At 53.1% G+C, this 327,474-nt stretch carries 260 protein-coding genes, 1 pseudogene and 1 riboswitch (1 of these 262 cut by a window edge); of the genes and pseudogenes, 134 read left to right on the forward strand and 127 right to left on the reverse strand.

What is annotated here, in order from left to right; genetic code table 11:
* The 3 genes from BLX24_RS05380 to BLX24_RS05390 all read right to left on the reverse strand — a co-directional run.
* A protein-coding gene (locus BLX24_RS05380; RefSeq protein WP_071502057.1) for a PadR family transcriptional regulator crosses the window boundary here: on the reverse strand, positions 1-7 show its 5' portion. It extends 350 nt beyond the left edge of the window; the window shows 7 of its 357 coding nt (coding positions 1-7); its start codon is at positions 5-7; the stop codon falls past the left edge of the window.
* A gap of 163 nt (positions 8-170) precedes the next feature.
* Entirely contained in the window at positions 171-689 is a 519-nt protein-coding gene (locus tag BLX24_RS05385; protein WP_071502058.1) for a hypothetical protein, read from the reverse strand.
* 105 nt (positions 690-794) lie between these two features.
* Entirely contained in the window at positions 795-3,827 is a 3,033-nt protein-coding gene (locus BLX24_RS05390; RefSeq protein WP_071502059.1) for a S9 family peptidase, read from the reverse strand.
* Positions 3,828-4,019: 192 nt separating this feature from the next.
* Between BLX24_RS05390 and BLX24_RS05395 the strand changes: the two genes are divergently transcribed.
* The 3 genes from BLX24_RS05395 to BLX24_RS05405 all read left to right on the forward strand — a co-directional run bounded on the left by BLX24_RS05395 (position 4,020) and on the right by BLX24_RS05405 (position 9,317).
* The gene (locus BLX24_RS05395) at positions 4,020-6,803 is read left to right on the forward strand and encodes a DUF1553 domain-containing protein (protein WP_071502060.1); all 2,784 of its coding nucleotides are present in this window, start codon (positions 4,020-4,022) and stop codon (positions 6,801-6,803) included.
* 574 nt (positions 6,804-7,377) lie between these two features.
* Positions 7,378-7,740: an endonuclease domain-containing protein gene (locus BLX24_RS05400; protein WP_071502061.1), complete on the forward strand. Its 363-nt coding sequence runs from the start codon at positions 7,378-7,380 to the stop codon at positions 7,738-7,740.
* A gap of 104 nt (positions 7,741-7,844) precedes the next feature.
* A complete protein-coding gene (locus BLX24_RS05405; protein WP_071502062.1) occupies positions 7,845-9,317 on the forward strand; it encodes a DUF1501 domain-containing protein in 1,473 nt (490 codons plus the stop codon).
* Positions 9,318-9,332: 15 nt separating this feature from the next.
* Here the strand turns inward: BLX24_RS05405 and BLX24_RS32600 are convergent, their stop codons facing one another.
* The 6 genes from BLX24_RS32600 to BLX24_RS05430 form a co-directional block, all read right to left on the reverse strand.
* Entirely contained in the window at positions 9,333-9,494 is a 162-nt protein-coding gene (locus BLX24_RS32600) for a hypothetical protein (RefSeq protein ID WP_177225782.1), read from the reverse strand.
* Complete coding sequence (locus BLX24_RS05410; RefSeq protein WP_071502063.1) at positions 9,491-9,988, reverse strand: hypothetical protein; 498 nt, start codon at positions 9,986-9,988, stop codon at positions 9,491-9,493. Before BLX24_RS05410 ends, BLX24_RS32600 begins: the two co-directional genes overlap by 4 nt.
* Positions 9,989-10,017: 29 nt before the next feature.
* Entirely contained in the window at positions 10,018-11,241 is a 1,224-nt protein-coding gene (locus tag BLX24_RS05415; protein WP_071502064.1) for a TCR/Tet family MFS transporter, read from the reverse strand.
* 127 nt (positions 11,242-11,368) lie between these two features.
* Positions 11,369-12,502 (reverse strand): DNA polymerase III subunit beta, encoded by a 1,134-nt coding sequence (dnaN, locus tag BLX24_RS05420; RefSeq protein ID WP_071502065.1) that lies wholly within the window; start codon positions 12,500-12,502, stop codon positions 11,369-11,371.
* Between the two features lie 148 nt (positions 12,503-12,650).
* Complete coding sequence (gldG, locus tag BLX24_RS05425; RefSeq protein ID WP_071502066.1) at positions 12,651-14,318, reverse strand: gliding motility-associated ABC transporter substrate-binding protein GldG; 1,668 nt, start codon at positions 14,316-14,318, stop codon at positions 12,651-12,653.
* A gap of 62 nt (positions 14,319-14,380) precedes the next feature.
* On the reverse strand, positions 14,381-15,442 hold the full coding sequence (locus BLX24_RS05430; RefSeq protein ID WP_143092575.1) for a hypothetical protein: 1,062 nt from the start codon (positions 15,440-15,442) through the stop codon (positions 14,381-14,383).
* A 224-nt stretch (positions 15,443-15,666) separates the two neighbouring features.
* Here BLX24_RS05430 and BLX24_RS05435 point away from each other — a divergent pair, with 224 nt between their 5' ends.
* On the forward strand, positions 15,667-16,056 hold the full coding sequence (locus BLX24_RS05435) for a thioredoxin family protein (protein ID WP_374754993.1): 390 nt from the start codon (positions 15,667-15,669) through the stop codon (positions 16,054-16,056).
* 4 nt (positions 16,057-16,060) lie between these two features.
* On the opposite strand, the gene BLX24_RS05440 is transcribed toward BLX24_RS05435, so the two are convergent.
* Genes BLX24_RS05440 through BLX24_RS05485 form a run of 10 tightly spaced genes read right to left on the reverse strand, consistent with a single transcriptional unit; the run spans position 16,061 to position 25,609 of the window.
* Positions 16,061-17,164, reverse strand: a complete 1,104-nt coding sequence (locus tag BLX24_RS05440; RefSeq protein WP_071502069.1) for a DegT/DnrJ/EryC1/StrS family aminotransferase — start codon at positions 17,162-17,164, stop codon at positions 16,061-16,063.
* A gap of 1 nt (position 17,165) precedes the next feature.
* Positions 17,166-17,801 carry an acetyltransferase gene (locus BLX24_RS05445; RefSeq protein ID WP_071502070.1) on the reverse strand — a complete coding sequence of 212 codons (636 nt, stop codon included), beginning with the start codon at positions 17,799-17,801 and terminating at the stop codon, positions 17,166-17,168.
* Between the two features lie 2 nt (positions 17,802-17,803).
* Entirely contained in the window at positions 17,804-18,445 is a 642-nt protein-coding gene (locus tag BLX24_RS05450) for a sugar transferase (protein ID WP_310590769.1), read from the reverse strand.
* Between the two features lie 38 nt (positions 18,446-18,483).
* Positions 18,484-19,713, reverse strand: coding sequence for a glycosyltransferase family 4 protein (locus BLX24_RS05455; RefSeq protein WP_071502071.1), 1,230 nt, complete (start codon positions 19,711-19,713; stop codon positions 18,484-18,486).
* A complete protein-coding gene (locus BLX24_RS05460) occupies positions 19,676-20,821 on the reverse strand; it encodes a glycosyltransferase family 4 protein (RefSeq protein WP_071502072.1) in 1,146 nt (381 codons plus the stop codon). Before BLX24_RS05460 ends, BLX24_RS05455 begins: the two co-directional genes overlap by 38 nt.
* Position 20,822: 1 nt before the next feature.
* Positions 20,823-21,686, reverse strand: a complete 864-nt coding sequence (locus tag BLX24_RS05465) for a glycosyltransferase family 2 protein (protein WP_071502073.1) — start codon at positions 21,684-21,686, stop codon at positions 20,823-20,825.
* Between the two features lie 2 nt (positions 21,687-21,688).
* Positions 21,689-22,534 (reverse strand): alpha-1,2-fucosyltransferase, encoded by an 846-nt coding sequence (locus tag BLX24_RS05470; RefSeq protein ID WP_071502074.1) that lies wholly within the window; start codon positions 22,532-22,534, stop codon positions 21,689-21,691.
* On the reverse strand, positions 22,516-23,718 hold the full coding sequence (locus BLX24_RS05475) for an oligosaccharide repeat unit polymerase (RefSeq protein WP_071502075.1): 1,203 nt from the start codon (positions 23,716-23,718) through the stop codon (positions 22,516-22,518). The genes BLX24_RS05470 and BLX24_RS05475 overlap by 19 nt, the downstream gene beginning before the upstream one ends.
* On the reverse strand, positions 23,694-24,581 hold the full coding sequence (locus BLX24_RS05480) for a glycosyltransferase (RefSeq protein WP_083421814.1): 888 nt from the start codon (positions 24,579-24,581) through the stop codon (positions 23,694-23,696). The genes BLX24_RS05475 and BLX24_RS05480 overlap by 25 nt, the downstream gene beginning before the upstream one ends.
* Positions 24,578-25,609: a hypothetical protein gene (locus BLX24_RS05485; protein ID WP_071502077.1), complete on the reverse strand. Its 1,032-nt coding sequence runs from the start codon at positions 25,607-25,609 to the stop codon at positions 24,578-24,580. The genes BLX24_RS05480 and BLX24_RS05485 overlap by 4 nt, the downstream gene beginning before the upstream one ends.
* Positions 25,610-25,786: 177 nt before the next feature.
* On the opposite strand from BLX24_RS05485, the gene BLX24_RS05490 reads away from it, so the two are divergent.
* Positions 25,787-26,170: a hypothetical protein gene (locus BLX24_RS05490; protein ID WP_071502078.1), complete on the forward strand. Its 384-nt coding sequence runs from the start codon at positions 25,787-25,789 to the stop codon at positions 26,168-26,170.
* Between the two features lie 134 nt (positions 26,171-26,304).
* Here BLX24_RS05490 and nadD read toward each other — a convergent pair whose 3' ends face one another.
* The 4 genes from nadD to BLX24_RS05510 form a co-directional block, all read right to left on the reverse strand.
* Positions 26,305-26,877 (reverse strand): nicotinate (nicotinamide) nucleotide adenylyltransferase, encoded by a 573-nt coding sequence (gene nadD, locus BLX24_RS05495; protein ID WP_071502079.1) that lies wholly within the window; start codon positions 26,875-26,877, stop codon positions 26,305-26,307.
* Positions 26,878-26,922: 45 nt separating this feature from the next.
* On the reverse strand, positions 26,923-27,522 hold the full coding sequence (gene gmk / locus BLX24_RS05500) for a guanylate kinase (RefSeq protein ID WP_071502324.1): 600 nt from the start codon (positions 27,520-27,522) through the stop codon (positions 26,923-26,925).
* A gap of 74 nt (positions 27,523-27,596) precedes the next feature.
* Positions 27,597-27,887, reverse strand: coding sequence for a hypothetical protein (locus BLX24_RS05505; RefSeq protein ID WP_071502080.1), 291 nt, complete (start codon positions 27,885-27,887; stop codon positions 27,597-27,599).
* Positions 27,888-27,968: 81 nt separating this feature from the next.
* A complete protein-coding gene (locus BLX24_RS05510; RefSeq protein ID WP_071502081.1) occupies positions 27,969-28,583 on the reverse strand; it encodes a sigma-70 family RNA polymerase sigma factor in 615 nt (204 codons plus the stop codon).
* Positions 28,584-28,837: 254 nt separating this feature from the next.
* Here BLX24_RS05510 and BLX24_RS05515 point away from each other — a divergent pair, with 254 nt between their 5' ends.
* The 7 genes from BLX24_RS05515 to BLX24_RS05545 all read left to right on the forward strand — a co-directional run bounded on the left by BLX24_RS05515 (position 28,838) and on the right by BLX24_RS05545 (position 34,847).
* Entirely contained in the window at positions 28,838-29,635 is a 798-nt protein-coding gene (locus BLX24_RS05515; RefSeq protein WP_071502082.1) for a Rossmann-like and DUF2520 domain-containing protein, read from the forward strand.
* A gap of 122 nt (positions 29,636-29,757) precedes the next feature.
* Complete coding sequence (locus tag BLX24_RS05520; protein WP_071502083.1) at positions 29,758-30,609, forward strand: hypothetical protein; 852 nt, start codon at positions 29,758-29,760, stop codon at positions 30,607-30,609.
* A 73-nt stretch (positions 30,610-30,682) separates the two neighbouring features.
* Positions 30,683-31,270 carry an RNA polymerase sigma factor gene (locus BLX24_RS05525; protein WP_071502084.1) on the forward strand — a complete coding sequence of 196 codons (588 nt, stop codon included), beginning with the start codon at positions 30,683-30,685 and terminating at the stop codon, positions 31,268-31,270.
* Entirely contained in the window at positions 31,251-32,816 is a 1,566-nt protein-coding gene (locus BLX24_RS05530; protein ID WP_071502085.1) for a porin family protein, read from the forward strand. Before BLX24_RS05525 ends, BLX24_RS05530 begins: the two co-directional genes overlap by 20 nt.
* Positions 32,817-32,886: 70 nt before the next feature.
* Complete coding sequence (locus tag BLX24_RS05535) at positions 32,887-33,429, forward strand: QcrA and Rieske domain-containing protein (RefSeq protein ID WP_071502086.1); 543 nt, start codon at positions 32,887-32,889, stop codon at positions 33,427-33,429.
* Between the two features lie 152 nt (positions 33,430-33,581).
* A complete protein-coding gene (locus BLX24_RS05540; protein WP_071502087.1) occupies positions 33,582-34,250 on the forward strand; it encodes a hypothetical protein in 669 nt (222 codons plus the stop codon).
* A gap of 30 nt (positions 34,251-34,280) precedes the next feature.
* Positions 34,281-34,847 (forward strand): YceI family protein, encoded by a 567-nt coding sequence (locus BLX24_RS05545; RefSeq protein ID WP_071502325.1) that lies wholly within the window; start codon positions 34,281-34,283, stop codon positions 34,845-34,847.
* 113 nt (positions 34,848-34,960) lie between these two features.
* On the opposite strand, the gene BLX24_RS05550 is transcribed toward BLX24_RS05545, so the two are convergent.
* The 3 genes from BLX24_RS05550 to BLX24_RS05560 all read right to left on the reverse strand — a co-directional run bounded on the left by BLX24_RS05550 (position 34,961) and on the right by BLX24_RS05560 (position 37,329).
* Positions 34,961-35,527, reverse strand: a complete 567-nt coding sequence (locus BLX24_RS05550) for a cupredoxin domain-containing protein (RefSeq protein WP_071502088.1) — start codon at positions 35,525-35,527, stop codon at positions 34,961-34,963.
* A gap of 780 nt (positions 35,528-36,307) precedes the next feature.
* Positions 36,308-36,973, reverse strand: coding sequence for an IS630 family transposase (locus tag BLX24_RS05555; RefSeq protein ID WP_143092576.1), 666 nt, complete (start codon positions 36,971-36,973; stop codon positions 36,308-36,310).
* Entirely contained in the window at positions 36,910-37,329 is a 420-nt protein-coding gene (locus BLX24_RS05560) for a helix-turn-helix domain-containing protein (protein WP_071502090.1), read from the reverse strand. Before BLX24_RS05560 ends, BLX24_RS05555 begins: the two co-directional genes overlap by 64 nt.
* A gap of 74 nt (positions 37,330-37,403) precedes the next feature.
* On the opposite strand from BLX24_RS05560, the gene BLX24_RS05565 reads away from it, so the two are divergent.
* From BLX24_RS05565 to BLX24_RS05575, 3 genes are all read left to right on the forward strand, one after another.
* Positions 37,404-39,008, forward strand: coding sequence for an N-acyl-D-amino-acid deacylase family protein (locus tag BLX24_RS05565; RefSeq protein ID WP_071502091.1), 1,605 nt, complete (start codon positions 37,404-37,406; stop codon positions 39,006-39,008).
* A 221-nt stretch (positions 39,009-39,229) separates the two neighbouring features.
* Entirely contained in the window at positions 39,230-39,769 is a 540-nt protein-coding gene (locus BLX24_RS05570; protein WP_071502092.1) for a hypothetical protein, read from the forward strand.
* A gap of 360 nt (positions 39,770-40,129) precedes the next feature.
* Positions 40,130-41,518: a vanadium-dependent haloperoxidase gene (locus tag BLX24_RS05575; RefSeq protein ID WP_177225783.1), complete on the forward strand. Its 1,389-nt coding sequence runs from the start codon at positions 40,130-40,132 to the stop codon at positions 41,516-41,518.
* Positions 41,519-41,605: 87 nt separating this feature from the next.
* On the opposite strand, the gene BLX24_RS05580 is transcribed toward BLX24_RS05575, so the two are convergent.
* A complete protein-coding gene (locus tag BLX24_RS05580; protein ID WP_071502093.1) occupies positions 41,606-43,555 on the reverse strand; it encodes an ABC-F family ATP-binding cassette domain-containing protein in 1,950 nt (649 codons plus the stop codon).
* A 165-nt stretch (positions 43,556-43,720) separates the two neighbouring features.
* On the opposite strand from BLX24_RS05580, the gene BLX24_RS05585 reads away from it, so the two are divergent.
* Entirely contained in the window at positions 43,721-44,740 is a 1,020-nt protein-coding gene (locus tag BLX24_RS05585; protein ID WP_071502094.1) for an SDR family NAD(P)-dependent oxidoreductase, read from the forward strand.
* Here BLX24_RS05585 and recF read toward each other — a convergent pair.
* A complete protein-coding gene (gene recF / locus BLX24_RS05590; RefSeq protein WP_071502095.1) occupies positions 44,734-45,852 on the reverse strand; it encodes a DNA replication/repair protein RecF in 1,119 nt (372 codons plus the stop codon). The genes BLX24_RS05585 and recF overlap by 7 nt on opposite strands.
* A 240-nt stretch (positions 45,853-46,092) precedes the next feature.
* Between recF and pdhA the strand changes: the two genes are divergently transcribed.
* The 8 genes from pdhA to serS all read left to right on the forward strand — a co-directional run bounded on the left by pdhA (position 46,093) and on the right by serS (position 52,560).
* Positions 46,093-47,133: a pyruvate dehydrogenase (acetyl-transferring) E1 component subunit alpha gene (gene pdhA / locus BLX24_RS05595; RefSeq protein WP_071502096.1), complete on the forward strand. Its 1,041-nt coding sequence runs from the start codon at positions 46,093-46,095 to the stop codon at positions 47,131-47,133.
* A 195-nt stretch (positions 47,134-47,328) separates the two neighbouring features.
* Positions 47,329-47,571, forward strand: coding sequence for a DUF4926 domain-containing protein (locus BLX24_RS05600; RefSeq protein WP_071502097.1), 243 nt, complete (start codon positions 47,329-47,331; stop codon positions 47,569-47,571).
* 158 nt (positions 47,572-47,729) lie between these two features.
* A complete protein-coding gene (locus BLX24_RS05605) occupies positions 47,730-48,425 on the forward strand; it encodes a tetratricopeptide repeat protein (RefSeq protein WP_071502098.1) in 696 nt (231 codons plus the stop codon).
* 128 nt (positions 48,426-48,553) lie between these two features.
* On the forward strand, positions 48,554-49,057 hold the full coding sequence (gene ribH / locus BLX24_RS05610) for a 6,7-dimethyl-8-ribityllumazine synthase (protein WP_071502099.1): 504 nt from the start codon (positions 48,554-48,556) through the stop codon (positions 49,055-49,057).
* An 83-nt stretch (positions 49,058-49,140) separates the two neighbouring features.
* Positions 49,141-50,475, forward strand: a complete 1,335-nt coding sequence (locus BLX24_RS05615) for an aspartate kinase (RefSeq protein ID WP_071502100.1) — start codon at positions 49,141-49,143, stop codon at positions 50,473-50,475.
* A gap of 107 nt (positions 50,476-50,582) precedes the next feature.
* Positions 50,583-50,900 carry a nucleotidyltransferase domain-containing protein gene (locus BLX24_RS05620; RefSeq protein ID WP_071502327.1) on the forward strand — a complete coding sequence of 106 codons (318 nt, stop codon included), beginning with the start codon at positions 50,583-50,585 and terminating at the stop codon, positions 50,898-50,900.
* Complete coding sequence (locus BLX24_RS05625; RefSeq protein WP_071502101.1) at positions 50,884-51,285, forward strand: HEPN domain-containing protein; 402 nt, start codon at positions 50,884-50,886, stop codon at positions 51,283-51,285. The genes BLX24_RS05620 and BLX24_RS05625 overlap by 17 nt, the downstream gene beginning before the upstream one ends.
* A gap of 3 nt (positions 51,286-51,288) precedes the next feature.
* The gene (gene serS, locus BLX24_RS05630; RefSeq protein WP_071502102.1) at positions 51,289-52,560 is read left to right on the forward strand and encodes a serine--tRNA ligase; all 1,272 of its coding nucleotides are present in this window, start codon (positions 51,289-51,291) and stop codon (positions 52,558-52,560) included.
* A 58-nt stretch (positions 52,561-52,618) separates the two neighbouring features.
* Here serS and BLX24_RS05635 read toward each other — a convergent pair whose 3' ends face one another.
* Genes BLX24_RS05635 through BLX24_RS05650 form a run of 4 tightly spaced genes read right to left on the reverse strand, consistent with a single transcriptional unit; the run spans position 52,619 to position 56,149 of the window.
* On the reverse strand, positions 52,619-52,888 hold the full coding sequence (locus BLX24_RS05635) for a hypothetical protein (protein WP_071502103.1): 270 nt from the start codon (positions 52,886-52,888) through the stop codon (positions 52,619-52,621).
* 36 nt (positions 52,889-52,924) lie between these two features.
* Positions 52,925-54,169 carry an NAD(P)/FAD-dependent oxidoreductase gene (locus tag BLX24_RS05640; RefSeq protein ID WP_071502104.1) on the reverse strand — a complete coding sequence of 415 codons (1,245 nt, stop codon included), beginning with the start codon at positions 54,167-54,169 and terminating at the stop codon, positions 52,925-52,927.
* Between the two features lie 42 nt (positions 54,170-54,211).
* A complete protein-coding gene (locus BLX24_RS05645; RefSeq protein WP_071502105.1) occupies positions 54,212-55,210 on the reverse strand; it encodes a 4-hydroxyproline epimerase in 999 nt (332 codons plus the stop codon).
* Between the two features lie 30 nt (positions 55,211-55,240).
* Positions 55,241-56,149, reverse strand: a complete 909-nt coding sequence (locus tag BLX24_RS05650) for a dihydrodipicolinate synthase family protein (protein ID WP_071502106.1) — start codon at positions 56,147-56,149, stop codon at positions 55,241-55,243.
* Between the two features lie 137 nt (positions 56,150-56,286).
* Here BLX24_RS05650 and BLX24_RS05655 point away from each other — a divergent pair, with 137 nt between their 5' ends.
* The 4 genes from BLX24_RS05655 (at position 56,287) to BLX24_RS05670 (ending at position 61,641) form a co-directional block, all read left to right on the forward strand.
* A complete protein-coding gene (locus tag BLX24_RS05655) occupies positions 56,287-57,153 on the forward strand; it encodes a helix-turn-helix domain-containing protein (protein WP_071502107.1) in 867 nt (288 codons plus the stop codon).
* 186 nt (positions 57,154-57,339) lie between these two features.
* Positions 57,340-58,992 carry a glycoside hydrolase family 28 protein gene (locus tag BLX24_RS05660; protein WP_071502328.1) on the forward strand — a complete coding sequence of 551 codons (1,653 nt, stop codon included), beginning with the start codon at positions 57,340-57,342 and terminating at the stop codon, positions 58,990-58,992.
* The gene (locus BLX24_RS05665) at positions 58,989-60,278 is read left to right on the forward strand and encodes a nucleoside hydrolase-like domain-containing protein (protein WP_071502108.1); all 1,290 of its coding nucleotides are present in this window, start codon (positions 58,989-58,991) and stop codon (positions 60,276-60,278) included. Before BLX24_RS05660 ends, BLX24_RS05665 begins: the two co-directional genes overlap by 4 nt.
* A 223-nt stretch (positions 60,279-60,501) precedes the next feature.
* Positions 60,502-61,641: an acyltransferase family protein gene (locus BLX24_RS05670; protein WP_071502109.1), complete on the forward strand. Its 1,140-nt coding sequence runs from the start codon at positions 60,502-60,504 to the stop codon at positions 61,639-61,641.
* Positions 61,642-61,699: 58 nt separating this feature from the next.
* Here BLX24_RS05670 and treS read toward each other — a convergent pair whose 3' ends face one another.
* The gene (treS, locus tag BLX24_RS05675) at positions 61,700-64,999 is read right to left on the reverse strand and encodes a maltose alpha-D-glucosyltransferase (RefSeq protein ID WP_071502110.1); all 3,300 of its coding nucleotides are present in this window, start codon (positions 64,997-64,999) and stop codon (positions 61,700-61,702) included.
* A gap of 363 nt (positions 65,000-65,362) precedes the next feature.
* Between treS and BLX24_RS05680 the strand changes: the two genes are divergently transcribed.
* From BLX24_RS05680 to BLX24_RS05700, 5 genes are all read left to right on the forward strand, one after another.
* Positions 65,363-68,215 carry an ABC-2 transporter permease gene (locus BLX24_RS05680; RefSeq protein WP_071502111.1) on the forward strand — a complete coding sequence of 951 codons (2,853 nt, stop codon included), beginning with the start codon at positions 65,363-65,365 and terminating at the stop codon, positions 68,213-68,215.
* 293 nt (positions 68,216-68,508) lie between these two features.
* The gene (locus tag BLX24_RS05685) at positions 68,509-70,806 is read left to right on the forward strand and encodes a S9 family peptidase (RefSeq protein WP_229201711.1); all 2,298 of its coding nucleotides are present in this window, start codon (positions 68,509-68,511) and stop codon (positions 70,804-70,806) included.
* A gap of 18 nt (positions 70,807-70,824) precedes the next feature.
* Positions 70,825-73,215, forward strand: coding sequence for a glycoside hydrolase family 127 protein (locus tag BLX24_RS05690; protein WP_071502112.1), 2,391 nt, complete (start codon positions 70,825-70,827; stop codon positions 73,213-73,215).
* Positions 73,216-73,497: 282 nt separating this feature from the next.
* Entirely contained in the window at positions 73,498-75,120 is a 1,623-nt protein-coding gene (locus BLX24_RS05695; protein ID WP_083421838.1) for a DUF885 family protein, read from the forward strand.
* A gap of 129 nt (positions 75,121-75,249) precedes the next feature.
* Positions 75,250-76,311: an OmpA family protein gene (locus tag BLX24_RS05700; protein ID WP_071502114.1), complete on the forward strand. Its 1,062-nt coding sequence runs from the start codon at positions 75,250-75,252 to the stop codon at positions 76,309-76,311.
* A gap of 2 nt (positions 76,312-76,313) precedes the next feature.
* Here BLX24_RS05700 and BLX24_RS05705 read toward each other — a convergent pair whose 3' ends face one another.
* Positions 76,314-77,948, reverse strand: a complete 1,635-nt coding sequence (locus BLX24_RS05705; RefSeq protein WP_071502115.1) for a M1 family metallopeptidase — start codon at positions 77,946-77,948, stop codon at positions 76,314-76,316.
* A gap of 45 nt (positions 77,949-77,993) precedes the next feature.
* On the opposite strand from BLX24_RS05705, the gene BLX24_RS05710 reads away from it, so the two are divergent.
* Positions 77,994-79,058: a sialidase family protein gene (locus tag BLX24_RS05710; RefSeq protein WP_071502116.1), complete on the forward strand. Its 1,065-nt coding sequence runs from the start codon at positions 77,994-77,996 to the stop codon at positions 79,056-79,058.
* A 77-nt stretch (positions 79,059-79,135) separates the two neighbouring features.
* Here the strand turns inward: BLX24_RS05710 and BLX24_RS05715 are convergent, their stop codons facing one another.
* Positions 79,136-79,513, reverse strand: coding sequence for a MerC domain-containing protein (locus BLX24_RS05715; RefSeq protein WP_071502117.1), 378 nt, complete (start codon positions 79,511-79,513; stop codon positions 79,136-79,138).
* Positions 79,514-79,714: 201 nt separating this feature from the next.
* On the opposite strand from BLX24_RS05715, the gene BLX24_RS05720 reads away from it, so the two are divergent.
* Positions 79,715-80,302, forward strand: coding sequence for a hypothetical protein (locus BLX24_RS05720; protein ID WP_229201712.1), 588 nt, complete (start codon positions 79,715-79,717; stop codon positions 80,300-80,302).
* Positions 80,303-80,349: 47 nt separating this feature from the next.
* Here the strand turns inward: BLX24_RS05720 and BLX24_RS05725 are convergent, their stop codons facing one another.
* A complete protein-coding gene (locus BLX24_RS05725) occupies positions 80,350-81,051 on the reverse strand; it encodes a TapB family protein (protein ID WP_071502118.1) in 702 nt (233 codons plus the stop codon).
* Between the two features lie 119 nt (positions 81,052-81,170).
* A complete protein-coding gene (locus tag BLX24_RS05730; RefSeq protein ID WP_071502119.1) occupies positions 81,171-82,055 on the reverse strand; it encodes a geranylgeranylglycerol-phosphate geranylgeranyltransferase in 885 nt (294 codons plus the stop codon).
* A gap of 136 nt (positions 82,056-82,191) precedes the next feature.
* Between BLX24_RS05730 and bshA the strand changes: the two genes are divergently transcribed.
* The 6 genes from bshA to gcvP all read left to right on the forward strand — a co-directional run bounded on the left by bshA (position 82,192) and on the right by gcvP (position 91,469).
* Positions 82,192-83,352, forward strand: coding sequence for an N-acetyl-alpha-D-glucosaminyl L-malate synthase BshA (bshA, locus tag BLX24_RS05735; protein WP_071502120.1), 1,161 nt, complete (start codon positions 82,192-82,194; stop codon positions 83,350-83,352).
* Between the two features lie 47 nt (positions 83,353-83,399).
* On the forward strand, positions 83,400-84,734 hold the full coding sequence (locus BLX24_RS05740) for an NAD(P)/FAD-dependent oxidoreductase (protein ID WP_071502121.1): 1,335 nt from the start codon (positions 83,400-83,402) through the stop codon (positions 84,732-84,734).
* Positions 84,735-84,904: 170 nt separating this feature from the next.
* Positions 84,905-85,561, forward strand: coding sequence for a sterol desaturase family protein (locus BLX24_RS05745; protein ID WP_071502122.1), 657 nt, complete (start codon positions 84,905-84,907; stop codon positions 85,559-85,561).
* A 191-nt stretch (positions 85,562-85,752) separates the two neighbouring features.
* Complete coding sequence (locus tag BLX24_RS05750) at positions 85,753-86,760, forward strand: NAD-dependent epimerase/dehydratase family protein (RefSeq protein ID WP_071502123.1); 1,008 nt, start codon at positions 85,753-85,755, stop codon at positions 86,758-86,760.
* Positions 86,761-86,985: 225 nt separating this feature from the next.
* On the forward strand, positions 86,986-88,389 hold the full coding sequence (locus BLX24_RS05755; protein ID WP_071502331.1) for a tetratricopeptide repeat protein: 1,404 nt from the start codon (positions 86,986-86,988) through the stop codon (positions 88,387-88,389).
* A 182-nt stretch (positions 88,390-88,571) separates the two neighbouring features.
* Positions 88,572-91,469, forward strand: coding sequence for an aminomethyl-transferring glycine dehydrogenase (gcvP, locus tag BLX24_RS05760; RefSeq protein ID WP_071502124.1), 2,898 nt, complete (start codon positions 88,572-88,574; stop codon positions 91,467-91,469).
* Between the two features lie 118 nt (positions 91,470-91,587).
* Here gcvP and BLX24_RS05765 read toward each other — a convergent pair whose 3' ends face one another.
* Positions 91,588-92,631, reverse strand: a complete 1,044-nt coding sequence (locus BLX24_RS05765; protein WP_071502125.1) for a toxin-antitoxin system YwqK family antitoxin — start codon at positions 92,629-92,631, stop codon at positions 91,588-91,590.
* Positions 92,632-92,796: 165 nt separating this feature from the next.
* On the opposite strand from BLX24_RS05765, the gene fcl reads away from it, so the two are divergent.
* Complete coding sequence (fcl, locus tag BLX24_RS05770; protein WP_071502126.1) at positions 92,797-93,738, forward strand: GDP-L-fucose synthase; 942 nt, start codon at positions 92,797-92,799, stop codon at positions 93,736-93,738.
* 246 nt (positions 93,739-93,984) lie between these two features.
* Here the strand turns inward: fcl and BLX24_RS05775 are convergent, their stop codons facing one another.
* Positions 93,985-94,617 (reverse strand): acetyltransferase, encoded by a 633-nt coding sequence (locus BLX24_RS05775; RefSeq protein ID WP_071502127.1) that lies wholly within the window; start codon positions 94,615-94,617, stop codon positions 93,985-93,987.
* A gap of 143 nt (positions 94,618-94,760) precedes the next feature.
* Here BLX24_RS05775 and BLX24_RS05780 point away from each other — a divergent pair, with 143 nt between their 5' ends.
* The 6 genes from BLX24_RS05780 to BLX24_RS05805 all read left to right on the forward strand — a co-directional run bounded on the left by BLX24_RS05780 (position 94,761) and on the right by BLX24_RS05805 (position 104,462).
* On the forward strand, positions 94,761-95,588 hold the full coding sequence (locus tag BLX24_RS05780; RefSeq protein ID WP_071502332.1) for a UDP-2,3-diacylglucosamine diphosphatase: 828 nt from the start codon (positions 94,761-94,763) through the stop codon (positions 95,586-95,588).
* 70 nt (positions 95,589-95,658) lie between these two features.
* Complete coding sequence (locus BLX24_RS05785; protein ID WP_071502128.1) at positions 95,659-96,750, forward strand: glycosyltransferase family protein; 1,092 nt, start codon at positions 95,659-95,661, stop codon at positions 96,748-96,750.
* A gap of 55 nt (positions 96,751-96,805) precedes the next feature.
* Complete coding sequence (locus tag BLX24_RS05790; RefSeq protein WP_071502129.1) at positions 96,806-98,800, forward strand: S9 family peptidase; 1,995 nt, start codon at positions 96,806-96,808, stop codon at positions 98,798-98,800.
* A gap of 230 nt (positions 98,801-99,030) precedes the next feature.
* Entirely contained in the window at positions 99,031-102,237 is a 3,207-nt protein-coding gene (locus BLX24_RS05795; protein ID WP_071502130.1) for a glycoside hydrolase family 9 protein, read from the forward strand.
* Positions 102,238-102,313: 76 nt separating this feature from the next.
* Complete coding sequence (locus BLX24_RS05800; RefSeq protein ID WP_071502131.1) at positions 102,314-103,525, forward strand: GTP-binding protein; 1,212 nt, start codon at positions 102,314-102,316, stop codon at positions 103,523-103,525.
* 10 nt (positions 103,526-103,535) lie between these two features.
* A complete protein-coding gene (locus BLX24_RS05805; protein ID WP_071502132.1) occupies positions 103,536-104,462 on the forward strand; it encodes an NAD(P)/FAD-dependent oxidoreductase in 927 nt (308 codons plus the stop codon).
* A gap of 160 nt (positions 104,463-104,622) precedes the next feature.
* Here the strand turns inward: BLX24_RS05805 and BLX24_RS05810 are convergent, their stop codons facing one another.
* Both BLX24_RS05810 and BLX24_RS32055 read right to left on the reverse strand, forming a co-directional pair.
* A complete protein-coding gene (locus tag BLX24_RS05810; protein WP_071502133.1) occupies positions 104,623-105,177 on the reverse strand; it encodes a hypothetical protein in 555 nt (184 codons plus the stop codon).
* Positions 105,178-105,181: 4 nt separating this feature from the next.
* Entirely contained in the window at positions 105,182-106,321 is a 1,140-nt protein-coding gene (locus BLX24_RS32055; protein ID WP_143092577.1) for a hypothetical protein, read from the reverse strand.
* 146 nt (positions 106,322-106,467) lie between these two features.
* Here BLX24_RS32055 and BLX24_RS05820 point away from each other — a divergent pair, with 146 nt between their 5' ends.
* A complete protein-coding gene (locus tag BLX24_RS05820) occupies positions 106,468-106,845 on the forward strand; it encodes a helix-turn-helix domain-containing protein (RefSeq protein WP_071502135.1) in 378 nt (125 codons plus the stop codon).
* A gap of 192 nt (positions 106,846-107,037) precedes the next feature.
* On the opposite strand, the gene BLX24_RS05825 is transcribed toward BLX24_RS05820, so the two are convergent.
* The gene (locus tag BLX24_RS05825; protein ID WP_071502136.1) at positions 107,038-108,042 is read right to left on the reverse strand and encodes a S1 family peptidase; all 1,005 of its coding nucleotides are present in this window, start codon (positions 108,040-108,042) and stop codon (positions 107,038-107,040) included.
* A gap of 3 nt (positions 108,043-108,045) precedes the next feature.
* Positions 108,046-108,666 (reverse strand): RNA polymerase sigma factor, encoded by a 621-nt coding sequence (locus BLX24_RS05830; protein ID WP_071502137.1) that lies wholly within the window; start codon positions 108,664-108,666, stop codon positions 108,046-108,048.
* Between the two features lie 145 nt (positions 108,667-108,811).
* On the opposite strand from BLX24_RS05830, the gene BLX24_RS32605 reads away from it, so the two are divergent.
* Positions 108,812-109,012 (forward strand): hypothetical protein, encoded by a 201-nt coding sequence (locus tag BLX24_RS32605; protein WP_071502138.1) that lies wholly within the window; start codon positions 108,812-108,814, stop codon positions 109,010-109,012.
* 194 nt (positions 109,013-109,206) lie between these two features.
* A complete protein-coding gene (locus tag BLX24_RS05840; protein WP_071502139.1) occupies positions 109,207-110,787 on the forward strand; it encodes an NFACT RNA binding domain-containing protein in 1,581 nt (526 codons plus the stop codon).
* A 54-nt stretch (positions 110,788-110,841) separates the two neighbouring features.
* On the opposite strand, the gene BLX24_RS05845 is transcribed toward BLX24_RS05840, so the two are convergent.
* Entirely contained in the window at positions 110,842-112,731 is a 1,890-nt protein-coding gene (locus BLX24_RS05845) for a tetratricopeptide repeat protein (protein WP_071502140.1), read from the reverse strand.
* Positions 112,732-112,997: 266 nt separating this feature from the next.
* On the opposite strand from BLX24_RS05845, the gene BLX24_RS05850 reads away from it, so the two are divergent.
* Positions 112,998-113,810 (forward strand): energy transducer TonB, encoded by an 813-nt coding sequence (locus tag BLX24_RS05850; protein ID WP_071502141.1) that lies wholly within the window; start codon positions 112,998-113,000, stop codon positions 113,808-113,810.
* Positions 113,811-113,967: 157 nt separating this feature from the next.
* On the opposite strand, the gene BLX24_RS05855 is transcribed toward BLX24_RS05850, so the two are convergent.
* On the reverse strand, positions 113,968-115,497 hold the full coding sequence (locus BLX24_RS05855; protein WP_218160681.1) for a subtype B tannase: 1,530 nt from the start codon (positions 115,495-115,497) through the stop codon (positions 113,968-113,970).
* Between the two features lie 284 nt (positions 115,498-115,781).
* On the reverse strand, positions 115,782-118,670 hold the full coding sequence (gene uvrA / locus BLX24_RS05860) for an excinuclease ABC subunit UvrA (protein WP_374754994.1): 2,889 nt from the start codon (positions 118,668-118,670) through the stop codon (positions 115,782-115,784).
* Positions 118,671-118,816: 146 nt separating this feature from the next.
* Between uvrA and vapB (BLX24_RS05865) the strand changes: the two genes are divergently transcribed.
* On the forward strand, positions 118,817-119,047 hold the full coding sequence (gene vapB / locus BLX24_RS05865; protein ID WP_071502144.1) for a type II toxin-antitoxin system VapB family antitoxin: 231 nt from the start codon (positions 118,817-118,819) through the stop codon (positions 119,045-119,047).
* A gap of 35 nt (positions 119,048-119,082) precedes the next feature.
* Here vapB (BLX24_RS05865) and BLX24_RS05870 read toward each other — a convergent pair whose 3' ends face one another.
* Positions 119,083-120,294, reverse strand: coding sequence for an ATP-grasp domain-containing protein (locus BLX24_RS05870; RefSeq protein ID WP_071502145.1), 1,212 nt, complete (start codon positions 120,292-120,294; stop codon positions 119,083-119,085).
* A gap of 325 nt (positions 120,295-120,619) precedes the next feature.
* Between BLX24_RS05870 and BLX24_RS05875 the strand changes: the two genes are divergently transcribed.
* The 5 genes from BLX24_RS05875 to BLX24_RS05895 are packed head-to-tail and all read left to right on the forward strand — an operon-like array spanning position 120,620 to position 126,785.
* Entirely contained in the window at positions 120,620-122,821 is a 2,202-nt protein-coding gene (locus BLX24_RS05875; RefSeq protein ID WP_071502146.1) for a tetratricopeptide repeat-containing sensor histidine kinase, read from the forward strand.
* A gap of 59 nt (positions 122,822-122,880) precedes the next feature.
* Positions 122,881-123,186, forward strand: a complete 306-nt coding sequence (locus BLX24_RS05880) for a (2Fe-2S) ferredoxin domain-containing protein (protein ID WP_071502147.1) — start codon at positions 122,881-122,883, stop codon at positions 123,184-123,186.
* Positions 123,187-123,240: 54 nt separating this feature from the next.
* On the forward strand, positions 123,241-123,930 hold the full coding sequence (locus BLX24_RS05885) for a YjjG family noncanonical pyrimidine nucleotidase (RefSeq protein WP_071502333.1): 690 nt from the start codon (positions 123,241-123,243) through the stop codon (positions 123,928-123,930).
* A 33-nt stretch (positions 123,931-123,963) separates the two neighbouring features.
* Positions 123,964-125,994: an FAD-dependent oxidoreductase gene (locus BLX24_RS05890; protein ID WP_083421818.1), complete on the forward strand. Its 2,031-nt coding sequence runs from the start codon at positions 123,964-123,966 to the stop codon at positions 125,992-125,994.
* Between the two features lie 11 nt (positions 125,995-126,005).
* A complete protein-coding gene (locus tag BLX24_RS05895; protein WP_071502148.1) occupies positions 126,006-126,785 on the forward strand; it encodes a 3-hydroxyacyl-CoA dehydrogenase in 780 nt (259 codons plus the stop codon).
* Between the two features lie 31 nt (positions 126,786-126,816).
* On the opposite strand, the gene BLX24_RS05900 is transcribed toward BLX24_RS05895, so the two are convergent.
* Positions 126,817-127,731, reverse strand: a complete 915-nt coding sequence (locus BLX24_RS05900) for an Rpn family recombination-promoting nuclease/putative transposase (protein ID WP_071502335.1) — start codon at positions 127,729-127,731, stop codon at positions 126,817-126,819.
* Positions 127,732-127,807: 76 nt separating this feature from the next.
* Here BLX24_RS05900 and BLX24_RS05905 point away from each other — a divergent pair, with 76 nt between their 5' ends.
* Complete coding sequence (locus BLX24_RS05905) at positions 127,808-130,153, forward strand: TonB-dependent receptor (protein ID WP_071502149.1); 2,346 nt, start codon at positions 127,808-127,810, stop codon at positions 130,151-130,153.
* Here the strand turns inward: BLX24_RS05905 and BLX24_RS05910 are convergent.
* Positions 130,140-131,057 carry an alpha/beta hydrolase gene (locus BLX24_RS05910; protein ID WP_071502150.1) on the reverse strand — a complete coding sequence of 306 codons (918 nt, stop codon included), beginning with the start codon at positions 131,055-131,057 and terminating at the stop codon, positions 130,140-130,142. The two genes, BLX24_RS05905 and BLX24_RS05910, sit on opposite strands and share 14 nt — an antisense overlap.
* An 84-nt stretch (positions 131,058-131,141) precedes the next feature.
* On the opposite strand from BLX24_RS05910, the gene BLX24_RS05915 reads away from it, so the two are divergent.
* A complete protein-coding gene (locus BLX24_RS05915; RefSeq protein ID WP_071502151.1) occupies positions 131,142-132,422 on the forward strand; it encodes a DUF3472 domain-containing protein in 1,281 nt (426 codons plus the stop codon).
* Between the two features lie 88 nt (positions 132,423-132,510).
* Here the strand turns inward: BLX24_RS05915 and BLX24_RS05920 are convergent, their stop codons facing one another.
* Positions 132,511-132,939, reverse strand: coding sequence for a hypothetical protein (locus BLX24_RS05920; protein WP_071502152.1), 429 nt, complete (start codon positions 132,937-132,939; stop codon positions 132,511-132,513).
* A gap of 272 nt (positions 132,940-133,211) precedes the next feature.
* Here BLX24_RS05920 and BLX24_RS05925 point away from each other — a divergent pair, with 272 nt between their 5' ends.
* Positions 133,212-134,084 carry a hypothetical protein gene (locus tag BLX24_RS05925; protein ID WP_071502153.1) on the forward strand — a complete coding sequence of 291 codons (873 nt, stop codon included), beginning with the start codon at positions 133,212-133,214 and terminating at the stop codon, positions 134,082-134,084.
* 19 nt (positions 134,085-134,103) lie between these two features.
* Here the strand turns inward: BLX24_RS05925 and BLX24_RS05930 are convergent, their stop codons facing one another.
* From BLX24_RS05930 to BLX24_RS05955, 6 genes are all read right to left on the reverse strand, one after another.
* On the reverse strand, positions 134,104-134,652 hold the full coding sequence (locus BLX24_RS05930; protein ID WP_071502154.1) for a hypothetical protein: 549 nt from the start codon (positions 134,650-134,652) through the stop codon (positions 134,104-134,106).
* A gap of 166 nt (positions 134,653-134,818) precedes the next feature.
* On the reverse strand, positions 134,819-136,744 hold the full coding sequence (locus tag BLX24_RS05935) for a CocE/NonD family hydrolase (RefSeq protein ID WP_071502155.1): 1,926 nt from the start codon (positions 136,742-136,744) through the stop codon (positions 134,819-134,821).
* Between the two features lie 13 nt (positions 136,745-136,757).
* Positions 136,758-138,401: an alpha/beta hydrolase-fold protein gene (locus BLX24_RS05940; protein WP_083421819.1), complete on the reverse strand. Its 1,644-nt coding sequence runs from the start codon at positions 138,399-138,401 to the stop codon at positions 136,758-136,760.
* Positions 138,402-138,431: 30 nt separating this feature from the next.
* Positions 138,432-139,811, reverse strand: coding sequence for a RagB/SusD family nutrient uptake outer membrane protein (locus BLX24_RS05945; RefSeq protein ID WP_071502157.1), 1,380 nt, complete (start codon positions 139,809-139,811; stop codon positions 138,432-138,434).
* A 23-nt stretch (positions 139,812-139,834) separates the two neighbouring features.
* The gene (locus tag BLX24_RS05950; protein ID WP_071502158.1) at positions 139,835-142,861 is read right to left on the reverse strand and encodes a SusC/RagA family TonB-linked outer membrane protein; all 3,027 of its coding nucleotides are present in this window, start codon (positions 142,859-142,861) and stop codon (positions 139,835-139,837) included.
* 416 nt (positions 142,862-143,277) lie between these two features.
* On the reverse strand, positions 143,278-144,891 hold the full coding sequence (locus BLX24_RS05955) for a S8 family peptidase (protein ID WP_083421821.1): 1,614 nt from the start codon (positions 144,889-144,891) through the stop codon (positions 143,278-143,280).
* A gap of 233 nt (positions 144,892-145,124) precedes the next feature.
* Between BLX24_RS05955 and BLX24_RS05960 the strand changes: the two genes are divergently transcribed.
* Complete coding sequence (locus tag BLX24_RS05960; protein WP_071502159.1) at positions 145,125-146,225, forward strand: AI-2E family transporter; 1,101 nt, start codon at positions 145,125-145,127, stop codon at positions 146,223-146,225.
* Between the two features lie 38 nt (positions 146,226-146,263).
* On the opposite strand, the gene BLX24_RS05965 is transcribed toward BLX24_RS05960, so the two are convergent.
* The 6 genes from BLX24_RS05965 to BLX24_RS05990 all read right to left on the reverse strand — a co-directional run bounded on the left by BLX24_RS05965 (position 146,264) and on the right by BLX24_RS05990 (position 153,496).
* Positions 146,264-148,234 (reverse strand): SGNH/GDSL hydrolase family protein, encoded by a 1,971-nt coding sequence (locus BLX24_RS05965; RefSeq protein WP_071502160.1) that lies wholly within the window; start codon positions 148,232-148,234, stop codon positions 146,264-146,266.
* A 558-nt stretch (positions 148,235-148,792) separates the two neighbouring features.
* Complete coding sequence (locus tag BLX24_RS05970) at positions 148,793-149,098, reverse strand: DUF3784 domain-containing protein (protein ID WP_071502161.1); 306 nt, start codon at positions 149,096-149,098, stop codon at positions 148,793-148,795.
* A 54-nt stretch (positions 149,099-149,152) separates the two neighbouring features.
* Complete coding sequence (locus BLX24_RS05975; protein WP_071502162.1) at positions 149,153-150,433, reverse strand: mandelate racemase/muconate lactonizing enzyme family protein; 1,281 nt, start codon at positions 150,431-150,433, stop codon at positions 149,153-149,155.
* A gap of 30 nt (positions 150,434-150,463) precedes the next feature.
* Positions 150,464-151,414, reverse strand: coding sequence for an RraA family protein (locus tag BLX24_RS05980; protein ID WP_071502163.1), 951 nt, complete (start codon positions 151,412-151,414; stop codon positions 150,464-150,466).
* 144 nt (positions 151,415-151,558) lie between these two features.
* Positions 151,559-152,254 (reverse strand): response regulator transcription factor, encoded by a 696-nt coding sequence (locus BLX24_RS05985; RefSeq protein ID WP_071502164.1) that lies wholly within the window; start codon positions 152,252-152,254, stop codon positions 151,559-151,561.
* A 6-nt stretch (positions 152,255-152,260) separates the two neighbouring features.
* Positions 152,261-153,496 (reverse strand): sensor histidine kinase, encoded by a 1,236-nt coding sequence (locus BLX24_RS05990; protein ID WP_083421822.1) that lies wholly within the window; start codon positions 153,494-153,496, stop codon positions 152,261-152,263.
* 136 nt (positions 153,497-153,632) lie between these two features.
* Between BLX24_RS05990 and BLX24_RS05995 the strand changes: the two genes are divergently transcribed.
* The 3 genes from BLX24_RS05995 (at position 153,633) to BLX24_RS06005 (ending at position 155,558) form a co-directional block, all read left to right on the forward strand.
* Positions 153,633-153,917 carry a hypothetical protein gene (locus BLX24_RS05995; RefSeq protein ID WP_071502166.1) on the forward strand — a complete coding sequence of 95 codons (285 nt, stop codon included), beginning with the start codon at positions 153,633-153,635 and terminating at the stop codon, positions 153,915-153,917.
* A gap of 175 nt (positions 153,918-154,092) precedes the next feature.
* The gene (locus BLX24_RS06000) at positions 154,093-155,328 is read left to right on the forward strand and encodes a peptidase U32 family protein (RefSeq protein ID WP_071502167.1); all 1,236 of its coding nucleotides are present in this window, start codon (positions 154,093-154,095) and stop codon (positions 155,326-155,328) included.
* A gap of 5 nt (positions 155,329-155,333) precedes the next feature.
* The gene (locus tag BLX24_RS06005; protein ID WP_071502168.1) at positions 155,334-155,558 is read left to right on the forward strand and encodes a ferredoxin; all 225 of its coding nucleotides are present in this window, start codon (positions 155,334-155,336) and stop codon (positions 155,556-155,558) included.
* A gap of 17 nt (positions 155,559-155,575) precedes the next feature.
* Here the strand turns inward: BLX24_RS06005 and BLX24_RS06010 are convergent, their stop codons facing one another.
* From BLX24_RS06010 to BLX24_RS06035, 6 genes are all read right to left on the reverse strand, one after another.
* Positions 155,576-156,046, reverse strand: a complete 471-nt coding sequence (locus BLX24_RS06010; RefSeq protein WP_071502169.1) for a hypothetical protein — start codon at positions 156,044-156,046, stop codon at positions 155,576-155,578.
* A 135-nt stretch (positions 156,047-156,181) separates the two neighbouring features.
* Positions 156,182-156,397 (reverse strand): hypothetical protein, encoded by a 216-nt coding sequence (locus tag BLX24_RS06015; protein ID WP_071502170.1) that lies wholly within the window; start codon positions 156,395-156,397, stop codon positions 156,182-156,184.
* Between the two features lie 127 nt (positions 156,398-156,524).
* Entirely contained in the window at positions 156,525-157,418 is an 894-nt protein-coding gene (locus BLX24_RS06020; protein ID WP_071502337.1) for a cation diffusion facilitator family transporter, read from the reverse strand.
* Between the two features lie 129 nt (positions 157,419-157,547).
* Positions 157,548-158,717 (reverse strand): efflux RND transporter periplasmic adaptor subunit, encoded by a 1,170-nt coding sequence (locus BLX24_RS06025; protein WP_071502171.1) that lies wholly within the window; start codon positions 158,715-158,717, stop codon positions 157,548-157,550.
* Positions 158,718-158,737: 20 nt separating this feature from the next.
* Positions 158,738-161,857 (reverse strand): efflux RND transporter permease subunit, encoded by a 3,120-nt coding sequence (locus BLX24_RS06030; RefSeq protein ID WP_071502172.1) that lies wholly within the window; start codon positions 161,855-161,857, stop codon positions 158,738-158,740.
* 101 nt (positions 161,858-161,958) lie between these two features.
* Entirely contained in the window at positions 161,959-162,351 is a 393-nt protein-coding gene (locus BLX24_RS06035) for a hypothetical protein (RefSeq protein ID WP_071502173.1), read from the reverse strand.
* Positions 162,352-162,563: 212 nt separating this feature from the next.
* On the opposite strand from BLX24_RS06035, the gene BLX24_RS06040 reads away from it, so the two are divergent.
* The 3 genes from BLX24_RS06040 to BLX24_RS06050 all read left to right on the forward strand — a co-directional run bounded on the left by BLX24_RS06040 (position 162,564) and on the right by BLX24_RS06050 (position 165,840).
* The gene (locus tag BLX24_RS06040; RefSeq protein WP_071502174.1) at positions 162,564-163,463 is read left to right on the forward strand and encodes an isoaspartyl peptidase/L-asparaginase family protein; all 900 of its coding nucleotides are present in this window, start codon (positions 162,564-162,566) and stop codon (positions 163,461-163,463) included.
* 139 nt (positions 163,464-163,602) lie between these two features.
* A complete protein-coding gene (locus BLX24_RS06045) occupies positions 163,603-165,267 on the forward strand; it encodes a sulfatase family protein (RefSeq protein ID WP_071502175.1) in 1,665 nt (554 codons plus the stop codon).
* A 231-nt stretch (positions 165,268-165,498) separates the two neighbouring features.
* Positions 165,499-165,840 (forward strand): XisI protein, encoded by a 342-nt coding sequence (locus BLX24_RS06050; protein WP_071502176.1) that lies wholly within the window; start codon positions 165,499-165,501, stop codon positions 165,838-165,840.
* Here BLX24_RS06050 and BLX24_RS06055 read toward each other — a convergent pair whose 3' ends face one another.
* Positions 165,841-166,674 (reverse strand): cyanophycinase, encoded by an 834-nt coding sequence (locus tag BLX24_RS06055; protein ID WP_071502338.1) that lies wholly within the window; start codon positions 166,672-166,674, stop codon positions 165,841-165,843.
* Positions 166,675-166,850: 176 nt separating this feature from the next.
* Here BLX24_RS06055 and cphA point away from each other — a divergent pair, with 176 nt between their 5' ends.
* Positions 166,851-169,484: a cyanophycin synthetase gene (gene cphA / locus BLX24_RS06060; protein WP_071502177.1), complete on the forward strand. Its 2,634-nt coding sequence runs from the start codon at positions 166,851-166,853 to the stop codon at positions 169,482-169,484.
* Positions 169,485-169,546: 62 nt separating this feature from the next.
* Here the strand turns inward: cphA and BLX24_RS06065 are convergent, their stop codons facing one another.
* The 5 genes from BLX24_RS06065 to BLX24_RS06085 form a co-directional block, all read right to left on the reverse strand.
* Entirely contained in the window at positions 169,547-169,864 is a 318-nt protein-coding gene (locus BLX24_RS06065) for a response regulator (protein ID WP_071502178.1), read from the reverse strand.
* 185 nt (positions 169,865-170,049) lie between these two features.
* Positions 170,050-171,258 carry an acetyl-CoA C-acetyltransferase gene (locus tag BLX24_RS06070; RefSeq protein ID WP_071502179.1) on the reverse strand — a complete coding sequence of 403 codons (1,209 nt, stop codon included), beginning with the start codon at positions 171,256-171,258 and terminating at the stop codon, positions 170,050-170,052.
* 8 nt (positions 171,259-171,266) lie between these two features.
* Positions 171,267-171,653, reverse strand: coding sequence for a hypothetical protein (locus tag BLX24_RS06075; protein WP_071502180.1), 387 nt, complete (start codon positions 171,651-171,653; stop codon positions 171,267-171,269).
* Positions 171,650-172,045, reverse strand: coding sequence for a HEPN domain-containing protein (locus BLX24_RS06080; RefSeq protein WP_071502181.1), 396 nt, complete (start codon positions 172,043-172,045; stop codon positions 171,650-171,652). The genes BLX24_RS06075 and BLX24_RS06080 overlap by 4 nt, the downstream gene beginning before the upstream one ends.
* Positions 172,046-172,091: 46 nt before the next feature.
* Positions 172,092-173,003 carry a TIGR01777 family oxidoreductase gene (locus BLX24_RS06085; protein ID WP_071502182.1) on the reverse strand — a complete coding sequence of 304 codons (912 nt, stop codon included), beginning with the start codon at positions 173,001-173,003 and terminating at the stop codon, positions 172,092-172,094.
* A gap of 172 nt (positions 173,004-173,175) precedes the next feature.
* Here BLX24_RS06085 and BLX24_RS06090 point away from each other — a divergent pair, with 172 nt between their 5' ends.
* Together BLX24_RS06090 and BLX24_RS06095 are read left to right on the forward strand one after the other, a co-directional pair.
* Positions 173,176-173,412 (forward strand): hypothetical protein, encoded by a 237-nt coding sequence (locus BLX24_RS06090; protein ID WP_071502183.1) that lies wholly within the window; start codon positions 173,176-173,178, stop codon positions 173,410-173,412.
* A 2-nt stretch (positions 173,413-173,414) separates the two neighbouring features.
* The gene (locus BLX24_RS06095) at positions 173,415-173,747 is read left to right on the forward strand and encodes a type II toxin-antitoxin system RelE/ParE family toxin (RefSeq protein ID WP_071502184.1); all 333 of its coding nucleotides are present in this window, start codon (positions 173,415-173,417) and stop codon (positions 173,745-173,747) included.
* Between the two features lie 51 nt (positions 173,748-173,798).
* On the opposite strand, the gene BLX24_RS06100 is transcribed toward BLX24_RS06095, so the two are convergent.
* The 4 genes from BLX24_RS06100 to BLX24_RS31610 form a co-directional block, all read right to left on the reverse strand.
* Complete coding sequence (locus BLX24_RS06100; RefSeq protein WP_071502185.1) at positions 173,799-176,180, reverse strand: TonB-dependent receptor; 2,382 nt, start codon at positions 176,178-176,180, stop codon at positions 173,799-173,801.
* A gap of 159 nt (positions 176,181-176,339) precedes the next feature.
* Positions 176,340-176,437, reverse strand: a riboswitch (TPP riboswitch).
* A gap of 135 nt (positions 176,438-176,572) precedes the next feature.
* Complete coding sequence (locus BLX24_RS06105; RefSeq protein ID WP_071502186.1) at positions 176,573-178,129, reverse strand: S10 family peptidase; 1,557 nt, start codon at positions 178,127-178,129, stop codon at positions 176,573-176,575.
* Between the two features lie 116 nt (positions 178,130-178,245).
* Positions 178,246-179,235, reverse strand: a complete 990-nt coding sequence (locus BLX24_RS06110) for an aldo/keto reductase (protein WP_071502187.1) — start codon at positions 179,233-179,235, stop codon at positions 178,246-178,248.
* 175 nt (positions 179,236-179,410) lie between these two features.
* A complete protein-coding gene (locus BLX24_RS31610; protein ID WP_083421823.1) occupies positions 179,411-179,602 on the reverse strand; it encodes a cold-shock protein in 192 nt (63 codons plus the stop codon).
* Positions 179,603-179,878: 276 nt separating this feature from the next.
* Here BLX24_RS31610 and BLX24_RS06120 point away from each other — a divergent pair, with 276 nt between their 5' ends.
* The 3 genes from BLX24_RS06120 to BLX24_RS06125 all read left to right on the forward strand — a co-directional run bounded on the left by BLX24_RS06120 (position 179,879) and on the right by BLX24_RS06125 (position 181,018).
* Positions 179,879-180,331: a cold-shock protein gene (locus tag BLX24_RS06120; protein WP_071502189.1), complete on the forward strand. Its 453-nt coding sequence runs from the start codon at positions 179,879-179,881 to the stop codon at positions 180,329-180,331.
* A gap of 98 nt (positions 180,332-180,429) precedes the next feature.
* Positions 180,430-180,600, forward strand: a complete 171-nt coding sequence (locus BLX24_RS32610; protein ID WP_177225785.1) for a hypothetical protein — start codon at positions 180,430-180,432, stop codon at positions 180,598-180,600.
* A gap of 49 nt (positions 180,601-180,649) precedes the next feature.
* The gene (locus BLX24_RS06125) at positions 180,650-181,018 is read left to right on the forward strand and encodes a hypothetical protein (RefSeq protein WP_071502190.1); all 369 of its coding nucleotides are present in this window, start codon (positions 180,650-180,652) and stop codon (positions 181,016-181,018) included.
* A gap of 277 nt (positions 181,019-181,295) precedes the next feature.
* Here BLX24_RS06125 and BLX24_RS06130 read toward each other — a convergent pair whose 3' ends face one another.
* The 5 genes from BLX24_RS06130 to BLX24_RS06150 form a co-directional block, all read right to left on the reverse strand.
* Positions 181,296-181,628: a hypothetical protein gene (locus tag BLX24_RS06130; protein WP_071502191.1), complete on the reverse strand. Its 333-nt coding sequence runs from the start codon at positions 181,626-181,628 to the stop codon at positions 181,296-181,298.
* A gap of 105 nt (positions 181,629-181,733) precedes the next feature.
* The gene (locus BLX24_RS06135; protein WP_071502192.1) at positions 181,734-182,456 is read right to left on the reverse strand and encodes a hypothetical protein; all 723 of its coding nucleotides are present in this window, start codon (positions 182,454-182,456) and stop codon (positions 181,734-181,736) included.
* Between the two features lie 134 nt (positions 182,457-182,590).
* Positions 182,591-183,682, reverse strand: coding sequence for an alkene reductase (locus tag BLX24_RS06140; protein ID WP_071502193.1), 1,092 nt, complete (start codon positions 183,680-183,682; stop codon positions 182,591-182,593).
* 94 nt (positions 183,683-183,776) lie between these two features.
* Positions 183,777-184,046: an ArsR/SmtB family transcription factor gene (locus tag BLX24_RS06145; protein ID WP_071502194.1), complete on the reverse strand. Its 270-nt coding sequence runs from the start codon at positions 184,044-184,046 to the stop codon at positions 183,777-183,779.
* Between the two features lie 73 nt (positions 184,047-184,119).
* A complete protein-coding gene (locus BLX24_RS06150) occupies positions 184,120-184,677 on the reverse strand; it encodes an RNA polymerase sigma factor (protein WP_071502195.1) in 558 nt (185 codons plus the stop codon).
* A gap of 151 nt (positions 184,678-184,828) precedes the next feature.
* Here BLX24_RS06150 and BLX24_RS06155 point away from each other — a divergent pair, with 151 nt between their 5' ends.
* The 4 genes from BLX24_RS06155 to BLX24_RS06170 are packed head-to-tail and all read left to right on the forward strand — an operon-like array spanning position 184,829 to position 193,653.
* On the forward strand, positions 184,829-185,833 hold the full coding sequence (locus BLX24_RS06155) for a FecR family protein (protein WP_143092578.1): 1,005 nt from the start codon (positions 184,829-184,831) through the stop codon (positions 185,831-185,833).
* A gap of 37 nt (positions 185,834-185,870) precedes the next feature.
* Complete coding sequence (locus BLX24_RS06160; protein ID WP_083421824.1) at positions 185,871-189,533, forward strand: SusC/RagA family TonB-linked outer membrane protein; 3,663 nt, start codon at positions 185,871-185,873, stop codon at positions 189,531-189,533.
* Positions 189,534-189,545: 12 nt separating this feature from the next.
* Positions 189,546-191,219 carry a SusD/RagB family nutrient-binding outer membrane lipoprotein gene (locus BLX24_RS06165; protein ID WP_071502197.1) on the forward strand — a complete coding sequence of 558 codons (1,674 nt, stop codon included), beginning with the start codon at positions 189,546-189,548 and terminating at the stop codon, positions 191,217-191,219.
* Between the two features lie 22 nt (positions 191,220-191,241).
* Positions 191,242-193,653: a hypothetical protein gene (locus tag BLX24_RS06170; RefSeq protein ID WP_229201714.1), complete on the forward strand. Its 2,412-nt coding sequence runs from the start codon at positions 191,242-191,244 to the stop codon at positions 193,651-193,653.
* Between the two features lie 62 nt (positions 193,654-193,715).
* Here BLX24_RS06170 and BLX24_RS06175 read toward each other — a convergent pair whose 3' ends face one another.
* Entirely contained in the window at positions 193,716-194,801 is a 1,086-nt protein-coding gene (locus BLX24_RS06175; RefSeq protein ID WP_071502198.1) for a fatty acid desaturase family protein, read from the reverse strand.
* Between the two features lie 615 nt (positions 194,802-195,416).
* Here BLX24_RS06175 and BLX24_RS06180 point away from each other — a divergent pair.
* Positions 195,417-195,872, forward strand: coding sequence for a response regulator (locus BLX24_RS06180; protein WP_177225786.1), 456 nt, complete (start codon positions 195,417-195,419; stop codon positions 195,870-195,872).
* Between the two features lie 46 nt (positions 195,873-195,918).
* On the opposite strand, the gene BLX24_RS06185 is transcribed toward BLX24_RS06180, so the two are convergent.
* Positions 195,919-196,941, reverse strand: coding sequence for a S66 peptidase family protein (locus BLX24_RS06185; RefSeq protein ID WP_071502200.1), 1,023 nt, complete (start codon positions 196,939-196,941; stop codon positions 195,919-195,921).
* A gap of 147 nt (positions 196,942-197,088) precedes the next feature.
* Between BLX24_RS06185 and BLX24_RS06190 the strand changes: the two genes are divergently transcribed.
* Complete coding sequence (locus BLX24_RS06190; RefSeq protein WP_143092579.1) at positions 197,089-197,514, forward strand: hypothetical protein; 426 nt, start codon at positions 197,089-197,091, stop codon at positions 197,512-197,514.
* Between the two features lie 169 nt (positions 197,515-197,683).
* Entirely contained in the window at positions 197,684-198,589 is a 906-nt protein-coding gene (locus tag BLX24_RS06195; protein WP_071502202.1) for a glycoside hydrolase family protein, read from the forward strand.
* Positions 198,590-198,605: 16 nt separating this feature from the next.
* On the opposite strand, the gene BLX24_RS06200 is transcribed toward BLX24_RS06195, so the two are convergent.
* The 13 genes from BLX24_RS06200 to BLX24_RS06255 form a co-directional block, all read right to left on the reverse strand.
* Complete coding sequence (locus BLX24_RS06200) at positions 198,606-199,334, reverse strand: WD40/YVTN/BNR-like repeat-containing protein (RefSeq protein WP_071502203.1); 729 nt, start codon at positions 199,332-199,334, stop codon at positions 198,606-198,608.
* 113 nt (positions 199,335-199,447) lie between these two features.
* Entirely contained in the window at positions 199,448-199,912 is a 465-nt protein-coding gene (locus BLX24_RS06205) for a DUF2306 domain-containing protein (RefSeq protein WP_083421825.1), read from the reverse strand.
* A gap of 190 nt (positions 199,913-200,102) precedes the next feature.
* On the reverse strand, positions 200,103-200,927 hold the full coding sequence (locus BLX24_RS06210; protein WP_071502205.1) for an alpha/beta fold hydrolase: 825 nt from the start codon (positions 200,925-200,927) through the stop codon (positions 200,103-200,105).
* A gap of 154 nt (positions 200,928-201,081) precedes the next feature.
* Positions 201,082-201,207, reverse strand: coding sequence for a hypothetical protein (locus BLX24_RS33820; protein WP_262482976.1), 126 nt, complete (start codon positions 201,205-201,207; stop codon positions 201,082-201,084).
* A gap of 502 nt (positions 201,208-201,709) precedes the next feature.
* On the reverse strand, positions 201,710-202,603 hold the full coding sequence (gene bla / locus BLX24_RS06215; protein WP_071502206.1) for a class A beta-lactamase, subclass A2: 894 nt from the start codon (positions 202,601-202,603) through the stop codon (positions 201,710-201,712).
* 99 nt (positions 202,604-202,702) lie between these two features.
* Positions 202,703-205,093: an immunoglobulin domain-containing protein gene (locus BLX24_RS06220; RefSeq protein ID WP_071502207.1), complete on the reverse strand. Its 2,391-nt coding sequence runs from the start codon at positions 205,091-205,093 to the stop codon at positions 202,703-202,705.
* 593 nt (positions 205,094-205,686) lie between these two features.
* Positions 205,687-207,957 (reverse strand): S9 family peptidase, encoded by a 2,271-nt coding sequence (locus BLX24_RS06225; protein ID WP_071502208.1) that lies wholly within the window; start codon positions 207,955-207,957, stop codon positions 205,687-205,689.
* Positions 207,958-208,008: 51 nt separating this feature from the next.
* Positions 208,009-210,135, reverse strand: coding sequence for a xanthine dehydrogenase family protein molybdopterin-binding subunit (locus BLX24_RS06230; protein WP_071502209.1), 2,127 nt, complete (start codon positions 210,133-210,135; stop codon positions 208,009-208,011).
* A gap of 182 nt (positions 210,136-210,317) precedes the next feature.
* Positions 210,318-211,310 carry an FAD binding domain-containing protein gene (locus tag BLX24_RS06235; protein WP_071502210.1) on the reverse strand — a complete coding sequence of 331 codons (993 nt, stop codon included), beginning with the start codon at positions 211,308-211,310 and terminating at the stop codon, positions 210,318-210,320.
* On the reverse strand, positions 211,307-211,948 hold the full coding sequence (locus BLX24_RS06240) for a (2Fe-2S)-binding protein (RefSeq protein ID WP_071502211.1): 642 nt from the start codon (positions 211,946-211,948) through the stop codon (positions 211,307-211,309). The genes BLX24_RS06235 and BLX24_RS06240 overlap by 4 nt, the downstream gene beginning before the upstream one ends.
* Before the next feature lie 1,998 nt (positions 211,949-213,946).
* Positions 213,947-214,471, reverse strand: coding sequence for a hypothetical protein (locus BLX24_RS06245; protein WP_445422153.1), 525 nt, complete (start codon positions 214,469-214,471; stop codon positions 213,947-213,949).
* Positions 214,456-215,109, reverse strand: coding sequence for a lipoprotein N-acyltransferase Lnb domain-containing protein (locus BLX24_RS06250; RefSeq protein ID WP_071502213.1), 654 nt, complete (start codon positions 215,107-215,109; stop codon positions 214,456-214,458). Before BLX24_RS06250 ends, BLX24_RS06245 begins: the two co-directional genes overlap by 16 nt.
* Before the next feature lie 11 nt (positions 215,110-215,120).
* Positions 215,121-215,609: a DUF6265 family protein gene (locus BLX24_RS06255; protein WP_071502214.1), complete on the reverse strand. Its 489-nt coding sequence runs from the start codon at positions 215,607-215,609 to the stop codon at positions 215,121-215,123.
* A 204-nt stretch (positions 215,610-215,813) separates the two neighbouring features.
* Here BLX24_RS06255 and BLX24_RS06265 point away from each other — a divergent pair, with 204 nt between their 5' ends.
* Entirely contained in the window at positions 215,814-216,929 is a 1,116-nt protein-coding gene (locus BLX24_RS06265; protein ID WP_071502216.1) for a hypothetical protein, read from the forward strand.
* A 140-nt stretch (positions 216,930-217,069) separates the two neighbouring features.
* On the opposite strand, the gene BLX24_RS06270 is transcribed toward BLX24_RS06265, so the two are convergent.
* A complete protein-coding gene (locus BLX24_RS06270) occupies positions 217,070-220,567 on the reverse strand; it encodes a ThuA domain-containing protein (protein ID WP_071502217.1) in 3,498 nt (1,165 codons plus the stop codon).
* A 170-nt stretch (positions 220,568-220,737) separates the two neighbouring features.
* Positions 220,738-222,648, reverse strand: a complete 1,911-nt coding sequence (locus BLX24_RS06275; protein WP_071502218.1) for a M14 family metallopeptidase — start codon at positions 222,646-222,648, stop codon at positions 220,738-220,740.
* Between the two features lie 146 nt (positions 222,649-222,794).
* Here BLX24_RS06275 and BLX24_RS06280 point away from each other — a divergent pair, with 146 nt between their 5' ends.
* Complete coding sequence (locus tag BLX24_RS06280) at positions 222,795-223,463, forward strand: TatD family hydrolase (protein ID WP_071502341.1); 669 nt, start codon at positions 222,795-222,797, stop codon at positions 223,461-223,463.
* Positions 223,464-223,562: 99 nt separating this feature from the next.
* Positions 223,563-224,384: a tRNA threonylcarbamoyladenosine dehydratase gene (locus BLX24_RS06285; RefSeq protein ID WP_071502342.1), complete on the forward strand. Its 822-nt coding sequence runs from the start codon at positions 223,563-223,565 to the stop codon at positions 224,382-224,384.
* 274 nt (positions 224,385-224,658) lie between these two features.
* Here BLX24_RS06285 and BLX24_RS06290 read toward each other — a convergent pair whose 3' ends face one another.
* Both BLX24_RS06290 and BLX24_RS06295 read right to left on the reverse strand, forming a co-directional pair.
* Positions 224,659-225,615 carry an NAD(P)-dependent alcohol dehydrogenase gene (locus BLX24_RS06290; protein ID WP_071502219.1) on the reverse strand — a complete coding sequence of 319 codons (957 nt, stop codon included), beginning with the start codon at positions 225,613-225,615 and terminating at the stop codon, positions 224,659-224,661.
* 41 nt (positions 225,616-225,656) lie between these two features.
* Positions 225,657-226,223 carry a hypothetical protein gene (locus tag BLX24_RS06295; RefSeq protein WP_071502220.1) on the reverse strand — a complete coding sequence of 189 codons (567 nt, stop codon included), beginning with the start codon at positions 226,221-226,223 and terminating at the stop codon, positions 225,657-225,659.
* A gap of 107 nt (positions 226,224-226,330) precedes the next feature.
* Between BLX24_RS06295 and BLX24_RS06300 the strand changes: the two genes are divergently transcribed.
* From BLX24_RS06300 to BLX24_RS06325, 6 genes are all read left to right on the forward strand, one after another.
* Positions 226,331-227,479, forward strand: coding sequence for a lactonase family protein (locus BLX24_RS06300; RefSeq protein WP_083421828.1), 1,149 nt, complete (start codon positions 226,331-226,333; stop codon positions 227,477-227,479).
* Between the two features lie 96 nt (positions 227,480-227,575).
* Positions 227,576-228,670, forward strand: coding sequence for an aminotransferase class I/II-fold pyridoxal phosphate-dependent enzyme (locus BLX24_RS06305; protein ID WP_071502221.1), 1,095 nt, complete (start codon positions 227,576-227,578; stop codon positions 228,668-228,670).
* A gap of 193 nt (positions 228,671-228,863) precedes the next feature.
* Entirely contained in the window at positions 228,864-229,262 is a 399-nt protein-coding gene (locus BLX24_RS31615; RefSeq protein WP_177225787.1) for a sugar 3,4-ketoisomerase, read from the forward strand.
* Between the two features lie 29 nt (positions 229,263-229,291).
* Positions 229,292-230,383, forward strand: coding sequence for a DmpA family aminopeptidase (locus tag BLX24_RS06315; RefSeq protein WP_374754996.1), 1,092 nt, complete (start codon positions 229,292-229,294; stop codon positions 230,381-230,383).
* A 216-nt stretch (positions 230,384-230,599) separates the two neighbouring features.
* On the forward strand, positions 230,600-230,821 hold the full coding sequence (gene vapB / locus BLX24_RS06320; RefSeq protein ID WP_071502224.1) for a type II toxin-antitoxin system VapB family antitoxin: 222 nt from the start codon (positions 230,600-230,602) through the stop codon (positions 230,819-230,821).
* Positions 230,822-230,955: 134 nt separating this feature from the next.
* Complete coding sequence (locus BLX24_RS06325) at positions 230,956-231,207, forward strand: type II toxin-antitoxin system VapC family toxin (RefSeq protein ID WP_083421830.1); 252 nt, start codon at positions 230,956-230,958, stop codon at positions 231,205-231,207.
* A gap of 12 nt (positions 231,208-231,219) precedes the next feature.
* On the opposite strand, the gene BLX24_RS06330 is transcribed toward BLX24_RS06325, so the two are convergent.
* The gene (locus tag BLX24_RS06330; protein ID WP_071502225.1) at positions 231,220-231,960 is read right to left on the reverse strand and encodes an NUDIX hydrolase; all 741 of its coding nucleotides are present in this window, start codon (positions 231,958-231,960) and stop codon (positions 231,220-231,222) included.
* A gap of 151 nt (positions 231,961-232,111) precedes the next feature.
* On the opposite strand from BLX24_RS06330, the gene BLX24_RS06335 reads away from it, so the two are divergent.
* The 3 genes from BLX24_RS06335 to BLX24_RS06345 all read left to right on the forward strand — a co-directional run bounded on the left by BLX24_RS06335 (position 232,112) and on the right by BLX24_RS06345 (position 236,678).
* Complete coding sequence (locus BLX24_RS06335) at positions 232,112-233,749, forward strand: carboxylesterase/lipase family protein (protein ID WP_071502226.1); 1,638 nt, start codon at positions 232,112-232,114, stop codon at positions 233,747-233,749.
* 203 nt (positions 233,750-233,952) lie between these two features.
* On the forward strand, positions 233,953-234,402 hold the full coding sequence (locus BLX24_RS06340) for an SMI1/KNR4 family protein (protein WP_071502227.1): 450 nt from the start codon (positions 233,953-233,955) through the stop codon (positions 234,400-234,402).
* Between the two features lie 476 nt (positions 234,403-234,878).
* On the forward strand, positions 234,879-236,678 hold the full coding sequence (locus BLX24_RS06345; protein ID WP_071502228.1) for an ABC transporter ATP-binding protein: 1,800 nt from the start codon (positions 234,879-234,881) through the stop codon (positions 236,676-236,678).
* Between the two features lie 20 nt (positions 236,679-236,698).
* Here BLX24_RS06345 and BLX24_RS06350 read toward each other — a convergent pair whose 3' ends face one another.
* The 3 genes from BLX24_RS06350 to BLX24_RS06360 all read right to left on the reverse strand — a co-directional run bounded on the left by BLX24_RS06350 (position 236,699) and on the right by BLX24_RS06360 (position 240,432).
* The gene (locus BLX24_RS06350) at positions 236,699-237,787 is read right to left on the reverse strand and encodes a glycosyltransferase family 4 protein (protein WP_071502229.1); all 1,089 of its coding nucleotides are present in this window, start codon (positions 237,785-237,787) and stop codon (positions 236,699-236,701) included.
* A 126-nt stretch (positions 237,788-237,913) separates the two neighbouring features.
* The gene (gene aroC / locus BLX24_RS06355) at positions 237,914-238,993 is read right to left on the reverse strand and encodes a chorismate synthase (protein ID WP_071502230.1); all 1,080 of its coding nucleotides are present in this window, start codon (positions 238,991-238,993) and stop codon (positions 237,914-237,916) included.
* Positions 238,993-240,432, reverse strand: a complete 1,440-nt coding sequence (locus BLX24_RS06360; protein ID WP_071502231.1) for a BatD family protein — start codon at positions 240,430-240,432, stop codon at positions 238,993-238,995. Before BLX24_RS06360 ends, aroC begins: the two co-directional genes overlap by 1 nt.
* Positions 240,433-240,542: 110 nt before the next feature.
* Between BLX24_RS06360 and BLX24_RS06365 the strand changes: the two genes are divergently transcribed.
* The 3 genes from BLX24_RS06365 to BLX24_RS06375 all read left to right on the forward strand — a co-directional run bounded on the left by BLX24_RS06365 (position 240,543) and on the right by BLX24_RS06375 (position 244,582).
* Complete coding sequence (locus BLX24_RS06365) at positions 240,543-240,746, forward strand: hypothetical protein (protein WP_071502232.1); 204 nt, start codon at positions 240,543-240,545, stop codon at positions 240,744-240,746.
* A gap of 192 nt (positions 240,747-240,938) precedes the next feature.
* Entirely contained in the window at positions 240,939-242,924 is a 1,986-nt protein-coding gene (locus BLX24_RS06370) for an NADH-quinone oxidoreductase subunit 5 family protein (RefSeq protein WP_071502233.1), read from the forward strand.
* Positions 242,921-244,582: a complex I subunit 4 family protein gene (locus tag BLX24_RS06375; protein WP_071502234.1), complete on the forward strand. Its 1,662-nt coding sequence runs from the start codon at positions 242,921-242,923 to the stop codon at positions 244,580-244,582. The genes BLX24_RS06370 and BLX24_RS06375 overlap by 4 nt, the downstream gene beginning before the upstream one ends.
* Positions 244,583-244,638: 56 nt before the next feature.
* On the opposite strand, the gene ffh is transcribed toward BLX24_RS06375, so the two are convergent.
* A complete protein-coding gene (gene ffh, locus BLX24_RS06380) occupies positions 244,639-245,958 on the reverse strand; it encodes a signal recognition particle protein (RefSeq protein WP_071502235.1) in 1,320 nt (439 codons plus the stop codon).
* Positions 245,959-246,053: 95 nt separating this feature from the next.
* Entirely contained in the window at positions 246,054-246,242 is a 189-nt protein-coding gene (locus BLX24_RS06385) for a type II toxin-antitoxin system HicB family antitoxin (protein ID WP_071502236.1), read from the reverse strand.
* A gap of 170 nt (positions 246,243-246,412) precedes the next feature.
* Here BLX24_RS06385 and BLX24_RS06390 point away from each other — a divergent pair, with 170 nt between their 5' ends.
* Complete coding sequence (locus BLX24_RS06390; protein ID WP_071502237.1) at positions 246,413-248,077, forward strand: hypothetical protein; 1,665 nt, start codon at positions 246,413-246,415, stop codon at positions 248,075-248,077.
* Between the two features lie 56 nt (positions 248,078-248,133).
* Here BLX24_RS06390 and BLX24_RS06395 read toward each other — a convergent pair whose 3' ends face one another.
* Positions 248,134-249,075: a polysaccharide deacetylase family protein gene (locus BLX24_RS06395; RefSeq protein ID WP_071502238.1), complete on the reverse strand. Its 942-nt coding sequence runs from the start codon at positions 249,073-249,075 to the stop codon at positions 248,134-248,136.
* A 152-nt stretch (positions 249,076-249,227) separates the two neighbouring features.
* Between BLX24_RS06395 and BLX24_RS06400 the strand changes: the two genes are divergently transcribed.
* The 4 genes from BLX24_RS06400 to BLX24_RS06415 all read left to right on the forward strand — a co-directional run bounded on the left by BLX24_RS06400 (position 249,228) and on the right by BLX24_RS06415 (position 257,469).
* Positions 249,228-250,883 (forward strand): hypothetical protein, encoded by a 1,656-nt coding sequence (locus BLX24_RS06400; RefSeq protein ID WP_071502239.1) that lies wholly within the window; start codon positions 249,228-249,230, stop codon positions 250,881-250,883.
* A gap of 181 nt (positions 250,884-251,064) precedes the next feature.
* Complete coding sequence (locus BLX24_RS06405) at positions 251,065-253,020, forward strand: helix-turn-helix domain-containing protein (protein WP_071502240.1); 1,956 nt, start codon at positions 251,065-251,067, stop codon at positions 253,018-253,020.
* 144 nt (positions 253,021-253,164) lie between these two features.
* Positions 253,165-253,581, forward strand: a complete 417-nt coding sequence (locus BLX24_RS06410; RefSeq protein WP_071502241.1) for a hypothetical protein — start codon at positions 253,165-253,167, stop codon at positions 253,579-253,581.
* 72 nt (positions 253,582-253,653) lie between these two features.
* Positions 253,654-257,469: a choice-of-anchor Q domain-containing protein gene (locus BLX24_RS06415; protein WP_071502242.1), complete on the forward strand. Its 3,816-nt coding sequence runs from the start codon at positions 253,654-253,656 to the stop codon at positions 257,467-257,469.
* Positions 257,470-257,608: 139 nt separating this feature from the next.
* Here BLX24_RS06415 and BLX24_RS06420 read toward each other — a convergent pair whose 3' ends face one another.
* Complete coding sequence (locus BLX24_RS06420) at positions 257,609-258,022, reverse strand: EthD family reductase (RefSeq protein WP_071502243.1); 414 nt, start codon at positions 258,020-258,022, stop codon at positions 257,609-257,611.
* A 325-nt stretch (positions 258,023-258,347) separates the two neighbouring features.
* The gene (locus tag BLX24_RS06425; protein WP_071502244.1) at positions 258,348-259,112 is read right to left on the reverse strand and encodes a hypothetical protein; all 765 of its coding nucleotides are present in this window, start codon (positions 259,110-259,112) and stop codon (positions 258,348-258,350) included.
* A 92-nt stretch (positions 259,113-259,204) separates the two neighbouring features.
* Between BLX24_RS06425 and BLX24_RS06430 the strand changes: the two genes are divergently transcribed.
* From BLX24_RS06430 to nth, 10 genes are all read left to right on the forward strand, one after another.
* A complete protein-coding gene (locus BLX24_RS06430; RefSeq protein ID WP_177225788.1) occupies positions 259,205-260,011 on the forward strand; it encodes a glycosyltransferase family 25 protein in 807 nt (268 codons plus the stop codon).
* A gap of 35 nt (positions 260,012-260,046) precedes the next feature.
* Positions 260,047-261,702, forward strand: coding sequence for an MFS transporter (locus BLX24_RS06435; protein WP_071502245.1), 1,656 nt, complete (start codon positions 260,047-260,049; stop codon positions 261,700-261,702).
* Positions 261,703-261,765: 63 nt separating this feature from the next.
* Complete coding sequence (locus tag BLX24_RS33825) at positions 261,766-262,335, forward strand: collagen-like protein (RefSeq protein WP_071502246.1); 570 nt, start codon at positions 261,766-261,768, stop codon at positions 262,333-262,335.
* Complete coding sequence (locus BLX24_RS06445) at positions 262,335-263,597, forward strand: IPT/TIG domain-containing protein (protein WP_071502247.1); 1,263 nt, start codon at positions 262,335-262,337, stop codon at positions 263,595-263,597. The genes BLX24_RS33825 and BLX24_RS06445 overlap by 1 nt, the downstream gene beginning before the upstream one ends.
* 108 nt (positions 263,598-263,705) lie before the next feature.
* Positions 263,706-266,264, forward strand: coding sequence for a beta-N-acetylhexosaminidase (locus tag BLX24_RS06450; protein ID WP_071502248.1), 2,559 nt, complete (start codon positions 263,706-263,708; stop codon positions 266,262-266,264).
* A gap of 163 nt (positions 266,265-266,427) precedes the next feature.
* A complete protein-coding gene (gene metG, locus BLX24_RS06455) occupies positions 266,428-268,482 on the forward strand; it encodes a methionine--tRNA ligase (protein ID WP_071502249.1) in 2,055 nt (684 codons plus the stop codon).
* Positions 268,483-268,559: 77 nt separating this feature from the next.
* Positions 268,560-268,997 (forward strand): peptidylprolyl isomerase, encoded by a 438-nt coding sequence (locus BLX24_RS06460; protein ID WP_229201715.1) that lies wholly within the window; start codon positions 268,560-268,562, stop codon positions 268,995-268,997.
* Positions 268,998-269,458: 461 nt separating this feature from the next.
* Complete coding sequence (locus BLX24_RS06465) at positions 269,459-270,058, forward strand: RNA polymerase sigma factor (RefSeq protein ID WP_071502250.1); 600 nt, start codon at positions 269,459-269,461, stop codon at positions 270,056-270,058.
* The gene (locus BLX24_RS06470; RefSeq protein WP_071502251.1) at positions 270,033-270,269 is read left to right on the forward strand and encodes a hypothetical protein; all 237 of its coding nucleotides are present in this window, start codon (positions 270,033-270,035) and stop codon (positions 270,267-270,269) included. Before BLX24_RS06465 ends, BLX24_RS06470 begins: the two co-directional genes overlap by 26 nt.
* A gap of 167 nt (positions 270,270-270,436) precedes the next feature.
* Entirely contained in the window at positions 270,437-271,102 is a 666-nt protein-coding gene (gene nth, locus BLX24_RS06475) for an endonuclease III (protein WP_071502252.1), read from the forward strand.
* 148 nt (positions 271,103-271,250) lie between these two features.
* Here the strand turns inward: nth and BLX24_RS32065 are convergent, their stop codons facing one another.
* Both BLX24_RS32065 and BLX24_RS06480 read right to left on the reverse strand, forming a co-directional pair.
* Positions 271,251-271,481: a hypothetical protein gene (locus BLX24_RS32065; RefSeq protein ID WP_143092582.1), complete on the reverse strand. Its 231-nt coding sequence runs from the start codon at positions 271,479-271,481 to the stop codon at positions 271,251-271,253.
* Between the two features lie 138 nt (positions 271,482-271,619).
* A complete protein-coding gene (locus tag BLX24_RS06480) occupies positions 271,620-272,384 on the reverse strand; it encodes a T9SS type A sorting domain-containing protein (protein WP_229201716.1) in 765 nt (254 codons plus the stop codon).
* 264 nt (positions 272,385-272,648) lie between these two features.
* Here BLX24_RS06480 and BLX24_RS06485 point away from each other — a divergent pair, with 264 nt between their 5' ends.
* The 3 genes from BLX24_RS06485 (at position 272,649) to hemB (ending at position 276,383) form a co-directional block, all read left to right on the forward strand.
* Positions 272,649-274,553, forward strand: coding sequence for a sensor histidine kinase (locus BLX24_RS06485; protein ID WP_071502254.1), 1,905 nt, complete (start codon positions 272,649-272,651; stop codon positions 274,551-274,553).
* Between the two features lie 80 nt (positions 274,554-274,633).
* Positions 274,634-275,332 (forward strand): response regulator transcription factor, encoded by a 699-nt coding sequence (locus BLX24_RS06490; protein ID WP_071502255.1) that lies wholly within the window; start codon positions 274,634-274,636, stop codon positions 275,330-275,332.
* Positions 275,333-275,405: 73 nt separating this feature from the next.
* Positions 275,406-276,383, forward strand: a complete 978-nt coding sequence (gene hemB, locus BLX24_RS06495) for a porphobilinogen synthase (protein ID WP_071502256.1) — start codon at positions 275,406-275,408, stop codon at positions 276,381-276,383.
* A gap of 129 nt (positions 276,384-276,512) precedes the next feature.
* On the opposite strand, the gene BLX24_RS06500 is transcribed toward hemB, so the two are convergent.
* Positions 276,513-277,781, reverse strand: a complete 1,269-nt coding sequence (locus BLX24_RS06500; RefSeq protein ID WP_071502257.1) for a nucleotide sugar dehydrogenase — start codon at positions 277,779-277,781, stop codon at positions 276,513-276,515.
* Positions 277,782-277,985: 204 nt separating this feature from the next.
* Here BLX24_RS06500 and nuoK point away from each other — a divergent pair, with 204 nt between their 5' ends.
* The 15 genes from nuoK (at position 277,986) to BLX24_RS06575 (ending at position 297,459) form a co-directional block, all read left to right on the forward strand.
* Entirely contained in the window at positions 277,986-278,330 is a 345-nt protein-coding gene (gene nuoK / locus BLX24_RS06505) for an NADH-quinone oxidoreductase subunit NuoK (protein ID WP_071502258.1), read from the forward strand.
* A 90-nt stretch (positions 278,331-278,420) separates the two neighbouring features.
* Positions 278,421-280,322 (forward strand): NADH-quinone oxidoreductase subunit L, encoded by a 1,902-nt coding sequence (gene nuoL / locus BLX24_RS06510; RefSeq protein WP_071502259.1) that lies wholly within the window; start codon positions 278,421-278,423, stop codon positions 280,320-280,322.
* Positions 280,323-280,389: 67 nt separating this feature from the next.
* Positions 280,390-281,853 (forward strand): complex I subunit 4 family protein, encoded by a 1,464-nt coding sequence (locus BLX24_RS06515; protein WP_071502260.1) that lies wholly within the window; start codon positions 280,390-280,392, stop codon positions 281,851-281,853.
* A gap of 11 nt (positions 281,854-281,864) precedes the next feature.
* Positions 281,865-283,256: an NADH-quinone oxidoreductase subunit N gene (locus BLX24_RS06520; RefSeq protein WP_071502261.1), complete on the forward strand. Its 1,392-nt coding sequence runs from the start codon at positions 281,865-281,867 to the stop codon at positions 283,254-283,256.
* Positions 283,257-283,390: 134 nt separating this feature from the next.
* Positions 283,391-283,867 (forward strand): GtrA family protein, encoded by a 477-nt coding sequence (locus BLX24_RS06525; RefSeq protein WP_310590770.1) that lies wholly within the window; start codon positions 283,391-283,393, stop codon positions 283,865-283,867.
* 162 nt (positions 283,868-284,029) lie between these two features.
* Entirely contained in the window at positions 284,030-284,227 is a 198-nt protein-coding gene (locus BLX24_RS06530; RefSeq protein WP_071502263.1) for a hypothetical protein, read from the forward strand.
* An 81-nt stretch (positions 284,228-284,308) separates the two neighbouring features.
* A complete protein-coding gene (locus BLX24_RS06535) occupies positions 284,309-284,935 on the forward strand; it encodes a sprT domain-containing protein (protein ID WP_071502264.1) in 627 nt (208 codons plus the stop codon).
* A complete protein-coding gene (porU, locus tag BLX24_RS06540) occupies positions 284,910-288,308 on the forward strand; it encodes a type IX secretion system sortase PorU (protein WP_071502265.1) in 3,399 nt (1,132 codons plus the stop codon). The genes BLX24_RS06535 and porU overlap by 26 nt, the downstream gene beginning before the upstream one ends.
* 109 nt (positions 288,309-288,417) lie before the next feature.
* On the forward strand, positions 288,418-289,638 hold the full coding sequence (gene porV / locus BLX24_RS06545; RefSeq protein ID WP_071502266.1) for a type IX secretion system outer membrane channel protein PorV: 1,221 nt from the start codon (positions 288,418-288,420) through the stop codon (positions 289,636-289,638).
* Between the two features lie 91 nt (positions 289,639-289,729).
* On the forward strand, positions 289,730-291,007 hold the full coding sequence (locus BLX24_RS06550) for a M16 family metallopeptidase (RefSeq protein ID WP_071502267.1): 1,278 nt from the start codon (positions 289,730-289,732) through the stop codon (positions 291,005-291,007).
* 212 nt (positions 291,008-291,219) lie between these two features.
* Positions 291,220-291,873 (forward strand): glycerol-3-phosphate 1-O-acyltransferase PlsY, encoded by a 654-nt coding sequence (gene plsY, locus BLX24_RS06555; RefSeq protein ID WP_071502268.1) that lies wholly within the window; start codon positions 291,220-291,222, stop codon positions 291,871-291,873.
* 154 nt (positions 291,874-292,027) lie between these two features.
* Positions 292,028-293,395, forward strand: a complete 1,368-nt coding sequence (locus tag BLX24_RS06560; RefSeq protein ID WP_071502269.1) for a dipeptidase — start codon at positions 292,028-292,030, stop codon at positions 293,393-293,395.
* Between the two features lie 140 nt (positions 293,396-293,535).
* The gene (locus BLX24_RS06565; protein ID WP_143092583.1) at positions 293,536-295,278 is read left to right on the forward strand and encodes a DUF1207 domain-containing protein; all 1,743 of its coding nucleotides are present in this window, start codon (positions 293,536-293,538) and stop codon (positions 295,276-295,278) included.
* A gap of 82 nt (positions 295,279-295,360) precedes the next feature.
* Positions 295,361-296,701 (forward strand): adenylosuccinate lyase, encoded by a 1,341-nt coding sequence (gene purB, locus BLX24_RS06570; RefSeq protein WP_071502270.1) that lies wholly within the window; start codon positions 295,361-295,363, stop codon positions 296,699-296,701.
* A gap of 125 nt (positions 296,702-296,826) precedes the next feature.
* The gene (locus tag BLX24_RS06575; RefSeq protein ID WP_071502271.1) at positions 296,827-297,459 is read left to right on the forward strand and encodes a Uma2 family endonuclease; all 633 of its coding nucleotides are present in this window, start codon (positions 296,827-296,829) and stop codon (positions 297,457-297,459) included.
* A gap of 69 nt (positions 297,460-297,528) precedes the next feature.
* Here the strand turns inward: BLX24_RS06575 and proC are convergent, their stop codons facing one another.
* The 6 genes from proC to BLX24_RS06605 all read right to left on the reverse strand — a co-directional run bounded on the left by proC (position 297,529) and on the right by BLX24_RS06605 (position 304,620).
* A complete protein-coding gene (gene proC, locus BLX24_RS06580) occupies positions 297,529-298,332 on the reverse strand; it encodes a pyrroline-5-carboxylate reductase (RefSeq protein WP_071502272.1) in 804 nt (267 codons plus the stop codon).
* Positions 298,333-298,588: 256 nt separating this feature from the next.
* Positions 298,589-299,719 carry a TlpA disulfide reductase family protein gene (locus tag BLX24_RS06585; RefSeq protein ID WP_071502273.1) on the reverse strand — a complete coding sequence of 377 codons (1,131 nt, stop codon included), beginning with the start codon at positions 299,717-299,719 and terminating at the stop codon, positions 298,589-298,591.
* Positions 299,720-299,788: 69 nt separating this feature from the next.
* Complete coding sequence (gene gatB / locus BLX24_RS06590; protein ID WP_143092584.1) at positions 299,789-301,306, reverse strand: Asp-tRNA(Asn)/Glu-tRNA(Gln) amidotransferase subunit GatB; 1,518 nt, start codon at positions 301,304-301,306, stop codon at positions 299,789-299,791.
* 181 nt (positions 301,307-301,487) lie between these two features.
* Complete coding sequence (locus BLX24_RS06595) at positions 301,488-302,324, reverse strand: phytoene/squalene synthase family protein (RefSeq protein WP_071502274.1); 837 nt, start codon at positions 302,322-302,324, stop codon at positions 301,488-301,490.
* Positions 302,325-302,409: 85 nt separating this feature from the next.
* Positions 302,410-303,888: a bifunctional phytoene desaturase/3,4-desaturase gene (gene crtID / locus BLX24_RS06600; protein WP_071502275.1), complete on the reverse strand. Its 1,479-nt coding sequence runs from the start codon at positions 303,886-303,888 to the stop codon at positions 302,410-302,412.
* A 216-nt stretch (positions 303,889-304,104) separates the two neighbouring features.
* Complete coding sequence (locus tag BLX24_RS06605) at positions 304,105-304,620, reverse strand: RNA polymerase sigma factor (protein WP_071502276.1); 516 nt, start codon at positions 304,618-304,620, stop codon at positions 304,105-304,107.
* Between the two features lie 363 nt (positions 304,621-304,983).
* Between BLX24_RS06605 and BLX24_RS06610 the strand changes: the two genes are divergently transcribed.
* The 3 genes from BLX24_RS06610 (at position 304,984) to BLX24_RS06620 (ending at position 310,396) form a co-directional block, all read left to right on the forward strand.
* The gene (locus BLX24_RS06610) at positions 304,984-307,350 is read left to right on the forward strand and encodes a TonB-dependent receptor (RefSeq protein ID WP_071502277.1); all 2,367 of its coding nucleotides are present in this window, start codon (positions 304,984-304,986) and stop codon (positions 307,348-307,350) included.
* 165 nt (positions 307,351-307,515) lie between these two features.
* Entirely contained in the window at positions 307,516-307,953 is a 438-nt protein-coding gene (locus tag BLX24_RS06615) for a hypothetical protein (protein ID WP_071502278.1), read from the forward strand.
* A gap of 40 nt (positions 307,954-307,993) precedes the next feature.
* Entirely contained in the window at positions 307,994-310,396 is a 2,403-nt protein-coding gene (locus tag BLX24_RS06620; protein WP_071502279.1) for an ABC transporter permease, read from the forward strand.
* Between the two features lie 65 nt (positions 310,397-310,461).
* Here the strand turns inward: BLX24_RS06620 and BLX24_RS06625 are convergent, their stop codons facing one another.
* Positions 310,462-310,884 carry an energy transducer TonB gene (locus BLX24_RS06625; protein WP_071502280.1) on the reverse strand — a complete coding sequence of 141 codons (423 nt, stop codon included), beginning with the start codon at positions 310,882-310,884 and terminating at the stop codon, positions 310,462-310,464.
* A gap of 113 nt (positions 310,885-310,997) precedes the next feature.
* Between BLX24_RS06625 and BLX24_RS06630 the strand changes: the two genes are divergently transcribed.
* Positions 310,998-311,459: an SUMF1/EgtB/PvdO family nonheme iron enzyme gene (locus tag BLX24_RS06630; protein WP_071502281.1), complete on the forward strand. Its 462-nt coding sequence runs from the start codon at positions 310,998-311,000 to the stop codon at positions 311,457-311,459.
* 62 nt (positions 311,460-311,521) lie between these two features.
* Here the strand turns inward: BLX24_RS06630 and BLX24_RS06635 are convergent, their stop codons facing one another.
* On the reverse strand, positions 311,522-318,019 hold the full coding sequence (locus BLX24_RS06635; RefSeq protein ID WP_071502282.1) for a choice-of-anchor Q domain-containing protein: 6,498 nt from the start codon (positions 318,017-318,019) through the stop codon (positions 311,522-311,524).
* Positions 318,020-318,106: 87 nt separating this feature from the next.
* Here BLX24_RS06635 and BLX24_RS32620 point away from each other — a divergent pair, with 87 nt between their 5' ends.
* The gene (locus tag BLX24_RS32620) at positions 318,107-318,307 is read left to right on the forward strand and encodes a hypothetical protein (RefSeq protein WP_071502283.1); all 201 of its coding nucleotides are present in this window, start codon (positions 318,107-318,109) and stop codon (positions 318,305-318,307) included.
* A 56-nt stretch (positions 318,308-318,363) separates the two neighbouring features.
* Here the strand turns inward: BLX24_RS32620 and BLX24_RS06645 are convergent, their stop codons facing one another.
* The 5 genes and pseudogenes from BLX24_RS06645 to BLX24_RS32625 form a co-directional block, all read right to left on the reverse strand.
* Positions 318,364-320,301: a helix-turn-helix domain-containing protein gene (locus BLX24_RS06645; protein ID WP_071502284.1), complete on the reverse strand. Its 1,938-nt coding sequence runs from the start codon at positions 320,299-320,301 to the stop codon at positions 318,364-318,366.
* A gap of 97 nt (positions 320,302-320,398) precedes the next feature.
* On the reverse strand, positions 320,399-323,125 hold the full coding sequence (locus BLX24_RS06650; protein ID WP_071502285.1) for an immunoglobulin domain-containing protein: 2,727 nt from the start codon (positions 323,123-323,125) through the stop codon (positions 320,399-320,401).
* 142 nt (positions 323,126-323,267) lie between these two features.
* Positions 323,268-325,001, reverse strand: coding sequence for a choice-of-anchor Q domain-containing protein (locus BLX24_RS06655; protein WP_071502286.1), 1,734 nt, complete (start codon positions 324,999-325,001; stop codon positions 323,268-323,270).
* Positions 325,002-325,169: 168 nt separating this feature from the next.
* The gene (locus tag BLX24_RS06660; RefSeq protein ID WP_071502287.1) at positions 325,170-327,011 is read right to left on the reverse strand and encodes a tetratricopeptide repeat protein; all 1,842 of its coding nucleotides are present in this window, start codon (positions 327,009-327,011) and stop codon (positions 325,170-325,172) included.
* An 89-nt stretch (positions 327,012-327,100) separates the two neighbouring features.
* Positions 327,101-327,474: pseudogene (locus BLX24_RS32625) on the reverse strand (hypothetical protein); the annotation flags it as partial.

Here is a 327,474-nt window from a genome sequence, read left to right on the forward strand (position 1 = left end):
ATTCCATATGGCATTATCTAGTTTGATACAAATATATATAGTTAAATTATATATGCAAGAAAAAAAGCGGATACTTACCAATGGCTGACCGGCTTGTATGGGATAGATACAAAAACGCCGGTAAATGCATAACGCATACCGACGTTTTTGTGGAAAAGATGGAGTCAGGCTTAAGAGACCTGTTTAAAGTCTTCTACGGTCAAGTTCTGTCCCTTGTCATTGGAGAACGAAAGTGAATAAACACTGTTGTTCTGATTTTGCTGCGAAACACCGGTCAGGCGGTGCGGCGCTACCGAGTAGGTGGTGGCCGTGCGGCGCTGGTTATCCGTAATGACCAGCAAGGCCTTATCCTGATAATAGTTGACCGTCAGGTGATTCTGGGTGGCCACCATACTTGGCTTGCCAGGGTTATCCGTTTCGGGCCGGGTGCCGATGGCTTCCGGAGCACCTTGCCGGGTATAGAGCCGGACGAGATCGGCGAAAACACCGGTCAGTTTTGCTTTGAGGGCATGATTCGAAAAGTCGGAAACCATGAGCATGCCGTTTTGCCATTGGCCCATACCGCCTAGCGCGGGGTGATTAAACTGGGCCTGTTTGCCGTGCCCCAGCGACAGCTGATTAAACAAATGGGTCACGACTTCTTCACTGAGACTATGGGTCTGCGCAATCTGCGCGATTGATGGTGTCATAAGTATGTTGTTTACAGTATAACCGCCAAAAAAAGGAAAACGTTTTCGGGCTCAGGCATATAGCCTGTACAAAAAAGCCCTTCTGATTGTCAGAAGGGCTTTTTATTAGTTTTCTTCGCTGTCCGAAAGGGTGGCAATCCGCTTTTCGATGTGCTCGTCGAGGTCGAGTTTCTGAACGCCTTTCAGCCACCATTCAGGGGCTGGTTTGCCTTTCAGGTGGTAGTCGAAATACTCCATCATGCGTAGTGCGTAATCCTTGCGGTTCGGTAGTTTGGCCAGTCCGTGGTTTTCGCCTTTATACTGTACCATAACGACCGGTTTCTTCTGGCGGCGCAGGGCGTTATAAAACTCAATACCCTGGGTAAAGTCAACGGCACCATCCTTGTCGTTATGCAGCATCAGCAAGGGTGTCTGTACGTTCTTCACGTGATACATCGGCGAGTTGCGGTGGTAGGCCTCCCAGTTCTCCCACGGAGCGACCAGACGGCCTTGAGACCCTTCGAAAATAGCGCCGTTGGCCCCGCCTGAGTTCCAGTAGATCAGGTTATACATGGAGATCATGTCGGTCAGCGGCGCACCGGCGGCGGCAGCTTTGAACATGTTGGTCTGGGTAATCAGGAAACTGGTCTGATAACCACCCCATGAGTGACCGTGTACACCGATTTTCGCTTCGTCGATTACGCCGGTTTTCAGCGCAGCCTTAACCCCTGGCAGCACGCACCAAACCGCCGACATGCCCGGATCATTCATTTTGTACACAATATCCGGAATGAAAACCGCATAGCCGTTTGAGGTATACAAGCTTGGATTCCAGCCTGTTCCCGAATAGGCAGGATTCGCGAAGCTATGCAGCGTCTGCGAAAGCTTTTCGTAGTAATAGACAATGGTCGGGTACTTTTTACCCGCTTCGTAGCCAGCCGGTAAGAATAGGGCACCCTGCAGTGAATCCCCTTTGTCGCTGACATAATTTACCAGTTGTACGCCCGGCGACCAGGCATATTTGTCGAAAGCCGGTGCATTTTTCGATACCTGCTTGCCGGCGGTCAGATCAGCACTGGTTGAGACAAAGTACTGACGAGGTTGGGTAAATGTCTCACGACCAAATAGATAAACGGCTGCTTTTTTCGCTTTGTTCAGGCTCCCGATCGACGCATCTTCCCACAACAGCCGTGTTACCTTACCGTTGTCGATACGGCTGATGCCGCTTTTCTTGGTCCATTCACCATAGGTCCGGACATAAACCGGCTGCTTCAGGTCAATGCCTTTTTCGTCGGGGTCAAGTGTAAACCGGCTCTGGAACCGGATTTTTTCCCGTTTCCCGGTCTGCGTCAGGTTCAGGGCCGTCAGCGGTTTGCCTTTAGCGTCTTTGCCGTCCATGGCTGGTACCTGCCAGATGTCCCAGCCATCGCTCAGCAGCACGTACTTGCTGTCGCTCGACCAGCCCATGGGCGACTGTGGCGGGGTCGTCTGGTTGTGGTCATCATCGGTATCAACAAACGACGTTGGCAGGCCTTTGGTGATGTTCCGGCTGGTGCGGGTAGCCATGTCATATACAAAGAAGTGAATGCCTTCCCAGTACAGAAACTTTGTGCCATCCGGCGAGGGCTGCGGACTAGCCGCAAAGCCGGGCAGGTAGTGTTTTTCGCGGATTTTTTCCCGTTTGCCGGTTTTGAGATCAATCAGGTAATAGTCAGCATAGTTGTGGCCATCGAGGTTGGCGTCGAGCTCATAGCTGCTGTTGTCACTGCCGAGCGCGTACAGCTCTTTCGGAGCGACACTGACCGTACGGAGGCTGCTGTCTGCCAGCCGCGTAAAGGTCTTTGTGGCGGCGTTGTACATGGCCAGGTAGCTATAGTTTTTATCCTGAGATTCCTGCACCTGCTGCCGCGACTGAAGGCGTTTGTCCTGCCAGTGCCAGATCGTTACTTCGGGTTTGTCGGCATCGTCTTTTTTATCGGCCATAGCAGGCATACCGGCCACCGCTGTCGCTTTGGTCGTGTCAGGCTTCAGCTTTGCCAACGCTTTTTGCAGGTCTTCGAGTGACTTGATAGTGGTGTCAGCTTTGATTTTAGCCCAGGGCTCGGCAGGGTTTGGCTTAGCGGCTTTAGTGGTATCCTTCTTCGCCGTGGTAGCCGGTTTCTTATCGTCTTTTTTAGCCGGGTCCAGTTTATGAATGCCGAAGAACACGCGGCTCAGGTCTTCCGACCAGTATGGCGTGCGGTTCGGACTGATGGTCATGCCTTTCGGGAATGCCAGGCTGTCGGCCTTAGGGTTGTACACCACCAGTTCGGGCAGACCCGTCAGGTTTTTAACGCCGAGAACGCTGGTTAGTTCAGCCTTAAACTTTTCGTCCTTTACGCTTTTGAGCAGCGCCAGCGCATCGCCTTTGTCGGTCCAGTTCAGGGACTGGTAGCGGGCCTTGTCGCTGTCCATCGTCAGCAGCACACCTGACTGCATGTTGCGGAGTTGCAGGCCATTACCGGCCCGTTCGCTGGCATCGACGGCCAATGCCAGCCAGTCGCCCTTCTTCGAAAACGCCATTTCGGCGATATTGCCGATGTTCTGGGTTTTGGCTGTGCCGAGGTCATACAGCAGCAGGTCGCTTCCTTTGGCGGCATCTGATGAGGCCGCGCCGGGGCCTGCCGGAGCACCGCCCATAGCCGGCGTACCCGTTAGCAGCAGGGCCAGGTGCGAGGCTTTCTCTCCGTTGAAGGCAAAGCTTTTCACCCGGTCGAATTCTGTTTTCTTGTTGGCACTCAGTTCTACCAGAACTACTTTGTCGGGTACAGGCTTGCTGCCGGGCTTCGCCGCAGCTTTCTTGTCCTTGTCTTTGGCAAATACCTTGAAGGCAATCCATTTGCTGTCGTCCGAAAACGCTATTTGCGGCATAGTTACCGAGCCAATCGGATAGGTGTACCGGGTCGTATCGGCAGTTTTCTGGATTATCAGATCCGCATCACCTTCATTGGGTGCCAGTACGTAGGCAAACCACTGGCCATCAGGAGAGAGCTGCGTACTGCCAAACGAGCCGATGGCTTTCCAGGCAGCTACTTCTTTCCACGATAAGGCTGGCTTGGGTTTGGGTTGAGCCATTGCCACTGACGAAATCAGCAGCAAGAGGAGGTAAAATGATCGCATAGCGAATGGGTTTAATTGATGATTGAGCGGTTAACCGGTTGCTGGTGAGCCGTTCAGTTACGAAAGATACTAAAAAGTAGAAAGAGTTAACTGATGTTATCAGATTGCTGGCAATAACCTTGGCGATTCATCTGAATAATAGGTATTTTTAGACAGGTTGATGCTTTTTAGCCTATAGTTTCATCGCGGATTATGAAGCCAAAAGCCATTGTTCTTGCCGGGTTGATTGCCGTTTTGGCCTTGTCGTCTTTTTCGCTGCTCGACGTCTTTGACCAGAAGGTTGACTTCAACACGCAGATTAAGCCCATTCTGAATAAAAACTGTATTGCCTGTCATGGGGGCGTAAAAAAAACGGCCGACTATAGCCTGCTGTTCCGGCATGAAGCCCTGAAACCAGGCAAGTCGGGGAAACCGTCGATTGTGCCGGGCGATGCTGATGCCAGTGAACTGATCCGCCGCCTGACGCTGTCGGATCCCGAAGAGCGTATGCCGCTGGAGGCCGCCCCGCTGAAAGACGAAGAAATCGAGCTGCTCCGTACGTGGATTGACCAGGGCGCCGAATGGGGCAATCACTGGGCTTACACCCGCGTCGAAAAGCCTGAACTGCCAGCCATTGGCTCGTTCTGGGGCCGCTTAGGGCTGGCCAAAGATGAAGTAACAGCCTGGGTTAAAAATGAAATCGATTACTTTATTGCCGATAAGCTGACCCCGATGGGTTTGCAACCATCGGCGGAGGCCGGTAAGGCGACTCTCCTGCGGCGCGTGAGCCTCGACCTGACGGGCCTGCCGCCAACCGAAGCGCAGACCGCCCGTTTTCTGGCCGACAAATCACCGGCTGCTTACGAAAAGCTCGTAGACAGTTTGCTGGCCACGCCCGCGTACGGCGAACGATGGGCGGGGATGTGGCTCGATCTGGCCCGCTATGCCGATACCAAAGGCTATGAGCGTGACCCCGGCCGGAAAATCTGGCGCTACCGTGACTGGCTTATTAAGGCATTTAACAGCGATAAACCCTATAACCAGTTTGTGACCGAGCAGCTGGCCGGTGATTTGTTGCCGGTCGCCGAAGGCGATACGACCTGGGAGTCGAAGCTGATTGCGACGGGCTTCCACCGAAATACCATGACCAACGATGAAGGCGGTACACAGGACGAAGAGTTCCGGACGGCGGCCGTCATTGACCGGGTCAATACGACCTGGGATGTGTTTCAGGGTACGACGTTCGGGTGTGTGCAGTGCCACAGCCATCCGTACGACCCGTTTGTGCACGAGGATTACTACAAATACCTGGCCTTTTTTAACAATACCCGCGACGAAGATGTAACGACCGATACCCCTAAGCTCCGGTTCTATACCGGTCCTGATTCGGCAAAGGTGCAGGAACTGTCGCGTTGGGTAAGGCAGCATGCCACAACCCCGCAACAGGCCCGGACCCGTAACCGCGAGCTGATGCAGATGCTGCGGGTGATGGAGCCCAAAATCAACTCACACGATTTTGACCAGTATGTCAATGCGTCGCTGCTGGATGCCAAATACTTCGGTTTTCAGCATGGCGGGTCGGCCCGGATCAGACAGGTGACCATGACCAACAAACGCCGGATGTATCTGGCCTGGGGGACGAACGCCCCCGACGCTGTCGTTACGTTTCGTGACGGCAGTCTGAGCGGTCCGGTTCTGCTGCAGCTAAAGGTGCCCAAAACGGGGAACGCCTGGAAAGACTCCGTCATGATTTTCCCTTTTCCGGCCTTGTCGGGCAAACATGATGTGTATGTGTCGCTGCACAGCCCGGCCAATCCGAAAGAATGGACGATGATTAAATGGGTATCGTTTCTGGAAACCTTGCCGGGTCAGAAGCCGGAACTGTCGGATTCGCTGGACCGTAAACTCACGGACGTGCTGAATGCCAAACCCGATGATACGCCGGTTTTCTGGGAAGGTTCGGGCGATTTAAAGCGGAAAACTCATGTCTTTGACCGGGGCAACTGGCTGGTGAAGGGGAGAGAAGTGCAGCCGGATGTGCCGTCGTCGTTGCCACCCTTGCCCAAAAAATCGCCGAAAAACCGGCTCGGCCTCGCGCAGTGGATGGTGAGCCGTGACCATCCGTTGACAGCACGGGTGGCCGTTAACCGCTTCTGGGAGCAGCTTTTCGGGACCGGCATTGTCGAAACGGTCGAAGATTTCGGAACACAGGGCATTGCCCCGACCCACCGTGAATTGCTCGACTATCTGGCGGTTTCGTTTATGGAAGACGATCAGTGGAGCGTCAAGAAAATGCTGAAACGCATCGTAATGTCGGCAACGTACCGGCAACGCTCGGAGGCAACGCCCGGCCAGCTGGAGAAAGATCCGTTTAACCGCTATTTTGCCCGCGGACCACGGGTACGGCTATCGGCTGAGCAGGTACGCGATCAGGCACTGGCCGTTAGCGGGTTGCTGAGCCATAAAATGTTCGGGCCAAGTGTGATGCCACCGCAACCGGACGGCATCTGGCAGTCGCCCTACAACGGTGATTCGTGGAATCTGAGTCAGGGCGATGACCGTTACCGGCGGGCGCTGTACACTTACTGGAAACGAACGGCACCTTACCCGTCGATGATTACGTTTGATAGCCCGAGCCGTGAATTCTGTCAGCTCCGTCGTTTGCGGACCAACACACCGTTACAGGCATTGGTAACGCTCAACGATCCGGTTTATGTGGAAGCCGCTCAGCAACTGGCGTGTTACATGCTCGACCACGGGCAGACGCCGGAGCAGCGGATTCAGTCGGCATTCCGGCGGGTGATGCTGCGCGATCTGGCTCCGAAGCGGTTGGGCGTGCTGGCGAAACTGTACCGGAATACGGAAACGCACTACCGGCAGCATCCCGACGAAGCCCGGAAACTGCTGGCCCGCGCCGATGCTACGCCCCAACAAGCGGCCCTGACCGTAACGGCCAACACATTATTGAATCTGGATGAGGTGATTACGAAGGAATAAGCATTACCCCACCCCAACCCCTCCCCTGAATTCAGGGGAGGGGCTTTAAGGCCGGGAACCGCACCCTCTTTCCTGAGTTCAGGGGAGGGGCTTTAAGGCCGGAAACCGCACCCTCTTTCCTGAATTCAGGGGAGGGGCTTTAAGGCCGGGAACCGCACCCCTCTTTCCTGAGTTCAGGGGAGGGGCTTTAAGGCCGGGAACCGCACCCTCTTTCCTGAGTTCAGGGGAGGGGCTTTAAGGCCGGGAACCGCACCCTCTTTCCTGAATTCAGGGGAGGGGCTTTAAGGCCGGGAACCGCACCCCTCTTTCCTGAATTCAGGGAAGGGGCTTTAAGGCCGGGAACCGCACCCTCTTTCCTGAGTTCAGGGGAGGGGCTTTAAGGCCGGGAACCGCACCCTTCTCCTGTTTTTCAGGCCGGGCCAACAATTCGGGAGGAGGAAAGGGGTAAAGTAAAATAACGCTTAAACTAAGGAGAGGGTCTAACTTTAGTCTACATTGGTTGATTTGAAAATTGCTGTGATTTCGTGACAGAGTAGGTATTGTTCGTCTAAAGCTTGATTTTTAACGATTTACTATGGCACAATTAATTCACAACCGTAAGGCTCTGGAGGAAATACGCAGAACGTTACGTCGCGAAGCAACTTTTGCAGAACAGCTATTGTGGCAGCAAATAAGAAATAAACAGCTAGGTTATAAATTTCGGCGTCAGCATAGTATCGGTTCGTTTGTGGTTGATTTTTATTGTCCGGAAAAAAGATTGGTTCTGGAGATCGATGGCAACATTCATGATGAGTCTGAAATACAGATAAATGACCAGGAGAGGGACAGTGTTTTAGCAGAGATGTATATTCGGGTACTAAGGATTAAAAATGATGATATTTATGATCGAATGCCAGATGCGTTACTAACTATCCGTAAGCATTTGGATTCTGCCTGATTTGTTTAACGAAAAAGTTATTGTAGCGTAAAGCTAAGAATGTAGGCTCACCCCCTCCCCTGAATTCAGGGGAGGGGGCAGGGGGTGGGGTAAATCGGAATAATATGGAAAAACTCATAAAAGAACTCCAGACCGCAGCATTGCAGCGCGAAACGAGGCGACATTTCCTGCACACCTGTTCGACAGGCCTTGGTGCAATGGCACTGGGCGCGTTCATGGGAAGCTGCGGTTTCGATAAACAGACGCCTGGTACAGGAGCCAATGCAGCGGATAAAGTGCCTCAGTTTGCACCTAAAGCCAAACGGGTGATTTATATCCATATGGCAGGCTCACCCAGCCAGCTGGAATTATTTGACTACAAGCCCGAGCTCGTTAAATACAACGGCAAAGATTGCCCGCAGGAACTGCTGGAGGGCAAAAAGTTCGCGTTTATCCGTGGCGTACCGAAAATGCTCGGACCGCAGGGCAAATTTGCACAATATGGGCAGTCAGGAGCGTGGGTATCGGATTATATGCCGCATTTTCAGCGTGTAGTCGATGAGGTCACGTTCCTGAAAGCGATGCATACCGACCAGTTTAACCATGCCCCGGCACAGTTGCTGATGCATACCGGCAGCGCCCGGCTGGGTCGGCCCAGCATCGGGTCGTGGGTGACGTACGGGCTTGGTACCGAAAATAATAACTTGCCGGGATTCATTGTGCTGGCGTCGGGTGGCAAACAGCCGGACGCCGGTAAGTCGGTGTGGGGCAGCGGGTTTCTGCCAACCGTATACCAGGGGGTGCAGTGCCGGACAGAAGGCGATCCGGTGTTGTATGTGTCGGATCCAGCCGGTATGAACCGCGACATCCGGAAGCAAACCATTGAGGCCATCAGTGAGATCAACCGGCAGGCCTACGACGAAGTGAAGGACCCCGAAATTCTGACCCGGATCAGCCAGTATGAGCTGGCGTTCCGGATGCAGATGTCGGTTCCGGATGCGATGGACATCAAAGGCGAACCGCAATACATGCTGGATATGTACGGTGTACAGCCTGAAAAAGGGTCGTTTGCCCGCAACTGCCTGCTGGCCCGCCGGTTAGTCGAGCGGGGCGTGCGGTTCGTACAACTGTTTGACTGGGGCTGGGATACGCATGGGACCAGCTCTGACGGGGCCATCGAAATTGGTTTGCGGGATAAATGCCGCGAATCCGACCAGGCCGTTACTGCCCTGCTGACCGATCTGAAACAGCGCGGTCTTCTGGAGGACACGCTGGTAGTCTGGGGCGGCGAGTTTGGCCGTACGCCTATGCAGGAAAACCGCGATGGGCAGACGCTGCCGTTTATGGGCCGCGATCACCATCTGGATGCATTTACGGTTTGGATGGCCGGCGGCGGCGTCAAACAAGGCTTTACGTTTGGTGAAACCGACGACATTGGTTACTACGGGGTCAAAGACAAAGTGCACGTCCATGACCTGCAGGCCACTATCCTGCATCTGCTGGGCTTCGACCATACCAAACTGACCTATCAGTTTCAGGGTCGCCCGTTCCGCCTCACGGATGTAGCCGGTGAGGTTGTCCGGCCGGTACTGGCGTAAATTTATTGAGTGATTTTATATAGATGGCTTGGAATAAGGTACATGCAAACCTGTACGCTTTCCTGATTTGCGTTTGGTTTTCAATAGTGCGCTGATGTCCAGTTTATCTTTTTCTGTTAGCTTTATATTGATGAACTCTGCGTCAAAATTATCGAGTTTCTTAAAATGGGGTTTCATGGGAAATATCGTTTTACAAGCTGATTAGATTCTTTTGTATCAATGAAAAGGCGATTGCCAGCTAATTGTTTTGCGCCCAATGCTTGTTGATAATGATTGATAAGCATCGTTTTTGAGTCAAAAACTACAATTCCATCATAACCAAGGTCAAAAGAGTACAAACAAGCGTAAGCAATTAAGTTACCTGCCACTCCCAAATATAATTTTTGTGGGCCTTTGTTGAATCTCGCACTCTCTATTAAGTGCATAAATATATGGTCGTGGTTATCACTAAAACTTATTAACCCTTGAATAATATAACGGTTTTGTGACGTAACGAGTTTAAAAACTTTGCGGGAAGAGTCTTTGCACTCAACTTTCCAATCAAATAACCAATCTTTTTTATTGAAACCTTTGCGTTCTCCCTGAAAAGGTAAGACGCTGGTTTCAAAAACTTCTCCAGTAATGGTATTCTCAATGGAATTGGTGAGTTTATCAATTTCTAAATCAAGCATATACTTGGGGTAATTATTAAAGCGCTGGTTCAATCCCCATGCTGCTTCGACAGGGTTCGCCGGGCGAGGATAAGGCTGATTATTGTCAGGACCGCACCGGCCGCAAACGGTGCGCCGGGGAAGTAGAACGGTGTGGCCGGAGCGGTGAAGAACGAGAACAGATAGGTCATCACCAACGGACCGACGATAGATGTCAGACTGATCAGGCTCGTTAGTGCTCCCTGCAACTCCCCCTGCTCATTGGCCGGTACCTGCCCCGAAATAATTCCCTGAAGCGACGGCCCCGCAATACCACCGAGTGAGTAGGGCACCATAAACGCAAACATCATCCAGCTTTGGGTGGCCAGCGCGAAGCAGACAAAGCCAATGGCATACATCATCAGGCCGACATAAACCGACCGCTGCTGTCCCAGCTTCGGAATCAGCACACGGCTTAAACCGCCCTGCACAATCCCGATCATCAGGCCGATAAACGCCAGCGAAAGACCGACCGTTTTTTCTGACCATTTAAACTGTTCCATCGTAATGAAGGTCCATGTACTTTGCATGGCATGACCGGCAATGTAAATGAATACCAGCGAAGCAACCAGACTGATAATGACCGGATAGCGTCGGATCTGCGCCAGTGCGCCGACCGGATTGGCCCGTTTCCAGCTGAATGGCCGGCGGTTTTCCGGTTTCAGTGATTCCGGCAACACAAAGAACCCGTATATTACGTTCAGCAAGGTCAGACCCGCCGAGACAAAAAACGGAATCCGGGAGCCGTATTGCCCGAGCAAACCACCAATGGCTGGCCCGATGATGAAGCCCATGCCGAACGCCGCACCAATTAACCCGAAGTTCTGCGCCCGCTTTTCCGGCGGACTCACGTCGGCGATGTAGGCGCTGGCGGTTGTGAAGCTGGCTCCGGTAATACCTGCAATGATCCGGCCGATGAACAGCAGCGTAATAGTGGGAGCAATCCCTTGCAGAATGTAGTCGAGTCCGAAGCCAAGAAGGGAAAACAGGAGTACCGGGCGGCGGCCATAGCGGTCACTGAGGCCGCCTAGTACGGGGGCAAAGGCAAACTGCATGGTCGCGTAGGCGAAAGTCAGCAAGCCGCTGTATCGGGAGGCTTCGCTGAGGTTGCCGTGAATGAGTTCTTCAATGAGTTTCGGGAAAACCGGAATCACAATGCCCAGGCCGGTAACGTCGATGAGCAAGGTGATGAAGATGAAAATCATCGCGGCACTGCGCGGTGGTTTGGTTTCCATGGGAGATTGGTAAAGGAAGAATAGAGCAAAGGAAAGGGAGAATCAGGCTGCCGAAACCGCAGAGACCCACAGGCCTCTCCGCTGCATGGCGGTCTGATTCTCCCCCGAAATGTATTGTATGCGCTGCTTAAGCGTATGTATTCAGCATCACCGGCATCACCAGCATCAGAATATCTTCGTTTTCGTCTTTGTCGGCCGGCACCATGATACCCGCACGGTTTGGCGCTGACATCTGAATAGAGATCATTTTTGCGTGCATGTTGCTCAGCATTTCGGCCAGCAGCTTTGCGTTGAAACCAATCTCCATCGGCTCGCCTTCGAAATCGCACAGCAGCTTTTCGTTGGCTTCGTTTGCATAGTCAAGATCTTCCGCAGACAGCGTCAGCGCATTACCTTTCAGACTCAGGCGAATCTGGTGGGTGGTCCGGTTCGCGTAGATCATGATCCGCTTCAGCGTCGTCAGCAGGTCTGTCCGGCCAATGGTCAGCACGTTTGGATTCTTGGTCGGGATGGCATTTTCGTAATCCGGGAAGCGCTCGTCGATCAGGCGGCAGATCAGCTGTGTCGGCCCGAACGAGAACGACGCGTTCGACTGGCTGAATTCGGCCCGAACCGTTAAATTGTCCGGCAGCGACGATTTCAGCAGTTGCAGCGCTTTCCGCGGAATAATCATCGATGTATTGGCCGATGTCTGGATGTCAGTCCGGCGATAGCGGATCAGGCGGTGCCCGTCGGTAGCGACGAAGGTGGCCTGATCTTCCGACAGTTGCAGGTAAACACCTGTCATAGCCGGACGAAGATCATCGGTGCTGGTAGCAAAAACGGTATTGTTGATGGCACTCGCCAGCGCATCCGACGAAATCTCGACCGACAGGTTTTTATTAACGGCCGGAATTTTCGGGAAGTCGATCGGGTTTTCGCCCGCCAGTTTGTAGCGGCCGTTGTCGGTCAGGATCTGTGTTCCGAACGTTTCCGTGTCAATGTTGAACGTGATCGGTTGTTCGGGCAGGCTGCGGAGCGTGTCCAGCAACAGCTTGGCCGGAATCGCAATGGCACCGCTTTCGGTTGCTTCAACCGGAATTTGCGTTGTCATAGTCGTCTGCAAATCCGAAGCTGTTACCGTCAGCACACCGCCCTCATCGTTCGAGTCAATTTTAAACAGAAAGTTCTCTAAAATAGGAACAATAGGATTGGTGGCAACAACGCCATTTATATGCGAAAGGTTTTTGAGCAGTACGGATGAGGATACGATGAATTTCATATCGGATACGTTTTGATAAAGTCAGCAAAAATAAGCAAAAAAGCGCTCCTTTTGGCATCAGGAAGCGCTTATTTTAACGGGTCTTAATGAATCTTTAACACAGCCTGCCAACGGGGTTAACCGGTGAGAATCACAGCTATGCCTGTTCTTACCGGTTCCGCCGTTTGCGGGTAAACTGCCAGCCGGCGCCCACTAAACCAATAAGGGCGAGCGGGCCCAGCACATTGAGCAGCTGCCAGCTTGTCCGCTCGTTGGCCAGTTTGATTTTATCGAGCGGCCGCAGGGTAATCTGGCGGTTACGGGCCGTAATAACCCCGTCCGGATCGGCCAGGTAGTCGATGGCATTCATGGCAAAATCCTTATTGCCGAACAGGTTGCGGTTGAACCGGTCGAAACCCAGCGGATACGGCATCTGCCGTTTATAATCGACATCGTTGACGATCAGGTCGCCATCCGAGCAGATAATCACCCGCGACGCCTCACCTACCGGTTTAAAGCCATTTGCGCGCGGATCGCCGGGCAGGATTCGGTTGGCATACAGCGACTGGAATTTACCCTCAAACAGGCAACCAATGATCTGTACGCCGTCTTTGTAGGTGGCCGGGTCGGGTTGCTGCCGGGCCTCGTTATACGAAATGATGGCCGGAGCCTTTAGCAGTTTTGTGTACGGGGAAGTCAGCAAAAGAGGCGTTTTCCGGATGCCGGCAGCGGCTACGGTATCCAGCGTGCTGGCAAAACGGCACCAGATGGCATCGAGGTTGCGGGTAACCGGCGTCTGCTGACCGGCCGGCCCGAACGAGTTAATCACCGGATAAAACCGCCACGGTACTTTCTGGATATTCGGCTTATCGCCCATATTGCCGACGTTCATCGGAATCAGGTTGCAGCTCAGGTCTTTCACCACATTCTGATTCAGGCGGGCTCCCCAGCGGAAAAACAAATCGTCGAGGCGGAGATTCATCGGCTGGGCAAAGGTGCCTTCGTTGCTCACGCTGTCAACGCGCTGTCCGTCAATGAAAAACAGCATCCGGCCACCGTTGACCACGTATTGATCCAGTTTAAACAGCTCGTCATCGTTAAATGGCTGATCGGGCTTCAGTACCAGCAAAACATCGAGACCGGTAATCGGTCCGGGCTTAGCCATATCGAGGAAAAACAGGTCGTAGTTTTCCTGAACCGTGGCCAGTAAATCCGAAAAGCGCGAGGGCGGTACGTTGGTTTTGCCCAGAAAGCCGATTTTACGCCGGTTGCCCTGCATCTGTGTCAGCTGCCGGATACCCGACGAAAGCTGGTACTCAACGTTTTCGTAGGATTGGTTCAACTGCTCTTCGGGCGAGGCCGTTTTGTTGCCTTTTAGTAGCTGTACGGCAATCTCCTTGCCCTTGTACGAAATCAGTGCGCCCGGGAAAATGAGTTTTTCGGTGCGTTTACCCCCTTCGTTATCAAAGAGATTTGTCGGCAGCAAGCCACGTTCCTGCAAACGTTTAAACAGCGCCTCTTTATCGGTAGTTGAGGTAACGGCCGTCGGGTCGATGAAGCGGTAGGTTACGTTTTTGCCGGCCCGCGCCTGAAACTCGTCGAGGGTTTCCCGAACCGCATTTTCAAGCCGTTTGAAGCCCGGCGGCAGATCGCCGGTAAGGTAAACGTTCACGTGAATATCGTCATCGAGTCCGCCAAGCAGGTTGAGCGTGGCATCCGACAGGGTATACCGCTTCTCCGCCGTCAGATCGACCCGGAAAAAAAGAAAGGCTGACAGCACATTAATGGCCACCAGCGCTACTATGACAATAAGTATACGGGAGAATCCTGATTTCATATCTGGCTAATAACGCTGCAATCCGGCAACTTGTATCAGCATGCAAAAATAAACATCAATCCTTACTCCGGCTGACGAAGATTGGCATAATCAATGGCAAAATGCCGGGTACGGGCACCATTCCGCCGGAAAAGGTCCATCAGGTCGTTGGCTTTGCCGTTCAGCCAGGAGCCGTCCGAGGCATCATACCCGTTCCGGCTGAGCAGATCCGCATATTGTTTTGTCTTTTCCGGATCGTCCAGATACAGGTATAATTTCGCCAGGTTGTAGTAGGCCGAATACCGTAGTTTAGCATCGGCTTTGTCGTTGCCGGTGTAGCGTTTGGGCAATCCTTCGTAGTACTCCATAGGCGCTCTAAGGCGTTCAATGGCTTCGGTAAGCGGCTCGTCGGGGCTGACAGCGCCCAGGATAGCCTTGATATCCTGATGCGCCCGCTGGTAGGAGTCATATTCCGGATGTTTTTTTGAGTCCAGAACCCAGAAATGGTCATCAGCCTTGCGGACCGGAAATCCGTAGTCATTCGTTAGGGTACCGGACAGGTTTTGCAGGGCCAGCATAACTTCATCGCGGAGGAAACGGTTTTTGATTTCTTCGCGGTTGTTGGTCAGGTAGTTATTGGCAGCAGCGTAGCTGTTGTATTCCTGACTGGTCCACGTTTTTTTCGAATACCGCTGGGCCAGTGTCGGGCGGACAATGGGTTGTCCACGAAAGTCAGATACGTCGGCTCTTGCCGCAAAGCTGTATTCCAGCTGAAGTTTGTAGTAATACTTACGGCCGGTTTCCTTGCCGTCCTTATCTTTCTGGATATCGACCCGCTCCTTAACCTCCGACTTTTCGATGATGACATCCTCAAACATTGGCCGGATAATAACGTGGGCCGGCCCGTTATCGATCCGCCGCCAGCCTTCGATGGGGGTAGCGTCGGCTAACTCGTTGTCGCTAAATGTGGTACGGATATTGCGGGTACCTGATACATTGACCTGATAGGTCCGGAAGGCAGGGTCGAGCGGCTTTTGCGGCAGATCACGATACATCATAACAAAGCTGTATCGGTCGAGGTCAACTTTTTGGGCAACTGCTACTAGTGTATAAACAGAGAACAATAAGGTAAATAGTATTTTCATGTAGTTTGCAAATTTCATAGCAAGTTACATTTTTCGCTTTGTCTGCCGAATTCAATTGTATAATCGGTTGTGAGTCTCAGGGTTCTGCTATATATTCGCCGTCCCGCCTTTGCTAGTAGACGAAATAGAGTTTGTTTTACGTTTTCATACTACGAAACCAATTAATTGATATGAGAAGAGAGTTTTGGCTGTTATCAACAATGATGTTGCTGGCCATTGGCTTCATGTCTGCATTTGCACCCGCGAACCATACTGTAATTGAGGATACAGAAGGGATTCAGTTTACAGAAACAAGCTGGAATAACATTCTGAAAAAGGCAAAAGCCGAGAAGAAAGTGATCTTCCTGGATGCGTATGCCAGCTGGTGTGGCCCGTGTAAAATGTTGCAGAAGAACGTGTTTACCCGCAAGGAAGTAGGTGATTACTTTAACAAGTCATTTATTAACGTGAAGATGGACATGGAAAAAGGCGAAGGCCCTATGCTGTCGCAGCGTTATCCGCTGGAAGCGTACCCGACCCTGCTTTTCATCGATGGCAACGGACGTGTTCTGAAAAAGGTCATTGGTTACCAGGCGCCTGAGCAACTGCTGGCCATTGGTAAAAGTGTGAAATAACCCATTAGCGGAATAAAGACAGTACGATATCAATAACCCGCTGTCGCTCCACTTCATTCAGCGTTGAACCAGACGGCAGACAAAGCCCCTGTTCAAAGATATTCTCCGCAAGGCCCGTTCCGTAGAACGGGCTTTTTTTATACACCGGCTGGCAGTGCATTGGTTTAAATACCGGTCTTGATTCGATACCCTGCGCGGCGAGTGTGAGCCGGACCGTTTCCCGCGAAACGCCCGTTTCCCGTTCGTCGAACCGGCAGGCGGTAAGCCATCGGTTGGCAAGGCTCCCTGCCGGTTCGGGCTGGCAACTTAAGCCTGAATTTGCCTGAAGTGCTTGCTGGTAAGCCATAAAATGCGTCCGCCGTCGTTGTACCCGATCGGTCAGTGCCGAAAGCTGTTGCATACCCAACGGCGCTGCTAACGGGTTGAACGCCGTGTTGTATCCGGCGCGTTCGTGTTCATAATGGGCTACCGGCTGTTTGGCCTGACTCCCCAGCCAACCGGCCGTTTTGAAAAAAGTTTCGTTGTTTGTCAGCAAAGCACCGCCGCCAAGGGTTGTAATAATTTTATTGACGTTGAATGACAGGATACTGATGTCGCCGAAACCGCCGCAGGGAATCCGCTGGTAGGTACTGCCAAGCGCTTCGGCAGCATCTTCGATAAGCGGAACCCCGAATTGGCTGCTTAGCATCCGCAACTCGTGCCACTGCGCCGGTACGCCATAAAGATCCACCGCAATAATGGCTTTCGGTCGTTTCCGGCGTTTACGGAGTGCGGTTTCCAGTGCATCAGGGCACATATTCCAGCTCTGCGGCTCGCTGCCGATAAAAACAGGCGTGGCCCCCTGATGGACAATGCAATTGGCTGAAGCCGCAAACGTCAGCGACTGGCAAAAGACGTCATCACCCGCCTGGACAGACAGACTGGCGAGGGCAAGTTCAAGCGCCGATGAACCGGCATTGGTCAGGAGGCAGTGGGTGGTTCGGGTGAGCGCCGTTAATTGCTGAGAAAACTGCCGCTCAAGTCGCAGCAGGTCATTCACATCGTAAGTAGCACCGGAAAGCGCCCCAATGTCTGGTGGCGACAGCAGGATATTAAACGGATGTTTCATGTCAGCGGGCAGGAACTCCTTTGACGGTAGTGTGGGGGAAAACCGGTTTGGTCACAACGGCTCCTGCGCCAAGTACGGCATAATTGCCAACCGTAAGCTGGTTTTTAACGATTGCGCCGGTACCGGCAAATACGCCGTCACCCATCATTACGTCACCGGCAATATGAACAGCAGGCATCAGCGAGCTAAAATCACCAATCCGGCTGTCATGGCCAACCGTACATTTGAGATTCAGGAGCACATGACTGCCAAGCGAAACATCGACCGTCAGGATAGTATCCTGGCAGATAATACAGCCTTCGCCCAGAGTAACGTCCTGTTCGGGCCGGAGCAATACCGTTGGATGAATCAGGACAGGAAAAGATACCATCGGATTGGTGATAGCGGTGACCAGCTTTTTTTTAACCATTGGCCAGCCAACGCCTATTGCTACCGACAGCGGTGTCGGATACTGGTTCAGGGCTGACAGCCCGCCCAGGACAGGTATTTTTTTGACCAGCCTGCCTGCCGGTACATTGTCATCGAAGACGCCGATGGGCTCCCAGGTATCCGGATAGGCATGGTTAATGTGCTGAATAAGCATCAATACTTCACGGCCGAATCCACCGGCCCCGTAAACAGCGATAGGTGTTGCCATAGTTAGTCATACGTGCCCGTAAATCGTGGCATGAGCGGCTCCGCGACGGGCGAAAGCATTAGTAAACAGGTCTTCCAGAGAATATAGGCATCCAGTTGCCGGGACTGGTGGTGCACATACCATACATCCAGTTCAAATTTCCGCTGCCAGCTGATGTTGTTCCGTCCGTGGATTTGAGCCCAGCCGGTTAAGCCTGGTTTTATCAGTTGTCGCTGCCGCTCAAAATCAGTATACAGCAACGTATACTCAGGCAGAAGCGGGCGGGGGCCGATAAGACTCATATCACCCCGAAGTACATTGAGAAGCTGTGGAAGCTCATCGAGCGAGGTTTTACGAAGCCAGCGGCCGGGAGTTGTCAGACGAAATGCGTCGGGCAAAAGGTTGCCCGACGCATCGGACTTGTCTGTCATAGTGCGGAATTTGTACATGACAAAAGGCGTTCCATATTGCCCGGAACGGAGCTGACAAAACACCGGCCACCGACGGAAACAGACACTAACGAACAGTGCTGTTAGCCCCATGACAGGTAGTGTAACCGGACTTGTAATCACAATAAGCGTTATGTCGAGAAACCGTTTCATGAGGATGTGTATATCTTTTGTCCGGCGGTTGAGCCATAGCTTGATACGAATGCCTGTGCTCATGGTCACATCGAAAGGTGATAAACAGTTTGTGCTTCGGGTTATGTGTTCTGTATACAGCTTTTGAGGCACTGAATGTAAGCTTGGGCCTGTTCACTTCGATTGAACCGGTACGTTGCCAGCCTGATCGCTTGCTGACTATACTGTTGGTGTAATACGGGATTGGTCAGTAGTGGTTTCAGATTTCCTTCCCATGTTTCCGGTCGTTCAGGATCAAGAAAAAGACCGGCCTCTGCCTCGGTCAGCAGTTGCCGCGTCAGGCCGTTAATAGCCGTCAGAACAGGTAGTCCGCAGCCCAGATAATCAAACAGTTTAGCCGAAAGCATAGTGTCGAACAGGGGTTTGGGCTGCATGATAACCATACCGGCATCCGCCGCCAGTATGAAGGGCAGCACCTCTTTTTTAGGCCGTGATGTTTCAAAGCGGACATTGGTCAGCTTTAACTGAAAAGCTCTGTGCTGTAAGGCGTTTTTTTCCGGACCATCGCCGATCAGCAGGAAACGGACCGGCGTGTGGCGCAACCGGTCAGCAGCATCCAGTAAAATACTGAGTCCGTTGGCGGGCCCATGGGCACCGGCGTAAATAATCCAGAACCCGGCTTCCATGTGGTGTTCTTTCCGGAAGGCATCTCTGTCAAATAAGCGTTGCACGGCCTGAAGCTGCGAAAAGTCGGCTCCGTTAGGAATCACCGTTATGCGCTTAGCCGGCATTCTTTTTTGGTTGATTAGTACATGTTTAAACGCCTCCGTCAGGGCAACCAGATGGGTTGCTTTCCGGTAGAGGAACTGTTCGAGCCTGTAGGCTGCCCAACGAAGTAGCGAATGGCGTAAAAAGCCCAGTTCGATGGGTGCATCCGGCCATAAGTCCCGGAGTTCCAGCACCAGCGGCACCCCGCTTTTAGCCGCCAGCAGCCAGCCGGTGAGGCCAATGGTGAGCGGGGGAGATGAGGCTACGACGATATGTACTGAGTGCTCCGTCGCCGACCAGCCTGTCCATAAGCTATTGATCAGAAATCCGAAATAAGCCCACAAACGTCCGGCTGTCCCTGACTGGTAAGTGGCCGGGACGCGTGCCCGCAAAATGCGTACGCTGGCCGGTAAGGCCATTTCGGTTTTGCCGTTATAGGGCTTCCCTGAGGCATAATCTACCGAGCCGGCCAGAATGGTGATCTGATGCCCGGCATTCGCCCAGTGCCGTACCAGCTCGTTCCAGCGGGTGCTGCCCGCAGCATGCTCAGGCAGAAAGTACTGGTGAAGTAACAGAATGTGCATAAAACCGGTATTTAGCCTCCCAAACGTCTTCCGGAACAAAATCACACAAAACACGATGCCGCCCTGCCTGACCATGTTGCTGCCGTAAAACCGGATTAGTCAGATAGGTACGAATGGCTTCAGAAAATAAATCAACCGAGTCAGGATCTATAAGCATGCCGGTTTGCTGATCATGTACGGCATCAACAACACCCGTTACGCGGCTGGCCACAACAGGAATGCCCATCGCAGCCGCTTCAATCAATACGTTGCCAAAGCCTTCGCGGCGGGTTGGTGATACCAGTACATCCATCCGGGCGAGGTAAGGAGCCGTGTCTGCAACAAAACCGGTCAGATACACTCCCGGATCACTGGCGAGCTGTTGAATACAGGCCAGGTCGGCCGCTGATGTGCTATCGGCTGGCCCGACAACCAACAGGCTGACCGCCGGATCATTCCGTAAGAGCTGCCAGAGGTCAGTTAATACCTGAAGACCTTTTTCTGCCGACAGCCGGCCAACGTAGCCGATAACCAGTTCTTTCGGAACATGCGACCTTTTATGACGTAGCGGAAACCGTTCCGGATTAAACCGGTTGCGGGCATCCACACCATTGCAACTACCATGATTAGGGACACAGACGGCTTTTGTCTGACCAATACCGGCGCGGTCAGCTAATTCGGCGAGCGAATGGCTGACAAAAAGCAGGTGCGTGGCCAGGGAGCCCATCAGCCGTTCCGCTCCTATCAGGAATATCCGCTTCAGACCACTACGGCTTTCAAACACAAAGCCATGCACTTCATAAACCCGGACGGGTACGCCGGTCAGCCATGCAGCCAGCAGACCCAGTAAGGAGGCTTTCGGTGTGTTGGTGTGAACAACATCCGGATGCAGTTGCCGGAACAGGCGGATGAGCACCAGCAGACACCATGCATCCCAAAACAGATGGACCGACCGCCGGAAAGGAACGATGCTGTAAGTAAACCCTTCCTGTCTGGCTAGCCGGTACAGGTCAGTACCGGCGGCACAGACAACATGCAGCCGGATTTGTTTCCGGTGCCAGAAGGCAGTCTGGCCTTGCAGAAAGCAAACCGACTGCGGAGCTGTAAAAAGCTGAACGGCCAGCAACATATTAATCAGCGTATGTAGATTTCTGGGCCAGATAGAGCTGCGCTTCCGCATGTAACTGATAGGCCTGTGACATTGGCCGGTATCGATTCCGGAAGAAACGGCTTGTTAGCTTGCTCTGACGAAGGGCAAAGAGGGGACCTTGCTTCAGATAAGAAACCGACCAGTAAAACCGGTAGGCAATCAGTGAGATAACCGGCCGGTATTGACGTAAAATGTCCCGGTATTCGCGCATCGCCGTAATATAATGGTGTTTTCGGGGTAGGTCGCGGTAGAAAAGCAGGGGTTCATCAAGGATACCAATGGTGGTCTCAGGCAATGTCCGCAACCAGAGTTCCAGATCTTCTGTACGCTGTAAAACCGGATTGTACGGATGAAGCCGGAACCAGTCGGTTTTGCCCATGACAGTAGGATGGATAATGGGGCAGTGAGCCAGCAGCTTGTCATAGCGGGGGGGCGGTACTGGCAACCCCCGGAGGCCACGAATACGGGTTTGCCGGTCAATAATGTAGGCAAATGATGCTGTCAGGTCTGTCTCAGGGTTTTTCAGCAGGTAATTAAGCTGGCTTTGGAGCCGGTTAGGGGCCATCAGGTCGTCGGCGTCCATCCGGGCAAGGAACCGTCCCTTTGCCAGCCGTGCAATCTGATTAAGCCGGCTGGATAAACCCAGTCGCTTCTTATCGCAAAGTAGCCGTATACGCGGATCGGTTAACCAATGGCAGGCAACCGCGACCGAATCGTCGGTTGAACCATCGTCAATCAGCAGCAATTCCCAGTCCCGGAATGATTGATTGACAACGGAACGGATGGCCGCAGATAAAAAAGCAGCCTGATTGTAAAAAGGGAGTCCGATAGTAATTGTAGGCATAATCAGGGGATAGTTAAGGTATATTGGGTTAATCCGGGCGCTTCTACAAGCTGGTTATTCAGACATAGCCAGTATCGGGGAGCTATTATACAGGTATCCGGCTGACGGCCAATCCATGCCGCCCACCAGCTGAATGTGCTGTTGGGAATGATAAAATGACGACAACCGCTCATTTGAGCCAGATGCACAAGGGCCGGTGCCGGTTCGCAGAACCAGGCGGATTCTGGTAGTAATACATGCTGTCTGCACCAGGCCGGATCGTCGGAGAAGACATTGACCTGAAAAGGACCTGTATGTTTTTCCAGCAACTGTAAAGCATGGATGTAGTACGTTGCCGGCAGGGTCTGATAGCGACGGTTCAAGAGATAGTCCCCACGGCGGATATGCAGACCAACTGTTTGTTTGCCGGTATGATAACCTGCCGGAACGTACGCGCGTAGCAGGAACTGTAACGAGGACTGAAGCCGGTCTGCAATACCGGCGAAATAGCCTGGATGTTGCCAGTAACCAGTCAGATAACAAGGTAGCTGCGGCTGAGGTAAGGACACCTGATATGGGTACCGCTCACGGATAAACGTTATGCGATGGGGCCGGTATGTGTTGATGATGCGTCGGGCCATCCGTTGCCAGCGATTAGCCGTTATCGAAAATGGTCCTACGAGTTTTGCCGGGGCAATTGCCACGTTTGGATCAATAGCCTCAAACGGAAAGATCGCCGCCTTGTCCTGACTGGATAGCCATGTTGTATCAAGCAGAAGCTGCGTTTGATGCTGTTCTGCCAGTTGTTTGCCGATAGCGTACTGAAACAACTGATTCCCGAATCCGCCGTTTAGCTCTGTGATAACCATGCGCGTTCTGGTTTTAACAGGTGATGAATGAGCCAGAGCTCAATAGCCAGTAAAAAAGCGTTGATGCGGATTAGCTCATGGTTCATAAATGACATGGCAATGGCATAATTGACAAAGGCATAGTAACACACCGTCGGAATGGCCTGGTATTGAAACGCCCGGCGGTGTAAAACGGCCGCCAGCCACCCCAGCGTCAGGGCAGCAAACAGGGCACCTGCTACGCCGAAATCAAGCGTAAAGGCGTCGAGGTAGGTGTAGACATTCGTCGTAACCGGCCCCGGGGCATAGTCCCTGACCAGTGACGGATATGACTGAATGAGCCCGGTCTTCTGAGCGGTATAATTCAGGAAGTCCAAAGAATAGTACGGTGAATCGTACAGACGGTAACCCGGATAGTTCTGGTCAAGCAGACTTTCGTAGACTTTTGCGCCACCCCACAGATAGACTTTCGTTACCTGCCAGAACGCAGCCGGCGTGTAGTTAAAGCTCAGGGTAACCAGTAAAACCGGTGAAAAAAGGAACAGAGCCAGTTGCCGGACCCGACGGCGGCTCAAGCCTTTGAAAATACTGAGTGATGTCAGAATCGTCAGGCTCCAGAGCAGAATCGGAGCACGCGTCAGGCTGAGTGAAGCGGTTAGCAGGGCAATGAAGCAGATAATCAATAGTGCTTCCCGGCGGATGGCCTTCCGCATAAACAACCAGAAAGCCATCGGAAGATACAACAGAAAATTACGGGCAAACAGTTGATAGAAGACGTTCGATTGCCCGGCCTGCAGGCGCTGACCCTGAAAACGAAGGGCAAACCAGCCAAACCTCAACAGATCAAGTTCAGAGCTGATGCGTAGCAGCATCCATCCGTTGGCGAGCATACTCATCGAAACCATAAACCAGAGTATGTATTTTACCCGTCTGACGGGATGACAAACCATTGAGTTGTTGAGTATGGGTTGGCGAAAGACCCAAAAGGACGGAAGCAAAAAAAGAAGCCACGTGAGATAGTACAGGATTTGGGTAGAGAGGGCCGGTACAAACGGGGGACCTATCCAGGGAGCACCAATGAGCAGGAGCCCCCAGACCAGACCGTAGAGATCCAGGTAACCGAAGCCTTTGATACTGTTGGTCAGTACATGGTACAGACTGCCGATTATCGAAATGCCGATCAGATGTGTGAGCCAGATTGCCATAGTCGCTTCAGGTAAAATTCAAGCCAGCGCCACCGGCGGAGTAAGATAACCAGTCCGGTATATACACCATAGTAGCGGGTAAGCAGGTATGCTTCACTATTCAGAAAATGGCAGAAACGCGTTTTGGCGCTAAGGCTCCGGGTAGATTGACCCTGCTGGTGGTCGGCCACCAGATGGCCGTGTAGCAGACAATGCCTGCCAAGCTGCCGGATCTGAAAGCCAAGTATGAGTTCTTCGAGATACAGAAAAGTGTGCTCGTCAAAACCTTTAAATTGCTCAAAAAAGGCTTGCCGGATCAGGAAACAGGCTCCATTAACGGTATCGACCCGGAGAATGCCGGATGGGTAAGGGACCAGATCACGATAGATGAAGTGTTGGTATTTACGGTAAAACAACCGGCGAAACAGCGGGCTGTGGCAACAAATCAGCCAGCCGGCAGGCAACAGCCGACGGACCTGGATTTGGTGGCTGACAGGGATCTCATTTGATCGTGTATGGACGAGTGGGCTGATAGCCATGGCATTAGGGCATCGCGCCAACGTATCGGCCAGATGCTGGATGGTGCGTGCATTGGTCAGCCAGACATCGCTGTTAATAATGAGGTAGGCATCGGGCTTTGGCAAGCCCGCTACCGGTGTAAGCCCCAGATTATTCCCGGCCGCATAACCCAGATTGATCTTACTACGGATAATGGAGACAAAGGCCGGGACGGTTTTCTGCAGCAGGTGATAGTCGTCTGGTGTTGAAGAGTTATCAACAACAACAATCTGTAACATCCTGTACGACTGTTGCAGAAGTGTTTGCAGGCACAGCAGTGTGTGCCTGAAGGTATGGTGGTTCAGGATAACAGCACGGACTATCATGATTTCTGCGTAATAACATCCCGGCAAACGAGTGTAATAAAGGCCAGAAGCGTACTTAGAAGCCCTCCGGTCAACCCGTGCAGAATCCGGGAAGGAGAACTGCGGCGCGAGGGCGGTCGGGGAGGTGATAGTACCTGTAACACCGGCATTTGCTCCTGAATAAGCAGGCGGGTATGTTCAAATTCTTCGGTAAGTCTCTGAAAGACATTTCCGGCCACTGCGGCTTCGTTTTCCAGCTGGTCTCCGTCCAGCGTGGCAGATTGCAGGAATAGGTTACGATGACTGTCCTGGTAAGAGGCCAGTGCCTTTTTATGGAGCTGGTACCGTTGGTGGGCCTGTTGCTGTTGACTGTTCAGGAAAGCGAGCGTTTGCCTGAGTTTTGCCGTTCTGTATGCCGTTACATAAGCTTTGAGAAAACGGATGGAAAACGCGGCAATCTGTTGGGCAACAGCCGGGTCCGGAAGGTCAACACGCACCTGGATCATGCCCGATTGTTTATCCATATCTGCCATAATCTGGTGGCTGATGGCCAGCAGGATATTCTCTTCGGCTAACGTAAGTTGCCTGGCTATCGGCGGGAACGTGCTGATAGTCTGACTACCGGTTAATCCGGCCAGCCATGATCGCGAAGGGTCTGTTAAAAAAGCAACCAGACTAGAGTAATGCTGACCGGCTATGGTCGTGACCGGATGCCGGAGGGCTTCATAGCGAAACGTGTCACTTTCCAGGATATTAGAGTAGAGATCCGGCCGGATTGCTTCTGTAATGCCACCGTCTCCATCGATGGAAAGACCGGCCAGTTCTGCCAGGGCACCGAAGCGTTTGAGCGATAACGCCGAGCGCGTCTGTAGTTCGGGCATGAGGCTGATATCGACGCGATACTGGCTTGTTTTCAGGTAAGAAATGCCGATGCCAGCCAGACCGCCTGCTGCCGTTGCCAGCGTCAGTACCTTAATGTGTCTGATACCTGCCGAAATTACCTGTTCAATCGTGATCGTCCGGAAACGATGTATTGTTGCGGATAACATATGTAGGCGTCTTAATATAAACTGCTATTATGAGACCGCGTTTTTCCCGAATTGTCACGTATTAAGCTGCCGGATAAAAAACAATTGTTTCGCATCCTGATAACCGGTTTCCCACGAGCAGGTTGTATTTTTACGGACATAAGAAATGCGGGTATTTTTTGCCGGCACCAACCCTGAATGAAAACAAAATTTGCGGTATATCTGAGTGTCTTCTGGCTGGTTGCCTGCTCGTCGGCTCCCGACAAGCTGGGTAAGCTGGATGTGAAAAAATGGCGGAGTGACCGTGGTGGTTGCTATGGCCTGCGTATGACTGAAGTTGATAACTTCAAGGCCGAAATGCAGGCGATTAAAGGCATGCATATTAATGATGTCGGCGAGCTGTTGGGGCGGCCGGACGTCAATCAGATTGAAGACCGGAACCAGAAATACTATGTCTATTTTCTGGAAAAAGGACTCCATTGTGACCAGGAGCGGACAAAGTCAAAAAGCCGTTCGGTGGCGTTACGCGTCAGCGCGATCGGCCTGGTAACCGAAATTACGTTTCAGAACGGCATTCCGTGATTTCTTGTGAAACGGGGACTCTGCCGTTGATTACGTATATTAATTTCCTTTCGGGGATCTTAATTTCCTTTTGGGGATATTAATTTCCTTTTGGGGATATTAATCTGCTTTCGGGCGACCACGTAGGGTCGCCCCTACTGGTAAAACTTTTTGCGCAGAATCATTTCTTCGACTACTTCCGGGACGAGGTAGCGGATCGGCCGGTTATGTTTCAGGCAGTCACGGATGTAAGTCGCTGAAATATCAAGCAGCGGCGCCTTGACGATCTGTACAGACGGATGATTCCGGAAAGGACTCTCAACCGCTTTCGGTCGTTCATAAACGTAAAGGCCGAAGTACTCCAGAATTTTTTCATGATTTTTCCAGTTGGCAAACTGCTCCAGATTATCTTCTCCGATAATGAGTTTAAACTGGTGCTGCGGGAACTTCTCCTGGAGCCGGATAAGGGTGTCAATCGTGTAGCTGGGGCGGGGCATCGAAAATTCAATGTCTGTTACTTTCAGGCGGGTGTTGTCAGAAATAGCCCGGTCGACCATGTCGTAGCGGTCAAATTCATGAAGCAGACTTTTGGTTTTCTTAAATGGATTCTGGGGCGATACAACAAACCAGACCTGTTCGAGATCGGTACTCGTGGCCATGGTATTGGCTACAATCAGGTGGCCGATATGGATAGGGTTAAAGGAGCCGAAAAATAAACCGATTTTCATGCCGCAAAAAAGAAATAGCAGGCCACGGCCTGCTATCTAATCAGATTAAATGATGGCTCCTTTCTCAGGAGTCTTGTTGTCTTTTATAAAGTCGTCGACCAGTTTCTGCGCTTTCAACAGCGAATCTTCCAGTTTATCATTGACCAGAATAACATCAAACTGACTCTGAAAGCTCATCTCAAAATGGACTTTAAACAAGCGTTTTGACAGGCTGTCTTCCGTTTCAGTACCGCGCCCGATCAGACGTTCGCGGAGTGTTTCTTCATCCGGCACTTTTACAAAGACAGACAAGGCCCGGTCGCCGTAATATTTTTTGAGTTTAAGCCCGCCCTGAACATCCACATCGAAGAGTACATGCTTACCGGTAGACCAGACGCGTTCAATTTCTGATTTGAGTGTTCCGTAAAAAGCACCGACATACACTTCTTCCCATTCCACAAACTCGTCGCGGTCAATGCGTTCTTTGAAATCTTCAGGGGTCAGGAAGTAGTAATCCTTACCGTTTTCTTCAGCGCGTCCCCGGCGGTCGCGTGTACAGGCAGAAATCGAAAAGCCGAGATTTGAGTTCCCGGCCAGCAGATGTTTAACGATTGTAGTTTTTCCCGAACCCGACGGGGCCGAGAAAATAATGAGTTTACCTTCCAAATCAGGCATTATAAGGTTTCAGGTTTCCCATTGCAGGATAATAGTAGCTGAAAGAAGAAACCTGAAACGGGTGATTAACTTAAATTAGCGATACGGGATTTAATGGTTGCGATCAGCTTATCCGGACAGCACTTTTTCTCCATTCGTTCCTGAAGCAATGCCTTCACTTCTTTTTCGAGATGATACATCTCAATGCAGGGACGGCAAACCTCCATGCTCTTCTTCAACTTCTCTAACTGTTCCTCTGTGGCCTCTCCATCGACAAGGAGCTGGATTAATTTCAGACAATTGGACTGGTTGTCACAATGCTGTTTAGGCAAGTTATCCAGGTTGGACGGAGACGGTGATGGCAACGACGTTTGCATTGGAAAAGTTTAATTTATTCCAAGATTAGTAATACGGAAATGTTACTGGCTTAACCAATATATATATAGAAAAAGTTTCGCTTAGTCCTCATTTTCTTCACGATAACCCATTGATTTTGCGTAATCACGCAATTTTTCTTTCAACAGGTTACGCGCTCGGTGTAACCGGGACCGAACCGTACCAATCGGAATATCCAGAATTTTTGCCATTTCTTCGTACGTGAATCCTTCGATATCACACAGAATAATGACTGTCCTGAAATCCACCGGCAGCGAGTTCAGCGCTGTGGCAACTTCGTCACCGATCAAGTCAGAAACAGACTCGGCCCGAAGGTCGACAGTGTGCTCAGCCTCAGCGTCTTCAGAGTTGTAGGTTGTTTCTACATCCTGATAGTCAACCTTAGCTGGCTCCTTACTTTTCTTCCTGTAATCGTTAATGAAGCTGTTCTTCAGGATTCGGAACAACCATGCTTTGGCGTTAGTTCCTTGTTCGAACGACGAGATGAACCGAAACGCCTTTAAATAGGTATCCTGTACTAAATCATTGGCGTCGTCCTCATCCATCGTCAGACGAAACGCAAAGTTGTACATGGAGTCTATATGTGGCATAAACTCCTTGTTAAAGATAAGGTATTTCTGATCTTCAGAATAGCCTCGAGCTGGCGTGTCTGACATAAGTTCGGGCATAGTCGCCATAAATTTACAATTATTTGCCGTTCACCGTCGGTTTGGCCCTACATAATTCATGCTTTTTATAACGAAAATGCCTGGCCGTATCAGATATTGACTGCAAAAATCACTCCTTTGTTTCAATTTTACACACAAAAAAAGACGAAACTGACGAATTGGCAGGAATTAGGCGGAGTGATTGAGTGATTTAGCAAATGAGTGAATTAATTTGCTGTAATAATTCGCTTAATCACTCAATCGCTCATTCGCGCAATCTAAAGATGCACATCACCTTCATCGGCGCAGGGAATCTGGCCTGGCACCTTGCTCCTGCTTTCGAAAACGCTGGTCATCAGATCAATGAGGTCTATAGCCGCCGTACTGAACAGGCTCGCCGGTTGATCAGTATATTATACGATGCCGGTGTCAGAACGGATTTAAACTTCGCTGACAGTTCGTCGCAATTGTTTGTGCTGGCTGTGGCAGATGATGCCATGGAAGAAGTATGCCAACAATTAGTATTGCCGGAAAATGCTATTGTCGTGCATGTGTCCGGAGCTAAACCCTTAGCACAACTACGCCGCTGGATGGCTATTTACAGTGATGTGCCCGTCCGGACGGGTGTTTTTTATCCGTTACAGACTTTCAGCCGCGACCAGCCCCCGCTTTCGTTTGAGCAGATTCCGCTCTGTCTGGAAGCAGATGATAAGGAAACGGAAGATATACTGGTCGGGCTCGGGCAGGAGTTGAGCGATATCGTTTATCTGATTACGTCCGATGAACGACGGCTTCTGCACATGGCCGCTGTGTTTGCCTGCAACTTTACCAATCATCTGCTGGCCATCGCCAAAGACCTGACCGAAACCAATGAGGTGCCCTTTAAATTATTAAAGCCTCTGATCCGGGAGACCATCCGGAAAGGCCTCTCGGCCGGCCATCCGGCTGATGTGCAGACCGGGCCTGCCCGTCGTGGTGATCAGCAGACCATGCAGGCTCATCTCACCCTGTTGAGCGATCAGCCGCAACTGGCCGAAATGTATGAACTCATGTCTGACAGTATTGCCCGGATGTACCATTAATGCATCGTTTTTGTAATTTTTTTCGGACCGACGCAACCGTAATCCTGAACCCTCCGTATTGATGACTGAACCGGTTCAACTGAAAGTTAACAATCACATATATTTAACAGCAGTTGAAAATCATGAAACAGCCATCTTTGACAAAATACGGCCTGTACTATGTTCTTTTATTTGTAGCCATACTGACCGGATGTAAAGACAACGAGTCTACGCCCGCCAACGATGTGGATTTAGCGACGACTACCCTGGGTAGCGTATTGACGGGAGAAAGCGGCAAAACGCTTTACTTTTTTGCCAGTGACGTGTCGGGGGTGTCTAGTTGTACATCGGCAACCTGTATGGGCAACTGGCCGGTTTTCTACAAGGACCCGGCAACCATGAAGCTGGGCACTGGATTAACCGTCACGGATTTTGCGGTCATTAACCGCCCTGATGGCTCCAAACAGACCACCTACAAGGGATGGCCGCTGTATTACTACAAGAATGATACAAAAGCGGGTGATGTAACCGGAGAAAATGTAGGTAACGTATGGCTGGTGGCTAAAACCGATTACAGCATTATGCTGGGCAACGGGCAGCTTCTGGGGAATAACGGGAAAACTTATACCAGTGATTATAAGGAAGGAACGGGTAATACCCTTTATTTTACCGACGGCGTTGGCCGGACATTATACGGTTTCGTAAATGACCGCAACAAACAGAATAAGTATACCAAAGCCGATCTGAGCAATAACGCCACCTGGCCGTTGTTTGAGGAAGCGACATTAAAATCGGTTCCGTCGGTGTTGAACAAGGCTGATTTTGTCGTAATCGATGTGACGGGAACGGGTAAGAAACAACTGACCTACAAAGGCTGGCCACTGTATTACTTTGGTCCGGACAATGCGGTTCGTGGTGCAACTAAAGGCGTTAGTGTACCGACGCCCGGTATCTGGCCTATCGTAAATGCGAATACGCAGGTAGCGCCAAACTAAGCACAGGAGAATGATCGGGTTGCCGGCCAACCGGTAGCCCGATTCTGAAAATTGATAAACAACAGCGGTATTCATGGCAAACGGATCCCCCCCTCCAGCGTTGCATGAACTGTTAGCCGGTTGTCTTCGCAATCAGCGACGCAGTCAGGAATTGCTCTACCAGCAGTTCTATGGCTACGCTATGGGCGTTTGTCTGCGATATACATCAACACGGGAAGAAGCTCTGGAAGTTCTGAACGACGGTTTTCTGAAAGTGTTTACGCGGTTACAGCAGTATGATCAGGCTCAACCTTTTAAAGGTTGGTTACGCCGGATTCTGATCAATACGGCTTTGGACCATTACCGGCACGAAGTCCGGCACTATCATCATGATGATGCCGCTAAGGCCGAGCAGGTCGCAACCGATCAGGCCGATGCTTACAGCCAGCTGGCGTATGAAGAACTGATCGGCCTCGTTCAGGAGTTATCACCGGCCTATCGGCTGGTATTTAACATGTATGTTATTGATGGCTATAGCCATGAAGAAATTTCGGCCAGACTGGGGATTTCGGCCGGAACCTCAAAATCAAATCTGGCAAGAGCGCGCGAGTGTCTCCGGTCGATGCTGCAAAAAAAAAGTCAGTCCGTAAACGGTGATAAGTATGCAAGAGTACCCCGATAACGAGCAGCCCAATGAGGGCTTCGACGGGCTCTTCAGAAAGTCAGCTGAAGAGTTCGAGCCGACATTTGATCCGGCGGCCTGGCAGGATATGCGGGCACGCCTTGAAGAACACGACCGGAAGGTATTAATGAATAAATGGCTGATACGGAGCTCTATTATGCTGGCCGTACTGCTGCTGGGGTTCGTTGGATGGTATTCCTGGGAGGTTGTGAACGCAGGGGGGGCGTCGGTCCGGCAACAGCCGGGCCCGCCTGCCAGGGCACATAACCGGTCCTCGGAAAGCGGTCGCCTGGTAAAAACGTCACCCGAAGACCCGGCTATCACTGGCTCAGCGCCTGCGCCGGGCATAAAAACCGGTGGTAACGCAGCCGGCAACGGAAATGTACCGGTAAAAACCGTTGATGCAGTCAAAGAAAATAACGGCCTGCCCGTACAGCCCAAAACAGTTGCCGCAGCTACTGAACATACTACAGATGCTACTACCGGCAATCCGGTTCCGTATACCGATAACAACCAGCCAACCTTTACAGTGCAACCGTCGGCCCGGCTGGCAAACAAACCAGGCAAGCGTGTAGTGCCGGCCGGATTGGCGGTTGAACGCACGAGGGCAGCAGAGATCGGCCGGTCGCGGCAGATGACTGACCTGCCAGCTGGTACCGCCGTCGGATCAACAGGATCAGAAAGCCCGGCCGTATCACAAATAAAGGAGCCCGGGCGGAGAGCCGGTACGATTGTGAATCCGGATTTTGATCCGGCAGGTGAAGAACCTGCCCCGTTGACAGACCTGAATTCTGCCGCCCGCGAAGAAGGTATGCCGGTTTGGGCAAACATCGACCGTCTGCAAAGCCATTCATTTGTCTGGCCCGTATTTGTGCCAGCATTGGGTTATCCGGTGCAGGCACCGGTAGCAGACAAACCGGTAGTTCAGGAGCGACAAAAGGTGCGTGGCTTTAGTTTACGGGCGGGGATTTCGCCGGATTTGACGACGATTGGCCTTCGTAACTTCGTACGGCCCGGGGTTAACCTTGGTTTGCTGGCCGAGTACCGGCTAAGCAATCGCTGGAGCATACAGGCGGGAGCAATGTGGAGCAAAAAGGTATACGAAGCGTATCCTGATCAATACGAATGGCCATCGAACTGGAAATGGCAAGTGCCGGTTCTGGGGGTCGACGGTATCTGTAGTATGGTTGATGTTCCGCTCAATGTACGGTATGACATCATATTACAGCCACGAAAATCAGGGTTATTGCCATCGCGCTGGTTTGTGAACACGGGTGTGACCAGTTTTATTATGCTTCGGGAGGTGTATGACTATCAATATGAAAACCCTGACGATCCTAAAATTAAGTTTAAGCAATGGGCCGGTAAAACGGGGCCTTATGGTCTGAGTCATCTGAACTTCACGGTGGGGTATGAGCGTGCCCTGACAAGGCGCTGGGCCTGGCAGGTCGAGCCCTTTATAAAAGCACCCCTGCAAGGAGTTGGTCGTTTCAAAATAAATCTCATCAGTACGGGAGCTTTCTTCTCCATCCGATACAAACTTTAATCTTTTTTAGCATCATTTTAAAACCGTTCAGCACGTTCAAACGTACTGAATACTAAACTTTCTTTGTCTTATGAACACGCAGCAACCTGTAGAAGAAACCATGAAACGCGGCGAATTCCTGCGCAGTCTTGGCCTGAGTAGCGGAGCCTTAATGGCCTTGTATTGCATGGGCACATTGTCGTCGTGCGGTAGTAAGGATGATACAACGGTAACGCCGGGGACTGGAACCGGCACAGGTACCGGAACCGGTACAGGCAGCTCAACGTCAGGATTTACCGGTAACGCGCAGACCTCAAAAGGAACCATTAGCTTCACCCTTGATCTGACTGATAATAATTACAAAGACCTGAAAACAGAAGGCAAATATGTATCCGTCGGCGATGTGGTTGTCGCCAATGCCAAAGGCAATAAGCTGGTGGCCGTCGGCCGGATTTGTACACATCAGGGTGGAAATCTGAACTATCGGCTCGCACAGGACGATTTCCTGTGTGATTTGCATAGCAGCGAATTTGCCACTGACGGAACGGTTCAGGTTGGTCCGGCTACGCAGGCCGTAAAAGCCTACAAAGCCACATTGTCGGCAAATGGTAATACCTTGCAGGTATCTCAGTAAGAACGTTAATTTTTCATTAATTCAGATACACTGAGGCTGCACAGAGTGCAGCAGGTACGTATGTAAAAACAGACCGGCTCTCCTGACATGCACGCGGATAATGGCAGAAAGGTAGGCCGGTCGTTGTTTTCTAATCTTTAGCCCGGGTAAGAATGAAACATGTATTTTGCCTGCTTATCGGCTTTTTTCTGATGAGCTACAGTTATGCACAGGACTCCACAGCCGTTCATCGCGATACTACCAAAGCAGCCTCCGGCGACGATCTGCTCAGCGGCCTTACCGAATCGACGGAGAAACAGGAACTGCTGCCTTCGAAGATGATTTTTACACAGCGTGCCTTCTGGGGACCCAAAGGCCTTCTGCGTGTGATGAACGTGGCCCCGCTGACGCCGGAAGGCCGTGAAAAGGAGCTGAAAGTACGTCGGTTTATGTTGAAGACACACCAGGTTGCAGGGTTTGTAACGCTGGCAGGCATGGTCGCACAGGGTCTGGTCGGCGCAAAATTATACAACGCCAAAGGCAGCGACTACAGCCGCATCAAAGAAACCCATGAAATGCTGGCAACGGGTATCAATGTGGCTTATACTACAACGGCAGTTTTGTCGCTGGCTGCACCGCCAAAGATGGTTTCCGAACGGAAGGGGTTTAGCTCCATTAAGCTCCATAAATATCTGGCGGTCCTACACATCGCGGGTATGATCACCACCAACGTACTATCGGGTATGATCGCCGATAACTACAAGCTGAAGCCTTACCACAGAGCCGCTGCCTACACTACGTTCGGGGCATTTGCTGCCTCGGTAATTGCCATTAAGTTTTAAGTCTAAATGCCATCAAAACAGTATTTTATCATGAGAAGGGTTATATACGTAGCCTTGTGGGGGCTTATTGCCGTCGGGCTAACCAGCTGGGTGGCACCCAATCCGATGGCCAAACGGAAAATAATGGCCGACAAGGGTAGCTCTTCCGTTACCTACAGCATGAAGCACCCCATGCACGAATGGGATGCGGTCAATAAAGACGTGACGTGTGCGGCGATGTACGATGATGAAGCGCAGAAATTTGAATCGGTCGCTGTTGTCGTGAAAATTGCGTCGTTCGACAGTAAAAATGCTAACCGTGATTCGCACGCGATTGAGGTACTCGACGGGATCAAATTCCCGAACGTGACCTTCTCCAGCCAGGACATTCAGACCGGACCTAACGGGGCGCTGACTATCAAGGGAAATCTCGTTTTTCACGGCGTTTCGAAGCCCGTGACAGTGCAGGCTACCCAAAAGCAGGCCAACGGAAAAACCGTAGTCGATGGAGCCTTTAACCTGAAAATTACGGACTTTAAAATCGAGCGGCCAACGCTGATGATGGTACCCGTTGAGGATGAACTGCGGATGAAATTCAGTATTGCCTTTAAGATGTAGTAGAATCAGTCAAACAAAACAGGATCGCCCCGGCTGGTAAACCAAGCCGGGGCGATCCTGTTTTGTTTGGCCGGCTGTACCAATTGTCATTGGTCAGCAACTGCTGATCGGTATCAGGGTAAAACGACAAAGGCTCCCCTCATGACTGCATGTACCGTACATAGATAAAAAAGGGTGTCCGGAGCATTGGCCGGTACATTAAAGGTTAGTGTGTTATTGATGACATCCTGGTTTGTCGTGCCTAGTGAATAAGCAGGGTTTGTGTTCGGAGGCGATAATGTATTTGACGTTGAAATACGGAATGGGTGAGCTGTATTACCGCTAACATTAAAACGATAGGTAACCCCTCTGTATAAATTGAGTGTTGGGTTAAGCGTTGTAAGGGTGCCGAACCGCCAACCGGTAAAGCCGCTGTTAACTACCTGAATATCAATGGTCAACGGGACGTTGTTGCCCGTAAATATCCAGCCGTTGAGCCACATGTAGAACCCTTGTGCCTGAGCTGTACCGGTATTGAATACAAGTAATCCCTGGGCCGGATTGGTAAAAGGGGCGGCCGATGAAAGATCGGATGACAAGACGACATCAGCTACTTTACTTCTGAGCGATTCGCAGTTGCATTGAGACCAGCCAAAGTAGCTTTTTGCGATAAGGAGTGTTAGTAACAGGAGTTTTTTCATAGTTCTGTAAAACAATAGGTACAAACTTGAACGGGAAAACACTAACTTACTTGTTGCCAAATAAGCATAGGGCATTATGTAATTACATCGACGGTTTATACGTCTGGCCTTTCGGAGACGTCTTTTTCTGACCAGGGTTGGATAGAGCCATTAAGTTTTTTCTCCATATATGATTACATGTATTTTGTCTGGACGGTAATTATGGTATGTTGGTTGCGTCATGCATAAAAAAATATAAATCTTCATATAATGCTTTTAAAAAAAATATAGGCGAACCAGGATAAAAAGGCTGTCTTTTAGCTTATTAGTAACTAAATATGGATCTTAATACTTGTATTTTTATTATAATGTAACTTATAAGTAGTTGAATAGATTTAGTTTGCATTNTTATTTTTTGAATTGGTTAATGAGGTTAGTTTGTGCTTTTCTAAAAACGGTATACCCGCGACGGTACTTTCCTCGCAATTCGTTTTAATGCTACATGGGTGTAGTGAGTTTGGTATCAGGTGGTCTCGATCAGCTTTTTAACAGAGGATTTTTCTGAACGCTTGACAACATACGTCAATCTATGCCTGCCGAAGAAGATAGCTCTGTTTTAAAACAGGAAAAGAAAGGAACATTCTGATACTGAAAATTGAAAAACTTCTGGTGTCAGATAATGAAATAGGGTCATCTTTTCAAACGGTAGGTAGCGTATACACTTAGTGGCTAATAAGGCGATAGTTTAGGGTAAAGTATAAAGGATATTATAAATCCAGAGAAATAAGTAGTTGAATAGATTTAGTTTGCATTAAACGGGCTGAAATTGATATTCAGGTGAGTGCCAATAGTAGCCATACATCGATTGACAGCATAAAGCAGGCTATCTTTTTCCAGATAGTCTTCGGCAACCAGCCATTCCATCTTTAACTTTCGCCACATGGTTTCAGCGATATTTAGATGAGGGGAGTAGGTTGGTAAGAAGAATACAAAAAGGCCTCGTTGTTGCCAAATCGCAAGGCGATCCTGCAATAGTTTAGCATGATGAACGGAGGCATTGTCTAAAACTACAAAAGTTTCTTTTACAAGGCTCAGCGAGAGTTTATCAAGCTTTTCCATGACAAATTGACCCGTTATAGTTCGCTCTGTTGTCGCCCAATGACATTTATTTTGACGGCTGATAAGGCCCCAAATATTGACCCAATGTCCCTTTTCAACATACACAGCTACCTCTTCATCCGGAAACTGCCAGCCATAGGGCACATAACCTTCGCTACTCACCCGGCTCTCATCGCCATAAAACAACTCAATCAAGCCCGCCCGGGAAAGTTTTTCCAGTTCATGTAAATACGCCTTTTTAAGGGCATAAATGCTTGCATTGGGTTTACTTTTACACCGTTTTCTTATCCGTTTATATCGTCCCCCAAGACTTTTAAAAACCGACGGAAGGTAGCACGGCTTACCGATTTACCACTGTTGGTTTCCCATTCAGCTTTTGCCGTTTCTAAGCGTTGCCGGTGTTTTTTGGCTAACGCCACGATTTGTGTCCCGTCGGTTTGTTTGTCTATTTTGGGCTTGCAACCGCGCCCCGGCTTTATTAGAAGCCCAGCTATGCCCTCTGACTTATAGCGATTTAGCCAACTATTTACACTAACATGGCTCATGCCTACAATTTTAGCTACATCTTTTGAAAACCGTCCGTCAGCCTTCAATAATATGGTTTGGCACCGTTTTCGCAAACTATGGTTGTCACTTTTTTTAAAGAGTGTTTCTAACTCTGTTCGTTGTGATTCCGTTAGAATTGGTGTATTGACTCGTCCCATAATGACGAAGTTACAGAGTAATATAAACTATTTCTGATGAAGTACTTATAGAGGCGGCTTTATATTTTATAATCATGAAGCACTTTACAATAACCCTGTTTTGTGTATTGGCCTGTGCTGCACTGGCAAAAGCGCAGACCTACGACCTTGTGATCCGGAATGGCCGCGTGGTGGATGGTACGGGCAACCCCTGGTACTATGCCGACGTGGCGTTGAAGGATGGCAAGGTCGTTTTTATTGGTACGGTACCGGCAACCGCAACCGCCCGGCAACTGATCGATGCCCGGAATCAGATGGTGGCGCCCGGCTTTGTTGATGTGCATACCCACGTGGAAGGGAGTCTGGAAGAGCGGCCGGGTGCCGAAAATTTTCTGTATGATGGCGTAACCACGCTCGTGACGGGCAACTGCGGCTCGTCGCGTACCGACTTGCGGACGTATTTTGAAAGCCTGCGGAGTCAGGGTATTTCTCCGAATGTCTGCTCGCTCATCGGGCATAACTCCGTCCGGCTGAAGGTAATGAAAACGGCGTTTCGTGACCCGACTGCCCGCGAGCAGGCCGAGATGGAGGCGCTCGTGGAGCAGGCGATGAAAGAAGGTGCTGTCGGTATGGCTACGGGCCTGATTTATACGCCGGGCACCTACTCCAAAACCCCCGAAATTGTGAATCTCGCCAAAGTTGCGGCCCGATACGGCGGGGTGTATGCGTCGCATATGCGGAACGAGGGGCAGGAGGTAGAAGCGGCCATTAAAGAAACCATTCAGATTGCCCGCGAGGCCCGGATTCCGGTCGAAATTTCCCATTTCAAAGTCGCCGGTAAACCCATCTGGGGCTTTAGCAAACAAACTATCGGACTGGTAGACGCCGCCCGCCGCGAAGGGCTGGACGTAACGGTTGACCAATACCCCTACACGGCCTCAAGTACGTCGCTCCAAAGTATTATTCCGGCCTGGGCACTGGCCGACAGCGATTCGCTGGTGCTGGTGCGGTTCCGCGACCCGGTCACGCGCGCCAAAATCCGGAAGGAAATGTTGGAGAGCCTGAAAAAAAATGACCGTAAACACTTCGATTATGCCGTAGTAGCCTATCTGCCTGCCGATACGACATTCAATGGCCTGAGCATCTCGAAAATTAATCAGAAGCTGGGCCGGAAAAACAGGGCTGCCACCGAGGCGGATCTGGTGATGGACCTGATCGAAAAGTCGGGGATGAAGCGGATTCAGATGGTGTATCATACCATGTCGGAGGAAGATGTGGCCAATATCATGCGGTATCCCAATACCATGATTGCCTCGGATGCGGGCGTCAGCAGGTTCAACTCCGGTATGCCTCATCCGCGCGGATATGGCACCAATGCCCGTGTATTAGCCCGGTATGTGCGCGAAAAACAGGTTATTCCGCTGGAGGACGCCATCCGCCGCATGACGTCTCTGCCCGCGCAGCGTTTTAAACTGGCTAACCGCGGGCTGATTAAAGAGGGCTATGCTGCTGACATCGTGGTGTTTGACGAAAAAACGGTGGGCGATGCGGCAACCTACGAAGCCCCGCATGCCTATTCAACCGGTTTTTCGTTTGTGCTGGTCAACGGCGTGCCGGTGATTGAGAACGGAGCCCATACACAGAAACGCCCGGGGCAGGTGTTATTGGGATCAGGTGCGGCGATGGTTGCCGAACGCTGAAACAGGCCGGATGCCTCGAACCCCGCACGTTTGGCCGGGCCACTTTTCTGACAAAGGAGAAATCGCTTTATGACGGTAAGGATGCGATCGGGCTTTGGCCTGCCTGGCCAGTCCCCGGGGGCAACGTATTTCGTTGGTTGGTATGATACAGGCAATGGCATTATTTTTGTTCTAAAATCAGTTAATGTCCCTCCGCCGGGCACATCACCATTAACAGTCTGATGAAAAAAATAGCCGCTATCGGTTTATTTGTCCTGTTGACGCTTCATATGCTGGCGTATCTGCTGGTATATGCGGGTATGCAGTGGCAGGAGGAGCATGACCTGTCAAAACGACTCGGCATGTACCGCTCCGTCGATAGCCTGGTGGAATTTCAGCTTATTTTTTCAGACCAGTCCGAGGGTGTGTTTATCAAAGACAAAACCGCTGACGGATTTAATTATCACGGGCAGTATTATAGCGTTGTCAGTATTGAGATACGGGGCGATACCATGCGGCTTTTAGGGTTACCCTCCAAAAGCCGCTCTTTCTGGCAAAGCGATCTGTTATTGTTCCTGAATGACCATATAAAACAATCCTCATCACCACACCAGAAAACAAACGAGTGGTTGAAGCTCCTTCTTAAGGAATATTTGCCGACCCTGCGGCCGACGCTGCCGTTTGGTCTTACTCACTGGTACGAAGACGGTCAGTTTCCCGCGCAGCATGTGCCGATGGTGACCCGTATCCTGTCTGTATTTTCTCCTCCTCCCGAAGCCTGAGCCGCTATTCTGTTCGCGGGCTTATTCGCTATCGGTTGGTTATCCGTATTTTTTACGCCTGATAATCAGCTGAAGGTAATAGGGCGTGTCTTGTTCTATTGCTTATCCGGAGACCTTTATGGAAAGGCGCTTAACGGATAACAGGTCTATGCATTACAGAAAAACAGCGCATCGTTCATCCCTGATTTAGCAGTTTCTTCGGCATAGAGAGCGGTAGCTGTATGCTTGTGTATACAGCCGTCTCCCTGTTTTCTCCTGACTGTAAATCACAGTCAGGCGCACGCTATTGCTCACTGTTTAATGACGGACATGGTCTATACAGCTCGTAGTGCACCATGTTCTGACAAAGACTTTTTTTACATGTTAACGTATATAAAGGCGTTTTTTTCTCATCGCCTGACACGGTCTTTCTGGGCTGTTAATGGCTTATGGCTGTTATTGAATGCTTGCCAGCCACCAAAGGAACAGGTTAAGCCCGCTTTTACCGCATCGGCACTGGATGCGGCCGTCGGACTAAACTGGATGGATTTGTTCCTTGATATTGATCGTTATGCACCCGGCTACCGGCCGCCGGTAGCGGCACGTGCCCTTGCCTATATCGGACTGGCAGCTTACGAAACAATTGCACCCGGGTCTGCTACGTACCAGTCTGTAGCCAATCAGTTTACCGGCCTTGTAATCCCGCGCGCCGAACCGGGCAAAACCTATCGCTGGGAGGTTGCCCTGAATGAGGCGTATTATGTGATGATGAAGGGCTTTTTTCCGCATGTCAACGATGCCTATAAGACTAAGATCGAGTCACTATACACCCGTTTATCCGCAACCGCTGAATCCGAAGAAGTCAGCCGGTCGCGGGCATACGGGCAGGCAGTGGCCAATGCGGTACTGGCGTACTCAAGAACGGATAAGGCAGGTGATGAAGCGTATCTGCGGAACCAGCCAACGGATTACACGCCGCCGGTCGGGCAGGGGAAATGGCAGCCAACGGCCCCTGATTACAGCCGTGCCTTGCTGCCGTACTGGGGCCGTGTCCGGACATTTGTTACAAACGAGGCCGAAAAGGTGGCGCGGCCCCCGCTGGACTATAGCACGAACTTTAACTCTACGCTTTTTGCCCAGAGTCTGGAGATTTACACGTCGACGAAGCCATTGACAAAAAATGAACAGTGGATCGGTGAATTCTGGAGTGATGATATTTATCAGCTGACATTTGAGCCGGCTGCGCGTTGGCTGGCTATCGCCCAGCAGGTAATCCGGCAGGAGAAGGTGCCGCTGGATAAAGCCGTTTACACGTATGCAAAGCTGGGCATCGGGTTAAGTGATGTGGGGGTAGCCTGCTGGAACTCAAAATATATTTATAACATCGAGCGCCCGATTGCCTACATCCGGCGGGCCATCGACCCCACCTGGCGAACCCGCCTGAATAACCCTGTGCTGGTGCTGGAAGGGGTAACCCCGCCGTTCCCTGCCTATCCTTCCGGGCACTCCTGCTTCGGGGCTGTCGCTGCGGAAGTGCTGACGGATGTGTATGGCATTGCCTACGCACTGACGGATCGTTGTCATGAAGGACGAACCGAATTCAACGGTGCACCCAGAAGCTTTTCCAGTTTCTACGAAATGGCTCAGGAAAACGCCTGGTCGCGCGTATTGCTCGGCGTTCATTACCGGATGGACTGCGAAGAAGGCTTGCGGATGGGGTATGCCATTGGGCGGAAGGTAAACAATCTGCCCTGGAAAAAGCCGTTGTGAGCCCCTCAGGATTACGTTAATCCGCCATAAAAAAGCGGTGGCACAACTGTCAGTCGTGCCACCGCAAATAAAACAGGATACCATACATTACCCCAGTTTCGCTTCGAGTTGCTCGGCTTCGAGCATGGCGCTTTCCCACTGGGACTGGAGCTGGTCGATCTGGTTCATTAACCGGTGATATTCATCGTTTTTAGCCTGCATCAGTTTGTCGTCGCCGTAGGTCGACGGGTCGGCGAGTTCGGCTTCGAGTTTGCCTTTGCGAGCTTCCAGCTGACTGATTTTGCCTTCGGCGTCTTCGGCCACCTGATTCGCTTTTTTCAGCGCTTTCTGCCACTCTTTCCGGTCGTTGTCGCTCGATGGCGCAGCCGCCGCAACGGGCTTCGGCGCTACCGGTGCCGGTGCCGGCTTGTTGTCGGCAAAAGCACTTTTGACGCCCGACTCTTTCCGGTCTTCCAGCCACATTTCGTATTCGTCGTACGTGCCCGGATATTCCTTAATCTGCTCGTCTTCGATGTACCAGATCTTGTTGGCAATCTGCGACACAAAATACCGGTCGTGCGAAACCACCACATACGTACCTTCGTACTGCGCCAACGCCTGAATCAGGATGTTGACCGATTGCATGTCGAGGTGGTTGGTTGGTTCGTCAAGCAGCAGGAAGTTTGCCTGCGACAGCAGTACCTTTGCCAGCGCAACCCGCGATTTCTCACCCCCCGACAGGACTTTAATTTTTTTGAACACATCGTCGCCCGAGAACAGGAAACAACCCAGGACACCGCGCAGCTCGCCTTCGGATTTTTCGGGGTTGGCTTGTTTCAGTTCTTCCAGCATGTTGTCCTCAACATTCAGCGATTCGAGCTGGTGCTGGGCGTAGAAACTGAACAGCACGTTGTGACCCAGGCGGCGCTCGCCTTCAATGGGTTCGCTGCCGGCAATGATCCGGAGCAGCGTTGATTTACCACGGCCGTTGGCGCCGATCAGGGCCACTTTATCGCCCCGTTCCAGCCGGATGTCAGCACGGGTCAGGATGCGTTTTTCACCGTAGGCCTTACTGATATCGTCGAGGTGCAGGATGTGGCGGCCCGGCTGTGTCGAGAAGTTGAACTTGAAGTTGACGCGTGCGTTTTCGTCGATCACATCGTCCACCAGTTCCATTTTTTCGAGCATTTTCACCCGGCTCTGGGCCTGCTTGGCCTTCGTCGCCTTGGCCTTAAACCGCTCAATAAACCGCTCGGTCTGCCGGATTTTAGCCTGCTGGTTCTCGTAGGCTCCTTTCTGAATCTCGTTCCGCAGGGCTTTCTCTTCCAGATAGAACGAGTAGTTGCCCGGATAATAATTCAGTTTGGCACCCGATACTTCAACGGTCACATCAATGACGTTGTCGAGGAACTCGCGGTCGTGTGAAACCACAATTACCGCCCCTTCGTAGGTCTGAATGTATTTTTCCACCCACTGGATCGAGGGTAAGTCGAGGTGGTTGGTTGGTTCGTCAAGCATGAGCAGCGACGGTTTCTGGAGCAGGAGTTTGGCAAGCATTACCCGCATCCGCCAGCCACCCGAAAACATCCGCAGCGGCTTTTGCAGGTCGGCGGTTGAGAAGCCAAGACCTTCCAGAATTTCTTCGGCCCGCGATTGTACCGTATAACCGTCCAGGGATTCAAATTCTTCCTGGGCCCGACCCAGTTTGTCGATCAGGTCGTCGGTATAATTGGTCTCCATCTGGTGGAGAATGTCGTCAATAATGGCCTGTAGCTTGTTCTGGCGCTCAAACGCCTGCATGGCTACCGACAGAATCGAGTCGTCGGTCTGATAGGAAAGCAGGTCCTGATTCAGGAACCCGATGGTTACGTCACCGGCTTTGGAGATGGTGCCGCCGTCGGGCTGGTATTCACCGATAATGATCCGTAGTAACGTAGATTTGCCTGTTCCGTTAAGACCGATGAGGCCAATTTTCTGGCCAGGCTTGATATGTAGCGAAGCGTTTTCGTACAGTGCCCGGCTACCCAGATAGTACGACAGGTTGGTAATCGAAATCATACGGCAAAGGTACCAAATTTGCGTGGGATGGTAGCATACCGGCCCGAATGAGCGACAAAAAATCCCCCGGCAGCCCATTCGCTCATTTCCAGCCGGATGGCCCAACATTCGTCCGGGCGGGCTGTTGAGTTGGGTAGGTTTATCATCCGAATCACACAAAAGCGTATGCGTACAGGAAAAGTATGGTTGTGGGGGCTCGCAGGAGCAGGGGCAGTATGGGCGGCAAAACAGCTGATCCGGCAACGTCGTAAAATGGATTTCCGGGGTAAAACGGTGGTCATCACCGGCGGGTCGCGCGGGCTCGGACTGGTGCTGGCGCGGCAGCTGGCAGAGGCTGGCGCCAATATTGCCCTTTGTGCCCGCGATATTCAGGAACTCGAACGGGCCAAACAACAGATACTGCCCTATAATCCGCTCGTACTGACCTATCCCTGCGACATTACCGACCGTGACCAGGTCAACACCTTTATCAGCGATGTCATTCAGGTATTCGGCAAAATCGATGTCTTGATTAATAATGCCGGGATCATCCTGGTGTCGCCCCTGCAACACCTGACCGACGCCGATTTCAGGGAGTCGATGGATACGAATTTCTGGGCGAGCTACTATACCGTTAACGCCGTTTTGCCGCATATGCGCCGGCAGGGCATGGGCCGCATCGTTAATATTGCCTCGTTTGGTGGCAAAGTGTCGGTGCCGCATCTGTTGCCGTATTCGGTCAGTAAGTTTACGTTGGTCGGCTACTCCGAAGGCTTACGGACCGAACTCCGGTCCGACAATATTCTGGTGACGACGGTGTGTCCGGGGCTGATGCGGACCGGCAGCCCGCGCAATGCTACGTTCAAAGGGCAGCACGACAAGGAATATGCATGGTTTAAAATTGGGGACTCACTGCCGTTTCTGGCGATGGACGCCGAAGAAAGCGCCCGGCAGATTCTGGACGCCTGCCGCCACGGCGATGCCGAACTGATTATTTCATGGCCCGCCAAACTGGCGAATGCTATCCACGGACTTATGCCAAACCTGACTGCCGAAGCCCTGACCCTGGTAAACGACTGGCTGCCGGAGCCGGGCGGCATCGGAGAAGAACGCCGGCAAGGCAAGGAGAGCGAAACGGCGCTGTCGGCCTCACCGCTCGCCAGACTGACCGACGAGGCGGCCGTGGTTAACAACGAAGATTACTGACCCACTCTGAAAAAACGGACATCGGCCTGAACACCGTCCAGGAGCTGGGCGGTGCGTTCGGGGCGTGCGTCGGTGATAATCAGCTGGCCAAAGGTCTGATCTTCCATAAGTCTGATCAGTTTGCCGATCCGGATATCGTCGAGTTTATCGAAAATGTCGTCGAGCAGCAGAATGGGCTTGATACCTTTTTCCTGCTTAAGCTGCTCAAACTGCCCCAGTTTAAGGGCAATGACAAAGGTTTTCTGCTGTCCTTGCGACCCGAATTTTTTCAGGGCTGTGGTGCTGCCGTCGGGCATGCCCAGCAAAAACGAGTAGTCATCTTTGTGGATGCCCATGGTCGTGCGCTGCAAGGCCACATCACGCCGCCGGTTCTGCCGGAACTGCGCGGCAAAATCCGGGTTTCCGGCCTCGGATTCGTAGACAATGTCTGCCTGTTCGCGGGCGTCGCTCAGGTAAGCGTAATGGGCCCTGAATTGCGGCAGAAACTCGTTTACGAACTGCGCCCGCCGGTTATGAATCCGCTGGGCCAGTTCCAGCATCGGTTCATCGTAGGTGTCCAGCAAGTCATGATCGACATGGCTGCGTTCGGCAAACAGTTTCAGGACACTATTGCGCTGCTTCAGAATCTGCTGATACATCAGGTAATCGCGCAGGTAATCGGCGTCGAGCTGCGACAGGACACCGTCAAAAAAATGCCGCCGGTCTTCGCTGTGTTCGCGCACCAGGTCTGTGTCGTTGGGGGCAACGAGCACTACCGGAAAGCGGCCGATGTGCTCACTGACTTTCTCGTAGGGCTTTTTGTCGGCCATCAGCACCTTGCGCTGTCCGCGCTGGAGACTAACCGTAATCTGTACCCGGTGCTGGCCCGTTTCATCACCGGCATCTTTGTAAAACATTCCGTCGATGATGAAGTAATCAGCGTCGTGGTTGATGGTCAGGGTATCCTGCGACTGGAAGGCACTTTTGCTCAGGGTCAGGAAATAAACGGCATCCAGCAGGTTGGTTTTACCGCTTCCGTTAGGCCCGACAATCACGTTGATTTGTGGCCCGAAGGTAAACCGGCCATCCTCATAGTTTTTAAAATTGGTCAGGCTGAGCTTTTCCAGATGCATTCGTCCTTGATTTTTATAGAGCAGGAGTGGGTAAAACCGGCAAAAATCAGGTTTTCATCAGTCTTTTTTCTATTGTCTCCCGTCAAGTGTCTTAAATAATCCGATAATGCGTAATTTCGCAACCGGGTTGTAAAAGCCTGTTCACCTGTACAGACAGATGAACTCAACTCGCTATTGGCAACAAAGATACGGTTGGATTGTTCAACTGACAGTATTAAGGCCGACACTGAAATAAGCATTATGGCAAGCGTCAAAGAAAAAACGAAAAAGGGCGACACGCCAGCCGCCGCTAAGACTGAGCATCCCAAAGAGCGGTACATGTACTGGTACGAATCGATGGTATTGCAACGGAAATTTGAAGAGAAAGCCGGCCAGTTATATGGTCAGCAGAAAATCCGGGGCTTTTGCCATCTTTACATTGGTCAGGAAGCCTGTTCGTCAGGTTCGTACTCTGCCTTGACCAAAGATGACAAGTGGATTACGGCCTATCGTGACCACGGTATCCCGCTCGCACTGGGTTCAGACCCGAAGGCGGTGATGGCCGAGTTATTTGGCAAGCAAACCGGCTCGTCGAAAGGCAAAGGCGGTTCAATGCACATCTTCGATAAGTCGGTAAACTTCGTCGGTGGTCACGGGATCGTAGGAGCGCAGATTCCGCTGGGTGCCGGGCTGGCTTTCGCCGAAAAATATAACAAGACACAAAACCTCTGCATCTGTTTCTTCGGTGACGGTGCCGTTCGTCAGGGTGCGTTACACGAAGCCTTTAACATGGCCATGACGTGGAAACTGCCGGTGATTTTCGTTGTCGAAAACAACGGATATGCCATGGGAACATCCGTTGCCCGGACATCGAATGTAACGGAGCTGTATACTATCGGTGAAGGGTACGACATGCCGTCGGAGCCGGTTGACGCCATGGACGTAGAGGCCGTACACGACGCTGTAAGCCGCGCTGCCGACCGTGCCCGCGCCGGTGAAGGCCCGACATTCCTCGAAATGCGGACATACCGTTTCCGTGGCCACTCTATGTCAGATCCGCAGAAATACCGGACTAAAGAAGAGGTTGAGCAGTATAAGCAGCGCGACCCGATCGAGCAGGTACGGGCTACCATTCTGGAAAGAAACCTGGCAACCGAAGAAGACCTGGCCGCTATCGACAAGAAAATCAAGGCGATTGTTGAGGAATCGGTGAAATTTGCGGAAGAGTCACCTTATCCGTCGCCGGACGAAGCGTTCAAGGACGTTTACGTAGATAAAGATTATCCGTTCCTGATGGAATAACCGGATTACATTCATAAAAAAGGCTAGTCTGAAACCGGAACTGCTCTGCAGAACGGCCGGTAGACCAGCCTTTTTTTTTATCCGGCCTCAATATGGTCCGCTATTTGCTAGGCTACATAAGCAGGTTTCACTATTATTGTTAAACAACCGTACCGGCTGTCAGTTGTCATCAGATAAATTAGTTTGTCAATTGATATGGAGGAGTTTTCATTAGTTGTCCTTGAAGAAGATCCGGCTAATAGCCGTCTCCGGAAGGGCGACGTCGGTACGATTGTAATGGTATACGGAGATGGTAAGGCATACGAAGTCGAATTTGTAACGCTTAAAGGCGAATCAGTCGCTGTCGAAACGCTGTTGCCCCATCAGATCAGAGAGGTGCGGACCACAGAAATGATGGCCGTGCGAGACCTGGCTGGCGGCGTAAACGCGGCGGATTAACGGGTTGTTCAGCAGCGGTTTGTTGCCGGTAGCGGGTAACGGTTCGGTTTTCGGGGTGAGAAAAGCCAAATATCTAATTACCAAAATACTTTTTTTGAAACCGAAGCTTTTTTGAAAATCGAAAAGTTCCTAATTTTGCGTTCCAAATTAAACGCTGTATGAGCAAAAAGAACACGGGACTGGAATTTCTGGAAGATCCGGACGCATTGGCCGGCCAGTTGGAACGTGCGGAAGACTTTTTCCAGGAAAACCGTAACATAGTTGTAGGCATAGTTGTAGGCCTTTTTGTGGTTGTTGGTGGTTTCTTCGGCTATCGGTATTACATGAGTACACAGGATGAAGACGCACAGAACCAGCTTTTCCAACCTGTATATCAGTTTGAAGCCGATTCGCTGAAACAAGCCCTGAACGGCACCGGCGCAACACCGGGCCTGCTGTCAGTTGCTGATAACTATGGGTCAACAAATGCCGGTAATCTGGCTGAGTTCTACGCAGGCGTTGCTTTACTGAAAGAAGGCAAGTACGACGATGCGATTGAGCGCCTGAAAGGGTTCAGCTCATCAGACCTGTTGGTTCAGGCGCGGGCCTATGCCCTGATCGGTGATGCCTACATGGAAAAGAAAAGCTTTGACGACGCTATCAGTTACTACCAGAAAGCGGCGGACTATAAGCCAAACAAATTCTTTACGCCCGGTTATCTGACAAAGCTGGCTGTTGCTTACGAACAAGCCAAGCAGAACGATAAGGCTATCGAAACGTACAATACGATTATTGATAAATACGCTGAGTCGGCTGACGCCGTGAACGCCAAGAAGTATAAATCCTTGCTCGAAGCACAGGCCGGCGAGTCATAAGCGTACGTACATAAGCTACTACCAGAAGGACAACGTCGGCCCGGCGTTGTCCTTTTCTTTTATCCGGGAGTCAGAGGCTTTCCGGTCCGGAACAAATCCGTTTATTCAAACAGAAAAATATCGTTTTTATGTCATCAGCCCATAAAAATCTGAGCGTTTTCTCGACAGAGAAGTTGCCGGATATCAGCCATCGCCGTTTTGCCATCGTGGTTGCCGAATGGAATTACGAAGTAACCGAGGCCCTTTTTGAAGGCGCCTACAATACCTTGCTGGCTTACGGAGCCTCGGCCGACCGGATCATCCGCGGAAATGTACCGGGCAGTTTTGAACTGACTTTAGGCGCGCAGTGGTTTGCCCACCGCGACGACATTGACGCCGTTATCGCGCTTGGCTGCGTGATTCAGGGAGAAACCAAACACAACGATTACATCAATCACGCCGTAGCGCAGGGCCTGACCAACGTGAGTCTGAAAACCGGCAAGCCGGTAATTTTCGGGGTACTCACGCCCAATGATCAGCAGCAGGCACTCGACCGCGCGGGCGGCAAACATGGTAACAAAGGCGACGAAGCCGCCATGACCGCCATCAAAATGCTCGGCCTACAGCAACAGGTTTATAGTTTTACTTTCTAATGAGTGGTTGAGTGAATGAGTGATTGTGCGAACCGGTTTGCGACAATTACTCATTCACTCAATCGCTAATTCACTCAATTAAAATGCACGTCTGGAAATTTGGCGGAACATCGGTGGGCAAGCCTGAACGGATGCACTCGATTCGCAACCTGGTGACCTCGGATGGGGGTCGGAAATTTGTTGTTTTGTCGGCCCTGTCGGGTACGACCAATGCGTTGTTGTCGATTGCTGAGTCGCTGAAAGCGAACCTGCCCGACGAAGCAGCCGAGAAAATTGAACACCTCAAGGCGCATTACGACTCGTTTATCCGCGAATTGTACAAAACCTCCGAAGGCTTTGCGAAAGGCCAGCAGATTATCGAAAACGAGTTCTCGTTTATCCGTTCGCTGACCAGGATCCGGCCGTTTACCCTCAAGCAGGAAAAAGAACTCGTGGCCGAAGGTGAATTGCTGAGTACGCAGATGTTTGCGGCCTATCTGGAAGAGCAGGGTGTACCATCGGTATTGCTGCCGGCGCTGGAATTCATGCGGATCGACGCCGATGGCGAGCCTGAACTGGACGTGATTGAACAAAAGCTGCGGGAAATCATGCGCGGACACGATGACAAGGAAATCATCGTGACGCAGGGCTTTATCTGCCGCAACCCGCGCGGGGAGGTCGATAACCTGAAGCGCGGCGGGTCAGATTATACCGCTTCGCTGATCGGCGGCGCTATCCGTGCGGCTGAGGTACAGATCTGGACCGACATCGATGGTATGCACAACAACGACCCGCGGATTGTGAAAAAAACCTTCCCGATCCGTGAGCTGACCTTTGATGAGGCGGCAGAACTGGCTTATTTCGGTGCTAAAATTCTGCACCCGTCAACCATTACCCCGGCCAAACTGCGCGGCGTACCGGTCCGTCTGAAAAATACCATGGATCCGCAAGCGCCGGGTACACTGATTGCCGAGCGCACCAGCACCTCGTCGGATCAGGTATTTAAGGCAATTGCTGCCAAGGATGGCATTACGGCCCTGTATATCCACTCGACCCGTATGCTGAACGCCTATGGCTTCCTGCGCCGCATTTTTGAAATTTTCGAGAAATACAAAACGCCGGTCGATCTGATTGCGACATCGGAAGTATCGGTGTCGGTAACGATTGACAATACGACGAATATTCAGGCGCTGATGGACGAGTTGCGGACGTTCTGTGATCTGGAAGAACCGGACTACGATCAGGCCATTGTCTGCGTGGTAGGTAATTTCAGTGCCGACCATCCGGGTATTGCCCTGAAAGTGCTGGAGTCGCTGAAAAACATTCCGATCCGGATGATCTCGTACGGTGGCACCGAGCACAACATTTCCCTGCTGATGCATGGCCGCTATAAAGCCGAAGCCCTAAATGCGCTGAACGAAGGATTGTTCGGCCTGTAACAGACGGCCCCGGTACATCAGCTATGTGCCGGGGCTTTTGTTATACCGGCTGCCGTGCCGCTATCCGGTGCTTATTCTGTAACTTCGTAACGGTAAATGGCTGTGTTATGAAAAAAATCAGCAAGCGTCTTTTTCTGAAACAGGTAAAAGAAAGCATATTAGCAATTGATCCGGAGGCGGAAGTTTATTTGTTCGGTTCCCGGGCAAGAGGTGACTACCGTCGTAATTCTGATTGGGATTTTCTGGTATTGACAGATAAGACGCTCGATCAGAAACTGGAATACGCCATATGGGATACCTTTACAGAGCTGGAACTGGCTTCAGAGCAGATTATTAACCCAATTGTTCACGAAAAGCGTGAGTGGGTTAAACGGCCGGCGTCGCCTTTGTACGGCAATATTTCTCTCGATGGAAGACCAATCTGAAAATTACAAGGAAGAGGAAATTGCCTACAGAGTAGTCCGTGCTGCTGAAACACTGCGGGAAGCCAAAGCACTGATTGCTATAGAAGGCTGGAACGGATCAGCGAACAGGTTATACTACGCGGCTTATTACATGGTCGTAGCGCTAATGATTAGAGAAGGTATTAAAATCTCCTCGCACGATGGGGCCAAGCACATGTTAGGTTTACATTTTGTGGAAACCGGCAGGCTGGATGTTCGTTACAGTAAAATTTACGGACATTTATTTAATGCTCGTCAAAGCGGGGATTATGGTACGTTTATTCAGTATACACCGGAAAGAATATTGCCATTATTAGAGGAAACTGAAGAATTTATAGCTGCCATCGAGCAACTACTAACCAATTAAACAATGCTACAACTTCCCTTCATCCGTGAGAATAAAGAACTGACACTCGCGGGCCTAAAAAAGAAACGGGTGGCAAACGCCGGCGAAGCGGTAGAGCAGGTACTGACGCTCGACCAGCAACGCCGTGATACACAGAAAGAACTCGACGACGTACTGGCCCAATCAAATGCGAAGGCTAAGGAAATCGGGGCGCTGATGAAGTCAGGGCAGAAAGAAGCCGCTGATGCCGCCAAAGCTGAAACCGCTGAGCTTAAAAGCCGGTCAAAGGAACTGGAAGAAAGCCTGAAAGCGCTGGAACAGCAGGTAATGGACGTCCTGGTTACCCTGCCGAACCTGCCCCACAGCAGCGTACCGGAAGGCCGTTCGGCCGAAGACAATGAGGTGGTGCTGGAAAACGGGGAAAAGCCGGTGTTGGGCGATGATGCGCTGCCGCACTGGGACCTGATCAAAAAATACAACATCATTGATTTTGAGCTGGGTATCAAAATCACCGGTGCCGGTTTCCCGGTCTACAAGGGCAAAGGGGCCCGTATTCAGCGGGCACTGATCAACTTTTTCCTCGACAAGGCACTGGAGGCCGGTTATCTGGAAGTGCAGCCGCCAATCCTGATCAACAAGGATTCGGGCTTCGGTACGGGACAGCTGCCGGACAAGGAAGGGCAGATGTATTTTGCCGCTGCCGATGAACTGTACCTGATTCCGACGGCCGAGGTGCCGATTACCAACCTGTACCGCGATGTGATTGTGAGTGAAGACCAACTGCCGGTCAAAAACGTAGGCTATACGCCTTGTTTCCGTCGGGAGGCGGGTTCGTGGGGGGCGCACGTGCGTGGCCTGAACCGGCTGCACCAGTTCGATAAAGTAGAGATCGTGCAGATCCGCAAGCCGGAAGAATCGTATCAGGCGCTGGAAGAAATGAGCCTGTATGTGCAGGGCCTCCTGCAGGAGCTTGAACTACCTTACCGCGTGCTCCGGCTGTGTGGCGGCGATATGGGCTTTACGTCGGCCCTGACGTATGACATGGAAGTATGGTCGGCGGCGCAGCAGCGGTGGCTGGAAGTAAGCTCTGTCTCAAACTTTGAAACGTATCAGGCCAACCGCCTGAAGCTGCGCTACAAAGTAGAGGGAAAAACCCAGCTGCTACACACGCTGAACGGTTCTGCACTGGCCTTACCGCGTATTCTGGCCTCTATTCTGGAAAATAACCAGACGCCGGAAGGCATCCGTATTCCGAAGGTACTGGTGCCGTACTGCGGTTTTGAGGTGATTAATTAGGTCTTAACGAGAACTCCCCGAACGTTTCAGAACGTTCGGGGAGTTAAACTCAAATCAGTTAACAGTCACAGGAATAACTTTCATAACCGGTATAACCCGGCGAAATGGCGCCGTTAATGGCGACAATCTTCTTCACTGGTATTTCATCCCCTGTCGCCACCAAAAGAGTATCTACCCCGTCTTTTGATACGCGCCCTTTTACCAGTACATCCGTTTTAATGTATTCGTGAAGGTCGGTCATGTATTCAATCCGAACAAAACGGCGATCGGTGGCTGCCGTGTCAATTTGCTGTTCGAAGGTATTCGGTAGGTTTGTGGTCGATTCCATAGTAGTGGTCCTTGTTTTATGGAATAACAAATGCACCTAGCTGAAACGTTCCGGATTAAACGGCGCCAGATCAAGGCTTGCCGTTTGTCCGGATAACGCTTCGGCAACCAGCTTACCCGTTGCCGGTCCGAGGCTGACCCCCATCATGCCGTGACCCGTTGCCAGCACCAGATTCTCAAAACGATGCACAGGACCAATGTACGGAATCCCGTCCGGCGAGCAGGGACGCAGCCCCCGCCAGACCGACTCCGCCGCCGGTAGTTTAACCGGCAGTTCGGGGTAGTAGCGGTTGATCGCTTCGGAGATGCCCCGTACACGATTGATGTTGACCCGCATGTCGGTACCGGCTACTTCGAGTGTCCCCGCAAACCGAAGGCTGTTGCCGATGGGTGTGGCTGTGGCGCGGGCTTCGAGCATAATGGCAGGCACGCGGATATTGGCCGGGAGATCGGACTGCATAAAGCTGTAGCCTTTACCACCCTGTAAGGACAGCGATAAACCCAGCAGTTTCGCCAGCTCCGGCGACCAGGCACCGGCCGCAACAACCACCGCATCGGTTTTATAGGCTCCCTTATTGGTAATCACCTGCTGAATGGCTTTGCCTTGTGTCTCGAACCGGACAACATCTTCGCCTTCAACAATGTCAACCCCCTTTTTCCGCAGATAACCGACCAGTTCCTGAATCAGTTTATTGGGGTTGATGTGCGCATCGCCGGGATAATAAACAGCCCCGCGTACGGTAACGCTTACGTCGGGCTCCAGTGCCTGAACCCCTGCACACGAAAGTACCTGCGCATCAATGCCGGCGCGGTTGGCGATCCGGGCTTCTTCGGCCATTTCGTGTTCGTTATCGTGGGTCTGATATAACATCAGCAAACCACGTTCATGCCAGCCAAAATCGACCTCCGCCGAAGCTGCCAGATCCTGATACAGTTTTTTGCTGAGCAGACTCAGGTCGCGGAGTACCGGAATCGCCCGTTCTACGTGTTCGTCCGTCGAATGCTGCCAGAAAAGGTATCCCCAGCGCATGAGTTCCCAGCTAAGCCGGGGTTTGACGTAGAAAGGGCTGGTCGACTTCAGCATCCAGCGCATGCCTTTGGCAATCATGCCCGGCTGGGCGAGCGGAATGATGTGGCTTGGCACGATCATCCCGGCGTTGCCGTGCGAACAACTGTCGGCAAAGTGATTCCGTTCGATGAGCCGGACCGTGTGGCCGGCCTGTTGCAGGTAATACGCCGAGAATAAGCCGCTTACCCCTCCGCCAATAATGGTAACGTTCATAGAGTAGCAAAACACCGGACAAAACGTTGTCCGGTGCTGTGTTTAGATAACCTGAAAGCCGTGTACGTACGGGTCTTCTTCGTCGAATAAAATATGGTTGAACCCGTGAATGATGGCCCATCCTTCAATACTCGGCACAATCGCCGGTTTACCACCCAGCTCCGTTTCGGCTTCGATCCGGCCGATAAACTTCGAACCGATGATACTTTCGTGAATAAATTCTTCGCCGGGTTTCAGCCAGCCTTTGGCATACCACTGCGCGAGCCGCGCCGATGTCCCGGTGCCGCACGGTGACCGGTCGATGGCCTTGTCACCGTAGAAAACAGCATTGCGGGCGGTTGATGTCGGGTCGAGTGGTTGGCCGGTCCAGAGAATGTGGCTCAGGCCTCGGATGGTTGTGTTTTCGGGATGCACAAAGCTGTGGTGTTCGTTGAGGCGCTGCCGCAGCACACGGCTCCACGTCACCAGCTGGTCGGCAGTGTAGTGCTGTAGCCCCGGAAAGTTCGGCTGCGGGTCAACGATGGCGTAAAAGTTGCCGCCGTAAGCCACATCCACCGTCAGGGTGCCTAAATCCGGGCAATCCACGGTCAGGTTTTCAGCGGCCAGATACGACTTGATGTTCGTAATTTTCACCGACTTCACCTTGCGGCCCTCCTGCCGGTATTCGATCCGGACCAGCCCTGCCGGTACTTCCAGATTCAGCAGACCGGGCGTTTTAGGCGTAATGAGCCCTTGCTCGATGGCAACGGTTACGGTCCCGATGGTACCATGGCCGCACATAGGCAGACAGCCCGAGGTTTCGATAAACAATACCCCGGCATCGTTGGCCGGATCCGACGGCGGATACAGAATACTGCCCGACATCATGTCGTGGCCACGGGGCTCAAACATCAGCCCTTTCCGGATCCAGTCGTATTCGGCCAGAAAATGCTGCCGTTTTTCGCTCATCGTAGCGCCTTGCAGGTGCGGAATGCTACCTCCCGTTACCACGCGGACAGGGTTGCCGCAGGTATGGGCGTCGATGCAGAAGAATGTTTTCATTAAAGACAAAAAGAATAAGGGCCTGAACGATTAGCCTACCAGCACCGGACGCGTTGCCAGCGACGATTCGATCACGTCGAGAACGCGCTCGCGCTCAGCACCGGTCAGCGTCAGGCGGGGCGCCCGGACATACTCAGAACCGATGCCGGTGGCAGCGGCCGCTAATTTAATATACTGCACGAGTTTTGGCTGAATGTCGAGCTCAAGCAACGGCATAAACCAGCGATAAATCTGGAGGGCTTCCTCAATCTGACCGCTTTTCACGAGTTCATAAATGGCAACGGTCTCCTGCGGGAAGGCATCTACCAGACCGGCTACCCAGCCATCTGCGCCCAGCACGAGGGCCTCAAGTGCCAGCGTATCCACACCGCCAAGGATGTTGAAGCGTTCACCGAAGGCATTACGCATGCGGGTGATGTTGGTCAGGTCGCGCGTTGATTCTTTTACGGCAGCAATATTCGGAACATCTGCCAGGGCTTCGAACATAGACAGCGTAATCGCAATTTTGTAGTCGACCGGGTTGTTGTAGAGCATGATCGACAGGCTGGTGGCTTCGGCAACGGATTTGAAGAATACCGTTGTTTCGTGCGAGTCGGCGAAATACCGCATTGGCGGGAGCAGCATCAGGGCGTCGGCACCGTTGGCTTCGGCTTCTTTCGCGGCGGCTATGGCTTCGCGGGTAATCGATTCGGCAACATTCATGATCACCGGAACGCGGCCGGCGCTGACCTCCAGCGCGGTTTCCAGCAGCTGCAGGCGCTCCGAACGGGTAATGGTACTGGCTTCGCCCAGCGAGCCGCCCAGAATCAGGCCATGTACGCCCGCGTCGATCTGCGCGTTAAGGTTTTTACGGAACAGCGGTAAATCAAGTTCGTCGCCGGCGGTGAACGGCGTCAGGATGGCGGGGTAAACCCCTTGCCAGGAAACAGGTATTGCCATGGGTAGTCGGTTGTATATGTCTTGAAATCAAAGTTCTGCAAAAAGTAGCAGAACAGCTAAACTGAATTTAATAGATTCTGATACTTTTTTTGCCTATATTTTCAGTAATCTTGCAGTTGCATAACAAACAAGTATCAATGAAGGCTCTTTTGTTTCGGGTACCGGCGGTCGATGACCGGTCGTTCCGTGTTCAGGAGGACGTAGAGGCACATTTCTACGGGCGTTTACACTTTCATCCCGAAATTCAGCTTACCCTGATCCGCGAAGGCGAAGGGTCGCAGATCATCGGGGATAAAATTGATCGTTTCCGGCCCTACGATGTACTGCTGCTGGGAGCAAACCTGCCGCATGTTTTCCGTAGCGATCCCGAATATTACGATACTCAAACGGCATTGCGTTCGGTATCCTACAGCATCTTCTTTATGCCTGATCAGGTGCGGCTCTTTGGCCTGCCTGAAACCGCTCATCTGATGCAGTTGCTGAATGATGCCCGGCATGGCGTACGACTCCGGTGCCAGGAGCCGACAGCCCTGACCGACATGCTCGAATCGCTGCCTCATCAGCGGCCGTTTGAGCAACTGGTAACGCTCATGCGGGCCATGGATGAACTGGCGAATCATCCGGCCCGGGAAGTGCTGTCGACCAGTGCTTATGAACAGCCCCGCCGCCCCGACGATCACCAGCGACTCGATCAGGTGTTTAATTACCTGTTGCTGCACTATGCCTCACCCATTACGCTGGAAGATGTGGCCGATGTAGCCAATCTGACACCGACGGCCTTTTGCCGGTTCTTTAAAATTCATACCCGGAAGACATTCTCACAGCTCCTGAACGAAATCAGGGTCGAACACGCGTGCCGGCTGCTGTTGCAGTCGGAGCAGTCGATCAGCCAGATTGCCTTTGCCTGCGGTTTTACAAACCTTTCTAACTTCAACCGCCAGTTTAAGGCCATCACCGGCAAAACGCCCGGGCAGTACCTGAAGACGGGAAGGCTTGATGCTTGATACTGGATACTGGATGCTGGATACTGGATGCTGGATACTGGATGCTTGATGCTGGATATGTAGAACGGAATGATATTCCGTTGCGAAGGTATCCCGTTTGGCAAAACTATTTTTTACAAAATGAGCCTGTTTCCTTGCGGTAGGCGGGGGAGAAGATTGACTGACAGATAAGCGATGAACTATTCCATGAATAATTATTTGACTAGCCTTGGATTGACCCTTACCCTGTTTGCCGGTCAGTCTGTACATGCACAAAACCCGACTCCCTACAACTGGAAAAACCTGCCGAAAATCACGCAGCCCGTTTTCCAGAAAGACACGCTGACAATCACGGCCTACGGTGCGAAACCGGATGGGTATACGCTGAATACAAAAGCCATTAACGCCGCCATTCTGGCCTGTAGTCAGAAGGGAGGGGGCGTGGTACTGGTGCCCGCCGGTTTGTGGCTGACGGGGCCGGTTGAGCTGAAAAGCAACGTAAACCTGCATCTGAAAAAGGCCGCAACCCTGCTGTTTACGACCGATAAAAGTCAGTATGCACTCGTTGAAGGCACCTACGAAGGCAAACGGGCCGCGCGGAATCAGTCGCCGGTATCGGGGAGTAACCTCGAAAATGTGGCCATCACCGGCCAGGGCATTGTAGATGGCAACGGCGATGTCTGGCGGGCAGTTAACAAAAATCAGCTGACCGAAAGCCAGTGGAAAGAGAAAGTAGAGTCGGGCGGCGTGTTGAAAGACGACGGTAAGACGTGGTATCCGAGTGAGCAGTTTAAACGGGCGAGCGTCGGTAACCGCAGCATGCTGCTTACCGATGGCAAGACCCCGCAGGATTTTGCCGATATGAAGGATATGCTGCGGCCGAATCTGGTGGTGTTTACCAACTGTAAAAACGTGCTGCTGGAAGGTATAACGTTCCAGAATTCAGCGGCCTGGTGTCTGCACCCGCTCATGTGCCAGAACCTGACCATCCGGAACGTGACGACCAAAAATCCGGAATACGCCCATAACGGCGACGGGATGGACATTGAATCCTGCAAAAACTTCCTGATCGAAGGCTGTACGCTCGACGTGGGCGATGATGCGATCTGCATCAAGTCGGGTAAGGACGAAGAGGGCCGTAAGCGGGGAATGCCGACTGAAAACGGCGTGATCCGCAACAATACGGTGTACAACGGCCACGGTGGGTTTGTGGTCGGCAGCGAAATGAGCGGCGGTGCGCGTAATATCTTTGTCTACAACTGCACCTTCATCGGTACCGATAAAGGCCTCCGCTTTAAGTCGGTGCGGGGCCGTGGCGGGGTGGTGGAGCACATTTATGCCAAAGATATTTTTATGAAGGACATCGCGCAGGAAGCCATTTTCTTCGACATGTACTACTTCGTCAAGTTTGCGACCGACGGTGAGCGCGACATGCGGCCGGTGGTTAACGAAGGAACGCCGGTCTTCCGCGACATGCATTTTGAGAATATTGTTTGTCACAGGGCAACAAAAGGCGTTTTTGTGCGTGGGCTGCCCGAAATGCCGGTCAAAAACATCGTGATGGAAAAGCTGTTTCTGCAGGCCGACAAAGGCGTTGAACTGATTGATGCCAGCGGTATTCAGATCAGACAGGCACAGTTTGTAACAAAAGAAACAAAGCCGGTGATTCTGGTCGAAAACGGGCAGCAACTGACCTTCGATGGGATTACCTACGACCCGAACGCAAGCTTGTTGTTTTCGATCAACGGTGAACGGAGTCAGCAAATCAGCGTGACCCGCACCGATCTGACAAAAGCGCAGAAGAAGGCCGAATTTGGCCAGGGAGCTTCGGAACAAAGCCTGAAAACCGCGCTGAAATGAGGCACTTTCGGGTAATTTGCTGGCTGGTTGTTGCCCCCGTCCTGCTTCGGGCACAGCACCCCGTACCGGTAAAACCGCGCATACTGATCAGTACTGACATCGGGGGCACCGATCCCGACGATAACCAGTCGATGGCCCATTTTCTGATGTACAGTAACCTGTTTACTACCGAGGGGCTGATTTCGTCGCCTTCGTACGGCAACGGCACGAAACAGCATTTACTCGACATGATCAGTCTGTATGAGCAGGATTTGCCAAAGCTGGAGAAACAGGCCAAAGGCTATCCGTCGCCGGATGCCCTGCGGGCCATCTGCAAGCAGGGGCGGCACGGACTACTGCCGTTCAAGGGCTATGCCGCCGCTACCGAAGGCTCCGACTGGATCATCAAATGCGCCCGCAAGCCCTCCCCGCAACCGCTTTGGATACTGGTCTGGGGCGGCCTCGACGACGTAGCGCAGGCCCTGCACGACGCCCCGGATATTCAGGAGAAAATCAGGGTATACTGGATTGGTGGCCCCAATAAAAAATGGGGAGCTAACGGTTATGCCTACATCGCCGGACATTTTCCGGACCTGTGGCTGATCGAAGATAACGGCTCGTATTATGGCTTGTTTACCGATACGGCCGCCCCGGACAGTCTCCGGAACGATCGCTATTACGACCGCTACATCCGCGGTGCCGGCCACCTGGGCGATGATTTCAAAAACTACTACAAGGGCAGTGTGAAAATGGGCGATACGCCCTCGCTGCTGTACATGATGGACGGCGACCCTGCCAATCCGCTCAAAGCAAGCTGGGGCGGCAGTTTCACGCGGTTTACCCATAGCCCCCGGTTTGTCTTTACGCGCAACACCACCCTGAGCGACACCGTGACGGTATATTCGGTGGCAGAGTTCCGGTTCAAGGGGCCGGTTATTAATCTGCCGCCGGATTCAGCGTGTTTTACGATGGCGGTTAAGGCAAAGATCGGGCAGCAGACGTGGCCGGGCTATTACCTGGGCGACGGGAACTACGCGGTCCGGTATTCGCCCAAGCAAGCCGAAACGCTGACGTATACGATCACCGCCAACATCGCCGGTTTCGCCGAACAGCAGGGCCGGTTTGTGGTCCGGAACGGCTGGCCGGGCAAAACTACCCCCGATGACTACCGGTTAGGCCGTAACTGGTTTACCGACCGGCCCGACGCGCAACTGTTCGAAGGCATTCAGCAGGGCGGCAAAACTGTCTCCGTCTGGCGCACCGCCATCCTGCTCGACTGGGCCAAACGGTGGGCGTGGCTGCGGTAGGAGAAGCTATTGGCCAATGCGCCATTAGCATGGGGCCGCAGCCCATTGTGCCGGTTCAGGGTCATGAAATGACTCAGCGAACGTCGGTACAGGAGGAGGTTAGGATGAAATACCTCTTTCCCGGGTAACCGCGTTTGGGAAGCCGGCGCGTTCTGCTGTAAATTCGCACGATTGGTTCTGCATGTCTACGGCATAATGAACACTTCCCTGAGCCAATACATGTATGCCAATATCAAAAAACGAAACGTCTGCTGCCTTTGCAGACACCAAACCGCATTACCATATTCTGGACGGATTACGGGGCGTGGCTGCTATCACGGTAGTCTGTTTTCACCTCTTTGAGGCATTTGCAACCAGTCATATTGATCAGGGAATCAACCATGGGTATCTGGCGGTCGATTTCTTCTTTATCCTGTCCGGTTTTGTGGTAGGCTATGCCTATGACGACCGTTGGGCAACCATGACGGTCGGGGCGTTTCTCAAACGCCGGTTTATCCGGCTGCATCCCATGGTGGTGCTGGGGGCGGTTATCGGAGCGATGATGTTCTATACGCAAGGCTGCGCGGCCTGGGACGTATCAAAGGTAACGGTACCGATGCTACTGGCAGCAACGCTGCTCAATGCCTTTCTGATTCCGGCCACGCCCGGTTTCGAAATCCGCGGCGTTGGCGAAATGTTCCCGTTAAACGGGCCGAGCTGGTCTTTACTGTTTGAGTACATCGGCAATATCCTGTATGCGCTGATTCTCCGCAAGCTGTCGGATACGGCACTTTGGGTACTCGTTTTACTGGCCGGTTGCGGGCTGGCCACCTTTGCGATCCGGGGGCCGCTCGGCGATATATGCGTCGGATTTGCGTTGACAGACGAAAACATGATTGGCGGTTCGCTGCGGTTATTATTCTCGTTTTCGGCGGGTTTGCTGCTGTCCCGTGTGTTTAAGCCCCGAAAAATAAACGGAATGTTCTGGATCGGCAGTCTATCGATTATCGTCCTGTCAGCGATACCGCGCATCGGCGGCAGCGAACAGCTATGGATGAATGGGGTCTATGATGCCAGCTGTGTGGTTATAGCCTTTCCGTTGCTGGTTTATTTTGGTGCGTCAGAATCGGTGACCAGTCCTGTTGTTAAGCGGCTTTGCACGTTTCTGGGTGATCTTTCTTACCCGCTGTATATGGTCCATTACCCGTTTATTTATCTGTATTTTGCATGGGTAAAAAACGAGAACCTCACGTTTGTCCAATCGTTGCCCGGGGCTATCGCCCTGGTTGCCGGATCCATCGTATTGGCGTATGTATCCCTGAAAGCTTACGATGAGCCGGTACGCCGGTTTCTGACAAAACTCCTGTTACGGACCCACCGATAACGTGTATTGTCTGCGGATTAGCCGGACCTGATCCCGGGCTAATCCGCAGACAGTACATTTACCGCTCCACTACCAAACGGTGAATAATCCGGGCAGGGACGGTTACGAATTCGGGGCGGTCGGTCAGTTCACGGTTGAGGTCGGCCAGGGCACGCTCCAGCAGGTAGGTTTCTAGCATCATGGTCCGGTCGGCTTCGTCGGCAGGTATAAACGAACAGCCCGCGACCGTATCCAGATAGGCCCGCAGGAAAAAGCCGCTCATGCCTTTCGCCCATAACCGCGCAAACGGAAGGAGCCCCGTAATGTCGGCTTCCTGTACCTGCCGCGTGGCCTGAATGCCCTCATAGGCGATGTAGTAAAACGACCGGATCATCGACGCCACATCGCGCAGCGGCGACCGCTTGAGCCGGCGCTCGCTGTAACTGCGGGTCGGGTCGCCCACAAAATCCTCGATGGCGAGGTCTTTGCCCGTGAGCAGAATCTGCCCGAGGTGGTAATTGCCGTGAATCCGGATTTTAGTGGCCTCCAGCTTGTGGGTATAAATCCGTTTCAGCACATCCAGCACCGCCTCCTTGTGGCCGACAATGTTGTCGACTTCTTTTCGTGCCGATTCAGGCAGGCTGTGCAGGTGGCGTTCAATCTGCTGATACCCTTCGCGAACCAATGACTGCATACCGGCAAAAAGCGAGCGCTGGTAATGCAGGGAAAACGACTCAGGGCGGAAATCCGGTAGCTGACTGTCGGCCAGGGCCATGTGTAGCTGTGCTGTCCGGACGCCCATCAGGCGGGCTTCTTCCGCAGCCGTGTTCCCCAGTAATACCTTCAGATCTTCCGGCAGGTCGTCGAACGCCAGCGGATTAGCCAGCGTACCGGCCAGTTTCGTCGGCAGGTCGGCGCGGTTGCGGGCCAGAATCCGCTCGATGTAATTGTTGATGCGCTCCTGCATAAACGTCCGGCCATCGCCGTGGTTTTCGATCAGGTCCTGCATCATGCCCAGCACAATCGTATCCTTGTCCTGCTGCCATTCAATAGCACCCCGATAGGCCGGAATGTGCGCATAGTGCGCTTCATCGGTCAGGTAGCGGGTGATTTCCAGATCAGGGTTAATGGCCGGATCGACCTTGCGGTAGAGCTTCAGGAAGTAACAGTTGTCATAGGCCAGGCCGGTGTAGCCGTCTACCGAGGTATGTACCTTTACCTTGAGTTGCTCATCGCTACAACGGTTGGCCAGCGCCTCTTTGCCCTGAAATAGTAACCGGCTACCGGCCGATGCGCCGATCCGCTGGTTTTGAGCCATATGGGTCAGCAGGGTCTGCTGCAATTCGGATGTGAACAGGGCGTCACACAAGACGCCTTCGGTATCGCCGATCCGCAGGCGGGCAATGACGGAATCCGGACAGGTTTCGGCCAGTTTTCCGGCGCCGAAACCCAGCGGCAGAAAATACGTCTCCGGCAGACCGCTTTTGTACGTCGCCTCCACAAGCAGGAAAACGACGGAACCATCGCCGGTTTGGACCGTTGCCTGCCGGCTGATACTCAGGCTATGCAGACTCCGGTCTCTGCCGCTGAACCAGTTCATGCGGGCAAAATAGGCTGGCAGCAACGTTTGTTCGAGATCACTGCCGAAGCTCGACAGCAGGTCTTCCCAGCGGTTGAGTGTGAGCGACGGCCATTCGTCGGACTGGCGGATGGCCGTATTGACCGGCTCCAGCACAAACCACTCGTACTCATACGGCGCCATGGTAAAGAAATACGGAACGCCGTCGCGCACTTCGGGGAACCGGTTTTTGCTGAATACCTCAACCGGCCGGTAGCCCGCAAAGCGTGACAGATCAATTTCGGCCGGTTGCGAGTACTTCGACAGGTTCACCACGATCAGAATCGTTTCGTCTTCATACTGCCGGGTATAGGCCAGAATTTTCGGATTCTCGACCGGCAAAAACGTCAGGTCTCCCCGCCCGAAGGCTTTGAAGCGCTTCCGCATGTTAATCATCCGTTTGGTAAACCACAGCAACGACGAGGTATTCTGCCGCTGCGTTTCCACGTTGACCGACTCATAGTGATACGCCGGGTCCAGAATCACGGGCAGGTATAGCTTCTGCGGGTTGGTGGCCGAAAAACCGGCGTTCCGGTCGGGCGACCATTGCATCGGTGTGCGTACACCGTCGCGGTCGCCGAGGTAAAAGTTATCCCCCATCCCGATTTCGTCGCCGTAGTAAATCACCGGTGTGCCACGGAGCGAAAACAGCAGGCTGTTGAGCAGCTCAATTTTCCGGCGGTCGTTGTCCATCAGTGGGGCAAGCCGGTGGCGGATACCGAGGTTAATGCGTGCTTTCGGATTTTTGGCGTAGGTTTTATACATGTAATCCCGCTCTTCGTCGGTCACCATTTCGAGCGTCAGTTCGTCGTGGTTACGCAGGAAAATGGCCCACTGACACGTCTCCGGAATAGCCGGCGTCTGGTCGAAAATATCGGTAATCGGGTAGCGGTCTTCCATCTGCACGGCCATAAACATGCGCGGCATGACCGGAAAATGATAGTTCATATGGCACTCATCGCCGTTGCCGAAATACGACGCCGATTCTTCCGGCCACATGTTGGCTTCGGCCAGAAAGACCGTGCCGGGGTACTTCTCGTCGACGTGTTTCCGGAGCTTTTTAAGGTATTCGTGGGTTTCGGGCAGGTTTTCGCCGTTGGTACCTTCCCGCTCAAAGAGATAGGGAATGGCATCGAGCCGGAAGCCGTCGACGCCCATTTCGCACCAGTAGTCGATGATCGTAAAGATTTCGGCCTGCACCAGCGGACTGTCGTAGTTGAGGTCGGGCTGGTGGTGGAAAAACCGGTGCCAGTAGTATTGGCCGGCTACAGGGTCCCATGTCCAGTTGCTGGCTTCGAAATCCTGAAAAATAATCCGCACATCCTTGTACTGCGTCGGGTCGTCGGTCCAGACATAATAATCCCGTTCCGGCGATCCTTTGGGCGCTTTGCGGGCCCGCTGAAACCATGGATGCTGATCAGAGGTATGGTTAATGACCAGCTCGGTAATAACTTTCAGGTTGCGTTTGTGAGCCTCATCCAGAAACTGCCGGAACTGATCGAGATCGCCGTACGACGGGTTGATGCTGTAGTAATCAGCAATGTCGTAGCCATCGTCGCGGAGCGGTGAGGGGTAAAACGGCAGTACCCAGACGGTCGTAACGCCGAGTTCCTGTAAGTAGTCTAGTTTTTGGATAAGTCCCTGAAAATCACCGATTCCATCACCGTTGCCGTCGCTGAACGCCTTAATGTGGAGTTCGTAAATGATGGCGTCCTTATACCAGTGCAGTTTATCGTCGAGGGTTATATTTTGTGGATGCATAGCCAGTTGTTGTTCATGAACGTTGATATACGATTAGTTATACAACGCCCTGAACGACAAAATGGCCCGGAATTTTTAGGTAATGTACGCTGGATGAATGTGTAAAGCCCGCTCCATTAATAGTACTGACCACTGTTTTGTCATGCTGAGCCTGCGAAGCATCCTGGGCCTTGCTGAAGCCCTTAGCGGTGAGATGCTTCCTGCGTCAGCATGACAAAAAAGAGGGTAAAGAAATGATAACAAATGCAAGGGTTTTGTATTTTCATGGGAAAAGCATACTTCCTGCCGTTATTAACAACAGCGTAAACCGTCTAACGTTTTTTATCACAGTTCATTTACGCCGTCACTACTTGACTTGTCTGTATGCAGTCACTTACACCACTTTACCATCTCATCCGCTTCGAAATTAACTACCACCTCCGCCGGCCGGTTACCTATGTGTTTGCCCTGCTCATTGCCGGGCAGGCAGTCTGGTACAGTCAGCGGTTGTTTGACTATTACGCCAATGACAAAACGTTCGTCAACTCACCGGCGAATATGTATCTGGTGATGGCCTCGTTCGGCATGGCTATTGCCGTCATGGCGTCGATATTGGCGGGTCAGTCGATTACCAAAGACCTTGACCACAAGGTAACAGGTTATATGTATAGTTTGCCCATGTCGAACCATACCTACCTGATCGGTAAGTTTCTGGGAACATACATCACCGTGCTTTTACTGTCCCTGTTCTATCCGGTTGGCGTGCTGGTGCTGCCATTGTTTTTTCCGGACCAGACCGGTCCGTTCTACATCGGTCCGTTAATCGATGCGTTTGTCCGGGTGGTACCGCAGAACATTCTGCTGGTAACAAGCATGGCTTTTGCCCTGACGGTATTTACCCGCCGGATGTTGGGGGCGTACCTGACCATGCTGCTGTTCATGGTATATTTCCTGCTGATGGAATCGAACCGGGAGGCAGCTTTCGAAAGTGACCTGCTGATGCTCGATCCGTTTTGCTTCGGTATTACAAAGGACACCGTAGATGGTCTGTCGACAGCTGAGCAAAATACCGGTTACCTGCCATTTGCCGATTTTTTCATCATTAACCGGTTGCTGTGGCTGGGGGCGGCTCTCGGGCTGCTCGTCAAGGCGGATGCTCAGTTTTCATTTCAGGATTTTGTGGAACAACCACAGTCCCGCCGGCAATCGCCTAAAGTCATTGAGAATTTTATTCCGCAAACAACCGGTCTGCCGGTGATGATGCCGCTTTTTACAACTGCCGCCCGTCTGAAACAGGCTGCCTGGCTGACATGGCTGGAGTTCAGGATGCTGTTCCGTCAGCCCGTAGCAGTACTCAGTCTGTTGGCAGTTATGCTGCTGACCGTTGCCTATGCCTATCTGTACCGTACAGAGGGCGCTGATCAGTTTTTATTACCCCTGACGAGTCAGATCACGGCACTTCGTCATCCGATTGGGATTGCCTTGTCGCTCCTCCTCATCATTCTGACCGGTGAGCTGAGCTATCGCGAGCAGACAACGCGGTTTCAGCTTATTTACGATACATTGCCGTTTCCGGCCTGGGTAACGCTGTCGGCAAAAGTATTGACGATGGTGGTGCTGGCGCTGGGTTTGTCGCTGGGCCTGGGACTGGCCGGTATAGGCGTTCAGCTGGCAAACGGGCTGGCGTCAGACATAAACGGAGCGCTTTATACCCGTGATTTGCTGCTGGATGGGTTTAGCGGATTTGTGCAGCGCATTATCCTGACAGTACTGATCACAACTCTGATCCCGAACCGGTATGCCGGTCTGTTTGTGTCCATACTGGTGTACCTGTTGCTGGTTACGGCCGATGCGGTCGGGATTGGTGTTCCGGTCTACAGCTTCCTGCCCGCCGCTGCGGATTACTCCGAACTGACCGGTTACGGCCTGTATGCCGCTATCCAGCCTTACTATGTGCTGCTGTGGTGGCTGGTAGCCGGCTTGTTGTTCCTGCTGGCCCTTGGCTGGCAACCACGCGGTATAGAAACCCACGCCACGGCCCGTATCCGGCAATGGCAGCAACGGATCAACCGTCCGTACCGGCTGGCGCTGCTGGCCGTAACCATCCCGCTGCTGATTGTTTACGGACTGATATTGCATTTACCGGAGATAAAGCCTCCGGTAGCCTTTACCCCGCAAAACTGGACGCCCCCGGCTAGCCAGCAACAAGTAAACTACACCATCCGGACCGCTCAGGGTACGATTCCGGTCACGATCTACGCGCAGCATACGTATAACCTGCCCCTGATCAAACAAGCCATTACCGATGCGCTTCAATCTGGTTCAGCGGTGTTGGGCAAATATCCCTATCCGTCGCTGACGGTTGCGGAGGTACCGTTTCAGGGAGATCCTGCCATATCCGTAGCAGGGCAGATTAATCTGTCGGAGAGGCGGGGTTGGTTTACAGACATTGTGCGCGAAGGTCCCGACGAAACTTACCTGCTCGTATCACGGCTGGTGTTTGAGCAATGGCTGGGCACCCAAAACGTTGATGAGCCTGCAACAGGGCTTGTGCAGCATGGTATCGCTGAGTTTCTGGCTTTACAAGCGCTGGTTAACCGATATGGTGAACTAAAGCTACCCGTGCAGATGGCGAAACATTTCAGGCTATATAAGAAAGGGCGCGGACGGGAAAAAGGTTATGAACCGACATTAGCGGAAAGTGCGCAGAAACCATATGTTGACATTCATAAAGCCAGTTTAGCATTGCATGATCTGGGGCAGATCTGGGGCTACAAAAAATTAAATGAATGTATCGGACAATTCTACAGCACAACTATCGGGGCTGGTAAGCCGGAAAAGGCTACTACACCAGCGCTTTTACGGCAACTCAATGCCCGGATGCCTGACTCACTTACTGCTCAACTGGTTAATTTTACAAAACGGAATTGGTTTGATATCCAGATCGGTGGTATGATTCAGCAGGCTGATGGTGTGGTGTTTAAAATTATAGCGGATAAGTGGCAGGATGATGGCACTGGCAACCAAACAAAGGCGCGGATAGAAGATTGGATACAGGTGGCACTGTTGGACGAACAAAAGCGTATTCTGAGCCGGAGGGAGCTATTCGTCGGACCTGATGAGCCGCCGATCACATTAGCTCTCCAGCCTAAAGCTAAATACATCGCCGTCGATCCGCTTGGCACACTACCTGACCTCAACCGGCGGAATAACCTCAAGCGATTGGTAGTCGACTAAGCAAATTTAGACTTACTTCCAGCCAAAATGAGCATATATAAACAACTATTTTCCATATTGATCTGAAAGAGCGGTAAAATACTACCAATCTTCGGTAAAGCAGGCAAAGCTATGTTTTCGGGAAAAGAGTAAGTTTGATGTACCTTTTGTGTAAAACGAGAAACTATACAAAAAGATGTTAAGGGACTGACAGAAACAGCTAACTACCTTGGATAGCTGTTTTTTTTGTAGGTTCTGTGTAGAAATTCGTTTACAGGCTCTTTTCAGAATAAGCACTTAACCATAACCCGTACATGATTTTGCGCATGTTCCGACAGCGGTTTTACCGCCGCTTCAGCTATCTCATTATCCTCGTATCCCTTCCGTCGCTGACGTTTGCCCAGGGCCAGCAGGCCGATTATCTGCGGGCAGACATGCTGCGCACCAAACTGCGTGATAAGGTGTATCACGCGCCCAATGCCATCAACTGGTCTGCCTCCGGTAAACACTGCTGGTATACCATCCAAACCGAACAGGGAAAAGAATTTATTACCGTCGACCCACAGACAAAGACCCGCCAGCCCGCTTTTGATCATAGTGACCTGGCGCAGAAACTCTCTGATAATACCCGTAAAAAATACACGGCTTATGCTCTGCCATTCAATCAGTTAACCTATCAGAAAGAGGATCAGGAAATTGAATTTGTTGTCGATGGTATCGCCTGGCAATATGTACTGGCAAGCCGTGAACTGCGTAACAAAGGCGAATACAAACCGGATAGCCGCAACCAACGCTATTGGGGGGCTTCGTCGCCGGAGCTCAGCGATCAGACCGTTACCTCGCCCGACAGCAACTACGTCGCCTTCATCCGGAACTACAACGTATATATCCGGTCGCGGAAAACGCGTCAGGAAATCCAGCTGAGTTTCGACGGCTCAGAAGGCGAATACTATTCCAGCCGCCTGCAATGGTCGCCCGACTCAAAAAAACTGGCCACCAATAAGGTGCGTCCGAACCAGAAGCATCTGATCTACTTTGTCCGTTCATCGCCCGAAGACCAGCTACAGCCCAAGCTCGAAAACCGCGAGTACCTCAAGCCGGGCGATGCCCTGCCGGTGCGCCGGCCACAACTCTTCCTGATTGACGAACGCAAACATATTCCCGTCGACGATGCCCTGTTTAATCAGCAATACAACATTTCACGGCTGGAATGGCGTAAAGACAGCCGTGCGTTTACGTTTGAGTATAATCAGCGCGGCCATCAGGCGTTCCGCATCATTGAGGTAAACGGTACGACCGGTGGGGTGCGGGCTATCATCGATGAGCAGAGCAAAACGTTTATTGATTATAGTGGCAAGCATTTCCGCCACGACGTAGCCGACGGTAAGGAAATTATCTGGGCTTCGGAGCGCGACGGCTGGAACCACCTTTATCTGATTGATGGCCGTAACGGCAAGGTAAAAAAGCAGATTACCAAAGGCGACTGGCCGGTCCGGCAGGTTGTACATGTGGATGAAGACAAACAAACGATTCTGTTTGCGGCGGGTGGCCGGGTGGAGGGGCAGGACCCGTATTTTCTCCAGTATTACCGCGTTAATTTTGACGGCAGCGGTCTGACGGCCCTCACAACCGAAGACGCCAACCATACCGCGAGCTTTTCGCCCGATTATACCACCTTTGCCGATACGTACTCCCGCGTAGATATGCCGCCCGTGACTGTTCTGCGGAGCGCTGCGGACGGTAGCGTACTGATGGAGCTGGAAAAAGCCGATATTACCGAATGGAAAAAGCTGGGCTGGCGCGAACCCGAGGTGTTTGTATCGAAAGCCCGCGACGGCAAAACCGATATCTGGGGTATCATCATCCGGCCGTCCAACTTCGATCCGGCCAAAAAATACCCCGTCATTGAGAACATTTATGCGGGGCCGCATGCCTCATTTACCCCGAAATCGTTCATGACCAATAACCGGTCGATGTTTGAGCTGGCCGAGCTGGGTTTTATCGTGGTGCAACTCGACGGCATGGGCACATCGCACCGGTCCAAAGCATTTCACGACGTATGCTGGCAGAATCTCAAAGACGCCGGTTTTCCCGACCGGATTCTGTGGATGCAGGCGGCCGCACAGAAATACCCGTTTATGGACATCAGCCGTGTGGGCATTTATGGTACCTCGGCCGGTGGGCAGAGTTCGACCGGTGCGCTCCTGTTTTATCCGGAATTCTACAAAGTGGCGGTTTCTTCCTGCGGGTGCCACGACAACCGCATGGACAAAATCTGGTGGAACGAGCAGTGGATGGGCTATCCGATCGGGCCGCACTATGATGAGTGTTCAAACGTGACCAATGCGCACAAGCTGCAGGGTAAGCTCCTGCTCTTTGTGGGCGAGGTAGATGATAACGTTGATCCGGCCTCGACCATGCAGCTGGTCAATGCACTTGTAAAAGCCAACAAGGATTTTGATTTCCTGATGGTGCCGAACATGGGGCACTCCACCGGCGGGGATTATGGCGAACACAAACGGCGTGACTTCTTTGTCCGCCACCTGATGGGTATCGAACCTCCATCGTGGAGCAGCCTCGAAACGGCCGCTAAAGCACTGAGTGCGAAATAAAACTACCCCTTTCTACCCATGAAAACGCATTTTCTGACAGCTTTATCCGTGCTTCTGAGCACGGCCTGGTCGTTTGGGCAAGCCAGCCGGAATGACTACCCGATCCGGCCGGTGCCGTTTACGTCGGTCAAGGTCAATGATCAGTTCTGGGCACCGCGCATCAAACGGAACCATGAGGTAACGATCCCGATTGCGCTTGAACAGTGTTATAAAACCGGCCGTGTCGATAACTTTCTGGTTGCGGGAAAACTGAAGCCGGGCAAGTTCTGTACCGAATATCCGTTCGACGATACCGACATTTACAAGATCATTGAAGGGGCGAGTTTCTCGCTGCAAACCTTCCCTGACCCCAAACTCGACGCCCGGATTGATACGCTGATTGCCTATGTCGGCAAGGCGCAGGAACCCGACGGCTATCTGTACACGACGCGTACGATTGACCCCGCACACCCGCACCCGTGGGCGGGAACGGCACGCTGGGTAAAGGAATCAGACCTCAGTCACGAGCTGTATAACAGTGGTCACCTGTTTGAGGCTGCCGTCGCACACTACCAGTCAACGGGCAAGAAAACGCTGCTGAACATTGCTACGAAAAACGCCGATCTCCTTTGCCGTGAGTTCGGGCCGGGCAAGCTGGATTATGCACCAGGGCATCAGATTGTGGAGATGGCGCTCGTAAAGCTGTATCGCGTTACGGGTCAGCAGAAGTACCTCGATCTGGCGAAGTTCTTTCTGGATGTGCGCGGACGCGGGAAAGAATATAGCCAGGATCATAAAAAAGTAACCGACCAGACCGAGGCGGTCGGGCATGCGGTGCGGGCCACGTACATGTATTCGGGTATGGCCGATGTCGCCGCCATTACCAACAACAAAGCCTATCTGAACGCCATTGACCGGATCTGGGAAGACATCATCCACGACAAATTTTACCTGACCGGCGGTATCGGCGCAGCAGGGGGACACGAAGGCTTCGGGGCTGATTATGAGTTGCCGAACATGTCGGCCTACAACGAAACCTGCGCTTCCATCGGGAATATTTACTGGAATTACCGGCTGTTTCTGCTCCACGGACAGGCAAAATATTATGATGTACTGGAGCGGACGCTGTATAACGGCATGATTTCGGGGGTATCGCTGAGTGGTGACCGGTTTTTTTACCCAAACCCGCTCGAATCGCAGGGACAGCACGCGCGGAGTGCCTGGTTTGGGTGTGCCTGCTGCCCGAGCAACGTCTGCCGGTTTATTCCGTCGGTGCCGGGCTATATGTACGCCCAGACCGACAACCGGCTGTATACTAACCTCTTTATCAACAGCACAGCGCAGATGAAGCTGGGTGGAACAGCGCTGGAAGTAGTACAGAAAACAGACTATCCCTGGAGCGGTTCGGTGCAGTTTACGCTGAATCCGGCCAGCCGGAAAGCCTTTGACATGGCCATCCGGATCCCGGGCTGGGCACAGAACCAGCCGCTGCCGGGCGACCTGTATAGCTTTGCCGATCAGGATAAAACACCGTTTACGCTGCTGGTCAACGGCAAAGCCGTGGCCTATAAACTGGTCGACGGCTATGCCATTATCCGGCAGGAGTGGAAAAAAGGCGATCAGATTCAGCTGGAACTGCCGATGCCGGTCCGGCAGGTGGTAGCCAACACACAGGTTGCCGCCGATGTCGATAAGGTGGCCCTGCAACGCGGTCCGATTGTGTACTGTGCAGAGTGGCCTGATTTCCCCGATGGCCACGTCCTGAACCTGATTGTTTCGCCGAAAACACCGCTGACGGCCAGCTACCGGCCGGATGTTCTGGGTGGGGTAACGCTTATCGACGGGCAGGCGCAGCAATCGCGGCGTACGACCGACAACGGCATTGCCGTAGCCGATGCGCGTTTTCAGGCAATTCCGTACTTTGCGTGGGCCAACCGCGGATCGGGCGAAATGGCCGTCTGGTTTGGTACCAAACCAGCGGCATCCCGCCCGCTGCCCGCCCCAACCATTGCCTCAACCAGCAAGATTACGGCCTCTCATGTAACAAAAACGCTGATGGCCATCAACGATCAGGCGGAACCCAAAAACTCAAACGACCACGATAACCTGTATTACCACTGGTGGCCCAAAAAAGACACCTTGCAGTGGGTGCAGTACACATTTGAGAAGCCCGCTACCGTCTCGTCGGCCAAAGTCTACTGGTTCGATGACGGTCCGTGGGGCGGTTGCCGCGTACCGGCGTCGTGGAAGGTGCTGTACCGTACCGAATCGGGTGACTGGAAGGAAGTGCAGCCAAAAGGCCCCTACGGGACGGCGAAAGATGCGTATAACGAAATTCTGTTCGAGCCGGTCAGGACCAGCGCGTTGCGGCTCGATGTGCAGCTGCCGAAGGAGTTTGCCAGCGGAATCATGGAATGGATGGTGCGCTGAAGCGGCTTTTCAGGGATAAAATTGTAGATTACCAGCTACTTAACCAGTACTCACTACCTTCACGGATTCATAAACATGATCTTACATTTATTCAGGGCGGCTGCCCGTTTGGGGGCGATCACCAGGGCGATCACATGGGCGACCACGTGGGGTCGCCCCTACGGCGGGGGCGGGCAATGCATATTGCCCGCTGCGTGGTTGTTGTTGACCGGTGCTGCGGTGTATGCACAACCTGCGCCCATCAATCCGCTGTATCGTCAGACCAGTGAGGTGCATCACCTGATGACCCGGTACAATGCCGATCAGGGCAGCCTGAGCCGGTTTTATGTCGTCGAAAACTCGCCCGAACGGCGCGAACGGATGCAGCGGCATACGACCGAATACCTGGCACAGCTCCGGCAAATGGACTTCGATAAACTGCCCGTCGATAGCCAGATTGATTACCTGCTGTTTCAGCGGAACCTGAACGTGGCGCTGCGCGAACTGGCGCAGGAGGAGGCCGAGGTGAAGCAGATTCAGCCGTGGTTCCCGTTTGCCGATAAGGTGTATGCGCTCGAAAAAGCGCGCCGGCGGGGTGCTTCCGTCAACGGCGAGCAGATTGCTACGGAGCTGGCGAAACTGAGCAAGGACATTGCCGAAACAAAGAAAACGGTCGAGAAGCTGGATAAAATCGACGTGGCCCTGGCCCAGCGTGCCGAAGGAACCGCTAGCGGGCTGCGGTCGGCGCTCAAAAGTGTGTTTGAGTTTTATAATGCCTACGATCCGCAATTCACGTGGTGGGTACCGGCACCTTATCACAAAACCGATAGTCTGCTGGCGTCATATGCCTCGTTTTTTGCGAAGAAAGCCAAAATTGCGGCACCGTTTAAGGACGATGGCAGCGGGATTGCCGGCGTGGCTGTCGGGCGCGAGGAGTTGCTGCGGCAACTGGAGTTTGAGTACATCGCCTATTCGCCCGAAGAGCTGATTGATATTGCCAACCGCGAATTTGCCTGGTGCGACCGTGAGTTGCTGAAAGCCTCGCGTGAAATGGGCTTCGGCGATAACTGGAAACAAGCCCAGGAGAAGGTAAAAAACAGTGTTGTGCCCGTCGGGAAGCAGCCGGAACTGATTCTGCGGCTGTATGATGAGTCCATCGATTTCCTGAAGAAAAAAGACCTGATCACCATCCCGCCGATTGCGGAGGAGACGTGGCGCATGGCCATGATGTCGCCGGAGCGGCAGAAATTCAGTCCGTTTTTTCTGGGTGGCGAAACCATCCTGATTTCGTACCCGACCGCCGGCATGTCGCACGAAGACAAGCTGATGAGCATGCGCGGCAATAACCCGCACTTCTCGCGGGCGACGGTGCACCACGAACTGATTGCCGGCCACCACCTGCAGGGCTTCATGAACAACCGCTACAAGACCTATCGCCGTTTCCGGACGCCGTTCTGGACCGAAGGCTGGTCGCTGTACTGGGAAATGATTCTGTGGGATATGAACTTCCCGCAGTCGCCGGAAGACCGGATCGGGATGCTGTTCTGGCGGATGCACCGGTGCGCCCGGATTATTTTTTCGCTCAACTACCACCTCGGCAAATGGACCCCGCAGCAATGCATCGACTTTCTGGTCGACCGTGTAGGCCACGAACGGGCGAATGCTGAAGGAGAAGTACGCCGGTCGTTTGTCGGTGGGTATGAACCCTTATACCAGCTGGCGTATATGACGGGCGGCTTCCAGTTTTACGCCCTCAAAAAGGAACTGGTCGACAGCGGAAAAATGACCTATAAGCAGTTTCACGATACCATCATGCAGCAGAACTCGCTGCCTGTTGACCTGATTCGTGCACTGATGACTAACCAGAAACTCACACGCGATTACAAAACCAGCTGGAAGTTTTACGTGCCTTCGCCGACGCGGTAACGACAGGCAACCTGGTTAATGTACGGTTTATGATTTGTAGAGACAAGGCATGCCTTGTCTCTACAGTATGCCTTGCCTCTACTATGTTTATCGTTTTTTAACTATGTTTGTAGTGAAAACGATAACGCCATGAAATTCCTGCCATTTGCCCTGCTCTGTTTTTTGGTTGCCCTGCCGGTTTCGGGGCAGCGCCCTTCCGGAAACAAACCCTTACGCTCTTCGGGAGACGGACTGAAAGGGGAGTATTTCAACGGAAATGCGTTTCAGGAAAAGGTGGCCACCCGCGTTGATCCGGTTATTAACTTCACGTTCGATGGTTTTGTAAAGCCTGTCCCCGGATTAAAAATCCGGCCGTTTACGGCCCGCTGGACCGGCCTCTTACTCGCACCGGCTACAGGGCCGTATCGGCTTACGTCAGTTGTGGACGATGGTATCCGGGTGACGATTGGCGGTATGCGGGTACTGGACGAATGGCGCTACCGAAGACAAAAGGTAACCGGCCGCCCTTTCCGGATGGAAGCCGGTAAGTACTACGATATCCTGATCGAATATGTTAACCAGACCGGCAACGGATACGCTGATCTGGACTGGGATTTCCGGGAAAAGGCGAAGTACACCGCAACCGGCTTCATCTCAACACGTTCCATTATTCCGGGCCGCTTTTTCTTCAGCGAGGTTGCGCCGGATACGCCGCCGCCCGCTAAAACCGCGCCGGTAGCCCGCACACCGGTGATTGCCGGACGGGAGAAACCTAACGCCGGACCTCCGAAAGGAAAGCCTGCTGAACCTAATGCGGCCCAGCCAGAACTGCCACCACCGGCTGCGCCACAGATGACGCTTGCGTTAGGCAACACCGTCATTCTCCGGAAAGTAACGTTCGAAGAAGGCGAATACATCCTCAAAACATCGTCGTTTACCGAGCTGAACCAGCTGGCCACCAGTCTGAAGCAATACCCCCATATTCATGTCGAGATCGCCGGGCATACCGACTTCGAGGGCGATCCGCGCCTGAACCAGTATTTATCCGAAAACCGCGCCAAAGTGGTGGCCAACTACCTTGCCCGGAAAGGCATCAACGAAGAACAGATGACCGTTAAAGGCTACGGCAGCAAACGGCCGCTGATCAAAAGCGGGACGGAGGCCGAACGGGCCGCAAACCGCCGCGTCGAAATTACGGTGACGGCGATGTAATCTTATTTCACCTCTTTCACCAGCACATAATAATCGGCGTCGGCGGTGAGGGTTTTGCCGGTAGTGGCCATTTTCTGCCACGTTGTGGTTGGTTTCAGCCGCTGGGTCGGGCCGTTGTCGTCCAGACATACTTCGAGCGGCATGTTGAAGCCTGCCACGCAGTTGGTCCAGCGGTACTCAAGCGTTTTACCCTTAATGCGGTATTCGAGCGTTGGGAGGCGGGTGTCGCGCAGGTACTGATCAAACACAGGCTGTAGATTCATGCCCGACTGCTGGCTCATATACGCCTCAATCTGCTTGCCGTCGACGGTCTGGTGGTAAAACGTTTTGTTCATACCCCGTAGGATCCCGCGCCATTTTTCGTCGTCGTTCACCAGCTGGCGGATGGTATGCAGCATGTTGCCGCCCTTGTAGTACATATCCCCCGAACCGCTGTGGTTGACGTTATAGATCCCGATAATCGGTTTGTCATTCCGGATGTTCCGGCGGGTGCCGATCACGTAGGTTGCGCCCGCATCCTTGCCGTGGTAGTATTCGGTAAACAGGTTTTCGGAGTAGTTGGTAAAGCTTTCATGTACCCACATATCGGCAATGTCGCGGTAGGTAATGTTGTTGGCATACCACTCATGGCCGGATTCATGCACAATGATAAAATCCCACAGCAATCCCCAGCCCGTCTGAGAGAGGTCACGGCCGAGGTAGCCGTTGCGGAAACCGTTTCCGTAGGTGACCGAGCTCTGGTGTTCCATACCCAGATAGGGGACTTCGACCAGTTTGTAGCCGTCTTCATAAAACGGATACGGCCCGAACCAGTGTTCAAACGCCTTCAGCATCTCTTTTACCTGCGGAAACTGCTTACGGGCCTGCGCTTCATGCCCGGCAAGGGCGTAGTAGCTGAGCGACAACGGGCCTTTTTCGCCATTGTACTCTTCCGACCAGGATACATAGTTCCCGACGTTAACGTTTACACCATAGTTGTTAATCGGGTTGCTGACAGCCCATTCAAACGTACGGGTGCCGTCGGTATTCTGAATAACCCGCTGGAGTTTCCCGTTTGATACGTCCATCAGCGACTCCGGCACCGTCACGCTGATCAGCATCGACTCGGGTTCGTCGTACATGTGGTCTTTGCAGGGCCACCACGCACTGGCACCCAGTCCCTGGCAAGAGGTGGCAATAAACCACTGGCCTTTGGCGTCATGGGTCCACTGAAAACCGCCATCCCAGGGCGGGCGTTTGGCGACCCGTGGCTTACCCTGATAAAACACGGTGAGTTGTTCGGTTTTGCCGGTCTGCTGCGGCTTTTTCAGGGTCACGAAAAAAGCATCGCCGTCGCGCCGGAACGAAAGTTCCTCGCCATCCTGCTCGATTCTGGTCACCTGAAGCGGCCGTTGCAAATCAATCTGCATCGTCTGAGACGGTTTCAGAACCTTATACTGAATTAAATTGCTGCCGCTGATAGTACTATCGGTTGGCTGTATCCGTACTTGTAGATGATAATAGGCCAGGTCCCACCATACGCGTTCGGGCGTAATGCTGCCGCGCAGCGTGTCGTCGTGGGTAAAGGTGTAACGTTGTGCCTGAAGCGAACCGCTCAGCGCCAGAAAGAGGGTGATGAAGAGGAAAAAACGGTACATACGTGTCTTTTGATCAAGCAAAGCAACTCAACAAATCGCTCCGCCATGCAATCTAACGTATTTCTGCTTTTAATGTGTTTACTACCGGCCTGGTTATCGGCTCAAACCGGCCCGGGCATCGTGAAAAGTGAATTTATTTACGAGACCGCACCGTTTCCGTCCTGTCATGCCTCCACCATTGCGGAAACCCCGACCGGGTTGGTTACCTCATGGTTTGGCGGTACGCACGAAAAGCATCCCGACGTAGGGATCTGGGTTAGCCGGCAGGAGAAAGGCGTCTGGACCCCGCCGGTCGAAGTGGCCAACGGCGTACAGGCCGACGGGAAGCGGCACCCGTGCTGGAATCCGGTCCTGTTTCAGTTTCCGAAAGGGCCGCTGGTGCTTTATTACAAGGTTGGTCCCAGTCCGTCGACATGGTGGGGGATGGAAATCCGGTCAACGGATGGCGGGAAAACCTGGTCGGCACCGAAGCGGTTGCCCGACGGTATTCTGGGCCCGATCAAAAACAAACCTGAGCTGCTGGCTTCCGGCAAGCTCCTGAGTCCGACCAGTACCGAACATGACGGCTGGCGTCTGCATGTCGAAAGTTCAACCGACAAAGGCAAAACGTGGCAGGCCACGCCGCCATTGAACAGCGGTAAGCCCGGGGCCATTCAGCCGAGCATCCTGATTCATCCCGGCGGTAAGCTGCAAATGGTTTGCCGGGGTACGGGCGGCTACATCCTCAGCACCTGGTCGACCGACGGCGGGACAACATGGTCACCACTCGAAAATACGCCGTTGCCCAACCCGAACTCCGGGATCGATGCCGTAACGCTGAAAGACGGCCGGCATGTGCTGATCTACAATCATATCTCCGACGGGGCCGAAAAATGGGGTCGCCGGTCAGTACTGAATGCAGCCTTCTCGAAAGATGGTAAGGTCTGGGAGGCGGCCAATGTGCTCGAAAATGAACCTAAAGCCGAATTTTCGTATCCGGCCGTTATTCAGACCAAAGACGGGCTGGTGCATATTACCTATACCTGGAAACGCGAACGGATCAAACACGTGGTACTCGACCCGTCGAAGGTCATGCTGACGGCCATGAAAGACGGTAAATGGCCGGAATAAAAACCTGATAGCCTGAAAACGAAACGTCCCCTGCCAGTATCAACCGGCAGGGGACGTTTCGTTTGATATCGGTTCGCTCAGTGCGCGTGTTCCAGACGGCAGTGGCGGATGTTGAACAGGTGAGAGGCCACAAGGCCTAATGAGGCCGCATAGCCAACATATTCGAATACCGGATTAACATCTTCCAGCAGGATGGCAACCGTGAAGAGGCTTAGAAAGCCCCACAGGCTTGTCCGTACGGTACTGGGTGCATGGCGGGTAGCAAAATAGACGGCAATGATGTTGACGCCAATGAATACATAGTCGAGGCTTAAAAAGCCCGTCCGCACCAGATCGTCTTTCAAAAAGTTGGTTGTCATCAGCAACACTGGCGTGATCAGGCAGTGAATCAGGCACAAAACCGAGCCTGTAATCCCAATGTAATCCGCTTTATTTGATTCCGCTTCCGTTTTCATCACCGCAAATTTACGTCAATTCTTTCTTCTGTTGATACTATTAACTCAAATAGTTGCAGCAAAGTTGCAAATAATTTGCAACAGTGTTGCAAATAATTTGCAACAGTGTTGCAAATATAGAAAAAACTTTCCGTTCTTTGTCGGACAGATAATCCCCTGTCTGGGTAAGTTATTGATTTACAATCTGTATACGAAGAAGTTATGAAGAATGTTGGAGCTAACTCTTTTCGCCGCTATGTGGCGGGTGCGTCTCTGTTTTGCGCAACAATTTTTTTGCTGACGGGCTGCGACAAGGCCAATAATCCGGAGCCGGCTGATGAGAACGAACTGATTACAACCGTGAGTCTGAAGTTTACGGAACAAGGGACGACCAACGCCCGGACGTTTACGTATCGTGACGTAGACGGTGATGGCGGGCAAGCCCCGACGAAGTTCGACGCCATCACGCTGACGGCCGGTAAAACCTACGATCTGGCCATTACGTTTCAGGACGAAAGCAAGACACCGGCCGATGACATAACGGCCGAAATTAACCAGAAAAAAGATGAGCACCTGGTGGTTTATACCCCAAGCCCGGCCTCGTTGCTAACCGTAACCATTACGGATAAAGACAGCCGCAACTATCCGGTTGGTTTAACATCAACGGCAAAGGCGGGTGCTGCCGGTACAGGCACCCTCAAGGTACAGCTGCGCCATCAGCCGCCGGTCAATGGCCAGCCTGTTAAAAACGGCACCGTCACACCGGGCAGCGACGATGTGAATCTGGACTTTACACTGACAGTCAACTAAGCAAGCAAAAGAGTAAAGGGAGAAAGACCACACCCTTACTCCCTTTGTTAAAATACCTTACTCAGTACGGTATAGGCGTAAAGCTTGCCGTTTTTGTTATAAGTTTCGGAGCGGATGTCGAACAATGTATTGGCTGCGCGGTAGGTAACTACCTTCAGGTTGGCCGGAATACTCATGCCCATCACTTTCGACTTCACGGTCATGTCGGAACTGATTTTGAATACGTCAAACGTACCCGCCGGTACCGTCAGGCTTTCTTTACTGCCCACACTCCGGTTGGTCATGTCGATAGTCATTTCGACCATCAGGGAGCCGTTGTTGTACATATCAGCTTCCAGTTTTCCGTCGGGTAATGTCTGGCCCGCCGATAAAGCCGGATACACCAGCCGGTTGGTTTTCAGTCGTACTTCGCCATCTTTGAAGGCCTGATTCTGGCCGTTCTGCATAAAACCGGATAAATCGGCAATCAGCTCGTTACCTGAGCAGGTATAGGTGAGCGTTGATTTCTGCGTGGATTTGCCTTTCTCGTCGGCCGACTCAAAATCAACTTTTACAATCGTATTATTGCCGTCCCGGCGTACATCGCTGACGTTGTACGTCATTTTGCCGGTCATTTTGTCTTTGGCATTGTAGGTAATCATTTCGCAGCCCATACCGGCCTTGAGGGTCATACCCATACAGGTCTGGGCATAGGTGGCTACCGATGTGAAGGTAACCAGGAAGAAAGCAAGAAGGAATGAGCGTTTCATAAGCGACAAGCGTTATAACCGGCTCAAGATAGCCGAAGTTAGCATGCTCGTCTATAGCTTCTTAGGAAACGGTTAACGGGAAGGGGGCTTCCTTATCCTGTCGCCCTGTGGCGGCGTTTTCAGGCCCAGATCATGCTGACCACGCCGAGGAGCATAATGATCTTGCAGAGGTCGCTGAGCTGGCTGAAATCACGTTTTTTATCAGCCATTACCAACCGGTAGACCAGATAGCCCACGGGCAGGAGCAGGGCAGCAAAAATAAGACTGAGATGCGGATTGGCCAGGGAGCGGGCCATCAGGAATAAAATCAGAATAAACGTGGCAATAAGCCCGTACAGGAAGTACTTTGTCCGGCGCAGACCCCAGACAATGGGCAGGGTGCGGCAACCGAACCGCGCATCGCCACGGATGTCTTCCATGTCCTTGATGATTTCACGAACCAGCGAAATCACAAACGAAAACAGGGCGTAAATCATCAGCAACTCAACATTCCGCCGGTAATACACCGCCAGAATAATGAGCGAAAGGGCCGTCAGAAACGAGACAATCACGTTGCCGATAAACGGCTGACGTTTGAAATGAGCCGAATAAAACCACAACAAGGTTACCGACAGCACATCTACGATAAACACCCACCGGCTCAGGTACAGGCCAATCAGGCACCCGATGATGTTGAGTGTCTGGTGGGCCCCCATGGCCACCCGGCGTTTCAGATAACGGCCGATAATGACCCGGTCGGGCTTGTTGACAATATCAATCTTGATGTCAAAATAATCGTTGATGATATACCCGGCCGCCGCGATACAAACCGTTGACAACGTGAGCAAAAGCATCTGCGGATCGGCAAGGGCTGAAGCCGGAGCAGGGTCAGGCCGGCTGGTTGCGGTACCTGCCAGACAAATGCGGGCCAGATACTGAGTCAAAATCACAATCAGCAGATTTTGCACCCGGATCAGCCGCAGGAAACCAGTAAAAAATGCCGAAAGAGGAAGTCTGCGGGTCATGCCAACGCGCTTATAATGCTACTTAACCAATCAAAAATAATACATTAAGGGTATTAAGCCGTGCCGTTCCATACCATTAACAAATTGTTTACGGTCATATATGGGATTTTTTACAGAAAAATGATGTTCCTCTGTCATGAAAATCGGCATTGTTTGCTATCCTACCTTTGGTGGTAGTGGTGTGGTAGCTACAGAATTAGGCAAAGCACTGGCCAAAAATGGCCATCAGGTCCATTTTATTACCTATCAACAACCTCCGCGGCTCGATTTTTTTAACGAGAACGTATTTTATCACGAAGTCAATATCCCATCGTACCCGCTTTTCCAGTATCCGCCCTATGAATCGGCGCTGGCGAGTGAGATGGTGAACGTGGTCATGAACGAGAACGTGGATTTGCTCCATGTACACTACGCCATTCCGCATGCTTCGGCCGCCTACATGGCAAAAATGATTTTACGGTCATGGGGTAAGTGCGTACCGGTTGTCACAACCCTGCATGGAACAGACATTACACTGGTTGGCAAGGATGCTTCCTACGAACCGGTCGTTACATTCAGTATTAATGAGTCGGACGGGGTAACCTCGGTTTCGGAAGATCTGCGGAAAGACACCTACCGGCACTTCAAGATTAACCGCGAAATTGAGGTAATTCCGAACTTCATTGACCTGACCCGCTTTAAGCGGCAGCAGAAAGACCATTTCAAAACGGCCATCTGCCCGAATGGCGAAAAGCTGATTGTCCATACCTCAAACTTCCGCCGCGTCAAACGCATTGACGATGCGGTGATGACCTTCTACCACGTACGGCAGCAGATGCCGGCGCGGTTACTGTTGGTTGGCGACGGACCTGAGCGGAACCGGATTCAGCAGCTTTGCCGTGAACTGGGTATTCATGATGATGTCCGGTTTCTGGGTAAGCTGGATGCGGTGGAAGAAATCCTGTCGGTAGCGGATCTGTTTCTGATGCCGTCAGAAAACGAAAGCTTTGGTCTGGCGGCGCTCGAAGCTCTGGCCTGCGAGGTACCGCTGATTACGTCGAATGCCGGTGGCCTGCCCGAACTGAACCTGCAGGGGGTAACCGGTTTTCTGAGCAATGTCGGCGATGTGGATGATATGGTGAAAAATGCCCTCTATATCCTCAATGATGATCACCTGCCAACGTTTAAAGCCAACGCGCTGGCCCGTGCCAAAGAATTTGAACTATCTAAAATTCTGCCTTTATACGAACAGCATTACGAACGGGTTATCGAACAAGCACGGGCTTTGCGGGTTTATCCGGTAGAAAGCCACAGCTGATCCGGTCTGCTGTTGCTTGTTCATGAACGACCAGGACAATCATTTTTATGAATCCAAACATACCTCCCCGTGACGGCCGGCAACGCGTTGTCATTGTTGGTGCCGGGTTTGGTGGCCTTAAGCTGGCCCGCCGGTTATCGCGCCAATCAGCTTTTCAGGTGATTTTGCTCAACAAGCAGAATTACCATGAGTTTCAGCCGCTGTATTACCAGGTGGCCACGTCGGGTCTGGAGGCCAACTCCATTTTGTTTCCGCTGCGGGCTGTGTTTGGCGGCTGTAAAAATGTTCATATCCGGATTACGACGGTGACCGGCGTTCGTCCGGCCGATAAAGCCATTGATACCGAGCTGGGCCCGGTAGAGTATGACGCTCTGGTGATTGCAACCGGGGCCGATACCAATTTTTTCGGGATGCAGAACATCATTGAGCGGGCACTGCCGATGAAGTCGGTAGCCGAAGCCATTGCGTTGCGTAACCGGATTCTGCAAAATTTTGAAGATGCCCTGAGCGTCGATAACGAAGACGAAAAACAGGGACTCATGAATGTGGTCGTTGTCGGGGGCGGGCCAACCGGCGTAGAGCTGTGTGGTACGCTGGCCGAAATGAAACGTACTGTACTACCCCGCGATTACCCCGAACTGAATTTCGACATGATGCAGATTTACCTCATCGAATCGGGTGGGGAGCTGCTGGGACCTATGTCGGAAAACTCACACCAGAAATCACAGGAATACCTCGAAGAGCTGGGCGTGCATGTCAGGCTGAATACGCGGGTAAAAGACTTCGATGGCCGTACGGTATTTATGGCCGACGGCAATACATTACGCACCAATAACCTCATCTGGGCGGCGGGCGTACGGGCCAATCCGCTGGCGGGTTTACCGGCCGAATCGCTGGGACGCGGCAACCGCCTGACGGTGAACCGCTATAGCCAGGTGCAGGGCGTGACCGACATTTACGCCGTTGGTGATGTGGCGCTTATGACTGAGGAAAAGTGGCCTAACGGCCACCCGCAGATTGCCCAGCCGGCCATTCAGCAGGGAAATCACCTGGCCAGAAACTTCATTCGTGTGCAAAAGGGAGAAGCCATGAAAGACTTCGTTTACCAGGATCTTGGCACCATGGCAACCATTGGGCGCGGGCTGGCCGTGGTCGATCTGCCGTTTCTGCGCTTCAGCGGGGTAATCGCCTGGTTTGTCTGGCTCTTTGTGCACCTCATGGCCATTGTGGGCGTGAAAAACCGTTTGCTCATTTTAATTAACTGGATGTGGAACTATGTTACTTACGATAACTCCCTGCGGTTGATTATCCGGCCTAAATTGCCCAAAGGAAATTTTGATGCCATAAAAGCCCGGGTTGATGATCAGGTAGTTGTAAAATAGAATAGGGGTGTTTTCAGAGTTAGTTGTCTAGTAGCATAATGTTGCCCTCGGATGGTCATCTAATAATTTTAATAATGTTTATGAAACCTGTGAGCAAGTCTGACAGTTGTCATAACATTAAACCAGTACTGGTTTTAGATTCGCGATCATTCAACTTTATAAAAACTACTATGGAACAAACTACTGAGCGACCTACCATGGATCGCCCCGGATTCCGGGCGACACATGCGCGGCCAAAAAATAGCGGGACCCGCCAGCTATTTGACAATCCGGTTCTGGAAGCCCTTTCACGGACACACATTTCGGTACCTATTTCAATGTGGCTTGCGCTATCGGCTTTTCTGGGCTGGTATGCGTTTACATATACAGACATGAGCAGCGGCCTGATTGCCGGTCTTTTTGTTACCGGTCTGGCTGTTTTTACCTTATTTGAATATGTATTGCACCGGTACCTCTATCACTTAGAGCCGAAAACAGAACGACGGGCTAAAATCCAGTATACATTCCACGGAATTCACCATGAGTTTCCGAAAGACAAGACCCGTCTGGCGATGCCACCGGCACTGGCTATTTTCGTAGCTGCTTTCTTTTTCGGGGTGTTTTTCCTGCTGATGGGCGAAGCCGCATACGCCTTCTTCCCGGGTTTTCTGGTAGGTTATTCGGGCTACCTGGCAGTACACTTTATCGTACACGCCTATGCGCCGCCGAAAAACTTCTTTAAGTGGCTGTGGATTAATCACAGTGTTCATCATTACAAAAACCATGACAGCAACTACGGCGTTTCGTCGCCGGTCTGGGATTATATTTTCGGTACATACGTGCGTTAACGTATAGACGCAGGGCTACGGAAAGATAGCTGATACAGGATGCCCGATGTCTGACAAAAGGGCGCTTGCCGGCTTTATAAGAGAAAGCCTGTCTGAAAAATTAAAAACCACTGCCAGTAACCAATCCGTTGCTGGCAGTGGTTTTTTTAGGGGAAATACCGAATTTCGCAGCATGGAAGAGCAACAGCTACATGACATTACTTGCTAAAACCGTTTTTATCACCGGTGCCACCGGCTTTATCGGCAGTCACATCGCCCGGCGGTTTTTGCGGGAAGGGTATCAGGTCGAGGCCCTGAAACGGCCGGAACGGGATGCGGGTCTGCTCACCGATGTGGCTGACCGGATCAAATGGCATGAAGGCGATGTTACCGACATTCCGTCGCTGGAAGCGGCCATCCGGCCGGGGATCGACGTGGTGCATGCGGCCGCCATCGTGTCGTTTGTGCCGAAAGACCGTGCGCACATGGAAAAAGTAAATGTCGAAGGCACGGCTAATGTCGTGAATGTCTGCCTGCATGCGGGCATCCGGAAACTGGGGTATGTAAGTTCGGTCGCAGCATTGGGGCGTCCGGCTACCAATAACCAGCCTGCCGGTCAGCCTGTTCTGATTCATGAAACGCAGAAATGGGAAGACTCCCCGCTGAACTCAAACTATGCAAAAACCAAATACCGGGGTGAATTAGAGGTATGGCGCGGCGTTGCCGAAGGACTGAATGCCGTGATGGTAAATCCGTCGGTTGTATTCGGGCCGGGCGACTGGAGCCGCAGCAGCATGCAGCTTTTTCAGTATGTGTATGACGAAAAACGGTTCTATCCCGGTGGCCTGGTCAATTACGTTGACGTGCAGGATGTGGCGGATGCGATGTACAAGCTGGTAGTCAGCGGTAGTACGGCCGAACGTTACATTTTAAATGCAGGCACTATTCCGTACAAAGAATTGTTAGATAAGATAGCAGTAGCGTTAAAGAAGCGTCCGCCAACCATACCGGTATCGCCCGTTCTGTCAGAAATTGCGTGGCGGGTAGAGGCTGTGCGGTCCTGGATTACCGGCAGGTCTCCGCTGGTTACACGCGAGACCGCCCGTTCAGCGGGTAGTTTCTATCAGTTCGACGGAGGCCGGATCAGACAGGTGATTGATTTTCAGTATCGTTCACTGGATGACACGATACGGGAAGCCGCACAGGTCATTAAAGGCTGAAGAAACGGAGAATGGATCGCCGGGTAACGCGGCAAAAATTAGCCTGCGGTAATTGGTGGAATCATTTAAAACGCATATCTTTCTACTGCTATTAGATAGTTCGCACGGCTGTTGTGCGGCCCCTATCAACTGATTTACGGATAACGAACGATGAATAGCGATCCCGGTAAGGTCGTTTTTTCGTACCTCGTACCTCGTAAATTGTACCTCGTAAATCAATTGGACATGGAGCAAGAGTTTGAGGAAAGAGAAGGCGACATCAAAGAATCACTCCGTCAATTTGAACTGATGTTAGCCCGCCGCGAGCGTCAGTTTTTTGATCTGGAAGTGTACGAACGCCTGGTAGAACATTATCTGAATGAAGGCGACCTCGACAAGGCGTTGCTTGCGGCCGAAGCCGGCCTGGATAACTACCCCTATGCCCTGGAACTGATGCTCGACAAAGCACAGATTCTGGCCAACCAAACCCAGTTCGACGAAGCCCTGGAGCTGCTCGATCGGGCGGGCCTTTTTAATCCCGGTGATCTGGATATTCAGTACATGCAGGGCACTGTTCTGAACATGGCCGGTCGGTTTGAAGAGTCGGTCCAAACGCTGGAAGAGCTGCTGGACCGCACAGATGACAAGGACGATATTTATTTTCAGATCGGCCAGAGTTATCAGAACTGGGGGAAGTACGACGAGGCAATCGAGCAGTACAAAAAGGCCATTGACCTGAATATCAACAATGAAAATGCACTGTACGAACTGGCTTTCTGCCTGGACGTAACGGGCGAACTGGAAGGTAGCCTGCCGTATTATCAGAAACTGATCGACGGGGATCCGTATTCGTACAATGCGTGGTATAACATCGGTATCGCTTACAGCAAGCTGGCTCGTTATGACGAAGCGGCGGAAGCCTACGATTATGCCACGATCATTAAAGAAGACTTTGCGTCGGCGTGGTTTAATCTGGGAAATACCTACATGAACCTCGGCCAGTTTGAAAAGGCTGAGCAGTGTTACCGGAATACCCTGAAACACGAAGAGCCGACGGCAGATACCTACTGCCATCTGGGAGCCAGTCTCGAAAAGCAGAATAAACTACAGGAAGCGATCCGGGAGTACCGCGAGGCTGTCCGGCTGGATCAGCTCTGGGACGAAGCCTGGTTTGGGGTCGGCGTTTGCATGAGCGAACTGGGTAAATGGTATGAAGCCCTGCCGTTTATCAACAAAGCCATTAAGCTGAACGAACAAAACGGTGAATACTACCTCGCCCTGGCCGAAACAGAATATAAAATCGGTAACGTGGTGTCGAGCGTCGAAGCCTTTGAAAAGGCCGCAGAGGTAGACCCGGCCAATCCGGATATTTACCTGGTGTGGTCGTTGCTCCCGTTTGATCAGGGGAACTTTACAAAGGCCTACGAGATCATCCAGCAGGGGATTTCGGAGCTGCCGAAAGAGGCTGACCTCTATTACCGCGCGGCCGTATATCTGATTCATGCCGGTCTGTACCGGGAGGCACTGCTCAATCTGGAAGCCGCCCTGACCATCGACTATGAAGCTCACGTACAGCTGTTTGAATTTTTTCCGGAACTGGAAAAGCAAAAAGCGCTGTATAAAATCATTCAGCAATACAAAAAAGAGTAATACAAAAAATGCCATTTCAGGACGCAAAGCCGCCTCCGGTTTCGGGGGCGGCTTTGTTGTTAACATTGGAATGAGCTAAGACACTATTGCTGGAAAACAGGAAATTACCAACAAGGCTCTGCGAGTCCGCACCTTTTATCGTAACTTTGAGTTTTGATAGAAATCTCCGTTTCTACTGATTTATGAAAATTAATCTTCAGCAAACTGACCTGTTTGAGAACCGGCATAACGGGATAGTCGATCAAGACGTGACCGACATGCTTAAAAAAGTAGGAGTCGACTCCATCGATGAGCTTATCAATCAGACCGTTCCGACAGGTATCCGGCTTGCCAACCCACTTAATCTGCCAGCACCTAAAAGCGAGTACCGCTTTCTGTCAGACTTCAAAAAATTAGCCCAGCAAAACAAGATTTTTAAATCATACATCGGTACGGGCTACTACGATACCATTACGCCAAACGTTATTCTGCGCAATGTGCTGGAAAATCCGGCCTGGTATACGGCTTATACACCGTATCAGGCAGAAATTGCACAGGGACGTCTGGAAGCACTGCTGAATTTTCAGACGGTTGTCATTGAACTGACCGGTCTGGAAATCGCGAACGCGTCGCTGCTCGATGAGGGCACGGCGGCGGCCGAAGCCATGCACATGCTGTATGCTACACGGCCGGCTTCGAAAAAGAATGCAAATACCTTTTTCGTATCAAGCCTTTGCCACCCGCAAACTATTGACCTGATCATTACGCGGGCAACGCCGATCGGGGTGAAAGTGGTTGTCGGGGATCACCGCCAGGTAAACCTGACGTACCCTGACCTGTTTGGCATGTTGCTGCAATATCCGGCAACCGACGGCAGCGTATTCGATTACACAGACCTGATTGCGGCAGCACACGAACAAAATATAACCGTAGCCGTAGCGGCCGACCTGCTTGCGCTGACGCTGCTGACGCCTCCGGGCGAAATGGGGGCCGACGTCGTGGTGGGTTCTGCCCAGCGTTTCGGGGTACCGATGGGCTACGGCGGACCACATTCTGCTTTCTTTGCGACCCGCGACGCCTACAAGCGCCAGATTCCGGGCCGGATTATCGGTGTATCGCAGGATGCCGAAGGTAAACCGGCACTGCGGATGGCCCTTCAGACACGGGAGCAGCATATCCGCCGCGAAAAAGCGACATCAAATATCTGTACGGCTCAGGTACTGCTTGCCGTAATGGCCGGCAGCTATGCCGTTTTCCACGGTCCGGAAGGGCTGCGGACTATTGCCGGACAGGTACATGGCCTGACGAAAGTGTTTGCCACAGCCCTGAAGCGCAACGGTTACGAGATTCTGAACGAAAACTATTTCGATACCATCACGGTAAAGGTTGACGACGTAGACTCGCTGAAAAAATCGGCCAAGGCCGCTCAGCTCAACCTGCGTTACTATGCCGACGAAGAACGCGTAGGTATTGCGTTTGACGAAACGAAAACACTGGAAGATGTAACCGAACTGCTGACCGTATTCGGCATTAAGGCTGATGTAGAACGCATTGCCGGTGAACTGGAAATTACCTGGCCGGAACGGCTGATCCGCCAGTCTGCCTATCTGACGCATCCGGTCTTTAACACGCACCACACGGAGCACGAAATGCTGCGTTACCTGCGTTCACTGGAAGAAAAAGACCTGTCGCTCGTACACTCAATGATTTCATTGGGTAGCTGTACGATGAAACTGAACGCTACGGCCGAGATGATTCCGGTAACGTGGCCGGAGTTTGGTCGCCTGCACCCGTTTGCCCCCAAAGACCAGACTGCGGGTTATCAGCAGTTGTTCAAGGACCTGAATGCCTGGTTATGTGAAATTACCGGCTTCGCGGCCATGTCGCTCCAGCCGAACTCAGGTGCCCAGGGCGAATACGCCGGTCTGATGGTTATCCGCGCCTATCACCTGAGCCGTGGTGATGAGCACCGGAATGTCGCCCTGATTCCGCAGTCGGCCCACGGAACAAACCCGGCCAGCGCCGTAATGGCCGGTATGAAGGTGGTTATCGTGAAATGCGACGAGCGTGGCAACATCGACGTGGCTGACCTGAAAACCAAAGCCGAACAATACAGCAATGACCTGTCGTGTCTGATGGTAACTTATCCGTCGACACACGGAGTGTTTGAAGAAAGCATTAAAGATATCTGTAAGACCATCCATACATTTGGCGGACAGGTTTATATGGACGGTGCAAACATGAATGCGCAGGTTGGGCTGACTTCTCCGGCTACGATTGGTGCGGACGTTTGCCACCTCAACCTGCACAAGACGTTCTGTATTCCGCACGGTGGTGGTGGCCCTGGTATGGGTCCGATCGGTGTAGCCGAACACCTGGTGCCTTTCCTGCCGGGTCACGTTGAGCTGAACGGAATGGCTGAGCGCGCGGTGAAAACACCGAAAGGCGCAGTTTCGGCAGCTCCGTACGGTTCGGCCAGCATCCTGACGATTTCGTATGCCTACATTGCCATGATGGGTAGTGAAGGGCTGACGAATGCCACGAAACGGGCCATCCTGAACGCCAACTACATCAAGGCCCGGTTGGCCGGTCAGTTTGAGATCCTGTATACCGGCACCAACGGTCGCTGTGCCCACGAAATGATCGTGGATTGCCGTCCGTTCAAGGCCTCGGCAGGCGTTGAGGTAGAAGACATTGCGAAGCGTCTGATGGACTACGGTTTCCACGCGCCAACGGTGTCGTTCCCGGTAGCCGGTACGCTCATGATCGAACCAACCGAATCGGAATCGAAAACGGAACTGGATCGTTTCTGCGACGCGCTGCTGAGCATCCGCAACGAAATCCGCGAGATCGAAGAAGGTAACGCCGATAAAGCAAATAATGTCCTGAAGCACGCGCCGCACACGGCTACCGTGGTGCTGAGCGAAAGCTGGGATCGCCCGTACAGCCGTCAGAAAGCAGTTTATCCGTTGCCGTACGTACAAAGCCGGAAGTTCTGGCCAAGCGTGAGCCGTATCGACTCGGCTTTCGGTGACCGGAACCTGATCTGCGCCTGCATCCCGACGGAAGCCTACGCGGCCGAAGAAGCGACTGTGGCGTAAACAGACACGCTGTTCCGGATTTGTAATCCGGAACAATCTAACCGCGGATTCGTAATCCGCATCGCGAACAGCTTTTATAATGAAAGGGGCCCGTTCTACTCAGAACGGGCCCCTTTCATTAATTATTCGTTGTTGATTCTTCTTCGGTTTCGACGGGTTTGTCTTTGGCGTCGTAGGTGATTTTGCCTTTTTCGTCCCATTCGCTGATCACAAATGGTTCAAACTCGGTGTCCCAGCGGTCGCGGCCATACTGCATCAGCCGCTTCCGGAACTGGCGGGTAGTGCCGGGGTAATACTCGGTCCAGCGGCCGATTTTCACGCCATGGTCGTATTTCCCCGTGACCGAGACTTTCCCGTTTTCGTGGAAGGCATAATAGGTACCGGTGACGTGGCCATACTCAACAGGCATAATTTCCTTGATTTTGGTATGCGCCGAGTCGTAGTACGCAATGCGGGCTTCGGCCGGGAAGCCGTGGTGCCAGCGGGCTTTGTCGACGAGCAGGAAGTTCTGGTCGTATTTTTCCCAGCGTCCGTCTTTAGTACCTAAATAGTAAAAGCCCTCTTCCATCAGGTTGCCGTTCTGGTAGCGTTTGTAAGGTCCGTGGAGCAACGGCCGCCGGTCGGTCCCGTCGCGGGGAATGGCGCTGGTGACCCGATGGTTTTTTTCGTCGAACCAGTAGGTGTCAGAGGTCTGGACAAACTTCGGCGAGTCCTGATGCTGCCGGAGAATATAGAACTCTTCGACCACCGTACGGTCGCCGCTACCGAATTTATTATAGGCTTTGACCATGGCAATGCCTTCATAGTCGGTTTTCGAGACTTTTTTCTTCGCGCGGTCGGAATCTTTCTTCTTACGAAGTTGCTTTATCTTTAAACCCAGGTCGGGTAAGGACTCGGTAACCAGCTGATCGACGTTTTTAGGGGTCTCGTAACTGCCCGACGGCAGGCCGAGGCCGGATAAGGCCGATGGCGTTGAGACCGAGCCGGAGGTCGACGGCAGGGGTATATTCGACAGGATCGACTTTTTCTTGCCGCGCTCCTTCAGGGGTACAGGCGGGCCGCCTGCCGTGGTTAATGCCGACGGTTGTGTGGTTTGCGACCAGGCCGGTATGCTTACCAGAATGCAGGACGCCAAAAGAGTCAGATGAATAATTTTATGCATGGTCGCAGGCACAGCGCACGAAACTGGTTGCTGAGGGCGGCACTCCGCCGGAAGTTTCTTAGTTTTGCAACGCCGTGACGTTGTGATTTATTTTACAAAAATAATGCCTGACTTCGAATAGTTGTCAGCACACCGGCAGACTACTGCCATTGATTTTCAGCCATCGTGGAACAACAAGCAAAAATTTATGTAGCCGGTCATCGGGGGATGGTAGGCTCTGCACTGGTCCGGAAACTACAGGCCGCCGGTTACGAAAACATCCTGATGCGCACTTCGTCGGAGCTGGATCTGCGGAATCAGGAAGCGGTTAATGCGTTCTTCACTGCTGAAAAGCCGGATTATGTATTTCTGGCGGCTGCGAAGGTAGGCGGAATTCTGGCCAACAACACCTATCGGGGCGAATTCCTGTACGACAACCTGATGATTGAGGCCAATATCATTCATGCGGCTTACCAGAACGGGGTGAAAAAGCTGATGTTTCTGGGGTCTTCGTGTATTTACCCGAAAATGGCGCCTCAGCCGCTGAAAGAAGACTATCTGCTAAGCGGATTTCTGGAAGCGACCAACGAGCCTTATGCCATCGCTAAAATTGCGGGCATCAAGCTGTGCGAAGCGTACCGCAGTCAATACGGATCAAACTTTATTTCGGCTATGCCGACTAACCTCTACGGGCCGAATGATAATTACGATTTGCAGGGCTCTCATGTGCTGCCGGCGCTGATCCGGAAGTTTCACGAAGCCAAAATTAATAACCAGCCAACGGTTGAGGTGTGGGGGAGCGGGTCACCGCGCCGTGAGTTCCTGCACGCCGATGATCTGGCTGATGCCTGTTTCTTTCTGATGCAGAACTACGACGGTGAACTGTTCGTAAACATCGGAACGGGCGAAGACGTGACCATCCGTGAGCTGGCCGAAATGGTGAAAGAAGCCGTGGGTTTTGCCGGCGAGATTCGCTGGAATACCGACAAACCGGACGGAACGCCGCGCAAGTTGATGGACGTTTCCCGCCTGCACGACATGGGATGGCGTCATACAACGGATTTGAAGGAAGGCATCCAAAAGACCTATCAGGATTTTCTGGCCAATGTCGAATTATACGTCGAATAATGGAATCCGCCCGTACGGGCGACCCCACGTGGTCGCCCATTACCTATCCATAAGCAGGCCGCCCACGTGGTCGCCCGTTACCTATCCATAAATAGGCCGCCCACGTGGGGTCGGGGCTGCGGGGCGTTGTCTGCTGACTGGGCTCCTATACACATACCTGGCCGCCCACGTGGGGTCGGGGCGGCGGGGCGTTGTCTGCTGACTGGGCTCCTATACACATACCTGGGCGACCACGTGGGGTCGCCCCTACAGGCCTTTCGCCGGGTTGCCGAATACCGTCGCGTTGGCCGATACATTTTCGACAACCACTGATCCGGCACCAACACGGGCGTTTTTGCCGATCGTCACACCGGCAACAATAACGGCTCCTGTGCCGATAAACGCACCGTCTTCAATCGTTACTCCGCTGTTGATGACAGAACCGGTTCCGATATGAACATAATCGCCGACTTTGGTGCCGGCATCAATGACGGTGCCTGCCTGTATGATGTTGTGATGGCCGACGTTTACGTTCGGATTGAGTACTACACGGGCGCCAATCAGGTTGCCGTGGCCAATAGCCGATGATGTGGCCAGGACGGCTGTGTCGTGGATAGCGTTCACCGGCTGCACTTTACGGCGCTCATTCAGCATTTTTACCAACTGTTTCCGCACACGGTTGTCGGCAATGGCCACGCAGGCTTCACATTTGTGGCCGATCAGTTTCAGATAGCCGTCGTCATCCGTATCGCCAAGCACCGAAATATCACCAAATTCCTGTCCGTGCAGCTTCTGGTCATCATCCAGCAGACCATATACCACGACGTTGTTGCGCTGAAAAATGTCCAGTGCCGTTTGGCCAAGGGTGCCGGCTCCAAATATCAAAACGGGATTTTCCATAAATCAAAAAAACACAATCACTCTGTAGTGTACAATACCGCAGATAGGCCAAAAACGTTCACCGGCGGGGGAATGAGTTGATTATTAGCAATTTCATAATAGTACCATAAAACGCGGATAATGTGCAGAATGTATTTTCGGACATGAAACCAAAACGGCATTTTCGCACCATTGTGCTCTCCGATATCCACCTCGGTACGTCGGGTTCGAAGGCAAAGGAAGTTACAGAATTTCTGAAAACGTACTCTTGCCAGAAGCTAATCCTGAACGGAGACATTATTGATGGCTGGCAGCTGAAGCAGTATGGGACCTGGAAGAAAAAGCACACTGCCTTTTTCCGGACTGTGCTGAAACAGATTGTCCGGTACGATACCAAAGTCATTTACCTGCGTGGAAATCACGATGATTTTCTGGATCAGATCATGCCGTTGCGGCTCGGGAAAAACTTTTCGATCCGGAAAGACTATGTCCTGCAATCCGGCGACAAGCTGTTTTACGTTACCCATGGCGATGTGTTTGACTCGATTACGTCGCACATGAAATGGCTGGCCCACCTCGGCGACATTGGCTACACGTTCCTGCTCTGGATCAATAAACTCTACAACCAGTACCGGACCTGGCGCGGTCTGCCTTATTATTCGTTGTCGCAGGAAATCAAAAAGCGCTTTAAACAGGCCGTTAACTACATTTCTGACTTTGAAATAAAACTGACTGAACTGGCCAAAGCCCGCAACTGCGACGGCGTTATCTGCGGCCACATTCACCAGCCCGCCATTCACAACTACAACGGCATGATTTACATGAACTCCGGCGACTGGGTCGAAACCCTCAGCGCACTGGTAGAAGATTACGAAGGCAACTGGAACCTGATCTACTACACGGCCGATCAGGAAGAAAAGAGCCCCGAAACCCTGGCTTCCCGCAGCCTGCCATTTGAAAACCCTGCCATAATGCCTAATTTGGCCCTGTAAGTGAGTGAATGAGTGATTGTGTGAATGAGCGAGTCACACAATCACTCATTCGCACAATCGCTCAATGCGTATGCGTATTCTATTCTTAGTACAAGGTGAGGGGCGGGGGCATATGACCCAGGCGCTGGCCCTGGCGCAGATCGTGCAGGCCGCCGGCCACGACCTCGTTGGCGGGCTGGTGGGGGTGACGCAGGGCCGGCCGGTACCAGCTTTTTTTGCCGATGCCTTTCCGGCTCCGATCGAAGCAGTAAACAGTCCGGCGCTGGTATTCGATAAGAAAACAAATGAGCTCAAAGTCGGTACGTCGGTCCTGAATTCGCTGAAGAAAAGCAAAGTGTATTTCAGCAGCCTGCGCCAAATTCGGGATGCCATCCGGCGACACCGCCCCGATGTCGTGGTCAATTTTTACGAAATACTGGGCGGTCTGGCCTATGCCCGTTACCGGTTCAGGGTGCCGATTGTGACCGTAGCGCACCAGTACCTGGCTTTCCATCCCGCATTTCCGTTTCCGCCGGACAAACCGCTGGACAAACAGGCATTTTTGCTCTTATCGCGCATCAACTCATGGGGTGCCACGCTGAAACTGGCCCTGTCGTTTGATGAGCTGCCCGATGTTCCGGCGGAGCATCTGAAGGTAGTACCGCCGTTGCTGCGGCAGGAAGTGCTCGACCGCACCCCGACCACCGAACCCTATCTGCTGGCCTATGTAACACAGCCCGGCTTGCGGGTGCAGGTCGAAGAAGCCCACCGGCAGCGTCCTGACGTGCCACTGCGTTTTTTCCACTCGGGCGTGACCCAACCGGAGCAGGTTGTCGATGATACGCTGACGCTCCATGCCATCGACGGCAAACGGTTTCTGGACGTAATGCAGCATTGCCGCGCGGTGGTGACGACGGCGGGTTTTGAGTCGGTATGCGAAGCGTTTTACCTCGGTAAACCCGTGCTGATGATTCCGCAACCTAACCACTACGAGCAGGCGGGCAATGCGCTCGATGGTCAGCGTGTGGGTGTGGGTATCGCCTCCGACAGCTTCGACCTTGACCGGCTGATGGCCTACCTCCCTAACCACGACCCGGCTGCCAATGCGCGGTTCCGGCAGTGGCACAGCCGTTGTACGGAGCTGTTTCTGGCCGCGCTGGAAGGAGTGGTCAGGAAAAAATAAATCGTCCCTCTTTTCCTCGTATCTTTAGGGGTTTTCTTTCGCAACAAACCCCAAGATGAAACACATTCTTCCGCTTTTGCTGATGGCGGGCAGCGTCTGTGCCCAGCCACCGGCCAAACGCCCGATCAATCCTTCTGACGTAGCTCGCTTACAGACGATTAGTGATCCGCAGGTATCACCCGATGGCAATTGGGTTGCCTTTGTGCAGTCGTCGGTCGATGTGAGCAAAGACAAACGCAATGCCGACCTCTGGATGATCAGCTGGGACGGTAAGGAATCGGTACAGCTCACCAACAGCCCCGACGGTGAGTCGACGCCGCGCTGGAGCCCCGATGGCCGTTATCTGTCGTTTACGTCGTCGCGGAACGGCGCGAGCGGCAGTCAGCTCTGGCTGATGGACCGGCGGGGTGGCGAAGGCAAAAAACTGACCGACCTGAAGGGCGAACTGGAAGAATACGAGTGGGCTCCCGACGGTAAACGGATTGCCCTGGTGATCCGTGATAAGGACTATTCGGATTCGGCAAAGACTAAAATCCGGACCCCCTATGTCATGGACCGGTACCAGTTTAAACAGGACATTCAGGGCTACCTCGACCGGCGTGCGGCCCATTTGTTCCTGTACGATGTAGAGAAAAAAACACTCGATACGCTCACAAAAGGTATTTACGATGAATCATCGCCGGTCTGGTCGCCCGATGGCAAGCAGCTGGCCTTTGTCAGTAACCGCACCGCTGACCCTGACAAAAACGAAAATACCGATATCTACGTCATGGCCGCCCAAAAGGGCGCTGCGATGCGGCAACTGACTACCTGGGCCGGCCGCGATGGTAGCCCGGTCTGGAGCCCCGACGGCACGCAGATCGCCTATACCCGTTCGACGGCAGCGACCAACTTTATCATGTACGATCAGGCGGTGCTGGCCGTAGTGCCGGTGCAGGGTGGTGAGCCGCGTTTGCTGTCACTGGCCCTTGACCGGCCCGTGCGCAATCCGCGGTGGTCGGTCGATGGCAAGGCCGTTCAGGTGCTGGTGGACGATGACCGCCGGACCTATGTGGGGGCCTATGCCCTCGCCGATGGCAAGCTGAGCGTCGTGGCGGGCGGCGACCGTGCTTTCAGTGATCTGGAGCGCCATCCGAAAGGCTACTGGGCAACCCTGATGAGTGAGCCCCAACTGCCAACCGAAATTTATGCGGTCGAAGGAACTACGGTCCGGCGACTGACCAATGTGCAGGATGAGTTTGTGACACCGCTGGCACTGGCAACGGTCGAAGGGTATACCTCACGCAGCAAGGATGGTACGCAGGTATCGAACCTGTTGTTCAAACCGGCAAATACGGTGGCAGGGCAGAAGTTACCGGCTATTTTCTTTATCCACGGCGGCCCCGTCGGGCAGGATAGCTACGGATTCGACCTGTCGCGGCAGATTCTGGCCTCGGGCGGGTATGCGGTGGTTGGTGTCAATTACCGGGGAAGCAGCGGCCGTGGACTGGAATTCTGTAAGGCCATTTATGCCGATTGGGGCAACAAGGAAGTGGCCGATATTTTAGGCGCGGTTGACCAGCTGGTGCAGAAGGGCGTAGCTGACCCTGACCGCCTGGGCATCGGTGGCTGGAGCTACGGCGGTATCCTGACCAATTACACCATTGCGACAGACCCGCGCTTTAAAGCCGCTGCCAGCGGTGCCGGTAGCTCCCTGCAACTGACCATGTACGGCATTGACCAGTATGTCAATCAGTACGAAAATGAGCTGGGTGCCCCATGGAAAAATCTGGATAAGTGGCTGAAACTGTCCTATCCGTTTCTGAAGGCCGACAAGATCAAAACACCAACCATGTTTATGGCGTCGGAAAAAGACTTTAACGTGCCGGTGGCGGGTAGCGAGCAGATGTATCAGGCCCTGAAATCGCTGGGTGTACCGGCGCAGCTGATTATTTACCCGAACTCATTCCACGGCATTACGACCCCAAGCTACCAGAAAGACCGCTTTGTGCGCTATCTGGACTGGTTTGATAAATACCTGAAAGCACCGGCGTTGCAGGCGCAGAAATAACCTGTGGAGCGGATAGCGTAATCGTGGCCCGATCAGACAGTATCACCCGTCTGGTTGGGCCACGACTTGTTTTCCGGAAGGGGGATCTGACCGTTTACGCGCGAAAACCAGCCATTGGCTCAGTAGGCCGGTTATGTATCGGGTTTCCGTTGTAAGTTTCTGGTAGAACGTTGTTTAGCCATGCGCTGGCCAGACAACAATCAGTTGTTCTGACCGCAAATTCCGCAACAATGAAAAGCCTGACCATCTTCTGCACCCTATGGCTGTTTTCGGGTATGTTATCCGCCCGCAACCTGACTGCCCCGAAGGCAGCGACCACACTGACCGGAAGCATTTCCGTGACCAGCAGCCAGCAAACCGGTAATCCCCGGACGCGCACATTTACGTTTCACCTGCCCTCCGCTACACCTGCCTGTAATCTGCCGTTGATGATTGTGCTGCACGGCGACGGTGGTACCGGAGCCGGTATTATGAACTACACCGGATTTAATGCATTGGGCGATGCCCAAAACTTTATTAGTGTATATCCGGATGCGTTACCGGTGGCTGGGTCGGTTCAGTGGAATAAATTTGCCGACAATGCGACGGGGTCAGGAGATAACGGCAATGATGCCAATGCGCCTGATGATGTGCAGTTTATCGTAGATCTGATCGATTATTGCTACCGGCGTTTCGGCATCGACCGTAGCCGCGTTTATGTGACCGGGCATTCGGGGGGCGGCTTTATGGCGTATTTCCTGACCATTGCCAGCGCCTCGAAGGGTCGGATTGCCGGTATTGCACCGGTGGCTGCCAGCTTATGGGGCAATGATACTTACCTGAACAATCAGTTTGCGACCGGGACATTTTCCCGGACACCGCTATTGCACATCCATGCGACAACCGATACCGATGTTAGTTTTCCTGACCTGAACAGTGGCTGGATCTGGCCTGAGGCTTCCTATGCCTGGCCGACCTGTACCAACGCAACGCCTGTAAGTTCGGCGATTGCAGCGGATATTACCCGGTACGATTTCTGTACCAGCCCGGCACCGGTAGTATTGCTGGCCCTGAAACGGGCAGGCCTGGGACATGCCTGGCCAACCATTGCCAATTCGGGGTATAACACCGAATTACAGATCTGGTCGTTTCTGAGTCCGTTCAGTAAAGGGAGTTATACATTACCGGCACCGGTTATCAGCCCGTCATCAACCTCTATAACGGCCGGGCAACAGGTTTCCCTGACGGCTGGTTGTCCGGCAGGGTCGGGATATGTCTGGAATACCGGAGCAACCGCCGCCACAATTACGGTTTCACCGACAGCCACCACCACCTACACGGCTTATTGTACGGCGGGTTTGTGTCAGGGGGCGGCCGGACAGGTGATGGTAACGGTAGGGAGCAGTACAACATCAGTGGCCGCTGTGATCGACGATCACATCAAAACAGATCAGTTCGGGTATTTGCCGGCCGCACAGAAAATTGCGGTCATCAGCAGTCCTGACCCCGCCGTGAGTCAGTATAATCAGACAAGCCAGTATACGCCGGGCAACACCTATCAGCTGCGGCGGGTGTCTGATAACAGCGTGGTTTTCAGCGGAACACTCGTGGCGTGGAACGGAGGAGCAACGCATAATCAGTCGGGCGACAGGGTATGGTGGTTTGATTTTTCGCCGGTAACCGCCGCCGGTAGCTACTATGTCTATGATGTCGGGCAAAACAAGCGTTCGTATCCGTTTCTGATTGCTGAGTATGTGTATGATGTACCGGCGCGGCAGGCCCTGGCAGCCCTGAAGATGCAGCGGTGCGGGGTAGCTCGTTTCGGTCAGCTGGGCAGTAAAATCTGGCAGGATGCGGCCTGTCACCTCGGCAATTTGCAGGATACGCATTGCCGCGATGTTTCGGACCCGGCCAATAGCGCCAGAGAACGGAACATGTCGGGTGGGTGGCATGATGCCGGTGATTTCAACAAGTATTCGCTCTATGCAGCTGAGGCGCTTCATAACCTGCTGAAAGCCTATGAAGAGAATCCGGCGTCGTGGACGGCTGCTGCCGGTTCGCTGCCTGCACCGCTGGAGGAGGCCGCTTATGAACTGGACTGGCTCCTGAAAATGCAGGACAGCGATGGGCGGGTGCGTTGTAAGGTTAGTATTAAAGGGTACGGAACAAGCAGCCCGCCCGGTACCGATACCCGTCAGCGGTTTTACGGAGGGGCCAGTACCCTGACGACCTATGCCGTTGCGTCGGTGTTTGCGCATGCCGCCAGTGTGTTCGGTAGTTTTTCGGCAACCTATGCCAATACGCTTAAGACGGCCGCCCGCCAGGCCTGGAATTGGGCAAAGGCTAACCCGAATGTGATTTTTGACAACACACCTTTTCTGATAAACGGGGGAGGTAGTTTTAACCCCGACAACGGCATTTACGGCGATGCTGCCAATAGCAGCTACTACCGCAGCATCATATACCCGACGGTAGCGGCGGCCTATCTGTTCCGGTTGTTCGGCGCTACGGACGGTGCGGCTTACAAAACCGCATTTGAAAACCTGTATGGCCAAACCAGCCCGCTGCAATGGACGGCCGGTGCTGATGCCTATTTCCCGGATTGGCAGGTGATACTCGACGCACTGCTGACCTACGCTAACGCGCCGGATGCAACGCCCGCCCATGCTACGGCGATCCGGAATAAGTTTACGGCTCTCGTCACAACGTCCTCCAAACTGCTGCCTGCTTTCCTTAACCGGACGGATGCCTATCGGGCTTACCTGAATTATCATCCCTGGAACTCAAATCAGCAGAAAGCGCAGGCCGCTCTTCAACTTCAGCTGCTGAAACGCAATAACCTGAGTCCGGCAACGAATGAGGCGTTACAACAGGCAGCGCTCGGGTATCTGCACTACCTGCATGGGTTGAATCCGAATGCAAAATGCTACCTGAGTCAGATGAACGCGCTGGGTGCGTCGAACTCACAAAACGAAATTTACCATGGCTGGTTCTGGGATGGAACCGTGTATGATAATGCCCTGACGTCGGCAACAGGGCCGTTTCCCGGCTTCCTGATCGGCGGGCCGAATCAGGACTACAGCGGGGCGCTGATACCGCCCAAGGGACAGCCTGCGCAAAAAGCTTATAAGGACTGGAACACCGATTATCCGGACAATGCCTATGAAATCACCGAAATCGGTATTTACACACAAGCTGCCTATATCCGGTTGGCCGCCGCGTTTATGACAAAGCCACTTTGTACAGATAGTGCTGTCAGCCAGTCGGTTCAGTCGGGCGACTGGCAGGCCCCATCGACCTGGTTGTGCGGGACGGTTCCGACCGTGAGCAGTCGTGTGCAGGTGAAAGCGGGGCATATAGTGACGATACCGGCACCTGTGCAGGTAAAGCAGATACAGCTCGACGCGGGCGGGCAGCTACGGTTCAGCGCAGGCGGCAGGTTGATCCTGGTTCCTTAATTTTCTTAAATGCAACATTGTTGCATTTAAGAAAATTAACCATACCTTTGCGGGAGAGATTTTTCACTTGAGCTGTATGAAAAAGCTACCTGTAACGGTACTAAGCGGATTTCTGGGTGCTGGTAAAACCACGCTGCTTAACCACGTCCTGCACAACCGGCAAGGCCTGAAAGTGGCGGTTATCGTCAACGACATGAGCGAGGTAAACGTGGATGCACAACTGGTGCAGCAACAGAACACGCTCTCGCGGACGGAAGAAAAACTGGTCGAAATGAGCAATGGCTGCATTTGCTGTACCCTGCGCGAAGACCTGATGCTGGAGGTAGAGAAACTGGCCCGCGAAAACCGGTTCGACTACCTGCTGATTGAGTCGACGGGGATCTCGGAGCCGTTGCCGGTGGCACAGACCTTTTCGTTTATCGACGACGAGAAGGGCATTGACCTCTCGCGGTTTTCGCGTCTGGATACGCTGGTGACGGTCGTAGATGCCTACAACTTTCCGCGCGACTTCGGCTCTGTCGATACCGTACAGAGCCGGTCGCTGAACGACGATGAAACCGACACGCGCGCCATCGTGAACCTGCTGACCGATCAGATCGAATTTGCCAACGTTATTATTCTGAATAAAACGGACCTGCTGCCCCGCTATCAGGTAGGTGAACTGCGGGCAATTGTGCAAAAGCTGAATCCGAAGGCACGGATTATCGAAAGCCAGTTCAGTAAGGTCGATCCGGCCCTGATTCTGAATACCGGCCTGTTTGATTTTGATGAAGCCTCGCAGTCGGCAGGCTGGATACAGGAGCTGGAAAACTACAAAAACGGCGTTTGCCACACCCCCGAAACAGAAGAATACGGCATCGGTTCGTTTGTGTTCCGCGACCGCCGGCCGTTTCATCCGGTCCGTTTCTGGCAATACCTGAGCGAACATTTTCCGGCGGGCATCATTCGCAGCAAAGGACTGTTCTGGCTGGCATCCCGCCCCGACGAAGCGCTGAATTTCAGCCAGGCAGGCGGGAGCCTTCGGGCCGAGCAGGCCGGTGTGTGGTGGGCGTCGATGCCGTTTCAGCAGCGGTTACGGTACGGCGCGTTCCTCGACCATCGCCAACAGATTGAAGCCCGCTGGGATAAGCGCTTCGGCGACCGGCAGAACGAGCTGGTCATTATCGGTCAGGATCTGGATAAACTCCGGATTATACACGAACTGACAGACTGTCTCTGTACGGAGCAGGAGATTCTGCACATGGAGAAAAAAGGGCGGTTTACCGATCCGTTCCCGGTCTGGCAATAACAACAAAACGATGAAAGAACCATACGATGCCGCCATTATCGGCGGCAGTTTTGCCGGGCTGAGCGCGGCGCTTGTGCTCGGCCGTTCCATGCGGCATGCTGTGGTGATTGATGCCGGGAAACCCTGCAACCGCCAGACCCCGGCGTCACACAATTTCCTGACGCACGACGGCCGGCCTCCCGGTGAAATACTGGCAGAAGCCCGCCGGAATGTGCAGCGTTACCCCACGGTCGACCTGGTTGCCGGGACGGTGATCACCGCTGCGCAAACCACCGGAGGCTTTACTCTCACCACACAGGCAGGAGAGCAACTGACCGCCCGCAAGCTGTTGCTGGCAACGGGTGTGGCCGATCAGATGCCCCCTATCCCGGGGTTTGCCGAATGCTGGGGGCGCTCGGTGCTGCACTGCCCGTTCTGCCACGGTTACGAAGTGCGTAACGAGCCCATCGGGTTGCTGGCCAACGGGGAGATGGCCCACGAACTGGCCCGGCTGATTGAGCAATGGAGCCCGAACCTGACCCTGTTTACCAACGGGCCGTCGACGCTGACGGCTGACCAGCTGGCCGATGTCCGGCAGTTGGGAATTCCGGTAATCGAAGACGAGGTGCAGGCTATTCTTCACCAAGATGGGTTTATGCAGGCAGTACAGCTGGCAGATAACCGTACGGTTGCGCTGACCGCCCTATTCAGCCGCGTGCCGTTTACCCACCATACCGATCTGGCCGATCAGCTCGGCTGTGCTTATTCGGAGACCGGGCATATTGCGGTCGACGGGATGGGCCAAACCAATGTGGCGGGTGTCTTTGCCGCCGGCGACTGTACGACGGTGATGCGGCAGGTAGCGATGGCGGTGGCCGCAGGCAGTAAAGCCGGTGTGGCGGTAAACCGGGTGCTGCGGCAGGATGAATTAGCCCGGCGAAAAGAAGTCGGGTCATAAAAAAAGGGGACAGGCTAAAAAGGCCTGTCCGCCAATGAGGTCACACATACTTGCAGACTGTGTGACTCTAAGGGAATATATAATCGGCGAAAAAGAGAGTAATCAGTAGGCAAATAGAAGGCCAAACCACTAATGGTTCGGCCTTCTATTTGCCTACTGATTAAACGGATTTTAGTATCCTTACTTTACCGTCAGCATCAAAATGAATTATTTTACTATTGTTAGGCCCTCCGCCAATTATTCGGCCTCGATTCACTTTTACTTGCTCTTTACTGCCATCTTGCTTAACCATTTCTATCCATCTCTGTGTTTTCAGTGGACGAATATATAATCGATCTCCAATGGCCTCTTCCAGGCATTTTAACATATCAGGTGTAGGTGCAGTTTTTTCTATGTCAAATTGAGACTTTCCATCGTAGAACAAAATAATATCTTCTCCAAGTAATGCCCACTCCTTTGGAGGGTTGTCTCTGTATTTATCATCTAGTTCGGCACGTATTACCCATGCTGGCTGTTTATCTTCGTTAATGAACCTCTTCACTGTAACCACTCCTTTATCGCCTATAAAATGGTGATCACGTATGCATTCATGAATAAAGTCTAATATTATTTGTTGTTCCTTCGGATTGGTAATATTAATCTGATGGCATTGTTGTGCCAAAAGAGAGATAATATTAAAAAAAGAAAATGCTATTGTTATTGTTAAGGTTTTCATAGGATTACTGACAGTTTGGTAGACTCGATTTCTCAATAGGTCCATTCATATTAAATTCAAAATCGTTTGTGCCTGTAATGATATACTGACGTAATCCAGGAAATGAAGACATAATATTAATGTCATCTTGACTTGGATTAAATGTATCATAAGAGAGACCATTGTAGGGACTTGTCCCCGTCGGATGGGTGTGTACCATACCCATGACTTCTAGGGTCTCTAAAATACCACCTTGACCGTTGTTTAAGGTCCAGTCATATAGTTCTACTTTCCATACTCCCTTCTCTTGAAACAGTGTAACCAGAACTCTGTTTTGTTGATCACGCCATTGATTTCCTGCCGGCCAAGCTACAGATTCTAATGAGTTTTCTTTATTTGGCAAAATAATCAATTTCCCATCTGTTGTGATCAATCCACCATATTCTTTTGAATCACGATTACTATACTCATGCATTTTGTTGTAGTTAAAGCAGTTAGCATCAGTTAAATAGTAAGCATTATTGTAATATGTTGGATCATCATTTGATGGGGGCGAACTTGGGGAGCCTCCTGGCGGGGTAGGAGTTGGGTTGATTGGGTATTCTGGCCCACACATAGAAAAATCAAGCTCTTCATCAGTTAACCAATAAAGTGCAAAATTAAAATAAGTGTATGTTGGACACGGGGTTGAGCGATAATCAGAATAACCACTAATTACGGCTTCTCCATCTGGGTTAGCCCCTGGTGCACCAGTATAAAAACAGTGATATTGTTGACATTGACTTATAAATGCCATGGTTGGTTGCAAAAACGGTAGTTGACCTAATTTAAACCCTATTGGTCTATCAGTTATATGTGACTGTTGATCCCATACACTTTGGATAGAAGAAAGAGGTAGCTCTTTTGGATTGCCACTATTTTGAGGGATGCTTTCTTGCTTTAGGTAAAGATGCTCATAGGGGTCTGTTTTACTGATAATTACGTGTTTCGTCTTTCTTTTAAAGTTTATATTTTTTAATACAGCCAAGCTTAATGTTACACCAATAAATGGTCGTATTAATTTTCGACTTGGTGCACCTGTGTAAGCATTACTTTCCATAGGTGATTGGCCAAATGTACTTAAGCTTAGTAAGCACAATAGATGTAAATAGTAGCGTGTTTTCATGGAAAATGTTATTTAAGTGTTTATATATGCGGAGTAAAAGCAAAAATTATGGCAGGACTTATTGCTTTTTTACTCTATACGAAGTAAACTTGTTCAAGTTTATATTGAAAAAATAATATATTGATCTCACCAATAATTTATTAGCTATGTTGCAGCCACAACACAATATCGGGAACAAAATCAGGAAGATACGTGAATTGAGAAACTTCACACAGACCTATATGGCTGAACGCTTAGGGATTAAGCAATCTACGTATAGTACAATTGAGAATGGCGAACTTGATGTTACTTTGTCTCGCTTACAGGAGATTTCAAAGCTACTTGAAGTGAGAATAGAAGATATTATATCGTTTGATGAAAAAATGGTATTTAATATATCAAATTCTCAAAATGGAGTCGGTTATATAAACAATAATGTTGTAAATCAAAATCAAAAATTAGAAGAATTCTTTCGGGAAATGGCAGTTTTAAGGGAACGAATAGGATTTCTGGAAGGAGTGATAAGTAAGAAAGAAGGCCATTAAAAAGAAGAAACATACACTGGAATAGCCGTTTTCAATATGGGTGTGCTAAATTATTTGTTGCAATGTTGCTCGCTTTCAGGTTAAATAACGTGTTTTAGGCGTTTAACCTGAAAGCGAAAGTACTTAAGTCTTTAGGTCGATATTAGAGGCAATTTTGTGATATTATGTTTTGTGTACACTATATGCTGCTGCTTAGTGTTTAAACACCTTCACCAGATACACACACTCCTGTACTTTTTTGATCTGTTGCTTGCGCGGCAGTTTAGCCAGCGTATTTTTCCGGTTCAGTTTCAGCGACGCTCCTTTCAGCGAATCGCCCGGAATATCGCCGATGGCGCGGAAAAGATAGTCTGTTTTGATGGCAAACGACGCGCCTTCAGTCGAAATCTGTTTCCCGCTGATAACGCCGATTACGTTGCCCTTTTCGTCGAGAAGCGGACCGCCGGAGTTACCCGGGTTTACACTGATGGCCACCTGATAGGCCGACGAATCGTTGCGGAAACCGGTGCGTGAGCTCAGATAGCCTTCATCATACACGATTTCGTCGCGCGGGTAGCCAAGCGTAAAGACGCGCTCGCCTAAATCAGACGTACGGGGTTCAAAGCTATAAGGCAGAGACGGCAGCGGTTTATAGGAGCTGTCGCTCTGGATCTGCAGAATGGCCAGGTCATAGCCCCGGTTAGTATACACGATCCGGGCTTTATAGACATCGCCTTTGTGATCCTGCACATAGACGGAGTCGGCACCCTGCACAATATGGTTGTTGGTGACCAGATAGCCATTCGGCGCTACCAGAAAGCTGGTACCGGCCACCCGTGCGGGTGTTGAGTTAAAGGCGGCCCGGCGGCGTGCACTCAGGCTGCTCAGAATCTGGTTCTGCGATTGTTTAATCGCCTGCACATCCCGGCGCAACATGCTGTATTGAGCCTGCTGCTGGTGGGTCGACCGGTACTGCCACACAGTAAATAAGGTAGCAAACGTCGTTACCAACGCCACCGAGGCCGCGATGGCCAGTGTCGGCTTGTGGGCCTGCCACAGTTGCCGGATCAGTGTCGGACGCTTTTGCTGCTGCCATTGCAGGTTGTTCTGAATGGCATCCATATCCATGCTGGCGTGAATCTGATCCAGTTTTTTCCGTAAATCAACCCGCCGGCGATACTGCTCGAGGGCTTTTTCTATGTCCTGATCTTCTTCCATCGGTCAATCCTCCTTATACACCGAAAAAAACAATCGCTTCAATCGCTGCAAACATTTGTACTTCTGCGTTTTAGCGTTGTCCGGGTTTGTATATCCAAACTTATCCGTAATCTCCTGCATTGACAGGTGGCGGATATAAAAGTCTTCCAGTAACGTGCGGCAGGGCTCGCCCAGTTTGGTCAGCGAGGCTTCCATCACCTCAAACTGAATGTCCCGTTGCGCATGTTCCGTCAGGTCGGTTTCAACGGCCACGGTGGGCTCGCCTTCCCCAAGATCACGTTCTGTGTCGTAGAGCGTGTAACGGCCTTTCCGGGCCAGTTGTTTCAGCCACAGCCGCCGACACACCGAATACAGGTAGGTTTTTACCTGGCAGTGCAGTTCCAGCGAGCCTTCGGCAACTTTTTCGTAGAGTACCACCATGGCCTCCTGAAAAATATCTTTGGCGTCGTCTTCAGTTCCGTTGTTGCTGACAATTAAATGCAGCGCCATCGGAAAATACCGCTGGTAGAGCTGTTCAAGTGCTCCATCTGCGCCTTCGGCCAGACCTGCCAGTAGCTCATCATCCGTGAGCCTTAACCGGTTAGTGGCTGCGCCGGGCGATCGTAACCCGCTATTTTCCTTCATTAATTACCTTCATAGATTAATACGCCGCCCTGAAAATAGTAACCCAAAAAAAAATTTAAAATTTTTCTCCATCCAATGGGTTACCTATTTCCAGATAGGGTATTAAGGTTGACATTTATCATTAACGTTTAAACGCTACAAACTCATGAAAGCTCTGGTAAAATACGCATTCTTCGCAATGGCAATGATCTCTCTGGCTACAGCTTGCCAATCGAAAAAAACTGAAGAAGGTGCAGCTACAACTGACTCTACAGCAACAATGTCTGCTGATTCTTCAACAATGGCTACAGACAGCACAATGGCAACTGATTCGGCTGCTACAATGTCAGCTGATTCAGCTAAGTAATTTAGCCCTATTGTTCACAGAAAGGCGGTCCCGACAACTCGGGATCGCCTTTCGCTTTTATACGGGTCATCTTTTCTGTTCAGACAGGATTACAGGATAAGCAGGATTTTTGTCAATTCTAAACCAAATCATCCTGTCAGTTATTGAATCACATAAATCCTGTCAGTCATTAAATCATACGAATCCTGTCAGTCATGCATACCAATTACTATTTCCTTCGTCAGCTGGCACCGGTGTTGCAGACACACCTGCACGGACTAACCTTTATGGAGTGCTTCAGTCAGGAGCGCGACGAGCTGGTGCTGGTGTTTGCACAGGCACGAGGGAAAAATAATTATTACAAGCCGTTTTATATCAAGGCGACGCTGAAACCGGACTTTTCAGGGCTGCTGTTTCCGGATGTCGTGCAGCGGGCCCGCACCAATAGCGTCGATCTGTTTGAGCACTTGTATGACAAGCCGGTTACCGGTGTCCGGTCGTTTCTGAATGAACGGTGCCTGGCCATTGAACTGGCCGACGGGCATACTTTTCTCTTCAAATTTTTCGGGAACCGCCCCAACTTTCTGGCCTTTAACGGCGATGTGGCTGAGGATGTTTTCAATCAGAAACTCCAGACCGATCATCAACTGAGGCTCAGTGCGATTGACCGGCCGATTGATCAGTCATTTGCCGCTTTTGAGCAGGCCGGTTACGATCATCGCAAGCTGTTTCCGACCTTTGGCAAAGTCGTCAATGCATACCTTGCCGCTCATTTACCCGCCCGCGAAACACCGGCCGACAAATGGGCCTTATTGCAGGAGGTGGTCGGTCTGCTTGAACAACCCCGCTATTATCTGACAAACATTGACTATCAGCCAACCTTGTCGTTGCTGCCGGTCGGGAATATTATCCGCGAGTTTGACGAGCCGATTGAGGCAACAAACCGGTTTTTTATTTCATATGCCGGCCAGAATTTCTTTGAAAAAGAAAAAGGCGAGGTGCTGCGTTTGCTCGAAAAACGGCTGAAACGGGCCAACGCCCAGATTGATGCCAACATGCAGCGGCTGATTGGCCGCGAAGAGAACATTAAAAATGAAGAGGTGGCTAACATCCTGATGGCGAACCTGCACGATATTCCTGAACCGCCCGGCCAACGGTCGCCGGATCAGGTGACTCTCTACGATTTTTACCGCGATCAACCGGTAACAATCAAGCTGAAGACCGATCAGACGCCCCAGAAAAACGCCGAGCTATTCTACCGGAAAGCTAAAAATGAGAAAAAGGAAGAGGAACACCTGCAACAGCAGATTACGAACCGTGAGCAGGAAATCGCACTGATCGGGCAGCACATAGCCGCACTCAATGAGATAACCGGGCTGAAAAACCTGCGGAAATACATTAAGCAGAACGCGCTCCTGACCGACTCGTCGGCCGACGGACCGGCTGAGCTATTTAAAGAAATAAAATACGAAGGGTTTACGATCCTGATAGGCCGGAACGCTAAAAACAACGACCTCCTGACGCAGCGCTATTCGTTTAAGGAAGACTTATGGCTCCATGCCCGCGATGTATCGGGATCGCACGTGCTGGTTAAGTACCAGGCGGGTAAAACGTTTCCGAAAACGGTCATCGAACGGGCGGCCGAACTGGCTGCCTGGTATTCAAAACGGAAAAACGATAGCCTCTGCCCGGTAATCGTAACGCCTAAAAAGTTTGTCAGGAAGCCGAAAGGGCTGGCTGAAGGACAGGTAGTGATTGATAAGGAAGAGGTTGTGCTGGTGGTGCCGAAAGCATAAAAATAGCGGCACAACATAGGTCGTGCCGCTATCCCGCTTAGGTACAATCATAAACTACCGGCCACCACCGGGAGAATCGTTATTGCCGGCTTTGGGCTTTGGCGAACTGGCTTTTGTTGGCGTAGTTCGCTTTGGGGCCGCTGTGGTCTTGCCGGATTTAGCTACTGTCTTACTCTTATTAATGTTGTCGATCAACTGCGTCGCCATCTTGTTCGACGGATCTAACTCCAGTGCCTTATTGATCGAGGCCATGGCGTTATCGAAATCTTTCTGCGTGTAATAGGAATACCCGATGAAACTATGGGCTTCTGCCAGATCTTTAGGCGTAATCTTGTTTGGTGACGACGCGGAGACTGTATCGGCAAACGCAATCAACGTTTTGTAGTGGCCCAGCGCACGGTCATTGGCCAGCGAATCAGGCATGTACCGGTTTACCCGTGCCCGCCACAGATAGGCTCCGCCGTATGTCGGATTTACTTCGGCCAGTTTAGCGAAGGCCGAATCTGCCTTGGTAATCAGCGTACTGTCTTTATTGATCGTAAAGCCGAAATACGCGCTTCGTCCCAGGTTAAAGTAATCCTGACTAGCTACTTTCTGGTTGTGAGTTTCCTTCCAGTCGTTCAGTTTCTCGTATGCACGGGCCGCATTGGCATAATCTTTTTTCTTGGTGTAGTAGAGGTTCGCTACATCACCATAGAACGTTTTTGCGGTGTCTTCTACACTAGCTTTTGTCAGGTAATCAATCGCCAGCGAGTCATAACCAGGGCCTTCAAGGTTTGCATAAGCCTGACCGATGGCGGCGTAATCGAGCGTCCGCACCAGCGAATCTTTCTTTACATCGTTGTTTTCCAGCACCTGCTTCATCAGCTCCAGTGCCTTGTCATATTGCTTATAATCCTCGGTCACGTAGGCATAGGCATACATCCGGCGTACAGGGTTGGTATTCACGATGGCATCCTTGTTTTTGATTTTGTCCAGATACGTCATCATGTTTTTGTAATCCTCTGCCAGAAAGGCCATTTTCGTATAATTCAGCAGCGTGCTGTCCGGCACATTCTGTGAGTTGTCAATGGCTTTTTTATAGTTAAAAGCCGCTGAGCGGTAATTACGGCCCAGTGTATACAGGTCGCCTAGCTCATAGTACGCTTCTGCATTCGTTGAATCAATACCGATTGCCTTAACAAAGTAATCACGGGCGTTGGTATAGTTTTTCGACGACTTAAAAATCCGGCCGATCTGGGTCAGCGCATGCGGGTTTTGCGGCTGCAGCTGTAAGGCAGCTTCATAAGCCGATACGGCATCCCCCCCCTGATTTTTAAGCCAGAACGCATCTCCTTTTACAAGGTAGTATCCGGCTTTTTTCTCTGCTTTTTCATTTTCCAGCACCAGGTTGATCAAACGCAGCGCCTCATCAGCGTATTGTTTGTTTTGGGTCAGGGTATAGGCTTCAGCTATGTGGTAGAGCCAGTCAGGATTTTTCTTTTTGGCTTTTTTCTCCACAGTGGCAAATGTTTCTTTGGCCGCATTCACGTCGCCTTTAATAAGGGCTACGCTTCCCTGACCGACCATACCCAGATAATCTTTTTTATCGGCCGCTACTTCCTTATCAAAAATAGCTTTTGCTTCTTCAATCTGTCCGTCGCGCAACGCTTCAAAGCCTTGCTCAACAGGGTCTTCACCGGCTGTTTTCGGCGCCGGCTGAGCCGCTGCTACTGCGTTTGCTGCGGGAGCCTTGGCGGCTGGTTGCGCCGCTTGTGTTGTGGGTTGCATACCGGTTGCCGGCTGTTTTACGGCGGGCATGGCCGGTTGCTTTTGATCGGTAGCGGGCTGTGTGGTAGTTGACTGCTGCTGCGGCTTTGCGTTAACATCCTGTGCCCATAACGGAGACACCGATGCTACGCTCAATAAGCCGAAAGCTAATATGGATGCACCTATCGTTTTCATACCTAATTGAGTTAGTTGGATGGATAATTCCACAAATCGATGCTACAAAGTTGGCATGGAGAACTAAGAGACTTTTTAGAATAAAATTAGAAATTCATTAGAGGGAAATTGTATTATTTTGATATTTCAAGGCGTTTCTAAGGCTTTCCTCTGTGCTGATGAAGCTGACTGATATAGTGGTGGCACGACTCTAGTCGTGCCACCACTAGCAAATAAGTTTATGCAATTTTACAGGCGGTTGCATCCATCGGAAAAACAACATAGCCATGGAAACAACACACGCACTCGATGAATTAATCTTCGCCAATCGTAATCAGGCTTACGGGGCTTTTGCGTTGCGGCGGGGCTATCGGGGAACCATTAACCGCGCTTTGCTGGTCGGCAGCGGTATTTTTTTGCTGGGCATTGGCATGCCGACAGTATACCGGCTTTTTGCGGATAAGCTACCGAAAGACGACCAAATGATTGCCGTCGATATGACGCCGATTCAGCTGCAGGAGCTTAAAGAAGAACCAATACCGATCCGTGCCGAGGAGCCGCTGCCGCAACAGGCAACCGTGCGCGATCTGCCGCCGGTTGTTTTGCCGGACGAGGAAGTCCTGGAAGAAAATCTGCCTCCTACCATCGACGAGCTAACCGAGGCCAAACCCGGCGAGCAGACTGTCGAGGGCTCTGGAGAGGTGGAAGAAATCATTGCGCCGGTTGAGTCGGCCGCACCAACCGTGCAGGAGAAAGCCGTTGAGGTGGCGCCGCCCAAAGACGATGAGCCTTTTTTGTTTGTGGAGCAGCAGCCGGAGTTCCCTGGCGGCATGGAAGCATTGGCTAAATTTCTACAGAAATCGCTGCAATACCCCGGTCAGGCCGCCCGGTCCAACATCAGTGGCCGTGTGTTTGTGAGCTTTATCGTTGGCACAGACGGCACGCTGACCGATGTGCAGGTACCACGTGGCATTGGCTTTGGTTGCGACGAAGAGGCGATCCGGGTCGTTAAATCAATGCCACGCTGGAAACCCGGCAAGCAAAGCGGCCGCGCGGTCCGGGTACGCTACAACCTGCCGATTGTCTTCACGCTGGAATAATAGTTCAGGGTTATGGTTGTTCTGAGTTACTGGTTGTTAAATAAGTGGTGGCACGACTGTGGGGGGGGCCGCTTTATGAAGCCATCACCCACAGTCGTGCCACCACTACAAAAGTCCATCAGCAACCATTAATAACCATCAGCAACAAAAGAAACGGTTATTTACAAAGCTGATCTACCCATTGGAACAGTTCGTCGAGGTCGTAATCACCGCTATGGGGCCGGTCCCAGGGTAGTTCCAGATTAACGGTATATCCTTTGTTTTGCAGGTAGGTGGCGAGAATAACGGGGATGGCCAGGCTGGTGTCTTTATCTTTCGAGCCGTGGCGAATGCGCCAGTACTTCGCCGTTTGTGTCCCCTTCGTACCGATGTAGTGCATTGGATTCAGCATTCTGACAAATTGTTCGTCAGCACGCGGAGCCTGTACGGTAGAGTGACTGGCCGAAAACGCCGTGAAATGTTGCTTATCGACCGTTGCGGTGCCAAACTCCTGATTTTCGGGTGAGCCGAGGTCCAGGGCATCGAAGGCCGGCGGCGTTTTCATGCGTTCCTGATAGCGGACAAAGGCGTCGAAGTTAAGGTCGGTAACCTTGCCTCCGGAGATGGTTAGCCACGAATGAGCCGACAGGTCTTTGCCGCTCCCGAGCGCTTTCTGCGCCGAAGCAATCACATAGGCGTTGACGTATTCCTTAAAGGAACCGTTGCCGCTGTTATCGAGTGAAAGACGCTGGCCGTCCGGGGCGGTGAGTTGCAGGCTGTTCAGGTAAGCGGGAAAAAGTGCCTTGAGCTGAGCCGACACGGTAATTTGCTCGGGCGTAAGTGCAGCACCGGCCGCATTGTTGCCCTGCATCGGGCCACCGCGTCTGTAGGTATTCACGCCGTTGAACTGCCATTCGTAGGCTGCATCGGCGTTATCCAGATTGGTGATCGGACAATAGGCCGATACCGCGAAAATATCGTCATTGGCCGGTGCTGCGCCCAGGTCTTTCAGATAGGGCTCATAGTCTTTGTTGTTGCCGGTAGCTCCCAGCAGCGACGACATGGCACCACCCGCGCTCGTACCGTTTGAGATGATCTTATTGGCGTCGCCGGGCATGGCTTCGTCGTTGTATTTCAGGTAGCGGATTGCCGCTTTCAAATCAACCAGTGCCGCCGGTGATTTGCCCGTAAACAGGCCCTGCGCATCTTTGGTCATACGACCCCGCGCACCCGCTGACGCCACCACATAACCTTTCGACAAGGCCAGCGCCATGGCTGACGGGCCACGATTTCCGCCCATACCCATGCCATTGGGTGGTGCTCCGCCGGGGCCTTGCGGTGGTGTGCCATTGCCGGGGGGACGTCCGTTCGGGGTGTTGATGGCCGTAGCGGGTTGGGCAGCCATGTAGCCGCCGATCCGGTTGGGAAAAAAAACAGGGGCGCTTCGGGCGGTATAGCCATTGATGGTTTCACCGTGGAAATAGCCTTCCGGAATATAGATGTTCAGGATCTGATAGGTAGTATCGACGGGGTTCGCTACGTAAACAATCCGTTCAAAGGCCCGTATGCTGATTTCGTTACCATTGACCGTTACGGTCTGAGGTTCGTATTTACCGGCATCAAAATCAAGGGAGTAGCGTTTGGGTTGAGCAAGGAGAGGAGTTGTTCCGGCCGACACCGCGAACAGGCCGGCGAAAAGAAAATGCATCGGTTTCATGGAGGTCTTCGCTTAAATATACGATGCAAGTAGCTCTCTTTTCTGCTGGTTTGCGGAAACTAAACAGACAGATTCGGAGAAAAAACTAACATCAAAACGTTTTGATGCTGCTTGTTCTGGTTGTTGCTGGGTTGTTCTGGTGTGCAAATAAAAAGTGGTGGCACGACTGTCAGTCGTGCCACCACTATCTGTCCCTGTTTTGTTGCTGGTGGTTCTGAATTGTTTAGTAAACAATCAGCAACCCGGCAACAATCCAGAACAATTAACAACAAAAACTACTTAAGCTCGAGCGCCAGAAACTTGCCCGTATAGCTGCCTTTGACGGTGGCCACCTTTTCCGGTGTACCCTCTGCAATGATTTTACCGCCTTTGCTGCCCCCTTCCGGACCGAGGTCGATGACGTGATCAGACACTTTAATCACATCCAGGTTATGCTCAATAACCAGCACCGTGTTTCCCTTTGCCACGAGTTTATTCAGGACATCGAGCAGATGAGAAATATCCTTAAAATGGAGGCCCGTTGTTGGTTCGTCCAGAATATACAGGGTCTGACCCGTATCCCGCTTCGACAGCTCTTCGGCCAGTTTAACCCGCTGGGCTTCACCACCCGACAGCGTCGTGGCGTGCTGCCCGAGGGTAATGTAGCCGAGACCAACGTCGTTCAGCGTCTGTACTTTGCGCAGAATTTTCGGATGCGCTTCGAAGAACTCCAGCGCCTGTTCAACCGTCATATCGAGCACATCAGCGATGGATTTACCTTTAAAGCGTACTTCCAGCGTTTCGCGGTTGAAGCGCTTGCCTTTGCAGGTCTCGCAGGCCACGTGCACGTCGGGCAGGAACTCCATTTCGATTTTTTTCATGCCCGCCCCTTCGCAGTCTTCGCAGCGCCCCCCCTTGACGTTAAACGAGAAACGGCCTGGTTTGTAGCCCCGGATTTTGGCCTCGGGCAGCTCGGAAAACAGCGTCCGGATATCGGAAAACATACCGGTGTAGGTCGCCGGATTGGAGCGCGGTGTCCGGCCAATCGGAGACTGGTCCACTTCGATCACCTTATCCAGGTGCTCCAGCCCGTCGATGCCGGCAAACGGCAGCGACTCGCGTTTTGATTTATAAAAATGCTTGTTCAGCGTAGGGAACAGCGTTTCGTGAATCAGCGACGACTTGCCGCTGCCCGATACGCCCGTAATCGAAATCATCCGGCCCAGCGGCAGTTTCAGCGTTACGTTTTTCAGGTTATGGCCCGTAGCATTACGCAGAATCAGAAACTTACCGTTGCCGGTTCGCCGCTCTTTGGGTACGTCAATAGCCCGCCGGCCGCTCAGGTAATCGGCGGTGGTGCTGCCGTTCCGGATAAACTCCTCGGGAGTCCCCCGCCCGACTACCTGTCCGCCATGACGGCCCGCTCCCGGACCAATGTCCAGGATATAGTCTGATTCGAGCATCATGTCCTTGTCGTGTTCAACGACCAGTACGGTGTTGCCCAGATCGCGGAGGTTTTTCAGCGATTCGATCAGCTTCACGTTGTCGCGCTGGTGCAGTCCGATACTTGGTTCATCCATGATGTAAAGCACCCCAACCAACTGCGTACCAATCTGCGTGGCCAGCCGGATCCGCTGGGCCTCACCGCCCGACAGCGTTTTCAGCGGCCGGTCGAGGGTAAGGTAGTCAAGGCCGATGTCGAGCAGGAAACCGATCCGTTTCCGGATTTCTTTCAGCACTTCTTTGCCAATCACATTCTGCCGGTCCGATAGCCGGTCTTCCAGATTAACCATCCAGTTCGACAGTTCCGAAATGTCCATCTGTGCCAGTGCCGAAATATTTTTATCGGCAATCCTGAAGTACAGGGCTTCTTTTTTCAGCCGGGCACCGTTACAGTCAGGACACGTCTTGACCATCATAAAGTCTTTCAGCCAGTCCAGGATTTTTTCGGAGCCATTTTCCTGCTGCCGTTTCAGGAAGTTGATGATGCCTTCGAATTTGACCGGTGCCGGCTCACGGCCGGTTGGCTTGGCCGTTGCCGGAGGCGCGGTTTCTTCTTCGGTACCATAAAACAGAATCTGAAGTACCTCATCCGGAAACTTGTTGACAGGCGTAGTCAGGTTCAGCTTATATTTTTTGAGAATGACCTCAATTTCCTTGAAAAACCACAGCTCCCGATATTCGCCCAATGGCGCAATGGCCCCGCGGCTAATACTCAGCGAGCGGTCGGGAATAATGGATTCTTCGGTAATCTCCTCAATATGACCAAGCCCCTGACAGGTCGGGCACCAGCCATAGGGCGAGTTAAAGGAGAACGAGTTCGGCGACGGCTCATCATAGCTCACCCCCGACTCAGGGTCCATCAGATTCTGGGAGAAATAAACGATGGTATTGTCGGGCGTCAGAACCTGCATGGCGCCTTTGCCCTGCTTCAACGCCATCTGCACCGACTGGCTCAGCCGGTACCGCGACTGAGAATCGTCCGGATCGTTTTTGGGGATAATCCGGTCAACGACCAGTTCGATGTCGTGAATTTTGTAGCGGTCGAGCTGCATTTTCGGGACAATATCCTGAATCTCGCCGTCGACCCGTACTTTGGTATAACCTGATTTGGCAATCTGCACAAAGAGCTCACGGTAGTGGCCTTTGCGCCCTTTGACAATCGGGGCCAGCAGAACCAGCTTTTGGCCGGTATAGTGCGTTACAATGGTATTGATAATCTGATCCTGCGACTGGCGTTCCATGCGGCGGCCGGTCACGTACGAAAACGCTTCGCCTGCCCGGGCATACAAAAGCCGCAGGAAGTCATAGATTTCGGTCGTTGTACCGACAGTCGACCGCGGATTTTTCGATGTGGTTTTCTGTTCAATCGAAATAACCGGGCTCAGGCCGTTGATTTTGTCGACATCCGGCCGTTCCATATCGCCGATAAACGAGCGGGCATAGGCCGAAAAGCTTTCCATGTACCGCCGTTGTCCTTCCGCATAAATGGTATCGAACGCCAGCGATGATTTACCGCTGCCGCTGATGCCCGTAACCACCACCAGTTTGTTGCGGGGTATGCTTACGTCTATGTTTTTGAGATTATGTTCGCGGGCGCCGAGGACCTCAATCTGCTCGTATCCCGTTAAGTCGATATCAGTTAATTCGGGCCGGTTTTCGGTTGCCTTTTGTTCGGTCACGATGTGTAGGGGTTATTCTGATTATTAACAGCAAAAGCGCCCCGGGAGTTTCACCGTGTGAAGGCAATTGCAAGGTCTGTAGTGGCATCTGGAGGAGGGTAGGCAAGTTAATCCGTCGTTTGTTATCTTTGACAGAAAAAGGAGCCGGTATGTCTATAATTGAGCAAATCGATCAAAAAGCCAGTCAGTTGCCCGCTGACCTACAGGCAGAGGTATTGACCTTTATTGAGTTTCTGGAAGCAAAGCAAGCAAAAAAGACGTTTGTTTCTCCTGCTTCTGTTCCGCATTTACCCAACAAGCGAGGCGCTGGAAAAGGATTGATTACCTATATCGCGGATGATTTTGATGCTCCGCTTGACGACTTTAAGGAGTACATGTAGAACGGAGCGCTACTCCGCTCTACAGCAAATTAACGTCAATGCGTCGGCTTGTCCGGCACGGGTGCCGAAGCATGCAGGCCATCAAGAATCCGGTTCATGGATGTGTCGAGCAACGAAAGGATGCGCTCGCGGTCTTCCGACTGGAAAATAAGCCCGACGTGGTGTTCCTTATTCATCCGCCACCAGATTTCCGGATCGGCAAACTGATGCATATCCGGCCACTGCTGGTTCGAGAGCGAAATAATCAGACCGGCATAATGACGCTCCTGGACCGGAATCTGATAATGCTCGTTCCGCGCCACGGCGGTCTCCAGCTTTGCCCACTCGCTCCACAGATTAATCCCCGACGAGGCTTCCACCATCTCCGCAATGTGTGCCCCGCCCACGCGCGATGCCGTTTCCAGAAAATAAAGCTCGCCGTCGTGGTCGCAGCGGATGTATTCGGAGTGCGAAGCGCTGTACTGTAATCCGAACGCCGTCAGCACCTGGTTGTTCATGATGTGCAGGGACTGGGTGAGCGGTGAGTCATACGGCATTACGCAGCTGCGGAAAACGCCGCCGCCATGGGCCACTTCCATCGGCGTGGCCAGATAACCACTTACCCGCGTAAAGACCGACTGCCCGTCCATCGACAAGGCATCAACGTGAAATACCTGCCCCGGTTTAAACTGCTCAATCAGGAAGTTATGCCGTTCGTCGCCCAGGGAGTGGATGTGGGCCCATGCTTCGTCCAGCGTATGCACCTTTTTGATGCCGGTTGTAGAGGCTTCTGAGCGCGGTTTAATGAGCCAGGGCGCTTCGGTGGTCCGCAGGTACTCAGTAATGGTTTCGTCATGAAACAGACTGCTGAAAACCGGCACGCGGATACCGGCAGCAGCGGCCCTGATGCGCATGGCCAGTTTGTCCCGGAAATAACGGGCCGTTGTCTGCCCCATGCCATCGATCCGGAATGTTTCCCGGATCAGCGCCCCTTTCTCTACATCAAAATCGTCGAGGGCCACCACGCGGTCAATCTTACGGGACCGCATCGCATGCGATAAGCCAACGAGCATCTTATCGAGATTATCACTGCTGTTCGATTCGGAAGGCAGAAAAAACATCTCATCAATGGCATCGGTCGGCCATGGACTGTCCTTGAGTTTTTCGACCGTCAGCAGGTAGACCGTATTACCAAGTGCTTTGCAGGTTTTCAGGAAATCTTGTCCCTTAAAATACGTGGCGATGCACAGAAACGACAATTTGCTCATGAAGTTTGGGGCGTTAAGGAAAGCGTAAGATACAATGCGTTATGTGAATTAATCAAGCATGTAACTAACGAATCCGGAAAATAGCGGAAAAGCGTACCGTCTATACAATTTGCCCCGGTTTCTGAGAACAAAAAGGTAATAGGCTCAAGATTGTATATTTTCCGGATAAAAATGCTTCTCTACGCCTGAAAAGAGTGAACAGATGTGCAAAAAAACATTATAAATAAAATAATTGAGACCGTTTTGAGTTAACTTAGGTAACGGTCTTTTTTTGTATTTTTATAACGTAATACCCTGATTATCGCGAAAATATCTCCTCTTTTCTATGCAACGTTTACTTCTGTTCTGTAGCTGGCTGCTGTTGCCTGCCCTTGGGATGGCACAGCGCACGCGTCTGCCGGAAGTCGACTTTGACCGGCGGAATGATGCCGGTTACATGGATAGTCTTCGCCTACTCGGACATCAGCATCTCACCTTTACGAAAAAATTACCCCGAACGCTCAAAAACGATACACTTCATCTGGAAGGCCTCCGGTTTCTGGCTATTGTATTCAAACAATTGCGGGGCAATGTACAGGACAGCAGCTATTACTATGCTGGTCTGCTGGTAAACGAAGCACGACAGCGGCGCAATAATCTGTATATGGTAAGAGGGCTGATGCTGGAGGAGTTTTATGTACGTTCGGTCAGAAAAGACTACGCAAACGCCCTGATCCTGAATCAGAAAGCGGCAGACCTCTGTGTGAGCTTACGGCCCGAAACCTCCCCTTTGTGGCAGGTCCGGATGAACATGGGCGACATCTATCTGCTCCTGAAAGACTACCGGCAGGCCATCAAAAGCTACGAAGAATCGCTGGCGCTGCTCCCGTTGAATAAGATTCTGTCGCGCCGGAATCAGCGGCTGCTGATGGGACAGGCCGAAGGACAGATCGGCGAGGCCATGGTGGCGCTGAAACGCTACGAAGAAGCCATTCATAAATTTGAACACGTGCGGGAAATTGCCCGGGAGGTGAACTCCCAGCTTAATCTCGTCTATGCCAACGAACGGCTGGGTGATTTTATGCTCAACCGCCAGATTGCAGGAGAAGCCATTCCGTATTACAAAGAGGCGCTTCAGACCTGGATAAAGCTGAACGATCTGGCAGGTCAGACCTCCGTCTGGGCCAGATTGTCAGAGTGTTATTCTATGACGGGAGAAACGAAGCTGGCCATTGACTACGGCGAGAAGGCGCTACAGGCAGCTCAGAAACTGCGGAATGACCCCCTGCGCCAGATGGCCAGTATTGCCTTGTATAAATCATACCGGGCGGCGGGGCTGGTTGATAAGGCCCTGTACATGTATGAGTCGTTTGTTGCGATCCGCGACAGTCTGAACGACCGCAAGCGGGTTGACGAGCTGTTGGCCCTTCAGCGCAAATACGACGTTGAAAAGGTACAGGCCGAAGCCGAAAAACGGCAGCTGATTCACCGGCAGCAATTGCTGGAAATGCGCCAGCGGGCCGATGTTGAGAAGGTCCGGACCGAAGCCGAGCGCCGTCAGCTGGCCGCGCAGGCTCGTGAAGCGCAGCTCCAGCGGAAGATTGAAACAGAAAAACTACGCTCCGGGGCCTTACGGAAACAGGTGGAGCAGCAATCGCGGATTGAGTCGCTGAGCATGGATATTCAGCGGCAAACACTGATGCGTACCTTCCTGATCGCGGGGCTGGTGATGCTGCTGGGCTTCGTGGCTACGCTCTACCGCAACAACCTGCTAGTGAGGCGGCAGCGGCAGCAGATTCATGCCCTGAATGTGGGGCTGGAAGATAAAGTCCGTGACCGGACCATCGAACTGGAACTGGCCAACGAGCAGCTGCGGGCTAAGAACCGTGAAATCGAAGACGCCTTATTACGCGGGCAGACGCTCGAACGCAAGCGGGTAGCCGCCGATCTGCACGACAACCTTGGCGGTACTTTATCGGCGATCAAACTCAGTTTGTCGGCTCTGAACCCGGGAAAATTGTCGGAGCGGGAGCAGCTGGTATACCAGAATCTGGTGACGATGACCCGCGAGGCCTATGCCGAAGTCCGCAACCTGTCGCACAATCTCCAGCCCGACGAACTGGAGCAGGAAGGCCTCGGCCGGGCACTTTGCCGGCTGATTCAGAAACTGAATAATACCCAGCTCACCCAGTTTACGCTGGCTGCCGGTGAGTTACCACGCCTGAACAAAACGACGGAATTCCATCTTTACTCGATCTGCCTCGAACTGGCGAACAACATCCTGAAGCACTCCCGTGCGACCGAAGCCCACATTCAGTTCAAGCGGGTAAACAACGACCTGAATATGATTGTGCGGGACAACGGTCGCGGCATGGAATCGGTCGTACACCAGCACGACAACCACATGCAGATGGTTGGCATGGGGCTGCGGAATATCCAGGCCCGTACTGAGGCTATGAAGGGCCGGCTGGAAGTATATTCTGAAGTCGGTGAGGGGACAACCTTCTTCTTTGTCTTACCCCTGACAAAAGATACTGTGCACGTATAAGCCCGAAGATTGGCAAAGTTTTGTAAACTTTGTAGCTTATTCACGTAAGTCTTCATCTGATGAAATTCAAAAAGCACGTATTTATCTGTACAAACCAGAAAGATGCTCCTAAAAAAAGCTGCGGTACTGAGCGGGGGCTCGAATTGGTAGAAACGTTCAAACAGGAATTAACCAAACACGGTTTGCAAAAAGACATTCGGGCACAGCGGGCGGGCTGCCTGGACGCCTGTGCGTTCGGTCCGTCGCTGGTGGTTTATCCGGAAGGCACCTACTACGGGAACGTTCAGCCGTCGGATGTTGCTGAGATCGTGGAAAGCCACCTGATCAATGATCAGCCTGTCGAACGACTGAAACTTAATTTTTAACTGCTCAAGCCTGCATCCGGTCTTCGCGGCCGGATGCAGGCTCTTCTTACAGCTATGTACAAACACCTTTTTTTTGACCTCGATCACACGTTGTGGGATTTTGACCGCAACTCGGCTGAATCGCTCACGGAGATTTACCACACTTATCAGCTGGTCAATATCGGCATTACATCGTCGGAGTTGTTCAGCGATCATTTTATCCGGATCAACAAGCAGTTATGGTCAGATTTCGACAACAACCGCATCAGCCATGCCTACATCCGGCAGCATCGGTTTCCGCTGGTGTTTGCGTCATTAGGGGTGAATGATACGTCGTGCTGTGTGGAACTGAACGATGCGTATTTACAGCTGTTGCCGCGCAAAACGCACCTGACCGAATCGGCCCGCGAAATTCTGGACCACTTACAGGGGCGCTACGAACTGCATATTATCACCAACGGTTTCGACGAAATTCAGGCTACGAAGCTGGCGAGCTCCGACATCACCCATTATTTTACCCACATAGTCACCAACGAGAAAGCATCCGCCAAAAAACCGGATCCGCGTATTTTCCAGTATGCACTGGCTGTCAGCGGGGCCGCAGTTGCCGACAGTATCATGATCGGCGACAACTATGAGGCCGATATTCTGGGCGCTAAAACCCTTGGGCTGGATACCGTTTTTTATAACCCCAAAGGTGACCGTGTTGAGGAAAAACCAACCTACGACATCAAGCACTGGAAAGAACTCATGGCCATTCTCTAAACACTGCTTGGCTGTTCCGGACCTAATCCCGTTATGAAAATCAGATCGTTTCTCCTTTTTCTCTTCACGCTTCCCGTATCTATTCCGGGCGTTGCCCAGTATAAAATTACCGTCGATGTGTGCGTGTATGGCGGCACCTCGGCGGGCGTAATCGCCGCATATACCGCTAAAAAAGCGGGTAAGTCGGTGGTTCTTATTGAGCCTGGCCGGCATCTGGGCGGGCTGACCTCCGGGGGGCTTGGTGCTACCGACATCGGCAACAAATTTGCCATTACCGGCCTGTCCCGTGATTTTTACCGGCGCATCGGCAAGCATTATGGCCACTTTGAACAGTGGACCTTTGAGCCGCACGTCGCCGAAAATACCTTCAATCAATATGTTTCGGAGGCCAGGCTCCTGGTCTGGAAAAACTATCGCCTGAAACGGGTCGGGAAAAAGGGAGCTACGCTCACCGAAGTGGAGGTCGAAAATGCTGAGTTTCCCGATCAGCCGACCAACCGGACGGTGCGGGCCAAACAGTTTATTGACTGTTCCTACGAAGGTGACCTGATGGCCAAGGCCGGGGTATCTTACACTATCGGGCGGGAGGCAAACAGCCAGTATAATGAAACCTATAACGGAGTGCAGTATATGGACAAGCACCAGTTTCCGGATGGTATCGACCCCTACCGCATTGCCGGGAAACCGGAGAGCGGGCTGCTGTGGGGCATCAGTACGGCAACGCTCAGCCCGAACGGGGCCGGTGACCGGAATGTGCAGGCGTATAATTACCGCCTCTGCCTGACCAATGTACCCGCCAATCGTACACCGCTCAGCCGCCCGGACCGGTATGACTCAACCCGCTACGAATTACTGCTACGGCAGATTGCAGCAAAGGAGCCGAAGGAGCTGACCTGGAACCTGATGCACTTTGTGCCGATGCCCAACCACAAAACCGACATCAATAACTGCGGTGGCTTTTCGACGGACATGATCGGGGCAAATAATGCCTATCCGGATGCGGATTATAACCAGCGAAAACAGATTATTCAGGAACACGAGGACTACACCAAAGGACTTCTATACTTCATCGCTCACGACCCGCGCATGCCGAAGCATCTGCGCGAGGAGATGCAGCAGTGGGGGTACCCGAAAGACGAATACACCGACAATAACCACTTCTCGCACCAGCTATACATCCGCGAAGCCCGGCGGATGGTGGGCGACTATGTGATGACGCAGGCCAACTGCGAGGGCAAACAGACCGTAACCGATGGTGTCGGGATGGCAGCTTATACCATGGATTCTCACAACTGCCAGCGGCTGGTTGTTGACGGACCCAATGGCCGGAAAATGGTGAAAAATGAAGGCGATGTGCAGGTGGGCGGCTTTCCGCCGTATCCGGTCAGCTACCGGTCGCTGATTCCGAAGCGGGGCGAGGCAACGAACCTGCTGGTGCCGGTTTGTCTGTCGGCCAGCCACATTGCTTACGGGTCGATCCGGATGGAACCGGTGTTTATGGTGCTGGCGCAGTCGGCGGCCATGGCGGCGGTGATGGCCATTAATACCGGCAAGGCAATTCAGGACATCGACGTACCGAAACTACAGACCCGGCTGCGGGCTGATCCGCTGGTAAACGGCAGCCGTCCGGAGTTGCTGGTCGACAACGACGATTCGAGCCGGGTCGTGCTGCGGGGCGATTGGATGCGGGAGACTAAAGGCGGGAAGTACGGCTTTTCGATGCTGACCGGCGATCCGGCGAAACCGGCTTCGGCGTTTTTTCAGGCAGCAGGCCTGACGGGCCTTTACGATGTGTATATCTACAACCCGAACCGTCTGGGCGGTGGCGGAAATCCTGATACGCCAACCCTGCAAACCGACAAGTCGGGTCAGGTAACGGTGCGGGTGCACAACGGGCGGGTCGTTCGGGAACTGTCCGTTAATCAGCAGCTTAACTCCGGTGACTGGATCCGGTTAGACCGCTTCCGGTTCGAGAAAGGCAAACCACCCTATGTCGAAGTCGTCTGTAACGGCAACACGGGCTTTGTGGTTGCCGACGCTGTGCTATTTTTGCCGGTAAACTAACGCGTTTACGCATGCACTTCATAGAAAAAACAGCCTTAGTCACCGGAGGGGCTTCCGGTCTGGGCGAGGCCACTGTCCGTTTGTTTCATGAACAGGGAGCCAATGTGGTTATTGTTGATCTCAACGAAACACGCGGAACAGCCCTTGCCGCTGAACTGGGCGAACGGGCTCGTTTTGCCAGAACCAATGTGGCCGACGAAGCCGATGTGCAGGCGGCGGTCGATCTGGCGGTTAATACGTTCGGCGGGGTTCACATTGCGGTCAACTGCGCCGGTGTAGCCGAAGCCCGGAAAACCATCGGGAAGGTCGAAGGCGTTTACGGGCCCCATTCACTCGCTGCCTTTGAGCGGACCATCAAAATTAACCTCATCGGCAGCTTTAATGTGATCCGGCTGGCGGCGTTTGCCATGGAGAAAAATGCACCCAACGACGATGGCGAACGGGGTGTACTTATTAATACCGCCTCTGTAGCGGCCTACGACGGGCAGATTGGCCAGGCGGCGTATTCGGCGTCGAAAGGCGGAATAGTTGGCATGACCCTGCCGATTGCACGGGACCTGGCGAAGAGCGGCATCCGGGTGATGACCATTGCGCCCGGCTTGTTCGAAACGCCGTTGCTGGCCGGTTTACCGGAAGAAGCCCGTATTTCGCTGGGGCAGCAGGTACCGTTTCCGTCGCGGCTGGGCCGGCCACAGGAATATGCGATGCTGGCGAAAGCTATCGTCGAAAACCCGATGCTGAACGGTGAAGTGATCCGTCTGGATGGGGCGATCCGGATGGCCCCGAAATAAAGCCGGTACGTATAGTATTGCTGGAGCAGGCTCAGGCCTGTTCCAGCGTAGTTTTAATTTTTACGACCACATCGGTTGATACACCAACCAACGAAGCGATCTTCTCAACCGTGAAATCGGTTTGGGTCAACAGATTTTGAATGAACAACTTATTCTGTTGTTCAATGCCCTGTGCCAGGCCCTGTCTCATGCCCAGCTTTTCGGCCCGATAAAGCAAAAATTCTTCAAGTCCCATGTTTTTTGGCTGGTTGGTTATCGTATCAATCTGTTCATCAAATTTACTAATACTGTCGGGGTTCTCAAAACGGATGTAGAAACGGAGAAAGTTTAATAATGTCCGGATCTTGGGTTTTGAGTATGACCTGATCAATAGGCGTTTAGCTAAGTCTACTTTTAAATCGAATAATTGCGTTTCTGTTAACCGGCGCTTTTGTAGCGCTAACAATACCGTCATGATAACAACGGCAAACGGATTGGGGTTTTGACTCAGTAGCGCCTGATCCTGCTCAATTACTTTGTAGACATTGTACCGATACGTAAGGGTGGTCCCCAATAAAGATGACTCATAAAACTCAGGTTTAAATGAGCGGTAGCGGTCAGTTAAAATTGCAAATGCCACTACGGACTGCTGATACTTGTCGAAAATGCGGGCATAGTACTCGTACATCCGTTTGGCAAATGCATTATCACGGTAGCCCTGTACTTCGATATGAACCAGTATCCAGGCTTCAGTGCCCTGCCGGGTAAAGACTTTGATCAGTTTGTCGACATAACGCGGTTGAAATTCGTCTTCCGCCGGCGGGAATAACTGATTTAACTCTTTGTCGAGAAAGACAAACCCTTTGTCGAAGTCAAAAATCTGTTCTGCATCAGGGATAAAAAATTGCAGAAAGTCGTCAAAAATATCCTCTAGCAGAGATTTCCAGAGCGAGTCATCACGCTTCATATTGGCAGAGAAGTTGTTTGTGCCTATAAGACTGACTAAGTGATCATTCGATACGGTCAGCGTTGTATTTTGCAGCATGAAACCGGTCGTACTGCTTTTCCTGCTGCTTCCCTTGACCTTACCCGCTCAGTCGCTGACTCAGACCATCCGGGGGCGCGTTACCGATAAAACAACTAAAACAGGATTGCCGGGGGCTACCCTTCTGGTAGTGGGCACGCAGCATGGGGCTGTTGCAGATCGGGAAGGCTATTTCCGGCTGGATGAGGTGCCGGTTGGCCGGCAGACGCTGCGGGTGTCGTATGTCGGCTACCGCGAAATTGTGCTGACTAACCTGATTGTAAATTCAGCGAAAGAACTGATTATACAGGCAGAACTGGACGAATCGGTCGTGATGGCGAATGAGGTGATTGTCAAAGCCAAAGCCGATAAGGCAAAGCCAATCAATGAACTGGCGGCGGTCAGCGCCCGCGTGTTTACCGTCGAGGAAACGAGCCGGTATGCCGGTGCGTTTATGGATCCCGCCCGGCTGGTTACCAACTTCGCCGGTGCTCAGAACCCACGCAACGACCGGAATGATGTGGTTGTACGGGGGAATTCGCCGCTGGGTGTGCTGTGGCGGCTCGAAGGGGTAGACATTCCCAATCCCAATCACTTCGCGTTTCTGGGCTCATCGGGCGGGATCAGCATCCTGAATACCAACACACTCGCCAACTCCGATTTTCTGACGGGCGCGTTTCCGGCTGAATATGGGAACCGCACCGCCGCGGCCTTCGACCTTAACCTGCGTACGGGCAACAACGCCCGGTACGAGTATACCGGTCAGGCGGGAATCGGTGGTCTGGAATTTGGCATCGAAGGCCCCGTTCAGCGGAAAAAGCATAGCTCCTTTATGGCCAGTTACCGGACATTTTCGCTGAAGTCAATTGAGCAGCTGGGCCTGAAACCAGCCGTCACGGGTGGTCTGCCCGACTTTCAGGACCTGACGTTTAAACTCAATCTGCCGTCGGAGAAATGGGGGAGTATTACCGTCTTCGGCCTTGGTGGTAAAAGTACCTACCATGAGCGTGATGATACCGGTGCCCGCAATGATCTGGGCTCCGGCATGGGTGTAGCCGGCCTGACACACCTTTATCATTTTTCGCCCAAAACCTACGGAAAACTATACCTGTCCTGGTCGGGCAGCGAGACCACAGAACAAGACCTTAACACCAGCCAGCAACTGACGCAGGACCTGCGGATGAATTACCAGCAGGTGCAGGGGCGGTATGAGGTGGTGCAGAAATTTACCGCCCGCAACCTCATCAAGGGCGGCATTACCGTCAACCGCATTTACTTCGATTTTCTGGAAAAGCGTTATTCGGGCAAAACGGTCCAGACCCGTTTCGACGACCGGAGTCAGGCAACGCTATGGCAGAGTTATATTCACTGGCAACACCGCTTTAACGACCGCCTGACGATGAACAGCGGCCTTTATTTCCAGTATTTTGGCCTGAACAGTACACAGCGGCTCGAACCACGCTGGTCGTTGCAATGGCAGGCGGCTCCGCAACACCGGCTGTCGCTGGGGTATGGATCGCACAGCCAGACGCAGCCGCTGGCGCATTACACCCGCCTGTATACCTACACAAACCGCCCTGCGCAGCAGACCAACCATGGCCTGGACTTTACGAAAAGCCATCATCTGGTGCTGAGCCATGACTGGTCGTTCCACGAAAACTGGCGGCTGAAAAGCGAAGCCTATTATCAGTCGCTGTACGATGTGCCGGTCACGCTTCGCCCTTCCCCGTTTTTCTCAACGATTAATACCGGTACCGTTGAGCAGGGCGTGCTGAACATCCCGGACAGTCTGCTCAACGCCGGTGCCGGGTATAACACGGGTATGGAGTTTACGCTGGAAAAGTTCTTCCGGCAACGAGCCACCCTGGAGCCCCATTACCTGCTGGCTACGCTCTCGGTCTTCCGGTCGAGATATCAGGGAGCAGACCACATCTGGCGCAATACGGCCTTTGGGAATCAGTATGTACTGAACCTGCTGGCGGGTTATGAGTGGGCCGTTGGCCGCGCCCGGAATAATGCCCTGTTGGTTGATGTCCGGTTCAGCGCGACAGGTGGTAAACCGTATATTCCGGTTGATCTTGCTGCGTCGGTTAAGGCGAAAAGTGAGGTACGCGATACAAAAAACGCGTACCAGACCCGGCTGGCACCTTATCAGCGGATTGATCTCAAAACGTCCTTTCGTTTTAACCGGCCCAAAGCCAGCCATTATCTGTTTGTCGAACTCACCAATCTGCTGAGTGAGGAGGTGGCATTAACCGTCCGTTACGATAATGCTACAAAGTCGGTCAGAACGCAGTATTACGGGTTTAAACTCCTGCCGCTGGCCGGTTATCGCATCGGCTGGGGAAAGACTAAGGCGCGGTAAAGCTGTTGGCTTTGAGCCATGTTCTGCACTGGGCAAACCAGTCTTCTTTTGCCGGTGCTTTAGAAAAACCGTGTGCCCCGGTCGGGTAAATATGCATACCGGCCGCTACGCCATGGCGCAGTAAGGCTTCGTAAAAACGCAGGCTGTTGCCAATCGGCACCACGGTATCATCGCCGGCATGGAGCAGAAACGTCGGTGGCGTTTGCGTCGTTACCTGCAGGTCGTTGGAAAACAGGTCAACCTGCGCTTTGGCAGGCGAGGTGCCCAGCAGCCGTTCCCGGGAGCCTTTGTGGCCCAGACTGTCGGAGAAACTGATGACCGGATAGACCAGAATCATAAAATCGGGGCGGAGGCTGATGCCATCGGGATGGCTGATATAGGCTTTTGAGAAGTGCGTACCGGCTGTGGAAGCCAGATGACCACCCGCTGAGAAACCCATGATACCAATCTTTGCCGGATTGACACCCCATTCACCGGCCCGCTGCCGGACGAGGCTGATGGCTTGCTGCGCGTCCTGCAAAGGCGCAATGGACTTATCCTTGTTGGTATTGTCGCCCGGGAGCCGGTATTTCAGGACGAAAGCCGCAATACCCAGCTCATTCAGCGCCTGCGCCACGTCGTAGCCTTCGCGCTTCATTACGAGGGTGCCGTACCCGCCACCCGGACAGACAATGACGGCCGCCCCCGTTGCCTTGTCGCGTGGCGGCAGGTAAATGCTGAGCGTTGGCCGTGATACCTTCGATACTCCCTGGCTGGCATTTACCACTTCCTCGTCGGGGGCATCGGTGTTATTCGGAATAGCACCCGGGTACAGGGGAATGGCCTGCTGGGCGTTGCCCGTCAATGAGAAAAAGATACCGGCGAGGAGAAAACCGGCCGTAAGGACACGTTTGAATGAAAGCATGAGTAGTAAGAGACAAGAGGGCCTGGTCTTTATAAGGCAATAAAACCGTATTTTTAACCCATCGGAAACGGATTAATCAACTATATGAAACACATTTTTCTTTTCACGCTTACGCTTATCTTGTTGACGCATACACTTCAGGCCCAAACCGATACGGCTTCCGTTGTAGTGCCGGTTGGTGGTAACTCGTGGATGAACCCGTCCGGGTCCGAAAAAATCCGGAATGAGGGACTGAGCAACTGGCTACACCCGAATACGTGGCTGCAAACCTACGTCTGGGTAACAACTCCCGGAAAGCTGCGGGTGGCAATTGGTGGAACGGTGCCGGAGGGGAGCAGTACCTTGCGTGTATCGGTGCTGGGGCAGGGGAAAGAAGTGCAGCTGCCGGCAAAACAATCGGGCGATGCCCTCGTCGGTGAGTGGGATGTGCCGGTTAAAGGATACGTACTGATTGAGACAGAAGGCCTGTCGAAAACGGGGCGCGGGTTTGCTGAAATAAGCCATTTGCGGTTAAGCGGACCGGCATCGAAAGGCGCTCAGTTTGTGCGGAACAATGAAGGCAATTACTTCTACTGGGGTCGTCGCGGGCCGTCGGTACACCTGAACTATCCGTTGCCTGCCGGTAAACAGATCGAGTGGTTCTATAATGAGCTGACCATTCCGGAGGGGCAGGATGTGATCGGGTCGTATTTTATGGCGAATGGGTTTGCCGAAGGGTACTTTGGCATACAGGTCAATTCGCCGACAGAGCGCCGGATTTTGTTCTCGGTCTGGAGTCCGTTTAAAACCGATGACCCGAAAAGCATTCCTGACGATCAGAAAATTGTCATGCTCAAAAAAGGCGAAGGGGTGTATACCGGCGAATTCGGCAACGAGGGTGCAGGCGGGCAGAGTTTTCTGCGCTACAACTGGAAGGCAGGCAATACCTATCGCTTTTTGCTGCGCGGCCAGCCCGTTGAGAATAACAGCACGATATACACCGCCTACTTCTACGCACCGGAACAGAGCAAGTGGCAGGTGATTGCCAGCTTTAAACGCCCCGCCACATCGACGCACCTGATGCGGTTACATTCATTCCTCGAAAACTTTATCCCTGCAACCGGTAACCACAGCCGTATGGCCCGTTATGGTAATCAATGGGTCCGGGATACCGGCGGCGTGTGGCACGAACTGACGCAGGCCCGCTTTACCGGCGATGCCACCGCCCAGAAAGGCTACCGGCTCGACTATGCCGGCGGGTTGGCCGATGGTGCCTTTTTTCTGAAAAACTGCGGCTTTTTTAGTGAAAACGTGCCGTTAAAGACCGAATTTACCCGTCCGGCAACCGGAAAAGCACCGGACATTGCGCTCGACAAACTGCCTTAACTGTAGCTGGTTATTCTGAAAAACACGCGGCCCGGTCAACAGACCGGGCCGCGTTCATGTAGTAAAGGCAGGTATTCGAAACGGTTGTTTAACCACGTTGTCCGTAGCCACGGGGGCCGTCTCCACGGGGGCCGTAGCCACCTTTATTGTCATACCGGTTGTTGCTGCCCTGAAAGGCAAGCAGCTTCTGGCGTTGTACGGGCGTTAATACCTCAAAAATCTCCTGTTGTTTTTTCTGCTCCAGCTCACGTAGGTTTCTGTCTGACAGGTACCGGCCTTTGTTGATCACCAGCTTGTCGTACCGGTTTTCAATTTTATTAATCGCTTTTTCCTGCTGGAATGACAGCTTGACCACATGGTCTAACTGGTCAAGCTTAAACAAATCGACTTTGTTGTCAATCTGTTGTGCCCTGTTAAGCTTGCTTTTCTGCGCCGGCTGATCATAACCACGCTGCGCAAATGTGTTACCGATAGCAAGGGTCGTAACGAGGGCGAGGGTCAATAGGGTCGTTTTCATGATGTCTGTTCGTTTTTTGTTGTTTCTGAAGGTTAGAGGCCATCTGGTGGTCGGCGTTTAACGGGCCATTGGCAAGAGTCGACAGCAGAGCGGTATGTGTCGATCAATGCATCTTTTTTGCCGACAGAAGTTACATTTGATACGCGTTTTTTATCAGTTCATCCGGCTTTTTTTACGGTTTACCCGTTCGCCCGGAGCAGCAGGCAGTAAAAATGGCTCTTTGTGATAGTACCTAACGGATAGGTGCATGTGGTAAACAACAACCATTCACAATGCGAACGATTGTATCAAAAGTCATGGCGACCTTGTCGGTTGCCGCCGTTTTGACGCTGGCGGCCTGTCAGCCGGATCAGAAAACAATTTCACCGGACCCGAACCAAGGAAAAACGCCCCCGAAAGATACCACCCGGCCAAATCCGAATAACGGGGGGGATGTCAGTGTTTACAAACGGGTTAAGATTGCCTGGTCGGCCAGTGATTATGTAGAATATGTTATGGATGGAAGCAATAAAATCCTGCGCTATTGGTCTCAGTACATTTATATCCAGGGAACCGATAAGCTACATCTGCGTTTTTACGATTTCGTTTATAACGAAAAACAGGAAGTTAAACGACTGCTGCTGGACAATGGCGCATATGTGACGTATACCTACTACGGCGGTCAGGTTAGCCATACAGAAGAGTTTGCTGCCAACGGTAAGTTGCTGGCAACCCGTGATTACAGCTACAGTGCGGACGGCAAACAACTGACGGGCATTCAGGAATACCAGTTTCTGGGTACCGTCAAAAGCGGTATGCGTTATGAATTTGCCTACACGAACGGGAATCTGACGGAGATACGGCAACTACAGGAAAGCTCTGAAAAGGAAGGGGTTTATGCGTTGGGTATGGTCACGCGTTTTGCACAGTATGACCGGCAGAAAAACGTAGAAAACCTCAGTACGATTTATCCGTACCTGCCCGATGTGGTTTTTCGCGTCAATAACCCCGGGCTGGTTACGTTTTATAATGCGGATGGCACGGAAATCACGAATGCCCGGAAGCAGTATACGTATACGTACAACGCTCAGGGGTATGTACTGACCCGCAAAGAGTCCGGGGCAGGTGGTACCTCAAGCGCTGATTATACGTACACCGGTTTATAATCGTCTTCAGGGCGTTCGGTCAGGCCTGAAGCATCAGCGACCGGACACCGATGGTTTCGTAATCCTTTGACGCTAATTCCGGAGCCAGCTTCTGCAGTTCGGTTGGTGCAGGGAACGCTTTATGAAGAGTACTGGCTGTCATGGCATTTTGCTTAATGGAGAAATAAATCTCGTTCAGAAATGCATCGGCTACCAGACCCATAACCGGATCGATACTGGCAAAAGGCAATTTAGTGTACTGAGCCGTAATACGGATAACGGCGCTCTTTTTACCTGGCACTACATTATTGAACCACTTGTCGCCCCGGTCGGCAATCGCCATCAGGTCATGAGTCTGCGTCTGGTGGCCCGATTCCAGTTCAATAGCACGTTTGAGCGTTGTGTTATAAAACAGATTACGGCCAATGTCTGTCGACAATTGTTTCAGCAAACAGGCTGTTACCAGATTCGTCAATAAATGATGAGCTTGCCGGACACGTGCAACCGGCGATTTGGTTAGCTCGCTAATCCGTTGCAGATACGCTTCAGAGGCGAAAAGTTTCGTCGTTTGAGTCATAAACGTTTCCATAGTCTTGTATAGCTGTATAAAAGGTACATACGTATTTGTGGGCATTTAGATTTTTGACAATCAAGGTTTTTTTGACGATTCATGATCAAATGCGTCACTGTTAGCTTAACAAAAAAAGGGCGGGTATGCCAGAAGCCCCGCCCTTTTTGCTGCAAAAAATGTGCCTTTATTTTGTTAAAATGCGTACAACTACGCGGGATGATTGCTGTTTCGAGGTGTATACTTTATGGGTAGCCTTCTGGAAATCAGCTTCTGTAGCCTGATAAATGTTAACGAATTTTTGCGGATTACGATCCACCAGCGGGAACCAGGAACTTTGTACCTGCACCATAATTCTGTGCCCTTTTTTGAACGTATGCGCTGCATCCTGCATGTCAAACTTCACTTCTGTCACCTTATTCGGAACCATTGGCTCAGGTTTTGAAAAACTTTTCCGGAATTTAGCCCGCATGACCTCACCCCGGATAAGCAACTGAAAACCGCCCATTTTGGTGGTTGGAACCGGACTGTCGTTGGGTGCATTATCCGGATAAACGTCGATCAGCTTGACCACAAAATCGGCATCGGTACCCGTTGTGGAAACAAACAGATCGGCCATAACATTGCCGGAAATCGTCACGTCTTCGTCCAGCACATCCGACTCATAAACCAGTACGTCGGGCCGGACAGCCGCAAACCGCTGGTCTTCGTACATAAAGTCGCTGCCCCGGATAATCCGGATTTCGTTGGTAAACGGTACCGGCTTTTTCGGGTCGCTGATGTACTCGTCAGGCGTACTGTTACCCGCCGGCGGCGTAAACGACAGCTTGCCGTTCGGGTGGAGATACAGGCTTTTTTCTTCCGTATTTTTCGGCGGCCACTGGTCATATTTTTTCCACTGGTTAGAGCCGGTTTCAAAAATATACGCTTTCGGAAGTTTCGGATCCGGCGTACCTTTCAGGTAGTGATTAAACAGCGGGAACTCGATGTTTTCACGATAAAACTGACTGGTCTTATCCCCGAATTTGATGTTCCCGAGCGATTCGCCGGTCGAGCGTGCCCAACCGCCGTGAATCCAGGGCCCCATTACCAGCAGATTCGGCGAGGCAGGGTTGTTGCGTTCTACACCGGCATAGGTTTTCAGCGGGCCGTAGAGGTCTTCCTGATCAAACCACCCACCCACCGTCAGCATCGCCGGTTTGATGTTTTTCAGGTGCGGGACCGGGGTACGGGCCTGCCAGAACGCATCGTACGTTTCGTGGTTCATCATCTCGTTCCAGATACTATTCTGCCCTTTGAAGTACTTCTCATTGGCGTTTTTAATTGGCCCGAGGTCCATGTAAAATTTGTAGGAGTCAGGCGTGATATAAGCCGAGAAGCCGGGGGCACCCTTAGGCGTCGGCTCCGGACGCGGCTGACCATACGACGACAGAAAGGCAAACGTGCCCATCAGAAAAAACGCGCCGTTGTGGTGCCGGTCGTCGCCCATAAACCAGTCGGTAACGGGGGCTTGCGGCGAGGCGATTTTCAGGGCAGGGTGGGCGTCAATAGCCGTCATGGTTGTGTAGAAACCCGGGGCCGAAATCCCCCATGTACCTACTTTACCATTGTTATTCCGGATGTTTTTAAGCAGCCACTCAATACTATCGTAGGTATCCGAGCTTTCGTCGATGTCGGCTGGTTTTTGCTTGTTCGGGTTATGCGGTCGCACGCCGACAAAGGTGCCTTCGGACATGTACCGGCCGCGAACATCCTGATACACAAAAATGTATCCGTCTCTGGCAAACAGCATCGACGGCCCCAGCGAGGTTTTATAGGCATCTGCCCCGTACGGAGCCACGCTGTATGGCGTCCGGTCAAACATGATCGGATAGGTCTTCGTACTGTCTTTCGGCAGGTAGATCGACGTAAACAGCTTCACGCCGTCGCGCATAGGCACCATCCGTTCGATTTTGGTATAGTGCTGCCGGATGTACACAGAGTCTTCCTTGTTGACCAGAGACCCTGGCCGCTGCTGGGCGATAACAGGGCTACCGGCCACCGCCAGTAGCAGCCCCGGCACAAGTCCGGAAAGCGCTTTCCGGAGAGTACGTTTTGTGCTGATGAAATTCATGTAAACGGTTAATTTATTTGTCTCCTGCTTTACCCGACGTGGCTTTGGCCGGAGCTGATGCACCTTTGGTGGCCCGGGCCTTGATGTGTGCATCCATAAGTTTTAACAAATACGCATTTGAGTACGGCCGCCAGCTATGACCGCCGCGTTCGCCGTAGGTAAATGAGCCCTCAAATGCCGGATTTTTGGTTTTGGTCAGAAAGTCTTCCATGTGATATACGCCCACATTGAGGTAGAAGTCATCCATCCGGCCGCAAATTACGTTTAATTTTCCAACCAGCTTCGGCCCGACGGTTGCCCAGTTTTTTTCGAGGTAATAGCGCATGTCGAAATGCTCTTTCCAGTACTGCGCCACTGACGGATCCATCACGCCGGTTTTCTTATCGAACAGCGGTTTGAAATAGCCGTCTGATCCCACGGGCCCGAATACCGAACTCCAGATGTCGAGCTGCCCGCCCGAACGTCCTTTGGTACCGTTAACCAGTTCCATGGTATTGCGTTGCTGCGAGGTCAGCCGGACTTCGCCCGTGGGCGGAATGCGGGTGTTCGGCGTCGGTACGCGGTACCATTCGTGCTCTTTGTAAAATGCGTTTTTGTCGGCGTAAATATTAATCCCTTCCACGTTGCGGAAATCAAGCGGATCGGGCGCGAACGACCACGTACCCCCGTAAAAATCCGGATACAGTACCTGTAGCGCAAACGACTCCCAGCCCCCCGTCGAACCACCGGTCAGGACCCGGGCGTAGCCTTCGCGGATGCAGCGGAACTGTTTTTCGATTTCAGGAATCAGTTCCTCATGAATGGCATCGCCGAACGGCCCGTTGTTTGCCGAATTAACCGCGTACGAATCATCGAAATAAGGCGTCGGGTGTTGCAGCGTAATGGCGATAAAGCGTGGCAGCGTATCGGAGCCCCAGGCCTGATAGAACTCATTTTTAGGATCCTCGGCAAAACGGAACGGCGGGGCCACTGAAAAATGCCCCTGCTGATAAACCGTCGGATAATACCGGTTTGGCTCGGTTTCGTAGCCTTTCGGGAGCAGAATCGTTGCGCCGATATAGATCGGATGACCCCAGAATTTCGTCAGTTTCGGGCTTTGAATTTTGATGTGTTTCACCCATTTGGTGTCGGCCGGCACTTGAATGGGCGGAATAACCGTGGTGACCTGTAACCGCACCGTTCCACCTTTGGCCGGATCGATACTGACCTTCTGCACCGCGCTGTAGACATTGCCCGGCGACCGGCGCCAGTCCTGGCCTTCCCACTGGTCCATGTGCATCCAGACCGTATGGCCGTCGGCGCGCTTAAACTCCGTATACTTGTTCAGGACGGCCTGAATGTAGTACTCGCCCTTCGGAATATCGCCGAGGGCATTGATCGGATAACCGAGCGTTGATCCATCGATGACAACCGGTTTGCCGGGTGTCAGTTTCTCAAAATCGACGCCGAAAAACTGGGTGCCGTAGCGGCCTACCTGCAACCGGGGTTCAAGGCTGTCTTTCCGCGCAATGACCAGAAACATGCGGCCGGTCAGGGGTGTTGCGGAGACGGAGGCCGGAAAGCTGATTTCGAACCGGAGCGGTGATTGCGCCCATGCCCGCTGACTAAGCAGCAGGAGCATGAGCAGCCACCGGATTAGGGATTTATTGATAAGCATATACAGTAGGGGAAAAGGGTAAGGAAAGAATTATTGCGGGTTTTTGGCGTCCCATTGTATCTCGGCAAACGGCCGGATCAGCTGGTCATACACCTTGTGGTTGGGCTGGTCATTCGGTAGCTGGGCCAGACGACCATACCGGCGCATATCGAACCATCGGTGGCCTTCGGTATAGAGCGAGTACCGGCGCTGCGTCAGCAGTTCGTCGATAAGCCCGTCCTTGCTGTTGATAATAGCGGGTTTGGCCGTTTCCAGCGTTGGCAAACCGGCAGACGTACGGATACGGTTCAGGGCTGATACGGCATCAGCCAGTTTACCGGTCTGAATCATGGCTTCGGCATACATCAGGACCAGTTCTTCGTTCCGGATAATGGAGATCGGAGCGGTACTGGTCGTATAAAGATACACATCGTAGTTGCCGATAATACCACTCAGGGCCCTTGACGAGGTTCGTTTCACTACTTTTTTTACACGGCTGTCATTGGCTTCGGCCTGCGTAATAAACAGATCCTGCGCAACCCGCGGGGAGGCCGTGGTATTCAGCTGCTGAAATAAAGGATTTGTCGCATCGCCGGACGTGGTTGAATAGGTAAAATTAGGGCCGGTCGTCAGCGCGCCGGTCAGGCTCAGGAATGAATCATTCAGCAGGGTAATCATGCCTGCCCAGTCCTGCTGATACATGGCCGTACGGGCGGCCAGTGCGCGGTTAAATTTGCGGAACGTCTCCGGCGTATTGAAGCCGGCATAGCCGCTGGTCATTGTGAACGCAAACGCCGATCCACCGGCCGTCAGCTGTGTGGCGCCTTCGTCGAGCAACCGCCGGATTTCGGCAAGTCCTTCTTCGTAAGACACAAACGGTCCTGGCTTCAGCATATCGCCCGGACTGTATAAGTCGCTGAATTTGATGCGGATTCCGTTTTTGTACTGCATGTTCAGCATATTCAGCATGACGTAGGCCTTCACCGTTGCTGTATAACCGCGGATGCCCTGCTTTTCGGCCTCGGTCAGGGCACCGGGAGCTGCATTTTCGGCCGATATTCTGAAAATGTCGGCCCGGCGGCGGGTCTGGGCATAATCGGCATAGTAGCCGTTAAAGAGGGTAGTGGCGCTGAATCCACCGTTGGTCGAGCCCAGCAGTTCGGTGGTCCAGGTCAGTTCGGTAGAGGCGAGGTTATAGGCCTCACGGCCGATGGAACCCGTTACCAGAATGAAGTTGGACAGGCCGTTCCGCATCACCGACTGTACGCCGATACCAAGCTGGTTGATCTGAATCCGTGACGCATTGGTGATGAACGATTCAATGGCCGGGTTGTTGGGGTCAATCGAGTTTTCGACCTCAAAAAAACTGCACGATGGGGCCGTAAATGCCAGACCGGCCAGCAATAACAAGTGTTTTATAGACAATTTCATGAGTGCTTCGGAAAGAGTAAGGATTAAAAATCAACCGCCAGGTGGAAGAAAATGCGTTTGCTGTTCGGGAAGGCCGCGTTATCGACGCTGGCCCCTACTGATTGGTTGCCAAAGTTTGACACTTCGGGGTCATAGCCCTGATATTTTGTGAAGGTCAGCAGGTTCTGGGCCGACGTGCCGATACGCAAATTCGATACCACATTACCGAAGGCCGATGTCATCAGCGATTTCGGGAAGGTATAGTACAGGGATACTTCGCGCAGACGTACATAACTCGCGTTCTGGATAAATTCGCGGGCGGTTACGTTCGGGTTTGTCGGCAGCCGTGCACGGCCATTCGGCAGCCCGACGTTTTCGTACAGGTTATCGACTTTGCTCCAGTCAACGGTAGTACCGCCGGTATCTTTCTGCTTGATGGTCAGGTTCGAGTTGTAGTTGCCCTGGCTGGTATGTAGCAGAAACGAGAAATCGAAATCCCGGAAGAGTTTGAACTGGTTTGAAAACGACATCTGAAACTTTGGCTGGGCATCTTCGTAACGGGTTGCCTGGGCTACTCCCGACGCATCCAGTACGTTTGGTGACCCGAACCAGCGTGTCGGCGACTCGCCCAGCCGGAGCTGGTTGCGGCCATAGATGCTGAACCCTGAGCCTACGGTGGTGTTCGGAATGTCGAGGCGGGTAATTTTGCTGCGGTTGAACCAGTATTGCAGCTGGGTAGTCCATGAGAAGTTCGATAACTGAACCGGTGTTGTACCCAGTGCCAGTTCGATACCACGGTTTTGCAGGTCACCTACCGGGTATGCGTTGAACTGGGTCACGCCTGTGCCCGAGGCCAGTGTATATGGGTTCAGCAGGTTAAAGACTTTCTTGTCGTAGTACGTGGCCTCCAGCGTTACTTTGTTGTTCAGGAAGCCGAAATCGGCGCCCCACTCAATTTCCTGGGCTGTTTCGGGTTCGATGGTCGGGTTGCCGATGGATGCCGGCGAAACCGCGCCCAGCTGCCCGTCGATAATCGTGGTCGACATCGACGTAAAGAGGTTGCCATAGGCCGGAACACCACCTGTGCGGCCAAACGCACCCCGCAGTTTAAACTGGCTGACCGGTTCGTAGGTCCAGAATCCAAATTTGGTCAGGTTCACAGCCAGCGACGCCCGGGGGAATCCGTACCACTTCGTGTTGTCGCCGTTCAGGCTCGATTTGTCGTAGCGGATACCCAGCGTACCAATCACTTTATCTTCGTAGTTCATTTCCTGCTGGGCCACCATACCGACGTCCTGCCAGCGCTGGAACGCTTCGCTGAACGACCGTACACTACCGTTGTTCGGGTTAATCTGCTTCGGGAGCATGCCCTCGCCCTGAATCCAGCTCAGATCATTGTCGGTCGTCAGCCGGACCGTACCTACCTGCGAGGTCATGTCGATTTTGCCGGCCAGTTTCCAGCTATAAATCAGGAACGCCTGTAGGTTCGTGTTAAAGCTGCGCGATTTAGAGAAGCGGGATGCACCCGGTGTGGCCCGTGTCCGCTGCGACTGTAAATCTTCCGGAAAATAAACCTTTGCTTCGGTGTTTACGTAGTCAAGCCCGCCCGAAATGGCCAGTTTCAGGGTGCTGTTTGGTTTTTGCAGGAAATAAATATTGCCCGTAAATGACTGTATAAACCGATTGGTCTGTTCGTCATTGATGGTCCGGTCAACGATCGCCAGCGGGTTGTCGCCGGTATAGCGGGAGTCCGGATAGATACCGTTTACGGGGAACAGCTGGGCATAATTCGGGATGTAGGCCAGTACATAACCAACTGAAACGCCCCGGTTGTCGTTGCCGCTGAAGCTACGCTGCGCTCCGGTCCGCATGTAATTTGACCCGAAAGAAAAGTCAATCCATTTCGCCAGTTTATGGTCGATGCTCAGCCGCAGTGATTTCCGCTGATAGCCGGTTCGTTTCTGGATACCGGTTTCGTCGTTGACACCCGCTGCGACGTAGAATTTAGTTTTATCGTTACCTCCCGAAACACTGAGGCGGGTGTTGCTGATATGACCGGTGTTGCCGTAAACGTATTTTTCATAATCGTAGATTTTGCCTTCAGCTGTGGCTTTTTTCCAGAGTTCGATTTCCGTTGTGCTGCCGCTGCCCGGGTTCCCGTTGCCGAATACATAATCAAATTTATTTTGCCCCTGCGGCCCGATCGGATCCAGGCTCCAGCCCTCAGAACCCAGCAGCCGAATGGCCGACGAAAAACCGATATCCTGGCCGAAACTGACCTTGGTTTTGCCGGCTTTCCCTTTTTTGGTCGTAATGATAATAACCCCTGCGTTGGCGCGTGTTCCGTAGATGGCCGCCGCGCTCGGGCCTTTCAGTACTTCAATTGATTCAACATCGGCCGGATTAATGTCGGTCAGGCGGTTCGGGGCCTGATCCTGATTGGAGCCGGCTCCGCTGAACGCCGCTGCTCCCGCACCGGTCGCAAACTGCGAGTTATTGACAAATACCCCGTCGACGACATACAACGGCTCTGACGTTCCGTTGATCGATGAAATACCGCGCAGCTTTACTGAAATGCCACCGCCGGGTGCGCCGCTGTTCTGGACAATGTTGGCTCCGACGACTTTCCCGCTCATGGCCCCGTCGATGGTGACCGGCTTGGTTTTGCCAATCAGTTCGTCGGCCGTCAGCCGCGTAACGGCGTTGGCGGCGTTGCTCCGCTTCACGCTCGTGGCGAGACCGGATACAATAACCTCGTCGAGGTTCTGAACCGCTTCGGCCATTTCGATATTCATCACGTCTGATTTTGTAATAGGAACCTCTTGCATCGTGTAGCCGATAAAGGAGAAAATCAGCCATTTGGCCGTGGCCGGTACACTGATTGAATACTCACCGGCGGCATTTGAAACCGCTCCCTTAGTTGACCCTTTGGCGACAATGTTGACGCCCGGCACCGGGGCTCCGTCGGCCTTCGCTGTGATTTTACCGGTAATGGTCCGGTCTTGTGCCATAACTTGCCCGAATCCGCTCATTAATAAGCAGATAAGCCACAAAACGTACACTTTTTTCATAAAGAAACTGCGATAAAGTATAGATAAAAGACAGTAATGCAAGGCCATGCAATGGTGAGGGAGCCCAAAGCGGAAATAGTATGTACGATAAGATCAGAAGACCTGCCCAAAGACAGGAATGCCGGTAGCGTTCGCTACCTGAAGAAGCTTATGGAAGGTTTTGTTGTACCGTAGGCAAGTCCTGATGGACAGGTCTGGTAAATGTATGTAATACTCTTTTTAATTGAAATATAATTTTTTTAATTATACAAAACTCAAAATAAATTACTTATAATATACAATTACGCGGAATAAACAAAAAATGAAAACTTTATATCGTTACGTTTTTTCCTGTATTCGTTTTATTTGAATCAGGCATGAAAAAAGCCTGCACACAGGTGCAGGCTCACAGGATTAAGCTACAATTATGACTGGTCTTACTTAGCACCTGATTCTTCCATCTGGGCCATCTTAACGGCGTCATACAGGTTCACAATCGCGCCGGTTTTCGACAGATCGGTAAAGTTGACCATGTCTTCCGATTCGGGGCGGACTACCTGAAGTTTGGTTACCGTAGCCGATTTTTCGATAATCCGCTTAATGTCGGAATACGTCAGTTTCGGGAAGTACGACTTCAGTACGGCCGCTATGCCTGAGACAACCGGGGCTGCCATACTTGTTCCGCTCAGGCTTTCGTAGTGACTGCCGGGCGTTGTAGAGAAAATAGACATACCCGGAGCAAACACGTCAACCGTTTTCTGGCCATAGTTCGAAAACGGAGCCACCAGGCTTTTATCGCCGTGCTGCGTTGTGGCACCTACCGTAATCAGGTTCGGAATAGCGTTGCCATCGATAAACGTGGCTGCCGGATAGCTGGCCGTGGTGTCGAGCAGTTTGCTGTCGTTGCCGGCCGCATGAATCAGCAGCACACCTTTCTGAAGCGCATAGCGCATGGCATCGTCAACGGCTTTGCGCTGCGGCGAATAATCCTTTCCGAAACTCATGTTGATGATCTGAGCCCCGTTGTCGACCGCATACCGGATGGCATTGGCAACATCTTTATCGCGCTCGTCGCCATCCGGAACGGCGCGGACAGCCATGATTTTTACCTGATCGGCAACACCCAGCACACCCAGATTGTTGGTCCGGTCGGCGCCAATGATACCGGCCACGTGGGTGCCATGTCGTGCGTTAGGGCCCGTAATATCGGGGTTACCGTAATTTTTATCACTCGTGTTGTCAGGATCGTCACCGATGATCTGGCGGGCCGAGTAAGTAGGATTGTACGCATATTCGGCCCGGGCTTTCAGCTCCTGTAGCGCACTTTTCAGTTCGTTCTTGACGTCATCGGCCTCTGTATATCCCTGAGCGGTCAGCATTTTATAGAGGAGTCCGGCCTGTTTCCGTACCATGAGGTCGTCTGATTTTACATTCGCCAGGGTAGCCGTATCGAGTTTGCTGACACCCAGTGTTTTCAGCAGGCTCTCGGTCAGCATCAGGTATTGCTCGTTGAAGCGGCTGATCGACTCATACTGCTGCTTATATTCGTCCTGCTTGCTTTCGACCTCTTTCTTGAATTGCTGATACTGGTCGTATTCTTTTTGTTGGGCAGGGTTCAGCGATGAACGGTTTTTGCCTTCATACAGGGGTTTCAGCCGGATGTACTGGCGGGTTACCTCTGCGGTCTCAAACTCAATGTTTTTCCCGTCTTTATTACCCAGGAAGTTCCAGCCATGTACGTCATCGACGTAGCCGTTTTTATCATCGTCGATACCGTTGCCGGGTATTTCTTTCGGGTTCGTCCAGAGCACACGCTTCAGGTCCTCGTGGGTTGAGTCGATGCCCCCGTCGATGACGGCAACAATAACGGGGGTTGCTTTCCGGTTTTTAAGGAGCTCTTTATAGGTACGCTCCGTGCTAATCCCCAGGGCGCTGTCAGACTTAGGGTCTAGATGGAACCATTGTTTTGTTTGCGCCTGACTGATTACTGATGAAAACGTCACAGCAATCACGCAACCGAGCAGGCGTATCCCTGGCTTGTTTAAAAACATGTAATATGCGGTTTTTATATAAACACTATAACGCAAATAGGCTATAAATCATTCTACTTGCTACGTAAGATAGGCTGTTTAAGTGATAATTAACTCAGATTTTCCCAACTTAATAGGGAAATTTGACATAAATAGGCGGATGATTACTTTATTGGCTTACCACGTATTAACGATCATCCAGCGTAACTATACATTATCGGGTCACCACATGGGTGATCGTTACGGATACAATCATGAACGAATCGACGCCTCAGGCATTTTACCACCAGTTTTCACACGCGCTGCTGGCGCTGGCACTGCTTACGGTTGCCATTTATTTTGGTCAGGACATTCTGGTGCCGCTGGCGATGGCAGGTTTGCTGGCAGTCTTACTGCGGCCGGTCGAAAATATGTTTCTGCGGATCGGCATTCCCAAAGTACTTGCCATTAGTCTGACGGTGACGCTGGCGTTTGTTGTGCTGGCAGGGCTGGCGGTTTTGCTGTCGATGCAGGTGGCCGATTTTGCCGATGACCTGCCGAAGCTGAAACGGAACATCAACGACTTTTACCACGATGTCCGGCGCTGGATCCGGCGTGAATATCAGGTCAGTTACCGGCAGCAGGAGCAATACCTCAAAAAGGCCCAGACCCAGACGCTCGATACGTTGCAGGGGCCGGAGACCCTCGGCATGGTCACAGGGCCGCTGGGGACACTTGTGCTGATTCCGATTTACGTGTTTCTGCTCTTGTATTACCGGACGATGCTGATGCATTTTCTGGTCGCGCTCTTTGCCGAACAGCACACGGCCAAAGTGCATGAGGTGATGAAGGAAATCAAATCGGTTATCCAGAGCTACATGGTCGGGCTGGTCCTCGAAACGGCCTGCGTGGCTGTCATGAACTCGGTTGGCCTGCTCTTGTTGGGAGTGCAGTATGCCGTGTTGCTGGGGGTTATGGCTGCCATTCTGAACCTTGTACCGTATATCGGCGGTCTGGTTGCTACTGTGCTGACCGTTATGGTGGCCTTTATCAACACACCTGATCTGGAAATTCTGGGCGGTGTGGTGGTGGTATTTCTGATTGTGCAGTTTATTGATAACAACGTATTAGTCCCCTTGATTGTCGGTTCTAAAGTGCGGATCAACGCGCTTGTTTCCATTGTCGGAGTACTGATTGGCGGGGCGCTGGCCGGTGTTTCGGGTATGTTTTTGTCGATTCCGGCCATTGCCATGCTGAAAGTCATTTTCGACCGCGTCGATTCGCTGAAGCCATGGGGTATTCTGCTGGGTGACGAAACGCCCGAACAGTCCCATAAAAAGATTCTGAAACTGGCGAGGAAAAAGCAGGAGGGGTGATGCCGGATGCTGGTTTCGGGATACTGGATGTTGCTGGTTTAATTTTCGAGAAAGTACACAATGCGGCAGGCAGTGCCCGTACTGGCTTCCGGTTTGACAGCGCTGAGACGAAGTTCCAGCGTATGCTTTTTGTCCGGTAGGTCGCCGGCGAAGAGCTTATACCAGGGCAGGTGCAGTTGCTTGCTCCAGGGGGTAGACAGATCCATTGTCTGGTAAGGTCCTTTGTCGATACGGTATTCGACCATACCCGCGTCGGGCCCCGAAATTAACCCCATCCCGATGGCGGTGCCGGTGAAGGACAAGGTCAGCGTGGCACCAGGTTGGGTAGCAACCAGCATCGGCCGGTTTACGAAGCCCTCGCGGGTAGGTATTTTGTCGTCGGGGCGCCAGTTTTCGACCAGCGTCCAGCCGTTGCTGAGCGTTGCTTTCTGGATGGGCAGGTAATGGCCGCGCTCAAAACTGCGGGCGTTCATGGGCCGGATCGGGGCCATTGGTGCCGTAGCGGTGGTTGTCCCGTCAAAATAGCTGTTCAGGAGCGCCTTGATGGTCTGGTAGTAAATTTCCTGCCCGAACGGGGAAGGATGCAGGTCCTTGAAATCGAATTCCCAGGACATTTCACCGGCCTTGATACGGTCGTGAATTTCCTGCGCCAGATTGACCGACGGCAGTTTATACCAGGTCGCTACCCGTTCGTGATTGGCCACTTCGAGCGGAACCTTACCGGCCAGGTAGTCGCGGGTTTTGTGGGGTTCCGCAAACGACATCAGCACCACATCGACCGCCGGATTGGCTTTCCGGGCGTGGCGGATGATGCCTTCCATCGCCCGGATCTGGGTGAGGCTGTCGGTACCGTTGCCCCGGTCATTGACGGCTGCTTCCAGAAACAACAGGTCGGGCGTACCTTTATCCAGTACGTCCTGCTGAAACCGGAAAGCATGCGGCAAACTGCCCAGCGACGGAATGCCGGCCTTGATAAACGTAAACTGCGTGTCGGGAAAACGCTCCTGCAAAAACTGGCTGACCTTATCCCGCCAGCCGGGGTTATGCGTGATGGAACCACCCAGAAAGGCGACGGTTGCCTTTTTCTGCTGCCGGATGGCCTGCGCGATATGCGGCAAGCCACCCCGAACCTGAAAATAGGTTGTTTTTGGCAATGGCTTTACAACCGGCACCGAGGCCTGTTCGATAAAGTTGGCCCACCAGTCGGGGTGTTCAATCGGGAAGTGGTGGCCCTCCAGCTGCTGTGGTCCGCGCGTCATGGAATAGACCGTGGCCGGACCGCCGAGTTTCAGGTAGCGGTCAATCAGGATAAAGGTGTTTTCGTTATTCGGAACCAGTGCATCTTTCGGCCCGATTACGTGCAGCACCGGCACTTTGTAGGCCGCCAGCCCTTCCAGATGGTCGATCGGATTGTCGGCGTAGGCCAGGGCCTGTTCTTCCGTAAAGCCATATACACCGAGCAGCTGCTTCCACGATTTTTCGTCGCCTTTGCTTTTGCCCTTGCCGCCCGGCCAGCTTTTAATGTCGCAGACGGGGGCTTCGGCATAAATGCAGCTGACTTTTTCCGGATTGCGTTTCGCCCATCCGTAAACGTATAGCCCCCCACGGCTAACCCCTTCGAGGGCTACTTTGGGGGCAAAGCCAAGCTTGTCGGTCAGGTACTGATAGAAGCGGTCCCAGACCATCATGGCAACGGGAGCACCATAGCGGTCGTTGGTGTTGACATAGGCAATGTGGAAACCGCGTTGCAGCAGCAGGCTATCCATTGTTGTATGCCAGTCGGGGAAGTGGGCGCGCCAGACCCACGGGTTACCGGGCAGCGGTTTCGGTGGTTTCACATACCAGGCCGGCAGCCCGTCGAAGGTGAAGTGTACCTTCTCAAAATCGTGCCACTGTTCGGTTTTGCCCGGCGTAATGGTTTGGGCGTGTGCGGTTGGTGGCAACCACAGGCACAGGAAAACTAAAGGAAGAATCAGGCGTATGGAATGGGAAGTCAGCTTTTTTTTCATAGCGTCAGTAACAAGGTCAGTTGTAAAAGCAGCCGCTCATGGTGGCCTACCTGTCTGGAACAGAATGATGGCTGTTATTCCCGATAGTAAGCAGGCTTATTGATAGGGGAGATTACCTGTGTTGTGCGATCAACGTTGTCCCGTCAGGGACATAACAGCGCATCGTCGGTAGAAGAATTTTGTGGTAATACATTTGGTCCGCACAGTCCCGTCAGGGACATAACAGCGTAGCGTCGGTAGCAAATTGTGGTAGTAATATATTGGGCCCGTATCGTCCCGTCAGGGACACAACAGCGGAGCGTCGGTAGCAAATTGTGGTAGTAATATATTGGGCCCGTATCGTCCCGTCAGGGACATAACAGCGCAGCGTCGGTAGATGTCGGTAGATAAATGGTAGTGGTGTTGCATTTTCGTGCCGTAGGTACGACACATTCGATTGTATGTACCGCCCCTACAGGGCGGAATGAAAATGTGGCCGCTGATTTCTACCGACGCTGCGCTGTCTGGCTCTTACGGAGCCGGCCGGATGAAACCACATGTATGTTTCACATACCTCCCTCACTTCACATACCGCTGAATACCGGCCAGCATGACAACACCGGTCAGCATTGATCCCAACATAAAGGCAATAAAGAGATAAAGATCCGTTTGTTTACCGGAAAAACAGAGCCCGCCCCCCGCCAGACATAAAGCCAGAAGGCCGGTGACGGTAAGGCATTTGCCGGTCCAGACGGCGGCAGCTTTGGGGTTAGTAAACGCGTTTTTGTCGTAGCCTGCGATCAGGTTGGGCCATTTGGTGTACCAGACAAGAGCCCCCGACAGCGTAAAGAAGATACCGACAACGGACAGAATCAGCGCGGCCATTCGTGGGGCCGACGGAGAGGGATGTAGGCTCTCCGTCGGCTGATAGTCGTAAACCTACTCAAAAAAAGGCATATCTTTCGTGGCATACTTCTTCATGCCTTCTTCGTTGATTTCGACGCCGATGCCCGGCTTTTCCGACAGCGGAATAAAACCGTCTTTCACCATCGGGCCGTCGAAGGTGACGATTTCCTTAAACATCGGTTCTTCGTGGAAATAGATCTGCCACTCCAGAATCAGGAAGTTCGGCACCGACGCACACACGTGGCAGGATGCCATGGCGCCCAGATAGGAGGCGACCATGTGTGGCGCAAACGGTACGTAGTAGAGGTTCGACAGGTTGGCAATCCGCTGCCCTTCGCCCAGCCCCCCGGCCTTCTGCAGATCCGGCATGATGATATCGACTGCGCCGATTTCGAGCAGCCGCCGGAAACCGTGGGCCAGGTAATGGTTTTCGCCCGCACAGATCGGGGTGTTGGTCGATTCGCGGATCTGGCGGTAGGCGTCCGGATTTTCGGCCGGGATAGGTTCTTCCAGAAACATCAGGTTCAGCGGCTCCATCATCTTCGCCACACGCCGGCCGGTCGTTACATCATAGCGTCCGTGCATATCCACGCAAATGTCGATTTTCGGGCCGACGGCCTTGCGCACACTGTCAATCTGGTTGAACATCCGCTCCAGCTCGCCGGGGCTGGCTGTCCAGTTGTAGGCATCGTATTTGTTCGGGTCGTTGCGTTCGTCGATGTCGAACTTTACCGCCGTAAAACCCATATCAACCGCCCGTTTGGCACTGCGGCCGAAGGAGTCGGCGGTTGGGTTGGTTTCGCGGTAAGCACCGGTATCGCAGTACACACGGAGTTTATCGCGGTATTTACCGCCCAGCAGCTGATAGACCGGCAGTCCGAGCGCCTTGCCGACCAGATCCCACAGGGCGGTTTCGATGGCCGACAGTACGCCGATGTACATGCCCGATTGCGCGCCTTCAAAAAAGCCGGCTTTACGAATGTCTTCGAATAACCGGTTCACGTTCAGCGGGCTTTTGTTTTTAATCCGCTGGGCCATCAGCTTCACCAGATGGTAGGTGCCGGGCGTGGCATCGACAGCCTCGCCGCATCCCCAGATGCCCTGGTTCGTATGGACTTTTACAAACAGGCTATGGCCGTTGCGGATGTAGCCGCATTTGATATCGGTAATTTTCAGATCCGAAGGGGCCGACGACATCGGTGTCCGGTCGATGGCCTTTTCGAGGCCCTCGCCGAACCCGGTTAGTGCGGTGGTAGTCATGGCACCCGCCAGTGCTGTTTTGGTCAGAAAAGACCGCCGTGAAGTCGTTGTCATGTATGCAGGAGGTTAAGGATAAGCGGGAAATTACCAGGTCCGGTTTTTGAGATAATCCTGAATTTGTTCTTTCGGGACCGGCAGCCGGTCGATGTAGGTATTGAGCCATTTCGAAAAGTCGCGCTCAATTTCGTCGGACCAGCGGCTGTCGATCTGCCCCGGCGTATATTTCTGCTCCCGCAGCCGCTGATGGCCGAACATGTCGCGCAGCCGGACAATTTCAGACGTTTTTACCACCTTTTCGGCCAGGTGAGGGGGGATGAAAATAACACCGCCATCGCGGCCCAGGACCACATCACCGGGCATCACCATGACCTTACCAATACGGGTCGGGTGGTTAATGCCCACCAGGGTAGTGTTGAGTTCGCCATCCGGATTGTTGAGGTGGTGCGATGGGTGATAACTGCGGAAGTACGACGTAAAACCACCGATTTCTTTCAGGCCGGCAATGTCGCGGACGGCACCTTCGTAAACAATCCCGTTGCCGGTTTTGGCATAAATGGAGTTGCCGAGGTTGTCGCCGATGGTGGGGCCGTCTTCGTGCATGCCGAACTGATCCACTACATACACGTCGCCTTTGGTGAGCATGTCAATCGGCCACGAATTCTGTGACTTGACGCGCCCGTCTTTCTCATGGCCCTTTTTGTCGAGTACACGGTGAACATCCGGCCGGCCAGGCATGAAGGTAGCCGTTACGGCCCGCCCGACCAGAACACTGTCGGGGTTGATCTGCTGCCAGCCACCGGCAAACTGATACTTGAAGTTTTCGCCCTTCAGAACTGCCCAGGCTTCTTCGTGCGTTACCAGTTTCATGCGTTTCAGGATGGCATCGGGCACTTTAGGCCGGCCGTCGGGATAGCGTTCGCCCTTCCATTCGGGCGTCAGGAAAATTAATTCCTCTTTGGAAATTTGCTGGGCACAGGCCGGTAACAGCCACCCGACCAGGCAGAGCATAACCGCCGTCAGCAAGACAGGTTTCATAAAATAAGGCGCTAGGTTTAGGAAAAGGGAATTATCCGGATGCAATTATTTCGTTGGAAAGTAATAAATGCAACCGATTGCAAAAGGAGGCGTCTGATTGTTTCTACTGCCTTGCTATAGCCTGAAATCGTCTGACAACGGCTATTAATCAGAAACATTCAGGATAAAGCCGACCCGGAATACGTTGTCGATGCTGATTGTCGGGTCATGCTGGAGCAACTTGCGGAGTTTGGAGATAAAAACGTCGAAGCTACGGCCGAGAAAATAGTCCTTTTTGCCGTAAATGGCTTCAACAGCATCTTCGCGCCGGAGAATCTGATTCTGGTTCAGACACAGCAGGCGAAGTACTTCGGCTTCGGTTTCGGTCAGCCGCCACGTTTCGTGCTGCCAACTCAGTTCCTGCCGCGAATAGTCAAAGGCATAGCTGCCGATGGTAAATCGCTGCGGGGATGCTGGTATTGCCACGGGTATTTGCCGCCGGAGCAGTACGTTGATGCGGCACAGTAGTTCGTCTTCGTCGAACGGTTTGGTAATGTAATCGTCAGCGCCAAGGGAAAACCCTTTGAGCTTATCGTCTTTCAGGGAGCGGGCTGTCAGAAACAGAAACGGGATGGATGCACACTCGCTGCGAAGCGCCTGCGCCAGCATAAAGCCGTCCATGCGCGGCATCATCACGTCGAGAATACAGAGGTCGAAATGGCCCCGGCGGAAAGTCGACAGCCCGCTTTCACCGTCGCGGCAAAGCTTCACGTCGAAACCGTTTTCTTCGAGGTACTCACTGAGCAGGAAGCCCATGCTCAAATCATCTTCGACCAGCAGAATTTTACTTTTTGTTGTCATAAGTGGTTAAACGGCGGGGAGAATAATATCAAAACGGCTGCCTTTGTTCAGCTCGCTGCTCACGCATATATGGCCTTTATGGAGTTCAACCATGCGTTTGACATACGCCAGCCCCAGCCCGAAACCTTTGCGGGGTTGCTGATCGCCGGTATGAGCCCGCTGAAATTTTTCAAAAATAAGCTCTCTTTGCTCTTTCGGAATGCCGATGCCGTTATCCTGAAACGAAATCAGTACGCCCTGTTCATGCGGTCGGGCGGCGATTGAAATCTGCGGCTGCCCCGTAGTGTATTTGAGGGCATTATCCAGAATATTCCGGAAAACGCTGACCAGATGCTGCCGGTCGCCCGTAATGTGGAGGTCGGTCAGTTGATCGGTACAAACAGTGGCCTGCTGTTCGGCAATAGCCATCGACAGGCTGCTGATCGCCGTCTGAATCAGTTGTTTTACCGGTACGGATTCTTTCTGTAGTACATAATCGCCGTTTTCGATACTTGCCAGATGGAGCACCCGTTCGACTTCGGTCAGCAGGTGGGTATTTTCCCGCCGGATCACGGCTACCAGCTGATTATCCCTGAGTTCGGGATGGCGTTTGCCGAGCATGCTGGCCGCCAGGCCAATGCTGCTGAGCGGCGTCCGGAATTCATGTGCCATGTTGTTGAAAAAGTCAATGTTGGTCTGCAACAGCCGCTTTTGCCGGATTAACGACCAGTTGACCAGCAATAACACTGTGGTAATGAAGGCCAGAATCAGCAGGGTAGTGACCAGCATGAAGCTCATGCCATTCAGAATAAAGGCATCTTTATCCGGAAAGGTAAGGGTCAGAAAGGCCGCCTGGCCTTGAGCATCCGGCAAGGTAACGGGCGACTGACAAACTGCCGGACCCTGGCGGCGGGACGGGTAGACGGCCAGTTCATAAACGGCATCAATGCCGTGAAACCGGAGCGATTTATCGAGTTCTTCCCGGAACTTCGGACTGCTGGTGAGCGTCGTCGGAATTTGCCCCGAAATGTGCCGGATCGTGATCGTGCCCTGTTGGGTGGCCAGACAACCGTTCCGGCACAAGGCCCCGTCGTCGTATCGTTCAACGGCCGAGCACAGGGCCATGCTGACACGTTGACTGAACAACTGATCCGATAACTGTTGGGAGTGGCGCATCCAGATCAGCTGGGAGATCACCAGTGCCATCACGGCAATCACCGACGCAATAAGCACAGGCGGTATTTCCCGGTTCATGACTTTCATACCCTAAAGATAACGGAAAAAGGGGCGGCCGACCGTGAGATTAACAAGTCGGTAACAAGTTGATAACAGGGTCATGACAGCTTAGGCACGACCTTTGTAACGTGGTTTTACCAATGCCACTAAACTCGTAAACAAAATGAAAAAAACAGCTCTTTCCCTGTTTCTGCTGGCCGGCCTGGCCGCTCCTCTGTTCGCGCAAACGCCTGATTGTCCGAAAGACAAATGCAAGTCAGGTTCAGGTTGCTGCAAAACCCAATGTGCCGAAGCCAAAGCCTGTGAGGGTGCGGCCAAAGTGACCGCCGTCTCACAAAAGAGCGCAGGCGCCTGCTGCACAAAGCAGACTGACAAGGCCATGACCAAAGCCGCTACAAAAAAGGCGGTCGTTAAACCAGGCACATTGGTGGCACTCGCTGCCAAATAAGGCCCTTGCCGACGATAAACGGGCACAGTCAACGTGGGTTGGCTGCGCCCGTCCGTGTTTTCTGAACTGATCAGTATCAGTGCCCCGGCAGGCAGCATCTCCGCCACAAATTGTTTAATTTTGCGCTGTATTGGCGCACGGAAGCTGTTTGGTGCGTAAATCTTCTTTTGTTGCGATGGATAGTATCGAAGTAATGGCACCGGCCGGATCGTGGGAAGCGATGCGGGCCGGTTTACAGGCCGGGGCAAACTCAGTCTATTTTGGCATTGAACAACTCAACATGCGGGCACGGCAAACAAATAACTTTACGGCCGACGACCTGCCGGCCATTGCTGCCTTGTGTAAGGAGTACAACGCGAAAAGCTACATTACCCTCAATACCATTATCTACGACCACGACATTTCGCTCATGCGCCGGATTGTGGATCAGGCGAAGGAAAGTGGCATTTCAGCCATCATTGCCTCTGACCTGGCCGTGATGAACTATGCCCGTAAGAAGGGGGTCGAGATTCATATTTCGACGCAGTCGAACGTAACAAACATCGAAACCGTCGAATTTTTTGCCGACTATGCCGATGTAATTGTCACCTCCCGCGAGTTGACCTTGCAGCAGATTGGCCTGATTACGCGCGAAATTAAGCGTCGGCACATTTCCGGGCCGTCGGGCAATCTGGTGCAGATTGAGGTCTTTGCCCATGGAGCGCTATGTATGGCGGTGTCGGGTAAGTGTTACCTGAGCCTGCATTCACACAATGCGTCGGCCAACCGTGGCGCGTGCATCCAGAACTGCCGCCGCGAATATATCGTCACGGATAAGGAAGAAGGCTACCAGCTGGCGATTGATAACGAGTACATTATGTCGGCTCAGGACCTGTGTACGATTGATTTTCTGGATAAGATTCTGGAAGCCGGTGTACGGGTGCTCAAGCTTGAAGGACGCGGCCGGGCGGCGGACTATGTCTATACTACCACCAAATGCTACCGCGAAGCCGTCGATGCCATTCAGGCCGGGACCTATACTGCCGATAAAATTGCTGACTGGAAAGAGCAGTTACAAACAGTCTATAACCGCGGGTTCTGGGACGGCTATTACCTGGGCCGCAAAATGGGCGAGTGGAGCAACGTACACGGTTCGGTAGCGACCAAACGCAAAATTTACATCGGCAAGGGCGTGAAGTACTTTGAGAAAATCGGGGTCGGCGAGTTTCTGCTCGAAGCCAATGACATCAGCCAGGGCGATCAACTGATCGTGACCGGCCCGACAACCGGCTACATGGAGCTGACGGCGGAAGAAATCCGCGTAGCCACGGGCGAAAACGTCGACAAAGCCGCAAAGGGAACGACAATTTCAATGCCGGTAACGGGCAAAATCCGGCCTTCCGACAAACTGTATAAAGTGGTGGATGCCTAGCGGATATGCCTAAAATTGTTCACCTCCGGAAAAACTGCATTGGCTGCAATGCCTGCGTTGAGATCGCTTATGACCGGTGGCGCATGTCGAAAAAAGACGGCAAAAGTGTGCTATTGGGGGCAAAGGAAAAGAAAGGAATCTACCAGGTCGATATCCTGTTCGACGAGTACGATGATAATGTCCGGGCGGCCGAAGCCTGCCCGGTGAACATTATCCAGGTATATGTCTGACACAAAGTTGCGCGCAGTTATTCGCCGATTTTCTGAGCTCCTGCGTTGCGGTCCTGAGACTTAATTTTGATCGCAAGTCCGGTAACGGATAAATCCCGCCGTGAGTAGTTCACGATTAGCAAAGGAATAAACAATTTACGGTGTCTTTGGCGAGGAAAGAGTAGACCATCTGCGTTTCCGACGTTTTCAACCGCTTCGTAATACGCATTGTCGTATAATTCGGCATTGGTTTTATGACGCCCGATCGGGAAAAACAGAATGTAAAAGGTTGAGCTGCTGGCATGACCTTTCGTGGTTTTAAGTGTTTCGTATTCGCTTCTTTTTAACGGCTCGACCTGCGATACCGCATTATTAATCGATACTTCCGTTGCCTGATTGTTTCGTCTGAAGGAGGGCAGTGATAATGAGCAGGATGATAAAGTTGCCCCCAATAAAGTTACCAATGCGGCGGTTTTCAGGCTTTTTAGTTGTTTATTTCTATAGTACATGGTATACGGTAACTATTTGTTTTTTAGGTAGTTATTTTAGATAGTACCGAATGTAATTATAGTTTTATTATATGATAATTTATAGTCTATGTATTTTTTTCTATCCATTGGTTTAACAACAGCGTTACCTGAATATTATAAACCATGACCAAAATTGGCTACTTCCTGAAGGGTACTTTTCGGGTGAATGACGGGTCCGAGGGTTGATTCCGGATGTTGTTGAAGCATACCAGAGAGCGTGTCTTTGAGTTGTGCCAGTTCTACGGCAGTCATGTCGCGTTCAAAAAGACGTAAAATGATCAGTTGCGCTTCATGCATACGTTTACTTCGGGTAATGAGTGTCCGGTTCATCTAAACAGTAGTTTATGGGCTGAACACACATGGTCTGCCGTGTTCATAAACAAATTAACACTAAAATCAGCTACAACGTTAACAATGAGCGAATAAAAGCCGGATCGTTGTAGCTGATTCTGGTCTGTCAGGCGGGTTCGATATGCACCAGTACGTCGTACACGTACGGTTTTTCGCGTTGAATGGCCGCTTTAACGGCATGCGCAATATCGTGGCCTTCGCGGACGGTCAGCTCGCCGGAGACTTCGACGTGCAGGTCAACGAAAAACTCAAAGCCCATTTTCCGGACAAAACATTTCTCGGTCCCCAGCACCCCCGGTACCGCGCGGGCAATCTGCTCAATTTCCCGTTTCCAGTCGCCGGGAGGCGCTTCGTCCATGATTTCGCCGAATGCCGGCCGGAAAATAAGGTAGGCGTTGAAGACAATGATCCCCGAGGCAACCAAGGCTGCCCAGTCGTCGGCACTTTCGTAACCGGGGCCGCCAAGAAGGGCAATGGAAATACCGATAAACGCTGTCAGCGAGGTGATGGCGTCTGAGCGATGGTGCCACGCATCGGCTTTTACGGCGTTGCTCTCAACCTCCTCGCCGACCTTCGTAACCTTGCGGAATAAAACCTCTTTGATGATGACGACACCGGCCAGAACAGCCAGCGTAAACGGGGCCGGTAGCTCGTGGGGCGTCCGGATGTTGTCGATACTTTGCAGGGCAATCAGAGCAGCGGCCCCCCAGAGCGCAATGGCGACGAGGAGCGCTGCCAGAGGTTCGGCTTTGCCGTGACCGTAAGGGTGGTTATCGTCTGGCTTCTGGGCAGCTGTCCGCAGGCCCAGCCACACAAAAAACGACGTAACAAGGTCGGTCGCCGATTCTAAGGCATCGGCAATGAGGGCATAGGAGTTGCCTAGCCAACCGGCCAATCCCTTGATAATCATTAACCCGACGTTAACAACCATGCCCGTAATCGTTGATTGTTCTCCTTTCTTAGCCCGGTGCGGCTCTGTCGGAAAATCTGCTGGATTCATTTTATCTAATGTATAATGAACAATGGGTAATGTGAAATGCTTAATGAATAATGAACAATGAATAATGCCGGTCATACCACGGCTGCACATTACATTATTCATTTTTCATTAAGCATTTTTCATTTATTTTCAGGCTTCTTTGGCCCGTTCGGCACTTAAAAAATAGGCTCCGGACCGGACAATACGGGCTGACGCCGGGAAGGATGCCGGCAGGATCACTTCAATCCGGCCGTTTTCGCGGATACCGGTTTTAATGGCGACCAGCCGGAACCGGCGGCCCCCTTTACCCGGCTCTTCCACATAAACATACGCACCATTACTTTCCTGAACAACTGCATCGTCGGGTAAGGCCAAAACCCGCCGTTGATCGGTCAGAATCGTTGCCCGGATGTAGGAACCCGGAAACAGCCTGCGCATGTCCGCATTGACCAGATTCGCATGGACGGTTACGGTTTTGGTCTGCAAATCAAACGTTTGTCCGACCCGGTAAACGCGTGCCGTCAGTTCGCCGGTTTGTTGCTGAGGAATCATGAACCGGACCGTTTGTCCTTCCCGAACTTGGGGCACATCCTGTTCAAACACCTGTAATTCGAGGTGCAGGTGTTCTTTGTTTACGATCTCAACCAGCACGTCTGTACTGTTAACAAACTGCCCGATCTTAAGGTTGACTTTATCTACGTAACCGCCGATGGGGGCCGGCAGCGGTATCGTCCGCTGGATATGTCCTCTGTGCAGTTCGGGCAGCGAGATGTGCAACTGTTCCAGTTGTGCTTCAAGCGAGGCCAGCAAGGCCTTTGTGGTCTGTACATCGGCTGTCGACTGTTCCAGATTCCGGCGGGCACCTACCTGCTCGCGATTCAGTTCGGTCTGGCGGTCAAGCTCTTGTCCCACAAAATGCAGCCGTGCCTGGGCCTGCAGGTATTCCTGCTGGAGTTTGATGTAATCGGGGTGTTCAAGGACGGCAAGGACCTGGCCTTTACGCACCCGGTCGCCTTCCAGCAGGCGGGTTGCCCGTACAAACCCACCCATCGGAGCACTGACCGTGGCCCAGTGTTCGGGCGGGGCTTCGAGCTTACCCGTTGCCTGAATGGTTCGGCCCATCATCAGGGTGTCGGGGTGGCCCAGCACAATACCGGTTTGCTGAAACTGCTCGTCCGAAATCCGGACCGTCTGCTTTAGTGATTCCGGGGTTGTTTCAGGTGTGGCCTGGCCGGGGGCTTGCTCGCGGGACGAACAGGCAGCAAAAAGGCCGGTGAGGACTATGGCCCATAAGAACGGGATTGGTCTTGTTAATTGCATGAGATAAAAACGTTTACGGCTCAGGCTTGCTGCCGGGCCGGTTGAGATGATGGTTTACGGGAAGCGACAACGCTGTATAGCACGGGAAGCACGACCAGCGTCAGGAGTGTAGCCGATACCAGCCCGCCGATAACGACCGTTGCCAGCGGTTTCTGTACTTCGGCACCGGCCGAGGCCGACATGGCCATGGGCAGAAATCCCAGCGAGGCCACTGCCGCCGTCATCACTACCGGCCGGAACCGGACGCTGGTGCCCCGCCTGACGCGGTCAGCAACGTTGCTGACGCCTTCTGCCTCCAGTTCGTTGAAATAGCTGATAAGGACAATTCCGTTCAGAACGGCAATACCGAAGAGGGCGATGAAACCGACACCGGCCGAAATGCTGAACGGCATCTGCCGGATCCAGAGCGCCGTAACGCCGCCGATGGCCGACAGTGGAATGGCCGTAAAAATCATCAGGGCCTGACTCACGGAGTTGAAGGTCACGAACAATAACAGGCCAATCAGCAACAGGGCCAGCGGTACTGCTATGCCCAGCCGGGCCTTGGCTTTGACCAGATTCTCGAACTGCCCGCCGTAGGTGTACCGGTAGCCCGGCGGCAGCGGCAGGTCTTTGTCGAGCACCGTTTTCATTTCGTTGACTAGGCTCTCGACATCCCGCCCGCGTACGTTGACACCGATGGTGATGCGACGCTGGGCATTATCGCGGGATACCTGCATGGGGGCGTACTGGTAACGGATATTGGCCAGTTCGGCCAATGGTACCTGCTGGCCACCTGCTACATCGACATACAATTGCCGGATGTTATCGATGTCTTTGCGATAGGCACTGTCGAGCCGTACGACCAGATCGAACCGGCGTTCGCCTTCGAAGACGGCACCGGCCGTTTCGCCCGCAAAAGCGGTTTTCAGAATCCGGTTCAGGCTGGCTACCGAGACACCATACTGCGCCAGCCGGGCACGGTTGTAGGAGACCAGCATCTGCGGCAGGCCAACGACCTGCTCCACTTTAAGGTCACCGACCCCCTGGATGGATTTCAGCCGGTTGGCAGCCTGATTGGCGCGGGCATACAGCGTGTCCAGATTGTCGCCGTAGATTTTGATCGCCACGTCTGATTTAACACCGGTCATTAACTCATTGAAACGAAGCTGGATGGGCTGGGTGAACTCCAGATTGAGCCCCGGCAACACACTGACCGCCCGCCGCATTTTGTCGATAAGTTCGGCTTTGGTATGGGCCGTAGTCCACTCCGAAGGGTCTTTCAGAACGACCATGATGTCAGCCGCTTCGATGGGCATGGGATCGGTCGGAATTTCGGCCGTCCCGATTTTTGAAATCACCTGTACGACCTCCGGAAAGCCGTTTTTCAGAATCGTTTCGACCCGCCGCGTGGTTTCGACCGACTGCGAAAGCGATGAACCCGGCTTGAGCGTCAGGCTGATGGCAATGTCGCCTTCGTCCAGATTGGGGATAAACTCGCCGCCCATCGTCGTAAACAGCCACAACGCTCCCGCCAGCAGGACGACCGAACCGGCCAGCACGGATTTCCTCGCCCGCAGGGCTCCTTCCAGCAGGGGTGTATATCCCTTTTGCAGTGTTTTCATGATCCGGTCGGCCAGCGTGCCTTCTTCCTGAATGTCTTTCCGGAGCAGGGTGGCCGCAATCATCGGCACATAGGTCAGGCAGAGGAGCATGGCCCCGATTATGGCGAAGCCGACGGTGAGGGCCATCGGGCGGAACATTTTCCCCTCAATGCCCGTCAGTGACAGAATCGGGACGTAAACAATCAGAATAATCAGCTGCCCGAACAGGGCCGACCGCATGAGCCGGCTCGCTGATTCCAGCGCAATGTCGTCCATGCTTTTCTGTTGGCTCAGTGAGGTATGGACAAGCTGAAAAATCATGCTTTCGACGATAATCACCGCCCCGTCGACGAGCAGGCCGAAGTCGATGGCCCCGAGGCTCATCAGGTTGGCCGACACACCGAAGACGTGCATCATCCCCAGCGCAAACAGCATACACAGCGGAATCACCGACGCCACCACCAGCCCCGCCCGCCAGTTGCCGAGCAGGAGCAGTAAGACACTCATCACAATGATGCCCCCTTCGAGCAGATTATGGCTAACGGTCCGGATCGCTTTGTCGATCAGTACTTTCCGGTCGAGGAACGGTTCGATGACCACACCCGGCGGCAGGCTTTTCTGAATCTGCGTGATCCGTTCCTTCACACCGGCAATGGTTTTTTCGGAACTCGCGCCTTTGAGCATTAATACAATCCCCCCGACCACTTCACCTTGTCCGTTACGGGTCATGGCGCCGTAGCGGACCGCGTGGCCCATCTGTACGGAGGCTACATCGCGCACCAGCACAGGCGTAACGCCCAGGGTTTTTACCACAATCTGTTCAATGTCTCCGGGCTGCTGCACCGTTCCTTCGCCCCGGATAAAATAGGCCTCCGGTCCTTTTTCGATGTAGCTGCCTCCGGTATTGGCATTGTTGTCGGCCAGGGCATTCAGTACTTCGGCCAGCGTAGTATTCATGGCCCGAAGCCGTTCGGGATCAATACTGACTTCGTATTCTTTAAGATACCCGCCCAGGCTGCTGACCTCAACCACGCCGGAGACGCCGGACAACTGACGTTTCACGATCCAGTCCTGAATGGTACGCAGGTCAGTAGGGGAGTAGCGGTTCTCAAAACCGGCTTCCGGCCGGACCACATACTGGTAAATTTCGCCGAGGCCGGTCGTAATCGGGGCCATTTGCGGCGATCCGGCCAGCAGGTCCTTTTCGGCCGTTTTCAACTGCTCCGAGACCAGTTGCCGGGCCAGATAGGTGGGCGTTTCGTCGTCAAAAACAACGGTGATGACCGACAATCCGAACCGCGAAATAGAACGGATTTCGATCACGCCCGGTACATTCCGGAGGGTGGCTTCGAGGGGAAAGGTAATAAACTGCTCGACCTCCTGCGCCGCCAGCGACGGGGTTTGGGTGATTACCTGCACCTGATTATTGGTGATGTCGGGAACGGCATCAATGGGTAATTGAGTAAAGGCATAACCGCCCCAGGCGATCAACGCCATTACCCCCAGCACGACCGCCAGCTTTTGGCGGATGCTGAACTGAATGATTTGTTGAAGCATATAGGATGAAATCAAAGGAAATATACGCGCTTCTGCCGGCCGGCGAGGTGCGGTCGGCTAGACGCGGTCGGGCAAGCGCAAAACGTTAGGTTTCCGGTGATTTATCCGATGCGGGGAGGTTGTAGCAAGGGCGTCGCCTGCTGAAACTGGTAGAGATTCTGGTAATAAAACGGCCGGTCGGGCAAGGTGGTGACCGTGGCCAGCGTGCGTACCATGCGCTGCGGCACACTCAGAATAAACACAAAACCGGTTGACAGGTGATTGTAAAACGGAATGCCGACCCCCTTATGCGGGGTTTTGGCGTGCGGCGAATCAGGATTGTAATGCAGGTCAAGAAACTGCCAGAAATCGAATTCCGGGCCGGATATGCGTTTGTGAAACTGGTAGTGTGAAACCAGCCCCGGCAGCTTGTATACTTCTTCCACGTCGGTCTGCGGAAACAGACTTCCTGCCAGCATCAATATGCCCAACAACAGTGCGACCGTGGATTTCATGGAGCAAAGATAGGAATTATTGGGTGATTGAGCGAAAGAATGAAAGAGCGGCTGACGCTGCGCTGCCATTGGCACTCTTTCACTCTTTATCTCTTTCGCTCTTTCACTCTTTATCTCTTTCACTCTTTATCTCTTTCGCTCTTTCACTCTTTGCTATGGATAACCTTTGCCTTGCTTTTCCGGTTTCTTACGGACAAACCCTTTTCAACGATATGATTGCTTTAGCGCTTCATGGCGGAGCGGGTACGCTCAGCCGCACCGAAATGACTCCCGACCGCGAACGTGTGTATCTGGCTGGCTTACAGCAGGCCCTGGATGCCGGATATGCCATCCTTGCCCGGGGCGGCACTGCCCTGGATGCGGTCGAACAAACCACTATGCTGCTGGAAAATAATGCGTTGTTTAACGCCGGTCGCGGATCGGTGTTTACGGCCGAGGGGCGCCACGAACTCGATGCGTCGATCATGTGCGGTCGTACGCGGAATGCCGGTGCGATTGCCGGTGTGCACAATATCCGCAACCCGATTACCCTGGCGCGGGTAGCCATGGAGCGCTCCGGCCATGTAATGCTGGCGGGAGCGGGCGCCGAGAAGTTTGCCCGTGAACAGCAGATCGAAACCGCCCCGGACGAATATTACTACACCGACATGCGCTGGGAGGAATGGCAGCGCAAAAGCCGGCAGACCGAAGCCCGGCCGCGCGCCCTCGGAACGGTCGGGGCCGTGGCGCTGGACTCTCACGGCGATGTGGCAGCGGCTACGTCGACCGGCGGCACGACCAACAAACGGTATGGCCGCATCGGCGACAGTCCGGTCATCGGAGCCGGTACCTATGCCAATAACCGGACCTGCGCCGTATCGTGTACGGGCGACGGCGAGTATTTTATCCGGTCGGTGGCGGCCTATGACGTGTCGTGTCTGATCGAATACCGTGGCCTTTCGTTACAGGAGGCCTGCACCCTGGTTATTCAGGACAAAATGACTGCCCTTGGCGGAGAAGGCGGACTGATTGCCGTTGATCCGGCGGGGCAGGCGGCACTGGTTTTTAACTCCGAAGGGATGTACCGTGGCTGGCAACGTGAAGGCGAAGCCGGTCAGGTTGCCATATTCTGAGACAGATCTGCCTGCCGGTGCCGGCAAACAGGCGGCTTTCCGTCGGAAAAAGTATCTTTTACGTTCGTGAAGCATTATACACCAAGGTGGTGTGCCTTTATTCAGGGATGTCAGTTATTAACTCCTGATCGTTCTGAGTATGCGCATACACTCTCTGCCTGCCTGGGTACAGGGCACCGTCACGACGGCGCTGCTGCTGGGTGCCGTTACGGCATTTGTACCGGAAAAACCGACGGCTCCGGCAAAACCCAATGTTATTTTTATCATTTCGGACGACCATACCTCACAGGCGATCAGTGCCTATGGCAGCCGGCTGGCGCGGACACCGAATATCGACCGCATTGCCCGGGAGGGGGCCATTCTGCATAACAATGTCGTATCTAACTCAATCTGCGGGCCAAGCCGGGCAACGTTGCTGACCGGGAAGTTCAGCCACACCAACGGCTATAAGTTCAACGAGAAGGTGTTCGATGTCAACCAGCCGGTGTTTCCTGAAGAGCTTCAGAAAAACGGCTATCAGACGGCCTGGGTCGGCAAAATGCACCTTGGCAGCCTTCCGCATGGTTTCGACTACCTGAACATCCTGCCGGGGCACGGCAGCTACTATAACTCTGATTTTGTGAATTCGCAAAACCAGACAAAGCGCTATCCCGGTTATGTGACTGACGTGATTACGCAGCTATCGACGCAGTGGCTCGACAAGCGTGACCCGTCGAAACCGTTTTTTCTGGTCGTGGGGCATAAGGCTACCCATCGGGAATGGTTGCCGGCTATCGAAGACCTCGGCGCTTATGATAATGTTACCTTCCCGATTCCATCGACGTTTTATGACAACTATGATGGCCGGCTGGCTGCCCAAAAGCAGGATATGAGCATCGACAAAACCATGCGGTTGAAGGAAGACCTGAAAATAAATGCCGATTATGGGCTGGACGAAGCTAAACTGGCTCAGGAAAAAGCCGACCTGTATAAATCCCGTTTCCGGAATCAGGAAATGACACCGGCGCTGGACAAGCAGCTGGACAATCTGGTCAGGAACGGAACCTACCGCCGCATGACGCCTGAGCAGAAAAAAGCCTATGTGGAGTACTATGGCCGCATCAGCCGTGAATTTGAGGAGCAAAAACTGAGCGGTAAGGCCCTCGTTGAGTGGAATTACCAGCGGTATATGCGTGATTATCTGGCCACGGCCAACTCACTGGACCGCAATATCGGCAAGCTGCTTGACTATCTGGATAAATCGGGGCTGGCTAAAAATACAGTCGTGGTCTACACCTCCGATCAGGGCTTTTATCTGGGCGAACACGGCTGGTTCGACAAGCGCTGGATATACGAAGAATCGCTGAAAACACCGTTTGTAATCCGGTATCCGGGTGTTATCAAACCTGGCACTCAGGTTCGTCATGTGGTATCGAATGTCGACTGGGCACCTACGTTGCTCAACATCACCGGCACGGCTGTTCCCGCTGATTTTCAGGGTAAATCATTCCTGCCGGTGCTGACCAACGCTAAAGCAGGCTGGCAGGATCAGGCGTATTATCACTATTACGAATATCCGGAGCCGCACCATGTGTCGCCGCACTTCGGGCTACGGACCGACCGCTACACGATTGCCCGGTTCTACGGCCCCGAAAATTTCTGGGAGCTATACGATATTCAGAAAGACCCGCAGAACCTGAAAAACCTGTACGGCACCAAAGGCTACGAAACGATTACGGCCAGCCTGAAAGCACAGCTGAAAGCACACATCGTGAAGAACAACGACGACGAAGCGCTGAAGCTGTTCGAAAGCAGCCCGCGGTAGCGTGTTGTTGGCGGTACCTGTCTGTTATCGTTACCAATAGCTGGCTGGTACTGCCTATACAAGGTGAACGGATAAGGTCTTGATGACGATTGCCATTGCCGGCGAAAGCGCTTATTTTTGTTAGAAACACGCTCGAAATATGCCTGCAAAAGATGCATACCATTATGTGGTATTACAGCGGTTTGGCGTTTTTTTGATTGTTTTTGATGAGAAGGAAGAAAGGGTTGACAAATGGATAAAATAACTGAGTACAAGACGATTGTAAGTGCCCTTGTTACGGAGATCGCAGAAATGACACCTGCTGATGAACAGGCAGAAACTCAACTGATTATTGATAATGAACGGGGACACTACCTTTTATTCTCTGTCGGTTGGCAACAAAATCGTCGTGAGTACCTGCCCTTTGTGCATATAGATATTCAGCCTAACGGCAGGGTTTATATTCAGCATGATGGAACAGACCTGAAAATCGCGTTGCTTCTGGTCGAAAAAGGTATTCCAAAGCAAGATATTGTCCTCGCTTTTCAGGCCCCGCATCGTCGTCATTTAATCGGCGAATTTGCCGTGGCGTAATTACGTGAGCTTCTTGTCTTTCAGCGTAAAATTGTTGCCGTCGCGGAGGATGTGCACCAGCAGATTCTCGATGAAAATCTCGTGGCGGGCCCGTTCGACGGTTTTGTTCGGGTCGTCGAGGCTGCGGCCGTCGATGATGGTTACCAGCCCCGACCCGATTACTTCCACGCTGCTGCCTTTGCGGACCAGAATACCGGTGTCTTCTTCCAGACCGATACCAATGTGGGTCGGGTGGTTGGCTACGGCAATGGCCAGCCGCCGGAAACGGCCGCGTACCAGAAAATGGGTGTCAATAATGGCGTTATGAATCAGCGACAGCCCCGGATACAGCAACACATCCGGTTTCAGCGGGTCGGCGCCGGGGTAGAGCATGAGATCGGTCATGGCCATGGCCCCGGCGCTGGTTCCGGCAATCACAAATTCGTCGTTTACGTAGCGCTGATGCAGCAGCGACGCAAATGCTGATTCGCGGAACACACTCGTGAGTTTAAACTGATCACCACCCGAAAACAAGACCGCACCAGCCGTGGCGATACGGGCCAGACACTCTGGTTTGTCGACATGCTCGTGGCTGGTCGGGTGCATGAGCCGGACGTTAGGGAACCCCAGTTTCCGGAATGCCCGCTGATACCGCACGCCCACTTCCTCCGGAATGCTCGATGCGGTCGTAATCACTTCGATAAACGCATTCGGATTTTTTACTTCCGACACAATCCGGCGCAGAATGCCCGATGTCATGAAGCTTTGTACGGTGTCCTGTGCATGAACCGGTTTATGTCGCAGGCTCTTGGCTTCATTGCCGCCAATCGCAATCAACGTTCCTTTAATCTGCATAATACAAAAGTAAAACCCTCGCCGGCAGATCCGCGCTGAAAACAGATTACCTGATTCAACCGCCCCGGCCTCAGGCTCTGGTCCTATACCTACAGACTCTTTTGGGCCGGTTTTGTTAAACAAATTGCACAAATGTTAGTTTGAACAGGACGAAAAGTGCCCAAATTACTCGACGTATGAACATTGTAGATATCCGCTGCTTCCGGGGACCCAACTACTGGTCGATCCGGCATCCGAAGCTGGTGGCCATGACCCTTGATCTTGACGAACTTGAACAGTCGCCGACCAACACCATTCCGGGCTTTTACGAGCGCCTGAAAACGTTAATTCCGTCTCTGTATGAACACCGTTGTTCAAAAGGGTATCCCGGTGGTTTTTTTGAGCGCGTGCAGGAAGGAACCTGGATGGGCCATGTGATCGAACACATTGCGCTGGCGATTCAGACGCTGGCCGGTATGGACTGTGGATTCGGCAAAACCCGTGGTACCGGTAAAGAAGGTGTTTATCAGGTTGTGTTTGCGTATGTGCATGAGGAAGCAGGGCGGTATGCCGCCGAAGCCGCTGTCCGGATTGCCCGGGCCCTGATCGATAACCAGCCTTATGAACTGGCAGATGACATCAACAGGCTTAGACAGCTCTGTGCGGCCAGCCAGCTTGGCCCCAGTACGCGGGCTATCGTAGACGCCTGTACGGAAAAAAATATTCCGCATATCCGCCTGAGTCATGACTCGTATATACAACTGGGTTATGGCGCCCGGCAGAAGCGTATCCGCGCCACGATGACGAGTCAGACGAGTGTGATTGCGGTGGAGCTGGCCTGCGACAAGGCCGAAACCAAGCGGTTGCTCGATCAGGAAGGCATTCCGGTGCCGCAAGGGGAGATTGTTTATACTCCGGAAGCATTGCACGATGCTCTTAACCGGGTCGGTTTCCCGCTGGTGGTCAAACCGCTCGACGGCAATCACGGGCGCGGGGTAACGACCTGCATCGAAACCGCTGAGGAAGCAGAACAGGCTTTTCACCGCGCACAGGCCCACAGTAAGGCTGTGATTGTGGAGCAATTCATCAAAGGCAACGATTACCGCCTGTTGGTCATTGACTATAAACTTCAGGCAGCAGCCCTGCGTATGCCGGCCTCCGTAACCGGCGACGGCAAACAGACGATCCGCGAGCTGATACAACAGGTAAATGACGACCCACGCCGGGGCGACGACCATGAAAACGTGCTGACGCGGATCGGGATGGATGATTGTGTAATGGCCTTGTTACGCCGTCAGCATCTGACGCTGGATACCGTACCCGGGCCCGGCCGTGTACTGATGCTGAAGAAAACGGCCAACATCAGTACCGGTGGTACGGCATCAGACGTAACCGACATTGTCCATCCGGCTATGGTGGCTATGGCCGAACGCATTGCACGCCTGATCGGACTGGATATTTGCGGCATCGACCTGATTGCAGAGGACATCACGCAGGAACCCGCCTGCAATGCGCTGGCAGTCATTGAGGTAAACGCCGCCCCTGGTTTCCGGATGCACACCCATCCGTCGGAAGGCAAGGCCCGTCCGGTTGGCAGGGCGGTGGCGAATATGCTGTTTCCCGATAATGAAACAGGCCGGATTCCGGTAATTGCCATTACGGGTACCAATGGCAAAACCACGACTACCCGGCTGACCGCTCACTTGTTCCGTCAGAGTAACAGAAAGGTTGGTTATACAACAACAGACGGGGTGTATATCGGTCAGCAGTGTATTGAACAGGGCGACTGTACCGGACCGGGCAGTACCCGTAAGGTCTTGCAGGATCCTTCGGTAGAGGTAGCGGTGCTGGAGTGTGCGCGGGGTGGCTTGCTGCGGTCAGGACTTGCGTTCGATCAGTGCGATGTCGCTGTTGTGACGAACGTTGCCGCTGACCATCTGGGGCTAAATAATATCAACACGCTCGAAGACATGGCGCATGTCAAACGTGTGGTGCCCGAAACGGTGAAACCGGACGGGTATGCGGTGCTGAACGCCGATAACGAGTACACGTACCGGATGCAGGAGCGGTTGCGGTGCCGGATTGCGCTGTTCAGTACGCAGCCGGACAATCCGCTTATCGAACAGCATTGCGCAACCGGCGGTCTGGCGGCGGTTATTGACCGGGGCTTTGTGGCTGTTCGTCAGGGCGATCAGCTAACACAGCTGATCGAGCTGACGGCGGTACCGCTGTCGTTCAACGGCAAAGCTGTGTTTATGATTGAGAATATACTGGCGGCAACCTTGGCAGGATATTGTCAGGGGCTGACGGCGGAAGACATTGCCGAAGGGCTGCGGACGTTTATCCCGTCGGGGACGAATACGCCTGGCCGCATGAACCTGTTTCCGTTTAATGATTTTTCGGTACTCATTGACTACGCTCATAATCCGCACGGATTGCAGGCGCTCGGGCAGTATATCCGGCAGGTTGAGTCAACGCACAAGGTAGGCATCATTACCGGTGTCGGCGACCGGCGCGACGACGATATTCTGGCGTTAGGGCAGATTGCGGCGACTCTTTTCGATGAGATTATTATCCGTCTGGATGAAGACCGGCGGGGGCGCTCGCCGGAGGAGTTAATCGCCGTACTGACCGACGGAATCCGGTTGGGCGATGAGCGAAAACCGATCCGGTGTATCCCGGACGAACTGGAAGCCTTAAGCTATGCCATCCGGCATGCCCGTTCGGGGAGTTTGATTGTCCACCTGACCGAAAAAGTGAAGCGGGCCATTGAGGTGGTTGTGCAGGCAAGGGCCCAGGAAGAAGCCTATGGTTTGGTCAGGACGGTTTAGAAAACGGATACAAAAAACGGCAGGCTCCGCGACGGAGCCTGCCGTTTTCCGAATCAGATACCTCAGGCTGCTACATGCGGATTTTGCCGCATTTTATGATAGGTGGCAATCGCGCCTAACATAAGTACCGGAATATGACGAAAACGTGAATCTGCTTTCAATTCCTTGAGGCTCGAAAAGGTATCAGAATTTGTATGATATTGATCCAGGAAGATTAACTGGGGCCACTGCGCAGCAGGCTGGCTGAGAAGGGCTTTCATCATGCACGTATAGGTCGGTTGCATAATGAGTTCGTGTGCCGGATATTGAGCTTGTAATTGTTGGCGTAAGGTATTGATTTCTTGACGGTTTCTGTTCGTCACAACCACTATTTTACTCATTGATTTGATGCAGGATACGGAGTCTGTAAAATCTTTTATAAAGATAGGGGAAATAGCCGTCAAAAACGAACAATCCGGAGAAAAGATGAGGGAATGGGATTATTTGTAATAAAACGTGTATGGACACGAATCGTATCCATACACTCGTTTTATACTATTCAAATATAGCATACCGGATCGACCGGCTAGTATACGCGCTCAAAAATGGTAGCAATGCCCATGCCGCCACCGATGCAGAGCGTCGATAGACCGACCTGTTTGCCCGTACGTTCGAGTTCGTCGAGGAGGGTAGCAGAAATAATGGCACCGGTAGCACCGAGCGGATGACCAAGGGCTATAGAGCCGCCGTTGACATTTACCTTGCTGTGGTCGACACCGAAAACGTCCATAAACAACATCGGAATAGCGGCAAAAGCTTCGTTCACCTCAAACAGGTCGATGTCGCTGATGCGCATACCGGCTTTTTTGAGCACTTTCTGCGTGGCCGGAATCGGGCCGGTAAGCATGATGGTAGGCTCGGAGCCAACCACCGCAAAGGCCTTGATCCGGGCGCGTGGCGTTAAACCGGCCTGTTCGCCAAATGCCCGACTGCCAATCAGCAGCCCGGCCGCTCCATCGACAATCTGTGAGGAGTTACCGGCGTGGTGTACGTGGTTAATTTGGGCCAGTCCGGCATATTTCAGCAGGGCGAGCGCATCCATTCCCATTTTTCCCATGTTGGCAAACGCCGGTTTCAGGGCAGACAGGCTTTCGACGGTCGTGCCGGACCGGACGCCTTCGTCACGGTCCAGTACAGGAATACCAATGGAATCTTTGAGCGGGACCAGGGTACGGGCAAAGCGGTTGTCCTGTTGCGCTGCCACCGCCCGCCGGTACGATTCAGCGGCAAACGTATCGACATCCTGACGGCTGTACCCTTGTTGGGTGGCAATCAGGTCGGCCGAGATACCTTGAGGAACAATGTTATGGCGGGCGACAATCTGCGGATTCATGAACAGCGCGCCGCCGTCGGAGCCCATCGGCACCCGCGACATCGATTCTACGCCACCCGCAACCACGGCGTCGACCTGGCCCGACATCACATAGGCGGCTGCCATATTAATAGCCTCAAGGCCCGACGAGCAAAAGCGGTTGAGCTGTACTCCCGCTACCGACTCGGCGTAACCGGCCTCCAGCACGGCGGTCCGGGCAATATCAGCGCCCTGTTCGCCGATGGGGGTTACGCAGCCCATAATCACGTCATCGACCAATGAGGTGTCGAGAGTATTTCGGTCGCGGAGTGATTGTAACACGCTGGTCAGCAGCTGAATGGGCTGAATGTCGTGTAAGGCCCCGTCGCTTTTGCCACGGCCACGCGGTGTCCGGACGGCGTCAAAAATAAATGCATCTGCCATAAATACGTCTATGCTGCGCGGGCAATCTGAAAGTCTGCTACAGGAGCCACGAATATATATGCTTTTTTAACAGGTACTCCATAAAAATCAATATCGGTTTCTAACCAGCCCATATCACTGCTCATACTCATAAATGAATCCTTTGGCATAAGCGAGTTATCCATCATTTTGATAGCGGCGAGGTTGGCTAATTCATCCTTCGATAAGGTACTTTGCACTTCGCTAACTAAAAAACGTAGTGTTTCAACAGATGCATAATCAATCCAGGGAGCAGCCACCAACAGATCCCAGGCAATTGTATCTTCTGGTAACACTAATGCAAATAGGGTAAAATCTCCCTTTTGTGCCGCAAGTCTGCCGGCAAGTTGTCCTAACTTTTTCACCATCTCTTTCATAGTTTTCTCAGTAGGATTTGAACTGCCTCAATCATTGTGCGGGCAGATTGTTGTGTTTGTGTGCCAATTCTTGAATGACGAAATTCAGGCCTCCATAAACTAACCAGTGACCACTCCGTAAATAGCTCTCGCTGGATCATTGCCTGTCTGCCGGATAGCTTTAGCAACAGGGTCAAATCATGCGTCCTGAAACTTTGCAGACCGTTAAATTCATTATTTGTCTCCGGAAAACCATCCCAATGTAATGATATGCAGATGCGATATTTTAGTTTAAGTTCGAGCGCATAGCCACACAAGTAAGCAGCGCTGTCATAGCGATGATTATCGAGCAATAACCTCGCATCCTGCAAGCGTGCCGTTGCAATGCGTTTAAGTTCAGATTTAAGCAGCATGTACGATGGGGGAATCCGAATGGTAATCTAAACAAAAATACAAAAATTACCTCAGCAAATCCTGAAGCGCATCGGTCAGGTTCGGGAAGCCATAGCGGAAGGTGGTTTCTTCCTTAATGCGTTTGTTAAGAACATTGCTGCTGCCCAGTACGGCGATGGCCATTTCGCCGAATAGCAGCTTAATGCCAAAGGCCGGAATGTTGGGCATAAACAACGGTTTGTGCAGGATACCGGCAATCTGTTTCGTCAGCGATTCATTCGTTACCGGTCCGGGGGCGACGCCGTTATAGACACCCTGCCAGCTGCTGTCCTCCAGCGCCTGCATGTACATCCGGCAAATGTCATCCACGTGAATCCACGACATATACTGCTGTCCGGAACCCAGCGGCGCTCCCACGCCGAGCTTGATCGGCTGGGCGATTTTAGGCAGGGCGCCGCCTTCCATGGTCAGCACCACGCCCGTCCGGATTTTGACGGTCCGGATGCCGAGGGCGGCCACCTGGTCGGCGGAGCGCTCCCATAGGCGCACTACCTGTGCCATAAAGTCGGTGCCTGCCGGACTGGTTTCGACCTGCGGCCGGTCGCCCGAATCGCCACCGTAATAGCCGATTGCCGATGAGGAGACAAAGGCTTTGACGTGGTGTTTGTGGCTGGCCAGTGCTGTTGCCAGCAGGGCTGTCGATTGCGTACGGCTTTCGATGATTTCCTGTTTGCGGGCGTCGGTCCAGCGTTCATCGGCAATACCGGCTCCGGCCAGGTGGATGATGTAATCAGCTGTTTCGATGGCTTTCGGATCGATGATACCCTTTTTGATATCCCAGGTATATACCGTTACGCCCGGAACCGGTTTGGCTGAGCGGCTGAGCAGGCTCACGGCATAGCCTTTTTCCTGAAGCAGTTGGGTTAAGCGGCGGCCGATGGTGCCGGTGCCACCGGTTAAAAGTACGGTTTGCGACATAAAGCATTGCGGTTGTCAGTAGTAAGACTAACTAACGGGTAGCGGGAGTTGTTTTAGCACAAAGAAGCTACAACAGAACCGATGTCGGGTTTATAAATCGGGTTGAATTCTTGATTGCACAGTTTATTTATGTTTACTTTGAATAGGTAAGAATGGCTTTGTGTACCAGACTATGAGACAAATAACACTCAATATACCCGATAGTGAATTCCCCTTTTTTATGAAGTTAGTTAACTCTCTTCCATTCGTTCAGGTCGCTGATCCTGAACAATTAGATATGAAGCTGACCTCATCGCAACGAGAAACGTGGCAGCTGATCAAAAACGGGTTTGATGAATTTAAGGAGGTGAAACAAGGTAAGCGCCGTGCACGTCCTGTTCAGGATTTACTTGATGATTTAGAAGATTGACAATGGTACAGATTTATACCATTGAGAACTTTGACAGGGAATTTAAGCGGCTTGCGAAAAAGTATGCTTCGCTGAAAAGTGATCTGAAAGTATTGATTGAAAAGCTACAGGAAGAACCTGCGCATGGTATATCTTTGGGAAGCAACACGTACAAAATACGCCTTGCTATTGCATCAAAGAATAGAGGGAAAAGCGGAGGAGCAAGAGTAATTACCTACTTTGTAAATCAGGATAACGAAGTTTTTTTACTTTCCATTTATGATAAATCTGAGCGGGCTGATATTCCTGATAGCGTATTGCAAGAGCTGATTCAGGAAGTTCTATCATCTAAGTAAGAGCAACCAGACAACATAAAAAAAGCGAGCCCGTATGAGCTCGCTTTTCTGTTAGAACCGTAGCCGGACACCGGCCAGAAAATTGCGGGTCGCCTGCGGGAAATACCAGTTATCGGCCTGCACCTTACCCTCGCTGATATACGCATACGTATAGCCGTTCGACTCGTACAGCTCGCTGAACAGGTTGTTGAGCAAGAGCGTAAATTCAATCGTATCGGCAAATTTCGGTTTCAGGGTGTAAATCAGCCGGATATCGTTCACAAAATACGGGTTCAGCTTGCGGCTCTCGTTCTGCGTATTGTCGAGGTACTGCTTCCCTACATACTTCGTCAACAGGCTCAGCTCCAGATTTTTGACGGGCGTATACATGAACTGCGAACCGGCAATGACCGATGGCGAGAACGAAATATCGGTGTTCGTATGCGTGATTGCCCGCTGATCGCCGGTATCGAAGTTGTCGAGGTACTCGGTGAAGGTCTTCACTTTATTCTGGCTAAACGTAGCATTGACATTCCAGCGCCATTGCCGCGACAATACCGTGGCCAGTTCCAGTTCAACACCGGCACGGTAACTGTTCGGTACATTCACACGGTTGTAGGCCCCGACATCGTTGATCTGACCCGTCAGCACCAGCTGGTTGCGGTAGTTCATGTAATAGGCATTGGCCGTAAAGGCGTACCGCTGCGCCTGCCGCTTAAACCCGGCTTCCCAGTCATACAGGCTTTCGTGTTTCGGCCGGCTGGTCGGCGTGCTTTGGGTATAGTCGTCGCGGTTCGGCTCCTTGTTGCCGACACCAAACGACCCATACAGTGTATTCTGGTCGTTGATGGTATAGGTCAGACCGGCCTTCGGGTTGAAAAACGACAGGCTGGCATCCTGCGTCACGTTCTGTAACTGGCTGTTGAAACCCAGGAACGAATAGTTAACCGTCCGGACCTGCAGGTCGACAAAGCCGTTCAGCCGCGTTGCCAGTTGATAGAAAGCTTTGCCGTAGAGGTTAAAATCGGTCTTTGTTGCATCGTCGTCGTAATACCGCTGGCGGATGTTGCTGGTGCTGGCAAAGCGGGCCCAGATGATTTCGCCGTAGTGTTTGCCTTTGTACTGGTTCCAGCCACCACCGAAGTTGGCCGTGAGCCGCCCGCGTCCGTTGTAGTCGAGCGAGAATACGGAGCCATAGAAGTCATTGTCAAGCCACCGCCGGCGGATGATGTCGGTCGTCCGGATGGTGTCGCGGCCGATGATCACGTTCGGCAAGCTGTATTTCGACAATTTCTCGCCCTCGCGGTATTGTTCGTAATAACCACGGCCTTTGGTATAAAACGCCGACACATTCAGCCGCCAGCTGCGGCTCAGTTCATGCGAGGTAATGAGCTGATACTGATCCTGCTGATAGTTGTCGGTTTCGTTGTCGTAGGTGTATTCGTTATACCGCCGGTTGGTCGCCAGAATCGCTTCCGGTACACCGTTCCAGGCCTGATAGGTTTGCTCCTTTCCCGAGAACACGTTCAGGCGGACAAAGCTTTTCTTGCCGTACCAGCCGCCGGACACATAAAACGATTTCAGGTCAGAAAAGGCGCGGTCGATGTAGCCGTCGGACTTGATCGCCGACAGGCGGGCATCCATCACAAAGCCACCTTTCAGCAAGCCCGAACTGGCCAGAATATTGGCTTTACGGGTATTGAAGGACCCACCCGACAGGTTTACTTCGGCCAGCGGTTCGCGGTTCAGCTGGTTGGTCTGTACATTCAGCGAAGCGCCGAACGCACCTGCCCCGTTGGTTGAGGTGCCAACCCCGCGCTGGATTTGAATGCTGCTGACCGACGACGAAAAATCGGGCATGTTCACCCAGAATGTTCCTTGTGATTCGGCATCGTTGTACGGAATCCCGTTCAGCGTTACGTTGACGCGGGTCGCATCAGAACCACGGATACGAATGCCCGTATAGCCGACACCGGCTCCGGCATCTGAGGTCGTCACGACCGATGGCGTAAAGTTGAGCATCATCGGCAGGTCCTGGCCCAGATTCAGCTTGCGGATGTCGCGCTGCGTCACGTTGGTATACGCCACGGCTGACTTTTCGTTGGCGCGGGTAGCCGACACAACCACTTCATCGACCGCAACCACGCTCTTTTCCAGCGATACGTTGAGGCTTTGATTCTGGCTGATTGTGACCGGTTGGGTAACGGGTTCGTACCCGACAAGCGAAATCCGGAGCTGGTAAGTGCCCTTCGGCAGGTTGGTGAGCTTGTAGGCTCCGCCGGCGTCGGCGATAGCGCCCTTGAAGGTTCCTTCAATGGCAACGGCGGCGCCCGGTAAGGTTCCGCCCCCGGCGTCCTTTACGGTTCCGGATAAGGTAAACTGTGCCCATGCCGGCAGCGCAAACAGGCCAAGCCACAGGGCAAGAAACACACGATAGGTTGTTGTGTTTTTCATTAACTATGAAAAATGCAACGAACAGGTATAGGGGCTGTACCTATCGTTCAGTGAAAAATCAGGATGTATTCAGTGCTACCAGATAACGATGGAATCAGCATCGTCCCGTTTCTGACGGTTTCAGCGTTGCTTCTGATTCAAGACAATGCATGAAAATACGTCGAAACGTAGCTACTTTCCCTTCGCCGGCATTACCCGGATCAGGTTCGATGGGTATAATCTCAGCCCGTTGTATTAAGGCACCCCTTTAAGATTAGCAGCTACAAAGATAACGGAATTTTACAAATTCCGGATGATGGTCTTGGTTGTGGATACCGGTTATTTAATACGGGTGGTTGCCGGTAGCGAACATTACCACCGGCAACCCTGATAAGCGTCAGGAAGTTAGCCGGTTATTTCGAGCCGCCATATTTAGCCGGCTGGGGCTGGTTTGTGCCGGTCGTGGCGGTTTTCTTCAGAAACTGGCGCAGGTGTTCGTTGCTGGTGGCCAGATCTTCCTTGCGCAGGTACATCATGTGACCGCTCCGGTAGCCTTCCCAGCTGATCCGGTCTTTCAGTTTACCACCCGCGTCGATCTGCCACATGTTGTATTTGGCATTGAAATAATCGCAGGCCCCGTCGTAGTAGCCCGATTGCACCAGTACGTGCAGGAAGGGGTTCATCGCCATCGCCTGACGCAGGTTTTCGCCGGTCTGATTGCCGTCGTTATTCCACGGACGGACAGGCCCGAACATAAAGTAATTCAGGTCGGTTTTGTAGTTCAGCTCCTCACGCATATACTGGTTAATGGCCGGAGTAAACGAGTGTAGCCACGAGGTTAACTCGGCATTATAGTCCGGAGCCATGCCCGCGTCGCGGCTGTCGATGCCTAGGTAACGGGAATCCAGACGGCCAACGGTATAGCCACGGTCGCGCAGCAGCTCTTTCCAGAAAAAACTGGCCGGAATATCCATATTCAGCTGGCTGACCACCTTATCCGACAAACCCGAGTACCGGGCGACTTTCGCCGTAATTTCCTTTCGTTTCTGGTCGCTCAGGGCGCCGCCCATCGTTAGTGCCGGCAGGTATTCCTGAACGGTAAACGTCTCTACTTCAGGCAACACGTCGGTCAGGTCTTTTTTCTGAAGATCGGCCGGAAGCGCCTTATGATACCAGGCGGTGGCGGCATAGTAAGGCAGCATCAGGGCCGATTTTGCCGGTCCGTCGCGTTTGATGCCCAGATCGGTCGGCGATACCAGAATGACCCCGTTCAGATACATCCAGTGGCTGTTCTGTAATTCGAGGGCCAGCCCCGACACCCGCGTTGTCCCGTAGCTTTCGCCGATCAGGTATTTGGGAGATGCCCAGCGGTTATACCGGCTCACGAAGGTATTGATCCAGTCGGCCAGGTACTTAATGTCGGCATTCACACCAAAGAATTTTGCCGTTGGTACGTCCTTGCCGGCTGTCCGCGAAAAGCCGGTGTTGACGGGATCTACATACACAATATCCGCCACATCAAGAATCGAGTTCGGGTTGTCGCGCATACCATAAGGCTGTACCGGATAGCCTTCATCATCAATTTTCAGGATGCGCGGGCCGGTATAACCGATCATCATCCAGACCGAGGCCGTTCCGGGGCCCCCGTTAAACGAAATCACCAGCGGGCGGGTTGAGCGGTCATTGACGTCCGAACGTTCAAAGTAGGTAAAAAACACACCGGCAATGGCCTTCCCGTCTTCGTCCCATACCGGAATGGTACCGGCCGTAGTTTTGTAGGGTACTTTCTGGCCCTTGATCGTTACTTCGCCTTTAGTGACCACCTGGGCATCAAGGTTGAGTGTCCGGGCCGACGCCCCGGCTTTTTCGGTTTTGGGCGCAGGTGCCTCCGCAGAGGGGGCTGCCGGCTTTTGAGCAAAGCTGGTCAGCATCAGGCAGCCGCCAGCCAGAGTAAGTAGTAGTTTGTTCATAGAGTGAATGAGCGATAGAGTGAATGAGTGATAGAGTGAATGAGTGATAGAGTGAAAGAGCGAATGAGTGATCGGGCATTCGCTCTTTCACTCTTTATCACTTTCACTCTTTAGTATCAGTATTTTCCTCTGATTTTGGGTTTAATCTGATTGTCGTACAGGATACGCAGGGCGGCGTGGGTTTCGGCCGGGAGCGGGGGCAGGAGCGAGGCCTCGCCGTTGGTCTGTACCTGCGGTACTTTGGTTGCGCCGGGAATCACCGTCGTGACGGCGGGGTGGTCCAGAATCCAGCGGATTGCCCAGGCCGCCAGCCGGTCATCGGGCATGAGTGCGGCGATGGCCTGCGTCAACACTACACCATCCTCAAAGGCAACACCGGAGAACGTTTCGCCGACGTTGAATTTTTCGCCGTTGGCATTGTAGTGGCGGTGGTCGGAGGGGGCAAACTGCGTCTGATGCGTAAACTTACCCGACAGCAAGCCGCTCGCAAGCGGCACCCGCACAATGAGGGACACGCCTTTTTCCTGCGCGAGCGCAAAAAACTCGTCGCTCAGATGCTGACGGAACAGGTTAAAAATGATTTGCAGGGAGGCCAGTCCGTCCTGTTGCAGGCAGATCATGGCTTCTTCGGCGGTTTCGACGCTCACGCCCCAGTGGCGGATTAGTTTTTCGTCCTGCAACCGGCGGAGGTGATCGAACACATCACCCTTTTGCAGTTCTTCGGTCGGGATACAGTGCAGTTGTTCCAGAAAAAGCTGATCGAGCTGCAGATTACCGAGCGAAGATTCTACCTGCTGCCGCATGGTGTCGTAGGTAAAGTTCCGGGGCCAGCCAAAGCCATTGTCCGACCGCCGGCCGAGCTTGGTCGCGACCAGCATAGGCAGCGATGTTTGTTTGAGGAACTTCCCGATGGTCCGTTCGCTGATGCCCGTGCCGTAAACGTCGGCTGTGTCAATGAAATTTCCGCCCTGATCGGCATAGGCCTGCAGGATGGCGAAGGCGTCGTTTTCCGGAATCGTGCCCCAGTCGGCGCTGCCAAGCTGCCAGGTGCCGAGGCCAATTTCAGAAATTAATTCAGTCTGGAAGGATCGTTTAGGTAAAACCATGTAAAGGAATGAGAAACATGCGGTTTAAACCCCGAATATACATAACAGGCTAATAGAATGGTTGTTGGCGGACCTTAAAATGGCTGGCGTTGGTATGGTATACCGGCAGCAGAGGGCACAAAAAAAGCATGCTTTACAAAGCATGCTTTTTGCATTAACTAGCTATATCTTAGAATTAAGCCCGTTTTACATTCACTGCATTCAGGCCTTTTCTGCCTTGCTCAACATTGAAGCTAACTTTGTCGTTTTCACGAATGTCATCAATAAGACCGGAAACGTGCACAAAAATATCGGCGCCACCGTTAGCTGGGGTAATGAAGCCAAACCCTTTGGTCTCATTGAAAAATTTAACTGTTCCTTCTTGCATTTTTTTATTGTTTGCGGCAAATAACGAACCAATAAATGATATTTCCTAATCCTGGGGCAGGAATTTATATTTTTATTTATTTGATTGTCAAGGCCGTCATTTATGTAAGCTATTTTTGCATATAGCTGACCCTAAACGCAACTTATTCGTAAAATGTTTGGTTGTACCATAAATGTGGCCCGCTTCAGTCGAAACACGGTAACCTGTTTTCGACCCGAGCGGGCCACATTGGCTATGCACAGCAGTGTAGTATTTTTTTAACAAAACAGGGTATTCATGGGTAGATCGCAGGAAACGTTTTCAAAAAAAGAAAAAGAAAAAGCCAGACATAAGAAACGGCAGGACAAAGAACAGAAAAAAGAAGAGCGCAAAGCGAATGCCGCAAAAGGCCAGGGCCTGGATATGATGCTGGCGTATGTAGATGAAAACGGTAATCTGACGACAACCCCTCCTGACCCACGTAACAAGAAAACGGTAGATGCCGGCAGTATTTCCATCGGCGTTGACCGGCAGGAAGCAACCGCGGCTGTTGCCGAGCGGAAAGGTGTCGTGACGACATGGCTCGACACAAAAGGGTACGGATTTATTAAAGATACGCAATCGCAACAAAGTATCTTCTTTCATAAAAACGGGCTTATTGACGATATTCGCCAGCAGGATAAAGTAAGTTTTCAGATTGAGACAACCCCGAAAGGCCCGAGTGCCGTCGAGGTGCGTAAACTCGGCTGATAACGCAGATTGGTTTGTGCTTACCGTCGGGGTTACAGAGCGATGTGTAGCCTTTTACCATGTGTTTACATTTCCTCTGTTTTAACCAAACGAAACTTATGCAAAAGCTGACTGTAAAAGAACGTCAGAAGGCTGCTCATCAGGCTGTTGAGGCCAGTAAAATGCCTTATTTAGTACGCAATATGCCTAAAACGATTCTTTATCTGACGGAAGAGCAGGCCGCAAAGCGTTTCGATCTGATCCCGCAATTCCGGAAGCCGGCCAACTGAACAGACTTGATAAGCATGCGCTTGTTCTATTATTATAATTAAATCCTCTATGAACAAACAGGAATACATTCAGCAAGTGGCTGAATGGGCCAGAATTCGTGGCTACACTGATATCAAAGCAAATGCCGAGGGCTTCAGCAAGCCCGGAGGGTATGGCCGTCAGCAGGATGGCGAATCGTTCGTGCCGGATGTTACTGGAATACAGTCAGGTGCACGGACCTACTTTGAAGTCATGCTGAAGACCAGCGATAAGGATTACCTGACTGCGAAACTGAAACTGCTACATCAATTGACGATCATAAACGGCGGTAAACTCTTTCTGATGGCTCCGAAAGGGCATTCTATGTTTGCTAAAAACATTCTGGAAGGCAGTCGGATCAACGCCGAAATCGTTGCGCTGCCTGAACGCCGGAAATAAGGCACAGGGCTTATGCCGGCGTTCATCAGGCGCTTCAGGCAAAGAGAACGGTGTCAACTATCCATCATACAAACGCCCGGATTGGCTCCCTGCCGATCCGGGCGTTTTTGTTCCTGTGGCTGTGTTGGCTGTGTTTAAACAGGTGGATGATCAACAATAATAGACCGGCAGATTTGTCGGCCTTATTCTTCCGGAACGCAAAAGCCCCGTTTTAAAAGCGTTCCGGAAGAATAAAGAGGGTACGTCGCTGCGTAAGCGACTGTCTAGTTTTTCTTTTTTAGTGCCATAGCGTGCCGTTTAGTCCCAGAACAATACCTAACCATAAACCAAAAAGAAAAACCAGCCCACTAATGAGTCGGGCAGGCAGCTTGTTCCAGCCGTTCAGATGCGCAAAAAAATCCAGGAAGGCCGAAAACGCTCCACCGGTTGCGCCGGCCAGCGGAACAATAATCAACGGCTTCGCCATCCAGTAAGCGCCCCATTCCGGATGCGGGTGTTTTACCCCCGACAAAAAAAGACTGATCACGGCCAGGGCAATACCCGCACCGGTTAACGCCCGGATCATTACTGATTGCCGGCTGAGCTGCCTGAACGCATTTGTAGGGTACATATTCAGTTGGTTTAATGATTTTACGTTAATTAATCAGCTATTAAAAGAACTTTGCTTCTCAAAGTTTATGTGGCTGCGCTTCCGGATTTGCCCCGCAATCATATTTTATTGTTTAGAAGGCCCGGCCTGATGGTATCGGGCCAGACAATCGTCGAGGGAGCGACCCTGCTGATGAATGCAGTCGCAGAAGGCCTGACAGGCCTGCGGGTTGTCACTACCGGCACATTGAGTGAGACAATCCCGGGTGTGGTTGCGCGGTTTCAAATCAAAGCCGGTCAGGAGTAAGCACGCAATTAACAGCACTGTAGCGGCAACACCGGCAAAAAAGCGAACCGGAAACGTGCGGAAGGTGGCTGGAAGCATGGGCCGTGCAGGCTGCTCCGGCAACCGGTTGAAAGGGAAAATATACTTCAGCTTGTCATAATCCCAGCATAACAGATACAAATTCGCCAGTACCATCAACGGAGACGTCAGCAGGGACCCGTCGAACCGGACTGCTACCGATAAAACAAAGATGTTGAGGATAATGGGGAAATAAATGAGTGCGCCAAGTGTCGCCATCCGTGGGATCAGCAGGAAAAAAGCAGCCGTCATCTGCAATACCCCGATAAACGGATAATAGAATCCTGTTTTGTGTAATGCTTCCAGATAATGCCCCATCGGGTGGTTAACCGAGAGCGACGTAAATCGCTCGCCCATGATTTTGGTAAACCCCGATGGCAAAAAACCAGCCGCCAGTGCGATGCGGTTAAAAACCGTAAAGTACCAGAACCACCGGTTTTGCTTCACAGATGCATGCAGTTGGTCGAGGGCTGTCGAGATAGGCATAAGAGACCGATAGTCTTTTATTGGATACTTTTAAAGTACTTTGTAATGCAAAGTTAACAGGCAAACATAAAAAGACAAGCATTCTGCAAAAAAAATGTCCGGTTGGCTGTTGCGGCCAACCGGATAGCAAATGCTTAAGCCTCAACTTCTTCGAGGCTTGGATAATCGATATAGCCTTTACTGCCCGGAGTATAGAATGTACCAAAATCAGGCTGGTTCAGCGCCGCGCCGGTTTTCAGCCGGTCAACAAGGTCAGGGTTTGCGATGAATGGGCGGCCGAAGGCAATGAGGTCTGCTTTTCCTGCCTGAAGGGTAGCTTCTGCGCGGGCCAGATCATAGCCGCCGCTCAGAATCAGTGTGCCTGTATACGCCGCGCGGATGGTGTCAACAATAGACTGATCAACGGCCGGTGCGCCCATAGAAGCATGATCGACCAGGTGAATGTAAGTAACAAACGGGTTAAGCTGCTCAGCCAGATAGGCGTAAATAACATCGAAATCGGCAGAATACGGCATGTCGTTGAAGACACCGTATGGCGATAGCCGGATACCGACTTTGTCCCGGCCGATTTTTTCGGCGGTCGCCTGTGCGATTTCGAGGGCAAAGCGGGCGAAGTTTTCGGTGCTGCCGCCGTATTGGTCTGTGCGGGTGTTGGATGTGGGCCGGATGAACTGCTCCACCAGGTACCCATTGGCAGCGTGAATTTCAACCCCGTCGAAACCGGCCTCGACGGCATTTTGGGCGGCTTGCACAAACTCCGCCACAGTGGCCTGTACCTGTTCGGTCGTCATGGCTTCGGGCGTTGGCTGCGGCTGCATGCCTTCGGTGTCTGTGTAAATATCACCGGCGGCGGCAATCGCTGACGGAGCGACCACTTTGCCGCCAGCGTGCATATTGGCCGGATGGCCGATACGGCCTGTGTGCATGAGCTGGGCGAAGATTTTTCCGCCTTTCGCATGTACGGCATCCGTAACGTTTTTCCAGCCTGCAACCTGCTCCGGCGTGTATAAACCCGGCACCCGGGCATAACCGTTGCCGTTCGGCGACGGTGCCACTCCTTCCGTTATCAGCAGGCCGGCCGATGCACGCTGCGCGTAGTAGGTTGCCATGATGTCGGTGACGTCATGACCGGCAGTCGCCCGGTTACGGGTCATCGGGGCCATCACAAGGTGGTTACTCAGGCTAATGTTTCCAAGCCGGGCTGGGGAAAAGATCGTTTGTGACATGGTTGTCGGTCGTTTAATTGAGTTATCGGGGAAATATCCGGAGGGGTAACACTTCTAAACATTTAAAAGTTTGAATGTTTTTCGTGAAAAAAAATCAGAGTAAGCCGTTCAGGAAAGTAGTCAGTTCATGGAGGGCTTCTTTATTGAGGCGGAGGTGGAGGTTACGGCCTTCTTTTCTGGCTTCTACAAGGCCACTGTCGGTAAGGAGTTTAACGTGGTGTGAAACGCACGGTTGCGACAGGCCGGTGAGCTCCTGTACATCGGTGTTGGTCATACACCCTTTTTGGGCCAATGCCTGCAGGATACCGAGCCGGTATTTATCCGAAATGGCATTGGTTGCTTTTTCGACGGCCCGATTGTCCATGCGTTGTGAATCGAAGGTTGTTCTGCAAAAATAACAGATCTGCTGCGAATATGCGGAAGGCCACAGGCACTGATCACGAAATAATTAAAAGCAGCAACAGGGGCACCAGGTGCTCCCTGAGAAATTTTACGGCTTTGTAAATCAGGTTTACCACCGCCTGATAGGTCAGGGACATAATTTCGGCAATTTCGTCATACGTCAGCTGGCTGTAGAAGCGCAGGTAGATGGCTTCCTGCTGGCGGCGGGTGAGCTGACTCATAAAATGTTGCAGCCGTTCCTGCTGATCCGAAAGCGTTTGTTGCTCAATTAACCGGCTTTCGTGGCTGAACTCAAATCCGTGTTCAGACTCATCACCGAGATCGTCGAACTTCGCACTTTTTCTGATTTCCCGGGTCAGCTTGTATTTCAGTGCCTTAAATAAGTACCCTTTCACTGAACTTACCTCTGCCGGGGCCGACTTATTGGTCCAAAGCTCAAAAAACAGATCCTGAATACAGTCGTCCAGCAGTTGTCCGTTGGGTATGGTTTTCAGCCCGTAATGGTAGAGCGACCGGTAATATCTGGTAAATAAGGCTTCAAATGCCCGCCGGTCGGCATTCCGGAAATCGTTCCATAGCTGACTATCTTCCATGGGTATGAAGAGGGGGATTTATGCATATACCGGTACAGGATGCGAACAGGCTACTGGCGGCAGGAAAAAATTTAATAATAAAAAAAAAAGAAAAAAAATGATTATCCCGTGAGTGTTTTGGGTACTGGTTCCTGTAAGGATACTCAATTTTATGAAACCTGAACAGTTAATCACCGACGACACGTTTCTGGCCTGGTATTTTCAGACCGATGATGCCTGCGTCAGCAAGTGGGACAAGCTGATCCGTGACGATCTTGATCTGAAGGCGGCCGCAGACGAAGCGGTCGTACTCCTGAATCTGATTCATCAGCAAGAATACGGGCAGGTTAGTGACCGGCAGATTGATCAGTCGATGCAGCGCCTCAGGCACCGGATCGGTGAATGGGAGAAGGCGCAGCAGCCCCGGCCCGTATTCCGGATGTCGTACAGGAGGGCGTGGCAGCTGGCTGCCTGTCTAATCCTGATAGGGTTCGGGGTGTTCCGGGCCGGGCAATACAACCAGCCACACCACAGCTATGTAGCGGATGACAAACGGACAGACATTATACTAGCCGATGGTACAACAGTGACCCTCAATAAAGGGGCTGGTATAAAGGTAGCCGGTATGGAAGCCGGCGAAACTGCTGACCGCGAGGTGTGGCTGGAGGGAGAGGCCTTTTTTGATGTAAAGCATCTGACGGGCCACCGAAAATTCATTGTTCATTCGGGGGAGGTGGATGTCGTGGTCCTCGGCACGCGGTTTAATGTAAAGAACGGTCCGCAGCAAACCGCCGTAGCGCTCGAGTCGGGAAGGGTTGAGCTATCGGTGGCCGGTGATAAGGCCGGCAAACTGATTATGCAGCCCGGAGAGCTGATCGAATATTCCCGGCAGTCGGGCCGGCTGGCCAGGTCAGCCATAAATGTGAAAAACTATGCCGCCTGGCAACAGGGTAGCATTGTCTTTGAGAATGCAGATGCCGCCGTCTTGCAGCAAGTGCTCCGCGAGCGGTTTAACCTCAACGTAGACATCGGCGAAGGCGCGGGGTTGGGTGAGTTTAACGGCGTATTTCCGGCCGACGATCCGGCCTTGCTCATTAATGCCCTCGAAAAGACGTATCCCGGTCAGGTGGTACGGACGGAGGGCGGGCTGAAGTTCGTGAAAGCCGGTCAGCCGTAAGCAGACGAGTATACTAAATCCTTTCCTTTACCTGTATATGAAAAACCTTTCCATCCGAGTACTGGCATGCCGGTTCTGTTACCTGCTGCTATGTTGTCTGGCGCATCCGTCGCCGGGCCAGTTATTGGCGTCCCGGCAATCCGGCAGTACGCCGGAGCGCTATCAGACAGAAGCAAAGTCATTGAAAGTAAGGCTGCTGGAATTGCAGACGCGGTATAAGGTCTCGTTTTCGTACGACCGCCGGACGATTGACAACAAAGTTATTGAGTACGGCACGCAGACTTTTTCTACGCTTGAGCAGGAACTGGCTTTTATTGCGTCGTCGCTGCATCTGCGTTATGAAAAACTGTCGGGTAACCTGTATGTTCTGACGCCGGTGAAGAAAACGACGGGGCTGATGCCCGATCCGTTGCAGCCGTCGGCTATGCTGGCTGAGACCCTGACAGACCCGCCTGCGGGGGCTACTACGGCCGGTAAACGTATAGTAGATAACGTTATTACGGGTAAGGTTACGGCCAAAGCCGGCGGGACGCCGTTGCCGGGGGTAAATATCATCCTGAAAGGTACCCAAACGGGTACGGTAACAGGAACAGACGGTTCATTCCGGATGGAGGTGCCGTCGGCGAATGCCGTCCTGGTGTTCTCCTTTATCGGGTATCAGACAACGGAAGTGCCGATAGGCGGACAAACCTCTGTTCTGGTAGCGATGGAAGAAAGCGTGGCCATGCTGAATGAAGCTGTGGTGACCGCTCTTGGTATCAAGCGGGAAAAACGTTCACTGGGCTATTCGGTCGGCAACGTCGAGGGGGCGGCGCTTACCCAGACACCGCAGAATAATGTGCTTAATACACTGTCGGGAAAAGTGGCCGGGGTGCAGATTTCGCAGATGGGTGGCGGGGTTGGCTCGTCGGTCAGCATGATTATCCGGGGCGCCAATTCCCTGAACAGCGACAACCAGCCGCTGTTTGTCATTGACGGTGTACCGGTAGCTAATAAGCTGACGAATTCATTTTCGGGAGCCGATATGGGTAACCCTATCTCAGACATTAATCCCAACGATATTGCTACTATTTCGGTGCTGAAAGGCCCGAGCGCCGCAGCCCTTTACGGCTCACGGGCCGGCAGCGGTGTGGTCCTGATTACAACCAAGTCGGGAGCAGGGGCGAAAAAAGGCCTGGGCGTATCATTCAATACCGCGCTGGTGATGGACAAGCCGATCCAGTATGTACAGGTTCAGAACAAATTCGGGTCGGGTAAAACCGGTGCCCATGTATTGGAAGAGGCAGAAAACGAAAGCTGGGGAGCGCAGCTGGATGCCGGCGAAATGTGGGTGCAATGGAACAGCAACGGCCAGAAAGTTCCCCTGGTGTCGTACCCGAACCGCTTTAAGGATTTCTTCCGGACGGGTTTTACCAATACCAACAACGTGTCGGTCAACGGGAATTACGAAAAGGGTAATTTCCGTCTGTCGGCGGGAAACATGAAAAACACCGGCATTATCCCGAACACGGATTTGTCCCGGTTTACGATTACGCTGAACTCGGCCTATAACATTACCGATCACTTCCGTACGTCGGTCAGCCTGAACGTTACGCAGTCGGGTTCGGATAACCGGCCGATGATTGATGCCAGCCGGAATGATCCTGTCCGGAGTATTTACGAAATCGGCTCGCAGGTCAACATCAATGATTTGCGGGATTACTGGCTGCCGGGGCAGGAGGGAATTGCCCAGCGGAAATACAAAGACAAGCAGAACAATCCGTTTTTTCTGGTACACGAGAACACAACAGGCTTCAGCCGTGACCGGACAGTAGCGAAGATTCAGCTCGATTACGATCTCAGTAAAGACCTGATGCTGACCGGTAAATATGCCCGTGATTCCTACAATGAAATCTTTGAGGCCAAAAAGGCCTACAGCAATTTTGAGGCACTGAAAGGAGGTTACACGATTTCTAACGACTACCGGAAAGAAGAGAACCTGGATCTGATGCTGACGTATAAAAAGAACTTTACCGATAACTGGAGCCTGAATGCCATGGCCGGTGGTAACCGGCTGAGCCAGTATTACCGCGCGTTTTACAATGCCACCACCGAACTGGTCGTGCCCGGGTTGTATACCATTGCCAACGGAGCCCCCGGCACGTTTAACCCGGTCAGTTCCCTGGCGCAGAAACTGCTTTACGGCGTTTACGGGTCGGCCTCGCTGGGCTACCGCGACATGGTGTATCTGGACCTGACGGCCCGGAATGACTGGACCAGTACGCTGAAAAAAGGCAATAACTCGTACTTCTATCCCTCGGCTTCGCTGAGTGTACTGGCGTCGGAGCTGGTGCGGATGCCGCACTGGATTACGTTTGCCAAAGTCAGGGCGGGCTTTGCCCAGGTCGGCAATGATGTAGAGCCTTATAGCCGTTCGCAAACCTACAGTACGGCCCTCGACTGGGGGAGCGCCAAGCGGATGTATATGGGAGGCGTGCTCCGGAATCCGGACCTGAAACCGGAAATTTCGACCTCGCACGAGATCGGGATCGACATGAAGTTCTTTAAAAACCGGATCGGGCTGGAGGCCACTTACTACAAGCGCGGCAACAAAAACCAGGTGCTGTCGATCACCACGCCGATTGAGTCAGGGGCCAGTAATAAGCAGATCAATGCCGGTCTGGTTGAAAGTGAAGGGTTTGAGCTTGGTATCGTGACCACTCCGGTCAAAACGGAACATTTTTCGTGGGATATGAACTTTACCCTGACCCGTAACCGGACCTACATCCGTAAACTGGCCGACGGAATCCGGTATTTCTCCTTTACCTCGTACAGCGGCGCCGAGATCCGGACGTATGAAGGCGGGCAGATCGGTGATATTTTCATGGCCCCGATGCTGAAAGTAAAAGATCAGTCGTCGCCGTATTACGGTTATCCGATTGTGACCAGCGGCGGCCTTTATCAGACCGACAACGACCCGAATAACCTGGTGAAAATCGGTAACTTCAACCACACCTTTATCATGGGTATCCAGCCCACGATCCGGTATAAGCAGTTCAGTCTGTTTGCAAACATCGACTGGCGTCAGGGCGGGCAGTTTTATTCCAACACCATGATGTTTCTGGGCAACAACGGGATGCTGGACGAAACGCTGTCGGGTGTACCCTATGATCCGTCGCGGAGCCTAGCCGAGCAGATCAAGGCCGATCCGGAGCGGTATCTGGGGCAGTGGATCGGGGGCCGCAATGCCGCGTATGGCGGGCTCCCATGGCCTGAGGGAAGCGCCGAAGCATCGAAACGCGTACAGGATGCGAGCCTGAATCCGGGCGTGCTGGCTACGAAGGATGCAGCCGGTAATACCGTCTATGTGGAAAATCTGGGCGGTGCCGGCAGTAAATGGATTGATCCGTTCAGTGCCTATCGCTATGCTAACCGGCCTTTCCCCGACCGTAACCTCTATAGCGCAACGTATGTCAAACTGCGGGAAATCGCCATTACCTATATCCTGCCCAAAAGCATTACCAGCCGCCTGAAGGTGCAGAACGCCTCGTTCTCCATCGTCGGCAATAACCTGTATACCTGGACACAGCACGGCATTAAGGGGCTTGACCCCGAACGGGCATTCCGGCCAACCGGAACCAGCTGGTCGCAAGGCGTTGAATATTATAACGTTATGCCGATGACGGGTTCGCTGGGTTTCAAACTCAATGTAGATATTTAACCACTGACACTCATGACATTCACAGGAATAAAATCACTGGCTTCTGTTTTTCTGACCGGCTGTCTGCTTTTTTCGTGCCAGGATCTGACGCAGATTGATAAGAACCCCAATAGCCCCGAAGCGGTATCGTCCAACTATATCATGACCTACGTCCTGTCGAATACAGGGAAAGCTTTTTTCAGTCTGGGGCGGGACGGGTCTAAAATCGGGGCCGCTATGCAATACATGCAGGCAGGCACCAACGAAGGCGCAGCTGTCATCAACCAGTATGCCTGGACGCAGGAGAGTTGGGATACGTACTACGATATTCTCCGGAATAATCAGCTGATCTACGAAAAAGGGGTGAAGGAAAATAACCGGCTTTTTCAGGGAATTGCCCTGACTATGCGGGCGCTGGTCTACGGGCTGCTGACGGATCTGTACGGTAATATTCCGTATTCACAGGCCCTGAATGCCGCATCGGGGACCTTTTTTCCAAAATATGATGAGCAGTCGGCGGTGTACAAGGGTGTCATGACTGACCTGAAACAGGCCGTTACCTTGCTGAACAGTCTGGAGGCGAAGGATGCCGTAAACGCTACTTCAGACATTCTTTACAAAGGAGACGGGGCCAAATGGCGGAAGTTTGCCAACTCCCTCCGGTTGCGGTATGCCCTGCGGCTGGCCGATAAGCGTGCGGAGATGTCGGCCCTGGATGTCAACCTGCAGACCGAATTTACAGAGGCCGCTGCCGATGCCTTTACCAGCAATGCCGACGACGCATCCATGCTTTTTCCGGGAATCAGTGCCGATAATTCGGCCGCAGGCGGACCGCTCAATTCCCCGAATCCCAATTACCTGCTGAAGCCCGGAAAACCGTTTGTGGACAAACTGATTGCCCTTAACGATCCGCGTCTGTCGCGGTGGATACAGCCGGTACTGCGGAAATGGGATACGAAAGTGACCAAAGAAACCACCGTGGCGGTTAAAAATATGTATGGCGAAAGCTATTCGGTGGTCTATGTGCCCGCCACGACGGCCAGCGCCGACACGTCGCTGTATGTCGGGTTGCCAATCGGGTTGCCGATTACGCAGGCTATTTCTTACAACAAGGGCAACGATGCTACGGCCTACAACAACGAGCGGAATCCGTATATTTCGTTTCTGCACGAGCGCTACCGGAAGAATACCGACGCGTATGTACCGATGAACCTGATAACCTACAGCGAAGTCGAATTTATCCTGGCCGAAGCTGCGCTGGCGGGCAATTTCGGGGCTACCGATGCCGAAGGGCACTATAAAAAAGCCATCCGCGCGTCGATGGAGAAGGCGGGAGTGTTTACGGTTTCGTACGATTTTGAAAAATACTATGCGCAGACAGCAGTGGCCTATACCGCAGCTGCCAACAAGCAGGAGCGGATCATGGAACAGAAATGGCTGTCATCATGGTTCGGGATTCAGTCATGGTTCGACTGGCGGAGAACGGGTTACCCGGCCCTGAAGGCAGGCGAAGTCGCGCAGTATGGCAAGGCCTTACCGGTCCGGTATATGTATCCGGTCCCGAATCAGGATCCGTCGTACCTGACCAACTATAATGCTGCGGTTGAGCGGTTGGGGGCTACCAATTATATTCCCGCCGGTCAGAGCAAGGACCACCCGTATGCCAAAATGTGGGTGATACAGGGCACAGGTAAGCCCTGGAATTAAATCAGTTAAGCCGGAACCCGTAATGAGAATTATCGCTGCCGTATTGTTTTTCAGTATCTTTTTTACTGTCAGTGAGGTGCTGGCACGGGTAGACCTTTCCCGTGCCGGTATCTGTAATGTAGCCGGAGATGACCCGCTTACCACCCAAAGTATCCATGTGTTGCGGGAGGAGGTGGCCCGCCGGACCGGTATCTGGCTTCCGGTGTCGGTACGTATTGACAACCACGCCGGACCAACGGTGTTTCTGGTGCTCGAAACCACCCGGCTTCAGCTACCGGCACCGCTCCGGAAGGCCCTCGATGCGCTGCCGAAACCATCTGCTGAGGGGTTCCGGATTGTGACGCAGGGCAATGATGTGGTGGTCATCGAGGGGAAGGATGCCCGTGGGTTGCTGTACGGGATCGGCCGTCTGCTGCGGAAAGCTGAGATGACCAGCGGCAGAATCGTCCTTGCCGGGACGCTGCATCTGTCATCGAGTCCGAAATACATGGTCAGAGGCCATCAGCTCGGGTATCGGCCCAAAACCAACTCGTATGATGCCTTTACAGTGGCGGGGTTTGATCAGTACATCCGCGAACTGGCGCTTTTCGGAGCTAACAGCATCGAAATTATGCCTTCGGGCACAGACGACGACTCGACGAGCCGCCACATGAAGTTACCTGCCATGGAAATGGTCGCAGCACAGTCCCGGATCTGCATCAAATACGGGCTGGATTGCTGGATGTGGTACCCGAACATCGGTAAGGGGTTTTCGGACCCCGCGAAAGTCAGCCGGGAATTGCTGGTGCGGGAAGAGGTCTTCCGGAACGTCCCTAAGCTTGACGCCATTTTTGTGCCCGGCGGTGATCCCGGCGAACTCGAACCGGATGAGCTGTTTACGTGGCTCGGGAAAGTAGCCGGGGTGTTGAAAAAGCACCACCCCAAGGCAAAAATCTGGGTGTCGCCCCAATCGTTTAAACCGGAGAAGGCGTGGTTTGATGCTTTTTTCAGGCATGTCAACAGCGGTTATCCATGGCTGGGCGGTATTGTGTTCGGCCCGTGGGTGAAAGTGCCCGTTGAACAAATCCGTAAAATCGTGAAGCCCTCGATCCCGATCCGTAATTATCCGGATATTACCCATTCGATTGCCTGCCAGTATCCTGAGCCCGACTGGGATCCGGCCTGGGCGATGACACTGGGGCGTGAGGCCATCAACCCGCGGCCAACCGATGAAAAACTGTTCCACAATGCCGTGGCCCCCTATTGCATTGGCAGCATCAGTTATTCGGAAGGGACCAACGACGACGTTAACAAGTTTATCTGGAGCGATCAGGACTGGAATCCGGCCACCGACGTACGGGAAACCCTGAAAGACTACAGCCGCTTGTTTCTGGGCGCTGATCTGGCCGATGAAGGTGCCTTAGCCCTGGCCGCCCTGGAGCAGAACGTAAAAGGCCCCGTTTTAGCCGCAGCGCATATTGACCGCACATTACAGCGCTGGCAGGCCATGGAGCGCACGGCTTCCCCGTCTTTACGGGCCAATCCGCGGTTTCAGATGGGATTGATCCGGGCCTATTTTGATGCCTATATCCGCGAACGGAGTCTCTACGAAGCCGGCCTCGAGCGGCAGGCTTATGCCGCCTTGACCAGTTCGGCGGGGAGCGCAAAAAGCCGGGCGCAACAGGCGCTTGCCATGCTCCGGAAAGCCTGGGAGGAGCCGGTAGCCGCGCCGTTGAAAGCCAGATGCCTAGCGCTCGCCGACTCGCTTTACCGCAGCATCGGCGCCCAGCTGACCGTAGCCAGACATGGGGCGATGCCCGGGCGGGGAAATTTTATCGATAATCTGGATTATCCGCTGAATGATGCGCCCTGGCTCGTTCATGAGCTCAAGAAGACGGCAGATATGGATGAGGCAGGAGCGGCAAAGGTACTGGACGCCTTACTGAACAGGACCTACCCGGGCAAGGGCGGCACGTATGACCACTTTTTGAGTCCGCTGAGCAGAGCGCGTGTGCTGGGTAGGCTGAGCCGGGAAAAAGACCCCGGCAGCCTGCAGTCGCCCCGCGTCAGCTATACGGTAGGGTTGCCCGGAAAAGACTATTATGAGGCGTTTCCGGGAGTGACGACGCCGGTTCCGGTTGTGCCCAAAGCGTGGCATACGCAGATTGAGGTACTGTATGAAAACGTTTTACGCATTGCCTGCGATCAGCTGGATCCCGGGGCTGTTTATAAGGTGCGGGTGGTGTACACAGGGCGGTTTAAATCAACTATCCGGATGAAAACCGCTGATAATATCCTGATACACGATTACATCAAAGCCGGTCTCCGGCCCGAATACGAGTTTGACCTTCCGGCGGGGGCCATTAAAAACGGGAAAGTCATATTTGAATGGAACTGTAAAGCCGGTGAACGGGGCCTACAGCTCGCGGAACTATCGCTGATCCGGGTCAACTAATAAACGGAGAGGATCATACACGACTATGGTGCATGATCCTCTCCGTTTTTGTGTTTGTATGACTACCGGCTGCCGAGCTGCTTCAGCATACGCGTGTGTGCATAAATTGCGCCGAGAAACGATGGTTTCTGGTGATAGGTCAGTCCGAATTGTTCAGCTGTGGCCTTCACGATCGGAGCGATAGCGGGGTAATGGACGTGGCTGATGGTCGGGAACAGGTGATGCTCGATCTGGTGGTCGAGACCGCCGATAAACCACGAAAATGCTTTTGAACTTTTAAAGTTGGCGGTGCTCTCCAACTGATGAATGGCCCAGGCGTTTTCGATACAGCCCTGCTGGTTCAGCACGGGTTCGTCGATGCCTTCAACGAGGTGGGCCACCTGAAAGACCAGGCTGAGAATCAGGCCGGCAATGGCATTCATAACCAGATAGCCGATCAGCCACTGCCCGAATGTGATGTTGGTCAGCCAAAGCGGCAATACACAGACGAAGGCGATGTAAAACAATTTGCCGGCGATCAGAATCAGCACTTCATTGAGCGGAAACGGCTTGTTATGCTTCGATGTGGATTGCTTCCGGTACGTCCGCACCTGCCGGATGTCTTTCACCAGAAAAGAAAGTGTCATCATCGTATACAGCAGAAACGCGTACAGATGCTGATAGCGATGAAAGAACTGATAACGCTGGCAGGTCGACAGCCGCAGAAACGGCTTGCCGGTAATGTCTTCATCCAGCTGATCGATATTGGTATAGGTATGATGATTCAGGTTATGCTGAATCCGCCAGTTATAGACATTCCCCCCAAGCAAAAACAGGCTGGCACTGAATAACTGATTCAGGCGGTTATTTTCCGAAAAAGATCCGTGGTTGGCGTCGTGCATCACAGCCATGCCTACACCGGCAATCCCAAAACCCATGATGACCGTGCACAAGAGCATGACCGGTGCGCTAAGCTGGTTACTCAGAATCAGACCATATGGAATCAGGTAAAGACAAAGCATAAACACTGCTTTCAGCACCATAGGCTGTCCACCGGTTTTGGCGAGTGTATGCTGCTGAAAATGAGCATCAACCCGGTTTCTGAGCACCGAAAAAAAGCCGGACTTTTCGCGGTTAAGGAATTTGACGTTTAGGGGAGCGTTTGACATATTGCCGTAAAGAAAGGTTAAGTACAAGTAAGGTAAGTCCGTTTTGCTCACCAGTAACGGATGAGGCTACTTACGCAAACTGAAACGGCAATGATATAATAATAACGTACAAATCAGTGATAAATGTATATTACCTGATTGTAAAATATGCTGATTTATTTCAAAAATAAGATAAAATTCAGAATAAGTATTCCCATTATCGGTAAATAGCAAATATTCCTCTAGCGAGCCTTGTTTCAGGCACACCTTTCAGCCCTCCTGATAAAATACATCCGCTTTATTGGTTCGTGCACGCTAAATAGTGTACTTTTGGTAAATCACAGGTAACAACCGACTACTTCTCCTTCTTCTCCTGTTCTGAGCGGATGGTCTAGCGCGTCCCTAATCCATCACGCATGCGTCTCACTTCGTCATTGGTCTCAGAGAAACTTTGTTTTTCGTAGTAGCTGAAGGCTGCCAATACAAGCCAGCCTGTCCGTTTTGTGATAACCGGATAAATAGATGTTTACAACCTGTCTGATCGGGTGGGTAATCAATGTTTGTGCAGATAGTTAAGGCTTGAATTGTTGTAAACGAGTTTTGTACATGACTGATCATTTAACGGGTTTCCCGATTTTGCTTATTGATGATGAACCTGTTTTTCTGGATATAATAAACCGGGTTACTCGTGAACATTTTCCCGGAGTTTCGTTCATCAGCTGTAAAAATGGAAACGAAGCAGTTGCCTATTTAACACAAAAGGAAAATGTCCGCCCCAGGCTTATTCTGCTGGATCTGTTTCTGAGTCCTATGGAGCCAAGCGGCCTTACCCTGTTGATAGAAATAAAAAAGCAGCTGGCTGATTTTCAGTTGCCTATTGTGGTGATTTCGAGCTACTCAGAAGAATCGTTGGTGCAAAAAGCCTACGATTTAGGAGCGAGTTCGTTTATTGAAAAACCAACTAATCTGCGCGGCTGGAAAACCATGGTGAAGAATATGCTGGACTATTGGAAAGACAATAATATTCCGGAAGTTAAACCGGCAAACGAGCAAACTCCTTCCGTGGTGCCGAAAACGCCCCCCTACAAGTAGCCCTAAGGCCTGGCCAGGCGCGTAGCACCGGTATCGTGCCTGCGGTTTACCGGACGGCACTCTCCAGCAAACGGATTGTTCCCTTACCGGCGTCGATTTCGGCATCCAGCCCTACCGGCACCGTGAATTTATCCTTAATATGGCCGATCATGGCACCGGTAAACGCCGGTTTGCCGAGCGGGGTAATGTGGTCGGCAAAAATATCTTCCATGGTCAGCGAGCCGTAGCCGCCGCTGCCCGGATCGCATTTGGTACACTTTCCGAATACAAAACCGCTGATCTGCGCCAGGATACCCGACAGCTTGAGCTGCGTCAGCATACGATCCATGCGGTAAACATCTTCGCCTACATCTTCAATAAACAGCACGGCGTTTTTCCAGTCGGGCAGGTAAGAGGAACCGATCAGGTGGCTCAGTACGGTCAGATTACCGCCGAGCAGCCGGCCACGGGCCGTACCGGCCGTAAGCGTCGTGATGCGGTCAGCGACCTGCGTCAGGTTATCGCCCTTGTCGGCCGGGTTCTGCATCGTCACCGCTTCGCCATCCATCAGAACGCGCCGGAACCAGCCGACGGTATACGCATTCCAGGTCGCTGAGCCTACCGGCCCGTGAAACGTAATGAGACTGGTTTTTGCATAAATGCCCAGCAACAGGGCCGTAATGTCGCTGTAGCCAATGAGCGGTTTCGGATGGCGCCGTATGGCCGCATAGTCGAGGAGCGGCAACAGGCGGGCACATCCCCAGCCGCCGTGCATCGCCACGACGCCCTTGATGTCGGGGTCGGTAAAAAAGGTGTTCAGGTCGGCCGCCCGGTCGGCATCACGCCCGGCCAGATACCCGTACCGTTCGTAGAAATGGGCTCCCAGCCGTGTTTTAAACCCCAGCGCCTGCAACGATTCAATGGCAATCTGCACGTCTTCCCTGCTGTAAGCCGGTGCCGCCGGACAGAACAGACCGATGGTATCGCCTGGCTTCAGGCGGTTAGGTTTCAGGCTGTCGGCCGACAGCGTTGGCAGGCTGAGCGCAGGGGCCAGCGAGGCTAGTTTGAGGAACGAACGGCGAGTTGACATAGAGCAAATATAAACAAATACGCCTGATCCGGTTAATCAGGCCAAAACAACACCTCAGCCGGTGCTTTTGCCAGTTGGCGGAAAACGTGTTTCCGGAGTTGGCGGCTGTGTACCAGTTTTGTACCAGCAAACAACAACTACATGAACATGAAAACGTCTTCTTTCGCCCGTACTGCCGTTATGGCGGTTTTATGCATCGCCGCCCTGACCGGCTGTAAAAAAGAAACCGAACCATCGCCGGAGCTGTCGGCACGGGTAACCGGTTCGTATACCATCTCGACTATTGAGACAGGTGGTAAAACGTATCAGGCCGGACAGACAAACCTTAAAGGTGGTCTGACCGTTGTACGTGAGTCAGAAACATCGGTCGGTATCGATCTGAACATCACAACTAAAGATAACGGTGACTTTCTGCAAGGTAATGTCAGCGACGTGTCGCTGACCGATGCCGGAAACGGGGAGGTCAATCTGGTAAAAAGCGGGGATAACTTCGGTAAAGGCGGGAATGGCCGGATCTCGGTCAAAGTCTCGGATTCGAATGATCAGGACATGATCATCACCCTCAAAAAATAAACGGAACGGGCATCGTCGCCGGAACCACAGGCTGATTCTGGTCAATCGTCTGTGGTTTGGGTGGCGGTGCCCGTTTTGTGGGTACTCACTAGCCTTTCACGGGGTTGGCAGCGTAGTATGGGTAGCGTGCTCCGGCAGATGAAAACACCCCTGTCCGGCCGAAACCGTTATGAAACTGCTGCTGCTGCTTATCCCGGGTCTGTGTCTGTTATGGGGTCTGCCTGATCCGTCTGCTGATGCCGTGTTTCCGGCCGAAATGGTTTCGTTTACACCCTATGCCGGTAATCCGGTGTTTACGGGTACGGGCGAACCGGCAACCTGGGACCATACCATCCGCGAACGGGGCTACATCCTGCACGAAGGCAAAACCTGGCACATGTGGTATACGGGTTACCGGAAAGGCAGCGACGACAAAACCAAACTGCTGGGCTATGCCACCTCCGCCGACGGCCTGCACTGGACCCGCTATCCGGCCAACCCGATTCATCAGGGGCTTTGGGTGGAGGACATGTGCGTACTGAAAGACGGCAATACCTGGTATATGGCCGCCGAAAGCCGCGATGATATCGCACACCTGCTGACCTCTGCCGACCGGATTCACTGGCAGGATCAGGGAGCAATTGATATTCGCTATAAAAACGGGCAACCGCTCAGCAAAGGCGCCTATGGTACGCCCACACTCTGGAAAGAGGGCAAACGCTGGTATCTGTTCTACGAACGTAACGACGAAGCCGTCTGGCTGGCAACTTCTACCGACCTGAAAACGTGGACCAACGTGCAGGACGAACCTGTCCTCGACAAAGGCCCTGACGCCTACGACCGTTTTGCTGTGGCGATGAATCAGGTGGTGCGTTACAAAGGCCGCTACTATGCTTATTACCACGCCAGTGCCTTTAAAGACTGGCGCGAGTGGTCGGTCAACGTGGCGGTTTCGACCGACCTGATTCACTGGAAAAAATACCCCGGCAACCCGGTTATGGGCAATAATGCGTCGAGTGGGATCCTCGTCAGCGATGGTGGCAAGTACCGGCTTTATACCATGCATCCCGAAGTCAGGGTGTATTTCCCGAAGTAGTGATCAGGCTCCTCCGTTACGGTTGCGGACGTTTTGAGATATACACGACGCCCCGGCCCGACTTGCTGTTACAGAAAAAGAAGTTTTCGCCGGCATGTCCCCGGCCGCAGACGGCATCAGTACCGGCAATGTATAAACGCTGTTGCCGGTCGAGATAAAGGCTCCGTAGCTGATGCAGCTGAGGCAGGTCAATACGCCGGTTGGTTTGGGCGATGATGCCCGGTGTTTCAAAACGACGGGTTGCCTGTGTCGGAGGGTCTAGATATACCCGGTTAATGGCATACTCTGTTCCGGAGGTTGATCTGACCGGGTTTACGGCGAGGGGAGAGGGGCTTGCTTTCTCAAATGCATCCAGATCAGGGTTGTACCGGCGATACGGCTGCCACGTTACCCCGTCGTCGGTACTGAACCTGCTGGCATTGGTCAGGGATTGTGCCAGACCGTTTCGCGTGAGTAATCCGTCAAAAGCAAACAACGTGTCTCTGTACATCAGAAAGCCAAACACTGACGCTGTCGGCTGCGCTACTTTCTGCCAGTTTTTCCCCTGATCTGTCGAGCGGAAAACGGAGGTAATGGTAGAAATCAGCAATGTGTTGTCGTAGTCACCCCATACGCCAAAGATTTCTTCGTCAACGGGCGCCTTGATCGTGTACCAATCCGGATATTCAGGAGAAATAGTATCCGGGTCTGGCTTCTGACAGGAGAATGCCAGAAAAAGCATGGCGTAGCAGAAAAAGCGGTACATAAAGATCGTGATGTGTTTATTATTTTGCGTAAATGTATACAAAAAATACTTGCACGATCAATGACCTGATTTAACGGACTGAGGTAGTTGCCGGCGGAAAAACTACCTTGTCCTCAGGCGCCGGTCAGCCGTTTGGCATGTTTACGGATAAAAAACGAGCCCAGTCCGGTTGTGATGGCCGTTGCTATGAGGACAAGCATCCAGAAACGCCCCATGGGTAACGTACGGGTTGTCAGTTCGGCCCAGAAGGCAGCATACAGCCCGACTACCGACCAGTTCATAAAGTAATAATGCCAGTGCAGCCAGTTCTTCACCTTTTTCCGGAAGAGTGCCGGCACAAAGCCGCCTGCAATGGTTATGGTGCTGAAGATGGCGAGGGCATGGAACGGGCCGAAGCGCCCAAATAAATGATAGATCAGGAACGCGCTGCTGTTGGTGAGCAGCATGCTGATGACATACACGTAACCGATGCGCCGGTGCATCAGGCCTCGTTTAGGAAGTGCAATGACCAGACCGCCTGCCACCATGGCTACTACGGCAAAAAATACGTGGATAAGCCCTGTCGTCGAGTGTATCATAAAGCTATGGGTGCATAAAAGTATGCCCAAACATAGCGTATTGACGGCTGACAAACCGATGATTTTCCGATAAACAAGGCCTTTTGGCCGATATACGGGCGTTTTTCCGGAGCAGGTAAAAGACCGTTTTAAAAAAACAGTCCCTGCCCGCGGGATACACAACGGGTAGGGACTGATACCGAAAAAGCGGTTATGCTGATTGTATAAATGCCAGCAGGTCGGCGTTGATCGTAGCCGCTTCTGTGGTTGGCATGCCGTGCGGGAAGCCGGGATAGGTAATCAGGCTGCCGTGCTGAAGCAGTTTGATCGCTTTCCGTGCCGTAATGTCAATCGGAACAATCTGATCGTCTTCGCCGTGCAGCACCAGCACCGGGATCGTCAGGCTCTTGAGGTCTTCCGTGAAATCGGTTTCCGAGAAGGCTTTGATGCCGTAATAATGCGCGTTGATCCCGCCCATCATGCCCTGCCGCCACCAGTTATCCCGCACGCCCTGTAATTCCGTAGCACCCGGCCGGTTGTAGCCGTAGAACGGTATCGTAAACTCATGGAAATACTGCTGACGCCGGGTCGCGGTGTTCTCGCGGATGTCGTCAAAAACGGCCATCGGCACGCCGTCCGGATTGCTCTCATTCTGAACCATCAACGGCGTTACGGCACTAATCAGAACTGCTTTTGCAATCCGTCCCTGAGCGTATTTGGCGGCATATCGTGCCACGACTCCGCCACCCGTAGAGTGACCGATGTGGATGGCCTCTTTCAGGTCGAGAAACTCCGCCAGCTCGGCAGAGTCGGCGGCATAGGTATCAATGTCGTGTCCGTGGGTGGTCTGCGTAGTGCGTCCGTGTCCGCGGCGGTCATGGGCAATTACCCGGTAGCCGTGTTGCAGGAAGAACATCAGCTGAGCGTCCCAGTCGTCGCTGGACAGCGGCCATCCATGATGAAAGACAAGCGGTTGGCCGGTTCCCCAGTCTTTGTAATACAGTTCAGTACCGTCTTTCAGTTTTAACGTAGGCATAGCTTTGGAGTTTATTGGTTCGTGATGCCGGCGAGGGCTAAAGCCTGTCGGTTTTCCTGAACAAAGGTGGGCCTTACGGGCTGACAAATCGCGGTATGAATCGCTGATAATACGGTACTTTCAGTGGTTTCTCAGAGATGGGAACCATGGTAGCCTACTTCTTCATAATCGTCAGTTCGTTTCCGTTTTGCCGGGTATAGAGCGTAAAGGGCGTACCGCCACGCTGGTAATCCGGTACGATAAAGACCGAGCTACTGCCCCGGTCGCGGACGCCCGGCACGCAGTAATCGACCGGTGAGCTATCGCCGACCGGCGATGGTACCGGCTATTACGACCCAAGTCGGTTTTGTGTTCAGAAGCAAAGAAAGAAGGGAATGATACGATGGGAAGTGGTTTTATGGTAAAACCGGAAACATTAATGGCGTTTTTGTAACTTATATTTTAATAATGTTGCTAAACGGATTAAAGTTTAGTTAATCTTAGGCAAGGTCGGGTGACACTGATGGCTGCTAAGTAAATAGATAGTTTCTTTGGACGAACATATAAATATTCACTTGAACAAGTCTTTAATGCCCGGCCGTTTTTGAGCCGGGCATTTTTTTGAGGGTCTTCATGTGCCAGCCGCACATCATCAGCCGCATCCCGATGGATGTCATAATAAGGTGGAGGGAGTTGACATCGCGTAGTCTGGTCGCAAAGATACCAGTGTGTTCAGCTGTGTAATCAATTTATAATGAGTAGTATAGGTACGGATGATGGCGGGCCTGCCATCATCATAAGCACTACTTTGTTTTGGCGAAATAAGCATACGTCAGTTTCGCAATGTCGGCAATGATCCGCTCATTGGCCTCAATCCCCTCGGTTGAGTTGGTGACGAATACGCTGATCGCAACGTGCTTGCCATTGGGCAGTGTCATGAATCCGGCATCGTTGACGGCGCCCATCATGCCGCCTTTGTTTGTGCCCGATGTCCCGGTTTTATGGGCAATCGGTGTACCGGCCGGCAGGCCTTTTTTCAGTCGGTCGGGACCGGTTACGGTGCTCAGCATCACATCCCACAAAAACGTATGACTGGCAGGCGACAGGATTTTTTTCTCGTAAAACAGCTTCATCAAACTGATCATGGCCTTTTGCGTAGTCCGGTTGGTGTATTGCACGTCCCAGTTGCCTTTGGCCTGCATTTTTTCTTCTGTCGCCGCGATAAAAACATCCCAGACGCCGAGTTGATGGATGAAGTCGTTGACCGGTTTTGTGCCGCCGAGGAGCCGGAACAGGTAATCGCAGGCGCTGCCGTCGCTTTCGGCGACCATGTACCGGATAATCTCCGACAGCGGCAGTTCGACACCGTTAGGATGGGCCTCGCCGATAGGGCTGTACAGATCGGGCACCAGATCGCTTTTCCGGATACGCATTTTCTGCGTGAGCCGGAACCGGCCCTTATCCACTTCTTTCAACACGGCTAAGGCAACGTGAAACTTGTACACGCTCTGCATCGGCGCGTATTTATCGCCATTGATATAGAGCGATTGCCGGCTGCCGATGTCATAGATACCCACGCTGACCGTTGCTTTTTTCCGGCTGATAACCTGGTTAATTTCAGCCTGTAATCGGGTAATCTGGCCAAAGACCGGAGAGAGGGTAACGAGCAGCCCGGCGACGAGCAAAGTGGTTCTCATGCGTGTAGCAGATGGTAAGGATGTTTGTGTGGTAAAGATAGCGAACAAACACATTCCCGTTGTTAACCGTACGGGCAACAACGGGAATAATTCAAACGTCTATTGCTGCCGGCAGGTATCTGTAACTGTTTGCCGGTAAGTTACCGGTGGACAGCCAGGGCCGCTACTGACCGTAACGGTATATGATCCTGGTAAAACAATATCAGGTGTAGTAAACCGATAAGTATCTGCCTGCCGGTATACGGTACTGTAGACGTAACCGCCAGGGCCTGTTATGGTGAAGGTTGACCCGTTACCGGTTACAATTATAGAACCCTGACAGCGGCCAGCTGAAGGGATATATACACTACTGCCTATTGTGGGTGGTACGGCTTCGGCAAGCGAAATACTGCCGGTGCCGGTACAGCCGCTTCCCGGCATACTGTTGATCGTGTAAGTTCCTGCCGAGCTCACAGAAAAAATGCCGGTGGTGTTCGTTTGCAGGCCGCCCGGACCGGTCAGGGTATAACTGCTGTTGCCCGCTGCTGCCGTCAGGATAATTGCGCTGGTCTGGCTGCATTGAAACGAAGTCTGGCTGGCCGAAACGCTGATTGTTGTCGTAGATGTTGCCTGACCAATCAGTATAGAAGTTGAAGCCGTACAGCCGTTTAATCCCGTAACCGATACCCCGTAAGTGCCGCTGACAGCGACTGTAATGCTGGTTGCCGGTGAATTGTCCGACCACCGGATCTGAGTGCCGGAGGTATTGACCGTTAAAACAGATGACAGGTTTACACAACTAAGCGTCGAGGTTGAGGCGTTGATGGTTACTGTCGGGAGTACTTTATCCCCGCTTATCTGACTGGTTGCCACGTTTGAGCAACCATTGGCATCAGTAACAATGACTGAATAGGTGCCGGGCTGATTAATACTTACCGTACTGGCAGAAGACGGGCTGCCCGACAGAAGCCCGTTGTTATTACTGAAACTGTAGGTAAGTGCACCGGAGCCCGTAGCCGTTGCCGACAGCGTAGTGGCGGGTGTAGTGCAATTAAGGCTGTTGCTGGCGGCCAGACTGACGGTGGGGGCCAGGGTATTACTGGTGACCGTCGTGGATGCGATGGCCGTACAGCTGTTGCCGCCGGTAACAATGACTGAATAGGTGCCGGGCTGATCAACAATGATCGTATTATCCCGGAGTGTGATTGGAGTTGGACCATCAAATCGATAGGTCAGGCCGGTTCCGGTGGCTTGTGCTGTGAGCGTCAGGCTTTGACGTGAGCAGGTTAGCTCTCCGGCCGGACTGGCTTGCAATACCGCACTGGCCGGAGCCGTAGTACTGCCCGTTACCGTAGCTTCTGCTACGGCCGAGCACCCTCCGGCATCGGTGACGGTGACCGAATAGATACCGGCAGCGTTGACCGTGGCTCCATTAGACGTACCGGTCTGATTCGCGCCTGATCCAAAGGTATACGTTAGTCCTGCCGGGTAAGCCGTCAGGGTTACGCTGGTTGAAGTACAGCTAATAACACCACTGGCTGTCAGACTGGCCGGAATAATGGCCGTAGTGCTTTTAACGGTTGTACTGGCGGTTGCCGTACAACCGTTGGTACTTTGTGCCGTTACGGTATACGTTCCGGCAGCACTGACACTGACTATGGGTGTTTCTGAAAAATTTCCGGAAAGGCTTTCGCCCGAGAACAGATAACGGTTGCCTCCGCTGGCCGTTAGCGAAGCCACCGGCCGCGCACAGGTCAGCGTTGCAGAGGTTAGTGTCACGTCGGGTTTTGGGTTAATCGTCAGTTCAAACGCGGCCGAAGTCACGCTGTTACAATTACTCGTAGCCATGACAATATAAGACCCTGAATCGGTGGGTTTTGTGTCGGTTAGTGATAAAACAGGAGAGGTCTGCGCTGTTCCTACGGGTGTGCCGTCCTTGTACCATTGATACGTTTGCGGAGCGTCCTGATAGGCTGTTGCGACAGCAGACAGGCTAACGCCGCTACCTTCACAGGCAACCGGATTATTGCTGCCGGCACTTACCGAAAGTAGCCCGGCTACAGTAACAGGGATACATCCTGTGGGGCCGCTGGTAATATCAGCCGATTTGGCTGCTATATATACACTCTTAGCGCCGGGACTCACTCCCGCAAAGGAAATATCCCTGGTGATTGGCGTAACCAGTCCTTGCGGGGTTGCCGTGAATGACGTTACTGAAATGCTTTGTCCCGAGCAATCACTGCCCTCATAGATGGTTTGTGTGATGGTTAATGCTGAAGGGGAGTTACTCCAGAGTGCATAGGCGCTCGGCGATGTACTGCCGGAACAAACCGAAATACTGTTGACCGTTCGTATATAGAGAACTTCTGGCGCATTGACATTGTTGGATTGTGCCAATAGTGTCTGGCCGGATGTAGCCAGTATACTGAGCAGTATCAGCCAGATCAGCCGGATGCTGTGACAGGCCTGGCCGCTTTTGGGAGCACGTAGATACGTGTATATGTTTTTCATAGCAACGTGAATGATGATTAGTGCTCAAAAGAGCAGATTTGTATGATTGGTGAGAGATTTACTGGCCTTTATGGTTACATTTAATTTGTTATTCTGTTATTTAGGTCAGTTAATTTACGAACGTCAAGGAAGGTATGCGTAATGGTAACACGTATTTTCCGGAAATAAATTTTCTGTGTTAGTGAGTATGCGTCAATAGAAGACAGATACGTTTGTTATTATCCGTCTACTTTTCATTCTCATGGTACTGTCAGGGACAGATCAGTTGACCTCGTTCAAAGGGGGAGAAAATCTTAAGTTGCATGGTGCATCGCTCCGTAGAAGCGCCACTGCTCAGCATCGGCAGGTATCGTTTTATGTGTCGTACCTATGAAATCGTTGCCACAAATCTTGTTGGCTACCGACGCTGCGCTGTGTTGTCCCTGACGGGACAAGGGATTGGTGATGATTTGTTGCCGACGTGCTACCGACGCTATGCTGTTGTGTCCCTGACGGGACAACAAGGGGATTACGACGATTTATGGTGTACCGCTCGCTCCGTAGGAGCGCCACAGCGTAGCGTCGGTAGGGGCCCCATCGATGTCCCCGCCCCCTCACGGCTTCGGTACCGTGATAGCCGGCGTCCAGTCCCAGGCCGGCGGATCGATGCCGAGGAGGTGTTTGACGAAAAAGTCGCGGCGTTTGTGCTCGCCGTAGTCGCCGCCGAGAGAATGGTTCATGCCCGGCACAAACAGAAAATCAAAGTTTTTGTTGGCTTTGATCAGGGCGTTGATCAGCTGGTAGGTCGATGACGGATCAACGTTGTCGTCCAGCTCGCCCAGAATCAGGAGTAACTTGCCTTTCAGCCTGGCGGCATGGGTCACGTTCGATGAGGCGGCATAGTGCTCGCCGATGGGGTAGCCCATCCACTGCTCGTTCCACCAGATTTTGTCCATCCGGTTGTCGTGGCAACCCGACGACGAGACGGCAACCTTGTAGAAATCCGGATGGTGCAGCAGCGCTCCGGCCGAACTTTGCCCGCCTGCTGAGTTTCCCCAAATCCCTACGCGGCTCAGATCCATGTACGGATACTGCCGCGCCGCTGCCTGCATCCAGGCGATGCGGTCGGGGAAACCGCTGTCTTTCAGGTTTTGCCAGCACACATCATGAAAGGCTTTCGAGCGGTTGGACGTTCCCATGCCGTCGCACTGCACCACAATAAAGCCCAGCTCCGCCATTTCGTGCAGCGATCCGCGCGAATCGGTGACGAAGTTTTTGGGTACAAACGAGTCGTGCGGCCCGGCATAAATGTATTCGATGACGGGGTATTTTTTGGCCGGATCAAAATTCGATGGGCGCACGATGATACCCCAAATGTCGGTTTTGCCGTCGCGCCCCTTGGCCGTAAATACTTCCGGCCGTTTCCAGCCTGTCGCCAGCAGCGGGGCAATATCAGCCTTTTCGAGGTCCATCAGCACCTTACCCGTCGCCGCCTCGCGCAGTAAGGTTACCTGTGGTTCATCCACGCGTGAGTAGCAGTCAGCAACGTATTGATAATCATCGGAGAAATAAGTGCGGTGGTTGCCGTTACCCTGCGTCAGGGCGGTCAGGCCGGTGCCGTCGAAATTGATGCGGTACAGCTGAATGAAATACGGGTCTTGTCCGGCTTCGCGACCACTGCCTTCAAACAGAATAGTACGTTTGGCCTCGTCAACCGATACCACCCGCCGGACCACCCAGTCTCCTTTGGTGATCTGGTTTTTAACCTTGCCGGTGCCATCGTACAGGTAAAGGTGATTCCAGCCATCCCGCTCGGAAGCCCAGATCAGTTCGCGGCCATCGGCCAGATCGTACCGGAAATACTTACCGCTGTAATGAATAAAGGTCTTACTGGTTTCGTCGATCAGCGGCGTGGTGGTGCCATCGGTACGCATCTCAAAAACGGTGTAGCACTGGTGACCCCGCTGGTTATACTCAAACGTAAACGCACGGCTGTCCCTGCGCCATTGCGGCGTCGTTACGTTATACTGCCCGGCAATGAGCGTGGCCGGTACCGGCAGTTGCTGCCGGGTGTCAATGACAAACAGGGTAGGCGTCCGCTGCGGCAGCGCATCGCCGGGTTTCAGGTAGGGACGGGAGTGCAGTTTCGGTTGCAGCTGGTCTGTCGGCGATGATTCGATGAGGTAAATCAGGTGCGGGGCGTTGGCACGTACCTTGTTCACAGCCAGTTTTTTGCTGTCCGGCGACCAGACAATCCGCGCCGAATAGTAGTCTCCTTCCGATCCGTCAAAACTCAGGGCAACTTCGTCGCCTGGTTTGCGGACCGGCCGGATGTAGACATTGTGGTTTTTGATGAAAGCGACATAGGCCCCGTCCGGCGAAGGCACCGGACGCCCGTCGCGTTCGTCGTTCTGACTGCCCCAGTACCGGTTCGGACCGGCCGGAGACGAGACCTCCTTCAGCCGGCACTGGTAGCTGTCGAGCGGGCAGACAAAGGTAGAGTCCTTTATTTTGAACGATACCTCGTTGGGCAGCAGCGTAATCTCACTGAATGGCAGCTGATAAGGGGCGGCCGGTTGTCCGGTCAGGCGGCTGAGGGAGGCCGCCAGCCGCGTCTGGTCAAAGGCCGGGCTTTTTTCGCGCTTATCAGCGTCGACTTTGATGAATTCCTTTCCGTTGGCCGTCGTTTTCAGGTACCAGAAGGTATGTCCCTGCCACTGCACTTTGTCGGGCGCATGGTAGATCTTGTTCTGGAATGCCCCGTTCAGGGCTTCGGCCCGCTGGTAATCGGCCCGCGTGCCCTGCGAGTGGCCGGAAAAGGGCAGCGTCAACAGAAAACTAAGAAATGTCAAATACCGGAAAACCGGAACGGGAGAAGCTGCCATAGGTGCCGCTGAACGAAGTAGTTTAACGGCTAAATATAGCGCATATTCTCCTTATGCCATTAGCTTGTCCGGTGTAATGGGCAGATTCCGGATGCGTTTGCCGGTAGCATGATAGACGGCATTGGCCACCGCTGCCGCAAACCCGATCATGCCGATTTCGCCGATGCCTTTGGCGCCGATCGGGTCAAGGATGGTGTCGGGCTGGTCAATCAGAATCACATCAATGTCGGGTACGTCGGCGAAGACCGGCAGGTGGTAATCGGCCAGATCCTTGTTGACGTACCGGCCGAAGCGGTGGTCGATCTGCCCTTCCTCCATCAGCGCCATGCCCAGCCCCCATACCACGGACCCAAGCACCTGACTGCGGGCGGTTTTGGCGTTGATTACCTTTCCGACATCCAGCGCCGACACGACCTTAACAACCCGCACCTGACCGGTTACCGGATGCACCCATACTTCCACGAAATTGGCACAGAACGACTTGCCCGAGTGCGTTTTTTCCTCACTGCCACTCTTCGATTCTTTCGTTACCGACAACTGTGGCATGCCTTTCTGCCGGAGCAGTTCCACGTAGCCGTCGCGGGTCGTAATGGCTTGTCCGCTGGCTAGTTCCAGCACCTTTTGCCGGAGTGACAGGCACACATCATACACCGCCGAACCAACTGAGGTGGTTGTGTGTGACCCAAACTGACCGGGGGCAGGTGGCAGGGCCGAATCGCCCAGTTCGAACCGGACATGGGCGGGGTCCATCGACATCACATCGGCCGCAATCTGGGTCATGATGGTATAGGTGCCCGGACCCACGTCGGCCGTGGCGCTCTGGACCAGCAGGGAGCCGTCGGCCAGGAGCGTTGCGCGTGCAGTGGCCGGTGAGCGGCCGGCTTTGTAAATCCCCGCACTCATGCCCAGCCCGACGAGCCAGTCGCCGTCGCGCATTGAACCCGGGGCGGGTGTCCGGCGTGCCCAGTTGAATTGCGTTGCCCCGCGTTCGTAGCAGGCCCGCAACTGATTGCTGGTCCAGGGATGCTGATTTTCGGGGTCGTTTTCGGCAAAATTAGCCAGCCGCAGAGCGATGGGATCCATGCCGAGGGCATAGGCCAGTTCATCCATTGCCGACTCCAGCGCAAACGAGCCGCTTGATTCTCCGGGACCGCGGGTCCAGCAGGGCGTGCTCAGGTCGAGGGGGACGAGCTTGTACGTTGTGTTCAGATTCGGGCAGCTGTACAGCGATTTCGACGGGTCGACAATGCGTTCGGCAAACTGTTCGTAGCTGGATGTCAGGCCGTAGGCTTCGTGGGTAATGCCCACCAGTTTACCGTCCGGACTGGCGCCGATACCCACTTTCTGGATGGATTCGGGCCGGTAGCCGACCATATTAAACACCTGATCGCGCCGCAGCACCACCTTAACCGGCCGGCCTACTTTTTTCGCGCCCAGAATAGCCGCCATTTCCTGCGGCCACACCCTCGACGAGCTGCCAAAGGCCCCGCCCACAAACGGCGAATGAACCCGTACGTTTTCTTCTTTGAGGTTGAACGCCTTCATGATGTCCTGCTGGGCGATCCTCACGGCCTGGGTTTTGTTGTAAACCGTCACGTTATTGGCATCCTGCCAGACAGCTGTTGCCGCATGGGGTTCCATCGGGTTATGGACGTTGATGGGCGTTGTGTATTCCTGTTCCACGCGTACGGGGGCGGTTGTGTAGGCGTTGGCCTGCCCGCGCAGGTAGTCGTCCGCGCGTTTGGGTTTGGTGCCTTTGGTGAGGTTGGGCCGGAGCGCTGTTTGGTGAGGCGCTTGTGCATACTGCACCGTAACGAGCGACGCCGCATGGTTGGCCCGTTCAAACGTATCGGCCAGCACCAGCGCCACCGGCTGGTTATTGAACAGAATTTCGTCGTTGTAAAACACCCTGAATTCCTGCCCGTCAACGCGGGTCTGCCCCGTAGGTTTCGCTTCGTAGCCCGGTACCTTCGGCGCATTCTGATACGTTATGATTTCCAGCACCCCCGGTGCTTTTCGGGCGGCCTGTGTGTCAATGGCCTTAATCCGGCCTTTGGCAATGGTACTCGTCACCAGCACCCCATACACGAGTCCGGTCAGTTGATTATCGGCGGCATACGTTGCGCCGCCCGTTACTTTCAGCCGCCCGTCAACGCGGCTCATTGGATCACCGATCATAAGTCTTAAAGAGTGAAAGGGTGAAAGAGTGTCAGTTCCCCTCTCCTCGTTTTGAGGGGAGGGGTTAGGGGTGGGGTGCTGTACCAGTTCCCCTCTCCTCGTTTTGAGGGAAGGGGTTAAGGATGGGGTGCTGTACCAGTTCCCCTCTCCTCATGTTGAGGGAAGGGGTTAGGGGTGGGGTGTTAACCGGCGGCTCTGGTCAGGGCCTCAACAATAGCGGCGGGGGCCAGCTTCAGCTTATAGGTGTTGTGCTCAAAGGCCCGTGCACCCCGCATAGCTACCTGTGCCGCCTCGCGGAACGTGGCTTCGGTAGCCGGTTTGCCAATCAGAACCTGCTCTGCTTCGGTCAGCCGCCACGGCTTGTGGGCCACCCCGCCCATCGCCAGCCGTGCCTGCTGAATGGTTTTACCCTTCAGGTCAAGCGCGGCGGCTACCGAAATCAGGGCGAAGGCATACGACGCGCGGTCACGGATTTTGAGGTAATGGCTGTGTGTGGCCAACGCATTGTCCGGTAGCCGGAGTGCGGTAATCAGTTCGCCGTGTTGCAGCGTGTTGTCTTTCTGCGGATTACTGCCCGGTAACCGGTGGAATCCTGTAAACGGAATAGTCCGGTTACCGCCCGGCCCCCATACCTCTACCGTGGCGTCCAGGGCCGCAAGCGCTACGCACATATCACTCGGATGAACGGCAATGCACACATGCTGGTCGGGTACGGGTTCCAGTCCGAAAATGGCATGCATGCGGTTGATACCGGCGACGGCCCCGCATCCGCTGCCGGGCGCCCGTTTGTTGCAGGGCAGCGACGGATCGTAGAAGTACGGGCACCGCGTACGCTGCATCATGTTGCCGCCGACCGTTGCCATGTTCCGGATCTGGGCCGAGGCCCCGGCGTTCAGCGCCTGTGCCAGCAGGGGAAGTTTTTTCAGGATAAGCGAATGATCGGCCACGGTGCTGTTGAGGGCCAGCGCGCCGATGCGGATGGTTTTCCCCTCGTCGGCAATGTCGCGCAGGGGCAGGTTATTGATGTCGACCAGCTTCGGCGGGGCGGTAATGCCACGTTTCATCAGGTCGATGAGGTTGGTGCCGCCGGCAATGAATTGGGCTGAAAGGTCGGTCCGCACCCCATCGATGGCGCTTTTGGGCGACGAAGCCCGCAGATACTGGAAGTTAATCATACCTTTTGCCCTCCTTTCTTCACCTCGGCGATGGCATCGACAATGTTGTTATAGGCCCCGCACCGGCAGATGTTGCCGCTCATATATTCCCGGATCTCGTCGGGTGAGTTGGCGCGGTCTTCGCGGAGGCAGCCGATGGCCGACATAATCTGGCCGGGCGTACAGTAGCCGCACTGAAATCCGTCGTGCCGGATAAAGGCCTCCTGCACCGGATGCAGTTTGCCTTGCGGCCCGGCTTCGGCGAGGCCTTCGATGGTCGTAACGGCTTGTCCTTCGTGCATGACTGCAAACGTCAGGCACGACAGCGTGCGCCGGCCGTCGATATGAACGGTACAAGCACCGCACTGGCCGTAGTCGCAGCCTTTTTTAGTGCCGGTGAGGTTAAGGCGTTCGCGCAGCAGATCGAGCAGCGTTACCCGTGGTTCAACCGACAGCGTATACGGTTTTCCGTTGATTGTCAGTTTAAGCGTTACCTGCTCGAAATAGGCGGCGGCTTTTTCGTCAAGATGCTTTTCGGCTGCCTGCACCACCACCGAAGGCGTCAGCGACAAAGCGGTCAGCAGGGTTGATTGTTTCAGAAAGTCACGGCGTGCTTCCTGTCCGGCGTTGTTATTCCGGTCGGGTTCATTGTGTTGCATAGCCCGGATCGTTTTCCGGTAAAGCCTGTGGCTGGCCCCAAGGTTTTTAAATGCCCCGAAAACCGAGCGTATGCGCCTTTGCTATGGCATGGTGGCAAAATCCTGTGTCGTACCTACGGCACGAAACGGTGGTTGGGAACATGGCGGGCGGACGTGCTACCGACGCTGCGCTGTGTTGTCCCTGACGGGACAAATGGGAAACGGTGTTTTGGGCTGTCTACCGACGCGGTGCTGTGTTGTCCCTGACGGGACAAGGGGAAACGGTGTTTTGGGCTGTCTACCGACGCTGCGCTGTGTTGTCCCTGACGGGACAAATGGGAAACGGTGTTTTGGGCTGTCTACCGACGCTGCGCTGTGTTGTCCCTGACGGGACAAGGGGAAAACGGTGTTTTGGGCTACCGACGCGGTGCTGTGTTGTCCCTGACGGGACAAGGGGAAACGGTGTTTTGGGCTGTCTACCGACGCTGCGCTGTGTTGTCCCTGACGGGACAAATGGGAAACGGTGTTTTGGGCTGTCTACCGACGCTGCGCTGTGTTGTCCCTGACGGGACAAGGGGTAAACGGTGTTTTGGGCTACCGACGCTGCGCTGTGTTGTCCCTGACGGGACAAATGGGAAACGGTGTTTTGGGCCGTCTACGCTACGCTGTGTTGTCCCTGACGGGACAAACGGTAAACGGTGATGGGGTATCTACCGACGCTGCGCTGTGTTGTCCCTGACTGGACAAATGGGGAATGGTGTTTTGGTGTAGGCGCCAACCAATTGATTATTCCCGTGCTTTTCGGGACGGCTATAAAAGCTCCGTAGGAGCACCACAGCGCAGCGTCGGTAGCCATCGATGAATCCCGTTCCGGCCAACCGCCCTGTAAGGGCATTATAAATCATGTGTCGTACCTACGGCACGAAACGGTGGTTGGGAACATCACGGGCGGACGTCTACCGACGCTGCGCTGTGTTGTCCCTGACGGGACAGGGGGTAAACGGTGATGGGGTATCTACCGACGCTGCGCTGTGTTGTCCCTGACGGGACAGGGGGTAAACGGTGATGGGGTATCTACCGACGCTACGCTGTGTTGTCCCTGACGGGACAGGGGGTAAACGGTGAAGGGGTATCTACCGACGCTGCGCTGTGTTGTCCCTGACGGGACAGGGGGTAAACGGTGAAGGGGTATCTACCGACGCTGCGCTGTGTTGTCCCTGACGGGACAGGGGGTAAACGGTGAAGGGGTATCTACCGACGCTGCGCTGTGTTGTCCCTGACGGGACAGGGGGTAAACGGTGAAGGGGTATCTACCGACGCTGCGCTGTGTTGTCCCTGACGGGACAGGGGGTAAACGGTGAAGGGGTATCTACCGACGCTGCGCTGTGTTGTCCCTGACGGGACAGGGGGTAAACGGTGAAGGGGTATCTACCGACGCTGCGCTGTGTTGTCCCTGACGGGACAGGGGGTAAACGGTGAAGGGGTATCTACCGACGCTGCGCTGTGTTGTCCCTGACGGGACAGGGGGTAAACGGTGAAGGGGTATCTACCGACGCTGCGCTGTGTTGTCCCTGACGGGACAGGGGGTAAACGGTGAAGGGGTATCTACCGACGCTGCGCTGTGTTGTCCCTGACGGGACAGGGGGTAAACGGTGATGGGGTATCTACCGACGCTACGCTGTGTTGTCCCTGACGGGACAGGGGGTAAACGGTGAATTCATGGGGTATCTACCGACGCTACGCTGTGTTGTCCCTGACGGGACAAATGGGAAACGGTGTTTTGGGTAGGCGCAAACCAATTGATTATTCCTGTGCCTTTCGGGACGGCTATAAAAGCTCCGTAGGAGCACCACAGCGCAGCGTCGGTAGCCATCGATGAATCCCGTTCAGGCCAACAGCCCTGTAGGGGCGTTACAAATCATGTGTCGTACCTGCGGCATGGAACAATGATCCGGTATGTAAATGTACATGGCGGTTTGTAAAAACCGGTTTGGCGCTGATTGCACGAAAATAGAGACATTAGCCCTGCACCGTGTTTGCCGGCGTCTTAACCAGCGATAGCTGTAAGACCAGCAGCACGCCCTGAAGCAACCAGATAGAGGGCATGAGCGATGCGTAATAAAGGCAGGTGCCGAGGCATAGGCCCGCTATGGTGACGATACTTGAGGTGAGGGCAAACCACTGCCGGAAAGCCCCGGGCCTGATAAAGGCAAGGAACAGGTGGGTAGGCAGCAACCACAGCAACTGGTAGTTCTGTTGTAGTGGTACATGTAGCGACCATACCGTAACCCCCGCGAGCAGACAGCCAAACAGACCAGTCATCACCAGTAAGGTGGTTCGCCAGAGCCGGTAAACGTGCGGTAAACGGAGTCTGGTAAAAATGGTGAGGATCAGCAACCCTGCCCAGACCTGCCACGGTCTGACCGGGACGTATTCATCGGTGGTTTCGGTTGCTGAGGAGGTAAATAGCAGGCGGCTCTGCCTGACAAACGCTTGTCCATACCGGCGGCTGCGGGCAAGGGCTTCTTTTAACGCGTCGGGCAGAAAAAGCGTTTGCCGGTAGGGTAGCGGCTGATCAGCCGGCCCAGGGCCAGATTAATGCCGGTAGCGATCCACGGATGTGGTGCGGTATAGGGAGCAATCAGCTGCCGGTGGGTTTGTGGAGACGTATACCTGCCTGAATCAAGCCGGATGGATGCGGCCAGGCTCTGGTTCAGAAGTAGCAAGGGGCGGGTGGAGCAGTTGTCGGTAAAAAACCGGTAGCGGTAGTAGCGGGCAGGTGATTGCAGCAGGGCTTCCAGTTTGTCGTACAGCGTCTGTACCTCCGTTGGGGTGAGGGCAAGTGTCTGTTGGTAAATGCTCCGGTTTTCCAGCTGATAGGTATACAGAAACAGGTTGAAGGAAGCAGCGGACAACCAATACTGTAAACTGCCCCGTACAAAATAAACCGGAAAACCTGCCTGGCGGGAATCAAACGTGCCGAAATTATAGACCCGGTTAAGGCCGGTAGCCTGGTCTTCGACCTGTAGGGCCGTATGACCAAAAAGCGAATAGGCATCATTGCCGGGCGCACAGGTCAGAACACTGACCGTGGCCGATGGCGACAGGCGGATGCCCGCCGCCATCCCTGGCAAACAGCCTGCCAGCAACAAAATGATGGGCCGGAGAACGCGGGTCAGCATGCTGAACGAGCCTACTTCACCCGGTTAAACGTAAACAAATCCTTGAACACCCATTTGCCGTCCTGCTGGCGGCCGAGGGCGATGACGAACTGGTCAGCGGCGCGTTTTTCGTACAGCACGCGCAGGGCATCGCCGGTTTTCTCAAAAACAGCACGGCCTTTTGAGGCTTCCACAAAGGTGTAATGATCAGGCTTGTCTTTGTCTTCCTGCGCAATCAGGCCGGGTTTGAAGTGGCGCACCCGCACCACCGGCCCCTGTTCAGTTTGTTCGATGCCGAAGAGTTCGTACAGCGTGATTTTGCTGTCTTTCATCATGCGGATAAACCCGATCATGTTATCACCCGTGGGGGCCGACCATACGGCTTCGATGGGCCCGCCGTTGTGGGTGCCCTGCCAGTGGCCTTCGATAAAGGCAAGATCAGAAATGTGGCCTGACGGCTGGGCGCGCGAAGCCGTCAGGCTGGCGAATACAAGGCCCAGAATAAGGAAAAAACGGTTCATAGACGAATTGCGGAACGTTGCACACGATAAAGCGCCGGACCGGTACGGATTTACTGGTACGGAGAAAGGACCGGCAGAAGCAGGCATTGCGAAAAAATCAGGGATGGTCATAGGGGGAGGCGCCGGTTGGATGGTCATGGTACCGAAGCAGTTGAAAACGGCATCTTTGGATGCTCCCCGCTTAACAGCAAAAACACAAATACCATGAACCGGATCGTCTCATTTTTTACGTCATTATGTTTACTATCATCCATCGCACAGGGACAATCGCCGGATGCGCAGCGTGAGCAGCTCGCGCAGGACCGGCAGGGCCGTTACCCGAAACGTGCCGTGCAGATCGGATTTGTTTCACCCATCAGCACCAATGGCCTGGATGCCGGCAAGGTCAGCAACCGGCTGTCGCTGAATGCACTCGGGAGCTACGCCGCCGCCCTTGACGGAGCCGAGTTCAGCGGGTTGGCCAATGTGGAAAAGGATTATGTGGCCGGTGTGCAGTTTGCCGGTATTGTCAACGCCGTGGGCCATGAGGTCGACGGGGCGCAGTTTGCGGGCATTGCCAACGTGGTGGGCGGGCCGGTATATGGCGCGCAGTTTGCCGGTATCAGCAACGTAGTGCGTCAATCGGTAAAGGGGACGCAGATCGCTGGTATCAGTAATCTGGCCGGTGGCCGCGTACAGGGGGCACAGATTGCCGGTATCGTAAACGTTGGCCGCGATGTGACAGGCGTTCAGATTGCGGGTATTATCAACGCGGCGAAACACGTCAAAGGCTCACAGATCGGGCTGATCAACGTAGCTGATAACATCGACGGGCCGCAGATCGGACTCATCAGCCTGGCGCGGACGGGCGGTTACCGGCGTCTGGACGTGTGGGCCAGTGATGTGCTGCTGGGCAACGTGGCGCTCAAAATGGGTGGTAACCGTCAGTTTTACAACATATTCGCCGTGGGGGCCAACTGGCCGTCGGCGGGCACATACACCCGCTGGGGCTATGGCTACGGGATCGGTACCAACATGCCGCTGGGCAAACGCCTGCAACTGAGTCTGGAAGCCATGTCGTACCAGATTCACGAGGAGGCGACGAGCTGGGATAAACTGAATATGCTGAATCAGGCACGGGTGAGTTTTATTGTGCCGGTTTATAAACGTGTAGCCATTACCGTTACCCCGACATTCAACGTGCAGGTGTCACAGCAGGAAAACCGCGAGCGTACCGCCATCGGCCCGAAATGGTCAAACCGGACCATATACGATCAACTGGTCAACAACCGCACCCGTGTCCGGATGTGGCCCGGCATCAACGTCGGTATGCAGTTCTGAGAAAAGATTTTTACCGCGAAAGAATTTTACCACACAGGCACATAGCTCACATAAGTATATACTTACTTCTTTGTTTTCTATGTGCCTGTGTGGTTTTATAACATATTGACACGCAATTCTTTTGGTGGACTATGGCATCATCATTCGTTTGCGACCAGGTAATTAAACTGAATGATCTCGTTATTCGGCTTGTCGCGTTTGACAGCGACGAAATAAAGATCATGCCGGCCGGTAATGGCTTTGTCGAGATTACCCGTCACCTGCGCCGCCTTGCCAAAATCGCCCGTGGCTTTGTAGGTAACCCGGCTGACGACCGGCCCCGCGAAGGAATCAAGCCGTAGCTCAATTTCACCGTCCTTGTCTTTCGAACTGTAGTCGTACGTAAACGACCGGATATTGGTCAGATCAATGTTTTTCAGCATCAGGTACGATTTGTGATTGCCGGCACTGAGCCGATTACCCCAGCGCGGAAAACCGACGTGGGCATCCACAAAAGGCGCCATGACTTTGGCATTGCGGAGAGTGATAAGCTCCGTTGCCGTCAGCGGACCGACGCCGTTGCCGCCTTCATCGGTGTAGGTAGCCAGCAGCGAGTACTGACCGCGCGGCTCATCGGCCTTGTGTTCGTTGAGCGGTAAGGTGCCGGTCGTTGCCAGCGTAGTAGCCGACTTTTTGGCGTCGGTCAGCGAGAAAATGTACTTTACCATCTCCTGCGCGTCCTGAGCCGACAACTGCGGGTGGGCACTCATAACATGGTCTTTGCTCCAGCTGCCGCCGCCGCCGTCAATGATCTTTTTGCCAAGCATCGCTACGGCGCCGTTCTGCGTTTTGTAGCGTTGGGCGATGGCCGTAAAGGTTGGGCCAACGGATGGCTTGTCGATGGTATGGCAGGCCTTGCAGTCGCTGCCGGCAATAAGTCCTTTGCCGGGCAATTCCTTATCCGGCAGTTCTGCCTGATGGCCTGAAGGCTGGTCATTGTTCATGGTGGAAGGCTGCGGGTTGTAGCTGTATTGTACCTTGATTTTACGCGCATCAACGGCGGGTGTTTCCTTGTCGGTTGCTACGACGCGGTATGAAAACGGCTTGTCCGGCCAGTAAAACGACTTGTTATTGCTGGTCTGAACGGCGATTTCCGGTTTGGCGTTGCCGACTTTGACCACAATAGTATCCCGCCCGACGCGGCCAGTCTGGTCGGTTACGGCAAAAACAGCGTTGTAAACGCCCGGCTGCGTGTAAGTATACGTAGCCGCCGGTTTGGTGGCGCCGACTGTTTTGCCGTCGAACAGCCACTGGTAGGTCAGCTGATCGTCGTCGTCGAAATCGGTGCCACGTCCGCTGAACCGGACCCGTAACGGAGCGGTTCCGGCGGCTTCGCGGAAGGAGGGGGCATTGCGGTTGTCGGATGTCAGGAAAGCACGGGAGCTGGCCAGGGCCGACGCCGCTGAATCCAGTACGCTGGCCCGGGCAACGGGGGCGCGGTTACCACGGTTATACTCGATTTTGACCAGCCGCGCATCTTCGTTGTCGGCGCCGTAGACCGACCCGTATTCGAGCATGTACATAACGCCGTCCTGCCCGAACGCCAGATCAATCGGCCGTCGGAAATCGCCGTTGGCCGCCATAAACGGTTCGTTGCGGACGTAGTTTTCGTCTTTGTCGAAGCGTAGCGCCAGTACCCAGTTCCGCATCCAGTCGAAGACAAACAGCGCACCGTCGTAGTATTCCGGAAAGCGGTTCGGGGCGGTGGATTGGGCATTATAGCTGTAAAACTGCCCCGCCATCGCACTGCGGCCGCCGAGTCCCAGTTCCGGAAAGTCGGTGGAGGCAGCATAAGGGTACCAGATCATGGCGGGTGTGGCCGGTGGCAGGGTGGTCAGACCGGTATTGTTTGGTGAGGTATTGACCGGAGCCGCCGGATTGAAGCGAGGACCGGCCTGGTTAGCGGCAAAGTCCCATTTGGCATAGGCATAGTTGTTGCCGACAAAATACGGCCAGCCGTAGTTACCCGCCTTTTTGGCCTGGTTAAACTCGTCATAGCCCCGTGGTCCCTGAATGCTGTCCTTACCGGCGTCCGGCCCGATTTCACCCCAATATAGCACCGAGGTTTTGGGGTTTACGGCAATGCGGTAGGGGTTCCGGCAGCCCATCGTATAAATCTCCGGCCGCGTTTTGGCCATCCCTTTCGGGAACAGGTTACCGTCGGGAATGGTATACGTGCCATCGGCCTCCGGATGAATCCGCAGCACTTTTCCCTTCAGGTCGTTGGTGTTCGCGGCCGACCGCTGGGCGTCGAGGCTGTAGTATTCCGCGCCGGGGCGCTCGTCCATTGGGGCATAACCATTCGACGGAAAGGGGCTGGAACTGTCGCCGGTCGACAGGTAGAGGTTACCGTCTTTATCCCAGGCGAGTGACCCGCCGTGGTGCGAGCCGCTGTTGTATTGCACCGGCACTTTCAGCAGTACTTTCTCCGATTTGAGATCCAGCGTGTTGTCGGGCGTAACCGTGAATCGTGAAAGCTGAAAATCAATCGGTTCGCTTTCGGTCGGCGGGGCGTAGTAGAGATATATGTACTGATTGCGGCTAAAGTTCGGGTCGAGCGTTACGCCGATCAGACCCGTCCCGCCTTTGACGATCACCGGCAGTTTATGGACCAGTTTGGTCTGGTTGGTGCGGGTATCGTAGACCGACAGATTGCCGTTCAGTTCCGAAAAGAAAATACGGCCGTCGGGGGCCACAGCCAGTTCCATCGGCGCGTTCAGGTCATTAACCAGAATTGTTTTGACAAACCGGTTTTCTTCGGGAGCTTCCACGGCGTAGGCTTTGCTGTAGTCGAGAGGCTTGCCAGTACCCATTACATACCGTAAACCACCAATCAGGTGCTGGACGAACAGCGGCTCGGTATAGGATTCGTCGGTATGGCCGCCACCGGTGTAAAACGCCCGTCCACCGTCGAACGCATGGTACCAGGCAATGGGGTGGTTGGCGCCGTTGGTGCCGCCTTCATAGGAGTTTTCGTCGAGGTTAGCCAGCACATGAAGACCGGTATACAGCGACCGGTAGCTGTACCATTCGTCGGTACGGGGCCAGTGGTCGGGTAAGTGCGTGGTCGACGGGTGGGTTTTGTCGAGAACATCCACGGTGGCCGGCCGGACGTTAGGCATATTCGGGTGGCTGGAAAAATAACCGCCGGCGAGCTTGTTGTACCACGGCCAGTCGTATTCGGTGTCGGCGGCGGCATGGATACCCATGTACCCGCCACCGGCCTGGATGTAGCGCTCAAATGCCGCCTGCTGACGGGCATTCAGTACGTTGCCGGTCGTACTCAGAAAAACAACGGCCTGGTAGTGTCGCAGGCTATCGTCATTGAACCAGGCCGCGTTTTCGGTGGTATCGACGCGTATCTGTGCGTCCTGCCCGATTTTCTGTAAGGCCTTGATCCCGAATGGAATCGACGTGTGCCGCCAGCCTTTGGTTTTTGAAAAGACCAGAATCCGGCTGGTAGAGACAGGGGTAGCCGGACTGCTGGCAGCGGTGCTTGTCTGGCTGACGGGTTTATGCTGAAAACAGGCATAGAGGCTAAGCGCCAGCGCACTCAGGCAACCCAGCGCAAGCCTGCGGGAACGTATGGTTATGAGCATAGGAATAAGGGACGAAAAGCAATTGGTGAATGAGTGAATGAGCGATTGAGTGGTTAATCGCCTTTATTCACTCAATCGCTCACTCACACAATCACTAATTGGTATAAATCCGGTATTCCGTTGTTTTTAACCATGACGGGTGCATGAAATTTTGGAATAGCCCGAAATCTTTATTTCCCGATGGTAATCTCTTTCTCAATATACCCGCCGCGCGTCGACGACAGCTTGACTTTGGCCTTAATGCTGCCTGGCTGGTTGAGTTTGACGGTGAAGGCTGCTTCTTTCGACTCGCCGGTGCCGGTGTAGCCCGCGTAGATGGTTTTGTCGAACAGGGCCGGTTTGGTAATGGTCACTTTGGCGTTTTCGAAGCCTTTCAGCAAGTCCTTGTCGATGTCCAGCGATACCTGATCTTCCTGCACAATTTTGATGCGTTTGGCCTGTTCCAGCGCCACGGGTAGTTTGCCGGTATTGCTCCAGCTGACGGTTATTTCGTATTCGTTATTGGCCAGTGGCTTCACACTCACGTCTTTCAGCGTAATTTGTGGCAATTCAAAAGCCATCGCGAGGTTAAACTTCGCCTGCTTCGAAATCCAGTTTTCGAGCTGCCACGCCGGACCGTTCTGGGCAAAAAACTTTGGATGGAATCCGCCGATTTCAACCTCGCCCAACTGCGGGTGCGTGAATTTAGTCCAGGGCTTAAACCCGCGTTTGTTGTTGGCCTCGTCGTCCCATCGGAGGCCGTCGTATTCGTCATACTGCCCGTCGCTGTCGTAATCTTTCATGGCCCCGCCGTTCCAGAGTTCGTCGCCGTACCAGACTGAGCCGTAGTAGAAATAGCCGAAATCGGGGCCGTGGCCGAACAGGGGCGTCGGTTTGGTCGGATCGCCGGTCAGGCGGTCCGTTTTAGACCGGGTATGGTAGGTGTTGTACACATCACCTGCCCACGGATAACCGGTAAACGACAGGCCGAGGCTGTCCATGTGTTTGTAAATGGCCAGGTCGGGCGGAAACATACTTTCTTCGCCGCTTGATGTCGACGGCGGCCGAAGGTGCATCGGCACGCGTGTATCCATCGAGTTAACGACCGAAATATTCGGATGCCCCAGTAACCACAGCACCGTCGCGCGGGTTTCAATTTCGCTCAGCGGATACTCACCCGCACCGCCTTGCGTAAAGCCGCGGCCCGTAAAATCGCCGCCCTGATCGGGGCGCCAGTTTTCGGGATAGTTGCGGTGGTTGTCCAGCCCGCCCACGCCGTCTTCATTGTATTTCCCGTCGCCGTCGTTGTCAATGCCTTCGGTATAGACCAGCCACTGTCCCTGGCCCGGCTGTACCTTTTTCATCAGGCGCGGGTCGCGTGGGTCAAGCACATAATCTGCTTTTTCCAGTTCTTTTGCGGTCGCTTTTTTCCGGATCTGGTAAATCACGCCGTCATTATCAAGCTCTTCTTCCGGGTCTTCGTCGAGCAGGCCATCGCGGTCATCGTCTTTCGGGTGCACCGTGCTGCGGTTGCGTTGCGCGGTGTAGAGGTACATGGTGGCCCCGTCGGGATTGTTTTGTGGGCGCAGATAAATGGTTTTGGTGTCGAGAAGTCTGGTAATAGCGGGGTCTTTGCCGTAGTTATCGAGCAGGTATTTGGCCAGCCACATGACCGCCTCGCTGCTGGTAACTTCACCGCTGTGGCGGCCGCCTTCGAAATAAGCGGCCGGTTTGTTGGTATGTTTGCCCGTTTTTTTGTTTGTCAGGGTGAGTTGCAGAATCGGACGCCCTTCGTAGCTTTTCGCAACTTCGTAGAGGTCGACAAGGTTAGGGTATTGGTCGGCCCATTTGCGGCACCAGCTGTACATCACTTCCGGTGCGTGATACACGTCGAAGCTGAGTTTGGTGCCGGGAAAGTATTCAACATCTTTGGCATAGTGCTTTTTAAAGAAGCTGATGCCGTGGCGTTCACCTTTGACGGTGTAAAACTTTTTGGTCGTATCCTGTTCCGGCCATTTAGGTTCGGTCCCGTAGTACGATTTCTGGGCTGAAGCACCCGCTGCCAGCAGCATGCCGACCAGTAACGTAACGTACTGTTTCATAGGTTTTTTATAGTATTGCTTAGTTAAGTGCAGTTGGCCTGTCAGCGCCGTTTCTGCTGTGTGATATTACAATAAAATGTAATTTGGTGACAGAAGAGTCCGGCAAAATATTCAGTATGTTTTATGGAAAACAAGAGTATGTACCAATGCCGGAAAAGCAAGGGGACATACAGTATGTGGATGCCCACACCCATCAGCGGACAGGCGATGTGTCGGTGATTGCCATCCGGAACCTCATCGTCGGGCATGATCCGGAGTCGCCGGAGGCCGTTCCGTTTTGTTCGGTCGGGGCACATCCGTGGTACTGGCGAAAGGCCGATATGGAGCAACTGCGGGCGTGGTCGGCTCACCCGTCGGTAAAAGCCATTGGTGAGTGCGGCCTCGACCGGCTGACCGACACACCTTTGGACGAGCAGTGGCCTGTTTTCCGGCAGCAGATTGCGTTGTCGGAGGCGGTACGGAAACCGCTGATTATTCATTGCGTCCGGGCATTTCCGGAAATTGTGGCGGAGCATAAAGCGCAGCAACCAACGCAGCCGTGGATATTGCACGGGTTCAATAACCGGTCGTCGTTTCTGAATATGGTGCTGGATGCCGGCCTGTACGTTTCACTGGGCGCGGCCCTGCTACGCGGTGATTCGCCGGCTTCAGCGGCCATCGCCCGTATACCGGCCGACCGGCTGTTGCTCGAAACAGATGATAAGCCTCTGCCGGTCAGTGAGGTGTATCAGGCAGCGGCCAGCCGGCTGGGTTGGTCATTGGCGCAGCTGGCGGCACAGGTGCGGGCGAATGCCGGAACGGTTTTTGGTGTATAGTTGACAAAAAAGGCGTATTTTCGGGGTTACGTTTACAAGGCAGCTGACGGTGTAGAGGCCTTCAGCTGTACAGGAAAAACCGTAACGTACATAAGTATCATGCAAGATCGTTCCTGGCTTTCGCGTACGCAATTGCTGGTTGGTAATGAGGGCCTTGACCAGCTGGCTAACGCCCATGTTCTGGTAGTCGGATTAGGCGGCGTCGGGTCGTTTGCCGCCGAGTTTATTGCCCGCGCCGGTGTCGGCCAAATGACTATCGTCGACGGCGACGTTGTTGACCCGTCGAACCGGAACCGGCAGTTACCGGCCTTATCGACCAACCACGGCGTGTCGAAAGCCGACATTATGGCCGAACGGCTCCTCGCCATTAACCCTGAGCTGACCCTGCGGGTGGTGAAGGATTTTATCCGTCCGTCGATGGTTGAGGACCTGCTGGCGGCCGGTCCGTACGATTACGTCATGGACTGCATCGACAGCATTACGCCGAAGCTCATTCTGTTGCAGCAGGCCTACGAAAAAGGGTTCCGGATTGTGAGCTCGATGGGGGCAGGCGGTAAAATGGACCCGACGCAGCTGCGGGTGACCGATCTCTTTGACACCTGGTCGTGTACGATGGCGCAGTACGTCCGCAAACGGCTAAAAAAACTGTCGGTAAAGCAGGGAATTAAAGCGGTGTTTTCGCTGGAATATGTCCGTAAAGAGTCGCTGATCATGACCGACGGCAGCAACTTCAAGCGGTCGGCCTACGGGACGATTTCGTACATTCCGGCCGCCTTCGGCGGCGTCTGTGCCTCGGTTGTGATCCGTGAATTACTGGGTGAACCAGTAGCGCTCGAAAAGCGTCCGGACATCATCAACCTGTCGAAGCCAAAGCCTGCCAAAAAACGCAAAAAGAAGGCACCGGCCCCTGAATCGGAATAGATGTATTAGACAGGATTACAGGATTAACAGGTTTTTCTCACTGCTCCGGGTGTGTTTTTCAACTGTTCATGCTAATGGGTTTATACTACATAGCCACATAGAAAAACAAAGATTTTTACTCTTTTGTGCTCTATGTGACTATGTGGTAAACATATACAGCGATGATTTCGGCCTGCATAGTTTAATTGTCTCTTACAAAGACATCTCCGGACAGGAAACTGTGCTCTCATTTTTCCCCGGGAAGGGGCGGGGTAGGAGTCTATTGAGGAAAGCACTACACGCGATAGTCCTCTTCGGTGATGATGATAGCCAGTTTACCCTTGACGCGGCCGGTTTCGCTGTACGAATGGGCGTCCGGGATTTCCTCCAGCCGGTAGCGCCGGTCGATGATGCTTTGGAGGAGGCCTTTCTTCGCCATGGTAAGCAAATAATTCATGTCTTCGGCGGTAAACGACATCAGGATCGACTCTGCCTTTTGGGCAGTAAACACACTCTTGACCTGATCGAACACCTGCCGGGCCGAAGGAAGCGTGGTGATGTAGGTGCCTTCGTCGGTCAGCACATCGCGGCAGGCTTCGAAAGAGCTCTTCCCGACGGCATCAAACACCACATGGTATTTTTCGGGCTCTTTGGTAAAATCGGTAACGGCATGATCGATAATCCGGTCGGCGCCCAGCTGCCGGACCAGTTCCGCGTTTGTGGCGCTGCACACGGCCGTCACATCGGCATCCATGAAACGGGCCAGCTGAACGGCAAACGTTCCGACGCCACCCGACGCGCCGTTGATCAGCACGCGGTCGTGCGGGCGCAGTTTGCCTTTGTCGCGCAACGCCTGCAGGGCTGTAAGCCCGCCCACAACCATGGTCGCAGCCTGCTCAAACGATACTTCGTCGGGGATTTTGACTACGTTTTTATCCTGTGCAATGACATACTGGGCATAACCGCCCCCAACCGGTCCGAGCGAGGCTACGACGCGGTCGCCGGGCTTGACGTTGGTTGCCAGTACGCCGACGGCCTCCACAACACCGGCACATTCGCCGCCTAGTGTTTTCGGGAATTTGCCGGGCAGGAGCAGCTTCATGGCTCCTTCGCGGACTTTCCAGTCCATGGGATTGATTCCCGAGGCAAACACCCGGATCAGCACGTCGTGGCCATCGGGCTCCGGCATGGGCAATTCTGTTACGTGCAGCACATCACTGCTGCCATATTCGTTGATTACTACAGCTTTCATACGTACGGTAACTAACCGGCCGTAAAATGTTCCGGCCCTACTTAGCGGGCGGGCTGCGCAACCGGCCTGACAAAGAACCGGCGTAGCAGGCCGTAGAGGATAAGGACAAGCGAGACGAAGAAGCCGCCCCATTTTACCGCACTCAGAATGGCACAGATGGCGGCTACCGTCAGTGAGGTGTCAGGGTGGGTCCGGAGCAACGTGATGATACAGATGTTTTCCAGATAATCGGTCCACAAAAAAAGAAAAGGCACAATGTTGACCAGGTCAAAAGGCGTTACGGTGCGGTTTTTATAGATTGCCGATAAGAGGATGCAAAGCAAAAATGTGTAGGTCAGCGGATAGATTGTGTCATAAATCAGTTCGCCTTCAGCATATATCTGCCGGCCTTCGGTACCGTACATATCAACCATATCCAGAATTCTGGCGGGTTCGGTATTAAACAGCAGCAGGTCAATCGGCCCGATGGGTTGCCCGGCGTACCGGTTAATCATTGCTTCGAGATTACTCAGAAAATAAGCCGGAAACGGCACGTACAGCAGCCCGCCTAAAAGTAATGTTTTCCAGGAGGCTATTTTGTACAGATACGTTGATAAGTCACGTAGCATGAGTGAGTTAAGGGGGGTAGTTTGTGGGGATAAAATAAGGCTAATCAGGAAAAAAAGCACGTATTTCTCTTTAACCGGTATATCTTTTACTAACCGTAAATAAAATCATGACAATACATACACTTTTGGCGCTCACTTTCGGAATTGCCGGAACCTGTACGGCCACCCCGCCAGCCAGAACGAATAAAGCAGAGAAGCAGGAGATACTTTACGTCGGGACCTATTCCACGCGGGGCAGCGAAGGGATTTATGTATATGCCTTTGACCGGAAAACCGCTACACTCCGGAAACTACAGGCGGTATCGGGACCGAAAAGTCCGTCGTTTCTGGCGGTTCATCCGTCCGGCAACTATGTCTACTCCGTAAATGAAGGGGCGCCGGTGGCCAATGGTGTCAGTGCCTATTCGGTTGACGGCCGCACCGGCCAGCTGACGGCCATCAATCAGGAATCGTCGCATGGGCGGGGGCCTTGTCACATCAGTATTGACCAGACCGGTAAGCTGGCGTTTGTATCAAACTACGGGGGGGGAACATTTGCCGTATTGCCGGTCAGGGCAGATGGTTCGCTGGGGGCAGCAACCGATTCGCTGACCTATTCGGGGGCCGGGCCCAACAAACAGCGGCAGGAAAAACCGCACATTCACTCCGCTATCGTGTCGCCCGATAACCGTTTTGTTTACGTATCGGATCTGGGGACGGATAAGATTTATAGCTACGCAATTGACAAGGCAACCGGAAAGGTTAAACCGGCCGCTACGCCTTTTGTGTCGGAAAGGCCCGGCTCGGGTCCGCGCCATTTTGTGTTTCACCCGAACCGGCGGTTTGCCTATGGCGTGCAGGAACTGACCTCAACAGTCGCCGTGTTTGCGGTTGATCCGAAAAGCGGAACGCTGACGGTGCTGGAAGAACGTATCCCGACCTTACCGGCAGGATTTACCGGATCAAATACCAGTGCCGATATCCATATTGACCCGAAAGGGCGTTTCCTGTACCAGTCTAACCGCGGGGCCAATGTGCTGTCCATTTTCGCCATTCAGCCCGACGGCCGCCTGAAACTGGCCGGTCACCAGGCAACAATGGGCAAAACGCCCCGAAACTTTGTAATTGACGCGAAAGGCGAGTTTTTGCTGGCGGCTAATCAGGATACCGATACGGTTATTATTTTCCGGATCGATCCGAAAACCGGTTTACTCACTCAGGTTGGGGAGCCGGTATCGATTCCGGCGCCGGTATGCCTGCAACTGGTAAATTTGTAACCGATGCGTAAAAATACGCATCACAAAATCGGGTAATACTGCGCTAAAACCGGTCAGTTGGTTTCCGCAATTTTGCATCGTAAGCCAACAACTACGATGAACACTACCCTGATCACTGCACAATATACCACTCAACATGACCGTCCGGCGGCTGCCTGGTGCCAGACACCTGATTATGGGCAACCGCCGGCCGATACCTCATTTTCATTGCCCGGATTTATCCGTAAAGACGTATTCAAAGAACTGGCGGCCCGGCTCTGGAAAGGGCACTCATCGGGCCGGCGGCAGTTTGTTGAACGGCGGCTGAGCGATGCGCTGGGCCGGCCCGCAGATACGATTGTCCTGGGCGATAGTGTGGTGTCATTGCTTGGTCAGCTGCTGGACACACTCAGTAGTTGCATACCGGCGGCCGTTGTTGTGAAACCATCGGTGTCCGTTGTCCGTGAGCTGGCCGAAGACGCATCGCTGGCCGTTTATGAATGGCCCCTGACCGACGATTTTGGCTATCACGAGGCCCTTTTTCCGGAGCTTCCGACGCGTGCAGTGGTGGTGCTGGCTGCACCGGATCCGGTTGTGGGGGCGGCAATACCCGACAAAACCCTGCTCCGCTTGTTGGCGCAGTATCCTGATAATTATTTTGTTATTGACGAATCACATGCGCTGGCCCCTGCCGACAGTCTGCTGGCCATGACGCGCCAACACACCAACCTGATTCTGCTGCGATCGTTTACAGTTGCCGGTACAACCCTCGGGTATGCCGTGGCCGAAACCGCGCTGAGCGCGGCGCTGCGGGCAAATTTGCCGGCCTTTTCCCTGAGTCATGTGTCGGAACTGGTCCTTGACGGGCTGCTGACGGCGGGCTTGCGGCAGGAGTGCCTGCAAAGCCAGCTGAATCTGGTAGCGCAGCGCCGGAACCGGTTCTATGAGCAACTCAATGCCCTGCTGTCGCCGACGTTTCAGGTGACCAATACCCGCAGTAATTTCGTACTGATCTCAGGATATGACCGTGCGACTTACCAGTTGCTGCTCCGCGTCACAGAAAGCCTTGGGCTTGTCGTGCGCGACCTCCATCAGGCCCGTCAGGTGAGGTATACCATCCAGATTCCCGTACGCCGGACCGACGAGAATGACTGGCTGGTAAACCGGCTGGCCGAGGCCATGGCGCCGTTTGATATGCTGCTGTTTATGTAAAGCAGTAAAGGACACCGTAATGCAATACATACACAGTTTTGTACTATATCAATGTCAATACAGTCAGATTTCAGAAACTTAATCTATATCGTTAAATTCTGATTAAAAATTATGGCCAATAAAATGTATATTTGTTGGATGCTCCGTGCGGATGTGTGTCGGGAAGGGGGAGCACCAGGCAAGTAATCCTTTTATGGCTCATCTTATCACAAAAAAAGGTTCGGAAAACCGCGATCTGGAGTGGTTGCGGGAGTATTGGGGGCGAGGGGTCGAACGTATCTTTTTTATATACGGCGTTCCTGAGGGGGTCGCACGGGGGCGGCATCACCACGCCCGTTGCCAGATGGGCCTGATTTGTGTATCGGGCTCGGTTGACGTGTATATCCAGTCTCCGCAACGAGATTATCATTTTACGCTGAATACGCCGGAAAAAGTACTTTTGCTCGCTCCTGAAGACTGGCGGATGATGTATAATTTTTCCGATGATGCCGTATTAATGGTTATGGCAGACCGGTCATACCGTGAAACGACGTATTATCAGGAAATGTACCGGGAGGTAGCATTACCGAAACTGTCTGCCATGTATGCCTGATGAGGAGTCGTTCGGGTATTCTGCTGCTCATGGCCTTACTGCTTACCGGATTGTCTGCCGCCCGGCCACCAAAGCGCGCCCGTGACTATGGCCTGCGGTTGGGCGTTGTGCCGGCCGGTCCGCTCAATGCCATTACGGACGTACCGGGTGTGCGGGTCGGGCAGATAACACTACAGCAAGGCACGTCTGTCCGCACGGGAGTGACGGCTATCATTCCCCATACAGGTAATCTTTTCCAGCAAAAATGCCCCGCCGCGATCTATATCGGCAACGGTTTCGGCAAACTGACCGGTATCAGCCAGGTCGACGAACTGGGCACCCTTGAAACCCCGATTATCCTGACAAATACCCTGAGTGTTCCGACGGCGGCCGATGCACTGATCGACTATACGCTCTCGCAACCAGGCAATGAGCAGGTGCGGTCGGTAAATGCGGTGGTGGGCGAAACCAATGATGGTTATCTCAACGACATCCGCGGGCGACATGTAACAAAACAACATGTGCTGGATGCGCTCCGACAGGCAACCACCGGACCGGTGGCCGAGGGCAATGTCGGGGCTGGTACCGGCACGGTTTGCTTTGGCTTTAAAGGCGGCATCGGTACGGCCTCGCGGAAACTGCCGGCCTCGCTCGGCGGCTATACCGTCGGGGCGCTGGTGCAGACCAATTTCGGGGGCGTGTTGCAGATTGCCGGTGTGCCGGTCGGCGTCGAACTCGGGAAATACTCCTACAAGGAAAATCTCGACGGCTCCTGCATGATGGTCGTTATCACCGATGCACCGCTCGACGCCCGTAACCTGAAACGACTGGCCAAACGGGCCTTTATGGGCCTGGCGCAGACCGGCGGCATTGCCTCCAACGGCAGCGGCGATTACGTCATTGCTGTTTCGACGGCCTATCAGATTCCGCACGAAAGCAAAAGCCCTTTCGACGAACAGAAAGTCCTCCGCAACGATAATGTCTCGCCGTTGTTCATGGCGGCTATCGAAGCCACCGAAGAAGCCATTATTAACTCGCTTTTCATGGCCCAAACTATGACGGGCGATCAGAACCACAACATCGAAGCCCTGCCGGTCGACCGCGTAGTTGATTTACTAAAGAAAGCAGGGGTTATTAAGTGATCTTATCCACGTTATTCCCGTCCGGAGTGTGGATAACTATGTGGGAATGTGGATAACTTCCGAACGATATTTGCCAGACAGATCATTTGACAGGGATTTTATTGGTTAAGGGTGAGTTTGGCATCGTATTATTTCAAGTTTGTCTGCACGTTGTTTTGTCAGAAAGAACAACAGTATTTTGTTATTTTTGTAGGGCATAGAAAACGTGAGCATAGTATGACCTATCTTCAATTATATCAAAAATTTCATAGCCTTCCTCCTGTGTATCAGGCAGAGGTAGCTGATTTTATTGACTTTTTGAGTGTAAGGAGTCAACTCGTAAAGCCGCAAAATGAAGTGAAAGCAGAAGGGACGCCGGTTTTCGGTAGTGCAAAAGGGCAATTTAAAATGTCACCTGATTTTGATGCGCCTCTAGACGATTTTGCCGATTATCAGTGATGAACTTACTGCTGGATACACATGCGCTCATATGGTTTTTAGATGGCAATGAGAAGGATCTGTCTCAGAAAGCTAAGTCACTTATTCTTGATAATGCGAATAAGTCATTTATAAGTATCGCTACGCTTTGAGAGATGGCAATCAAAATTCGCCTGGGAAGCCTGACGTTTGAGCCCGGCTATGATAACCTGATTGACTTAATCGGGAAAAACGGGTTTGACATTTTACCCGTTACGTTTCTACATACACGCTGTACGCTTCAGTTGCCAATGCATCACCGCGATCCCTTTGACAGAATTATGATCGCTCAGAGCCAGACAGAGGATTTAGTTTTCATTACGGCTGATGCTAATATACATTTGTATGACATCAATTGGATCTGGTAGTACAACAGTTCTTTACCGGTACCTACTCTCCTGCACAAACCGATACAGAAACGGGGCCTTGTGAGCGCCGCCGCTGAATCGCTTCTCCAGACGCTCCAGAATTCCCAAGGCCAGCATCTTCCGCTGGAAAGCCGACCGGTTGATTTTTTGTCCCAGAATGGTTTCATAGAGCTGCTGCAGGTCGTTCATGGTGAATAGTTCGGGCAGTAGATTGGCTCCGATCAGTTTGTGGTCCAGATTGGCACGAAGGGTGTCGAGAGCCTTCTGCACAATAGCAGTATGGTCGAGCATGAGCGGGGGCAGCGCCGCCAGATCATACCACGCACAACGGTCGGCCAGGGCATCGGGGTTGGGGATGGCGCGGGTAAAGTCGACCAGGGCGTAAAAGCCTACCGTCACAAACCGCCGCAGCAGCCAGTGATCGTCGGGCGGCGTTTCACCCTTGCCCACCAGAATCGACCGCAACGGCTGCGGATCGTGGCGGCAAACATCCCCGAAAACATAAAACTGCTCCAGAAAAATATCGCCGAGGCCGGTGCGCTGTGTCAGGGTACGGCGGGCGGCATCATTCAGATTCTCATCATCGCGGATAAACCCGGCGGGCAGGCCCAGGAGGCCGGTATTCTCGTATTCCAGCAGCAGGATTTTCAGCTGGGTTTCGTGAAAACCAAAAATAACCAGGTCCGTGGCAAGGCCCTGTAAATAGCCTTCTCCACGGGTATTCTGCCCTACTGATTCGCTTGATTCACGCATTTAGTCAAAAATTTATTGGCAAGTAACAAAATAGTTGCTGTTTTCCGAATAACCCGCTATTATTGTCGCATTGTGAGACAATAAGTCTTGCAGCCTGACCTTAACAACTTAATTTCCGGCTCGATCAGGAGTCAGTCCCTTAACTAACTATATGAAAACTGTATTGATGATGCTGGCATTAACTGCCCTAACCGGCACCGGTGCGGTTTTGTCTGACGCCACGGCGCAGACCGCTCCGAGGGCGAAAACCGTGAATGGTGTGGTGGAAGGCAACCTTGAGGCAAGCGGTGTCCGCTCCTTCAAAGGAGTCCCGTTTGCCAAACCGCCGGTTGGCGACCTGCGCTGGAAAGCGCCGCAGCCCGCCGAAAACTGGACGGGTGTCCGCGATGCGAAAACGTTTGGCCCCCGTGCGATGCAGCGGGCCGTGTTCGGCGACATGAACTTCCGGTCGAACGGCGTGAGCGAAGACTGTCTGTACCTGAACGTCTGGACGCCGGCTAAATCGGAAAAGGAAAAACTCCCGGTGCTGGTGTATTTCTACGGCGGTGGGTTCATCGCCGGGGATGGCTCTGAACCGCGTTACGATGGCGAGAGTATGGCCAAACGGGGGATTGTGTCGGTTACGGTCAACTACCGCCTGGGCGTGTTCGGGCTGATGGCGCATCCGGAACTGACTAAAGAGTCGCCGAACAAGGCGTCGGGCAACTACGGTTTTATGGATCAGCAGGCGGCGCTGGCGTGGGTGCAGAAAAACATCGCGGCGTTTGGCGGTGATCCGAAGCGGGTAACCATTGCCGGCGAATCGGCCGGGTCGATGTCGGTGAGTGCCATGATGACCTCGCCGCTGTCGAAAAACCTGTTTTCGGCGGCCATCGGCGAAAGTGGCTCGCTGTTGGGCACCCTGTCGCCGGTAACGCTGGCAGAAGCCGAGCAGAGCGGCGTCAAGTTTGCTGAAGCCGTGGGCGCTAAATCGCTGGCCGACCTGCGGGCGATGCCGGCGGATCAGTTGCTGGAAGCGACGGCCAAACCAAACCTGCCACGTTTCTCGGCCAATATCGACGGTTACTTTTTCCCGAAACCGGCTGCTGCCATTTTTGCTGCCGGGGAACAGGCAAAGGTCCCGCTGCTGGTTGGCTGGAACTCCGAAGAGATGAGCGCGCGGATGGTGATGGGGCAGGAGAAACCAACGCCGGAAAGCTTCCGGGCGGCGGTGCAGAAGCTGTACCCGAACCGCGCCGACGATGCCCTGAAAGTATATAACGGCACAACCGAAGAAGAGATTCAGCAGGCTGCCACGGACCTCGCCGGTGACCGGTTTATCGGGTTCAGCACCTGGAAATGGAGCGATATGCAGGCACAAACGGGCGGCCATCCGGTCTACCGGTATTATTACGCTCGTCCGCGGCCGGCGATGGTCCCGGAAATGGGCAATGCCAGTGCCGGTCTGGCTGGCGGGGTCGTCCGCAACGCCGATCCGAATGCGCCGAAGATTCCGCAGGCCAAAGGGGCTGTGCACTCGGCAGAAATCGAGTACGCGCTCGGCAACCTGTCGACCAACAAGGTATTTGCCTGGGGACCCGACGATTATAAAGTGTCGCAAACGATGCAGACGTATTTCGAGAACTTCGTCAAGAACCACAATCCAAACGGCAAAGGCCTGCCGAAGTGGGATCCGATCAAAGCCGGTAGTCCTGCTCCGGTGATGATTATCGACGTGAACACACGTCAGGAGACCGAGAAGCACCGCGACCGGTATCTGTTCCTGGACGAGTTTTTCCCGAAACCTTAACAACCCGTTACCTATAGTTAACCCTTCGCCCCGTCAGTGCCCTGCGCTGACGGGGTTTTGTTTGGTTGGTGGGAGCGACAGTGACGATTTATGAATAAAGAATACTTTCTTTATTACAATGATTGCACACTGCATTATGGACTAAGCGGGGACCCTGGCTGTGTCCATATGCGTAATGACAGATTGAAAATGATTTTATTCAGATGAAACAGTTTTTCGAGTTGATACCGGAGCAGTTTTTAAAAGCGGCGGAAGGCTGTAGTGAGCAGGCTATCACTGAGCTTGAGCAAACATTAGGCATTTCTTTCCCGGCATCACTGCGTGAATACCTGACTATCTTTGGTAAAAAGCAATCGCATTTTCCTGAATGTCACATGCACGGATGTGATGATATGCTTAGGATTTGGGAACCGCTGAATTACATGAGAGCATTGTGGGAAGATGCAGGAATAAACACCGGATTTATGGATAACATAATTTTTTTCTTCAACTTCCAGGATACGTACTTCTACGTACCTTATGAAGCCGGCGATGATCCGGCTGTTTACGCTCTTGATATTGGTGACGAACCCACTATCAGAAAGCTGAATGACCACCTGTCAACATACATAAGGTATTGGATGGAGCAGATGTTAACAGGAAAGTATTGGTAGGCACAGATGTTGAATGTGTTGATTGTGAGCGCCAAATAGTAGTAGACAGATTATTTCGCACATAATCCAGAACGGGGCCTTCACCTGTTAACCCCAAACTTCAGTTTGGGGCCTCTGGCAAACCTCCCGAACCGGCCTGACCTCGCTAGTTGTGTTGCCGTAAAGCACGCACATTTGTGCTTCGAGAGCCTCGCCATGCCTGTTTAGCGGGGTAACCCTGCACTAAAGCACAGGGTTGGTTCAGGAAGGGCAAAATCCGTAAGGTTAGGGCTAACGTACGGAATCGGTTAGTTTGGGCCAAATTCCGCCAAACGCAGTGGCCGGGAAGCCGCTGGCGGCAAACGGAATGGCATTCCGTTGTACAGGGCCGGGCAACAAAATTCCGGTAAATCAGCCATGGCCGGGCGGTGAACCAGCGTAACCTATTAACTTTGTAGTGTATAAGGACTGCGCCTGCCGTTCTGTGACTTGTAAGCATGAATAATCCGTATGTGTCCCTGCTGCGTATTGCCTGGCAATATGCCCGACACGAAAAGCGCCGTTATGTACTCACCTACGGCTTGTTTCTGGGTGCCAACATCATCACCGCACTGCACCCGCTGCTCTTTGGCTGGTTTATCGACGCCATTCAGCGCAAAGGCACCGACATCCTCCACACGGGCTGGCTCTACATTGCCGGTTTTATGACCTTGAAGCTGGTCGAATGGTTTTTCCACGGCCCTGCCCGCATCATGGAGCGCGAACTGGCCTTCAACGTCAGCCGTAACTTTCTGGACGATCTCTATCATCAGACCCTGCACCTGCCCGTTGGCTGGCACAAAGACCATCACAGCGGTGCCACCATCAACCGCATCCGCAAAGCCTATGAAGCCCTGAAAGAGTTTTTCCAGAATGGCTTTACCTACCTGCATACGCTCCTGAAATGCCTGTTTTCGTTTGCCGCTATGTTGTATTTCTCGCCGGTCTTCGGCCTTATCGGTGTGGGCCTCGGCGTGCTGACGGTTTGGCTGATTATGGCCTTCGACAAGCCGTTTATCAAAACCCTCGAAGAAACCAACGAACGGGAGCATGTGGTGTCATCGACGCTGTTCGACAGCCTGTCCAATATCATTACGGTCATTACGCTGCGGCTCGAAAAGCAGATGGAACACAGCCTGATGGCGAGGGTACTGGCGGTGTTGCCGCCGTTCCGCCGCAATATCCGGATTAATGAATGGAAGTGGTTTGTGGCCAGTATGCTGGTGGCGTCGATTTATGCCGTCATTACGCTGGGCTATGTGTATCAGCACTATACGCCGGGGCAGGTGTTTCTGGTGGGTGGTCTGGTGGCGCTGATCGGCTACGTCAACAACTTTACGAGCGTGTTCGTCGACGTGGCCTGGCAGTATACCCAGATCGTGCAGGACCACACCAACGTGCAGACCGCCCGCGACATTGCCAAAGCGTATCAGCAGCACCACCGCCCGGATGCCGGAGAACCGCTACCGGCTGATTGGCAGACTATTTCGATCCGGAACCTGACGTTTCAGCACCACACCGGCACCGACCGGAAAGGGGCAGGGCTGGAGCAGGTCAGCCTGGACGTGTGGCGGGGCAAACGGGTGGCCCTCATCGGCGAAAGCGGCAGCGGCAAAAGTACGCTGCTGACACTCCTGCGTGGCCTCTATGCACCCGCTGCCGGGGCGCAGATTGAGATTGACGGGGTGGCACAAGCGGGCCTCGGCGTAATTGCCGACACGGTAACGCTGTTTCCGCAGGAGCCGGAAATCTTTGAAAATACGATTGCTTACAACATCACCCTGGGCCTGCCGTTTCCGGAGGCCGATGTGCTGGTTGCCTGCGAAACGGCCCGTTTCAGCAGCATCCTGGCGCAGTTACCCCATGGTCTAGCGACAAATATTCAGGAAAAGGGCGTGAACCTGTCCGGCGGGCAGAAGCAGCGATTGGCCCTCGCACGGGGCATTCTGGCCGCCCGTACCAGCGACATTGTGCTGTTTGACGAGCCGACCAGCAGCGTTGACCCGAAGACCGAATTTGAGATTTATAATCAGATCATGGCTGAGTTTGCCGGTAAGGCTGTGGTCTCGACCCTGCACCGGCTTCATTTGCTGCCCATGTTCGACTACATCTACATCCTGGAGCAGGGGCGGGTGATTGATCAGGGCACCTTCGCGGAGTTACGGCAGCGCAGTGCCGTTTTTCAGTCGATGTGGGCCCATCAGAAGGGCTTTGCCGATGCCCTGCCCGAAGATATTCCCCTGCCGGAGGTGGGGTAGGGCGTAGTCGTGCCACCCCATCACCCAATTAACCCCTTATACACCTCCCAATACGCCCTTGCGGCTTTCTCCCAGCTGAACCGTTTGGCCTGCCAGCGCAGCCGGTCGGCCTTCAGGGTGTCGTCGTAGTAGGCCATCATCCCCTGCCGGAAGGTTTCGACCATGTAATCCGGCTCGAAGTTTTCCCAGAATACCGCTTCGAAACCGCCGATTTCGGGCAGACTCGTACGGTTGGACAGAAACACCGGCTTGCCGAGGCTCATGGCCTCGATCACGGGCAGACCAAATCCTTCGGTCAGCGACGGAAACAGAAAGGCCTCGCAGTGTTCATAGAGCCACCATTTGGTGTCTTCGCTGATGGGGCCGGTCATGAGCAGCTGCCCGGCTACGCCGATTTTCTGCGCCTGTTCGCGGATGTGTTGCGCATAGTCGTGCGAATCGTCACCGGCAATGACCAGTTTGTAGTCCGGGAAGGCCTGTAACAGGGGCAGCAACACGTGGCAGTTCTTTTTGGGATGCACCACGCCCAGAAACAGGAAAAACGGCGTATTGCCCAACTGCTCCCCGAAAGGAGGGCTGAAGTCCGGTGCGGAAGTATTGGCCGGTCGCTGATTCAGACCGTTGTAAATGACTTTCAGCCGTTGGTCGGGCCGGAGCGTCAGGTGTTGCCGGACCACACCGGCCGTGTACTCCGAAATGGCGGTTACGACGGCGGCGCGGTTTATTTTCTGTTGCAGTTGGGCCAGTTTCCGCCTTTTTTTTGCGTCAGAGTAATCAGGACGATCCAGAAAATTCAGGTCGTGGACGGTCAGGACAATCTTTGCTTTTTTACCCGAAAGCGGGTTGGCCGGTGGCAGATGCGCGTCCTGATGCAACGCATGCCAGACGTCGTATGGTTTTGACACGATACGGTCGACCCAGCCGGTGGTGTGGTAGCTTACCTGATCGCCGAACAGCCCGGTTTGTCCTTTCGGCACGCCAAACGTGAGCCGGAAGCTGCCATCAGCCGGTTGTTGGCGAATCAGTTCGCTGCCCAGGTGCAGGCAGACCTGGCCAAGGCCGCTGTTGAGGTCGCGCAGCCGTTCTGTATCGATGAAGAGTGCAGGCATAAGATTATGGGGACTGGTAGAAATAACCAGTGCCACCGCACTGTGCAGTGGCACTGATCGCTCAGGATTTCCAAATTTTGTCAAAATCAGGAAATAGTATGAAATCCGGTTTGCGCCGACCTGTGCTTACAGACGGGCGGCCAGGTTACGCAGGTACATGTCGGCCAGGACCAGCGCGGCCATCGCCTCTACAATCGGAACGGCGCGCGGAACCACGCACGGATCATGACGGCCTTTGCCCGACACCACCGCCGGTTGCCCGTGCACGTCAACGCTCTCCTGATCCTGCATGATGGTCGCAACGGGTTTGAACGCCGTGCGGAAATAAATCGGTTCGCCGTTGGAAATCCCGCCCTGGATACCACCCGATAGGTTGGTACGGGTCCGGACTTTGCCTGTCTCGTCGGTATAGAACGCATCGTTATGATCTGAACCATACAGCTCAACACCGGCAAAACCGCTGCCGTATTCAAAACCTTTTACAGCGTTGATGCCCAGCATGGCCTTGCCTAACTCGGCATGCAGCTTGTCAAACACCGGTTCGCCCCAGCCCGCCGGAACGCCCGTAATGACGCAATCGACAACACCGCCGATGGAGTCGCCTTTCTTACGGGTCTCGTCGATGTATTGAAACATCTGTCCGGCCATCTCCGCGTCCGGACAGCGGACGGCGTTAGTTTCGGTCTGGCTCAGATCCAGCTCCTGGTAGGGTTTGCCGAGTTTCAGCTTGCCGACCTGGGAAACATAGGCCTGAATCTGAATGCCCTGATGCGCCAGCAGTAATTTGGCAACGGCCCCGGCTGCCACCCGGGCAGCCGTTTCGCGGGCCGATGACCGGCCGCCGCCCCGGTAGTCGCGTGAGCCATACTTGGCTGTGTAGGTATAATCGGCGTGCGACGGGCGGAACTGTTCGGCAATGTGGCCGTAATCCTTACTACGCTGGTCGGTGTTACGAATGACAAGGGCGATGGGCGTCCCCTGGGTTTTGCCTTCGAACACGCCCGAAAGCACCTCAAACTCGTCGGCTTCGCGGCGCTGGGTCGTAATCCGCGATTGTCCCGGTTTGCGCCGGTCAAGCTCTGCCTGAATAAAATCGGTATTGAAATCAACTCCGGCAGGGCATCCGTCAATGACTACCCCAATGGCCGGGCCGTGGGACTCACCGAAGGTTGAAATTTTGAATAGGGTTCCGTATGTACTACTCATCAGCGTCTAAAAAGCACAAATATCATTCCGATTATCATAACGATCAACACAACATTGGCAATTGCGCGAATTATCGCAGGGATGTTAATGAAGGGTTTACTGCTGTCGAGCTGACTTAGCCCGGTATAGATCGATGCCGCTTCGGCCGTGGCCGACGGGATCAGAACAGGTTCATCGGCCGCTGCGGTTTGTCCGGCGCTGCCACCGGCCTGTAGCGTAATAGCCGACCTCAGCGTATCGTATCGGGCGGTGCCGGGATCAAAATAAACCCAGAAAAAGACCTTCTTCAGCGCAAACGATCGGGCCTGCCGGGGCATCAGGAAGTAGTCGAACGACTTGTAGCCGTTGATCTGGTAACCCGTTCGGTTGACCGACTGATTGGTACCGGCCGGCAGAATTGTCGGGTTATCCGGGTCGTTGGCGGCGTCCTGCACATTGGGAGCCTGTAGCGAGGCAATGTTTCCTTCGCCTTCGATCCGGAAGGAGTAGCGCGTACTTTTCCCGACCGCCACCTTCGACCGTTCGATACTTTCGGCAAGCCTGAACTTCCCGACCGCAATCTGGCCGCTCATCGGATGGGGCGGTAAGGCTTTGACGGCAATGGTCATCGGGCGGCTGATGAACGAAAACAGCTCGGCATTCGCTGCCGCCGGTTTACCGGCCGCTGCCGCTGGTTTGATCCGGCGCATCTGCAGGGTAACCGACGGTAATTTGATCGGTTGGGCCGAAAGCGGAAAAAACGTAGCCTGATAGAGCCGGTGCTCGGAAAACCGACGCCCGTTTATGACAATCGGCACCGTCTGGATCTCTTTCAGGTTGGCGTTCTCTTCCCACGTATTAGGTGGATGCAGTTGTTTGGTAATTGTCTGAATCTGCTGATCGAGCTGCCAGTATGCGAGCTCAAACGGGTAGTTATCGGCTACAAAAAGTGATAAACGGATCGTGAGCCCTTCGCCTACGTAGACCGACCCTTTCGACGGACGCACGGCCAGAAATGCCGTTCCCGATTCGGTCGGTAGCAGGAGCATATCTTCCTCATCCGTTGAGTTCGCTGCGGGCCGCACAACCAAGGTTGCTCCCTCTGACCGGGCCACAAACCCATTAACGTTAATCGTGAACGGGGCCAGCCGGTAAGTCCCTGGCTGAGTCGCTATATACGACTGGGTAATGATCTGATTAGTAACGGTTTTGTCGCCGATTTCGGCGTTGGTGGTACTAACGGATGTCGCCCGTTTCGTGAACCCCTGAATGTCCGGAAATGCGATCGCCGGGCGGGTTTCACTGTTCCTTACCTGTACGGAAATCGTGAACGGCCGTTCGATAGGAAAAGTAGACTGACTTAATTCGATAGTTACAATATTATCAGCGCTTTGTGAAAAAGCGACAAAAGGGATACAAAAAAATAATACAAATTTTTTTATAAAAATTGCAATATTCATCTTTACTTTACGACAACAATCCGGGCTACAGCTCGTTGTATTTTTAGTGGATTCTCCTAATCCTTACCTTACTAGTTTGCAGGCTTATTTTAACCAAAAAGATTAAACATATGGCAACAATGCTGGAGTACATCAAAATGATCCTCGAGAAGGTCAGTTTCGATAAAGCTTTGTTTGAAAAAGAACTCCGAAAAGCCCTCAAATCCCTCGTGCCAGAAGAAATCAAAGTACTGAAAGCCTGGTGTTATGAACATTTTGGCTCTGTGTACCGCATGGTTTTAAACCGTTGCTTCTCGCGCGTCAGATTCAGTTAATACAAATTTACGGATTTTCCTTATGGAGCCCCCGGTTTTTTATCGGGGGCTTTTTATTGTGCTTAACCGGACCTCGTACCGGTCTGCGGCGGAAAAATGCCACCGGACAGGCCCCGAAAACCGCCCGGAAAGCTATTCTGATTTGTACGGCGTTAAGATAAACAGGATATTTGCGGCTAAATTTTCCCCGGAATGATAAACGACCACGTTTTCTCCCTCCAGCTTGTCACGACACTCTTGTTGCTGTTACCCTTCACTGGCTTTCCCGTGCTTTTAGGTGTCGGCAAACGATTGGCTGGTCCGTTGGCGGTCTGTCTGACGGGTGGCGGGTTGCTGCTGTCGGGCTGGCTGGCGATGCACATGCCCGAAGCACCGGTGGCCCTGAGTACAAGCTGGGCCGGGCTCACCGGCTGGAACCTGCCGTTCAGTCTACGAATCGATACCCTGACGGTTATGATGTTGCTGGTCGTCCACTTTGTGGCGCTGCTGGTACAGCTCTATTCTATTTCTTATCTGCACAACGAACCCGAACGCCATCCGCGTTATTTTGCTTACCTGCAACTGTTTGTGGGCGCCATGCTGGGCATTGTGCTGGCTGGTAACCTCATTGTCTTATACGCGTTCTGGGAACTGGTGGGGCTGGCATCGTACCTGCTGATCGGCTTCTGGACGTTTAAACCACAGGCATCGAAAGCCGCTACCAAGGCCTTTCTGATGAACCGCATCGGCGATGCCGGCTTTCTGATTGGCATTCTGATGACTTATCGCCTGCTGCACACAACTGAATTCAGCCTGCTGACGGGCGAGGCAGGCATCACACAGCTACCGGCATGGGTTGGGCTTTGTCTGTTTATGGGCTGTGTCGGGAAGTCGGCGCAGTTTCCGCTGCTGACCTGGCTGCCCGATGCGATGGAAGGCCCGACGCCGGTGTCGGCCCTGCTTCATGCTGCGACGATGGTAGCCGCCGGTATTTTCCTGCTGGCGCGTATTCATCCTCTGCTGCCGCCGGATGCCCTCATGGTGGTTGCCGTTGTCGGAACCATTACGGCGCTGTGGGGCGGGTATTCGGCTTTGTTTCAGAACGACATCAAAAAAGTACTGGCTTTCTCAACCGTATCCCAACTGGGTCTGATGGTGGCGGGTATGGGCACCGGTAATGTTTCCGGCGCCCTGTTTCACCTCCTGACCCACGCCTTTTTTAAGGCAGGGCTTTTCCTGAGTGCCGGGGCCGTCATTCACGCTGTACACACGCAGGACATGCGGGAAATGGGCGGGCTGCGGAAAGCCTTGCCATCGACATTTGCCGTTTATGCCATCTGCACGGCTGCTCTGGCCGGACTGCCGTTCTTTTCCGGCTTTCTGTCCAAAGAAGCCATTTTATCCGGTGCCTTTGCCTGGGCCGGTGAGCAGGGGAGTGGTATCGCCTGGCTGATTCCCGTAACCTTATTGCTGTCTTCCGGCCTGACTGCCTTATACATGGCCCGTCAGCTGCAACTGGTATTTGGCGGCGACGGTCGCTATACGGTGCCGCATGTGCATGGCCCTGATGCCCGTATGCGGATTCCATTGTTTCTGTTAGCGGCCTTGTCGCTGTTCATCGGGTTTTCCGTGAACCCGTTATCTGCCCATGGGAGCTGGTTCTTTGCGCTGTTCGGAGCCGAAGAAGCGGAAGGGCCGGTCTGGCTGGCACCGGCCTCACTGCTGCTGGCCCTGGCTGGTGGCTGGGTTGGTTATCGCTATGCCCCGGGCTGGATAACGCAGACCGCTCCGCCGTCGGTTTGGGTCAGGTTGTCGGTAGAATATGGGTTTCTGGACCGGTTCTACCACTGGCTGATCATTGCGCCGGTTGAGCACCTGGCTGCCCTGACGAAGCAGCATGACGAAGCGGTAGCCAAAGAACAGGCGGCACCGAAGTCATCCCACGTGATCCGTTCGGTGTATCATGCTGAAAGGGGGATTGTTGATGGCCTGGTACGGGGCCTGGGCGTGGGCACGGTAGTGCTGGCGCATATCGTACATGCATTCGACCGGCTGATTATTGACGGTATTGTCAATGGAGCGGTCTGGCTGGCCGCACAGACGGGACAAATGGTCCGTTCGGTGCAGAATGGGCGTATTCAGTCGTATGTGACAGCGGCTGTTGTAGGATTGTTAGCGTTGCTTTGGTGGTTACTATGATTCTTTCACTACTTATCTTTTTGCCGTTGATCGGGGCTCTGGTGGTGGCGTTACTGCCCGATAACCAGCATATCCCGTTTAAATGGCTGACATTGGGCGTGGCCATGGCCGAACTGCTTCTGAGCGTAGTCGCCTACACACAGTTTGACCAGCAACAGGCCGGTTATCAATTGCTGGAGCAAGCCGACTGGATCACGTTACCGCTTGGTAATCTGGGCGTTGTTTCGATCGATTACCTGTTGGGCGTCGATGGTATCAGCCTGCCGCTGGTAGTGCTCTCCTCGGTTATCCTCCTGATTGGTGTACTGTCATCATGGACCATCGAAAACCGGCAAAAAGCTTATTTTTCGCTTTATCTGCTCCTGAGCGGAACCATCATGGGGTGTTTTGTCGCCCTTGATTTTTTCCTGTTCTTTTTATTCTTCGAATTCATGTTGTTGCCGATGTATTTCCTGATCGGTTTGTGGGGAGGCCCGCGACGGGAATATGCATCGATTAAGTTCTTTTTATACACGTTGCTGGGCTCCGTGCTGATTTTGCTAGTGATGATCGGGTTGTACCTGTCGGTTATGGATCCGGTCAGTACGGCGGTGATGGCGGGGCTGGCAACCGATGCCGCTTCAGTTGATCAGGATCTGATCCGGCTGGTACAGGCGCAGCTGGCCGACATGCACATTAGCTCGTCGCAGATTGTGCATACGTTCGATTTGCGGTACATGGCCGATGGCGGCAACTACCTCCCGAACGCCTTTCTGAGCGGTGCGGGCGAAACTACCTTTTGGGGTATACCAGCACGTATGATTGCCTTTTGGGCGGTCTTTCTCGGTTTTGCCATTAAACTACCGATTGTGCCGCTGCATACCTGGCTGCCCGACGCCCACGTTGAAGCGCCGACACCGGTATCGGTGGTGCTGGCCGGGGTGCTGCTCAAAATCGGCGGTTATGGTTTTATCCGGATTGCCTGGGGCTTATTCCCTGACGGTGGTGCGCAATATGCACAGACACTGGCTGGCTTAGGCGTGCTGTCGATTGTTTACGGCGGCCTGAATGCCCTGGCGCAGAACGACCTGAAGAAAATGATTGCCTATTCGTCGGTGTCGCACATGGGGTTTGTGCTGCTGGGCGTGGCCTCCCTGACGTCAGAAGGTATCAACGGGGCCATCTACCAGATGGTGAGCCACGGCGTATTATCAGCAATGCTGTTCCTGATTGTGGGCGTGATTTACGACCGGACCCACGACCGCCGCATCGACAGTTACCGTGGGTTATTGCAGGTGATGCCGCACTATGCTGTCCTGACCGCCGTTGCCTTTTTCGGGTCGCTGGGGCTGCCGGGTTTTTCGGGCTTTGTCGGCGAGTTGTTTACATTAATGGGCGGCTTTCAGTCATTGTGGCTACCGGGCTGGCTGCCCTCCGTGGCCGTGTCAGGCATTGTGCTGGCGGCGGCCTATCTGCTCTGGAGCCTGCAACGCATGTTCTTTGGGCCGCTCTGGACGCGCGACGGCGTAGAAAGTACCTTGACCGACCTGAACGGCCGCGAGCGGCTGATGCTTATTCCACTGGGGCTGCTTGCCCTGCTGCTTGGTCTGCTCCCGAACGTGCTCTTCAACCTGTCAAATGCCACGGTCGCGCAGTGGCTGGAAAAGTTTAATGTGTAGGGTCCGTTTGCATACAGACGATATAAAAAAAGCGGCCTTGGCCGCTTTTTTGTTGGTTATTTCATCATCTTGCTGAGCTTACCCGAGGCCTGCATGCGGTTCATCTGCTTCATCATCTTACGCATGTCTTCAAACTGCTTCATCAGGTTGTTGACCTGCGTCAGGCTGGTGCCGCTACCGAGGGCAATCCGCTTTTTGCGGTTGGCGTCGATAAGTTCCGGCTTTTCGCGTTCTTTCGGCGTCATCGACTGGATGATGGCTTCAATCGGCTTGAATGAGTCGTTATCGATATCCAGGTCTTTCACCATTTTGCCCATGCCCGGGATCATCCCCAGCAGGTCCTTAACGTTCCCCATTTTCTTGATCTGCTGGAGCTGCGACAGAAAGTCGTTGAAGTCGAACTGGTTCTGACGCATTTTGGCGTTGATCCGCTTCGCTTCGTCTTCGTCGAAGGCCTGTTGTGCTTTCTCAACGAGTGAGATCACGTCACCCATGCCGAGAATCCGGCTGGCCATCCGGTCGGGGTAGAAGACGTCGAGCGCTTCCATTTTTTCACCCGTACTGATGAACTTGATCGGCTTGTTAACGACCGTCTTAATCGAGAGGGCCGCACCACCGCGTGAGTCACCGTCGAGTTTGGTCAGGACCACCCCGTCGAAGTTCAGGCGCTCGTTGAACGTTTTGGCCGTATTCACCGCATCCTGACCCGTCATAGAGTCAACAACGAACAGGGTTTCGGCCGGCTGGAGCGCGCGTTTTACGTCTTCAATTTCCTGCATCATCTGCTCATCGATGGCCAGACGACCGGCGGTATCGACGATAACAATGCGCTTATTGGTTTTCTTGGCGTGTTCGATGGCGTTCTGCGCAATCTCCACCGCGTTTTTGTTTTCCGGCTCTGCGTAGACCTCAACGCCTACCTGCTCACCCAGCACTTTCAGCTGGTCAATCGCCGCCGGACGGTAAATGTCGCAGGCAACCAGCAATACGTTCCGGCCCTGGCGTTTGAGGAGGTTGGCCAGCTTACCCGAAAACGTGGTTTTACCCGAACCCTGCAAACCGGCAATCAGGATAATGGCCGGTTCGCCTTTGGTGTTGATGCTCTGGGCCTGACCACCCATCAGGTCGGTCAGTTCTTCCTGAACAATTTTAACGAAAAGCTGACCGGGCTCAACGGCGATCAATACTTTCCGGTCGAGGGCTTTTTCCTTGATCCGGTCGGTAATTTCTTTCGCCACCTTGTAGTTAACGTCGGCGTCGGTCAGTGCCCGGCGGACCTCCTTTACGGTTGCCGCTACGTTAATGTCGGTAATCCGGCCTTGCCCTTTCAGGGTCTTGATGGCCTTATTGAGTTTATCCTGAAGATTTTCAAACATAATGTATGTGTCTGTTCAGACGTCAGTACGGTCGATCCCGGCTTGTTTTAGAATTGTATAAAAAGTCCCTTTCGGAATATCGCGGTTATCTGTTTTTAGTCCGGTATAACGATACCTTGTTCGGCATAGACTTCCAGGCACCCTTCTGCCGCTTCTTTAGCCATGGCAATGGCTTCTTCAATGGTTTCTCCCCATGTTACACAGCCTGGAATAGAAGGGACTATTGCCGTATATGTTCCTTCCGGTTCTTTGCGTAATAAAACGCGGTAAGTTCCTGATCTCATTGAATTTTACAGATGTAGCCGCAAAGATAGCGATTTTCGGCCGCAGGTAGTAAACCATGCGCTAAACCTGATAGTTGTCCGTTAAGAATGATGCCTCAACCCCGCTCAAACGCATGGAAAAAAGGTTTGAAGGCGTAACTTTGAGCCACGGCAGTTGATAATGTAACACTATGAAACACCTTACCTGGATACTCTTTCTGGTTTCGACGGTAACCTTTGCACAAACCGATTCTGTGATTGTCAGCGGTCGTATCCGGCACCTGACACCGGCTATGTACCGTCAGTCGCCGCAAGTTGCGATCAGCCGTAATAACGTTCTGCAGGCTGGCCGGGAGCTGATCCGGCCGGCTCAGCTGGCCGCGGATGGCAGCTTCCGGGTATCGGTACCGCTGATTTTCCCGTATGAGGAGATGTATTTCAACTTCAACAACATCACGACGGGATTCCTTGCTTCAGCCGGTACGATTACGATTGAACTGGATGCCGATTCACTTTTTTCGTCGACCGTACCGTTCCGGTTTAAAGGAGCAAATGCGGCCGTAAACCAGCAATACGCCCGGTACAAAGCGTTTGAAGCGGGCTATAAAAGTAAAATGGACAGTAAAACCTTGTCGCGCCAGGCCAGCGGCATGAAAGACAAGGAGTTGTATAGCCTGCTCATGACGGTCAACTGGGAAGCACTGGCCAATTTTATGAAGCAGGAGCGCCCGCTACCGTTGCTCAACACATGGCTGATGAACGTTGCCCGGTACAATACGGCAGCATTCATGTATGAAAAAGCCACTGCCGAGTTCGGCAATATATCGGTGACCTTAGACGATTCGCTGCGGCCGCCCAACGATAAAATCCTGACCGCCGCCCGCGCCAACGCAACCAACCGGTATGCCGATATGATCGAAAGCAAAATCCGGAATTCCATGACTAACTCGCAGACCGGTGGTCTGGGTGTGGATCAGCTGGCGGCGATTCTGCGGGTATATACTCCGGACATAACCGTAACGGAACTGACACGGCTGAATGAGATCGAAACCAAAAAAACGGCCCGCACGGCCGATATCCGGTTTTTCGAGCAGCTGATGCGCCGGAATCCGGATACACTGTCGCGGATTATCAATTATGAAGCATGGGTAAACCGGGCTGATAAATTCATGGTCAGTAAAGATTCTGTGATGTTGCAGTACATGGCGGCCTACTGGTTTGCCAATACGCTGCCTGAATTTACAATGGCAACGGCCGATTTGTTACATCAGTACTCAGCCCCTAAAATCCGGTATCCGCTGTGGCAGGCCTCGCTGGAAGAATTGTATTACATTCAGGTAAAAGACCGTGACAGGATCGAAAAAGCCATTGCCCGGATTAAGGATAAACGTGTACTCACCAATACGGAAATGGAAACCGGTATACTGGTAACGGCTGATAACCTGGCCGCTGCCGGTGTAATTCTGGGGGAGGTCATCAACGCCAACCGTGGGAAAGTCATCTATCTGCTGGCCTGGGATCCCAATGAAGAACTGGGCCGGCAAATGGCCATTGAGGCTCAGCGGTTGAAAAATATGTACAATCCGCGCGACTTTGCCTTAATCTATGTGTCTGTTGCCGCCGAGGCAATGAAGCGGTTTGTTCCCGAGTTTATAGCCCGTTACCAGCTTCTGGGGGACCACCTGCTGATGACGGATACACAGTATTCCTCGGCCCTGATCGAGTTGCAGTCAATCAGCACGACAACGGCGGCTGTGATTGGCCCGACCGGCAAATTTGTCAAACGCAACGCGCCGCTACCGGATAAACCGGCGGAGATTGACGCGCTGCTGAAAAAGGCAGTGAGTAAAAAGTAAAGTCCTGTAGACTCGTAATGGGATTGCGGATTACCGGCCGGTTGCCCGCAATCCCATTATTTGTTGTTGGTCAGATCAAGAATCGGTTGCGGGACCTCCGGTTCGCCTTTGAAAAAGCTCCCGCGTTTCCCTTGCGTCAGTGCCCACCGGTGAATCCAGGAAATGCCGCCATTGTTCACAAACGTATCCGGTGATCGGTAGGCAGGGTCTTTCAGCGCCTCATCCAGTGAAATAAAGCGATAGCCTTCCTGTTTCAGTTTCGATAAAATAGTCCCCAGACAAGCGGCATTCACTGCGTTCGCATGCGTCAACAGGATATGGGCAATGGGGCGTTTAAAGAGCGAATCTGCCTGTGCTTCATAATAGTGTACGCAGGCAAGCATGTAGGCAACGTAGGTTTTACCGATTGATGAAGCCAGGGCCGTATCCTTGCGTGTCAGGGCTGTTTCGTAAGCCGCTGAAAAAAGATAATCAGCGTTATCGACACTAACCGGTGCTTCCAGATACTGATGGTCGTGCAGATAAGCGACCAGCGAATCCCGTTTGCCGGCGGTATTCCCCCGTTGCAAAAACGGGTGCCGGAAATAACGGAGCCGCTGCCCGTACGGCTTCAGCAAAGGCCTGAGCACCCGGTCGGCACCGGCCACATCCTGTTGATATTCGGCCGCCGGAATGTGGTTATAGCCTTTGTGGGCAAAGGTATGATTGCCGAGTTCCATACCGGCGTTGAGCCACTGGCGCAGTAAGCCGGTCTGCTGTGTATCGGGCTGATTATGACGGAGCAATGGCCGGCCGATGACAAAGCCAATCGCCGGTACGTGGTGGCTGGTCAGGTGCTTCAACAGGCTTTTGGTTAAGGAATCCTTCGCCGCCGCGCTCAGGGTCCGCTGCGAGGTGACGGGCAGGTCATCGACGGTAATGCAGATTTGTTTCGGAGATTGGGTAAATCCGTTGACAGCGATTGCAAGCAGCAGCATAAGCCGGATAGTAGTACGCATTTGTTGTTGTCTGTGAGTTAGTATAAGAAGCATCCGGTTGGCCGGATATAATGTATCCGGCACATTCACTGGCGTCGGGCCGTCGGTGATACTGAGTAAATTACCCCGATCTGCCCCTTTTGCTGGCATTAATAACGACTCAACTAATTCGCATGATAAAGTATACAGCCCTAACGCTCCTGCTGACAATCAGTGCTTTGAGAACACAGGCACAGTCTGGTGACTCGCCTGAAAACATAGTAATTACCTCCGGAAAGTCGAAAACAAACGTTTTTACCAACGAAAGCGGGCGTTTACAGGTGAACGTATCGCCAAAAGATGCCGCTGCATTTAAAGCCGCCGGATTGGTCCGCTACAGTAGCTTCGGGGCAAAAGGCGATGGTAAAACCGATGACATGGAGGCGATTGCGGCAACCCATGCCTTTGCCAATCAGCAGGGGCTGCGGGTAAAAGCCGACGAAGGAGCAACGTACTACATCAGCGGCAAAGAACGTACGGCTTTTATCCGGACAGATACCGATTTCGGGACCGCCGCCTTCATCATTGACGATACCGACGTACAAAACCGGAATGCGGCTGTGTTTACGGTCAGTTCTGACCTGAAGCCGTTTAAGGTTACGACCGTCACGACGCTGAAACGGAACCAGCCCAAAATTGACGTGTCGCTGCCGGGAACCTGCCTCATTACGGTGACGAACGCAAACGTAAAGCAATACATCCGGTTCGGGCTCAACCAGAACAACGGCTCGTCGCAGACCGATATTTTTGTGGCCGATCAAAACGGCAACGTCGATATGCAATCGCCGGTTATCTGGGATTTTGACCAGATAACGGAAATGACGGCACTGCCTATTGATCAGACACCGCTGAAAATCACCGGCGGGCGGTTTACCACCATCGCCAACAAAGCCGAATCAAAGTATACGTACTACAACCGGAACATTGCCATCCGGCGGTCGAATGTGCTTGTGGAGGGAATACGCCACGAGATCAAAGGGGAAGAAGACCACGGCGCACCCTACGGCGGGTTCCTTAATATCGGCGATTGTGCGTATGTGACCATCAAAGACGCGGTGCTGACCGGACACCGGACGTATAGCACCATCGGTGCGGCAGGCAAGCCGGTGTCGATGGGGACCTATGACCTGTCGGCCAACCGGGCCCTTAACGTGTCCTTTGTCAACTGCAGCCAGACCAACGACATCAACGACGCGACCTACTGGGGCATTCTGGGATCTAACTTCTGCAAAAATATGCTCTATGACCACTGCGTTCTTTCGCGGTTCGACGCCCATCAGGGAGTTGCCAACGCCACGATCCGCAACTCGACACTCGGGCATATGGGCATCAATGCCATTGGCAGCGGCCGGTTACTGATCGAAAAGTCAACGATCCGCGGCCGGAGCATTGTCAACCTGCGTTCTGATTATGGCAGTACCTGGCAGGGAGAACTGATTATCCGCGACTGTGTGTTTATACCGGCCAACGGAAAAGCCATCAGCGCCGATCTGATCAGCGGATCGTATTCGGGGCAGCACGATTTCGGTTATACCTGCTACATGCCGGAGCGGATTACTATCGAAAACCTGCGTATTGACGATACCAACCATCCGGCCACGTATGAGGGACCGGCTATTTTTGCCAATATCAATCCGCAGCTGAAAGACGATTCCTACAAGGAAAAATACCCTTACATCACGCCGAAGGAGGTGATTGTCCGGAATGTAACGACGACCAGCGGAAAATCGCTGCGTCTCAGCGATAATGCGTATATGTTCCGGAATGTGAAGGTAACGGCCGGGCACTGAGTTTTGCTCTCCGGCAGGCTCAGCATATATTTTGACGCCTGCCCATTAGTAAAAAAGCATGCAGATTATGTTAATATAAAATCATCTTAATGTACAAGAAAATACTAGAACCATAAATATCAAGTAAACGAAATAAGGATAAGGCAGTATATTTGTTAGTGACAGTGTTTTGTTTTACCCTATGTATAATGCAGAAAGCAGTTTCATTGACAGCCTCAATAAACTGATTGACGAACGGATTGATGACCCTTCCTTTTCCATAGAATCCATCTGCCAGAACCTTGGCATCAGCCGTTCGCAACTGTATCGTATTCTGAAAGAAGAGACAAATCTGTCCACAACACGTTACCTCAGAAAACGCAGGCTTCTGAAAGTCAAAGCACTGCTGCTTGATACAGATCTCCGGATTTCAGAAATCTGCGATCTGACCGGATTTACCAGTCCCCAGAATCTGAGTACCTATTTTACGGAAGAATTCGGTATCCCGCCTACTGAATTCCGGAAAATACACCAGTCAGATGATACTTTGCCGGAAATACCGGTTGCGGCCGGCATGGCTCCGGTAGCTGTTATACCGGCCCTGGAACCGATGCCCGACATACCGGTAACCAATCCCGTAATGCCGGCGAAGCTGCGTCAACGGCGCCTGTTCATCGGCGGCGGGGTTGGTTTTGTGTTCCTGACCCTGCTCTTATTGTGGATAGGGCTGTTCTTCCGGCCATCGGATCCGGTATCGTTGCCGGGCCCGGCGCTCAATACGGTTGCCGTATTACCGTTTGTGAACCTGGGTACCGACGCGACAAACCCGGCCTGCGAAGGCATTATGGATGAGTTATACGCATCGGTTACCCTCATGAAACACCTGAAGGTGATTGCCCGCTCCTCATCGGACCAGTATCGGGAGACGAAAAAAAGCATGTGGCAGATTGGCGATGAGCTTCAGGTGGCTCATTTGCTGAAAGGCAGTGTGCTGAAAACAGGCGATAAACTACAGGTAAAACTAGAGATCATCGGTACCCGGGACGATATCCGGGAGTGGGAACACGTTTACCAGGGCGATTACCATAGCTTTTTTGCACTGACCGACCAGATGGTTCGTGATGTGAAAGCACAACTTAACGGGCTCACTGGAAGCGCTGTGCGGGATTCTGCTGCTGTGGCGACAGGGAGAGGAGGACGGAACCAGGCACGTACCCGGAATCTGGCGGCGTACAATCTCTTTTTGCAGGGCCGGCAGCTGCTCATCGGACGCAGTAAAGATAACCTGCTCCGGAGCCTGGGCTATTTCGACCGGGCTGCTGCGCTTGATTCAACCTTTGCCGACGCATATGCCTACAAAGCCACGGCTTACATGCTGCTTTGGGTCCTGAACTATGCCGGAGCTGAAACGACCTATGAACCAGCCGAACGGGCAGCGTTAACGGCGATCCGGCTCGACGCCGCCAACAGTACCGCTTACGGGGCATTGGGATCGCTATATCATAACAGTTATCAATGGAAGGCGGCCGACAATGCGTTCCGGATCGGCTTGCAGCATTCGCCCAATGATGCTCAGCTTACCTACTGGTATAGCCTGTTGCTGCGGTCGGTCGGCCGCCTGCCCGAAGCCGTGCGCCTTAGTCAGCGGGCCATTGAGCTCGACCCGCTGTATCCGGTTATGCTGACGGGGCATGTGCTGAATTGTGTGTATGTAGGCGACCGGGAAAAAGCCCGGGCTGCCCTGCGCAGCGGGAAAGACATCTTCGGCAATGCGTTTATCTATTACCTCGGTGAAGGGTACTACTACCTGGACGGCGCCGAGTATATGAAGGCAATCGGTAGCTTCAACACACTGCTCCGGCTGAATCCGGCCTACAGAAACTACGAGTCAGCGGTATACTATTGTAAGGCCCGGTTGGGCAAGCAGGCAGAAGCCCTCGCCTGGCTCCGGCAGCTGCCCCGTGGGCTGCCCCGTGCCGATTATGACCGGGCGGTGGTCTTTGCGGGTCTGAACCAGCAGGATAGCTGCCTGTACTACCTCAAAAAAGCGGCCGATGCCGGTTTTTATCACCGCGATATGAAGGTGATTGGCTTGTTTAAACCCTACCGGGCTCATCCGGCCTTTAAAGCCATACTGCGCCAGTATCAATTATACTAGTTTGGTGTTTTTTGTTTACAAATGCACCAATACACGAAGTTTTTTTTGCAAATGAGCCCCAGCCAAACATTTTTGAACGAATAGCTCACCGCTTAGCGGCGATCTGACCAGAACTTGCAGGCAGAAATCTAACCCTTTTCTACCATGCTGTTCCGTGTGCTCCTGCTGATCTGTTGGCTGAGTGCCTGTCGTCCCGAGTCAGAGGCAGACCGCCAGCAGGCGCAGGCGGCTAATCTGATGCTTACCCGAACGCTGCATAGCCGCCTGAACCAGCACGCCTGGACGGGCCTCGACTCGCTTTTTGCCCCCACCGTACGCTACCGGGGCAGACTCCTCGGCGAAACAGAGCTGGAGGTCCCCCGTGCTGAATGCCTGACCCAATTCCGGCGGATGCTACAAACCGCAAGGTCCGACACGCTGGTGCTGCGGCAGATTTATCCGGCCGGCAAGTACCATGTCATTGTAGAAGGCGTTACGACCAGTCCGGCCGATACGGCCCGTTCGGTTTGCCTGATCTATACCATCGAACACCAACGCATCAGCCGTGTATGTGCCTACTAGACGGCCTGTCTGCCCGTAACCGGAGCTTTGTCTAATTCAATTAACTATTTCTGCCGAATACTAACAAGCCGCATGAATACATCAATACGAATCCTGGCCACAGGCCTGTTGTGCTGCCTGCTGTCCACAAATTGGGCCTTTGGCCAGATTACCCGCTACGTCTCTACGACGGGCATCACCCCGGCTACTTCGGCCACCACCAGCTGGGCCACCAGTACCACCGATTTACAGGGGGCCATCAACGCCAGCCAGCCCGGCGATCAGGTCTGGGTAGCGGCAGGGGTGTATAAGCCCACCTCCATCACAAATAATCAGGGTGCCAGTTTTGCGATGAAAAACGGGGTAGCTATTTACGGTGGTTTTAAAGGGAACGAAACCTTGCTTAGCCAGCGGCCGCCGATCAACCCGATAGCGAACAACCCGTCGAGCAGTACGCTCAGCGGCGACATCGATAATGACGGCACGCTGGCTAATAACAGCTACCACGTCATCTTTAACCCGGCCAGTCTAAGCCTGACCAACACGGCCGTGCTCGATGGCTTTGTGATCACCGGCGGCAATGCGAGCGGGACTTCCCCCAACAACTTCGGTGGCGGAGTATATAACACCGGCTTTGGATCGGGGCAGGTATGCAGCCCCGGTTTCCGCAACTGCTCGTTGGTGGGCAATTCGGCATCAAGCCAGGGCGGGGGGATGTTCAATGATGGGCGCTCCAATGGCCGGTCGAATCCGGTATTGACCAACTGCAGGCTACAAGATAATATAGCCACCGGACAGTTCGGTCAGGGCGGGGCGATGTATAACAATGGGACTGATGGTTTATCGAGTCCGGTGCTGACCAACTGTTTATTGCAAGCCAATTCGGCTGGCCAGGGCGGGGCAATGTACAACTATGCGTATAATGGGCAATCAAATCCGGTGCTGACTAACTGCAGGCTACAAGATAATACAGCTACCGGACAGTATGGCCTAGGAGGGGCGATGTACAACTATGGGTATAATGGTGGTGTATCGAGTCCGGTGCTGACCAACTGTACGTTGCAAGGCAATACCGCTTCCAGCGCGGGCGGGGCGATGTTCAACAATGGGAGCTCCAATGGGCAATCAAATCCGGTGCTGACCAACTGTGTACTATGGAACAATGGCGGCAGCAACAGCTTCTTCAACAATACTGCCGTCGGTGCGTCGGCTACCTACTCGCTGTTTGATAACACGGTGACGGACTACGGTGGCAGCAACAACCTTACTACCACAACCTCACCCTTTGTGTCGGCCACCAGTGCGGCGTTGTTGCCCTGCTCACCAGCCATCAATGCAGGTGCCCCCAATACCACGACAGCCACGGTGGGTACGACCGATCTGGCGGGTAATCCCCGTTTCATCGGTAGCCGGATCGATATGGGCGCGGTAGAGTACCAAAGCACAACACTGCCCACCCGATTGTACGTAGCAGCCAGCCAGACGGCCAACGCGGGCGACGGGCTGAGCTGGGCCACGGCTTTCTCTGACCTGCAAAGCGCGCTGACCTATCCGTGCAACCAGAGCCTGACGGAGATCTGGGTGGCACAGGGCATCTATAAACCAACCAGCACCACCGCCCGCGACATCAGTTTCAGTATGTTGCCCAATGTGGCCATCTACGGCGGCTTTTTAGGTACCGAAACCAACCTTGGTCAGCGGCCGGCGCCCATCACCGGTAACCCGTCGGGCAGTACGCTGAGTGGCGATATTGGTACGGTAGGCAATGCCGGCGACAATAGCTATCACGTCATCTACAACCCGGCTAGCCTGAGCCTGACCAATAGTGCCGTGCTGGATGGCTTTGTCATCACCGGCGGCAACGCCAACGGGGCTGGTTCGCCTAACAATGAGGGTGGCGGTATCCGCAATAATGGCAATGGGGTGTTCCGCAACTGCTTATTGCAAGGCAATTCGGCTTCCAGCGCCGGCGGGGCAATTTTTAACGTTGTATCCAGTCCCATTCTGACCAACTGTTTGCTGCAAGGCAATTCGGCTAACTTCGGCGGGGCTATGTTTAACTATGGAACCGACGGCGTAGCGAGTCCCGGGTTGACCAATTGCTTGCTACAAGGCAATTCGGCTAACTTCGGCGGGGCCATGTTCAACTATGGAACGAATGGCATAGCGAATCCCGGGTTGACCAATTGCTTGCTGCAAGGTAATTCGGCTCTCCTGCAAGGGGGAGCGATGTATAACCAGGGGGCAGGTGGCATAGCAAGTCCGGTGCTGACTAACTGCTCGCTGCAAAGCAATTCGGCTCAAACTGGCGGGGCGATGATCAGCAATGGTAATAATGGTATATCCAATCCGGTGCTCACCGGTTGTGTGCTGTGGAACAATGGAGGTAGTAATAGCCTCAGTAACGATTTAGCAACGACACGGTTACGTTATAGCCTTTTCGAGCCGGAATCGGTGACGGCCGGTGTAGACATCACCGGCCCCGGTAACCTCACTACGACCATTTCGCCTTTTGTGTCGGCAACATCGGTGGCGTTGGCAGCGTGCTCACCGGCCATCAATGCCGGTAACCCCGCCAGTGCTACGGCCGCCAGCGGACCTTACTCCGCTACGGTGTTGCCCGCCACGGATCTGACCGGCAATGCCCGCATTACCGGCACCCGTATTGACATAGGAGCTGTCGAGTATCAAAACCCGAACGGAGTACCGCTTCAGATTGTGCAGCAACCCGTTGCCGGTTCAGTTATCTGCGCCGGAACTACGGTCGTGGTGAGTGTCAGCGTAGCCGGCAGTTCACCTGCTTACCAGTGGTACCGGTCGGGCATTGCCCTGACCGGCATCGCCTCGGCCTCCACCGCCAGTCTGACGCTGACCAATGTTCAGTCTTCGGATGCGGGCAGCTATCCGGTCGTTATTTCGGGCGATTGTCCGTCGGTGACCTCCACCGCCTTCAGCCTCTCCGTCAATGCGCTGCCGTCAGTGACGGTAACCGCTGCCCCGTCAGCCACTCTCTCCTGCACCAACCCAAGCCTGACGCTGACCGCCCAAACCTCGGCTACGGCGTTTGTCTGGAGCAGCGGGGGCTGCACGGGGCAGACGTTGCCGGTCAGCCAGACGGGTGTCTACTCCGTTACGGTGACTGACGGCAACCGCTGTACGGCCGTCAGTAATAGTCCGACCATTGAAAGGGACGATACCAGCCCGATAGTCAGTATATCGGCTCTCAGCACCACGCTGACCTGTACGCAGCCGCAACTGACGCTGACTGCCACTTCATCGGCGACGGCGCTTCGGTGGTCGACCGGCCAGACGACCGCGACGGTCAGCGTGAGCCAGACGGGTACCTATTCGGTTACGGCAACCGGCGCCAACGGCTGCTCGGCGGTGAGCAACAACCTGACCATCGGTCAGGATTTCAGCCTGCCGCCGTTTACCGTCTCCTCAGCGACCGTCTGCCCCGGCCAGTCGGTGAACCTCACCGCCAGTGGATGCGGCGGTCAGGTTCGCTGGTCAACCGGCGCTTCAGCGGCTATGATCACCCTGACGGCGGGCAGCAGCACCAGCACCTTAACGGCTACCTGCATCGTGGGCAGTTGTTCGGCTACGGCCAGCGGACAGGTCGTAGTGGGCGGCATTCAGCCGCCACCGGCGCAGCTTCTGAGTTTCACCGCCGACGAATCAGCCTGTCCGGTGCGGCTGGTGGGCCGGGGTGTGGCCAGCTCGTTTACCATGAGTGGTCCTGGTGGCTATGTTTTCAGCACGGTTTACCGCGAGGGCAGTATACATGACGCCATCGGGCTGAATGTGAAGCAGGCAGGCAGCTACACCCTGACGGCGGTTTACACCAACAGTTGCGGTAGTAGTGCGCCGGTCAGCCGGACGGTTACTGTGGGGCGGAGCTGTCCGTAAATGAGCTTAAACCAGAAGCCGGTGTGTCTGAGGATACACCGGCTTTTTAGTGGCTACCGGCTATGAAATGGTCTGGCAGAAGGTGTTTCAGGCATTATCGGACTGAACATGGTGTCGGCTTTATACCTGACCCGGAACGTTACTCGGCTAACTGCACCTCACTGATTTGAACAACCGGCTTCGTATTGGTATAATTGGCTACATCAGCTCTAAGCTGCGCCGAATGGGTTTTCATTGAATTCTGGCAGGCCGACAACGTTTCGAAGTAAAAGTAGCCAATCGCTAAGTAAGGAAGCGGAGTATCCGGGGTGCCGCTGGCAAGTCCTTTATCAATCGCCATGGCTTTCAGGGACTCACCGAACAGACGCGCCGCCATGGGCATATGCTTTGTTGTGTAGTAGTCCATATCAAACGTTTTTCCGTCCCCGCCCGGATAGAAGATAGCCACTTTAATCATCCCTTTTTTGATTTTCGGGGTATCTGACGATTGAGGTTGCCGGAAACTGAATAATAGGCAAAAGGCGATAAGAAGGATACTGATGTTGGTTTTCATAGTCAGAAGGTATAGCCAGGGATTGGGGAAACGCACACTTTACTCATTTCAAAGTTCGGTGTTTAGTGGTATTAACGCGTAATACTTATTTAGCAAACTATTGAACAAAACCGGATCCCCCCAAAACAGTAATACCGATGGTACATATTACCTCTATGTCAAAGGGCTGGACGTTATTATTCCGGTCATGACCGGGAAATAGGGGCAGGAATGAGAAATAATTATAGGTCCTGAAAAGTAGTACGCTCTTCAATGTAATGCGGGCGTCAGACCGCCTGGCGCCTGGCCGGCAATCTGACGCCCGCAACAATGACAGTGACAAAAACTAAAGCGTGCCGGCAAAGGCCAGCGCCTTGACAAGGTCGCTTTCAGTTTTGAAGTCCAGCTTATTTGTTTTGGCATATTCGTCGACTTTAGGACCGGCGGCGTCACCGAGGGCGGAGATAATCGACTTTTTATTAAGCTTTACCTTTTCAGACGTTCCGTCGGGCCGGATCAGGTAATAGGCATTTTCGGCGTAAATCTCGTCGTACCGTACGTTGGAACTGTAAGCTCCTTTGAAATCCGCCTTTTGCATGTTTTTCTGAATCAGTTCGGCCAGTGAATATTTGCCTTCATAGACAACGCGGACCAGCTTTGTTTTCAGAGCATCGCCCGCATTGGCTAACCGCTGAAACGTTTGGGGGGCATCGTCCTGTTTGGCTACAAACCGTTTGACGAATGCTTCGCCCAGCTTCACCGAATCGTTGCGGGGCGTTTTCAGGTACAGCATATGGCCCAGAGCATCGTATTTAATCTGAATATTGGTGATCTTATTGCCGTTATTCAGCTCAACTTCGCCCGGCAGCCACTGGTCAACCCAGAACGGGCTGCCTTTCACGCCTTCATACCGGTTGTCGAAACTCCGGACCACCCCGTTGCCGTTTCCCGTCGCACCGGCCAGAGCGTTGAGGTTAACCTGAGCGTCATAACCGACCGGCGATCTGCTCTGGGACGTCTGTGAAGCAGGCGGAGTGGTTGTCTGGGCGCAGGCTGCTGACCATAGTCCGCCCATGCCTATGCTTGTGAGAAAAAAGCTACGTAAACGCATTGACATTGATGAGGTTGATTGCTGTTAAAGCTATTGAATCTATTTTAGTCTGGCAAATAAAGAACGCTGATTCATGGCCGGTCCGCATAAGGATGCGTAATTTTACCGGAAACTATACCGCCTGGCAACTGCCCATGACGACACAGAGCTTACCACCGGAAGTGTGCGCCTTTCTGAAAAACTACTTCGATAAAATCTACATCATTACCCTTAACCGGGCGCATGACCGGCATGCCATGTTTAAAAAGCTGCTGTCGGGGCTGGACTACCAAATTTTCCGGGCAGTGGATAAACAGGACCTGAACCGCGCAGATTTAATCCGGCGGGGTGTTTATGACGACCAAACGGCCCGCCACCCCCGCTATCGTCATGTCGAAGGATTGAGCGAAGGACAAATTGCCTGTTCACTGTCGCACCGGCAGCTGCACGAAAAAATTGTTCGCGAAGGGTATGAGCGGGTGCTGATCTTTGAAGATGACGTGGTCCCTGTTTTTGAGCAGCTCCATCAGCTGGCCGATACGCTCCGGCAGCTGCCCCAAAACTGGGAGCTGCTTTATCTGGGCTACACCAAAAACGAAGAGCTGAACCTGAAACAGCAGGTAAAGCAACAGTTTTATAAGCTCACAAGCCCATTCGGGCTATTACGCTGGACACCCAAAGAGGCGGCCCGATACCTGCCCCGCCCGTATTCGGCGAATCTGCGGTTGGCTGGCCTGCACGACTGTACCCATGCCTACGCCGTGAGCCGGTCGGCTGCGGAAAAACTGGTGAAGGCACAGCATCCGGTCATTGCCATTATTGACGCTATGATCAGCGTACTCGTGCTCAACGGAGAACTGAACGCCTTCGTCACGCTTCCTAAATTTTTTGACCAGCAGGGACCGTCCTATATCGGTTAGCTCAACAAAGAGCCGGTATTGGTGGTTGTCAGGGCATGATACCCTCTACTGACCAACCGGTTGCTGCGAGACCGTTACGGCTTTGGGACGCCTTTGCGTTTCCGCTCTTCCGCGCTATCTGGCTGGCGGCCTTTGTATCGAACATCGGCACCTGGATGCAGAACATGGCCGGTGTCTGGCTGCTGACAACCCTGGCCTCGTCGCAGGTGCTGGTGGCACTGATGCAGACGGCTACCAGTCTGCCCGTTTTTCTGCTCAGTATCCCCGCCGGTGCCCTTGCCGACCTGATCGACCGCCGCCGCCTGCTGCTGATCACGCAGGGCTTCATGGCCGTAGTCGCCCTGTCGCTGGGGATCGGCACCTTGCTGCACATCATCCGGCCCGAAGCGATTCTGGGCTTTACGTTTCTGCTCGGCATCGGTGCCGTGCTCAACGGACCGGCCTGGCAATCGCTCACTCCCGAACTGGTGTCGCGGCAGGTGTTGCCGGTGGCGCTGACGCTGAACGGCGTGAGCATCAACCTGTCCCGTGCCATTGGTCCGGCGCTGGGCGGGCTGATTATTGCTTACTATTCGCCGGGCTACGTGTTTCTGCTCAACGGCCTGTCCTTCGGCGCCACCTTTCTGGTAATCTACCGCTGGCAACGTACGCCGGTAACCAGAACCTTACCGGTCGAAGATTTTGTGACGGCCTTGCGGGCGGGTATCCGTTATGTCTGGTTTACACCCCTGCTGCACGCCATTCTGATCCGTGCGTTTGCCTTTACGTTCGGCGCCAGCGCGTTGTGGGCCTTATTGTCGCTGGTAGTCGCCCGTCAGCTGCATATGGACTCGGGTGTCTATGGCCTGATGCTGACGTGGCTGGGGGCCGGAGCCGTAACGGGTGCGCTGGTGCTGACCCGCCTGACGCAACAAATCAGTGCCAACGTCCGGATTTTTATGGCCATTCTGGCATTTGTGGCGGTCAATGTCTGTATGGGGCTGGCGACATCGCTATGGGTGCTGTATCCGGTCCTGTTTCTGGCGGGGATGGCTTGGCTTATGGCCTTAACCAGTCTTAACGTATCGGTGCAGCTGAACCTGCCTAAATGGGTACAGGCGCGGGTACTGAGTATCTATCAGCTGGTTTTTCAGGGTGGTATGGCGCTGGGCAGCATTGTCTGGGGAACAGTTGCCGGACACTATGGGCTCCCGGTTACCTTTTTGCTGGCGGCGGGCTGGATGGCGGTATCTACGCTGCTGGCGATTCCGTTCCGGTTACCGGTAGGGGAGGTCAGGGACTTTAGTCCGGCGGAGCGGGGTACTCATCCGACGTTTACGGGCGTGATTCAGCCGGAGCAGGGGCCGGTAGTGGTTATGGTCGAATACCGTGTCCGGGTGCAGGACCAGCCCGCTTTCCTGAAAGCCATGGACGGGCTAAAGCGTCTGCGCCGCCGCGACGGGGCGCTGCGGGGCGGCGTCTTTACCGATGCTACTGATCCGGAGCGGCAGGTGGAGTTTTTTGTCGTAGCCTCATGGGCCGAACATCTCCGACAGCATCAGCGCCTGACCAACGACGATCTGCATATCCAGCAGGCGGTGCGGCAGTATCACATCGGCCCCGACCGCCCGAAGGTGCATCACTTTGTTGCCCCGTCTGAAGACGTTATGCCGGTGGCGATGAACGACACTACGAAGTGGGAGGGTGGGTGATAGCGTTTTTTGTCTGAAAACTTTCATGTATGTTTGTTGGGTATCAATACTCACCAGCTATATATGCGTTTTATAGTGTACCTCACCACGCTATGCCTGCTTTCGGGGATAAGCTTTTTTTCGTGTAAAGGTCCGGAAGGACCACAGGGGCCAGCCGGAACGCAAGGCCCTGCCGGTATACAAGGCCCGGCCGGACCCCAGGGCCCCGCCGGTTCCAGTAATATCCTACAAATAAACTATGCTGCCCGACAGCATACAGGCTCCCAGGATTTATTACTTACATTTCCCGCTTCTGCCTCCTTAACGACCGATGTCCTTGAAAAAAGTCTGCTGTACGTTTACGTGAAGCAGAGCGGAACAAACACTGGCGGACAAAGCCAGGCTTACTGGTTTGCTGTACCCGGCGAAACAGTAACCGGTAATGAATATAGCTACTATCTGTTTTCCGGTAATTCACAGGCAAATCCAGGCTTATTTTTGCGGCGGGTTGTGAACTTTAAGCCTGGCGCAGAATCATTTGATGCCATACGGGTATTGATTGTACCGGCCGGAACAACCATTTCCGGTGGCCGTCTTGCCGCCGGCACACCAGCCTATGAGGCCGTAAAAGAACTGTATCACCTGCCTGACTGATGCTTCGCTATTTTTCGTACATGCTGGTGATGGGTCTGGTTTTCGGACTGATGGGTTGTCCATTTGCCAGTGATCCGTTGCCGCTGATTCCGGCAACACCGGTAAAGACCGGCAAAACGTCGTATAAATCAAGGATAGCCGTTCATTCATTTAGTCCGGATACAGTGCGCGGCAACGGTGAGCTGACCATCCGTGGTGCAGGGTTCAGTCCGGTTGTGTCCGATAATCAGGTGTATCTTAATGGCAAGGCAGCGCAGGTATTGCGGGGCAGTGATACAACACTGGTAGTGCGTGTGCCTGAACAGACAGGCACCGGAACTGTTGAGGTACAGACTGGTAGTCAGCGTGTCGCAGCGGAGAAAAGGATGATTTACGGCTGGATTGTCAACCTTGAAAAGCTGTTATTCTCTGATGATATCCGGGCGGATATTGCTATTGATGAAAGCGGTAATATGTATGTATTATCCGGAAGGGATGTAATGAAATACAATGCCTCGGGAGGCTATGTAAAAACGATTGCATACAGGGAGTTGCTTACAGTAAGTGATCATAGCCTCAGGAAAATGCTGCTTGAGCCAGAAACTACGAAAGCGGAAAGAGGTGAAACCTTTCATCTCTTAGGGTCATATTTTCGTGAGCCAAATGACTGTTGCAGTGGTTTTAAAAGTTATATCGCTACATTATCTACAAATCCATACCAGTTTACCTTACTGGATAAGTGGCCAATCTATTGGTCTACATGGTTTGTTAAAGCTTCGGATACGTATTATCTGGCAGGAAGGTATGCTCTTACTCAGGATGGTAAACCTATATGTGGTCTTGCAAGATGGCAGAATCAGGGTATTGTCAATTTGTTAGATGCTGACAGGCCTATTCCGGCTATGCTGCTTAAACAGCAACTTTATGCCGGTATCCAGAACTCAGCGTCAAAGTTTACAGAAGTTGCTGCGATCGCTGATGATGGTAAAATAACACATTGGCTTGGCGGACAGGAGAGCAAAATGGTAGATGGCCCGGCTGGATCGGCGGCATTTATTGATATAAACTCATTAGCGGCAGATAACGCAGGCCGTGTCTTTGTGCTTGATGACGGAAAACTACGTATTATCACTCCGGAAGGCTATGTTCAGACGCTTGCGACAGCTTCTTTAAAAGGAGCTACCTTAAAGTTCGGATTAGACCGTAAGCTATATGCTTTTTATAGTCTTTCGTTTAGTGGCAGCGATCTTGCCGGTGGGATATATCGTCTCACCATCCAGTAATCCGGATACAATCAATCTGTCTGCCAGCACAATTTATTGCATTCTGATGGCTATTAAAGCAATTGAGTCGTGCCCTCCGTATCTTCGGCCGCAAATTCTGATTATTGTATGCGCGCCCTGTTCTCCTTTTTCGTCTGCCTGCTGTGGATGCCCGCTGCATTTGCGCAGAAAACCGCATTCGACCCGCAAAAGCTGGCTGTCCGCTGGGAAGTCATCGAAAATAATTACCAGCAGAAAACCCAGACACTGTCGGCCTTTACGCTGACCAATACCGGCAAAACCCCGTTACCGGCCACCGGTTGGGGACTGTATTTCAACTTTGTACGGACCATTAAACCGGGCTCGGCCAATGGCCCGTTGCAGGTCGACCACCTCAACGGGGATTTTTTCCGGCTGGTGCCCAAACCGGAGATGGCACCCCTCAGACCGGGCGCGTCAATCCGCGTTGAATTCGTCTCGGATGCGTGGGTACTCAACGTAACCGACGCGCCTGGCGGCTTGTACTGGGTCCGTGATTCGCAGCCGGAAAAAGGCATTCCGCTACCGAATTACACCGTAGTACCCTCCACAGAACCAAAACAGACTACCCGGTTTCCCGGCGACAAACCTGGCTTTGTCGGCCCGCAGGCGGTCTATGCCCAAAACAAGGCCCTGACCGATATTCCTGAAAACCAATTGCCCAAAATTCTGCCTTCGCCAACGGCTTACCGCGAGACTGGCAGCGCCTTTACCCTGACCGGTGACGTGTCGATTATGACGGATGCGGCCTTTCAGCGCGAAGCCGGTTATCTGGCAAACGAACTGGCGGCTGTGCTGGGAAAAAAAACATCGGTGACGACGCAAAAAGCCCCCGGGCAAATACAGCTTCAAATGGCGGCTATGGCTCCCGGTGCCTACCAGCTTCGGGTAAACGCCGATGGGGTGGTGATCTCGGCCGCCAGTGGTGAAGGTATCTGTTATGGCATTCAGTCGCTGAAAATGCTGTTGCCACCCATGGCCTGGACGAAGCCGCAATCGTCGCTTCCGGTACCCGGCGTTGAGGTGACCGACGCCCCACGGTTTGGCTGGCGCGCCATGATGCTCGATGTGGCCCGTAACTTCCAGCCGAAAACACAGGTGCTCAAGCTCCTCGACCTGATGGCGCTCTATAAACTGAATATTCTGCACTTTCACCTCAACGACGATGAGGGCTGGCGGGTCGAAATTCCGTCGTTGCCTGAGCTGACGGCGGTAGGCAGCAAACGGGGACATACGCTTGATAACAAAGCGTTTCTGCAACCGTCATATGGCTCAGGACCGGATGTACAGAGCCCGACCGGCAGTGGTTTCTATAGCAAAGCCGATTTTATTGAGATACTGAAATATGCCGCCGAACGCCATATCAGCGTGGTACCCGAAATCGAAACGCCCGGCCATGCGCGGGCGGCGGTCAAGGCGATGGATGCGCGGTATGCACGGTTCATGGCCGAAAACAAACCTGCGGAGGCCGGGCAATACCTGCTGCGCGATTTACAGGATGTGTCGGTATACCGCTCAGTCCAGTCCTGGAATGATAATGTCATGAACGTGGCGTTGCCGTCGGTGTATCGCTTTCTGGAGACGGTGACCGACGATCTGCTGGCTATGTATCGGGAAGCCGGTGCACCGATTCAGACCATTCACTTCGGGGGCGATGAAGTACCGGCGGGTGTCTGGGAGAAATCACCGGCCTGTCAGGCGCTCATGAAAACCGATCCGGCCGTAAAAAACGTAGATGACCTGTGGTATTATTACTTCCGGAAAGTCAATGAACTGGTCAGAAAACAGGGGCTTTACCTCTATGGCTGGGAAGAGGTCGGGATGCGGAAAACCAGGCTGGATGGCAAGGCGCACATGATTCCGAATCCGGATTTTGCGGGTGACGGTGTGCAGGTTGATGTCTGGAACAACGTATTGGGGTGGGGAGCCGAAGACCTGGCCTACAAACTGGCGAATGCCGGGTATAAAGTAGTCCTGTCGCCGGTAACGAATTATTATTTCGATATGGCGTATCAGAAATCGTTTGATGAACCAGGTTACTACTGGGGTGGTTTTACGGATGTAGATAAGGGCTATTATTTTATTCCGTACGATTATTTCAAAAGTGCGCGCGAAGACCGTCTGGGTAATCCGCTCGACCGGTCAGTCTTTAACGGAAAAGAGCGGCTGACCGATTACGGCAAAGAAAATATTATCGGGATTCAGGGCCTTTTGTGGAGCGAAACCGTTCTGGGGCCGCAACGGATGGAGTACATGATGCTGCCCAAGCTGATCGGTCTGGCCGAACGCGCCTGGGCCAGTGATCCGGCCTGGGCAACGGGAACGGATGAGGCGGCTAATCAACGGTTGTATGCACAGGCCTGGAATACGTTTGTTAACCAGTTGGGCAAACGGGAGTTGCCGCGTCTGGGGAGCTATGCAGGCGGGTTCGCCTACCGCATCCCGACCGTTGGCGCGGTGGTAGAAGACGGTGCAGTAAGGGCTAATGTGCAACTGCCCGGGTTTACAATCCGCTATACCACCGATGGCAGCCAGCCAAACGCTAATAGTGCGGTGTACGCAGCGCCGGTAACGACCAAAGGCACCATTAAACTGCGGGCATTCAGCGCGCAGGGATTGGGTGGCCGTACGGTTGTAATTCGGCACTGATGTAAGTTCTCTATCTACTTTGCTGGTTAAATCACTAATTTTGCAGCGATTCATCCGGGTGAAAGAGCTATAGTAAGACTAGTTGAATTGTAGGGTTTTAGCGCCCTCATAAGGCAGGCAGTCTGTATCATTCACCCAAAAATCGCAAGAAGGAACACGCTTCATGGCTTTAGAAAACCCACAACGATACACCGTTACGGCGGCATTGATTTATGCCAATGGTCCGATTCACATCGGCCATATTGCCGGTTGTTACCTGCCTGCCGACATCTACGTGCGCTACCTGCGCTCGACGGGGAAAGATGTCGCGTTTATCAGCGGTACCGACGAACACGGTGTCCCGATTACCATCCGGGCGCAGAAAGAGGGCATTACCCCACAGCAGGTAGTTGATAAATACTACGTGCAGATCAAACAGGCATTCGAAGACTTCGGGATTTCATTCGACATTTATTCGCGCACGTCGAATCCGATTCACCACGAAACGTCGCAGGAGATGTTCCTGAATCTGTATAACAAAGGCTATTTCGATGAGGTCGTTACCGAACAGTATTACGACGAAACCGCCGGTCAGTTTCTGGCCGACCGGTATATTGTCGGCGTATGTCCGGTATGCGGTAACGAGAATGCATACGGCGATCAGTGCGAACGTTGCGGCTCTACGCTGAGTCCGACCGAATTGAAGCCACCGCTCCGGTCGATGCTGTCGGGCGCGCAGCCTATCCTGAAGCCGACGAAAAACTGGTATCTGCCGCTGGACCGGATGCAGCCGGAAATTGAGGCCTATGTCAACAGTCATCCGGAGTGGAAAACCAACGTGGCCGGTCAGTGTCAGTCCTGGCTGAAAGAAGGGCTGAAACCCCGCGCCATGACCCGCGATCTTGACTGGGGTGTGAAAGTACCGTTACCGGATACCGACGGGAAAGTACTTTACGTCTGGTTCGATGCGCCGATCGGCTACATTTCCATGACCAAGGAATGGGCTGAGCAGCAAGGCCATGACTGGGAACGCTACTGGCGCGATCAGGACACCAAGCTGGTGCACTTCATCGGAAAGGACAATATTGTCTTCCATTGCATCATCTTCCCGGCCATGTTGATGGCCGATGGAAGCTATGTACTGGCCGACAACGTGCCGGCCAACGAATTCATGAACCTCGAAGGCGACAAGATTTCGACTTCACGGAACTGGGCTGTCTGGCTGCATGAGTATCTTGATGAGCTGCCTGGTAAGCAGGATGTGCTGCGTTACGTGCTGGCGGCGAATGCACCGGAAACGAAGGACAGCGAGTTTACATGGAAAGATTTTCAGGCGCGTAACAACTCCGAACTGGTTGCCATTTTCGGCAATTTCGTTAACCGGGCTGTCGTGCTGACGCATAAATTCTGCGACGGAAAGGTATCCGGCCCGTGCGAGTATACCGACTACGACCGCGAGGTGCTCAACGAACTGGCACAGTTTCCTGACCGCATTGGTCAGGCTATTGCGGGGTATCGGTTCCGCGAAGCCTTATCGGGTCTGATGGACCTTGCACGTCTGGGTAATAAATATCTGGCCGAAACGCAGCCGTGGCAGGTGGTGAAAACCGATCCGGCGCGGGTGAAAACAATCATGAATGTAGCCTTGCAGATTGCGGCAAACCTGTCTGTTGTCTGCGAGCCGTTTATGCCGTTTACGGCAGTGAAGCTGAAAACACAGCTGGGCATTACCGAACATTTCAACTGGACCAACGCCGGCCGTGCCGATCTGCTGGCCGACGGGCACGCTATCGGGCAGGGAGAGCTGTTGTTTGCCAAGATTGAAGACGACGAGATAACGAAACAAGTACAAAAACTACACGACGCGAAACGCATGAACGAACTGGCCACCAAAGCGGTACCGGCTCCGAAGGCAGAAATTGCCTACGATGACTTTGCGAAAATGGACATCCGGATCGGTACGATTGTCGAAGCCGAGCGGGTACCTAAAAGCGATAAGCTGTTAAAACTAAAAGTAGACGACGGATTTGATACGCGTCAGATCCTGAGTGGGATTGCCAAACATTTTACGCCGGAAGAACTAATTGGCAGGCAGGTAACGTTCCTGGCCAACCTGGCTCCCCGCAAAATGATGGGCCTTGAGTCGCAGGGCATGATCCTGATGGCCGAAGACCGCGACGGCAGTCTGGCACTCCTGCCACCCCACAAACCCGTCTGGAACGGAGGAACAGTAAGTTAATCATTGTGATTGAGCGGATTGAGTGATTGAGCGGTTGTTGATCACTAATCCGCTCAATCACTCAATCACAAATTTTTATGAAAGCAGAAATGCGTACCGATAAAGGTACAATGACTATTGAGTTCTTTGAACAGGATGCCCCTAAAACGGTGGAGAACTTTGTGAAACTGTCGAAATCAGGTTATTACGACAATACCACGTTTCACCGCGTAATCCCGAACTTTGTTATTCAGGGCGGAGACCCGACAGGTACGGGAGCCGGTGGGCCGGGCTATTCGATTCCTTGTGAGCTGACCGGTGAGAATCAATACCACGACCGTGGCGTCCTGTCAATGGCGCACCGTGGCCGGAATACGGGTGGTTCACAGTTTTTCATTTGCCATAGCCGTCAGAATACACAACACCTTGACCGTAACCACACGGTGTTTGGCAAGGTTGTTGACGGACTTGATGTAATTGATCAGATCAAGCAGGGTGACAAAATCCAGAGCATCACTATTCTGGAAGAAGCCTAAATAAGTGTGACTTCCGGTGCGTTGCGGAGTCTAATACACAGAACCGGCGCACCGGAACGTCATTTAGTTGGTGCTACCTAGTGTTGGCCTGCTTTTTGATTAGTTTATTAAACGAGCAGAAAAAAAGTTTCATGCGTTAGCCGGGCATTAAATTTCCTTAATTTCAGAGTTGGTTTAAACCCTTTTGGCAAAAAAGGGGTCTATACCGATAAATAGCTTGATAAGTGCAATAAAATCTTTGAAAAGCTAATTTTGACAGAAAAGTAAGGCTTATTTGTATACGTTTTATGCGTTTTTATTGTATTTCGGTTTGATTTTTTACAAAAAAAATTAGCGAAGACTTGCATATTATCGTACTAAAAAGTTACTTTACTGTCAGAAGAAAAGAACGCTACCAAAAAATTTAAACCTTCATATACTATCGGGAGAAAGCTCTACGTTACCTAATTGTCTTACTGAAAATGGAAAAAGCCCAGGTAACAGACAGTGAGCTTATATCTCTGTACATCCGTGGTAGCGAGAAAGCCTTCGAAACATTAGTACGTCGGCACAAGTCAAAGATCTATACAACGATTTACCTCATTGTCAAAGATCAGTATATTGCTGAAGACTTGCTGCAGGACACCTTTATTAAGGCGGTCGATACAATCAAGACCGGTAAGTACAATGAAGAAGGAAAGTTCTTACCCTGGATCATTCGAATCGCTCATAACTTGGCAATTGACTATTTCCGGAAGGATAAACGCTACCCCAATGTAGTGTTTGAAGACGGAAGCAATGTGTTTAACACGCTTGAGTTCTCGGAGGATTCAATCGAATCCATTCAGATCCGGCAGGAAACACACGAGCATTTGCGTGAGTTGATTCAGCGCCTGCCTGAACAACAACGCCAGGTGCTGATCATGCGGCATTACGAGGAAATGAGTTTCCAGGAAATTGCCGATGCTACCGGCGTCAGTATCAACACAGCTTTGGGACGTATGCGTTATGCGCTGATTAATCTGCGCAAACAACTGAGCAAACGAACCCCCAGTTATGATACAAACCTCTACTTACGATGATGTAATCCGGTACGTGTACGAAGAGACTTCCGAAGAGGAGAACCTCGCCGTCGAAGACACACTTATGTCTGATCCGGAGATGATGACCCAATTTCTGGAAACGCTCGAAATCCGTGCGTTGATGAACAGAATTGAGCGCGAGCCCCGCGAAAGTTCAATCCAGAACATCCTGTCGTATTCCCGAAATTATTCGTCAAACCCATCTGTTTAGGGCTATCCTGATGTGATGGGTATTTTTTTGCCGCATGAAATGCAATCCACCTGTATTTCATGCGGCAAAGAGACTATTTTTGCTTTACAGGACAAAAACACCGTCCCGAACAACCGGAAGCGAATCGTTTCCGTGTGTGCCGGTACCATGTCTGCTTCTGAAAAGCTATGCAAAAAAAAGAACGCTTCCGCCGTTTTATAGAATACTTCACGGAACATTTTCCCGAGCCGCAAACCGAACTCAACTTCAGCAATCCGTATGAGTTGCTGGTGGCCGTTATTTTGTCGGCGCAATGCACCGACAAACGTATTAATCAGATAACGCCGGCCTTGTTTGCGCGGTTTCCGGAACCTGAGTCGTTGGCGGCTGCTTCGGCTGATGAGATTTTTACCTACATCCGCAGCGTTTCGTATCCCAATAACAAAGCCAGACACCTGGCCGGTATGGGGCGTATGCTGATGGAACGTTTTGGCGGTGAAGTGCCGGGGTCGCTGGAAGAACTTCAGCAACTGCCGGGGGTTGGCCGTAAAACAGCTAATGTTATCTTATCCATCGTCTACAACCTGCCGACCATGGCGGTTGATACACACGTTTTCCGCGTATCGCACCGGCTGGGGCTGGCCCCGCTGACGGCAACTACTCCGCTGGCCGTAGAGAAGGCGCTCATGGCCTACATTCCTAAACAACACGTACCGCGCGCACACCACTGGCTGATTCTGCACGGGCGATATATCTGCCTGGCCCGCTCGCCAAAATGCGATGCGTGTCCGCTAAAGGATTTTTGTAAATACTACGAGAAACTGACCGGCAAAGCCAGGGTTTCAGTGATGTAAACGTGAATACACAGAAACGCGTACCTTGAAAAGTCTTTGTGCTCCCTTATTTATCTTTGTGGTTAAATAAAACAAAAAAGGCGTCCGCTACCGACGCCCAACGTACTAAATCACAGGAATGCTGAAAGCGTAAAAGCTGCTTTCCGGACTATATGGTTTTAGCCAGCTGCATGCAGGCAACCTTTACCCAATAGGCACAGATTTTCGCCGGATCAAAGGCTGAACCTGAGGCTGGTGCCGTGACGGCGGTTGTGACACCGCGTTTCGCCTTAATCTGTTTGCGGGCGTTAAACAAATTGTGCGGGTGACCCATACCCATCGATTGTAAGCTGATTAATCCTAAGAGTAGGGCGGCTGTTAAGGTCTTTTTCGCTTTCATCGTCATTCGTATTTGTGATTTACATGACAAAGGTAAGTGAATTTTATAATACCTTGCAATACATAGTACTATATTTTTGAAAATATTTTCATAAAAAAAAGAGGAATTCAGCCGTTTCCTGCCAAATTCCTCAAAAAATTAATCAACGACAATCCGGCGCACGGCTCCGTCTTCGTTTTGGGTAACCGTAATGAAATACACCCCTTTAGCCTGCTTGCCCAGATCGATCTGGCCAACAAATTCGCCGGTAAAGTCCTTTACTTCCTTACGGGCCACTTCCTTGCCTTTCGGGTTTGTCACCGAAATCGTTACATCGCCTTTGGCGGGTGCATTGAAGCGGACGTTGAGCTGATCTTTGTCCGGATTGTTCGGGAAGGCATCCAGACCACGGATCGTCGGGGCTTTCATTTTACCATCTACACCGCGTGACCACGCATCAAACGGCCGGATAATGTGTTCGTTAAAGTCTTTCGGGAATGTAAACTCCAGACGACTCAGTTTGTCGTTCAGTGAATCTACGCCGCGACGGAAATCATGCTGCCAGTTGTCGTTATCCCACACCCAGGCATCGCCTTTTGCCTGTCCCGGCCGTCCCTTGTAGAAATACAGCCGGTTCTGGCCCGGACCGCCTTTGGCCCGTAGCGATTCGCGGCCGTCGTTGTCTTCAACAACAATGGTAAGCTGGCGTTTTTTGCCGTCTTTGCGGGTTGTTTTCAACGAGTCAACGAGGCGTTCGACCACCTTATCGCGTTCGTCGGCCGGGAGGTTTTTGTAGGTACGGTCGACCTGGCGGACATCGTCGCCGGAGCGCTCAATGATTTTTACGGTTACCTCGTTCGATTTTTCTGTTTTATCCTGCGCCTGAACCAAACCGGTTGCAGCAGCTGCAAGGAAAAAAGCCATAGCGAACCGCTGAGCGGATATGCATGTTGTTTTCATAGTTAGTACCTGTTTTACTGAGTACAGTTGGTTATCTGGTTTTTCTAAAGACAGCAACTCCGGGGCTTATGTTGCATAAGTGCCCGTGTTAAAGTTTCTTAAAGACTCAATGAACCACCGGTTGCCTTCGTACATTTAGGTGTATGACAGTGGAAAACCGCTGTTGTATCCCGTATTCAGCAGAAAGATGAAAAGCCGGCCCTAAAGGTTGCACAGGAATAAATTAAAATGTCGAAACAACGGATTCGCTGGATTGTAGCGCTGATGGCGGTGGGCCTGCTTGGTTTAGTGGGGCTACAGTTATATTGGGTCAGGAGCGCCTACCGGTTGCAGCAGGAGCAATTTACCTATAAAGTTACGGATGCGCTGCAGGAAGTGGTCCGGACCCTCGAACGGCAGGAGATTTCGTATCTGGCCCGTCAGCGGATACGGGCACAGGAGCAGCAGCAGAAGCTGATCGCTATTTCTAAAAAAGACAGTCAGCCGGCTGCTCCCAAGGCAGAACCCAGGCAGTCTAAAGTACCTCGGGTACCCCGTGAGCCGGTACCCAACCGCATTAACGGGCAACTGGTACTCGATGATAATGGGAATATTGTACGTGGTATGTCACGGCTCGGGATCACTCCGTCGGACGCCTTGCATCCTGTGGATCAGACATTAACGCCTGAACAGGAAGCGGTTGTCGAACACTTTTTACGGCGGCAGGAGATGCTGATGGCGACCGGCGACTGGCAGGCACAGCTCGAAGACCAGCGTCAGTTTGAGGAATGGGCCAGCGGAATACTGGCCGACCAGATAGCCCTGCTCAACCGGCAGCAACTGAAGCAGGATAGCCTGGCGAAACTGGCGCGGAGGCGGCAGGCTAAAGCGAAAACCGCTGAAGTGACATCGGCATCGGTGCTGACGGCCAGCACCCTCAAGGACACCGGCAACCGTATGTCGGAGCATTCACAGATTGTTAAAGACGCCTTGAAAAGTCTCTTTTTGTCTGACCGGCCGATTGAAGAGCGCGTCGACCGCATGACGCTGGACACTCTGCTGCGGCAGGCACTCGAAGACCGGGGCATCCGTCTGCCGTTTGCCTATGGCGTAAAAACCAATCAGACCAGTAAACCGTCGTTTCTGTTTACGACCTTCGGGGGTAATCCGAAGTCATTTGTCGAAAGTGGCTACAAAGCCGCCCTGTTTCCGAATAATTTTCTGGATTCGGGTAACTATGTGTACGTTTATTTCCCCGGTCAGGATGAGTTTATTCAGGAACAGATGACCTTCAACTTTGCCTCATCGGTGATTTTGATTCTGGTTATTCTGGGGTGCTTCTATATTGCGATCAATACGATCATGAAGCAGAAAAAACTGGCCGACATCAAGAACGACTTTATCAATAACATGACCCACGAGTTTAAAACGCCGATTTCGACGATTGCGCTGGCGGTTGAGATGGCGCAGGACCAGATGGCTGTGGGGCAGAGCGTAGGAGCACGGGGTTCGGGGGGGATGTATGGTGATGTTCCGGTCAATGACTACGGTAATCCGGGAACTGAATTCACGGGGCGGCTGTCGCGCTACATGAACATCATCCGTGAAGAAACCCGCCGGTTGGGATCACATGTGGAGAAAGTATTGCAGATGGCCATGCTCGACCGTGGTGAAATTAAACTGAAAGTTACCCGGGTCAATATTCATGACATCATTGAGAAGTCGCTTAACAACATTGGCATTCAGATTGAACAGCGTGAAGGCGAAGTTGATCTGGATTTTGAGGCCGAAAATGAAGTGATTGACGCCGATGAAGTGCACCTGACCAACATTGTGTATAACCTGCTGGACAATGCTATCAAGTATTCGCCGGAGACCCTGCACATTACGATCCGGACCCGCAGCCTGCCCGAAGGCGTATGTCTGACGATTGCTGATCGGGGAATCGGAATGACCAAAGAGCAGGTGAACCGCATCTTTGAGACGTTTTATCGGGTGCCGACCGGCAACCTGCATGATGTAAAAGGCTTCGGACTCGGGCTGAGCTATGTTCAGAAAATGGTGGACGCCCACCACGGCCGCATCCACGTTACCAGCGAACCCGGCCAGGGAAGTACATTTGACGTTATTATACCTTATAAAATGAATGAGTGATTGGGCGGTTGAGTGATTGAGCGAGGGAATAACAGCCCTTTCAGTCACTCAATCACTCAACGACTCAATCACCATTACCTATGCCACAAATACTAGTTGTTGAGGATGACCCGAATCTGGGTCAGCTGCTTCAGGAATACCTGATCCTGAAGGGATTTGATACCGACCGCGCGACGGATGGAAATCAGGGGCTCGAGATGTTTACGAACGGGCAGTATGATCTCTGTATTTTCGACGTGATGATGCCGAAGAAAGATGGTTTTTCGCTCGCCAAGGAGGTGCGGATGACCGGCCGCGATGTGCCGATTATCTTTCTGACAGCCAAATCAATGAAAGAAGATACCATTCAGGGATTTAAGCTCGGGGCTGATGATTACGTGACCAAACCGTTCAGTATGGAGGAACTGCTGCTGCGCATTCAGGCGATTTTGCGCCGGTATCAGCGGGGAGCGGCCGATGCCATCGAATCGACTACCTACCAGATCGGCACCTTTGTGTTTGACTATCCGCACCAGACGCTGTCCCGGCCCGACGGGGGCGGAAATCTGGCAAGCCAGAAACTAACCAGCAAGGAATCGGAGTTATTAAAGTTGTTTGCCCAGAACCTGAATCAGCCGTTAAGCCGTAGCTTTGCCCTGAAAATGGTTTGGGGCGATGACTCGTACTTCAATGCCCGCAGCATGGATGTATACGTGACCAAGCTCCGGAAGTACCTGCGTGAAGACGAATCGGTACAGCTGGTTAATGTGCACGGCGAGGGTTTCAAACTGATTGTGTGATTGTTGTAATGGCAGAGCGGCTGATCGGGATACGGGGCTAATCATCCATTACAGCCTGTTAACGAAAAGACGGATGAATATTATTCGAAGACCACGCCGGAACCGGCAGTCGGCAGCAATTCGGGACATGGTGCAGGAAACGCGCCTTTCGGTCCATGATTTTATTTACCCCATGTTTGTCATGGAGGGGGAGAACGTGCGCAGCGAGGTGGTGTCGATGCCCGGCGTTGCCCGTTTCTCCAAAGACTTGCTGCTCGATGAAATCGGTCAGTGTGTAGACCTTGGTCTGCGGACGTTTGCGCTGTTCCCGAATCTTCCGGAGAGCAGAAAAGATAAATACGCTACTGAAAGCCAGAACCCCGACGGGTTGTATCTGCAAACGGTACGCGCTATCAAAGACCGTTTCCCGGATGTGGTGGTGATGACTGACATTGCCATGGATCCGTATAGCTCAGACGGGCACGACGGCATTGTGGAAAACGGTCAGATTCTGAATGACGAAACACTGGAGGTACTCGGTAAGATGGCCGTTGCGCAGGCGCAGGCCGGTGCCGACATCGTTGGGCCTTCTGACATGATGGATGGCCGTGTGGGTTACATCCGGCAGACACTCGACACACAAGGCTTCAAAAATGTATCGATCATGGCCTATACGGCCAAGTATGCCAGTGCGTTCTACGGTCCGTTCCGCGATGCCCTTGACTCGGCCCCGCGCTTCGGCGACAAAAAAACGTACCAGATGAATCCTGCCAATAGCCGGGAAGCGTTGATTGAGGCTGACCTGGATCTGGCCGAAGGCGCTGACTTCCTGATGGTAAAGCCTGCCCTGGCGTACCTCGACATCATCAAGCTGCTGAATGATCACTATCACCTGCCGATTGCGGCCTACAACGTCAGCGGCGAGTATGCCATGATCAAAGCGGCTGCCCAAAACGGCTGGCTCGACGGTGAACGCGCTATGATGGAGTCACTAATGGCCATGAAGCGCGCCGGTGCCAACGTCATTCTGACCTACTTTGCCAAGGAAGCGGCCGGGGTGTTGGGGGCGTAATATATTGGTGGTTCTGAGTTACTGATTTATATTCTGTGTGGTGGCAGGGTTGTTCTGAGAGGCAGGATAGCCCTGCCACCATGTTTGTTTTGGGTGGTTCCCCTGATGCGGGTATGCTGAGACTGGTCATCACAGCCGTCCGTGAATTACCTCCGGCGGCAGCACACCTTTCACGTCATACACCAAATGACCTAGTTGCGGTAGCCTGGCCGAAAACTCAGGGCTCAGGAAGGGCTGGTGAGCAACGGCCAGCACCACGACATCATACATCATGTCTGTTGGCAAATCGGGGAGCAGGGTAATGGCATAGGTGCGTGCGACATCATCGGGGTGGGCAAGGGGGTCGTATACGTCGGTTTGAACACCGAACTCCTCTAGCTCCTTCACCACGTCGGGCACGCGCGAATTGCGGATGTCGGCCCAGTTTTCCTTGAAGGTAATGCCGAGCACCAGCGCCCGTGCCTGGTGCAGCGGCCGGTTGTGCCGGATCAGGAGTTTGACGATCTTATTGGCCACGACCACACCCATGTTGTCGTTGATGCGGCGGCCGGCCAGGATTACTTCCGGATGGTAGCCCAGCGACTCGGCTTTGTAGGTCAGGTAATATGGATCGACGCCGATGCAGTGACCACCCACCAGACCCGGCCGGAAGGGCAGAAAATTCCACTTGGTGTTGGCTGCTTCCAGGACGGTATGGGTGTCGAGGCCCATCCGGTCAAAAATCAGCGCCAGTTCGTTGACGAAGGCAATGTTGATGTCGCGCTGGCAGTTTTCGATGACCTTGGCTGCTTCGGCCACCCGGATTGAGGGCGCACGGTAGGTGCCTGCCGTGATCACCGATGCGTAGAGTTGATCCACTTTTTCGGCAATGGCCGGGGTAGAGCCAGACGTAACCTTGCGGATAGTGGTCAGGGTATGGTGTTTATCGCCCGGATTAATACGCTCAGGCGAATACCCGCAAAAGAAATCAATATTGAACTGAAGCCCCGAAATAGCTTCCAGGACCGGTACGCAGTCTTCTTCTGTACATCCCGGATAAACCGTTGATTCATAGATGACAAGGTCTCCTTTTTTTAGAGCCCGTGCCACGGTTCGGGTGGCCGTCAGGATCGGGCGCAGGTCGGGCTGCCGGTGGCTGTCGATCGGAGAGGGGACCGTCACGATGAAGATGGTGCAGGCTGTCAGGTCGCCGGGATCACTGGTAAATGATAAGCCGTGGCTGGCGGTGAGTTCTTCGTCCGTAAAATCACCGTTCTGGTCCTGCTGCTGCTGCAGGGCGGCGATGCGGACAGGGTCGATATCGAACCCCAGTACACGGTAATAATGCCCGAACGCAACCGCTAGCGGCAGGCCTACATAGCCGAGGCCGAGAATGGCAATCTGAGGAGCATGCTGCATCTGGTAATCCGGAAATGAGTCCGCCGCCTTTCAGAAAAAAGCACGGACAGGCGTCGAAAATGCAAAGGTAAAGCCAATCTGAACAAGCATAATCCGGAATAAATTCCGAATGTTGATGAATAAGGCCGCTGACAAACTGCAAATCCGTTTGAGTAAGCCCAATTTATCTATAACTTTGCCGCATCTTTTATCAACCGGCTTAATATGCAGCCCACGCAGCAAGTATCAATACCGGAACTTATTCAGCAAGTACCGCTCAACTATTATCTGATTGTTAGCACAGCGCTATTTGTCATCGGAATCATCGGCGTACTGACCCGGCGTAACGCCATTATTATCTTCATGTCGATTGAGCTTATGCTCAATGCCGTCAATCTGCTGTTAATTGCCTTCTCATCGTATCGATCCGATTCGGCGGGGCAAGTGTTCGTATTTTTCATCATGGCTGTGGCCGCTGCCGAAGTTGCGGTCGGGTTGGCCATCATTGTGATGATCTATCGGAATATCCGCTCGATTGATGTCGGATTGCTGAATAAACTCAAATGGTAAAACTGGTTTAGGGGCCTTCCCGGGCAAGGGTCGCTGGCCGATCTGTGCCGGGAGAATGTTCCGCAAACGTCAAACGTTGAATTCAAGTACATGCAGACAGACCTACTCTGTAGTTTAATTCCGCTGTTCCCACTCATTGGTTTTGCCATCAACGGCCTGGGCTTCCGCAAGGTACCCGCAAGCCTGGTGGGACCCATCAGCTCGGCAGCCGCGCTCGCTTCATTCGCCGTATCGCTGATGCTTTTCAGCGGATTTAGCGGCCAACCTGTTAAAGCCACCCTATTCGACTGGATCAGTGTCGGTAGTTTACACATCAACTTCTCGTTTCAGATCGATCAGCTTTCGCTGCTGATGCTGCTGATTGTGACGGGTGTGGGTTCACTGATTCATATTTATTCCATTGGCTACATGAAGCACGATGAAGGCTTCGGCAAGTTCATGGCGTTCCTGAACCTGTTCCTATTCTTCATGTTGCTGCTGGTGACGGGCTCCAACTACGTCATCATGTTCATTGGCTGGGAAGGGGTAGGGTTATGTTCGTACCTGCTCATTGGCTTCTGGAACAAAAACGTCAACTATAACAACGCTGCCCGCAAAGCCTTCGTCATGAACCGTATCGGTGACCTTGGTTTTCTGCTGGGCATCTTTTTGTTAATCACCACGTTCGGTTCGGTTGAGTATACCGATATTTTCGAACAGGCGACCCGTTTCGCGGTGGGTGACAAAATGATTCTGGCCATTACCCTGCTGCTGTTTGTGGGGGCGATGGGGAAATCGGCGCAGATTCCGCTCTATACCTGGCTGCCCGATGCGATGGCCGGTCCGACTCCGGTGTCGGCCCTGATCCACGCGGCAACAATGGTGACGGCGGGGATCTACATGATCGTCCGTTCGAACGTATTGTATACCTTGTCGCCGGTAACGCTTGAGGTAATCGGCGTCATTGCCATTGCCACGGCCATCCTGGCGGCGTCGATCGGTCTGTTGCAGAACGATATCAAGAAAGTGCTGGCTTACTCAACGGTTTCGCAGCTGGGTTATATGTTCCTTGGCCTGAGTGTAGCGGCTTACTCATCGGGTATGTTCCATGTGATTACGCATGCCTTCTTCAAAGCCCTGTTGTTCCTCGGTGCCGGTAGTGTGATCCACGCCATGTCCGACGAACAGGATATCCGCAACATGGGTGGCCTGCGCAAACACCTGCCCCTTACGTTTATCACCTTCCTGCTGGGTACGATTGCTATTGCCGGTATTCCGCCGTTCGCCGGTTTCTTCTCGAAAGACGAAATTCTGGCGCATGTATTCCTGCACAATAAAGCCCTGTGGGGACTGGGTCTGGTTGGTTCAGCTATGACCTCATTCTACATGTTCCGGTTATTGTTCCTGACGTTCTTCGGTGAGTTCCGCGGGACGGAAGCGCAGCGCCACCACCTTCACGAGTCACCGGCAACAATGACCCTGCCGCTGATTGTGCTGGCCGTATTGTCAGTTGCCGGCGGTTTGCTGAACCTGCCGGGCGGTGGCTGGCTGAGCCATTTTATGGAGCCCCTGTTTGCCGGTTCGGCACAGGTGAGCCCGGAGGCATTCGGCCACGAAATTGATCACAGTACCGAGTATATGCTGATGGGTATTTCAACGGCGGTAGCCATTGGATCGGCCATTGCTGCCTATGTGGTTTACATCAGCCGCCATGCGGTTCCGGCACCGGAGTCAGCCGAACGGTCAGGCATCGCGAAACTGGTCTACAACAAGTATTTTGTTGACGAACTGTACGAAATCGCCATTGTTCGTCCGATCCGTGCGCTGGGCGATGCCCTGTATAACTTCGGTGAATTTATCATCGACGGGATTGTAAACGGAGTCGCCTGGATCGTTCGGGCTGCTTCGGCTCAGCTGCGCCTGCTGCAGTCGGGTTCAATCGGGTTCTATGTATTTGCGATGGTCTTCAGCATTGCTGTCATCGTGATTGTTCGGTTCTTTGTTCGGTTCTAAAAGGAGGTTATGGCCGGTACTCCTGCGTGATGGGAGCTGGCGGTCATAGAGAGGAAACTTAACCTATATGCTTACGCTTTCACTTATACTACTACCGGTTGTAGCGGCCACGTTGCTACTGCTGATCAAGAGCCCGGCGGTCAAAACGCTTGCCCTGGGAGCAGCCCTGGTTGAGCTGGCATTAGCAGCCTATGCCTTTGCTACGTTCAAGGCCGACGCGCAGATGCAGTTTGAATTTGATTACCCTTGGATCGCCGGTGCCGGTATCCGCTTCAGCGGCGGTATCGATGGTATCAGCGTGTTGCTGGTGCTGCTGACAGGCTTGCTGACACCTTTAATTACCCTATCGGCGTTCGGCCGGGAGTATGACCGTCCGTCGACGTTTTATTCGCTGATCCTGTACATGCAGGCCGCATTGATGGGCGTATTTACGGCCCGTGACGCATTCCTGTTCTACCTGTTTTTCGAAGCAGCCCTGATCCCGGTGTACTTCCTGGCAGCGATGTGGGGCGGCGAAAAGCGGATTGCCGTTACCTTCAAGTTCTTTATTTATACCATCTTCGGTAGTTTGTTCATGCTGGTGGCACTGGTGTATCTGTATTACCAGACCGGCGTACCGGGTAAGCCGGGCGTTCACTCGTCGGCCATTGTAGACTTCTACAACCTCAACCTGACACCGGCAGCGCAAGGCTGGGTGTTCTGGGCATTCTTTATTGCGTTTGCCATTAAAATGCCGGTGTTTCCGTTCCATACCTGGCAGCCCGATACATACGTAGAGTCGCCGACACCGGCAACGATGCTGCTGTCGGGTATCATGCTGAAAATGGGGGTTTACGGCCTGATCCGTTTCCTGCTGCCGATTGTACCGGCAGGACTGGAGACATGGGGTTTACTGGCCACCACCTTATCCGTTACCGGTATTGTCTACGGCTCAATCATCGCCATCCGCCAGCGCGACATGAAACGCCTGATTGCCTATTCTTCATTTGCCCACGTTGGCCTGATGGCGGCGGGGGTATTCTCGCAGACGGCAAACGGGTTGCAGGGAGCGCTGATCCAGATGCTGGCACACGGCATCAACGTAGTGGGTCTTTTCTTTGTTGCCGAAATCATCTTCGGCCGTACCAACAGCCGGTTCCTCGATCAGCTGGGTGGAATTACGCGTACAACACCTAAACTGACCGTTTACTTCATGATTCTGCTGCTTGGCTCGGTGGCCCTGCCATTGACCAACGGTTTTGTGGGTGAGTTTCTGTTACTAAACGGCGTTTTTGCCTATAACAACTGGTTAGGTGCTGTGGCAGGCTTAACCATCATTCTGGGTGCTGTTTACATGCTGCGGATGTTCCAGAAGTCAATGTTCGGACCAACATCGGCGCGTACGGAAACATTTGACGATTTAAGCGGTGCCGAAAGCTGGGTACTGTTACCGCTGGCCGTAATGGTTTTCTGGATCGGGATCTATCCGAACTCGTTCCTGAAAGTGACAGAACCTGCTGTACTGAATTTGTTGCAATACGTTGTAAAATAACGACTAAAGAAATGCTACCCATTATCTTATTATCGGTTTTCGGAATTGTCCTGCTCTTCATGGGGTTTCTGAAGTCCAAAGTATTGTTACTGCCAGCAACCCTGGTGTTTATTCTGGCTGCGCTGGCTACCACGTTTATGGACTGGGGGAAAACATACCTCTACTTCCAGAACATGCTGCTGACCAACAACCTCGCCATCCTGTTTACCACGATTGTGTTGTTGTCGGCGTTCATGGTAGTCGCCTTGTCGAATAGTTTTATTGAAGATGAACAGGCCCAGCCTGCCGAATACTACGCTCTCCTGCTGTTTTCGCTGGTGGGGGCGATTATGATGATCAGCTTCGAAAACCTGATCATGCTGTTCGTCGGCGTTGAGATTCTGTCGGTCGCCATGTACGTACTGGCCGGTAGCGACAAACACAGCCCGCGTTCAAACGAAGCCGCGCTGAAGTACTTCCTGATGGGGGCATTTGCAACCGGTATCATGCTGTTCGGAATAGCGTTGCTGTATGGTGCAACCGGTACGTTTGTCGTCTCGGGCATTAAATCCTACGTATATACGAATGCCTACGGCGTATCACTGCTGCTCTACATGGGAATAATCCTGCTGCTGATCGGTATGCTGTTCAAAGTGTCGGCCGCTCCGTTTCACTTCTGGACACCGGATGTCTACGACGGAACGCCGGGCCTCTTTACGGCATTCATGTCAACGGTAGTAAAAACGGCTGGCTTTGCGGCCTTATTCCGGGTGCTGTCGGTGTCCTTTGTCGGCGTTTACTCGTTCTGGTGGGGCACGCTGGCGGCACTGACCTGTCTGACGCTGCTGATCGGTAACGTAACGGCTGTTTATCAGACCAGCTTCAAGCGCATGATGGCGTATTCGAGCATTTCGCACGCCGGTTACCTCTTAATCGGCCTGACGGCGCTTGGAACACAGACAAAGCAGGCGCTGGTGTTCTATTCCCTGGCTTACTCCCTGGCTACTATTTCCGCTTTCGGTGTGTTACTGGTCGTTTCCCGCCAGCGTCAGGATACAAATGGAGTCAATGAAAACTTCGATGCGTTTAATGGCCTGGCCCGTCAGAATCCGCTGCTTGGGTTTGTCATGGCCGTATCCATGCTGTCACTGGCCGGTATCCCGCTGACGGCCGGGTTCTGGGGAAAATTCATGATCTTCACCACCGCTGCCGATAAGGGTATTTACTGGATACTGGTGTTTGCCGTGCTGATGTCGACCGTTGGTATTTATTACTACTTCCGGGTAATCATCGCCATGTATTTCCGCGAAGGTGCTGCTGAGCCGGTCAAAGTCGCACCGTTTTACCGGTATGTACTGATTGCGGCAACTATTCTTACCCTGGTGTTAGGTTTGGCACCTGGTTTGCTGGAAGGTTTAGTATAAGTAAGAATGTCGTAAAACATTCTTCTACAGAAAAGAATAGATTCACCCGGGGTCAGGTTCTGGTACGACAACTGCTTGTCTGACAGCCTGACCCCGGGTTCGTTTAACCAGATTGAAAGTTACTGGCCGTGAACGTGAGTAGTGTACCGACAACGAAACGAAAGGGATACAAGGATTTTATCGCCTATTTCTTTACCGCCATCCTGGGCGCTCTGATCAACTTTTTCAGCCAGATCGGCTATCGCGAACTGATCGGGCTGAACTTTACCACCAGCGTGTTTCTGGGCTACGTAACGGCCATGGTCCTGACCTTTGCACCCACCAAAAACTTTGCCTTCGACGCGAAAAAGACCGACAATGCCGGACGGGAGTTTATCAAATATGTCGGGATTGCGTTGGTCGCGCTGGCCGTACAGGTGTATTCATCAGACATCACCCTGAAACAGATCGCCAACCCGTTTTTTCCGGAAACTTCTGCTTTTTTCCGCGAGAAGGTATCGCACGTGATCGGCATGGGGTTAAGCTTTCTCGCCAACTTTTTCGGGCATCGTTTACTGACCTTCAGAAGTACCGGTATGTATGACCGGATTAAACCGAAAAGATCAAAGTGAAAATTAGACTTTTCTTATATCTGAAAAGCCTGGTCTTTCTGTAGGAAATAGAACTATATAAGGGTTTAGCTCCAAATCACAAAAAATATAGGTATAAATTATTGTATTTTTCTGGAGAAGCATATATTTGCGGCTGGAACCATAAATTACCACTAAAAGAGCATGAAAAAAGTTATCGCTTTATTGTTCGTAGGTACAATGATTACCTTCGCTGCTTGCCAGAGCAAACCAAAAACTGAAGAAGCTGCTGTTGATTCAACTGCAACAATGACAACTGACTCAGCTGCTGTTGATTCTGCTGCCACTGATTCAGCTGCTACTGATTCAGCTGCTGTTGCTCCTGCAGACTCAGCGAAGTAATTTACCGCGGACAACCGCGCTCTCTACTTCAGGAAAAAGCTCTATATTTATAGAGCTTTTTCTGTTTTTAAACGTGTGTACATGGATGTATTAGCAAAGTATTTGCCGGCAGCATCGGTATCCTACTGTCTGAACCTGTGGCAACACTATGCTTTTCAACTCAAAATCGCCCGGACCCGCAAAACCAAGCTCGGCGATTTCAGAGCCCCCGGCCGGGGGCAGCTGCAAATTTCGGTCAATGCCGATTTGAACCCTTTCGCTTTTCTGATTACCTATATTCATGAAGTCGCCCACGCTGATGTGTATGTCTCGCATACGCCCCGACAGCTGCGCACCATGAAGCCCCACGGCCCCGCCTGGCAGCAGGCCTTTCAGCGGCTTATGCAGCCTGTACTGACCGAAGAGGTGTTTCCGGATGCTATTCTCGAACCTTTACGGGTATACATGCAGGCACCGGCCGCAACCAGCCAGGCCAGCCCTGCGCTTGTACACGCACTCCGGCAGGCCGATCCGGTACGCCATAATGAATTGAAACCCAACGACCGGTTGCTGGCCCTGCGCGACCTGGCAGAAGGAGAATTGTTTCAATTCAGAGAAAAGACCTACCAGCGGGGCACGCTACGCCGTACCCGTGTCGTTTGTAAAGAAATAAGTTCATCAAAATCTTACGCAATCCTGGCTCATGCCCTGGTGGAAAAATGTGAATAGGTGGGGGCTGTTAACTGGTTTGCTGCTCCTGTGGAGTGGCTTGATGCAGGCACAGACTGTACTTAAATCCGGTGACTGGATCAAGATCGGGGTAACAACCACGGGTGTCTACCGGCTGACCACTGATATGCTTACCAAAGCCAGTCCGGCATTGGCCACAGCCGACCCCAGGCGGTTGCGGTTGTATGGAAACGGCGGAGCCGTATTGCCTCAGGCCAATGCCGCCAAACGCGCTGTTGATCTGACCGAAAATGCCATCGTGGTGACGGGCGAGGAGGATGGTAAACTGGACGCCGGTGATGCCATTCTGTTTTTCGGACAAGGCCCGCACGTGATCCGCTTTGATTCGACGGCCAGCCGGTTAACGCACCAGATTAACCCCTACAGTGATACCACCTTTTACTTCCTGACCGTCGGTGACGCGGCCGGGCTGCGCATACAGACAAAGCCGTCGGCACCGCTGAGCGGCACGGTCATTGCGGCCTTTGATGATTATCAGTTCCACGAGCAGGAACTGACCAGTATTGCCAAAACGGGCCGTGAATGGCTGGGTGAGTACCTCGGCGTCAATACAACTCTATCGCTGTCGTTTAGTGTGCCGGGGCTTGTGCCATCAACGCCGCTCCTGATTACGTCGTCGGTGGTAGCTAACGCCATCGTGCCGACGTCGTTTACCTGGCAGATAAACGGACAACAGATTGGCCGCCAATCCGTCAATGCGTTGTCTGGTTACAAGTATGATTACCAGGGACTGGAAAACCGGCAGACCTTTACCACAAGTACTAGCCTGACAACCGGATCTTTACCCTTTGTACTGACCTTCGACAAAAACGGGCAGACGGGCTCACAGGGCTATCTGAACTTCGTGGCGGTGCAATACCGACGCGATCTGCGCTGGTATGATCAACCGGTGATTGCCCGGCTGCCGGCGGGCCGCTACAGCAGTAAACAGGCCACCGCTGCCGCTAAACTCTGGGATATAAGCGATCCGCTGAAACCGGCCGCTCAGGCCGTTACCATGACCGGTGGAGAAGCGACATGGGCGGCCGCTACGGGCGGCACTTATTTGCTGTTTACCGAAAGCCAGGCTATTGCGCCGGTCAGTCTTAAACCCATTCTGAATCAGCAGGTACGCGGTCAGGCAACACCCGATTTGCTGATCATCACAGCCCCTGGCTGGAAGACCGAAGCCGACCGGCTGGCTGCATTCCGGCGTAGCAACAGCGGTATGGATGTACTGGTGCTGACCACGCAGCAGGTCTTCAATGAATTTGGCTCCGGTCAGGCCGATCCGACCGCGATCCGGGACGCCGTCCGGTACTTTTACCGGCAACAAACCGGTAAACTGAAATTCCTGCTGCTAGTCGGCAATGCTACCTATGATTATCGTAATATCATGGGCATGCAGACTGCCGTGCAGCAGTGGAATACGGTGCCGGTGTACGAAAGCCGCGAGTCGTTTCATCCGGTAGACGGCTTTTCGTCGGATGACTATTTCGGGTTTATGAAGGAAACCGACGGCGAATGGGCAGAAACCGAAGCAGGGGATCAGTTGCTGGATATTGGTGTGGGCCGGTTGCCGGTCCGCTCGCTGGACGATGCCCGAATGGTGGTTGATAAACTGATCCGGTACGATTCCGATAAAACGCTGGCCGGTGAATGGCAGAGCCGCTTAACGCTGGTGGCCGACGACGGGGACTTGAATATTCACCAGTCAGATGCGGACTTGTTTGCCCGTTACATTGAGACACAGACACCGGCCTACCGCCCCGAGCGCTTGCTGCTCGATGCGTTTCCGCAGGAGGTAACCGCCTCCGGGCAGAAGGCTCCGCTGATGAATAAGGCCATTGACGAGGCTGTCTCCGACGGGCGGCTGATCATCAACTATACCGGTCACGGCGGCGAGTCGGGCTGGGCTGAGGAACAGATTCTGACCTTACAGGATATTTTCAGCTGGCGAAACCGCCGGTTGCCGCTTTTTGTGACCGGTACCTGCGAATTCGGCCGCTACGACGACCCGAACGTGCGCTCGGGGGCCGAGCTGGCGCTGACCAGCCGCCTCGGCGGTGCCATTGCGCTGCTGACCACTACCCGGCCTGTGGCGGCAAACACTAACTTCCTGCTGAACCAGGCGTTCTATCAGTCGGTTTTTGCACCCGTAAACGGGCAGATGCCACGGTTGGGCGATGTCCTGCGCCTGACTAAGAATAAAAGCCTCAGCGGAAGCCGTAACCGTAATTTCAGCCTGCTGGGCGACCCGTCGATGCGGCTGGCCTATCCGAAAGCGCAGGTAGCCGTGACGAAAATCAACAGCCGGAGCGTGACAGCAGGGAAGGCCGATACGCTGCGTGCCCTGCAAACGGTGTCGGTGGAAGGACAGATCCAGGATCCGCAGTCGGGTAGCCTGCTGACTGATTTCTCGGGTATTCTGAAAATGTCGGTTTATGACAAGGCCGTAAGTCAGACAACCAAAGGAACGGAAAGTTCGCCGATGACCTACAAGGTGTTCAACAGCCTGATCTATGCCGGTCAGGTGACGGTGAAACAGGGACGGTTTGCTATACAGTTTACCGTTCCGAAAGACATTGATTACCAGTTCGGCCCCGGTCGGTTGGTGGCGTATGCGATCCGGTCGGACAGTCTGATGGATGCCGCCGGTAGTTTATCACAGCTAATTATTGGCGGCAGCACCACGGTCGAAACAACCGACCGGCAGCCCCCAACCGTGCAGCTGGCCCTGGAGAATGCCGTGTTGACCGAAACGCCGGTGCGGGTAGCCGGTCCGGATGTGACCCTGCGTGCGCAACTGGCCGATAATGTGGGCATTAATCTGGCCCGTACAGGTTTAGGTCATGAACTGACTGCCCGGCTGAACGATACCACACAGGTGATTCTGAACGATTATTATGTGGCAACAACCAGCGATGGAACCACGGGAGAGGTAAAGTACACGTTCCGCAATCTACCGGCCGGTACCTATTCGCTGCGGGTAAAAGCCTGGGATGTCAACAATAATTCGGGAGAGGGCACGTTGACGTTTAGGGTATCGGATAAGCCCGGTCTGGCCGTTACAAGCCTGATGGCCTATCCGAATCCGGTTGTTCAGCAGGCTACCATTCAGATGAAGCACAACCGCCCGGGCGATGCCCTTGACTGGACGGTACAGATACTGGATGTCAGTGGCCGGCTGCTTACAGCGCAAACCGGCGGCTGTACAGATTGTTCCGCTACCGTATCGGTAACCGAATGGGCAGGGCAGGCCGCCAACGGGGTATTGTTACCCAACGGCCTGTATATTTACCGGCTGCAGGTTCGTTCTGTCGGTGATGGGACAGAGGCAAAAGGGGCGGGCAGAGTCTTTTTGAGCCGCTGAATGCCGTCAGAGACCCGGAATACTTTTTTATTACCAACGAATCGTCGTAATTTTGAGCGTTCAGTATAAAGCGGCACGCTGAGCTACTGACCTTTACAAACATCTATCTATGAAGCGCAGCTTTTCCCGCATTACTGGAGCTATCGGCTTTCTGTCTTTTTGTTCACTACTACACACTTCGTCGTTTGCCCAGACGGGTACGGGTACTTCAAGTACTTCTTATACACCCAGTGGTCAATCGTTAAATACAGTAACTACAGCGGTTCCGTTTCTGAACTTTACGCCGGATGCCCGTAGCGGTGGTTTGGGAGATGCGGGCGGTGCCTTGCGGGATGCCGATGCGAACGCTATTTTCTGGAATCCGTCGAAGCTGGTCTTTGCGGAAAAAAGCGCCGGTGCGGCGATTTCGTATACCCCATGGTTGCGTGACCTGATCGGGGATATGTACTATACCTACATCACCGGCTATAAAAAAGTGGGTAAGAACCAGGTACTGGGTGCGTCGCTGATGTACTTTGATCTGGGTACAATTGAGTTTACGACCAGCCAGGGCCTATCGTCCGGAACGTTCAACTCACGGGAATATGCCTTTACGGCGTCATACTCGCGGCAGTTGTCGAAAAACTTTGCAATGGGGGTAAACCTGCGCTACCTGAACTCCAACCTGGCCGGTGCCTATAACCTGAACGGTACACAGATTAAGCCGGGTGGTACGGCGGCAGCTGATATCAGCGCCTATTACCAGACCGAAGTCCGTGACGATGTTACGGGAAAAGGGCTTGGCTGGACATTCGGCGGGATGATCTCCAACATCGGCGGTAAAATCAGCTACGGTAGTCCTGAGAAATATTTTATCCCGACGAACCTGCGCTTAGGCGGTTCCGTAACCTACTACTCTGACTTGTTCAACAAGTTTAACTTTGTGCTGGACCTGAATAAACTGATGGTGCCAACGCCACCGGTAGATCCTAATCAGTCACCAATTGCGTCAATATTTAAGTCGTTTGCGGATGCACCGGGCGGCTTCAGCGAAGAACTGAAAGAAATTAACGTGGCAACCGGTGTCGAATACTGGTACAATAACCAGTTTGCAGTGCGGGTTGGTTACCACGGCGAATCGAAGCTAAAGGGCGGACGGAACTACTTTACGGCCGGTATCGGTCTGCGTTTGCAGCAGCGCTACGGCATTGACTTCTCGTATGTTATGCCAACCGGTAATAACAGCCCTCTTGCCAATACATTCCGTATCTCCCTGCTGATTGACCTGACGAAGAGCGCCCGGGCAGCCGCAGAAGATGACGCTGACGAAGCTGACGACACAAACAACTAGTTCGTTTTATTGTTTTATTTGTCCGGAAAATGGCATTTCATTCAGGAATGCCATTTTTTGTATCACTCATTTCCGTACCTGAAGAGTTATTATGGTTTTAGATCGTACCCAGGCCCCCGAGTTTCAGGCCGTAAGCGAGATTCGGTTACCCGCCTATGAAACCTTTACGCTTGACAATAATGTACCTGTTTATCTGATTTCGGTGATGCAGCAACCGGTGGTCCGGCTGGAGATTATTCTGGATGCCGGTTCATGGTACGAGCAGACCCCATCGGCTGCCTTTTTCACCATTAAAATGCTGACGGAAGGGACGAAAACACGTACCTCGGCCGAAATCAGCGAATACCTCGACAGCTTCGGCGCGTTTGTCGAGCTGAACAGCGGACCCGACCGTGCGAGTATTGTCGTTTATTGCCTGACCAAATACCTGGGGCCGGTTCTGTCGCTGATGCGGGAAGTGCTTACCACGCCGGTTTTCCCCGAAAAAGAACTCGAAGACCTCCGGAATATTACGTTGCAGAACCTGCGGGTGAGCTTCGAAAAGAATGCCTATATTGCCGGGGTACGGATGCGCGAAAAGCTGTTTGGGAGTAAACACCCGTATGGCCGGATGCAGCAACCGGCGGCGGTAGAAGCCATTACGCGCGCGGATGTGGTCAGTTTTTACGAAAACGTAATCCGGGACCGTCCGTTCCGTGTACTGCTGGCCGGTCATGCAACAGCACTTGACGTGGAGCTGGTCAACAGGGAACTCGGGCAGATACCGACATCGGTACCGGTTTCTGTGCGGCAGGATTTTATACCGGCACCGGATACCACCCCTCTGACGGTCGATAAGGCCGCGAGTGTGCAGTCTTCCGTGCGGTTAGGACGGGTATTGTTTACGCGTGAGCATCCCGATTTTGTGAAGATGCTGGTGACCAACGAAGTGTTTGGCGGGTATTTCGGCTCGCGGCTGATGAAAAACATCCGTGAAGACAAAGGCTTTACCTACGGCATATCGTCGAGCCTGATTTCATTCCGTCACGAAGGGTTCTTTACGCTCGGCACCGACGTAAAAAAGGAAAACACCCGGCAGACGCTTGACGAAATCGCGAAAGAAGTACGGATACTACAGACCGAACCGGTATCAGAAAGCGAGCTGGAGACGGTAAAGAACTTCATGGCCGGTGAATTTGTCGGGTCGCTGAATACGCCGTTTGAGATTGCCGACCGCTACAAGGTTATTTTGCTGGACGGAATGCCCGACGATTTCCTGAACACCTATATTCCGAGGCTACGGGCCGTGACACCGGAAGAAATCATGCAGATGGCCAGTCAGTATCTGGATATCAATCGCCTGACAGAAATAGTTGTGGGGGGGAAATGAAATTAATCTAGCTGGAATAGTGTTTAAGTAGTGTTAGTTAGCTGTTAACAAATGAAGAAATTCCTAAAATATAGCTAACTTTAACTGCCATTCGTATACCAATTCACTATCTTGCAGGGCAAAATCGCCTCGATTCATGAGGTTTGCCAAACTCAGACAAGCTAAATATAGATTGTTTCACAGTTTTAAACCTAATAGTAGCATATTCCCGAATGAATGTTATTGCCCTTATAAGTGCTACAGTGCTGGCGTATTTACTAGGTTCAATTCCAACGGCAGTTTGGTATGGCCAGGCTTTTTTTGGACTCGATATCCGGAATTACGGTAGCGGAAACGCCGGTGCAACCAACACCTTCAGGGTGTTAGGCAAACGCGCCGGAACCGTTGTGATGCTGGTCGACGTCATGAAAGGGTTTACGGCAACAATTCTGGCAACGCTGCTGTGGCGTTATCAGTTTATTGATGCGGATGATGTGCTGACCTGGAAGCTTGTATTTGGTTTAACGGCAGTAATAGGCCACCTGTTCCCTGTGTTTGCCAACTTCAAAGGCGGCAAAGGCGTGGCCTCTCTGCTCGGCATGGTGCTCGCCATTCACCCGGAAATGGCCGTGGTTTGCATCGGCATCTTCCTGCTGGTGGTGATTGCCTCACAATATGTTTCTCTGGGTTCGTTGCTGGCCGCACTGGCTTTCCCGGTCCTGTTACTGCTCCGCATCTTCGGTGAAAAAGAAAGCCCGTTGCTCATTGCCTTCGGGTTTGTGGTTTTCCTTATCGTTGCACTAACGCACCAGAAAAACATCGGGCGGTTACTGCGCGGCCAGGAGAACCGGACGGTTCTGATCCGCTTGCGTAAAAAGCGCGACTAATCAGATACGCTACCATAAGAATCTCGGTTTCCGACAATAATCTATGCCCCGGAGTTATACGAAAGTGTGTAACTTCGGGGCAAATTTTTTGGGTTAAAAGCCAGGTTTGAGACCCCTGTAGCCTCTGTGGCCTGACTGCTAAAAGCCATCCGTGATGAAACAATATCTTGAGTCCAACAAACAACGCTTCTTAGACGAACTGTTTGATTTATTACGTATTCCGTCGGTATCAGCCGATTCGGCATTTAAAAATGACGTACGCCGTGCGGCCGAATTCCTCCGCGACAAGCTGACCGCCGCCGGCCTTGATAAGGCGGCTCTGCATGAAACCGCCGGGCATCCGGTTGTCTATGCCGAAAAAATGGTTGATCCGGCTAAGCCAACGGTACTGATCTATGGACACTACGACGTTCAGCCGGCCGATCCGTATGAACTGTGGCATACCCCGCCGTTTGAGCCGACTATCCGCAACGAACGGATTTATGCACGGGGGGCCTGCGACGACAAAGGCCAGGTCTATATGCACGTAAAAGCCGTTGAAGCCATGCTGGCGACCGATGGCCTGCCGTGTAACGTAAAAGTGATGATCGAGGGCGAAGAAGAAGTGGGTTCCGACCACCTGGGCGAGTTTGTAGCGGCCAACCGCGAGATGCTGAAGGCAGACGTGATCCTGATTTCTGACACGAGCATTATTGCCAACGATGTGCCATCGCTTGAGATGGGGCTGCGCGGGCTGTCTTACGTTGAGGTAGAAGTGACCGGTGCGAACCGCGACCTGCATTCGGGTGTGTATGGCGGGGCTGTGGCTAATCCGATCAACGTTTTGTGCGAAATGATTGCCTCCATGAAGGATGCTGACGGACATATTACCATTCCCGGCTTTTACGATAACGTGCTGGAGCTGTCGGCCGAAGAGCGGGCTGAAATGGCTAAGGCACCATTTGATCTCGATGAGTACAAACGGGATCTGGACATTGCCGAGGTGGCTGGTGAAGCAGGATATACCACCAATGAACGTACATCAATCCGCCCGACACTGGACGTAAACGGCATCTGGGGCGGTTATATCGGTGAAGGGGCCAAAACGGTGCTGCCGTCAAAAGCCTTCGCCAAGATCAGCATGCGTCTGGTGCCGAACCAGACCGATGCCGAAATCACCGAACTGTTCAGCAACCACTTCAACGCTATTGCACCGCCATCGGTAAAAGTGGCCGTTCGTCCGCATCACGGCGGTCTGCCTTATGTGACCCCGACAGATTCGATTGAGTTCGAAGCAGCAAGTCTGGCCATGGAAGAGTCATGGGGCAAGAAGCCAATCCCGACACGGGGTGGCGGCAGTATCCCGATTGTGGCTTTGTTTGAACGCGAATTGGGCCTTAAATCGATTCTGATGGGTTTTGGTCTGGATATTGATGCCCTGCACTCGCCCAATGAGAGCTATGGTCTGTTCAATTTCTACAAAGGTATTGAGACCATTCCCTTATTCTTTAAACATTATGCCGCGTTGAAGGCTAATCAATAGTGGATAATGTAAAATGAACAATGTAAAATGAATAATGGCTTGCGTCCTTGACGTTAAACGTCCTTAGCGCAGTTCATTATTCATTCTACATTACCCATTATTCATTTTACCTGAACATTCTGTTTGCCAATACTTTTTACATGAACCAACCTTTCTACTCTTTCCGGCGGATGAGCTGTGTCATTGCCCTGACCGTTTTTTCGGCTACGATGGCAATGGCACAATCAACTACCCAACCCGCTTCAGCCACGGTTCCGCTTGGTCCGAACGGTAAACCATTGACTCCTGCCGAAATCCGCCTTCGCGAAAAGCAAGCCAAATGGATCGAAGAGCAGCGGCGCTACAAGGCTGAAATGGCTGAACTACAGCGCCGGGCACAGGTTGAGCAGGCCGAAAAAGAACGGAAAAAGAAAGAAAAGGAAGAGGCGAAAGCCCGCGAAAAACAAGAGCGCGAAGCCGCTAAGCTGGCCAAACAACAAAAAGAGACCGAAAAGGCCGTTACACCCGTAACGGAACCTAAACCGGCTACGCCTGCCCGGACGCCGGTATCCGCTCCGGCCGCGACCGGCCCTGTTTCGGCCGCATCGCCTTTTTCAACCATTTCTTCGTCGAACGAAGCGGAGGAAAAACGGTTGGCCAAAGAAAAGAAAGAAGCTGAAGAACTGGCCCGCAAGCAGGCTAAAGAGGCCGAACGGGAGCGTGAACGGCAGCAGAAAGAAGCCGATCGGATAGCGCGTCAGCAGGCTAAAGAAGCGGAGCGTACTAAGGCCGCACAGACAAAGCAACTGGACGAGCAGCAGCGCCGGCAGGCATCTGAGGCCGGACAGACGAACGCCGCCCGGCAGAAAGCCGCTCAGGCAACGGCTGAGCAACAGCGACAGCAAACCCTGGAAGCGGAACGGTTGAAGGCTGAACAGGCAAAGCAGACGCGGCTGGCTGAAGAAAAGACCCGCCGGCAGGCCGAAGAAGCAGAACGCACACGCAATAAAGAAGCGAAAAAAGTCACTGAGGCCCCGAAACCGGATGCGACGGCTGAAGCCGCAGCTACGGTACCGGAAAGCATACAGTCCTCGTCGGTAAAGGCAGAATTTCTGCCGCGTGGTCACCTGTTTGCGCCCATTACCCTCGACCCGCTCGAAGCCCAGACCTATCTCAGTGTGCTGCCGGTCTTCGTTATTGACGGCAACCGCTACGACGGCGCCTATGTACCGTTTTCGTTTGGCTTTGGCAAGCCGTTTTACCGGTGGCCGACTAAAAAAGGACGCGCGGCTGAAGTGGGCCTGGATATTGCTTCGTTTACCCAGTTTGAGGTGTATCGCGACGAAAATGACGTACAGCGGCGCCAGATTGTGAATAACGATTATAAGGTCAGTATTTTCTATAATCTGCGCAGCGGCCGTAACAGCTGGCGTTTCCGTGGCTATCACCTGTCGTCGCACCTGGGCGATGATTACCTGATCCGTAACCAGATCAATTACCGGACGCCAAACCCGGTCAACTATGAGCTGCTGGACGTGACTTACAGCCGCGATGTACAGAAGCTCGACGGCATGCGCTACTACGTAAATGTGGGCTATGGCCTCCGGAAGCCCGAAGAACGTCGTAAAATCAGCGCACAGGCCGGTTTTTATTACCGTAAGCCGAATCCGGCGTCGGGTGCCGTTAAGTTTGTCCGGCCGGTGGCAGGCATCGACCTGAAAATGTGGCAGCAGAACGATTTCCGGCCTGGTATCCATTTCGCGGCCGGTATCGAACTGGGTAAATCAACCAATAACTCGCTGAGCTTCCTGATCGAAAGTTATACCGGATTCCGCCCGTATAGCCAGTATGAGAGCCAGCAAATCCAGTGGGTGGGCCTGGGCGTTTACCTGAATCCCTTCTGAATCAGGCGAAATTGAAATTTAACGGCAGTTGACCGTCTGCCATAGGCGGTCAACTGCTACCTTTGCATTTTGAATCACATTTATGGAATTATCTGCTCTGACGGCTATCTCGCCGGTCGATGGTCGCTATCGTCGGCAAGTATCGGCGCTGGCGCCTTATTTTTCTGAATTTGGTCTGATCCGCTACCGTATTCGCATCGAAGTCGAGTATTTTATCGCGCTCTGTGAATGGGATATCCCTCAGCTGGCCGGCGTTGATCCCCAGACCTTTCCTTCCCTGCGGGCTTTGTACGAAAACTTTACGGAAGCCGATGCACTCCGGATTAAAGAAATCGAAGCCACAACCAACCACGACGTAAAGGCCGTGGAGTATTTTATCAAGGAGAAACTGAAAGGCCTGCCGGTTGAGCCGTATCTGGAGTTTATTCACTTCGGTCTGACTTCGCAGGACGTCAATAATACCGCCATTCCGCTGTCGCTGGCCGAAGCGCTGGACATGGAAATTACGCCGCTGTACCGGAAAGTATACCAGCGGTTGCAGGAACTGGCCCATCAGTGGGAGGAGATTCCGATGCTGGCCCGTACGCACGGCCAACCCGCGTCGCCAACCCGGCTGGGTAAAGAACTGCTGGTGTTCTGCGAACGGCTGGAGAAGCAATTGTTTATGCTGGCCGACATTCCGACAGCGGCTAAATTCGGAGGAGCAACGGGTAACTTCAACGCCCACCGCGTGGCATATCCAGACACTGACTGGCAACGTTTCGGCGATGAGTTTGTCGGTAAACTGGGCATGACACGAAGCCGGTACACAACCCAGATCGAGCACTATGATATGCTGGCGGCAACTCTTGATACATTCAAACGACTGAATACGATCCTGATTGACCTTGACCGTGATGTCTGGACGTATGTATCGATGAACTACTTCAAGCAGAAAATCAAAGCCGGAGAGGTGGGTTCGTCGGCGATGCCGCACAAGGTTAACCCGATTGATTTTGAAAACTCGGAAGGCAACCTCGGCATTGCCAACGCCTTGCTGGAGCACCTGTCGGCCAAGCTGCCGATTTCACGCCTGCAACGCGACCTGACCGATTCGACGGTATTGCGGAACCTGGGCGTGCCGTTTGCCCATGCCGTTATTGCCCTGAAATCGACGCTGAAAGGTCTTGATAAGCTGGAACTGAACGAAGCGGCCATTCGGGCCGATCTGGAAGAAAACTGGGCCGTTGTGGCTGAAGGGATTCAGACCGTGCTCCGTCGTGAAGGCTATCCGCAGCCTTACGAAGCCCTGAAAGCGCTGACCCGCACAAACGCAAAAATCACGGAAGCAAGCATCAAGGCGTTTATTCAGGACCTTGATGTATCAGACAGCGTAAAAGCTGAGCTGAGTGCCATTACGCCGTATAATTATACGGGGGTGTAGAACAGTGGTGGCACGACTCTAAGTCGTGCCACCACTAAATGATCACGTTGATGCAGTAAAAAGCACTGTAAGCGCATGCCGCCCAAGCCCCGAAATTCTGTATCTTTACTGAAAAGCTGTTGTGTATGGAGACGATTCAGAAAATACAATTGACCGATACGCAGATTGCTAAACTCGACGCTGGCGGAGTAGTATCGATACCGGCTACCTGGGATGACTTTCTGGAGTTTTTAAACGAGGCCTCTTACCGTACTGACTATCATAATGGGCATATTATTGTTATGGGCTTAGCCGGATTTATTCATGAGTTGTTAGTGGGTCGTATAATAACACTCCTTACTTTATTAAGCAAAGGCAAAGGCTTCTACGTGGCTGGCAGTAATGTTGGTGTGTTGAAAACACAGGGACAAAAAGGGTATTATAACCCCGATGTCACGGTGGTAAAAGGCTTACCTACCTTTGCCGGTGACTCTAATGCCATTATTACCAACCCCTTTCTGGTGGTGGAAGTGATTTCTGAATCAACGGCTGTTTACGACTATCAACATAAATTGCTGAAGTATGCGCAGATTGAGTCAATTCAGACGGTGATCATAGTTGACCGGTTTGACCAGTCGGTTATGGTTTCGCAACGAACCGAAGAACCTGCGGTCTGGACGAATACATACTACTATCAACTGACTGATGTAGCCAACGCCGGTCTTTTTGAACTGCCCTTGAGTGAAATATTTGCCGACTTGCCGGAAGAGGGTGTTTAAACGTCAGGTTCAGGCAGCATCAGAACTGGTTGTAGCGGTACACAACCGCACCGCTACAAGAATAAATGGTTAGCCTTTCGACAATTCCGTGGCGCGTGTCTGCGCAGCTTTAATGCCCGCAATCAGCGTCTCAGCCAGCCCGCCGGCTTCAAACTGCCGGAGCGCGGCCTCGGTGGTACCGCCTTTCGATGCCACCGCCTTAATCAGCTCATCCAGCGATTTATCGGTATTCTGAATCAGGTTATACGACCCCAGCATCGTTTGCTTCACTAGCAGGGTCGATACCGATTCGTCGAAGCCCAGCTGTTTGCCGGCCTCAACCATGGCTTTCACGATGTAATAGAAATAGGCCGGTCCGCTGCCGCTAACGGCCGTAACGGCGTCCAGCATGCCTTCGTCCTCCAGAAAAATAGAGCGGCCTGTCGCGTTGATCAGGTTTTCGACCTTGCGGAGGTTGCCAATCTGCACTTCATCAGCGGCGGCAAAGCCCGTAATTCCCATTCCCAGCATCGCCGGGGTGTTCGGCATCGCCCGGACTACCTGTTTATGCGCCAGACGCTCCTGGATCAGTGAAATCGGAATGCCGGCCATGATCGACAGCACGACCTGCTGCGGTTGTAATACCTTTTTCAGTTCATCCTGCACACTGGCAAAATCCTGCGGTTTTACGGAAAGAATCACCAGATTGTATTCTGCCACACGCGGGCCGATGGTATCGACGACCATGCCTGCTTTTTCCGCCTTCAGGGCTTCGGAGCGGTCTGCACTTTTTTCGATGAGCATCAGGTCATCGCGTTTTACCAGATCATACTGTAAAAATGACTTGGCAAAGGCCATACCCATGTTTCCACAGCCGACAATAGCAACTTTCATTGGATTTAAAAACAACCCCCTGCGTATGTGAGTGCTCATGCTTCGGGGTATTTAGACAAGCACGAGCGTGTGACATAAAACGGCGTTGGCTGCCGTCAGCAGCAGGGCCAAACGCTGAAAAAAAGGGATGTGATGAAGTAAATAGCCGGAAAATCCGGTCCGCAAAAGTACTTAAAATGAGGACCAAACTCCCCGAAAGTTTACAAAAAAAGGTCAGGCATATGACCTGACCTCCTGACTATAGGTTGGGGTTGAATTACTTCAGAATCTCTTCCAGTTTTTGCTCCAGAGCTTCGCCCCGCAGGTTCTTGGCAATGATTTTTCCTTCCTTATCCAGCAGGAACGTGGCCGGAATCGCCTGTACACCGTACAACTGCGCGGCCGCTGACTGCCAGAATTTAAGGTCTGATACGTGTGTCCACGTCAGATGGTCATTGCGGATCGCACGCAGCCAGTTGTCTTTGGTCTGGTCGAGTGAGACGCTGTAGATCGTAAAACCCTTGTCTTTGAACTTGTTATACATCCGGACCACGTTCGGGTTTTCCATCCGGCAAGGGCCGCACCACGATGCCCAGAAGTCGATCAGAACGTATTTGCCTTTCAGCGACGACAAGGGCACCACCGCACCGGTTGTATCGGCCAGCTGGATGTCGGGTGCCACCGCACCGATCATCAGCCCCCGCAGCCGGTTCATCCGGCCAACGAACGACTGGGCAATCGGGCTGTCCGGCTTTTCCTTCTCAAATTTACGGGCAAGCTGATCCAGATCGTTAAAGTCTTCTTTTTCGTCGAGGAAGTTGGTTGCAAACAGCGCGACCAGATCCGTACCCATGGTGGGCAGCATCTGTTTTACCTTGGCCTTCATGTCGGCATTGGCGGTATTGTATTGCTGTTCAATCTCGGCGATTTTCTTGTTGTCTTTCTTGGCGCTGGCGTCCTGGTACTGCTTGTTCCATGTCTGCACGCGGGATTCAATGCTCTCGCGCAGGCCCATGATCTGCTGGTAATAGTCCATGTTTTTTGAACCGGTTACCGTGGCTGTCCCTTTCTGCTTTGTTTTAATGTTTTCGCGGTATCCGTCGATGTTGGCCGTCAGGGTTTCACCGCCCTCAACCAGCAGGGCCACCTTCTGGTCGTTGGCTGCCAGAATGTAGATGGTGCCGCCATAAGGCACTTTGCTGGTCAGCTTAAACTGACCGTCTTTGCTGATCGTAGCCGAGTCGAGCCGTGCGGCCGGCTGGCCATTGCTTTCCAGATACACCTTGCCGCCCGGATTGAAGCTTTTCAGCTTACCCGTAACGGTAAAGTCTTTGGTAGCGGGTGTTTGTGCAAATGCAGTAAGGCTGAGGATAGACAGGCCGGCCAAAAGGCCATTTTTTACCTTCATGGTATTCTTGTTTTGTCATGCAGGCGGCGCAACAGCCGTTTACGAACGGGTTGCGCTGCCTGCATGTGGTTATTGGTTCAACTTTTCGACTAGTAACGCATTAACCAGTTTGGGGTCGGCCGAGCCCTGCGACTTTTTCATGACCTCACCCATAAACATACCCAGCAGGTTTTTCTTGCCTTTCTTATACTGAGCAACCTTATCGGGCCATGCGGCTAATACCTCTTCTACCAACGTTCCGAGCGTGTCGGTATTGCGGTTCTGAATCAGATTATGCTGTTCGGCCAGCTGATTGGGGGTCTCGGTGGCGCCTTCGGCCATCAGGCTGAAAATTTTCTGCGCTGCCGTCTGGCTGATGGTGCCGTTGTCGATCAGGGTAATCATCGTACCAATCCGCTCAGCATCAACCGGAAACTGGCGTTCGCGAAGCGATTTTTCGTTCAGCAGTGAGCGTACCGGACCCATGAGCCAGTTCGAGATCGCTTTGTAATTGGTCGTGTACCGGCAAACCGACTCGTAGAACTCCGCCATTTCGCGGGCGTCGGTCAGCAGGGCGGCATCGTATTCCGGCAAGCCATACTGGTCCACAAACCGCTGGTACATCTGAGCAGGCAGCAAGGGCATCGTTGATTCAATCGCGGCCATCCACTCGTCCGAAATCGTTACCGGCTGTAGGTCAGGGTCAGGGAAGTACCGGTAATCGTTCATGGTTTCTTTCTCCCGCATGCCGAAGGTCTGTCCGCTGCCGGCATCAAACGTACGGGTCTCCTGAATAATCCGGCCACCGGTTTCGGTCAGCTCAATCTGCCGGCGGAACTCCACCTCAATGGCACGCTGTACGTTCCGGATCGAGTTCAGGTTTTTTACTTCGACCTTAGTCCCGAGCTTTGTTTCGCCTTTCGGGCGGATAGAAATATTTACGTCGCACCGCAGCGACCCTTCTTCCATGTTGCCGTCGCAGATATTCAGGTAGCGAACCAGCCGGCGGACTTCCGTCAGGTAGGCACCGGCTTCTTCGGCCGTCCGGATACACGGGTCGGTAACCATCTCAATCAGCGGGGTACCGGCACGGTTATAGTCCAGGCAGGTTGCCCAGTCGTCGGCATCGTGGATGGATTTCCCCGCATCTTCTTCAAGGTGAATGTGGTGAACCTCAATGACGCGTTCGTAGGGCGCTCCGGTTTCCGGATCTTTTACTTTGACAAGAATGCCGCCACCGACACAGATCGGGCCTTTATCCTGCGAAAGCTGGTACCCTTTCGGCAGGTCAGGATAAAAATAGTTCTTACGGGCAAAAACGTTATGTCGGGTAATTTCTGACTGGCAGGCTAAGCCCATACGCACGGCGTATTCAATGGCTTTGCGGTTCACTTTGGGGAGCGTTCCGGGATGAGCAAGGGTAATAACGCTGATATTGGTATTGGGCTCTGCACCAAACGCATTGGCGTCGGCAGCAAACATTTTGCTTTCTGTCAATAACTGACAGTGAACTTCTAATCCAATAACAGCCTCAAATTTGTCCGCGCCTGAAACAGGACCGTCGGGCTTGGCTACTTCGTCCGGTGATATAATCTCCTCTGCCACCATGTACAATGTGTTGTGATTTACAACAAAGATACAGCAAAATGAGACAGAATTAGAGCGGTCGGAGCCACAAAGGCGCTAACAATCAAAGAAGCGCTCAGTTGAATAGCCACAAAGGCACTAAGAACCAGAGCCGCGCAAAGTGTCGTGTTTCTTCGATCGGTGGTGCCTTTGTGGTCCGGAGCTAAATAACGTTCAGCCGGTACTTAAGGTAGGTTTGGGCCAGCAGTGCGATTTTTTTGGTGTCAGGCACCCGTACCCGCTCTGTCTGAATACGCGAAACCGGCAAGGCCTTGATTTTATTGAACAGCGTCTGGTAATAGACATAGGCCAGATACACCCCCATGCGCGCGCCTTTCGGCAGGTTCATGATACCGATATACGCTTCGTCGAAATCATGCTGTATGTCTCGTTCGATCAGTTCCTTGGCGTCGCAGGTGAAGGCGTCGAAGTTCACGCCGGGGAAGTAAGTACGCCCCCGTTCCTGGTAATCGCTTTTGACATCGCGCAGGAAGTTCACTTTCTGGAAAGCGGACCCCAGCTTACGGGCCGGTTCTTTCAGGCGGTCATACATGGCACGGTCGCCTTCGCAGAATACCCGCAGACACATAAGCCCCACCACTTCGGCCGAACCGTAGATATACTCATTGTATCCACGCGCGTCGTAGTCCTGAAAATACAGGTCCATTTCCATGCTCTTCAGAAACGCGTCGATCAGCTCACGGTCAATCTCATATTGCCTGACAACCAGCTGAAAGGCATGCAGCACCGGATTCAGGCTGATACGCTCGTCAATGGCCGTGTAGGCGTCCTGCTTAAATCGTTCGAGCAGCGTTTTCTTGTCATAATCATGGAATGTATCCACAATCTCATCGGCATAGCGGACAAACCCATAAATGGCATAAATCGGGAAGTGGAACTTACGGTCCAGTGTTTTAATTCCCAGTGTAAACGACGTACTGTAGTGTTCAGTAATCAGTTTGCTGCATTCCAGCGCCGTCTGGTTAAATAATGACATCATGTGCTTGTACGGGTAGTGGTACTCGACAATAAGTTAGGTAATTCTAAGTTACAAGTAAGGAAAAAGCTAGCCAACGGGATAGTGGTCAGGCAAGCGTAAATTCTTTCGCGACTTCATCGGCGACAACCAATCCGGAAATCAGCGAGGGAGGCACACCGGGGCCTGGCACCGTTAGCTGACCAGTATAAAACAAGTTGGAAACTTTTTTGTTTTTCAAAGATGGCTTCAGAAGGGCCGTTTGCATCAGCGTGTTGGCCAGGCCATACGCATTGCCCCGGAACGCATTATAATCATTTTTGAAATCCTGATGGGCATAACTGCGCTTGTAAACTACGTGATTACGAATGTCTTCGCCTACATATTGTTCAAGCCGGTCCATCAGCATGGTATAATACTTCTCCCGCGTGGCCTCGTCGTCGGCAAGGTCAGGAGCCACCGGAATGAGCAGAAATAAATTTTCGCAGCCTTCGGGGGCTACCGACGGATCGGTTTTCGACGGGGCTGATACGTAGAAAAGCGGTTTGGTTGGCCAGCAGGGCGTTTCGTAAATCTCCTGCGCGTGAAGCGTAAAATCTTCGTCGAAAAACAGGTTATGATGCTGTAGCTTCGGAATCCGTTTATTGACGCCCAGATAGAAGAGGAGTGACGAGGGCGCCATCACCCGTTTCTGCCAGTAGGCATCGTCGTAGTTGCGCAGCGGCTGGTCGAGGAGTTTGGTATCGACATGGTTGTAATCGGCACCGGCCACCACCACATCGGCTTCAAATACCCCTGCGTTCGTGATCACCCGCCGCGCTTCCCGGTCGTCGACCCCGATATGCTGCACATTCTGGTTATAAAGAATCTTGACGCCTTTTTCTTCCGCCAGGCTTACCATCGCCTTCACAATTTCGTGCATGCCGCCCATCGGATACCAGGTGCCCATTGTCATTTCGGCATAATTCATCAGGCTATACATGGCCGGCGTATTTTCGGCCGTTGCCCCCAGAAACAAAATCGGGAATTCTACGAGCTGCAACAGCTTCGGATGGGTGAAAAACTTCCGGACGTGCGACGAAAATGACTGGAATACATCGAGCCGCGCGACATCATACAGCAGTTTAAGGCTCAGAAATTCCGTAACTGACCGGCTTGGTTTCCAGACAAAATTATGGATACCGACATCGTACTTATAAGACGCCTGACGCAGGAATTCGGCCAGTTTCGGGCCGCTGCCAGGTTCAATTTTTTCGAAAAGTGCCTGCAGATTGCTGATGCCAACCGGAAGGTCGACAGCGTCGTCCGGCCCAAAGATAACCGTGTAAGACGGGTCGAGACGGATAAGGTTGTAGTAGTCAGAAGGTTTACGGCCGAAGCGGGCAAAGTAAGTTTCGAACACATCGGGCATCCAGTACCAGCTGGGGCCCATGTCAAACACGAAACCATTGGCGGCAAACACACGGGCGCGGCCGCCCGGCGTGCTGTTTTTTTCGAGAATGGTCACGTCATAGCCTTTATCGGCTAAACTGGTAGCGGCTGCCAGACCGGCAAAACCGGCACCAATGACCAGAACACGTTTAGGCATGTAGGTAGTTTACGGTTAGTTAGTGGTGGCTTACGGGCAATGGCCGTACTTCTGCGCACGTAAGTGTACAAATGATAACCAACAAAGGAACAATTGGTTTACAAAAACCAAAAAAGTTGGGCGTAAAACACCCAACTTTTCGGAACCTTCCTCTTTTTTAACCAAAAACTACTCAATCAAGGTTTTTTGTGATAACCCGCTTGAGCGGTTATTTGTTCACGCGCCATAATAGGCATATATTTTCAGTTTGTCTTTAAGCTCTTTCCGGGCAATATGAATCCGGTTTTTCACAGTACCGATAGGGATGTCAAGGCGCTGTGCGATTTCGTGGTATTTAAAACCGCGGAAGTGCATCATGAATGGCGTCCGGTATGTGTCATCAAGGCCACTCACTGCTCTCGCGATATCTTCCTGGGCAAACGTTGAATACGCCAGGTTGTCGGTGCTGCTCTCCGTCGAGTTGATGTAGTGCAGGTTATCCGTTGTGTCGATGAATGTGTTTTTACGAACCATTCGCTGGTAGTTCGTGATGAACGTGTTTTTCATGATGGTGTATAACCATGCTTTAAGGTTGGTACCATCCGTGTATTTATCACGGTTAGTAAATGCTTTCAACAGGGTATCCTGTAACAGGTCGTTCGCATCTTCAACGTCTTTTGTCAAGCGGAGTGCAAACGGACGTAGTGACTTCGAGACTTTACCGATATGTTGAGTGAATTCGAGCGCTGTCATGGATCTATATATTTTTTTGTTGAACCAAATTTATACATCAATTAAACAAAAATCCAACCAGATTCAGAATTTTTAAATTCACTTAGCCAAAATGCGGTTAAAAATAGCTAAGTCTCTGATTTATAAATGCCTTAAATTGTGCCAATTTCAAGGTAAGGATTTCTTTTTAAACTGTGGACTGTGGAAAAAAAGCCCCAAATTGTAGAAAACCTGTTCCTTGTCTTGTTTAACATTTGGTAGTAATACGTTAAACAAACTACTTTGGTTTCCTGACCGCCTGAATTTTTTTTGTTTCAGGCCTTACTGAACCTTTTTGAAACATGGTTGCGTTAAGAAACAGGTATTGAACACTGTATATTACGAATGCGGAGTCTCTGGATAAGTCTGATCAGCGGTTTGTTTTTGGCTGCGCCGACAGCATGGGCACAGACAGCCTGTTCCTGTTATATAAAAGGTAAAGTCGTTGACCGGGAAACCAGTCAGCCTATTCCGGGCGCGACGGTGATTATCCAGGAAACCGGGCTGGGTGCCGTAACGGATACCAACGGCTACTACCGGATTGAGCACCTTTGCCCGCAACGCTACACACTTCTGGCCCGGATTCTGGGCTACAAGGAAATCCGGCAGTCGCTTACGATAGAGCATGAGTCTTCCCGCAGTCAGGATTTTTTGCTGGATGAAGAAGCCGTTCACCTGCACGATGTGAACGTAACCGCCCAGAAAACCGCTGCCCTGAGCAGTCAGGCGGTGCAGGTTCTGTCTGGCCGCGAGCTGGATCAGACGCGCGGGCAGTCGCTGGGCGAAGCGCTGAAAAAACTCCCCGGCGTGACGACGCTCCAGACCGGTTCTACCATTGCTAAACCGGTTATTCACGGTTTTCACAGCAACCGGATCCTGATTCTTAACAACGGTATCCGGCAGGAGGGCCAGCAGTGGGGCTCTGAACATGCGCCCGAAATCGACCCGTTTATTGCCAGCCGCGTGTCGCTGGTGAAAGGCGCTTCGGGGGTGCGCTATGGCTCAGATGCCATCGGGGGCGTTGTTCTGGTAGAACCAGCCCCCTTGCCAACCACACACGGACAGCACGGCGAGCTGAACATGGTTGGCTTTACCAACGGGCGGCAGGGCGTAGTGTCGGCGCAGACCGAAAATACACTCGGTAAGGCCAATCAGTTTGCCTGGCGGGTACAGGGTACGTTGAAACGAGGCGGCAACCTCCAGACACCAGGCTATTTTCTGAGTAATACCGGCACGTCGGAGCAGAACGGCTCGGTGGCGATGGCTTACCGCACCCGTAACCTGACTACCGACTTGTTTTACAGCCGCTTCAACACTAAAATCGGGATATTTACCGGTGCGCACATCGGCAGCCTGACCGATCTGGAGCAGGTGCTGGCGTCGGGCGAACCTTATATTAAAAGCGGCTTCAGCTATGCGATCGACCGGCCGTCGCAGCAGGTACAACACGATCTGCTGAAATGGCGGACGACGTATAAGCCAGCTGCGGCGGGCCTCTGGACGCTGACACTGGCGCGGCAGTTCGATGACCGGAGTGAGTTTGACCTGCACCGGCCGCGCAACGACAGTCTCGCTGCCCTGAACCGGCCTGAGCTGCGGTTCCGGCTGACGACCTATACCGGCGATCTGGTGTTTGAACACAAGCCGGTGGGCGCGCTGACCGGACAGGCGGGTGTGACGGGCATGTACCAGTTCAACATCATGAATGGCCGGCCACTGATTCCGAACTTCCGGACATTTGCCGGCGGGGCGTTCTGGATTGAAAAACTCCGTAAAGACCATTGGGAGTATGAGGCCGGGCTGCGGTTCGATTTCCGGCATATGGAGGTATTCCGGTACCAGAACGGCGCGCTGACCAGTCCGGTCTACGCGTTTGCCAATGGCTCCGGCACACTGGGGGCTACCTATACCATCAATCAGGCATGGACGAGCCGTGTCAATTTCGGGACGGCATGGCGCGCGCCGAACGTCAGTGAATTGTTCAGCGACGGAGTACATCACGGAGCCGCCGCCTATGAACTGGGCGATCCGGACCTGCAACCTGAAAAAGCCTATAACCTGAACTGGAACACGACCTACACCGGCAAACGCATTCAGGCCGAAGTAGATCTGTTCTATAATTACATCCGCGATTATATCTACCTGCAACCGCAGGCCGGGCCACGGCTGACTATTCGCGGCGCGTTTCCGTTCTTTAAGTATACGCAGACCGATGTGATCTATACCGGTTTTGATGCCTCGGCGACTACCACGCTGCTGCCGGTAACCAATCGGGGCGGGCTGCTGTGGAACACCAAACTGGCCTATCTCTACGTACAGGACATTGTTCATCGCCAGCCACTGGTCTGGATTGCGCCCAACCGGTTTGAAAATACCCTTCGCTTCGAACTTCCGGTATGGGGACGGGATGCGCAGAAAAAAGGCGAACACGCGCACTGGCATGATCTCTATGCCGAGATTGGTAATCTGCTGGTGGCGCGGCAAAACCGCGTACCGGCCAACAGCGACTTTGTGGCACCACCGCCAGCCTATTCGCTGTGGAATGCCGCCATCGGAGCAACCTTCCCTTTTGGCGGCGACCATGGGTTGGTGGTAAGCCTGTCGGTCAATAACCTCTTCAATACGGTTTACCGGGATTACCTGAACCGGTTCCGCTACTTTGCCGATGATCCCGGCCGCAATGGTTCGGTACGGCTCAAATGGAGTTTCTGAGCCTTTTCGGGCACGATACTCCTTTTTTATAGGTCCGCTGGCTATTGTCTTAGCCAGTAAAGGCTTGCCTCTGGGGGCAAGCCTTTTTTGTATTGTTATCTTTTGAACTTGTATATATAATTTTCTTATATATTTTTGTTCCATAGCATACTAATCAGACACTCCATGCAAAAACTATCTACAGTACAACTGGCCAGGCTACGGCATGAACTGCGGCGACGGACAGCGCACCGGGAAGTACCGGCAACATTGACCCGGCAACTGGCGCGGGAAATTGAGGTCTTGATGGCCGCCGGCCGGTCTTATGAAGAAGCCTTGCTGATGACGGTACAGCGAAACAACCCGCGTACCCGCCACCGTCAGCTATACACAGGTGCGGCTACACGCATACCGGGCCGCCACCAGCGGCATCTGGTAGCGGCGCAATGGCCAACGTGGATGCGGGGGAGTGTCATTGCTTTTGTGACGCTTATGATTTGCATGATGTGGGTTGGCCGGTTATTCACCATTTCACCGGCGGTCTTCAAAACGGTCTGGATGGTTGCACTTGGCGGCATGGTATGCGCCTATAGTGCACAACGTCTGTTCCGCATGGAGCGCTGATTATGGCTGTATTTTCCTGAACCAAATACTAATAAACAACATGCTTACTCATTATCTGAAACTGGCCGGTCGCCGGTTGTGGCGGGAACGCCGGGTCAACATAATCCGCATCGGCGGGCTGGCGCTGGGGCTGGCCTGCGGGATGGTCATTTTTCTGGTGGTCAACTACATGTTTAGCTTTGACCGCTATCACCCGCACATAGACCGGTCATACTGGGTTGTTACCGACATTAAGCGGGAGCATACGATGCCGACCGATGCGGCCCCCCGTCCGATGGCAGATGTGTTGCGGCGCGAGTACCCGTTTGTCGAAAGTGCGGTCCGGCTGGAGACGTTTTTCGGGCGCAACATCAGTGTGCCCGACGGGAAAGGCGGCTGGGCTAAAAAATTCGGTGAAGCCCGTAATATGTGTTATACCGAGCCGCAATACTTTGACCTGTTCGGCGTCGAGTGGGTCAGTGGTGACCGCAAAACGGCGCTGGCAGTCCCTAACACCATTGTGCTGAGCGAACGGTATGCCCGGAAATATTTTGACACCGAAAACGCCCTCGGCCGGACCCTCCGGCTCGATAACCGCACCACGCTGACCGTTACCGGTATCATTAAAAATCCGCCGCCGAATACCCAGCTCCGGTACGACGGACTGGTTTCGTATGGGACCATTCCGGTGCTTGAAAGCCAGCAGGCATTGCAGGACTGGACGGGCTTACAGGCGATGTGTTTTGTCTTGTTGCGGCAGGGGGCCAACCCAAAACAACTGGCGGAGGCGTTACCGGCGGTCCGTCAGAAATACCTGTCCGACGAAGACCGTAAGCATTTTGAGTACCAGTTGTTACCCCTGAAAGAACTGAATCACGAGCGCAGCGGTATGGCCCCGCGCCCGATTCTCTACGCGCTGATTCTGATCGGGATGCTGCTGATTCTGGCGGGCTGTATCAACTATGTGAATCTGGCGACGGCGCAGGCCTTGCAGCGTTCGCGGGAGATCGGTGTCCGGAAGGTGATGGGCAGTTCGCGTCGTCAGCTGATCCGGCAGTTTTTGCTCGAAACCCTGCTGCTGACGCTGGTGGCCGTTGCGGTGGCGTTGCTGCTGGCTCAGCTGGTGTTGCCGCTGGTAAACCAGACCCTGGCCGGTGTGGTCGAAAAACTGGATCCGTCCATTTCTATTCTGGACCTGCTCGAACCCCGTGCGATGGTCTGGTTTACGGCGCTGATTCTGCTGGTTGTGCTGATGGCGGGGCTTTATCCGGCGCTGATGCTGTCGCGCTTCAACCCGACCAAAGTGCTGTCGGGGCGGCTGACAACCCGTTCGGCGGGCGGGCTTCGGGTGCGCCGGGGCCTGATTACCGGTCAGTTTTTGCTGACGCAGCTGTTTTTGCTGATCGTACTGGTCATTACAACCCAGCTCCGGCACATGCAGTCGGTCGATTGGGGGTTCCGGCATACGGGCGTGCTGGCGGTCTGGATGCCGCGTGAGGGGGCCGTGCCCTTCAGTCAGCTCCGGGAGAACTGGTTGCGGGTGCCGGGGGTCGAACGGGTGACGTTTGGCAGTGATCCGCCCGCTGCGCCGTACAATCGTCCCGTCCCGTTCAGCTACCACACCCGAACCGAACCGGAAGGATTCGAAACCCGGCTTCGGGCCGCCGATGATCACTATCTGGCTGCGTTCAACCTCTCGCTGGTCGCGGGCCGCAACCTGAATCCGTCAGACACGGCCGGTCGGGAAGTGATTGTCAACGAGACCCTGGTCAACAAACTGGGTGTTACACCGGTGAGTACGGTAGTGGGTAAGCAGATACGGATGAAAGATGCCGACCGGGTGATTGTGGGCGTTGTCCGTGATTTCCGGAGCAGTGATCTGCATAGTCCGGTGATGCCTGTTGCCTTGCTCCACGACGCCCCGCATAGCCGCATGGCCATGATTACCCTGAAGGCCGGTTATACCGACAAAACGCTGGACGCCGTTCAGGCCATCTGGGACAAAACGTTCCCCGATCAGGTATATCGCGGGCAGGATGTAGACAGTATGATGGAACGGTTCACCGAAACCGAACAGTTGCTGGCTGGGTTTGTCCAGGTTTTCGCCCTGATTGCCGTCGGTATGAGCTGTTTAGGGGTATATGGGCTGGTGATGTTTATGGCCGAAGCCCGTGGGAAGGAGATCGGTGTACGGCGCATGCTGGGTGCCCGGACGGGTCAGCTGCTCTGGATTTTCGGTCGTGAGTTCGGACAGTTGCTGGGCATTGGCTTTCTGGTGGCGGCTCCGCTGGGCTGGTGGCTGATGGGGAGCTGGTTGCAGCAATACACCCACCATGTGACGATGAGCAGCTGGATGCTGCTGGTAACCCTGCTTGCCACGCTGCTGATTACGGTGCTGACCGTCTACCGGTACGTGATAAAGGCGGTTTACGTCAATCCGATTCACTACCTGCGGGCAGAGTAGGCGGGGACTATAACATAGCGAAGCCCGACAGCGCAACAATACTGTCCGGCTTCGCTCTTGAGTCGCTATGGCTTTTTGGGGCCGGCCACAAACCGGAACGGAATCTGTGTATATGCCCTTAGGGGGTGGCCATCCTGCGAACCCGGTTTCCAGGCTGGCATCCGGCTAACGATCCGGAGTGCTTCCTGTTCATAGGCCCCCTCCGCGGCTGAGTAATGAATGACCGGCCGGGAAAGGGTGCCGTCTTTCTCAACAAGTGCCCGTACAACGACCAGCGTCCCTTTCGGTTGTTTGTCGGGCGGGATAACCGGATAATGGCTCGTTTGCTGAATAAACCGGAACAGGGCCTGGCTGCCACCGGCAAACTCCGGAGCAACCTGTACAATGGCATAGGCCGTTGTGTCCTGACGGGGTGTCTGGCTGGCAGGTGCGGCCAGAGATAGGGCGGGTATAGCGGAAAGGGTAATCAGGGTACAAAAAAGAGTCATTGCTGTGTGTCTGTTTCTTATCCGGATGCAGCCTGCGGGGCATTTCCATAATAGAGTGGTAGTTTTCCACAATGAAATGACCTGTGGGGCGTTGTCCGGTAAACTAAACACACATGAAAACGCTTCTCCTTGCCCTCGGGCTCATGGCCGGTTCAACGGCGCAGGCACAGCCAGTCCGGTTTGATCAGCAGCCGGTATCGAATAAAGAATGGGCCGCTTTTCTGCAATTTGCCCGGAAAGATCCCGCACTGTCGAAAACGTATACAACCCTGGTGCCCGACCAGTGGGAGAAAACAACCCTGACCCGTACAAATGCGGAGAAGCCGGTAACCGGTGTGAGCTGGCAGCAAGCCGAAACCTACTGCCGGTGGCGGAGCGCAGTAGCAACCTACCGGCAGACACACAACGCAGTAGCACCCTATCAGGCGATGGAAAAGGCCAACGCAACGGCCAAAACACAGGTCATTTACCGGTTGCCTACCTCGCAGGAATGGGAAACCCTGGCCAGCCGGTTCAACGGCGAAAATATTGGTTTCCGCTGTGTACAGTATGTGAAACGAAACGGAATCATTTAAGAAGGCCGGCGTTCATGGTCGTGGTGGCACGAGGGCTTCCGCTCGTACCACCACGATTGGTATTACGGGCAACTCCGGCCCACAGTCACCGTCCGGGTTACCGGTGCGCTGGTGCCGCAGCTATTGGTATAGGTCGCTGTCAGCGTATAGGTGCCCGCCTGCTTCACATTCAGCCCGACGGCATCATGGGTGCCACCTTCGCGGTAAACCGTACTGAAGACATAGCCCTTAGGACCCGTCATGGTAAACGACGTGGCCACACCACGGGCCACGAGCCGTACCGGACAGGCCGATTCATCGGCAACAAAGCTCAGAATCTGCGCCGGTGGCGGTAAGGCACCACCAATAACAACCTGACCACTGGCCGTGGTTGAGCAAACGCCCACGGTACAGGTGGCGGTTAACAGGCTGGTGCTGTTGCCCGCCGTCAGGGTAATCAGGGACGTTGTGGCACCGGTTGACCACCGGATCTGGCCGCTGCAGCCACTGGCGGTGAGGGTCACCGACTGGCCGGGACAGACCGTAGCCGAGGAAACGGTAAACGGCGGCAGGCCGAAGCTCTCCGTGACAGGCAGGTTATTGCTGACGGCGGTACAGCCGTTGGCGTTTGTCGCGGTGACCGAGTAGGTACCGGCGGTACTGACGCTGATGGTGGCGGTGGTTTCGCCCGTTGACCACCGCAGGGCGGTGACGGAGGCCGTAGCCGTCAGCGTCAGCTGTGGTTGTGTACAGGTCAGGGTGGTGCCTGCTGCCGATACGCTGACGGTGGGGCTGGTATTATCCCGCGCTACCGTCAGGTTGTTGCTGACGGCGGTACAGCCATTGGCACCGGTGGCCGTGACGGAGTAGACACCGGTGGTGCTGACAGCTATCGTAGCGGTGGTTTCACCCGTTGACCACAGCAGGGCGGTGGCCGATGCCGTGGCGGTGAGCGTTAGCTGTGGCTGCGCGCAGGTCAGCGTCGTACTGACGGCCGATATACTGACTGTCGGGCTGGTAAAGTCCTGCGAGATGGTAAGGCTGTTGCTGACAGCGGTACAGCCGTCAGCACCGGTAACCGTGACGGAGTAGACACCGGTCGTGCTGACAGGCAGAGTCTGGCCCGTGCTGCCGCCGTTGCTCCAGACAAAGGCCGTGGCGGACGTCTGAGCCGTCAGCGTCAGGCTTGGGTTGGCGCACGAAAGTGTAGCCGACGGGGCAGCGGTGACCGTTACCGAAAGGGTATTGACCGACAAGCTGAAGGCCGTACTGGTCAGCGACGGACAGTCGCCGCTGATAACGACCGAATAACTACCGGCATCGGCAGGCTGGACGTTTGGCAGGGTCAGGCTGGCGGTGGTGGCGGAGGCGATACCGGTCAGGGCGGTGCCGTCTTTATACCATTGGTAAACGGGCGAACTACCTGTTGCACTGACACTCATCACCACGGTAGTGCCCGCGCAGACAGCAGAGCCGGCGACGGGCTGCTGCACAATGACCAGCGGAATATTGGTTGTGCTTTGGTACTCAGCAGCTCCCATATCTACGCGGCCGTTGGCGATGCGGGCGTTACCAGCCAGGTCGGTGGCGGGTAGGGCTGTCTCTGAGTACGGGCCACTGGTCGCCGTGACAATCAGCGGGTTACCGGCGTTGATGGCGGGGGAGCAGGCGATGAGTTCGGCTGAAGTAGTACTGACGAATGGTGAGACGGCTGTAGTAAGGTTTGTCGGATCGGCGATGTACGATGCCGCATCAAACAGACTGTAGGTGGCCGTAGCCGTACCGTTATTTATATTGGTAATCACCTCACTGCTTCCGTTATTCCATAGTACAGAGTTAATGAAGGTAAAGCGGCTCTCGCTATTGTAGATAGTCCTGGTTTGTGCTATGTTCCCCTGCATACTACAGTTAATAAAAACGGGACTACAGGCTGATACGCTGGCCATTAAACCGGTTAGACTCAATGATGTGTTATTGGATATGATGCAATTCAGAAACAAGGGTCTGCTTTCTTTCAGGTTATATATAGCTCCGGCCTCCGTTTTGGCTAAATTATCAGTAATGCGGCAATTAGTGAATACTGGCTGACTTTGGTGCCAGCTAACCACGGCACCACCAAAAGTTGCTGTATTGTTGCTCAGTGTACAGTCTGTTAGTCTGGGATGACTACCCTCCTGATTATTGAGTGCTCCTGCATCTCTGGCAGAATTGCTTGACAGAATACAACTGGTTAGTATCGGGCTACTGCTTTCGTTAAAAATAGCCCCTCCAAGATATGCAGTATTGCTGGTCAGAACACAACTGGTTAAGATCGGGTTGCTGCCCGTCAGATTATAAATAGCTCCGCCCCTGGTGTCTGCCTCTACACCCTCAACATATACAGCATTACCAGTCAGGCTACAACTGGTGAGTACAGGACTGCTACTGTTGTTATATATAGCTCCGCCCCTGTTAGTTGACGTGTTGTTTTTCAGGCTACAACTGGTTAACACAGGGCTACTGCCAGTTTGATTGTAGATAGCCCCTCCACTGTTAGTCACCACATTGCCTTGCAATGTGCAATTTGTAATAAGCGGATTACTGCTCCCCTGATTGAAGATGGCTCCCCCGTTGGTTGCCCGATTGTTTTGCAGCCTGCAGTTAATGAGTGTAAAACTGCTGGCTTCGCTGAACGTAACACCCCCTGAATTGGTGGATGTGTTGCTTTCCATGCTACAATCGGTCAGCACCGGGTTACTGCCTCCCAGACAGGACATGGCCGCTCCATAGTATCCTCTGTTGCCCTGAAAGACACACTTAATCAGCGTCGGGCTGCTGCCCGCGTTATACATCCCTCCGCCAAAGCTGTTGGGGTCAGACGGCGAAGTCGCAGGGGCGGTACCGCCGGTAATCACTACGCCGTTCAGTACGGCGCTGCTGTTAATACTCAGGCTAGCCGGATGATAAAAGACGTGATAGCTGTTATTGGTCAGGGCACCGTCATTGTCAATGTCGCCCGAGAGAGTAGTACTGGAGGGCTTGCCGGTGAGCGGATTGATCTCCGGCCGGTCGTTCACGCTGGTTTCGCCGCCCTGAAAGCCGCCGTAGATGGTGACCCCGTTCCGCATGGCAAAGCCGGCGCTGCGGTTATTGGTCGTAGAGGTAGGTTTGTAGAGACCACCTGCCACCCAGATTTCGGTCAGGCTCTGCGAACACGGATAGGTCAGGGCACTTTGCAGATCAGAGAAAGCCGTGGCCCAGCTAAGCCCGTCGCCGGTGTTAGCCGTCTGGCTGGCCGCTACGTACAGCCGTGCGGTAGCAGGGGGGACTTTCAGGCTGAAAGCCGTACTGGTCAGCGACGGACAGTCGCCGCTGATGACGACCGAATAACTGCCGGCATAGGCGGTCTGTACGTTCGGCAGGGTCAGGCTGGCGGTGGTGGCGGAGGCGATACCGGTCAGGGCCGTACCATCTTTGTACCACTGGTAGGCCGGTGAACTACCTGTTACGCTGACACTCATCACGACCGTAGTGCCCGCGCAGACAACAGAACCGGCGAGGGGCTGCTTCACAATGACCAGCGGAATATTGGTTGTGCTCTGGTACTCAACGGCCCCCATGTCGATGCGGCCATTGGCGATGCGGGCGTTACCGGCCAGATCGGTAGCGGGCATGGCGGTAACTGAATACGGGCCACTGGCCGCCGTGACGCTGGCGGGGTTACCGGCGTTGATGGCCGGCGAGCAGGCGATGAGTTCGGCCGAGGTAGTACTGACAAACGGCGAGACGGCTGTAGTAAGGTTTGTGGGATCAGTTAAATAGGATACCGCATCAAACAGGCAGTCTCTCGCTGTTGTAGTACTACCTCTGGAATCGAGGATAGAATTACTATTACCGTTTTGCCAGAAAACAGAGTTCAGGAGCGTTAACCGGCTGTTGTCGTTGTGAATGGCTGCGGTAATTTTTGTAGAACTGACCGTATTTCCCTGCAAGCTGCAATTAATCAGGGTAACACTACAAACATCAAAGTTATAAATGGCCCCTGCCTGGCTCAGTGACGAATTGTTATAAAGAAAGCTATTTACTATCAGTGGTTTACAGGCGCTGGCGTTGTATATCGCACCGCCGTTAAAGTTACTTACGTTACCTGAGAAAATACAGTTCGTTATTACAGGGTTAGCATTGTTTATATTGGCAACCGCACCACCTAAATCGGCCAGATTGTTTGTCAGACTACAATTGGTTAATATAAGGTTGCTGTTATTTTCGTTATGAATAGCTCCCCCATATCCGGCCGTATTATTTGTCAGGATACAACCAGTTAACGTGGAGCTGTCGCTGTTGCTAAAAATAGCTCCCCCACGATTGGTAGCTCTGTTGCTGATCAGACTACAATTGGTTAGCACAGGATTACTGCTCGACTGATTAGAAATAGCCCCTCCATTAAATGCTTTATTACTAGCCAGACTACAGCTGGTCAGTACAGGATTACTGCTATTTTCATTATAAATAGCTCCCCCGTTTTCGGCGGCTGTATTACTGGCGAGACTACAGCTGGTAAGGGTCGGACTGCTGGTGGTTGTATTAAAGATAGCCCCTCCGCGAGCTGCTGTATTTCCCGCTAACCCACAATTTGTCAGTGTCGGCCGGCTGTTGCTTTGGTTAAAGACAGCTCCGCCATGATTAGTTGCTGTATTGTCTTGCAGGCTACAGTCTCTGAGGAACGGATTACTACTCCCCTGATTGAAGATGGCTCCCCCGTTGGTTGCCCGATTGTTTTGCAGCTTGCAGTTAATGAGCGTAAAACTGCTGGCGTCGCTGAACGTAACACCCCCTGAATTCGTCGATGTGTTGCTTTCCATACTACAATCGGTCAGCACCGGGTTACTGCCTTCCAGACAGGACATGGCTGCCCCATAATACCCCCTGTTTCCCTGAAACACGCACTTAATCAGCGTCGGGCTGCTGCCCGCGTTATACATCCCCCCGCCAAAGCTGTTGGGGTCAGAAGGCGAAGTAGCAGGGGCGGTACCGCCGGTAATCACTACGCCGTTCAGGACGGCGCTGCTGTTGATACTCAGGCTGGCCGGATGATAAAAGACGTGATAGCTGTTATTGGTCAGCGTGCCGTCATTATCAATGTCGCCCGAGAGGGTAGTGCTGGAGGGCTTGCCGGTGAGCGGATTGATCTCCGGCCGGTCGTCCAGGCTGCTTTCGGTTCCCCGGAAGCCACCGTAGATGGTGACCCCGTTTCTGAGGGCAAAGCCGGCGCTGCGGTTATTGGTCGTAGAGGTAGGTTTGTAGAGACCACCTGCCACCCAGATTTCGGTCAGGCTCTGCGAACACGGATAGGTCAGGGCACTTTGCAGATCAGAGAAAGCCGTGGCCCAGCTAAGCCCGTCGCCGGTGTTAGCCGTCTGGCTGGCCGCTACGTACAGTCTTGCAAATGGGCCCGCTGCCTGTCCCGGCTGAAACTCAACAGCCCCTATGTCAATACGGCCACCGTTAATCCGGGCGTTACCGGTCAGGTCAGTCGCCGGTAAGGCCGTTTCGGAATACGGACCGGTAGCCACCGTAACACTGGCCGGGTTTCCTGCATTGATAGCCGGTGAGCAGGCATTAAGTGATATCGACGTGGCCGACATGAAGGGTGAAACGGTGGTACTGAGATTCGTCGTGCTGCTGCTGAAACCGGTCACTCCGGCCTCAATCAGATTGTAGGTGGCCATGATCGTATTACCGGAGAAGGTTTTGGAACCGCCGTTGTTCCAGAGCACTGAGTTGGTTACTGTCGGGTTACTGTTGGTCTGGTTAAAGATAGCACCGCCATTGGTCGTAGCGACATTGTCTTTCAGGGTACAATTAATCAGCAGCGGATTGCTGCCCCCCTGGTTAAAGATTCCCCCGCCACTCGGTGCCTGATTGTTCTGCACACTACAGTTGATCAGCGTGAAACTACTGGCATCACTGAAGGCTCCGCCCCCGGAATTAGGCGAGCTGTTACTTTGCAGATTACAGTTGATCAGCAGGGGATTGCTGTTCCCCAGACAGGATAACGCGGCGCCATAGGTCCCCCCGTTTCCCTGAAACACACAGTTGATCAGCTTCGGGCTGCTGCCCTGATTATACATCCCCCCGCCAAAGCTGTTGGGGTCAGACGGCGTACTGGCACTGGCATTGCCGCCGGTAATCACCACCCCGTTCAGTATGGCCGTGCTATTGATACTCAGGCTGGCCGGGTGGTAAAAGACGTGGTAGCTGTTATTGGTCAGTGTACCATTATTATCAATATCACCCGAAAGTGTAGTCGCCGAAGGCTGGCTGGTCAGTGGATTAATCGTCGTCCGGTCGTCCGGACTGGTTTCGTCGCCGCGGAATCCGCCGTAGATGGTCACGCCATTCTTGAGAGCAAAGCTGGCATTACGGTTGGTGGTCGTGGAGGTGGGTTTATAAACCCCTGCCGCCACCCAGATCTGATCGGTAGCCTGGCTGGCGCTGATGGCCCCCTGCAGGTCACTGGTGCTGGTGGCCCAGCTGGTAGTGGCCGATGCGGCCGGAGTCGTACCTGTCGGGGTGACGTAATAGATCTTATTCTGGGCCACGGATGTAGTGCAGATAAAAAGGCTCAGCAGCAGGCAGGCGATAAGCCCTTGCCGGATGCAGGACCATCGGCCACATTTGGAAATAACATGTTGGCAGGTGAAAATGCCGGAGAGGTACAGACGGGAACACATGGGGTAGGAAAGCGGTTTTTAAACCCCAAAACTAGCTTTTTAGTAAATAAAACGGTTTCCAATATTGACCAAAAAGTTTCCAATATTGGTCAGGGAGTTCCTTATTTGACCAATATTGCCGTTTTGGGCCTTTTTTATTTCCGGAATAGTAAATAAAGATGCCTTGAGGTAGCGTATGTTTATGTGTTAATAATTTTCTTTTTTTGGGCGATTTATTGGTTTAATGCGAGTGGTTCTGCCAGTCCGACCTGCCGGAGCAGGGCTTTGAACCGGGGATCATTGTGCAGAAAATCATAAAGCGGTGTTACCTTCAGGTAGTTGGGGAGCCGCTCATGAGCGGCTCCTTTTTGGAGGTAGGCCAGGCAGCGGTCCTTGTCCTGTAAGCCGGCATAGAGCTCCGCTTTGTCAATGTAGTGCTCGATGTTATCGGGCAGGGAGTCAAGCAGGGCCTGCGCTGGTTTGGGTTGCTGCAGGCGGGCACTGATAAACGCGTGCCGCAGAACCAGCGGTTTTAAGGTAGGTTCCAGACGCAGCCCTTTTTGTATTTCCCGTAACGACAACGCATATTGCCGGCGGCTCAGGTAATAAAAGCTGGTGGAATAATACCAGGAGCCCATCGTACGGTATAGCCTGTTACCGTCTTGTATCACTCTTTCAGCCTCTGCCCACCGCCGGGCAGTAACCAGATTCCCGACGTGTCCGAACATAATGACCGGATAGAGCGGATCCAGGGCAAGGGCTTTGGTACTGTAGTCAACTGCCCGGTTAATTTGCCCGATGGCGCGCAGAAAGAGGCTGTATGCATACAGGACCTGCGCATCGTTAGGGCTGTATTGCAGGGCCGTCAGGAAGGCGGTATTGGCCTGCTTCCATTTTCCCTGAATCATGTACATTTTGGCCAGAATCGTGTAGGCACGGGCATTACGGACATCGAGCCGGATGCTTTCCAGTGCTTCCTGTTCGGCCAGGTTGCTGTAGTGCTGCATAGGCCCGAATCCATCATCGGCAATCAGGAAATAGGCCATCGCCCTGGCAGCCCTGGCATCCACGAACGCCGGATCGTAGGTCAGGGCTCTATCAAAATTCTGCACGCTGGCCAGCACACTTTCCCGGGTGCGGTCACGGAGTAAGTATTCACCTTTGAGGTATTCGCGGTACGCGTCAATATTACGGGTTGGCGTTTGGGTCAGCTGCTTGCGGGTCAGTGCACTGAGTTTCTGATTCAGCTCGGCAGCAGTCTGGTTCGTAACCTGATTGGTAAAGTCAAGCACCGACTGCTGATCGCCTTCGTACACCTTGCTCCAGACGGTCCGGTTTTCGCTGACGCGAATCAGTTCGACCGAAAGCTTGATACGCTTGCCCATCTGCACCACTTTCCCTTCGAGCAGATAAGCCACATCCAGTTCGCGGCCAATCTGAGCGGGGTGCTTAGTGGTATTTGCGTACGTTTTGGCGGAGTTGCGGGAAATTACCTTCAGGTTTTCCAGATAGCTGAGCGACCGGTGTATTTGCTCCATGATGCCCTCGGTAAAATACTGACTTTCGGCCGGTCCGGTGTGCCGGAAGGGAAGTACTGCAATGGAGGCATCATCGGTCTCCCCGGCTGATCGTTTCCAGAACCACCAGCTACTCCCGGCCAGCAATATAAGCAGCAGCGCAGGAACTGCCAGCCAATACCATAGTTTAGCGGAAGGCTTACCGGCAGCCAGGTCTGTAGCCGGTGGGAGCTCCGGTTGCGGACGGGTTTCCGTGACTGCACTTGTTTCCGGTTCCGGTGCTGCGGCTTCCGGGAAGGCGTCGGGCAGATCATGTGTGCCGGTTAACTGGCTCCGGTACTCGGAAGGACTCAGCCCGAAGGCTTCGGTAAAGTGCTTGCTCAGCGTCTGAAGCCGGTCAAAACCAACCTGAAACGCAATGTCGGACACCCGCAGGTCGGTTGTTCCAAGGAGGTGCCGTGCTTTAATCAGCCGTTGCTGGCGGATATGCCGGGCAATGGACATCCCTGTCTGTTCCTTGACAAGCCGGAACAGAAACGAACGGCTAACGCCCAGTTCCTGGCATAACGCATCAATAGAGTAGTCCTGGTTGGTCAGATGCTGCTCAATGAGTTGGTTCAGGCGCTCAAAGAGGGTGTGTTCAGCAGGCAACATGGATTTAAGTAAGCTGGCAATTAATGCCCGAAAGTAACGAAAAACGGGCAGTAATCCGGCGGGCCGAAGGTAATATCCGCCCGCCGTGATTGCCGGCCTACGGGCAGCTCCGGCCCACAGTCACCGTCCGGCTGACCGGCGCACTGGTGCCACACTGGTTCGTGATGGTGGTAGACAGGGTATAAGCACCCGGCTGCGTTACATTCAGGCCAATGGTATCATACATACCGGCCTTACGGAAGACGGTGCTGAAGACGTACCCCCCCGTACCGGTAAAGGTAAAGGAACCGGCAATGCCGCGGCCCACGAGCCGTACCGGACAGGCCGATTCGTCGGCGGTGAGGGCAAGGATCAATGCCGGAGTGGGTAGCAGATCGTTCACAATTGTACCGCTGGCGGTAGCGCTGCAGGCACCGGCGGTACAGGTAGCCGATACCACGGAAGCACTCATCCCTACTGTGGCGGTAAAGGTACTGCCCGCTGTACCGTCGGACCACTGAACCGTACCGTTGGGACAGCCGGTGGCTTGTAGGGTTGCCCGCAGGCCCGGACAAACAGTTTGCGAACTGACCATAAACGCGGTAACAGGCAGGTCCTCGGTGACGCTCAGCGACGTGCCTGCCGAACAGCCGTTGAGGCCGGTGACGGTCAGGGAAAACAGCCCGCCCTGCGTAACAACGGCCGTTGTGCTGCTGCCGGTTTGGGTAAGTCCGGGGCCTGCGAACCGGTAATCCACACCGCCGCCGGCGGTCAGGGTAACGCTGCCGCCGGAGCAGAAGCGGGGCTCGCTGGCGGTGAGTGATGGGGTAGGAGGGGTGTTGTCGAGGGAGACACTGCCGGAGGCAGTAGCGGTACAGCCGAACGCCGAAGCCGCCGTGACGGTATAGCCGCCGGGCTGGGTAACAATGACCTGATTAACCCCCGATTTAGTACCCTGACTGAAGGTATAACTGGTCGCGTTGGCTGCGCTGGCGGTCAGGGTCAGACTGGGTTGGGCACAGGTAAGGGTACCGGCAGTGAGCGAAACGGCCGAAGGGTTGGCGTTGATGGTGACATTGCCGCTGGCGGTGGTGGAGCAGATACCGATGGTACAGGTTGCGTTGACCGGCCCGGCTACGGTCGTCGAGAAGGTAACGGCTGTCGTACCGCCCGGCCAGCGTACCGTACCGCCGGTGCAGCCGGTGGCCGTCAGGCTGACGGCCCGGCCGGAGCAGGCGCTGCCGCTGCTGACCGAAAAGGCGGGCAGGCTGAGGTTCTGGCCGATGGTGGTTGATGCCGATGTGACACAGCCATTGGCCGCCGCCATCGTGACGGAGTAGGCGCCGGTCTGGTTGATGACAATGCGGTTGTTGCCCAACAGCGTGCCGCGGCTGAATGAGTAGCTGGTCGCATTGGTGGCGCTGGCGGTGAGGGTCAGACTGGTCTGGGTGCAGGTGAGTGTGCCCGAAGACAGCGCCGCACTGGTTGGGGGCTGATTGACGGTTACTGTGTACGGGTTGGATACAAGGGTGCCGTTGGCATTGCTGGCCGAGAGCGAATAGGCTCCCGACGCCGTAGTAGAGATGTTCGCAAGGGTGAGCGTTGCTGAGGTCTGGCCGCTGACGGGCGTATTGCCTCTGAACCACTGGTACGACGTGGCGTTGCTTACGCTCGTTGGGATTGTCAGGGTGGTACCGGCGCAGATAGTAGTCCCGTCGCCGCAGTCCGGCTGGCTGGTGAAAACGGGCTGCACACCGGCGCCGTTAATGACCGTACCACCCCCGCAGCTGCCATTGATGTATGGTGTCCCGAATCCGGATGCTGCGTTTACCCAGCCGACACAGGGTACGGTGAGGGAGCAACTCGGGTTAGTGGCCAATAATTGATCGCCGAACACCATAAGAGACACAAAAGCCCACTGACCTTCGATTCGCTTGATCAGTAATGTCAATTCTGAATTTTGATTCGGGAGTACCAGCGTAACTTTTCGCCGCCATACCGGGGTGCCGTTTTCGGTACCGACCCATGTGTATTCACCATTCGCGTCTGTGAAGGTAAATCCGCTTACGGTCAGGCTGGTAATGCCGTTGGATGGTGATACGCTGCTGCAGGCTCCGCTCAGCGTAGGACTGGTTGACCCCAGCCAGTTGGTGCAGGGTAGCGTTGTGATGGAGCCGGCCAGGTTATACGACAGGAGGGTAGCCAACGGAGACGGAAGTACCAGCTCCCACCGGGTTTGCGTTGATGACCACTGGATGAAAGCAATAATCTCACTTCCGTTAAACGTGACAGAAGCAGCCCACCGGTTGGCTCCGTTATAGGTGCCTACCCACTGGTAGGTTGTATTTGCAGACGCCAATGCGGCAGGCATACCCGTCACCACGACGCTGCCGACGGCATTGGCCGGCGTCGTACACCCTCCGCTCAGCGTTGGCATTCCACCTGTATTGATGCCTGAAAATTCAGGTATCCAGCCGGTGCAGGGAGGACCGGCGGCGGTGCCGGTTTCATTATAGGCATAATATCGGGTATTGTCCACGATTTCCCAGCGGCTGCCCGACCAGCGGATAAAGACCGTGACCGCCGGTGAGCCGGCTGACGGGGTAACGTCCTGTGACCACTCATTCGCCGTTGCGGTCGGATTATAGGTACCGTTCAGAAACGACAGGGATGTGAATCCGGTAACAGTAATCGGGGAGGCGGCGAGTGCTGTTGCGGCCCGGGCGCCGGGCGTTGCGGCCAGCCAGCAGATGAGTGCCAGTCCGAGGACATAGAGATGTCTCCTTAAGGTCTTAGCGGGAGGACAACCGTTTTTATGTTGAGATGAAAAGAACGAATCAGGCATGACACAGATCAGGTTAACCAGGTTAATGCGTTAAAATGAGTACCTGAATGCATAGTATGTATTCTTCAGGCGCAGATAGTTTGTGTAGTATTATCAGCTATATATTGGGTGTGTGGCTTAACGTTGTGCGGCCATAACAGCATTACGGGCAACGCCGGCCCACGGTCACCGTTTGGGTTACCGGCGCGCTGGTGCCGCAGCTGTAGACATATGTCGCTGTCAGGGTATAGGTGCCTGACTGTTTGACTCCCGGCGCCTGAAGGGTATAGGTCCCGCCGGTACGATATACATTGCTGAACACGTATGTTTCGGGCAAGGCGTTGCCCGGCAAAACGTTGCCCGGCCCCGTAAAGACAAACGAGGTGCCTGTTCCCTGCGCTGTTAACCGCACCGGACAGCCTGACTCGTCTGCCGACAAACTAAATATGGCTCCCGGCGGCAGTATCTGAAACTCTACAGCCCCCAGATCTACCTGTTCTCCTTTAATGCGGGGGTTACCTGCTAAATCAACGGTAATGCCGCTTAGACCGGGGGCTGAATTGTCACCTGCGTCAATGGCGGGGGAACAGGGGGCCAGTGCCACCGAAGCCGGACTGGCAAAGGGCGAAGCCGCGGTGGTTAGGTTGGTCGGATCGGATGAGTAGGTATTCCCGGCTACGGTGTTGTCGAAGAGACTGTATGTGGCCGTAACACCACCGCCATCGTTGGCAAAGGTTTTCTCGTCTCCGTTGCCAAAAAGTACACAATTGATCAGTACCGGGCGGGCGTTACCGTTGACACTCGCGTAATTATACATGGCCCCACCTGAAGAACCAGCTGAGTTACCCTGAAAGCTGCAGTTGGTCAGGACCGGACTACTGTTGCCCCCAAGCTCCGCATTATTAAAGAACGCTCCGCCCGTGTTTACGGCCGGGTTGTTCCGGAAGCTACAGTTAGTCAATACCGGATTACTGTTACCAAAGGTAGATGCAAAGTTATAGAGCGCGCCACCGGCGTTATCCGATGCGTTGTCCTGAAAGCTGCAGTTGGTCAAGACCGGATTGCTGCTGCCATATACACGTCCATCACTAAAGATGGCCCCGCCGGCATTACCTGCCGAGTTGGTCTGAAAAGAGCAGTTTGTGAATACCGGATGGCTATTACCTGAGTAAGAGCCATTATTATAGGCAGCACCGCCGGAGTCACCTGCCAGGTTATTCCGGAAGTTGCAGTTGCTCAGCACCGGACTGCTGGTGCCGTTTCCACCTGTATTGTATAACGCTCCGCCATAGGCACGAGCCCGGTTACCGACAAACAGGCAGTACCGGAAGCCGGGGCTGCAATACTTGCTATTCCCGTTGCCGTTATTGTATACGCCTCCTCCATTACAATCGGGTGCATTTGCTGCACTGGCATTGCCCCCGGTGATGACAAAACCATCCAGCACAGCACTGTTGTCTATCCCTGCCGGATTAAAAATAACATGAAAACTATTGTCGTTGGTGGTGCCCGGATCGCCGATTTCACCACTGAGCACAGTAGCGAATCCAGTCGGGTTGCGCTCAGCCATCGTGGGATTACCTGTACCGGCAAAGCCTCCGTAGATGGTTACACCGTTTTTCATCGAGAAGCTGGCAGAGCGGTTGGCAGGATCAGCCGTTGGTTTATAGGTGCCTGCTGCTACCCAGACCTGCTCGTCGGTGTTGCTGGCGTTGATCATCGCCTGTAGATTACCACTGGCGTTGGCCCAGGTTGAGCCGTCGCCGGTACCGTTCGGTTTAACATAGCGGATCGTCTGCGCTACTGTTGCGTTATAAGCCGGAAGACTTAACAGCAAGCTACATATAGCTCCTTTCAGAATGCGGTTGAATAAATCAAGGTTGTAAAATGGCGACATCTATCTGGTTTGTTTAAGGTATAGCCGGGTTATTGGCATGCCCTAAATTAATTTTTCGGGCTAGTATGGTAACCCAAAAGAGCATAGACAAAAACATAGACAAATAGCAAGTGCCTGCTTTACTGAAGGTTATGGACGGGCGTTAAGCGGGAGTTTTCCGGCAGAGGGTCATTGGTTTAATAAGTCGTCCAGGTCGGCGTGTTCGCCGGCGCCGAGCCGTTTCCGTAACCGATACCGGGTTGTGCGGACAGAGGCCGGCGAAATACCCAGAATACGGCCCATCTGGCGGGTATCAATGTTGAGTTTGGTTAGGGCCAGAAACCGCTCTTCGGCCGGGGTCAGGGCGGTGAACCTGGCATGTAGCATAGGAAAAAAAGCGGGGTACACCCGTTCGAATCGCCGCCGGAATTCCTCCCAGTCTTCGTTGGTAAGCAGTGGCGTGGTGAACAACTGCCGTAGCAGGCTGCTGCCTGACACTACTCCCGAACCATCCTCCGGACCGGTATCCTGATCCTGCAGGCTGTCCGTAATGGCCTCAATCAGTGCGTTCCGTCCGCGCAGGTTATCCATAAAAACGGCCAGGTCCTGATGGGCCCGCTGTAGCTCCTCTTCGACAAGCTGTTTTTCGAGCCGCCAGGATTTTTCCCGCTCGGCACTGATAGCCGTCTCCTGCCGGTTTTTCAGGCGGCTAAGCTGGTATAACCGCCAGAAAAGGGCCGCAATCAGGATCAGAACCGTTGCCGCAATCCCGAACCGCAGGCGTTGTTGCCGGCGGTCTGCTTCGAGGGCGGCCACTTCGGTCTGATGCTTCTGAATCAGCAGCCGTTGCTCCACCAGCGAAATCTGCTCGGAGTTGTAGCGTTTATTGATGCGCTGGTCCAGCACCGACATGCTGTCCAGATACCGGTATGCCTGTACGGGATCGTTGACCGCCAGATAATACTGACGGGCGACATCGCAGTAGTTGCGGAGGTAGTTTTCGTCGCCCAGGTTGCTGCCGAAAGTGGTTGGTTCGGGACTGATATTGCGCTGGTAAAGGATCTTTGACCGGGTCAGAAAATACAGACAGCTGTCCGGTTGCCGACGCATGAGGTAAGCACGGGCCAGGCTGAGAGAGGCCTGATCGGGTAGTAATCCTTTGTTGCTGGCATTCAGCGCAATGGAATAATCAAACCGCAGGGCATTGATGGCTTCGGACAACCGTTTCTGGTGCAGGTAAATCTTGGCCAGGTTACCGTAGATATTACCGGTCCAGAAGACCGACTGCTGCTCCCTGGCAATGGCCAGCGCTTTTTTGAAGTAATGTTCTGCCAGCCGTGCATCTGCTGGTTTCTCCAGCTGATGTATCCGCAGGTAGCACAAGGCCAGGGTATTCGGGGTCTGAACTCTGAAATTCTCATTGAAGGCCGGATACCGGATGGCTTCCTGCAATAAGCGGATCGCCTTGCCGTACTCCTTGAAATAATAATAGCTGAAGCCCAGTTCATACAGATACCGGTTGATCCCCGGAACATGCTGATAACCGATTCGCTGAAAGGTTCCGTTTGCCGCTATCAGAAACTCAAAAGCTTTGCCGTATTCTTCACTCAGGAAATAATACAGCCCTGCAAAATGCTGACAAACCCCCTGAATCTGATCGTTCCCGTCGCGGGCAGCGTGCCGGCCGGCCGTCAGAAAGAGTGCTGCTTTCTGACGATTGGTCAGCGCAGTATTATGCTTTTCGTAGGTGTTGCGGAGAAACCGTCCGTACTGGCGAAGTGACTCATCCTGCTGAATGCGGGCAACGTTCTCTACGCTGTCCAGAATACGGAAAGCCGCTGTTTTATCCTGCGCCACTATCCGGCTGCTGTCGAAATAGTTCAGCAGGATTACCACCCGTTGCGGGGGCGCTGCCCGATTGATCAGCTGTAGCAGCGGGTTGGCTTGTGCGGCAAAAACGGGGAGAAAAACCGTTAACAGAAAAAAAATAGATGTGTCTGATACCGTATACCGGCTTCTCCCCCTCGTCATTGCAACCAATTATATGTCTTCTTCTACTACAAGTCTACAATTTATCGCTAAAATGCGATACTATCTTCCCTGAAAGCAGAAAAAAAACATCACGGACAATTGCGGTTAACGGTCACCGTTCTGGTCACCGGCGCGCTGATGCCGCAGCTGTTGGTGTAGGTGGCCGTCAGGGTATAGGTCCCCGCCTGCTTCACGTTCAGCCCGACGGCCTCATGCGTGGCGCCCTCGCGGTAAACCGTGCTGAAGACATAGCCGCCGGTACCGGTCATGGTAAACGAGGTGGCCACGCCACGCCCCGTCAGCCGCACCGGACAGGCGGATTCATCGGCAGTGAAGCTCAGAATCTGCGCCGGCGGCGGCTGGATACCACCCACTACCACCTGACCGGTAGCCGTTGCCGAACAGACGCCCGCTGTACAGGTAGCGGTCAGCAGGCTGGTGCTGCTGCCCGCCGTCAGGGTGA

Origin of the sequence: Arsenicibacter rosenii (assembly GCF_001870735.1) — a bacterium.
Taxonomy (GTDB): domain Bacteria; phylum Bacteroidota; class Bacteroidia; order Cytophagales; family Spirosomataceae; genus Arsenicibacter; species Arsenicibacter rosenii.

What these genes read in the sequence shown, in the direction of transcription:
- BLX24_RS05385 (WP_071502058.1), bottom strand. Translation starts at nt 689, where the DNA reads ATGACACCATCAATCGCGCAGATTGCGCAGACCCATAGTCTCAGTGAA.
- BLX24_RS05390 (WP_071502059.1), bottom strand. Translation starts at nt 3,827, where the DNA reads ATGCGATCATTTTACCTCCTCTTGCTGCTGATTTCGTCAGTGGCAATG.
- BLX24_RS05395 (WP_071502060.1), top strand. Translation starts at nt 4,020, where the DNA reads ATGAAGCCAAAAGCCATTGTTCTTGCCGGGTTGATTGCCGTTTTGGCC.
- BLX24_RS05400 (WP_071502061.1), top strand. Translation starts at nt 7,378, where the DNA reads ATGGCACAATTAATTCACAACCGTAAGGCTCTGGAGGAAATACGCAGA.
- BLX24_RS05405 (WP_071502062.1), top strand. Translation starts at nt 7,845, where the DNA reads ATGGAAAAACTCATAAAAGAACTCCAGACCGCAGCATTGCAGCGCGAA.
- BLX24_RS32600 (WP_177225782.1), bottom strand. Translation starts at nt 9,494, where the DNA reads ATGAAACCCCATTTTAAGAAACTCGATAATTTTGACGCAGAGTTCATC.
- BLX24_RS05410 (WP_071502063.1), bottom strand. Translation starts at nt 9,988, where the DNA reads ATGCTTGATTTAGAAATTGATAAACTCACCAATTCCATTGAGAATACC.
- BLX24_RS05415 (WP_071502064.1), bottom strand. Translation starts at nt 11,241, where the DNA reads ATGGAAACCAAACCACCGCGCAGTGCCGCGATGATTTTCATCTTCATC.
- dnaN (WP_071502065.1), bottom strand. Translation starts at nt 12,502, where the DNA reads ATGAAATTCATCGTATCCTCATCCGTACTGCTCAAAAACCTTTCGCAT.
- gldG (WP_071502066.1), bottom strand. Translation starts at nt 14,318, where the DNA reads ATGAAATCAGGATTCTCCCGTATACTTATTGTCATAGTAGCGCTGGTG.
- BLX24_RS05430 (WP_143092575.1), bottom strand. Translation starts at nt 15,442, where the DNA reads ATGAAAATACTATTTACCTTATTGTTCTCTGTTTATACACTAGTAGCA.
- BLX24_RS05435 (WP_374754993.1), top strand. Translation starts at nt 15,667, where the DNA reads ATGTCTGCATTTGCACCCGCGAACCATACTGTAATTGAGGATACAGAA.
- BLX24_RS05440 (WP_071502069.1), bottom strand. Translation starts at nt 17,164, where the DNA reads ATGAAACATCCGTTTAATATCCTGCTGTCGCCACCAGACATTGGGGCG.
- BLX24_RS05445 (WP_071502070.1), bottom strand. Translation starts at nt 17,801, where the DNA reads ATGGCAACACCTATCGCTGTTTACGGGGCCGGTGGATTCGGCCGTGAA.
- BLX24_RS05450 (WP_310590769.1), bottom strand. Translation starts at nt 18,445, where the DNA reads ATGAGCACAGGCATTCGTATCAAGCTATGGCTCAACCGCCGGACAAAA.
- BLX24_RS05455 (WP_071502071.1), bottom strand. Translation starts at nt 19,713, where the DNA reads ATGCACATTCTGTTACTTCACCAGTACTTTCTGCCTGAGCATGCTGCG.
- BLX24_RS05460 (WP_071502072.1), bottom strand. Translation starts at nt 20,821, where the DNA reads ATGTTGCTGGCCGTTCAGCTTTTTACAGCTCCGCAGTCGGTTTGCTTT.
- BLX24_RS05465 (WP_071502073.1), bottom strand. Translation starts at nt 21,686, where the DNA reads ATGCCTACAATTACTATCGGACTCCCTTTTTACAATCAGGCTGCTTTT.
- BLX24_RS05470 (WP_071502074.1), bottom strand. Translation starts at nt 22,534, where the DNA reads ATGGTTATCACAGAGCTAAACGGCGGATTCGGGAATCAGTTGTTTCAG.
- BLX24_RS05475 (WP_071502075.1), bottom strand. Translation starts at nt 23,718, where the DNA reads ATGGCAATCTGGCTCACACATCTGATCGGCATTTCGATAATCGGCAGT.
- BLX24_RS05480 (WP_083421814.1), bottom strand. Translation starts at nt 24,581, where the DNA reads ATGATAGTCCGTGCTGTTATCCTGAACCACCATACCTTCAGGCACACA.
- BLX24_RS05485 (WP_071502077.1), bottom strand. Translation starts at nt 25,609, where the DNA reads ATGTTATCCGCAACAATACATCGTTTCCGGACGATCACGATTGAACAG.
- BLX24_RS05490 (WP_071502078.1), top strand. Translation starts at nt 25,787, where the DNA reads ATGAAAACAAAATTTGCGGTATATCTGAGTGTCTTCTGGCTGGTTGCC.
- nadD (WP_071502079.1), bottom strand. Translation starts at nt 26,877, where the DNA reads ATGAAAATCGGTTTATTTTTCGGCTCCTTTAACCCTATCCATATCGGC.
- BLX24_RS05505 (WP_071502080.1), bottom strand. Translation starts at nt 27,887, where the DNA reads ATGCAAACGTCGTTGCCATCACCGTCTCCGTCCAACCTGGATAACTTG.
- BLX24_RS05510 (WP_071502081.1), bottom strand. Translation starts at nt 28,583, where the DNA reads ATGGCGACTATGCCCGAACTTATGTCAGACACGCCAGCTCGAGGCTAT.
- BLX24_RS05515 (WP_071502082.1), top strand. Translation starts at nt 28,838, where the DNA reads ATGCACATCACCTTCATCGGCGCAGGGAATCTGGCCTGGCACCTTGCT.
- BLX24_RS05520 (WP_071502083.1), top strand. Translation starts at nt 29,758, where the DNA reads ATGAAACAGCCATCTTTGACAAAATACGGCCTGTACTATGTTCTTTTA.
- BLX24_RS05525 (WP_071502084.1), top strand. Translation starts at nt 30,683, where the DNA reads ATGGCAAACGGATCCCCCCCTCCAGCGTTGCATGAACTGTTAGCCGGT.
- BLX24_RS05530 (WP_071502085.1), top strand. Translation starts at nt 31,251, where the DNA reads ATGCAAGAGTACCCCGATAACGAGCAGCCCAATGAGGGCTTCGACGGG.
- BLX24_RS05535 (WP_071502086.1), top strand. Translation starts at nt 32,887, where the DNA reads ATGAACACGCAGCAACCTGTAGAAGAAACCATGAAACGCGGCGAATTC.
- BLX24_RS05540 (WP_071502087.1), top strand. Translation starts at nt 33,582, where the DNA reads ATGAAACATGTATTTTGCCTGCTTATCGGCTTTTTTCTGATGAGCTAC.
- BLX24_RS05545 (WP_071502325.1), top strand. Translation starts at nt 34,281, where the DNA reads ATGAGAAGGGTTATATACGTAGCCTTGTGGGGGCTTATTGCCGTCGGG.
- BLX24_RS05550 (WP_071502088.1), bottom strand. Translation starts at nt 35,527, where the DNA reads ATGAAAAAACTCCTGTTACTAACACTCCTTATCGCAAAAAGCTACTTT.
- BLX24_RS05560 (WP_071502090.1), bottom strand. Translation starts at nt 37,329, where the DNA reads ATGGGACGAGTCAATACACCAATTCTAACGGAATCACAACGAACAGAG.
- BLX24_RS05565 (WP_071502091.1), top strand. Translation starts at nt 37,404, where the DNA reads ATGAAGCACTTTACAATAACCCTGTTTTGTGTATTGGCCTGTGCTGCA.
- BLX24_RS05570 (WP_071502092.1), top strand. Translation starts at nt 39,230, where the DNA reads ATGAAAAAAATAGCCGCTATCGGTTTATTTGTCCTGTTGACGCTTCAT.
- BLX24_RS05575 (WP_177225783.1), top strand. Translation starts at nt 40,130, where the DNA reads ATGTTAACGTATATAAAGGCGTTTTTTTCTCATCGCCTGACACGGTCT.
- BLX24_RS05580 (WP_071502093.1), bottom strand. Translation starts at nt 43,555, where the DNA reads ATGATTTCGATTACCAACCTGTCGTACTATCTGGGTAGCCGGGCACTG.
- BLX24_RS05585 (WP_071502094.1), top strand. Translation starts at nt 43,721, where the DNA reads ATGCGTACAGGAAAAGTATGGTTGTGGGGGCTCGCAGGAGCAGGGGCA.
- recF (WP_071502095.1), bottom strand. Translation starts at nt 45,852, where the DNA reads ATGCATCTGGAAAAGCTCAGCCTGACCAATTTTAAAAACTATGAGGAT.
- pdhA (WP_071502096.1), top strand. Translation starts at nt 46,093, where the DNA reads ATGGCAAGCGTCAAAGAAAAAACGAAAAAGGGCGACACGCCAGCCGCC.
- BLX24_RS05600 (WP_071502097.1), top strand. Translation starts at nt 47,329, where the DNA reads ATGGAGGAGTTTTCATTAGTTGTCCTTGAAGAAGATCCGGCTAATAGC.
- BLX24_RS05605 (WP_071502098.1), top strand. Translation starts at nt 47,730, where the DNA reads ATGAGCAAAAAGAACACGGGACTGGAATTTCTGGAAGATCCGGACGCA.
- ribH (WP_071502099.1), top strand. Translation starts at nt 48,554, where the DNA reads ATGTCATCAGCCCATAAAAATCTGAGCGTTTTCTCGACAGAGAAGTTG.
- BLX24_RS05615 (WP_071502100.1), top strand. Translation starts at nt 49,141, where the DNA reads ATGCACGTCTGGAAATTTGGCGGAACATCGGTGGGCAAGCCTGAACGG.
- BLX24_RS05620 (WP_071502327.1), top strand. Translation starts at nt 50,583, where the DNA reads ATGAAAAAAATCAGCAAGCGTCTTTTTCTGAAACAGGTAAAAGAAAGC.
- BLX24_RS05625 (WP_071502101.1), top strand. Translation starts at nt 50,884, where the DNA reads ATGGAAGACCAATCTGAAAATTACAAGGAAGAGGAAATTGCCTACAGA.
- serS (WP_071502102.1), top strand. Translation starts at nt 51,289, where the DNA reads ATGCTACAACTTCCCTTCATCCGTGAGAATAAAGAACTGACACTCGCG.
- BLX24_RS05635 (WP_071502103.1), bottom strand. Translation starts at nt 52,888, where the DNA reads ATGGAATCGACCACAAACCTACCGAATACCTTCGAACAGCAAATTGAC.
- BLX24_RS05640 (WP_071502104.1), bottom strand. Translation starts at nt 54,169, where the DNA reads ATGAACGTTACCATTATTGGCGGAGGGGTAAGCGGCTTATTCTCGGCG.
- BLX24_RS05645 (WP_071502105.1), bottom strand. Translation starts at nt 55,210, where the DNA reads ATGAAAACATTCTTCTGCATCGACGCCCATACCTGCGGCAACCCTGTC.
- BLX24_RS05650 (WP_071502106.1), bottom strand. Translation starts at nt 56,149, where the DNA reads ATGGCAATACCTGTTTCCTGGCAAGGGGTTTACCCCGCCATCCTGACG.
- BLX24_RS05655 (WP_071502107.1), top strand. Translation starts at nt 56,287, where the DNA reads ATGAAGGCTCTTTTGTTTCGGGTACCGGCGGTCGATGACCGGTCGTTC.
- BLX24_RS05660 (WP_071502328.1), top strand. Translation starts at nt 57,340, where the DNA reads ATGAATAATTATTTGACTAGCCTTGGATTGACCCTTACCCTGTTTGCC.
- BLX24_RS05665 (WP_071502108.1), top strand. Translation starts at nt 58,989, where the DNA reads ATGAGGCACTTTCGGGTAATTTGCTGGCTGGTTGTTGCCCCCGTCCTG.
- BLX24_RS05670 (WP_071502109.1), top strand. Translation starts at nt 60,502, where the DNA reads ATGCCAATATCAAAAAACGAAACGTCTGCTGCCTTTGCAGACACCAAA.
- treS (WP_071502110.1), bottom strand. Translation starts at nt 64,999, where the DNA reads ATGCATCCACAAAATATAACCCTCGACGATAAACTGCACTGGTATAAG.
- BLX24_RS05680 (WP_071502111.1), top strand. Translation starts at nt 65,363, where the DNA reads ATGCAGTCACTTACACCACTTTACCATCTCATCCGCTTCGAAATTAAC.
- BLX24_RS05685 (WP_229201711.1), top strand. Translation starts at nt 68,509, where the DNA reads ATGATTTTGCGCATGTTCCGACAGCGGTTTTACCGCCGCTTCAGCTAT.
- BLX24_RS05690 (WP_071502112.1), top strand. Translation starts at nt 70,825, where the DNA reads ATGAAAACGCATTTTCTGACAGCTTTATCCGTGCTTCTGAGCACGGCC.
- BLX24_RS05695 (WP_083421838.1), top strand. Translation starts at nt 73,498, where the DNA reads ATGACCCGGTACAATGCCGATCAGGGCAGCCTGAGCCGGTTTTATGTC.
- BLX24_RS05700 (WP_071502114.1), top strand. Translation starts at nt 75,250, where the DNA reads ATGAAATTCCTGCCATTTGCCCTGCTCTGTTTTTTGGTTGCCCTGCCG.
- BLX24_RS05705 (WP_071502115.1), bottom strand. Translation starts at nt 77,948, where the DNA reads ATGTACCGTTTTTTCCTCTTCATCACCCTCTTTCTGGCGCTGAGCGGT.
- BLX24_RS05710 (WP_071502116.1), top strand. Translation starts at nt 77,994, where the DNA reads ATGCAATCTAACGTATTTCTGCTTTTAATGTGTTTACTACCGGCCTGG.
- BLX24_RS05715 (WP_071502117.1), bottom strand. Translation starts at nt 79,513, where the DNA reads ATGAAAACGGAAGCGGAATCAAATAAAGCGGATTACATTGGGATTACA.
- BLX24_RS05720 (WP_229201712.1), top strand. Translation starts at nt 79,715, where the DNA reads ATGAAGAATGTTGGAGCTAACTCTTTTCGCCGCTATGTGGCGGGTGCG.
- BLX24_RS05725 (WP_071502118.1), bottom strand. Translation starts at nt 81,051, where the DNA reads ATGAAACGCTCATTCCTTCTTGCTTTCTTCCTGGTTACCTTCACATCG.
- BLX24_RS05730 (WP_071502119.1), bottom strand. Translation starts at nt 82,055, where the DNA reads ATGACCCGCAGACTTCCTCTTTCGGCATTTTTTACTGGTTTCCTGCGG.
- bshA (WP_071502120.1), top strand. Translation starts at nt 82,192, where the DNA reads ATGAAAATCGGCATTGTTTGCTATCCTACCTTTGGTGGTAGTGGTGTG.
- BLX24_RS05740 (WP_071502121.1), top strand. Translation starts at nt 83,400, where the DNA reads ATGAATCCAAACATACCTCCCCGTGACGGCCGGCAACGCGTTGTCATT.
- BLX24_RS05745 (WP_071502122.1), top strand. Translation starts at nt 84,905, where the DNA reads ATGGAACAAACTACTGAGCGACCTACCATGGATCGCCCCGGATTCCGG.
- BLX24_RS05750 (WP_071502123.1), top strand. Translation starts at nt 85,753, where the DNA reads ATGACATTACTTGCTAAAACCGTTTTTATCACCGGTGCCACCGGCTTT.
- BLX24_RS05755 (WP_071502331.1), top strand. Translation starts at nt 86,986, where the DNA reads ATGGAGCAAGAGTTTGAGGAAAGAGAAGGCGACATCAAAGAATCACTC.
- gcvP (WP_071502124.1), top strand. Translation starts at nt 88,572, where the DNA reads ATGAAAATTAATCTTCAGCAAACTGACCTGTTTGAGAACCGGCATAAC.
- BLX24_RS05765 (WP_071502125.1), bottom strand. Translation starts at nt 92,631, where the DNA reads ATGCATAAAATTATTCATCTGACTCTTTTGGCGTCCTGCATTCTGGTA.
- BLX24_RS05775 (WP_071502127.1), bottom strand. Translation starts at nt 94,617, where the DNA reads ATGGAAAATCCCGTTTTGATATTTGGAGCCGGCACCCTTGGCCAAACG.
- BLX24_RS05780 (WP_071502332.1), top strand. Translation starts at nt 94,761, where the DNA reads ATGAAACCAAAACGGCATTTTCGCACCATTGTGCTCTCCGATATCCAC.
- BLX24_RS05785 (WP_071502128.1), top strand. Translation starts at nt 95,659, where the DNA reads ATGCGTATTCTATTCTTAGTACAAGGTGAGGGGCGGGGGCATATGACC.
- BLX24_RS05790 (WP_071502129.1), top strand. Translation starts at nt 96,806, where the DNA reads ATGAAACACATTCTTCCGCTTTTGCTGATGGCGGGCAGCGTCTGTGCC.
- BLX24_RS05795 (WP_071502130.1), top strand. Translation starts at nt 99,031, where the DNA reads ATGAAAAGCCTGACCATCTTCTGCACCCTATGGCTGTTTTCGGGTATG.
- BLX24_RS05800 (WP_071502131.1), top strand. Translation starts at nt 102,314, where the DNA reads ATGAAAAAGCTACCTGTAACGGTACTAAGCGGATTTCTGGGTGCTGGT.
- BLX24_RS05805 (WP_071502132.1), top strand. Translation starts at nt 103,536, where the DNA reads ATGAAAGAACCATACGATGCCGCCATTATCGGCGGCAGTTTTGCCGGG.
- BLX24_RS05810 (WP_071502133.1), bottom strand. Translation starts at nt 105,177, where the DNA reads ATGAAAACCTTAACAATAACAATAGCATTTTCTTTTTTTAATATTATC.
- BLX24_RS32055 (WP_143092577.1), bottom strand. Translation starts at nt 106,321, where the DNA reads ATGAAAACACGCTACTATTTACATCTATTGTGCTTACTAAGCTTAAGT.
- BLX24_RS05820 (WP_071502135.1), top strand. Translation starts at nt 106,468, where the DNA reads ATGTTGCAGCCACAACACAATATCGGGAACAAAATCAGGAAGATACGT.
- BLX24_RS05825 (WP_071502136.1), bottom strand. Translation starts at nt 108,042, where the DNA reads ATGGAAGAAGATCAGGACATAGAAAAAGCCCTCGAGCAGTATCGCCGG.
- BLX24_RS05830 (WP_071502137.1), bottom strand. Translation starts at nt 108,666, where the DNA reads ATGAAGGAAAATAGCGGGTTACGATCGCCCGGCGCAGCCACTAACCGG.
- BLX24_RS32605 (WP_071502138.1), top strand. Translation starts at nt 108,812, where the DNA reads ATGAAAGCTCTGGTAAAATACGCATTCTTCGCAATGGCAATGATCTCT.
- BLX24_RS05840 (WP_071502139.1), top strand. Translation starts at nt 109,207, where the DNA reads ATGCATACCAATTACTATTTCCTTCGTCAGCTGGCACCGGTGTTGCAG.
- BLX24_RS05845 (WP_071502140.1), bottom strand. Translation starts at nt 112,731, where the DNA reads ATGAAAACGATAGGTGCATCCATATTAGCTTTCGGCTTATTGAGCGTA.
- BLX24_RS05850 (WP_071502141.1), top strand. Translation starts at nt 112,998, where the DNA reads ATGGAAACAACACACGCACTCGATGAATTAATCTTCGCCAATCGTAAT.
- BLX24_RS05855 (WP_218160681.1), bottom strand. Translation starts at nt 115,497, where the DNA reads ATGCATTTTCTTTTCGCCGGCCTGTTCGCGGTGTCGGCCGGAACAACT.
- vapB (WP_071502144.1), top strand. Translation starts at nt 118,817, where the DNA reads ATGTCTATAATTGAGCAAATCGATCAAAAAGCCAGTCAGTTGCCCGCT.
- BLX24_RS05870 (WP_071502145.1), bottom strand. Translation starts at nt 120,294, where the DNA reads ATGAGCAAATTGTCGTTTCTGTGCATCGCCACGTATTTTAAGGGACAA.
- BLX24_RS05875 (WP_071502146.1), top strand. Translation starts at nt 120,620, where the DNA reads ATGCAACGTTTACTTCTGTTCTGTAGCTGGCTGCTGTTGCCTGCCCTT.
- BLX24_RS05880 (WP_071502147.1), top strand. Translation starts at nt 122,881, where the DNA reads ATGAAATTCAAAAAGCACGTATTTATCTGTACAAACCAGAAAGATGCT.
- BLX24_RS05885 (WP_071502333.1), top strand. Translation starts at nt 123,241, where the DNA reads ATGTACAAACACCTTTTTTTTGACCTCGATCACACGTTGTGGGATTTT.
- BLX24_RS05890 (WP_083421818.1), top strand. Translation starts at nt 123,964, where the DNA reads ATGAAAATCAGATCGTTTCTCCTTTTTCTCTTCACGCTTCCCGTATCT.
- BLX24_RS05895 (WP_071502148.1), top strand. Translation starts at nt 126,006, where the DNA reads ATGCACTTCATAGAAAAAACAGCCTTAGTCACCGGAGGGGCTTCCGGT.
- BLX24_RS05900 (WP_071502335.1), bottom strand. Translation starts at nt 127,731, where the DNA reads ATGAAGCGTGATGACTCGCTCTGGAAATCTCTGCTAGAGGATATTTTT.
- BLX24_RS05905 (WP_071502149.1), top strand. Translation starts at nt 127,808, where the DNA reads ATGAAACCGGTCGTACTGCTTTTCCTGCTGCTTCCCTTGACCTTACCC.
- BLX24_RS05910 (WP_071502150.1), bottom strand. Translation starts at nt 131,057, where the DNA reads ATGCTTTCATTCAAACGTGTCCTTACGGCCGGTTTTCTCCTCGCCGGT.
- BLX24_RS05915 (WP_071502151.1), top strand. Translation starts at nt 131,142, where the DNA reads ATGAAACACATTTTTCTTTTCACGCTTACGCTTATCTTGTTGACGCAT.
- BLX24_RS05920 (WP_071502152.1), bottom strand. Translation starts at nt 132,939, where the DNA reads ATGAAAACGACCCTATTGACCCTCGCCCTCGTTACGACCCTTGCTATC.
- BLX24_RS05925 (WP_071502153.1), top strand. Translation starts at nt 133,212, where the DNA reads ATGCGAACGATTGTATCAAAAGTCATGGCGACCTTGTCGGTTGCCGCC.
- BLX24_RS05930 (WP_071502154.1), bottom strand. Translation starts at nt 134,652, where the DNA reads ATGGAAACGTTTATGACTCAAACGACGAAACTTTTCGCCTCTGAAGCG.
- BLX24_RS05935 (WP_071502155.1), bottom strand. Translation starts at nt 136,744, where the DNA reads ATGAATTTCATCAGCACAAAACGTACTCTCCGGAAAGCGCTTTCCGGA.
- BLX24_RS05940 (WP_083421819.1), bottom strand. Translation starts at nt 138,401, where the DNA reads ATGCTTATCAATAAATCCCTAATCCGGTGGCTGCTCATGCTCCTGCTG.
- BLX24_RS05945 (WP_071502157.1), bottom strand. Translation starts at nt 139,811, where the DNA reads ATGAAATTGTCTATAAAACACTTGTTATTGCTGGCCGGTCTGGCATTT.
- BLX24_RS05950 (WP_071502158.1), bottom strand. Translation starts at nt 142,861, where the DNA reads ATGAAAAAAGTGTACGTTTTGTGGCTTATCTGCTTATTAATGAGCGGA.
- BLX24_RS05955 (WP_083421821.1), bottom strand. Translation starts at nt 144,891, where the DNA reads ATGTTTTTAAACAAGCCAGGGATACGCCTGCTCGGTTGCGTGATTGCT.
- BLX24_RS05960 (WP_071502159.1), top strand. Translation starts at nt 145,125, where the DNA reads ATGAACGAATCGACGCCTCAGGCATTTTACCACCAGTTTTCACACGCG.
- BLX24_RS05965 (WP_071502160.1), bottom strand. Translation starts at nt 148,234, where the DNA reads ATGAAAAAAAAGCTGACTTCCCATTCCATACGCCTGATTCTTCCTTTA.
- BLX24_RS05970 (WP_071502161.1), bottom strand. Translation starts at nt 149,098, where the DNA reads ATGGCCGCGCTGATTCTGTCCGTTGTCGGTATCTTCTTTACGCTGTCG.
- BLX24_RS05975 (WP_071502162.1), bottom strand. Translation starts at nt 150,433, where the DNA reads ATGACAACGACTTCACGGCGGTCTTTTCTGACCAAAACAGCACTGGCG.
- BLX24_RS05980 (WP_071502163.1), bottom strand. Translation starts at nt 151,414, where the DNA reads ATGAAACCTGTCTTGCTGACGGCGGTTATGCTCTGCCTGGTCGGGTGG.
- BLX24_RS05985 (WP_071502164.1), bottom strand. Translation starts at nt 152,254, where the DNA reads ATGACAACAAAAAGTAAAATTCTGCTGGTCGAAGATGATTTGAGCATG.
- BLX24_RS05990 (WP_083421822.1), bottom strand. Translation starts at nt 153,496, where the DNA reads ATGAAAGTCATGAACCGGGAAATACCGCCTGTGCTTATTGCGTCGGTG.
- BLX24_RS05995 (WP_071502166.1), top strand. Translation starts at nt 153,633, where the DNA reads ATGAAAAAAACAGCTCTTTCCCTGTTTCTGCTGGCCGGCCTGGCCGCT.
- BLX24_RS06000 (WP_071502167.1), top strand. Translation starts at nt 154,093, where the DNA reads ATGGATAGTATCGAAGTAATGGCACCGGCCGGATCGTGGGAAGCGATG.
- BLX24_RS06005 (WP_071502168.1), top strand. Translation starts at nt 155,334, where the DNA reads ATGCCTAAAATTGTTCACCTCCGGAAAAACTGCATTGGCTGCAATGCC.
- BLX24_RS06010 (WP_071502169.1), bottom strand. Translation starts at nt 156,046, where the DNA reads ATGTACTATAGAAATAAACAACTAAAAAGCCTGAAAACCGCCGCATTG.
- BLX24_RS06015 (WP_071502170.1), bottom strand. Translation starts at nt 156,397, where the DNA reads ATGAACCGGACACTCATTACCCGAAGTAAACGTATGCATGAAGCGCAA.
- BLX24_RS06020 (WP_071502337.1), bottom strand. Translation starts at nt 157,418, where the DNA reads ATGAATCCAGCAGATTTTCCGACAGAGCCGCACCGGGCTAAGAAAGGA.
- BLX24_RS06025 (WP_071502171.1), bottom strand. Translation starts at nt 158,717, where the DNA reads ATGCAATTAACAAGACCAATCCCGTTCTTATGGGCCATAGTCCTCACC.
- BLX24_RS06030 (WP_071502172.1), bottom strand. Translation starts at nt 161,857, where the DNA reads ATGCTTCAACAAATCATTCAGTTCAGCATCCGCCAAAAGCTGGCGGTC.
- BLX24_RS06035 (WP_071502173.1), bottom strand. Translation starts at nt 162,351, where the DNA reads ATGAAATCCACGGTCGCACTGTTGTTGGGCATATTGATGCTGGCAGGA.
- BLX24_RS06040 (WP_071502174.1), top strand. Translation starts at nt 162,564, where the DNA reads ATGATTGCTTTAGCGCTTCATGGCGGAGCGGGTACGCTCAGCCGCACC.
- BLX24_RS06045 (WP_071502175.1), top strand. Translation starts at nt 163,603, where the DNA reads ATGCGCATACACTCTCTGCCTGCCTGGGTACAGGGCACCGTCACGACG.
- BLX24_RS06050 (WP_071502176.1), top strand. Translation starts at nt 165,499, where the DNA reads ATGGATAAAATAACTGAGTACAAGACGATTGTAAGTGCCCTTGTTACG.
- BLX24_RS06055 (WP_071502338.1), bottom strand. Translation starts at nt 166,674, where the DNA reads ATGCAGATTAAAGGAACGTTGATTGCGATTGGCGGCAATGAAGCCAAG.
- cphA (WP_071502177.1), top strand. Translation starts at nt 166,851, where the DNA reads ATGAACATTGTAGATATCCGCTGCTTCCGGGGACCCAACTACTGGTCG.
- BLX24_RS06065 (WP_071502178.1), bottom strand. Translation starts at nt 169,864, where the DNA reads ATGAGTAAAATAGTGGTTGTGACGAACAGAAACCGTCAAGAAATCAAT.
- BLX24_RS06070 (WP_071502179.1), bottom strand. Translation starts at nt 171,258, where the DNA reads ATGGCAGATGCATTTATTTTTGACGCCGTCCGGACACCGCGTGGCCGT.
- BLX24_RS06075 (WP_071502180.1), bottom strand. Translation starts at nt 171,653, where the DNA reads ATGAAAGAGATGGTGAAAAAGTTAGGACAACTTGCCGGCAGACTTGCG.
- BLX24_RS06080 (WP_071502181.1), bottom strand. Translation starts at nt 172,045, where the DNA reads ATGCTGCTTAAATCTGAACTTAAACGCATTGCAACGGCACGCTTGCAG.
- BLX24_RS06085 (WP_071502182.1), bottom strand. Translation starts at nt 173,003, where the DNA reads ATGTCGCAAACCGTACTTTTAACCGGTGGCACCGGCACCATCGGCCGC.
- BLX24_RS06090 (WP_071502183.1), top strand. Translation starts at nt 173,176, where the DNA reads ATGAGACAAATAACACTCAATATACCCGATAGTGAATTCCCCTTTTTT.
- BLX24_RS06095 (WP_071502184.1), top strand. Translation starts at nt 173,415, where the DNA reads ATGGTACAGATTTATACCATTGAGAACTTTGACAGGGAATTTAAGCGG.
- BLX24_RS06100 (WP_071502185.1), bottom strand. Translation starts at nt 176,180, where the DNA reads ATGAAAAACACAACAACCTATCGTGTGTTTCTTGCCCTGTGGCTTGGC.
- BLX24_RS06105 (WP_071502186.1), bottom strand. Translation starts at nt 178,129, where the DNA reads ATGAACAAACTACTACTTACTCTGGCTGGCGGCTGCCTGATGCTGACC.
- BLX24_RS06110 (WP_071502187.1), bottom strand. Translation starts at nt 179,235, where the DNA reads ATGGTTTTACCTAAACGATCCTTCCAGACTGAATTAATTTCTGAAATT.
- BLX24_RS31610 (WP_083421823.1), bottom strand. Translation starts at nt 179,602, where the DNA reads ATGCAAGAAGGAACAGTTAAATTTTTCAATGAGACCAAAGGGTTTGGC.
- BLX24_RS06120 (WP_071502189.1), top strand. Translation starts at nt 179,879, where the DNA reads ATGGGTAGATCGCAGGAAACGTTTTCAAAAAAAGAAAAAGAAAAAGCC.
- BLX24_RS32610 (WP_177225785.1), top strand. Translation starts at nt 180,430, where the DNA reads ATGCAAAAGCTGACTGTAAAAGAACGTCAGAAGGCTGCTCATCAGGCT.
- BLX24_RS06125 (WP_071502190.1), top strand. Translation starts at nt 180,650, where the DNA reads ATGAACAAACAGGAATACATTCAGCAAGTGGCTGAATGGGCCAGAATT.
- BLX24_RS06130 (WP_071502191.1), bottom strand. Translation starts at nt 181,628, where the DNA reads ATGTACCCTACAAATGCGTTCAGGCAGCTCAGCCGGCAATCAGTAATG.
- BLX24_RS06135 (WP_071502192.1), bottom strand. Translation starts at nt 182,456, where the DNA reads ATGCCTATCTCGACAGCCCTCGACCAACTGCATGCATCTGTGAAGCAA.
- BLX24_RS06140 (WP_071502193.1), bottom strand. Translation starts at nt 183,682, where the DNA reads ATGTCACAAACGATCTTTTCCCCAGCCCGGCTTGGAAACATTAGCCTG.
- BLX24_RS06145 (WP_071502194.1), bottom strand. Translation starts at nt 184,046, where the DNA reads ATGGACAATCGGGCCGTCGAAAAAGCAACCAATGCCATTTCGGATAAA.
- BLX24_RS06150 (WP_071502195.1), bottom strand. Translation starts at nt 184,677, where the DNA reads ATGGAAGATAGTCAGCTATGGAACGATTTCCGGAATGCCGACCGGCGG.
- BLX24_RS06155 (WP_143092578.1), top strand. Translation starts at nt 184,829, where the DNA reads ATGAAACCTGAACAGTTAATCACCGACGACACGTTTCTGGCCTGGTAT.
- BLX24_RS06160 (WP_083421824.1), top strand. Translation starts at nt 185,871, where the DNA reads ATGAAAAACCTTTCCATCCGAGTACTGGCATGCCGGTTCTGTTACCTG.
- BLX24_RS06165 (WP_071502197.1), top strand. Translation starts at nt 189,546, where the DNA reads ATGACATTCACAGGAATAAAATCACTGGCTTCTGTTTTTCTGACCGGC.
- BLX24_RS06170 (WP_229201714.1), top strand. Translation starts at nt 191,242, where the DNA reads ATGAGAATTATCGCTGCCGTATTGTTTTTCAGTATCTTTTTTACTGTC.
- BLX24_RS06175 (WP_071502198.1), bottom strand. Translation starts at nt 194,801, where the DNA reads ATGTCAAACGCTCCCCTAAACGTCAAATTCCTTAACCGCGAAAAGTCC.
- BLX24_RS06185 (WP_071502200.1), bottom strand. Translation starts at nt 196,941, where the DNA reads ATGTCAACTCGCCGTTCGTTCCTCAAACTAGCCTCGCTGGCCCCTGCG.
- BLX24_RS06190 (WP_143092579.1), top strand. Translation starts at nt 197,089, where the DNA reads ATGAAAACGTCTTCTTTCGCCCGTACTGCCGTTATGGCGGTTTTATGC.
- BLX24_RS06195 (WP_071502202.1), top strand. Translation starts at nt 197,684, where the DNA reads ATGAAACTGCTGCTGCTGCTTATCCCGGGTCTGTGTCTGTTATGGGGT.
- BLX24_RS06200 (WP_071502203.1), bottom strand. Translation starts at nt 199,334, where the DNA reads ATGTACCGCTTTTTCTGCTACGCCATGCTTTTTCTGGCATTCTCCTGT.
- BLX24_RS06205 (WP_083421825.1), bottom strand. Translation starts at nt 199,912, where the DNA reads ATGATACACTCGACGACAGGGCTTATCCACGTATTTTTTGCCGTAGTA.
- BLX24_RS06210 (WP_071502205.1), bottom strand. Translation starts at nt 200,927, where the DNA reads ATGCCTACGTTAAAACTGAAAGACGGTACTGAACTGTATTACAAAGAC.
- bla (WP_071502206.1), bottom strand. Translation starts at nt 202,603, where the DNA reads ATGAGAACCACTTTGCTCGTCGCCGGGCTGCTCGTTACCCTCTCTCCG.
- BLX24_RS06220 (WP_071502207.1), bottom strand. Translation starts at nt 205,093, where the DNA reads ATGAAAAACATATACACGTATCTACGTGCTCCCAAAAGCGGCCAGGCC.
- BLX24_RS06225 (WP_071502208.1), bottom strand. Translation starts at nt 207,957, where the DNA reads ATGGCAGCTTCTCCCGTTCCGGTTTTCCGGTATTTGACATTTCTTAGT.
- BLX24_RS06230 (WP_071502209.1), bottom strand. Translation starts at nt 210,135, where the DNA reads ATGATCGGTGATCCAATGAGCCGCGTTGACGGGCGGCTGAAAGTAACG.
- BLX24_RS06235 (WP_071502210.1), bottom strand. Translation starts at nt 211,310, where the DNA reads ATGATTAACTTCCAGTATCTGCGGGCTTCGTCGCCCAAAAGCGCCATC.
- BLX24_RS06240 (WP_071502211.1), bottom strand. Translation starts at nt 211,948, where the DNA reads ATGCAACACAATGAACCCGACCGGAATAACAACGCCGGACAGGAAGCA.
- BLX24_RS06250 (WP_071502213.1), bottom strand. Translation starts at nt 215,109, where the DNA reads ATGCTGACCCGCGTTCTCCGGCCCATCATTTTGTTGCTGGCAGGCTGT.
- BLX24_RS06255 (WP_071502214.1), bottom strand. Translation starts at nt 215,609, where the DNA reads ATGAACCGTTTTTTCCTTATTCTGGGCCTTGTATTCGCCAGCCTGACG.
- BLX24_RS06265 (WP_071502216.1), top strand. Translation starts at nt 215,814, where the DNA reads ATGAACCGGATCGTCTCATTTTTTACGTCATTATGTTTACTATCATCC.
- BLX24_RS06270 (WP_071502217.1), bottom strand. Translation starts at nt 220,567, where the DNA reads ATGCTCATAACCATACGTTCCCGCAGGCTTGCGCTGGGTTGCCTGAGT.
- BLX24_RS06275 (WP_071502218.1), bottom strand. Translation starts at nt 222,648, where the DNA reads ATGAAACAGTACGTTACGTTACTGGTCGGCATGCTGCTGGCAGCGGGT.
- BLX24_RS06280 (WP_071502341.1), top strand. Translation starts at nt 222,795, where the DNA reads ATGCCGGAAAAGCAAGGGGACATACAGTATGTGGATGCCCACACCCAT.
- BLX24_RS06285 (WP_071502342.1), top strand. Translation starts at nt 223,563, where the DNA reads ATGCAAGATCGTTCCTGGCTTTCGCGTACGCAATTGCTGGTTGGTAAT.
- BLX24_RS06290 (WP_071502219.1), bottom strand. Translation starts at nt 225,615, where the DNA reads ATGAAAGCTGTAGTAATCAACGAATATGGCAGCAGTGATGTGCTGCAC.
- BLX24_RS06295 (WP_071502220.1), bottom strand. Translation starts at nt 226,223, where the DNA reads ATGCTACGTGACTTATCAACGTATCTGTACAAAATAGCCTCCTGGAAA.
- BLX24_RS06300 (WP_083421828.1), top strand. Translation starts at nt 226,331, where the DNA reads ATGACAATACATACACTTTTGGCGCTCACTTTCGGAATTGCCGGAACC.
- BLX24_RS06305 (WP_071502221.1), top strand. Translation starts at nt 227,576, where the DNA reads ATGAACACTACCCTGATCACTGCACAATATACCACTCAACATGACCGT.
- BLX24_RS31615 (WP_177225787.1), top strand. Translation starts at nt 228,864, where the DNA reads ATGGCTCATCTTATCACAAAAAAAGGTTCGGAAAACCGCGATCTGGAG.
- BLX24_RS06315 (WP_374754996.1), top strand. Translation starts at nt 229,292, where the DNA reads ATGGCCTTACTGCTTACCGGATTGTCTGCCGCCCGGCCACCAAAGCGC.
- vapB (WP_071502224.1), top strand. Translation starts at nt 230,600, where the DNA reads ATGACCTATCTTCAATTATATCAAAAATTTCATAGCCTTCCTCCTGTG.
- BLX24_RS06325 (WP_083421830.1), top strand. Translation starts at nt 230,956, where the DNA reads ATGGCAATCAAAATTCGCCTGGGAAGCCTGACGTTTGAGCCCGGCTAT.
- BLX24_RS06330 (WP_071502225.1), bottom strand. Translation starts at nt 231,960, where the DNA reads ATGCGTGAATCAAGCGAATCAGTAGGGCAGAATACCCGTGGAGAAGGC.
- BLX24_RS06335 (WP_071502226.1), top strand. Translation starts at nt 232,112, where the DNA reads ATGAAAACTGTATTGATGATGCTGGCATTAACTGCCCTAACCGGCACC.
- BLX24_RS06340 (WP_071502227.1), top strand. Translation starts at nt 233,953, where the DNA reads ATGAAACAGTTTTTCGAGTTGATACCGGAGCAGTTTTTAAAAGCGGCG.
- BLX24_RS06345 (WP_071502228.1), top strand. Translation starts at nt 234,879, where the DNA reads ATGAATAATCCGTATGTGTCCCTGCTGCGTATTGCCTGGCAATATGCC.
- BLX24_RS06350 (WP_071502229.1), bottom strand. Translation starts at nt 237,787, where the DNA reads ATGCCTGCACTCTTCATCGATACAGAACGGCTGCGCGACCTCAACAGC.
- aroC (WP_071502230.1), bottom strand. Translation starts at nt 238,993, where the DNA reads ATGAGTAGTACATACGGAACCCTATTCAAAATTTCAACCTTCGGTGAG.
- BLX24_RS06360 (WP_071502231.1), bottom strand. Translation starts at nt 240,432, where the DNA reads ATGAATATTGCAATTTTTATAAAAAAATTTGTATTATTTTTTTGTATC.
- BLX24_RS06365 (WP_071502232.1), top strand. Translation starts at nt 240,543, where the DNA reads ATGGCAACAATGCTGGAGTACATCAAAATGATCCTCGAGAAGGTCAGT.
- BLX24_RS06370 (WP_071502233.1), top strand. Translation starts at nt 240,939, where the DNA reads ATGATAAACGACCACGTTTTCTCCCTCCAGCTTGTCACGACACTCTTG.
- BLX24_RS06375 (WP_071502234.1), top strand. Translation starts at nt 242,921, where the DNA reads ATGATTCTTTCACTACTTATCTTTTTGCCGTTGATCGGGGCTCTGGTG.
- ffh (WP_071502235.1), bottom strand. Translation starts at nt 245,958, where the DNA reads ATGTTTGAAAATCTTCAGGATAAACTCAATAAGGCCATCAAGACCCTG.
- BLX24_RS06385 (WP_071502236.1), bottom strand. Translation starts at nt 246,242, where the DNA reads ATGAGATCAGGAACTTACCGCGTTTTATTACGCAAAGAACCGGAAGGA.
- BLX24_RS06390 (WP_071502237.1), top strand. Translation starts at nt 246,413, where the DNA reads ATGAAACACCTTACCTGGATACTCTTTCTGGTTTCGACGGTAACCTTT.
- BLX24_RS06395 (WP_071502238.1), bottom strand. Translation starts at nt 249,075, where the DNA reads ATGCGTACTACTATCCGGCTTATGCTGCTGCTTGCAATCGCTGTCAAC.
- BLX24_RS06400 (WP_071502239.1), top strand. Translation starts at nt 249,228, where the DNA reads ATGATAAAGTATACAGCCCTAACGCTCCTGCTGACAATCAGTGCTTTG.
- BLX24_RS06405 (WP_071502240.1), top strand. Translation starts at nt 251,065, where the DNA reads ATGTATAATGCAGAAAGCAGTTTCATTGACAGCCTCAATAAACTGATT.
- BLX24_RS06410 (WP_071502241.1), top strand. Translation starts at nt 253,165, where the DNA reads ATGCTGTTCCGTGTGCTCCTGCTGATCTGTTGGCTGAGTGCCTGTCGT.
- BLX24_RS06415 (WP_071502242.1), top strand. Translation starts at nt 253,654, where the DNA reads ATGAATACATCAATACGAATCCTGGCCACAGGCCTGTTGTGCTGCCTG.
- BLX24_RS06420 (WP_071502243.1), bottom strand. Translation starts at nt 258,022, where the DNA reads ATGAAAACCAACATCAGTATCCTTCTTATCGCCTTTTGCCTATTATTC.
- BLX24_RS06425 (WP_071502244.1), bottom strand. Translation starts at nt 259,112, where the DNA reads ATGCGTTTACGTAGCTTTTTTCTCACAAGCATAGGCATGGGCGGACTA.
- BLX24_RS06430 (WP_177225788.1), top strand. Translation starts at nt 259,205, where the DNA reads ATGCGTAATTTTACCGGAAACTATACCGCCTGGCAACTGCCCATGACG.
- BLX24_RS06435 (WP_071502245.1), top strand. Translation starts at nt 260,047, where the DNA reads ATGATACCCTCTACTGACCAACCGGTTGCTGCGAGACCGTTACGGCTT.
- BLX24_RS33825 (WP_071502246.1), top strand. Translation starts at nt 261,766, where the DNA reads ATGCGTTTTATAGTGTACCTCACCACGCTATGCCTGCTTTCGGGGATA.
- BLX24_RS06445 (WP_071502247.1), top strand. Translation starts at nt 262,335, where the DNA reads ATGCTTCGCTATTTTTCGTACATGCTGGTGATGGGTCTGGTTTTCGGA.
- BLX24_RS06450 (WP_071502248.1), top strand. Translation starts at nt 263,706, where the DNA reads ATGCGCGCCCTGTTCTCCTTTTTCGTCTGCCTGCTGTGGATGCCCGCT.
- metG (WP_071502249.1), top strand. Translation starts at nt 266,428, where the DNA reads ATGGCTTTAGAAAACCCACAACGATACACCGTTACGGCGGCATTGATT.
- BLX24_RS06460 (WP_229201715.1), top strand. Translation starts at nt 268,560, where the DNA reads ATGAAAGCAGAAATGCGTACCGATAAAGGTACAATGACTATTGAGTTC.
- BLX24_RS06465 (WP_071502250.1), top strand. Translation starts at nt 269,459, where the DNA reads ATGGAAAAAGCCCAGGTAACAGACAGTGAGCTTATATCTCTGTACATC.
- BLX24_RS06470 (WP_071502251.1), top strand. Translation starts at nt 270,033, where the DNA reads ATGATACAAACCTCTACTTACGATGATGTAATCCGGTACGTGTACGAA.
- nth (WP_071502252.1), top strand. Translation starts at nt 270,437, where the DNA reads ATGCAAAAAAAAGAACGCTTCCGCCGTTTTATAGAATACTTCACGGAA.
- BLX24_RS32065 (WP_143092582.1), bottom strand. Translation starts at nt 271,481, where the DNA reads ATGAAAGCGAAAAAGACCTTAACAGCCGCCCTACTCTTAGGATTAATC.
- BLX24_RS06480 (WP_229201716.1), bottom strand. Translation starts at nt 272,384, where the DNA reads ATGGCTTTTTTCCTTGCAGCTGCTGCAACCGGTTTGGTTCAGGCGCAG.
- BLX24_RS06485 (WP_071502254.1), top strand. Translation starts at nt 272,649, where the DNA reads ATGTCGAAACAACGGATTCGCTGGATTGTAGCGCTGATGGCGGTGGGC.
- BLX24_RS06490 (WP_071502255.1), top strand. Translation starts at nt 274,634, where the DNA reads ATGCCACAAATACTAGTTGTTGAGGATGACCCGAATCTGGGTCAGCTG.
- hemB (WP_071502256.1), top strand. Translation starts at nt 275,406, where the DNA reads ATGAATATTATTCGAAGACCACGCCGGAACCGGCAGTCGGCAGCAATT.
- BLX24_RS06500 (WP_071502257.1), bottom strand. Translation starts at nt 277,781, where the DNA reads ATGCAGCATGCTCCTCAGATTGCCATTCTCGGCCTCGGCTATGTAGGC.
- nuoK (WP_071502258.1), top strand. Translation starts at nt 277,986, where the DNA reads ATGCAGCCCACGCAGCAAGTATCAATACCGGAACTTATTCAGCAAGTA.
- nuoL (WP_071502259.1), top strand. Translation starts at nt 278,421, where the DNA reads ATGCAGACAGACCTACTCTGTAGTTTAATTCCGCTGTTCCCACTCATT.
- BLX24_RS06515 (WP_071502260.1), top strand. Translation starts at nt 280,390, where the DNA reads ATGCTTACGCTTTCACTTATACTACTACCGGTTGTAGCGGCCACGTTG.
- BLX24_RS06520 (WP_071502261.1), top strand. Translation starts at nt 281,865, where the DNA reads ATGCTACCCATTATCTTATTATCGGTTTTCGGAATTGTCCTGCTCTTC.
- BLX24_RS06530 (WP_071502263.1), top strand. Translation starts at nt 284,030, where the DNA reads ATGAAAAAAGTTATCGCTTTATTGTTCGTAGGTACAATGATTACCTTC.
- BLX24_RS06535 (WP_071502264.1), top strand. Translation starts at nt 284,309, where the DNA reads ATGGATGTATTAGCAAAGTATTTGCCGGCAGCATCGGTATCCTACTGT.
- porU (WP_071502265.1), top strand. Translation starts at nt 284,910, where the DNA reads ATGCCCTGGTGGAAAAATGTGAATAGGTGGGGGCTGTTAACTGGTTTG.
- porV (WP_071502266.1), top strand. Translation starts at nt 288,418, where the DNA reads ATGAAGCGCAGCTTTTCCCGCATTACTGGAGCTATCGGCTTTCTGTCT.
- BLX24_RS06550 (WP_071502267.1), top strand. Translation starts at nt 289,730, where the DNA reads ATGGTTTTAGATCGTACCCAGGCCCCCGAGTTTCAGGCCGTAAGCGAG.
- plsY (WP_071502268.1), top strand. Translation starts at nt 291,220, where the DNA reads ATGAATGTTATTGCCCTTATAAGTGCTACAGTGCTGGCGTATTTACTA.
- BLX24_RS06560 (WP_071502269.1), top strand. Translation starts at nt 292,028, where the DNA reads ATGAAACAATATCTTGAGTCCAACAAACAACGCTTCTTAGACGAACTG.
- BLX24_RS06565 (WP_143092583.1), top strand. Translation starts at nt 293,536, where the DNA reads ATGAACCAACCTTTCTACTCTTTCCGGCGGATGAGCTGTGTCATTGCC.
- purB (WP_071502270.1), top strand. Translation starts at nt 295,361, where the DNA reads ATGGAATTATCTGCTCTGACGGCTATCTCGCCGGTCGATGGTCGCTAT.
- BLX24_RS06575 (WP_071502271.1), top strand. Translation starts at nt 296,827, where the DNA reads ATGGAGACGATTCAGAAAATACAATTGACCGATACGCAGATTGCTAAA.
- proC (WP_071502272.1), bottom strand. Translation starts at nt 298,332, where the DNA reads ATGAAAGTTGCTATTGTCGGCTGTGGAAACATGGGTATGGCCTTTGCC.
- BLX24_RS06585 (WP_071502273.1), bottom strand. Translation starts at nt 299,719, where the DNA reads ATGAAGGTAAAAAATGGCCTTTTGGCCGGCCTGTCTATCCTCAGCCTT.
- gatB (WP_143092584.1), bottom strand. Translation starts at nt 301,306, where the DNA reads ATGGTGGCAGAGGAGATTATATCACCGGACGAAGTAGCCAAGCCCGAC.
- BLX24_RS06595 (WP_071502274.1), bottom strand. Translation starts at nt 302,324, where the DNA reads ATGATGTCATTATTTAACCAGACGGCGCTGGAATGCAGCAAACTGATT.
- crtID (WP_071502275.1), bottom strand. Translation starts at nt 303,888, where the DNA reads ATGCCTAAACGTGTTCTGGTCATTGGTGCCGGTTTTGCCGGTCTGGCA.
- BLX24_RS06605 (WP_071502276.1), bottom strand. Translation starts at nt 304,620, where the DNA reads ATGACAGCGCTCGAATTCACTCAACATATCGGTAAAGTCTCGAAGTCA.
- BLX24_RS06610 (WP_071502277.1), top strand. Translation starts at nt 304,984, where the DNA reads ATGCGGAGTCTCTGGATAAGTCTGATCAGCGGTTTGTTTTTGGCTGCG.
- BLX24_RS06615 (WP_071502278.1), top strand. Translation starts at nt 307,516, where the DNA reads ATGCAAAAACTATCTACAGTACAACTGGCCAGGCTACGGCATGAACTG.
- BLX24_RS06620 (WP_071502279.1), top strand. Translation starts at nt 307,994, where the DNA reads ATGCTTACTCATTATCTGAAACTGGCCGGTCGCCGGTTGTGGCGGGAA.
- BLX24_RS06625 (WP_071502280.1), bottom strand. Translation starts at nt 310,884, where the DNA reads ATGACTCTTTTTTGTACCCTGATTACCCTTTCCGCTATACCCGCCCTA.
- BLX24_RS06630 (WP_071502281.1), top strand. Translation starts at nt 310,998, where the DNA reads ATGAAAACGCTTCTCCTTGCCCTCGGGCTCATGGCCGGTTCAACGGCG.
- BLX24_RS32620 (WP_071502283.1), top strand. Translation starts at nt 318,107, where the DNA reads ATGTTGGCAGGTGAAAATGCCGGAGAGGTACAGACGGGAACACATGGG.
- BLX24_RS06645 (WP_071502284.1), bottom strand. Translation starts at nt 320,301, where the DNA reads ATGTTGCCTGCTGAACACACCCTCTTTGAGCGCCTGAACCAACTCATT.
- BLX24_RS06650 (WP_071502285.1), bottom strand. Translation starts at nt 323,125, where the DNA reads ATGCCTGATTCGTTCTTTTCATCTCAACATAAAAACGGTTGTCCTCCC.
- BLX24_RS06655 (WP_071502286.1), bottom strand. Translation starts at nt 325,001, where the DNA reads ATGTCGCCATTTTACAACCTTGATTTATTCAACCGCATTCTGAAAGGA.
- BLX24_RS06660 (WP_071502287.1), bottom strand. Translation starts at nt 327,011, where the DNA reads ATGACGAGGGGGAGAAGCCGGTATACGGTATCAGACACATCTATTTTT.